Genomic DNA, 461,373 nt, shown 5'->3' with positions numbered 1-461,373 from the left:
CAAGTGCGGCCGCCTGCATGGCCACTCGTTCAAGGTGGCGATCCACCTCAGCGGCGAGGTCGACGCGAACACCGGCTGGATCCGCGACTTCTCGGAAATCAAGGCGATCTTCAAGCCGCTCTACGAGCGCCTGGACCACAACTACCTGAACGACATCCCCGGCCTGGAAAACCCCACCAGCGAAGTCCTGGCCAAATGGATCTGGAACGAGCTCAAGCCATTGCTTCCGGAGCTGAGCGCGATCCGCATCCACGAAACCTGCACCAGCGGCTGCATCTATCGCGGCGAATAAGCCCGCCGAAGAAACCACCCCCACGGGGTGGTTTTTTTATGCCTATGATGGCCCCACCCCGCCGTTACACGAGCACTCGCGCCCATGCCGTCAACCATTCGCCCCGCTACCCTGCCCGACCTCGCCGCCATCGAAGGCATCGCCAAGCGCGCCTATGCGCCCTATATCGCGCGGATCGGCCGGGAACCGGCGCCGATGCTCGAAGACTATTCGTGCCTGGTGCTGGCCCGGCAGGTCTGGGTCCTGGAGGAGCAGCAGGCAATCGCCGGTTTCGTTGTCCTGCTGGACGCCCAGGAAGCCCTGCTGCTAGACAACCTGGCGGTCCACCCCGAGGCCCAGGGCCGGGGCCATGGCCGGCAACTGCTGGCCTTTGCCGAACAACAGGCCGTGGCCGCCGGTCACCGTTGCGTGCGCCTGTACACCAACGCAGCCATGAGCGAGAACATCGCCCTGTACAGCCGCCACGGCTACGTGGAAACCCACCGCGCTGTGGAGCACGGCCTGCACCGGGTGTACATGAGCAAGCCACTGGACTGAACCCAGGAGCCCTCTCCATGCCCCCACGTATCTACCTCGCCGGTTTCGATGTGTTTCGCGCCGACGCCCCGGCCCATGGCGAGTACCTCAAGCAACTGTGCAGCGCCCAAGGCCTGCACGGCCTGTTTCCCCTGGATAACCAGGCCCCGCCGGACCTCTCCCCAGAAGCCACCGCGCAGTGGATCTGCCAGCAGAACCTGACCATGATCCGCGACTGCGATGCCCTGCTGGCCAACCTCAACGACTTTCGCGGCCTGGAGCCGGATTCCGGCACCGCCTTCGAAGTGGGCGCGGCCATCGCCCTGGGCAAGCCGGTGTGGGCCTACTTCAGCGGCCCCGCCAGCCTGCGCCAGCAGGTACCCCATGACGCCGCCGGGCGCGACGCCCAGGGCTTTGCGGTGGAGGACTTCAACCTGCCACGCAACCTGATGCTGGCCTGCACCTGGAGCGGTCGCAGCGCCTGCGTGGAAAGCGCCATCCGTGACCTCGGGCGCTGGTTGAACCCATCCCCTGCGGCCCACTGAAGATAACCAGCAGCGTCACTTTCTGCCGAAAACGACCCCGTCGGACAAAAGCCTTGTTTTGTCGCGAAGGCCGATGTTATGTTTCTAACACGAATTACAAAAATGAAACTTCAATAACATTTTCCGCGAACGCCTGGCGAGATGGTCATGGACAAGAACAGTTTCCAAGTCACCCTGGAACAGCAGTTTGCAAGCCTGACGCCCACCGGCAAGCGCATCGCTACCTACCTGTTGGCCAACCTCCAGCAGTTGCCTTTCGAAACCGCCGACAGCATCGCCCAGCAAGCCGGCACCACGGGGATTTCCGTGGGGCGCTTCCTGCGCTCCCTGGGCTACCGCAACCTGGATGACGTCAAGCAAGGCCTGCGCGGCGATGCCCCGGCCTCCTGGCTGATCACCGACCGGCTCGGCGCGTTTCGCAGCGAAGCCCATCAGGACGACGCCCTGGAGCGCTCGATGCATCGCGAGATCGAGGCCATCCAGCACGTCTACGGCCTGGCCCGCAGCCAGGTGTTCGCCGACATCGTGCGGCAGATCGTCGAGGCCGACGCGGTGTTCATCATCGGCATCCAGTCGACCCGGGGCATCCTCAACGCCTTCCACAGCCACCTGGAATACATCCGGCCCAAGGTCTACTACGTCGATGGCCTCTCGGGCATCTATGCGGAAACCCTGAACTCGGGCTTCGCCAAGCCCTACGCGATCATTTCCGACTTTCGCGCCTACTCCGCCATCACCCAGACCTTCTGCGAAGTGGCCAACGCCAACGCCCTGCCCCTGGCCCTGGTCACCGACCTGCAATGCCCCTGGGCCCGGGACTACCCGCTGGACCTGCTGCAACTGAAAACCGATGTCGGCCAGTTCTGGGATTCCCTGGCCCCGCTGACCTGCCTGTTCAACCTGATGGTGTCCGCGGTGGCCGAGGGCTATGGCGAGCGCCTGGATGAGCGCCTGGCGAAGAACCGAGCGTTGCAGGAAGCCTTCGGCCAGTTCGAATCCTGACCTTCAAGCGTGCCCCAAGATGGAGTGAGTGAGTGAACAACAGCCCCCTTGTCGAAATCGACGCCCAGCGCCACCAACTGGAAATCGACCTGGTCTACGCCAGCGCCGACAACCTGGCCGGCCAGGTGATCTACCGCAACGCCCGCTGCCTGCTGCACAAGGACGCCGCGGCCTGCCTGTACAAGGCCAGCCAGCTGGCGCGCATGGCCGGCCTGGGCCTGCGCATCTACGACGCCTATCGCCCGGCCTACGCCCAGCAACTGCTGTGGCAGGCCCTGCCCAACCCGGACTACGTGCGCGATCCGCGCCTGGGCTCGCACCACACCCGGGGCGTGGCCGTGGACCTGACTCTGGTGGATGAAAGCGGCCAACCGCTGGACATGGGCACCGCTTTCGATGCCATGGAGCCCAAGTCGCACCAGTTCTATAGCGACCTGGCGCCCCAGGTGCAGCGCAATCGCCTGATGCTGCTGGGGATCATGCTCAGCGCCGGCTTCGAGGCGATCCCCACCGAGTGGTGGCACTACGAGTTGCCCAACGCCGAAGACTTCCCCCTGATCCAGGAGCACGACCAGCCCTTCGAACATTGATCTGTCGTTCCCCCGCCGGCCACAACAACAGGCAGCTCACTGCCCCACGCCGGTCGTACTGCAACACCGCTTCAGCTCCAACTGCCCGGTTATAGCTTTTATAAAAAACCTGACGAACTTCCCAACATCGAATGATCAAGGAAACCGGCATGACCCCCAATCTGCGCAATAACCCTGATGTGCGTCTGTCCACCCGTGTCGCCCTGTCGCTGCTGTGCGCCGCCCTGAGCCTGGGCACCTGGCAGGCGGCCAGCGCCGCCGCGCCCAAGGACACCCTGATGATCGGCAAGGCCGCCGACCCGCAGACCCTCGACCCGGCCGTGACCATCGACAACAACGACTGGGCCGTGACCTACCCGGCCTACCAGAAGCTGGTGACCTACAAGGTCGAGAACGGCAAGGGCAGCACCGAAGTCCAGGGCGACCTGGCCGAGAGCTGGAGCACCTCCGCCGACAACCTGACCTGGGACTTCAAGCTCAAGCCCGACAACAAATTCGACGACGGCAAGCCGGTGGACGCCGCGGCGGTGAAGTTCTCCTTCGACCGCCTGATGCAGCTCAAGCAAGGTCCGTCCGGGGCCTTCCCGGATGACATGAGCGTGACGGTGGTCGATCCGCTGACCGTGCGCTTCACCCTGAAAAAGCCCTACGCGCCCTTCCTCTACACCCTGGCCCACAACGGCGGCGGCATCATCAACCCGGACGTGGCCAACAAGGGCGAGGACGTCAACGCCTACCTGTCGACCCACACCGCCGGCTCCGGGGCCTTCCGCCTGAGCAACTGGCAGAAGGGCCAGTCGCTGACGCTGGAGCCCAACAGCTACTACGCCGGCCCCAAGCCGAGCCTGAACAAGGTGGTGATCAAGATCATCAGCGAAGCCTCGGTGCGCCGCCTGCAACTGGAGCGCGGCGACCTGGACATCATCGAAGACATGCCCGAAGACCAGCTCGGCACCCTGGCCGGCAAGTCCGGGATCGTGGTCCAGACCTTCCCCTCGCTGCGGGTCAACTACCTGTACCTAAACAACCAGCGCGCGCCGCTGAATAACCTCGAAGCGCGCCAGACCATCGTCCAGGCCATCGACTACAAGGGCATCGTCGACGGCATCCTCAAGGGCCAGGCCAAGCTGATGAACGGGCCGATCCCCGATGGCATGTGGGCCCACGACCCGAGCCTGCCGCTGATGCAGCAGAACCTCGACGGCGCCAAGGCCAGCCTGGCCAAGGTCCCGCAGAAGATCAGCAACCTGACCTACCTGTACTCGGACAAGGACGCCAACTGGGAGTCCATCGGCCTGACCCTGCAAGCGGGCCTGGCGCCCCTGGGCATCAACCTGAAGATGGAGAAACTGGCCAACGCCACCATGCGTGAACGGGTTGGCAAGGGTGACTACGACGTGGCCATCGGTTCCTGGAGCCCGGACTTCGCCGACCCCTACATGTTCATGAACTTCTGGTTCGACTCCAGCCTGCAGGGCTTGCCGGGCAACCGCTCGTTCTACAGCAACCCCGAGGTCGACAGCCTGATCCGCGAAGCGGCCGCCACCAACGACACCGCCCAGCGCATCGAGCTGTACCAGAAGGCGCAGAAGATCGTCCTCAAGGACAACGTCTACGCCTACCTGTACCAGAAGAACTACAGCCTGCCGATGCGTGATTCGGTGAAGGGCTACGTGTTCCATCCGATGCTGGAACAGGTGTTCAACATCGCCGAAATCAGCAAGTAGGACCGGCCCTGCGATCCCCGTCGCCGGCCCCTGAACCGGGCCGGCGACGGATTGCCGTGTCCCCGCTGCGGGGCCGTTATTGCCCCTGCCGTTCGTCAAGCGTTAACGAGGTTGCCTCATGGCCTTCCTGAATATGTTGCGCAAACGCCTGCTCGGCCTGTTGCTGGTCGTGGTCGGGGTTTCGCTGATTACCTTCACCATCTCGCACCTGATTCCCGGTGACCCGGCGCGGCTGATCGCCGGCGACCGGGCCAGCGATGCCATCGTGCAGAACATCCGCCACCAACTGGGCCTGGACCTGCCGCTGTACCAGCAGTACGGGCGCTACATGCTCGACCTGCTGCACGGCGACCTGGGCACCTCGATCCGCACCAGCCGCCCGGTGCTGGAGGACTTGCAGACCTTCTTCCCGGCCACCCTGGAACTGGCCCTGGCAGCGCTGCTGCTGTCGGTGCTGGTTGGCGTGCCGCTGGGGGTGTTGTCGGCGGTCTATCACAACCGCTTTATCGACCAGATCGCCCGCACCCTGGCGGTCACCGGGATTTCCACCCCGGCGTTCTGGCTGGGCTTGGGGCTGATCCTGCTGTTCTACGGCAACCTGGGCTGGCTGCCCGGCAGCGGGCGCCTGGACGAAGGCCTGGAGCCGCCGCCAACCATCAGCGGCTTCTACCTGATCGACTCGCTGCTGGCCGGGGATATTCCACTGTTTTTCAATGCCCTGCAGCACCTGATCCTGCCGGCCGTGACCCTGGGCTTCGTCAACCTCGGGGTGGTGGCGCGGCAGATCCGCTCGGCGATGCTCGACCAGCTCGGCGAGGACTACATCCGCACCGCCCGGGCCTACGGCCTGTCGCGCTGGGCGGTGATCCTGCGCCACGCCCTGCCCAATGCGCTGATCCCCTCGGTGACGGTGCTCGGCCTGACCCTGGGCGATTTGCTGTACGGCGCGGTGCTGACCGAGACGGTGTTCGCCTGGCCGGGCATGGGCGCCTACGTGGTGAAGTCGATCCAGGCCCTGGATTTCCCGGCGGTGATGGGCTTCGCCATCCTGGTGTCGTTCATTTATGTGCTGCTGAACATGGCGATCGACCTGTTGTACCGGGTGATCGACCCGCGCATTGGCGAGGTAAATTGAGATGTCCGCTCCCTTGAACATTCCCCTGCCGGTGCCCGCGACCCAAGCCAGCGGCTGGCGTGCGCGCCTGGCCTACCTGGGCTACCGCGTGCGGCGCAGCCCACTGACCCTCGCCGGGCTGTGCATGACCCTGCTGGTGCTGCTGTGCATGGCCTTCGCCCCCTGGCTGTCGAGCCATGACCCCAACGCCCTGAACCTGGCCCAGCGCCTGGCCGCCCCCAGCGCCGCCCACTGGTTCGGCACCGACGAAGTCGGCCGCGACCTGTTCAGCCGGGTGCTCCACGGCAGCCGCCAGTCGGTGGGCGTGGGCCTGTTCGTAGCCTTCGCCTCGTGCCTGGCCGGGGGCCTCTTGGGCTGCCTGTCGGGAATCATCGGCGGGCGCTTCGACAGCCTGATCATGCGCCTGATGGACATCATGCTCTCGGTGCCGTCGCTGGTGCTGATCATGGCCCTGGCCGCCGCCCTGGGCCCGAGCCTGTTCAACGCCATGCTGGCGATCACCCTGGTGCGCATTCCGTTCTACGTACGCCTGGCCCGGGGCCAGGCCCTGAGCATCCGCCAGATGGGCTACGTCAAGGCGGCGCAAACCTACGGCGCCGGGCGCTGGCACATCGTCAGCTGGCACGTGGGGCGCAACGCCATGCCGCCATTGCTGGTGCAACTGAGCCTGGACATCGGCAGCGCCATCCTCATGGCCTCGGCCCTGGGCTTCATCGGCCTGGGGGCACAACAGCCCACCGCCGAATGGGGGGCGATGGTGGCCACCGGGCGCAACTTCATCCTCGACAACTGGTGGTACTCGACCTTTCCCGGGCTGGCGATCCTGTTCACCGCCGCCGGGTTCAACCTGCTGGGTGACGGCATCCGTGACCTGCTCGATCCACGGCAACAGGGGAAATGACCATGAGCTCATCCGCCGTTCTCAACATCGACAACCTGAGCCTGGAATTCCCCGCCTACCGCAGCAACGTGCAGGCCCTCAACGGCGTGTCGCTGCACGTCAACCCGGGGAAATCGTCGGCGTGGTCGGCGAGTCCGGTTCGGGCAAGTCGGTGACCGCCATGCTCAGCCTGCGCCTGCTGCCCGAACGCAGCTACCGCATCACCTCCGGCAGCCTGTCGCTGCTGGGCCGCGACATGCTCACCACCCCGGAAAAACAGCTGCTGCAGATCCGTGGCCGCGACGCGGCGATGATCTTCCAGGAGCCGATGACCGCCCTCAACCCGACCCGGCGCATCGGCCGGCAGATGCTCGACGTGATCATCCATCACCAGCGCCTGAGCCAGGACCAGGCCCGGGTCAAGGCCATCGCCCTGCTGCGCGACATGCACATCGCCGACCCCGAGCAGGTGCTGCAGGCCTACCCCTTCGAGCTGTCCGGCGGCATGCGCCAGCGGGTGATGATCGCCCTGGCATTTTCCTGCGATCCGCAACTGCTGATTGCCGACGAGCCGACCACCGCCCTGGACGTCACGGTGCAGCGCCAGGTGCTGCTGTTGCTGCGCGAGAAGGCCCGGCAACGGGGCACCGCGATCCTCTTGATCACCCACGACATGGCGGTGGTCTCGCAGTTCTGCGACCGGGTCTATGTGATGTACACCGGCGCTGTGGTGGAGCAAGGCAGCACCGCCCAGGTCATGCTCGACCCACAGCATCCCTACACCCGCGGCCTGCTCAGCGGCCTGCCGGAGCAAGTGGCCCCCGGCGCGCCACTGCTGACCATTCCCGGGCAGGTGCCGAACCTTGCCCACCTGCCCGGCGGCTGTACCTTTCGCGAGCGCTGCAGCCAGGCCATGGCGATCTGCGCCGAGCGGCCACCGTTGCATTCGATCAACGCCTGCGAGCAGCGCAAGAGCGCCTGCTGGCTGGCTGCCCCGGAGTCCGCCCAATGACCGCCACCCACTCCCAAACCGGTAACGCGCCGCTGCTGCGCCTCAACGATGTGCAAGTGCGCTTTCCCCTAAGCAATGACTGGCTGGGCCGGCCCCGGGCCTTTGCCCACGCGCTGAACGGCATCGACCTGGAACTGCGCCCCGGGGAAACCCTGGGCATCGTCGGCGAGTCCGGCTGCGGCAAGAGCACCCTGGCGCAACTGCTCATGGGCCTGGTCCAGCCCAGCAGCGGCGACCTGCGCTGGGCCTATGCCAGCGACCGCGAGCGCCACAGCCACGTGCAGATCGTGTTCCAGGACCCGCAGTCGTCGCTCGACCCACGCCTGCCGATCTGGAAGATCATCACCGAGCCGCTGTTCGCCCTGGGCAACACCCCGGCCGCGCAAATGCGCGAGATCGCCGCCAAGGTGGCGCAGCAGGTGGGCATCCGCGGCGAATACCTGGAGCGCTACCCGCACCAGTTCTCCGGCGGCCAGCGCCAGCGCATCGCCATTGCCCGGGCCCTGGCGTCGAACCCGGACATCATCGTCCTCGACGAGCCAACCTCGGCCCTGGACATTTCAGTGCAGGCGCAGATCCTCAACCTGCTGGCGGACCTGCAACGCAGCCGCGGCCTGACCTTCGTGCTGATCTCCCACAACGTCTCGGTGGTGCGGCACATGGCCGACCGGGTGGCGGTGATGTACCTGGGGCAGATCGTCGAACTGGGCAGCGCCGAGCAAGTGCTGGAGCGACCGCGCCATCCCTACACCCAACTGCTACTGGATGCGGTGCCACGCCTCGGCGCGCCCCTGGCGGACAGCCAGGTCTCGGCGCCCACCGAACTGCCGGGCAATCGCAAGCTGCCCAGCGGCTGCTTCTTCTTCGACCGCTGCAGCCGTCGCGGCCCGGGCTGCGAACAGCCGCAACCGTTGCTGGGCGATGCGACGCAGCAAGTGCGTTGCCATCGGCACGACCGCACAGGGTAATTCAGCAGCACCACGCCGCCTGCCACGGCGTGGTGCTTGCCCCCTGCTCGCCAAGGGCTTAAAACAAGCGCCTTCTCTCTGACGTCGCAGGAACCCCTCCCATGGAAAGCCGCTGGCTGACCCACGCCAAACGCCTGCAAGCCATCGCCTCCACCGGCCTGCATTTTTGCCGGGATGTGCACGACCGCGAGCGCTACCAGGAAGTCGCCGACATCGCCCACGACATGCTCGCGCAACTGGGCAACGTGCCCGTGGAGCGCATCACCGATCTGGTTTCGGACTTTGCCCAGCGCTACTCGACGCCGATGGTGGAAGTGCGCGGGGCGCTGATCGAGGACGGCAAGATCCTCCTGGTGCGCGAGCAGCACGACGGCCTCTGGGCCCTGCCCGGGGGCTACGCCGATGTGGGCCTGTCAGCGGCGCAGAACATCATCAAGGAAATCCACGAAGAAGCCGGGCTGCAGGTTTCGGTGCGCCAACTGTACGGCCTGCGGCACAAGGCCAAGGGGCCCTACAAGCCCGATCACCGGGACTTCTACAAACTCTACTTCCTCTGTGAACGGCAAGACGCCGAGGCCCCGGTGGCCGGCAGCGAAACCAGCGACGCGGCGTTCTTCGCCCCCAAGCAGTTGCCGCCGCTGTCCCAGGGCCGCACCGTGGAACGGGATATCCAGGAGGCTTTCGACTTCCACGAAGGCCGGCGCAGCGTGGCCCTGTTCGACTGAGCATGACGCGGTCAATGTAAAGCACCCTTGACATGAAAAATCGCCCCACCTAATGTAAAGGACACTTTACTCAAAGGAGATCGCCCATGGGCACCAAACGCTATTTCGGGGAATTCAGCCTGGCCTTGCTGGCCTATATCGCCTGCGTGATTTTGAGCAGTCACTGGCTGGCTGACATGAACCCGGGCCCGGGCAAGATCGCCCTGGCCCTGGTGCCGGTGATCCCCATGGTGGCCATGGCCCTGGCGGTGGTGCGCCAGTTGCGGCGCATGGACGAACTGGCCCGGCGCATCCAGCTCGAAGCCCTGGGGCTGTCCTTTGTCTGTACCGCGCTGATCACCTTCAGCTACGGCTTCCTGGAAACCGCCGGCCTGCCCCGGCTCTCGATGTTCTACGTGTGGCCAGTGATGGGCCTGGTCTGGGCCCTGGCCACGGTGGTCGGCTGGCGGCGCTACCGATGAACAACCAACTGCGCGAATTGCGCACCCTCAAAGGCTGGTCCCAGGCTGAACTGGCCACCCGGCTTGAGGTATCCCGGCAGACGGTCAATGCCATCGAGACCGGACGCTACGACCCCAGCCTGCCCCTGGCGTTCAAGATCGCCCGGGCCTTTCAGATGCCTATCGAAAGCATCTTCAACCCCGACCAGGACTGACTCCGGCCACGAGACAGTGCGCCCGTGCACCATTTTCGCCCCGGCGCGGCCTGCAGCCGCGGCAGGCCCGCAGGCATCGGCTATAACTGCTGGGGCACCCGCTCCGGCGGCCCGTTTGGCACGGCGTCTGCAACAGCGTGGCACCACTGCGACCAGGGACAGGCCCATGACCCAGCACCAACCCGGCAACGACTACCCCTTGAGCGAAGTTCCAGCGCACGCTCGCAAGGGCCTGGCCTCGATGGTCATGGTGCTGCTGGGCTTCACCTTCTTCACCGCGACCATGTTCGCCGGCGGCAAGCTGGGGGTGGCGTTCGACTTCACCACCCTGCTGCGGGTGATCCTGCTCGGCAATCTGCTGCTGGGGGTGTACGCCGCGAGCCTGGGCTACATCGCCTTCAAGAGCGGGCTGAACACGGTGCTGATGGGGCGCTTGTGCTTCGGTGAACGGGGCAGCAAGCTCAGCGACCTGATCCTCGGCCTGACCCAGGTCGGCTGGTACGCCTGGGGCACCGCCACCGCCGCAGTGGTGCTGGGCAAGTACTTCCAACTGGATCAGGGCGCGGTGCTGGGGTTGATGCTGCTGTTCGGCCTGGCGTTTTGCGCCACCGCCTACATCGGCTATCGCGGCCTGGAGATCCTGTCGTGGATCGCGGTGCCGGCCATGGGCCTGCTGTTGGTGCTGTCGATGGCGGTGACGACCACCCAGGTCGGCGGTCTCGACGGCCTGCTGGCCCTCAGCCCCAGCGCCACCATGGACCTGTCCACCGCCCTGACCCTGGTGTTCGGCACCTTTGTCAGCGGCGCGACCCAGGCCACCAACTGGACCCGTTTCTCCCGTTCGGCACGGATAGCGGTGACTGCCAGCCTGCTTGGCTTCTTCATCGGCAACGGCCTGATGGTGCTGGTCGGCGCCTACGGCGCCATCGTCTACCAACAACCGGATGTGGTCGAAGTGCTGTTGCTGCAGGGCTTTGCCACGGCCGCCATGGCCATGCTGCTGTTGAACATCTGGAGCACCCAGGACAACACCATCTACAACTTCGCCGTGGCCGGCTGCAATCTGCTGCGCACCGGCCGGCGCAAGACCGTGACCCTGGTGGGCGCGCTGATCGGCACCCTGCTGGCGATGCTCGGCATGTACGACCTGCTGGTGCCCTACCTGGTGCTGCTGGGCACGGTGATTCCGCCGATTGGCGGGGTGATCATGGCCGACTTTTTCTATCGTTGGCGCGGCCGCTATCCGCGCCTGGCCGACAGCCAGTTGCCGGACTGGAACTGGCCGGGCCTGGCCGCCTACGGCCTGGGCACCCTGGCAGCGTTCTGCTCGCCCTGGATCGCACCGCTGGTGGGCATCGCCGTCGCCAGCCTGAGCCATGTGCTGTTCAGCGCTTGGCTGGGCACCCGCTCAGGCGCCGAAGCTCGGAGCTGAACCCGCGCCTTGCTCGCTCGACGCATTCCGGGTCTATCATGGCCCGGTCACGCAACACCCTGTACCTGCCCACCGGCCCTGTAGCGGCCGGCGCCGGGACAGTCCAATGACCGTGGGACAAGGGCCAGCGCCCGGATCTCACGGCGCAACCACTGATTGCCCGACTCGAGGAATTGTCCCGATGCTGATCACCAACGCCCGCCTGCGTCACCGTGAAGGTCTGCACCAACTGCACCTGGAAAACGGCCGCATCGCTCGCATTGTCCTGCAAGGCCCGGACGCCCCCACCGCCGCGCCAGCCTTCGGCCCCGAACACCTGGATGCCGGCGGCCACCTGGTGGTGCCGCCCTTCGTCGAGCCGCACATTCACCTGGACGCCACCCTCACCGCCGGCGAGCCACGCTGGAACATGAGCGGCACCCTGTTCGAAGGCATCGAATGCTGGGGCGAACGCAAGGCCAGCATCACCGCCGAAGACACCCGCACCCGTGCCCACAAGACCATCCGCGCCCTGGCCGCCCACGGCATCCAGCACGTGCGCACCCACGTCGACGTCACCGACCCGGACCTTACCGCCCTCAAGGCCATGCTCGAAGTGCGTGAGCAGAGCGCGCACCTGATCGACCTGCAGATCGTCGCCTTCCCGCAAGAGGGCATCGAATCGTTCCGCAACGGTCGCGAACTGATGGAGGAAGCCATCCGCCTGGGCGCCGATGTGGTGGGCGGCATTCCGCACTTCGAATACACCCGCGACCAAGGCGTGAGCTCAGTGAAGTTCCTCATGGATCTGGCCGAACGCAGCGACTGCCTGGTGGACGTGCACTGCGACGAAACCGACGACCCACACTCGCGCTTTCTCGAAGTGCTGGCCGAAGAAGCCCGCAGCCGCGGCATGGGCTCACGGGTCAGCGCCAGCCACACCACCGCCATGGGTTCCTACGACAACGCCTACTGCGCCAAGCTGTTCCGCCTGCTGGGGCATTCCGGCATCAGCTTTGTCTCCTGCCCCACCGAAAGCATTCACCTGCAGGGGCGCTTCGACAGCTTCCCGAAACGCCGCGGCGTGACTCGGGTCAAGGAGCTGCTGGATGCCGGGATGAACGTCTGCTTCGGCCAGGACTCGATCGTCGATCCCTGGTATCCCCTGGGCAATGGCAACATCCTGCGGGTGCTCGAAGCCGGCCTGCACATCTGCCACATGCTCGGCTACAGCAACCTGCAAAGCGCCCTGGACCTGGTCACCGACAACAGCGCCAAGGCCCTGGCCCTGGGCGAGGGTTACGGCCTTGAAGAAGGTCGACCGGCGAACCTGCTGATCCTGTCTGCCGACAGCGACTACGAAATGCTCCGCAGCCAGGGCTTGGCGCTGTACTCGATCCGCCACGGCAAGGTGCTGATGCAACGGCAGATGACCCAGGTGCACCTGCAAGATCACTCCCCCCACCCGACCCCAGCCTTGTAGCCGCTGCCGAGCCTGCGAGGCTGCGCACAGGTCCACAGGACCTTGCCTGGCGGTTCTGCGCCGAACGCCTGCGCCCTCAGGATCGCCGCGGCCGCTGCGCGCCCGTTCGCAGCCTGCGGCAGCGGCTACAGGCGTCGTGCTTCGCCGAACAGGCGGACCCGGCGCAGTTGGCCATCCTGCTCTTCCAGGCGCAACGGTACGGTGCCCCCGGGCATCACCACCTGCACCTCGCCAGCCTTGACCCAACCCACCCGCCATGCCGCACTGGCCACGGCGCTGGCGCTGGTGCCCGACGACGCGGTCGGGCCTTCACCGCGTTCGAACACTCGGGCGACGATGCGTTGCACCGACTCCAGCGCCGCCCATTGCAGGTTGATGCCCCCCGGACAGGGTTCGCCATGGCCCACCGGCAAGGCAAAGGCAATCGCCATCAATCCCTCCGCCAGGGGGGCCTGCCTCATCTGTTGATTACTCGGCAAGTCCTCCACATCCTCCACCAGGGTCACACAATGGGGGTTGCCAACACGCACGAACTGGCTGTGATCCCACTGCGAATGCAAGTGCTGCAAGGGCGCGATCCGACTCAGTTCCTGACCGTTCAAGGCCACCGCCTCAACCCCAAGGGCCGCCACCGCCTCAGGTCCGAACAACGGCTCGCCAAGGTCCAGCCAGAACCCTTGCTCGCCAGCGACTTGTGCAGGCTCCACTTGCGTTGCCACCGGCGAATCACTGCCGGGCTGGTCATGATGGACCTGCAGTTCAGTCGGCCCTGGCCCGGCCAGCAACCCTCGTTCGGTGAGCGCCTGGGAAAAAATCGTCAGGCCATTGCCGCTGCGCTCGGCCAGGGTGCCGTCGGTATTGACGATCAGCAGCTCGAACGGTGCGCTGGCCTGGAATGGCCCCACCAGCAGGCCGTCACAGCGATGCGCCTTGGCCCCTTCCGGACGGGTGCCCGGCGCCCAATCGCAGAGAGCCGCGATGGCCTGCTCGGTCCATAGCCGCCGGTCACGAGCCGCCAGAGCCGCCGTAGCCGGCATGGGCACACCCAAGTGGCGCAGCGCCTCGGGTGACGCCACACCATAGATATTGCCCCGTGCATCGTAGAACACCGCCATGACACCACCTCCAGAAAAAACCGAGCCGCTGACATTACGGATAATGCAGCGGCTCCACCAGAGGGGAACTCAGGCTCAGGACGGCAACACGGCAATCGCCTCGATTTCAAACAGCATGCCGTCCAGGGCCAGGCGCGGCACCGGGTTTGAAAAAAGCGCGGTAGACATGCTCATCTCCTGAACAAAAGCCATTGGCCCATTCAGCGAATGGGCAAGGCCATGGGCCGGATCGGCGCCGCGTCGGCGCCCCGCAGTTTGAGTGAGGCACCGATAAAGGCGAACTGATAGACCTTGTCCCGGGACAAGCCTTCCAGATTCACCAGCTCCAGGATCGGCGCACCCTGCATCGCCAGCAGGTAAGTGTGCAACGGCAGGTAATTGCCCTCGACCTCGGAAGGGAAGGTTTCAAAGCTCAGGTTATCGGCCCCCACCACCATGGCGCCGCCCTCTTCCACCAGGAACTTCGCCGCATCCAGGCTCAGCCCCGGCGGGTTGGCCATGTAGCGCTGGGCATTGTCGTAGTCGCGCATGCGCCCGGTGCGGATCAGCACCACATCGCCCTTTTCCAGGGCCACCTGCTGTTTAGCCAGGGCCTGTTGCAGGTCGGCGCGGGTCACCCGGTAGCTGTCCGCCAATTGCTCCTGCCCCTTGGCCGCGGCGACGTCGATCAGCACCCCGCGGGCAATGATCGGCGGCAGCTTTTCCGCGCCGGTGACGTTCCAGCCGCGGTCCCCCAAGTGCTGGTCGGCACGGTAGCCGTTCCAGATCTTGCCGTTGAGGCCGAAGTGGTTGAGGGCGTCGATATGAGTGCCCATGTGGGCGTACATCGACACCGCCGAGCCGCTGTAGCTGACGTGCTGATTCATCGGTTCACCGACCTGCATCGGGTCGGCGATCACGTTGCCGTGAGGGGTGTGGGTCATCCACATCTGGTACGGCGGGTCGCCGGCGGCCTGCCAGCTGGGCATGCCGACGAAGTAGTCCACCGCCAGATCATAGGCCTGCTCGCCACTGACCCGGGCCATGATCGCTGCCCGGGACTCGGGGGTGATCAGGTTCAAGCGACCGATCTCGTCCCTGGGCCCCCAGGGGCTGATGCCCACCTCGGGCCGGGCCACCGCGGCGGCGTTGCACAGACCACTGAGCAGGGACAGGGCCAGCACCCCGGAAACCATCTTCGACATTGCGCGATGAGCCATGACAACACTCCTGTGAAATGAAGTGGCCATGGTATTGAGTGTTCGATCAGAGATAATCAGCGGTTTCGTGGATACATATTCAACCCAGGAGAAACAATATGGACGTGCTGATGGCCATGCGTACCTTTCGCCGGGTGGCGGAGCGTTCCAGCTTCAGCCAGGCCGCCGCCGACCTCGGGCAGTCCACGGCGGCGGTGAGCAAACAGGTGCGCCAGTTGGAAGAACGCCTGGGCAGCCTGTTGATCCTGCGCACCACCCGGCGCATGAGCCTGTCGGAGGCCGGGCAGCGCTACTTCAGCGAATGCTGCCACCTGCTGGACGAGCTGGACGCCCTGGAGCGGGCCACCCAGGCCGGCCTGCACGAACCGGGCGGGCGCCTGCGGGTCAATGCGCCGCTGTCCTTCGGGCTCAAGGTGCTGTCGCCGATCCTGGTGGCCTTCATGCAGCGCTACCCGCAGTTGCAGGTGGACCTGACCCTCAACGACCAAGTGCTGGACATGGTGGGCGAAGGCTTCGACGTCTCGTTGCGGATTCGCCGGCAACTGGAGGATTCGTCACTGATCGCCCGCCACCTGGGGCAAGTGGAACAGCTCATCTGCGCCGCGCCAGGCTATCTGCAAAAAGCCGGCACGCCGACGAGCATTGCCGACCTGCATCAGCATCGCTGCCTGGCCTACCGGCTGGCGGAACACCCCGGGCGCTGGCAACTGCAAGGCCCCGAAGGCCAGACCCGGCTGGAGCTGCCGGTGCATTTTTCTGCGGACAACAGCCTGTTGTTGGCCGACATGCTGGTGGCCGGCCTGGGCATCGGCGCGCTGCCCGGGTTTGTCGCCCAACCGTTGCTGGACAGCGGCCAGCTGCTGCGGGTGCTGCCGGACCAGCACCTGCCCGAGCGCCATATCTATGCGCTGTACCCCAGCCAGCGCCACCTGTCGCAGAAGGTCCGGGTGTTCGTGGATTTTCTCGTGCAAGCGCTGCAGGCACCCTGAACCTCAGCCGGTCGTGGGTACATCCAGCCCGACCTTGACCCGGTTCATCGCCACCAGGGTCTTGAAGCGCTTGACGTTGTCATTGCCAAAGAACAGTTCATGGCTCAGTTGGGTGTACTGGGCCATGTTGCGCACACAGAAAATCAGCACGAAATCGCACTCGCCGGCCACGTAGTAGCACTGCTGGACCTGAGGGCAGGCCTGGAAGCTGTGCTTAAGGGCATCGAGCTGATCGACCCGTTCACTTTCCACCTCCACCTCGACGATGATGCTCAGCTCATGACCCAGGGCGTCCGGGGCGACCTGCGCGGTGTAGCGCTCGATCACCCCCTCGTCCGTCAGGCGTTTGAGCCGCCGGTTGACCGCCGCCGTGGACAGGTTGACCCGCAGTCCCAATTCGCTCTGCGCGGTACGCGCATCACGTTGCAGCTCGGCGAGCAGCTTCAGGTCGTAGGCATCGAGACTGATGTTCATGAACGGCGCAACTCCGAAAAGCGAGGGTGCAACGGGAAGAGTGTTGGGCAAAAGCTGGCGATTATGCGCAATAGCCAGCGCCGCTGCGCACTCTTATTTGCCCCCGGGGCGCGTGGCCGAACAACGCCTGCGAGGATCGCCGGCACGGCAATGGCCAGCCTGGGGGGCTTTTTTCTGCAACCTTGGGTCGATAGTTTTGTCACAATCGCCGCCCCGGCCCTCGTCGCACACTGAAGGCGCCACCGAGACCTGGCTGCCAGAGCCATGATCGGTGCGACAGCACAACCGGTCAGTCCACGTCTGTCCCTCGCTGACGCCCGACCGCCAAGGATTTTTATGACCGCCAGCAACCCGCATGTCCAGGCCGCCCCCGGCCGCCTCGAACAGATGTCCACCCGCATCGCCTTCTTCATCGCCGGTTTCGGCATCGCGGCCTGGGCGCCGCTGGTGCCCTACGCCAAGGCCCGCGCCGGGCTCGATGACGGCACCCTGGGCCTGCTGCTGTTGTGCCTGGGCGTGGGCTCGATCCTGGCAATGCCCCTGGCCGGGGCCCTGGCCGGACGCTTCGGCTGTCGCCGGGTCATGGCCGGCGGCACCTTATTGATCTGCCTGGCGTTGCCGCTGCTGGCGACCGTCACCTCGATCCCGCTGCTGATGAGCGCGCTGTTCATGTTTGGCGCCGGGCTTGGCGGCGTGGATTCTACGGTCAACCTGCAAGCAGTGATCGTCGAACGGGCCAGCGGCAAGACCATGATGTCGGGCTTCCACGGTTTGTTCAGTCTCGGCGGAATTGTCGGCGCGGCGGGCGTCAGCGCCCTTCTGGCGCTGGGCTTGTCGCCACTGGGCGCGACCCTGGTGGTGATCGCCCTGATGCTGCTGGCGCTGTTCAAGGCCGCCCCGCACATGCTGCCCTACGGCAGCCAGAGTTCCGGACCGGCGTTTGCCATGCCTCACGGCGTGGTGCTGTTCATTGGCTGCCTGTGCTTTGTGGTATTCCTCGCCGAAGGCGCGGTGCTGGACTGGAGCGCGGTGTTCCTCACCGCCGAGCGCAGCCTGGATGCGGCCTACGCCGGCCTGGGGTACGCCGCCTTTGCCCTGACCATGACCCTGGGCCGGCTGACCGGGGATGCCATCGTCCATCGCCTGGGTGCACGCCGGGTGATCATCATCGGTGGCAGCACCGCCGCGGCCGGTATGCTGCTGGCCACCCTGGCCCCGGCCTGGGAAGCGGCGCTGCTGGGGTATGCCCTGGTGGGCGCGGGTTGCTCGAACATCGTGCCGGTGCTCTACACCGCCGTGGGCAAGCAGAAGGTCATGCCCGAAAGCATCGCCGTCCCGGCCATCACCACCCTGGGTTATGCCGGCATCCTGGCCGGCCCGGCGGTGATCGGCTTCATCGCCCATGGCAGCAGCCTGAGCGCGGCCTTCGGCCTCATCGCCGTGCTGCTCTTGGCAGTGGCCGCCAGCGGCAAGGTGCTCAAGGTGTAAAGCCTGCCCTGGCGATCGCCGACCAAGCTAACGCGAATACCAGCGCGGTGACTCGACAGACAGATGGGTCTGCCCCGCCACCAGCCAGTCCCCCAGGCACGGTTTTAAGTGGGCCAGGCAATGCAGGACGAGGACGCATTCGTGGTAAGGAAAAACCATAAGACGCAGGCTCAGCCCCATGCAGGTCATCTCCGGCCAGTGATCGGTAGGGTCCAGGCGCAGGTCATTCCAGCGGCCGCCAGCAAGATGGCGACGGCGCCCAGTAACTGCAGCAGACTCAACGGATGATCGAACGCGACCCAGTCCACGAGAATCGCCACCACTGGGTAAATGAACGATAACGCTCCCACCAGTGCTGTAGGAATCTCTTGAATCGCGCCATAGAGCAGCGTCGACATCAGCCCCGTATGAATCACCCCAATGGCGATCAGGTACACCCAGGCATCCTGAATCTGCCCCACCTCGGCCAGGCGAGCGAAAGGCCCCATCACCACCACACCGACCAGCATCTGAATCAGCACGATCAAATGCGCCGGTACCTCCTTCAAACGCTTGGTAATCGCTGCGGCGATGGCGTAGAAGAAGGCTGAACCCAACGCCAACAGCACCCCGTAGAGGTAGGCGGCACCGCTGGCCCCGGTAGAGGACTTGGCGCTCACAATGCACGCCATACCAGCGAAGGCGATCAACAGCCAACCCGCCTTGCTCCATGAAAAGCGCTCGTTGAAAAACAGCACACCCAGGCCCACCAGCATGAATGGCTGGGTGTGATAGACCACCGTGGCCACCGCGATCGACGCATGCTGGTAAGCGCTGAATAACAACAGCCAATTGAGCACCAGGGCAAGCCCCCCCAGGCTGATCAACAGGGCCTGCCAGCAGGACAGTCGATGGTCCCGCAACACGCCCAAGCCCGCGCAGACCAGCAGCAGAGCCAGAGCACCGAACAAGCAACGCCAGAACACCACCACCAGAGGCGGCTGCCCCGAAGCCAGGACGAACCAACCGACCGTGCCAGAGATCACCATGGCGCAGGTCATCTGCAGACTGGCTCGGGACTTCACCTTCATCTATTCACCGTCCTCGTGGCTCGCACTCACCCATGCCCGAGCCAATGACCCAGCCCAATTGCACAAACAATAATCTTTTATAACGAACATTTGATCGACATAATGATCAAGGCAAACGGCGCTCGTCAAGCACCAAAAGGATGATTTAAAAAACATATGATCAACAAAACGAACACCTCGGACACCCCATCACTATCGCCCATTGGCTTGCTGGCCACGGCCATCAAACGCGAACGCCTCAACGCCGGACTGTCGGTGACGGAACTGGCCAAACGCGCCGGGGTGGCCAAATCCACGCTGTCCCAATTGGAGGCCGGTGTCGGCAACCCCAGCATTGAGACCCTGTGGTCGCTGGCTATGGCCATGGGCCTGCAAGTCACCCGGTTCTTTGAACAACCGGCGCATGACCTGAAAATTATCCGCGCCAACGAAGGAGCGACGGCGCTTGCCGAGGATGCCCACTACGCCGCGACCCTGCTCGACGATTGCCCAGTGGGCGCGTTACGCGACCTGTACCGCTTGACCGTGCAACCCGGCCAACCCAGACAATCCAAAGCGCACCTGCCCGGTACCGTGGAGCATGTGTTTCTCTGCAGCGGGCGGGCATTGGTCGGTCCGGCCAGCAACCCGACGAGCCTCAATCCAGGTGACTACATCCGCTACAGCGCCAGCGTCCCGCACCTGTTTGAAGCACTGGAAGCGGACACCATGGCCGTGATGTTGATCGAACACCGCTGACCCAGCTGCTTTCACCCTATCCAGCCCCGGGCGCGCAACACGCATTTATCTGAGCCGCCAAGTCTGGAATCATGTCCACCACCTCAGCCGCAGGATCAACCACCGATGCCGCCTTTACCCCGCGTGGCCAGCACCCTCCTCGGCCTGCTGCTCGGCAGCCTCGCCGCTCACGCCGCCCAAGCCCCGGAGCCGCACTTCTATTACGCCATGGTGCCCGGCCACTACCTGTTTATCGGCAAGGACCCGGATGGCGGCGCGACCTATTCTGGCACCGCGCAGATCCGCTTCGAGAACCAAGTCCTGACCCTGGTCAAGACCCTTGAAGGCAAGACCAGTACCGCCATCGGCAAGGTGGAACGGGCAATCATTGCCGAGACCAATGTGCTGCGCTTTCGTTGGCCGGGGCACAGCTCCACCTGCCTGGTCGGCAGCGATCTGGACAACTACGCACGACTCACCTGCTACTGGGTCAGGGACGGCGTCGAACACCAGGAACCCGGCCTGGAAGCCTATTTCCCCAGCGCAAACTGGCCGGGGCAGCGCGACTGAGCACCGCCTCCGTTCAGCCTGGGCCCTGACAGGCGAGGTTTCCCCATCAAGCCCTCCATGCACCGAACCACCGCCGACACGCCAGCCAGCGGGGGGATACTTGGGGCGCTGGCGTTATTGAGCCGCCACCCGCTCCTGCAACCAGCCCTTGAACGTGCTCATGGCCGCTGTCTCGGCCCTGGACTGCAAACGGGTCAGCCAATAGCTGCCGGTGACGATACCGATCTGGAATGGCTGCACCACCGCGCCGCTGGCCAGTTGCCGCTCGAACATCAGCGGCGGCGCCAGGGCCACGCCCCCTCCCTGCAAAGCCGCTTCGAGCATGCCCAGGGACGAGTCGAAAACAATGCTCTGGGGCAATTGGCTATTGGCGCTCAAACCGGCCGCCTGGAACCATTGCGGCCACTCATCGTTGCGATAGGAGCGCAACAGCGTCTGGCCCAACAGGTCCGCCGGACTGTCCAACTGACAGGCGATCTGCGGCGTGCACAGTACCGACAGCGGCGCCTGCATCAGCTCCAGGGCCTCGATGCCGTGCCAGGCTCCCGTGCCAAAGCGGATGGCGTAGTCCAGGCCTTCGGCGGCCACGTCGACACGGTTGTTGTGGGTACTCAGGCGCAGGTCGACAAAAGGATAGCGCGCCCGGAAATCCCCCAGGCGCGGCAACAGCCAGCCCAAGGCAAAGGTGCCCACGGCCCCCACCGTCAACACCTCACGGTAGTGCCCGCCCTCGAAACGCCCCAGGGTCTGGGCGATACGGTCGAAGCAGTCCCGCAGCACCGGCAGCAGCGTCTCGCCTTCGCTGGTCAGCATCAGCCCTCGGGGCAGGCGCTTGAACAGGGTGACGTTGAGCTGGGCCTCCAGGCTCTTGACCTGATGGCTGACCGCCGCCTGGGTCACGCAGAGTTCGATGGCGGCGCGGGTGAAACTCAAATGACGGGCCGAGGCTTCGAAAGCCCGCAGCGCGTTCAAGGGCAGGTGTGGACGGAGCATGGGCATTCCCTAGTTTTTCTAATGGCTCCTGCGAAATATCGTCGTTTGCCGATCCTGCGCAGACTGCCTACATTGGCCTCGCTCGCGCAGCGCTGACCACGCTCTCCCTTGTCGGGAAGACTTCGCGAGCACTGCGCCCCGGGGTTCCCGCAAAGCACCCCGAAGCCGCAAAGCCGCTGGGAATAGGCGGCAAAAAAATCAGAACCCATGGAAAACAGCCCATCATGCGCCATAAAACCTCAACCGGATTAGGCATCATCAGCGCCTGCGTACTGCTCCTCGGCAGCGTCGACGCCCTGGCCGAGAGCCCCCAGGACAGCCGTCTGAAAACCACCGTGGACGCCACCATCCGCCCACTGATGCACCAGCAGGGCATTCCCGGCATGGCAGTGGCGATCATCGCCAACGGCAAGCGACATTACTTTAACTACGGCCTTGCCTCCAAGGACAATCAACAGCCGGTGGACAACCACACCCTGTTCGAAGTGGGTTCGGTGAGCAAGACCTTCAACGCGACCCTGGCCGGCTACGCCCAGGCCAGCGGCAAGCTGGCCCTCGAGGACCACACCAGCCAGTACTGGCCGGCCCTGCGCGGCAGCGCCTTCGACGGCATCAGCCTGTTGCAGTTGGGCACCTACAGTGCCGGTGGACTGCCGCTGCAGTTCCCCGATGAGGTCCAGGGCGAAGACAAGATCCTGGATTACTACAACACCTGGAAGCCCACCTTCAGCCCGGGCACCCAGCGCCTGTACTCCAACCCCAGCATCGGCCTGCTCGGCTACCTCGCCGCCCGCAGCCTGGGCCAGCCCTACGAACAACTGCTGGAAAAGCGCCTGTTCCCCAAACTGGGGCTCAAGCACAGCTACATCAAGGTGCCCCAGGACCAGCAGGCTCACTACGCCCAGGGCTATGACAAGCAGAACAAGCCGATCCGGGTCAGCCCCGGCCCCCTGGACGCTGAGGCCTACGGGGTCAAGACCAGTGCCCCGGACCTGCTGCAGTTCATTGCCGACAACCTGCAACCGCAGTCGTTGGACGACACCCTGCAAAAAGCCATCGCCAGCACTCAGGGCGGTTACTACCAAGTCGGCGACATGACCCAGGGCCTGGGCTGGGAGCGCTATGACTACCCGGTGCCGCTGGCGCGGCTGATGGCCGGCAACTCGACGCCAATGGCCCTCGAACCGCACCCGGTAGAGTGGCTGACCCCGCCCCAGCCGCCCAAGGCAGACGCCCTGTACAACAAGACCGGTTCCACCAGCGGCTTCGGCGCCTACGTGCTGTTTGTCCCGAGCGAACAAATCGGCATCGTCCTGCTGGCCAACAAGAACTACCCCAACCAGGAGCGGATCAAGGCGGCTCATCAGATCCTCAGCGTCCTGGAGGCGTCGAAGTAACCGAGCAGCACAGCACCGCGCCGCCCTGGGGCAGCCGATAGAGAACGCCACCGGTCTTCAGCGCCAGGTGGCGTTTTTCTTGTTGCTTCGGCGATGGCGCCTAGACTCAGGCGATCCCTGTCGACCATTCACCTCGGCCAGTTGTGCAACGCACGATTCCCCGGAGCGCGGCAACGACCGCAAGGCCCGCAGCGAGCCTGATTCAGGGGTAGGGCTGAACCTTCTGCCAGGCTTCCCGGTCGATAACTGCAACCTGGACCAGCGCCGCCGCTTGCACACCGCGGTGTTGTCCGGGAACCACAGCCGCCGGAGAAACGCCCCGTGATATCGACCTTGCAAATTGCCAGAATCAAAGCCTGGGGCGCCCATGGCTTTACCGCCACCGGCGTGGTCAGCGCCCTGCTCGCCACCCTGGCGCTGTTCGACAACCGGCCCAAGGCCTGCCTGTTGTGGCTGGGGGTGGCACTGCTGGTGGATGGCGTCGACGGCTCGTTGGCGCGCAAGGTCAAGACTCACTCGGTGCTGCCGAATATCGACGGCTCGGTGCTTGACCTGGTGATCGACTACCTGACCTATGTATTCATCCCGGCGCTGTTTATCTATCGCTACATTCCCCTGCCGGAGTACAGCGCGCTGCTGGCCACTTCGCTGATTCTGCTGTCGTCGCTGCTGTGCTTTTGCAATGTCAACATGAAGAGCCACGACAACTACTTCCAAGGCTTTCCCGCCGCCTGGAACGTGGTCGCCTTGTGCTTCTACCTGATCGAACCCGGCCCCTGGCCGAGCTTGCTGAGCATCCTCGTCCTGGCCCTGTTGACTGCGACGCGGGTGCAGTTCCTGCATCCGTTCCGGGTGCGCAAATGGATGGGGCTGAACATCGTCGTGACCTTCGTCTGGCTGCTCAGCGGCGCCCTGCTGATCCTCAGCCACCCTTTACTCAGCCCGCCAATCATGGGCCTGTGGCTGGCGGCCTCGGCCTACTTTCTCGGCGTGTGCCTGTGGCGTTCGGCGCAGGAATGGGTCAGGGGCAGCCCCAAGCCATAAGCGGTCAGCGACAAGCCCCCGGCGCATCCCTTTAAACCTGCACCGAGCGGGTGCATGCTGTGTCGACTTCGCCACCCGCCCGACGAGAACACTGCGATGAACACCACCACCCTGCTGCTCTACACCTCAAGCTGCTTTATCGGCGCACTGATCCCCGGCCCGACCTCGCTGCTGGCCATGGCCAACGGCACCTCGCGCAATCGCCAGCTGGTGGCGGTGGGCATGGCCGGCGCGGCGCTCTCGGATGTGCTGATCATCGCCGCCGTGGGTCTCGGCCTGGGGGCGATGCTGATGGCGTCGCAGCAGCTGTTCATGGTCTTGAAATGGGTCGGGGTGTGCTACCTGGCCTGGCTCGGCATCCAGCTCTGGCGCAGCGCGCCCCAGGCCCTCGGCGCCCAGCAGGTGCGCGCCGGTTCGCGGCGGCGCGAAGTATTCCGGCGCAGTTTCTCGGTGGCCATGACCAACCCCAAGGTGCTGCTGTTTTTCACCGCCTTCCTGCCGCAGTTCATCGACCCCGGCCAACCGGTCTTCATCCAGTACGCCACCCTGGCGCTGGTGACGGCGCTGGTCGAGGTGCTGGTGATGGGCCTGTATGCCGCGGGCGGGGTGCAGGCGGCGAAACTCCTGAGCGCCAGCGGCATGCGCCGGCTCAATCAATGCTGCGGCGCGACGATGCTGTCGCTGGCGGGGTTTCTCGCGGTGTATCGCCGCAGCTGAAGCGCCGCGGCCAATTTCAGAAGGCCAGCTTGTAGCCGATGGAGAACAGCATGACCGCCAGGCACGGCCGGAGGATTTCATCGGACACCCGCCCGGTCATGTGGCTGCCGATCCAGATTCCCGGCAGCGACCCCATCAACAGGAAACCCAGCAGGTGCCAGTCCATGTTGCCCATGCTGGCGTGGCCCAGGCCGGCCACCAGGGTCAGGGGCACGGCATGGGCAATCTCGGTCCCGACCAGACGCTTGGTGGCCAGAAACGGATAGAGAATAAACAGCGCCACGGTGCCCAGGGCGCCAGCGCCGATGGACGTCAGGGCAACCATGGTGCCCAGAATGACCCCGGTGACCACGGTCAGACCGTTGAGGCCCGTGGGACTCAATTGGTAATCACCGCCATGCCGCTGGGCAAAGGCCATGAGCTTCTTCTTGAAGACAATGGCCAGCGCCGTGAGCAGCAGAACGAAGCCCAGGGCCTGCTTGATCACAGTGTTCAGGGCCTGGGAATCGGTGTCGAGGTTGCTCAGAAACCACAGGGCCACCGCCACGGCCGGTACGCTGCCCAGGGTCAGCCAGCCGGTGATGCGCCAATCGATGTTGCGGTTCTTCTGATGCACCAGCACCCCGCCGGACTTGGTAATGGCGGCGTACAACAGATCAGTGCCCACGGCGGTGGCCGGATTGATCCCGAACCAGAGCAGGATCGGGGTCATCAGCGAACCGCCACCCACGCCGGTCATGCCGACGATAAATCCGACCACCAAGCCTGCGATTACAAAACCGAAGTTACCCACATCCATCAATAAAGCCCTACACATCACACGGCCAGGTGAAAAACTGGCGGCAGCATAGCGGCTAAAGCTTATGACCATTTATATGAATAAAATCTAACGTTATAACCAGGGTCGTATTGTTCAGGCGCCAGACCTATCCAGCGCACCCATTGCCTGCCCGCACCGCACGCCGACAAAGGCATTCCCGCGCCGAGGCTCGCAACACCGGCAATCAAGCCGCGAGCCGGCCCACTGCACACCAGAGCCACGGCATCCGGTATTCTGCTGAGCGCTGGTCGGGGCGCCCTGGCCCTGCCCCGCCCTCGATTCCAAGGAAGGCCCATGACAACCGACTCGACCCCGTACTCGATCGAGCAACAACGCATCCGCTTCAGACGCCTGAGCCTGCACCAGGAAGCCCCCGGCCACCCCCTTCTCAACCGAGCCAACTGGGGGTTGGCACTTTCTGGCGGCGGCATCCGCAGCGCGACCTTCTGCCTCGGCGTTTTACAGGCCATGGCCCGGGCACCGGCGCCGACATTGCCGGACGAGCCAGCGCAACCCGCTGCGGCTGCGGCTGCGGCTGCGGCTGCGGCTGCGGCTGCGGCTGCGGCTGCGGAAAACAGCCTGCTGTCGCGCGTCGACTACCTGTCCACTGTCAGTGGCGGCGGCTACATCGGCAGCTTCTTCTCCAGCCTGTTCCTCCCCGGGCGCCTGCGGGACCAAGCCCCTCATGACACGGTGGCGCAGGCCGCCCGTGAGGCCTACCAAACGTTGCGCTTCGAACCTCCGGGACGTATCAGCACCGGCGTCGACTACCGTGAGCAGCCCGTGGGCCAGGGCCCCACTGCCTGGCTGCGGGAAAACGGCCGCTATCTGACCCCCACCGGCTCCGGTGACATGCTGTACGCCCTGGCCATGACCTGGCGTAACTGGCTGTCGCTGCACGCCATGATCGGTCTGCCAATTCTTCTGCTGCTGAGCCTGCTGACCCTGTTCCAGGTGCTGAGCGATGCCAGCTTACTGATCTGGCCATTGATGGCCGCCCTGTTGTTCGCCCTGCCCTGCGCCGTGGCGTACTGGCTGGTGATCCCCCAGGGCGATCTGGATCAGCCGCCGACCCTCAGCAATGCTGCGTTCCGCAGCCTGCTGGCGATTGTCGGCGGCTTGTGGATTGGCGGAGCCTTTGCATACCGCATGGCCCAATGGCAAGCAGTGGGCACCCTGACCCTGGCTGCCGCCCTGGTCGGCAGCAGCGCCTTGCTGATCAGCTGGCAACTGGTGCGCAAGCTGGCCCGCCAGCGCGACCCGAGCAAAGACCCCCGCTGCAACAACTGCGTGCGCAACTACCGGGTGCAGATCACCCGCGCTCTGGGTCACGCCATAGTGGCCGTGATAACCCTGGGTTTCCTCGCCCTGCTGGTGACCGGCGCCGAAGCGCTATATGACTACCTGCTCAGTTACCAGGCCCTGTGCACCCCGCTACTACTGGGACTGTTGGTGTGGCTGATCCGCCGCCTGGTGCTGCTCAAGGATGAAAAAAACCTGCCCGGCTGGATGCGCACACTGCCCCTGGATGTGCTGGCGCTGATCGCCGGAAGCCTGCTGCTGACCCTGTTATGTCTGTGCTGGGCGCTGCTGGTGCAATGGATCGCCCATGATGGCGGCCCCCTGCCGAACGACACCACGACCGCCTGGCGCCTGCTCGCCTTGAGCTTGCTGGCCGCTGTGCTGGTCTGCGTCAGCGGACGCTTCATCGGCTTCCTCAACACCTCGTCGCTGCAGACCTTCTACAGCGCACGGCTGATCCGCGCCTACCTTGGCGCCTCCAACGGCCGACGCTTCAATGGCCCACCGCAACAGCGCCGTACCTACCTCAGCGTGGCCGAACCGATGCCCAGTGACGACCTGTCGCTGCAGCAGTACTACGCCGTTCCTAGCGCAGGGCCGGTGCACCTGATCAACGTCACCATGAACCTGACCGTGGACCCCGCCGAGCAACTGGTGCAGCGCGACCGCAAAGGCCAGCCGCTGTGCATCGCACCGAACTGGGCCCCAACCCTGGGCGGCGAGCCCGTCGGCCATGACAACCCGGCCGAGCGCTACACCCTGGATGGCAAGCCTTATTGCCGCGACCTGAGCCAGGCCCTGGCCTCGGAGATCATGCAGCCACTGAGCCTGGGCCAGTGGATCGGCGTGTCCGGCGCCGCCTTCAGCACCGGTCTGGGCCGGGCCACCAGCCTGGGCATGTCATTGATCCTGGGGTTGGCCAATGTGCGGCTGGGCATCTGGTGGCCCAGCCGCTTCCTCGACCCGGGTCAATCACAGTGGCGGCCACGAGACCTGAAGCCCTGGACCTACTTCAGCAACCAGGCCTACCTGTTCTACGAGTTCACCGCACGCTTTCATGGCTACCGACGCGACTACCAGTACCTGTCCGATGGCGGGCACTTTGACAACACCGCGACCTACGAACTGCTGCGCACCGGGCGCCATGTGGAACTGATCGTCACCTGCGACTGTGGCTGCGATCCGGATTATCAGTTCGGCGACCTGGCCAACCTGATCCGCCTGGCGCGTATCGACCAAGCCCTGGAAATCCGCGAAGATCCGGGAGTATTGGCGCACCCGCAACTCAAGGCGGTGTTCGCCAGCCTTGAGGAGTTCCGGCAGCCCGTGAGCACCGACAGCCACAAGTGCGCCCTGCTGCTCAACGTCTACGCCCACACCAGTGGTGCCCAGACAGATCTTGCGGCCAAGCCCCATTGCCGGATCCTGGTGCTCAAACCGCGGCTGATTGCCGGGCTGACGCCCGACGTAGTCAACTACGCCCAGACCCATCCGGACTTTCCCAACCAGAGCACGGTGGACCAGTTCTTCGACGAAGCGCAGTTTGAAAGCTACCGGCAACTGGGGCTGAACATCGGCCAGAAGCTGTTTGGCCAGCCAGGACACGCCAGCGAAATAGCCGATGCCTTGTGGCGCTACCTTGAGCAAACCGGCGCGCCGAAGCACCGCAGGCCGGATCAGCCGCTAGACCTCAGCGAGGCTGATAGGCCTTGACCGCCTCCAGCCACTGCGCCTCCAGACGCTCCTGCTGCGGATCGATGCCCTGCTCGGCCAGCAGCGCCAGATGCCGCTCCACCTCACCGAGCATCTGCCCGTGGGCGCTGGAGTTGGCGTCCAACTGATGCATCTGGATCAACCCCAGATGATAGAAACGCAGCAGCTTGAGCGCCGCCGGATCGCCCGCCGCGACCCCGGCAGTGACCTGATGCATGACATTGGTCACCCGCATCAGGCTGCGCTTGAGACGCCAGCCATACACCGCCGCGGCCATCCACGGCTGGCTCCAGAACACACTGCGCAGCAGCGCCGCGCTGATCAGCAAGCCGGTGAACACTCCCGCCGCGTTCCACACCAGGTTGTCGCCACCGGGCTGACCGAACAGCGCCACCGCGGCGCTGGAAAACAGCATGGCCAGGGCGATGAACACCAGCGCGATGATCAAGGTGCTGCGACGGGTTTGCCGCCGGTAACTCTCAGGGTCCTGCGGGGTGATGACGAACATGGGCGCGACGGGCTCCGTTGGCTGAAGAGAATGGGCTGGCGCGCATTATCACCGCTGGGGGCGGTGCCGGTGGGTAAAATTGCCCTTGGAGAAGCAAAAGCATGATCCGGGTCATGGCTCAGGGTGGCCCCAGAGCCCTGGAGCGAGAGCACCTGGAGCCAGGATCCAGCCCCTTACACCTACCCCCTGCCCTGCTTCAACGAACGCCCCAGGCGCCGCCAGCCCAGCACCACGCCGCTGACACTGATCAGCAAACCACCGACGCTGAACAGGATCATCCATGCATCCCACAACGGCCGGTTGGCCAGCAGCGGCAGCCAGTCCCAGCTGTGCAACAGGGCGAACAGCCAGCGCGAGGCGCGACGCGGCTGGTCCAATTGGCTGACCACCGCGCCGGTGTGCAGGTCCAGGTGCAGCCAGGTGCGGGCCGGGTCGTCGAAGCGCACCCGCAGCACCGGCAGGCGCTGCTGCAGATGCCCCATCATGCTGTGGGGCTCGCGGGCGTAGTAATAAAAATCGTAGGCCGCCAGTTGCTGGACGATCATCGGCCGCTCGGGGCGGATGGCCCAGGCCGCCTGCTGCAACGTCCCCGGGCTGAACTGGCGCAGTACCTGCCCATCGGCCATGGACAGAATCCGTGTGCGCCCGGTGCCGTCGTAGCCGATGACGTACCCCTTGCCGCCGATCATCCGCCACTCCAGTTCCCGGGCCTGCAGGCCATCATCGGCAAAGCGTTGCACGGCCTGCCCGGCACTCAGGGGAAAGGCCGCGGCCTGCAACGGACTGCCCTGATAAGCCGCCAGCGAGAGGGGCTGGGCGCTGCTGAAGACCTTCCACGGGTTCATCGACATCAGACCGCTGAAGATCCAGGTGATGAGCAGCACGCCAAACAGCATCCCGCCGACATGGTGCCAGCGGGCAAAACCCTGGTACGGCGAGCGCGAGCCATTGCGATAGGTGCGCGTGAAGCGCCAACGCAGCAGCCCCACGGCCAGACCGAGCATGGCCATCAAGGTCGCGGCCAGGGCCAGGTAGGTGACGATCGGCCCCCAGGCGCCATCGATGCCAATGCCCCGCAACGGGTACAGCCAGTGCAGCCAGGCGCCGATCCAGTTCCAGCCGCGCTCGGTGGCGGTGGCATCGCGCACCACCTCGCCGGTGGTGCCAGAGACATACAACAAGCGGCGCTCGGCATCGGCGGTAGCCACCCGATACAAAGGCCGGTCGGCGTCCAGGACCCGGGATTGGCTCCACATGTCGCCCTGCACCGCGCCGCGATCGCGCACCGCCGCCCCCGGCGCGAACTGACGGGCCGCGGCCAAGGCCTCGACCCGATCGGTGGGCAGCGCCGGCAGGCCACTATCGGCTTCGATCGCCACCTTGCGCGGCCCCGGGTATTCGAGGATGTAACGGGGCGCACCGGCCACCGTGGTCAAGCGGATGCTCAACGGCGCCTGCTCGGGATCGGCGGCGTGCAGCACCTGCTCCAACTCCACGCCCTCTCCCTCCAGGACCAGCATCGGCAAATGCCCTAGACGCTCGGCGGGGGTCAACTTGGGGTAGCCGACATACAGCATCACCACCCCAGAGATAAACCACAGGGCCATGAACAGGCAGGCGACAATGCCCAGCCAACGGTGCCAGAGGTACAAATAACGCTTCATCACAGCTCTCACAGAACAGCCATCTCACAGAGGCGCGGGGCGCTGCCAGGCGCCCCGCTGGCTCAGGTTAAAAACGCGTTTGCAGCGTTAGCTCGAAGGTCCGTGGCGCGCCCAGGTACAGCTGGGTTTGCCCCGTGGTGCGGGCGTAGACCTGATCGGTGAGGTTGCGCACCCGCCCGGTGATCCGCGTATCGGCATTCAACTGGTAACCGACAAAGGCGCCGAAGATCGTGTAGGCCGGCGCATAGCGGGTGTTGGCCGCGTTGGCGTATACCGACGACACGTAGCGCGCATCGGTGCCTACCTGCCAGGACGGGGCGATGTCGTAGGCCAGCCACAGGTTGGCCACTTTGTCCGGGGTGTTAGTGGGGCTGTTGCCCTTGCGCGACACCGGGCGCCCGCCGACGTTTTCATAGAACTCGTCGTACTGCGCATCGACATAGGCGAAGTTGCCTTCGGCCAACAGCTGGGGCGTGACCCGCAACGAACCGGCCAGCTCAACACCGCGGGACGATTGCTGGCCCACCGGCTGGCTGCTGCCGGGGTTGCTCGGGTCGGCGGTGGACAGGTTCTTGCGCTCGATGCGGTAGGCGGCCAGGGTCGCCGAACCACGGCCATCGAGGAAATCCAGCTTGCTGCCGATCTCCCACTGATTGCCGGTACTGAGGTCAAAGTCGCGCACCTGCCCATAGCTGGCGGTGGTCAGGATCCCTGCCGGCGGGTCGGCGGCGGTGCTGTATTGCACGTAGACGTTGGCCGCCGGGGTCAACTCGTACACCAGTCCCAGGCGCCCGGTGGTAGGCCGGTATTTACGCTGGAAGAACGCCGGGTTGGCCTCGGTGACGGCGCGGTAGTTGGTCACTTGCAGGTCGATCTGGTCGTGGCGCAGGCCACTGAGCAAAGACAGGCGATCGCTCAGTTGCAGGCGGTTTTCCACGAACAGGGCCCAGGTGTCCACCTGGTTGCGGCGGTTCTTCTCGAAGCCGCGCCGCATGCCCGGCAAGTCCCAGAAACTGCCCGGATCGAAGTCACCCGGATCAACGCCGGGCAGCGCACCCGGCACCGAACGCGGGTAGTTGCTCATCACGTTGTGGCTGTAGTCGAGTCCCGCCGACCACTGGCTGTCGAGGCCGAACAGCGTGTTGTGATGCAACAGCTCGAAGCGATTGCCGTTAAGCTCCTGGGCGTGGCGCTGGAGCAGGATGCCGGAGCGCACCACCTGGCTGTTGTCACTGTTGTAGGCGTAGTTTTCCAGGTTGCGGAATTCGCGGTCGGCGTTGTAGTGGTACAGGGTATTGCGCAGCGAAGTGCGCTCGTCGACCTGATAGTCGATGATCGAGCGCAGCCACTGCACCCGCTGTTCATAGCGACCGTCGCTGACGTTGTAGTTCTCGAAACGCCGGCGCTTGTCCACCTCCATCTTGCCCCCCAGCGGATTCAGCGCCGGCGTGCCCCAATAAGGGCTGTCGACGCTTTCGTTCTGGTACTCGTAGGCCAGGGTGTGGGACAACTGGTCGTTGAAATCCGTCAGCAGGGAAAACGCCGTGGTCCAGGCATCGCGCTGCTCGCGGTCGACATAACCGTTGCTGGTGGTGTGGCTGACATCGAAGCGCGCGTAGTGGCGCGGCCCGGCGCCGTCGTTCAGCGCATGGTTGAAACCAAAGGAGGTTTCGCGGCTGTCGAAGGAGCCATAGCTGACCCGCCCTTCATTGAACGACTCGATGCGCGACGGCAGTTTGCTGATGTAGTTGATCGAACCGCCCACCGCGCCGGCGCCATAGAGAAAGCTCGACGGCCCGCCCACCGCCTCGACCCGATCGTAGATCCAACTGTCCACCGGACGCGCGGCGATGGCGTCGTATTGCACGCTGATGCCGTTGAACAACTGGGTGATTTGCGCTCCGGAGAAACCGCGATAGGAGACAAAACCCGGCATCCCGGGCGATGCCGCGGCGTTCATCCCCGGCACGCTGGCCAGCATGTCCTGGGTGTTGGCGGCGCCACGCTGTTCGATCTGCTGGCGATTGACCACATTGACCGACGCCGGGGTTTCCCGCGGGGTCAGGCCCAGGCGCGAGCCGGTGGTGGTCTGGGTATCCAGTTGCAGACCGGGTTGAGGCAGCTCGTCGGCGCTGATGCGCATCTGCGGTAATTGCAGCGTGCCCTCGGCCAGGGCGTTGAACGACAGGGCGCAGCACAGCACCGCACAATGGGGAGAGCGATATAACAATTTCATGGACTCGGACTCGGAAAAAACCATCGAACACCGCCCGGCCGCCGTCGCCAACGCAACGCCAAGCTCACTGCCGGAAGATGAGGAAAACGCGACGGCCGGGGCAGTCGCTAAGCAACAAAATCAGCTCAGAGGAGGAGCCCGAGGATTGAGTGACGGCCAGGAATAACGCGGCGGCGCCTTGCTGCGCTGCTCAACCTTGACCCGCGCCAAATGGCGCCCCAGCAGCAGCCAGGCCAGGCAGAACAGCAGCCCCAGGCCCAGGCTCAGCGCCGAACACAGGGGACAGACAAAAGCCCCCAGGGTGCCGGGGCCGGTCTTGTCGCTGGCGCCCTCATCCAGGGTCGATACCGATTCGCCCAAGGCGTGACAGAACTGCCCAGCCACGCCGGTGAATTCCAGCGCCGCCATCTGTCCATGACCCAGGCCGCAGGCGAACACGTTGAACAGCACGCAGAAATACAGCGTCCAGGCAATGTGAGGGCGGTGGGTGATGGCACGGGTCATGGCAGCACGGTTAAACAGTGGAAAAAACACTGGAAAATCACCCAAGCATGGCGAGCAAAACTCAGGGCGCCGCCAGCGGTGAGGTTGTGGCGAGCTTTATAGCCGAGGCCCGAAGGGCGGAGGATCGGACCAGAACTAAAGTGCGGGCGGTTGGGCTTTTGCAGTGGGTTGGGGTGCGGGCAGATCAGCCCGCGCTCGATGCCGCTGCCCTGCTGGGTGATTGCATCGCAGACCTCCTCGGCGCATTTGAGCAACAACGCCGCATGCACCAGCGCCTCTTCGGCGCTGACGCCTTCGCCCACGCTGAACAGCGAGTCGGCGTAGTTCCAAGCATCTTTCAGCACTCTCTGAAACAGCCACGGCTCGGTGGCGAAGATGTTTGTTCCCGCAGGTTAGCGGGTTAGCCTGTCAGCGGCCCGCCCACTCACAGTCACGCCGCCCTGTTTTCGTATCAGCGCTGTACCTGATGCACCGAGCCGACTGGCCGGGCGATACTCGCCCGTTCGCAGCCTTCGGCAGCTACAGGGGCAGGCACACCCCACCCCCTCTTCAGGCCGGCCGCAAGGCCGCCGTCTGGCGATTGATTTTGATCTTGATCTGAATGCCCCGTTAACCACGATGGCCGAGTGGAGGGACAAAGCGTTTTGCTCACTTTTGCGCTGTTCAAAAGTGAGTCGCTGTAAAAGCGAAACCGTAAGTGACCGCACCCGCAGCAACGGATATGCCCACCAACAACACCGCACCCTCAGGTTTACGACCGCTACGCGCCCGAGCGGGAGCAAGCTCCCTCGCCACGACAGCCAGCCAACAGACATGCAGATCGTCCGCCTATGTGCCCCAACGCACAGACAACCCCACACTCGCCCGGCAACCTCAAGGTTGCAGCTTTCTGCCTGACACGCTCGTCGCGACGGTGCATCGATTTTGCCCGCACGCCCCGCTCCCGGCCCTCCCTCGCACCCGGTGCCCAGGGACGGCTCTGTTATGCCAAGGAAAACATGGACAGTCATTGGACCCACGCATTCCTGAGGTTCTGGCAGCTGCCCGCCGCCAGATACGGCCAATGGAAGGCCTCGCGCAACAGCGTCGAATACCCGGCGCCGCTGCGCTCGGAATTGTTCAGCAGTGAGCAGATGGCCAGCCACGGCACCCTGCTGGCGCAGCAGCATCGCCTGAGTCAGAGCCGCAACCCGGACTGGCTGCTGACGCGCCTGGCCGACAACGCCAGCGCCCTGGCCAATTGCTGCAAGAGCCTGACCGCCGCTACGCGCACCTCGCCCCGGGCCACCCCCGCCGCCGAGTGGCTGCTGGACAACTACTACCTGCTGGAAGAACAGATCCGCATCACCCGCACGCACCTGCCCCGAGGCTATAGCCGACAGTTGCCGCGTTTGGCCAATGGTCAGTCGGCGGGGCTGCCGCGGGTCTATGACATCGCCCTGGAAACCATTTCCCATGGCGACGGCCGGGTCGACAGCGACAGCCTGGGACGCTTCGTCGACAGCTACCAGAGCGTCACCCCCCTCAAGCTCGGTGAGCTGTGGGCGATCCCGATCATGCTGCGCCTGGCCCTGATCGAAAACCTGCGCCGAGTGGCCTTTCGGGTCATGGCCAACTGGAGCGAGCGCAACCTGGCTAACGATTGGGCCGACCGCCTGATGGAAACCGCCGAACAGGACGCCAAGAGCGTGGTGCTGGCCGTGGCCGACATGGCCCGCTCGGCGCCGCCGATGAGTGCCGCCTTCGTCGCTGAACTGGCGCGGCGCCTGCAGGGACAGAACGCCGCCCTGGTGCTGCCCTTGGCCTGGATCGAGCAACTGCTGGGGGAAACCGGGCTGAATATCGAACGCCTGGTGCAACTTGACGCCCAGCAACAAGCCGCCGACCAGGTGTCCATCAGCAACAGCATTTCCAGCCTGCGCTTGCTCTCGGCCAGTAACTGGCGTGAGTTCGTCGAGCGGATGAGCCACGTCGAACAGACGCTCCAGGATGACCCGGCAAGGGTCTACGGATGCATGGACTTTGCCACCCGTGACTATTACCGCCATGTGCTCGAACGCCTGGCGCACCACTGCCCCCTCAGCGAGGAACAGGTGGCCCGCCGCTGCATTGAGTTGGCCCAGGCCGGCGAAAATGCCGACGCGGCTGAGGCCGTGGCCGGGCATGTCGGTTATTACCTGATCGGCGCCGGACGCCGCGCGCTGGAACAGCAGGTCGGCGCCCGGGTGCCGCTGGCTGAGCGCGCCCGGCGCCTGCTGACCCAGGCGCCCCTGGGTTTTTTCCTGGTGCCGGTGATGCTGCTTTCGGCGCTGTTCGCCTGGCCCTTTCTCGACACGCTGTATAAGGAGGCCGCGCCCGGCCACTACTGGCTGGCCTTGCTGGCCATACCCGCGCTGTTGCTCAGCAGCCGGTTGGCCATCGCCTTGATCAACGGGCTGGTGACTCTGACCATCGCTCCGGGCATTCTGCCGCGCCTGGACTACAGCGAAGGCATAGCGCCCCGCGCCCGGACCCTGGTGGCGGTGCCTTGCCTGATCGGCTGCGAGGCCGATGTCGAGGAGTTGGTGGAAGGCCTGGAAGTGCGCTTTCTGGCCAACCGCGACGCGCACTTGTATTTCGCCCTGCTCAGCGACTTTCTCGATGCCCCCAGCGAAACCCTGGCCAACGATGCCGACCTGCTGATGCTGGCCCGACAACGGGTCGAGGCGTTGAACCTGAAGTACCCCGAAGAGGCCGCTGATCGCTTCTTCCTGTTGCATCGGCCACGGCTGTGGAACGGCGCCGAACACTGTTGGATGGGGCATGAGCGCAAGCGCGGCAAGCTCGAGGACCTCAACGCCCTGCTGCGAGGTCGGGGCCAGGAGCGCTTCTCGCTGATCGTCGGCGATATCCAGGCGCTGCCCAGCATCACCTATGTGATCACCCTGGACAGCGACACCCAATTGCCCCGTGACGTGGCCCAGCAATGTGTGGGCGCCATGGACCACCCCTTGAACCGACCGCGGACCGACCCGCTCAGCGGGCGCGTCGTCAGCGGCTACGGCATTCTTCAGCCACGGGTCGGCATCAGCCTGTCGAGCACCGCCCGCTCCGCTTACGCTCGGCTGTTCGCCAGCGACGCCGGGATCGATCCTTACACCCGCGCCGTGTCTGACGTCTACCAGGACCTGTTCCAGGAAGGCTCTTTCGTCGGCAAGGGAATTTATGCCCTGGACACCTTCGAGCAGACCCTGGGCGGACGCTTCGCTGACAACCGGATTCTCAGCCACGATCTGATCGAGGGCTGCTATGCCCGCTCGGGGCTGCTCAGCGATGTGCAACTGTTCGAGGAGTACCCGGCGCGCTACAGCGCCGACGTCAAACGCCACCAACGCTGGATTCGCGGGGACTGGCAACTGCTGCCCTGGCTACTGCCCTGGTCGCCCAAGGCCGGCAGTGGCCTGGACGGCCATCGCTTGAGCCCACTGGCGCGCTGGAAAATCCTCGACAACCTGCGCCGCAGCCTTGAACCCACGGCCTTGCTGGGCATGCTGCTGTGGGGCTGGCTGGGAACCCGCCAACCGCTGGCCTGGACCCTGGCGGTATTGATTGTGCTGTTGGTATTGCCACTGTCGGCGGCCTTTCAAGCACTCTTGCACAAGACCCCCGATGTGCCGCTGCAACAACACCTGGCCGCTGCCCTGCAGTCCGCCGGGCAGCACTTGGCCCGGGCCTTGTTGCCCCTGGCCTGGCTGCCTTACGAGGCGGCCTACAGCCTGGGCGCCATGGGCCGCGCCCTGTGGCGCATGAGCATCAGCAAGCAATATCGCCTGCAATGGCAGCCGTCCCGAGAAGCCGAACGCGGCCCCGACGAGCGCCTGCTGCAACTCTACCGGCGGATGTGGCTCGGTCCGGCCCTGGCCCTGTTATTGATCGGGTTGCTCTGGCAGCCGCCGCAAGGGTGGATGGCCGCGCCCGTGCTGCTGGCATGGCTGGCCGGTCCGGCCCTGGCCTGGTGGCTCAGCCGGCCGGCCCCGCACATCAAGTTCGTGCCCAGCAGCAGCCAACGGCGCTTCCTGCAAAGCCTGGCACGACGCACTTGGGCCTTTTTCGACCAATACGTAGGGCCTCAGGACAACTGGCTAGCCCCGGATAACCTGCAGGAACAGCCACAGCACCGAGTGGCGCACCGCACCTCGCCGACCAACCTGGGATTGGCGCTGCTGGCTCATTTGGCGGCCCATGATTTTGGCTACCTGAGCAGCGGTCGGCTGCTGCAACGCCTGGAGCACATGCTCACCAGCATGGGTCGCCTGGAGCGCTATCGCGGGCACTTTTACAACTGGTACGACACCCAAAGCCTGCAAACCCTGCCGCCACGCTATGTGTCCACCGTGGACAGCGGCAACCTGGCCGGGATGCTGCTGACCCTGCGTCCCGGGCTGCAGGCCCTGATAGACACACCGCCGTCGCTGATGCAGATCGCCAACGGCCTGCTGGACAGCCTCGATGTGCTTCAGGACGCTCTGAGCGCCGCCGCCCAGGACACTGCGACCGTGCTGCGCTGGCGCCTCGAAACCCGCGCCATCCATGAGCACCTGAGCCTGCACGCTGATGCCGACGCGCAAGGCTTGCTGGAGCTGCTGCAGCGGATTGCCGACAGCACCACCGAGTCAACCGTCCCATCAACCAGCGAGGCGTGCGACGATCTCGCCTTCTGGCGCCAGGCGCTGATCGCGCAATGCCTGGACCTGCACGAAGAACTGCAATGGCGCACCCTACCGGCCCTGGCCGATGGCCGCCGGCTCAGCGCACTGAGCTGGCGCCAACTGGCGCAGTTGGACCCCGAACACTGGTTGCCGATGCACCAGCCACGGATCGAGGCCCTGCGCACGTTGGCGCTTGCGCGCATCAGCTGCGTGAGCCATCTGCTGCAAGGGGTGACCAGCATGGCGCAGATGGACTTCGGCTTTCTCTACGACACCCGCCGCCATCTGCTGGTGATCGGCTACAACGCCGATGAGCACCGTCTGGACACCAGCTACTACGACCTGCTGGCATCGGAAGTGCGCCTGACCCACTTTGTCGCCATCGCTCAGGGACAACTGCCCCAGGAAAGCTGGTTCGCCCTGGGTCGCCTGCTGACCAGCAGCGCCGGGACTCCAGTGCTGCTGTCCTGGACCGGTTCGATGTTCGAGTACCTGATGCCCATGCTGGTGATGCCCAGCTATCAGGGCACCCTGCTGGACCAGACCTGCCGCGCCGCCGTGGCCCTGCAGATCGAGCATGGCCAGCAACTGGGGCTGCCCTGGGGCGTGTCCGAGTCGGGCTACAACACCCTCGACAGCCAGTTCAACTACCAATACCGAGCGTTCGGTGTACCCGGCCTGGGCCTCAAACGCGGCCTCGGCGAGGAGCGAGTGGTGGCGCCCTATGCCAGCGTCCTGGCGCTGATGGTGGCGCCTCAAGCCGCCTGCCAGAACTTGCAGCGGCTGGCGCAACTGGGCCTGGGTGGACGCTACGGCCTGTATGAAGCCGTGGACTACACCGATGCACGCCTGCCCCGTGGCCAGCATCACGCGCTGGTGCAATCGTTCATGGCTCACCACCAGGGCATGAGCTTGCTGGCCCTGGCCTGGCTGCTGCTGGACCAGCCCATGCAGCGGCGCTTTGCGTCCGATCCGCAGTTCCAGGCCATCGCCCTGCTGCTGCAGGAACGGGTGCCGAAAACCGCGGCCCAGTACCTGCACGCGGCCGGTGCACCTGCGGCCGATGAAGCCGCCCGCGTCCACGAAAACAAGCTGCGGGTGTTCACTGAACCGGACCGCAAACGCCCGGCGGTGCAATTGCTCTCCAACGGTCATTACCACGTCATGCTCAGCAGCGCCGGGGGCGGCTATAGCCGCTGCAACCACCTGGCGGTGACCCGCTGGCACGAAGACCCGACCCGGGATCACTGGGGCCAGTTCTGCTACCTGCGCGAAGTGGCCAGCGGCGCCTTCTGGTCGGCAGCCTACCAACCGACCAGAAGGCGGCCAGAAAACTTCGAAGCAATCTTCACCGACGCCCGGGCCGAGTTCCGGGTACGCGAGCGGGACTTCGACAGCCACACGGAAATCGTCGTGTCCCCCGAGGACCCCATCGAACTGCGCCGCCTGCATATCTGCAACCGTGCCCGGGTGCGCCGCAGCATCGAGCTGACCAGTTACGCCGAAGTGGTCCTGGCCCCGGCCCAAAGCGACGCCGCCCACCCGGCCTTCAGCAACCTGTTCATCGAAACCGAACTGCTGCCCCCCTTGCAGGCCATCGTTTGCAGTCGCCGAGCGCGCTCGCAGGAACAACCGGTGCCGTGGCTGTGCCACTTGCTGGCGGTCCATGGCGTGGACATCGACGCCATTTCCTACGAGACCGACCGCGCACGCTTCATCGGCCGGGGCCGCGATTCTGGCCGCGCCTCAGGCTTTGGACCCGCAGGTCGAAGAACTTTCGGGCAGTGCCGGACCGGTGCTCGATCCGATCGTGGCGATCCGTTGCCGCATCACCCTCGACCCCGGCCAGAGCGCCACCATCGATCTGGTGACCGGGCTCGCCAACAGCCGCGAACAGTGCCTGCACCTGATCCATAAATACCGCGACCGGCACCTCGCGGACCGGGTCTTCGACCTGGCCTGGACCCACAGTCAGGTGCTGTTGCGCCAGCTCAACGCGTCACTGGCCGAAGCCCGGTTGTTCCAGCAGATGGCCGCGGCGCTGCTCTATGTCAACGCGACCCTGCGGGCCGACAGCAGCTCTCTGCAGGCCAATCGCCGCAACCAGTCCGGGCTATGGGGCCAGGGCATTTCCGGCGACCTGCCGATTGTCCTGCTGCAAGTGGGCGATCTGACCCACATCACGCTGGTGCAGCAGTTGATCAAAGCCCACGCCTACTGGCGGCAAAAAGGTCTGGCAGTGGATCTGGTGATCTGGAACGAGGATCAAGCGGGTTACCGCCAACAACTCCAGGACCTGATCATGGGCCTGGTGACCTCCGGCAGCGAAGCCAGCCTGATCGATCGTCCGGGGGGCATCTTCGTGCGCCCGGCGCAACAACTGTCCAGCGAAGACCGCACGCTGATGCTGGCCGTGGCGCGCCTGGTGATCAGCGACACCCGCGGCAGCCTCGCCGAACAGCTCCACCGGCGACGCGCCGACCCCTCGATGCCACGCCTGCCCCCCCTTCTGGTGCGCCTACCGCAGCCGACCATCAACGCCAGCGCGGTGCCGCCGCCAGCGCTGATACTGGACACGCCCTACGGCGGCTTCAGCAACGACGGCCGCGAATACCTGATCACCCTCAACCCCGGGCAACCGACGCCGGCGCCTTGGGCCAACGTCATTGCCAACCCGCTGTTCGGCACGGTGATTTCGGAGAGCGGCGGCGCCTATAGCTGGCGCGAAAACGCCCACGAATATCGCCTCAGCCCGTGGCATGACGACCCGGTCAGCGACCCCAGCGGCGAGGCCTTGTACCTGCGTGACGAAGACAGCGGCCAGGTCTGGTCGCCAACCCCGCTACCCTGCCCGGGCAGCGGCAGCTATCGCACCCGCCACGGCTTCGGCTACAGCGTGTTCGAGCATGAGGAGAACGGCATCCACAGTGAGCTGACGGTGTATGTCGCGGTGGACGCGCCGATCAAGTTCTCGCGGCTCAACCTCCACAACCGCAGCGGCCGGCCACGGCGCCTGTCGGTCACCTGCTACGTGGAGTGGGTGCTGGGGGAGTTGCGCAGCCGCTCGGCCATGCATGTGGTCAGCGAAAGCGATCCGGTCAGCGGCGCGCTGTTCGCGCGCAACGCTTACAACATGGCGTTTTCCGGGCACGTGGCGTTTCTCGACAGCGACTCGACAGTGCGCAGTTTCACCGCTGACCGCAGTGAGTTCATTGGCCGCAACGGCAGCCTCGCGGCGCCGGCCGCGCTGATCCAAGGCCGCCTGTCGGGGCGCACCGGCGCAGGCTTGGACCCCTGCGCAGCCCTGCAAGTGGGCGTGGAACTGGCCGATGGTCAGCGCCAGGAGGTGCTGTTCCGCCTCGGTGCCGAAGTGGATGCCAAGGCCGCCACAAGACGGGTCTTGCACTACCGTGGCAGTCAGATGGCGCAAACCGAGCTTGAGGCAGTGCATCAGCACTGGCGGCGCAGCCTGGGCACGGTCCAGGTACACACCCCAGAACCGGCCATCGACGTCATCGCCAACGGCTGGCTGCTGTACCAGACCATCGCCTGCCGCTTCTGGGCCCGCAGCGGCTACTACCAGTCTGGCGGTGCCATCGGCTTTCGCGACCAGTTGCAAGACAGCATGGCCATGATTCACGCCGAACCCGCGCTGGCCCGCGAGCACCTGTTGCTCTGCGCCGCCCATCAGTACCCCGAAGGCGATGTCCAGCATTGGTGGCACCCGCCGCAGAATCGCGGGGTGCGTACCGCCTGTTCCGACGACTTCCTCTGGCTGCCCTTGGCCACCAGCCGCTATGTGCAGATCACCGGTGACCGCAGCGTACTGGAGGTCGAGGTGGGGTATCTGGAGGGGCGCCTGCTCAATCCCGCAGAAGAGTCCTACTACGATCTGCCCCAGGTGTCCGACCTGCGGGAAAGCCTGTATCGGCATTGCCAGCGTGCCATAGAGCACGGCAGCCGACGCGGCGTCCACGACTTGCCCTTGATGGGCAGCGGAGACTGGAACGACGGCATGAACCGGGTCGGTGAACAGGGCCTGGGAGAAAGCGTCTGGCTGGGTTTCTTCAGCCACGAAGTGCTGCAACGCTTTGCCGTCACCGCCGCCCAACACAACGATGAGGCATTCGCCCACACCTGTCGCGATCAAGCCCTGGCCTTGCGCGTGGCCCTCGACCGCCATGCCTGGGATGGCCAGTGGTACCGCCGCGCCTGGTTCGACGATGGCCAGATCCTGGGCAGCGCCAACAACCTGGAATGCCGCATCGATTCCATCGCCCAGAGCTGGTCGGTGCTGTCGGGGGCCGCCAGCGCCGCCCATCAACAGCAAGCCATGAACGCCCTGGACCAGCACCTGGTGCGCCGGGACAGCGGCGTGGTGCTGTTGCTCGACCCCGCATTTGCCCACAGCCCCCTGGACCCGGGCTATATCAAGGGCTACGTGCCTGGGGTGCGGGAGAACGGCGGCCAGTACACCCATGCGGCGATCTGGGCCTGCATGGCCTTCGCCCACTTGGGAGACAGCGCCCGGGCCTGGGAACTGCTGCGCATGATCAACCCGGCCAGCCGCCGCAGCGCTACTCAGGTCGCCACCTACCGGGTCGAGCCGTATGTGATGACCGCCGATGTCTACGGCGTGCCGCCCCACACCGGGCGCGGCGGCTGGAGTTGGTACACCGGCTCGGCGGGCTGGATGTACCGGCTGATCATCGAGTCGCTGCTGGGGCTGCGCCGTGAGGCTGGGCACCTGTACATCGAACCGGTGATCCCCGCGCACTGGCCGGGTTACACCATGAACTATCGCTTTGGCGCCAGCCTGTACCACATCGACGTCCGCCAGCAGCCCGGCGCGCCCCTGAGCCTGAGCCTGGACGACCTTCCTCTGACAGCACTGGCGGTTCCGCTGTTGGATGACGGCAGCGAGCACCGGGTGTTGCTGATCTGGCCCGGCAACCCGCCGCCCCCGGGGATCGAGCAGGCCAAGCCAACCGCCACCACTGAGTCAGCCCCCTGAGCAACGCCCGGCGCGCGATTCGGGGGCAATAGCGACGGCCTGCTCAGCCGGCCGCCCACGCCGGCTTCAGGCCTGAGCAGGTGACTTGACCGCCAGGATGCTGCCGGGCATCGAGTACAGAGCGCGCTCGGTGGTGCTGCCGATCAGTCGACCGAAGCCGCTGCGGTGCACGGTGCCCATGACCACCACGTCCACCAGATACTCGTCGACAAACTGGGCGATACCGGGCACCGGCGGCCCCATGATGAAGTGACGAAACTCCTGAGGTACGTGGTGCTCATCGCCAAGGCGCTCGAACTCCTTGTGCAGGGAGTCGCGCAACTCGTCCAGGCAATTGACGCTCCAGGCGGTGGCCGCTACGGGCGACACGCCATCGAGCATCGGCATCAGGTCGTAGGCATATAGCAGGTGCAACTGCGCATCGCATTGCAGGGCCAGGGCATTGGCGGTCTGGATGATCAGAGCGTTGAGGCCGCTGATCTGGGTGTCGGACTGAGCCGGGTCCACCGCCGCAACGATGCGCCGGGGCAGCTTGTGCGGGGCATCGTTGACCAGGTGCACCGGCACCGGTGCTTCGCGCAGCAGATGGCAGTCCAGGGGCGTGACGAAGACCCGCTTCAAAGCCGACTCCAGGGTCACGTCCTTGATCAGCAGGTCAGGCTGGAATTCATCGATATACGCCAGCGTGTCCTTGAGCACCTGAGTGCTCCAGATCACCTGGGTGGTGACCTCCACGCCCTGCTCGCGCATCCACTCGGCTTCCACCTGCAGCCAGCGTTCATGGCGTTGCAGGTAGGCCTGGCGCTCGCTGTCCTCCAGGTGTTCTTCCCACAGGTAAGTGCGCGCTGGCGGCTCGACGAACACCAGCGCATGCAGGACCGCGTCGCTGGCCTGGGCCAGGGCGGCAGCGCGACGGGCAGCGGGAGACTGATGTTGCTGTGGATCGGCAATCAGCAACAAACGCTGGTACTGGCTCATGGTGCAGCTCCTTGGACGGTGATGGGTCTTGAGTGTCGAACCTGACAGCACCGGGCGCCTTGATATGCATCAACGGCACCCGGCACGCCGTTCAAGGGGTTATAGCAATTTTCATCACTCCGTCACGCTGGCTGGCGAACAGTTCATAGGCCGCCTCGATGTCATCGAGCTTGAAGCGGTGAGTGACCAGGGGCTTGAGGTCGACCTGGCCACTGGCGACCACCTCCATCAGCCGGCGCATGCGCTCCTTGCCGCCGGGGCACAGGGTGCTGAGGATGCTCAGGTCGCCAAGGCCCGCAGCGTAGGCATCGACGGGGATGCGCAGGTCGCTGGAATACACGCCCAGGCTCGACAGCTTGCCGCCCGGACGCAGCACTCGCAGCGCCGACTCAAAGGTGCCCTGGGTGCCGAGGGCCTCGATCGATACATCCACCCCGCGGCCATCGGTCAGGGCCATGATCTGCTCCACCACGTCGCCCTGCTTGAAGTCCACCACGTGGGTGGCGCCCAGGCCCCGCGCCACGCTCAGGCGCGCCGCCACGGTATCGACGCCGATGATCGTGGTGGCGCCCTTGAGCCGCGCGCCGGCCACCGCGCACAGGCCGATCGGCCCCAGGGCGAACACCGCCACGCTGTCGCCGATATTCACTTCGGCGCGCTCGGCCCCCGAAAAACCGGTGGACATGATATCTGGACACATCAGCACGGCTTCATCGCTCAGGCCGTCGGGGATCGGGCACAGGTTGGCCAAAGCGTCCGGCACTCGCACGTATTCGGCCTGGCAGCCGTCAATGGTGTTACCGAACTTCCAACCGCCGGTGGCGCGGAAGCCGTGACGGGTGTCCGGGCCATCCTGGGAACCGCAGCCACACAGACAGGCATAGCTCTGGCCACTGGGCGTGATGGCCCCAGCAATCACCCGCTGGCCTTCTTGGAAGCCTCGGACCTGGGAACCCAGGCGCTCGATCACGCCCACCGGTTCGTGGCCAATGGTCAGACCCTTGGCCACAGGGTATTCGCCCCGCAGGATGTGCACGTCGGTGCCGCAAATGGTGGTTGTGGTAATGCGCACCAGAGCGTCCAGCGGACCAATTTCGGGGATGTCCTTGTCTTCCAGCACGATGCGATTCTTCTCCACGAAGACCGCTGCTTTCATCTTGGCCATGTTGCCGTTCTCCTTTGCCGGGAAGGGGGCTGCGCTGATCCGCAGGTCGGCTGACAGGCTGCGCGGATCGTTCGGAGAAAGGCTTGATCATGGTCAAACAATCGGACCTTCGCGGCCCACGACGTACCCCCATGTCGCAACATGCCGCCTCAAGCGCGCGGCCAAGGCGCCCGCAGACTCAGCAGCAATGCCGCTCCTCCACACAGGCACAGGCTCACGCCCAGGGCCTGGCCCCAGCCCACTAGCAGCAGACCGGCGCCGATCAGCAGGTAGTAGAACAAGCCGAACAACGCACCGGCACTGCCCAAGCGATCGCTGTAGGCCGTCAGGGCCGAGCCCAGGATATTCGGGATCGCCAAGCCAAAGCCCAGTACCACGCCGAGCATCGGCACAACCAGCCACAGGCTGTGTTGCAAGGCCAGAACCCCGACACCACCAACCATCACCGCCAAGGCTGCCAGCCGCAATACCTGCTCGCTGCGCCAGCCAGCGTCCAACAGCCGGCGATTGCACCAGGCGCCGAAACCTGAGCCCAAGGCCAGCAATACACCGCTGTAACCGAACCATTGTTCGCCCTGCCCCAGGCTCCGGAACAGAAACGGCCCCAGGCTGTAATAGCTGAGCAGGGCAATATTGAACAACGCCACCAACAGCGCCGAGCGCCAGATACCCGGATCGCACAGCATCTGCCGCAAGGTGCCGAACAAGGGGGCCAGGGGCTGCGCGGCGGGCCGGGTTTCCGGCAAAGCCCAGGCGCACCAGCCCAGCAATCCCAGGGCCAGCACCAGCAACCCGGCCAGCGCGCCCTGATAACCGAAGGCACCGCTGAGGCCCGCGCCGCTGAACAGGCCGATGGCAGGACTGGCCGCCAGCACGATGCCCATCAGCGAGAACACCCGGATCAACTCGCGGCCCTGGAACAGGTCCCGGAGCAGCGTCTGAGTCACCACCGACCCCGCTGCCGCCCCCAAGGCTGCCAGGGCCTGACACAACAGCAGCGCGGTGAAGCGGGTGGCCTGCAACCCCAGGAACAGCGCCAGGGCGTACAGCGCCAGCCCTCCGAGCAAGGCCGGGCGTCTTCCCCAGCGATCGCTCAAGCGTCCCCAGAGCACCACCCCCGGAGCAAAGCCGAGAATAAAGACTGAAAGGCTTTGGGCCGCCTGTTCGGCAGGTACCCCAAAGGCTTGGCCGACATCGGTCAACGCCGGGCTGTAGAGGGTTTGAGCGATCTGCGGAAACATCAGCAGGGCCATGGCCAAAGGCAGCAAGGAACGGGGATTCATCGGAGCACTACTTTGTCAAAAAACTTCCCGGCGATTCTAGGCAAGCGCTGACGGCGTATTATCGAAACCCTGCCAATACATCACGAAAATCGGACAAGCATGGCCTGGCTCGACCCTCAAGCACGTTTCGACCCCGACCCGTTCGGCGCCCCGGTGATCGGGATTGCCGCGACCCTGGGCGATCACGATTCCGGCCTGCACCGACACCGTCGTGGGCAACTGCTTTACACCCGACAGGGCTGCACGCGAATCACCCTCGCCGACCGCTTGTGCCTGCTGCCGCCGTCGCGGGCAGCGTGGATTCCCGGTGGCGTGCAACACCGAGCACAAATGCAACACAGCGTGGATTACCGCTCGCTGTACTTCAGCGTCGAGCTGAGCCCGCGTTTGCCCGAGGAAGTGGCGGTCATCGACGTCAGCCCATTGTTGCGAGCAGTGCTGGAACCCATGGCCCTGGCAGCCTTCGACTGCGACTGGAGCCAGGGCCGTTACCCTCACCTGCTGGGCCTGTGCCTTGAGGAGATCGACGTGGCGGTGCGCCAGCCCTTATCGTTGCCCCTGCCTCGGGACAAACGCCTGGCGCCGCTGCTGGCGGACCTGCAGCAACTGCCGCCGGAACTGCACGTGCTGACCAGTCGAGTCGGCGCCAGCAGCCGCACCATCGGCCGCATCTTCCAGCGCGAGACGGGGCTGGGCTACCAGCAGTGGCGTCAACAGTGGCGGCTAATGCGGGCCATCGAGCTTCTGGCCATGGGCCGTAGCATCAGCTACTCAGCCTTTGAACTGGGCTTTGCCAGCGACAGCATTTTCATCGCCTTTTTCAAGACCATGACGGGCACTACGCCCCGTGCCTATTTCAAATGAAGCCCCCGGAACGTAAAACGGCATCCTCAAGGGATGCCGCTTGGCATAGCGCCGCTCAATCAGGTCGGGCTGACACTCCAAGTGCCCTGTCGCACGTTGGGCAGCCATTGAATGTCCGGCCTCGGCGTCTTGTAGAGCGGCGGATCGACGTAGAGCATCAGGCGTTCGATGGCGTCGCTGTCCGGCAACTCAGCGCGACAGGCATGGATGCGGTGCCGCCGATTGCTGGGAATCGGCAGGAAACGTTGACTGTCATAGATCAGTGCGTGGTCGAGCTGAGGGTTGTCCAGGCAGAAGTCCAGCAGATCAAAGCCACTGTCAGTGGCCAAGTTGCCGTTGATGATCACCAGGTCGAACGGATCGCAGGCGTATTCCACCAAGGTCAGGAGTTCTTCCAGGCTGTGCACGGGGGCTACACGGTAGTAACTCAGTTGATTCAAGGTTCTCTCGATCTGCATTCGACGAAAATGCTGATCATCGGCAATCAAGATGCGCAGTGCTCTATTGGACATGTATTTGATCCTGCTCATGAGACTATGACCGGCGAGTGCCGACCTTCCTCCTCAGTCGTTAGAAGGCTAGGGAAGTACCTAGGGGTTTTCTCTAGGAGCATTCTGAAAACCCTTCCCAGCAGAGGCTTTGCATCAACTTTTCAGACAGTTCAAAGACGTCGCCCCTCCCGTCCTCAGCCCACTCAATGACTAAGTAACACCTTATTCGGCACTCATTGTTTTGAGCAGGGGGGCAGCGGCCTGAAAGGTCTTGTTCTGCTGTAAGGCCTTTCTCGGATAAACCCGGGCGTATCTCAATGGCCGCCAAATCAGCGATTGTGCCTAGCGTTCATTCAGGGGCACTTGGGCGCCAGCGCGTTGCGGCCGTGTTCAGGAAACGGACATTGCTCTCCTCGCGCATGATCACCCTGGCGCCGAGAAAGCCGATGCCCGAAACCACGTAGGCCACCGCACGGCGCCGCCGATACGGTTGGCCACGTCGACGAAAATCGCTGCGCCACCGCCACCAGCACGGTGCTGCGCAGGCCGGCGCTGCGCTGCCGGTATTGGCGTTCGCAACCGATCAGGCCACCGAGGCTGACCAGGGTGTCGATCAGAGCGTCCGGATTGATGTTGTGGAGGGCTTGCAGGGGCAGCGGTCTTGATCAGCGCAGAATGAGCGCCGCCAACGGATTGTGCCGAGCCTGCATGAACACCTGTCGACGCAGCGCCCGGCCAAGTCGCTCGCACATCGGATCATCAAGGCTGACCTCGGCAGGTCCGCCAATGGCCGATAGCGTCCGGCAAGCTCCCTCGCTTAGGCAATCGCCCGCTCCTTCAACCGAAACTCAGGATCGGTTCAGGCATAACACTGGCATTGCCTCTGCCACGGCGCTTGCCGGACGCTATCGGCGCTCGCCGATCAACTGGCGGTGGCCAGCAACACATCGCGCACCGAGCGACTGTGACCGCGACTCTTGCCGTGCTCATACAACGAGTCGGCGATTTCTTGTGCGCGGACCGGCAGCACCGACAGCAAGGTGTCGCTCAACCCGTGGCTGGCCTGGCTGAAGCCCTGCATGTAGATGCCGGCTTTGCAGCGTTCGTCGGTGAGCACCCGATAGTTGCGGTCCACTTCGAAGTCGCCCAGGTATTCCTGCAGCGGTGCCAGCAGTTGGCGATGCATCTGCCGCTCGTAGCCGGTGGCCAGGACCACCGCATCGTAATGCCGCACTTCGCGCTCGCCCGTGGCGTTGTTGCGCAGCATCAGCTCGATGCCCAGGTCAGTGGCCGTGGCCTTCTCCACCGTGGTCATGGTGCGCAAGCTGTGGCGCGCAACGCCGGAGACTTTCTGCCGGTAGAAGATGCCGTAGATGCGCTCGATCAGGTCGATGTCCACCACCGAGTAATTGGTGTTGTGGTACTCGTTGACCAGACGCTCGCGCTCGTTGCGGGTCTGCTGGAATACCAGGTCGGTGAAGGCCGGAGCGAACACTTCGTTGACGAACGGGCTGTCATCCGCCGGCTTGAGGGCCGAGCCACGCATGATGATGTCGGCCTGCGCCGAAGGAAAACTGTCATTGAGGTCGATGAAGGCTTCCGCCGCGCTCTGCCCGCCACCGATGATCGCGATGCGCATCGGCTGGCCATTGACACAGGGCTGGCAGGCCATGCGCTCCAGATACTGGGAATGGTGGAACACCCGCGCATCGCCCTTGAGCCCCTTGAAGGTCTCCGGAACCCGCGCCGTGCCGCCGGCGCTGACCACCACCGCACGGGTGGTGCGCACCTGTTCGCTGCCCTGGGCATCCCGGGAAATCACCCGCAGCGCTTCGACCTGCTGGTTGTGCAGCAGCGGCTCGATGGCCAGCACCTCTTCACCGTAGCGACTGTGCTCCTGGAAGTGCCCGGCCACCCAGCGCAGGTAGTCGTTGAACTCCATGCGGCACGGATAGAAGGTGCCCAGGTTGATGAAGTCCACCAGGCGCCCGTGATGCTTGAGGTAGTTGACGAAGGAATAGGGGCTGGTGGGGTTGCGCAGGGTGACCAGGTCCTTGAGGAAGGAAATCTGCAGTTCGCTCTGGGTCACCAGGGTATTGCCGTGCCAGCGATAGTCCGCCTGTTTGTCGAGAAACAGCGCGTCCAGCGGACCGTGCTCCTGCCCGCGCTCTTGCAGCGCAATGGCCAGCGCCAGGTTCGAGGGGCCGAAACCGATACCGATCAAATCGTGAACGTGGGCCGATGCAATTGCCTGTGTCATTTCCAGTGTCCTCTGGATAAACCGCCTCAACGCGGGAGATAAGGTGTCACGGTGACCCGACTGGCCCATGCAGGACAGCGGATCGTCTGTTGAGTAGGGACGAGGACAATGAAAAAAAATTTAACTAAATGCGTCGCAATGGCAACGCCTTATTGAGCGTCCCACTGCCGCAACCGCACCCGGCAATGCTTCATGGCATTGACGATGTGCTTCTCCACCAGACTGCGGGAAATCCCCAACTGCTCGGCGATCTGCGGATGGGACAAGCCTTCGAGCTTGCGCAGGAGAAAGCTCTCGCGACACAGCCGCGGCAGTTCCGCCAAGGCGCGCTGCAGCATCTCCAGGCGCTGGCCGTGGTCCAGGCTGGTCTGCGGTGAAGGGTTGAAGTAGCGCTCTTCGTTGTCCAGCACCTCCAGGGGTTCGGACTGGCGCAGGGCATTGCGTCGATGGCCGTCGATCACCAGGTTCAGCGCCGTGCGGTAGAGAAACGCTCGCGGCTGTTCGATGGGCGTATCGCTGGAACGCTCCAGCACTCGCACATAAGCATCGTGCACCACGTCCTCGGCCACTTGGCGATTGCCCAGCTTGGCATTGAGGAAGCACATCAGCTCGCGATAGTAACTTTCCAACATGGCTCCCGACCGCCCTGGCGGCGATTCTGTCCTTGAGCAAGACCGGCATGGCCGGCTGGGCCCGGTGATTCAATGATGGCAGTTTAGAGGTGGCGTAATTTATAGTAATTCTCATATAGATTTAAAGTACCGTAGCGCCGCCGCGGGTTTATTTTCAGTTTTCCGACAGCTGTAACGCTATGTGTCGGCAGCTAAATTCACCCGGTGGCCTCTCGTTTACCTGACAGCTCCCCGTCTCTGCCGTTTCTGCGGCAGCCTCCAGCCGCGCCGCATCTCGCGATTCGCTCGGCATGACGGGCCGATACCCCCCGGCCGGAACCCTGCATGAAACGTCCTCGACATACCCGACGCGCCCTGCTTGCCGCACTCTGTGTGATCCCCGCTATTGCCATCGCCGCCTGGACGCTCAGCCCTCCCGGGCGCGACCAGTTCGCCACCGTACAAGTGCAACGCGGCGATATCGAAAGCAGCGTCACCGCCCTGGGCACCCTGCAACCCAGACGTTATGTGGACGTCGGCGCCCAGGCCTCCGGGCAGATCCGCAAGATCCACGTCGAAGCCGGCGACACCGTCAAAGAGGGCCAACTGCTGGTGGAGATCGACCCGGCCACCCAGCAGGCCAAACTCGACGCCAGCCGTTTCGCCATTGAGAACCTGCAGGCCCAGTTACAGGAGCAGTACGCCCAGAACCAGTTGGCCCGGCAGAAATACCAGCGCCAGCAGAACCTGGCGGCCGGTGGCGCCACTCGCGAAGAGGACGTACAGACCGCCCAGGCCGAACTCAAGGCCACCCAGGCGCGGATCAACATGTTCAAGGCACAGATCCGCCAGGCCCAGGCCAGTTTGCGCAGCGACCAGGCGGAGCTGGGCTATACGCGCATCTACGCCCCCATGTCCGGCACCGTGGTGGCGGTGGACGCCCGCGAAGGCCAGACCCTCAACGCCCAGCAGCAGACCCCGTTGATCCTGCGCATCGCCAAACTCTCGCCCATGACGGTCTGGGCCGAAGTCTCCGAAGCCGACATCGGCCACGTCAAACCCGGCATGCCGGCCTACTTCACCACCTTGAGCGGCGGCAACCGGCGCTGGACCAGCACCGTGCGCCAGATCCTGCCGATCCCGCCCAAGCCGCTGAACGAAACCAGCCAGGGCGGCGGCAGCCCGGCCAGCACCAGCAAAAGCGGCAGCGGCCGGGTGGTGCTCTACACCGTGCTGCTGGACGTGGACAACGCCGACAACGCGCTGATGGCGGAAATGACCACCCAGGTGTTCTTTGTCGCCAGCCAGGCAAAGAACGTCCTCACCGCGCCCATCGCCGCCCTGCAGGGCAGCAGCGAGCCGGACCAGCAGATGGCCCGGGTGGTGGCCAAGAACGGTTCGATCGAGACGCGCAAGGTCCGGGTCGGCATCAGCGACCGCCTGCGCATCCAGGTGCTGGACGGCCTGAACGAAGGCGAGCACCTGCTGATCGGCCCGACCAACAACAGCGGAGGTTGAATGCAGACGCCACTGATCGACCTCAGGCAGATCCGCAAATCCTACGGTGGTGGCGACAGCCCGCAAGTCGATGTCCTGCGCGGCATCGACCTGTCGATCCACGCCGGGGAATTCGTCGCCATCGTCGGCGCCTCAGGCTCCGGCAAGTCGACCCTGATGAACATCCTCGGCTGCCTGGACCGCCCGACCTCGGGCGAGTACCTGTTCGCCGGGGAGAATGTGGCTCATCTGGACAGCGACGAACTGGCCTGGCTGCGCCGCGAGGCCTTCGGCTTCGTGTTCCAGGGCTACCACCTGATCCCTTCCGGCTCGGCCCAGGAAAACGTCGAGATGCCGGCCATCTACGCCGGCACCCCGGCCGCCGAACGCCACGCCCGCGCCGCCGCCCTGCTGGAGCGCCTGGGCCTGGCCAGCCGCAGCGGCAACCGTCCGCATCAATTGTCCGGCGGCCAGCAGCAGCGGGTGTCCATCGCCCGCGCCCTGATGAACGGCGGCCACATCATCCTCGCCGACGAACCCACCGGCGCCCTGGACAGCCACAGCGGCGCCGAAGTCATGGCCCTGCTGGACGAACTGGCCAGCCAGGGCCACGTGGTGATCCTCATCACCCACGACCGCGAAGTGGCGGCACGGGCCAAGCGCATCATCGAGATCCGCGACGGCGAGATCATCAGCGACACCGCCCACCACGACCCGTCGGTGCAACAGAGCGCCAACGCCGGCGCCTTGCAGGCGGTGGACCTGCGCCAGCGCCTGGCCGACGGCAGCGAAGCCACCGGCGCCTGGAAAGGCGAGCTGCTGGAAGCGGTGCAGGCGGCCTGGCGGGTGATGTGGATCAACCGCTTCCGCACCGCCCTGACCCTGCTGGGGATCGTCATCGGCGTGGCCTCGGTGGTGGTGATGCTGGCGGTGGGCGAAGGCAGCAAGCGCCAGGTGATGGCACAGATGGGCGCCTTCGGTTCGAACATCATTTACCTGAGCGGCTACTCGCCCAACCCGCGCACCCCGGAAGGCATCGTCACCCTGGATGACGTCGCCGCCCTGGCCAACCTGCCCCAGGTGAAACGCATCATGCCGGTCAACGGCGCGCAGGCCGGGGTGCGCTACGGCAACCGCGACTACATGGCCTATGTCGGCGGTAACGACACCAATTTCCCGCAGATCTTCAACTGGCCGGTGGTGCAGGGCAGCTACTTCAGCGAAGCCGACGAACGCTCGGCGGCTGCCGTGGCGGTGATTGGCCACAAGGTCCGGGAAAAGCTCCTCAAGGACGTGGCCAACCCCATCGGCCAGTACATCCTCATCGAAAACGTGCCGTTCCAGGTGGTCGGCGTACTCTCGGAAAAAGGCGCCAGCTCCGGCGACAGCGACAGTGACGACCGCATCGCCGTGCCCTACTCCGCCGCCAGCATCCGCCTGTTCGGCGACCACAACCCACAATACGTGGCGATCGCCGCCGCCGATGCCAGCCGGGTCAAGCAGACCGAACAGGAGATCGATGAACTGATGCTGCGCATGCACGGCGGCAAGCGCGATTTCGAACTGACCAACAACGCCGCGATGATCCAGGCCGAGGCCCGGACCCAGAACACCCTGTCGCTGATGCTCGGGGCCATTGCCGCGATCTCGCTGCTGGTGGGCGGCATCGGGGTGATGAACATCATGCTCATGACCGTGCGCGAACGCACCCGGGAAATCGGTATCCGCATGGCCACCGGTGCCCGCCAGCGCGACATCCTGCGCCAGTTCCTCACCGAAGCAGTGATGCTTTCGGTGGTCGGCGGCCTGGCCGGCATCGGCGTGGCCCTGATCATCGGCGGCATCCTGATCCTCAGCGAAGTGGCGGTGGCCTTCTCCCTGGCCGCAGTGCTCGGCGCCTTCGCCTGCGCCCTGGTCACCGGCGTCATCTTCGGCTTCATGCCGGCCCGCAAAGCTGCCCGGCTCGACCCGGTCACGGCCCTTACCAGTGAATGATCGATCTATGAAAGTGCACCTGCCCCTCCTGGCCGCCAGTATTTTGCTGGCGGCCTGCAGCAGCCCCGCGCCGCGCCCGGAAAGCGGCCTGCAAGCACCGGCGTCCTGGCACTCTCCCGCCAGCCAGGGCGACCAGCAGCAAGACCTGCGCTGGTGGACCCGTTTCGGCAGCCCGGAGCTGGACCAACTGATCGCCGAAGCCCGGGCCGGCAGCCACGACCTGGCGGCCGCCATGGCCCGGGTCCGCCAGGCCCAGGCCAGTGCCATCGTCGCCGGGGCGCCGCTGCTGCCCAGCGTCAATGGCACCTTCAACGCCAGCCGCAGAAAACAGTTGCGCGGCAACAACGCCAGCCAGCTCGATTCCAGCAGCAACAGCACGGTCACGAACTCGTTCGACGCGGGCCTGAGCGCCACCTATGAAGTCGACTTCTGGGGCGGTCGCCGCGCCGCCTACGACAGCGCCCGGCTCGGAGTCCAGGCCAGCGAGTTCGACCAGGCCACCGTTGAGCTGACCCTGCTCAGCGGCGTGGCCAACAACTACGCCCAGGTCCTGTCCCTGCGCGAACAGCTGCGTATCGCCGAACTCAACCTGGCCAATGCGCAGAACGTGCTGCAACTGGTGCAAACCCGCTACGACGCCGGCTCGGCCACCGCCCTGGAACTGGCCCAGCAGAAAAGCCTGGTGGCCGCCCAGCAACGCCAGCTGCCCCTGGTGCAACAGCAGGCCGAAGAGGCGCTGATCACCCTCGCCACCCTGCTGGGTCGGCCGGTGCAGAGCCTGACCCTGAGCGATCAGCCTTTGGCCCAATTGAACTGGCCGACCATCGACGCCGGAGTGCCCAGCGAGCTGCTGACCCGCCGCCCCGATATCGCCGCTGCCGAGGCCCGGCTGGCAGCGGCCCAGGCCGACGTCAGCGTGGCGCGGGCGGCGATGCTGCCGACCCTGACCCTGACCGCCAACCTGGGCTCGGATGCCGACAAGCTGGGCAACGTGTTGCGCAACCCCTTCTACAGCCTCACCTCCGGCCTGATGGCGCCGATCTTCAACAACGGGCGCCTGAGCGCCGAGCGGGACAAGGCCAGGGCGCGCCAGGAAGAGCTGCTGGAGAACTATCGCGGGGCGATCATCAATGGTTTTGCCGATGTGGAAAAAGCCCTCAACAGCATTCGCGGCCTGGACCAGCAGCGCCAGTGGCAGAGCGAAGAGCTGAATCAGGCGCAGCGCGCCTTCGAGATCGCCCAGAGCCGCTATCAGGCCGGCGCCGAAGACCTGCTGACCGTGCTGGAAACCCAACGCACCCTGTACACCGCCCAGGACCAGAACGTGCAACTGCGGCTGTCGCGCCTGCAATCGAGCATCGCCCTGTACAAGGCCCTGGGGGGCGGCTGGAGCCAATGACAAGGCGGGAGTGGCCGGCCCGGTCACTCCCGCGCCCAGCGCAACGGCCGAGCGTGCAATCGCCTAGAATCCCCTCCCGCCCCACCGCCAACAAAGCCCATGCCCCTCGAAAAAGCGCCGCACGAGCCACTGGCAGGCCTGCTGCCCCTACTGCGCAAGGTCTACCCCAACGGGCTCGACAGCCGCGACTACAACCGTCTTCTGGTGCTGCTGTACCCGCACTGGTGCGACCGCAATCTGGCACAGCTGATGGCTCAGCTCACCCACAGGGACGCAGACTTCATGCTCAACGACCTCTACGCCGCCGTGACCGGCCAGCCGCCGCCCGCCGCAGAGCTGCAGGCGCTGCAGGACTTACTGGAGCAACACGGTGCCTGGTCCATCCTGACGGACGACTGACTGCACAAGGAGCAAAAAATGCACGTCGAGGACTTCAAGCAACTGCTGGACGAGCGCAAGCGCAGCCATCCGATCTGGTTCGAACTGCCGTCAGACCGCCCTGCCAGCCAAGCCCAGATCCTGGAGGCGCAGCAGGCCTTGGGGCTGCAACTGCCGGCCGATTACGCCTGGTTCCTCAAGGAGTGCGGTGGCGGCTACTTTGCCCTGAGCACGCTCTACTCGCTGGACAGCAGCAGTGATTTCCATCTGGTCGAGATCAACCGGGCGCACCCGACCATCGCCAAGGATCACCTGCTGTTTTCAGAGAACGGCTGCGGTGACTTCTACGGGTTCAGGATCGAGAACCGGCACTGCCCGGCGCCGGTCGAGTGCTTCGACCACAACACCGGGCAATGGCAGGCCAGCCGATACAGCGGACTCTTGAGCTTCCTCGCCGAAGTGGCCCTGAGCAACTGAATCCCCCGCCTCAGAGCTTCAAGTGCTGGGCATACCAGGGCCGCCGCGGTGCCCGCTTGAGCAGGTCCGGCACCTTTTCGTCACGGCTCAGGGCGATGCGCAAGGCCAGCTTCATGACCTCCTGATCCATCTCCAGGGACATTTCTCCCGGGGCATTGCCCAGGGGGCCGCAGCCATGGGTCGAGGCCCCCAGCCACGGGTCGTCGATCTCGACCCAGCGCCCTGGGGCGAACCAGGGCACGCCATTGACCTCGCGACGCAACACTTCGCCGGGGTGGTAGCGCTCGTGGGCCCGGAACCAGTCGTCGATCCGGTCATCGATCCAGCCATGGAATTTCCAGAACATGGGGTGCACGTGGGACGAGAAGGGATCGCCGAGAAAGTCGTTCTCGGGCTGGTACCAGCGCCCGGCGAAATCCGAGGACAGGCGCGCTTCCATCACCGGCATGCCGTTGGAAGGATCGCGGGCGACATCGGCCCAGCGCATGTGCAGCCAGTCGTGCAGACCCAGTTCGACCTCCGAGCCGAACTGGCCCAGGGTCAGGCGGCTGAGGTACTCCGGGTCCTGGTACTGCGACTCCCAGACCTGGAAGTTGCCGTAGAACGCCGCATCGCTTTTCAGCCCGTGCAGCCATTGAGTGAACTCTTCATCGTCGTCGGCCACCCAGGCCGGCGGCACCGAACAGCCGTCATGGTTTTCGTAATAGCGGATAAAGGCCTGCCGGTCCTGCTCAAGACGGGCACAGGGCTGCGGCAACTGGTGCCAGGACACCAGGTCCGGCTGCAACGAGCGGGCGTGCAGCAACATGTGCCGGTGCATGAACAGAAAGTCGATGCCCGAGGCATTGCGATGCTTGCGCCGCCCACGGGCATCACGCTCATGCTTGACCGGGCCCGGCTGCCAGCCGAGCCCTCGCAAGCTGTTGCGCTTGTCCTTGGGCAGGGTGTGCCAACGGTCCCGCGAGGCGTGCCAGAGTTGGTGGAACAGGCGGTGCTGCGGCGATACCAGCCACGCCAGCAAGGCGGGGCTCAGCCCGCTCTGGTCCCGGGCGGCCGGAAAGACCCGCTTGCGCGCCACAAAACGCGCCGCGGATACCGGCGCCAGCGGCGACGCCTGCAACGACTGCAGGCTGCCACTGAGGGTGCCGCTACCGGCATTGCCCCAACTGGCCCAGACCTCGTCGAGCACCACCTGGCACTCATGGCTGGGGGCACCGGCTATCCGGCCACCGGCAAACAGACGCCAGCGCAGCTTGGCGGCATCCACCGACGCCAGGTCGCCCTGCACCAGAAACTCCACCGGGCCGTCGCCGCGCAGGCTCTGCGCACGCCCCAGCACACCGCGCAAGCCGCGCCCGGTGGGGCCGGCATCCAGCAACAACTCACAGCCTTTACGAGGCAAGGATGGCGGTCCGTTGGCGTCAAGGAACTCGATGTCCCAGATGCCCCGCAGGTGATCGGCAAGGCGCACGCCAGGGTCCAGGGCCACCTCCAACTTGGCTTCCCCGGGGGTGATCTCCTGCTCTTCCTTGCGGCGAATATCCTGACGCTGCAACGCCTTCTGGGTGTAGAACGCCACAGGGATAGCCGCTCCTGTCACCGCCAGACCGGTCAAAAATCCTCTTCTCGAAAACCTCATCGCTCTACCTTTATCCAGTGGCGCGTCACGCATCTAGCTAGAACGTTGGATTTGCAGGGAAATTTACCGGCCAGCGATTCCCGGAGCGCTAAATTTGCGCTCGGCCAGCTCGTTTATCGCGGATAGATGTGCACAAAAGGTCGGACCCGACAGCACTGAACCCCAGGGCCCGACCCCGTCATCAGCCCGCCTGCGACTGGGATAGCAATGATCAAAATATCTGGTAAGAAAACCCTCTATCTGAGCCTGCTGATACTGCTCGTTGCCGCCCTCGGCGTGGGTGCCGGCGCGGCCTGGCACTCCTACTGGAAGGACCGGGTGTCCTACCCCAGCGAGATCGTCAAGCACGCCAACGACCTGCAGGAACGGATCATTTCCTTCGACAGCCACATCACCGTGCCTCTGGATTTCGGCACCGAAGGCAGCGAAGCGGACAAGGACACCGCTCGCCAGTTCGACCTGGTCAAGGCCGGTCGCGGTCGCATGTCCGGCGCCGCCCTGAGCATTCTGGCCTGGCCGGAAATGTGGAACGGCGCCAACGCGCCGCACCGTCCCACCGCCGGTTTCGTCGAGGAAGCCCGCCACCAGCGCGAAACCCGCTACCGGATCATCCAGGGCATGGTGCGCGACTTCCCCAACCAGACCGCCATCGCCTACACCCCTGCCGACCTGCGCCGCATCGCCTCCGAAGGCAAGGTGGCGGTGGTGATCAGCCTGCTCAATGCCTACGCCATGGGCGACGACCTGGACCAGTTGGACCAGTGGGCCGCCCGGGGCATGCGCCTGTTCGGCTTCAGCTATGTCGGCAATAACGACTGGGCCGACTCGTCGCGCCCGCTGCCGTTCTTCAATGACACCCGGGACGCCCTCGGCGGCCTCTCACCGATCGGCAAGCAAGCGGTGCAGCGCCTCAATGACCTGGGGGTGGTGATCGATGTCTCGCAGATGTCGAGCAAGGCCCTGGACGACGTGGCGAGCCTGACCCGGGCGCCGCTGGTGGCATCCCACTCCGCCCCCAGGGCGCTGGTGGATATCCCGCGCAACCTCAGCGACCGGGACATGCAACAGATCAAGGCCACCGGCGGGGTGATCCAGGTGGTGGGGTTTTCCACCTACCTGCGGCCCCTCAGCCAACCGACCCTGGACAAGCTCAATGCCCTGCGCCAACGCTTCGACCTGGGGCCGTTGCAAGGCCTGGAAAACGCCCTGATGCCCGGCGACGCCGTGATCACCATCTGGCCGGAACAGCGCTTTGGTGAATACGCCAGCTCCCTGTACGGCATCCTCGATGAAGAGCCCAAGGCCAGCCTCAAGGACTTCGTCGACGCCATCGACTACACGGTGAAGAAAGTCGGCATCGACCACGTCGGCATCAGCTCCGACTTCAACGAGGGCGGCGGGGTCATTGGCTGGATGAGCGTGGCGGACAACCGCAACGTCACCGCCGAGCTGATCCAGCGCGGCTACAGCGATATCGAGATCGCCAAGCTGTGGGGCGAGAACTATCTGCGCGTCTGGGAACAGGTGCAGAAACTGGCCAAGCCAGCGCAACCCGCCCCGCATCCCGCCGTCGCCGGCTAACCCATGACCACGAGCCTTCCTGTGACCCATCGACGGACCTTCCTCAAGCACGCCGGCCTGCTGGCCGCCGCCCTGCCCCTGGGCAACCTCGCCATCAGCCAGGTTCGGGCCAGCACGGCCGCGCCCTCGGCCGCCGCCAGCAGCACACCCTGGACCCAACTGCGCCAGCTGTTCGACCTGGACCCGAACTACGTGCACCTGGCCAACTTCCTGATCACCTCACACCCAAGGCCCGTGCGCGAGGCCATCGAAAAGTACCGTGCCGTGCTCGACCGCAACCCGGCCATGGCCATGGACTACGACACCCAGTACACCTGGCAGCGCGAGGCCCAAGTGCGCCAAAGCGTCGGCCGCTACCTGCAGATCAAGCCCGCCCAGGTGGCCCTGACCGGCAGCACCACCGAAGGCCTGGCGCTGATGTATGGCGGCATCCATGTGCGCCCCGGGCAGGAGATCCTGACCACGGTTCACGAGCACTACTCAACCCGCAACGCCCTGAAGTACCGCACCCAGCGCGACGGCACCCAGGTGCGCAGCATCGAGTTGTTCAAGTCGCCCCAGGGCGTGTCCACCGACGAAGTGCTGGGCAATATCGACCGCAACATCCGCGCCAACACCCGGGTACTGGGCATGACCTGGGTGCAGTCGGGCAGCGGTGTGAAACTGCCGATCGGTGAGATCGGCAAGCTGGTGGACCAGCACAACCGCAATCGCGATGAGCATGAGCGAATTCTCTACTGCGTCGATGGCGTGCACGGGCTGGGGGTGGAAGACGTCACCTTCGCCGACCTGAACTGCGATTTCTTCGTCGCCGGCACCCACAAATGGATGTTCGGCCCGCGCGGCACCGGGATCTTCTGCTCGCGCTCGGAACAACTCGAACACCTGACGCCGCTGGTGGCGACCTTCTCCGAAAACCAGAACTTCGCCACCACCATGACCCCCGGCGGCTACCACAGCTTCGAGCACCGCTGGGCCGTGGACCAGGCCTTCGACCTGCACATGCAACTGGGCAAGGCCAACATCCAGTCGCGCATCCACGCACTCAACAGCTACCTCAAGCAGCGCCTGCTGGAACACCCAGGCATTGAACTGGTCACGCCCCTGAGCCCGGAGCATTCCGCCGGCTTCACCTTCTTCCGCGGCCAGAACTTGGACACCGACGCCACCGCCGCCTGGTTGATCGAGAACCGCATCCTGGTGGACGCGGTGGACCGCGATGCCGGGCCGGTAGTGCGCATGGCCCCCGGCCTGCTCAACAGCGAGGCGGATATCGACCGAGCCATGGACCTGCTGGGCCAGCGCCTGCGCCGCAGCAAGAGCGCCTGAGCCGTTGCCACGCCCCCCCCCTGAACCCACATTGCACAAGGTTATTGATTGATGAAACCCGCCGCCTACTCCTCGCTGGCCGCCCTGGTCGGTTGCCTGATCAGCCTCAACGCACACGCAGTAGAACCGCCCAAGCCCGGCAGCGTGTTCAAGGACTGCAAGAACTGCCCGGAAATGGTGGTCCTGCCGGCCGGCAGCTTTGTCATGGGCACCCCGGAAGACGAAGTGGGCCGCGAGCCCGATGAAGGCCCGCAGCACACCGTGACCTTCAAGAACGCCTTCGCCATGAGCCGCTTCCATGTCACTGCCGCCGAGCTGGACGCCTACCTCCGCGAAACCGGTACCGTGATCAAGGACGGCGACGACCGGCCCGGCCGCCTGTGCCAGGCCAGCAAGCCACGCTATGAACAGGGGCCGCGCCAGCCGGCGGTCTGCGTCGACTACGCCGACGTGCGGGCCTATACCCAGTGGCTGTCGAAAAAAACCGGCAAGCACTACCGCATGGTCAGCGAGGCGGAACGCGAATATGCCGCACGCGCCGGCAGCACCGGTTCCTTCCCCTTCCCTTTCGATGAGGCAGGCCAATACCAGATCACCAAGCACGCCAATACCTACGGCCCCAAGGACGGCTTCAGCTTCACCGCCCCGGTGGGCAGCTATCCGCCCAACGCCTTCGGCCTGTATGACATGCACGGCAATGTCTATGAGTGGGTCGCCGACTGCTGGCACCCGGACTATGTAGGCGCGCCTGCCGATGGCCGGGCCTGGATGGAAGAGTCGCAAGGGGTGTGCCTGGACGCACAGATTCGTGGCAACGACTGGGGTGAAGCGCCGGTGTTCTCGCGTTCGGGCAACCGCAACAGCCGCAAGCGTGAAGTGCGCGGGGACTGGCTGAGCTTTCGCGTGGTGCGTGAGCTGGAACAGCCCGGTGCCAGCCACAAGTAACCTACGATGGCCGGCGGCCCAGCGCGATGACCGCGCTGGACCGCTGCGCTGAACGCCTACGGGCGCAGTTTATCGACCATCAGCCACAGGCCCTGGCGCAAGGCCGGGAACAGGCTGTTGTTGAAGTTGTTCCAGCGTAGCTCAAGGATGGTGTCCTCGGGCCCGATCTCGGTGTTGAGCACGTCATGCAGCACTTCACCGGAATCGATGCCGTTGTCCACGTAGTGGAACGAGGCCCCGGTGAGATACAGCGGCCGGGTCGGCTCGGTTTCCCGGGTGCTCCAGTCCACCACCTTCTGCCCACGGGCACCGTACAAGGCATTCCAGGTGGCATAGGCACCGCGCCGCTCATAAGGCGACTCGATGCGGGTGATGCCCGGGTGGATGTTCATGATCCGCCGGGCGAACGGCGCCCCCGGACGCACCAGCTCATCAAGGATCACCAGCAGGCCATCGAGCACCACGATATCGGCTTTGAGTTCCACCAGAGTGTCGTGCAGGCGACGTTCGAAATCCTGCTTGCCGGCGATGTGCTCGGCGCTGCCCCTGGGATGGCGACGATAGGTGGACGGCACGTTCAGCAGCAAGTCGTTGACCCGCTTGCCCTGCACTTCCAGGTCCGCCGGGTACAGCCACTGGCGGCCCGGCTGGTAGGCAAAGCCGTAGTCGCTCACCAGCTGCTGGTCCCGTGGTGACTGCTGGTCATCGTCATAGACCACACCCACCAGGTCGTAGACCTCGCCCAGCGGGGTCTGGTTAAGCGTCTGGACCAGAAATTCCAGCACCGATTTCATGTAGCGCTCGTGGTCCTTGTAGGCCACCGGCTGCCCCGCCTTGTCGGCGGCGGCGTTACGCAGGGACCAGACATACACCAGATTCTTCTTCGTCATTGGCTCGCTCTCACTGAATGGATCAGGCACTGCGTCGATACACGTGCGCCCACAGCACAAGAACGAACCGCGGGCCGGGCAATTTATCCGCAGCGCCCGTCAGGCTGGCAGACCGAGCTAAATACTGGCCTCGGCGCTTCGTTTGTCAGGGGTAAGGGTCTGCGTGCAACGACCCTCTATCCACTCTCAGGGAAGCACTTATGACCGACCCCAAGCGCGGCGCCTTCAATGGTTTGCTCGCATTGCTCAGGCCCTTTCGCACCATCGTGGTGATCTCCGTCGCCTTGGGCATGGCCGGCGGCCTGGCCATCACCCTGTTACTGGCCACCATCAACAACGCCCTGCACTCGGCGACCGGCATGACCCAGGGCGTGGTCCTGACCTTCGCCGCCCTGTGCGTACTGGCGCTGATCAGTTCCATCGTCTCGGATGTCGGCACTAACTATGTGGGGCAACGCATCATTGCCGCCCTGCGCAAGGACCTGGGGGAAAAGGTCCTCTCGGCGCCCATCACCCAGATCGAACGCTATCGCTCCCACCGCCTGATCCCGGTGCTGACCCACGACGTCGACACCATCAGCGACTTCTCCTTCGCCTTCACCCCCCTTGCCATCGCCACCACCGTCACCCTGGGCTGCCTGGGCTACCTGGCGTACCTCTCGGTGCCGATGTTCCTGATGATGGTAGTGGCCATCATCATCGGCACCAGTGTGCAACTGGTGGCCGGCGGCAAGGGCATCAAGGGCTTCGACGAGGCCCGCGACCACGAGGACGAGCTGCAGCGCTACTACAACGCGATCGCCTCCGGCGCCAAGGAACTGCGCATCCACCGGCCGCGGCGCTTTCGCATGAACACCCAGCGCATCCAGAAAACCGCAGACCGCATCAGCGATATCCAGGTGCGTTCGGTGAACATCTACATCCTGGCCAAGAGCTTCGGCTCGATGCTGTTCTTCGTGGTCATCGGTCTGGCCCTGGCCATGCAAGCCTACTACCCGAACCCGGACCCCGCGGTGATCACCGGTTTCGTGCTGGTGCTGCTGTACATGAAAGGCCCCCTGGAGCATGTGGTCGGCTACCTGCCCATCGTCGGTAAGGCCAAGATCGCCTTCGCCCGGATCAGCGAGCTGTCCGAACGCTTCTCCTCTCCCGAACCGCATCTGCTGATGGACGACAGCGAAGCGTCGCAAACGGTGGTGCGCAGCCTGGAACTGCGCGAAGTGCGCTACAGCCCACCGCCGGTGGAAGGCAGCGAAGCGTTCCACCTGGGCCCGATCAACCTGAACATCAAGCAGGGCGACATCGTCTTCATCGTCGGCGAGAACGGCTGCGGCAAGACCACCCTGATCAAGCTGTTGCTAGGCCTGTACCAGCCCCAGTCCGGAGAGATCCGTCTCAACGGCGAAGTAGTGACCGACCGCGCCCGGGATGACTACCGGCAGCTTTTCACCACGGTGTTCGCCGACTACTACCTGTTCGACGACCTGGTCCAGGGCAACGCGGGCAAGTCGCTGGACGTCGCCACCCAGTACCTGAACCGCTTGGAGATTGCGCACAAGGTCAGCGTCAAGGACGGCGCCTTCACCACCACTGACCTGTCCACCGGCCAGCGCAAGCGCCTGGCCCTGGTCAATGCCTGGCTGGAAGAGCGCCCGGTGCTGGTGTTCGACGAATGGGCCGCCGACCAGGACCCGACCTTCCGGCGGATTTTCTACACCGAGCTGCTGCCCGATCTCAAGCGCCTGGGCAAAACCATCATCGTCATCAGCCACGACGATCGCTACTTCGATATTGCCGATCAGCTGGTGCGCATGAAGGCCGGGCGAATCCTGACGGAACTGCAACCGGCGTAATTGTTTCCGGTTTCTGGTCGCTGATGCGTCCTACAGACAGAATTGAGAATTACTAGCATTAACAATCATTACATCTGCCGGACCTAAAAGAGCGTATGAGCATGCCCGCACACCACCGACTGACCCCTCTGACCAAAGCACTGCTTTGCCAGGCGTTCTCGCCCAAGATGGCTTCGCGCACCCTGGGCCTGGCCCTGACCCTGCCACTGATGGCGCAGGTCCAGGCCCAGGAGATCCACTTCAACATTGCCTCGCAGTCCTTGGCGGCGGCCCTGCAAGCGTTCGGGCGCCAGGCCAATATGCAGGTGCTCTACAGCCCTGACGATGTGCAGGGCAAGCGCAGCAACGCCCTCAGCGGCAGCTATGCGCCGGAGCGGGCGATCGCAACCTTGCTCCATGGCACCGGGGTGGCCTACACCCTCATGGACAACTCGCTCACCATCCGCAACCAGAGGAACAATGGCGCGCTGGAGCTGGGAACCACGACCATCAGCGGCCAGGGCCTGGGCAGTACCACCGAGGACACCGGGTCCTACACCACCGGCGCCATGCAAACTGCCAGCAAGCTGGCCCTGACGGCCCGGGAAACCCCGCAGTCGGTCACGGTCATCACCCGCCAGCGCATGGACGACCAGAACATGAAATCCCTGGAGGACGTGCTCAAGGCCACCCCCGGGATCTCCATCACCAAGGACGGCCCGCAGCGACCGACCTTCTATTCCCGTGGCTTTGCCGTCGAAAACCTGATGACCGACGGCTTGCCCAACGATTTGTCCCACTACTTGAGCCGGGACATGAACTCCTCAGCCGATATGGCGATCTTCGACCGTGTGGAAGTGGTGCGTGGCGCCACCGGGATGATGCAGGGCGCGGGCAGCCCGTCGGCCGCGATCAACATGGTGCGCAAGCGCCCCACCGCCACCCCACGCGTCACCATCACCGGCAGCGCCGGCAGTTGGGACAACTACCGCACCGAGATCGACGCCTCCGACGCCCTCAACGACAGTGGCACCCTGCGCGGCCGGGTGGTCACCGCCTACCAGAGCAAGGGCAGCTTCCAGGACTTCGTCAGTTCCGAACGCTCGGTGTTCTATGGCATCACCGAGGCCGATCTGAACGAAGACACCACCTTCACCTTTGGCGTCTCCAACCAGAGCGGCAAGAACAATACCTCCTGGGGTGGCCTGCCGGTTGCCGCCGATGGCAGCGACCTGCACCTCAAGCGCTCAAGCTACCTGGGCAGCAAGTGGGAGTACTGGGATCAGAACAACACCACGGCGTTCAGCCGCCTGGAGTACCGTTTCGCCAACAGCTGGAAAATGCTCCTTTCCGCCAGCAAGAGCTGGTCGGACCTGAACATGCTCGGCTCCATCCCGGAACGCATGGGCGCCAACTACGATGAATTCGGCCAGAACATCGGCCGCTACGACTACGAAGACCAGCAAAACAGCTACGACGGTTATGTCACCGGTCCCTTCTCCCTGTTCGGGCGCACCCACGAGTTGGTGGTGGGCGCCAGTCGGCGCGACCTGACGTTCAAGGGCAAGGGCCTGCCCATCGACCTTGAGACCCATACCAACATCTACAAGCCCAGCGGCATTCCCAAGCCGGACATGAGTGCCAACCCCTGGACGCAACGCCGCACCAGCCAACTGGAAGGCACCTACGTCACCACGCGGCTGAGCATCACCGATGACCTGAAACTGATCCTTGGCGGGCGCCTGGACTGGTACGACTACGACGTGACCACCACCTGGAACGGCAAGCCTTCGGCCTCCAGCCTGCCGAACAAAGTGACACGCCACCTGACCCGCTACGCCGGAGCCATCTATGACCTGGACCAGCACCACTCGGTCTATGTCAGCTACACCGATATCTTCAAGCCGCAGACCGAGCTCGACGCCTCCAATAGCGCTCTGAAGCCCATCGAAGGCAAGAACTACGAACTGGGCATCAAGGGCGAATACTTCGATGGCAACCTGAACGCCAGCGCGGCAATCTTCCGCATCGACCAGGAAAACCGCGCCAAAGCGCTCAACCCCAACCAGTGCAGCCCAGTGGGAAGCACCTGCTACGAAGCCGCGGGCCAGGTGCGTAGCGAAGGGATCGAGCTGGAAATCAACGGCACCCTGGCCCCGGGCTGGGAACTGGGAGCGGGCTACACCTATGCCTCGGTCAAGTACACCAAGGACTCCAACGAAGCCAACGTCGGCCGCCTGTTCTACACCGACATCCCGCGCAGCGTGTTCAAGGCCTTCACCACCTACCAACTGCCCGGCGACCTTAACCGCTGGACCATCGGTGGCGGGATCTATGGCCAGAACACCATCTACAACAAGGGCACCAACGACTACCTGAGCACCTTTGATTACCGCATCGAACAGAAGTCCTACGCCCTGGTAGACCTGATGACCAGCTACAAGGCTTCGGAAAACGTCAACGTTCGCCTCAACGTCAACAACCTCTTCGACAAGCGCTACTACCAGAGCATCGGCAGCAACACCGACTACGGCACCAGCCTCTACGGCGACCCGCGCAACGCCATGGTCACGGTCAGCTGGTCGCTCTGAAACAGCGCTTACCCCTGTAGCCGGCTTGCCGGCGACGGCCCTCTGCGGTCTGCGCAGAGGGCCTGGAAAGCCCGCTCCTACAACGGCGAAGGATCGCCCTCCCCTCCTACCTGCCCCTGTAGCTTGCCGACGAAGTGCCACTTCAGGCCTGCGCAGGCTCGCTGACTTGCCTGGGCCCACCATGGCGATCGATCAGCCTCCCCTCCAACCTGCCTGCGCAGGAGCCAGCCAGCGAAGGCGCCCTTCAGGCCTGCGCAGGGCCGCTGACACAGCAGCGCCTACAACAGCGATGACGCTTCGACTCCCCCAACCTGTCCACACAGCAGGCGCGCCACGGCATGCCCAAGCTCACTGGCAAACCCGCGCCCACCGGGCAGTGGCGGGGCGTTGATTGTCCGGCGGCAGAAACGACAAAGGCCTGGACCGGCAACGGTCCAGGCCTTTGCTGGCCACTCAGTTCAGGCAGGTCAGCAGTTGCTCTCTGAAGCTCTCCAGCAAGGCCGGGCTGTCCACCATGGACTCATGGCGGACGTCGATACGGCGTGAAGCAGCCATCTCGCCGCCCTGCACCTCGCACCCCATGGCCTGCTCCATGACCTGGATCCGCTCCCGGGCATAATCGCTGGACCACCACAGCCACGGCGCTACCTGCAATGGACGGTAGGCATAGGCCGCAGACAAGGCGCTCAGGTCATTGAATACGGCACTGACCAGCGAGGCGTCGAACTCGGCCTTGAACAGCCCCACCACCCGATCCAGCTCGCCGGGCGCCAGGGCGATATGCTCCTCCACCCAACCATGGATACTGTGCCAATTCAGCTCGGCCTCCCGCCGCAAGCGGCTTTCGATCAGCCCGGCGCTGCCCGGGAACAGCAGACAGAGCTTGTCGATGATCGCCCGCCACTCGGACTCGGCCGTCACCGAAACCGGCACCTCCTGCGGCTGCACCTGCTGCGCCCCGGCGCCCTGGGGCGGTGTCGGGTCGAGCAGGCCGAGGAAACGCACCGTCTCGCCCGCGGCCTCCAGCTCGCTGGCCACGTCCATGGCAATCGAGCCACCCAGGGACCAGCCCGCCAGATAGTAGGGCCCGCTCGGCTGCACCTGACGGATGCCGGCGACATAGCGCTGAATCATCGCCAGCCATGAAACCTCACGCCAGTCGGCTTGCAAGTAGGCATGGTGCAGCACGCCATATACCGCGCAACGGTCGCGCAACTGTGCGGCCAGCGGCAGGTAGCCATACACGCTGCCCCCCGCCGGGTGGAAGCAGAACAGCGGCTGGCCGGAGCCGCCCAGGGCGATGACGTTCTGCGCGCTGTCGGCCTGACCGGCCGCGATCACGCCCGCCAATTGCGCCACCGTCGGCGCCGTGAACAGGGCATTGAGGCTCAGTTGCACAACCAGCGTCTGGTTCAGGGCGCCGATCAGGCGCAAGGCATCCAGGGAATGCCCACCCAGTTCAAAGAAGTTATCGTTCATGCCCACCTGCTCGACCTCCAGCACCTGGGCCCAGATCGCCGCGACCTGCTGTTCCAGTCCGCTCTGTGGGGCGATGTAGGCCTGCTGCAACAGGCTGACGTCGGCCTTGGGCAGGGCCTTGCGGTCCAGCTTGCCGTTGGGGCTCAACGGCAGGGCCTCAAGGAACAGCAGGTGCGCCGGCAGCATGTAGTCCGGCAGCACCTCCTTTAGGGCCGTGCGCAATTGCTCACGCAGAACCGCCTGCTCCTCGATGGAGCCCGCCGCCACAGCCGCGGCCGGCACGATGTACGCCACCAGCTGTGGCCCACTCGCCCCGTCCTGGGCCAGGACAATTGCCTCGCGCACCTGGACCTGTTCCAACAGGCGCGCTTCGATCTCGCCCATTTCAATGCGGAAGCCGCGGATCTTCACCTGATGGTCGATGCGTCCGGCGTAGTCGATCACCCCATCGACATCGTAACGAGCCAGGTCGCCGGAGCGGTACAGACGCCCGCCGTCGGTGCTGAACGGATCAGGAATGAAGCGCTCCGCCGTCAACCCCGGACGCTCGTGGTAACCCCGGGCCAGCAGGTCGCCGCCGATCATCAATTCACCGATGGCACCAGGCAGCGGCAACTGGCCGCTGGTGTCCAGCAGGTAGATGGCACGGCCCGGCAGCGCCCTGCCCAGGGGAATCATGCTCGGCAGTGGCTCGTCGCCCTTGAGGTAACGCGTGCAGTCATGGGTGGCCACACTCACCGTCGCTTCGGTGGGTCCGTAGGTGTTGAGCAGGCAGGCCTGGCTCAGCCCGGCTTTTTTCCACGCGGCTACACCTTCAGCCGCCATGGCCTCGCCCCCCAGGTTGAGCTGGCGCAAGCGACCGAAGTCCCGCGGCGGCTTGGCCGCGTAATCCTTGCCGAGCATGAACCAGTAGGCGGTGCTCAGATCGACGATGCTGATGCCCTGCTCGATCAGCTCGCGGTAGAAGGTTTCGCTGTCCCACAGCGCCTTGCCACGAATCACTACCGAGGCGCCACAAATCAGTGCCGGGTACAGCTGTTCGACAAAGGCATCGAAGTTGAAGGTGGAGAACTGCAGACCGCGATCGGCAGCCGTCATGTTGAAGTAGCGAGCGGTGGCCCGGGCGTGCTGGCTCAGGGCGTTATGGCTGATGCCCACGCCCTTGGGCCGACCGGTGGAGCCCGAGGTGTACATCACATAGGCCAGGTTGTCGGCATCGCTGCGCGACGGCGGATTGCCAACCGCCTCGGCGGCGGACCAGACCTGGCGTTGATCCAGGCACAGGTGCATGAGCTGATCCGGGATTGCCAGGCGATCCAGTAGCGGCGTCTGAGTCAGCAGCAACTGGATGCCGCTGTCCTGCATCATGTAGTGCAGGCGATCCTGCGGGTATTCAGGGTCCAGGGGCACATAGGCGCCACCGGCCTTGAGCACCGCCAGCAGGCCGACAATCATGTCCAGCCCGCGCTCCACGGCAATCCCCACCCGCACGTCCGGGCCCACGCCCAGTTCGATCAGTCGGTGAGCCAACTGGTTGGCCCGCTGGTTGAACTGGGCGTAGCTCAGTTGCTGATCAGCGCACAGCAGCGCCGGTGCATCCGGAGTCTTGGCGGCCTGCATCTCGAACAACTGATGAACGTTCGGGCCACGGCCAATCTCCCTAGCAGCACGACTGGATTCACCTTCGATGCGCGCGCGCTCACCGTCACTGAGCAGCGACAGATCACCCAGGCGCAGGTCGGCACTGTCGATCATGCTCAGCAGCAACTGCTGCAGGCCGGCCGCCAACTGGTCGACAACCGTCGCGCTGAAATGCTGCAACGAATAGCTGTAGTCGAAGGACAGCAGCTCGGTCACGTACACCGACAGCGTCAGCGGGTAGTTGGTCTGCTCGTGGTTGCCCACTTCACCGAAACTCAACTGCGCCGGGGCGCCTTTCTCCAGGGCCTCGGACACCGGGTAGTTTTCGAACACCAGGATGTTGTCGAACAGGGCATCCGCTCCCAGGCCGGCCCAGCGCTGCACTTCAAACAACGGCGTGTGCTCATAATCACGCAGGGCCAGGTTGCGCGCCTGCACCGCTTGCAGCCAATCGTTGACTGCCATGTCCGGACACGGCGTGGCCACTACCGGCAAGGTGTTGATGAACAGCCCGATCTGCTGCTCCACGCCCTTGAGCTCCGCCGGGCGGCCGGACACCGTGGCGCCGAACACCACCGTGTCCTGGCCCGTGCAGCGTTGCAGCAACAGCAGCCACGCCGCTTGCACCAGGGTATTGACCGTGACCTTCTGCTGCCGGGCGAACTCGCTCAAGCGCCGGGTCTGATGGGCATCCAGGGTATACACCTGCTCAGCGTGTCCTGGCGTCCCGGGAACATCCGGGGCAATGGCCTGGGCCAGGCGGGTCGGCTCCTCCAGAGTCAACAGTTGCTCTTTCCAGAAGCCCTCGCACGCCCGGGCATCCTGGCGCTGCAGCCAGCCGATGTAATCCCGATAGCGACCGGGAGCCGTTGGTGACGGCTGCCCGTCGTAGCGCTGCAGGACCTCTCCGAGCAACTGCGAGTTGCTCCAGCCATCCATGAGGATGTGATGGTTGGTGTAGACCAGGTGGTAGCGTTGCTCGGCAGTGCGCACCAGGGTCAGGCGCAACAGCGGCGCAGCCTGCAGATCGAAACCTCGCTGGCGCTCGGCCTCGGCCAGGGTGTCGAGGGCCTCGGACACTTGCGGTTGGCCACGCCAATCGTGTTCGACGCACTCCAGGGCGACCTGCTTGTGCACCACCTGAATCGGTGTCGACAACTCGCCTTGCCAGAGGAAGCTGGTACGCAGGATGTCATGCCGATCGACGGTGGCCTGCCAGGCCTGGACGAAGCGCTCGGGATCGAGGCCATCCACATCGACCCGCAGCTGGTTGATGTAGTCGCCCCCCTGTTGCTCGTACAAGGTATGGAACAGCATGCCCTGCTGCATCGGCGACAACGGATAGAGGTCCTCGACCTCGGCCAGGGCCAGTGGCAGCCGGTCCAGTTGCTGCTGGTTCAGGCCCGCAAGCGGGAAGTCCGACGGCGTGGCGCCTCGGTGCTCAGGCTGGCTGCAATGCTCGATCAGCGCCTTGAGCTCCCGGGCGTAGTCATCGGCCAGACGCTGGATCGTCGCCGGTTCGAACATGGCCTGGCTGAAGGTCCAGTCCAGCTCCAGTTCACCGCCATAGACCTGGCCGTTGATGCTCAGCCAGTTGCCCAGTGGCGCTTGCAAGCTCTGATCCTCGCCCTTGGCTTCGGCGGCAGGGGCGAACCAGGTATCCGGCTCGTCGAAGCTGCCGTCGAACTGGCCCAGGTAGTTGAAGGTGATGCGCGGTACCGCCAGCGCCGCCAGGGTCTGTTGCGCCACCTCGTCTCCCAGGTAGCGCAGGGCGCCAAAGCCGATGCCCTTGTTTGGCACCGCCCGCAGTTGCTCCTTGATGAACTTGATCGAATCGGCCAGGGCCGGCTGCGGCGTCAGCTTCACCGGGAACACGCTGGTGAACCAACCCACGGTGCGGGTCAGATCAACCTCGTCGAACAGCTCTTCGCGACCGTGGCCTTCCAGTTGCACCAGGGCGCTGGATTCACCGGTCCAGCGAGTGATGACCCGGGCCAGGGCGGTCAGCAGCAGATCGTTGATCTGGGTGCGATAGGCCGCCGGGGCCCCTTGCAGCAGTCGCTGGGTATCGGCTTTGTCCAGGCGCATGCTGAGGCTGATGGCGTGCTGGTTCTGCAGCCCTCCGGCCTGGTGATCACAAGGCAGGCTCGCGCCGCCATCCTGCAATTGTGCCTGCCAGTAAGACAGTTCCTGTTGCAGCGCCGGGCTGCGGGCGTAGGTCTGCAAGTGCTCGGCCCAGGCCTGGGTCGAGCTGGTCTTGGCCGGCAGTGGCTGGCCGCTCAACAGGCGCTGCATGTCCTCCAGCAGGATGCGCCAGGACACCCCATCCACCACCAGGTGATGGATGCTCAGCAGCAAGCGCTGGCTGTGGTCGGCCAGGGTCAACAACACCCCGCGCAGCAATGGCCCCTGTTGCAGGTTGAGGCTGCGCTGGGCCTGTTCACAGAGCGCGCGCAGTTCCTGATCATTGGCCACCGCGGCTTGCCAGAGCAGGACCGGCTGCTCGTCGACTTCGGCAAAAGCGGCGCTCCAGTCGCCCTGTTGTTCGACAAACCGCAGGCGCAAGGCATCATGCTGCAGCACCAAGGCTTGCAGCGCTGTCTCAAGTGCCTCGGCTTGCAGCGGCCGCTGCGGCTTGAGCAGCACCGACTGGTTCCAGTGGTGACGTTCCGGCACCGGGGTATCGAAGAACCATTGCTGGATCGGCAGCAACGGCATCTGACCACGCACCGGGCCCTGGTCGATCTGCAAACCGCCCTCGCCCTGCTCCGCCACCGTGGCCAGCCCCTGCACCGTCTGGTGCTGGAACAGGTCTTTGGGGGTGAAGCGGATTCCCGCCTGCCGGGCACGGCTGACCACCTGGATCGAGATGATCGAGTCGCCCCCCAGCTCGAAGAAGTTGTCGGTGACGCCCACCTGTTCAAGTTTCAGCACATCGGCCCAGATCGCCGCGATCTGTTGCTCCAGGTCGTTCTGCGGCGCGACGTAGGTCTGCTGCATCAGTTGTGCATCGACTTTCGGCAGCGACTTGCGATCCAGCTTGCCATTCGGTGTCAGCGGCAGTGCTTCGAGGAACAGCAGGTAAGTCGGCACCATGTAGTCCGGCAGGCTTTCGCGCAGGCGCGCCTTGATGCTTTCGCGCAACGGCGCCTGGCGCTCGTTGCTCGACGCCACCTCGGCGTCCACCGGCACGATGTAGCCCACCAGCTGCTGGCCGCTCGGCCCTGGCTGGGCGATCACCGCCACTTCCAGCACCGGGTCTTGTTCCAGCAAGCGCGCTTCGATCTCGCCCAGTTCGATACGAAAACCCCGCACCTTCACCTGATGGTCGACACGGCCGACGTACTCCACCAAGCCATCGGTGCGATAGCGGGTCAGGTCGCCGCTGCGGTACAGCCGCGCCCCGGTGGTGCTGTAGGGGTCAGGGATAAAACGCTCGGCCGTCAGCCCCGGACGATCCAGATAGCCCCGGGCCACGCCCAGGCCACCCAGGTACAGCTCGCCCGCCACGCCAACCGGCAACAGGTTGAGGTTGGCATCGGCCACATAAGCGCTGCGATTGCCGACGATATTGCCGATAGGCGCGTAGGCCGCATCGCACGGATCGCCCGCCTTGGCCTTCCAGATCAACGGCGTAACCACGGTTTCAGTCGGGCCGTAACCGTTGAAGATGTACTTCGGACGCAGCACTCGCCACGCCAGATCGTAACTGGCCTGGGGCACGGCATCGCCGCCGAAGCAGTAGACCCGCACCGCCGGCGGATTGCCGTCGCGCTCGGCGTGCACCGCCAGTTGTTGCAGGTACACAGGCGGGAACACGCCCACGGTGACGCCGTAGCGATGCATCTGTTCGTAGGTGAATTCCGGCGACCACAGGCTGTCATCGCGGATCAACACACTGGCGCCGTAGATCAGCGGGTGCATCCAACCTTCGTGGGAACCGTCGAAGGCGAAGGACATGAAGTGCAGCTCGCAATCCGCCGGGCTCATTTCATAACGCTCGCCAGTGGCCAGGCTGTGCATGGCCAGCGGGCCGTGGGACACCGCCACGCCCTTGGGCAAGCCGGTGGAGCCGGAGGTGTAGATCACATAGGCGAGGTTTTCCTCGGCCAGCTCTACCTGCGGACTGGTCACCGGGTAAGCCGCAAAATCAGCCGCGCCTTCGACGCTGAGGGTCGGCAGCCCCTCAGGAATCGGCAAGCGATCCAGCAGATGGCTCTGGGTCAGCAGCAGCCACGCGCCGCTGTCTTGCATCATGTAGCGCAGACGGTCCTGGGGATATTCAATGTCCAGCGGCACATAAACCCCGCCGGCTTTAAGCACGGCCAGGAAGGCCACCATGATTTCCGCGCAGCGCGGCATGGCAATCGCCACCCGCACTTCCGGGCCAACGCCCAGCTCGATCAACTTGTGCGCCAGCTGGTTGGCCTGCGTATCCAGCTCGCGGTAGCTCAGGCGCTGCTCGGCGAAAAACACCGCCGGGGCGTCCGGGGCCTTGGCCGCCTGATCGGCAAACAGCTGGTGAACAAAACGCTCGGTCGGGTAGACCACATCGGTGTGATCCCAGTCCTGACGAATGCGGCGCTGCTCGTCCTGCGTCAGCAATGGCAACTCACCCAGCCCGGACTGCGGATGCTCCATCAGGCTCAGCAACAGGCCCTGCAAGTGCCCGCCCAACTGCACCATTGAAGGTTCGGAGAAAGACTCACGGGCATAGATGAACTCGAACGACAGGCTCGCCCCCAGGTTCACCGCGACGGTCAGTGGGTAGTTGGTCTGCTCGTGGTTGCCCACCGCGCCAAAGCGCAGTTGCGCCGGAGCACCTTTTTCCAGGGCTTCGGACACCGGGTAGTTCTCGAACACCAGGATGTTGTCGAACAACGCATCCCCGCCCAGCCCGGCCCAGCGCTGCACTTCGTACAGCGGCGTGTATTCGTAGTCGCGCAGCGCCAGGTTGCGGCTCTGCACCGCTTGCAGCCATTGGCTCACGGTCATGTCCGGGCGTGGCGTGGCCACCACCGGCAAGGTGTTGATGAACAGGCCCACCTGCTGCTCGATGCCTTTGAGCTCCGCCGGGCGCCCCGCTACCGTGGCGCCGAACACCACGCTGTCCTGCCCGGTGCAACGCTGCAGCAACAGCAGCCACGCCGCCTGCACCAGGGTGTTGACCGTGACCTTCTGCTGCCGGGCAAATTCGCCAAGGGGCGCCGTCTGCGCCTGATCCAACTGACGATGGTGCTTGCCGTGACCTGCGCCGGCCGCAAGGTCCGCGACCCGGGACAACGCCTGGGTCAGACGGGTCGGCTCCTCCAGCGCCTGCAGTTGCTCTTTCCAGAAGCCTTCACAGGCCTGGGCATCCTGGCGCTGCAGCCAGGCGATGTAGTCCCGGTAGCGGCCCGGGGCATGGCTCGGCGCCTGGCCGGCGTAGCGTTGCAGCACTTCGCCGAGCAACTGCGAGTTGCTCCAGCCGTCCATCAGGATGTGGTGGTTGGTGTAGATCAGGTGGTAGCGCTGCTCGTCGGTGCGCACCAGGGTCAGGCGCAACAACGGCACCGCATCCAGCTCGAAGCCACGCTGGCGTTCGGCTTCAGCCAGGGTTTCCAGGGCTTCGTGCTGCTGCGGCTGGCCGCGCCAGTCATGCACAGTGCAGTCCAGGGCAACGTGTTTGTGCACCGCTTGCAGCGGCGTCGACACTTCGCCCTGCCAGATGAAACCGGTGCGCAGGATGTCATGCCGATCGATGGCCGCCTGCCAGGCCTGCTGGAAGCGCAGCGGATCGAGGCCGTCCACGTCCACCCGCAGTTGGTTGATGTAATCGCCCGCGGCCTGTTCGTAGAGGGTATGGAACAGCATCCCCTGCTGCATCGGCGACAGGGGGTAGAGGTCTTCCACCGCGGCCAGCGACAGCGGCAGGCGATCCAGTTGCTGCTGGTTCAGGCCCGCCAGAGGGAAGTCCGAAGGCGTCGCGCCCGCCTGCTCCGGTGCACAGCAATGCGCCACCAGCGCCTTGAGCTCCTCGGCATAGTCGTCGGCCAGCCGCTGCACGGTGGCGGTATCGAACATTTGCTGGCTGAAGGTCCAACTCAGGCTCAGCTCGCCGCCATAGACCTGGCCATCCAGGCTCAGCCAGTTGCTCAGCGGGGCCAGCGGGCTCTGGTCGTCGCCCTTGGCTTCACCGCTGGGTTTGAACAGGGAATCCTGCTCGTCGAAACTGCCGTCGAACTGGCCCAGGTAGTTGAAGGTGATGCGCGGCACGGCCAGGGCGGCCAGGGTCTGCTGCGCCTGAGCATCCCCCAGGTAACGCAGGGCGCCAAAGCCGATGCCCTTGTTCGGCACCGCCCGCAGTTGCTCCTTGATGAACTTGATCGAATCGGCCAGGGACGCCTGGGGCGTGAGCTTCACCGGGAACAGGCTGGTGAACCAGCCCACGGTGCGGGTCAGGTCGATGCTGTCGAACAGGTCTTCGCGGCCGTGGCCTTCCAGTTGCACCAGGGCACTGGCTGCGCCGGTCCAGCGGGTGATGACCCGGGCCAGGGCGGTGAGCAGCAGATCGTTGATCTGGGTGCGGTAGGCCGCCGGGGCATCCTGCAGCAGGCGCTGGGTATGGGCCTTGTCCAGACGTGAACTCAGGCTGCTGGCGTGCTGGTTCTGCAATGCGGTCACCGGGCGGTCCAGCGGCAGGTTCGACTCGACACCCTGCAACTGGGCCTGCCAGTACTTGAGTTCTTCCTGCAGCGCCGCACCTTGGGCATAGGCCCGCATCTGCTCGGCCCAGGCCTGGGTCGAGCTGGTCTTGGCCGGCAATGCCAGGGGCTGGCCGGCGCTGAGTTGAGTGTGGGCCAGTTGCAGGTCCTCCAGCAGGATCCGCCAGGACACGCCGTCCACCACCAGGTGGTGGATCACCAGCAACAGGCGCTGGCTGCCGTCCTCCAGGCAGAACAGCACAGCCCGCAGCAGCGGCCCGTCCTGCAGGTTCAGGCTGCGCTGCGCCTCGATTGCCGACTGTTCCATGGCTTGGGCGCCATCCACGGCGACCTGCCAGAGCAGCTCCGGCCGCTGGCCGGCATCGGCAAACCGCGCCGACCAGCCATCCGCCTCCTGACTGAACTGCAAGCGCAAGGCGTCATGCTGCACCCACAGTGCCTGCAAGGCGTTCTCTACCACCTCGGCGCGCAGCGGCTGGGCCGGCTTGAGCAACACTGACTGGTTCCAGTGATGGCGTTCGCTCATGGGCGACTCGAAGAACCACTGCTGCACCGGCAGCAGCGCCGTTGCGCCACGCACCGGGCCCTGGTCAATCTGCACCCCGCCCTCGCCCTGCTCGGCCACTGCCGCCAGCCCCTGTACCGTCTGGTACTGGAACAGGTCACGTGGAGTAAAGCGGATACCGGCCTGCCGCGCGCGGCTGACCACCTGGATCGAGATGATCGAATCACCGCCCAGTTCGAAGAAGTTGTCGGTCGCACCGACCTGCTCAAGCTTCAGCACATCGGCCCAGATCGCCGCGATCTGTTGCTCCAGTTCGCTCTGCGGCGCCACGTAGACCTGCTGCATCTGCTGGGCGTCGACCTTGGGCAGGGCCTTGCGATCGAGCTTGCCGTTAGGGGTCAGCGGCAACGCTTCGAGGAACAGCAGATAGGCCGGCACCATGTAGTCCGGCACATGCTCTTTCAGCGCCGTCTTGATGCTTTCGCGCAGGGCGGCCTGGGCCTCGACGGTCGGGGTGGCCTCGCTCGGCACGATATAGGCCACCAGTTGCTGGCCGCTCTCGCTGTCATGGGCCAGGACAAAGGCTTCACGCACCGCCGCCTGCTGCACCAGCCGCGCTTCGATTTCACCCAGCTCGATACGGAAACCGCGGATCTTCACCTGATGGTCGATGCGGCCGATGTACTCGATCACCCCGTCGGTGCGGTAACGGGTCAGGTCGCCGGTGCGGTACACCCGGCCACCGTCGCTGGAAAACGGATTGGGCACGAACTTCTCGGCGGTCAGCCCTGGGCGCGCCAGGTAGCCGCGCGTCACCCCGGCACCGGCCAGGTACAACTCGCCGGCACTGCCCACCGGCACCGGTTGCAGGTCCGGGCTGAGGATGTAGCTCTGGGTGTGGCTGATGGCCCGGCCGATATTGGCCTGCCCTCCCGCCTCGCGCCGGGTGTAGGTCGAGTAGGTGGTGTCTTCCGAAGGGCCGTACAGGTCGTAGACATGCACCAGCCCGGGCTGCTGATAAAGGCTATCCACCAAGGCCTGCTTCAGTGGTTCGCCCGCCAGGTTGATGATCCGCACGCTAGGCGGAATCTGCCCGCTGCGCTGTAGTGCGGCAATCGCCGAGGGCACGGTGTTGATCAAGCGCACCCGATCACGATCCGCCAGCTCCGGCAGCTCCAGGGCATTGCGCGCCAGGACGATGGAGCCGCCGCTGGACAGGGTGACAAACAGCTCCCACACCGACAGGTCGAAGCAGATCGAAGTCGAGGCCAGCACCCCTTGCAGGTCATCGGCGCTGTACACCCGGCTCGACCAGTCGATCAGCGCCAGCACGTTGCGATGGGCAATCGCCACGCCCTTGGGCAGGCCGGTGGAGCCGGAGGTGTAGATCACATAAGCCAGATTGTCCGCAGTAGCTCGCTGCGGCGGATTTTCCGGCGAATGCGCGTCCAGCCAACCCGGCTGGGCATCCAGTTGCAGGGTCTGCAAGGATTCCACGGACGGCAGCAGCGACAGCAAGGCGCTTTCGGTCAACAGGATCTGCGCCTGACTGTCGCGCAGCATGTGGGCCAGACGATCCTGTGGATAATCCGGGTCCAGCGGCACATAGGCGCCACCGGCCTTGAGCACCGCCAGCAGCGCCACGACCATTTCCGGGGTGCGTTGCAGGGCCACGCCCACCCGCACTTCAGGCCCCACGCCCAGTTCGATCAGCTTGTGCGCCAGTCGGTTGGCCCGGGCATTGAGTTCCCGGTAGCTCAGGCGCTGGCCGGCGAACAACAGCGCTTCGGCGCCGGGGCTTTTCTGTACCTGTGCTTCCACCAGTTGCTGCACACAGCCATCGCTGGGGAACTCACCGGTAGTCGGGGTCCACTCGTGCAGCCGTTGGTGCTGCTCGGCAGCCCCCAGCAGCGGCAGGTCCCCCAGGCGCTGCCCGGGTTGCTGAACAATGCCCTGCAGCAACTGCACCCAGGACTGGGCCAGACGCTCGATGGTGGATGCCTCGAACAGGTCGGTGGCATAGGTCAGGGAAGCCCAGAGCCCATCCTCGGATTCAAAGGTATCCAGGGTCAGGTCGAACTGCGCGGCACGCCCCTGCCAGCTCAAAGTCTCGATGCTCAGGTCGTCCAGGCGCTGGCTTTGGGCACCCTTCTTGACCGCGGTCTGATGGTTGAACATCACCTGGAACAGCGGGCTGTGGCTCAGGCTGCGCTCCGGCTTGAGGGCCTCCACCAGTTGTTCGAAGGGCAAGTCCTGATGGGACTGGGCCATCAGGGCGGTCTGCTTGACCTGCTGCAGAAAATCACTGAAGCCCAGTTGCCCATCGACCTCGGCTTTGAACACCTGGGTATTGACGAAAAAGCCGATCAGGCGCTCGGTCTCGACCCGGTTGCGGTTGGCGGTCGGCACGCCAACGCGGATGTCCGCCTGGCCGCTGTAGCGGTGCAGCAGCACCTGGAACGAGGCCAGCAGCAGCATGAACAGGGTCGCCCCTTCGCGCTGCGCCAGTTGTTTGAGGCCCAGGCGCAGCTCTTCGGGCAATGCAATATCCAGCAACGCCCCCCGATAGCTCTGGATCGCCGGGCGCGCATGGTCCAGCGGCAGCATCAGCAAGGGTTGCTCCCCGGCCAGTTGCTCCAGCCAGTAGCCCAACTGACGTTCACGCTCGCCGGCGTCCATCCACTGGCGTTGCCAGTTGGCATAGTCGGCGTATTGAATCGGCAGGTCCGGCAGGCTGACGGTGCGCCCCTGGCGGTAGCCGGCATAAAGCTGGATCAGCTCCTCCACCATCACCTGCATCGACCAGCCATCGGACACGATGTGGTGCTGGGTCAGGACCAGCACATGTTCGTCTGCCGCCACCTGCAGCAATTTGGCCCGCAGCAGCGGGCCATTGCGCAAATCGAAGGGTGGCTGACACTGGCTGTCGGTCAGGGCATGGACCTGGGCCTCATAGGACAGGCCGCCGGCGTGCAGTTCGATGACCTCGATGTCCAGCGGTGCCGGTGGGTGCACCACCTGTACCGCCGTTCCATCGTCTTCTGAAAAGGTAGTGCGCAGGGTTTCATGCCGGGCAATCAGGGTATCGAATGCATGGCGCAGCGCGTCGAGGTCCAGTTCTCCGGTCAAGCGCAGCGCCGTGGTGATGTGGTACGCGGTGCTGTCGGGCTCCAGTTGCCAAAGGAACCATTGGCTTTCCTGGGTATAGGAGAGAACCGGCGCCTCGTCGGCGCCGCGGCTGCAGATAGGAGCGATACCAAAGAGGTTGATGCCCTTTTCTTTAAGCAAAATCGCCAGGGCCCTTCTTTCTTTGGAAGAAAGCGTGCCTACCGAATCGATTAAAGCTTGCATGTACTACCTCGCCTAAGAAATTATTTTTTCAAGATCATCGGGAGATAAACGTTTGAGGGCCTCCAAAGATTTAGCCAATTCATCCTGCAGTGAAGAAGTTGTCTGGCGCAGGGCCTGAACCTTCTCGACAAAGGCCGCAAGGCTTTCCGCGCCGAACAGCGACTTGATGGGCATATCCACGCCCAGCTGCTGCTTGACCCGGGTCACCACCTGCGCCACCAGCAAGGAGTGGCCGCCCAGCTCGAAGAAGTTATCGGTCATGCCCACCCGCTCCAGCTTCAGCACATCGGCCCAGATCGCCGCGATCTGTTGCTCCAGTTCGCTCTGCGGCGCCACGTAGACCTGCTGCATCTGCTGGGCGTCGACCTTGGGCAGGGCCTTGCGATCGAGCTTGCCGTTCGGTGTCAGCGGCAACGCTTCGAGGAACAGCAAATAGGCCGGCACCATGTAGTCCGGCACATGCTCTTTCAGCGCCGTCTTGATGCTTTCGCGCAGGGCCGCCTGGGCGTCCCCCGCCACCGCCATTGCGGCGTCGCTCGGCACGATATAGGCCACCAGTTGCTGGCCGTTCTCACTGTCATGGGCCAGGACAAAGGCTTCACGCACCGCCGCCTGCTGCACCAGCCGCGCTTCGATTTCACCCAGCTCGATACGGAAACCGCGGATCTTCACCTGATGGTCGATGCGGCCGATGTACTCGATCACCCCATCGGTGCGGTAACGGGTCAGGTCGCCGGTGCGGTACACCCGGCCACCGTCGCTGGAAAACGGATTGGGCACGAACTTCTCGGCGGTCAGCCCTGGGCGCGCCAGGTAGCCGCGCGTCACCCCGGCACCGGCCAGGTACAACTCGCCGGCACTGCCCACCGGCACCGGTTGCAGGTCCGGGCTGAGGATGTAGCTCTGGGTGTGGCTGATGGCCCGGCCGATATTGGCCTGCCCTCCCGCCTCGCGCCGGGTGTAGGTCGAGTAGGTGGTGTCTTCCGAAGGGCCGTACAGGTCGTAGACATGCACCAGCCCGGGCTGCTGATAAAGGCTATCCACCAAGGCCTGCTTCAGTGGTTCGCCCGCCAGGTTGATGATCCGCACGCTAGGCGGAATCTGCCCGCTGCGCTGTAGTGCGGCAATCGCCGAGGGCACGGTGTTGATCAAGCGCACCCGATCACGATCCGCCAGCTCCGGAAGCTCCAGGGCATTGCGCGCCAGGACGATGGAGCCGCCGCTGGACAGGGTGACAAACAGCTCCCACACCGACAGGTCGAAGCAGATCGAAGTCGAGGCCAGCACCCCTTGCAGGTCATCGGCGCTGTACACCCGGCTCGACCAGTCGATCAGCGCCAGCACGTTGCGATGGGCAATCGCCACGCCCTTGGGCAGGCCGGTGGAGCCGGAGGTGTAGATCACATAAGCCAGATTGTCCGCAGTAGCTCGCTGCGGCGGATTTTCCGGCGAATGCGCGTCCAGCCAGCCCGGCTGGGCATCCAGTTGCAGGGTCTGCAAGGATTCCACGGACGGCAGCAGCGACAGCAAGGCGCTTTCGGTCAGCAGGATCTGCGCCTGACTGTCGCGCAGCATGTGGGCCAGACGATCCTGTGGATAATCCGGGTCCAGCGGCACATAGGCGCCACCGGCCTTGAGCACCGCCAGCAGCGCCACGACCATTTCCGGGGTGCGCTGCAGGGCCACGCCCACCCGTACTTCAGGCCCCACGCCCAGTTCGATCAGCTTGTGCGCCAGACGGTTGGCCCGGGCATTGAGTTCCCGGTAGCTCAGGCGCTGGCCGGCGAACAACAGCGCTTCGGCGTCGGGGCTTTTCTGTACCTGTGCTTCCACCAGTTGCTGCACACAGCCATCGCAGGGGAACTCACCGGTAGTCGGGGTCCACTCGTGCAGCCGTTGGTGCTGCTCGGCAGCCCCCAGCAGCGGCAGGTCCCCCAGGCGCTGCCCGGGTTGCTGGACAATGCCCTGCAGCAACTGCACCCAGGACTGGCCCAGACGCTCGATGGTGGACGCCTCGAACAGGTCGGTGGCATAGGTCAGGGAAGCCCAGAGCCCATCCTCGGATTCGAAGGTGTCCAGGCTCAGGTCGAACTGGGTCGTGCTGTCCTCGCCCTGGAGCATCTGCACCTGCAACCCCGGAACCGCCAAGGCCTCGGCGCCTTGGCGAGCGGCGGCCTGGTGGTTGAACATCACCTGAAACAGCGGACTGTAGCTCAGGCTGCGCTCTGGCTTGAGGGCTTCCACCAGCTGTTCGAAAGGCAGGTCCTGATGCGCCTGGGCCTCCAGGGCGCACGCTTTGACCTGACGCAGAAAGTCGCTGAACTTCAGTTGCCCGTCGACCTCGGCCTTGAGCACCTGAGTGTTGACGAAGAAGCCGATCAGGCGCTCGGTCTCGACCCGATTGCGGTTGGCGGTCGGCACGCCAACGCGGATGTCCGCCTGGCCGCTGTAGCGGTGCAGCAGCACCTGGAACGAGGCCAGCAGCAGCATGAACAGCGTGACCCCTTCGCGCTGCGCCAGCTGTTTCAGGGCCCCCGGCAAGGCGCCATCCAGGCTGATGCCATGGCGCGCGCCCTGGTGGCTTTGCTGCAACGGCCGTGGATGGTCCAGGGGCAGGTCCAGGACCTGGGCGCCGCCTTCCAGTTGCTGCAACCAGTAATCCAGTTGCCGCTCGCGCTCACCCGCCTCCATCCACTGGCGTTGCCAGGCCGCGTAGTCCGCGTACTGCACCGCCAGCGCCGGCAACTCGGCCGGCTGCCCCTGGCTATAAGCGCCATAGAGCCGGATCAGCTCCTCCACCATCACCTGCATCGACCAGCCATCAGAGACGATGTGGTGCTGGACCAGCACCAGCACATGCTCGTCCGCCGCCAGGCGCACCAGGGTTGCCCGCAACAGCGGCCCCTGGCGCAGGTCGAACGGCTGACGCACCTGGGTGTCGATGACCTGCTTGACCAAGTCATCGGTGTTGCCGGCCTCCACCAGCAGGGACAAGTCCTGCTGGCTGATGGGCAAACGGGCCTGGGCCGCGATCACCTGGGTCAGGCCCCGGGCGCTCTCGAGAAAGTGCGTGCGCAAGCTTTCATGGCGGGCGATCAAGGCATCGAAACTGCTTTGCAGGGCCCGGCTATCCAGCAAGCCACGCAGGCGCAGGGCCATGGGGATGTGATAGGCGCTGCTGTCAGGGTCCAGCTGCCAGAGGAACCACTGGCGTTCCTGGGCATAGGACACCGCCAGCGGCTGCTGCCGGTCCACCAGGGGCATCGGTTGCAGTTGTTCGGCGGTTTCCGCACCCAGCAGGCGGACGAACTCTTCCAGCGTCTCGCCTTCGAACAGCCACTTGAGCGGCGCTTCGATCCCCAGTTCCTGGCGGATGCGCGACATCACTTGGGTGGCCAGCAATGAGTGACCGCCGAGTTCGAAGAAGTTATCGCTCAAGCCGACCTTCTCCAGCTTCAGCACCTGGGCCCAGATCCCCGCCACCTGCTGTTCACGCTCGCTGCGCGGGGCCACATGGGCCTGCTGCAACAGGCTGCCATCGATGGTCGGCAAGGCACTGCGATTGAGCTTGCCGTTGGCAGTCAGGGGCAGCGCCGGGAGGAACAGCACATGGGCCGGCACCATGTAGCCCGGCAGGTGCTCGCGCAGCCCGGCCTTGATGGCGTCGCGCAGTGGCAGTTGCTCGACAAGCGGGTCCTGGCCGTTCCAGTCCAGGCCGACGGGCACCACATAGGCCACCAGTTGCGGGCCATCGGGGCCATCCGCAGCCAGCACCACCGCCTCGCGCACGGCGGGCAACTCCAGCAGCCGCGCCTCAATCTCCCCCAGCTCGATGCGGAAACCGCGAATCTTCACTTGATGGTCGATACGACCGATGTAGCCGATCGAACCGTCGGCCTGATAACGCGCCAGATCGCCGGTGCGATAGAGACGCCCACCGGCCTCGCCAAACGGATCCGGGACAAACCGCGCCGCACTCAAGTCGCCGCGATTCAGGTAGCCCCAGGCCAACCCCGCACGCCCCACATACAGCTCACCGACGCAGCCCTTGGGCACCGGTTGCAGGTTGCCGTCCAGCAGGTACCAGGCCATGTCGGGAATCAGCTCGCCAATCGGGCTGGCCCCCGTCAGGCTCAGGTCCGCCCGGGTCAAGGGACGGTAGGTCACGTGCACCGTGGTTTCGGTGATGCCGTACATGTTCACCAGCTGCGGGCGCTGATCGCCGAAACGCTGGAACCAGGGTTGCAGGGTATTGACCTCCAGGGCCTCGCCACCGAACACGATGTAGCGCAACCGATGCACAGGCTCGGCGCTGCAGGCCACGTGCATCAACTGGCGGAACGCCGACGGCGTCTGGTTGAGCACCGTCACGCCCTCGCTGCAGAGCAGCGGGTAGAAGTCCTGGGCCGAGCGCGCCACCTCCTGGGGCACGATCAGCAGCCGCCCGCCGTACAGCAGGGCACCGAAGATCTCCCACACCGAGAAGTCGAACGCATAGGAGTGGAACAGGCTCCAGACATCCTCGGCGCCGAACTGGAACCACTCCTGGGTGGCCGCGAACAGGCGCAGGACGTTGTGGTGCGGCTGCAAGGTGCCCTTGGGCTTGCCGGTGGAGCCGGAGGTGTAGATCACGTAGGCCAGGTCTTCGGGCGTCACCCCGACCTCGGGGTTGTCGACCCGGTAGCCGTCCAGAGGCTGCTCCAGCAACCAGGTACTGCCGGCAAACGCCGGCAAGCCCTGCAGCAGATGCCCCTGGGTCAGCAGCAACGCGATGGCGCTGTCCTGCATCATGTGCTGCAGGCGATCCTGGGGATAGGCCGGGTCCAGCGGCACATAGGCACCGCCGGCCTTGAGGATCGCCAGCAGGCCGATGACCATCTCCAGACTGCGTTCCACCGCCAGCCCCACCAGCACATTGGGCCCCACACCCTGCTCGATGAGCTTGTGCGCCAGACGGTTGGCCCGCTCGTTGAGCTGCTGGTAGTCCAGGCTCTGCCCGGCGCAGGTCAGGGCAATGGCCTGGGGTGCCCTGGCGGCCTGGGCCTCGATCAGCTGATGGAGGCAGGCCCGCGAAGGGAATGCCTGCGGCTGCGGGTTCCACTGGCCAAGGATCTGCGTCTGCTCGTCGGCCGCAAGCAAGGGCAGCAGGCCGATGCGCTGTTGCGGCTGGCGGACCACACCTTGCAGCAACTGGCGCCAATGGACGGCCAGACGCTCGATGGTGGCGGCGTCGAACACATCGGTGGCATAGACCAGGGACGCGGCGATCCGACCCTGGGTTTCCACGGTGTCCAGGGTCAGGTCGAACTGCGCCGACTGCCCTTGGGAGTCCAGGGCCTCGATGCTCAGGCCCGGCAGGTTCAGGGGCCTGGCTGCGCCCGCCACTTCCACCTGGTGGTTGAACATCACCTGGAACAGCGGGTTGTGGCTCAGGCTGCGCTCCGGCTGCAAGGCCTCTACCAGTTGCTCGAAAGGCAGGTCCTGGTGCGCCTGCGCCGCCAGGGCGGTCTGGCGTACCTGCTGCAACAACTGGCTGAAGGACATCTGCCCGTCGATCTCGGCCTTGAGCACCTGGGTGTTGACGAAGAAGCCGATCAGGCGCTCGGTCTCGACCCGGTTGCGGTTGGCAATGGGCACGCCGACGCGGATATCGGCCTGGCCGCTGTAGCGGTGCAACAGGGTCTGGAAAGAAGCCAGCAACAGCATGAACAGGGTCACCCCTTCCTGCTGGGCCAGGCTGCCCAGGGCTTCACTCAACGGCTGCTCCAGGGTCAGCTCCAGGCGCCCGCCCCGATGGCTCTGCACCGCGGGGCGCGGGCGATCCAGAGGCAGTTCGAGCAAGGGCTGCTCGCCGCCCAGTTGCGCCGTCCAGTAGGCCAGTTGCCGGTCCTTTTCACCGGCCTCCATCCAGTGCCGCTGCCAGAGGGCGTAGTCGGCATACTGGATCGCCAGCGCCGGTAACGGCGCCGTCTGGCCCTGGCAATGGCCGATGTAGAGCGCGATCAGCTCATCCACCATGACCTGCATCGACCCGCCATCGGAAACGATGTGATGCTGGGTCAGCACCAACACATGGTCATCCTCGGCCACCTGCAACAGAGCGACCCTGAGCAGCGGCCCGGCCAGCAGATCGAACAACTGCCGGGTCTGGGCCTGGACGAAGTCCTGCACGGCCGCCTGGATCTGCTGTTCGCTCGCCTGCGCCGACAGTGCCTGGCGCACCAGTTCCAGACGCGCCTCGGGGGCTACCACCTGCAGCGCCGTGTCAGCCTCCTCGACGAAATGGGTGCGCAGGCTTTCATGGCGGGCGATCAGGCTGTCGAAGCTGCGCTGCAGGGCCTCGATATTGAGTTTTCCGCGCAGGCGCAGGGCCTTGGGAATGTGATAGGCGGCGCTCTCGGGCGCCAGTTGCCAGAGGAACCACTGGCGTTGCTGGGCATAGGACAGCGGCAGGCGCTCCTGACTCAGGCGCACTTCGGGAATCGGCAGGTTGGCCGGTGAGATGCCCTGTTCGAGCATCTTCTGCAGGTAGACCTTGCGCTTCTCCAGGGGTAGCAGGATGAAGCCTTTGACAATTTTCAGCGCGGTGGTGTTGTCCATTACACAGCCTCCATTTCGTCGAGCAACAGTTCCAACGCACTCAGATCGGCGCTGTGCACCTGGCCGGGCGTCTGCTGCAACTGGCTGACGAACAGCCCCAGGGTTGGAAATTCAAACGCCATCTGCACACTGACCTGGCGCCCAAGCTTGAGCTGGACTCGAGAGACCATCGCGGTGACTAACAAGGAATGCCCACCCAGTTCAAAGAAGTTATCGTTCATGCCCACCTGCTCGACCTCCAGCACCTGGGCCCAGATCGCCGCGACCTGCTGTTCCAGTTCGCTCTGTGGGGCGATGTAGGCCTGCTGCAACAGGCTGACGTCGGCCTTGGGCAGGGCCTTGCGGTCCAGCTTGCCGTTGGGGCTCAACGGCAGGGCCTCAAGGAACAGCAGGTGCGCCGGCAGCATGTAGTCCGGCAACACCTCCCTGAGGGCCGTTTTCAGTCGCTCGCGCAACTGCGCCTGCTGTTCCGGGCTCTCCACCGCCACGCCCGCGGCCGCCACCACGTAGGCCACCAGCTGTGGACCTCCGGCCGCCTCCTGGGCCAGCACCACGGCTTCGCGTACCAACGGCAGTTCCAGCAGGCGCGCTTCGATCTCGCCCATTTCAATGCGGAAGCCGCGGATCTTCACCTGGTGGTCGATGCGCCCGGCGTACTCGACCACGCCCTGGGCGTCATAACGGGCCAGGTCGCCGGAGCGGTACAGGCGCCCGCCGTCGCGGCTGAACGGGTCGGGGATGAAGCGCTCCGCCGTCAAGCCCGGACGGTTGTGGTAACCCCGGGCCAGCAGCTCGCCACCGATCATCAACTCGCCGGTGGCGCCGCTGAGGGTCAAGTTGCCGCTGTTGTCCAGCAGGTAGATAGAGCGCCCCGGCAGGCCCTTGCCCAGCGGCATCTGACTCGGCAAGGTTTCGCCGTCCTGCAGGTAGCGGCTGCAGTCATGGGCGGTGACACTCACCGTGGCCTCGGTCGGGCCGTAGGTGTTGAGCAGGCAGACCTGATCCAGACCGGCCTGTTTCCAGGCGGCCACGCCTTCCGCCGGCATGGCCTCGCCTCCCAGGTTGAGCTGGCGCAGGCGACCGAAATCACGGGGTTCCCGGGCGGCGAAATCCTTGCCGAGCATGAACCAGTAGGCGGTGCTCAGATCGACGATGCTGATGCCCTGCTCGATCAGCTCGCGGTAGAAGGTTTCGCTGTCCCACAGCGCCTTGCCACGAATCACTACCGAGGCGCCACAAATCAGTGCCGGGTACAACTGTTCGACAAAGGCGTCGAAGTTGAAGGTGGAGAACTGCAGGCCACGGTCTGCCGAGCTCATGTTGAAGCAGTCCCGGGAAACCTGGGCGTGCTGGCTCAAGGCGCTGTGGCTGATATCCACGCCCTTGGGCCGGCCGGTGGAGCCAGAGGTGTACATCACGTACGCCAGGTTGGCGCCCTGGGCCTGCGGCGGTGGGTTGCCCAGGCAGTAGCCGTCCAGGCCCTGCTGATCCAGGCACAGGCGGGGTACCTCCACCCCGTCGCGCAGGCGTTCCAGCAGCGGCGACTGGGTCAGCAGCAGCTGGATGCCGCTGTCCTGCATCATGTAGTGCAGGCGCTCCTGAGGGTATTCAGGGTCCAGCGGCACGTAGGCGCCGCCGGCCTTGAGTACCGCCAGCAGGCCGACAATCATGTCCAGCCCGCGCTCCACGGCAATACCCACCCGCACATCCGGGCCCACGCCCTGCTCGATCAACGCATGGGCCAACTGGTTGGCCCGCTGGTTGAACTGGCCATAGCTCAGTTGCTCGCCGGCACACAACAGTGCTACCGCATCCGGGGTTCGTTCGGCCTGGGCCTCGATCAACTGCTGGACGCAGAACGGCGACAGGTCCCGCGCTGGAGTACGGCTGCGTTGCTCCTCGATCAAGCGGCGTTCGGTAGCGCCAGTCAGCGCCAACTCACCGATGCTCGCCTGCGGCTGTTCCACCAGCGCCATGAGCATCTGCTCCAGATAATCCGCCAGTTGCTCAATGCTGGCCTGGGCGAAATGCTCCCGGGCATAGCTGTAGTCGAACGCCAGGGTCTGCCCCAGGTACACCGACAGAGTCAACGGGTAGTGGGTCTGCTCATGATTGGCCGCCAGGCCGAAGCTCAACTGCGCCGGGGCACCTTGGGCCAGGGCCTCGGACACCGGGTAGTTTTCGAACACCAGGATGTTGTCGAACAGCGCCTCGGCCCCAAGGCCGGCCCAGCGCTGCACGTCGTACAGCGGCGTGTGTTCGAAGTCGCGCAGGGCCAGGTTGCGTGCCTGCACCTCCTGCAGCCAGTCACTGACCGGCATGTCCGGGCGCGGCGCAGCCACGACCGGCAGGGTATTGATGAACAGGCCGATCTGCTGCTCCACGCCCTTGAGCTCCGCCGGGCGGCCAGACACCGTGGCGCCGAACACCACGCTGTCCTGCCCGGTGTAGCGTTGCAGCAACAACAGCCACGCCGCTTGCACCAGGGTATTGACCGTAACCTTTTGCTGGCGGGCGAACTCGCTCAAGCGTTGCGTCTGTTGCCCGTCCAGGTGCTGTTGATGGGCGGCGTAGCCCTGGCCGGCCAGGGCCTGGCCACCGCGGCTGATGGCCTGGGCCAGACGGGTTGGCTCATCCAGATCCGCCAGTTGCTGCTTCCAGAAGGTCTCGCTGAGCCTAGCGTCCTGGCGTTGCAGCCAGGCGATGTAGTCACGATAGCGTCCCGGCGTCTGGCTCGCGTACTGCCCTGCGTAGCGTTGCAGCACTTCCCCCAGCAGCCGCGAGTTGCTCCAGCCGTCCATCAGGATGTGATGGTTGGTGTAGATCAGGTGATAGCGCTGCTCGCCGGTGCACACCAGAGTCAGGCGCAACAGCGGCGCGGCCAGCAGGTCGAAACCTCGCCGGCGTTCTTCCTCAGCCAACCGGTCCAGGGCGGCTGGCAGGGCCTCGATTGCCCGCCAGTCATGCTCGACAAAGTCCAGGGCAATGCGCTTGTGCACCACCTGCACCGGTGCCGGCAGCTCGCCCTGCCAGAGGAACCCGCTGCGCAGAATGTCATGACGGTCGATGGCTGCCTGCCAGGCCTGGCGGAAGCGCTCGGGCTCAAGCCCGTCCACGTCCACCCGCAACTGGTTGATGTAGTCACCCGCACCCTGTTCATAGAGGGTGTGGAACAGCATGCCCTGCTGCATCGGCGACAACGGGTAAAGGTCCTCGACCTCGGTCAGCACCAGGGGCAGTTGATCCAGCTGTTGCTGGTTCAGGCCCGCCAGCGGGAAGTCCGACGGAGTCACCCCACGGTGCGCGGGCTGGCTGCAATGGTCGATCAGCGCCTTGAGCTCCCGGGCGTAGTCATCGGCCAGGTGCTGGATGGTCGCGGCATCGAACATTGCCCGGCTGAAGGTCCAGCCCAGCTTCAATTGGCCGCCATAGACCTGGCCATTGATGCTCAGCCAGTTGCCCAGCGGAGCCTGGGCGCCTTGATCGGCGCCCTTGGCTTCGGTACTGGGGGCAAACCAGGCATCCGGCTCATCGAAGCTGCCATCGAACTGGCCCAGGTAGTTGAAGGTAATGCGCGGCACCGCCAGTGCGGCGAGGGCTGCCTGTGCTTGAGCATCCCCCAGGTAACGCAGGGCACCAAAGCCGATGCCCTTGTTCGGCACGGCCCGCAGTTGCTCCTTGATGAGCTTGATCGAATCGGCCAGGGCCGGCTGTGGCGTCAGTTTCACCGGGAACACACTAGTGAACCAGCCCAGGGTACGGCTCAGGTCGATGCTGTCGAACAGCTCCTCGCGGCCGTGGCCTTCCAGTTGCACCAGGGCGCTGCTTTCACCGGTCCAGCGGGTCATGACCCGGGCCAGGGCAGTCAGCAGCAAGTCGTTGATCTGGGTGCGATAGGCCACCGGCGCGTCCTGCAACAGGCGCTGGGTGTAGCTCGGGTCCAGTTCGGTGCTGACGCTCAGGGCGTCCTCGATCACCACCTGATCCGTTGCCCGGTCGCAGGGCAGGCCCGACTCGACGTCCTGCAGCTGCGCCTGCCAGTAAGCCAGCTCCTGCTGCAGCGCCGCGCTGCGGGCATAAACTTGCAACTGCCCGGCCCAGGCCTGGGAAGAGCTGGTCTTGGCCGGCAGCTTGATGGCGTGCCCGGCGGCCTGCTGCACCAGGGCCTGATGCAGGTCCTCCAGCAGCACCCGCCAGGACACCCCGTCCACCACCAGGTGATGGATGGCCAGCAGCAGGCGCTGGGTGCCATCACGCAACGTGAAAAGCACGGCACGCAGCAAAGGCCCCTGTTGCAGATCGAGGCTGCGTTGCGCGGTATCGCACAGGGCTTGCAGCGAATCTTCAGTGGCGTCGTCCGCCAGCCAGAGCAACGCATCGGCTTGCATCGCCGCCAACGGCGCCGCAGTCACCTGCCCCAGCGGAGCATAAGTGGCGATCCAGGCAGGGCCTTCTTCGACAAACTTCAGGCGCAGGCCGTCGTGGTGTTCGAGCAAGGCTTGCAAGCCCTGCTGCAGTGCCTCGGCACTCAGAGGCTTCAGCGGTTTGAGCAGCACCGACTGGTTCCAGTGATGACGTTCCGGTACCGGGGTGTCGAAGAACCATTGCTGGATCGGCAACAGCGCCGTGGCGCCACGCACCGGCCCCTGGTCGATCTGCAAACCGCCCTCGCCCTGCTCCGCCACCGTGGCCAGCCCTTGCACCGTCTGGTGCTGGAACAGGTCTTTGGGGGTGAAGCGGATTCCCGCCTGTCGGGCACGGCTGACCACCTGGATCGAGATGATCGAGTCGCCCCCCAGCTCGAAGAAGTTGTCGGTGACGCCCACCTGTTCAAGTTTCAGCACATCGGCCCAGATCGCCGCGATCTGTTGTTCCAGCGGGTTCTGCGGCGCCACGTAGGTCTGCTGCATCAACTGCGCATCGACTTTGGGCAGCGACTTGCGGTCCAGCTTGCCATTCGGTGTCAGCGGCAATGCTTCGAGGAACAGCAGGTAAGTCGGCACCATGTAGTCCGGCAGGCTTTCGCGCAGGCGCGCCTTGATGCTTTCGCGCAACGGCGCCTGGCGCTCGTTGCTCGACGCCACCTCGGCGTCCACCGGCACGATGTAGCCCACCAGCTGCTGGCCGCTCGGCCCTGGCTGGGCGATCACCGCCACTTCCAATACCGGGTCTTGTTCCAGCAAGCGCGCTTCGATCTCGCCCAGTTCGATACGAAAACCCCGCACCTTCACCTGATGGTCGACACGGCCGACGTACTCCACCAAGCCATCGGTGCGATAGCGGGTCAGGTCGCCGCTGCGGTACAGCCGCGCCCCGGTGGTGCTGTAGGGGTCAGGGATAAAACGCTCGGCCGTCAGCCCCGGACGATCCAGATAGCCCCGGGCCACGCCCAGGCCACCCAGGTACAGCTCGCCCGCCACGCCAACCGGCAACAGGTTGAGGTTGGCATCGGCCACATAAGCGCTGCGATTGCCGACGATATTGCCGATAGGCGCGTAGGCCGCATCGCACGGATCGCCCGCCTTGGCCTTCCAGATCAACGGCGTAACCACGGTTTCAGTCGGGCCGTAACCGTTGAAGATGTACTTCGGACGCAGCACTCGCCACGCCAGATCGTAACTGGCCTGGGGCACGGCATCGCCGCCGAAGCAGTAGACCCGCACCGCCGGCGGATTGCCGTCGCGCTCGGCGTGCACCGCCAGTTGTTGCAGGTACACAGGCGGGAACACGCCCACGGTGACGCCGTAGCGATGCATCTGTTCGTAGGTGAATTCCGGCGACCACAGGCTGTCATCGCGGATCAACACACTGGCGCCGTAGATCAGCGGGTGCATCCAACCTTCGTGGGAACCGTCGAAGGCGAAGGACATGAAGTGCAGCTCGCAATCCGCCGGGCTCATTTCATAACGCTCGCCAGTGGCCAGGCTGTGCATGGCCAGCGGGCCGTGGGACACCGCCACGCCCTTGGGCAAGCCGGTGGAGCCGGAGGTGTAGATCACATAGGCGAGGTTTTCCTCGGCCAGCTCTACCTGCGGACTGGTCACCGGGTAAGCCGCAAAATCAGCCGCGCCTTCGACGCTGAGGGTCGGCAGCCCCTCAGGAATCGGCAAGCGATCCAGCAGATGGCTCTGGGTCAGCAGCAGCCACGCGCCGCTGTCTTGCATCATGTAGCGCAGGCGGTCCTGGGGATATTCAATGTCCAGCGGCACATAAACCCCGCCGGCTTTAAGCACGGCCAGGAAGGCCACCATGATTTCCGCGCAGCGCGGCATGGCAATCGCCACCCGCACTTCCGGGCCAACGCCCAGCTCGATCAACTTGTGCGCCAGCTGGTTGGCCTGCGTATCCAGCTCGCGGTAGCTCAGGCGCTGCTCGGCGAAGAACACCGCTGGCGCATCCGGGGCCTTGGCCGCCTGATCGGCGAACAGCTGGTGAACAAAACGCTCGGTCGGGTAGACCACCTGAGTGTGGTCCCAGTCCTGACGAATGCGGCGCTGCTCGTCCTGACCCAGCATCGGCAGCTCGCCCAAGGCCAGCTGCGGTTCAAGCATGCCTTGCAGCAGGTTGCGCCAGTGGTCGGCCAACTGTTCGACGGTGACCTCCTCGAACAACTCGCCGGCATAGATGAACGAAGCGTTGATCCCGGCGTCGGTCTCCAGGGTTTCCAGGGTCAGGTCAAATTGCGCGGTCCCGCCCTGCAGGACCATTTCCTCGGCCAGCAGGCCCGGCAGGCTGGCGCCGTCGGTGCTCTCCCCAGCAATGCTCAGGTGGTTGTACATCACCTGGAACAACGGGTTCTGGTCCAACGCACGCTGAGGCTTGAGAGCATCCACCAAACGATCAAACGGCAGGTCCTGATGGGCCTGGGCGGCCAGGGCCGTGGCCTTGACCTGCCGCAGCAACTGCGTCACCGGCAGGCTCGGCGCCAGCTCGACGCGCATCACCAGGGTGTTGACGAAGAAGCCCATCACCCCTTCCATTTCCTGGTGGCGGCGATTGCTCACCGGCACCCCGATGCGGATATCCGGCTGGTCGGAGTAACGGTGCAGCAGCAACGCGAACGAGCCGAGAAACAGCTGGAACAGGGTCATGTCATGTTCCCGCGCCACCCGGCGCAGCCCTTGCTCCAGCTCCGCCGGCAAACGCAGCCCCAGGCGCTCCTGGCGATGGCTGACCAAGGCCTGGCGTGGATGATCCAGGGGCAGCTCCAGCACCGGATGCTCCAGCCCCAGTTGCTGGCGCCAGTACTCCAGCTGGCGCTGTTGCTCGCCCTGTTCCAGCCAACTGCGATGCCAGTGGACGTAGTCGGCGTACTGCACGCTCAACGGCTCGAACTGCGGTGCCTGCCCCTGGATCAAGCCGCGGTACAGCGCGACGAACTCCCGGGCCAGCACACTCATGGAGGCACCATCGGAAATGATGTGGTGCAAGGTCACCACCAGCAGGTGATCCTGCTCGGCGATCTGCAGCACCCGGGCCCGGCACAGGGGCCCGCGCTCCAGATCGAACAGTTGCTGGGTCTCCTCCAGGGCGCGGGCCTGGACGGCTTCGCGAGACAAGCCCGGCGTCAATCGCTCCCAGGCCACACTGATCTCGCCCTGTGCATGCACCACCTGGCACAGGCGTTCCTGATGCTGGGTGAAGGTGGTGCGGAACGCTTCATGGCGCTGGGCCAGGACATCGAAGGTCTGCTGCAGTGCGGCCTGGTCCAGAGCCCCCTGCAAGCGGACCACGATCGGCGTGTGGTAGGCGGTGCTCTGCGGGTGCATCTGCCAGAACAGCCATTGCCGCTGCTGGGCATGGGAGGCCGGCAGCGGCCCGTTACGCTCCAGCGCCTCGATCTGCGGCAGCGCGGTGGCGCCCGCGCAGGCCTGGACCTGCTCGACGAACTCGTCCAGGCGTGCAGTTTCGAACAACAGCCGCAGCGGCACGTCCGCCGCCAGCAGGCGTCGCACCCGGGACAGGATCTGGGTTGCCAGCAATGAATGGCCGCCCAGGGCGAAGAAGTTGTCGCCAAGGCCCACCCGTTCGACCTTGAGCACCGCCTGCCAGATCGCCGCGATGCCCTGCTGCAGCTCGCTGACCGGTGCCACAAAGGCCTCCGCCGGCGCTTGCTGCTGCAATGGCGGCAGGGCCCGCAGGTCGAGCTTGCCGTTGGGGGTCAAGGGCATGCTGTCCAACGCCAGGAAGTGCATCGGCAGCATGTAGTCGGGCAACACCACCGCCAGTTGCCGGCGAATCTCCTGCCACGCCGTCTCCGGCGCCTGAGCCTTGGCCAGCACCACATAGGCCGCCACTTGCGGCTCACCCGCCACACTCACCACCTGGGCCACGGCGTCCTCGACCTGGGGCAACTGCTTGAGGGCCGCGGTGATTTCCCCCAGCTCGATCCGGTAGCCGCGGATCTTCACCTGATGGTCGATGCGGCCCAGGTAATCGAGCGCCCCATCGTCCAGATAACGCACCAGATCACCGCTGCGGTACAGGCGCTGCCCGTCGCCGCTGAAGGGGTCCGGCACGAAGCGCTCGGCGGTCAAGGCCGCACGCTGGTGGTAACCCCGCGCCAGGCCGGCACCGCCCAGGTACAGCTCGGCCGGGGTGCCGGGCGCCACCGGTTGCAAGGACGCATCCAGCACCCGCGCCCGAACGTTGGCCAACGGCAGACCCAGGGGCACCACCGCCAGCTCATCCGCCAGCCCGGCGGCAGCCATGGTCAGGGCGCCGACCGTGGTTTCGGTCGGGCCGTAGTGGTTGAACACCGCGCACTGCGGCGCCAGGGCCGCGATCCTGCGGACCAGCGCCGCCGGGCAAGCCTCGCCCCCCAGCACCAGGCACTGGCGCGGCAGGGAGCGCGCCGGTTCCTGACCGCTGATCAACGCCTGCAAATGGGACGGGACGATCTTCAAGACATCAATCTGGTGGGTGTGCAGGTAGGCACCGAAGGCGTCGGCGTCCAGCCCGGTATCCAGGTCGATCACGTGCAGGCAACTGCCGGAGCACAGGGCGCCGAACAGCGTGGTGTGGCCAAGATCCGCAGCTATGGTCGAGACCACGGCCATAGTGCGCGCAGCCTCCAGTGGCAGGCGCTGGATGATCGCCTGCACATAGTTGGCCAGAGCTCCGTGGCTGATGCTCACGCCTTTGGCGGCACCGGTGGAGCCAGAGGTGTAGATCGAATAGGCCAGGTTTCCGGCCGCCACCCCAGGCCATGGCGCCTGCATTTCGCTGACCGGCGCCCAGGCCTGCGCCTGATCCAGCAACAGCACCTCGACCCCGGCCGCCAGCGGCAGCCGCGGCTGCACCGCCGCCTCGCTCAGCAACAGGCGCACGCCGCTGTCTTCCAGCAGGTAGCGCAAGCGCTGCTCGGGGTATTGCGGGTCCAGCGGCACGTAGGCGCCGCCGGCCTTGAGCACCGCCAACAGGCCCACCACCATCTCCAGGGAGCGCTCCACGGCAATGCCCACCAGCACTTCCGGGCCCACGTCCCGGGCCACCAACGCCGCGGCCAGGTGGCTGGCGCGCTGGTCCAGCTCGCGGTAGCTCAGGCACTGCCCGGCGAACACCAGGGCCGGCGCCTCAGGCTGCGCGGCGACCTGACGGGCAAAGCGTTCGAGCACCGACTCGGCAGCGAACACCTCCCGGGGACCCACGCCCTGGGCCAGGGTGCCCTGGCACTGTTCGGCACTGAGCAACGGCAGTTCGCCAATCGCCGCCTGCGGCTCGCGCACCATTGCCCACAGCAGGTTCTGCCAGTGGCCGGCCATGCGCTCGATGGTCTGCGCTTCGAACAGCTGGCAGTCATAGGTGAACGCGGCCAGCAACTGGCCGCCGCGCTCGAAGGTATCCAGGGTCAAGTCAAACTGAACCGTGCGCTCGTTGCGCGGCAAGGCCTGCACGTGCAGCCCGGAGCGGCTGCGCAGGGTGGTCAATTCAGTGACCTGGGGCTGGTGGTTGTACAGCACCTGGAACAGCGGGCTATGACTCAGGCTGCGCTCCAGGTGCAGGGCTTCCACCAGACGCTCGAAGGGCAGGTCCTGATGGGCCTGGGCACCCAGGGTGGTCTCGCGGATATCGGCCAGCAGGTGCCGCACCGTCCATTGCGGGCTCAGTTCGGTACGCAGTACCTGAGTGTTGACGAAGAAGCCGATCAGCCCTTCGACTTCCTGGCGCGTGCGGTTGGCGATGGGCACGCCGACCCGGATGTCCTGCTGGCCGCTGTAGCGCGACAACAGCAGCTTGAAACCGGCCAGCAGCACGGCAAACAGGGTCACCCCCTGCTGGCGCGCCAAGGCGCCCAGTTGCTGGGCCAGGCCTGGCTCCAGCTCAACCTCCAGACGGCGCCCCTGTCGGCTGACACGGGCCTGCCGCAGATGGTCGGTGGGCAACTGCAGCGGCGAATGCTCATCCCCCAGCTTGGCCTGCCAGTAGTCCAGTTGCCGCTCCTGCTCCCCCGCCTCCAGCCAACTGCGCTGCCACAGGGCGTAGTCGCGGTACTGGATCGGCAACCCCGGCAGACTCGGCGCCTGCCCCTGTAGCAGGCTGTCGTAGGCGTGCAAGAACTCCTCGATCAAGACCCCCATCGACCAGCCGTCCGCGACGATATGGTGCAGGGTCAGCAGCATCACGTGCTCCTGCTCGCCCAGGCCCAGCACGCAGACCCGCAGCAACGGCCCCTGCTGCAGCTCGAAGGGCCGGCGCGCTTCGGCGTCAGCCTGCTGCTGCACCCAGGCTTCGCGCTGCTGCGGGTCAAGGTCGCACAGGTCCCGGTAGTCGATGTCGATCTGCGTCTGCTGGACCACCTGCCGCGGCTCATCGTTCTCCAGGCAAAAGACCGTACGCAGGCTCTCATGCCGCTCCAGCAGCCAGTCGAAGGCCTGCGCCAGCACGACCCGGTCCAGCGGCCCGCTCAGGCGGACCGCATTAGGCAGGTTGTAGGCCGCGCTCTGCGGGTCCAGTTGCCAGAGAAACCACATGCGCTGCTGCGCGTAGGACAGGGCTTGCCGGTTCGGCACCACAACCCCCGCAGGAATTGGCAGCAGAGAGAAATCGACACCTTCCTTGTCCAGAGCCTTCAAGAACAGCCGACGCTTTTCCAGCGGCAGTTCAATGAATCTGCGGGCGAGCTTCAAGGAGTCTTCTGCATTCATCGGGAGTCATCCGTACTTACGTGTGGGGTATCGAGCATTGGCTCGGTCATCCCTACGGAACGGATGAAGGCCGGGGAAAATTAACCCCGCGCAGCGCCCGGAGCACCCGCTTGCGGGCCCCTCAGGGCGCCTGGGCAAGCGCTGTCGGCAGTAAATCACCCGGCTCATCCTTCGTTCCTTCCTTATCCTCCCCTTGCAGCAGGTGCCTGCCATGTCCTCCGTCCAATCGCTGACCGATCTCCTCACCCAAGGCTTGCACAAACTGACCGGCGTCGACCGGTCCAGGCCCAAGGGCTACCACCTGATCAACGTCGAACTCAAGCAACGCATCGACCTCAGCCCCTCCATGACCCGCCTGGTGTTCGGTGGCGAGGACATCGCCCAGGCCCGCACCCTGGCCCCGGACCAGCGCATCAAGCTGTTGTTTCCCGGGGCCGACGGCACGCCTGCGCAATTGCCAGTGGACGGCGACTGGCAAGCGGCCCGGCGCCAGTTGCCGGCCGCGCAGCAGCCACCGATGCGCACCTACACCATTCGCGCCCTGCGCCTGCAACCGGCGGAGCTGGATGTGGATTTCGTCCTGCATGGGGTCAACGGCCCTGCCTCCGCCTGGGCCACCCACGCCCAGCCCGGCGACCGCCTGCAGATGGTGGTGCCGAACAAGGCCTACAGCGGCGACCCCGGCGGTTATGAATGGCAGCCACCGGCGGGGATTCGCAAGGTGCTGCTGATGGGCGATGAAACCGCCCTGCCGGCCATCGCCGGGATTCTTGAGGCGTTGCAGGAGTATCCGGATTACCCGGATGTACAGGTGTTTATCGAGGTGCCGCATGAAAGCGACTGCATCGACTTGCGCTGCAACCCACAGACCCGGATCAGTTGGTTGCCCCGGGACACGCTCGGTGCGCAACATGGCGAAACCCTGATTCATGCCGCCCGGGAGCTGGCCGAGCTGCCGCCGGCCAATGGCGAGCGGCGCTCGCTCAAGGTGGCCGAAGGCGACCCTGAACAACGTCCCTGGGAAACCGCCGAGCCGGCGGACAACGGTTTCTATGCCTGGGTGGCCGGTGAGTCGGCGACGGTGATGAGCATTCGTCGCCATTTGATCAACGAGCGTGGCCAGGAACGTCGCAACCTGACGCTGATGGGCTACTGGCGCCTGGGCGTGTCCCTGGGCTGAGCCCGTGCCCTGTGGGCGCTGCTGAGCTTGCGAAGCTGCGCAAAAGTCCGCAGGGCCTTGCCTGACGATCGACCGTCAAACCTTGACGGCCTGAAGATCAACCATCCCCCGCCGCCGCCCTGACGACCAACCATCGAACCCTGACGGCCTGTGGATCTTCACGTCCCCGCGGGCCGTTCGCGGCCTGCGCCAGCGGCTGCAACCCGGCGTGCCTTCAGAAAACCAAGGCCGCCGGTTGCAGATGGCGCCGGTGATGCACCTCAAGGTGATCCTGGATCAGGCTCAGCACCTTGGCTTCGTGCTCGTGAATGAAAAAGTGCCCGCCCTCCAACATATCCACCGAGAAGCGGCCATGGGTTTCCTGGCGCCAGCCGATCAGTTGTTCGCGGGTGGCGCGGTCGGCCTTGCCGCCCAGTACGTGCACCGGGCAGTTGAGCAAGGGCCGCTGCAACGGTCGATAGCGCCCGCACAGGAGGAAGTCGGCCCGCAGGATCGGCAAGGTCAGGCTCATGAGTTCCTGATTGGCCAGCACCTCTTCGCTGGTGCCGTTGAGGTTGCGCAGTTGTGCGATCAATTGCTCATCGCTCTTGGGCTCGGCGAAGCCCCGGTCGTACTCGCTGCGCAGGGTCGGCGCGGCGGTGCCCGAGGCAAACAGCGCCACCGGCTCCGGACAGCCCAGGGCGCGCAGGGCGTAAGCCAGCTCGCAGGCCAGCAAGGCCCCCAGGCTATGGCCGAACAGGGCATAAGGTGGGCGCAAGGTGGCCTGGATTTCCCTTGCCAACTGGCTGACCAGGGTATGCACGTCGGTGTGCAGGGGCTCGGCAAAGCGTGCACCGCGCCCCGGCAACTCCACCGGTTGCAGGTGCAGCCAGGTCGGCAGTTTGCGGCGCCAGCGGCTATAGACCATGGCGCTGGCGCCGGAATACGGCAGGCACAGCAGGTTCAACTGAGTCACGGTTTATCCCTCGACGGATCATCTGTTAGGAACAACGCGGCAGCAGGCGGAGAAATTAGTCCGGCACGGGCCTCAACGCAGCCGGCGATAGCTCTGCAACGCCGCCCCCAGCACCACCGCGCCGCCGGCCAGGGCCAGCCAGAAACCGCTGCGGGCGCCGAACTGATCCACCAGGGCACCGGAGCCGGCGGCGCCCAGGGCCACGCCGATGCTCAGGCCGGTGACCAGCCAGGTCAGGCCTTCGGTGAGCCGCGCTGGCGGCACGATGCGCTCCACCAGCGCCATGGCGACGATCAGGGTCGGGGCGAAAAACAGCCCAGCGACGAACACCGCCAGGGACAGGCCAAGAATGTTGCTCGCCAGCAGCAGCGGCAAGGTGGCCAGGGCCGTGGCAATGCCGCCGTACATGAACAGCCGGGGCAAGGGCGTGGCCAGTTTCAGCGCACCAAAGGCAATGCCCGCCAGGCACGAGCCGATGGCGTACACCGACAGCACGATGCTCGCCGCCGCCGGCTGCCCCTGTTGCTGGGCGAAGGCCACGCTGACCACATCCACCACGCCGACGATGGTGCCCATGGCGACCATCAACAAGACCAGCAGACGGATTTCCACGGTGCCGATGATCGATTCCGAACGCCCCGCATCCTGAGGATGCAGCGCCGGCTCGGTGCTCTTTTGCATGACGAACACACTGACCCCCAGCGCCAGCATCAACAACGCCGCCAGGGGCCCGGCCTCGGGAAACAACCCCACGCTCAGGCCCACCGACACTGGCGGCCCGACGATGAAACACACCTCATCGAGCACCGATTCCAGGGCGTAGGCGGTCTGCAACTGCGGTTGCCCGCGGTACAGCTCGGTCCAGCGGGCACGCACCATCGCCGACATGCTGGGCATGCAGCCGGCCAGGGCCGCGCAGACAAACAGCGTCCAGTGCGGCGCTTGCAGACGCGTGCACAACAACAGCGCCAGCAACGCGCCGCCGCCCAGGCCCGCCGCCAGAGGCAACACCCGGCCCTGGCCAAAACGATCCACCAGCCGCGAGACCTGGGGCGCGCAGAACGCCGTGGCCAGGGCAAAGGTCGCCGCCACCGCGCCGGCCAGGGCGTAGCCACTCTGCAACTGCGCGAGCATGGTGATCAGGCCGATACCAGTCATGGAGATCGGCATGCGCGCGATCATCCCGGCCAAGACAAACGCCAGACTGCCGGGGGCATTGAACAATTCACGGTAGGGGTTGGCCATCTACAACGACTCCTTAGGGGACTGCAACGTGCCACAACGCGCCGCTGCAAGAAAAATATATACGCTACGTATGTTAAAAAGCATGAGAACATACGCTGCGTATGTCAATCCTTGTCCCGCAGGAGCACCGTCCCATGAGCAGCCGCCCACGCGCCGAAATGATCGAAGTCACCCGCGCCAAGCTGATCGCCAGCGCGCGTCAGGCCTTTGCCCGCCAGGGTTACGCCAAGACCTCCATGGACGATCTGACCGCCGAAGCCGGCCTGACCCGGGGTGCGCTGTATCACCACTTCGGCGACAAGCAGGGTCTGCTGGCGGCGGTGGTGGAGCAGATCGACAGTGAAATGGACGCACGCCTGGAGGCTATTTCCGATCACGCGCGGGACCCCTGGAGCGGCTTCGCTGAACGTTGCCGGGCCTACCTGCAAATGGCCCAGGAGCCGGAGATCCAACGCATCGTGTTGCAGGATGCGCGGGCGGTGCTGGGCGAGCGCCTGCCGGCCCAGGAGCATTGCGTCGCGTCCCTGAGCCAGCGCCTGCAGGCCCTGGCCGAGGCTGGACTGATCGCCAGTGCGCCAAGCCTGGCCTTGGCCCGCTTGATCAACGGCGCTCTGGTGGACGCCGCGCTGTGGATCGCCGCCAGCGATCAACCCGCGGCGCGCCTGGAAGAAGCGCTGGCGGCGCTGGAATGGCTGTTGCGCGGCCTGCGGGCCTGATCGGCTGGCAACCACTGAACTCCTCGGGCCGTGTCAGGGTCATCTGCACAGGTGCCGGAGGTCGTGCCCTGCCTGCGAGCGGATGCTCGGCAGCCTTGCTCATCGACGGCGGTATGCGCCCCTATGCGGAGTCTCGCGGCAATGGCTGATCAGTCTCACGAAACACAGCGCCCCATCGATGCCCACGGCATCATCGGCGACATGCGCAGTGCCGCCCTGGTCAATGATCAGGGCGGCATCGATTTCTTCTGCTGGCCGGAATTCGACAGCCCGTCGATCTTCTGTTCGTTGCTGGACTCCCCCGCCGCCGGCATCTTCGAGTTGGCGCCGCAGTTAGCCAATGCCCGGCGCCAGCAGATCTACCTGCCGGACAGCAACGTCTTGCAAACCCGCTGGCTGGGTACCGAAGCCGTGGTGGAAATCAACGACCTGCTGGCCATCGATGACGACCCCGACGACCTGCCACTGCAGATCCGCCGGGTGCGGGTGGTCAGTGGCCAAGCCACTTTGCGCCTGCATTGCGCGCCGCGCCTGGACTACGCCCGGGCGCGGACCCAGGCGCGCATGGAGGGCGCGGCGGTGTGCTTCGAGGCCGTCGGTCAACCGGGGCTGCGCCTGGTGAGCGACCAGCCGCTGCGGATCAAGGAGCACGCCGCCTGGGCCGAGTTCGAACTGCAACAGGGCCAGAGCGCCGAGTTCATGCTCGGCGGCCTCGACGACCCCCGGGTGCAGCGTGGCAACAGCGACCGGCACCTGACGCGCACGCTGAAGTTCTGGCGCGACTGGATCGGCCAATCCAACTACCGGGGGCGCTGGCGCGAAATGGTCGATCGCTCGGCGCTGACCTTGAAACTACTGACCTCAAGGCGCCACGGCGCGATCCTCGCCGCCGCCACCTTCGGCCTGCCGGAAAGCCCCGGCGGCGAACGCAACTGGGACTACCGCTACACCTGGGTGCGCGACGCCTCGTTCACCGTCTACGCCTTCGTGCGCCTGGGCTTTGTCAACGAAGCCAATGCTTACATGGGCTGGCTGCGAGGGCGGGTCAGCGATTGCCACGGGCAATCGAAGAAGCTCAACATCCTGTATGGCATCGACGGTCGCCAGACGCTGCCCGAAAGTGAGCTTGCGCACCTGAGCGGATACGGTGGGGCGCAACCGGTACGCATCGGCAATCAGGCCTACGAACAGGTGCAACTGGATATTTTCGGCGAACTGCTGGACGCGGTGTACCTGGTGAACAAATACGGCGAAGCCATCTCCCACGAAGGCTGGAAGCACGCCGTGCAGGTGGTGGATCAAGTCTGCGCCACCTGGCAGAACCCGGATGTGGGGATCTGGGAGATGCGTGGCGAGCAGCATCACTTCTTGCATTCGCGGCTGATGTGCTGGGTGGCAGTGGACCGCGCCATCCGCTTGGCGACCAAGCGTTCGTTGCCGGCACCATTCGCCCGCTGGGACCAGACCCGACAAGCCATCTACACCGACATCTGGAGCCAGTTCTGGGATGACCGGCGCGGGCACTTCGTCCAGCACATCGGCAGCAGCGCTCTGGACGGCTCGATGCTACTGATGCCCCTGGTGCGTTTCGTCAGTGCCAAGGACCCCCGCTGGCTGTCGACCCTGCAAGCCATCGAGAAAAGCCTGGTGCGCGACGGCATGGTCTATCGCTACCGCAACGACGACAGCCAGATCGATGGCCTGCCTGGCACCGAAGGCGCGTTTGCCGCCTGCTCATTCTGGTACGTCGAATGCCTGGCCCGGGCCGGGCGCGTGGAACAGGCCCAACTGGAATTCGAACAGCTGCTGCGCTACGCCAATCCCGTGGGCCTGTACGCCGAGGAGTTCGACAGCCACGGCCGCCACCTGGGCAATACGCCCCAGGCCCTGACGCACCTGGCCTTGATCAGCGCGGCGAGTTTTCTCGACCGGCGCTTGAGCGGCGACAAGAGCGTCTGGCAACCTTGAACCCGGCCCCGGCCTAGCAGTGGCCTTGGCCCTCAGCGAAGGAAATGCAATGCCCCCCACGCCCGACTCACCGATCATCGCGGTGATGATCCACGTCGCCGACTGGCGCGCCGCGACCACCTGGTATGCCCAAGCCTTTCCCCACGCGCGCCGGGTCATGCATGAACCAGATGATTTCGGCCATTTGCAGCTCGACGGCCTGTCCCTGGAAATCGTTCCCTGCGACACCAAGGTCGGCCAGGGCCCAGCGGGCACGGTGGTGTATTGGCACGTCGCCGACCTGCCCGGCGAAGTGCAGCGCCTGACCGCCCTGGGCGCGCGCCTGTATCGCGGGCCGATGGCCATCGAAGGCGGCGAATGGATCTGCCAGGTGCAGGACCCGTGGGGCAACTGCATGGGCCTGCGCCAGCCCGCGCCCCTCGCCTGAGGCGACATTTGCCGGCAAACTGAGCGGCTTTTCGCCCGAGCTCAAAGGACAACGGCATGCACCAGGCGCTGCTGATCATCGACGTACAACCCTGTTTCAATCCGCCGCCCTGGCTGGTGGAGGGCATCCATCGCTTGCTCGGGCGCATGCCTTCGGTGGCCACGGTGGAACGCCATGATGAAAGCCGCACGCCCTTTGCCCGGCAACTGGGCTGGCAACCGGCGGCGGATGACCAAAGCCTGGTGGCGGCCGACAAGGTCTTCATCAAGCACGGCTATGGGCCAACGGCAGAGATACTCGACTACCTGAAAAGCCTCTGTCCCGAACGCGTGCTGGTGTGCGGCATCCAGACCGACACCTGCGTCCTGGCTGCCGGCTTTGCCCTGTTCGATGCCGGCCTGCAGCCGACCCTGCTCACCGACCTGACCGTAGGCTCATCCCTGGACCGCAGCGGCGGCCTGGGTATTGACCTGTGGCGGCATCACTTCAAGCACCTGATCCGCAGCGACGAACTGTAGAAGCCGGCGTGCCGGAAGCGATCTTGCGGGTGACACCACGCTAGAATCCGCACCTCGCCCCATCGTACCGACAAGGAAACCCCATGAGCCTGGACCTGCACCTTGAAGCCGACCAACGCCTGACTTCGGCGCTGCTCGGCCGTTTACTGCAAGGCTTCCCGGGCACCGAGGTGCACTGTCTGCCCGGCGCGGTCCAGGCCTGGTTCCCCTCAGGCCTGAGCCTGCACAACGAAGACTCCAGCCTGGAACCCGAGATCCGCGCCGAAGAGCGCAAGGGCTGCGACTTCGCAGTCGGCCTGCGCTGCTACCTGCGGATCAAGAGCCCCGAACCCGAAGGCCACAGTTCTCTGGATGACACCCGCCGCTTACTGGAAGCTATCGCCCAGCACTGCGAGGCGCGATTCATCCTCTCGTTCCAATACGAATCCACCCTTTACTGGCGCGATGCTGACGGACTGTGTGAAGCCTGAGCCGCGAAAACACAATGGAGTGATTGCAGCCCGATGAAAAAACTCTTCGCCCTGCTTGCCCTGCTGTTCTGCAACCCCGCCTTGTGCGCCTCGTTCAGCGATTCGCCCGAAGCGCTGGTCCGGCAATTCATTGCCGACTATCAACAGTGGAGCGACAGGGCCAGTGCACGCCAAGCGGACAACGCGCCCATGCAATCGATGGATCTGGCGCAGCAGGAGTACGCCCGGTTGCTGGCCAAGTTCTGCCTGCCGGGCTTTCAGGGCCAGCCCATTGCCTTCAGTTCCCCGGCCAGCCACGGCACGGCGTACGAGCAGATCCTCTCCAGCAGCCGAACCGCGGATCGTGCGCTAGTGAAAACCCGGGCGATCAGCCCCGGCGAGGGCTTTGCCGCCGATTACCACTACCACCTGATCTTCAGCGGCCAGCGCTGGTACCTCAGCGAGGTGTTCTACGTCGACCAGGACGGCCAGTACGAGTCGCTCTAGATCAGCCGTAACCGTTTTGAGCTAGGGTGTTTCAAGCCACCGAACCCCGGAGCCACCATGCCCAGCTCAGCCTCCCTGCATCGGGTCACGACCCCCAGCCTGCACCTTGCCTATGAAGAACACGGCCCGGCCAACGCCGAACCGGTGATCCTGCTCCACGGTTTTCCCTACGACGTGCGGGCCTACGACGAGATCGCCCCGCCGCTGGCCGAGCGCGGCTATCGGGTCATCGTTCCCTACCTGCGGGGCTACGGCCCGACGCGCTTTGTCAGCGAGCAGATCATGCGCTCAGGGCAGCAGGCCGCCCTGGCCCGGGACCTGCTGGAGCTGATGGACGCACTGCACCTGCCCCAAGCCACCCTCGCCGGCTACGACTGGGGCGGTCGCGCCGCCTGCATCGTCGCCGCCCTGTGGCCGCAGCGGGTCAAGGGCCTGATGAGCGCCGACGGCTACAACATCCAGGACATCCCCGGGGCCTGCGAACCCAGGGCGCCGGAGACCGAGCACCGGTTGTGGTACCAGTACTACTTCAACACCCAGCGCGGGGTGGATGGGCTGACCGCCAATCGCCGGGCGTTCTGCGAGCTGTTGTGGCGCCAGTGGTCGCCGACCTGGAACCAGGGACCGCAGTGCTATGGCCTGAGCGCGCCGTCCTTCGACAACCCGGACTTTGTCGAAGTGGTGATCCATTCCTACCGCCATCGCTTCGGCTACGTACCCGGCGACCCCAGCCTGGAAAGCATCGAGCAGGCGTTGCAGGCACAACCGCCGATCCAGGTGCCGACCATCGCCCTCTGTGGCGCCGATGACGGGGTCGGCCCGGCCACCGAGCCGGACCCCGATATCGGCCTGTTCAGCGGGCCCTATCAGCGCAGGATCCTGCCCGGCGTCGGCCATAACCTGCCCCAGGAAGCCCCGCAAACCACCCTCGACGCGCTGCTGGAGTTGCTTCAGAACACTTGAGAAGAGCGGCAAGCTGCACGCTATGCCGGGGAAAAATCGGTACACTTCGCGCCTTTGATCCCCCACAGGACATGGAATGTTACCCGCTGCGACCTCTCCCCGCTCCGGCCTGCGCCGGGCCCTGGTGCTCTGGCTCTACGCCGTCGGCGCCGGCCACTTGCTGGCCGGGCTGCTGCTGACCTGGGCCGGCCACAGCGGCCTGTTCAACGACTACCTCGGCGGCATCGAACAGGCCTTTTGGGGCGCTGCGGCGCCGGCACCGGCCCGGGCCCAGCAGGTCTGGTGGCTGGGCCTGTTCGGCGCCACCCTGCAAAGCTACTCGTTGTACCTGCTGGGCCTGGTGCACCTGGGCAACCGCCTGCGGGCCCCGGCGGCCTGGGCCTGGCTGATGGCCGGGATTGCGCTGTGGGCGCCCCAGGACCTGTGGTTGTCGTGGCAGATGAACATGACCGCCCACCTGTGGATCGACAGCTTCGCCCTGCTGGTGCTGCTGCCACCGCTTCTGTGGCTGCAGCGCCACGACCGCCGTACCTCTCGTCTTCCTTCGTAAAAGGACTTCACCATCGTGGCTGATTTGCCAATCCTGCAGTGGGCCATCGCCCTGTTGCTCGCCCAAGGCGTGCTCGGCGCCCTGGACACGATCTACCATCACGAACTCACCGTAGCCCTGCCGCAACGCCACGGCGCGCGCAAGGAGCTGGCGATCCATGCCCTGCGTTCGTGCTTCTACGGCGTGCTGTTCATGGGCATCGCCCACCTGGCGTTCCAGGGCATTTGGGCGCAGGTGATCGCGGTGCTGTTCGCCCTGGAAATCGGCCTGACCCTGTGGGACTTCGTGGTCGAGGACCGCAGCCGCAAGCTGCCGGCCATCGAACGCATCATGCACACCGTGCTGGCGATCAATGCCGGGGCTTTTTTCGCCCTGTACGGCCTGCAACTGCAGGAGTGGTCACGCCAGCCCAGCGCCTTGAGCCCCATCGACCTGGGCTGGCAAGGCTGGGCCCTGAGCCTGTTTGCCGTCGGCGTGACGGCCTCGGGCATTCGTGACGGCCTGGCGGCGTTGCGCCTGCAACGCCAGGGCCAGGGCACCAACCCCTTTGCCGGTGGCCGTGGCAAACGGGTGCTGGTCACCGGCGGCACCGGCTTTATCGGTGAAACCCTGGTCAACCAACTGCTGGATGCCGGGCACACGGTCAGCGTGCTGGCCCGCGACCCGCTGCGCGCCGCCTACCTGTTCGACGGTCGCGCCCGCTGCCTGCGCTCGTTGAGCAAGCTGGGCCATGGCGAAGCCTTTGACGTGATCATCAACCTGGCCGGCGCCCCAGTGGCCGGGCCACGCTGGTCGGCCAAACGCCAGGCGCAACTGCTGGCCAGTCGGGTCGGCACCACCGAAGCCCTGCTCAACTGGCTGCAACACGCCGGGCACAAGCCGGAGCTGTGGATCCAGGCCTCGGCCATCGGCTTCTATGGGGTGCGCGACGCCAGCCAGAGCCTGGATGAAAACGCCGAGCGCGGTGAAGGCTTCATGGCCGATCTGTGCGCCCGCTGGGAATCCTCGGCGGAACCGGCCACCCGTTTCGGCGTGCGTCAGGTGGTGCTGCGTTTAGGCATCGTGTTCGGCCCAGGCGGCGCCCTGAAACCCCTGCTGCTGCCCTTCCATTTCGGCTTTGGCGGACGCATGGGCGATGGCCAGCAGATCATGAGCTGGGTGCACCGCGACGACGTACTGCAGGTGATGGCCCGGGCGATGAACGACGCGTCCCTGTCCGGCACCTACAACATGGTGGCGCCGGAAGCGGTGAGCCAGGGCACCTTCGCCACCACCGTCGGCAAGGTGCTCAAGCGTCCGGTGTGGCTGCATGTGCCGGCCGCGCCGGTGCGGGCCCTGGCCGGGGAAATGGCCGAGCTGTTCTTCGACGGCCAGAAGGTGGTCCCCGCGCGCCTGCTGCAGGCCGGCTACCGCTTCCGTTACCCGACCCTGGACGCCGCCCTGCGCGACCTGACCTGAGCTGAGGAATGCCCATGAGCAAGCCCCTGTTGTACCTGCTGGCGGGCAATGGCAGCGCCGCCGACTGGTGGGACGATGCCCTGCCGCACTTTCAGCGCTATCAGGTGCAGCCGCTGGAACTGCCGGGGTTTGGCGACAATCCGCTGCCTCCTTGCAATAACCTCGGTGAATACGCCGAGGCCTTGCTGGGCATGACGGCGCCGGGCAACGCGATTGTCGCGGTGGGGGTCAGCGCGCTGATCGTGCTGCACGCCCTGCAACGCCGCCCCGGGCATTTCTGTCGCAGCGTGCTGTTGTCGCCGGTGGGGGCCTTTCTCTGGCAACGACGCCTGCCAGCGCTGATGTCGCCGCTGCCGGCGCGCCTGCTGATTCATGGCCTGCTCAGCCACAAACCGACTCTGTTCGCCGGCAAGTTCTCGCGCCAGCCATGGACGCCACAGCAGTACCGGCGCATGGGTTCGGGCTATGCCCGTTGCCGGGCGTTCGTGCCGCTGTGGCAACAGCTGCGGGCCGACACCGCGCTGCCGCTGCTGGAGTGGATCAAGGACCCGGTGCAACTGGTCTGGGGCGACCAGGACCGGCTGCTGGGGATTGCCCAGGCCGCAGCCTGGTCGGCCATCCTGGCCCGGGCCGACCTGCGGGTCAGCCTGCGGCCGGGCTGGGGCCATTACCCCTGGATCGATGCGCCGGCGGCGTTCGTCGACTGGCTGGAGTCCGGCGACCCGGGGTTTGTCGCCCACACCAAGGGCGGCCGCCTGCGCCTGGCGGAGCTGGCCGGCCAGCCGGTACCCAGCGCCCTGTCCCTGGACAGTGCCGGCGACCCGCGCCTGCCGACCCTGCTCGCCAGCCAGCCCGAGGCGCTGTGGGCGGTGCGCTCTTCCAGCTATGGCGAGGACCAGGCCGACTCGGCCAACGCCGGGCTGAGCACCACTTACTTGCGGGTCGCCAGCGCGGACGTGCCCGCGCGCATCAGCGAGCTGCGCAACGCCGGGGTCGAGGAAGTGGTGGTGCAGCGCTTCATCCAGCCGACCCTGTCGGGGATCGCCTTCGTGCGTCATCTCGCGGTGGAGCTGGAATGGGTCGAAGGGCATCTGGAAAGCCTCGCCGATGGTCAGGTCAGCCCACAGCGGGCGGTGCTGTCGCGTCTGGGCAGCGCCTGGGAAAGTGGCCACTTCGCCAGCACCCAGGGACTCGACGCCAGCGCCTTGTGGGACTTCCTGCAAGGGGTGCTGAAGGTCTTCCACTACGTGCCCGGCGATGTGGAGTGGGCCTGGGACGGTCAGCAACTGTGGCTGCTGCAGTACCGCCCGATCAGCGACTACGGCTGGCGCCGGCACCTGACCGCGGCCAATATCGCCGAGATCCTGCCGCCGCAACCCAGCCGCTTCGTCGAGTACGGCCAGCGCCGGGCGGCGGCGAGCATTCCGGCGATCATGGCCCGCTGGGACAGCCGGGTGCTGCAGGACAACGAACCCTTCACCGCGGTGTTCGACGGCGCTTCCTACATCAACAACGACCTGTTCCTGGCGCGCCTGGCCGATTGGGGCCTGCCCTCCTCCAGCTACACCGGGGAAGTCGGTGGCGCCACCCCGGAGCTGCCCTTGCGCCCGTTGCGCCTGTTGCGTTCGCTGCCGCGCTTCCTGCGCATGCAGCACGTTGCCCGAGGCCATCTGCTGACGCTGGAACGCGGCCTGCGGCGCTTCGATGACGAGTTGGCGCAGTTGCATCAGAGCGCTGCCGATGGCCAGCAACTGGCGGACTGGTTCAGCCGTTTCTACGTGTTCGTGGTGCAAGGCAACCTGTGCATTGCCACCGCCCTGGCCAGCAGCGGCGGCGCGCTGTTGGGGCGCCCGCCCACCGCCTACGACAACCTGGACCACAGCCCCCATCGCCTGCCCTGGGAAACCGACCCCGGCACGCCGCGCCCGCCCGGCAGCGAATTGCCGCTGCAGGCTTTCCCGCACTGGAGCCCGGCCATCACCCTGGCCCATCGCCTGGGTTTGCCGGGCCTGCGCGGCTATTACCTGCAAGTGCGCGAGTGGTACCGGGACAACCTGATGCGGATCTTTTTCCGCCTGCACCACGCCGTGCCCGAGGCCGAGCGCGACTACTGGTTCGCCCCCCACGAGCATCCGCGCAGCCGCGGCGGCAGCTTCTGGCAGGACGGCCGCGAAGGCAGCGAACAGGCCGCGGGCTTCATGATCTATCCGGGGCAGGTCCAGGGTGTGCTGGGGGTCGATATTCTCCTGGAAGACACCCTCGACCCCGGGCGCCATGCCCACTACCAACAGGCCCGGGCGGTGATCGCGCGCATGGGCGGGCGCCTGTCCCATGGCTCGACCCTGCTGCGCGAGCTGCGCAAGCCCTCGGCGGTGCTGCCCCAGGTCGACCCGGCCTGGGTCGGCCGCGAGGTGCTGTATGCCGACGGCCAACTGAGCCTGGTCGAAGGCTGAACCCCGCGCCCCGGGCTCAAGTGTGCTCGGTGGCGGCGAAACGTTCGCGGTAGGCCTGGGGCGTCACCCCCAGGGCCCGCAGCAGGCTGCGACGCAGGGTTTCTTCACTGCCAAAACCGCATTGGGCGGCGATGCGCTTGATCGGCAGGCCGGTGTCGGCCAGCAGGCGCCGGGCGCTTTCCACGCGGATCTGCTCGATCGCCCGGGCCGGGGTCTGGCCGGTGTCGGCGCGGTAGTGACGAACGAAGCTGCGCTCGCTCATGCCCGCCTGCCGGGCCAGGATCGGCAGGGTCAGTTCGCGGCTGAGATTCTCGGCAATCCAGGCGTGCAGCCCATCGAAACGCCCGCCCTGGTTTTGCAGCGACAGGGTCACGCTGAACTGCGACTGGCCGCCCGGACGCTTGAGAAACACCACCAGTTGCCGGGCCACCTCCAGCGCCGCCTCGCGGCCCAGGTCGGCCTCCACCAGGGCCAGGGCCAGGTCGATACCGGCGGTGACCCCGGCCGAGGTCCACACCGGGCCATCGTTGATGAAAATCGGATTGGGCTCCACCTGCAGTTGCGGGTATTGCTCGGCCAACTGCTCGCAGCGGGTCCAGTGGGTCACCACCCGACGCCCGTCCAGCCAGCCGCTGGCTGCCAGCACAAAGGCCCCGGTGCAGACCGAGGCCACGCGTCGCGAGGTCGCCGCGCGCTGGGCGACCCAGGCCACCAGTTGCGGGTCCCGAGCCGCCTCGTAGACGCCCCAACCGCCGGCAATGATCAAGGTGTCGCAGGCCACCTCCGGCGCCGGCAGGGCATCGGCCAGCAGCGCCAGCCCCGATGAGCTCAGGGTCGCCCCGCCCGGGTTGGCAATGACCCTGGGGTTGTAGGGCAAGGGCAAGCCCAGGCCACGGGCCCGGTCATTGGCCGAGGCAAACACCTGCAACGGGCCGGTGACATCCAGCAACTGGTTATTGGCGAATGCCAGGACAAATACGTTTTTCGGCGCAGTGGACATGATTGGCGTAAATCGAGGGTAGGTTGGCGAATACGCCAAAGCCTAGAGCGCTAGAGTCAAGCCGTCCACTTCATCGACACAAGGAACAGGCCATGGCGTTACAGATAGGTTTTCTGTTGTTTCCAGAGGTTCAACAACTGGACCTGACCGGTCCTCACGACGTGCTGGCATCGCTGCCCGACGTACAGCTGCACTTGCTCTGGAAGCAAACCGGGCCGGTGATCGCCAGCTCTGGCATGGTGCTGCAGGCCACCACCGGCTTTGCCGACTGCCCGTCCCTGGACGTGCTCTGCATTCCCGGGGGCGCCGGTGTCGGGCCCTTGATGGAAGATCCCCAGACCCTGGCGTTCATCCGTCGGCAAGCGGCCCGGGCGCGGTATGTGACCTCGGTGTGCACCGGCTCCCTGGTGCTTGGCGCTGCCGGCCTGCTTCAGGGCAAGCGCGCCACCACCCACTGGGCCTACCACGAACTGCTGGCGCCCCTGGGGGCGATCCCGGTGCGCGAGCGGGTGGTGCGTGACGGCAACCTGTTGACCGGCGGCGGCATTACCGCCGGCATCGACTTCGCCCTGACCCTGGCCGCCGAACTGTTCGACGCCGCCACCGCGCAGCGGGTGCAACTGCAACTGGAATACGCCCCGGCGCCGCCGTTCGACGCTGGCAGCCCGGACACTGCCCCCGCCAGCGTGGTGCAGGAAGCACGCAACCGGGTGGCGGAGTCACTGCACACACGCCGGGAGGTCACCCTGAGAGCGGCGCAGCGCCTGCATCTGGCTCGATAGCGCTGATCCAGCCTCTCGGCTCACGGGCTGGGAGGCTCCTGCGAGTCCGTCAGCTGTGTCGGAACAGGAGCCTGTGGATCACGCCAACGTCGCCAGATCGAGTGAATTTTCTGGGCAATCAGCCACAGCGCCCCCAACACATTGAGCCCGACAAACATCGCCACCAGGCCACCGAACATATCCAGCAAAGTCGGACAATTGGCCCCCGTGCAAGACGAAGCAGCGCCCAGCCCCAGCGCTGGCAGCGTCGCGACGCTCAGCGCCAAAAGCCAGCGCGTCCGGTTGCCCACGCGCCCCGTTGTCTTGCGGGGCAGAACAAAACCTACAACGGCGCTCAGAAGCGCGACAAAGGCAAAACCTTTCATGGCCATATTTCACTGTTCCAAGTAGCAAACCGGCCGTTGCCCGAAAGCACCGGGCCCGCCCAGACGGATCCACTCCATGCGCCCCAGGACGCCCTCACGGTGATCCACGTAGCGCCGGCGACAACCCGCCCTGGCTGTTGTCGACAGGCCAAAAAAAACCCGCCGAAGCGGGTTTTTTCCAAGACCATTATGACTTCCTGTCTGCAGCATCCGTGCTAATGGTCGACCTTCCCTGATCCTGAGCGCGTCCTGCGCTGCAGTTGTGGGAAAGAAGATTAAACACAAAGCCGGGTGCGCAGAAGGCGCATTGAATTACAGCGCGTGTAGGACATTCGCTATAGCGCACTTACGCAAACCCCTAGTTCAAGACGCCAGGGCCTGGGCGGCCAACTCCGCGAGTTTGAGCTGATGCTGCGCCCCGGGCCGATGACCGTCCTGAAGAAACCAGGCGGCGGACAGACCACTGAAGGCCAGCACCCATTGCACCAGGCGGCGCGGCTCCAGTTGTGCGGCCCCGGCAATCACCTGCACCTGGCGGGCAAAGCGCGCCGGGTCGGTGGCACTGGGCAAGTCCGGGTTGCAGATCAGGTTGGCAAAATCGAAGGTACGTTCGCCGTGGACCCGCTTGGGGTCGATCACCCGCCAGCCGCCCTCGGCGAAATCCAGCACATTGTCGTGGTGCACATCGCCATGCAGCACCACCGGTTCCCGGGGCGTGGCCAGCAGTCGTTCGGCTTGCGCCAGGCAGCGCAGGAACAACCCGCCCTGCTGCGCCGCCACCTCACGCAAGTCGGTAAACCAGCGCTCCAGCGGCACCAGTGATGGCTGGGGTTGAGCCCTTGGCCGGTGCAGCTTTTGCAGCGTGGCGCAGACAATATGACTGACGTCATCGTGCTGGCCGGCCAAGGCCATGCGCATCAATGACCCCGTGCCCATGGCGCGCTCCATCAGCAGCCCATCGTCCTCCTGGGCATAAACCCGCGCCGCCCCCTCCCCGGCCCACCAGGCCATCAGCCGGTTGCCGCCCTGCTCGTGTTCATCCAGGGCGATCTTCAGCATGGCCGGTGCGCCGTCTTGCAGACGCACCGGCAACAGGCGGCTGCCCGGCGTGACGATAGGGTCGCCATCCGGCGCCAGGCGCCAACGGTTTACATAGGTTTCAAACAAGGGAGCGGTTCCAGGCAACAAGCAACAAGCAACAAGCAACAAGCAACAAGCAACAAGCAACAAGTTTCAAGCTGCACGGCCTGATCTGCAACCCGCCACTTGCGGCTTAACGCTGCTGTGCTTCAGCCCTGCTGCTGGAGGTTCTCGATGTTGCTCATCTGCTCGTCCCAGCCCCGGCTGCTCATGCGAAAAGCCTTGAGCCGACGCTCGCTCGGCGGGTTTTCGTACAGACCTAGACTTCTGTGAGTCCAGCACAACCTTTGTCTGGCCGGACGCCGGACTGATCGCCGGGAACGAAAAATGCTACTGTCGCCGGCACCAACATCTCTGCAAAGGATCTGCCGTGTCCCTCTCCCTGATCGACCGCTATCGCGGCAGCCTGCTGGGCCTGGCCTGTGGCGATGCCGTCGGCACCAGCGTCGAATTCAAGCCCCGAGGCAGCTTCGCGCCGGTCACCGACCTGCTCGGCGGCGGCCCCTTCAACCTCAAGGCCGGACAGTGGACCGATGACACCTCCATGGCCCTGTGCCTGGGCGAAAGCCTGCTGCGCAAGGACGGCTTCGATGCGGCCGATCAAATGGGCCGTTACCTCAATTGGTGGCAATGGGGCTACTTGAGCGCCACCGGCGAATGCTTTGATATCGGCATGACCGTGCGCCAGGCCTTGAGCGATTTCCAGGAACATGGCCAACCCTTCGCCGGTTCCACCGACCCGCAGACCGCCGGCAACGGCTCATTGATGCGCCTGGCGCCGGTGGTGCTGTTTCATTACCCCGATCTGGCGCAGGTCCGCGAGTTTGCCGGGGCCAGCTCGCGCACCACCCACGGCGCCATCGAAGCGGTCGAATGCTGCCAACTGTTGGCCGGGTTGCTGGCCAAGGCCTTGAGCGGCGCCAGCAAGCCCGAACTGCGCCAGCTCGATGAGGCAGGTTTCAGCGCACCCAAGGTCGCCGCCCTGGCCCAAGGCCGCTACCTGGAGAAAACCCGCGACGAGATCCGTGGCAACGGCTATTGCGTCGACTCCCTGGAGGCCGCGCTGTGGTGCTTCCAGCACAGCGACAGCTACGCCGACGCGGTACTCGCCGCCGCCAACCTGGGAGATGACGCCGACACCACCGCGGCCATCGTCGGCCAACTGGCCGGAGCCTTTTATGGGGTTCAGGGAATACCGCCGCACTGGCTGGCCTGCCTGCACATGGCCGAGGAGATCCAAACCATGGCCGATCAATTGCTGCAGGCCGCCCAGCGCCAACAACCGGCCCGCCCCCTCAACGGCAGTTGCCTATGCAAGGCCGTGCAATACCAGGTCGAGCGCCTGGACCTGCCCATCGGTCACTGTCATTGCCAGACCTGCCGCAAGGCCCATGCGGCAGCGTTCGCCTCCACTGCCGGGGTCATGCGCGAACACTTCCAATGGACCCAGGGCCAGAAGCTGCTGAGCACGTTTGAATCGTCCCCGGGCAAGCTGCGGCACTTCTGCTCGGTCTGCGGTTCTCATTTGCTAGCCGAGCGCCCGGGCCAGCCCCATGTGATCCTGCGGGTGGCGACCCTGGACGATGATCCGGGGCAGACGCCACAGGTGCATATCTGGACCTCCCACGATGTGCCCTGGCTGACCGACGAAGCGCTGGAGCGCTGGCCCGAGTGGCAACCCAGCCGCGGCTAGACTGCCTTTGCCCCCATAGACCGATTGCGAGACTTGCCATGCGTCCGATTCTGTTCCTGGCCCTTGCGCCACTCCTGTTCACCCCGCTGGCTCAGGCCGATGAGTGCGACAACGCCACCACCCAGACCGACATGAACCAGTGCGCCGGGGTCCAGAACAAGGCCGCCGACAAGGAGCTGAACAACCTGTACCAACAGATCAACCAGCGCCTGAAAGACCAGCCGCACACCAAGAAGCTGCTGGTCAGCGCTCAGCGCGCCTGGGTGGCGTTTCGCGATGCCGAATGCGCCTTCTCCGCTTCCGGGGTAGAGGGCGGCAGCGTTTATCCGCTGGTCTACAGCCACTGCACCACAGCCTTGACCCTGGCACGGGTAGAGCACTTCAGGACCTACCTGAAGTGCGAAGAAGGAGATTTGAGCTGCCCGGTGCCAGGGTTATAGCTGCCGGACGGTAGGAGCGGGCTGGCCAAGGCGCCGGCGAGGACGCTGCACGGTGTGTGGGCATCTTCGCCGGCCAGCCGGCTCCAAGACGGAGTCAGCGCACGAAAACCTGCGCGGTGGTGATGGCCATGTCGCCACCGGGCAAGGTGATCTTGCCAACCTGCTGCATGCTGTCGGCGTCGAAGATCGCCACGTCTTTGAAGGTCCCCGACAGGTAGATCTTGCTCCCCGCCCGGTTGAACGACATGCAGTAGTAAGAGTGTTCCAGGGTTGCGGCCTGGAGCAGCTTCTTCTGCTTGATGTCGTACTTGGCCAGGCGGTTGAGCACGCCGAACATCAGGTTCGGGTCCTTGGGCGAACGCATGCCGCTGAAGTAGATTTCGGTCAGCGGGCCGAAGTCGGTGGTCTCGGTCTTGCCCGTCGCAAGGTCGACGCTGAACAGCCCGTAAAGCGGTTCGGCGGTGGCCGGGTCCTGCTGCTTGTCCTTGAATTTCGCGGTGGTGTAGAGCAGCGAGAAATCATGCCGATAGGTCTGCTGGTTCCACACATAAAGCACATCCGGAGCGCTGTAGTTCGGGCGTTTCCAGTGACGACTGGGAATCAGCACGGTGAACTGTCCGGTATTGACGTCGACCTTGTAAACATCCGGCCCGGCCACATACAGGGTGCCGTCGTCACCGCTCTGCATGATGGTCAACTGACGCGGCGCGGGGAAGCTGCGCACAGGCTTGGCGTCGAGCCCGGCATCGGTGGCGTAGACATCCAGCCGCGGCTCCTTGACCTCGTAGCGGTCATTGAGCAGCAAGGTCGGGTTGGCCACGGTGTACAGCTCCTTGCCGTCGTGGCTGACGGTGAAGGCGAACATCGAGCGCGCCTTCTCTCCCGGGTGCTGGGTGATGCTGGCGTGGAACACCTGCTTGCAGCTGTCGAGCTCGACGCCGTAGACATCCGCGTAGTGGTTGTTCAACACGTAGGCGATCTTGCGGTCCGGCGACAGCTGCACGGTGCCGGGGCCGAAGGCGTCGGGCATCTTGCAGGTCTTGTACAGGCGGTCGCTGGCCAGGTCGATCACATGCAGGTTGTTCGGGTAATTGGTGGTCACCATGTATTCGTGGCCACTGTTGAGCGCCAGGCCCTCGTCGGCCAGGGCGGTGAAAGAACAGGCGCTGAGAACCGCGCCGGCGGCCAGGCCGCACACTGTGATAGCTCGCATGCTGGAATCCTTGTGCTGTCCGGTTACTTGTCTTTGGGGAAGACGGTGCCGAGGTTGCGCCAGTTGTCGTTGGAGGCCTGGGCGTCCTTGTTCCAGTCGGGGTAGGTGCTCATCATGTCCGGCACCTGGGCCGGCCACCAGCACGGGTCGGAGCAGCCGTAGAGGTCGGCCTCCATCGGCTGGCACAGCGACGAGACGCCGCCAAAGGCGTCGATTTCCCAGCCCGGGTCGGTGGTGGACGCGCAACCGGCCACGGAGTTCATCGCCAGCACGTCTTCGATCCGGTCCTGGGCCGCAGCCTCGGTCAGTTTCTGAGCTTTGTTATTGATCGGCTTGAGATGTTTCATGTCAGTGGGCCTTGCGCGGAGTGATGTAAGTACTGATGAACGCAGGGTTGTGCGCCATGATCCGGCTGTAGACTTCGATGCCGAAATCCACCCAGTCACGCATCAGTTCGCAATAGTGATAGGTCGGGTGCGCCGGGTCGCCGTAGCGGGCGTAGCTCTCGTGGTAGCAGCCCCCGGAGCACAGATTGCGGATGCGGCAGCTGTCGCAACCGGTGTGGGTACGGTCCAAGCGTTGGGACAGGAAGTCGTTGAGTTCCACCTGCTTGACCCCGCCGTCATGCACGTTGCCGAAGGTCGGCAAGGATGAACCGGTGAAGCGGTGGCACAGGTTCAGTTCGCCCTTGTGGTCCACCGCCAGCATCTTCAGCCCGGCGCCGCAGGGCAGTGCCTTCTTGTGGCCTTCGTGGATGTCGGTGATCAGCTGGTGCAGGTTGGAGAAACCGATGTTGCGGTGCTCCAGCGCCGCGTCCAGGTAACGTCGCCCCAGGCGTTTCATGCTGGCGAAGACTTCGATCAACTCCTCGCTGCTGAGGTTGAAGCTGCTGATGTCGCCCGAGGTCACCGGGGCGAATCCCACCTCGGCAAACCCCAGCTCGTTGAACAGGTGATCCCAGATCGTCTCGACATCGGTGACGCCGGTGGTCAGGGTCACACGCGCCCCCACTGGGCGGCTGTGGTAGCGCGAAAGCAGCATCTGCGCCTTGCGCCGCACCACGTCATAGGTGCCCTGCCCGCCCACGGTGATGCGGTTACGGTCGTGCACGGTCTTGGGCCCGTCGATGCTCACCGACAGCCCGAAACGGTGGGCGTTGAGGTAGTCGATTATTTCTTCGGTGAGCAAGGTGGCGTTGGTGGTCATGACGAACTCGACGAACTTGCCAGCGGCGGCAAAACGCTGTTCGCAGTAGTCCACCATGGCCTCGATCAGCGGCCGGTTGCTCAGCGGCTCGCCGCCGAAGAACACCACGGTGTAGCGCTCTTCGTCGGGGGACTCCTGCAACAGCATTTCCACCGAGGCAATGGCCGTGTCCAGGCCCATCTTCTTGCCCGCCGAGGGCTTGTCCAGGTCTTCCTTGTAGCAGTAGGTGCAGCTCAGGTTGCAGCCAGTGTTGACGTTGAGCACCACGGTATTGATCGCGGTGCGCTCGACCCGCTTGACGCCGATTTCCGGGGTCAGGAGCGAGCCGTCGCTGACCAGTTCCAGGGCCATCAGCTCGCGCAGGGTGTCGCTGACGTCGGTGCTGTCGTAGGCGCCGGCCAATTGTTGGATCAAGTCTTCCGGGGTACAGCCGGGCCCACGCAAGGCATCGATGATGCTGCCGGTCAAGGCATCGCTGGCGAACAGCGAACTGCTGGGGATATGGAACAGCATACGGTCGGCGTCGACCTGCACTTCATGCAGGTTGCGCTCCACCAGATTCAAAATTGCGCCCATTACAACCTCCTGTGCAGACCCCGCTTTCGGAGCCTGCGGTCATTGCCTGAAAGTGTCTGTCGCTGTCGCTCGACGATCCTCAGGGAATGGGTGGATTGTTCCAGCGTTGCACGGTGACGATCAGTTGGCCCTCGCCAGTCAGGGACTGGCCCGCATCATCCACGGCGGCGATCACCTTGAGGTTGCCGGCGTTGTTGGTGGACATCTTGCGTTGCGGGTTGGGCCCGGCATCGCCCGGAATGAACACGCCGCTGTCGGCCTGCATGCGGCCGGCGAACTTGACGTCCTCGTCCTTGGCCGCCTGCTCGTCGAAGGGTTCGACCTTCCACCGCGCCGGCATCACGCCGATGCGATAGGCCTTGCCATCGGCGCCCTGGCCCCAGGCTTCGGCATCGAAACGCCCCTGGACCTTGGGTGTCGAACCGCCGCCGTCACCGACCCGCGCCACGGAGAACGCCGGCACCACCTTGACCTCGGCGATGCGGTTGTACACCGCCAGCGTCGCGCCCTTGAGATGGCCGACACTGACTTCACGCGGCCCCGGCTGGGCCGTCGCCGCGGCCTTGAGCTTAAGACGGATACGCTCGGGGCTTTGCTCCAGCACCTGCACCACCTCGACGCCCTTGCCGAAGCTCGGAGTGCCCGCAAGGCCGGCGCCCACCAGGGTCACTTCGGCCTCCTCGCCGGCCTTCAGGTAACCCGGCTGCACCGCCAGCAGCCGGCTGCTGCCATGCTTGGCGGCGATGAAATCCAGGCCGCGCTCGTCGTGCTCGGCCTCGAACATCCGTCCTTGCAGGGCATTGCCCTGGGCCGCCAGCACCTGGCGCATGACCACGCCGTCCACCGTGACGTTGCCGCGCCATTCATAGCCGTTGTAAAGAATCGCGCTGCCTTGGCCGTTGAACGGGCTGCCGTCGGCGTACTGGCCCTTGACGCTGACCTTGAACTGATCGCCCTCCCCAGCGCTGACGCTCATGATTCCAGCCAGCTCGCCCTTGCCCGGCAGGTGGCCACTGAAGCTCCAGTCGCCGGCCAGCGCCGCCGCGTGCGGACGGGCCTGTTGCCAGGCCTTCCAGGCCGGGCTATCGAGGGGATAACGCTTGGCCAGCAAGGGCACCATGTCCTTGAGGGCGGTCGGGAACCACTCACGGTCGCGGGACAGCGCCTGGTACTCCAGGGACGGCCACTGGCCGAGGTGAAAGTGCACCAGTCGCTCCCATTCCTCGGCCGGGCGACGCTGCAGGGCGATCCGCGCCCCAGAGTGGCAGCGGGCACACATCTGGCTGGTCGGCTCGTCGAAGTGCTCGACGGTGTTCAAGCGCCGCTCCAGGGCGTAGCGCACGCCGTCCGTCTCGCTGGGGGCCAGCCCCTGAGTGTCGGCCAGGTACTTGACCAGGGTGCGGCGGTCGTCATCGCTGATTTGCAGCCCGTGCATGGTCTGCATGCGGGCAATGCTCATCAGCCAGCCTTCCGGGGTCTTGCGCTGGTGACTGATGCGGCTCAGGGCACTCCCGGCCTCAGGGGTGTGACACCCCTGGCAGGTTTCCTTGAGGATGCTCTGTGCATCACGCGCGGCAAAACTTGAAGGGGCATGCAAGGCGCTACAGGTGGCAATGGCCAGCAGGCTGGCGCTCAGCCTCAGGCGGAGTTTTCTCTTCATCAGGGTCGAACCTCCCACGGTGCTTTCTTATTTTTAGTGAGTCGTTTTTATGGTTTCTGCCATGCCCGGCGACACCGGTCATGGAGGCAAGAGAAACGTCTGAAGCTATGCAATACACGGAGCGTGCCAGCTTACAAACCAGCGCCCGATCAATGACTTAGACAGATGCCCGGGGCGCCATCGGGCTGATGGGTGTTACCCGCCGTACAATTTCGCGACAAACGTCTCAGTCTGAGACAGGGTTTAGCGCTGTACCTGTGGTTTTCTTTGCAATTGGATCTTGCATTTATCCGGCGCCACCGCAGAATCACCCGCGCTTTGCCAGCCCCGAGTTTCGAGGCGCTCTGCACTCCCCCCTCATTCACAAGGAACCTGAAGTTCATGGATAGAAGCGCCTGTGCCCGTCTCGGCTCGCTGATCCTCTCGTTGTCTGCTCTGACCCTGGTCGGATGCAAGGAAGACTCCAGTCCCAAGACCGCCACCCTCGCGCCGGCCCCGGCTCCGGCGGCCATGGTCATGCCGATCTGCGCCAATGGCGAATGCGCCGTGCTGGACCAGAACGGTGCGGTGCTGGTCAGCGCCGACAATGACTACGACGCCGTGGTCGCCATGCCCCTGGAAAAGAACTTCCTGTTCGCCAAGGACGGCACCTGGAACCTGGCCAGTGCCGATGGCAAGCAAGTCGTCAAGGCCGACTTTACCGATGACCTGCGTCTGCTGACCCCCGGCCTCTTCGGCTTCGGCCAGGACGGCAAGCTGGGGATCATCGACCAGAGCGGCAAGCAGATTCAGCCGCCGCGCTTCGACGATCTGTACGTGGGCGGCAACGACGATTTCATCGTCTACGAGATCGGTGGCAAGCGCGGCATTCTCAGCGCCGCCGGGCAGGTGATCACTGAAGCGGTGTTCGACAGCAGCATGGTCCGCGACGATTTCGCCAAACGCGGCTGGTGGATGATCGCCGAGCGTGGCAGCGACAAGTGGGCGCTGAACCTCAAGACCGGCGAGCAGAAAAAGATCGACTTCGACAGCATCGACTACTTCGCCAACCAGCATCTGGTGGTCAGCACCGAACAGGGCAAGGCCCTGGCCGATGCCAAGGCCCAGTTGATCAGCGCCGCCACCTACAACTGGATGGGCGAGCCGGGTGACGGCCTGGTGGCCTTCCGCGAACAATACGACAGCCCCTGCGGCTACATGGACTTCCAGGGCAAGACCGTGATCCAGGCGCAGTTCGGCACCTGCCAGGTGTTCGGCAAGCAGGGCGCGCTGGTCACCGCCAAGAATGCCGACGGCAACTCCGGCAAGGCCGGGCTGATCGATCGCCAGGGCCAGTGGAAGGTGCAACCGGTCTATGACTCGGCGGACCCGGCAGGCTTCAACCCCCAGGGGATGTTCAAACAGGTATCGGGGCTGAACCAGGTCGCGGTGCTGCAAAACGTGTTCAGCGCCACGTTCGGCATCTTCGATGTGGACAAAGGCGTTGAGCTGTTCAAGCCCACCTATGCCCAGATCGGTGCAATCAACGCCGACCTGTTCGTCTTCAGCACCGCCAACAGCCCAACCAAGCAGGCCACCCTGTTCGGCCAAGCCACACAAGTGCGCACCGTAGGCCTGATGGACGCCAGCGGCAAGGTGCTGCTGGAACCGGGCCAGTACGTCGACATCCAGCTGGATGCCAGCGGCCATTACTTGCTGGCCACTGACGACACTTCGCCCCTGGCGACCTCGGCCTTGTACGACCTTAAGGGCAAGCGCCTGATCGCCAGCCGATGGCAGGAGCTGGTGGTGGACCTGGCCCGCGGCGCTATCTTCGGCTATGCCGTGGAGGGCCAGGGAGATGACCAGACCCGCAGCCTCAAGGCGCTGTACCGTCTGGACGGCACCCCGAGCTTCCAGGTCAGCCAAGTGGACTGCGGTGCCGAGCAGGTGCGTGACGGCAAGGACAAAGTGCTGTGGCCGGCCAACCCGCAAGCGTACTGCTCGCAACCGGACGAAGAAGAGCAAGGCGAAGGCGACAACGCTCAGGGCTAAGCCCCTTGGCAAACCGCTCACGATTGAGATCAAGCCTGTTAGGCTCTGTACGAAAACTACCTGCGCTTCGATCAGACTGCGCTAAACGCCTTCGGCACTACGCAGAAGCAGGCTCGTGCGCGAGTCCGATCGGAATGCTCATTTAGGCCCCCTAAACTCCGCTTCCTCGCCTGTTTTTGCCTTGCCTGATCTTTGCTCGGCGAGTCTTCGTACAGCCCCCAGGATGCGGACTTGATCGATTCAGCCAACCGGCCCGGATGGGGCCCGACAGGAACTGTTCCATGCTCAACGCTCTGCTTTTCGACCTCGACGGCACCCTGACCGATACCGACGCCCTGCACCTGCTGGCCCTGCAACAGCTGCTGCGGGAAGAAGAAGGCCGGGTGTTCAGCGAGCAAGAGTTCGCCGCTCACGTCAGCGGCCAGGCCAACGCCAACCTGTGCCGCTACCTGTTCCCCGAGCGCAGCGTGGCGGAACATGAGGCCTTCGCCGAACGCAAGGAAGAGCGTTTTCGTCAATTGTCCCCCCAACTCAAGCCCATGCCCGGCCTGCTGCGACTGCTGGATTTTGCCGCCGAGCATGGCATTGGCGTGTGTGTGGTGACCAACGCCCCACGGGCCAACGCCGAGCACATGCTCAAGGTGCTGGGCCTTGAGGAGCGTTTCCAGACGGTCCTGGTGGCCGAGGAACTGCCCCGGGCCAAGCCCGATCCTCTGCCCTACCTCAGCGGCCTGGAATGCCTGCAAGCCAGGGCCGAGCATTCCCTGGCGTTCGAGGACTCGGTTCCAGGTCTCAGCGCGGCAGTCAACGCCGGCATCTATACCTTCGCCCTGGCCACCAGCCAGCAACCAGAGACTCTGCTGAGTGCCGGCGCCCATCGGGTGATTCAGGACTTCGACGACCCGCAGCTGTGGGCCGAGATTCACCGCCGCCTCAACCTGGCCTGAAGGGCGCGCCGCCACGAAGCCGGGCGCCCATGAAAGCACTGAGCATGGATCAGGTCTTGAAAGGAATGTCGCTGGAGCGTGCAGCGGGACGGTTGGCGCAGGCCAATCAGGGCGGAAACTGCAGGTGAGGAGCAATAGCTGGAAACAGCAGGTGGGAAACGAGAAGCAGGAAAAAGTGCTCGCCCATCACTTCGGCAGTGGCACCTAAGCCGAAGTACCCCCTTTGGCTGGGCGAGCAGGAGCGAATATACGTGGGCGCTCCAGGCAGTCCTATCGGACAGATCCTAAAACTCGATGAGACGTGGATAGACACCGATGCGCTTTTTTCATCGACACGACTTCTTTTTCACGGTGCTTTCACCTCACCCCCTTTAAATTGATCACAACTCCTTAACGAATCCCATTTGGCCCGCCTTGTTGCGGGCCTTTTTTTGCCTGAGTGTCTTGCCGTGCGGGACGAGCCTGGGCGTCTCTGAATTCTCACCGGCTGTCGCAGTTTGCGAAAATCCGTCGCCGGATCGAAGCCGACCCGCCCCACAAGCCCCACAAAACCGGGGAGCATCCCGTGCTTGCCAACCTGGCATAGCCATTGCGAAAGACCCTGCCTCACCTACAACAAGAGGCTTCGCCATGGCTATTGCCCCACTGCTCGCCGCTACCACGGCGTTTATCCAGCGCGCCCCGCGCATGTTGATCGGCGCCCACTGGGTCGAGGCCGCCGATGGCCAGACCATGCCCCTGCGCAACCCCGCCACCGGCGAACAGTTGTGCCTGGTGCCCCGAGCCACGGTGGATGATGTCGATCGCGCAGTGCTGGCAGCGCGCCAGGCTTTCGACGACTCGCCCTGGACCCGCACCCGCCCCCGGGAGCGGCAGAACCTGCTGTGGAAACTCGCCGACCTGATGCAGCGCGACGCCGAACTGCTGGCCCAGCTGGAATGCCTGAACAATGGCAAGAGCGCCGCTGTGGCCCAGGCCATGGACGTGCAATTGTCCATCGATTTTTTGCGCTACATGGCCGGCTGGGCGACCAAGATCGAAGGCGCCAGCGTCGAGGTCTCGCTGCCGCTGATGCCCGACGATCAGTTCCACAGCTTCATCCGTCGCGAAGCAGTGGGCGTGGTCGGTGCCATCGTCGCCTGGAACTTCCCCTTGCTGCTGGCCTGCTGGAAGCTCGGGCCGGCCCTGGCCACCGGTTGCACCCTGGTGCTCAAGCCGGCGGACGAAACCCCGCTCAGTGCGTTGAAACTGGCGGAACTGGTGCAGGAAGCCGGCTACCCCGACGGCGTGTTCAACGTGGTCACCGGCACCGGCATCACCGCCGGCAGCGCCCTGACCCACAACCGGTTGGTGGACAAACTGACCTTCACCGGCTCCACCGCCGTAGGCCAGGAAATCGGCAAGATCGCCATGGACTCCATGACCCGGGTCACCCTGGAGCTGGGGGGCAAATCGCCGACCATCGTCATGGCCGACGCCGAGCTGGCCAGCGCCGCCGCTGGGGCCGCCAGCGCGATCTTCTTCAACCAGGGTCAGGTCTGCTGCGCCGGCTCGCGGCTGTACGTACAGCGCAAGCATTTTGACAACGTGGTGGCCGACATTGCCGGTATCGCCAACGCCATGAAGCTGGGCAATGGCCTGGACAGCAGCGTCGACATGGGCCCGCTGATTTCCGCCCGCCAACAAGAACGGGTCTACCGCTACATCGAGATGGGCCGGGACAGCGGCGCCACCATTGCCTGCGGCGGCGAACAGTTCGGCCCGGGGTATTTCGTCCAGCCGACGGTGATCGCCGATGTCGACCAGCAGCATGCGCTGGTTCAGGAAGAAATCTTCGGCCCGGTGCTGGTGGCGATTCCCTTCGACGATGAAGCCGACGCCCTACGCCTGGCCAACGACAGCCCCTACGGCCTGGGCGCGAGCATCTGGTCCAACGACCTGGCGGCGGTGCACCGGATGATTCCGAAAATCAAGTCCGGCTCGGTGTGGGTCAACTGCCACAGCGCCCTGGACCCGGCACTGCCGTTTGGCGGCTACAAGATGTCCGGGCTCGGCCGGGAAATGGGCCACGCGGCCATCGAGCACTACACCGAGCTGAAATCGGTGCTGATCAAGCTCTGATCCGCGGCCAGGGCGAACGCCCGTGGCCTTTCGGCTGACGCCTGGGATGACGGTGCGGGATGGTCGCGGGCGATTCGCGAGCAAGCTCGCGCCTACGGGATAGGCATCCGCGTAGGCACCGACTTGCCGGCGAAAGCCCCCTAAGGTCGATAGCCCTGGGCCAGCAACCAGCCCCGCACCACCCGCCCCTGCTCCGGGCTCAGGTCCGCCAGGGCCTGAGGCGGGGGCTGGTGCTGCAAGCGGCGCAACAACGGAGCCAGCTCCACGCCCTGCACATGCCAGATACCCAGGGGCTGCTCCGGGGTGATCACCACTTCGGCCTCTTCCACCAGGCCATCGCGCAGTACCGGGGCGAGCTCGATACGCAGGGTTGCAAAGTCCACGGCCGCGTGCGCCGGCTGCTGGTCCGGCCAATACCGGCGGGCCTGCCAGAACGGTTGCTCGGGCCAGCGTTGCTCATCGGCGTAGAAGTCCCGGCCGATGCGGGCAAAACGCAGGAACAGTTGCTCCACCCGTTGCTGATGAAAGCGCCCGGCCAGGGCCGTGCGCTCCGGACGCTGCAACAGGGTGTTGATCACCGCCGGTGCCTGCAGGGCCGAGGACAGGGACTGGAAGATGCCATTGCCAGACAGCGGGTCCACCGCCATGGCCGCATCCCCGACCCGCAGCCAGTTAGCGCCGCACACCTGGGGGCAGAGAATCGCCGTGCTGCTACGGGCGTGCAGGTGCAGATCCTGTTCCGCAGCCCCGGCAAAGAACGCCGTGGCCAGGTCGGATGCCTGGCGGCGCTGGCGACAGTAGTCCAACAACTGCGCCTTGCCCGGGAGGCGGGCGCTGGCTACGTCCAGGGTCAACTGCCAGTAGCACTGGCCGTCGGCGCGCCGGGCCATCCAGGCCCAACCGTCCTCCAGGCTGTGCACCGCGCTGGCGGCAGTGCCGCGCAGCCCCTGCCAGCGGTTCAGCAGGCTGATGGTTTCCGGGCCGCGCAGTCCTTGAGCCAGGTCCTGGCGTAACGCCTTGTCCAGCGCCGGCGCCTGACGCCCCCGGGCCTCGACCAAAAACGCGGCGGACAGCGCCCCTGCGCCCTCAACCTGGACCCGGTGCCCGAGCGCCGTGGACTGCACAGCCAGGACTCGCCCCTCGATCAGCGTCACCCCGGCCTGACGCAAGGCGTCGCGCAGGCCACGGTCGAACGCCGGGCGGTCCAGCAGGTATTCGATGTTCTGCGCATGCTCCTCGCCGTTCCACGCCACCCGACGCTGGGAGGGTTGCAGGGCCTGGGCCAGCGCCGACTCCAGTCCGGCACCGCGCAAGGCCTCCAGCACCCGCAGCGAGACGCCCTCCAGCGCCGCAAAACGCCGCCAATCGCTGATCAGCGTCACCGGGTAACCGAGACGGCGCAGCCCCAGAGCCACCGCAGCCCCGGCCGGCCCCGCCCCCAGGATCAGGATGGCTTGCATGGCAGTTCTCGGCGTTCAGGCCCGTGGTAATGAGCCTGCGCTTGCAGCCACTGGCGCAGTTGCTGATTGCTGGACGCTGGCTCTGTCAGCAAGTAAGCCGCGATGTGCCCGCTCAAGGCCGCGCAACCCAGGCTGGCCCCGGACGGTCCCGGGCGGCTGCCGCGCACGCAAGCGGCGAAGTCCGCTTGCGTGCTGTCCAGCCAGGACCACTGCTCAGCACTACAGCGTGCATCACCGGTGATCCGCAACACGCCGGGGTAGCTGGCGGGAAACACTGGCTCGCCCTGGGCTGGGCTGGAAGCACAAAGCAGCACGCCGCGCGCCACCGCCTCGGCGCAGGCGGCGCGCAGCGATGGCCGATCCTGACGCAGGCCAAGACTGAGGTTGATCAGGCGCACATCTCGCTCCAGCAGCCAATACAGGGCGGCACTGACTTGCGCGGCGCTGGTCACCCCGCGTTGATCGAACACCTGGGCCAGATAGAGCCCTGCGGTCGGCGCGCGCTGAGCGATGGCCTCGATGATCGCGCGGCCATGGCCGAGGGCGTCCGGCTTTAATGGGCCCTCGCCCAGCCCCTCGCCTTGCAGAAAGAACCGCCGGCCGGCCACCACTCGTTGATGCGCCCCATGTCCGCTGTCGATCACGCCGATCCGCACCTCAGGCTTCATGGGTCACCCCCAGCGTGCTCAGCACCCCATCCTGCAATTGCAAACGCAGGTCAGCGTCGGCCAGGGTCGAAGGCCGGTGGCTGATGAGGATCCGCGTGCGCCCGGCAAACAATCGATCGATGGCCTCGATCACCTCGCGCTCGGTGGCCTCGTCCACCGCCGAGGTGGCTTCGTCCAGCACCAGGATCATCGGGTCCTGGAGCAATGCGCGGGCGATGGCGATGCGTTGTTTCTGCCCACCGGACAACTGCTGTCCGCGCTCGCCCAGGGGGCTGTCCAGGCCCTCGGGCAAGGACTCGATCAGGCTCTGCAGTTGCGCCAGCCGCGCCACTTCGGCCACAGCCTCACGGCTGGCAGCGGGCACGCTGTAGGCCAGGTTGTCAGCCAGGCTGCCGCGAAACAGCACGATGTCCTGGCTGACCACCGCCACCTTGCGGCGCAGTTGCCCAAGGTCCAGCTCACGCAGGTCCAGCCCCCCCAGCAGCACCTGCCCGGACTGGGGATCATGGTGACGCTGCAAGAGGTCGATCAGGGTGCTTTTGCCGGCCCCCGAGGTACCGCTGAGGGCCACCTTGAGGCCGTAGGGAATCCGCGCTTCGATGCCCTTGAGGGTCGAACCGCGCCCCGGATGACTGAAGTGCACCGCGTTGAAATGCAGCTCGCCGTTGTCCGGCACCGGCAACGGCGCTAAGGGGGCGCTGATGCCCGGTGCCTCGCCGCGCAGTTCCATGACCCGGCCCAGGCTCACGGTCATGCGCTGGATCGCCACATACAACCCCAACAGGCTCTGCACCGGCCCGACGGCCATGCCCAGATAAGTGGAAAACGCGATCAGCGCCCCCAATTGCCAGGTGCCCTGCACCACCCAGTAACCGCCGATCAGGAAGGCGCAGGCCCGGGACAATGAGGTCAGGGTGCCGGGCACCGCCTGGGTGAAGAACTCGGTGACCTGCAGCTTGAGCAACTGGCTCATGTAGCCCTGGCCGAGGCGATCCAGGCGCTGAGCCTCTCGTTGCTGCTGGCCGGCGCTCTGGATGAACTTCATCACCGGCAGGGTTTCCACCATGAACGAGGACATGTCCGCCGAACGCTCGCGCAACTGGCGAACATCGCGCTCCACCTTGCGCCGCATCCAGCGCAGCCAGAGCACATCCAGGGGAATCAACACCAGCGCCAGCAGCGAGAGTTGCCAGGACAGGGTCAGGAGCATGGCCAGGGCGACGACAAGAGCGATCACGCTGGACACCGCAGAGAACAACGAGTCCACGGCAAAGCGCTGAATCTCTGCCACATCGCCATCCAGGCGCGACATCAGGTCGCCGATCCGCCTTTGCCCGTAGAAGCTCGGCGACAACCGTTGCAGATGGCGATAGAGGTCATCGCGCAGGGCGAACAGAATGCGCCCGGACAGGCGCGTATGCAGGTAGCGATTGACCCCAGAGAGTACAGTGCCCAGCAGCCCGGCAAGGATCATCAAGCCGGCGATCAACACCAGTTTGGAGAAGTCCCGGGCCAACAGGCCGTCGTCGATCAGCAGCTTGGTCAGCCAGGGTTGCACCAGCACCAGCAACGAGGCGCACACCGACAGCCCGAGCAAGCCGGCGATGGCCAGCCGATGGGGCCGCACAAAACCGTAGAGCCAGCCCAGGGCCGCGCTCAGCGCCTGGGGATCGCGGCTGTCCACCAGCCGGCTGATCAGGCGCCGCATCAGGCGCGCAACTGTTTGAGCTTGCGGTACAAGGTCGCGCGGCTAATGCCCAGGGCATCAGCTGCCGCCGAGACATTGCCCTGATGGTTGTCCAGCGCTGTGCGGATCAGCTCCAGTTCGTTCTCGCGAATGCTCCCGGACTGTGGCCGGTCACTGGCGTTGAGGTCGTCGAGCATGCTGTCTGGCAAGTGTTCCAGGCCAATGTGGGTTTCGCCCTCTTCGCGCAGGGCCAACGCGGTGCGCAGAACCATCTCCAACTGGCGGATGTTGCCCGGCCAGTGGTAGTGCGCCAGCAGTCGGCGCAGGTCTTCGGCGATCACCACGTCGGCGCCGCCAAGCTTGCTCAGCAGGCTGCCCATCAGGCTCGGCAGGTCTTCGCGCTCACGCAGGGCCGGCAGCAGCACGCTGATACCGTTGACCCGGTAGAACAAGTCTTCGCGAAAGGCCTGGTCCTGCACTTGCTGCTTGAGATCGCGGTGAGTGGCGCAGATCAGCGCGATGTCGATGTCTTGCTCTTCGCCCGCGCCCAGGGGTGCCACCTTGCGGTCCTGCAGCACCCGCAGCAGACGGGCTTGCAGGGCCAGGGGCATGTCGCCGATTTCATCGAGGAACAAGGTGCCGCCGTGGGCCTGTTGCAGGCGCCCGATCATGCCGCCACGGCGTGAACCGGTGAAGGCGCCTTCGCGGTAGCCAAACAGCTCCGACTCGATCAACCCTTCGGGAATCGCCGCGCAGTTAACCGCGACAAAGGGTTTCTCGGCGCGGCTGCCGGCGCGATGCAGGGCCCGGGCCAGGACTTCCTTGCCGGTGCCGGTTTCCCCCAGCAGCAATACTGGCAGGCCATTGGCCAAGCCTTGGCGAGCCATGCGCAACGCACGCGCATAGCGACTGTTGCCACCGGCCAGGGCCTCCAGGTCTTGGGACATGGCCGTGGTCTTGGCTGTGCTGCGCGGCGGGCGGTGCTGGTTCAGCGACAGCTGCGGCGCCCGCAGGGCCTTGTAGAACAACTCGCCCTTGGCGGTCTGCAGGCTGCCCACGGCGCCTTGCTGCAGGCGGGCCAGTAATTGCACGCCGTCGAGCCCGAGGACCGCTTCACAACGCCGCCCTACTAATGCCGCCCGCGGGCTGTCGAGCAACTGGCAGGCCTGGCCGCTGACCGCGAGGATCTGCCCGCCCAGGCTCAGGGCCAGCAGGCCTTGCCAGGGCGATTCGAGGTATTGCCGGCGACGGTGAAAAGCCAGGACGATCTGCTCCGGGTACGACGCGTGGAACACCCGTGCTTCGATCTGGCTGACCGCCATGGCCAGCAACGCGGTGCTGTCCTGGGCACGCCCCAGCGGGCCTTCGCGGGTCAGGTCAAGGACCCCGAGGATATCGCCCTGGGGGCACTGGATGGGCACCGAGGTGCAGGAGAAATGGCTGAGGCGATCCAGGTAGTGTTCACCGCAGTCGATCAGGGTCGGCCGGGCTTCCACCAGGGCTGTGCCCAGGGCGTTGGTGCCACGGCTGGCTTCGCTCCAGCAGGCGCCGAGGGTGATGTCCTGCACCCCGCTGTCTTTGAGCCGGTCGGCGCGGCCTTCAATGGCCAGGATGGTGGCGTCGGCATTGGCCAGGATGATCAGGCCGTCTTTGCCTTGGTGCTGGGCCAGGTAATCGATCGCCGGGGCCGCCGCGTCCAGCAACAAGCGATTGCTGGCCAGCAGCACCTCAAGGCTGGCGCGCGACTCCAGGGTCAGTGGGTGTTGGCTGCCAAAGTGCACGCCATGGCTGAGGCTGCGCCGCCATGAGGCATCGATTTCCGCACGCAAGACCCCATCGGGGATCTCGCCTTCCAAGTGCAGCCGTTCCCGGGCCAGCCGGGCTTCGTGTTGCTGCTCGCCCTTTATTGTTTTTATAAGAGTCATCAAGCGCTCCGAATCGGTCCGCCCGCTAGGTCCCGCGCCACGTCCTTGGATTGCGCGAAGCTCGCAAGCCGTGGTCAATGTCTACACCGGGTCCAAGGAGCAGTAAAGGGACTTTACCCGGCTCATCGGGCGACCCTGCATGGCTTAGCCTTTTATTCAGGATTAAGCAAAACCCGCGCCAGCCCGCGCTGGCGCTCGATCATCTTGACGTTAACGTCAAGCAAATGGCAAGTACCCCATGCCCGCTAATCCCCCGCGCGTTTTCAGCGCGCGGGCCAAGGATCAGCCGCTTGAGTCAGGCGCCGGCGTGCACCTTGGTGCGGGGAACGGAGCGCTGTCCGCGTGCCGCTACAGTGTCCAGACGCCGGGGTTGACGAAGAAAGCCCGCGCATTGTCTTCCAGGCTGTCCAGGTGATAGCCGCCTTCCTGGACAATCAGGCACGGCAGGCCCAGGCTGCGGATGCGTTGGCCGAGGGTGGCGAAGCCGTCCCGGGTCACCGCGACTTTGCTTTGCGGGTCCAACTCGTAGATATCGAACCCCAGGGACAGCACCAGCACCTCGGCGCCGAATGCCTTCACCGCAGCCAGGGCCTGTTCCAGATGGGCGAGAAAGTCCGCTTCGCTGGCGCCATGTGCCATCGGCAGATTGAGGTTGTAGCCCTCTCCCGCGCCGCTGCCGCGCTCTTCGGCAAAACCGCTGACCCCGGGGTAAAAGTTGGTGGGGTCACCATGTACCGAGACGTAAAACACGTCGTCACGCTCGTAGAAGATTTCCTGAATGCCCTGGCCGTGGTGCATGTCGGTATCCAGTACCGCGACCCGGGCGAATTTTTCCCGCAGGACCTGAGCGGCAATCGCCGCGTTATTCAGATAGCAAAAACCACCCGCCGCTTCGGCCCGGGCGTGATGCCCTGGTGGGCGGCACAGAGCATAGGCAGCGGGCTCGCCATCGAGCAAGGCACGGGCCCCGGCGATGGCGCTCTGCGCCGACCAGTAGGCCGATCGCCAGGTCTTTTCGCCTACCGGGCAACTGCCGTCGGCCAGGTAGCACGCGGCCTGGGCAAGGACCCCGCGCAGGGCGTTGGGCTCGCGCACGAAGATGTTGGACATGACTTCATCGCCCCAGTCCTCGGGAATATCCTTCCAGCCGGAATGAGCCTCCTCCAGGAATTTCAGGTACGGCGCACCGTGTACCGCCAGCAACGGTTGCAGGCCGGCGTCTTCGGGTTGGCACACCGTAAAGCCCAGGGAATGCGCCGCCTGTACCAGGCGCTGGGCGCGCTCGGGGACTTCCTGAGGCGTGCGCATCTGCCCCCGGGAGTAATAGCTGCAGGGATGGTGAAGCAACTGCTCGGGATGGAAAAAACTACGCATGACCTTCTCCTCAGGCAACCCGGCCGGCGCGGGCCAGCACGGCATTGAGCAATACATCGGCGCCCTGGCGCACGTCCTCGGGCAACACGTCTTCGGCTTCGTTGTGGCTCAGCCCGCCGACACAGGGGATGAACACCATGGCCGTCGGGCAATAGCGCGCCAGCAGGATGGCATCGTGACCGGCGCCGCTGACGATGGACTGTTGAGAGTAGCCAAGACCGTCCACCGCCTGTTGCACCGCCGCCACGCAGTCGGCGTCGAAAGGGGTGGCCGGGCTGACCCAATGGCGGCGGATACAAACCTTGAGCCCACGCTCCTCGGCGATGGCTTGCAGGCGCTGCTGGACCTGCAGCTCCATGTTGGCGATCTGTGAGTCCTGGTGATGGCGCAGGTCGACGGTGAACTCCAGCAACCCGGGGATGGTGTTGCGCGAGGACTTGGCGATGCGCAACTCACCCACGGTGGTCAGGCCCTGGGGGGCAAAATCCGCCGCCAACTGCTCCACCGCGAGAATCATCTGCGCCGCGCCATACAGGGCATCCTTGCGCAGCGGCATGGGCGTGGTGCCGGCGTGGGCTGCCAGGCCTTCGACCTGCACGTCGAGCCAGCAAATCGCCTGCCCCCCGCTGACCACGCCAATACTCTTGGCGTGGTCCTCAAGGATCGGCCCCTGTTCGATATGCGCTTCAAAATACGCATCCACCGCTCCACCCAGGGGGCGGCGGCCGGCATAACCACTTTGCTGCAGGGCTTGGGCGACGCTGATGCCCGCGGCGTCGCGCACCGCCAGGGCAGCGTCCAGGCTCATGACCCCGGTGAACACCGCCGAGCCGAACATCGCCGGGGTAAAGCGCGCGCCCTCTTCGTTGGTCCACACCGCCACGTCCAGCGGCTTGCGGGTTTGAATCCCCAGGTCATTGAGGGTACGCACCACTTCCAGTCCAGCCAGCACGCCGTACACGCCATCGAAGCGCCCGCCTTCGGGCTGGGTGTCGAGGTGGCTGCCGATCATCACCGGAGCAGCGTCGGGGTCGCTGCCGGGACGCCGGGCAAACAGATTGCCAATGGGGTCGACGCTCAGGCTCATACCAGCCTCGGTGCACCAGTGGACAAACAGGTCGCGGCCCGCTTTGTCTTCGTCGCTCAGGGCCAGGCGGCAACTGCCGCCACGGGCGGTGGCGCCAATTTCGGCCATGGCCATCAGGCTCGCCCACAGGCGCTGGCCGTTGATTTTCAACATCATCAGGTTCTCCGGTCACTCAAGCGTTGGGGGCTGTTTCAAGGCGATAGGCGTGGGCGTGTCGGCGCGACAAGGCCAGCACGCAGACCAGCGAGACGCCGGCGATCAGGCTGTAGAACAGCGCCATCGGCCACCACTGGCCGCTGAACTGGTGTGCCAGCCAGGTGCCGATCAGCGGAGTCAAACCGCCGGCCAGGGCACCGCACACCTGATAAGCCAGGGAGATTGCGGTGTAGCGCACCCGGGTGTCGAACAGGCCGCTGACGTAACCGGCGATCACCGCGTAGAAGGACGCCATGCACACCACCGCCAGGGCAATGCCGAGGATGATCAGCGGTGCCTGAGCCGAACTCACCAGCACGAACATCGGATAAGGCGAGGCCATGGCCAGCAGCGACACCAGGCACAGAAAGCGCGTGGCACCGATTTTTTCAGCCGTCCAGGCGGCCAGGGGCTGAATGCAGAACTGGATGATCGCCACCACGAACAGGCAGTCAAGAATCAGCGAGCGGGAGATCGCCAGTTCCTGCGTGGTGTAGGCAATCATGAAGGTGTTGGTGAAATACACCCCGGCGATCCCCAGGGTGTTGGCGCCAATGCACAGCAGCAGCGGACGCCAGGCGGTGCGCAGCACTTCCACGACTGGCGCCTGGGCCTTGACGGTGGTTCTGGCCGCCTGCTCGCGACTGACGAGGAACTCCGGCGACTCGTTGACCCCGAGGCGAATCGCCAGGCCCACCAGCAGCAACAGCGCACTGGCCAGGAACGGCAGGCGCCAGCCCCAGCTCATCAGTGCTTCCTCAGGCAAGCGGGTCACGGCGCTGAAGGCCAGCAGTGAAAGGATCAGCCCCGCCGGGCTACCCAGTTGAGCGAAGGAGGCAAAGAAGTTGCGCCGGCCCTTGGGCGCATGTTCACCGGCCATCAGCACCGCGCCGCCCCACTCCCCCCCCACGGCAATGCCCTGGACGATGCGCAGCAGAATCAGCAGCACCGGGGCCAGGGCACCGATCTGGGCATAAGTCGGCAGCAGGCCGATGCACACCGTGACCACACCCATCATCAGCAGGGTGATGACCAGGGATTTCTTGCGGCCGATGCGGTCGCCGATGTGGCCGAAGATGATGCCCCCCAGCGGCCGGGCGAAGAAGCCCACGGCGAAGGTGCCGAAAGCGGCCATGGTGCTGAACAGCTTGTCATCGGAGGGGAAGAACAAGGCACCGAACACCAGCGCCGCAGCGGTGGCGTAGATGTAGAAGTCGTACCACTCGATCATGGTGCCGATAAAGGCGGCGGCCGCAGCCCGGCGTGGCTGCGGCGAAGCAGAAGGCTTCATGGTTGGCTCCCTTGGTTATTTTTCTGGCAGGAGAATGGGTCACCCGCAGTCGCTTCTGTAGGCGTCTGTCTGGGGAGGATTTATCGGTTCAGGGCGATAATTAGTCAATTTTCTATTGGTTATCTCGATTATTATCATGGCTTATTATTCGCCTTAAGCCCGATCCAGAGCCCTTGCCATGTCCGACCACGATGCTCGCCGCCTGCTCAACGACCGCCTCGACTGGAACCTGCTGCGCACCTTTCGGGTGATCGGCCAGGAACTGAGCATCAGCCGCGCGGCGGCGCGCCTGCACCTGACCCAGCCGGCGGTGAGCCAGGCCCTCAAGCGCCTGGAGCAGCAGTTGGGTCGCCAGTTGATCGCCCGTCGCGGGCCGCGCTTTGCCCTGACCGAAGTGGGCGAGCAGATTTTCGCCCTGGCCGGGGAAATCTACGGCCAGATGTCTCAGGTCAGCAGCGTGCTGGAGCAGCCCGTCGACGAGGTGATCGGTAAAGTGCGCTTGTTGATCATCAGTCGGATCTGCAACGAGCGCTTCGACGACTTTCTGGCCGACTTTCATCGTCAACATCCCCGGGTCGACCTGGAAGTGGAGGTGATGCGCAGTTCGGACATCGTCAGTGCCTTGCAGGAAAAAACCGCAACCCTGGGCCTGAGCCTGAGTCGCCGACCGCAACCGCGCCTGGAACAGCGGCTGTTCCTGCGTCAGCGCTATGCTTTCTTCTGCGGCAAGCATCATCCATTGTTCGGCCGCCGGGACGTGGCCGAGGGCGATTTGCAGCGGGAGAATTTCGTCAGTTTCACCAGCGACCAAATCGGCGGCATGCTCTCGCCACTGACCATCTTCCGCGATCAACAAGGCTTCAGCGGGCGCATCGTTGCCTCCTCCCCCAGCCTGGAGGAGGTGCGTCGGCTGGTGATTGCCGGCTTCGGCATCGGCGGCCTGCCGCAGCATGTGGTGACCGCCGATGTCGACGCTGGGCTGCTCTGGCGCCTACCGCCCCACGAGGGCATCGCCGATGTCGACATCCATCTGCTGTGGAACCGCGAGCAACGTATGAGCCGTGCAGAAGCCCTGTTTCTCGGGCAACTGCAGAACACTCTGGTGCCTCAATAACCTTGGGCGCGATCCACAAGGTTGAGCAGCGGCTGACCCGCATTCAGGCGACGCAGGTTCTCCGCCACTTGCTGGGCAATGCAGTCGTGGGACGCCGCTGACGCCATGTGCGGGGTGACGGTGACACCGGGCATGCTCCACAAACGCTGATCGGCGGGCAGCGGCTCCTCATCGAAGACATCCAGCAAGGCGCCGCGCAACTGGCCACTGGACAGGGCCTGTTCCAGGTCGTCGAGGCATAAGTGGGCACCCCGTCCGCAATTGACCAGCGCCGCCCCCGGCGCCAGTCGGGCAAAGGTTTCCCCCCCGAGAATGCCCCGGGTCTCGGCGGTCAATGGCAACAGGTTGATCAACACCTCCAGCCCTTCCAGAAAGGCCGCTCGCCCCTGGGTGCCGACAAAGCACTGCACTGCGGGCAATTGCTTGGCGCTGCGGGCCCAGCCACGGACCTGATAACCGGCACCCGCCAGGTCCTGGGCAATGGCTGCGCCCAGGGACCCCAGCCCCATGACGCCGACCTTGAACAAACCCGCCGGGCGCTGCAGTGGGCGCTCCCAGCAACGCTCGGTCTGTTGTCGCAGCACCCGGTCAAAGCCCCGGTGATAGTGGATCACCGCCCAGCGCACGTACTCGGTCATGCCCTGGCGATGGCCGGTGTCCACCACTCGGCATACTGGTAATGCCGGGCAGCCGGGATCGTGTTCCAGGTGGTCGATGCCGGCCGCCACGGAGTGAATCAGGCGCAACTTGGGCAGCGCCTGCAAACGGCCCGCCGGCGGAAACCAGCACGCTGCCAGCGGTGCCTCGGCGGCGCCGGGATCATCCGCCAGCACAGCCCGGACCTGCGGCGCACAGCGGGCAAAGGCTTGCTGCAACTGTTGCAACAGCAGCCGGTCTCGGGACAACAGCACCACCGTGTTCATGACAGGTAGGACTCGCGCTGATGTTCGATCAGGGTCAGCGCCGCCTCCCAGGCCAATTCAATGATGTTGTCGGCATCGTCGCGTTCGAACTGCTCGGCGGTGTGGGCACACACTTGCGGCGACGGATAGTTGAGCACCGAGCCGCCCGCCAGGGCTTGCACCTGGGCCTGACAGGCACGCTCCAGAAAGTGGATCTCCTGGAAGGCATGGGCCACGCTGGCGCCGCCTACCAACAAGCCGTGATTGCGCAGAATCATCGCCTTGTGCGGCCCCAGATCGGCAATCAGCCGTTCACGCTCATCCAGCGACAAGGCAATACCTTCGTAGGTGTGATAAGCCAACTTGCCGTAGAACTTCAGCGCGTGCTGACTGATCGGCAGCAGCCCTTGCTTTTGCGCCGCCACGGCCATTCCAGCGGCCGTGTGAGTGTGGATCACGCAGTTGAGGTCCGGGCGCGCCATATGGATCGCCGAGTGGATGACAAACCCAGCCGCATTGACCCGATGTTCGCGGTAATGGGGATCGACGATGCGCCCATCCTGGTCGATGCGCACCAGATCGCTGGCACGCATGCGATCAAAAATCACCCCGTAGCGGTTGATCAAGAAATGATGCTCGGGGCCAGGTATGCGCAGGGTGATGTGAGTGTCGATCAAGTCGGTCATGCGAAAGTGCGCCACCAGGCGGTACAACGCCGCCAACTCACAGCGTGCCTGCCATTCAACAGCATTCATGTGTTCGGGTTTGCTCATGAGTACACCTCTTTAGGAACGGTTGGGATCATCGGGTTGGTGCGCATTCGCGCCAGTCCGCAGACACCGATCAGGGACAAGGCCGAGAGCAGGCTGAAGAACAGCGCCAGGGGCAGCCACTGCCCGGAAAACTTGCTGGCCAGCAAGGTGCCAATCAGTGGCGTGGTTCCCCCGGCCAAGGCACAACTGAGCTGGTAGGCGATGGAGATCCCCGAATAGCGCAAGTGCACCGGGAAGGCTTGGGTCATGTAGCCGGCAATCACTGCGTACAGCGCCGAGAGAATCACCACCGCCAGGGCGATACCGAGGGTCATCAAGACAATGTTCTGGGTGCCCACCAGGAGGAACATCGGATACGGCGTAAACAGACACGACAGTGCCACCAGGATCAGGAATCGCCCTTCGCCGACACGCTCGGCCAGTAACGCCGAGAGCGGCTGCGACAACAATTGGATCACCGTGACCAGGAACAGGCAGTCGAGGATGGTCGCTCGCGGTATGCCCTGGTACTGCGTGACGTAGGTGATCATGAACGTGTTGGTAAAGAAGAATCCGGCCGACCCGATGGTCACCGCGGCGGCAGCCAGGAGGATCTGCCGCCAACTGCTACGGATCACCTCCAGCACCGGGTATTCGGCGGTTTCGTTGTTGTCCCGGGCCTTGGCGAACTCCGGCGATTCATGCACCCCGGAGCGGATCATCAGGCCCACCATCATCAACAAGCCACTGGCGAGGAACGGCAGGCGCCAGCCCCAGGCGAGGAAGTCGTCGGGCTCCAGGCTGGTGACCAGGCGAAAGGCGATCAATGCCAGCAGCAGGCCCGCCGGACTGCCCAACTGGGCGAAGGAGGCGTAGAACGTCTTGCGCTTGGCTGGGGCATGTTCGCTGGCCATCAGCACCGCCCCACCCCACTCGCCCCCCACGGAAATACCCTGGACCAGCCGCAGCGCGATCAGGCTGATGGGGGCCCAAATACCAACACTGGCGTAGCTTGGCAACAGGCCAATGCCGGTGGTGGCCAAGCCCATCAGGGCCATGGTCAGCAAAAGCATCTTCTTGCGCCCGAGGCGATCCCCCAAATGACCGAACACCATGCCTGCCATGGGCCGGGCGATAAAGCCCACGGCGAAACTGCCGAACGCCGCCAGAGTGCTCATCACAGGATCACTGCTGGGGAAAAACACCTGCCCCAGTACCAGCGCGGCGGCCGTGGCATAGATGTAGAAATCGTAGAACTCGATGGTGGTGCCAATAAAGGCCGCCGCCGCAGCGCGTCGCGGCTGAGAGGTACTGTGCATGCAAGGACCCTGTGTATTTGTAGTTATGGGCAGGTACTGAAGGCTTGGTCACGTAGCGCTCTGGGGCGCTTGTGGGCTTTATCGCCGCCGTGTCAGGATTAGTCAATTTTGAAATTCTTATCACAACTATTAGCCCTGCTACTGCATGAGGTCGCCATGCCCACCAAAGACACCGCCGTCAGCCAATGGGGCGGTCGGCGCTTTCTCAATGACCGCCTGGACTGGAACCTGTTACGCACCTACCTGGTGATCGGCCAGGAAGGCGGCATGAGCCGCGCGGCGGCGCGCCTGCACATCACCCAGTCAGCGGTCAGCCAAGCCTTGAAGCGCCTTGAGGAACAACTCGGTTGCGTGCTGATTGCCCGTAGCGGGCGGCGCTTTGAACTCACCGAAACCGGTGAAGAGGTGTTGCGTATCGCTGCGGATATCTATGGGGATATTTCCCGTTTAGGGACCGTGGTGGAAAGTCGCCAGGATGACGTGGTGGGCAAGATCCGCATCCTCACCGTCAGCGGCGTGAAGGCTCAGCACTACGATGAGTTTCTTGCCGACTTCCATGCCGCGCACCCGAAGATCGAACTGGACGTCGAGGTGATGGGCAGCTCGAACATCATCAGCTCACTGCTGCAAAAGACCGCGACCCTGGGGGTTGGGCTCTGCCGTCTGGCACAGCCGAGGCTGGAGCAGCGCGTGCTGTTTCGCGAGCGCTATGCCTACTTCTGCGGCCAGCGTCATCGCCTGTTTGGTCAGGACAACCTGAGCCTGCAAGAGCTGGCCACGGAGAACTTTGTCAGCTTCACCAGTGACCAACTGGGCGGCAATCTTTCACCTTTGACCTTGTTCCGTGACCAGCAGGGTTTTACCGGTAAAATCGTCGCGTCTTCCACCAGTTTCGAAGAAATTTACCGACTGATCTGCGCCGGGTTTGGCATCGGCTGCCTGCCGATTCACCTGGTACGCCGGGATGTGGAGCAAGGCTTGCTGTGGCGCTTGCCCCCGGAAGACGGCGTGGTGGACTTCGATATCCAGTTGTTGTGGAACCGCGAGCAGAAGATGAGCCAGGCCGAAACGCTGTTTCTGCAGAGCATCCAGCACATGCTCAGTATTCGTGAGCAGGTGCCGGGGAGCTTGATCTTGAAATGACTCAGACGTGAGGGTTGCCAGGAGCCGTTGTAGGGCTGGCGTACTGCGGCTTGAGATGGCCGTTCTGATCCAGCAGCCAGGCGTCCATGATCTGCCGCACCACCGGGCCGGCAACCCGGCCACCGGCCTCACCGTTCTCGATCATCACCGAAATCACGATCTGCGGATGCTCGGCGGGAGCGAAGCCGACGAATAAGGCATTATCGCGATAGCGCTCTCGGGTCTTGAGGCGGTTGTAGCGCTCACCTTGCTTGATCGCCACCACCTGAGCGGTCCCGCTCTTGCCAGCAATCCGGTACTGCGCCCCGGCAGCGGCGGCGCGGGCGATACCCCGCGGATTGTGCATGACCATCTGCATGCCGTGGTTGACCTGCTCCCAGTCATCGGGATTTTTCAGCAGGATATTGGGTCTCGGGTGCTCGTCAACGGGAGCAACACCGTCGATGGTCTTGGCCAAGTGTGGGCGATTCCACACCCCCTTGTTGGCAATCAAGGCAGTAGCCTGAGCCAGTTGCAGCGGCGTGACCTGCATGTAGCCCTGGCCGATACCGAGAATCACCGTCTCCCCCGGGAACCAGGGCTGGCGACGCGTGGCGCGCTTCCAAGCTTGAGAAGGCATCAGCCCGGGCGACTCTTCGAACATGTCCAGCGAGACCTTCTCTCCAAGGCCGAACATCGCCATGTAATCGTGCAAACGGTCGATGCCCAGTCTGTGAGCCAGGTCGTAGAAGTAAGTGTCGTTGGAACGCATGATCGCCGCATCCATGTCCACCCAGCCATCACCGCTGTGGTTCCAGTTGCGGTATTTGTGGTCGAAGTCCGGCAACTGGTAATAGCCCGGATCGAACACCTTGGTCGATGGCGTCACCACGCCGGCATCGAGCCCGGCAATCGCCACTTCTGGCTTGATGGTGGAGCCCGGTGCATAAAGGCCCCGCAGCACCCGGTTGAACAGCGGACGATCAATAGAATCGCGCAGCGCCGCATATTGCTTGAAACTGATACCGGTAACGAACAAGTTGGGGTCAAAACTCGGCTTGCTGACCATGGCCAGTACTTCACCGGTGGACGGATCGAGGGCAACGACAGAACCTCGTCGATCGCCCAGGGCTTCTTCAGCCGCCTCCTGGAGCTTCACATCGAGGCTCAGGACGATGTTCTTCCCTGGGGTGGGGTCGGTGTGTTTAAGCACGCGCATGACCCGCCCCTGCGCGTTGGTTTCAACTTCTTCATAACCGACATGACCGTGCAATTCTGACTCGTAGAACTTCTCGATGCCGGTTTTGCCAATGGACTGAGTCCCCCGGTACTCCACCGAGTCCAAGGTCTTGGCTTCCTTCTCGTTGATCCGTCCGACGTAGCCGATGGAATGGGCGAAGTGTGCGCCCATCGGGTAATGACGGACGAACTGGGCTTGCACATCCAGACCCGGCAGACGGTATTCATTGACCGCCAATACCGCGATCTGCTTTTCAGTGAGCTCGTAGAACAATGTCACAGGCACGAAGGGATGGCGGACCTGCTTCATCTCCTTATCGAACAGCGTGCGATCTTCTGGAGGCAAGTGCAGCAGGTCGACCACGGTGTCCAGTTCGCCCTTGAGGTTGGTGGCGCGCTCACGAATGATGGTCAGGTTGAAGCTGGGACGGTTATCGGCAAGCAGCACACCGTTGCGATCATAGATAAGCCCGCGGGGTGGAGTGATCGGCAGGACGTGTACGCGGTTATTTTCAGAGACGGTGGAGTGATAATCGAACTCCACTACTTGCAGGACATACATGCGTGCCACCAGAGCACAACTGATGGCAACCACCAATACAGCGCAGGCCAATAGTCGCTTGTTGACCAAGCGGCTTTCTTTCTCATGGTCCTTGATCGGAATCGCTTCAGGCATTGCAGCAACGTCTCATTGAATAGAGGTCGACGCTAATCCGTGCGGGTGAACTCAAGTCCTTTTAAAAGAGCTGCACCATACCAAAAACCATCTGCAGACTTTAAACCGATTTGGCTTGTGCCTGATCGGTGGCCTCGTCACCACTGCGTTAGTGACGCTTCTTGTGAAACACTTCCGATCTAAAACGTCTACGGCAGATAGGGACCGAACTGTCTCATGAGGTTTTAAACCCAGCTCGCGTATCCCTTTAAATGGCGAACAGCCATTAGCATATAAATCACCTGATCCCTCCCCGAACTCAGAAGTGAAACGATCAGGTAAAGTGCTCAACCAAGACATCTCCTAGATTTTCCACGCCACGTCGACATGCAAGCTCCGCCTTACAATGAGGCTGGGATGATAGCCACGCCCAAAGCCATTGCATAGAAATCACCGCAGACAACGGGCTTCAGAGGGAAGTCTGAGCGCTGGTAGCCGTAGCCGAGCGGCCATTGCCGACCCAGGTCCCGCTGCTTTTCTGTGGCCACAAAGACAAAACCCCAACTGCTTTCGCAATTGGGGTTTCGGAATTTAATCTTGACGATGACCTACTCTCACATGGGGAAACCCCACACTACCATCGGCGATGCATCGTTTCACTTCTGAGTTCGGGATGGGATCAGGTGGTTCCAACGCTCTATGGTCGTCAAGAAATTCGGTAGCCAGTCCGTTGCCTGTGCAACGTGCCAGCAAATGGGTATGTAATAGCTTTGTGTGTTTGCAAACTTTCGGTTCGTTTCGTCTTCACACACCGCAACTCGCTTCTTAAGCAAATTGCTTGGGTGTTATATGGTCAAGCCTCACGGGCAATTAGTATTGGTTAGCTCAACGCCTCACAGCGCTTACACACCCAACCTATCAACGTCGTAGTCTTCGACGGCCCTTTAGGGGATTCAAGATCCCAGTGAGATCTCATCTTGAGGCAAGTTTCCCGCTTAGATGCTTTCAGCGGTTATCTTTTCCGAACATAGCTACCCGGCAATGCCACTGGCGTGACAACCGGAACACCAGAGGTTCGTCCACTCCGGTCCTCTCGTACTAGGAGCAGCCCCTCTCAAATCTCAAACGTCCACGGCAGATAGGGACCGAACTGTCTCACGACGTTCTAAACCCAGCTCGCGTACCACTTTAAATGGCGAACAGCCATACCCTTGGGACCGGCTTCAGCCCCAGGATGTGATGAGCCGACATCGAGGTGCCAAACACCGCCGTCGATATGAACTCTTGGGCGGTATCAGCCTGTTATCCCCGGAGTACCTTTTATCCGTTGAGCGATGGCCCTTCCATACAGAACCACCGGATCACTAAGACCTACTTTCGTACCTGCTCGACGTGTCTGTCTCGCAGTCAAGCGCGCTTTTGCCTTTATACTCTACGACCGATTTCCGACCGGTCTGAGCGCACCTTCGTACTCCTCCGTTACTCTTTAGGAGGAGACCGCCCCAGTCAAACTACCCACCATACACTGTCCTCGATCCGGATAACGGACCTGAGTTAGAACCTCAAAGTTGCCAGGGTGGTATTTCAAGGATGGCTCCACGCAAACTGGCGTTCACGCTTCAAAGCCTCCCACCTATCCTACACAAGCAAATTCAAAGTCCAGTGCAAAGCTATAGTAAAGGTTCACGGGGTCTTTCCGTCTAGCCGCGGATACACTGCATCTTCACAGCGATTTCAATTTCACTGAGTCTCGGGTGGAGACAGCGCCGCCATCGTTACGCCATTCGTGCAGGTCGGAACTTACCCGACAAGGAATTTCGCTACCTTAGGACCGTTATAGTTACGGCCGCCGTTTACCGGGGCTTCGATCAAGAGCTTCGCGTTAGCTAACCCCATCAATTAACCTTCCGGCACCGGGCAGGCGTCACACCCTATACGTCCACTTTCGTGTTTGCAGAGTGCTGTGTTTTTAATAAACAGTCGCAGCGGCCTGGTATCTTCGACCGGCATGAGCTTACGGAGCAAGTCCTTCACCCTCACCGGCGCACCTTCTCCCGAAGTTACGGTGCCATTTTGCCTAGTTCCTTCACCCGAGTTCTCTCAAGCGCCTTGGTATTCTCTACCCAACCACCTGTGTCGGTTTGGGGTACGGTTCCTAGTTATCTGAAGCTTAGAAGCTTTTCTTGGAAGCATGGCATCAACCACTTCGTCACCTAAAAGGTAACTCGTCATCAGCTCTCGGCCTTAGAATCCCGGATTTACCTAAGATTCCAGCCTACCACCTTAAACTTGGACAACCAACGCCAAGCTGGCCTAGCCTTCTCCGTCCCTCCATCGCAATAACTAGAAGTACAGGAATATTAACCTGTTTTCCATCGACTACGCTTTTCAGCCTCGCCTTAGGGACCGACTAACCCTGCGTCGATTAACGTTGCGCAGGAAACCTTGGTCTTTCGGCGTGGGTGTTTTTCACACCCATTGTCGTTACTCATGTCAGCATTCGCACTTCTGATACCTCCAGCAAGCTTCTCAACTCACCTTCACAGGCTTACAGAACGCTCCTCTACCGCATCACTTACGTGATACCCGTAGCTTCGGTGTATGGTTTGAGCCCCGTTACATCTTCCGCGCAGGCCGACTCGACTAGTGAGCTATTACGCTTTCTTTAAAGGGTGGCTGCTTCTAAGCCAACCTCCTAGCTGTCTAAGCCTTCCCACATCGTTTCCCACTTAACCATAACTTTGGGACCTTAGCTGACGGTCTGGGTTGTTTCCCTTTTCACGACGGACGTTAGCACCCGCCGTGTGTCTCCCATGCTCGGCACTTGTAGGTATTCGGAGTTTGCATCGGTTTGGTAAGTCGGGATGACCCCCTAGCCGAAACAGTGCTCTACCCCCTACAGTGATACATGAGGCGCTACCTAAATAGCTTTCGAGGAGAACCAGCTATCTCCGAGCTTGATTAGCCTTTCACTCCGATCCACAGGTCATCCGCTAACTTTTCAACGGTAGTCGGTTCGGTCCTCCAGTCAGTGTTACCTAACCTTCAACCTGCCCATGGATAGATCGCCCGGTTTCGGGTCTATTCCCAGCGACTAGACGCCCTATTAAGACTCGCTTTCGCTACGCCTCCCCTATTCGGTTAAGCTCGCCACTGAAAATAAGTCGCTGACCCATTATACAAAAGGTACGCAGTCACAGAACAAAGTCTGCTCCCACTGCTTGTACGCATACGGTTTCAGGATCTATTTCACTCCCCTCTCCGGGGTTCTTTTCGCCTTTCCCTCACGGTACTAGTTCACTATCGGTCAGTCAGTAGTATTTAGCCTTGGAGGATGGTCCCCCCATATTCAGACAAGGTTTCTCGTGCCCCGTCCTACTCGATTTCATGACTAAGAGATTTTCGCGTACAGGGCTATCACCCACTATGGCCGCACTTTCCAGAGCGTTCCGCTAATCTCAAAGCCACTTAAGGGCTAGTCCCCGTTCGCTCGCCACTACTAAGGGAATCTCGGTTGATTTCTTTTCCTCAGGGTACTTAGATGTTTCAGTTCCCCTGGTTCGCCTCTTGCACCTATGTATTCAGTACAAGATAACCATCTTATGATGGCTGGGTTCCCCCATTCAGAGATCTCCGGATCAAAGTCTGTTTGCCGACTCCCCGAAGCTTATCGCAGGCTACCACGTCTTTCATCGCCTCTGACTGCCAAGGCATCCACCGTATGCGCTTCTTCACTTGACCATATAACCCCAAGCAATCTGGTTATACTATGAAGACGACATTCGCCGAAAATTTGCAATTTAACTCACAAATTTTACCTTAGCCTGATCCGTTACCAGTGAAAGTAACGTTCAGTCTATCTTTCTATCACATACCCAAATTTTTAAAGAACGATCTAATCAAAAGACTAGAAATCAACATTCAAAGTGAATGCTCATTTCTAAGCTTTCAGAAGCAGTTTATGGTGGAGCCAAGCGGGATCGAACCGCTGACCTCCTGCGTGCAAGGCAGGCGCTCTCCCAGCTGAGCTATGGCCCCATAACAAAATTGGTGGGTCTGGGCAGATTCGAACTGCCGACCTCACCCTTATCAGGGGTGCGCTCTAACCAACTGAGCTACAGACCCAATTTCGAGCTTGTAACTGTTAGCTTGGAGCTATCAGCTTGGAGCTTAAAGCTGCTTCTATCGTCTTCTTCAATGAATCAAGCAATTCGTGTGGGAGCTTATGAAGCAGCTGATGTCGTCGATTAAGGAGGTGATCCAGCCGCAGGTTCCCCTACGGCTACCTTGTTACGACTTCACCCCAGTCATGAATCACACCGTGGTAACCGTCCTCCCGAAGGTTAGACTAGCTACTTCTGGTGCAACCCACTCCCATGGTGTGACGGGCGGTGTGTACAAGGCCCGGGAACGTATTCACCGCGACATTCTGATTCGCGATTACTAGCGATTCCGACTTCACGCAGTCGAGTTGCAGACTGCGATCCGGACTACGATCGGTTTTATGGGATTAGCTCCACCTCGCGGCTTGGCAACCCTCTGTACCGACCATTGTAGCACGTGTGTAGCCCAGGCCGTAAGGGCCATGATGACTTGACGTCATCCCCACCTTCCTCCGGTTTGTCACCGGCAGTCTCCTTAGAGTGCCCACCATAACGTGCTGGTAACTAAGGACAAGGGTTGCGCTCGTTACGGGACTTAACCCAACATCTCACGACACGAGCTGACGACAGCCATGCAGCACCTGTCTCAATGTTCCCGAAGGCACCAATCTATCTCTAGAAAGTTCATTGGATGTCAAGGCCTGGTAAGGTTCTTCGCGTTGCTTCGAATTAAACCACATGCTCCACCGCTTGTGCGGGCCCCCGTCAATTCATTTGAGTTTTAACCTTGCGGCCGTACTCCCCAGGCGGTCAACTTAATGCGTTAGCTGCGCCACTAAGAGCTCAAGGCTCCCAACGGCTAGTTGACATCGTTTACGGCGTGGACTACCAGGGTATCTAATCCTGTTTGCTCCCCACGCTTTCGCACCTCAGTGTCAGTATCAGTCCAGGTGGTCGCCTTCGCCACTGGTGTTCCTTCCTATATCTACGCATTTCACCGCTACACAGGAAATTCCACCACCCTCTACCATACTCTAGCTTGCCAGTTTTGGATGCAGTTCCCAGGTTGAGCCCGGGGCTTTCACATCCAACTTAACAAACCACCTACGCGCGCTTTACGCCCAGTAATTCCGATTAACGCTTGCACCCTCTGTATTACCGCGGCTGCTGGCACAGAGTTAGCCGGTGCTTATTCTGTCGGTAACGTCAAAACAATTACGTATTAGGTAACTGCCCTTCCTCCCAACTTAAAGTGCTTTACAATCCGAAGACCTTCTTCACACACGCGGCATGGCTGGATCAGGCTTTCGCCCATTGTCCAATATTCCCCACTGCTGCCTCCCGTAGGAGTCTGGACCGTGTCTCAGTTCCAGTGTGACTGATCATCCTCTCAGACCAGTTACGGATCGTCGCCTTGGTGAGCCATTACCTCACCAACTAGCTAATCCGACCTAGGCTCATCTGATAGCGTGAGGTCCGAAGATCCCCCACTTTCTCCCGTAGGACGTATGCGGTATTAGCGCCCGTTTCCGGACGTTATCCCCCACTACCAGGCAGATTCCTAGGCATTACTCACCCGTCCGCCGCTCGCCACCAGGTACAAGTACCCGTGCTGCCGCTCGACTTGCATGTGTTAGGCCTGCCGCCAGCGTTCAATCTGAGCCATGATCAAACTCTTCAGTTCAAACATCTTTGGGTTTTGAGAAAACCCTAAACTTGGCTCAGCAATCGTTGGTTACATCTTTGATTTCTCGCGGAGTAACTTGTGATGCTGATAATCTTTTTGACTATCAGTCTGACTCCACAAGCACCCACACGAATTGCTTGATTCAGTTGTTAAAGAGCGGTTGGTTAAGATCTTTCGTCTCAACCGAGGCGCGCATTCTACAGCAGCCTCATTTGCTGTCAAGTGATTTTTTTAAGAAGTTTTCAAAGTTTCCTTTTTAACTTCAACCACTTGCGCTTCCGATCTCTCGTCAGCGGGAGGCGAATTCTACAGCGTTACACGCTGCTGTCAACACCTCTTTTTAACCGCTTTCGACCGAGAGGATCGAATCGTTAACAAGGCGAAAACACACTGCCTTACTAACTGCTTCTGGCTTCGATGATCTGAAGCGTAACCGCTGTCGAAAACTGCGCAACTCGTTGAATCTCAAGGAGTTTTCCGTTTCGACTGCGCCGGAAGTGGGGCGAATTATAGACCTGTAGAATCTGCCGTCAACACTTAATTTGCATTTTCTATGATTCAACGCAAAAACTTTGGCAGGCCGCCTTTATATAGGGCACAAAAAAGACCCTGCGCACTATATTGCTCATTTTTCATTAGTTGAGCATCATGCTCCACGCACCGCCCTCTTTATTACCAACACTGGAAACCCCTCCGCATGAACGACCAACCGCGCAGTCTTGCCTCGACCCTGTTTCCGGTAGGCCTGCTGCTGATTGCCATGGCCTCGATTCAATCAGGCGCCTCCCTGGCCAAAAGCATGTTCCCCGTCGTTGGTGCTCAGGGAACAACCACCCTGCGGCTGATTTTCGCCAGCATCATCATGCTGCTTCTATTAAGGCCCTGGCGCGCCAAGCTCACGGCCAAGACCCTGCGCACGGTGATCGTTTATGGGATGGCGCTGGGTGGCATGAATTTCCTCTTCTATATGTCCTTGCGAAGCGTGCCACTGGGAATCGCCGTCGCCCTAGAATTCACCGGCCCCCTCGCAGTGGCCATCTATGCATCACGCAAGGCAATCGACTTCCTTTGGATCGCGCTGGCCATCGTCGGGCTTCTGCTGCTGATTCCCACCGGAGCCACCGAGACCGCCATCGACCTGGTAGGTGCAGGCTATGCATTGGGCGCAGGAGTCTGTTGGGCGCTGTACATTCTGTTTGGACAGAAAGCCGGGGCCGAGAATGGTATTCAGACGGCAGCGCTGGGCGTGATGATCGCAGCGTTGTTTGTCGCTCCCATAGGCATCGTCCACGCCGGCTCCGCGTTGCTGACCCCCGCCCTGATTCCAGTCGCACTGGGCGTGGCCATCTTGTCTACCGCTCTGCCCTACAGTCTGGAGATGGTTGCGCTAACGCGGATGCCGGCTCGCACCTTCGGCACTCTGATGAGTATCGAACCGGCTTTCGGCGCACTCTCTGGCCTGCTGTTCCTGCATGAGTACCTATCCCTGGCGCAATGGATGGCGATTGCCTGCATCATCCTGGCCTCTGTGGGGGCGACCATGACCATGCGCCGCAACTCCAAACCATTAGTTGCAGCTGATTAACGCTCAACTCTGGTAATTGGCGCTCAATTAGGCCATGTTTAGCCATCTGCTCAACGTCACCCAGGAAGTTGTCAGACAGGGATATCGCACACGCAAAAGACGACAGGTATTGCAGTCACACTTGGGCATTTAGATCCAAGGCTAGCGATAAGGACGGGGATGAAACGATTTTTGATACTGTTGGCCATACTTGCCCTTGCAGGCTGCGCGGCCACCGCCAAGACAGAATTCAAACGGGGTAAGAAAGGACTCCACATCAACTGCTCTGGCCTTTCCTCTTCCTGGAACAGGTGCTACACCAAGGCGAGCGAATCCTGTGGTTCCAAGGGTTACAAGGTCATCGCCAAGTCAGGTGATACCGTGGAAGACCCCGGCGACTACCTCTTCGGACTCAATCCTGCCGGCTACACCAGCCGTAGCATGATCGTCATCTGTAAATAGCGGTATCAAGCCATCCATGGGCGGCTCATTCAGTCGTCCACGGGTTTGTTCATGCCTGGACCTCAAGACCTGACGCTGAATCACCCGCGTCCGCACCACCAACGCTCCCGCATCCTCCGACAGAATCGACCTGGCTAGGCTTCCCAGCGTCCGGGCGCTTGCCTGATGCAACGGCCAGATCAAGCCCTCGACCGGCTGTCGCCCGTCAATGCTCCCTCGAGAGCTACCCGCGCCAAGGCTTCGTGCGTGCGCACCTCGCGTCGGGCAGCAAATTCTCGACTGAACCACGACGAAGAGGCCAAGGGGACTGGACTACCCTCACAACCAAGCAGGCATTGCATGAGGAGTATTTGGTGCCCCCGGCCTGTTTGTAGATGAGGCATCCTTTCGATCGGGACCGTCTCAACTTCAGGCAGAACGCCTTGCGCAAACCACAACCGAGGCCAGCGGCAGCCACTAAGCCGCCGCCGGCACCTTCAGCCATCTCACCCGCATTGCACGGCTGAGATCGCCCCTCAGATCGCCGCCGTGCGCGCCTGCAACCACTCCAGCGCCGCGCCGTCGAGCAGAGGGCTCAGACGCTGGCGCACTTCGGCATGGTAGGCATTGAACCACTCGCGCTCATCCTGGGTAAGCCAGGAAAGTTCCAGACAACGGCTGTCGATCGGACACAGTGTCAGGGTTTCGAATCGCAGGAACTCGCCAAACTCAGTGCTGCCCGCCTCGCAATTCAACACCAGGTTCTCGATCCGTACCCCCCAACGGCCAGGACGATAGGTCCCAGGCTCTATGGAAGTGATCATCCCCGGTTGCATCGCGGTATGCGCTGCTGGTGCGGCCTGATAGGCAATAACCTGCGGCCCCTCATGCACATTGAGGAAATAGCCAACGCCATGCCCTGTCCCGTGTCCGTAGTCCACGCCGTCAGCCCAAATCGGCGCGCGAGCAATGGCATCCAGCAACGGCGAGAGAATGCCTCGGGGAAACCGCGCCCGAGACAGCGCAATAACGCCCTTGAGCACCCGGGTGCAATCGCGCTTCTGCTCGGCACTTGGGGTACCGATCGGTACCATCCGCGTGATGTCCGTGGTGCCGCCCAAGTATTGGCCGCCGGAGTCGATCAGCAACAGGCCGTCGCCCTCGATCACCGCATGTTCCTCAGGCGTGGCGTGGTAATGGGGCATGGCGCCATTGGCGTTGAACGCTGCAATGGTGTTGAAGCTCAGGGACACGTAACCCGGCCGCCGCTCACGGGCCGCGGTCAGGTGTTCATCGATGCTTAACTCGGTGATCCGCTCACAACCCAGGGCCGTTTCCAGCCAGGCAAAAAACTCGCATAACGCCGCGCCATCCTGCTCCATGGCCTGACGAATGTGCTTGGCATCCGCCAGGCTCTTGCGCGACTTGGCCAAGGTAGTGGGATTGAGCCCTTCCACCAGCGTCACGCCAGGGTTCAGGTTTTCCAGCAAGCCGGCCGTGACCCGCGCCGGATCGATCTGCAGGTTCGCGCCTTCTGGCACACCACGCAGCGCTGCCGCCACTTCCGAATAATCGCGTAGGCGTACGCCATCGGCTTCAAGTACCCCGCGCAGTTGCTCATCAATCTTGTTCAGGGCCACGAACAACGTGGCCTGCTGCTGGCTGATCAACGCGAAGGACACAAACACCGGATTGAACGAAACATCCGCGCCACGCAGGTTGAACAGCCAAGCGATGTCGTCGAGGGTGGCGATGAAGTGCCAGTCAGCACCACGTTCCTTGAGGGCTTCCCGCAGCGTGGCCAGTTTCTCCACCCGGCTTTGCGTGGCTTGTGGCGGTAAGTGCTGGTAGACCGGTTGCTGCGGCAATGCGGGGCGATCGCTCCATACTTCCTGGAGCAGGTCGATATCGGTGCGCAGGCTGGCCCCGCGTTCCTGCAACTTGCTGCCCAGGTTACGGGCCGAGGCCACGGCCATGACCGCACCGTCCACCGCCACCACGCTGCCTTTGGGCGCGTGCTCGGCCAGCCAGTCCAGCGGGCCGGGCTGACCCGGCTGCAACTTCACCAACTCAATGCCGCTGCCATTGAGCTCCTTGGTGGCCTGCTCCCAATAACGGCTGTCGGCCCAAACCCCGGCGAAATCCGCGGTCACGATCAACGTGCCCACCGAACCATGAAAACCCGAGAGCCACTGGCGCCCCTGCCAATAGCCCGGCAGGTATTCCGACAAGTGCGGGTCGGCCGAAGGCACCAGCAAGGCATGAATGCCCTCACGGCGCATCAACTGTCGAACATGCGCCAGGCGCTTGGGAACCATTCCCTGGGTCAAAGGCTGGGTACTCATTGTGTCTCCTTAACCGGCTAAATAATTGTTATGGAAGGTCGAGATCACTCAACCCTCAAGTCTGGACTGCGGCCCAAAACGCCACCTCTGCGGCGGTTGATGCCTTGATCAACTGCGCAGCGCAATCCACATCTGCCTGGGAAGTGAAACGATCAAGGCGAATGTGGCTGGCCCAGGCGTCCACAGGCATAGGGGCGTGGTCGAAATAAAAAGAGGACGTTTGTTCATGGCTGAAAGACCCGTAGAGCGTATTCCAGGATCGGCATTGGCTCAGAGAACACCACGCAGAAACGCGCCATTCATAGGCGACATGCCAACAGCAGGCATTGAGCAATACGCGATCGGATGCCGTTAAAGAAGAAAAACTCCGTTTAAACGTGCGAAGGAACGCGCCTGGAACGCAGCTTAACAGGCTCGGGGCGAGGCGTTGAAGCGCCGCTCAACTGATGTTTTCCAGCAGCAAGGGCGCCAGGGAAAGCACCAGCAACCCGGCCATGCCGAAATTGAACAGGCGCAGCCAGCGTGGGTTACGCAACACATTGCGCAGCAGGCTGCCACAGGCCGCCCAGAGACTGACCGTGGGCGCGTTGATCAGGGCAAAGACCGCCGCGATCACCAGAACATTGATGAAGTAGCCCTGCAGCGGGGTGTAAGTGCTGATGGCCCCCACCGCCATCACCCAGGCCTTGGGATTGACCCACTGAAACGCCGCCGCGCCCCAATAACCCAAAGGCTGCCCTTGGCCTCGCGGCTCATCGGAGATGGGACCGGAACGCGCGATCTTCCACGCCAGGTACAACAGGTAAGCCGCGCCGGCATAGCGCAGCACGCTGTACAGCAGCGGATAGGCCTCGAACACCGCCCCCAGGCCCAGGCCGACCGCTAGCACCAGAACGAAAAAGCCGCAACTGATGCCGAGGATATGCGGGATAGAACGGTTGAAACCGAAGTTCACCCCAGAAGCCAGCAACATGGTGTTATTCGGCCCCGGGGTAATGGATGTGACCAGCGCAAACAGGGCGAATGCCAATAGCAGATCAAGGGAAACGGTCATGGATGCAAGGTCCAGGGCAAGGTCAATCAAGCCTCGACCCTAACTCAGCATCTGCCTGAAACTCACGGACAGTTGACGGAAAATTTAACCCGTACAGTTTCGATTAACTGGCCGGATGGCGGCGACTGATATTGCGCTGTGCGCTGATTTCCCCCTGGGCATCAAAGACCGAAGGACGCCCAAGCAGCTCGGCCTTCTTCTGCTGGTACTCATCAAAGGACAGACCACGGCGATTCAACGCCTCCAGCGCCAGCTCGCGGGTCTCCTGCGCCGTGTAGGGACGCAACTCCGGAGCGCCCGGGCTGGCGCAGCCGGCCAACACACTGGAAACCAACAGCAGCAGAACAGCCGGCAAAGCCTTCATGACGAGCACCTGGGAGCGGGTTGCGAACAATGGCCACAGGCTACTCGCGCGCCGACAGTGGCGAAAATCAACTCGCTCAATAGTCGCTATCGACTGCCGCATAGGCCCACGACCACTCCTGCCTATTTCATAACCGGCCAATCGGTCCGCGCCACGGCCCCGGAGTTCAAGGCCTCGAACCTGCCCCTTGCCAGCGCACCCGCAACAGGTGACGCCGAACGACGCCTGGCTGGCGCGAACCTCGCTGAAACTCTTCGCCGAGCAGGCTGGAGCCAGTAGCGCACGTCGAAGACGCCTGGCTATGCACCGCTTACCGTTTCAGCCACGACAACCAGGTACGCAGCGCCAAGCTGCTGAGCCTGAGCCGCAACAGCAACAGCAACAGCAGCGGCAGCGGCAGCGGCAGCGGCAGCGGCAGCGGCTTGATCAGGACCGACGAACTGACGGTCAACTCCCGAGGCTCGGCGCCTCCACCCAACGAGCCCAGCCTGCAACGCGTGAGCTAACCCAATAGATTGCACTGCAAGGCATTGTCCCGGCTGCGGGCAATGCTGCTCAGCACCTGGAATGAACCGAAGGTCACGGCCTTGGCCTGATGGGTCAGGATCAACTGCCAGAAATCCTGCTCGCCGCTCTCGAAACGCTCGAAGGCTGCCTCGCCGGCTTCCCGGGATTGCCATTGCAGGTAATTGAGCACCCGCCGACCGTCGTCGCTGACCTGCACGCTGGCACTGAGAAAACCGCCATAGCCCAGGGCCAGGCGCTCGGTTTGTGCGGACAGGGCCGACACCAGAGCCTGCTGCTGGTGCGGTTCGATCTCGAACTCGATCAACTGGGTGAAGCTGCGGTTTCTCTCTAATGCGGCCATGAACGGCTCCCTATGGCGGTCGGACAGAATCTTGCGATTGAATGCGCCGCAGGGTAAAACCTCTAGTTAACTCAAGGTCAAGCCTGTTTTTCACCCTGGTGCCCTTTAATGATCAAAGCCGATGCTCTCCACAAAGAACTGACGGTTGGCCAACTGTCGGCCCGCAGCGGCGTCGCCGTGACCGCATTGCATTTCTACGAAACCAAGGGGCTGATCACCAGCCGGCGCAACTCGGGCAACCAGCGGCGCTACCCACGTTCGGTGCTGCGCCGCGTGTCCTTGATCAAAGTGGCCCAGCGCCTGGGCATTCCCCTGGCGGAAATTGCTCAGGCCCTGTCCACCCTGCCCGCCGACCGCGCGCCCAGTGCCGCGGACTGGCAGCGCCTGTCACAACAGTGGAGCGGTGAACTGGACGAACGCATCCGCCAACTGACCCTGCTGCGCGAGCGGCTGAACCAGTGCATTGGCTGTGGCTGCCTGTCCTTGGAAGGGTGCCCGCTGCGCAACTATGGAGATGTCCTGGGAGACGCCGGCCCGGGCGCCCGCCTGCTGGAGCCCGACGCCGCCACCGACACCCCGTAGCCAGCGCCTGCAGCAACATCGCGTTCATATCCGTAAATACCGTCTTGCCGGCGAAGGCGATCTCACGGGTCTCTTTCCTCACAAGCCGGATTCCCGCTCAGCGCTGACAGGTAAGAAAGCCTGTGCAGCATCGTAAGTAAAAACGTCCCTATGCTAATGTCGCGTCCTGTTTCCTACGACGAGCTCCGCTTCAATGCCAAGGACTGCCTCCTTCGAAAAGCCGCGCTGGCTGCGCGATTTGCTGCGTTTTCTGCCCCTGAAAAGCCAGTTCGTGCTGTCCGGCAATGTCCGCGACCTGCAAGCCAGTGAAGTTGCCCCCGGGGTCATTACCCCCCAAGCCTTCAATCTCAATCTGCGCGACGAGCTGCTGGCGGCGGGTTATGCTCAGGTGCTGAGCTGGGACCCTCTTGGTGGCCTGCGCGTGCTGCTGCCTCCGGGCAGCGAACCGGCCCAGGCCGACAACCTGCTGCGCGAGCTGGGCCTGACTCCGGTGGACGGTGCGGCGCCCGCAGGCCTCGACCTGCTGGCAGCCACCCTGCCGCGCCTGGTAGAGCGCCAAGGCGCGCCGCTGGCCCTGATTGTCGATTTCGCCTCACGCCTGGTGATCCGCAACGACGCACTGAGCGCCGCCGAGCACCAGCTGTTTACCCAGGCTCTGGTGCTGTCCCATCAGGCCCGCAGCCGGCCTGCGGGGGAACAGCGCACGCCGTTCTTCAACAGCATCCTCTGGGTAGTGGAAAAGGAAGGCGACCTGCCCGACTGGCTGCTGATCGACAACCCGCGCCTGCGCCCGATTCCCGTCTCGAAACCCGACCAACAAGCCCGCCAGGCGCTGGCACCGGCGCTGTTGCGCGGCCTGCCCGGGGCCCAGGAAGCCAGCGACGAAAGCCGCGACAAAGCAGTGCGGGCATTCGTCGAAAACACCGAAGGCCTGCTGCTGCTCGACCTCAACGCCATCGTCCAATTGGCCCGGGTCGAAGGCCTGGCCATGGAACGCATCGGCGACGCCGTGCGCCGCTATAAAGTCGGGGTCACCGAAGACCCCTGGTTGAAGATCGACCGCCAACGCATCCGCCAGGCCGATGATTTCATCCGCCAGCGGGTCAAGGGCCAGGGCCACGCCGTGACCCACATGCTGGACATCGTCAAGCGCGCCATGACCGGGGTCGGCGCCAGCCGCAAGGGCAACCGTCCTCGGGGCGTGGCCTTTCTGGCCGGGCCCACCGGGGTCGGCAAGACCGAACTGGCCAAGACCATCACCAGCCTGCTGTTTGGTGATGAAAGCGCTTACATCCGCTTCGACATGTCGGAATTCAGCGCCGAACACGCCGACCAGCGCCTGGTGGGTGCGCCGCCCGGTTATGTCGGCTACGACGTGGGCGGCGAACTGACCAACGCGATCCGCGAAAAACCTTTCAGCGTGGTGCTGTTCGACGAGATCGAAAAGGCTCACCCACGAATCCTCGACAAGTTCCTGCAGATCCTCGACGACGGTGTGCTCACCTCGGGTCGCGGCGATCGGGTGTACTTTTCCGAAGCGCTGATCGTCTTCACCTCAAACCTGGGCATCTACCGCCAGGGCGACAATGGCGAGCGCGTCGCCAACGTGCAGCCCGGCGAAGCCTTCGAGACCGTGCAGGACAAGGTCCAGGGGGAGATCGAACACCACTTCAAATTGGTGCTCAACCGTCCGGAAATCCTCAACCGGATCGGCGAGAACATCATCGTCTTCGACTTCATCCGCCCGGACATCGCCGAGCAGATCTTCCAGCAGATGGTCGGCAACATCCTCGCCGACCTGGCGGCCCAGGCCCTGCATGTGCAGCTCGATGACGCCTCGCTGGGCAACCTGCGCCAGCTGTGCCTGCAAGACCTGTCCAACGGCGGCCGGGGCATTCGCAATCAACTGGAAGCACACTTGCTCAACCCCCTGGCCCGGGCCCTGTTCGACCAGGACGCGCAGCCCGGCCAGCACTTCGACGTGCGCCAGTTGCAAGCCGGCGGCCTGCAGTTGCTAGCCCGCGCCTCGTGAACATCAGCTTGTCGCGGGTGCATTTCCCGGTCACCACCCTGGGCCCGGGGCAGCGCCTGGGCCTGTGGTTCCAGGGGTGCAGCATCCGTTGCGAGGGCTGCATTTCGGCGGACACCTGGGGCCCGGGCAAACAGCCATTGCCCTTGAGCCAGGTGCTGCACGACCTGCAACCCTGGCTGGCCCGGGCCGAAGGCATCACCCTGTCCGGTGGCGAGCCCTTCGACCAGCCCGAGGCGCTGCTGGCCCTGTTGCGCGCCCTGCGCGAACGTACCCCGGTGGACATCCTGGTCTACAGCGGCCATTCCCTGGAACACTTGCAACCGCTGCTTAAAAAAGCCGAAGGCCTGCTGGACGCACTGATCTGTGACCCCTTCGCGCAACAGCAGGCGCAAACGCTGGTCCTACGCGGCAGCGACAACCAGCGCCTGATCCTCTTGACCGAGCTGGGCCGCCAGCGTCTGTCCGCCTACCAGCGCCCGCTGCAACCTGATGACCGCGCGCTGGATGTGATGTTCGACGACGACGGCAGTGTCTGGATGGCTGGAATCCCTAGGCGTGACGACGTGCTGCGTCTGCGCGATCTGCTGCACGACCAGGGCCACCAACTCCAGATCAGCGCCCACACCTCTCGCCGCGGATAACCGGAACCGTCACCAATGATACGTTTTTGCCCCAATTGCCAGACTGAACGCTCCCTGGCCGAAATCTTCTGCGAAGGCCAGGTGGACCACCGGGTCTGCGGCTGGGAACTGTCCGCCGAAGCGATTCACCCCGAGGGCTGGCGCCCGCAGCCGGTAGTCACCCTTGCAGCGCTTGAGCCGCCGCCCCAGGTCGTGGCGGACAGTGGCTCCCCCCTGCGCTGCGGCAACGGTCATGCCATGGCGGACGGCGACTTGATGTGCCTGGTCTGCGGCGCCGACCCGCTGGCCCCAGAGCAACAGCCATCCGCCGCGCCCCCAGCCGCCGCCGACAGCGAAACCGTGATCGACGGCTGGCGTCTGTTACGGCAAATCAGCAGCGGTGGCGTGCGCGAGCGCTTTATCGCCGAGCATCGTGAAACCGCACACCAAGCGGTACTGACCCTCTACCAGGCAGGCGCCGAACCTGATCCGTCGGTGTACGAAGCCATCAAGCGCCTGCCCCGGGAACACGTGCCGGAGATCATCCACACTGGCCGCTGGGACGAGCGCGCCTTCGAAGTAGCCGAGGAGCTCACCGGCGGCACCCTGGCCGACCTGGGGATCGTGGTCAGCGACAGCGCCGTGGTACAGCACATCGTCAGTGAGCTGGGCCAAGCCCTGCATGCCTTCAGCGAAGCCGGCCTGCGCCACCGCGACCTGCGCCCGGCGACCTTGCTGGTGCGCAGCCGCGAGCCCCTGGACCTGGTGATCAGCGGCTTTGGTTCGGCAAGGCTGTCCGAGTTCGACCTGGACATCGTCTCGCCCCTGGAAACCAGCCGCTACATGGCCCCTGAAGCCATCGCCGGCGGCGTCGCGGCGGCCTCCGACTGGTGGAGCCTGGGGATGATCCTGCTGGAACAGTTGACCCAGGGTGAATGCTTCGCCGGGATCAATGCCAACGCCTACCTGATTCACATTCTGGCCAACGGCGTGCTACTGCCGGACGACCTCGACCCGCGCCTTGCGCTGCTGTTGCGCGGCCTGCTGGCCCGGGACCGCCACCAACGCTGGCAATGGCCCCAGGTGCAGGCCTGGCTGCAGGGCGAAAGCCCCAGCGTGCCGGACGCGGTGGCCCGTGACGAAGACGCCGACGAAGGCGCCAGTATTGCCCTGGGCAGCCGGCGTTTCCGCCGGCCAGGACCGTTCGCCCTAGCGGCCGCCGAGGTCGAGCACTGGCCCCAGGCCCTGGATCATCTATTGCGCGGAGTAATCGTCACCTGGGCCGAACAGGCTGGCTTGTCGGCCCGCCAACTGGCCGGCCTGCGTCAGGTGGCCCAGCACCAGGCGCTGGAAGACGACTGCCGACTGATGTTGGCGCTGAAACTGCTGAACCCGGAAATGCCGCTGATCCTGCGCGGCGAAATCGTCACCCCCGGCTGGTTGCTGGAACATCCCTTGGACGGTTATCGGTTGATCAGCGGTCCGGCCCCGGACCTGCTGGAACGCCTGGAGACCGAGCACTGGCTGTCGCGCCTCAAGCTGCGCGCCGAACAGGTGCGCCAGCGCGCCCAGCACCAGGCCATCGAACTGGACGAGGAGCAGTTGCGCATCTACCTGCTCTCCAGCTCCCGCGCTCGTCTGACCGCGCAATGGGAAGAGCGCCAGCGCCTGCTGCCGGACAGCGAGCACAACGGCATCTTGTCCCTGGCCGACCGGCGCACCATCAGCGAAGAAGACCTGATCGTGCTGCTCAGTGCCGCCATCGGCCAGTTTCGCTCGGTGGACGCGATCCTCGAAGAAGCCGCCACCCTGGCCCGCGAGGCGGTGGTCCTGAGCTTCGACACCGATAGTGCGCGCACGCTATTGGGGCTGCCGCGCCCGGCCCTATACCGGGAAATCGACGAACGCATCAGCGGCTTCGCCCGCTGTGGCGTGCCGAGCGTCGATGAGTGGGCTGAGCAATTTCGCCTGGAGCGACGCATGCCCCTGGCCAAGGCCCTGGTGCTGCTGGCGATCGGCGCCGAGCAATGGCTGGAGCCGCAAAAGCAGCACTACGTTTCGCAGATCCTCGACTTCTTCGAGAAGAAGGTCGCCAGCGTGGTGCTGCGCGGACCACTGGTGCGCATGAGCATCGGCAAGACCACCGCCCGGGTCGACCTCAACGAGTTGCACAGTGAGCGCAGCCCGGCCCCGGCGCTGCTGGATCACTTGGTGGCGCGCAACGCCCAGCCCATCCACCTCGACCCGGCGTGTTTCGCCGAGAATCCCCTGCTGGAAATGCGACTCAACAGCCTGTACCGCCAGAGTTCGCTGTACCAGCGCGACACCGGGATCGACGGCCTGTACCTGGGCTTTCCCTTCCTGCTGACCAAAGACCCGCGTGGCACTAGCCGCACCCGTATCGCGCCGTTGCTGCTATGGCCGGTCAAGCTGTTACTGGAAGTCGGCAGCCGCGGCAAGGTCGCCCTGGTCTTCGACAGCGAGCGTGAAGAAGTGCGCCCCAACCCGGGGCTCGACACCCTGCTGGGCATCGACGCCGCCAAGCGCTGGCGCAAGGCCGCCGATGAATTGCTGGGGCGCTCGGCACTCAAGGCCGGCGATGTCATGGACGCCTTCGGCATGCTGGCCACTCCCGGTTCCCGGGTACTCGGCAACCTGCCTCCGGCCAGCACCGAAGTGGCGCCCTACCAGGATCAACTGGCCTGCGCCGCTGTGCTGTTCCATGTTGCCTTCATAGGCCAGGCCATCGGCGAGGACCTGCGCCAGCTCAAGGCCCTGCCACCCGGCGGGACCGGACTGGAAACCGCCCTACGCCTGAACCCGGCGCAACCAGACAGCCGTGACAGCGAGGCCGCCCCGCCCCCGCCTGAATTGCAGCGTTTCTTTACCGTGGCCAGCGACCCGTCCCAGGAAGCCGCGGTGCTCCAGGCACGACAGGCGCCCGGGCTGCTGGTGGAAGGCCCGCCCGGCACCGGCAAGAGCCAGACCATCGTCAACATGGTGGCCGATGCCATTGGGCGCCAACGCAGCCTGCTGATCGTCTGCCAGAAGCACGCCGCCCTGGAAGTGGTGCACAAGCGTCTAGTGGCCGAGGGCCTGGGCAATCGGGTGGTGATGCTCAACGACATCAACCGCGATCGTGAACCGGTGATCCGCAGTGTCCGCGAACAGCTCGAAGCCCTGTTCAAGAGCGATGCCGCCCAGCAGCCCTGGCTGCACCAGCGCGAACGCCTGGCGGCGCGCATCGAAGCCCTGGAGGGCGAACTGGATCGCGTCCACCAGAGCCTGCACCGCATTGATGAGCACTGTGGCTTGAGCTACCGCCAGTTGATCGGAGAACTGATCGGCCTGGAACAAGGGCCAGCACCCTTGGACGTTCCGCTCTTGCGCCAGCACCTGGCCGCCCTGGGCATCGCCGACCTGACGCGCCTGGAAGAAACCTGCGCGCCGCTGATCCGCCTGTGGCTGCCGGCTCGCTATGAACAGAGCGCCCTGGTCCAGTTGCAGCCGTTCCCCACGGATGCCGCCACCCTGCAAGCGTTCAACCAGGGCTTCGAGCGCCTGTTGAGCTGCGAGGAGCAGCGCCTGGACACCCTGCAAGCGCATCCGGCCGACTTCGAAGTCGACGACCCGGCGCCCTACCGCGCCTGGCTTGAACAGCACGAACAAAGCCTGCTGAGTCTGGACGATGAGCGCCGCCAACAGCTGGCGCGCTGGCTGCCGTTGTTCCGTGGCAACAGCCAGGCAACCCAAGGCGACGAGTTGATCCAGACCCTGCAGGCCCTGCGCCAACAACTGGAGCAATGCGCCGCGGCGGCTCATCGGGCTGATCTCGCGCCGGGCCTCAGCGCCCTGCCCGCAGCCCAACTGCGTACCCTGCAGCAGCGCGCCAGCGCGGTGATCCAGGGCCGTTCCTGGCTGGCGCGCCTCAACCCGCTGCGCCTGATCCGCCAGCGCCAGTTGCTGGCCTTCCTCGCCGAACAAGGCGCCCCGGCCGACGCCCAGCGCCTGCCGGAACTGCTGGCGGCAGCCCTGCTGGAAAGCCAGTGGCGGCCCTTGCGCAACCAGTTGCAGCAACTGCATCAACAACTTGGCCTCGCGCAAGTCGCCGACGATTGCGGCCCGGGCCTACTGCCGCAAGTGCGCCAGGACCTCAGGCAACTGGAAGAGATGCGCACCCTGGCGAAGGCCCTGGCCCAGGCTCCCCGAGTGGAACAGCTGGACGCGGTGGTCCTGACTGGCCAGCGGCAATCGCTGGACAGCCTGCTGGCCGGTTATGACGCGGCCTTTATTCGCCACAGCGTGCGCCAAGACAGCCTGAATGCCCTGCAACGCCTGAATCAGTGGCTGCAACCCGAGCTGCTGGAGCAACTGCACCAGCGCGTCGCGCTCAACCAGAGCAATCAGTCGGCCCTCAACCGCCTGCGCGAAGCCCTGCCGAGCCTGAGCGCCTACCAGGCGTTCCGCACCCGGGCCAGCCAACTGTCACCGGCGGACCTGGCATTGCTGCAAATGCTGCGCGATGAGCAGACAACGCTCGACGCCATTCCCGCCGAGCAACTGGAAGCCGTGGTCCGACGCATGCTCAACCGTGAAGCGCGGCTGGGCTGGAAACGCCAGATGGAACAACGTCAGCCCGAACTGATGCTGGAGCACGGCGAAACCGCAGCCAAGATCGCCAGCCTGGGGCAGGCCGACACCCAGATGCGCAGCCTCAACCGGCAACTGCTCAGTGAAGGCATCGAGCTGTCGCGCCTGGGCACCGGCAAACAATGGGAAGACGTCACCCGCCTCACCGGACGGCGCTCGCGCCGGCTGCGCGAATTCATGGAAATGGGCGCGGGGCTGGGGCTGATGAGCCTGCGACCGGTGTGGCTGATGAACCCGGACGTGGCCAGCCGGGTGCTGCCGCTCAAGCCCGGGCTGTTCGATACCGTGATCTACGACGAAGCCTCGCAGATGCCCGTGGAGTTCGCCCTGCCGACCCTGTACCGGGGCCGGGTCACAGTGGTCAGTGGCGACGAGAAGCAGATGCCGCCCACGGCCTTCTTCTCCAGCCGAGTGGAAAGCGACGAGGCCGAACTCTTCGACGGTGACCCACCGGACGCCGACGCTGACGAAGAACAACGCGAGGCCTTCGAAGACACCTGGAACCGCCGTGAAATCAAGGACTGCCCGGACCTGCTGCAACTGGCCCGCAGCGCGCTGCCGACCACGACCCTGCAGATCCACTACCGCTCGGCCTACCGCGAGCTGATCGGTTTTTCCAACGCCTCGTTCTATGGCAACCGGCTGAGCATTCCGGTGCGTCACCCCGAGGCCAACATCCTCGCCATCAAGCCGCTGGAGCTGATCCGCGTGGACGGCGTCTACCAGCAACAAATCAACCCTGACGAAGCTGAACGGGTGGTCGACTACCTCGCCGAACTGTGGCATACGCCCTACGCCGACCGCCCCTCGGTGGGCGTGGTGACCTTCAACCGCAAGCAGGCCGACCTGATCGAGCAGCGCCTGGAACTGCGCGCCGAACAGGACCCGGTGTTTCGCGCCGCCTACAGTCAGGAACGCGAGCGCAGCGAGGACGGCGAGGACATGTCGGTGTTCGTCAAGAACGTCGAGAACGTCCAGGGCGACGAGCGCGACATCATCGTGTTCTCCTCGACTTTCGGGCGTAACAGCCAGGGCAGCTTCCGGCGCAACTTCGGGGTGCTGGGACAAACCGGCGGCGAACGCCGGCTCAACGTGGCGGTGACCCGGGCCCGGCGCAAAGTGGTGATGATCACCTCGATGCCGATTGCCGATGTCTCCGACATGCTCACCACCCAGCGCCCGCCCGCCAGCCCGCGGGACTACCTGCAAGGCTACCTGGAGTACGCCCGGGCCCTGTCGGCCGGAGAGTTTGCCAGCGGCCACAACCTGCTCGGGCGCCTGGTCACCGAGCACCAGGATGCCAGGGTCCAGCACAACGCCCACAGTGACGGCTTCACCCAGGCGGTGGCGGCCTTCATCCGTACCCTGGGCTGGAGCCCGGTCAGTGCCAATGAAGGGGATGCCTTCGGCCTGGACTTTGCCATCGAGCATCCCGAAACCGGGCTCTATGCCCTGGGTATCGAATGCGATACCCCGCGCCATGGGTTGCTGAGCCGCGCCCGCTCCCGGGAGATCTGGCGGCCATCGGTATTGCGCCGAGCCATTCCCCACCTGCATCGGGTTTCGTCGCAGGCCTGGTACCACGACCCGCAAAACGAACGCGCACGCCTGCAGGCCGCCATCGAACAGGCCCTGCAGCCGCTGGCCGGCAGCGCCGCGCACACCCCACCCCAAGCCCTGGCTGACACGGAGCAAACCCCATGAGCGGCCCGAAAGTGGTGCGAATCGTCACCCGCGAAGAAATCCTCGACATCTGCGCCGGCCACCTGCGGCGCCTGGAGCAGGCGATTGCCCGCTGGGAAGCCCAGGCGCAACGCCTGGGGCAACTGAGCGAAGAGCAACGCGCCGCCACCCACGAGCGTTTGCAACAGGTGCGTCAGTTGATCGAAGCCGATCGTCTTCAGGAGCTGCAGCAGCAGGTGCCGATCGAAATCGAGTTCCTCAAGGACGATCTGCAACACCGGGAAAACCGCGCGGTGCAGCAGGCCGCGCAACAGCGCCAACTGGCCCGCCGCCAGCGGGAAAACGCCGCCACCCTGCTGGGCGCGCTGCAAGGCAAAGCCCTTCCAGCAGAACTGCAGCAACAGTTGCAGGCGATTGCCGCAGGCCAGCCCGTGACGGCGATCGAGTCGATCCTGGCCCAGGGTTTCACCCACCTCGCTGCCGCGGCCCAAGAGCCGGGCCTGAGCGAGGCCCAGCAACAACTGGCCCGACGCCTGCAAGGCGAGAGCGCCACCCAGACCCTGGCCCAATGGCGCGCCGCCCACGAACAAAAGGAACCCAGGCTGGAGCGCATCGAGCAGCACATTGCCCAGTTACTGACCCTCGACCATCGGGCCAGTGCCGAGCCCTACCTGGCCACGTTGCGCCAGATAGACGCCGAAACCCGCGAACAACAGCGCAACCTGCTACTCGACAGCCTGGTGCTGGAACTGGCCCAGGCCACCCGCGACAGCCAGGAACGCCGCGCACGCCTGGCGCGCCTTGAGGATTTGGCCAGCGAAGTAGCAACCTTGTGTCCCGCTGCCGCCGAGGCTGCACTGTCCCGGGCCGCACAGTGCAGCCTGGCCAACATGGCACCAGTGGATGAGCTGATCACTAGCATCAGCGCGCTGATCGAAGCCGAGCGGCAACAGCGCGCCGCCCTGGCCCGTCGTCAGGCGGTGCTCGAAGGCCTGGCCGGCCTGGGCTACGAAGTCCGCGAGGGCATGGCCACCGCCTGGGCCCAGGAGGGTCGGGTGGTGCTGCGCAAGGGCGCCACGCCAGGGTATGGCGTGGAAGTGGGAGGCAACGCCGACAACGGCCGCCTGCAAGTACGGCCCGTCGCCCTCAGCGCCCAGCGCGATACCCGGCGCGACCAAGACATCGAAACCATTTGGTGCGGTGAGTTCCAGCGACTGCAAGCCCTGCTGGCGGCTCAGGGCGACGACCTGAGCATCGAGAAAGCCCTGGCCGTCGGGGCCGTACCACTCAGGGAAGTGCTGCTGGACGACACGCAAACGCAATACCGGGAGCAGACGCACCACCGCACCTGATCCCGGCTCCCCGTAGAAACCGGCTTGCCGGCGAAGGCCGTCAAGCGAGCCTCCTGCCTGGCAAGCCTGCTTCTATAAGGGGCGTCGCAAGCGGGGGCTGGTGAGAAGCAGGGAGCGATCTGGCCTTTGTAGCGGGTCAGGATGAATGGGCGCACCGCATCGGCGTTCAGTGCCTTGGCCAGTTTCTGAGTCCGCGGACCGTCGAGGTTGTCCGGGCGGGCTACGACCAACGCTTCGGCTTCATCGCGGATCACATGGGCGGCCGGGGGATGCAGGGGATCAAAAGCAGATTCAGGCAATGAAGGCATACGGTGCTCTCGGGCCGACGAAGGTTCCAACCCACGGTTGCAGCTTCTGTGCCGAAAGATCAGGCCCTGATTTCAAAGGCTCTCAGGCCGTTCCAGGCGCTTGCCCAGCGGGCCGCCGGACAAATTGCTGAATGGCTGTTGTTGAGCCAACAGTGAGTCGCTGTTGCCTGGAAGACACCTCGTCGGCCCACACCGAAACCGACGATGTCCGGGTATAGAGTGAAACCTGTTCGATCCGGCCACGGACCTTTTTTCCTGAAACAACATCAAGGAGAAACCCAGATGAGCGTCAATCCCATTCCCGAAGGTTTCAACGGCGTCACTCCGTACCTGGGCATCAAGCGCGCCGCCGAGGCCATCGAGTTCTACAAACAGGCCTTCGACGCGGTGGAAACCATGCGCCTGGAGATGCCCGACGGCAGCGTCGGCCATGCCGAACTGCGCATCGGCGGCTCGGCCATCATGCTCGGCAGCCCCTGCGAGGAAACCCCGATGGACAGCCCGGACACCCACAAGACCTCGGTGGGACTGCATCTGTATGTGGAAGATGTCGACCGCAGTTTCGCCCGGGCATTGGCCGCCGGCGGCACCGAGGTGTCGGCGCTCAAGGACCAGTTCTATGGTGATCGCAGCGCCAGCCTGCGAGATCCTTTCGGGCATGTCTGGTTTCTGGCCAGCCGCAAGGAAGACTTGAGTACCGAGGACATCAGCCGACGGGCGCGGGAAATGTTCCAACAACAGCCCCACTGACCCGCCCCTTGCGCCGGACTCGATGTAGGAGCCGACTTGCCGGCAGAGGCGCTCTCATGGCCTCCCTCGCCGGCAAGCCAGGTCCTACGCGGGACAGTCCCTGATGCACAAATCGAAAGACCAGCCCCGTTGTACGGGGTTTCCTTGGCTTCGTAACATTTACTTTCATATCGCCTTTCAGGTTTTACGATTCTCATTCGTCTTAATCAAATGAAGCAGGCCGCGTTGGCCAAGGCTATGCCCAGGCGTTTTGCCTGGGACCGGCCCAAGGTTCCAGTGCCGCTCCATCCCTCGAATCAAGACGCCCATTCAATGTCGAAGAAGTCCCGTTCAAAAATCTGGTTTTTGGTGCACAGCTGGCTGGCCTTGCCCATCTGGTTCTTTGTGCTGATCGTCTGTGTCACCGGCACCCTCGCGGTGGTCAGCCAGGAAATCGTCTGGCTGGCCAACCCGGATGTTCGTGCCAGCAAACCCAGCGATGACGCGCAACCGCTGAACTACGATCAGGTCGTGCAAGCGATTCATCGCGCGCAACCGCAAACCCAGGTGGACACCATCGTCACCCCAGACGAAAACCACTTTGCCCTGAGTGTCAGCGTCAGTTACCCAGACGGGCGCTCACCAACCCTCTACGTCAACCCTTACACCGGAGTGATCCAGGGGGTAAGCCCCGAGTTCGACTTCAAGGGATTCACTCGCGCCCTGCATGGCTGGTGGCTGGTGCCCTTCACCAACGGCTATAGCTGGGGCTGGTACCTGGTGGCCCTGCTGGGCTTGCCAATGCTGGCTTCGCTGGTTACCGGGCTGGTGGTCTACAAGAAGTTCTGGAAAGGCTTTCTCAAGCCGACCCTGCGTCTGCGCCATGGCGCACGGATCTTCTGGGGCGACTTCCATCGCCTGAGCGGTATCTGGTCGATCTGGTTCATCGCGGTGATCTCCATCACCGGCACCTGGTTCCTGATCCAGGCAATCCTGGCCGACAACCAGATCAGCCTCTCCAGCGAACCCATTGTCCCGGTGATCGCCCGTGATCAGGTGCCAACCACCAGCGATGGCCAGCCGGCGCCGATGATTGGCCTGGACCAGGCCATCGGCATTGCCACCTCGAAAATCCCCGGCTTCGACGTCAGCTTCGTCAGCCTACCCAGCAACGCCTACAGCCACCTGTATGTGGGCGGGCGCGGTTGGTACCCACTGATGTACCAAACCGCCAACATCAACCCCTACACCGGCAGCCTGGACACGACGCACCTACTCAGCGACCGCAGCACCCTGGAGTTTGTCACCGAGTCCATGCGCCCGCTGCACACCGGTGATTTCGGCGGAATCTGGGTCAAGTTGATCTGGTTCTTCTTCGGCCTGCTGCTGAGCATGATGGTCCTCAGCGGCCTGCTGATCTGGACCAAGCGCACCGCCTTGGCCACCGCCAATGCCCTCAAGCGCGAGAAAAAAACCACCAGCCCACGTGCCGCACGTCAACCGGCATCCACCCCCGCCCCGGCCATGAGCGTCGACAATACAGAGGGCGCGCGATGAGCAAGGCCAGCCCGGTACCCCCTGCTGCCACCTCGACCCTCGGCCAGCTGTGGCACAAGTGGCGCTTTCACCTGAACATCCTGCTGCTGCTGATCCCCTTGGGCTTCATGCCCAAATACTTCGCCGACGTGGCCTTGTTTCGCGGTGACAGCGGCCTGGGCGAGCGGGAGATCGGCGATATCCAGGTCGGGCCGTGGAGCCTGCGCCTGGCGGAAATGCGCAATGAGGCACCGCGTAAAAGCGGTCCCGCCGGTTACATGAAAAGCTTCAACGCCGCCCTGTGCCAGGCCTGCATCAAACCGGTCAAGGCCACTTACCTGCGCATCGGCAAGCCGCGCAGTCTGCGAACCGCCGGGGTGATCTTCTTCGGCAGTGCGTACCGCATGGGCGCGACCATGCCGATCCCGGAAAAGACCTCGGCCGACGCTCAACTGTGGATCACCCTGGAAGGTTGGGACGGCACCCTGCACCAAGCATCCATCCCCCTGCGCCAGGCGTCACCGGCCACCGTGGCCTGGCTTGAAAAACAAGGAGGCAAACCATGATCCGCGCTGTATCGCCGCGACGCCTCGGCGCGCTGGCCCTGATGTGCCTGGGCTGCGCCTGGTGCCTTACCGCCCAGGCCCACAACCCGATGTGCGAATGCGAGGCCATCGACGCTGAGCAGATCCGCTGTACCGGCGGTTTCTCCGACGGCAGCGGCGCCCCGGGCGTGACCCTGGACGTGATCGGCTACGACGAAACCATCCTGGTGCCGGGCAAGCTGGGGGCCGATTCCACCCTGACCTTCAAGAAGCCCTCCAGCGAATTCTACGTGCTGTTCGACGCCGGCCCCGGCCACGTGGTCGAGATCGACCAAGCAGATATCGAGACCCCATGAAGCCTGCCACCACCCAGGTCGTACGTCCTGCCGGCGCCGGCCACGAAACCCTCTATGTGTTGCTGTTGTGCCTGCTGATCCTTGGCGTGGCCACCAGCGTGGTGCTGTGGCGCGGCGAGAAACCCCAGACCCAGCGCATCGCCAGCCACCAGCTCGATGCTCGCCGCGACCTCAGTGCCGGCGAACAAGGTATCTACGCCGACCTGCGGGTGACCCTCGAGGAAATCCACCTGCTGCGCGCTGAGCAACACGCCCTACCCAGCCCGGAGCAACTGGCCGAGGAAGGCTTTGCGCCCTTCGCCCAGGACGCCAGCTCCGTCAGCCGCGGTGGCCATGCCTGGCAATTGCAGGATCAGGCCTACCTGGGCCTGAGCCAAAACCCGCCCGTGGCCGGCTCCTTCCTGATGCGCCTGGACACCGAGGATCAGGCCAAGGTGGACATCTGGCTCAACCGCGCCCCGTCGGTCACGGTGCCTGTCGATCTGCACGACGCGACGCTGGTCGCCGCCGGCTGGCAACAGGTGATCGCGCAATTCGATGCCGGGGTGACTCGCCAGCATCGTCACTGAGTCAGGCCGCGCGAACACGTCGCGAGTGAAGGCCCAGCCCCCCCCCAGTTTTTAACCCAGGCGGAGCGAACGCTGCAGCTTTCACAGCGACTCAATTGTTGTATTCACCCGAGAGAAGAACGCTAGCCATGCCCATTTCATCGCAACGCCGCCCTTTCCTGCGGGTGCTGCTGGTCAGCCTGCTGGCCCTGGTGCTCAGCCCCCTGGTCAGCGCCGATCCGGCCAAGCGCCTGCGCATCGGCATCACCCTGCACCCCTACTACAGCTACGTGGCGAACATCGTCGGCGACAAAGCCGAAGTGGTGCCGCTGATTCCCGCCGGCTTCAACCCCCACGCCTACGAACCCCGGGCCGAGGACATCAAGCGCATCGGCACGCTGGACGTGATCGTGCTCAACGGCGTCGGCCACGATGATTTCGCCGACCGCATGATCGCCACCAGCGAACGCCCGGACATCCCGGTGATCGAAGCCAACGCAAACGTGCCGCTGCTGGCCGCCACCGGAATCGCCGCCCGCGGTGCCGGCAAAGTGGTCAACCCGCACACCTTCCTCTCCATCAGCGCCTCCATCGCCCAGGTCAACAACATCGCCCGCGAGCTGGGCAAGCTGGACCCGGCCAACGCCAAGACCTACACCCAGAACGCCCGCGCCTATGGCAAGCGCCTGCGGCAGATGCGCGCCAACGCGCTGGCCAGACTGACCCAGGCGCCCAACGCCGACCTGCGGGTAGCCACAGTGCACGCCGCCTACGACTACCTGCTGCGCGAGTTCGGCCTGCAAGTTACCGCGGTGGTGGAGCCGGCCCACGGCATCGAGCCCAGCCCCAGCCAATTGAAGAAGACCATCGACCAGCTGCGGGACCTGGACGTCAAGGTGATCTTCTCCGAGATGGACTTCCCCTCCACCTACGTCGAGACCATCCAGCGCGAATCCGGGGTCAAGCTCTACCCGCTGTCGCACATCTCCTATGGCGACTACAGCGCCGACAAATACGAGAAGGAAATGAACGGCAACCTCGACACCGTGGTCCGGGCCATTCAGGAGGCCGGGGCATGACCGCCATCGAGACCCTGCTGCGCGGTCCGGCCATCGAGTTCGACCAGGTCAGCCTGACCCTGGGCCGCACCACCATCCTCGACCGCGTGACCTTCCAGGTGCAGCCCGGCAGCGTGCACGCACTGGTGGGCCCCAACGGCGGCGGCAAAAGCTCGCTGATCAAGACCCTGCTGGGGCAGATGCCGCACCAGGGCCAACTGCGCCTGCAATGGCCCGGCGCTCCCGGCACCATCGGCTACGTGCCCCAGGCCCTGGAATTCGACCGTGGCCTGCCGATGACCGTGGACGATTTCATGGCTGCCATGTGCCAGCGCCGTCCGGCCTTCCTCGGCCTGAGCCGGCATTACGCCCGGGCGATTGGCGAAGCCCTGGAACGGGTCGGCATGCAAGACAAGCGCAAACGGCGCATGGGCGCGCTGTCCGGGGGTGAACGCCAGCGGGTACTGTTGGCCCAGGGCCTGATCCCGGCCCCGCAACTGCTGGTGCTGGACGAACCGATGTCGGCCCTGGACGAAGCCGGGACTCAGGTCTTCGAACGCCTGCTCCACGACTGGCGCCAGAGCGGCATCACCCTGCTGTGGATCGAGCACGACCTGGAAGCCGTGGGCCGCCTGGCGGACCGGGTCACCGGCCTCAACCGCCGAGTGTTGTTCGACGGCCCGGCGCAGCAGACTCTGACCCCGGAACGCCTGCTCAGCCTGTTCTCCACCCACCCACGTGCCACCGGGAGCGCCGCTTGATGAGCTATGAATCTTTGCGCCTGATGATCCAGGGCTGGGCCTCGTCCGGCTACCTGCCCGAGGCCCTGGCCTACGGTTTTGTGGTCAATGCGCTGCTGGCCGGGCTGCTGATCGGCCCGGTGCTCGGCGGCCTGGGCACCCTGGTGGTGGTCAAGCGCTTCGCCTTCTTCTCCGAGGCGGTGGGCCACGCGGCGCTGACCGGGGTGGCCATCGGCATCCTGCTGGGCGAACCCTACACCGGCCCCTACGGCAGCCTGTTCGGCTATTGCCTGCTGTTCGGCATCCTCCTCAACTACCTGCGCAACCGCACCGGGCTGGCCCCGGACACGCTGATCGGGGTGTTCCTCTCGGTATCCCTGGCCCTGGGCGCCAGCCTGCTGCTGATCCTGGCCGGCAAGATCAACGTGCACATCCTGGAAAACGTACTGTTCGGCTCGGTGCTCACGGTCAACGGCAACGACTTGCTGGTGCTGTTGATCGTCGGTGCCCTGGTACTGGGCCTGAGCCTGCCGCTGTACAACCGCATCATGCTGGCCAGCTTCAACCCGCAGTTGGCGGCGGTGCGCGGGGTGGCGGTGAAGACCCTGGACTACCTGTTCGTGATCCTGGTGACTTTGATCACCGTGGCCGCGGTCAAGGTCATCGGCGCCATCCTGGTGGGCGCGCTGCTGGTGATTCCGGCCGCAGCGGCCCGCCTGCTCAGCCAGTCGCTCAAGGGCTTCTTCTGGATCTCGGTGAGCATCGCCACCGTCAGCACCCTGTGCGGCATCTTGCTGCCCATCGTCTTCGACCTGCCGGTGCCTTCCGGCGCGGCCATCATCCTGGTCGCCGGCGCGGCCTTCGCCCTGGCCGCCATCGCCCGCGGCACCGTGCCCAGCCTGAAAGGGAATATCGGATAAATGCACAGTTCATTGCCTCACTCATCATGGCGTCGCCTGAGCCTGGCCCTGGCCCTCGGCGGCCTGATCAGCACCCCGGCCCTGGCCGAGCGCGACCACTTCGAACCGATGCGCGTGGTGGCCAGCCACGGCATGGGCAACACCGTGCTGCACAGCACCACCGCACAAAAATCGCTGACGGTGCTGGCCTCGCTGCCGGTGACCTTCGGCCTCGGGCAAATCCTGCTGCAAGGCACACCCATCAAGCTGGAGCGCGCGGCCCCGGCCAACCTCCCCGGCTCGCGACAGACCGCCTATTTCACCGGGCGCGGCGCTGCGGCCCTAAGCAAGCTGGCGCTGAATGCCGACGCGGTGATCGGCCTGCGCTCGATCTGGCCGGACGACCCGCTGTACCCCAACGCCCGACGCAGCAACATCCGCATCGTCGAGATCGACGCCGCGCGCCCGGTGGACGGCGCCCTGCCAGGAGTGGCCCTGCAATCGGGCCAGAGCAACGGCCTGAATGCCCAGCCCTGGCTGTCCAGCAACAACCTGGGGCGCATGGCCGACGTACTCGCGGCCGACCTCGCACGCCTGGCGCCCGAAGCCAAGCCGCAGATCGAGCGCAACCTGGCAGAACTGAAACAGCGCCTGCTCAAACTCAGCGCCGCCAGCGAAGCGCGCCTGGCCGAGGCCGACAACCTCAGCGTACTGAGCCTTTCCGAGCACTTTGGTTATCTGGTCAGCGGTTTGAACCTGGAACTGCTGGCGGTGGATGCCCGGACTGACAAGGAATGGACCCCGGAAGCCCTGAAACAATTGCAAGCCCAGCTCAAGGACAACGACGTGGCCCTGGTCCTGCACCATCGTCAGCCGTCCGAGGCATTGAAGGCCGCCATCAGCGCCGGCGGCAGCCAGTTGCTGGTGCTGCAAACCGACAGCCCCGACCCGCTTGGCGAACTGGAAGGCAACCTGCAAAAAGTCACCCAGGCCCTGGCCCTGTAGCCGCTGCTCCAGGCTGCGAACGGCCTGGGCGGCACTCCGGCGCAGGGACGCGGCGCTCGACCGACAATCGCCAGGCAAGGTCCTGCGGACCTTGGCGCCGCTTCGCCATGGCTCAGCAGCGGCTACAGATCGGGTTCAGGGGACCAGAACACGCTTACATATTTGCTCAAGATCGCGGTGATTGACCGGTGCTAGTCTGCGTTTCGCCAAAAGCCCAGACAGGAAGCCCGTGCCATGAGCGACTCCATGACTCTCAACAAGACCAATTGGGACGAACGCGCGCCCCTGCACGCGGCCTCGGAAGACTATGCGGTGCAGCGCTTCGTCGACGATCCGCAGTTTCTCTCCGAGGTCGTGCAGTTCGACCGGCCCCTGCTGGGCGATATCCAGGGCTTGCGCGGGGTGCATCTGCAATGCCATATCGGCACCGACACCCTGTCCCTGGCCCGCCTCGGCGCACAGATGAGCGGGGTGGATTTTTCCGCGGCGTCCCTGGCCGAAGCCCGCACCCTCGCACAGCGCTGCCATACGCCCATCGACTACCACGAGTCGGACGTATTCCTGGCCGCCGAGGTGTTGCCCCAGGGCAGCTTCGATCTGGTCTACACCGGCATCGGCGCGCTGTGCTGGTTGCCGAGCATCGAGCGCTGGGCACACACCGTCGGCGCCCTGCTCAAGCCCGGTGGCCGGCTGTTTATCCGCGAGGGGCATCCCATGCTCTGGGCTCTGGATGAGGATCAGCCCGGTGCGTTGCAGGTAACGCATGCCTATTTCGAGCGCAGCGACGAACCGCAGGTGTGGGACTACGACACCACCTATGTGGAGACCGAGCACAAACTCCAGGCCACCGTGACCCACGAATGGAACCACGGCCTGGGCGAAATCATCAGCGCCTTGCTGGCCCAGGGCCTGGACATCACCGGGCTGGTGGAACACCAGAGCATTCCCTGGGAGGCCCTGCCGGGGCAGATGGTCGTTGATGAACGCGGCGAATGGCGACTTAAGGAGGCGCCATGGCGCCTGCCGCTGAGCTATACCCTGCAGGCCGTCAAGCGCAGGGGCTGATCGCCCGGCATGAACAACTGCCAAGCTCAAGACAGCAGCGCCTCTGTAGCCGCTGCCGCAGGCTGCGAACGATCTGGGCGGCACTCCGGCGCAGGAGAGCGCTGCTCTTGAGATCACGGAAGGTCCTGCGGCCCTTGGCGCAGCTTCGCCGTGGCTCAGCAGCGGCGACAGCAACCATCTTGATCCGGGATTTTTGTAGCCGCTGCCGCAGGCTGCGAACGATCTGGGCGGCACTCCGTCATAGGAGGCGCTGCTCTTGAGATCGCAGAAGGTCCTGCGGCCCTTGGCGCAGCTTCGCAAGCTCGGCAGCGGCTACAGGTCAGCCGGCCACGGCCTGCTGGTCCATCTTCTGACGCAGGCTCAACGGGCGCATGTCGGTCCAGACTTCTTCGATGTAGGCCAGGCACTCCTTTTTGAAGCCGCTCTTGCCCACGGTGCGCCAGCCCTGGGGCACGGCCTTGTAGTCGGGCCAGATCGAGTATTGCTCTTCGTGGTTGACCACCACTTGGAACAGGATGTCCTCACGGTCGAATACTGAAGTCATTGCTTGTCTCCATCATTAATAAGGTTCGCCGCGCGCCGGGCGCGGCGCTTGTGTAGAAAGAACGAATCAGCGCCGCACAAAATTAGAGGCTGGCGACTGCCGCCGCGACCGCCTTGCTGAAAATGTCCGCCACCTGATCGATCTGCGCGGCACTGATGATCAGCGGCGGCAAAAAGCGCACCACGCTGCCATGGCGCCCGCCCAGTTCGAGGATCAGGCCACGCTTGAGGCATTCCCGCTGCACCAGCGGCGCCAGGCGCCGATGCTGCGGCGGGTGGCGCTGGGCATCTGGCGCGCCAGCGGGGTCCACCAGTTCCACACCGAGCATCAACCCGCGCCCACGCACATCCCCCAATTGCGGGAAATCCCGCTGCAGGATCAGCAAATGCTCGCGCAAGCGCTCGCCCATGGCCGCCGCGTGCTCGGGCAAGCGCTGTTCCTTGAGGTAGCGCATCACCGCAGAACCGGTAGCCATGGCCATCTGATTGCCACGGAAGGTGCCGGCGTGAGCCCCCGGCTGCCAGGTGTCGAGCCAGTCGCGATAGACCATCACCGCCAGCGGCAGGCTGCCGCCGATGGCCTTGGACATCACCACCACATCGGGAATGATCCCGGCGTGTTCAAAGGCGAACATCTTGCCGGTGCGACCGAAGCCGCTCTGGATTTCATCGACGATCAGCGCCACCCCGGCCTGTTCGGTGATCCGGCGCACGCCCCGCAGCCACTCCAGGTCCGCCGGGATGACCCCACCCTCGCCCTGCACCGCCTCGACGATCACTGCCGCAGGCAAGGCCACGCCGGCTTCGGGATCGCTGAGCAGGTTTTCCAGGTAATGCAGGTTGACCTTGACCCCCTCGGCGCCGCCAAGCCCGAACGGGCAGCGGTAGTCGTAGGGGAACGGCAGAAACTGCACGCCGTTGTTGAGCAAGCCGGCCAGGGCCCGCTTGGGCCCCAGGCTGCCCATCAGGCTCAACGCGCCCTGGCTCATGCCGTGGTAAGCACCCTGAAACGACAGCACGGTGCTGCGCCCAGTGGCGGTGCGCACCAGTTTCAACGCGGCTTCCACAGCGTCGGTGCCGGTGGGGCCGCAGAACTGGATCTTGGCCTCGGCGGCCAGGGCCCCGGGCAACAGGCCGAACAGATCCTGGACAAACTGATCCTTGACCGGGGTGGTCAGGTCCAGGGTCAACAGCGGCAATTCATCAGTCAGTACCTGCCGGATCGCGGCGATCACCACCGGGTGGTTGTGGCCCAGGGCCAGAGTCCCGGCGCCGGCCAGACAATCGATGAAACGCCGGCCTTCGACATCCTCGACATGAATGCCACTGGCCCGCTTGAGAGCCAGGGGAATGCGCCGCGGATAGCTGCGGGCATTGGACTCCTGACGGTTCTGACGGGCCAGCAGGGGCGACTCGTCGAACTGATAAAGGCTCTCGGCCACTGAGGGGGCAAGGCCCACCGGCTGATCGTCCATAAGGCTGGTAACGGCTGACATGTCTCGAACCCTCGCGCTGCAATGTGAGCAAAACGGCCACCGGCCGAATGCGCAGCCCAAGCGGGGGGCGCACTGACAGGTTTTCCTGTTCTAAAAACGCATCAGCGAGGTCGGGATTTACACCCTGAGGCGAGGAAATTGCACCTATCGCCCCGCAGGCGCCAGCTTGCTGGCGAAGGCGATCTCAAGGGCCCCTGCGCCGGCCCGCCAGCGCCTACGGTTGGGCGCGGTGGGCAGGCAGGGTCAGTTCGACCCGCAGGCCATCAGGAAGGCTGTCGAAGTTCAGCTCACAGCCGCAGCGCTGGACAATGGCCTGGACAATCGCCAGCCCCAGTCCGCACCCTGTGCTCTGGCTGTTGCGCCAGAAGCGCTGGGTCAGGTGCTGCAGGTCTTCCTGGGCAATGCCTGGGCCATGGTCACGCACCTGGAAACGCAGGCGACCGGCCACAAGGTCCAGGTTCAACTCCACCGGGCAGTCTTGCGGGGTGTGGCGCAGGGCGTTGTCCAGCAGGTTGCGCAAGGCGGCAATGGCCAGGGTCGAGGGCATGTCCACCGGTGCTTGCGCGGCGTTGTCCGCCAGGTGCAACTTGACCCGCTGGCGAGCGCCTACAGCGGCGTCCTGAATCGCCAGGTGCGCCACTTGTTCAGCGTTGACCTGCACGCCGTCATCAAACGACAAGCTGCCTTCGACCCGAGCCAGCAACAGCAGTTGCTCCAGGGTCCGGTGCAGGCGGTCGGCGCCCTCCTCGGCCCGGGCCAGGGATTGATCCTGCGCCGCACCGGTGGTCATGCGCGCTACCTGCAGGTGGGTCTTGATCGCCGTCAGCGGGCTGCGCAGTTCATGGGCGGCGTCACCGGTCAGACGGCGTTCGCGCTCGATGGTCTTGGCGATGCGCTGGAACAGTTGGTTCTGGGTTTCCAGCAGCGGCCGCAGTTCGCTGGGCATGGGCTGGATCTGCAACGGCTCCAGGGAGTCGGCGCTGCGGCGCATCAGCGCATCGCGAATCCGGTTCAACGGCGCCAGGCTCTGGCCGATGCCCAGCCACAACAGCCACAGGCAACCCAGCAGGGCCACACCCACCGGCACCGAGGCGGCCAGCAGCACCGACATGTTCAGGGCTTCGCGTTCCACCTGGCGGTCAGCGGTGGTGATGCGCAGATCACCGCGCACCAGGGTGAAGGTGCGCCAGGGCGCGCCGTCGATCATCTGGTCGTGAAAGCCCAGTTTCTCGGCTTCCAAGGTGTGCTCAGGCGTGCTGTGGCTGCGGGCCAGGACCTGCCCGCGCAGGGAACTGACCTGACAGGCCATGCCCCCGGGAATGGTCAAGGCCGCGCTGGCAATGGGATGGGCATGGGTATCGGAAGGCAGCGCCGGCATCTGTTCCAGCAGGCCGGCCACCATGCGCGCCGACGCCACCAGGCGCTGGTCCAGGGAAAACATCATCTGATTGCGCAGATCGCTGAGCATCCAGGCCGCGGCCAGGGTCCAGATCAGAATGAAGGCGGCGCCCAGGGTCACGCTCAGGCGCAGGCGCAGGCTTCTCACTTAAGACTTCTCCTGGCCACCGGCCGGCCCCAGACGATAACCCAGGCCGCGCACCGTCTCGACGATGCCGTTGCCAAGTTTGCGCCGCAGGTGGTGAATGTGCACGTTGAGGGCGTTGCTTTCCAGCTCATCGCTGAAACCGTAGACACTGTCCTTGAGCTGCTCGCTGGACAGCACCCGGCCGCGGTTGTGCAGCAGGGCCTGGAGCAGCGCCTGCTCGCGCCGGGACAGGTCCACCGACTCGCCGCCGAGCGTGGTTTCCCGGGTGCTGGGGTCGTAGGTCAGGCGCCCGTGTTCGATCAGGTTGACGCTGCGCCCCGCCACCCGGCGCAACAGAGTGTGCAGGCGCGCCGCCAGTTCCCGCAGGTCGAAGGGCTTGAGCAGGTAGTCGTCGGCCCCGGCCTGCAGGCCATCGACCCGATCGGTCACCGAGTCGCGGGCGGTCAGAATCAGCACCGGAATCTCCAGGCCCTGCTGGCGCTGTTGCCTGAGCAACTTCAAACCATCTTCATCCGGCAGGCCCAAGTCCAGTACCATCACGTCGAAATTGGCCACGCCGAGCATGGCCCGCGCAGCAGACGCGGACGCCACATGCTCGACCGTCAGGCCCTGGGCCGTGAGGCCGGCGACTATTCCGCTGGCAATCAGCTCATCATCTTCACAGACAAGTACGTGCATGGTCAGTCCTGTAATAAAGGCGGTGATTAGGCAGGCTGCAGATTAAGCGGACATTATGCCCGCCACTCTCTGGCCACAAGCCAAGTGCGGTTAATCATCGGTTAATCAGGACCGGCCATTGTGTTCGCCACTTACACCGGTTTAAGGCTTGGCCATGCGTCGATTGTGTATTTTGCTGTTCATGCTGTTCACCTCCCTGGCACAGGCCAGCAACAATCCGTTTGAGGTCAAGCCCGACTTCCTGCCGGTGGACAAGGCCTTCACCTTCACCTCCGAGCGCCTGCCTTCCGGGGAAACCCAGCTGTTCTGGCAGATTGCCGACGGCTACTACCTGTACCAGAAACGCCTGAAGTTCGAGGGCCTGGCCCAGGACCATCTGCCGGCACTGCCGGACGGCGAACACCACAGCGACGAGTTCTTCGGCGAACAGACGGTGTATCGCCAGGGCCTGGAAGTGAAACTGCCGGCAGCCGCCAGCGGCAAGGTCAAGCTGGGCTGGCAGGGCTGCGCCGACGCCGGCCTGTGCTACCCACCGCAGACCCTGGAAGTCAACCTGGGCGGCGCCCCCGCTGTTGCCGCCGGCAACAGCGCCGCAACCGGCAACGGCACGGCACAGGACCAACTGCTAGCCAACGATCTGCAACAAAAATCCTGGGGCCTGGGCCTGCTGGCCTTCTTCAGTTTCGGCCTGCTGCTGGCCTTTGCCCCTTGCTCACTGCCGATGCTGCCGATCCTCGCGGGGATTGTAGTCGGCAGCGGCGCCAGCCCGCGCCGGGGCCTGGCTCTGGCCTCCAGCTACGTGCTGTGCATGGCCCTGGTGTATGCCGGCATGGGGGTGATCGCCGCCCTGCTGGGCAGCAACCTGCAGGCCTGGTTGCAACAACCCTGGGTGCTGGGCAGCTTCGCCGCGCTGTTCGTGCTGCTGGCGCTACCAATGTTCGGCTTCTTTGAACTGCAAATGCCGGCGTTTCTGCGCGACCGCCTGGAAGGCGCCAGTCGCCAGCGCCAAGGCGGCAGCCTGATCGGCTGCGGCGTGCTCGGGGCATTGTCGGCGCTGCTGGTGGGCCCGTGCATGACCGCGCCCCTGGCCGGTGGCCTGCTGTACATCGCCCAGACCGGCAATGCCTTGTTCGGCGGCCTGGCGCTGTTCGCCCTGGGCCTGGGCATCGGCCTGCCGCTGCTGTTGCTGGTGACCGTGGGCAACCGCTTCCTGCCCAAGCCGGGGCCGTGGATGAACCTGCTCAAGGGCGTGTTCGGCTTCCTGTTCCTGGGCACCGCTATCTACATGCTGCGCCCGGTGCTCAGCACCAGCCTGTGGATCGGCCTGTGGGGCGCCCTGGTCCTGGTACTGGCCTACTGCGCCTGGCAGCAACGAGCCATCGCTGGGCGCCTGCTGCACCTGTTTGGCGCCGCCGCCCTGCTGCTTGGCCTGTGGGGCAGCGTGCTGCTGGTGGGCGCCGCTGGTGGCAGCGATGACCTGTGGCGACCGCTGAAGGTCTACAGCGGTGGCAGCGTGGCCAGCAGCGCCACGGCCCACGATGCCTTCACCACCGTCAAGTCGCCCACCGAACTGCAACGTGCCCTGGACAGCGCCCAGGCCCAGGGCCAATGGGTGCTGCTGGACTACTACGCCGACTGGTGCGTGTCCTGCAAGATCATGGAGAAAACCGTGTTCGGCCAGCCTCAGGTCATGGGCGCCCTGAAAGACGTGCGCCTGTTGCGCCTGGACGTCACCCTGGACAACGCCGACGGCCGCGAACTGCTCAGCCGCTACAAAGTACCGGGGCCACCGAGCCTGCTGTGGATCGGCCCGGACGGCAGCGAACGCCGTGGCCAGCGCATCACCGGCGAAGTGGATGGCGCAACTTTCCTGCAACGCTGGACCCAGACCCGGGAAGCCCGTTGATGCTGACCTTTACCATCGGCACCTTTGCCATCGCCCTCAATCACCTGCTGCTGATCAGCGCCCTGGCCCTGGCCACCCTGGTGGGCTGGCGGGTGGCCAAGCGCGGCGGTGACAACCCCGAGTCGGTGCTGTTTTCGCTATTTCTCATCGGCATGCTGGCGGCGCGGGCCAGCTTCGTCATCGCCTACTGGAAGTACTACCGCCATGACCTGTGGATGATCATCGACCTGCGCGACGGCGGCTTCCTGGCCTGGCCCGGCGTCCTCGTCATGCTCCTGGCGGCCCTGGTCTGGGGCTGGCAACGGCCGACACTGCGCCGCCCACTGGGGGCCGGGGTAGGCTGCGGCCTGGCTTTCTGGCTGCTGGCGACCCTGTCCCTGACGCTCTACGACCAGGGCACGCGCCTGCCGGAAGTGGCCCTGCGTAACACCAACGGCGACACCGTACAGCTCACCGACTATCAGGGTGGGCCATTGGTGATCAACCTCTGGGCCACCTGGTGCCCGCCGTGCCGGCGAGAAATGCCGGTGCTCGAAGACGCCCAGAAACAGCACCCGAACCTGACCTTCCTGTTCGTCAACCAAGCCGAAAGCATGCAAAGCGTCGCCACCTACCTCGCCACCCAGGGCCTGAACCTGAACAACGTGCTGTTCGACGGCGGCGGTCGCTTGGGCCAGGCCGTGGGCTCCATGGCCTTGCCTACTACGCTGTTCTACAGTGCCGACGGCCGCCTGCTGGGCAGCCACCTGGGTGAACTCTCGGAAGCCAGCCTGGCCCGGGCCCTGGAAAACTTCGACGACGCCCATCCGACCTCGGTCGCTCCTTCAAGGAAACTGCCATGCCCTTCATCCGCCACCTGCTGAGCCTGTCCCTGGGCGCAGCGCTGCTCAACACGCCGCTGCTGCAGGCCGAAGAACTGCCCGCACCGATCCGCAAGATCGAGGAAAAAGGCGCCAAGATCGTCGGCACCTTCGACGCCCCGAGCGGACTCAAGGGCTACGCCGCGCAGTACCAGAACCGTGGCATGGCCCTGTACCTGACCCCGGACGGCAAGCACGTGCTGCTGGGCAACCTGTACGACGCCGACGGCAAGGACCTGAGCGCCGAGCCGCTGCAGAAGCTGGTCTACGCACCGATGGCCAAGGAAGTCTGGAACAACCTGGACAAGAGCCACTGGATCGCCGACGGCAAGGCCGATGCGCCGCGCATCGTCTACCTGTTCAGCGACCCCAACTGCCCCTACTGCAACATGTTCTGGCAACAGGCCCGGCCCTGGGTGAACGCCGGCAAAGTGCAATTGCGACACATTATGGTGGGCATCATCCGCGAAGACAGCCCGGGCAAATCCGCGGCCCTGCTGGCCGCCAAGGACCCGCAACAGGCCCTGCAAGCGCATGAAAAAGCCGGCAAGGGCAGCGCCCTGAAACCCCTGGCGAGCATTCCAGCGGCCGTGCAAGCCAAGCTCGACGCCAACATGAAGCTGATGGAAGAACTGGAGCTGTCGGCGACCCCGGCGATCTTCTACCTCGACGACAAGGGCGAACTGCAACAACAGCAGGGCGCCCCGGCCCCGGGCAAACTGACGCAGATTTTCGGCCCGAAATAACCCCGTTCCCTCCCCCCGGTAGAGACAAGGAGCCGGCTTGTCGGCGAAAGCGTCTGTCAGGCTGGCGTACAGCTTGCGGGCCTCTTCGCTGGCAAGCCAGCGCCTACAACGCGAGTCCCCACCCGTAGGAGCCGGGCGAAGGCGTCCGTCAGGCTGGCGTCCGGCCTGCGGGCCTCTTTGCTGGCACGCTAGCGCCTACGGCGCAAGAGTCAGGTTTCAGCCATTGCGCTGCAAAAACGCCAACAAGGCCCGGGTCACGAACTGCGGGTTTTCACGACTGGAGATATGCCCCGACTCGGGCACTAACTGATACGGGCAACCTATGCGCTCAGCCATCTCGATGGTTTCCGCCGGTGGCCGCGGCTGGTCCTGATCACCACACAGCAGCAAGGTGTTCTGCCCATCCAGGCGCGCTATCTGATCCAGCACATCCGCCCGGCTGAAGGTAATGCGCCCCATGGGGATCACGCTCGCGCGCAAACGCTCGGCCAGCAGTGCCGCGAGGCTGGCACGAAAATCCTGGAACAGCGCCGACTGCCGATCGATGCCCGGACGGAAGAAGATCGGCACCACGATCTCCAGCAGCGGCTCGGCGATCTGACCGCTGTCCTCAATCTGCTGGAACAGGGAAAAGTAGTATTGCCGGGTCGGCTCAGGCTCGGCGCCCAGGTAAGTGTCCATCAGCACCAGACCGTCGATGCGCTGCGGCGCCGCGAGGGCCAGACGTGCACCCCACATGCCGCCCACCGACAGACCCACCAGGGTGACGCGCTCGATCTGCAAATGGTCGAGCAAGGCCAGCATCTGCCGCGCCACATCGTCCAGCGACGCGGTGCCTGCTGGCAACGGCCCGGACTGGCCGTGGCCCCACAGGTCCACCGCAATCACCCGGTACTGCGCCGACAACGCCTCGATCTGCGGTGCCCACATACTCGTGTCCCACAAATAACTGCCGGCCAGGAACACCACCGGCCCCTGGCCCTGGTCAAGGTAGTGCAACGGTTGTCCATCGATGGTCGCGAAAGGCATCGGCCTACTCCTGTAGGGAATGACGATAGAGGTCCGACAGACTGTGCCGTGAACCAGGCTCAGTCAATCGGACCGGGGCGACAAAAACGTCTCAGCAGATGCCCGGATTCAAGGCCCGCGCTGGCCGTCGAGCAAGGCTTCGACCACCGCGCGGGCCATCTCCACCGAATGCACCATGGACCAGATCAGCCCGCGCTCCAGGCCGCTACCCTGCTGGGTGATTTCATCGCAGACCTCTTCGGCGCATTTGAGCAGCAACGCCACATGCACCAAGGCTTCTTCGGCGCTGACGCCTTCGCGCACGCTGAACAGCGAGTCGGGGGAAACGGGGTGGGCTTGGGTCGTGAGCTGGAACAGCGCGGGGTCCAGCGGTTGCTGAGCCAGGGCCACGCGCAGGGTGGCGTTGGCTTCCTTTAGGGCGGGATCGCGATAGGACGTGGGGGGATCGGGAACGAGCTTTTTCATGGTCAAACTCCTGGTAATGACAAGGAGCCGACACCGTTCGCTTGCACACGAATAAGGTGGCAGCCGTACGCGGGTGTGCAAGACCGAGTTACCAGAACCCCGGCAGATCCGAAGATCTCCCGCGCACGGCCGCCATAACACGGCGAACATGAAATCGCTCAGGCATGACTGAGCGCTTATGCGTCTGGTAACAGTCGGACTTGCACATCCGAGCCATCGATTGGGCGATGGCTCCGGAACCCTAGCCCGCCCACCCGACGCATTCAAGCGGCCCGCAGTTTCTCGGAAATGCCTTACAAAAGAAAGCGACTAAACGCCATTCCAGCGACCTTCCAGCCCGTTTCCGAAACCACCTTGCCCCGATCGGCATTGGCCTATGGACCTATGGCCCTGCGGACCTGTAGCCGCTGCTGAGCCTTGGCAAAGCTGCGAAAAGGCCCGCAGGACCTTGCGTGACGATCTCCCGTCAATGACCTCTGGCGGCCTTGAAGTCGTCGCGCCTGCTGCGCAGCCGTACGCAGCCTGCGGCAGCGGCTACAGGGTTGCCAGGGGTTGCTGTAGCCGCTGCCGAGCCTGTGGCGAGGCTGCGAAAAGGCCCGCAGGGCCTTGCGTGGCGATCTCCCGTCAATGACCTCTGGCGGCCTTGAAATCGTCGCGCCTGCTGCGCAGCCGTACGCAGCCTGCGGCAGCGGCTACAGGGTTGCCAGGGGTTGCTGTAGCCGCTGCTGAGCCTGTGGCGAGGCTGCGAAAAGGCCCGCAGGGCCTTGCGTGGCGATCTCCCGTCAATGACCTCTGGCGCCCTTCTGATCGCCGCGACCGCTGCGTCGAAGTGTCGCCCAGCCCATTCGCAGCCTGCGGCAGCGGCTACAGAAAGCCGGTTGCCGTCGGTCCTGTGGGCGGTCTGTTGGCTGCCTCAACGATATTCTTCCGGCGCTTCGCGCTCGAGGATTTTCTCCAGGTCGCTCAGGTCACCGCGCTCCTTGAGAATGCCGCTGACCCGGTCGATCCACACCTGCTCCGAGGCAATCCCCGCCCAGGACTGGCTGCCGAAGCCGTGATACGGCCGGTCGTCGAAGGTGCTGATCAGCAACTGGTTGAAGCGTCCGGTGTCGAGTTTGTTGCGCTGGATTTGCACTTGCAGCGCCCCTAGCACTTTCTGCTGTTCTTGCGGGTTGGGGCGATAGCGGTAGAGCCGCGGCGAGCTGAGCACCAGAAACTCCGGCGGCAGGTTTTCATCGATGGCCGCCTGCAGGCGGTAATGACCATCGAGAATCAGGTGACAGTTCAGGCCGCTGACGTACCACAGCAGAATCGGCGGCAAGCTGCCTTCGCGGGCTTTCTTGCGCCACCATTTGAGACGGCCGGAATGTGGATCCACGGCATGCAGGCCGACCACCGCCCCGCCGCCCTCGCCCAACTCGACCCAGCGCGCCGGGCCGGGCTCTTGGTTGTCGAGGATGTTGCGGCCGTAGATCGCCCACTGCGGCAGATGGCTCAGGGCATCTTCACCGCCCTTGAAGTACCAGACATCAATGCCCTCCAGCAGCGGCCGCAGTGGCTTCTGCGATGCCGGGCGCAGGGCCCGTACCAGCCAGTAGCCGGGGTAAAAGAAGTCCGGCTGGTGCTGCATCAGTTGCTGGACGAAGAAGCGGCTCCAGGCCTTGAGGCGCAGGGCCGGATCGAGGCGCGCCTGTTGCTCGACCAGGGGCGAGTCGATGGGGCCGACCAGGGTTTGCGGCAGTTGCTCCGGCAGGTGATTGCGCACCAGCCACACGCCATACAGGCAGCGCGACAGGGTGCCCCAGAGCAGGGTCTGGTCGCCCAGCACCAGCTGCATGCGGCAGTTGTTGCCGCTGAGCAGGCGCAGGTTGGGCTTGCCGCTGGCCGGGCGTTTGACGTCCACGCCGAGACCGTTCCAGTGGCCGGCCAAATCCTCGATATCACGCCAGAAAATCTGTTCCACGATTGTCCCTAATCCCTTATGAATGACCGGCCCAGCGGCGGGCGCGACTATAGCTGAGTGTTTGGGGAGTTGTTCGCCAACAAGCCCGCTCCAAACAGCCCCCCTGTAAGCGCCGACTTACCAGCGAACACGGCCAGCCTTCTCCTACCCACGTCGGGCAATCACCGTCTCCACCTGGTCCTCCAGCCCCTGCCCGCTCAGGCACTGACGCACTTCGTCGCACCACTGCGCCTCCGGCTCATGGCTGGCCCAGGCCTGGGTGGCACTGCGGTACTGCGGCCGGTCATCGAAGGCCTGAATCAGCACCCGGTTGAGGTGGTCGGTGCTCAGGGCCGGGTTGCGCGGCACCGCAGCGCCGCGCTTGCGCAACGAGTCCATGACCCGTTGCTGATGCTCCAGGCTCGGTGCGAAGCCGCGCTCGCGGGTGGCGCTGAGGACGATGAATGATGGCGCGAGGTTTTCCGCGATGGCCGCCTGCAAACGGTAATGGCCGTCGATCACCACATAGGACGCCAGCCCGCCGACATACCACAGCAGCACCGGCGGCAGGCTGCCTTCGCGGGCCTTCTTACGCCACCACTTCAAGCGCCCAGCCTCGGGGTCGACCCGGTGCAGGCCGATGAGCTTGCCGCCGCCGTGCCACCAGTCGATCCACTCCAGGGTCTGGGGTTGCAGGTTGTCGAGAAAATCCTCGCCGTACAGCCGCCAGTTGGGCACGTGGGTCAGGGCATCTTCGCGGGAGCTGAAGCACCAGTTATCCAGGCCGCGCGCGGTGCTGGAAGGCTCCGGCAGCAGGCCCTGGGCCAGCCAGTAACCGGGGGTGAGAAAGTGCTGGGCACTTTCACTCAGGCGGCTGACGAAATAGCGGCTCCAGGCCTTGATCCGCCGCTCGGGCGCCAGCGCCGCGTGCTGCTCCACCGTGGCTGAGTCGATGGGTGCCAGCAACCGGCATTCGGCGCCCTCAGCCAGCGGGTTGCGCACCAGCCAGACGCCGCCGTGGTCGCGGGCCAGGGTGGCCCAGAACAGCGGTGTGTCGTGGTGCATCAGCTTGATCCGCGCATTGGCGCCGGTGCGCAGGTACAGCGGCGGTTTGTCCGTGGCGCCCGGTTCGACCTCGACGCCGAGGCCACTCCAGTGGCCCAGGGTGTCTTCGATGTCGTGCCAGTAAAGCGGCTCTGCCATGGTTCCGGTCCTTGAATTGTCTGAAACGACAAAGCCCGACAGGGCTGCTGTCGGGCAATGCGCGGCGGACTATTTCAAACTGAAGGTTATTTAGCCATTGGCCCCATTCATGGTTGCAGTAATGGCAGCAGCCCATGCGTCACGGCCAAATAGTACAAATCGAGACTCTATACCCTGCTTTGTAAAAACAGATAAAGAGTTGGGGAAAACGGGGATAAGACCTAAAAATCTAGTCCATGCCGGTTGCAATGACTGGATGTTTGAGATTTCAAGCTCATCAGGAGCGCTTTGGAAGTTAACTTTATGCGCGACAAATAGCAGACGCTGGTTCGTCAGAAAAAGCCTTCCGCCCACCGTCTCAATATTTCTTTGAAGGTTTGCCGACCCTTCTTTGATGATTTTTTCGCCGCCTCGCAACTCTACTTTCATTCGGTGCATCCTTGTTATTTTTTCTTCATGCTCAGTCCAATCGATAAGGGCAAACAAAAACCCTTAGCTTAATACTGCTTTTCTATTTCATCCCTGTATAGGCTTCCTGTAGAGACCGCTCAGTTATGCAGCGGCCGTAAAGCCTGAATGCGCGACCTTCCTGAAGGAGTGAGGCGCAGCCTTTGGGGTGGCTACGCCCGCCGCAAAAGCTTACAAGCCCTCCAACTCAGCCATCAGATCACTCAGCCGGTCGACCTTCTCCTCGCTGATCTCGCTCCCGGCCAAGCCGTCGATGTACGCGGCCAACTCCTGCACCGTGCTGCATTCGAACATGGCCCGCAGCGGTACGTTGCGTTGCAGGGTTTTCTGCACCCGTGAGGCGATCTGCGTGGCCAGCAGGGAATGCCCGCCCAACTCGAAGAAGTTGTCGCGCACGCCCACCCGTTCGACCTTGAGCACCTCGGCCCAGATGTCCGCCAGGGTCTGCTCCAGTTCGCTGCCCGGGGCTTGATAGTCCTGGCTGTGCAACTGGCCGATCTCCAGGGCCGGCAGGGCCTTGCGATCGAGCTTGCCGTTGGCGTTGAGCGGCAGGCGCTGCAGCCACAACCAGTGCAGCGGCACCATGTATTCCGGCAGCTCGGCGCGCAGGCGCGGTTTGATCCGCTCCAGGCATTCGCTCGGGCTCAGGCTTGAGTCACTGGCCACCAGATAGCCCACCAGATGCTTGCCGTTGACCCCTTCCTGCACCCCCACGGCGGCATCGCGCAGTTCCGGCTGTTCGTGCAGGCGCGCTTCGATCTCACCCAGTTCGATGCGGTAGCCGCGAATCTTCACCTGATGGTCGATCCGGCCAACGTATTCCAATACGCCGTCGCTGCGCCGGCGTGCCAGGTCGCCGGTGCGGTACAGGCGTTCGCCCGCCGCACCGAACGGATGGGGCACGAAGGCCTGCGCGGTACGCAACGGGTCGCTGACGTAGCCACGGCCGACCCCGGTGCCCGCTACGCACAGCTCGCCGACAGCGCCCAGGGGCACCAGTTCCAGGGCTTCGTCCATCAGGTACAGCTGGTTGTTGTCGGTGGGCGTACCGATGGGCAGGTAGGCGCCCCGGGTCGAAGCCAGGTCCACCCGGAAGAAGGCCACGTCATCGGAACATTCCGCCGGACCGTAGGCATTCACCAAACCGATCTGTGGATAACGCAGCAGCCATTGGTGCGCCAACTCCGGTGGCATGGCCTCGCCGGTGGGCAGCATCCAGAGCAGGCCATCCAGGGCGATGGCGTCCTGGGAGAGCATGCCCTGGATCAGCGACGGCACGCTCTCCAGCACCGTGATGCCCTGCTCCTGGACGTGAGCCAACAGGCCCTGGGGATCGTGGGCGATGGTGTTGGGCACAATGTCGACCCGAGCGCCGAACAACGGTGCGGCAAGGAACTGCCAGACCGAAATGTCGAAGCTCTGGGACGCGGTCTGAGCGATCACGTCGGCTTCGCTTAAGTGCAGGTACGGCACCTTGCTCAACTGGTTGTTGAGCATGCCGCGCTGCTCCACCATCACGCCCTTGGGCAGGCCGGTGGAACCGGAGGTGTAGATCACGTAGGCCAGGTTGTCCGGCGCGCTGTAGCGGCCCGGGTTGTGCTCGGCATGCCCGGCGCCTTGCAGCTCTTCCCAGACCAGCAGCCGCGGGCGACCGGCACAGGCGAACTCGTCCAGCAGGGCCTGGGCCTGTTCGCGACAGGCCGCGGTGCAGACCAGGATCGGCGTGCGGCTGAGCTCGATGATGCGCCCCAGGCGCTGGCTCGGCAGGCCCGGGTCCAGGGGCAGGTAGCCGGCCCCGGCCTTGAAGCTGCCGATGATCATGCCCAGCAGCTCCAGGCCGCGCTCGGCCAGCAAGGCCACTGGCTGATCAAAGCCCACGCCGTTGGCAATCAAGGCATGGCCCAGGCGGTTGCTGTAGCGGTTCAACTCGGCGTAGCTGTAGCGCTGGTCCAGGCAACTGGCGGCCACGCGCTGCGGGTGCGCCGCCACCTGGGCCTCGAACAGTTCCACGTAGCTGCGCTGCAGCGGGTACTCATGCTGGCTCTGGTTGCAGCCGGCCAGCAGGAAGTCCTGCTCCTCTTCACCCAGCAGCGGCAGTTCGGCCATGTCGCCATGCAAGCCCTGCATCAGCGCCAGCAGCAGGCGCTTGAACTCGCCGAGCAGGCGCTCGATGGTCGCCTGTTCGAAGTAGCGCTGGTCGTAGGACAGGTGCAGGCCCAGGTCATCCCCCGGGTAGCACACGGCGGTGATCGGGAAGTTGGTGTGGGTACGGCCGGAATCCGAACTGGCGTTCAAACTCTGGGCACGGTCCAGCACCGAGACTTCCACCGGGGCGTTCTCGAACACGAACAGGCTGTCGAACAGCGGCTGGCCCTTGGGCAGCTCGCTGCACTCCTGAATCGCTACCAGCGGCAGGTAGTCGTATTCACGCAGTTGCATGTTGCGATCGAGCAAGCCGCTGAGCCACTGGCGCACGCTGCAGCGCTCCCCCTCCTCAGGCAGCTTGACCCGCAGGGCGATGCTGTTGATGAACAGGCCGACGGTTCGTTGCATCTCCGGCATGTCCACCGGGCGCCCGGCCACGGTGACGCCGAACAGCACGTCGCGATCGCCGCTCATGCGCCGCAGCACCAGGGCCCAGGCCGCCTGGGCGAAGGTGTTGACGGTCAGCTGATGCTGCTGCGCCAGCTCGCGCAGTTGCGCGCCGTCCCGGGCATCCAGGCGGGTGTAGCAGTCGCCGACGATCATGCCGCCGCTGTCGCCGGCGTGTTCGCGCATAAACGGCCGGTCGCTGGGGATCGGCGTGGTGCGTTCAAAGCCCTCAAGGTTGTGCCGCCACCACTGCCGCGCCTCGGACAGGCTCTGGTGTTGCAGCCAACCGATGTAGTCGCGGTAACGCGGTGGTACGGCCAGTTGCGCCTCGCGACCTTCGCCCAGGGCGGTGTAGAGCTCGAAGAAGTCGTTCATCAACAGCGAGCGGCACCAGGCATCAATGAGGATGTGGTGATTGCTCATCATGAACCAGTAGCGCGCGGCGCCGACGCGGATCAACCGCAGGTGGAACGGCGCCTGATTGAGCAGATCGAAACCGGCCTCGCGCTCCTGTTTGTGCAGGGCTTGCAGCTTGGGTTCCTGCTCGGCCTCAGGCACCGCGCTCCAGTCGAGGAACTCGATCGGGGTGCGGCCCGGCTTGTGGATAACCTGCAGCATGTCTTCGCCGACGTTCCAGCAGAAAGACGCGCGCAGCGCTTCGTGGCGCGCCACCACCGCCTGCCAGGCCTGGGCGAAACGCTGCGGGTCCAGCTCGCTGTTGATGCGGTAGCGGTCCTGCATGTAATACAGGCCGGTGCCCGGCTCCAGCAGGGTGTGCAGCAGCATGCCTTCCTGCATCGGGGTCAGCGGGTAGACGTCTTCGATCTGCACAGCCGGCACCGGCAGGCCATCGAGCTGGGCCTGGGTCAGGCGCGCCAGGGGGAAGTCCGACGGCGTCAGGCCACCGGCATCGTCCTTCAGGCAATGGGCGATCAGGCTGTGCAGCTCGCCCAGGTAGGCGTCCGCCAGTTCGCCGATCAGCTCGGCGTCGAAACGTTCGCCGCTGTAAGTCCAGCGCAGCACCAGCTCGCCGCCATAGACCTGGCTGTCGATGCTCAGCTCGTTGGGCAACGGTGCTTCAGGTGCATGGGTCGGGCCCACGGACTCATCCAGCGGACGCAGCAATGCGTCGGCGCCGAAGCTCTGGTCGAACTGCCCCAGGTAGTTGAAGGTCACCGGCGCCAGCGGCAGCGCCGCCAAAGCCTCGCGGCAGGCGTCATCGGCCAGGTAGCGCAGCACGCCATACCCCAGGCCCTTGTGCGGCACCGCTCGCAGTTGTTCCTTGATGGCCTTGATCGAGGCGCCCTGCCCGGCCGCTTCTTCCACTTGCAACGGGGTCAGGCGCAGCGGATAGGCGCTGGTGAACCAGCCGACGCTGCGGGTCAGGTCGATCTCGTCGAACAGCGCCTCGCGGCCGTGGCCTTCCAGTTGCACCAGGGCCGATGACTGCCCGCTCCAGCGGCACAGCACCCGGGCCAGGGCGGTCAGCAGCAGGTCGTTGACCTGGGTGCGGTAGGCCGCCGGGGCCTGTTGCAACAGCTGGCGGGTGCGCTCGGCATCCAGGGTCACACTGTGGCTGCGGGCCTGCTGATGCTGTTGGCTACCGGCGGCATTCAAGCCTGGCAATTGCGCGGCGGGGCCGGCCAGTTGCTGCTGCCACCAGCCCAGCTCCTCACGTAGGGATTCGCTGCCGGCATAGGCTTGAAGGCGGCTCGACCAGTCGCGCAATGCGTTGGTCTTGGCCGGCAGGCTCAGGCTCTGTCCGGCTTGCAGCTGGCGATAGGCGTTCTGCAGATCCTCCAAAAGCACGCGCCAGGACACGCCATCCACCACCAAATGGTGGATCGCCAGCAGCAGGCGTTGCTCGCCTTCCGGCCCGTCCACCAGCACCGCCCGCAGCAGCGGCCCGTGTTCCAGATCGAGGCTGCGCTGGGCATCGGCGAACAGCGCCTCGCAGGTGGCCATGGACGGCACCCGCACTTGCCACAGCACCGGCGCGTCGGACAGCGGCAGGTACTCGGCGCGCCATTGCCCGTCCACTTGAGAGAAGCGCAGGCGCAGGGCGTCGTGCTGCTCCAGCACCGCCAGCAATGCCTGTTCCAGCAAGTGGGCATCGAGCACGCCCAGCGGCTCCAGCAGCAGCGCCTGGTTCCAATGCTGCGGCTGGGGAATGGCCGCGTCGAAGAACCAATGCTGGATCGGCGTCAGCGGCGCTTCGCCACTGAGCTGGCCCTGCTCGGCGCTGACGCGCTGAGTGTGGCTGGCGACCCGGGCCAGGGTCTGCACGGTCTGGTGCTGGAACAGGTCCCGCGGGGTGAAATGAATCCCCATCTGGCGGGCACGGCTGACCACCTGGATCGACAGGATCGAGTCGCCCCCCAGTTCGAAGAAATTGTCGTTGAGGCCCACGCGCTGCACGTTCAGCACTTCGCCCCAGACCCTGGCCAGGGTCTGCTCCAGATCATTGCTCGGTGCCACGTACTGCTGGCGATTGAGCTCTGGGTCCGGCATCGGCAGGGCCCGGCGGTCGAGCTTGCCGTTGGCGGTCAGCGGCATGCTGTCGAGCAGGATCAGGTGGGTCGGCACCATGTAGTCCGGCAGTTGGGTTTTCAGCTGCTGCTTGAGGGCTTCACGCAGGTTGGCCTGCTGCGCCTCGTTGTGCCCGGCCACCTCGGTCACCAGATAAGCGGCCAGCTGTTTACCGGCCGGGGTGTCCAGGGCCAGCACCACTGCTTCGCGCACGGCAGGATGATCCAGCAGACGGGTTTCGATTTCCCCCAGCTCGATGCGGAAACCGCGAATCTTCACCTGATGGTCGACCCGGCCGATGTACTCCAACTGGCCATCGGCGCACTGGCGCACCAGATCGCCGGTGCGGTACAGGCGCCCGCCATCGCTGGCGAACGGGTCGGCGACAAAACGCTCGGCGCTCATCCCCGGACGACGGTGATACCCCTGGGCCAGGCCGGCGCCGCCGACATACAGCTCGCCGGTGGCGCCTTGCGGCATCAGGGTCAGATCGGCATCGAGAATGTAAGCCACCCGCGCCCCGACAATGCGGCCGATGGGCACGCTGGCCATGCCTTCGGCCACGTGCTGCGGCGCTAGGCTGGCCAAGGGCATGACCACGGTTTCGGTGGGGCCGTAGGCGTTGAAGAACAGGCTCGGCTGGAACGCCGCGCGAATGCGCTGCAGGTGCTCGCCGGTCAGGGCCTCACCGCCGGTGATGCACATGCGCACCGGCAGGGTCTGCTGCTGGGTCGCCAGATGCTGGGCCAACTGGCTGCCGTAGCTCGGGGTGAAGCCGAGGATGCTGATGCGATGCTGACGAATCAACTGACAGATCTCTTCGGCGTCCCACTGGCCCTGCGCTCGCAGCACCACCTGAGCGCCACTGAGCAGCGGCACCAGCAGGCGCTCGGTGGCGGCGTCGAAATTGATGGAATAGAAGTGCAGCTCGCAGTCGTCCGGGCGCATGCCGAAACGACGGATCACCGCCTGGCAGTGCATGGCGATTTCCCCATGGGACACCACCACGCCCTTGGGCTGGCCGGTGGAGCCGGAGGTGTAGATCAGGTACGCCTGATGCTGCGGCAGGCTGATCAAGGGCAGCTCGCTGGCCGGGTAGTCGGCCAGCCGCGCGCCGTCTTCCTCCAGGCACCAACGACCGACCCCCGTCGGCAACTGGCCCAGAGCGGCGAACATCCGCGCATCGCTGAGCAGCAGGCCGAGACCGCTGTCTTCGATCATGTAGTGCAGGCGGTCCAGGGGGTATTCCGGGTCCAGGGGCACGTAGGCGCCACCGGCCTTGAGGATCGCCAGCAGGCCGACGACCATGTCCAGGGAGCGCTCCAGGGCCAGGCCGACCCGCACTTGCGGGCCCACGCCACGCTCGCGCAGCATCCAGGCCAGGCGGTTGGCGCGGCTGTCCAGTTCGCTGTAGCTCAGGGTCTGTCCGGCGAAGGTCAGGGCCGGGGCGTCGCGACGGGCCAGGGCCTGCTCGCTGAACAGGTGGTGGATGCACTGGTCCAGGCGGTGCTCGCCGGGCTCGACGCTCAGGCTGTCCAGCAGTTGCTGCTGTTCCTCGGCGTGCAGCAGCGGCAGTTCGCACAAGCGCCGTTGCGGATCGTCGATCAGGGCCTGCAGCAGGTTGCGCCAATGGCCGGCCATGCGCGCAATGCGCGGCTCGTCGAACAGGTCGGTGCTGTAGGTCAGGCAGCAACCCAGGCGCTGATCCAGGTCGGTGACTTCCAGGTTGAGGTCGAACTTGGTGGCCCGGGCGTCGTTGACCAGGTACTCCACGGTCATGCCCGCCAGTTGCCGGCTTTGCTGGAACTCCCAGCGCTGGACGTTGCACATCACCTGGAACAGCGGGTTGTAGGCGGTGCTGCGCGGCGGTTGCAAGGCTTCTACCAGATGGTCGAACGGCAGGTCCTGGTGCGACTGGCCCTCGATCACGGTGTGGCGCACCTGCTCCAGCAACTGGCCGACGCTCATCTGCCCGTCGAGCTGGCAACGCAGCACCTGGGTGTTGAGGAAGGCGCCGATCAGCCCTTCGCTTTCCGGGCGGATGCGGTTGGCCACCGGCGCGCCGATGCGCAGGTCGGTCTGACCGCTGTAGCGATACAGCAGCAGCGACAACGCGGCGGTCATGGTCATGAACAGGGTCAGGCCGTGCTCGGCATTGAAGGTGCGCACCCGGGCCGCCAGTTCGTCGCTCAAGTCAAAGCGGTACAGCTCGCCCTGGTGGCTTTGCACCGCCGGCCGTGGCCGGTCGCTGGGCAGTTCCAGCAATGGGTGTTCGCGGCCCAGTTGCCCGGTCCAGTAGTCCAGCTGGCGCTGGCGCTCGCCGGATTCCAGCCACTGGCGCTGCCACACGCTGTAGTCCAGGTACTGCACGGGCAAGGGTTCCAGGGGCGATTCGCGGTCGTCGAGGAAGGCTTCGTACAGCGCGCCCAATTCGCGGGCGAAGATGTCCATGGCCCAGCCTTCGGTGACGATGTGGTGCAGGGTCAGGACGAAGTAGTGCTCCTGCTCGCCGGCCTTGACCAGGCAGGCGCGCAGCAGCGGGCCGGTCTCCAGGTCGAAGGGCTGGTGGGCTTCGCTGTCCGCCAATTGCTGCAGGCGCTGTTGCCGGGCATCCGGGGCCAGGGCCGAGAAGTCCTGCCAGGCCATGCGCAGGCCGGTGTCGGCCTGCACCTGCTGGTGGGCCACGCCATTGACACTGGGGAAAGTGGTGCGCAGGGTTTCGTGGCGCAGAATCAGCGCTTGCAACGCGGCCTCGAAGCGCCCCACGTCCAGCACCCCGGACAGCCGCGCCATGCCGCCGACGTTGTAGGCCGGGCTGTCGGGCTCCATCTGCCAGAGGAACCACATGCGCTGCTGGGAGTAGGACAGCGGCACCGCTTGGCTGCGGTCGACCCGGGCAATCGGCGGCTGCTGGTTGCGCGCGCCGGACTGCTGGATCAGCAGCACCTGTTCGGCAAAGTCTTCCAGCTCGCTGGCTTCGAACAGCGCCCGCAGCGGCAGCTCGACGTCGCAGGCCTGACGGGTACGGGAAATGATCTGGGTGGCCAGCAGCGAATGCCCGCCCAGGGCGAAGAAATCGTCCTTGAGGCCGATCCGTGGCTGGCCCAGCACTTCGCGCCAGATGGCGGCGATCTGCCGTTCCAGATCGGTGCTCGGTTCGACGTGTTGGCGTACCTGCCATTGCGGCTCCGGCAGGGCCCGGCGATCGAGCTTGCCGCTGGGGCTCAGGGGCATGGCCTCCAGGCGCAGCAGTTGCGCCGGCACCATGTACTCCGGCAGCTCGGCGGCCAGGGCGGTTGTCAGCCGAGCGCGTTGCTCGGTTTCATCTTCGTCGCGGGCCTGGGCGGTGTAGTAGCCGATCAACTGCGGGCCGGCGACGGTGTCGCGCACCAGCACCGTGGCCTGGGCCACGCCGTCCTGGGCCAGCAGCCGTGCTTCGATTTCCTGCGGCTCGACCCGAAAACCCCGCAGCTTGACCTGCTGATCGAGGCGGCCGAGGTATTCCAGCACGCCATCGGCGCACCAGCGTACGCGGTCACCGGTGCGGTACAGGCGCGCGCCCTCCTCACTCAGCGGGTCGACCACAAAGCGTTCGGCGGTCAGGGCCGGGCGTCCCAGGTAACCCCGGGCCAACCCCTGGCCGCTGATGCATAGCTCGCCGGGCACCCCGCCGGGCAGCAGGTTGAGCTCGGCATCCAGCACCCGGCACAGCACATTGCCCAGCGGCCGGCCAATGGGCGAGCGCTCGCCGTCATCCACCGAACACTGCCAGTGGGTCACGTTGATCGCGGTTTCGGTGGGGCCGTAGCGGTTGTGCAGTTGCACATTCGGCAACTGCTGCAACAGCCGGTTGCGCAGTTCGGCGGGCAAGGCTTCGCCACCGGAGAACACCCGGCGCAGGCTATGGCATTCAGCGCTCAGCGGCTCATCGACAAACAACTGCAACAGCGGCGGCACGAAGTGCAGCGTGGTCACGCCGTACGCCTGAACCAGCTGGGCGATGCGCTGCGGGTCGCGGTGCTCGCCGGGGGCGGCGAGCAGCAGGCGGCAACCGCTGATCAGCGGCCAGAAGCACTCCCACACCGACACGTCGAAGCTGATGGGGGCCTTCTGCATCAGCACATCGTCGGCCTGCAATGGATAGCGGTCCTGCATCCATTGCAGGCGCTCCATCAAGGCGCGATGGGTGTTGCCCACGCCCTTGGGCTGGCCGGTGGAGCCGGAGGTGTAGATCACATAGGCCAGGTGCTCGCCGTCCAAATGCAGGCCCGGGGCCTGGCTCGGCCAGCTGTCGAGCTTGAGGCTGTCCATGGCAATGGCGCTGACACCCGGGGCTTCGGGCATCTGGCCCAGCAGATGGGTCTGGGTCAGCAGCAGTTGCACGCCGCTGTCTTCGAGCATGTAGGCCAGGCGTTCGGCGGGGTAGTCTGGGTCCAGGGGCACGTAGGCGCCGCCGGCCTTGATGATCGCCAACAGGCCGATCAGCAGTTGCGGCGAACGCTCCGCGGCGATGGCCACGCACACGTCCGGGCCGACGCCCTTGTCCCGCAGGTAGTGGGCCAGGCGGTTGGCCTGGGCATGCAGCTGGGCAAAGCTCAGTTGCCCGCTGTCCCAGATCAGCGCGGTGCGCTCTGGGGTTTGCTGCAGTTGCTCATGCAAGCGTTCCGGCAGCCAGCGTTCGGCGCTCGCGCAGGGGGCCACGCTCCATTGTTGCAGTTGCGCCGCTTCGACCTTGCCGAGCAACGGCAAGTCGCCCAGGGCACTGTCCGGCTGCTGGCAGGCATGCTCCAGCAAGCTGATGAAATGCCCGGCCAGACGTTCGATGGTCGCCGCGTCGAACAGCTCGTCGGCGTAGTCGAAGGCGAGGCTCAGGCGGCCGTTGCGATCCTCTTCGCTGTGCAGTTGCAGGTCGAACTTGGCCTCGCGGCTGTGCCACGGCAGCTCTTCGGCCAGCAGCCCCGGCAGGCGGCGCAAGGCGCCGAGGTCGCGCTGCTGGTGGTTGAACATGACCTGGAACAGGCCTTGCTCGCGGGCTTCGGGGAAGGCTTCGAGCAATTGTTCGAAAGGCAGATCCTGATGCGCCTGGGCCTCAAGGACGCTGCGGCGGGTCTGTTGCAGCAACCCGGCAAAGGTCTGGCGCCCATCCAACTGGCCGCGCAATACCTGGGTGTTGATGAAAAAGCCCAGCAGGCCTTGGGTTTCCAGGCGTGGGCGGTTGGCGTTGGGCACGCCGATGCGGATGTCGCTCTGCCCGCTGTAGCGGTACAGCAGGGTTTGGAACGCCGCCAGCAACAGCATGAACGGCGTGGCCTGCTGAGCCTGGGCGGCCTGGCGCACGGCGTCGCTCTGGCTCGTGCTCAGGCGCAGGCTGTGGCGCGCGGCGCTGTGGCGGATCTGGGCCGAACGCGGGTGATCGGTGGCCAGGTTGAGCACCGGGGCCTCATCGGCCAGTTGCTGCTTCCAGTAGTCCAGTTGGCGCTGGCCTTCGCCCTGGGCCAGCCACTGGCGCTGCCAGCTGCCGTAGTCGGCGTATTGCAGGGCCAGCGGCGCCAGCTCCAGGCGCTGGCCCTGGACCGCGGCGGCGTAGAGCCGGGAGAACTCGTCGATCAGCACATTCAGCGACCAACCGTCAGCAATGATGTGGTGCAGGGTCAGCAGCAACTGGTGCTCTTCATCGTCCAGGCGGATCAGGGTCGCCCAGTACAGCGGGCCCTTTTCCAGGTCGAACTGGGTGCGCGCTTCGTCTTCGCGGATCTGCCGCGCCCGGGCTTCGCGCTCGGCCACAGGCAGGTCGCTGATGTCGATCACCTGCAGGTGGAATTCGCCAGCGGCGCTCACCTGTTGCAAGGCCTGACCGTCGCGCTCGAAGAAGCGCGTGCGCAGCGCTTCGTGGCGTTGCAGCAGGTGCTGGAAGCTGGCGCGCAGGGCGTCTTCGTCCAACTCGCCGCGCAGGCGCAGGCCACCGGGAATGTTGTAGGCGCTGCTGTGCGGGTCCAGTTGCCAGGTGATCCACAGGCGGTTCTGCGCCAGGGATTGGGGCAGCGGCTGCTGGCGCGACAGAGCCTGGATGCCGCCCTGGGCCACGCCGCCGTCCTGTTGCAGGCGCGCCACGGCAGCGCTGAAGGCGCCCAGGGTCGGCGCTTCGAACAACAGCCGCAGGCTCAGCTCCAGGCCCAGCTCCTCGCGCAGGCGGGCCGTGACCTGGGTGGCGGCAATCGAGTTGCCCCCCAGGAGGAAGAAGTGATCGTCGGCGGCCACTGAAGCGCATTGCAGTTGTTCCTGCCAGATCCGCCCGATCAGGGTTTGCAGCGCGTCACCCGTGCTTGCTACGGCGTCCGCTGTTGCGCTACCGGCCTGCGGGAACAGCGCGTAATGATCCAGGCTGCCATCGGCCAACCGTGTGCGGCAGGCGGAACGCTGCAACTTGCCGCTGGAGGTTTTCGGCAAGGCCCCGGGGTTGAGCAGCAGCACCACGCTGGGCGCTTCCTGGCAGGCTTCGGCCACGGCCTGGCGGATGGCCTTGATCAGCGCTTCGGGGGGCAGGATCTTCTGCACGCTGCGGCTGATTTCCGCGGCGATGCCGATGCCTTCATGGCCCTGGTCGCTGACCGCAAACGCCGCCACCCGGCCCTTGCGCACCACTTCCACTTCGCGCTCGATGGCTTTTTCGATGTCCTGGGGATACAGGTTGTGCCCGCGCACGATCAGCAGGTCTTTCAGGCGCCCGGTGATGAACAGCTCGCCGTCGCGCACAAAGCCCAGGTCGCCGGTGCGCAGCCAGGTGCGGCCGGCATGCTGGACGAAGGTCTTGGCCGTGGCTTCGGGGTTGCGCCAGTAGCCGTGGGCGATGCTCGGCCCGGCGGCCCAGACTTCGCCGATGCGATTATCTGGCAACTCCGTGAGCTGCTGTGGGTCCACCACCAGCACCGCGTGCTCAGGCTGACTGAAACCGCAACTCATCATGGCGCTGCCCTGCCCCGGCTCGGCCCGGTTCTGCGCCAGGGCCTGGTCGTCCAGTTGCAGGGCCGGGATGCCCTGGCCGCGCACGCCCCCGGCGACAAACAGGGTGGCTTCGGCCAGGCCGTAGGAGGCGAGGAAACTATCGGCACTGAAACCGCAGGCGGCGAAGGCCTCGGCAAAGCGCTCCAGGGTGTCGCGGCGGATCGGTTCGGAACCGGAATAGGCCACGCGCCAGCGGCTGAGGTCGAGGTGCTCCAGGGCCGATTCGCTGACCCGCTCGCTGCACAGGCGGTAGGCGAAATCCGGACCGCCGCTGATGGTGCCGCCGTATTCGCTGATCGCTTCCAGCCAGCGTACGGGGCGGGCCAGGAAGTAGGCCGGCGACATCAGCACGCAGGGCACGCCGCTGAAGATCGGTTGCAGCAGGCCACCGATCAGGCCCATGTCGTGGTACAGCGGCAGCCAACTGACGATCACGTCGTCGGGATTGAGGTCGATACCGAAGCCGCGCCGGATCAACAGCTCGTTGGCCACCAGGTTGCCATGGCTGACCTGTACGCCCTTGGGCAGCGCAGTGGAGCCGGAGGTGTACTGCAGGAAGGCGATGTCATCGTCCTTAAGCTCCACGGCCTGCCAGTCTTGCGCCAGCGCGGGGTCCAGGGTGTCCACGCACAGCAATGGCGGCGCACCAACGGCCTTGAGTTCGTCCATCTGCAACAGCGAATCGCGCAGCCCGGCGCTGGTCAGCAGCAGCCGGGGCTCGGCATCGGCCAGGATCGACAGCAGCCGCTCCTGGTGATGGCGACGGGTCGATTCCGGAGGATAGGCCGGCACCGCGATCACCCCGGCATACAGACAGCCGAAGAACGCCGCGACGTAGTCCGGGCCACTGGGAAACAGCAGCACCGCGCGGTCGCCGAAATCAGCGTTGGCTTGCAGGGCCGCGGCAATGGTCCGCGCGCGAAGATCCAGGTCCCGGTAACTGAGGACCACGCTCTGCGCCTGCTCTTGGGCGAGAAAGCGCAACGCCACTTGATCAGGGGCCAGGACTGCCCGGCGTTGAAGGGCTTGGGCCAGGGTGCTGGGGAGTTCGAACGCGTCCGTCATGGGGTTTCCTGCCAGGAGTGTGCTTGCGATGGAGAGCGGCTCCTGCCCTGCCATGCCCCTGGCAACCCAACGAAAATCAACGGGTTGGCAACAGGTCACAGGCATGCGCAAGGCGCCGCGCCCGGGCTTGCTGCCCGGAATCTTTCTCCCTTGGGAACGGATGACCTCGGCAAATAATTAGTCCCCATCGGCCCTGGCAGGGCCCGCTCCAGCCCCCTGAATGAGCGGCCGTTCTCAATCCGCACTGCGAGAGAGAATTAGTTCTTTTTCTCAATTGACAATCATTATCATTAAGCCTAATTTGTCGCTCGATGTGTAGGACGGGTCAGATTTTTCTGACGTCCCACTAACTTCTTTGCAACAAGGTGATTTCCATGACGGAGCAAGTATCCACAAGCAGGTGCGATTCACCGTTACTCCAGGCTTTTGTCGACAACCGTCTGATCCTGGTCAAGATCGCAGCCCGTATTACCGGCTGCCGATCCCGGGCTGAAGATGTGGTCCAGGATGCCTTTTTCCGCCTGCAGTCGGCGCCGCAAATCACCTCTTCGTTCAAGGCCCAGCTCAGCTACCTGTTCCAGATCGTGCGCAACCTGGCCATCGACCATTACCGCAAGCAGGCGCTGGAGCAGAAGTATTCGGGCACCGAAGAAGAAGGCTTGAATGTGGTGATTCATGGCGCTTCGCCCGAAACCTCGCACATGAACTTTTCCACCCTGGAGCACATTGCCGATGCCCTGACCGAGCTGCCCAGCCGCACCCGCTACGCCTTCGAGATGTATCGCCTGCACGGCGTGCCGCAAAAGGACATCGCCAAGGAGCTGGGGGTCTCGCCGACCCTGGTGAACTTCATGATTCGCGATGCCCTGGTGCATTGCCGCAAAGTCTCGGGCAACCGACCCGATACCTTCGCCCGACGCTGAGCGGCGAGCGGCGAGCGGCACCCCCTGGAAGCCGTGTTCACGCCTCAACCAAGCCACTCTGGCCAAGCACCCGCAATGCCGCACGTTTGTGCAAAAGATCGAACTCCTGCTGGCAATACCGACAACGGTTATGCCCGGCATAAGCGCTGGCGTGGGCGGGTGCCGGGGGCGCTGGCGCGCCTGGCAGGTCCAGGTACAGCGCATGCACTTGCGCCGACAACCAGAATGCCAACCGGTCCTGCCGGGCGGCTTCGACGGACTGGGCATCAATGGGCGCCACCGGCGACTTTCGGGTCCCGATCCATTCGAACAGCCGCTGCCGGCCGGCAACCTCCTCGACCACCGGCGCCCTGCCTACCGGCACAGCCTCGACACTCAGCGGATTCACAACGGACATGGCAGGGCTCACCGTCAATGGGCATTCAACCAAGTGACGTGGGCCGGTGGGAGAAATTTAGGCCGCGACCCTATCGCCACGGCAATCAGCGGCTGACGATCGTTGAAAACGATGGTTTCGTTAGAGACCTGGGCAAGCACAAGCGGGGGCACTATTCAATAACAACTCTGCTCTTCAGCAGCTGTATCAACCTAAACTTGGAATGCCCTGGCCTTTCCTGTGGAATAACCGATACTTTCCAACGACAGCAGTAGCTCATCAATAAACTTAAGACGTTCAAATTTATTCATCCTCAAAATAAACCGAAGTTGTTTACCATCACTACACTCAATCATAAAACCCCTATCCCTGACCCAAAACCACCCCGACTGAGTGTAAGCCGATATGGATTTAATGCCTGACCTTGGAAGCATATAAGCCATAACTACAGAGCCTTTAGACACCTCTATCGAACACCACTCCTTCTGAAAACTAACACCCAGAACTTTTTCAACGGGAGACTCTTCTGCTAACTTTTTCTTTTTCTCAGACATCTCCACAAAAAAAATAATCACCCCAGCCGGAAGCAAAACCAAGACCAAAAACAATATCGAACCCCATACAATCAACAGCAGCGTCCGTGAATTTATCAATCTCACAGACGACATCATCATCGTTACAACCATTACTAAAAAATGACCAACCTGAAATAAAGTAAATGGTTTATAGCTATATTTTTTCGGTCCCTCCCCGCCCTTGTACAACTCCACAATATTACTACCCGACACTAGTACACTCACGCCAGTACTCCTTTAAGCACGATACAAAGCATTCACATATTCCTGAGAAACTTCATTCTTTACTGTTTTTAAATGATTCCCTCCTCCATCCCCACAGATTTGCTCATGTGTTTTTCCGTGGCGGCTTTTTTGCAGCTCGGTGGCTAGCGGCGCATTGAAAACAAATACGCCCACAAAACCATGGCCGAAGTACCGCTCCACCATTAACCCACTAGCAGAAGTGCTGGTTGCCTTGCTTGTCCATTAGGTCCGGACAAGGGGTGCCAGTTGGCGCAACACGGTCTTTAAACAATGGAGTCGATATCCAGTGTGTAAGGCATGCCGATGTGGGAAGCGATCCTTAAATCATCACTCGACGAGCGAGGGATCATTGCAATCTGCACTTGGGCATTGTTTTCCTTTTGAGCCATCCATCGCTGCAAGGTTTCTTCCAACGTTTGGGACTGCGCGGCGCTGCCATAGACATCAACCCGTGTCAGATGGCGTTCACGAAGGGTCTGCAGGCGCTGCATCGAGGTGTTGAGCTTTTGCGACTCTGCGGACAACTCGGACACTGCCTGTAGATACTGTGGATCGTTAGTGTTGTAGCCCCGGGTGTCCATTTCTTGACGACGCTGGTTCTGAACCTGGCTGCGCATCTCCCTCAATGCCGCCGTTACCAGGTTGTATTCACGCTCGGTGACTAGGGTTCTGCCCGCTTCCTGTGTTTGCTGCCAGCGCCGCAAGGTCGCCCAGGAGAAAGGAATATAGGCGTGCGGCGCACTGTGATCTCCCGCCTGCATCAGTTGGGCAAAGAGACCATCGCGAAACGGCAGATCGCCATTTTTGGCGATGGCCCGGGTGCAGGCAGCTTCCTCGATGGAAGCACAGCCCGGGCTCCAGAGAATTGCCGACCTCTCCTTGCCAGTAAAATCCACGGGCATGAAATGGTGCAGCTCACCATGGTGCTGATAAGGCGCGCCACCGACACGAACCAAGCCTGCGGCGAAGATCAAGATGCCCAGAATCGGGTTGGTGATAAAGACAGTGGCCAGTCCCGGTATCCAGATGTTTCTTCGTGCGTTCATCCAGGGCGCGGGCACGCTGGGCACTACATCGTTGTTGTTCACCATACGGTGATGGGGCAACGCTGACGCTGCCGCGACGAAATCGGCATCGCCGGCTCGCGGTGCGCCATAGGTGTAGAGCAGAACGTTGTAATCGTTATCAGCATCTCGACGAAGAGCTTCAGCCAGTAACAACGCAATCGCACCGCCCAGGCTATGACCGCAGATAATAATTTTTTGGCCGATGTGAAACTGGTCCAGATAATCCTGAACAAACTTCTTCAACGCCTGATAGGCGTCGTAAAAACCGTGATGGACCTTACCTTCACCTTCTTCGAAAGGCACTTGTGCCGCATCGACATCTCGCCACCAATCCGACATTTCGAGCGTTCCGCGGATACCGATCAGCACCACTTCATCATGATGGGTGATATAGGCCTGGGTGCTTTTCCCACTGAACCAGAACTTGTTCTTGTCATCGAAAAAATGCAGCTTCGAAGGGTCTTCCTGATCTTCGCCAGGTTTGTTTTGCTCATACAGCATGGGATCGAAGGGCAAGACCTCGAAGCGTTTCGAGTAAGGAACGTCCTCGTAAAGCGGGAAGCAACGGTGAATCGACGATTGTTCGCGATCGACCTTCCAACTTTCACGAAAATTTGCAAGCGCCTCACCGAAAAAGTTGCCGACGCTGGGGTCCAGCGGAAAACTCACAGAGTCCACGGGGGCTTTTTCAGGTTGCTGACCAAAGTCGGAATAACTCAAATCCGCCATGATCGCGAGTTGGTACAGGTTCAATGCACTGAACGCATTATCGGTGGACAACAAGGGCCGCAACGCACGCATTGGGCGAACTTCCAGCACGGTGTGCCGGTTCGGCAACAACCCAACGCCAAAAAGTTCCATGGGCTCAGGACCAAACCCAAGGTCGCTGAGCGCTTTCACCACGATCTCGTTTGGCGGATAGTGACGCGCCACGACAGGGGGCAGATGGGCCACTTGCTTGACCAGATCCCGCACTTCCACCTGGATAAACTCATCGGCGTCTTTTTGCGCAGGGTTATACTCGACACGGAAACCGTCCTTGTGGAAGAAACGGGTTTGCTCGGCGCGAACTTGAAGTTCGGTAATGGGGAGTGGGTATGACTCTCTACTCATTAGTTGCCGATAAATTTTTATAGTACCTGCATACGGTGAGTCCAGAGTTACTACAACGGGCCCACGATAGCAGTCTTCAATTTTGGCGACCCCTTCGGAGTCTAGTACTCCTGCATACTGTTGCTCCGCGCTGTCCTGAAGGCTATAGGCCAAACCCGCGTAGGGTTTTCCATCGCCAAACTCATCCACCAACTGAAAGCTGATCCATTGCTCTTTTAATGGGCAAGCCAGCATCTTGCCGCTAAAAAACGGCGCCTCCCAATCCTCCATGGATTTATACGCACTCATCGATTGATGTCCTTATTCAGTGCAGTTGGGGTACACGGTGCAGTCACGGCCATCGGGCATTTTGAAGAATTTAATGAACTTATAAGGTTTGACGCAGGGTTCTTCGTTATTGGTTCCCCACAAACCAGTGCAAGCCCTCCAGCCATCAGGAGTCTCGAGCCACCACCCCTTGTAATATGGCTTTTCCTTATCCGCGACACTAATTACCAACTTCACGGTCTTACCCGCTAACTGATTACGCGGCAAAGTTTTACCCACCCGGCTTTTTTGCACCGTGCCATTGGTGTCCTGCGCTCGGCATTTCAGGATTTTCCTGATGACGCGTTTCGATCCCACGGTGCGAAACAACCATTGGCACTGCCGCTGAAAAACCAAGGGCTGTGAAGTCGGTAGCGCGAGCGTCGTTGCTGTTGGCTCATCGTCGATCGACAGCGCGGCAGACTGCAGGCTCATGTCCAACTCGCGTTTTCCCCATTGCCCTTCAATGCCCAACTCCAATCGTTTCAGCACCATCGAGCAGCCGTGTTCCGTGTCGGTCAGCGGTACCTTGAAATCAACCTGCGCAGTCCTGGGAAAATAACGACGCCCGGGCCCTCGCCGCTCCTCGCCAGAGGGCGCCCTGCAGACCTCCCCCGGGGCCGGAACGTAATACGCCGTGCCATCGACGAAAAAGTGCTCCGGCAACTCAGCCTGAAAGGTAAAACTCTCGGTCGGTGCCATCGAGCAACCCGTCACCGACAGCAGCATGCTGACTAGCAAGGCTCGCCGAGCGTGGGGAGTGAAGCGTCGCAGGTGCGTCATACAGATCCCTCTCCTGACCAGAATTTCGCCTCATTAAAAAGACGCTCGAAGTGAGCCAAAGGTGTTTCATCGGACCGAGGCTGCCAGTTTCTTATGAGGGGCGGCTCAGCCTGGTTCACGTTTTGCAGAACCAGGAAATGCACTTGCTCAGGTGCCAGCCAGCCCTATTGCCGGGCCTGCGCCAACTGCTCGGTCAGCCATAGCTTTGGGTCTTGCCGTTGGCTGAGCGCAAGCAGATCGTCGCTGCGTTGCGCCCACAAATATCGGTAGAGGTTGCAATGAAGAATGTTCATCGCCTGCCCCTGCGGTGCAGGGACGTTCAGCCATGCAGGATCGGCCAGAGTCGGGTAGTGGCCGGGAGCCGGATTATGGACAACTGCCCAATGCGTACCCTGCCAGTAGCACACACTGATCGCAGGCCCCAGGTACTCAGGACGTGCTTCTTGGGCGATATGCCCCAGAGCACGGGTCAAAACCCGATTGTCATGAAAGCGGTACAGCGCCTGGTTGGGGCGCTCCCCCATGATCAGGCGCTCGCGCCAATGCCGGGTCAGCGCGGACAGATCACCTTGGCGAATGCTCGCTAACCAGCCCCAATTTCGCTCAGGAACCTTGAGCAGCGATTTGAGGACTTCGTCATGGAGGTTGTCGATGAGGAATATGAACGGCCCTGAGTCGGCCAAGTCGGCAACCTGAGTCTCGCTGTACACGCTGCGATACCGCTGCGAGTCGCGATGTTTCAACAGTGCCTGGCGGGTGTCTGTTGCGTCTTCGGAGTCCAGAATCAAGCACAGTGAATGGCCGGATTTCAGCTGTTCGGTCATCCATTGACCCGGGGCCACGACCATCATGAGGTCACCCCAACAGGCAGGCAAAGGCCATCTCTACAAGCCTCGCAGATCGGGCAGAAGTCGATGTCCTGAACCTTGGTCGCCGCCATCAGCGCAGGCAAGGTCGGGGCGATCATGGGGTGTGCCAACAGAGCCTGTGCCTGGACACTTTGCAGCGGTTGAACACCCGCCAACGGCGCGCCCCCGACGACAATCGGCACGCTGCTGAAAATCCCCCCCGAGTTGATGACAATATGCTGCCCACCCGCCTGGAGGGTCAGGCTCATGCCGGCATCGATCACCACGTTAGCGGCGTTGACCCGAGCCTGGCTGCCGGCCTGGATCACCCAAGTTCCCGCCACGGTGGTGCTGGCGTTGCCGCTGAGGGAGAGCCGCTCGTCACCGACAATCACGGTGTTGCGGATGCCTTGGGTGGTGTGGGTTTCATCGCCCTGGATCAGGCTTGAGCTGTTGCCATCGACCTGCTCGGAACGGTCGTTGCCGATCAGGCTGTGGCTGTCCTGGGTGATCTGCTCACGGCGCGAGTGGCCGATGCGGGTATCGCTGTCGTTGAGGATCAGTTGTTCGAGATCACGCTGCGCCCGCAGGAAGATTTTCTCCTGCCCAGTGCGGTCTTCGATCATCAGTTCGTTGTAGCCGCCGCTGTGGGGCGTGCTGTGGCTGCGCAGCACGGTCTTGCTGTTGTTCGCCGGTAATGGGTAAGGCGCCGGGGTCGCCTTGTTGACCACACAACCGGTGATCAAGGGCTGATCGGGATCGCCTTCTAGGTAGGTCACCACCACTTCCATGCCGATCCGGGGAATGCTCACCGCACCAAAACGGTCCCCGGCCCAGCTGGATGAAACCCGCAACCAGCAGCTGCTTTTTTCGCTGTTGAGCTCCGCTCGGTCCCAGGGCAGTTCGACGCGGACCCTACCGTGAGCATCACAGAAAATATCCTCGCCCACGGGCCCCGTGACCCGCGCGGTCTGGCTGACCAGCACGGGTTTGCGAGCCGGCAAAGGCGGGCGATAAAGCCTGTCCCAGGGAATCGCGCTGAAGTGGTTGCGGTAGCCCTGGGTGAACCCCGCTTCAGAGGTGTCGGGGCTCATCACTTCTTCGAGTACCTGAGGCTGCTTGCCTGTGTGATGAACACTGAGCAACAGCCACAAATCATTGCAGGCTTGGCGCGGGTGCTCGGCCAAGGTGAAGAAGTGGCCGCTGCGCAGGGTCGGCTGATCACTCTCACCCTCGACCAACTGGTAGTCGACGCGATGACTTTCCAGGGCACGCTGGGCGAGTTTTTTACCACGGGCCTCGGTGGGCAAAGGCGCGGGGTAGCGATAGTCCTCAAGCGGCGGGCCCGACTCGACCCGGTAGCGGCTTTCCAGCAGGCGGTTGGGCCGTTCCAGGTCGTAATCGCGGCGTGTGACCTGGTTGGTGCGGGTGCTGAAACGCTGAGAAAAACGCCTGATCACCGGGTGATCGGCGACGTTGCCACTGCCGGGTTGATAGGGCGTGACGCCGAGCTTGGGGAACCAGGTTTGATCCTCGCTGAACACCAGCAGGTGATCTTCAACCGAGTGCTGGTGATGCCAGGCGATGCCTTCCTCGGCGCACAGGCGCTGGATGAACTCAAAATCGCTTTCAGCGTATTGGGTGCAGTACTCGCGCTGCGGGGCATTGTCGACATGAAAGGTGAACACATCCGGCAAAATGCCGTGTTCCTGGAGCACTTGAGCCACGATCTGCGGCACCGTCAGGTGCTGGAAAATCCGCTGGTTGTGACGAAACTGCAGGTAATGCAGCGCTGGCACCAGGGTCAGGTGGTAATGGGTCAGGCGCTTACCGGATTCCCCCACCTTGACCTCTTCGATGCGGCCATGCAGGCCCTCGCCCTCAAGGCCGAAGCGCAGAAACGCGGGCTGACAGAGCAGGCTTTGCAAATCGAAATCGGGGTGTTCGCTGAGCAATTCGACGTGGATTGCATACAAAGCGCTGATCGCCTCGACGCCCGCAAAGGCCAGCACTTTGAAATCATTGCGGACGGAGGGAATCAACAGTTCGAACTGCGCGGAGTCGGCCGGCGCGAACATAAGCTTGTCCTTAAGCTGATGAAAGAGCGACCGGAACGCTAGCAAAGTACTTACGTCATTTATATGAGAGCGATCTCAAATCAAGCGTGCATCTGTCAGCCCTCGGTACCAACTGACGACCTATGCGACATTAGCGATTGATGCCCTGGCGACCTGACAAAAACCACCCACCCAGGCTCCTGGCGCAAAGGCGTAAGGCGATGCCGCTGAAGAGCGGAGTTGCTTCGCTTGGTTTTGTAGGGGAAGTTCGAGAGATGACCCAACGCCTTCCAGCGCCTCGTACCCTCGAAATGATCAGGCAGTCTGCCTGGATGGCTGCAAACTCAGCGATCCGGATGTGGAAGTGAGGTCGGCAGTCCGTTAACTACTGAGCGAGTGACCGCGATCAACAAGCCAGCTCTTGGAGCCCTCCTTGGCGAGGCTTGGGCAGCACAGCAGCCTCATTTCTCAGCCCGCGGAAACGGGATCGCGGAATCCGGGTCTCAAGCGTGAGGCACGGGCATCACGACGATGCGGTAGGGATCGAAGATTTTCAGCATCTGGCCGTTATCCCGCAGTTTTTGCAGCAGTCCGGCAAAGTCGTTCGCACTGATTGGCGCCTTGGGACGGATCAGTGTGTAGTGGTGATAGACCTGATCGATGCGCTGGGACACTAGCAATTGGTCGGTGCTCTCAAGGTTACGAGCGAGAAAGTCGCTGAGGTAGGAACGGGTCACCGGGGCAATATCCGCCCGGCCCCGCAGGACCATCAGCAGGTTGCTGTCGTGGGAATAGGTCAGGGTGGCGTTGTAGGTGTCGGCCAGGTATTTGGGGTCGGCATTGAACTGGGCGAAGGCGTAGTGATAACCGCTGAACAACGCCAGACGCTTACCCGAAAAGTCGGCGAAATAGTCTTGGCCACGTCCGGGTTGACGCTGGGCAACGAAAATCTCCGCGTCCTCCAGCCCCATGTCGACGCTGGTATGGGCAATGTTCTGCCAGCCCCAATCGGGGTTTTCGAAGATCGCCAAGTCGACCCGCCCCTGCTCGAAATCACGAAAACGCCGGGGAATCGAAGTGGGCACCAGGACGAACTGGTACTTACCCTGAGACTGGTTGAGGGCTTCTACCAACTGCGGCAGCAAACCGGTATCGGCACCGGTTTCCGGACGCACGGTGTACGGTGGAAAATGCGCCGCGGCAACCCGCACCACCTGTGCTGACGAGGCAGGACAGACCCACAGTGTTGCCAGCACCAGCGAGAGCATTAGTAAGGCTGACCGCCGCTGCAAAAACATCAAAGCAACACACCTCAGTTAAAAATGAATGGGGTAAAGCTAGGCGTATTCAGGCACTTCGACAACGTCGTGATGAAGATTAAATCAACACCTCAATGATCCTTGAGCACAAGCAGCAGCGCCTCCTGGGCCAATTGCTCCAGAGTCATGCTGCCCTCGGCTCGAAACCAGGTGGTGGTCCAGGACAACGCGCCGGTCAGGAAGCGCCGGGTAATGAACACATCGCCCTTGATGAATCCGGCGGCCTTGGCCTCACCCAGCACCTGGAGCCAGATCTGTTCATAAAGGTCGCGCAGGGCCAGCACCTCGGCCTGACCCTCCGGGGACAGCGACCGCCACTCATAGACCAGCACCGCCATGGCTTCGCCGCTGCCGCCCATGATCGATTGCAGTTCGCAGCGGATCAGCGCCAGCACACGCTCGCGCACGCTGCCAGCCTCGGCCAGTTCGGCGCGCATCAGGGCGGTGTTGTAGTGGATGGTTTCCTGCATCACCGCCCGTAGGATGTCGTCCTTGCTCTTGAAGTGGTGAAAGATGCTGCCGGACTGGATGCCCACCGCACTGGCCAGATCGCGCACCGTGGTGCGTTCGTAGCCCTTATTGCGAAACAGATGGGCGGCGGTCTGCAACAGTTTGCCTCGGGCACTGTCGGGATCGGTCACTTGCCCGCTGGCAATCAGCTCGCGTACCACCTGCAAGGCTTTTTGCTCGTCCACCGGTGTTCTCCTAGCGTCACTTCATCAAGAGCCCAGCCCGAAACCGGCTGTAGCGCGCGCAATTTAAGCTCCCCGGGATCACCAAGCAAGCGCTTGGGCAGAACAATCCACTGACCCATTTACAAACCAAGCGCTTGCTTGGTAGCCTCCTCGCAGTTCTTTTTCCGAGAGCCCCGCCATGACCAAGACTGTACGAATCGGCTGCGCCAGCGCCTTCTGGGGCGACACCAGCAGCGCCGCCGCGCAACTGGTGCAAGGCGCACGCCTGGACTACCTGGTGTTCGACTATCTGGCCGAGATCACGCTGTCGATCATGGCCGGGGCACGCATGAAGGACCCGAACGCCGGTTACGCCACGGACTTCGTCGAGGTGCTCACTCCTTTGCTGGGCTCGATCCATGCACAGAAGATCCGCGTCATCAGCAATGCCGGCGGGGTCAATCCCCAAGCCTGCGCCCATGCCTTGCGCGCCGCCTGCGAGCAGGCCGGGGTGCCGCTGAAGATCGCCGTGCTGCTGGGCGACGACCTGCAGCCACAGTTCAAGCAACTGGCCGGCGCCGGGATCAAGGAGATGTTCAGCGGCGCGCCCCTGCCGCCGATGTGCGTCTCCATCAATGCCTACCTTGGCGCCCCGGGCATCGTCGAAGCCCTGGGCCTGGGGGCGGATATCGTGATCACCGGGCGCGGCGTCGACAGCGCGGTGGTCAGCGCCGCCCTGGTCCACGAGTTCAACTGGTCGTGGCAGGACTACGACCGCCTGGCCCAGGCCGCCCTGGCCGGGCACATCATCGAATGCGGCGCCCAATGCACCGGCGGCAACTTCACCGATTGGCGCGACGTGCCGGACTACGAGCACATCGGCTTTCCCATCGTGGAAGTCGGCGCCGACGGCCGGTTCGTGGTCAGCAAGGCGCCGGGCAGCGGCGGGCTGATCAGCCCGCTGACGGTTGGCGAACAACTGCTGTACGAAATCGGCAATCCACAGGCTTACCTGCTTCCGGATGTAGTGTGCGATTTCTCTGAGGTGCAACTGCATCAGCAAGCGCCGAATGAGGTCAGGGTCGAGGGCGCCAAGGGCCTGCCCCCCAGCCATCAGTACAAGGTCAGCGCCACCTACCCGGACGGCTTCCGTTGCACCGCCAGTTGCCTGATGGCCGGGATCGATGCGGTGGCCAAGGCACGCCGGGTCAGCCAGGCGATCATCGACAAGACCCGCGAAATGTTCAGCGAGCGTGGCTGGCCGGACTACAGCGAAGTCAATATCGAGCTGCTGGGCAGCGAAGCCACCTACGGTCCCCACGGCCGCCGCCAGGACAGCCGCGAAGTGGTGATCAAGCTGGCGGTGCGTCACCCGCACAAGGCGGCGCTGGTGTTGTTCTCCCGGGAAATTGCCCAGGCGGCCACCGGCATGGCCCCGGGCCTGACCGGAATTGTCGGCGGACGGCCCACGGTCTATCCGGTCATCCGTCTGTTCTCGTTCCTGCTGGACAAGGAAGCCTGCCCGTTGCACATCGACTTTGCCGGCCAGCAGCATCCCTGTGCCCTGCCCCGGACCGAGCCTCTGGCCCCCGGCGCCCTGCCCATCGCCCATGCGCTGCCTGTGCCCCGGGGACGGGCCGATGCCAGCGTGCCCCTGGTCAAGCTGGCGGTGGCGCGCTCCGGCGACAAGGGCAATCACAGCAACATCGGGGTCATGGCGCGCGACCCCGACTACCTGCCATGGATCGCCGAAGCCCTGAGCCCGCCCGTACTGGCGGAATGGATGGGGCATGTGCTGGACCCGGTCCACGGCCGCGTGCAGCGCTGGTACCTGCCGGGCATTCATGGCCTCAACTTCCTGCTGGAAAACGCCCTGGGCGGCGGCGGTGTCGCCAGCCTGCGCATCGACCCGCAAGGCAAGGCCTTCGCCCAGCAGTTACTGGAAATCCAGATCCCGGTGCCACAGCGCATCGCCGACGCCGTCAATTAAGGAGTGGCCGTGGTGTACGACTCGATTTTCAAAGACCGGTTGTTTGCCGACCAGACCGTCATCGTCACCGGCGGCGGCAGCGGAATCGGCCGCTGCACCGCCCACGAACTGGCGGCCCTCGGCGCCCGGGTGCTGCTGGTGGGACGCAAGGCGGAAAAACTGCAGAAGGTTGCCGGGGAGATTGCCGAGGACGGCGGCCAGGCCCACTGGCAGGCCTGTGACATTCGCCACGAGGACGCAGTCAAGGCCCTGGTGGCGCAGCTGATCGAGGATTTTGGTCCAATCCACGGTCTGGTGAACAATGCCGGCGGCCAGTACCCGGCGCCGCTGGCGTCGATCAACCAGAAAGGTTTCGAAACCGTGCTGCGCACCAATCTGGTGGGCGGTTTCCTGATGGCCCGGGAAGTGTTCAACCAGTCCATGAGCCGCCACGGCGGCAGCATCGTCAACATGCTCGCCGACATGTGGGGCGGCATGCCCGGCATGGGCCACTCCGGCGCGGCGCGCTCGGGAATGGACAACTTCACCAAAACCGCGGCCTATGAATGGGGCCATGCCGGGGTTCGGGTCAACGCGGTGGCCCCGGGCTGGGTCGCCTCCAGCGGCATGGACACCTACGAAGGCGCGTTCAAGGCGGTGATTCCGACCCTGCGCGAGCACGTGCCGCTCAAACGCATCGGTACGGAATCGGAAGTCAGCGCGGCCATCGTCTTTCTGCTCAGTCCCGGTGCGGCCTTTATCAGCGGCAGCACCCTGCGCATCGACGGTGCCGCCAGCCTCGGCAGCCGTGCCTGGCCGTTGAGCAAGGCGCGCAACAGTGAGTCGTACAACGGTTTTCACCGGGCCTACCTGCCCGATGTGCTCAAGGGCGAGGAATAACTCATGCCGGTGATCCAGTCCCAGCTCGATCCCCACAGCCCGCAGTTCGCGCAGAACCGCGAAGCGATGCTGACGAGCCTGCAACACGTGCAGCAGTTGCAGCAGGACCTGCTGAACAAGGCGGCCGAGGCCAAAGCCAGGTTCGACCAGCGCGGCCAGTTGCTGCCCCGCGAGCGCCTCAACCTGCTGCTGGACCCGGGGGCGCCCTTTCTCGAACTGGCTAGCCTGGCCGGTTACAAGCTGCACGATGACAAGGACGGCAGTCAGGCCGGCGGCGGGCTGATCGCCGGCATCGGTTATGTGTGCGGGGTGCGCCTGCTGGTGGTGGTCAACAACAGTGCGATCAAGGGCGGGACCATTTCCCCCAGCGGCCTGAAGAAGTCCCTGCGCCTGCAACAGATCGCCATGGAGAACAAACTGCCAGTGGTGACCCTGGCGGAAAGCGGGGGCGCCAACCTCAACTATGCGGCGGAGATTTTCGTCGAGGGCGCGCGCAGTTTCGCCAATCAGGCGCGAATGTCCGCCATGGGCCTGCCACAAATCACCGTGGTCCACGGCTCGGCCACCGCTGGCGGCGCCTATCAGCCCGGGCTCTCGGATTACCTGGTGGTGGTGCGCGGCAAGGCCAAGCTGTTTCTCGCCGGGCCGCCGCTGCTCAAGGCCGCCACCGGTGAAGTGGCCACCGATGAGCAACTGGGCGGCGCCGAAATGCACGCCCAGGTCGCCGGCACCGCCGAGTACCTGGCGCAGAACGACGCCGACGGCATCCGCATCGTCCGCGAGATCGTCAGCCTGTTGCCGTGGAACGCTCAACTGCCGATACAACCCGCCAAGACCTGGAGCGAGCCGCTGTATCCCATCGACGAACTGCTGGGGCTGATTCCCTTTGACCCGAAAAAGCCCTATGACGCCCGGGAAATCATCGCCCGCCTGGCGGACGGCTCGCAGTTCCTGGAATTCAAGGGCGAGTTCGATGCCCAGACCCTGTGCGGCCACCTGCAGATCCAGGGCCGGCCCTGCGGTTTTATCGGCAACAACGGCCCGATCACGCCCCAGGGCGCGAGCAAGGCCGCGCAGTTCATCCAGCTCTGCGACCAGAGCCGCACGCCGCTGCTGTTCTTCCACAACACCACCGGGTTCATGGTGGGCACCGAATCTGAACAACAAGGGGTGATCAAGCACGGGGCGAAGATGATCCAGGCGGTGGCCAATGCCCGGGTGCCGAAACTGACCATCGTCGTCGGCGGCTCCTACGGCGCCGGCAACTATGCGATGTGTGGCCGCGGCCTTGACCCGCGCTTCATCTTCGCCTGGCCCAACAGCCGCACCGCGGTGATGGGCGGCGCCCAGGCCGGCAAGGTGCTGCGCATCGTCACCGAGGCCAAGCATGCGAAGAGCGGCCAGGAAGCCGACCCGAAGATGCTCGACATGCTGGAGCAGGTCACCGCGCAGAAGCTCGACAGCCAGTCCACCGCCTTGTACGGCAGCGCCAACCTGTGGGACGACGGGCTGATCGACCCACGCGATACCCGCACCCTGCTGGGCTACCTGCTGGATATCTGCCATGAGGCGGACGCCCGCCCCTTGCAGCCCAACAGTTTCGGCGTGGCGCGGTTTTGAAAGCGCCTTTCGCGGTCTGCCCCCACTTGAAGGAGAACCCCCATGATCTTCACCCAGGAACACGAAGAACTGCGGCGCACGGTGCGCCATTTTGTCGACCGCGAAATCAACCCCCATGTGGAGGAATGGGAGAAGGCTGGGCGCTTTCCCATCCACGCGATTTTCCGCAAGGCCGGCGAACTGGGGCTGCTGGGCATCTCCAAACCGGAAAAATTCGGCGGCATGGGCCTGGACTACAGCTACTCGATCGTTGCCGCCGAGGAGTTCGGCACCATCCATTGCGGCGGCATTCCCATGTCCATCGGCGTGCAGACCGACATGTGCACCCCGGCCCTGGCGCGCTTCGGTTCCGATGAGCTGCGCGACGAGTTTCTGCGCCCGGCCATCACCGGCGAGCAGGTGGGCTGCATCGGCGTCTCCGAAGTCGGTGCCGGCTCCGATGTCGCCGGGCTCAAGACCCATGCGCGCAAGGACGGCGACGACTACGTGATCAACGGCAGCAAGATGTGGATCACCAACGCCCCCAGCGCCGACTTCATCTGTCTTCTGGCCAATACCTCGGACGACAAGCCGCACATCAACAAGTCGCTGATCATGGTGCCGATGAACACCCCGGGCATCAGCCTCAGTTCGCACCTGGACAAGCTCGGCATGCGCAGTTCGGAAACCGCCCAGGTGTTCTTCGACAATGTGCGGGTGCCCCAGCGCAATCGAATCGGTCATGAAGGCGCGGGCTTCATGATGCAGATGCTGCAGTTCCAGGAGGAGCGGCTGTTCGGCGCGGCGAACATGATCAAGGGCCTGGAGTACTGCGTCGACAGCACCATCGAGTACTGCAAGGAGCGCCGCACCTTCGGCAACCCGCTGATCGACAATCAGGTGATCCACTTCCGCCTGGCCGAGCTGTCCACCGAGATCGAGTGCCTGCGGGCCCTGGTCTACCAAGCCACCGAGCAGTACGTGCGCGGCCAGGACGTGACCCGCCTGGCCTCCATGGCCAAGCTCAAGGCCGGGCGCCTGGGCCGCGAGGTCAGCGACAGCTGCCTGCAATACTGGGGTGGCATGGGCTTCATGTGGGACAACCCGGTGGCCCGGGCCTATCGCGACGTGCGCCTGGTGTCGATCGGCGGCGGCGCCGACGAGATCATGCTGGGGATCATCTGCAAACTCATGGGCATCCTGCCGGGGAAAAAGAAATGAGCCCGCTTCCTGCCTGCCAGACGCTGTTGCTGGAGTCGCGCAACGGCGTGCTGTTCATCCGCCTCAACCGCCCGGAAAGCCGCAACGCCATGAGCCTGCAGATGGTCGCCGAACTGCGCACGGTGATGGCGGCGATCCGTGATCGGCGCAGCGTCCGCGCCCTGGTCCTGCGTGGCGCTGGCGAACACTTCTGCGCCGGCGGCGACCTCAAGGACATGGCTGGCGCCCGAGCCCACGGCAGCAGCGCCTACCGGGACTTGAACCGGGCCTTCGGCGCCCTGCTGGAAGAGGCGCAGCAAATGCCCCAGGTGCTGGTCTGCGTGCTGCAAGGAGCGGTGCTGGGAGGCGGCTTCGGCCTGGCCTGTGTCAGTGACATTGCCATTGCCGAGCAATCGACGCAGTTCGGCATGCCGGAAACCAGCCTGGGCCTGCTGCCGGCACAGATTGCCCCGTTCGTGGTACAGCGCATCGGCCTGACCCAGGCCCGGCGCCTGACCCTGACCGCCGCCCGCTTCGACGGTGCCGAGGCCCAGCGCCTGGGGCTGGTGCACTATGTCGAGCCCGATGCCCAGGCCCTACAGGCACGTCTTGAGCAGCAGTTGACCCAGGTGCTGCGCTGCGCTCCTGGGGCCAATGCGGCGACCAAAGCCCTACTGCTGGCCAGTGTCGAACAGCCCCGGGGCCCGTTGCTGGATCAGGCCGCCTTCGACTTCGCCAACGCAGTCATGGGCGAAGAAGGCGTCGAGGGCACCCTGGCCTTTGTGCAGAAACGCCAACCGGCCTGGGCCAGTTGAACGCCTGATAGAAGCCGGTTCGCCGGCGAACGCCCCACCCACCGATTCCCGGGAGCCTGTATGCCCCTGTTCAACAAGATCCTGATCGCCAACCGAGGCGAAATCGCCTGCCGCATCCAGCGCACCGCCCAGGCCCTGGGCTATCGCACCGTGGCCGTGTACAGCGACGCCGACGCCGAGGCCCTGCATGTGCACATAGCCGACGAAGCCCTGCACATCGGCCCATCCCCGGTGCAGCAGTCCTACCTCAACAGCGAGGCGATCCTCGACGCTGCCCGTCGCAGCGGCGCCGACGCCATCCACCCGGGCTACGGCTTCCTCTCGGAGAACCACGAATTCGCCGCCGCCTGCGCCGCCGCTGGCATCACCTTCATCGGCCCCAGCGCCGCCGCCATTGAGTTGATGGGCAGCAAGCGCCGCTCGAAAATCGCCATGCTCGAAGCCGGTGTGCCCTGTATCCAGGGCTATCAGGGCGAGGACCAGGCTGATGCGACCCTGCAGCGCGAGGCTCAGCGCATCGGTTACCCGCTGATGATCAAGGCCAGCGCCGGCGGTGGCGGGCGCGGCATGCGCCTGGTGCAGCAGCACGAGGATCTGCTGGAACAGATCCGCACCGCGCGCTCGGAAGCCCTGCACGCCTTCGGCAGCGACGAGCTGATTCTGGAACAGGCGCTGATCGAGCCCCGGCACGTGGAAATGCAAGTGTTCGGCGATCACCACGGTCATCTGATCTACCTGGGAGAGCGGGACTGCTCGATCCAGCGCCGCCATCAGAAAATCATCGAAGAAGCCCCCTGCCCGGTGATGACCGAGGAACTGCGTCGGGCCATGGGCGAGGCGGCGCTCAAGGCCGGGCGCGCGGTGAACTATGTCGGGGCCGGCACCGTGGAGTTCCTGCTGGACGCAGGCGGCCGGTTCTATTTTCTGGAAATGAACACCCGCTTGCAGGTCGAGCATCCGGTGACCGAACTGGTGACCGGCTTGGATCTGGTGGCCCTGCAACTGCAAGTGGCCGCCGGCGAGCCGCTGCCCCTGAGCCAGGAGCAGGTGCAGCTCAAGGGCCATGCCATCGAAGTTCGCCTGTACGCCGAGGACCCGGCGCAGAACTTTCTGCCGCAGACCGGCCAGGTCCTGCGTTGGCAGCCGGCACCCGGGATACGCACCGACCACGGCTTGCAGGAAGGCCAGTGGATCAGCCCGTTCTACGACCCGATGCTGGGCAAGCTGATCGCCCACGGGGCCACCCGCGAGGAAGCCCGGCGCAAGCTCTTGCGCGGAGTCGAAGACTGCGTGCTGCTGGGGCTTGAGAGCAATCGCCGGCTGCTCGCCAGTCTGCTCCGGCATCCGCTGTTCGCCAGCGGCCGGTTCAGCACCGCGTTCATCGCCGAACATTTTGCCGAGGACCTAAGCCTGCAACCGCAGCGCCCCCGCCTTGAGGAGCTGGCCATCACCGCTGCGCTCTTCTATCACCACAGCGCCAGCGCACACCGCTCAAACCTGAGTGCCTGGCGCAATAACGCCAGTGTGCCCCTGGGCTACCGCATCGGTCTGGGTGACAGTCAATGGTCGCTGGAGCTGAGCCCTTCGGCATCGGGCCTGTTGCACGTACAGCAGGGGGATGACGTGTGGGCAATCAAGGTGATGGCCGCCGATGGCCGTCGGGCCACGCTGGAGGTCGCGGGCATTCGCCGGCACTACGCCTATCAGTTACAAGACGGCGAACTCTGGCTGAGCAGCCGCCAGGACAGCCTGCATCTGCAGGACCGCACCCATGCGCCGGTACAGGGCCAACTGAGCACCGATTCCGGCACCCTCAAGGCCCCCATGGACGGGGCCATCGTCGATGTGCAGGTCACCGAGGGCATGCGCGTCAGCAAGGGCCAACTGCTGCTGGTGTTGGAGGCAATGAAGATGGAGCACCCGCTCAAGGCCGGGATTGACGGAGTGATCACCCGGGTCCAGGTCAACCTGGGGGATCAAGTGAAGAACCGGCAGATTCTGCTGGAGGTGGAGCAAGCCGGCACCGCCCCGGAAATGGAGCACTAGGCGGATGCCTCAGCTTTGGCTACGCTCAAGCCTCATCAGGATGTTGAAGGCTGGAATTTGCGATGCCCCACTGGCTGGTAATAGATCTGGAAGCCACGACGGATGAAGGGGGCTGGCCGGTGAGCGAGATGGAAATCATCGAAATCGGTGCCACCCTGGTCAACCGCCAAGGCCGGGAACAAGACCACTTCCAGCGTTTCGTCCGCCCCTTGCGACGCCCTCGGCTGACGCCGTTCTGTCGCGAACTGACCCATATCACCCAGGCCAATATCGACAGCGCCGCACCGTTGGGCGAAGTCTGGACCCTGTTCGAACGCTGGCTGGGCCAGCATCAGTCGCGCTTGGAGGGCTGGGCCAGTTGGGGCGACTATGACCGCAAGCAACTGCAACTGGAGTGGCACAACCAGCAATTGCACAGCCTGTTGAATGACGTTCCCCACATGAACCTCAAGCAGCGCTTTGCCAAGGCCCGACGCCTGGAACGGCCCCTGGGCCTGAATGCAGCGTTGCAACTGGCCGGCATGCAATTCAATGGCCTGCAGCATCGGGCCTTGGAGGATGCGCGCAATACTGCACGCTTATTGCCACTGATTCTTCCTGGATGATCATTGATAGGGGCAGGTGACGCCCCCCGAGGGCTTGTGCATACTGGCCAACCTTTTTGCCCCTTCTTGAGGAATCGCCCATGTTTAAAGTCAACGAGTACTTCGACGGCACCGTCAAGTCGATTGCCTTCGGCACGGCCGAAGGCCCAGCCACCATTGGCGTCATGGCCCCGGGCGAATACGAGTTCGGTACGGCACAGCGGGAAATCATGCACGTGGTGTCCGGCGCGCTGACCGTGCGCCTGCCCGACAGTGCCGATTGGGAAACCTTCCCGGCAGGCAGCCAGTTCAACGTACCGGCCAACAGCAAGTTCCAGCTGAAAGTCGCGGTGGACACCGCTTACCTGTGCGAGTACCGCGGCTGATCGACCCGCTGCGGCTTTATCGCTGACAAAAAAATGCCCGCCTCTTGTGAGACGGGCATTTTTTCGCCGAGTCAGACGTTATTCAAGGACCGTCACCTGCATCCCCACTTGCAAGTGACCGTTAGTGTCGTTGACCAGGTTCTGGCCGAACATCGCGCCCTCTTTCCGGGCGCGATATTTCTGCAACGTTGCCAGTGGCTCACGGTCGGCACTGCGTTCGCCTGTCTGCGGGTCGATGGTGGTGAGAATGCAGCGGGCACACGACTTGACCACGCGAAACTCGATATCGCCAATGCGCACGCGCTTCCAGCCGTCCTCAGCAAAAGCGTCGCTGCCTTCAATCACCAGGTTGGGACGAAAACGCAGCATTTCCAAAGGGCGCCCGACCCGGCTCGACAAATCCTCAAGGGAAGCCTGACCGATCAGCAGCAAAGGAAAGCCATCGGCAAACGCCACCCGATCATCATCCTTGCCATAACCGGCGGCGGTCATCCGCGCCCGCTCTTGGGGCACCTGCACCAGACGAGTGGGTTTGCCGACGAATTCACTGACCCAGGCCCCCGCTTCGTCCCCGGCATCGGGAACTCGCAAGCTGTCCTTCCAGATAGTGACCCCACGCAACGCAGCATCGGCTCCCGGCAGCGGCACCTCAAGGGAAGTCTGTCCGGGCGCGCTCAGGGTCAATCCACCCTGGTCATTGCACAAGGCCGATAGCTGGCTCATGCGCGCCACGGCACGCTGAGTCAGAAAACGTCCGCTGGCCTCGTCCACCAACATCCAGCGGCGATCCCCTTCAAGCCCGAGCTTGTCCAGGCCGATTTGTTGCAGGGTTTCGCCTTTGGCAGATTTCAACGGGTATCGGTAAAGCGCGCTAAGACGCATGTCCAGCTCCCTGTTTAAGCAAAGCCCTCACCCTATACCAGCACTGCGGCTAAACAAAGAAGCACCTGACACCCAACACGTGCCTGATGCCTCTCAAGCGCTGACTTCATCCAGCAGCAAACGCTGGCGCACCACATCCACCAGTTTGTCGGGCTGGAATTTGGAGAGAAAGTTGTCGCAACCGACTTTCTTCACCATGGATTCGTTGAAGCTGCCGGACAACGACGTATGCAGCACCACATACAGCCCACGCAGGCGCGGGTCGTTGCGGATCTCGGTGGTCAGGCGGTAACCATCCATTTCCGGCATTTCCGCATCGGTAAACACCATCAACAACTTGTCGGTCATCACGACCCCGGTATCAGCCCAGGCCTTGAGCATGTTCAGGGCCTTGAGGCCGTCACTGGCGATGTGCATCTTGACCCCCAACTGACCGAGGGTGTCGCGCAATTGCGACAGCGCCACATTGGAGTCGTCCACCAGTAGTACTTCACGACCGCGGGCACGTTCCAGAACCGGATCTTCCAGCTTGTCCCGGGAGACCTTGGCGTTGTAGGGCACGATTTCCGCCAGCACCTTTTCAACGTCGATGATCTCTACCAACTGATCATCGACCTTGCTGATAGCCGTGAGGTAATGCTGGCGCCCAGCGCTGGTAGGCGGCGGCATGATCGCTTCCCAGTTCATGTTGACGATGCGATCCACCCCCCCCACCAGGAACGCCTGCACCGAGCGGTTGTACTCGGTAACGATGATGGTGCTATTGGGCCCTGGAACCAGCGGACGCATGCCAATGGCTTGAGACAAGTCGATAACCGGCAAGGTCTGACCACGCAGGTTGACCACCCCACAGACAAACGGATGACGCTGGGGCATCAGGGTCAACTTCGGCAGTTGCAGAACCTCTTGAACCTTGAAGACGTTGATTGCGAATAACTGTCGACCAGCCAGACGGAACATAAGAATTTCCAGGCGATTCTCACCCACCAGTTGCGTGCGTTGATCTACCGTGTCGAGAATGCTGGCCATCAATGACTCCTGGGCTTGTTCTGATGAATTCACTAAAGACAGATATCGGCCAGATAAGCCGAATCTTGACCCGCATGCAAATTGCCACACAAAGCCATTGATGTCACATTAACATCATGCTCTACTGAGGCGGTCACTCCAGCAGAGTGCCTCTGCGTCAGCGCGACCACTTTTCCAGTGGTGAGTTCCCGAGCCTAAGGGATTCCCTTAGCAACAATCAGGATCAACCTGATATTCGCGATATCCAATAGCCATTAATGTGACGCCATTCTCATTGCATGAATGGAGTCAGGCTTTTGTTTGCGATCGCCGAAAGGTGGCTTTGTCCCCTTTCCCCTGCCAATACCGCTGTTAATCAAGCCTTGGCGCGCGCGCGCCACACCGCAATGGCTGATATTAGGGAGCGATCAGAAGCCGATGAAAATCCGCCTGCATTGTCGATTGTGAGCACTGACAAGCATTCAGAATCGCCTTATATCCAGTCGCAAAAAACGAGCCTTACCTTAAAACCGTTCAGCCCACGCCCTATCCCGCCATCGAGCAGAGAATCATGGAGATAAGCATGCTAAACGACGGCCATGAGTGCACTCCTCCCCTACCGGAATTCCTGTTTGAAGCCCAAAACCTGCTGGCTAAATCAGAAGATTGCCTGAGCCATCTGCACCTGATCAGGAACGACGAGGAAGCCATAAACTGCCTGCTCGTCAGCCTGCAACGCCTTGCGCAAGCCGCAGCCAGTCACGCCATCAGCCCGCTGTATGAGTTCTCCTTGCACATCCACGGACTGCTTCAGCGCACCCATCATCCACTGGACCTCAACGATCAGGTCCTCAATGCCTTGAAGAGCTGCCTGACGCTGATGGCCTGGCAGTTGGAACTGATCGATCCGAACGATGGACAACTCGACCTGGATAACAGCGAGCAGGTGATGCTGATTGAAGAGCTGGCCGATCAAGTCGCACAAAACTGCTCCTGTACCTATCCAGGTTGCGGAAATTGAAGTTGCATTAATTCCACGGGACGCCCATAGAACATCAATAAACATCCGGTTAACCGCTCAGCGTAATGTCGTTACTGAACACCTCACATCCAAAAGCGACATCACCGAACAAACATCCCTAAACTTGCACCCAATCGAAACATGATGTTCTGCGACCGACAGAGCTCTGCAAAAATCACTTTTCGCCCTGGTATTTACGACACTGCGCAGCCAGCCCCAAAAGTGGAACCATCGTGCCATTTACTTTCATTCCCGCGTTCAAAAACATATATACCTGCATGCACATACGCGACCGTCGGTATCTTCAGTGGTACTATGCCGAGCACTAAAGAGCATCATTAATGGCACTTTGATTCCATATCGACAGTCACTACTCAGTCTGTATAAGAGAGGCAGACAAGGTTGATTGAAACCGAGTATTCAAATAACACCGCTTTTCAAACAAGCCCCATCATCCACCCTTGATCGGGCTCTTTGCAGCGAACATTCATTGGCTCCATCCGCTATGTACGCCAGCCTCAAGTCACTCCTCTCTTGGCCCATCTCGCAAGATCATCTGCGCTGGCTCAGCCTGACGCTGTGCTCATCCTCGGCACTGGCCGATGTGCTGGTGTATTACCTGGACAGGTCGATGCCCCTCGCCCTGTTGATCCTCAATGTCATGGCGCTAGCCTCGATCTGGGGCTCCTACGGCTACTCACGCAACTCCATCCGCTTTCAGCCGCAGGAGCTCGCCGACCGCCTGCTAAAGGTCAAGGAGAACGAACGGCATCGACTCAGCCGAGAGTTGCACGATGACATTGGCCAACTACTGACAGCGGCAAAGTTGCAAGCCGAATGGCTCAAGCGCCGCCTGCCAAGCGACTTGCAGGAGCACTTCACGCAGCTTGGCACCACGCTGGATGAGACCCTGACCAAAGTCCGGGATGTATCCGCCATTCTCAACCCTCGACAATTAACCCACCTCGGGCTTGAGGCTGGCCTGCGCGCCCATCTGCTCAAGACCCTGGAAAACACCTCGGTGCACTGGAGCCTGGAATGCCACCAGCCTCTGACGGGCATCCCGGAAGAAATGGCCGTCGCAGCGTTTCGCATCACCCAGGAAGCCGTGACCAACATGCTGCGCCACGCCCAGGCAAAAAACCTGCTGGTGCGCCTGCAACGACTACCCGAAGGCCTGTCGCTGTTGATCAGCGATGACGGTCTGGGTTTTGCCCCGGCGGCCAACCCCAGCGCCGAAGGTCAACGTGGCATGGCCGGGATGCAAGAACGTATCAGCCAATTGGACGGCATCTTGAAGGTCTCCAGCGAGGTCGACCAAGGCACCCAGATCGAAGCACTCTTTCCCTGGGCCCCTCGCACTCTAGAGCGGGCCAGTACGAATAAGGTTTTACATTGACCTGTAATTTACTTTTGGTGGATGACCACTCTCTCATCAGAGCTGGCGTGCGAGCGCTGGTGATGGACATTCCTGGCTATGCGGTCATCGGTGAAGCCGAAGATGGCGCACACCTGCTGGAAATGGTCGACAGACTGCATCCGGACATTGTCTTGCTGGACCTGTCGATGAAACACACCGGCGGCCTCGATGCCCTGCGTCGACTCAAAGCAATGCACCCACAAAGCAAAGTTCTGATTCTGTCGATGCACACCGATCCAGGCCTGATCATGCAAGCGCTGGAGTCTGGCGCCCACGGTTACCTGCTCAAGGACACCACCGCCACCGAGCTGGAACACGCCCTTGAGGCCTTGCGCAACAACGAGCGCTACCTGAGCCCTGCCATTGCCCACACGGTCATCAACCAGGCGCTGACCCAGACTCAGAAAAGCCAGCCCACTCCCGCTGAAAACCACAATCTGACTGCCCGCCAACTGGAAATCCTAAGGCTGATCGTGCGCGGCAAATCGACTCGTGAGATTGCTCTCGGGCTGGGCCTGAGCATCAAAACCGTGGAAACCCATCGCTCGCAGATCATGAAGCGCTTGCAGATCTTCGACGTCGCCGGGCTGGTGCTGTTCGCCGTGCGCGAACGCATTATCAGCCTCGACGACTGACTCTGCGAACCGCTCCCAGCAAAGGCGAGTCGGCGGGCAGGTGCACCTGCAAAGCCGCAGGTCTTGCGGCAAAGCGCAAGGTGTCGCCTTGCAACGGTTCGCCATCGAGGTTGATGTCCAGGCCCCGTGAAGCCTTGACCTCCACCCAAGGCAGACGCGCACGGACGAACAGATTGTCGATCCCCAAGCCCTCCGCCAGCAGATTCTTGAGCGTGCCTACCAGTTCCTGCGGAGCCGGTAGGATGCTGATGTCCAGCAGACCATCATCGACCAGGGCGTCCGGACACAGCACGTGACCACCGCCCGCCTGGCGACCATTGCCTATGCCCAACGCCAACAATTCGCCATGCCAACGGAAATCCGGGCCCTGCAACTCGGCGTAGGTTGCGCTCAACTCAGCGAACCGTGACAGCCCGGTGAACAGGTACGCGGCGCCACCCAGGACTTTTTTCAAATCTTCAGAAGTATTGGCAGTGACCTGACTGCCAAAACCGCCAGTCGCCATATTCAAAAACACCTGCCCAGCGACCTCTCCCAGATCAATCGCCCGGGCCGGCGTATCCAGCAGTTCCAGCGCAGCAGCCGGTTCAAGCGGCACGCCGGCTGCCCGGGCGAAGTCATTAGCCGTGCCCAGTGGCAACAACACCAGACTGGCCTGGGTCGATGCATCAACCAGGGCTTCAGCAACATCGCGCAATGTACCGTCGCCGCCACCGGCAATCAGCTGGGTATACCCGGCGGCCAGCGCTTCATTGACCAGACGCTTGGCGTCTCCGGCCTCCCAGGTCAGACGCACCGCCAACGCCCAGCCGCTTGCGCGCTTGGCTTCAACCGCGGCACGCACCTCTTCGTTGAGTGCCTGCTTGCCGTGCAATATCAACAATGCCTTGTGCTCACTCATCCGCCGTGACTCCCATAGTGAATCCCTAAACGATGTTGACCCCGTGCCCAGAAGAAAAAGTCGGTCGGCGTGACTATTTTTTTACCGAGGACGGTTGACGAAGCCAAAGCCACGCCCGGGAAAACCACCAACGTGCCCAATTCAACCTGGAATACATCGAACACTGGCCAGCCTGATGCGATCTGTCCATTCTGTGCGCATCATTGCGTTCGTCACCCTGTCCCCCGAGGCCTTCTGAGTGAGCACACTCATCCCCTGCATCATTGCTGGCGGCGCCGGCACCCGCCTGTGGCCCGTCTCCCGCGAGGCGGCGCCCAAACCCTTCATGCGCCTGCCGGACGGCGAAAGCCTGTTGCAGAAAACCTTCGTTCGCGCCAAAGCCCTCAAGGACGTCGAGCGTTTACTGACGGTCACTCGCCGCGAAGTGTTCTTCCGCACCCTCGACGACTACCGTCCGCTGAACACCACGCCGCTCGACCTGGACTTCATTCTTGAACCCTTTGGCCGCAATACCGCGCCTGCGATCGCCGCAGCGGCCCTGCATATCAGTCGTCTGTATGGCGAAGATGCACAACTGCTGGTGCTGCCCGCCGACCATCTGATCAACAACACCCTAGCCTTCTCAGCCGCCGTGGAGCGCGCTCGCCAACTGGCTGAAGCGGGCTGGCTGGTGACTTTCGGTGCGCCGCCAACCCAGGCTGAAACCGGTTTCGGCTACATCGAGCTGGGCCCCCACCTGAACCCTGAGAGCTACCAGGTCAGCCGCTTCATTGAAAAGCCCGATGCCGCCACTGCCCAGGGTTATGTCGACGACGGCCAGCACCTATGGAACAGCGGAATGTTGTGCATGCGCGCCGACGCCATCCTTCACGAGCTACGAAAATACGCGCCTGACGTACTCAGCGCCGTTGAGCACTGCCTGGAACGAAGCCATCGCGCCCATGGTAAACACCAGCTGCACATGGAGCTGGACGCCGACAGCTTCGCCCTGACGCCGGATATCTCTATCGACTATGCGGTAATGGAACACTCCAGGAAGGTCGCCGTGGTGCCCTGCCAGCTCGATTGGAGTGACATTGGTTCCTGGCAGGCGGTACGTGAACTGACTGCGCGCGATGCCGATGGCAATCAATGCAATGGCCAGACCGTGCTGCATGACGTCAGCAACTGCTACATCGATTCCCACAAGCGCCTGGTAGCCGCGATTGGCCTGAACGACCTGATCATCATCGACACCCCCGACGCTTTGCTGGTCGCCGATGCTCAGCGCAGCCAGGAGGTCAAGCTGATCACCCAAGCACTCAAGCGCCAGGGTCACGATGCCTATCGGCTGCACCGCACCGTGCACCGGCCCTGGGGCACCTACACCGTGCTTGAGGAAGGCCCCGGCTTCAAAATCAAGCGCATCGTGGTCAAGCCTGAAGCATCGCTGTCACTGCAGTTGCACCACCACCGCAGCGAGCACTGGATTGTCGTCAGTGGTATGGCCCGCGTGACCAACGGCGACGATGAGTTCCTGCTCAACAGCAACGAGTCAACCTTCATCAAACCTGGCCGGCGCCATCGTCTGGCCAACCCCGGAATGATTGATCTGGTGATGATCGAAGTGCAAAGCGGCGAATACCTTAGCGAAGACGATATCGTACGTTTCAACGACCTCTATGGGAGGAACTGCAGCGAAACCGGCAGAAACTGAGACTCACCTCGGGTATTGATGACTTTCGTCAAATAGCCTTCGACCTAATTTGATTTTTCTTACCGCAGAATGAGAATCCCCTGAATTGACCCCAAAGGGCCAATAAGTGACTGTTCGTGTCAGGCGCCAACGCCTCATACAGGGAAGTACACGACCATGAACAACAAGGGGCTTTACCCCAGAGCGCACTCACCGCTCAACCGCATGAAGAACACGCCCTGGCTGGCCGATAACCCGATACGGGAGTTCGACCTGACGCACTCATCGAATGCGCACCCGCCTCACGCCAGACTGCTATCCATCCTCAGGCGCCTGGCCTGGCTGTCGCTGGCAGCGACGTTGCTGGCGGGCCTGCTGACGTGGGGATTCCACAGCCGTTTTGGCCTGCTGCTGTTGCTCCTGCTGCGCTGAACCGCGAGGCGCGGCCCGACACCGAACCGGGCCCGCGCTCGATCAATCCAGCACCTCGCTCAAGGGAATGAAGCTGACCCCATCGCCTTCTTCCAGGGTCCGGCCTTCCAGCACTTCCACCAGACCTTCCGCCCAGGCCGCGCTGCGCAACACCCCCGAGCTCTGGTTGCGATAGATGATCGCGCGCCCGTTCTCCAGGCGGCCGCGCAGGTATTCGCGACGATTACCAGGCTGGGGCCAGACAAAACCGGCAGGCACCTGGAAGCGCAATGGCCGCACCTGCTGTACACCCTGGCGCCGGAGCAGGTAAGGCCGCGCCAGCAAGGCGAAGGTCACCAGGGTGGAAGCCGGGTTGCCCGGCAGACCGATCACCGGCACACCGCGAAAATGGCCAACCGTCAGGGGCTTGCCGGGTTTGATCGCCAGTTTCCACAGTGTCAGTTCACCGGCTTCCCGCAGGGCAATACCGAGAAAGTCCGCCTCCCCCACCGACACTCCGCCGGTGGAGAGGATCAGATCAACCTCGCCCAACTCCGCCAGGCGCTGGCGGGTCGCGGGCAGATCATCGGGCAGGATGCCCGCATCCAGCACTTCGCAGCCCAGGCGCTGCAACCAGCTGCACAGCAGCACCCGGTTACTGTTGTAGATCTGTCCCGGTCCAAGGGGCTGTCCTGGCTCCAGCAATTCGTCACCGGTGGACAGCACCGCGACTCGAACTCGGCGCACGACCTCAAGCTCGGCGCATCCCAGCGACGCCGCCAGCCCCAGTTCGATGGGCCCCAGGCGAGTGCCAGGGGCCAGCACGTGTTCGCCTACAGTAGCTTCCTGGCCCTGGGGACGGATATTTTGCCCAACCTTCAATGGCTGGCTGAACAGCACCCTCTCATCGCCCTGAACCTGAGCGTTCTCCTGCATCTCGACACAGTCCGCTCCAGCCGGTACCGGGGCGCCGGTAAAAATGCGGGCACAGGTCCCAGGCCGTAGAGGTTCTGGGGCCTGCCCAGCGAAGATCCGCTGGCTGACCGGCAGCGGCGTGCCCTTCCAGTCCTCAAGGCGCAAGGCATATCCGTCCATGGCGCTATTGGGCCAGGGCGGCAGATCAAGACTGGAAATCAGCGACTGGGCCAGTACCCGGCCTTGCATAGCGGCCAACGGCAATCGCTCACATTCGACAATAGGCGCCGCTTCGGCCATCGCCAGCAGACGCTCCAGCGCCTCCTCCACCGGCATCAAGGCGCCTAGCTTGCCCGGCTTACCCACGGGATTCACACGGCACCGCCTGTTTCAAATGAGGAACGAAATTGCAGGGCCGATGCCGCGAGTCCAACTGTTCGGCGAGGATTGCGTCCCAACCGGTGCGCACAGCGTTGGTGGAACCCGGCAGGCAGCACACCAGAGTGCCATTGGCCAAGCCGGCCAGCGCTCGGGACTGCACAGTGGAAGTGCCAATGTCCGCGACCGAGACCTGTCGGAACAGTTCGCCGAAGCCATCGACCTGCTTGTCCAGCAGGCAGGCAACCGCTTCCGGAGTACTGTCACGGCTGGTAAAACCGGTACCGCCTGTGATCAACACCACCTGCACCACCTCATCGGCAATCCAGGTGGCAACCTGGGCGCGAATCTTGTACAGGTCGTCCTTGAGCAAGACCCGTGCGGCCAGGCGGTGGCCCGCGGCGCTCAAGCGCTCGACAAAGACTTGTCCGGAGGTGTCGGTTTCCAGGGTGCGGGTGTCGCTGACAGTCAACACCGCAATATTCAGTGAGGCAAAAGGCACATCAGCCTTGGCTTTCATAGGCTCGGTCCAGGGGCAGTAGGAACAGCCCGGTGTTATATCACAGCGCTCCCATCTACCGCCTTGAACGCCTACGATCTACCCGACAACGCGGCAGAATGTCACTGCCCAAGGAACTTGCAGACGTTGTATACGTCAGAAGAACAGCATTCAAAAGTACTCATTTCGGAGACACAAAATGACTCAACGGACCCTCGCCACTCTCATGCTCGCACTGGGCCTGGCCACGCTTGCCGGTTGCGCTTCGCCGACAGTGATCACCTTGAATGACGGTCGCGAAATCCAGGCCGTCGATACCCCTACCTACGACAAAGACTCCGGCTTCTACGAGTTTGAACAACTGGACGGTAAACAAACTCGCATCAACAAAGACCAGGTGCGTACCGTCAAAGAGCTGTAGGCCCGACGGCCATAGCGCCCTAAACAATAAAACCCGCCTAGTGCGGGTTTTATTGTTTAGGGCGCGTGGCTAGCTACCACTGCAAGCTGATACGACTTTCGAACTCACGCAGCTGTCCTGTCAGCGGGTCGATGAAGCGCAAGCCCTGCGCCAGCAGTTTCAGGGGGTTTCCATAGTCGTCTTCGGCCTCCCTGAGCACCTCGGGATAGAACGGGTCATTACAGATCGCCGCACCCAGCGCACTCATGTGCACCCGTAGTTGATGCTTTTTGCCGGTCACCGGAAACAAGGCGTAGCGCCATCGATCCACGCTTTTTTCCCTGACCTCGATGACGGTTTCGGTATTGCTCGGGCCTTCCCCCTCCTGCATACGGAAGAACGGCTCACCGTCCACCAGCCGACTTTTATGCACCCGTGGAAAATGCAGATGCGGCAAGGCACCTGCAATAGCCTCGTAGCGCTTCTCGATCTGCCGAGTGGGAAATAGTGCCTGATAGGCCGAGCGGCTGTCCGGGTGGGCGGAAAACAGAACCAACCCCGCCGTGTGCCGGTCGATCCGGTGCAACGGCACCAGATGCGGGTTATCCAGACGCCGGATCAGACGCCGTAGCAAAGTCTGCTCGACGTATTCACCCGCAGGCGTCACCGGTAGAAAGTGCGGCTTGTCCGCCACCACCAGATGCTCGTCGGCATGCAGGATCGTCTCCTGGACCGGGATGACCTTCTCGTCCGGCACCTCACGAAAATAGTGGATCCGCAGGCCTTCGCGATAAGCCAGCTCACGGCTGATGGGGTGGCCCTGCCCATCCAACACCCGACCACGAGCGATACGATCCAGCCATTGTTCGCGGCTGATCGCCTTGAAGTGATCGCACAGGCAATCCAGCACCGTCGGCCAGGAACCGGGAGGCAGGTACAAGGTACTGGCCTGATGTTGTGCAGCAGAGAAACTCGCAGAAGGCATACAAAAGCTCGATGGATCAGGGCAAGACGGCATTATCCAACAGCGTTCACCAGGAACCTAGGATCAGTTTCCCGGGCTTCAAACACACGCCTGTCTGGCCTCGGCTGCCGCCTCGGTGAACGCCTTGAGCCAACGCAGAACATCCACCGGTTCCCAACGCCCCGGATCGTAAAGTGCATAAAGCAGCCCCTGATAACCCACCACGTCCAACTGCCGGTGATAACCCGCACGCTGGAATAAGGCCTCGATTTCGGCAAAACAGGTATTGAAGTGCAACTTGTTGAACGGTGTCTTGCCTTCGGTGACCAGTCCATCCAAGCGCAACTCCAGCACCGCCTCACGGAGCACATCGGTGGACATGCTGTTCACGCTGTTTTTTAGTTGTTCGACATTGACCATCATCTATTCCTTTAACGGTTTGAAGCGTGCGCCACAGCCATCAGGGTTGCTTGCGTCCCACATAACTGACCACCCACAACACCACGCCCCAGATCTCGATCGAGCCCGGGTCATCCAGAACAAGGGAGGGAATTGAAGGCCGGGCCGCCTTGAGCAGCAAGCCGCCACGAGGATCGGGCGCCAGCAGGCGCAGCGAGTACTCATGAGCGCCCTGGGGCCGCACGACGAGGTACTGGTCGACTACGGGGGTGGCCGAGCGATCGACAATCAGCCGATCCCCGGGATAGATGCCGAACCCCAGCAAGTTGTCGTCGTCCACTAGCAAACCGTGGATCTGTGGCGCTCCCAGCCCCAGGGTTCGATCCAGGGAAAAACCACTGCCACTGGGGACACAGGCCGATGAAGTACAGTCGCTGTCGCCCAGATCCAGGAAACGGGCTGGCAACGGTTGTGAGCGTTCGACATCGGTCAGGAAGGTGAGAGACATGGCGAGACTCCTTGGAAGCTGTATATGCATACAGTAACCGAATCAGCGGATCTCGCCAATGAATTCCACCGGCCAGCGACGGATGGAGACGAACCGGCCCTCAGCGTAAAAACGCCACCACCTGCTCGGCATCGAAGGGCCAACCCAACTCGGCACCAGTGTCCACCCGACGCAACACCGGAATGAGCAGGCCGTAGGTGTCGAAGAGTTCCTGGCTTTCGGCGATGTCCACCAGCTCGACCATCAGGCCGTGCTCCACCAGCGGCATCAGCTCGGCCTCGGCCAGTTCACACAGATGGCACCCAAGGGTACCGAACAATTGGCATTCAGGGGGCATGACAGGGCAACCGTAAAAAGACTAGGCAATTATTTTAGGCCCATGGCTCAAAAAGCCCAGTCCGAACGCAGACTTTCTCCATGCATTCATCGCCCCACGAAGCCCCGATAAATATGAGACATTCTCGAAAAATAATGACTTGAATCAGCGTCGCTTTCCGCCACCCGGGTCATCCTCACCGCCTTTTGCCTCTAGGCTTTGCCTTGCACGCCCCTTGTCCGGAGAGACCCGTTGTTTGCCAATCTATTGATCATTCTCGCCTCCTCACTGGTGGTTATCGCGCTGTTCCGGCGCCTGAGCCTACCGCCAGTGCTGGGCTATCTATCTGTTGGGTTGATGATTGGCCCCACCGCTCTGGATTGGGTCAACGACAGTGAAGACCTGCCCGATCTGGCCGAACTGGGGGTGGTGTTTCTGTTGTTTTCCCTGGGCCTGGAGTTCTCCCTGTCGAAGATCCTTGCCCTGCGCCGCGTCGTGTTTGGCCTGGGCAGCCTGCAAGTGCTATGCAGCGGCCTGATCCTCGGCGCACTGCTGGCCTTGTGCGGTATGTCACTGACTTCCGCGCTGCTGCTGGGCACCGGTCTGGCGTTGTCCTCCACCGCCATTGTCAGCAAGGAACTGAGCAGTCTTGGCGAGATCTTCAGCAGCCATGGGCAGAACGCTATTGGCGTGCTGCTGTTTCAGGACCTAGTGGCGGTACTTTTATTGACGCTGGTCCCGGTGTTCGCGGGCAACAGCGACCACGCCTGGTACTGGACCCTGCCTGCGACCCTGGGCAAGACCCTGGTGTTGTTCGTCGGCCTGCTGTTGGCCAGTCGCTGGCTACTGCCCCGGCTATTCCATGAGGTTGCCGCCTCTCATTCCGCCGAGTTGTTCGTGCTGCTGGCCCTGGTGATCGTCCTGCTGACTGCCTGGCTCACCCACCTGTTGGGCCTGTCACCGGCCCTGGGCGCCTTCCTTGCCGGCATGTTGCTGGGTGAAAGCCATTACCGGCACCAGATCGAGGCCGACATCCGCCCGTTTCGCGACATTCTCCTAGGGCTGTTCTTCGTCAGCATCGGCATGCTCATCGACCTGCAACTGTTCATCGATCACACCCTGTTGATCCTTGGCCTGACCCTGGCCCTGCTGCTGATCAAGGGCAGCGTGGTCGCCGGCCTGCTCAAGCTGCGCGGCAGCGACGGCGAGACGGCCTGGCGCAGCGGCCTGGCGCTGGCCCAGGGCGGTGAGTTCTGCTTCGCCCTGATGGCGCAGATGCTACTCAGCCATATGATTCCCCCGCACATCAGCAGCCTGCTACTGGCCGCCACGTTCAGTTCCATGTTGCTGACTCCGTTGTTGCTGCGCGCCGCGCCGCTGATCACCGCCAGGCTGCACCGCAAGCCCAACCAGGCCGCACAGTTGGAGGAAATCAGCGCGCAGAACGCTCAATTGCAGGGGCATGTACTGATCTGTGGGTATGGCCGGGTCGGCCAGTCCATTGGCCGATTCTTGCGCCACGAGCAATTGCCCTACATCGCTCTGGACGACGATCCGGTGCGGGTCCAGGAGGCCTCGGCGGCAGAAAGCTGCGTGCACTACGGCGACTGCCGGCGGGGCGACCTGCTGGCCGCGGTCGGTCTGGAGCGGGCACGGCTGTTGGTGATCGCGGTGGATAAATCTGATATCGCGCTGGCGGTGCTCAAGGCCGCGCGGCGCCTGGACAACAACGTACCGGTGCTGGTGCGCACCCGGGATGACAGCCAGTTGGCGGAGCTCAAGGCCGCCGGAGCCAATGAAGTGGTGCCCGAGCTGCTGGAGTCGAGCCTGATGCTCGCGTCTCACGCATTGATCATGCTCGGGCTACCGGAACTGCGGGTGCAGAGCACCGTGGACGAAGTGCGGCAGAGCCGCTATCGCCTGCTACACGGTTTCTATCACGGTGCCCAAAACGATACGCAGGACAACCGCGAACCGCCCGCCGTACAGCTGCATGCGGTGATGCTCGACGCCGATGCCTACGCCTGTAACCGAGCGTTGGACGAGTTGGGGCTGGAAACACTGGACGTGGAGGTACGCGGGGTGCAACGCCATGGCGAGGAACTGCCCCTTAGCCCTGCTCCACGCCTGCAAGCCGGCGACCGGGTGCTGGTGTCCGGCTCCCAGGCATCGATCGAGGCCTGCGAAGCACGCTTGCAGGGCGGTTGAAACCGCCCTGCGCCACCTCAGTCCTGACTCACCGCGCCGATCTTATGCAACGACAGATCGGCGCCGTAGTACTCCTGCTCCTGGGTCAAGCGCAAACCGTAGCTGGCCTTGATCGCGCCATACACAGCAAAACCGCCCAACAGCGCCACCGCGACCCCAAGCCCGGTACCGATCAGTTGACTGATCAGGCTTACGCCACCCAACCCACCAAGGGTGCTCTGGCCGAAAATCCCACAGGCGATACCACCCCACACGCCACACAGGCCATGCAGCGGCCAGACTCCGAGCACGTCGTCGATCTTCCACCGGCTCTGGGCCGCAATGAAGCACCAGACGAACAAAGCCCCGGCAATCGCCCCGGTCAACAAGGCCCCCACCGGATGCATCAGGTCCGAACCGGCGCAGATCGCCACCAGCCCTGCCAGCGGTCCGTTGTGCAGGAAGCCTGGGTCATTGCGCCCGACGATCAACGCCGCCACGGTGCCGCCGACCATGGCCATCAACGAGTTCACCGCAACCAGGCCGCTCAGCCCCTGCAGGGTCTGAGCACTCATCACGTTGAAACCGAACCAGCCGACAATCAGAATCCACGAGCCCAGGGCCAGAAAGGGAATGCTCGACGGCGCGAACGCCACCAGCTTGCCGTCGCGATAACGGCCATTGCGCGGCCCCAGCAACAGCACCGCCGCCAGCGCCAGCCAGCCGCCCATGGCGTGCACCACCACGGAACCGGCAAAGTCATGGAAGCCGGCGCCAAAGTGCCGCTGCAACCAGGCTTGCACCCCAAAGTTGCCGTTCCATACCAGCCCCTCGAAGAATGGGTAGACGAAGGCCACGATCAACACCGTGGCACACAACTGCGGTACAAAACGCGCGCGCTCGGCAATGCCGCCGGAAATAATCGCCGGGATCGCCGCGGCGAAGGTTAAGAGAAAGAAGAACTTCACCAGGCTGTAACCGTGATCGGCACTGATCACCGCCGCAGGCTGCAAGAAGCTCACACCGTAGGAGATCCAATAGCCTATAAAGAAATAGGCCAAGGTCGAGACCGCGAAGTCGCTGAGGATTTTCGACAGCGCATTGACCTGATTCTTCTGCCGGACCGTGCCTACTTCAAGGAAGGCAAAACCGGCGTGCATGGCCAGGACCATGACCGCCCCGATCAGGATGAACAGGGTGTTGGAACCGTGGACCAGGGTGTCCACAGCGCTTTGCAGATTTTCCATGGAATAGGCAGATCCGAAATGGGCCCTCACGTACCGCATCCAATGCGCACCAAGTTGGCACCCTGCGCTGCCATTGCGCGCATTCGGTGAACCGTTTTGGCGCACAACACCGGAGCGCGCAGCGACGTGGCAGTGAATGGACTGAGGTTATGATTTTTTCGGCCAGGGTTTACGCGGTCTGCACCGCCCCCCTCGCTCGTTTTCAGCGCAGGCATCAGCCCCCGCGCACCAGGACAAAGCAAAAGCTGTACCAGGCAACTAGAGTGAACCTTCACTTGAGGCTCACACTCATAGCTCACACACGTCACTAACGGAGAAACAACCATGGCCAGCAAAACGGCAAAGACGGCTCAAGAAGTACTGATGGCGGATTTTCAGGCTTTGGTCACCGACACGGAGCGTCTGCTGGAACACACCGCAACCCTGGCCGGCGATCAAGCCGACGAGCTGCGCGAAAAGATCCATGACAGCCTGCTCAAGGCCCGGGAAACCCTGCAACTGACCGAGGATTCCCTGCGCCAGCGCAGCCAGGCCGCCGTCACCGCCGCAGAAGACTATGTACAGAGCAACCCTTGGCAATCCGTCGGGATCGCCGCCGGGGTGGGCTTTCTCATCGGCCTCCTGGCAACGCGGCGCTGATATGGCTGGTGAATCCTCTGCGTCCGGCAGCGGCCCAAGCGCTTCTTCGCGGCGCTTGGGGGCCGCGGTCCTGGGCTTGTTGCACAGCCACATCGAACTCTTCGGCATCGAGTTACAGGAGCAAAAGGCACGTACCGTGAGCCTGCTGCTGTTCGCCGGCCTGGCACTGGTGTTCGCCCTGCTGTTGCTGGTGGGCCTATCAGCCCTGGTATTGATCCTGCTGTGGGACAGCTATCGCCTGCCCGGGATCATCGGTCTGTGCGTGTTCTACGCCCTGGCGGCGATCTTCTGCGGTTTGCGCCTCAAGGCGGCGATCTTCGATGAGTCCTCGCCCTTCAACGCCACGCTCGAAGAGCTGGCCAATGATCGGGAGCGCCTGCTGCCATGAAGTTGCCCGAACTCCCGCAGAACACCTCGCGCCAGGAAATGCGCAAAGTCCTGGTCCGCTTGCGCATGGAAATGCACCGCCAGGAAATCCGCCACGAATCTCAGCAGTTGCTGCAGCCCCTGCAACGGGTCCGCAGCCTCGGGCAAAGCTGGCAGGACGGCCTTGGCATCAAACACGCGCCGCTCTGGGGCGTGGCGGTGGTCACCCTGTTGGGGTTCATCACCGGTAAGGGCACCAAGAGCGGTGGTGTCAGCAGCCTCACCCGGCTGGTGCGCCTGGGCACCAGCCTGTTACCGCTGATCAAAATGGTCATGCAGGGCACCTCGCGCAAACCCTGAGCGAGCATCAGCAACCGCCTGCAAGCGGCAACGGCTGAACTGGCTGCATTCTTGCTAAGCAACCCGGATCGGCCCCTATACCAGGGGGCCGACCCAGGATGGGGAAAGCGCCGTATTGCTGAGCGCGGCAGTGCTCACCCAGCCTGGACGCCTGTCTGCCTACCCGACAGCCGCAGCCCCCTACCAACAAGACGCTTATAAGGAGGCCCTGTGATCGACGGGCAACCGCTCGCCTGCTTCCAGCCATTCATCGATACCGCTACCGGGCGCATCGCCGGAGTCGAAGCTCTGGGCCGCCTGCGCCAGGACAATGGGCAGCTGGCATCGGTGGGACCGCTATTCGCCGATCCCCGAACCCCTACCAGCGCCTTGCGCCGTCTTGATCGCCTGGTCCGCGACGATGCTTTGCGCCGTTTCCACGAAGCCCCGGCGGACTGGTTCCTGAGCTTGAACATTTCCCCACGCTGGATCAGTCGGTTGCGGCCAGGGCAGCCATTGCCCAGCCTCAAACAGTTGCAGCAAAACGAGGTCGATCCGCGGCGCATCGTGTTCGAGATCACCGAGCTGGGGGGTAACAGCCAACGCCTGACCGAGGTGGTGGCGCGCTACCGCCAGGCGGGGGCGCGAATCGCCATCGACGACTTCGGCGCCGGTTACTCACAACTGGACCGGGTGCTGGCGCTGCAACCGGACATCCTCAAGCTGGACATGCGCCTGTTCCAGGCTGCCGCTCGGGGCGGGCCCAGCAGCGACGTGGTCAAGGCCCTGGCACAGATGGCGGAAAAGACCGGCTGCTGGATCATCGCCGAAGGCGTGGAAACCGAGGCCGAACTGGATTTCGCCCTGGAGTGCGGCTCGCGTTACGTGCAGGGTTTCCTGTTTGCCCGGGCCGAGGAACGGTTGTTCACCAGCGACACCTTCGTACACCCCTTCGCCAAGCTCCGCGAGCGCTACGTCAGGCACAAGCTCGACGAGCGTAACCGGCTGATGCGCATGCGTCTGCAACTGGCCGAACTGATGAACCTGCTGCAAGCCTGGGCTCAGGCCCAAGCCCCCATCAGCCAATTGCCCCGCATCGAGGTGTTTCCCTGGCTGCTGCGCTTTTATCAATGCGACCGCCACGGCACCCAACTGACGCCGAACGTGGAATGGCGCGACAACAACTGGCACGCCGACAGCCGCTACGTCGGGCACAACTGGTCCTGGCGCCCTTACTTCTATCACCTGCTCGCCGAAGGCTGGGAAGAGCGGCGCCTGACCCTGTCCAACACCTACCGCGACGCCACCAGCAACCAGTACTGCCTGACCGCTGGGCAATTCTTCGACAACGGCCAGCGCCTGCTGTTGATCGATATCGATGCAGCCGGTTTATAGCCGTGGCCGACCGCCCAACAACGACGCAATTACTTGCAGTCCAGCCCCTCACCCCCCTTGCGGGCACGCCCGGGAACCCGGAAGCTCTGCCCTTCAGTTTTTTTCGGAGAGACCCCGCCTTGGATTGGCAGACCCTGCTCAACCGCGAACGCCTCGCAAAGCCAGTGCACAGCCCGGAAGAACTCGGCCGTAGCCCTTTCCACAAAGACCACGACCGCATCATCTTCTCCGGCGCCTTTCGCCGCCTGGGGCGCAAGACCCAGGTGCACCCGGTGTCCAGCAACGACCATATCCACACTCGCCTGACCCACTCCCTGGAGGTCAGTTGCGTCGGTCGCTCCCTGGGCATGCGCGTCGGCGAAACCTTGCGCGACGCCCTGCCCGACTGGTGCGAACCCAGCGACCTGGGGATGATCGTGCAGTCGGCCTGCCTGGCCCACGACATCGGCAACCCACCCTTCGGCCATTCCGGCGAAGACGCCATCCGCCACTGGTTCCAGCAGGCCGCCGGGCGTGGCTGGCTGGACGCGATGAGCGAGGCTGAACGCCAGGACTTCCTCAATTTCGAAGGCAATGCCCAGGGTTTCCGGGTCCTGACCCAGCTCGAATATCACCAATTCGATGGCGGCACCCGGCTGACCTACGCCACCCTCGGCACCTACCTCAAGTACCCCTGGACTGCACGCCACGCCGACTCCCTGGGCTACAAGAAGCACAAGTTCGGCTGCTACCAAAGCGAATTGCCGCTGCTGGAACAGATCGCCCACAAGCTCGGCCTGCCGCAGCTGGAAGAGCAGCGCTGGGCCCGGCATCCGCTGGTGTACCTGATGGAAGCCGCGGACGACATCTGCTATGCCCTGATCGACCTGGAAGACGGGTTAGAGATGGACCTCTTGGAGTACGCCGAAGTCGAGTCCCTGCTGTTGGGGCTGGTGGGCGACGACCTGCCGGAAACCTATCGCCAGCTAGGCCCGGGTGATTCGCGCCGGCGCCGCCTGGCGATCCTGCGGGGCAAGGCCATCGAGCACCTGACCAACGCCGCCGCCCGGGCCTTTGTCGCCCAGCACGACGCCCTGCTGGCCGGCACCCTGCAGGGCGACCTAGTGGAGCACATGCATGGCCCGGCCAAGCGCTGCGTGCTCAATGCCAAGGACGTGGCACGGCGCAAGATCTTCCAGGACAAGCGCAAGACCCTGCACGAGATCGGCGCCTACACCACCCTGGAGATCCTGCTGAACTCGTTCTGCGGCGCAGCACTGGAGCAGCACGGCGGCAAGACGCCGTCGTTCAAGAACCGGCGGATTCTCGATCTGCTGGGCAACAACGCGCCGGACCCGAATTGGCCGCTGCACACCTCGTTCCTGCGCATGATCGACTTCATCGCTGGCATGACCGACAGCTACGCCAGTGAAATGGCCCGGGAAATGACCGGGCGTTCGAGCCCGCAATGACCCTAGCCCCTCAAGTGCCTGGTGGCCGCACCAGGCACTTGATATGACCGGCAACCTCCTATCCGCAACTAAGGGATTCCCCTAGTCGGGCCGCCGCAACAGCGGCCGACAAACACCGAATATAAAGCAGCACAACGAAAAACACTCGATATTCCGGGCGTGTCATTCAAGAGTCCGGATCTAAGGCATTCCCCGAGCAACATAACTTTAATTAACGAACAACAAGACTAGAGCAACTACTCAGATAGAAAGAGCAACTAGCCGTAAACGCTCAGCGTGGGGAGCGCGGTGTTCACAAAATCGCACAGCTGTTCTTGAGCCAACCAAACATCCTACCTTTGCAGATTTTCACGAATCCCCTGAACCCCTTGCCAATCAAGGCCGCCAGGAATTTTTGTTAGCCTTCTATGCATTTACAATTTACGTACAAATCGAGTTTTTAGTTTCGGATAATCTCGATTTCAACAAGATATTTCCCCGCTGATCACCCCCGGAAAAACTAATTTCACACCGCGCTGTAACGTTTGCACTGCAACTCACTCAACCCTTTTGTCATACCTGATTTTAGATTGAAGCACCCGGCTCTCACTCAGGAATTGTCACTCGCGAGCACTTGAAGATAGGCCACCGATATAGCGATCGACGGCACCTCATATTCACCGTGCAGAACTTAAAGCGACGTCACTAGTTGAGCCTCAACGATCGGCTTTTCTGTTGTTCGTCACTTGGTCTTTTTACAGTAAGGATGCCAAGTGCCCTATTCATCACGCACCGCCCCCCTTCTCGCCCCTATGGGCAATGGGTGCCTGGGATTGTTGTTGGGCCTGATCTGCCTGACCCCGGCCCTGACCCTGGCCGACGTGCAACCGGGCCAGGAAGCCCTGCGACTGCAGCAGCAACAGCAACGCGACCTGCAACAACTGCAACTGGAACAGCGCCAGCGGCAGATGCAGCGCGGCAGCTTCAGCAGCACCCCGGCCAGCCCCGACCTGCCACAGCAGCCCACCAGCGACGAGCGCTGCTGGCCTCTGAGCGGCACGCGTATCGGCGGTGTCAGCCTGTTCAGCAAGGCCAGGCTCAATGACGCCATCAAGCCGTATGTGGCGCCGTGCATGGGGGTCAATCAGATCAACCAACTGCTGGCGGCCATCACTCGCCTCTATGTCGAGGCTGGCTACATTGCCAGCCGCCCGTACCTGGCCAGCACACCGGCCGCCGGGCACAGCCTGGATATTCTGGTAGAGGAAGGCTACGTCGAAGCCGTCGAACTGGCCGACCAACGCCTGCCGGTGTCCCTGGGTGGGGCCTTCCCAGGCATGCTCGGCAAGCCGCTGTACCTGCGGGACCTGGAACAAGGCCTGGATCAACTGAACCGCCTGCGCTCTCTGGACCTGACCGCCGATATCGCCCCAGGTAGCCAGCCCGGCGCCTCACGGATCATCCTGCGTTCGCGCAGCAGCGCCGCGCGCTGGGGCCTCGGCCTGGGTGTGGATAACCTCGGCAGCGCCGGCACCGGCCGCGACCGGCAGTCGATCAACCTCAATCTCGACAGCCCATTGCAGATCAACGACGCGCTGAACCTGAACTACAGCGACACCCTCAACCACGGCCCGCGCTACAGCCGCAGCAGCAGCCTGTTCTACTCGGTGCCCTACGGTTACTGGACCTACAGCCTGTTCGCCAGCCACGCCGAATACCGCGCGCCGCTGAAGCTGGCCCGAACCACCCTGTACAACAGCGGCCGCACCGACATGGTCAGCGGCCGCGCCGACCGGGTGCTGTGGCGCGACCAGAGCCACCAGCTCAGCGCCAACCTGCAACTGGCCTACAAGGACGTGGACAGCTACCTGCAAAAGGCCCATTTGCAGATCCAGAGCCCGACCCTGACCGTGGCCGAGGCCGGGCTCAACCTGTTCTGGCTCAACAGCGCGGTGTGGAACCTGGATATCAATTACGCCCAGGGCCTGACCTGGTTCGGCGCCGACCGCGACTCGCAGCAGGTGCAACGCAACCTGCCCCAGGCGCAGTTTCGCAAGTACCGCGCCGGCCTCAGCCAGTGGCGCAACGGCCAGTGGGGCAGCCAGCACTGGCAGTGGCAGAGCCAGCTCTCGGCGCAGTACAGCCCGGACCCGCTACCGGCCATCGAACAACTGCTGGGCACCGACGATTCGGCGGTGCGCGGCTACCGCCTCAACAGTGCCTCCGGCGCCATCGGCGCGGTGTGGCGCAACACCCTGCGCCTGCCGCTCAACAGCGGCCTGCCAGTGAAGTTCACTCCACGCCTGGGCCTGGACAACGGCTGGATCAAAGCCGAGCACGGCGCCCAGAGTCGGCACCTGAGCGCTGCCAGCCTGGGCCTCAACCTGGCCTGGAAAAAACTCCAAGTCGACCTGGATTACCAACGCAGCCTCACCCAGCCGCAGGGCTTTCGCACGGAACCGGAAGTCTGGCTGGCCAGGTTCAGCCTGCAGATTTGATCAACCGCCGATTAGCCTGAAATACCCGATGAACCTGAGCACAACGCGCCGTCGCCCCCCTAGAAGGCAACGCCCGGCTCACCTACTCAGCACGAGGTTCTCATGCCTGACAACATTCACAGATTCACTCTTTCGCCCCAGGGCACGTTGCGCTGGACCATCGCCGGCCTGCTGCTGGTGTCCCATCTGCCCCTGGCCCTGGCTGGCGGGATCACCGTGGCCGAAGGCCCCGGTGGCACCCCGCAGTTGCAAAACCAAGGCGGCGTGCCGATCGTCAACATCGTCGCGCCCAACGCCGGTGGCCTGTCTCACAACCAGTTCCTGGACTACAACGTCGGGCAGCAGGGCGTGGTGCTGAACAACGCCTTGCAGGCCGGGCAATCGCAATTGGCCGGACAACTGGCAGCCAACAGTCAGTTTCACGGCCAAGCCGCCAGCGTCATCCTCAACGAAGTGATCAGCCGCAACGCCTCGCAGCTCAACGGTGCCCAGGAAATTTTCGGCCGCGCCGCGGACTTCGTGCTGGCCAACCCCAACGGCATCTCGGTCAATGGCGGCAGCTTCATCAACACCCCCAACGCCAGCCTGGTGGTGGGTCGCCCGGACCTGCAAGACGGCAAGTTGCAAGGCCTGAACACCCAGGATGCGCGGGGTCAGTTAGCTATCCACGGCGGCGGCCTGCGTAACGCCGAAGGCTCGATCAACCTGATCGCCCCGCGCATCGACAGTCAGGGCGCACTCAAGGCCAGAGACCACTTGAACGTGACCGTGGGGCGCAACCAACTGGATTACCCCAGCGGTAAGGTGCTGAACGTCGACCCGGCGAGCCACACCCAGGAACAACGCATCGACGCCAGCCTGTTCGGCGCCATGCAGGCCGGGCGGATCAATATCGTCAGCACCGCTGAAGGTGCCGGGGTGCGTGTCGGTGCGGTCCAGGTGGACGGGCGCGACGGGGTCAAGCTGACTTCCGCCGGTGATCTGGACATCCGCGGCCAGGCGGTGGACAACAGCCTCGACGCGATCCGTGCCGGGGTCCGCAGCCAGGGCGACATCGAGCTGCACGGAGCCAAGGACCTGACCCTCGCGGCCACCGATGTCAGCGGCCGCAACGTCAAGCTCGATGCCGGTCGCAACCTGACCCTGAGCAGCATCGAAAGCCGCAAGCTCCAGGAGAAACGCCAGCAGTGGGACAAGAGCACCATCGGCATCACCTGGGAAACCTACAACCGTACCGAGACCGACAGCGACACGCGCCAACACGGCAGCCAGGTGCTGGCCCAGCACGACGCCGAGTTGAAATCCGGTGCCACGACCCGGATCCACGGCAGCAGCATCGAGGCCGGCCATCACCTCAAAGCCCGCAGTGACGGCGATCTGCAACTGACCGCCGCCACCGAAACCCACACCCAGCGCGACCAGGGCCAGCACCGCAAGCACCTGTGGAAGGAAAACTGGGACAACAGCAGCAGCCAGCAGCGCAGCGTCGCCAGCCAGCTCAAGAGCGGTCAGCAACTGCAACTCGACAGCCAGCACAAGCTGCACCTTGAAGGGGCCGAGCTGCGCAGCCGGGGCGACATCCGGCTGACCGCCCAGGACGTCGACATCACCAGTGCCAGCCGCCAGCAGAGCCAGAGCAATCAGCATTACTCCGGCGACCTGGTGGGCGGTGGTTTCTTCGGCAAGAACGCCGACGGCGGCCAGGGCAAGACCCAGAACCAGGGCAGCAAGGTCAACGCCGACGGCAAGCTGATCGTGCGCGCCGACAGCGTGCGCATCAGCGGCAGCCAGGCCCGGGGCGCCACCCAGGCCAGCGTCATCAGTGACAAGGGCTCGCTGACCATCGACGGCGTGCAGGACACCTCCCACAGCAACAGCCACAGCAAGGACAGCAAGTTCTTCGGCATCACCAAGGACGAGAGCCGTCAGCAGAGCAAAGGCAGCACCACCGTCGGTAGCCAGTTGCGTTCGGACAGCAACCTCAAGTTGCAAAGTGCAGAGGACCTGAGCATCAGCGGCTCCCAGGTCGCCGCTACGGGCGCACTGGACGCCAGCGCCAAGGGCACGGTCAAGGTCGTCGCAGCCGAAGACACCCAGCACGACAGCAGCAGCACCCAGAAGCGCGGCTTCGACGCCTACGCCAAGGAAAACGCCCCGGGCACCGGCCAGTACCGGGCCGGGGTGCGCTACCAGGATGAGCAGCGCAACGACAGCAGCGACAGCACCCGGCAACAGGCTTCCAGCCTCACTGGCGGCACCCTGGCGGTCAGCGCCGGCGAGGACCTCAAGGTGCAAGGCAGCGACCTTGCGGCCACGGCCGGCGATGCCAGCCTGAGCGGCAAGCATGTGCAGTTGCTGGCGGCGGACAACACCACCGACAAGCACAGCGACAGCACCACCACCGGGGGCGGCTTCTACTACACCGGCGGCCTGGACCGCGCCGGCAACGGTGTGCAAGTGGCCCACAGCAGCAGCCAGGACACAAGCCACAAGAGCACCGCTCAAACCAGCAACATCGCCGCCAGTGGCAACCTGAGCATCAACGCCGGCAAGCGCCTGACCACCGAAGGCGCCCAAGTCAAGGCCGGCGGCGCGCTGCAGGTCAAGGCTGGCGAGATCGACAACCGGGCCGCCCGCAACAGCGACAGCAGCAACCATAAGGAGAACAACTGGGCGGTGGATGTGGGCGCCAACGTCGAATACAAGGGCGTCACACGCCCCATCGAAAAAGCCATTCAGGGCGTGGCCCAGCGCAAATTCCACCAACCTGGCGTGCTCGATGCCCTGGAACAGCCCAATGTCGGGCTCGATGTGGATGTCAGCCACCAGAACCGCCAACGCAGCGAAAGCGCCAGCACCGCCGTGGTCAGCCAGTTGAGCGGCGGCCAGGTCACGGTCAAGGCCGACGGCCAACTCAAGGACCAGGGCACCCAGTACCGCGCCACCGACGGCGCGCTGAAGATCGACGCCGGCAGCCTGCTGGCCAGTGCCGCCAGCGATACCCACAGCCGCAGCGAACAGGCGGTGGACGCCAAGGTTGGCGTGCGGGTCTACACCAACACCGGTGAAGACCTGAACATCCGTGGCAGCGGTGCCGGTGGCAGCAGCAACGTCACCAGCAGCTCCGAGAAGGCCCAGGTCGGCAGCTACGCCGGCAGCCAGGGCGTGGACATCAAGGTCGGTGGCGATGCCAGCTTCGAAGGCAGCCAGTTCAATGGCGGTCTGGGCGGCGTCAACATCAAGACCGACGGCAAGCTGGCACTCAATCAGGCCAATGATCGCCAGAGCAGCAGCGACTCCAGCCTGCGTGGCGATGCCTCCCTGACCCTGGGCACCACGCCAGGTAGCAGCGGCAGCAACCTCAATGTCGGCGCCGGATTGCAACTGGATCACAAGGGCCTCGAGCAGCAGGACAGCCAGGCGCGGGTTGCCAGCATCCAGGGCCAGGGGCCGGTCAACCTCAAGAGTGCAAGCGACCTGACGCTGCAAGGCACACAGATCGGCAACGCCGCGCGTCCGGCCGGCGATATCACCCTGGACGCTGGCGGCAAGCTCGATCTGCAGGCTGCGGTCGATACCCACGCCAGCCAGGGCAGCAACCTGGGTGGCGGCCTCACGGCCGGTGGCAGCAAAACCAGCAGCGAACAAAGCAGTGGCAAGAGCGTCAACCTCGGCGCCAACTTCAACATCGGCCGGGTCAATGAAAACGACCAGAGCCAGCGCGGCGCCCAGCTCTACAGCCAGGGCCAAGTGCGACTGGGCAGCGCAGCCGAGGGCGACAGCGCCATTCACCTGCAGGGCACGCGCATCGATGCCGCCAAGGTGGTGCTGGAGGCGACCCAGGGTGGCATCTATCAGGAGTCGGCGCAGTCCACCCAAGATCACAACAACTGGGGCCTGACCCTGGGCGCCGGCGGCAGCATGGGCAAGACCACCCTGGCCGACGCGAGTGAACATGACTCGCCGAAAATCGACCGTGGGATCAACGCCCGAGCCAAGATCGACGTCGATCAGCGCCACAGCACGACTCAGCACAACAGCCTGATCAAGGCTGACCAGGTGACCCTCAACAGTGCCGGCAACGTGCACCTGGCCGGGGCCAACATCGATGCGCAACGGCTCAACGGGGCGATAGGTGGCGACCTCAAGATCGAAAGTCGTCAGGACCAGTTGCGCAGCACCCAGGTCAATATCGACGCCAAGCTGGAAGTGGCGAAGAACCAGCCGGGGCTGGTGGACAAGCTGGCCAAACCGGCCGGCCCGCTCAAGGACGACCTGAAGGCCAAGGCCGAGAAAGGCTTCGACCAGCACCGGGAAAAGCTGGAAAAAGCCGTCGACAAGGGCGTGGACAAACTCAGCTCTGCCAAGGACAGCGTGGTCGCCAAGGCCAGCGACGCCAAGGAGCGTCTGGGTGAGAAACTCAGCCGCAGCGGCAGTTACGATGTCAACCCAGAGCCCCGTGGCGCCTTCGGCAATGGCGTGGACAAGGCCAAGCACTACCTGGCCGACAAGGCCGATGCCGCAGGCAACCGTCTCTCCAGCCTGAAAGAGCGCTTCTGGCCAAAAACCAGCGACAGCTATTCGGTCAACGAGAAGACCAGCGCCGGCAGCAAGCTGGCCGATACCGCCGAAAACGTGCTGTTCGGCGATAAGAGCGGTAAAACTTCCTATACCCCAAGCCTGAACCTGAACCTCAGCCACGCGAGCAAGAACCGCGTGGAACAGGCCTCCGGAATCAGCGCTCAACAGGGCGTCAACCTGCGGGTCGATGGCGTAACCCAGCTCACCGGTGCACGCATCAGTGCCAGCGAGGGCCAGGTCAATCTGGGCGGTTCCAAGGTCACCCGCACCGCGCTAGCCGGCTCGGATTACCGCGCGGATGTCGGGCTCAACCTGTCCAAGGCGCCGCTCACCCAGATTACGGGCAGCATCAAGGAACTGACCCGTAATCAGGACCAAGCCACCCAGAAGGATCAACTGTTCAACCTGGGCCCGCTGCGTATCGGCCGGCACAGTGACAATCAACTGCTGCAAGCCGGCATCGAGCAAAAAAACCCATGAGGCACGGGCCGCCCTCTCTTTCGGAGGGCGGCCTTATCTGGCATCGACACCGCGCCTTGGCGGACTCCCCCCAGCGGCCAGATGACCGCCCTGTCCCTATCAACTTCCCTTTACTGCCAACTGATTGTAATACCTCCCCTTATTCGTTGTAGGACCTGTCTTAGATTGGGTTTCCGGCACGTTGGCAACTATATCTACCACACCGGCTGGGCTACTGTTCGAACGTTCAACTTATCGACAGGAAACCAGCATGGGCTCAGTACTTATCATTGATGACCATCCCGTTATACGCATGGCAGTCCGTATTTTGCTGGAGCACGAAGGATATAAAATCGTTGGTGAAACCGATAATGGCGTAGATGCATTGCAAATGGTCCGTGAGTGCGAGCCGGATCTGGTCATCCTCGACATCTGCATTCCCAAACTGGACGGACTGGAGCTGCTGGAGCGCTTCAACGGCATGCCCAAGCCCTTCAGAACCCTGATCCTGACGGCCCAGTCAGCGGCCTTGTTCGCCAACCGCTGTATGCGTGCCGGAGCCAGTGGCTATGTGTGCAAGCAGGAAGACTTGAGTGAACTGCTCAGCGCCATCAAGGCGATTTACAGCGGTTACAACTACTTTCCCAGTCAAGCACTGCAAGCGGGGAAGTCAGGATTCAGCCTAACTTTGGAGTTGGAACAACTCAATTCGCTGAACGACCGTGAATTAATGGTCCTGCAACTTTTCGCCTTGGGCCAAACCAATAAGGAAATTGCCACAGGGATGTTTCTTAGTCATAAAACCGTTAGTACATACAAGAAGCGTATTATGCAAAAACTGGCCGCCAACTCCATGAATGATCTGGTGGATATGGCCAAGCGCAATGAACTGATATGAAGCGCCTAAGTGTGGCCCTTTCGCCGCTTCACGAGCTCCGGCCATGATCGAGACCTTACCGTCGCCCTCCAGCGTCATCACGCTGCTGGCGCTGCTGATCGTCGCATTGCTGAGCCAGACCTGGCTCTGGCGACGACTGCATCAACGCCAACAGCAACTACGGGAACTGGGCCAGGCGCTTGCCACGCTGGAGGCCGACAAACAGCGCGCCGAACAGGCCAATCGTCTCAAGGGGCAGTTCTTGGGCCACATCAGCCATGAAATCCGCACGCCCTTGAGCGCCTTCATCGGCCTGCTGGAACTGATGCTACTGCGCAGCGAAGCCGACGCCCCGAACCTGCCTTCGCTGCAGCTGGCCCTAGAGGCTGCCAGGGATCTGCGGGAGTTACTCAGCGACCTGCTGGACATCACCCGGATCGAGTCCGGGGAGTTATCGTTGAATCCAACCTGGGCTTACTTACGCAACAACGTCGACGTGGTAATGGGAGTGTTTCAGGCCCTGGCACAGCAGAAAAACCTCGACCTGAGTCTTGAGTTCACGGCACCTGATCCCGAACCCCAAGTACTGATCGACGTTCTGCGCTTCAAGCAGGTACTGTCCAATCTGCTGAGCAATGCGATCAAGTTCACCACCAAGGGCTCGGTTCAGGTCCGGCTGCAACTGTGGCCGGCGACACGAGCGAATGACTTCGAGCTGCAGCTGCAGGTCCTGGACACCGGCATCGGCATCCCCGAGCAGCAGCGCCTGCAACTATTGCAACCATTTGCCCAGGTCGACCCGGGCAGTCAGTCGGCCCGAGACAGTGCCGGGCTCGGTTTGCCCATCAGCCATCACGTATGTCAACGAATGGGCGGCCGCCTGGGCCTCTACGGCCGAAGCGGGCCCGGCTGCGAGGCGCGGATCGAGCTGTCGCTGGCCGGGCGCGTGACTTGTGCCCCGCCGCCCGAGCCGCCCATGTGCCCACTCGCCGGCCTGCCTCTGGACATACTGCTGGCAGACGACCATCCCGCCAGTCTGACCTTGTTGCAGGGGCAACTGGAGTATCTCGGCCATCGCGTCAGTTGCGCCGAGAACGGACTACAGGCCTATCAACAATGGCAAGACGGTGATTTCGACCTGCTGATCGTCGACTGCAACATGCCCGCCATGAACGGCTATCAACTGACCAAGGCCATCCGCCAGGACGAAACACTCAGCCGACAGCCGCCGGTGCATCTGCTCGGCTGCAGCGCCAGCCACGATCCGCGAACGCGTGAATGCTGCCTGAAGGCCGGCATGCACGACTGCCTGTTCAAACCCCTGGGATTGAGCCAGATAAGCCAAACCCTGGCGGCACTCATGCCGCTGCCCAGGGCCGACAGTTTCAGCCTCCGGACGTTGCAGACCCTGACCCGCGGCGAACCGACATTCGCCCAGCAGATGCTCAAGAAATTGCTGCAGTGCAGCCTCGACGATCGCCGCTTGCTGGGACTGATTACGCCCCAGGACAACCAGGCACTGCTCACGCAGGCCCACAGGATCAAGGGATCGGCGCTGATGGTCGGCGCCGATGCATTGCACAACGCTTGCCAAATCCTGGAGCTTGCCTGCCTCGAGGAGGCCGGGCTCGACGCCGTCAGCCCGGCCATCCGCGCCCTGGATCTGGCCCTGGTGCGCTTTGCCCAGTCCCTGCATCGACACATCGCTCAAGCGCCATCCCCCAGTCCTGCGGCTGCGCCCCAGGCCTCGCCCACACACGCTTCAGGCCACGCGGTACCGAGATAATCCGCCCTCTTGCCAGCCAAATACCAAAAGGCCAGTATTGCCTCGCCTCCTCGACGCTCTGCCCGCCGACGGACTCCAAACGGCCGCGCCTCACCGGTCGGGCCACTGCAGGAAACGCCGGCCTTAACTATGCTGGGTGCTAAGCCAGATTCGATGTGCCTTTGGAGAGAATAGGAATGCCGAGCACTCCTCAACCCGTAAAACGCCGCTTTCCTTTGCACATCCATATCAGTGCAATGTTCACCTTTCTGTTGCTCCTGACAGGCGTGGTACTGGGCATCTACAACTACCAACAAACCACACGCATCATCCTGGGCAGCAGTGAAGAGCTCTTTAAGCGCATCGAGCAAGATGTACGCAACGACCTAAAAGCCACCTACCAACCCATACGCCATCTGCTCAGCCTGCTGGCGGGCATCCCCGCGACCCAGGCCCCGGACCTGGCACAACGATTGACGCTGCTCAGGCCCTTCGCCCAGTCGCTGGCGGATAACCCGAACCTGGCTTCGTTGTACCTGGGTTACGTCAATGGTGACTTCTTCATGGTGCGCCCCCTGCGCGACGACCAGATCAGGAGCAAGCGCGGTGCCCCGCAGGACAGCGTCTACGAAGTCTGGAGCATCGAGCACAATCCCGGCACCCGGCAGGCCCACTCGCAGTCCCTGTTTTATGACCAGCGGTTGTCCTTGATCAGTCGCCGGGACAACCCCGGAGACGGCTACGACCCGCGCCAGCGTGACTGGTTTTCCAATGCCCGCAGCGACGCCGACCAAATCACTACCGAGCCTTATGTTTTCTATTCCACCCATAACGTCGGCACCACTCTGGCCCGCAGCAGCGGCGACAGGGCGGTCATGGGCGCCGACCTGACACTGGAGCAGTTGTCCTCGACCCTGGCCAAACACCGAGTTACTCCCAACACTGAAATTGCCCTGCTCGACGACAAAGGCAACGCCGTGGCCTACCCCAACAGTGGCACGCTGGCACTCGACCGGCACAGCACTCAGTTGATCAAGGCCAGCGCACTGAGTCCGGTGCTTGGCGCGCTGTTGCGAGGTAAAGCGCAAGACGGCCACATGCAGGCCCAGGGACGCAGGTGGATCGTTGCCAGCAGCCAAATTGCCGAGGGCGGCCCCGGTGGCTTGCAGCTCGCGCTACTGGTGCCCGAGGACGAGCTGCTGGCCGGTGCCTACCACCTGCGCTGGCAAGGCGCGCTGATCACCCTCACCATCTTGCTGTTGTGCCAGCCCGTGGGCTGGTTGACCTCACGCATTCTGGTACGGCCGTTGCGGATCCTGGTGCAAGAGGCCGAGGCCATCCGCAGCTTCGACTTTCACTATCCAGTGTCTCGCCGCTCGCCCGTGTTGGAAGTGGACCAACTAAGCGTGTCCATGGCACGGATGAAAGACACCCTGGCGAGCTTTTTCGAGATCAACGCCAGCCTGTCGGCCGAGACCCGTTTCGACCCTCTGCTGCAACGGGTGCTGTCCGAAACCGTGAAGATCGCCCAGGCCCAGGCTGGCCTGATCTATCTTTCCGAAAGCAAGAGTTCGCGCCTGGAGCCCTATGGGCTGATCATCAACGGCGAACACCAGGATCTGCCGCCGTTCAATATCGCCACGAAGGACCTGACCGCGGCCACGCTCCCCGACTGGCTGCAACAACTGAACGAAAAAAACAACGTGGTCACCACCCTGGGCTTCGAACAGGCCAACAGCCTGCAAAGCGTGCTGCAGGCCCTAGGCGCTCCAAGTGCTCACTTGTTGAGCATTCGCTTGCGTAACCGTCATGACGAAACGGTAGGCATGCTCCTGCTGTTTCTGGAAGACAGCGGCACCGAGGCCGACCTGGAAAAACTCAGACCGGACCGCATCGCCTTCATCCAGGCGGTGTCCGCCACCGCCGCGTTGTGCATCGAAAGCCAACGCTTGCAGAACAAACAGAAGCAACTGCTGGATGCCTTCATCCAGTTACTGGCCGGGGCCATCGATGCCAAGAGCCCTTACACCGGTGGGCACTGTCAGCGAGTGCCGGCCCTGACCCAGATGCTGGCTGAGGCCGCCGCCGCCAGCCAGGACCCGAGATTTGCCCCCTACCAGCCCACCGAAGATGAATGGGAAGCCCTGCACATCGCCGCCTGGCTACACGACTGCGGCAAGGTTACGACCCCAGAATACGTGGTGGACAAGGCCACCAAACTGGAAACCCTGAACGATCGCATCCACGAAATCCGCACGCGCTTCGAAGTGCTCAAGCGCGATGCCTGGATCGACTATTGGCGTGCCCTGGCCGAAGGCGCCGAAGAAACCACTCAGGCCGCCGAACGCGATGCCCGCTTGCAGGCGCTGGATGAGGATTTCGCCTTTGTCGCTCGCTGCAACCTGGGCACCGAGTTCATGGCCGAAGCCGACCAACAACGACTGCAACGCATCGCCCTGCGTACCTGGAGCCGGACCCTGGATGATCGCCTGGGGGTTTCCTGGGAAGAAAGCCAGCGCCAGGAACGCACGCCGGCACCGAATCTGCCGGTGCTGGAACCACTCCTGGCCGACAAGCCCGAACACCTGCTGGAACGCGACGCCGTGGACATCCTGGCGGAGGACAATCCCTGGGGCTTCAAGCTCCAGGTGCCCGCGCACAAATACAACCGCGGCGAGCTGTACAACCTGAGCATTCCCCGGGGCACGCTGACCGCCGAGGAGCGCTATGTGATCAACCACCACATCGTGCAGACCATCATCATGCTCGAGCACTTGCCGTTCCCCAGTCACTTGCAGAATGTCGCGGAGATCGCTGGCGGCCATCATGAAAAAATGGACGGCAGTGGCTACCCGAAACGGCTCAAGCGCGAGCAGATGAGCCTGCCGGCGCGGATGATGGCCATCGCCGACATTTTCGAGGCGCTGACCGCCGCCGACCGCCCCTACAAAAAGGGCAAGACCTTGAGCGAAGCGCTGAACATCATGGCCATGATGTGCCGCGACGCCCACATCGATCCGGAACTGTTCGAGCTGTTCATCCAGCAAGATATCTACCAGCGCTACGCCGAACGTTTCCTGGCGCCGCAGCAGATCGATAAGGTGGAGCCCGAAGTGCTGTTGAAAAAGGCCGGATTGACTGCCTAAGGGCTCAGCAGTCGCTTAAGCGCAGGAAGATCGCCGCCAGTTGCTCAATGCCGGCCTGGTCCGCCACGTTGAAGCGCGCCAGTTTGGGACTGTCCAGGTCGAGCACGCCGAGCAACCGGCCATCCTTGATCAGCGGCACCACCAGCTCACTGTTGGACGCACTGTCGCAAGCGATGTGCCCGGCAAAGGCATGCACATCCTCGACTCGTTGGGTCTGCTGGGTTGCCGCCGCCGTGCCGCAAACACCGCGACCGAAGGGAATCCGCACGCAGGCGATCTGCCCCTGAAACGGGCCGAGCACCAACTCCTGGTTGCGGTTGAGGTAGAACCCCGCCCAGTTCAGATCATCCAGTTGGCTGAACAAGAACGCCGAAAATTGCGCGGCGTTGGCGATAAAGTCGCGCTCATCAGCCAGCAACGACTCCAACTGCGCGCACAGCAGCCCGTAGCCGTCCAGACCTTGGCCTGCGCTTTGTAAATCGATCATGCTTTTTGCTCCAACAACTGCAAGCCCACCCAATAACGGGCAAATTGATAGGCACAACGGCCATTACGGTTACCCCGCCCCGTGGCCCAGCGCACGGCCAGGATGTCCAGTGCTTCGTCACGCTGCCAGGTCAGGCCGGATTTTTTCGCCAGCTCGCCGATCCAGTGTTCCACCACATTCAGGAAGTGCTCCTGGGTGAACGGGTAGAAGGACAGCCACAGGCCAAAACGATCCGACAGGGCAATCTTGTCTTCCACCGCCTCGCTGGGGTGCAATTCACCATCGACGCGCTTCCAGTTCTCGTTATCGCTTTCCTTCTCCGGCACCAAGTGCCGACGGTTGGACGTGGCGTACAGCAGCACGTTGTCCGGCGCCTGCTCCAAAGAGCCGCCAAGTACGCTCTTGAGCACCCGGTAATCGCCCTCGCCAGACTCGAAGGACAAGTCATCGCAGAACAGCACAAAACGCTGGGGCAGCTTGACCAGTTGCTCCACTACCCGCGGCAGATCCGCCAGGTGATCACGCTCGATCTCAATCAGCCGCAACCCGTCCTTGGCGTGCTCGGCCAACAACGCACGCACCAGGGACGATTTACCAGTGCCACGTGAACCCCAGAGCAAGGCATGGTTGGCCGGCAGGCCGTCGAGAAACTGCTGGGTGTTGCGCGCCAGTTGCTCGCGCTGCTTGTCGACCCCGATCAGGTCGCTAAGGCGCATGTCCAAGCTGACTGCCAGGGGCTGCAGAAAGCCGCTGCGTCCCTCACGCTGCCAGCGAGCGGCCAGGCACTGGTTCCAATCAATGGTTTGGCGCGGCGCGGGCAACAGCGGTTCGATCCGGGCCAGAACCGCATCGGCACGTTCAAGAAATGCATTCAATCGGGCATCCACGACTTTTCCTCAGGCGCGTTCAAGGTAATGATGCGGCACACAGACCAAACGCCGTCCTGATCAAAGGGGCCAACGCCCTATCCACTGCTGCCAGGCCGGCAGCCGAAAATGATCAGCTATGCTTGCGCAGCGAAGGGAAACGAAAGTGGTTCAGCCCCCCATGGATATCAAGTTCACCAACCGCCTGTCCTATAAACAGGCCCGGCTCACTGTGCTGGTGGGCTTCATTCTGGGAACCGCGCTCAGTCTGCTGCAAATCGGCATCGATTATGCCAGCGAAGACGCCTCCATCAATCGTGAAATCCAATCGCTGCTGGAAATCAGTCACAACCCGGCCTCACGCATTGCCTACAACATCGACTCCGAACTGGCCCAGGAACTGACCCTGGGTCTGCTGCGCTCGCCGGCAATCATTCGCGCGCAATTGATCGACAACAACAATACCCTGCTGGCCAACGTCGAACGCCCAGCCCAGCAGAACCGCTACCGGGCCATCAGCGACTTTCTGTTTGGCGCCGATCGCCAGTTTGAGGATCGCCTGTACCTCAGCCATCTGCCGGAAGAATCCCTCGGCACTCTGCACCTGGACGTGGATACCTACGCCTTCGGCAGCCGCTTCCTGCGCCGCGCCGAAATCACCCTGCTCAACGGCTTCGCCCGCAGCCTGATTCTCAGCGGGATTCTCCTGGCGTTGTTCTACGTGATGCTGACCAAACCCCTGGTCGGCGTGATCCGAGAGCTCAGCAGCCGCGATCCGCGCAGCCCGCAACAGACCAAACTGGACTTTCCTCCCGGTCACGAGAACGACGAAGTCGGGGTGCTGGTGAAAGTTGCCAATCAACAGTTCGAAATCATGGCCACCGAGATCCAGCAACGGCGCAACGCCGAGAACCGCCTGACCGAGTACCTGGGGCAACTGGAAAGCATCGTCTCGGCCCGGACCAATGAGCTCAAGACCAGCAATGCCCAACTCAGCCAGTCCAATGAGGAGCTGGAAACTGCCCGGCGCACCGCTCTGGACATGGCCCATGCCCGAGCTGCGTTCCTGGCCAACATGAGTCACGAGATCCGCACGCCCCTCAATGGCCTGTTGGGAATGATTGCCCTGTGCCTGGACAGCCCACTGAATCCCGAGCAACGCCAGCAACTGTCCATCGCCCACGACTCGGGCAAGGTCATGGTGGAACTGCTCAACGATATTCTCGACATGTCCAAGTTCGACGCCGGGCAACTGGAGCTTGAACGCATCCCTTTCGACCTGGGGATGCTGGTGGAAGACACCGCCAACCTGCTGTCACAAAACGCAGCGGCCAGTGTCGAGCTGGCCTGCCTGATTGCCCCGGACTTTCCGGCCCTGGTGCTCGGCGATCCCATGCGGGTTCGGCAGATCGTCAGCAACCTGCTGTCCAACGCCCTCAAGTTCACCCGTTTCGGTCGGGTGGATGTACGCCTGAGCACGGTGGGCGATGGGGTACGCATCGAAATCTGCGACACCGGCATCGGCATCGCCCAGGAAGCCCAGGTAAAGATCTTTCAGCCCTACACCCAAGCAGGCGCAGGCATTACCCGCCAATACGGTGGCACCGGACTGGGCCTGGCGCTCACCAACAACCTCTGTGAAGCCATGAACGGACGCTTGAGCATCAGTTCGGAAGTCGGCTTTGGCAGTCGTTTCTGCGCCGACCTGCCGTTGCCCTGCGACACCCCGGCCAGCCCGCCACTGGCGCTGTCGGGCAAAATCATCGGCATCACCGACGCCGGCAGCGGCCTGGCGGAACTGCTGGCCTCGCTGCTGCCGACCTGGGGGCTTAACTACCAGCGCTACGACATTGAAGATTCCCTGGCCGGGGTGAATCCCGACCTGCTGATCACCGATTGCCCGGAATGCCTGTTCGGCCTGCGCCCGGCGATCAGCGCACCGATCCTGCTGGTGACCGCCTATGGCAGCTTCCTGCCCAGCGCAGAAGCCAGTGCCCTGGCACCGCTGCAGCAGCAAGCGCGTCCCCTGGCGCGCAATGCGTTGTATCAGACCTTGCGCCGCTCGCTACTGGCGGAAACCGTCACCCTCAACGACCTTCAACTGGACATGCCGGCACCGCTGCGTCGCGCCGACATTTTGCTGGTGGAGGACAACCCGGTGAATCAATTGGTCGCCAAGGGCATGCTGAGCAAGCTCGGCTGCGTGGTCACCGTGGCCACTCAAGGTGCCGAGGCCCTGACCCAGCTGGAACACAACCACTACGACCTGGTGCTGATGGATTGCAACATGCCGGTCATGGACGGTTATGAGGCCAGCCGGCAGATCCGACGCAGCGGACGCTGGCCGGACCTGCCGATCATCGCCCTGACCGCCAATGCCATGCCCGAGGAACGCGAGCGCTGCCGCGCCGCCGGCATGAGCGACTACCTGGCCAAACCGTTCCGCCGTGAAGAACTGGTGGCCCTGCTGGATCTCTGGGTGCCCACTACGACAAAGCTTTGATCTGCTGCAGCAACTGATCAAGGCCATCGCGCAGTTGATCCAGGCCGTCGAGATCAACCCCTCTTTCGCACAACAGCGCGGCCTTGAGCGGCGGCACCTGATCACGCAAGGCCAGGCCCGCGTCAGTCAGGCTCAAGTGCACTTCGCGCTCGTCACGCCCGGAGCGTCGACGTAGCACCAGTTGTAACTGCTCCAGGCGCTTGAGCAGTGGCGTCAGCGTGCCGGAATCCAGCAACAGCCGTTCCCCCAGGGCCTTGACCGTGGGCGAGACCGGGCACGTCGCCTGCCACTCCCAGAGCACCAGCATCACCAGGTATTGCGGGTAGGTCAGGCCCAGGCGGTCGAGCATCGGTTTGTAACCGCGGACCATGGCCCGCGAAACGGCGTACAACTTGAAGCACAACTGGCGGTCGAGTTTCAGTGACTCCACAGACAGGTCGTTCATTTGAGCAAGGCTTCGATCTCGCGAGCCAGGTCCTGGGGTTTGGTCGCCGGGGCGAAACGCTTGACCAACTTGCCGTCCCGACCGATCAGGAACTTGGTGAAATTCCATTTGATGCCCTGCGAACCCAGAACCCCGGGGGCACGCTGCTTCAATTGGACGAACAGCGGATGGGCGGCGGCGCCGTTGACTTCAATTTTCTTGAACAGCGGAAAACTCACCCCGTAGTTCAGCTCGCAAAACTCAGAGATTGCCCCTTCGTCGCCTGGTTCCTGCTTGCCGAACTGGTTGCAGGGGAAACCCAGCACCACCAGCCCCTGATCCTTGTAGGTCTGCCACAGCGCCTCCAGCCCCTTGTACTGGGGAGTGAAACCACACTTGCTGGCCGTGTTGACCACCAACACGGCCTTGCCGGCGAAGTCCGCCAGGGTTTTGTGCTCACCCTGGATGGTGGTGCAGGGAATGGTCAGCAATGCATCGGTCATGGCAGGAATTCCTCTGATAGATAAGAGAAGATAAAAATAGTACCCAATTAAATTGCACGCAACTTAACTGGTGACAAGGCGACCCCGCAGAGTCGCCGGCACCGCTAACGCGGCACCAGGTCCAGGCACACCGAGTTGATGCAGTAACGCAGCCCGGTAGGTGCTGGACCGTCCGGGAAGACGTGGCCCAGGTGGGCATCGCATTTGGCACAGACCACTTCAGTACGAATCATGCCGTGGCTCACGTCGCGAATCTCGACCATCGCGCTGTCGGCAATAGGCTCGTAGAAACTCGGCCAGCCACAGCCGGAATCGAATTTGGCCTTGGCGTCGAACAGCGGCTCATTGCAGCAGATGCAGTGATAGATGCCATCGGTCTTGGTGGCGTTGTACTTGCCCGAGAAGGGCCGTTCGGTGCCCTTGAGCCGGCAGACGTTGTACTGCTCCGGATCGAGCATCGACCGCCATTCTTCCAGGGTTTTTTCCAGCTTTTCCATGGTCCTTCCTCTGCAACGGAAAAAGCCCGCTCTGTGTCTTTTCCACGGATCGGGCGGCACGTATGATTGCGCCTCGTCAGACGCCAGTCTGGCAGCCGCGTTACACCCATTCAAACGGATTCTGCCGCAGCCGGTGCGGGCTACAGGCCGGTGTGACACGGCAGGATTCCCAGTACGGTAGTTCATCCTCCGCCTGGATCGTTCATTTTCGGGAACACATCGCCATGCAGGTCAGCAAATCGAACAAGCTCGCCAACGTCTGTTATGACATTCGCGGCCCAGTGCTCAAGCACGCCAAACGCCTGGAAGAGGAAGGCCATCGCATCCTCAAGCTGAACATCGGCAACCCGGCGCCCTTTGGTTTCGAAGCGCCAGACGAAATTCTCCAGGATGTGATCCGCAACCTGCCCACCGCCCAGGGCTACAGCGACTCCAAAGGCCTGTTCAGTGCGCGCAAGGCCGTGATGCAGTACTACCAGCAAAAGCAGGTGGAAGGCATCGGCATCGAAGACATCTACCTGGGCAACGGCGTTTCCGAACTGATTGTGATGGCCCTGCAAGCGCTGCTCAACAACGGCGACGAGGTGCTGGTGCCAGCACCCGACTACCCGCTGTGGACGGCGGCGGTGAGCCTGGCCGGCGGTAATCCGGTGCACTACCTGTGCGACGAACAAGCCAACTGGTGGCCAGACCTGGCCGACATCAAGGCCAAGATCACCCCGAACACCAAGGCCCTGGTGATCATCAACCCGAATAACCCGACTGGCGCGGTGTACCCCAAGGAAGTACTGCTGGGCATGCTGGAACTGGCGCGACAGCACAACCTGGTGGTGTTCTCCGACGAGATCTACGACAAGATCCTCTACGATGACGCCGTGCACATCTGCACCGCCTCCCTGGCCCCGGACCTGCTGTGCCTGACTTTCAACGGTCTGTCCAAGTCCTACCGCGTGGCGGGTTTCCGCTCCGGCTGGGTGGCCATTTCCGGTCCCAAGCAGCATGCCCTGAGCTACATCGAAGGCATCGACATGCTGGCCAATATGCGCCTGTGCGCCAACGTACCCAGCCAGCATGCGATCCAGACCGCCCTGGGGGGCTACCAGAGCATCAACGACCTGGTGCTGCCGTCAGGCCGTCTGCTGGAGCAGCGCAACCGCACCTGGGAGTTGCTCAACGACATTCCCGGGGTCAGCTGCGTGAAACCCATGGGCGCGCTGTATGCCTTCCCGCGGATCGACCCAAAAATCTGCCCAATCCATAACGACGAAAAATTCGTCCTCGACCTGCTGCTCTCGGAAAAGCTCCTGGTGGTTCAAGGCACCGCCTTCAACTGGCCTTGGCCGGACCACTTCCGCGTGGTGACCCTGCCGCGGGTCGACGACCTGGAACAGGCCATTGGCCGGATCGGAAGTTTCCTCAAGTCCTACCGCCAATAATCCGAATAACGCGGTGCGATCTTTGCCGGATTGCACCGCGATTAATTCAGCAACACATCTTCACTGCCCTGCTCCATCCCCCTTCTATAAGCTTGCACTTTCCACCCAGCCTACTGTCACAAGATCTGCGCCGCAGCCAGGCGTTGGCCGTGCCCGGCAGCCGCCCACATGCGTTTGCAATGCGAGCCTCTAGCCCCAGGGCCAAGCGACACAGTTTGAAATAGAAGCCGTATTGAATAGGCCCTTGCCGCACCTTATATACCCCGCAATACGCTACATCTTTAGCTTGAGGAGATTTCTACCACCATGATGCGAATCCTGCTGTTTTTGGCCACTAACCTTGCGGTCGTGCTGATTGCCAGCATTACCCTGAGCCTTTTCGGCTTCAACGGGTTCATGGCGGCCAATGGGGTTGATCTGAACCTCAATCAGCTGCTGATTTTCTGTGCGGTCTTCGGTTTTGCCGGTTCGCTGTTCTCGCTGTTCATCTCCAAGTGGATGGCGAAGATGAGCACCAGCACGCAGATCATCACCCAACCGCGCACCCGCCATGAGCAGTGGTTGCTGCAGACTGTCGAGCAACTGTCCCGCGAAGCCGGGATCAAGATGCCCGAAGTGGGTATCTTTCCAGCCTACGAGGCCAACGCCTTCGCCACTGGCTGGAACAAGAACGACGCCTTGGTGGCGGTCAGCCAGGGCCTGCTGGAGCGTTTCTCGCCCGATGAAGTGAAAGCCGTACTGGCCCACGAGATTGGTCACGTTGCCAATGGCGACATGGTCACCCTGGCGCTGATCCAGGGCGTGGTGAACACCTTCGTGATGTTCTTCGCGCGGATCATCGGTAATTTTGTCGACAAGGTGATCTTCAAGAACGAAGAAGGCCAGGGCATCGCCTACTACGTGGCGACCATTTTCGCCGAGCTGGTCCTGGGTTTCCTGGCCAGCGCCATCGTCATGTGGTTCTCGCGCAAGCGTGAATACCGCGCCGACGAAGCCGGTGCCCGCCTGGCCGGCACCAACGCCATGATCGGTGCCCTGCAGCGCCTGCGTTCGGAACAGGGCCTGCCAGTGCATATGCCCGACACGTTGAACGCCTTCGGCATCAATGGCGGCATCAAACAGGGCCTGGCTCGCATGTTCATGAGCCACCCGCCGCTTGAAGAGCGTATCGACGCCCTGCGTCGTCGCGGCTGATCAGCCAACCGGAAACACCCAAAAGGGCGACGCGAGTCGTCCTTTTGCATAGGTGCGGCAAAAGCCGGGGCAACGTTAGCCCTGCTTGTCCAGGCGATAAACCCGCTCCACCAGCCGAGTGACCCCGCCCTGGAGAAACTTCCAGCTCTGCCCCAGGATGTCCTGCTCTACTTCGATCCGCAGCTGCCAGGCGTCACCCAGCCGCTGACGAACTTCATCGTCGAGAATGGCAAAGGGTGGCCCGTCCAACTGCGCCTGATCGTAATCCATGGTAATCAGCAGCCCCTTGCTGCCGGAGGGCAACAGGCCATTCAGATGCATGGCGTAGCGCTGACGCATCTGCGGCGGCAAGGCAATCATCGCCGCTCTGTCGTACAAGGCCGTACAGCCAGCGACGTCCTCGGCCGTCAGGGCAAAAAAATCACCGCACCAGAGCTGGATCGAACCGTGCGCATAGACCTTGAAGGCCCCTTGCTGGCCAATCTGTGGCTGCAGATTATGTTCGCGAAAGAAGCCCACGACAGCCTTCTCCGCCAACTCGATGCCCAGCACCTGGAACCCCTGATCGGCGAGCCAGATCAGGTCTAGGCTTTTGCCGCACAGAGGCACCAGCACCCGAGCGTTCGTGGGCAGGCCCAGGTCCGGCCAGTACCGTTGCAGATAGGGGTTGACCTCCGCCAGGTGAAAGCCGATCTGATCCCGCTCCCAACGCTTGTGCCAAAAGTCCGCTTGCATGCTAAGTCCTTAAAATTCGATCAAAAAGTACTAAAACTTATATTAGATTTAGATCAATGACCTGATTGAAGATGGCGCATCTTAACCCTCAGGACCTCCTCCATGCTTCCCAGCCTGTTCATCTCCCACGGCTCCCCCATGCTGGCTCTGGAGCCCGGAGCCAGCGGTCCGGCGCTGGCAAACCTGGCGGTGCAACTGCCACGACCCAAGGCGATTCTGGTGGTATCGGCTCATTGGGAAAGCCCGGGGCTGCGCGCCACCGCCCACCCACACCCGGAAACCTGGCACGACTTCGGTGGTTTCCCCGCCGCGCTGTTTGCCGTGCAATACCCAGCTCCCGGCGAACCTGAACTGGCGGCGCAAGTGGTGGAGTTGCTCAAAGCTGACGGTCTACCGACCCAGCTCGACAATGAGCGCCCCTTCGACCATGGCGCCTGGGTGCCACTGTCGCTGATGTATCCGCAGGCGGATATCCCGGTGATCCAGCTATCGCTGCCCAGTCACCTGGGCCCGGCTCTACAAACCCGTGTCGGCCACGCCCTGGCCAGCCTACGGGCGCAAGGCGTATTGCTGATCGGTTCTGGCAGCATCACCCACAACCTGCGGGAGCTGGACTGGCACGCCGGCCCGGAAAGCGTCGAGCCCTGGGCCAAGGCCTTTCGTGACTGGATGATCGAAAAACTGGCGAACAACGACGACGCGGTCCTGCATGACTACCGGCAGCTGGCACCGCATGCCGTGCGCAGCCATCCCAGCGACGAGCACCTGCTGCCGCTGTACTTCGCCCGGGGAGCCGGTGGTGAATTCAGCGTGGTCCACCAGGGCTTCACCTTGGGCGCACTGGGCATGGACATCTACCGCTTTGGCTGAGTCCTCAACGGCAAGGCGGCTCCCCTCCCCCCCCCCCGCAGCAGCCGGCTTGCCAGCGAACAGTCCCGGCCCAAACTCCAGGCATAAAAAATCCCCGAACCAGTCGGGGATTTTTATGCCTGATCAATCAGCCCGAAGGCGGATCAATCTTCGCGGTAGCGACGCAGCTTCAGTTGCTTGCCGGCCACGCGAGTGTCCTTGAGCTTGGTCAGCAGACGATCAAGACCGTCTTCCGGTAGCTCTACCAGGCTGAAGCTGTCACGCACCTGGATGCGACCGATGGCTTCACGGGCCAGACCGCCTTCGTTGAGAATCGCGCCCAAGAGGTTCTTGGCAGCGATACCGTCACGGGCACCCAGCGCGGTACGGCAGCGAGCACGGCCTTCGCCCAAAGGCATTGGCGCGCGACGCTCGCGGTCACCACGATCAGGACGGTCGCCGGAACGCTCAGGACGATCACCACGTGGCGCGCTGTTGGGCACCAGTGGACGCTCTTTCTCGATGGCTGCCAGGTTCAGCGCCTGACCGTTGGTGGCCTTGCGCAGCAGGGCCGCGGCCAGGGCGCGCGGGCTGCAACCGATGTCGGCAGTCAGGCGATCCAGCAGTTCACCGTGGGTCGCTTCAGCGTCAGCTACCAGCGGCGACAGGCTGTTGGTCAGCTTCTTGATGCGTGCATCAAGAACGGCCTGGGCGTCCGGCAAGCGAACTTCGGCAACCTTCTGACCGGTCACACGCTCGATCACTTGCAGCATGCGGCGCTCACGCGGAGTCACCAGCAGCAGCGCACGACCTTCGCGACCGGCACGGCCGGTACGGCCGATACGGTGCACGTAGGATTCCGGGTCGTACGGCATGTCCACGTTGAATACGTGGGTGATGCGCGGTACGTCCAGGCCACGAGCGGCGACGTCGGTGGCCACAACGATGTCCAGACGACCGTCCTTGAGGGAGTCGATGACGCGCTCACGCTGGTTCTGGGCGATGTCACCGTTCAGCGCAGCGGCTTTGTAGCCTTTGGCTTCCAGGGCACTGGCCAGATCCAGGGTCGCTTGCTTGGTGCGCACGAACATGATCAGGGCGTCGAAATCTTCAACTTCCAGCAGGCTCAGAACGGCAGAGGTTTTCTGGTCAGCGTGAACCAACAGGTGAGCCTGTTCGATCGCGGTGACAGTCTGGGTCTTGCTCTGGATCTTGACGTGTTTCGGGTCTTTCAGGTGACGCTCGGCGATGGCTCGGATCGACTGTGGCAGAGTGGCCGAGAACAGTACGGTCTGGCGGGTTTCCGGCATGGCCTTGAAGATCACTTCCAGGTCATCCATGAAGCCCAGCTTGAGCATTTCGTCAGCTTCGTCGAGAACCAGGTGGTTCACAGTGGCCAGGACTTTTTCGTCGCGACGCAGGTGGTCGCACAGACGGCCTGGGGTGGCGACAACGATTTGTGCGCCATTACGGATTGCTTTCAGTTGTGGGCCCATCGGCGCACCGCCGTAGACGGCCACAACAGTCACGCCCGGCATTTGCTTGGCGTAGGTTTCGAAAGCGGTTGCAACTTGTAGCGCCAACTCACGGGTTGGGGCCAGGATCAGAGCTTGCGGCTCGCGCTTGGACGGATCAATGCGGTGCAGGATAGGCAGGGCAAAGGCAGCGGTTTTACCGGTACCGGTTTGCGCCTGGCCAATCATATCGTGCCCGGCAAGGATGATCGGGATCGACTGCTGCTGAATAGCCGAAGGCTCTTCATAGCCGGTAGCGACTACTGCAGCGACAATATTGGGATGAAGTTCAAGAGCGGCGAAGCCGCCGATTTCCTGGGTCATGGGTCTGCCTCTAAGTGCATCCGCAAAGACCCATGCTCCAAAGCTGCGCATGCCGTGTAAGACTCAAGAGTCACCCTGGCAGCTTTGTCGGCGGGGATTTGCGAAAACGATTGGATGAATGGATCGTCAAGGATAGTCCGCGCAGCGGACAAGCAGCCGAAGCTGACTTCGGGGAATTGCATTACCTAAACGTGGCCCGGCTAAAGGCCGGCGCGCACTATACCGGAATTACTCAAAAAAGGGAGTTTTTTTTATCGGAAAACTCCACTCAACGCCCGATGGTCACAGGCTTTGCGCAGACTCGAAGGGCGCGCTATTTTGCTTGGACCCGCCGCTGTTGGTCGCCACCGCTAAAACGATTCACCCTGGTGCTTGAAAGCCGTCTCGCCCATTCCCTCTTTCCCCCTTGAGGATCGCGCCCATGAATCAGCCCAGTGCCAGCCATGTCAGCCGCGAACTGCGCGGTCATCTATTCCTGATCGGCCTGGACCGGATCGCCAAGCGCAATGCCTTCGACCTGGAGCTGCTCAACCAACTGAGCCTGGCCTACGGTGAGTTCGAGGCCAGCAGCCAAGCGCGGATCGCCGTGGTGTTCGGCCACGGCGAGCACTTTACCGCCGGGCTGGACCTGGCCAATGTCGGTGCCGCCCTGGCCCAGGGCTGGCAGGCACCGCCCGGCGGCTGCGACCCTTGGGGCGTGTTCGCCGGGCCACGGGTAAGCAAGCCGGTGATTGTCGCCGTGCAAGGCTACTGCCTGACCATCGGTATCGAGTTGATGCTGGCGGCGGACATCAATCTCTGCGCCAGCAATACGCGCTTTGCCCAGATGGAGGTGCAGCGCGGGATATTTCCCTTCGGTGGTGCGACCCTGCGCCTGCATCAGCTGGCGGGCTGGGGCAATGCCATGCGCTGGTTGCTGACCGGGGATGAATTCGACGCCCACGAAGCCTTGCGCCTGGGACTGGTGCAGGAAGTCATGGCCAGTGAAGACCTGTTGCCGCGGGCCATCGAACTGGCCGAACGCATTGCCAGGCAAGCACCACTGGGCGTACAGGCGACGCTGATGTCAGCGCGTCAGGCCCGGCTTGAGGGCGAAACACTGGCCGCTCAGGGCCTGCCGCCGCTGGTGCACACGCTGATGAACAGCGAAGACGCCAAGGAAGGGATGCGAGCAATGATCGAGAAGCGCCCCGGGGTGTTCAAGGGCTGTTGAACAAGCTGACCGGCGGATCGTCTTCGCCGGCCAGTCGTTGCCTGCCAGGGGCTTATGTGGCGGGGCGAATGGCCTTGATCAACGATTGCAGCGAGTACCCCAGCCGCGGTGCCAGTTCCTCGGCGCGGGCGGTCAGGCCAGGCATGTCCAGGTCCTGATCGAGATCGGCCGGCACAAGCAGAATCACGTTGCCTTCCTTCACCGGCAGCTCCCAGTAATGCCGGTGATAGAGCCCGCGCAACAGAGCAGCCCCCAAGGGCTTGCCATCATCGGTGGCCCATTGGTTGATCACCAGCCAGCCACCGGGATTGAGGCGCTGCTGGCAGCTTTCCAAAAAGCCCCAGGCCAGATGCCCGACACCCGGACCGACATCGGTGTACAGGTCGACAAAGATCAGATCGGCGGACTCGGCGCTGTCCAGCAGCTCCAGGGCATCACCGACTCTTATATATAGACGCGGATCGTCATCCAGCCCCATGTATTCGATGGCCAGGCGCGGCACGTCCGGGCGCAGCTCGATGGCCTCGACGTCTTCAAGCGGCAGAAACTTCAAGCACGCCTGAGTCAGCGTCCCAGCCCCAAGCCCTAGAAACAGCGCGCTCTCTGGCGCGGCATGGCACAAGGCGCCGATCAGCATGCCCCGGGTGTAGTCGTATTCCAGCCAGCTGGGGTCGGCGGTGAACACGCAACTCTGCTCGATGGCATCGCCAAATTCGAGAAAGCGGTAGTCCGCCACTTCCAGCACCCGGATCTTGCCGAACTCATCGTGAACTTCGGCGAGCACACGCTCGACGCGCTCCTCAGTCATTTCATCTCCTAGTCGCGCAGACGCAGAATCTGCCAGCGCGATAAACCAACCGCTCGGCAGCGAGCGGGAAAGGCGCGATTGTCGGCCAAGCAAGAGGAGCAGGTCACGTACTAATTTGCTGCTAACATGCGCCTCCCCACCGGAAAACACTCGAGTCCGCGATGAGCCAACCCTGGAGCCCCGACAGCTGGCGTGCCCTGCCGATCCAGCAACAACCCCAGTACCCAGACGCTGCGCATCTGTTGCAAGTCGAGCAGACCCTGGCCAGTTATCCACCGCTGGTGTTTGCGGGCGAAGCCCGGGAATTGCGCCGCCAGTTCGCCGAAGTCACCCAGGGTCGCGCCTTCCTGTTGCAGGGCGGCGATTGCGCCGAGAGCTTCGCCGAATTCTCCGCGGCAAAGATCCGCGACACCTTTAAGGTGCTGCTACAGATGGCCATTGTCATGACCTTTGCCGCCGGCTGCCCGGTGGTTAAGGTCGGGCGCATGGCCGGCCAATTCGCCAAGCCGCGCTCGGCCAACGACGAAACCATCAAGGGCGTGACCTTACCGGCCTATCGCGGCGACATCGTCAACGGCATCGGCTTCGATGCAAAAAGCCGGATACCGGACCCGGACCGCCTGCTGCAGTCCTACCACCAGGCCACGGCCACCCTGAACCTATTGCGGGCCTTCGCCCAGGGCGGCTTCGCCGACCTGCACCAGGTGCACAAGTGGAACCTGGACTTCATCGCCAACTCGGCTCTGGCCGAAAAATACAGCCAGTTGGCGGATCGCATCGATGAAACCCTGGCCTTCATGCGCGCCTGTGGCATGGACAGTTCGCCGCAACTGCGCGAGACCAGTTTCTTCACCGCCCACGAAGCGCTGCTGCTCAATTACGAAGAAGCCTTCGTCCGTCGCGACAGCCTGACCAACGACTATTACGACTGCTCGGCCCACATGCTGTGGATCGGCGATCGGACCCGACAACTGGACGGCGCTCACGTGGAGTTCCTGCGCGGGGTGAATAACCCGATCGGGGTCAAGGTCGGCCCGAGCATGAACACCGAGGAGTTGATCCGCCTGATCGACATTCTCAACCCGACTAACGATCCCGGCCGTCTGAACCTGATCGTACGCATGGGCGCCAATAAGGTCGGCGACCACCTGCCGCAACTGATCCGCGCGGTGGAGAGCGAGGGCAAGCAGGTGCTGTGGAGCTCGGACCCGATGCACGGCAACACCATCAAGGCCAGCAGCGGTTACAAGACCCGGGATTTCGCGCAGATCCTCACCGAGGTCAAGGAGTTCTTCCAGGTGCATCAGGCCGAAGGCAGCTATGCCGGCGGCATCCATATCGAGATGACCGGGCAGAATGTCACCGAATGCATCGGCGGGGCTCGGCCAATTACCGAGGATGGCTTGTCAGACCGCTATCACACCCATTGCGACCCGCGGATGAACGCCGACCAGTCGCTGGAGCTGGCGTTCCTGATTGCCGAAACCCTCAAGCAGGTCAAGCGCTGAGGGGGCCTTTCGCGAACAAGCCCACTCCTACATGGACGGTGTAGGCGCGGGCTTGTTCGCGAAGCTCTTCACCCCAGCACCTCACGCAGACGTCGCGCACCATCACGCTGGCAATTGAGCTGAACCTGCTCCAACCCCAGCCAGTTGGCCATCTGTCGCAATTGCACGACCAATGCCCGGATTCCCTCCTCATCCAGGCCCGGCTCTTCCTCATGCACCGCATGCACCGCCAAACGCCCCAGGGCCCTCTCCGCGCGCAGGTCGACCCGAGCGACAATCCGCTCGTTGTGCAGAAACGGCAGCACGTAATAGCCATAGACGCGCTTGTGCTGGGGCGTGTAGATCTCCAGCCGATAGCGGAAATCAAACAGGCGCTCGGTGCGGCTGCGCTCCCAGATCAGTGAATCGAAAGGTGACAGCAACGCGCTGGCCTCGACCTTGCGCGGCACCCTGGCCTGGGGCAGGCAGTAAGCGCGCTGCTTCCAGCCATGAACCTCGCAGGCCAGCAGCTCGCCAGACTCCAGCAGCTCGGCCAGCCGCGCGCGGCTGTCACCGGGGTCGAGCCGAAAGTAATCGCGCAGGTCCTTTTGCGTGGCCACGCCCAACGCCGTGGCGGCCTGCAGCAGCAACCGGCGCTGGGCCTGGGCTTGCTCCAGCAATGGTTGCTGGAGGATCGCCGCAGGAATCACCCGCTCCGGCAAGTCATACAGGCGCTCGAAGCCGCGGCGCCCGGAGACCGTCACTTCGCCGGCGGCGAACAGCCATTCCAGGGCGTACTTTTCAGCGCTCCAGTCCCACCAGGGTCCGGCCGGTTCTTCACGAGTGGAAAGGCTGCTGGCCGCCAATGCCCCCTGCTGCTCCACAGCCGCCAGCACCCGGCGCAGGGTGGCCTGCTGTTCCTGGCCAAAGCGCGCCAACTGGGCATAGATACCCTGCCCCTGGCGCGCCCGCTGCATCCGCCAGCGCATCAAGGGGTACATGGACATCGGCAACAAAGACGCCTCATGCCCCCAGTATTCGAATAAGGTGCGCTGGCGCCCCTGGCTCCAGGCGGCCTGATCGAGCAACTGCTGTGGGTAGCCGCCAAGACGGGAAAACAGCGGCAGGTAATGGGCGCGCACCAGGGCATTGACCGAATCGATCTGCAACAGGCCCAGGCGCTCAATCTGCTGACTGAGCCGTGCGGCCTTGATCGGTGCCGACGGCTGACGCCCGCCGAAACCCTGGGCGGCCAGCGCCAGTCGGCGAGCCTGTTTGAGCGAGAAAGAAAAGGCTGCGGGCATGGGCTTCTCCTTGTCTGCCCGCACGCTAGCGCACCTTGAAGCCGCTTGTGTAGTCATCGCCGGCTTATTTATGCATCGGATCGTCCCAGAACGGGCGAGTCACTTCACGCTCCACATCCGCCCGGCTCAGCCCCAGGTCACGCAGGGCCGTATCACTCAACCCGGCGAGCATGCGACGTTCGCGCGCCACTGCATGCCAGCGCCATACCCGGTGCCACAGTGTCGCTAACGACAGCCCTGGAAATGGCAGTTTTTGAACCAGCAGATAACCCTTTTGAGCATTCATGATCCTGTTCTCCTGTGGGAATGGGCACAGTGTCTGCTTGACAACAGGATCAATCCAACGAATGTTTCTTATGCAATACATCTCAGTACTTGATGATTTATCCAGCAGCATTTGGCCCTGTCAGACTCGATAATCCCCCGGCCAGCCACCCAACGGATCCCGACCAAAGCCATCGAAGCTGGCCGATCCAGCGTTTTCACAGGCCAGCAGGCTGTAGCCGGCCAGATCGTCGGGCAGCGGCGAGGTCGAAGGGGGAGCCAGGACCACGGACGGGTGCAGTTGCCCGAGCACCTCCTCCACCGAGCGTCTGGCGGCGGACCTGACCCCGTTGATGGCCAGCACCGCCGCCTGAGGGGCCAGCGCTTCGGCCAGGATGGTGTAACCATGATTGCTGCAACTGACCGACAACAGGTGCGCCTTGCGTTGCTCTTCGATAAGACGCGCCTGCTGCTCCTCGATGGACAGCACCACCCCGCAGCAGCCGGTGGCGGCAATGATCCGTGCAGCCGGGTAGCGGTTTCGCAGGCGGGTGTAGGTGCTCTGCTTGCCGGTGAGCACGATCAGGCCATTGCGTCCCTGAAACTGCTGCACCAGGTTTGCTGAAGACGCCTGGCTGACCTGCAGCCAGTCCTGTACGCCAAGGACATCCGCCAGCTCGGCAATCACCGTGCTGGCTTCCGGGTAACGGTCATCGCGCACCGACACCGTGGTGGGGATGCCCATCATGGCAAAGGGTGCGGCGCGGCGGATCGCGTGCAGGCAAAAGCCGTAATAGGGCAACAGGCACAGGACCTCCTCACCATAGCTTTGGGCGGCGCCCTGCTCGCCCAGCGCCTCCTTGGCACGAATCAGGCCCCAGCGAAACAACGACAGCAACTCGCTGTGCAGCACATCGCGCCACTGTTCCAAGGCCATCCGAGGTTCCGGCAAGCGCCTGGCCAGCGCGTCGAAGTCGTCGCGCTCGAACAACAGTTCCTGCAAGTGCACCAAGGGCTCCAGGGTCTGGAAGTAGGGCCGGTTCATTCTGCGCTCCAGGCTTGGCGCTGCAGCACCGCGTCCTGGCCGGTGCCATAGTGCGCGCGAATGCCGTCCAGAAAACTCCAGGCCAGCGACGGCAACATGGCCGCGCGGGCCACCGAGTCTCGGCTGACTTCGCCCCGCGCCAGCAGATACTCGATATTCTGCGACGGCCGCTGGTCATGGCCCAACTCATCATCCAGTTCATCATGGGCCGCCATGGCTCCCAGCAACGCCGCGCAGCGCGGGTTGTTGGTGGAGACCTGGGAGTAGAACCTCATGTGACGGTCATCGCCGCGGCACTCGCTCAGGCTCTTTTGCAGGAAGGTCGAGCCGATCAGGTAGCCCTTCCAGTCATGCCGCGCCAGGTCGCTGAGGTAGCCAACAAAGGCCGTGGTGGTCGGCAAGGGCCGCATGATGTGCGGACGCCGCACCCCCAGTTCGCGCAACCGGGGCTTGAGGATGTCGCAGTGGGTCAGCTCATCCTGCAGGTGCTGCAACAGGTTCTCGCGAATCCGTGCGTCCTGGCAGGCGGCAATCGCTGGGCTGACATGCCGGGTGGCCGAAGCCAGGTAGTGATAGTTCTCCAACATGTAGCCAATGATCAGCTCATCGGCGCAGCCGTCGATCATCTGCTGCCACAGGGCGTGACCGTCCACCGAGACCAGCCAGTCGGTGGTCATCTGCTCGATGGCCGCCACACTGTCGGCGCTGAAGCTCTGGCCGTTGAGCAACTGCTCATGGACCTGGCTGATCAGCGCGCCAAACGGTGCCGGGCTCATGACCAACTGCGACATTCGCTGCCCCAGGGCATAGCAGGAGCCGACGACGATATCCGCCGAGTTGTCATCGCCGGAACGCTCGCCATTGACCAGGCCCATCACGCTGGATGGCCAAACCGGCAAGCCCTGGAAAATCTCCACGTCCAGTGGCGAGTCGGTAGCCTGCAACAGCTGATCCAGCCCCTCCTCGGCGACCAGTTGGGCTGCGGTAACGATCGAGCTGGCACAGCCCTGTTCGAGGGCGGACAGCCAGCGGTAGATCATCTCGCTCAAGCTGCACACCGCATTGAGTACCGTGGCCACCACCGGCGCGGGATGGCAATCCTGGGTGCGCACGGCCTTCTTCCAGTTATCCGAATGCCCGTACTGGATATCGGTAGAGAAGTGACCCAGGACTTTATCCGTCGCTTTGCGGCTCAACAGGTTGTGCCTCACCAGCAGCTCATGCCATCCCAGCACCGCCTCTTGTTCCACCGAAGAGTGCTCCATGAAGCCGGAACAGGCAGCCGACACCAACTCGCCCATGGCAGCGATCTGCCGGGACAGGTGGATCCACTCCAGGGTCGCGGGCAAGGGCCTGGCCAGCCTGATCATGTCGCTGGAGCAGCCGATCAGTTCCAGGGCTTCATTGAAGAACTGCGCATGGTCCCACTCTTCCAGGGCATGCCGGGAGAGCATGAGGGCGATCGGGGACAGGCCGATGCCCGGGCTGACCGAGGGGCACATCCTCGACGCCGCGGCGGCCAGGTAATGACGGGTCTCGAGGATATAGGCATAGAGTGCAGCCTGATCGCCCTCTCTGATCTTTCTCCAGATTGGGTGACCATAAACAAACTCTTCAGCGGCAATGTATTGTTCGTTCAGCAGAAAAATAAACTCCTCTGCACTGAATTGATTACCCAGCGTCGACAAGTTGAGACTCTGGGCAATGCGCTCGACAATAAAAGCATTATCACTGAGTGTCGAAATGGGGGCTTCCAGACTTCCCAACAGCAGTATCGAATGACTGCCGATAGTGCTGCGCGCTAAAAATGGAGGGCTACGCAACGGTTCAGATGTGTCGATAGAATTAGTTCGAGTAGTGAGGTCCATTTCTGATCCCGCCCTCCAAAGTGTTAGCGTTATTTACTCGACGATGGCTGCTCTAAGTTGCTTCGCCGCCTTTTCCGTCCGCTCCACCAGGCCCACCAGCGCCTTGAGGTCTTCCGGCGCCAGTTTGCCAGCCTTGAGCTTGGTCTTGAGCTGTGTCAGCTCGGCAGTGGTTGGCTCAGCGTGTTCCGCTCTCACGTTCATGAAAGGACCCTCCAAAGTTGGTCACAATCCCAGTACAGACCATCTGTACATGGCAAACGCAACACTAGTAGCGAATGTTTCTCCAGGCAAATTCAAATCCCCACAAACTTGACCATTAATCGGCATAACGGGCATTCACGAATTTTTATCGCACAGGGAAATTAGTAAACGAAAACCTATAGCCAACAACTCGCCGCCCGCCCAGCAACTTATAGCCAGTACCAATAACCCTTATCGCCAACAAATCAATAACAACGAAAGTTCGCCCCCCTCTCATAAATTCAAGACCTCCACGAGTACAGAGAACATCAATTCAGCGCTCTGCTACTTGAACTTGATAAGTGCTACCGCCACTCTGCTATCCAGCGGGCAATGCTTTCAACTGCCAGGACCGACTGACCCGGAGGAACCGTTATGAGAGACATGCTGAGCGTGGACTGGTCGAGCATTCCGGCCCCCGAGGACGATGGCGCCGCCCGCCATCTGCGCGGCTTGCCTGTACCCGGGCTGTTGCTGCCCTGCACTTCAGGCGAAGCGATCGATCTCTCGACGCTGTCCGGCAGGACAGTGGTGTATGTCTATCCGCGCACGGGACGACCGGACCTGCCGCTGCTGGAAGGCTGGAACATGACCCCGGGTGCTCGCGGCTGCACTCCGCAGTCCTGTGCCTTCCGCGACCTGGCCGAGGAGCTCGCGGCCGCCGGGGCGGATAACCTGTTCGGCCTCTCCACCCAGGACAGCGCTTATCAGCGCGAAGCGGTCGAACGCTTGCACCTGCCCTTTGCCCTGCTCTCCGATGCCCAGGGGCAATTGACCGAAGCCCTGGCACTGCCAATGTTCGAGTTGAATGCCACGCGCTTTCTAAAACGCCTGACCCTGATCCTCAACGCCGGACAGATCGAAGAGGTGTTCTACCCAGTGTTTCCACCGGACCAGAATGCCCGGCAGGTGCTGGCCTGGTTGCAGGGGCAACGCCAGGGCTGACGCCGCGCTCTGATGAAGAATAAGATCAAGTACAGAAATACCTCGAACCCCAAACATCTCAGGATTTGATCAATGTCCCAGTTCCCCAGCATTGACACCGACGTGCTGCGCACCTTCGTTGCCATCGCCGATGAAGGCGGTTTTACCCGGGCCGGCGAACGGGTCAACCGCACCCAGTCGGCGGTGAGCATGCAGATGAAGCGCCTGGAAGAAGAGGTGCTGCAACGCCAACTGTTCCAGCGTGACGGGCGCCAGGTCAAGCTGACCGCCGAGGGCCAGGTATTGCTGGGCTATGCCCGGCGCATCCTGAAACTGCACAGCGAAGTGTTCAATACCCTGCGCGAACCACACATGGTGGGGCTGGTCCGGATCGGTACGCCGGATGACTATGTGATGCGCTTTCTGCCGGGGATTCTGTCGCGTTTTGCCCAGAGCTACCCACTGATCCAGATCGAAGTGCATTGCGAATCGTCCAAACAACTGCTGCAACGCCAAGACCTGGATCTGACCATCGTCACCCGCGAACCGGGCAATGAGATCGGCCAGCTGTTGCGCAAGGAGCGTTTCGTCTGGGCCGTGGCCCAGGGCTTCAGGTCCCATGAACAGACACCCTTGCCGCTGGCGATGTTCAACAGCGACTGTTTCTGCCGGCAGTGGGCCTGCAATGCCCTGGACACCACTGGTCTCGACTATCGCATTGCCTACAACAGTTCCAGCCTGTCGGCGATCATGGCGGTGGTCAGCGCCGGGCTGGCAATCACCGCACAGCTGGAAAGCCTGATCACCCCGGATCTGCGCATCCTCGGCGCAAACGAAGGGCTGCCCGAGTTGCCCGAGGCCAGCATCATGCTGCTGCGCAACCTCAACCACCCCTCGCCCATCACTGAGTGCCTGGCGGAACACATCGTCGAAGGCTTCAAGCCTTAAACCCCAGCATCACCGCGCACACCACCAGGAAACCGCAGAACAGTGCCCGCAGCAGACGCTCGGGCAAAGCATGAGCCACCTTCACCCCCCAACTGATGCTCAACAGGCCGCCGACCGCCAATGGCAGACCGATCATCCAGTCCACTTGATGATGGACGCCGTAGGTCACCAGGGTCACCCCGGTGCTCGGCAACGCCAGGGCCAGGGATAGCCCTTGCGCCACCACCTGGGAGGTGCCAAAGAGGCTGGTCAGTACTGGTGTGGCCACAACCGCTCCCCCTACGCCGAACAGCCCGCCCATGACCCCGGCAGCGGCGCCCAGCCCCCCCAACCACGGCCATGAATAACGCATCTCGCCGCTGGCCGGGGCAATGGCCATGAACATGCGCAGCAGGTTGTAGGCCGACAGCACCAGCAAGAAAGCGACAAAACCGATACGCATCTTCTGCGCATCGATGCCCACCGCCCAGATCGAGCCGAGCCAGGCAAAACAAAAGCCCATCAGCGCCAAAGGCAGGGCGTGGCACAATTCGATGCGGTTACGTTGGTGATAACGCCACAACGCCAGCATCACATTGGGCACCACCATCACCAGCGCGGTGCCCTGGGCGATCTGCTGGTCCAGCCCGAACAACACCCCCAATACGGGAATCGCGATCAAGCCGCCACCGATACCGAACAAACCGCCCACTGTGCCCAGTGCCGCGCCCAACAGCAGATACATCACTGACTCGATCAAAGCGTCTCTCCTCACCTGAGAGCCGCATGCTACGCAGTCGACCCTGGCACGGAAACGCACAGCAACGCACAATGGCTGTGCCGTTTTCGCATAAGCGAACTGACCATGAATCCCAATGCACTGACCGAACAACTGGGGCTGTTTCTCGATGTGCTGGAAGCCGGGAGCTTCTCCGCCGCCGCCCGCCGTCATCCCCTGACCCCTTCCGCCGTGGCCCGACGCATCGACAGCCTGGAAAATGCCGTGGGCACCCCACTGTTCATGCGCACCACCCACGCGGTGGTCGCCACCGCAGCGGGCCTGGCCTTCGCCGAACGGGCTCGACGCATCGTCGCCGAACTGCAGTTGGCTCGCGCCGAGGCAGCGTCCCTGAGCCATGCCCCGGAAGGCTTGATCCGCATCGATGCCCCTGCCGCCTTCGGCCGCCGCCATCTGGCGCCGGCCATTGCCGACTTCCTGGTGCTCTACCCGGGGCTGGACGTGCAGTTGCACCTGATCGACAGCTTTGTCGATATGCAAGGCTCGCATCTGGGCAAGGTCGACCTGGTACTGCGCGCCGGACAGCGGGTGGACACGCGAATGGTCGCCACCTCCCTGGCCAGCATCGTGCGGATTGCCTGCGCCAGCCCGTCCTACCTGAAAAACCGTGGCACGCCGACCCATCCCGCCGAACTGAGCCAGCATGACGGCCTCGACTGGGACGGCCTGGCGCCATTGTTTGCCTGGCGTTTCGAGCTTGATGGCCAGGTACAGAGCCATCGCCCGCGACGCATCCGCCTCAGCGCCAACAATGCCGAAGCGCTGCTGTCCGGGGCCCTGGCCGGGCTGGGCATTGCCCATCTACCCACTTGGCTGGTCAGCGAATACCTATTGCGTGGAGAGCTGGTGCCGCTGTTCTGCGATACCAGCCTGCCCAAGCCGGAAACCGCCGGCATCTATGCCTTGCGCATGGAACAGCACCCCAATGCCCGCAGCCGCCTATTGCTGGAGTACCTGAAAAGCCGCTTCAGCCCGGTTCCACCCTGGGACCTGGCGCTGCAAAGCGCCATGGGCTAAGCCTGACGGAAAATTATCTGGCGCATTAAAGACTCGCCCGCTAGATTCAGGACCATTAACGATCAAGGCCGCCAACATGACCATCGCACCCTCGACCTCGGATACTTGTGAACAGCTGCTGCTGGACAACCAGGTGTGTTTCGCCCTGCACTCCACATCGCTGCTGCTGACCAAGGTCTACAAGCCGCTGCTGCAAAAACTGCGGCTGACCTACCCGCAGTACCTGGCGATGCTGGTGCTCTGGGAACGGGACGGGCGGACTGTGAGCGAGATCAGCCAGCGCCTGCTGACCGATCCGGGCTCATTGACGCCACTGCTCAAGCGCCTGGAGGCCGAGGGCCTGCTGAGCCGGACCCGCAGCCGGGAAGATGAGCGAGTGGTAATTGTGCAACTGACCGAGCAGGGTCGTGCCCTCAAGGTTCAGGCCCGGGAAATTCCCCAATGCATCCTTGGCGCCAGCGGCCGGACGGTGGAACAATTGCGCCGGTTGCAGGAGGAGTTGCAAGTGCTGCGGGGGCATTTGCAGGACAACCTTTGAGGCTGCATTGACCCAGCAGCTCCCACAGGCGGGAGCTGGCTTTCTTGATCAAAATACATCTTCTAAAAATCAACTGGTTGGAGCGAACTGATGTGCCTTCGCGGGCGTTCTTGAGAATTTTATCTTGCGCACTAAATATTAGAGAAGTAAATTTATTCCGAACTTGTTTAGCGCACAAATAATTAGCGAATAACACTCAATACGAGGCTCTCGCCATGCAAACCCTCTACACCGCTGTTGCAACCGCCACGGGTGGCCGTGATGGTCGCGCTGTTTCCAGTGACAACATCCTCGATGTCAAATTGGCCACCCCCCAGGAGCTCGGTGGTACCGGTGGGCAGGCAACCAACCCGGAACAACTGTTCGCCGCCGGCTATTCGGCCTGCTTTATCGGAGCCCTGAAGTTCGTGGCGGGCCAGAGCAAGCGCAAGATCCCGGACGACGCCTCGATCACCACCCAGGTCGGCATCGGCCAGATCCCCGGCGGTTTCGGCCTGGATATCGATCTGCATGTCAGCCTGCCGGGATTTGCCCAGGACGAAGCGCAACGCCTGGTGGACGCCGCGCATCAGGTCTGCCCCTACTCCAACGCCACCCGCGGCAACGTCGATGTGCGCCTTCACGTGAAGGTCTGAAACGACGAACGCCAGGCACAAAAAAACCCGACTCAAGGTCGGGTTTTTTCGTCTACCAGGTCAGGCCAGGTTTAAACCTTGGCGCGGCCTTTGTAGGAACCGCCTTCGCGGGTATCGATCTCGATCATGTCGCCGATTTCGATGAAGTCCGCAACACTCAGCTCGGTACCGTTTTTCAGTTTGGCAGGCTTCATCACCTTGCCCGAAGTGTCGCCGCGAGCGGAACCTTCGGTGTAGTCAACCTGACGCACGATGGTGGTCGGCAGGTCAACGGAAACCAGACGGTCTTCGAAGAACACAGCTTCGCAAACGTCGGTCATGCCTTCTTCGATGAACGGCAGAACCGCTTCGATGTCTTCGGCGTTCAGCTCGTACATGGTGTAGTCGGTGGTGTCCATGAACGTGTAGGTGTCGCCGCTGATGAACGACAGGGTCGCTTCTTTGCGATCCAGGATCACGTCGTCCAGTTTGTCGTCCGCACCGTAAACGGTTTCGGTCTTGTAACCGGTCAGCAGGTTCTTCAGCTTGGTCTTCATGATCGCGCTGTTACGACCAGACTTGGTGAATTCAGCTTTCTGAACCAGCCAAGGATCGTTGTCGATACGGATCACGGTACCGGGTTTGAGTTCTTTACCAGTTTTCATTGCGAATATCCGAATTTGGATGGGATTTACAAAAATCTAGGCCGCGTATCATATCCAATTTAGGTAAAACTGCACCAGCGCCGCAGCAAGATCGGCTTGCAAGCCTTGTTCCAGACACCACTGTTCGGCATGCGCGACCACCTCTGGCCAGTGTTGCAGGAGGTTTTTCCAGGCTTGGCCCATCGGGGCCTCGGTGTTCCAAGCCTGCCACAAGGCCAGTACCGCAGCCTTGGCTCCGGGGGAAAGCGCACGCGTGTAGAGGGCAAGAAAGGCTTCGAGTTTGTCCAGGTGAATGTCATCGTCCTGACGATAGATGTGCCAAAGCATGGGCCGCCCAGCCCATTGCGCCCGCACGAACGAGTCCTCGCCGCGCACCGCGTTGAAGTCGCAGCACCACAGCAGGCGGTCGTAATCCTCCTGACGGACAAAGGGCACCACCTGCACAGTCAGGGACTGGCGTACCTGCAAAGCACCCGCGGCCAGCGAGTCGACGCCCAGCCAACGCTGCACATCACCGAGAATGCGCCCTTCGGGCACCAGCAGATGAGTCGGCTGGACGTCAGTGGCCAAGGCGTCCAACCATCCGGCCAGTCCGGCATTTTCGTAGGCGAACAGTGACATCAGTCGAGCACTAGTCGCAGGGAAAACTCCCAACTGCTCTAGGAAATTGTTCCGGGCCTGGGGATCGCCCTGAAAACGCCGACGCCGCTCCAGCAACCCCGCTTCGCGCAGCAGCCCACCAGTGCCGGCCTGGAACCCGGGAAAGAAGAAGTACTTCTGCACCCCACGAAACTTCACCGATGGTAGGCCGTGGCAACCACTGACCCACTCCTCGGCGCTCAGGTAGTCCAGGTTCAACCATAAAGGCGCTCGCGCGCGATCGGCCATGGCCTCCATATAGGCATGCGGTAACTGACAGGCGAACGCGGCGATGACTACATCCGCCGCGACTGCGCTCTGCCACTCGGCGGGCCAATGACACACTTCGACGCCATCCTGGTGCTGCTGCGCCTGTTGAATGTCGATCTGTGGGCAGATCTTTTCGAAGGCACGCAAATCATCAACCCACAGGCGCACCGCACACTGATGCTCGGCCACCAACTGACGGGCCAGACGCCAGGTCACGCCGATATCGCCAAAGTTGTCGACCACGCTGCAGAAAATATCCCAGGAGGCTTTCATTCCAGTCCCCGATTGGCAAAGGCACTGATTGTCCGCATAAATGCCCCTGCGCAGAAGGGCCAACCTCGATTAATCTTCATGCGACAATCAGCCCCCGCCCAGTACTGTCCGCCAGGAGCCGACCATGCCCCATCCAGACCCCGCCCGTCGCCCGCTGCGCCTGCGCTTCAATGCCCTGGCGCTGTGCGGCAGTATCGCCCTGGGCCTATGGCTGGGTTTTGTGGCGATCGCCCTGACCTGCTGGCTGGCTTCGCACTTTCTCTTCAGCCAGCAACTGGCTCCCGTAGCGCAGGCCGTTCAGCAGTTGGCGCAACCTGCGGTGGTTGCGCCAACAGAGCCTGCGAATCAACTGTTCGAACAGTATCAAGAGAACCTGCGCAAGAATGAGGAACTGCAGTCTTTGGACAACGCTCGTAATAACCCACGCAACCTGTCCAACCCCAGGTGCGAGTTCTGGCTGCAGCAGGACCAGAACGCACCAAGCGAAAAGAGCCGGGCCAATGTGCTGCAATTTTGTAATTGATCATGAATAAACAATCTGTCCATCAACTGATTCTGCAACAGCTGCGAGACGATCTGGAGGTCGCGTTGCGGGCCGCGCAAACCGCTTACGAAACCGCCACCCACGAAGAGAACATCGCCGAAAACAAATACGACACCCTGGGACTGGAAGCTTCTTATCTGGCGGCGGGTCAAGCGCGACGGGTCGAAGAAATCCGTCAGGCGCTGAAGCTTTGGCAAAACCTGCCCTTTCGCCCTTACGATGCCCAGGCCGGAATTCAAGTCGGCACGCTCCTAGGACTGGAGGACCAGAAAGGCCATGAACAATGGCTGTTTCTCGGCCCCGATGGGGCAGGACTGAAAGTCTCGGTGGTGGGGCAACTGGTGACCGTCATCACCCCGCGCTCACCGCTGGGCAAAAGCCTGCTGGGCAAGTTCGAGGACGATGAGGTGGAGATCGTGGTGGCCGGCACGCGGCAACAGTTCACTGTCACCGAGGTGCATTAAGCACACAGGAATCAGTGCACCGGCAGTTCGACGCCGTCGAACAACTCTTCCAGTTCCTGCTTGTTGTGGCAGGCGATGGCCTTGGCCATGACTTCGCGAGTCAGGTGCGGCGCGAACTTCTCGATGAAGTCGCACATGAAGCCGCGCAGGAACGTGCCACGCCGGAAACCGATTTTGGTCACGCTCGATTCGAACAGCTCACTGGCATCCAACACCACCAAATCGCTGTCGAGCTTGGTGTCCACCGCCATCTTGGCGACGATGCCGACACCCAGCCCCAAACGCACATAGGTCTTGATGACGTCGGCGTCGGCGGCGGTAAATACCACTTTGGGCGTCAGGCCGCGATGACTGAAGGCTTCGTCGAGCTTGGAACGCCCGGTAAAACCGAAGACGTAGGTAACGATCGGGTACTCAGCGAGGGCTTCGAGCGTCAGTTTCGGCAACTTGGTCAGCGGATGGCCCTGAGGAACCACCACGCAACGGTTCCAGCGGTAGCACGGCATCATCACCAAGTCACCGAACAGCTCCAGCGCCTCGGTGGCAATGGCGAAATCCACGGTGCCGTCGGCGGCCATTTCCGCAATCTGCATCGGCGATCCTTGATGCATGTGCAGGGCTACGTCCGGGTACTGCTTGATAAAGCTGCTGATCACGGGCGGCAACGCGTAGCGCGCCTGGGTGTGAGTGGTGGCGATAGACAACGTGCCCTTCTTCTCGTTGGAGAACTCCTGAGCGATCTGCTTGATGCTCTCAACCTTGCGCAGAATCTCGCCGGCCGTGGTGATGATGCGCTCACCGGCCGGAGTGACGCGGGTCAGATGCTTACCGCTGCGAGCAAAGACCTCAACGCCAAGTTCATCCTCGAGCAGCCGAATCTGCTTGCTGATACCCGGTTGCGAGGTGTAAAGGCTTTGAGCGGTAGCGGAAACGTTGAGGTCGTGGTGCGCCACTTCCCAGATGTAGCGCAATTGTTGAAGCTTCATATCTATCCCTCAAAGCAAGTAGACGCCACGGGTATCAGCGACGGTATATAACTATATTAATGGTCAGAAGAATAAATCTAGAACTTTTATTCGGATTTTTCCATTCTGCCCTCAGACATCGCCCCGACGTCGACGCTGCACCAGAGGCACCAGGTAAACCGGCACTTTAGACAATTGCAGAACCCGGGATGCAGTACGCCCCAGAGGGGTTTGTGCGTTGCCCCCTGGGCTGTGACTTCCTACGATCAGCAAATCCACCGAGAGTTTCGCCGCTTGCTCCAGGATCACCTGGGATGGGTCACCTTGAAGAACACGTACTGACTGGATCAGGTTCAGGTCCTGCATGCCTTCCCCCAACTCTTCGCGAAAACTGTCGAGCACTCGCTGCTCGATGCTGGCCATCACCGTACTCAAGCCCTGGCGGTGAAACTCATTCAGCGATTGCGCGTCCAGATAACTCTGCAACACCGATTCGGCGAACAGCCCCATGGGTTCCACCGCGTGCACTATATGTAAGTCGGCATTGAACGTTCGAGCCAGCTCCAAGGCATGCTGCATTACAAAAGGAGCGTATAAACCGAGGTCTGTGGCATACAGCATCGAACGAATCATATGACCTCCTCAACTGCCAATACGGCGGAGATTGATTCAGCTTAGCAGTGCCTGGAACGCTGAGAGGTTCAGCAGAAAACCTTGAGTTATGGGGCTCAAGTCTGGGCTTCGTTACTGATGCCATGGGGGACGTGACCGGTGGCCACGACCTCACGGGCCAGCTCGCAGTGGCCGGTTTGATCATCGAAAAACACGTCAGCGGCGAACGCCTCAAGAAAAGCGGCTTTCTCCAGCCCCCCCAAGAACAGCGACTCATCCAGGCGGATGTCCCACTCACGCAATGTGCGGATCACCCGCTCGTGAGCCGGGGCCGAACGGGCGGTAACCAAGGCGGTACGAATCGGACAGGCATCGTTGGGAAACTCGCCCTGAAGCAGATTGAGCGCGGCCAAGAAACCTTTGAACGGCCCACCCGGCAAAGGCTCCCGGGCCGACTGCCGCTCGCTGGCCTGGAAGGCCTCAAGGCCAGCTGATTGGTAGACCCGCTCCGACTCATCGGAGAACAGCACCGCGTCACCATCGAAGGCGATGCGCAACTCGCCATTTTCTGCACGCCGGGCGCCGCCGGAGAGGAGGGTGGCCGCGGCGAATCCGGCATCCAATGCACTGCGCACATCTTCGGCATGAGTCGAGAGAAACAAGTCGCTGCCAAAGGCTGCCAGGTAAGGATAAGGACTGCGCCCACCGACAAACGCGGCCCGGGAAATGGCCAAGCCGTAATGCTGGATCGAATTGAATACCCGTAATCCGGTGTCGGCACTGTTGCGCGACACCAGCACCACCTCGACCCGCGCACGTCCCAGGCGGTCATTCAGACTCAGGAGTTTCTTCACCAAGGGAAAGGCGTCACCTGGCTCGAGGATCTCCTCTTCATGTTCGATCTGGTATTGGCGATAAGCCTCGACACCTTGGGCCAGATAGACCTTATGGCTATCACTGAGGTCAAACAGCGCTCGTGACGAGATTGCCACCACCAGCTTTCCATCCAAGCCCTTTGCCATGTTCGGTTCCCTTCAGATGATGAGCTCGGCTCAGGCGTGATGCCGGTCCATGAAGCTCAAGGCCTGGTACAACGCCTGGATTTTCGGCAGCTCACAGCCCGCCGCTCGCGCCGCCGCCAACGGCGCAGCATAAATAGCCGCCAACTCCAGCGGACGCTGATGCAGGAAATCATGGTACATGCTCGGCCAGTAGTCGGGCATGGACTCGGTGGACTTGAACAGTTGCTGTGCATAAACCTCAGGAATGACATGCCCGCAGGCCGCCGCGCCGCGCAGCACTTCCTGCATCAGATCCTGAATCAACTCGCGGCTGGCCGGATCGGCCATCAGTGGCGTGGTGCTGGCCTTGAGCAATACTGACAAACCGTTATAGGGCACATTCCATACCAGTTTCTGCCAACGAGCCTGATGCAGATTATTCATGGCCTGAGCATCGAGGCCGGCGTCACGAAACAGCGTGGCCCCCTCCTCGACAATGGCCTGGCTCAGGGCCGGATCGACGCTTGCCGGACCACTGTGGTAACCCAGGTTCACCGCACCCAACGCCTGATGCTCAATCCGGCCGGGGGCCGAGCGATGAACACAGATAAAGCACAAGCCGCCCAATAGATGCAGCGACTCAGGCAGCACCGCGCGTAACCCGTCCTCAACATCCAGACCGTTTTGCAGCAGCAAGACCTTGGCCCCCGGAGCTGCCGCCTGGATGATCGCTGGCGCCAACTGGACGTTGCTGGTGGCCTTGGTGCCCACCAACAGCCAATCACATGGCGGCATCTCTTCGGCACTGGCGTAAGCCTGCACTGGCTTCAAGCTCAAGGCTCCGTGCTGGGCACTATTGACCTGCAGCCCCTGCTCGGCCACCGTCGAAAACTCACTGCGCAATAAAAAGTGCACATCGAAGCCGGCCCGAGCCAGCATCACGCCGTAGAAACCGCCAATCGCTCCGGTCCCGATAATGCCCACACGCGGTTTACGGACAGCCCCCATCAAGGCAACTCCTCTGGTGATCGTTTGAGCGCCTGACGCAGATGCTCGGCAAGATCCAGGCGCGTCAGGCGTGACTGTAAAGCCCCATAAAATTCACCGTCGCGCACGACAAACAGCGCCGGTAGATGAAAGACCTGATAGCGCTCCACCGCTCCACCGTTATTGCCAGCATCGATCCAGCACAAGCGATCGACCGGCCACTCAACGAGTGGTAACTGCGCCCGGGCCCAGCGGCAACCGGCACAGCCAACGCTGGTAAAAACGACGAGAGAAACGCCCTCCAGTCCCAGCAATTGCTGGTCGACATCGAAGTCTGTCAGTTCCAGTTCGACCACTATACTGGGGGAGACAATGTCAAATGGACGACACTCGGAGTCTGCACTCATGGGACGTTTTCTGCCTCATCCTGATGATGTTCCGATTGAACTGACCCTGCGCAAGCACGCCTGTATATCGCGCAAGCGGCTGCACACTATCAGCCTCGGCGGCATGGCATGCAATTACCACCGCGCCTGGCGCCGTGGTACCGCCCTTGAAGTACATATGCCGACATTGGGGGACAATGCCCGCTACAACGGCTATGTGGCCTGGTGCCTGAAGCGCAAGCGCGGTTACCTGGTGGGCATTGCCTTTGTCGATGAGCAAACACTATTCAGCGCCCGCATGGGCGAACAGGTCTGTCAAATCACCCGCTATTGTCGCCTGCATGAGTCTCAGAGCGAACAACAATGCGTCGAAGCCCTGGCCCTCGATTGGGTCGAACGGCACGCCGAGGACTATTCCGAAGACCGCGTGAGGCAGGACTTTGTGCAGTCCTAGCCCAATAAAACCGCCGCCTGCCCATTGTAGAGTCACCGGGTAACGCGCTAAGGTTCCGCTCCCCGACGCGCTCAAATCCGCTGTGCTCCGCCGCGCGGGGATCGCTGGCGGCCGGCACCCGTGACCTGACGAGTAACACGATGGCTGATTTACCGATCAATGACCTTAACGTCGCCTCCAACGAGACCCTGATCACCCCTGATCAACTCAAACGAGACATCCCGCTGAGCGACACCGCCTTGCGCACCGTGACCAAAGGGCGCGAAGTAATCCGCAACATCCTCGACGGCACTGATCATCGCCTGTTCATCGTCATAGGGCCTTGCTCGATTCACGACATCAAGGCGGCTCATGAATACGCCGAGCGGCTCAAGGCCCTGGCAGCGGAAGTCTCCGACACCTTGTACCTGGTGATGCGGGTGTACTTCGAAAAGCCACGCACCACCGTCGGCTGGAAAGGCCTGATCAACGACCCCTACCTGGACGACTCGTTCAAGATTCAAGATGGCCTGCACATCGGCCGTCAACTGCTGCTGGACCTGGCCGAAATGGGCCTGCCCACCGCCACCGAGGCACTGGACCCGATCTCCCCGCAGTACTTGCAGGACCTGATCAGTTGGTCGGCCATTGGGGCGCGCACCACCGAATCCCAGACCCACCGCGAGATGGCCTCTGGCCTGTCTTCGGCGGTGGGCTTCAAGAATGGTACTGACGGTGGCTTGACCGTGGCCATCAATGCCTTGCAATCGGTTTCCAGCCCTCACCGCTTCCTGGGGATCAATCCACAGGGCGGCGTGTCGATCGTCACCACCAAAGGTAACGCCTACGGTCATGTGGTACTGCGGGGCGGCAACGGCAAGCCCAACTACGACTCGGTCAGTGTTGCGGTCTGCGAGCAGGCCCTGAGCAAGGCCAAGATCAAGCCGAACATCATGATCGACTGCAGCCACGCCAACTCGAACAAGGACCCGGCGCTGCAGCCTCTGGTCATGGAAAACGTCGCCAACCAGATCCTCGAAGGCAACCAATCGATCATCGGCCTGATGGTCGAGAGCCACTTGAACTGGGGTTGTCAGGCAATTCCCAAGAACCTCTCGGAACTGCAATACGGCGTATCGATCACCGACGCCTGTATCGACTGGGAAAGCACCGAGAAGACCTTGCGCAGCATGCATGCCAAGCTCAAGGACGTACTGCCGAAACGCGATCGCAACTGATCCCTTTCGCCAGACACAAAAACGCCGGGCCAAGCCCGGCGTTTTTCATGGTCGCGCAGCTCAGAGCTTGGCAGCGTGACGCTGATGACGCTCCATGTAGCGCTCGACGTAAGAGCAGGACGGAATCACGGTGTAGCCCATACGCTCGGCATACTCCAGAGCCTGCTCGGTCAGCGCCGCGGCAATACCGCGTCCACGCAATGCGTTGGGCACGAAAGTACGGTAGATATCCAGGGTTTGCTTACCCAAGTCCATGTAAGTCAGGTAGGCACGATGACCGTCCACACTGGTCTCGAACTGATGACCAGCCTGGTCATGGTGGATGGACAACGCCTCGCTCATCACTACTCCTTGCGGGTCTGGAATGCTGACCCTACCTTACCGATGTTTTTCCGGCGAAGGAACAACTTACGCCACCTAGTGCCTGTAGGCCGCCGAGTAGAAGCTGTCGCTCTTGCACCACCAGCACACTACAAAATAGTAGGCGCCCTTGGCATAAATGCTCAAGCCACAGATCAACGCCAAGAACCTCAACTCTGGTTGCAAGAAAGGCCGCCAACGTCTGCGAAACAATGCGCTGAGACTGTAACATCGCCGGATGCTGAAACTTGAGACGAGCAGCGCTTCTTAAAGTCACCGGCAAGAGAGATAAAGATAGACTCAGCCTGCGCAAATTCTGAAAAAGTATTCACGACACAATATAGATCGATCAAGGCCGGGACTCTGAAACAGCGCCCGAGAAGCCTGCTGGCAAACAAACGACCCCTTCTGCTAGAGCCTCCCAACGGATTTTTTTATTCCGCCGGCGAAAAAGTTGATCGAAAAAGAATCACCGCCTAGAATTTTTTTGCTTCTTGCGCTACGTCAGTTTACTTACTACAAGTAATGGGTAGTATGTACGCCGGCTATTTCCTCACTCTGAGGTGATAGCCACTAATAGAAAGTCCTTGAAGGGGAACACGATGAACAACGTTCTGAAATTCTCTGCTCTGGCTCTGGCCGCAGTTCTGGCTACCGGTTGCAGCAGCGTATCCAAAGAAACCGAAGCTCGCCTGACTGCTACTGAAGACGCAGCAGCTCGTGCTCAGGCTCGTGCAGACGAAGCCTACCGTAAAGCTGATGACGCTCTGGCTGCTGCTCAAAAAGCACAACAGACTGCTGACGAAGCTAACGAGCGCGCTCTGCGTATGCTTGAAAAAGCTAGCCGCAAGTAATAGTCCCTCGGGATTGTTATCAAGCCGATCCATTTCTGGATCGGCTTTTTATTGCCTGGGGGTTTCCACCGGCAATAAAAAACCCGCCGATACCTGCAGGTGTCGGCGGGCCTCAGTCGTGTTGCTTACTGCCACGGGTCGAACGGAGCGCTGGATAACGATGCCGCCGGTGCAGTAGTCGGCACGGCAATCTCAGCCGGCAAACCATCCTCGGCCGCAACTACATCACGCACCACATCCCAGTTCATACGCAGGTTGTTGGACAGGTCATCACGCTTGAGCAGGGCGTTGATCACCGCCGTGTGCTTGTCGACCACCGAGGGATTTCCATTGTCATCTAATGGTGTGTGCGCCTCCAGATAGACTTTGCCACCACTGATTCCGAACTTGTACGGTTCGTTGATGATGCGTACGGAAGTCCCCACGGGGACCATGCCGGCCATTTCCAGGACGTTATTGTTGAACATACGGAAGCAGCCGTGGCTGGTTCGCATGCCAATACCAAACTTCTTATTAGAACCGTGAATCAGGTAGCCCGGAGTCCCCAAGGTGAACTTGAATGGCCCCAACGGATTATCCGGTCCGGCCGGCACAACGCTCGGCAAAGGGTCACCGTCAGCAGCATGCTCGGCTCGGATCGATGCAGGTGGTGTCCAGGTCGGGTTAGGTGTTTTCGCAGTGATGCTGGTATGGGCAATCGGCGACCCCCAACCCTCTCGACCAATGCCCAACGGAAAGGTGTAAACCACGCTCCGTCCTTTGGGGAAGTAATACAGACGGTACTCCGCCAAATTGATCACGATGCCCTCACGAGGCCCTGGAGGCAGGATGAAGCGCGTCGGCAAGATCACCTCGGTACCCGCTCCCGGCAACCATGGATCGACCCCGGGATTGGCAGCGACCATTTCCTGATAACCCAGGTCATTGGCAGTGCCAAGGTCAGCAAAGGTGTCTTCATACTTGGCCTTGATTACCCGTACTTGACCGACGATGTCCTCACCGGCCGGAGGCAGAGGTAATTCCAGCGCGGCAACGGGGCCGACCATGCAGATTGCAGCAAGGGTCAGGCAACGGGTGACGACAGGGAGGCGCGGCAACATCCGGATAATCCTTCGCATAAATAACGAGTGATAGAAACGCGATTGTACACCCCGCCTCCTGGCTACGGGAGCCAAGCGGCGGGGACAAGCACAGGCACATGAAATCCCCGTCGACCCCAGTCTATAGCTCGAAACGCAACTCAGGCCAGATCGGTGGGGTGCCACGCTTTTGCGACTCCAGGATCGCTCGGCACAACGGGCAGAGTCGTTGGTCCCGGAAAATCGTCCGATCCACACTCGACCAGCGTGGTTGCGCGGGCAGCAAAGTGCCACACAGGGTCCTGTCGGCAGAGCCACCCAACTCAAGCTGCCGCGTCACCAGGTGCACCCGAACTTCCTGGCAGGCGAACAGGTCAAGCTGTTCATCAGGCTCGATCAGTTGATAGGCAAACAGGGACCAGGCGGGACGCGGCATCGGGGGCTCCAAATAGGGGGCGCCACATTAGCCGAAACACTGCCACTAGAAAAGCGTCAAAGCAGCGGTTTTAGCGTCGGCCAGACATTTTCCAGCAACTTTTCCTGAGCCGCCGCCGTGGGGTGTAAACCATCAGCCTGCATCAACTCGGGATGACCACCGATTCCCTCGAGAAAAAATGGCACCAAGGCCACTTTTTTGTCATGGGCCAACTGGCCATAGACCTGAGCAAACGCCTGGGTGTAACGCACGCCATAATTGGGCGGCAACTGCATGCCCAGCAGCAGTACCTTGGCCCCCACGGTTTGGGCACTGTCAATCATCGAGGCAAGATTTTGTTGCAATTGTTGGGGCGGCTGGCCACGCAAGCCATCATTGCCTCCCAACTCGAGAATTACTACCTGAGGTTTATGCTCTACAAGCAGCGCCGGCAGGCGCGCCCGGCCTCCTGCGCTGGTATCGCCACTGACGGAAGCATTGATCACCTTGTCGTCGAACCCCTGGTCCTTGAGCCGCTGCTCCAACAGGGCCACCCACCCTTGGCGGGTATCCAGGCCGAAAGCCGCACTGATACTATCGCCAACGATCAGGATCGTACCCGCCGCTGCGTTCTGGGCCATGCACATCAAGGCCAGGCCGGCACTCAAAAACCATACACGCATCGGATTCTCCATGGGCTCAAGCATTCTCAGTGCGCGGAACCTTAGCAAAGTGGTTTCCAGCGCGGAAGGTGAACTGACCATCCTTCACCAACTCAGCCTGGACCTGAAGCAGGGCGACAGCCTGGCCATTGTCGGCGCGTCAGGCTCCGGGAAATCCACCCTGCTCGGTCTACTGGCAGGACTCGATCTGCCCAGCAGTGGCGAAGTCACCCTCGCCGGCCAAGCCTTAAGCCTCCTGGATGAAGATCAGCGCGCACGTATCAGGGCAGAGCACGTGGGTTTTGTCTTTCAATCCTTCCAACTGCTCGACAGCCTCAACGCCCTGGAAAACGTCATGCTGCCCCTGGAGCTCGATGGTCGCCGCGATGCCCGCGAACGCGCGACCGAGTTGCTGCAACGGGTCGGCCTTGGCCAACGCCTGAGCCACTCGCCACGTCAGCTTTCCGGCGGCGAACAGCAACGGGTAGCCATTGCTCGAGCCTTTGCCGCCGAACCTGACGTGCTGTTTGCCGATGAACCCACTGGCAACCTCGACAGCCACACCGGCGAGCGTATCAGCGACTTACTGTTCGAACTGAACAAGGAGAGCGGCACCACCCTGGTGCTGGTGACCCATGATGAACGCCTGGCCCATCGTTGCCGGCGCCTGATCCGTCTTGAAGCGGGCTTGCTGGTCGCCCCTCTGGAGCCTTGATGGCACGTTTGCCGCTGTTGCGCCTCTTCAGCCTCGCCCTCCGTCAACTGCTGCGCGATGCCCGTGCCGGCGAGTTGCGAGTATTGTTCTTCGCCCTGGTAGTGGCCGTTGCCGCCAGCACCGCCATCGGCTATTTCGGCGCACGTCTCAATGGCGCCATGCTGCTGCGGGCCACCGAGTTTCTTGGTGCTGACCTGCTTCTGGAAGGCAGCTCGCCAGCGAGCCCGGAACAGATCAACAGCGGGCGCGACTTGGGACTCGATCACGCTCGCATCGTCGAATTCTCCAGCGTGGTCGCCACCGACAACGCCATCCAGCTCTCAAGCATCAAGGCGGTCGATACAACCTATCCGCTACGCGGGCAACTCAAAAGTGCTGCGGCGCCCTACGGCGCCGAAACAGCCGGCGGCCGGCCGAAACCTGGTGAAGCCTGGGTCGAACCGCGCCTCCTGACGGCGCTGGATCTGAAAATCGGTGACCGCATCGATGTCGGCATGAAGGCCCTGCGCCTGACACGAGTCCTGACTTACGAGCCCGACCGCGCGGGCAACTTCTATAGCCTGACCCCCCGCGTACTGATGAGCCTGGATGATCTGCAAGCCACCGGTGTCATCCAGCCAGGTAGTCGAGTCAGCTACAAAGAGCTGTGGCGTGGCCCTGCACCGGCCCTTGAGACCTACCGTCAATTGATCAAGCCTGGACTGGCGGCCAACCAGCGGCTACAGGATGCCCGCGACGGAAACCAGCAGATCGGTGGCGCCCTGGGTAAAGCCGAGCGGTATCTGAACATGGCAAGCCTGGTGGCGGTGCTGCTGTCGGGCGTCGCCGTGGCCTTGTCGGCCAACCGGTTCGCGGCTCGGCGCTTCGACGCCAGCGCCCTGCTGCGTTGCCTGGGCCTTTCCCGTCGAGAAACCTTGCTGCTGTTCAGCCTGCAACTGGGCGTACTCGGACTGCTGGCCAGTCTCAGCGGCGCGCTACTGGGATGGCTCTCGCAACTTGGCCTGTTCTATCTGTTGCACGACCTGCTTCCCAGCGATGTGCCTCCGGGCGGCCTGCTCCCCGCCATCGCCGGCATTGGCACCGGACTGGTGGCCCTGGGTGGTTTTGCCTTGCCGCCACTGGCCGCTCTGGGACGTGTGCCGCCGCTGCGGGTACTGCGCCGCGACCTGCTGCCGATTCCTTCCAGCACCTGGATGATCTACGGCACTGCACTGTTCGCCTTGGGCTTGATCATGTGGCGCTTGAGCCTGGACCTGGTTCTGACCTTCGCCCTGCTCGGCGGAGGCCTGTTAGCCGCACTGGCCCTGGGTGGCTTGTTATTGCTGGCGTTGCAAAGCCTGCGACGGCTGCTGGCGCGTTCGTCCCTGGCCTGGCGCCTGGGCCTGGGACAACTGCTGCGCCATCCCTTGGCTGCCGCAGGACAATCCCTGGCCTTTGGCCTGATTCTGCTGTCCATGGCGCTGATTGCCCTTCTACGGGGAGAGTTGCTGGATACCTGGCAAAACCAATTACCTAAAAATGCCCCCAACTATTTCGCACTGAACATCCTGCCGGGGGACAAACAAGCCTTCACTGAGCACTTGATCAAACTCTCAGCCGCCTCGGCGCCCCTGTATCCCGTGGTCCCAGGACGATTGGTGAGCATCAATGGCGAGCCTGTCAGAGAGATCGTCAGCAAGGACTCCAGTGGTAGTCGTGCGGTTCAGCGTGACCTGAGCCTGACCTGGGCCGCCAAGTTACCCAGCGGAAACAGCATTACCGAAGGGCACTGGTGGGCGACGCAGCCCGAAGACGCAGTGCCTGGTGTGTCGGTCGAGGCGAAGGTGGCACAAAGCCTGAAACTGAAACTGGGCGATCAACTGACCTTCACTGTCGCGGGCGTCAATCGGGAAGCCAAAGTCACCAGCCTGCGCAGTATCAACTGGGATAATTTCCAGCCAAATTTTTTCATGATCTTCCAGCCAGGCACCTTGAAGGACCTCCCCGCAACCTACCTGACCAGCTTCTACCTGAGCCCGGGACACGACCAGCAGATCGTCGAACTGTCCAGGGCGTTCCCGGCAGTGACCATCCTTCAGGTCGAAGCCCTGCTGGAACAGCTGCGCAGTATCCTGGCCCAGGTCACTCTGGCCGTGGAGTATGTGTTGCTGTTTGTCCTGGCCGCAGGAATGGCGGTGCTGTTTTCCGGGCTGCAGGCCACTCTGGACGAACGCATTCGCCAAGGGGCGCTACTGCGCGCCCTCGGTGCCGAACGGCAATTGCTAGTCAAAGCGCGACGGATCGAGTTCGGTCTGCTCGGTGCAGTCAGCGGGCTACTGGCGGCCCTGGGTTGCGAACTGGTCAGCCTGGTGCTCTACCGATTCGCCTTCGACCTGCCTTGGCACCCGCATCCCTGGCTCTTGTTACTCCCTCTGATCGGCGCGCTGCTGGTGGGTGGAGCGGGTGTTTTCGGCACCCGCCGAGCGCTGAACGCAAGCCCTTTGAGCGTTCTGCGCGAAAGCTGAAGCCTGTAGCTCGCCAGCCACGAGCGGCGAGCCTACTTCACATAATCGATCTGATTGATCCACCAACAAGTCTCGCCCGCCGGGGTATGGACAATAGCTTCATCGCCCACTTCTTTCTTCAACAAAGCCCTGGCCATGGGTGAATCGATCGAGATGTAGTCCTTACGCTCATAGATCTCGTCATAACCGACGATGCGAAAGCGCTTGATCTCGGCGGCTTCGTTTTCAACCTCGACCCAAGCCCCGAAAAAGACCCGCCCTTCCTGCTCCGGCGCGTAAGAAACCACCTTCATGTCTTCCAGGCGCTTACGTATGTAACGCACCCGACGATCGATCTCCCGCAGGAGCTTCTTGTTGTACTGATAGTCCGCATTCTCGCTCCTGTCGCCCAATGAAGCGGCCCAAGTGACCTTTTGCGTGATGTCCGGGCGCTTCTCCCGCCACAGATAATCCAACTCCTGTTTCAAAGCGTTGTAACCATCTTGCGTAATGAGCTTGGTACTCAATTGGCTTATCGCCCTCCCACCTTGTAGAGACAGTTCTGTTATTTGGATGACGCAAGGACCGCGCCCTGTCACGAACAGCTGCGGTCACACCTTCGCGCTCGCCTGCTAATCACTATCAGATTTGTCCGATTTAGATTTCAGAGAGGTCAGCCAATCATAGGGCCAAACAGCCAAGGCCTGCCGTCTCAGACACATTTTAAGCAACCGCGATTGCTCTTAACGCGACCGTGCAACTTGAAACCCATTTCCCCCCAAGAGCTCACCAATAACTCCTAACACCGCCAAAAAACAAAGGGAATTAACTCAATGGGCAACATCATTATCGTCGATGACCATCCACTGATCCGACTGGCCATCAGGTCGGTGCTGGAACCCCATCATCACACTATCGTCGCCGAAGCCGACAATGGTGCAGACGCTGTTCAGTTGGTGCGCAAACACATGCCGGACCTGCTAATCCTTGATCTGGGGATTCCCAACTTAGACGGCTTTTCGGTCATCGCCCACATCAAGTCCGCTGACCTGCACGTAAAAACGCTGGTACTGACCTCAAGCGACTCGAAGAACTTCGCACTGCGCTGCCTACAGGCCGGAGCCGCAGGCTTTCTGTGCAAGACCGAAAACCTTCACGAACTGGCCAATGCGGTAAAAGCCATTTTGTCCGGATACAGTTACTTTCCGGAAGACACCATCAACATCTTGCAGCAGAACACCAACGCCGCCAGTCAGGAAAGTGTGCTGATCTCCCGCCTGACCGATCGTGAGATTACGGTCTTGAAACTACTGGCCACCGGCCTGAACAACCAACAGATCGCCGATGCCCTACTGATTAGTCACAAGACTGTCAGTACCTACAAAGTTCGCTTGCTCAAGCGTTTCAACATTTCCAACCTGGTGGCCTTGGCGGAACTGGCAAAACGCAATGCGGTTGTTTGAGCATTGCCCCTTGGCTTGCGGGGCATAACGGGCAATGAGCATGACGGAATGCTTCATCGCCAATACCTGCTCTAGATGAACCTGATCCGAAAACGGCGCAGTTCAGCATGCTGCTGTCCAGCGCCGCCGGATCAGAAGCGCAACTAGCGGCGAATAATCAATCCTTGCCGGGCAACACGCGTCAGTTGCTTGATCACCTCTGCTGCATCCCTTGCGCTAGGGGCCGGAATAACTGCCAGATCAAAGCTGTCACTGGCAAAACGGGCCAGGGACTCACCCTCTTCGATAAATTGAATCAGAAACGCCGCGGGACCGGCAGAACGTCGTGGCCAGCCGTCGAGATAACGCAGCAACGTAGGTTGGTGTTTGCCGCCAAGAAGGATTTTCGGGTTGCGCTGGAAAAGACTCGCCGTGATAGGCGCAAGACGTACAAGGGGGCGTGGTGCATTCATCGTATCGTGTCTCTGCCTCAAGTTTCTGCCGGGCAGGTGAGAGGCAACACCGAACCAGCGCTTTAGCGGTATTTCGAAGCCAGACTATAGCTTCTATCAGTGATCTTTCGATTCACTTGGCGCCCCGCAAGTAGCTGTTTAAATCGGCGCATGGGGCAGCATCCTAGAGAAGCCGGCAGGTTGGTGTCAAGATTCAGCGACAACGAAAAAGGCCTGCATTGGCAGGCCTTGTCAATCTTCATCGCGGTTGATCCAGAGCCTTCGGGAACAACCAGGTCGGGTGGAATTACTTGGCGATCATCCTGTCCAGTGACCACTTGCCAGCCCCCTCAAGCAGCACGGCGATGCTGCCGCCGAGCAATGCCAGGGCGAACTCATAACCGTTATTGGCCATGAACAAGCCATTGCTGATGTGCACAGAGAAGATCGCAACCAACAAAGTGAATGTCAGCCCCAGTGCAGCCGGACGTGCCAACAGGCCAATGATCAACGCCAACCCGGCAAAGAACTCGGTACCACCAGCCAGCAACGCCATCAAATAGCCAGGCGCCAAACCGATACTTTCCATCCACTGGGCCGTTCCTGCTAAGCCACCGCCACCGAACCAACCAAAAAGCTTCTGCGAACCGTGAGCAGCAAAGATGATGCCAACGAGTATCCGTAATACGGTCAAGCCATAGCCTGCCCGAGTCTCAAACAGGTTTTTGATCAGTGTGCTCATGCTGTGTAGTCCTGTGCAAAGTGGGGAAGTTGGCGCCATACTAATCAATTTTTATCATGTTAAAAGCCGAATAAATTCGATATAACAATCAACTTTTTCGATTACTTGCCAAGCACTACTTTTCGCTCCCGAGGCTCCAGAGAGTCTCGCTCACGATCAAAGGCCAGATAGTACTTATTAACGCTATTAACATAGCTGACCGCCCCCATGCCCACCTGCTCCATGGCAATACGCTCCACCTGAAAGAACCACTGATCGGGATTCAGGCCACGGCGCCGCGCCTCGCTGCGCATCCCCTGAACCCGTTCAGGCCCCATGTTGTAGGCAGCCAGGACGAACGCCATGCGCTCACGCTCATTGAGCTTGGGGCTACCGAAGAACTTGCGACGAATCAATGCCAAATACCTGGCTCCAGCCCGCACATTGCCGTCCAGGGATTGAATATTGTTCACCCCAACCCGCCGGGCGGCGGAAGGTGTGATCTGCATCAACCCAGTGGGGCCGCTGACGCTCTTCGCACGGGGCTGCAAGGCCGACTCTTTGAACGCCAGTGCTGCCAGGTTCAGCCAGTCCATGCCTTGCTCTTTCGCGTGCTTCTGCAACACCGGGCGTAACTTCTCCAGACGCTGGCGGTCGGCCCGAGCCAGCGGATAGTGCACGCGGTACTGGCGCCGATAAATACGCAGAAAGGCTACATCCTGGTCTGCCGCCGGTTTATAGCCTTTAAGGAATCGATCGATACTGGCCTGCAACATCGACGCATCGCGTCGGACGAACCAATGTTCCTCACCTGGCTCGCCGAGCTTCAGTTGCTTGTGCAAACGCAACTTGGGCAAGATCTTGCTCCAGCGCTCCGCTATGGGTTGTTCGACAATGGTCAGATGAAATATCCCGCCCTGAACCATTTCCAGTACGTCCTCCACCGCCAGGCTAGGATCGACCCACTCGATCTTGATCGGCGCCAGCTTGCGCAACGCCAACTTCTGATTGATCTGGCTCACCGTCTCCCCCGCGACGCTGCCTGTGGCCAGGGTCAAGGTCTTGCCCGACAACTGCTCAATCCGCGTGTAGCGGCGTTCACCCTTGATCCCCACTAGCCGCAACGGAACATTGCTGACAATCGGATCGCTGGATCTGACCGCCTGCCTGGGCTGAACCTCCAGCAATTCGCCGGGCGCCACGAGGTCGCCCTCGCCACGTTGCAAGGCCCCCAGTAGTTGGTCTTTGGCTTTAGGAATGATCTTGAGGCTGATTTCCTGGCCATCACGGGCACGCCCATTGAGGTACTGCTCGAACGAGCGCAAGCGGTGGTACGCGACACCAATGGCCTGGCCCTGGACTTCACCGGAACTGTTGCGGCTTTGATTGACCAGGACCCGCAGCACTCGACTGTCGCGGATCTCTGCCAGATCGCGCACCTTGCCTGAAAGCAAGGTTTCCGGCGGCCCGGCCAATCGTGCCTCTGCCGGCAGCGGCAGGAGCAATGACAGGCACAGGACAAACAATATCGAGGGTCGGGTCATCCGTTCTCCGCAAAGCAATGCTGTTCAACCCTTCGGCGTTTTCATGAAGAATTGAGCGACAGAAACAGCGCGCCTTGAGCGCTGGCAGGGTGTGAAAGACAAACGCAATGAGGGTAAAAAAACGCACGTAACGCTCGTCCGGCAGCAGCAGACAGCGCTAACACGCTGTAGTTCTTGGTTTTTCTTATAAATCTACAGCTCTGATATGCTTTCCGGCCGCAAGCGGAGACAGCACCATGCAACTCATCGATATCGGCGTCAACCTGACCAATCCCTCTTTTGCCGACAAACACCAAGCCGTTCTCGATCGTGCTTATGCAGCGGGTGTCTGCCAATTGATCCTGACCGGAACCAGCGTCGAAGGCAGCGAACAAGCCCTGGAGCTCTGCCAGCAACTGGACCCGGATGGACAACGTTTGTTCGCCACTGCCGGGCTGCATCCGCACGCGGCCAGTGACTGGAACGCCGACAGCTCGCGACGTTTGCGCGCGTTGTTCAGCGAGCCCCGGATACGTGCGGTAGGCGAATGTGGTCTGGATTTCAATCGGGACTTCTCCCCACGCCCACAACAGGAAAAAGTCCTGGAAGAACACTTGGCCTTGGCTGCGGAACTGCAACTGCCCGTGTTTCTCCACGAGCGCGATGCCAACCAACGCCTGCTAGAGATCCTGCGCGACTTTCGTGACCGCTTGCCGGCAGCGGTGGTGCATTGCTTCACCGCAGATCAACGAGCGCTGTTCAGCTACCTCGATCTGGATTTGCACATCGGCATCACCGGCTGGATCTGTGACGAGCGCCGGGGCACGCATCTGCACCCGCTGGTACGCAACATTCCTCGGGGACGCCTGATGCTGGAAAGTGATGCCCCTTATCTGCTGCCACGCAGCCTGCGGCCGAAACCGAAAAACGGTCGCAATGAACCAGCCTATCTGCCCGAAGTCTTGAGGGAAGTGGCACTGCATCGCGAAGAAACCCCGGAAGACCTGGCAAGCCACAGTACCGCCTGCTCCAGAGCATTTTTCCACCTGCCAGAAATTGCTTGACCCATATCAAGATTTTTCTGAGCGCATGGCGGCACAATACTGGCACCTTGCCAATATTGTTTCGCTCAATCAGAGAAGACCTTCTATGGGTGCCTGGCTTAGCAACATCTCGTTGAAATACAAATTCTGGGCGGTCAATGCCGTCGCCTTCGTTACCACCCTGTTATTGGTGCTGTACGCGGTGCAACTGGAGCAACAGGCTCGCAGCCAAGCCTCACAGGCAGCCGCCCAGAGCCAGGCTCATTTACTCAGCGCCTGGCCCACCGGACAAGCCCTGCCGCAGGCTGAAAACCTGCTGTATTTCTCCCAGGGCCAGACACCCAGCCTTAACGAACAGGCCTTGCCTGAGCTAAGCGGTGCCAGCGGTTGGATTGAGATCAATCCTATGCCGCTGTTCGGCGACAATCCGTTGCTGGGCGCCGAAGTCGTCCATCGCGCCGACGGCCAGCAGGTCGCGGTCCTGGCCCACGCTCCGAGCCTAGCCCAGGTCTTCAGCGACCGTTTCACCAACTATGCGGTGGCCGTGTTCATCCTGATGTTCGCCATGCTCTGCGCCTCGCAGTTGCTGATTCGCTTTCTGCTCAGCCAACTCAACACCCTCAAAGACGTGATGTTGCATGTGGAAAAGACCGGCGACCTGTCTGCTCGCGTACCACTGTCCTGCAAGGATGAGGTGGGCCAGATGGCCAGCGCCTTCAACGCCATGCAGGCCGGGTATCAACGGGTGGTCAACACCGTGGCCAACACCGCCCGACAGCTGGATCAAGGCGCTGCACGCCTGGCCTCGAGCATGAATGATGTGCGCCACGGCATGCTGGGCCAACAGAGCGAGACCGATCAGGCGGCTACGGCCATCAATGAAATGTCCGCCACCGTGTTTCACATCGCGCAACACGCCGGGGCGACCCGGGATCTTTCGCAAACCGCCGACACCCTGGCCGGCTCCGGTCATGAAGTGGTTGGACGGGTGCAAAAATCCATCGCCGGACTCTCCAACGGCGTGCAGCAGACCGCCGAGATGATCCAGAAACTCGCCGAGGACAGCCAGAAGATCAACGGTGTGGTCAATGTGATCCACAGCATCGCTGAACAGACCAACCTGCTGGCACTCAACGCGGCTATCGAAGCTGCACGAGCAGGTGAAATGGGTCGCGGTTTTGCCGTGGTGGCCGACGAAGTGCGCAACCTGGCCAAGCGTGTACAGAGCTCCACCGATGAAATCACCAGCATGGTGTCAGCCTTGCAAGCAGGCACCCGCGACGCCGTTGACTTCATGCAGGAAAGCTCGTTCAAGGCCGACGACTGCGTACAGCAGGCCCAGGAAGCCGGGGCTGCACTGGCGGAGATCACCGGTGCCGTGGCGCAGATGCGCGAAAGCAACACTCAGATCGCCGTCGCGGCAGAACAACAGAGCCAAGTGGCGGAAGAAATGAATCGGGCCGTGGTGAGCATCCGCGATGTCACCGAAAACACTGTGCAACAGACCGTGGCCTCTGCCACCACCAGCAGTGAACTAGCGACCTTGGCCGGCGAACTGAGCAAAGCCATCGGTCAGTTGAAACTGTGACGGGGCGGCCTCGCCGCCGTACCTTGAACCCCGTCTGCTGGCTATCAGCCCGATAGCCAAGCTTGATTCGCCGTCAGACCGACCGCGCCCTATTCTTGGTCCACGAATTTCCAAGAACTGAGGATGATCATCATGGGCAAACGTCACCCCAACTTCCCAGCCTGGCAATGGCGCGTCGAGCCGCAAAGCCAACAGCATCCGAGCAACCTGGTCGAGCACCTGATCGCCGTGCCACTGTTCATTGTCGGTTTTCTGCTGATCGCTTCGGGGGTGTTTTCCTCAAGTGTCGCAAGTGTAGCGATCGGTGTGGTCGGCGTCTTTGCAGCGCTGGGCTTGCAACGCCAAAGGAACAGCTTAAAGGCATGAATTGCCGGGCCACTCAGTAGGCATAAAGCCGCTTCGCAGTGCCTGCGGCGTAAAAACCTCGCAGGCCCGGAGGGCTCAACCGAAAACAGTCACCGTCTGCCGGCTCAGGGCAATCAATTGCCCTTCGGCACTCCACAACGCCGCAGCGGCGTGCCCATAACCATCACGGGCATGCTCGATCTCCACGCGGTATTTACACCAGTCCAGAGTGCTCAGTTCCAGCAACGGCTGGACGAACTCGATGGTCCAGGTCAGGGTGCTGCCGGCTGCAGGCTTGCTCAATAGCGGCAGCAGAGCCGGTGGCCATGCATCCACCAGCGCCAGAATATGCGACTCGGTGAGCGGCTCCTCTTTGACATCCCCGCGCAAACGCACCCAGCCGCCCATGTCCCGAGAACGGCTGCCCGTGAATGGCAAGCCACCGATGCTCCAGCGCATCGACAGGTGGCGCATGAACTCTGGCGTTATCCCCTTGATGTAGGGCAGCTCCTGGCATTCGTCCCAATGCCGCATCGGCGGCGCCGGTTCAGCGCTGACGCTCACGGCAGACTCACGGGAAGCACCAAAGCTGCCCTGCACCAAGGTCACCACCTGGCCTTGCTGCATCACCCGCCCCAGCACCTGACTGACAGCCTTGCCCTCGCGCAGTACGTCGACTTCAAAACTGACCGGCACATCGGGCGCCACCGGACCGACAAAGGTGATCGCCAAAGAACGTACCACGCGCTCACCCGGGACCTTGGCTCGCATCGCTTCATACTGCAGGGCAACCACCAAGCCACCAAAGGTGGCGCGGCCCTGAGCCCACTCTGCCGGAATGGTCAGCGCTTGGGGCTGGCCGCGAACGGCTTCGAGCAAATCGTAGAAACGCATGAAAACCTCGGCAGGCAAAAATTAGACTGGGGATGTTAACCAGCGGCATAGCCCCATACAGCAACTATTCCAGCCAAAGACGCGGACAGATAAGCCGTAGCGCGCCGATCAACGCTGGAAACAATCGCGGTGTAATTTAGCCAGTACCTGATCGGCACGAGCCTGCGACTTGACCATGGTTCTACGCCAACCTGCGACACAAGGCAGCAGATCCGATTGCTGTTCAGCCTGAGCCAGCCATTGCCAGCAGTCATGCCAATCCCCCAAAGCTGCCTGGGCTGCCTTGAGGCGTTTCATGGCCGGGGCGGGCAAATGGCCCAACTCGGGGTAAGCATCCGCTCCGTAACGCACGCGCTTGATCAGCAGACGAAGGCGATGACGATCATGGGCAGGGTCCTGCAATGCCTGCGCCAAAATCGTCCATTGCTTGGACAAGCGCTTTTCAATCCGCCCGCGCAAACCGCGAAGCAAACCCTGGCGCTCGGAAGCCCGCAAGAATCGAGGAAACGCATCCAGCACCAGAAACAACTGCGCCAGCTGCGCTCCGCTGGCAACCGCCGCATACTCATCGACCAGTTGAGCGGTGCGACGATCGGCGGCAGCGTGCATGCCGTGCTGATGCAGATAAGCCGCCAGCACCTCACGGTCACGCATCGGCGTCGTCAACTGGCCCACCGCGCTGGCCGCAGCTTCCAATTGCTCGACCCCGGGCAACGTGCGCAGTGGACGCAGCAGGCTGCGCAAGCGTCGTACCGTGATACGCAAATCATGCAGGGCCTCGGCATCGGTGGCCGCCGCCAAGCGCGCCTGACAGGCCAGCAAGCTGACGTCCAGGCTCAGGATCTGAGCCACCAATCGATCAACCAATACAGACATCACAGATTCCCCAACATGACTTACAAGCACAGATCCGGCTTATCCGACTCAAGAATCGCGCCGCAGGACTGCGATCGACATTGCGCCAATGTCGGTCAGGCCCACGACGAGGGTTGCTGGTTCAGCGTAGCGGCTGTCGCGGATCAGCGCCCGGCGCGCGACTCGCGAATGTAGAAACGGGCTTTCTCGGCTTTTCTGGTGCAGCCTTCGAACGCTTCGAATTGTTGTTGGGTCTTGGCGCCCGTCAGCAACGACAAGGCTTTGGAATAACTCACGGTACCGGCAAACCCCTCGGCCTTGGCCAAGTCCAGTTCATGCCAAGCGGCATCCAGTTGATTACCGCAGCTGTCGCGATAGGCAGTCTTGCCTGCGCAACCGGTCAGTACCAATGCAATCAGGGGCAAGCAGATCCAGGCTTTCATCAATGACACCTCAGGAATTGGGAAACAGTCGTACAGGTTAAGACGGTGGCGGGAGGAAAAAGTGCCAGACTCGCCCCGAGCCAAATACACTCGCCGGAGCATAGCTGCGCGACCTGCTACGCCCTAGAAAAAAACCACCAGGCCAATCTTGGCGTGCATCAGCAATTGAACCCCGGGGCGCTATAGGTGCATTGTTGCAGCCTGTTTGCCGAAGGGATTAATCATGAACAAACGTGTCGCGCTGGTCCTGGGCTCAGGAGGCGCTCGTGGATATGCCCATATCGGAGTCATCGAAGAGATCGAAAGACGCGGGTATGACATCGCCTGCATCGCCGGCTGTTCGATGGGAGCGGTAGTGGGTGGCATCTACGCAGCGGGCAAGCTCGCGCAGTACCGTGAATGGATCGAAAGCCTGGATTACCTCGACGTTCTGCGCTTGGTGGACGTGAGTTTCCGCCTGGGGGCGATTCGCGGCGAAAAAGTCTTCGGCCAGATCCGCAAGATCGTCGGTGACATCAATATCGAAGACTTGCGCATCCCCTACACGGCAGTTGCCACCGACCTGACCAATCAGCAAGAGATCTGGTTTCAGGAGGGCTGTCTGCATCAGGCCATGCGCGCGTCGGCGGCCATCCCCAGCCTGTTCACCCCGGTGATGCAGGGTAAACGGATGCTGGTGGACGGTGGCCTGCTCAACCCATTGCCGATCGTTCCGGTGGTTTCGAGCCATTGCGACCTGATCATCGCGGTCAACCTCAACTCGACCAACCAGCGCCACTATCAGTTGCCGGTCATCCAGCGTCCGCCGGCCTTCAAAAGCCGCTTCGACAGCCTGATCAACTCCCTGGGTTCGCACTTGCCGTTCCGGCGCAGACAGGCTGAACAGTTGCTGCTGCTCGAACAGGAAGCCTTCAGGAGCGCAGCGGCCGATCTCAATCCCTGGAGCGAAGGCCCCGAGCCGGAATCCCAGCAGCCGGCCGCCGCGCCCGAAGCCGAAGGCGCCCCCAAGTCCGCCAGCGGCTCGTTCATCATCGACAACGTCGGCCCGGCTTCGCTGCTGGACCTGGTGAACCAGAGCTTCGAGGTGATGCAAACCTCCCTGGCCCAGTACAAGATCGCCGGCTACCCGCCGGACGTATTGATCAACGTCCCCAAGCGTGTGTGCCGCTTTTTCGAGTTTTACAAGGCGCCGGAGCTGATCGCCCTGGGCCGGGAAATCGCCAGCGACACCCTGGATCGCTACGAACAGGACCAGCTATGAGCCCTGAAAACCTGAGCGGCACGACTCAGGAGTCGGCTGCCAGTAACCGGTAACCAACGCCCGCCTCAGTGACGATGAAGCGCGGCTGGGTCGGATCGTCGTCCAGCTTCTGGCGCAGATGCCCGACCACGATGCGCAGGTAGTGACTGTCCTCGATGTGGGTCGGCCCCCAGATATCCTTGAGCAATTGCTGCTGAGTGATCACTCGCCCGGGATGACGCGCCAACTGCGCCAGCACCGCGTATTCCTTGCGCGTCAGGGCCACTTCGGCGCCCTCCAGCCGCACCCGACGGTATGCCAGATCAACCGTCAACGGTCCGATTTGTAATACCGCCCCAAGCGCCTCTCCCGCCGGCACCTGGCGCAACAGAGCGCGGATGCGTGCCAGAAACTCCTGGATGCCGAAGGGCTTGGTCACGTAATCGTTGGCACCACCGTCCAGGGCTTCGACCTTCTGTACTTCGCTGGCACGTACCGAGAGCACCAGTACCGGCACCGCCGACCACTCGCGAAACTCGCGCAAGACCTGCTGGCCATCCAGGTCGGGCAACCCCAGATCGAGCACCAACAAGTCCGGCTTGTTCAGCGCCGCCTGAGCGAGGCCATCGGCACCGGTACCGGCTTCAATCACTTTGTATCCTTGAGACGCCAAGCTGATACGCAGGAATTTGCGGATCTGCGGCTCGTCGTCGATGACCAGGATGGTCGTGGTCTGGCTCATGGATTCAGTTCAAGACAAATAAGAGGCGACAGAGTAACGCAAGGCCGCCGAGGATCCGAAGCCCCTGCACGGCGCGCGGAACCACGCTACAGGGCTTCACAGGGCTTGCTCAAGTGGCGGTTGGGTGTGCAGCGGCAAGTACAAAGTGATGCACGTGCCGTGGCCAGCGATGCCCTCGGCGACGCTGATGCGCCCGCCATGGGCGCCGATCATGCCTTGACAGATCGCCAGCCCCAGGCCCGTGCCCTGCCCGCCCCGGTCCCCCCGGGCGGCGGTGTAGAACATGTCGAAAATCTTCGCCCGCTCATCCTCGGGAATCCCCGGACCTTCATCACTGACGGCAAAACTCAACTCATGCTCATCGGCATTGACCTTGAGTTGCAGGCGCCCCTGGGTCGGCGAGAAACGAGCGGCATTCTCTAGTACGTTGACCAGGGCCTGCTCAATCAAGGCGGCATGCACATAAAGCAATGGCAACTGCGGCGGCACCTCGCTGCTCACCCGCAGTGGCGCCAGCACCGTACGCAGGCGGTTCAGGGCGCTGCCGACGATGTCCCCTGGTGCCACCCAGTCACGGGCCAGCTTCAAGGCGCCGTGGCCAAGCCGGGTCATGTCCAGCAAGTTCTGGATATAGCGATCCAGGCGCTCGGCCTCATCGCGCGTGCCTTCAAGCAGCTCCCGACGATCCTCCAGAGGAATCGCCTCGCCCAGCGCCAGCAAGCTGTCGATACTGCCGCGCATCGAGGTCAGTGGCGTGCGCAGATCGTGGGACACCGAGGCCAGCAAAGCGCTGCGCAGCTGTTCGGTTTCACCGTGCAGCCGCGCGGCTTCCAGATCCTCAGCTAGGCGCGCCCGAGCCAAGGCCTGGGCCAGCGGCTGGCTGAGGGCGGTGAGCAGCCGTCGACGCTGGTCGCTGAACCCGGCGTCTTCCCGCGGACAAACCCCCAATAAACCCAGGGGACCGTCATCCACGGACAGCGGCCACCACCACCATCGGCTCAAGGGCAGGGTTCCGGTTCCCTGCCCCGCCGGCTGGTCATGCTGCCAAGCCCAATCGGCCGCAGCACGCTCGACCTCGGAAAACGGCGGCGAGCCGCCGGTCTCGACTTTCCAGCCACCTTGCCCATCGCGATTGAGCAAGCAGATGCGCAACTCGTCGCGCCCATTCAAATGCTGGGCAGCTGCATTGATCACTGCTTGCCGGTCGGTAGCCGCCGTGAGTTTGCGCGACAGCCCCAGCAGTTCACTGGTTTCCTCCTGGGTATCGCGCAGCGCCTGTAACTGCCGCCGCTGGCGCGCCGCCAGGTTGCCGGTGAGCGCGGCCATGAGCAGGAAAAACAGCAGGGTCAGCACATCTTCTTCACGCTGGATCGTGAACGAAAAACGCGGCGGGATGAACTGAAAGTCATAGGCGAGAAACGATAGTCCGGCGCAGGCCAAGGCCGGCCCCAGGCTACTGCGTACCGCCACCAGCAACACCGCGGCGAGAAACACCAGAGAGATGTTCGGCAACGCCAGGACACTGGCCACCCCCCAGGCCAGGGCACTGGCCAATACAGTCGCCAATAGTGCTAGGCCGTAGTCAATCCACAACAGTGAATGCTTGACCCGCAAGCGCGGTTGGTGAGGCTGCGGCTCACTGTCCAGAACGTTGATTTCCAGGCCATCGGCATTGCGCAACAAGCGTGCCGCCAGGCCACCGCCAAACCAGCGCCGGTGCCAGCGACGGCTGGACTGGCCCACCAACAGCAGGCTGGCGCGACGCTCCACGGCATGCTGAATCAAGGTCTTGGCAACCTCGCCGGCCCGCAGCAGGACCACCTCCCCACCCAGACGCTCAGCCAGTTGCTGCGCCGCCTGCAGGCGCTGGCGCGACTGCTCGTCGCGCAGTCGAGCGTTGTCCACATGCACCAGTGTCCAGGGCAAATGCCGGCGCTGGGCGACGCGACTGGCGTGGCGCACCAGTCGCTCGGCCTGGGCATCGCCGTCGATCCCCACCAACAAACGCCCGCGCACGGCCGGCGCCGACTGCCCCAACTGGCGATAGCCCTGGGCCAGGTCGTTATCCACCTGGGCGGCAGCAGTCTGCATCGCCAGCTCGCGCAACGCGGTGAGGTTGGTCTGGGTGAAAAACGCATCGATGGCCGCCCGTGCCTGCTCCGGGAAGTAGACCTTGCCATCGCGCAGACGCTCCAACAGCTCGCGCGGCGGCAAATCCACCAACAGCAGCTCATAGGCCTCTTGCAGCACCCAGTCCGGCAAGGTCTCGCGGACCTGTACACCGGTAATACCGCGCACCTGATCGTTGAGGCTCTCCAGGTGCTGGACATTGACCGTGGTGAACACGTCGATCCCCGCCGCCAGCAGCTCTTGAACATCCTGCCAGCGCTTGGCGTGGCGGCTGCCCGGAGCGTTGCTGTGGGCCAACTCATCCACCAATACCAGCTTGGGCCTGGCCTTGAGCAAACCATCCAGGTCCATCTCTTCGAGCGTCACCCCGCGGTATTCCGAACGCACCAGAGGTTGCTGCGCCAAACCGCTCAGCAGCGCCTCGGTTTGCGCGCGACCGTGGGTTTCCACCACCCCGGCCAGTACCTCGACCCCTTGGCGCCTCTGCGCATGCGCAGCCTGGAGCATGGCGTAGGTCTTGCCGACGCCGGGCGCGGCGCCGAGGAAGACCTTGAGCCGGCCACGGCCATCCCGGGGTAGGTCAGCGAGCAGCGCGTCAGCGCGGCCGGAATCACTCATGGGTTATCTCTCTGCTGCCAAACATTCAATTCAATCCGCACGCCAGCCGCGCTCGGCGATGCCCTGGATGGTGCTTACATCTGTTCCAGGGCCTGGTTCAGAACCAGCACATTGACCACCGGAGGCCCCACCAGCGGGCGCTCGGTATGCGCCTCCACCAGCGCCTGGACCTGGGCTACTGGCAGCTGACGTGCCGCCGCGACCCGCGCCAGTTGATAGCGAATTGCCTCGGGAGGCAAGTGTGGATCAAGGCCACTGCCCGAGGTGGTCAGCAGTGCCAGGGGAACCGGTCCTTGGCCGGGGACCTGAAGCTGCTGGGCCGCGCCGACTACTCGCGTGGCCAGGTCGGGATTGCTCGGCGCCAGGTTACTGGCAGCGCTGGACACGGTGGCAAAATCTCCCGCCGACGGACGCGAATGAAACCAGGCATCGCCGACAAACTCCTGGGCGATCAGCGCCGAACCGCGCACCTTGCCCTGGGCATCGCGTAGCAGGCTGCCATTGGCCTGCTCAGGAAAAGCCACTTGAGCCACCGCGGTCACCACCAGCGGATAAGCGACACCGGTGATCAGGCTCATCAACACAATCAGGCTCAGGGCCGGACGCACTACGCTAGACATCTCTCAATCCTCGATTCGTTCATTCCAATCCCCGCAGCCGGGGTCATACCCAATGCAATGCACTGAGCAGCATGTCGATCAGCTTGATGCCGGCAAAGGGCACGATGATTCCACCCACGCCGTAGATCAGCAGATTGCGCCGCAGCAAGTGGGCAGCACTGGCCGCCTGGACCCGCACGCCGCGCAGCGCCAGGGGAATCAGCACCACAATGATCAAGGCGTTGAACACGATCGCCGAGAGAATCGCGCTTTGGGGGCTGGTCAGTTGCATGACGTTGAGCACGCCCAACTGTGGATAAATGGCCGCGAACAGCGCCGGCAGGATGGCGAAGTACTTAGCCACATCATTGGCGATGGAAAAGGTGGTCAAGGCGCCGCGCGTCACCAGCAGTTCCTTGCCGACCTGCACCACGTCCAGCAGTTTGGTCGGATCACTGTCCAGGTCGACCATGTTGGCCGCTTCACGGGCTGCCTGGGTGCCGTCGTTCATTGCCACGCCTACATCCGCCTGGGCAAGCGCCGGGGCGTCGTTGGCACCGTCGCCGCACATGGCCACCAGACGCCCGTCGTTCTGTTCGAGGCGAATGCGTGCCAGTTTCTTTTCCGGCGTGGCTTCGGCCAGTACGTCGTCGACCCCGGCTTCAGCGGCGATGGCGGCCGCTGTCAGTGGGTTGTCGCCGGTCACCATGACGGTGCGAATCCCCAGTTTACGCAACTCGGCAAAACGCTCGCGAATGCCCGGTTTGACCACGTCCTTGAGATGAATCGCGCCGAGCATCCGGCCATCGGCACAGACCAGCAACGGAGTACCTCCACTCTGGGCGATGTTGTCGATGTCCCGAGACAGCGCCGGTGCCAGATCACCGCGTTGGAGGCCAACGAAATTCAGCACCGAATCCACCGCCCCTTTGCGACAGCTACGCCCCTGATAGTCGACGCCGGACAGGCGGGTTTCCGCGCTGAAAGGCACGGCGCTCAGAACATCACGGCTTGGCTCAGGCTGTGGATAATTTTTGCGCAAGTACTCGACAATGGATTTGCCCTCAGCGGTATCGTCTGCCAGAGACGCCAGCAGCGCAGCCTCGGCCAGCTCCTGGGCACTTATGCCCGGCGCTGGGTGAACAGCGCTGCAACGCCGGTTGCCGAAGGTGATGGTGCCGGTCTTGTCCAGCAGCAATACGTGCACGTCCCCCGCCGCTTCCACCGCGCGACCGGATTTGGCGATCACGTTCAGGCGCACCAGGCGGTCCATCCCGGCGATCCCGATGGCCGATAAGAGGCCGCCAATCGTGGTGGGAATCAAGGTCACCAACAGCGCCACCAGAAACACCAGCGGCAGGCTGCCATTGGCGAAGTGCGCGAAGGGCTGCAGAGTGACCACCACCAGTAGGAAAATCAGGGTCAGTCCGATCAGCAGGATATCCAGGGCCACTTCGTTGGGCGTCTTCTGTCGCTTGGCGCCTTCCACCAAGGCAATCATGCGATCCAGGGTCGACTCGCCAGGGTTACTGGTGACACGCACCAGCAACCAGTCGGAGACCAGGCGGGTATTGCCGGTGACCGCCGAACGATCGCCGCCAGACTCACGGATGACCGGTGCGGACTCCCCGGTGATGGCCGCCTCGTTGACGGCAGCAATACCTTCGATCACCTCACCGTCCCCAGGGATCATCTCCCCCGCTTGCACCCGCACCACATCACCTTTGCGCAGGTTGGCCGCCGGTATCACTTGATAGCTGCCGTCGGCGCTTCGACGACGGGCGCTCAAGCCGTCACTGCCGGCCTTGAGGCTGTCGGCGCGAGCCTTGCCGCGCCCCTCCGCCAGGGCCTCGGCGAAGTTGGCGAACAACACGGTAAACCACAGCCAGAGCGCAATTTGCGCGGCGACGAACGTCGGCACAGCGGTATCCGGAATGAAGCACAGCACAGTGGTCAGGATCGCCGTCAACTCCACCACCAGCATCACGGGTGAGCGCTGCAACTGGCGCGGGTCGAGCTTGACGAAGGCCTGGATCAGCGCCACGCGCCACAAGGCCGAGAGCGCGGTGCTCGCAGGCGGCATGGGGGCGTGTTTAGCCTTGCGGGTCGAATCAACAGCCTTGTTCGAGGCAGGAACATGCATATTCATCATCAGGTCCTCAGAAGCCCATGCTCAGGTGTTCGGCAATCGGGCCCAGCGCCAGGGTCGGCAGGAAGGTCAGGCCGCCCACCAGCAAAATAGTCATGATCAGTAAGGCCACGAACAACGGGCCGTGGGTGGGGAAGCTGTTCTGGCCAACGGGCGCGGCCTTCTTCAGCGCCAGACCGCCCGCCAGGGCCAGCACCGGCAGGATGTAACCGAAGCGTCCGATCAACATTCCCAACCCCAGCATCAGATTGTGAAACGCGGTGTTGGCGCCGAAGCCAGCGAACGCCGATCCGTTATTGGCGCCGGCCGAGGTGTAGGCATAGAGCAATTGGCTGAAGCCATGCGGTCCCGGGTTGCTGATGGCTGCGGCCGGGCCCGGCAAGCTGGCGGCCAGAGCGCTCAGCAGCAGAACGGCAACGGGCATCACCATCAGGGTCAGCACCAGCAGTTGCACTTCTCGGGCCTGGAGCTTCTTGCCCAGGTATTCCGGCGTACGACCGATCATCAACCCCGCCAGAAACACGGCGATCAGCACGTTCAACAACATCCCGTAGAGACCGGCGCCAACACCGCCGAAGATCACCTCGCCAACCATCATGTTGATCAGCGACACCATGCCGCTCAAAGGACTGAGGCTGTCATGCATCCCGTTCACCGAACCGTTGGAGGCGGCAGTGGTGGTCACCGACCAAAGCACCGTGGCGGTGGTGCCGAAGCGCGACTCCTTGCCTTCCAGCGGGGCGGTTTGCTCAACCGCGGTATTGGCCAGCGTCGGGTTGGGCTGGTATTCCGACCACAACGAGGTCGCGCCGCCCATCAGGAACAACGCGAGCATGCAGGCAATGATGGCGCGGCTCTGACGCAGGTCCTTGACGTAATGGCCAAAGGTAAACACCAGGGCCGCCGGGATCAGAATCAGCGACGCCACTTCAAACAGATTGCTCCAAGCGCTGGGGTTCTCCATCGGGTGCGCCGAGTTGACACCGAAGAAGCCGCCACCGTTGGTGCCCAATTGCTTGATCGCGATCTGGCTGGCCGCCGGCCCCAGCGGGATCACTTGGTCTTGCCCTTGCAGGGTCAACGCGTCGATGTAGTGGGCAAATGTCTGGGGCACACCCTGCCACACCAGAAACAGCGCCAACAGCAGGCACAACGGCAGCAGGCCGTAGAGCGTAGCGCGAGTCATGTCGACCCAGAAGTTGCCCAGGGTCTGCGCCGAACGTCGACCAATGCCCCGGCACAAGGCCACCAGCACCGCCAGACCGGTGGCCGCACTGACGAAGTTCTGCACAGTCAGCCCGGCCATTTGACTGAAATAGCTCAGAGAGGCCTCGCCGCTGTAGGACTGCCAGTTGGTGTTGGTGATGAAACTGACCGCAGTGTTGAACGCCTGGGTCCACTCCATCCCAGGAATATTCTGCGGGTTGAGAAGCAGGTGATCCTGAAACAGCAAAATGAGGAATAGCAGGACAAACCCCGCCAGGTTGAAGCTCAGCAAGGCCAAGGTGTACTTCTGCCAGCTCTGTTCACGCTCAGGCTCGACTCCGGAAATCCGGTAGCAAAAACGCTCCACCGGCCCCAGCACCGGGGTCAGCCAGGTGCGCTGGCCCTCCATGACCTTGTAATAGAAACCTCCCAGCCAAGGCGCGGGCAGCAGCACCAACGCAAAAAAGGCAAGGATCAGCCCGTAGTCATAACTGTGCATAACCGCAGCTCCTAGTTCCGATCCGCGCGTAACAGCGCAACCAGTAGATAAACGAACAGGCCCATCGCCAGCAGCAGCGACACCGCGTCCAGAATGTTCATGGAATACCTCCGAGGTACGGCGACAGCCGCGAATGCCGACATTGTCCGCAGGGTGCCTGTAAAGGAACGAGATCGACGGGATGGGCAGCGCATAAAGAAAGCGTAAAGACTGGCTGGATGAGGTGATTGGGCGGGACGCTGGAGCATGGGTTCTGGATTGCAGGCCTCGCTCCTGCCCCATTCGGATGCACCGCCCCGCACCAAACTGATCGTTATCGGCGGCCAAAACACGGCAAAACGCCTCGGTACGACAGCCTTGCGGGTTTTACGACACGCACGGCGAGACTGGCATGGCCACTGCAAAGGTCAGTACTGAGCACGTCCAACCGTTCAGGGAGCAACCGATGAACACGCAACTCAAGCCCACCTTGGGCACGCTGCACTTATGGGGCATCGCCGTCGGCCTGGTGATTTCCGGCGAGTATTTCGGCTGGAGCTATGGCTGGGGCGTCGCGGGTACCTTGGGATTTCTCGTGACCTCATTGCTGGTCGCGACCATGTACACCTGCTTTATATTCAGTTTCACCGAGCTGACGACTGCCATTCCCCATGCTGGTGGCCCCTTTGCCTATAGCCGTCGTGCCTTTGGTGAAAAAGGCGGTCTGATTGCCGGACTGGCCACCTTGATCGAATTCGTCTTCGCTCCGCCCGCCATTGCCCTGGCTATCGGTGCCTATCTGAATGTGCAGTTCCCAGGGCTGGACCCGAAGCATGCCGCGGTTGGTGCTTACATTGTCTTCATGGGGCTGAATATTCTCGGAGTAAAACTGGCGGCCACGTTCGAGTTGGTGGTCTGCGTGCTCGCGGTGGCTGAACTCCTGGTGTTCATGGGCGTGGTCGCCCCGGCGTTCAGCTTCAGCCACTTCGCTCTCAATGGCTGGGCAGGGTCTGACACCTTCGGCGCCCCGGCTATTGCCGGGATGTTTGCGGCTATTCCCTTCGCTATCTGGTTTTTCCTGGCCATCGAAGGCGCCGCAATGGCTGCCGAGGAAGCCAAGGATCCCAAGCGCACCATTCCCAAGGCGTACATCAGCGGCATCTTGACGCTGGTGCTGTTGGCCATGGGCGTGATGCTCTTCGCTGGCGGCGTGGGCGACTGGCGCACCCTGGCGAATATCAACGACCCACTGCCCCAAGCGATGAAAGCCGTGGTCGGCGACAACTCCGGCTGGCTGCACATGCTGGTGTGGATCGGACTGTTTGGCCTGGTAGCCAGCTTTCACGGGATCATCCTGGGCTATTCGCGGCAGTTCTTCGCCCTGGCCCGGGCCGGCTACCTGCCCGCATCACTGGCCAAGTTGTCACAGTTCCAGACGCCACATCGGGCGATCATTGCTGGCGGCATGATCGGCATCGCCGCGATCTACAGCGACGGCCTGATCAACTTGGGCGGCATGACCCTCACGGCGGCGATGATCACCATGGCGGTGTTCGGCGCCATCGTGATGTACATCATGAGCATGCTCAGCCTGTTCAAGCTGCGTAAGACCGAACCGACTCTACAACGCACCTTCCGCGCCCCAGGGTATCCGCTAGTGCCGGCCATTGCCCTGGCGCTAGCCGTGGTATGCCTGGTGGCCATGGCCTGGTTCAACGCCCTGATCGGCCTGATCTTCCTGGCTTTCATGGTGTTGGGCTTCATCTATTTCCAGCTCACCGGACAACTGCGGGCCAACGCTCCGCCAGACACCATGCTGACTGGTTTATAACGCGCGACCGTCCGGCAGACCGATCAGGCATACAATGGAACTCGTGCAAAATGCTCTAACTCAAAGCATTACAGGCGGTTTCGAGTGCGAACCTTCGCCCTTGGGCAACCGCCGATTAAGGAGAACCCTATGCCCTGGTATGCCTGGTTAATTCTGGTGGTTGCTATCGGTTCGATCGTTGGCGGCTTGATGATGCTGCGCGACACTGCCAACAAGGTCGAATTGACCGATGAGCAACGCAAACGCGTGGCCGAGCGCAACGCAGAAATGGATGCCAAGGAAGCGCAGGACCGTTAATTCCATCGCCCCTTCGCCTCAAGGTGAAGGGGTGGATTGAGGCCTTAGCGCTCCCATTCGGCCTTAGCGATGTGCAAACCGTGCAGGCCCTCATAGGCGGCTCTCTGCGGCTGACTCCAGCCTTTGAGCAACGATTCCTCCAGGCGATAGATCTCCACACCCAACGGACGGCACACACTCAAGGGGTCTTGAGCGTCAGGGCCCCACATGGGCAAGGACAAATCCCCTCCCGGACACGTCGACAATGCACAAAGCAGGTCGATCTCGGCGAAAAATTCCAGATAGTCACCTTTGCGCGCCGGACAAGCCTTCATGAAATACATATCGTCATGATTCAGGCCCGTGCACTGGAAGATGTTCAATACGTCGTGCACATCGAACTCAGTCAAACCGTGGGGCAACACCGCCCGAGTCAAGTTGGAATGACAATGATGATGAAAGTCCTCGCCGGTGAGCATACGGTTCACATAAGGATCACAACGGGTACCCAGCAAATCGTGCAGGCGGCCACCGTGCTCGTCGATACCGTAATGCGCCAGACTGTCGTCGGTAATGGTAACCAGGGGACGCAGAAACGGCAGATTCGACCAGAGCCGGTCATGGGTGCTGACATGGGCCCCCTGCAGTTGCCGGGTACGTGCAGCCCACAGACGCTCACGTGGGTCATGGGCATTCCACACGTTGAAATCACCCACCTGCGGGCCCACAGGGGTCGTCACCCGAAACACATGCCCAGCCGGCACCTTCCACGCTCGCCCGGTACGAATCGGCACCTCGAACTGCTCGATCAGCGTGCGCTGTTTCCGGCTGTCGCGAATACGCTCATAGAACGCCGTATCCACCTGTAATGCCGAACCCTTGCTGACCTGATAAGCCGCCGGATAATCGTTGTACATGGGTATCGCCCTCACTCAGTGATGCAGGGATTGACTAAGAATGTTCAACAACAGTCGTTCGGAATCCTGCAGATACGACGCCATAGCATCGCTGGCGGAGGCTCTATCGCCTTCCAGCAACCACTCATGAATCTGCCGATCCCGAGCCAGCCAAGGGCCCTGGAACCGCGCTTCATCGGGCACCGAACAAAACACCAATCGCAATTGCGCCACCACATTGGTGAAAAACTCATCGAACAGAGGGGAACCCAGTAGCCCCACCACTTGCTGATGAAAGCGCAAACCCTGAGTACCGACGGCGCGCCAGTCCTCACGCTGCCTGGCTAGCTCGGCCGCCTCGATGGCATCAAGCATCCAATCGGACTGATATTCGCGCAGCGGCCGAGCCTGGACGATCGCCTGCAACTCCAAGGTACGGCGCACCCGGAACAAGTCACGCACGTCATCACTGTTGAGGCGGCGGACCATCACCCCTTTATGACGCACATAGACAGCAAGCCCGTCCTGCCCCAAACGATGCAGAGCTTCACGAATCGTATTGCGCGAAGCGTTATAGGCATTGACCAGATCCCCCTCTACCAACGCCATACCGGGCAGCAGCCGACCAGCGATAATGTCCGCACGCAGCTCCAGCGTGATGTGATCCGCCAGGGATAAACCATCGCTCATGGAAACACCTTAAGATTGTTCAACAACTTTCAGCTAATCAGTAACCATTTAGCGTGCCAATCAGCCACATCCTCTCCCCCCATGGAACCTGTCTATAAACTGTAACGGCACGACAAAGCCGGCTTGGAAGTAGCGCGTGACCTGATAAACCTTGGTTAAACTAGCGGCCTAGTTGCGGAGGATTCTCAGATGCGTTATTTGCCAGACTGGCTTGGGGTAGAGATAGACTGTATGCGATCCATAAACCAGAGCGGCGAGGCCGTCGATGGATTTTCGCAAGTCCACGGGTTTGGGGTAGAGGTACACTTTTTCGACTTTGGCGTCGGGTCGCATCATGGCGGGGCTGGCTCCGGAGAAAAACGGGAGCACAGCATCCGGCGTCAGGGGAGTGCTTTGAATGTGTAGTTCATGGAGCGGTTACAAGCTTGGCACTTTGAATGTGGGGTTTATGGATCGCATACAAACCTGATGTGGCCGGTTGCGCCACAGATCAAAACCGTCGAGTAACCAGTTCAGTTCCTGAGCCGTCAGGACAATGGCTTCATTCGTGTCGTCAGGGGAGGTTTTGAACCGTTCGGATTCAAGGCGTTTGTAAGCGCTCCATGAACTCCACATTCAAAGTCATCACCTGATCCCCGATGCTGTGCTCCCGATTTCTTTCCAGAGCCAGCACCTCATGATGCGTCCCGACGCAAAAGTCGAAAAATCTATGGTCACCTCCTTTTTTGCAATGCTGATCAGTGATGGTTAGTTGGTTTGCCTAAATCTATCCGGCGTCTGGACGGAGCACGCTCCGCGCCACGATGAGAGTCGCGCCTGGCAATCCTTAAAAGTCTATCGGATTCGAAAGCCGATTTTCGACACAGGTTCTTTACCAGGCCGGTGGGCCGTTCACATCATCAATTGTTCAGTTATCGCAAAACCTGGAAGGATCGTTCGTGGTACAGCACAACAGTAGGATCAGGCCGCTAAAGCGTCTGGCCCTGCTTCAAATTGTGTATGGTGGGCCGCTATCGCCCAGGCGATTCTTGCCAGTTTGTTCGCCAAGGCACAGGCCACCACGTTTGAGTGGCGACGACAGAGCATTGAGCGCACCCAATCGGCCAACGCGCCGTGCTGATATTTTAGCCTAAACATGTAAACCCTGGCGCACTGCACCAACAACCGTCTGAGGTTCTTATCGCCTCGTTTGCTGATCCCCAGCAGATTCGCCTTGCCGCCCGTGCTGTACTGCCGGGGCACCAGTCCAACGGACGCGGCGAAGTCACGGCTACACCCGTATTGTTTACCATCCCCCATTTCGGCAGCCAAAAGGCTGGCGGTGATCGGGCCGACACACGGTATGCTCAGCAAACGACTGCCCAGATCATCGTCGGCCAGTTGGCCTACAAGCTCTTTATCCATTTCCTTGATTTGCTCATTCAGATAACTGAAGTGCTGATGCAATCGCTGTAGCAACACCGTCAGTCGAACCGGCAGTTCATGCTCGGCCAGAATATTCCCCAAGCGCTTCATCATTGTCGGACCTTTAGGTAGGCTGATTCCGAACTCAAGCAGAAAGCCATGCATCTGATTGACCGCTTTCGTGCGATCGTGCACCAACGACTCCCGCGTGCGATGCATGATTGAAAGTATCTGCTGAGACTCGGTCTTGGGTGCCACGAAACGCATCGTCGGACGCGTAGCTGCTTCGCAGATCGCCTCAGCATCCACAAAGTCGTTCTTGTTGCTTTTGACAAAAGGGCGAACGAACTGCGGCGAAATCAGCTTGGCCTGATGCCCCATCGCTATCAGTTCCCTAGCCACAAAATGCGAGCCGGCGCAGGCCTCCATCACTACGGTGCATGTCGGGATATTGCCGAAGAACCTCATCATCTGCTGCCGTGAGAGCTTCTTGCGAAACACCTCTCGGCCTGGCTTGTCTTGGCCGTGCAGGTGGAAACTATGCTTACCGAGATCGACACCTACCAGCGTTAAATCGCTCATGATGATGGCCTCCGAAAATAAAACACCCTGCGAAAGCGTAGCCCTCGCAAGGTGTGAGGGTGACCATCTCATTAGTCTATCTGTACCCCAAGCCCGTTGACTTCCGAAAATCCATCGACGGCCTCGCCGCTCTGGTCGAACTGGACATCAAGGTCGCGGTGTTTGATCCGGTGCTTTTCGTCTTCCTCAACAAGCCTCGAAACCGAGTGAAGATTTTATATTGGGAACGCAACGGCTTTTGCCTTTGGCTGAAGCGCTTGGAATCCGAGCGCTTCAAAACATCGCCGGATTGTTCGGATGAAGCCATCGTGCTGACGGTTCAAGAACTCAACTGGTTATTGGACGGTTTTGATTTGTGGCGCAACCGGCCGCATCAAGTTTTGACGCCTCGATTCGTCGCCTGATTCGGTATAATCCAGAGCATGATTTCCATGCCAAAAGACCTTCCTGACGACCCTGTTTTGCTCAAGCAACTGCTTGAGAAAATGCTGAGTGAGCGCGAGTCGGATAAGGGCAAGATCGTTCATCTTGAAGAAGAAAACGCGCTGTTGCGTCAGCGCCTTTTCGGGCGCAAGTCAGAGCAGACAGCCGATCCCGCGACCCCGCAAATGGCCTTGTTCAACGAAGCTGAAAGCGTGGCCGAGTCTGTCGACGAAACGGTTGAAGAAGAAGTCGTAGCGCCGAGCAAACGACGGGGCAAACGCAAGCCTCTGCCCGCCGATCTTCCACGTATCGAAGTCATTCACGAGCTGCCCGATCACGAGCTGACCTGCACCTGCGGTTGCCGTAAACACAGCATTGGCGAGGAAATCAGCGAGCAGCTCGAGATCGTGCCGATGCAAATCCGCGTGATCAAACATGTGCGCAAGGTCTACGCCTGCCGTGGCTGTGAAACCGCGCTGGTCACCGCCGACAAACCGGCGCAGCTGATCGAAAAGAGCATGGCTAGCTCCAGCGTTTTGGCGATGTTGCTGACGACCAAATACGTCGATGGCCTGCCCCTGCATCGCTTCGAAAAAGTACTTGGTCGCCACGGCGTCGATATTCCACGACAAACCTTGGCACGCTGGGTTATCCAGTGCGGCGAACACCTGCAACCCTTGCTCAACTTGATGCGTGATCGACTGCTGGAAAGTCGCGTCATCCACTGCGACGAAACGCGCGTGCAGGTGCTGAAAGAGCCTGATCGAGAGCCGACCAGTCAATCCTGGATGTGGGTGCAAACCGGCGGGCCGCCGGATCAGCCCGTCATCCTTTTTGACTACTCGACCAGCCGGGCGCAGGAGGTTCCATCGCGCCTGCTCGAAGGTTATCGCGGCTACCTGATGACCGATGATTACGCTGGTTATAACGCCTTGGGCGCGCAATCCGGTGTCGAACGTTTAGGCTGTTGGGCACATGCGCGACGCAAGTTTGTCGAGGCGCAAAAGGTGCAGCCTAAAGGCAAAACCGGGCGTGCTGATATCGCCCTGAATCTGATCTGTAGTGGTCAACAATTTCCGGACACTGAATTGAGTTTTTCCTCAACAACCGCTGGCGGCACGAAGCCGTTGTACTGATGTGGCCGTGTCCAGTTGTATCGCTGCATGAGGTATCGGCCGATGTCCTGCTCGGCCAACGCCGTCGTCATGTAGCCCACCGTCGGCACCCACTCGGTTTTCAGGCTACGAAACAGCCGCTCCATTGGCGAGTTGTCGTAGCAGTTTCCCCGTCTGCTCATGCTTTGAGTCATCCGATAGCGCCACAGTCGCCGTCGGAAACTGCGGCTGCCGTATTGGCTTCCCTGATCGCTGTGAAATAGGACGCCCCGTGGTCTGCCACGCATTTCATACGCCCTGTCGAGCGCCTTGATGACCAGATCGGCATCAGGCCTGGAAGACATTGCCCAACCCACCACCCTGCGGCTGTACAAATCCAATACAACGGCCAGGTAATGCCATCGCCCTTGCGCCCAGATGTAGGTGATGTCGCCGCACCAGGCCCTGTTCGGCGCTGCCACGGCGAACTGCCGATCGAGGAGGTTGGGAATGTCAGGACGTTCAACCGTGGCTTTCTTGTAAGCGTGAGAACCGGGCTGCTTGCTGATCAATCCTTGTTCCTTCATCAAGCTTCTGACCTTGAAGCGTCCCACCTCAACGCCCTCGTCGCGAAGCATGGCAACGATACTGCGGCTGCCGGCAGAACTACGGCTTTGGCTGAACAGTTCGTTGATGCGGCTGCGCAGGCTCACCCGGCGAACATCGATACGACGCCGCCGGGCCAAATGGGCGTAATAACAGGATCGGGGCAGCTCGAACACTGAACACAACAGCTGGACGGGATAGTGCTTGGCCAACTGCCGAATCGACTTCAACGTCTGCGCCCGTGTTCCTCGGCCATCAAGAGCGCAGTGGCCTCCTTTAAGATTTTTTTCTCAAGCTCCAGCCGGTTGATGCGGGCCTGAAGCTCCTGAATCGTCTGCTGCTCCGGTGTAAGCGCCTTGGCAGTCGGCGTAACGCCTCCACGTTCCAGTTGCAACTGGGCAACCCAGCGCCGCAATGCGGTCTCACCTACATCGAGGGATTTGGCGGCCTCAGGGCAGCTATAGCCTTGGTCGAGCACCAGGCTGGCAGCCTCACGCTTGAAGGCAGGGGTGAAAGTACGTCGTTGTCTGCTCATTGAACACCTCTGTGTGGCGATCATCTTCGCCTAAAAAGGTGTCCGGAGTTAGTAGACCACTACAATCAACAAGCTTTACGGTATCGAGCGAGATTTAAAAGAAGTCGGCGATGAACATCGCCACGAAAGGTATGCGATCCATAAACCCCACCTGCCCAACAGTGGGTCAACGGTTTACTGTGGCATTTCGGGCGAGCAGTTCCACGGCAGTAGCGCCTCGTAGTCCTTTACTGACGAGGCATGCGGCAGCCGCTCTAGTACGTGGCGTAGCCACGTATAAGGCTCTTGGCCGTTGACCTTGGCGGTCTCGACCAGGCTGTAGATCTTCGCGCTGGCACTGGCGCCATTGACGGTATCGCTGAACAACCAGGCCTTGCGTCCGATGACAAACGGCTTGATCGCTCTTTCGGCCGCGTTGTTGTCGATGGGCAAATAACCCGCTTCGACATAACGCTCCAGTCGGCTCCAGTTATTCGCCAGATAATGCACCGCCTTGCCTAATGCACTTTGCGGCGTCACCTGGGATTGGGTTTTATCCAACCAGACTTTCAGCTGCCCCAAGATCGGCAGGCTCTTTTCCTGGCGAACGATAAACCGCTGTTCATCATCGGCTTCCTTAAGTTCACGCTCGATCCCGTACAGCTTGTTGATCATCGTCAGTGCGATATCGGCCCGTCCGGTTTTACCCTTGGGCTGCACTTTTTGCGCGTCCACGAACTTGCGTCGTGCATGGGCCATGCACGCCAAGCGCTCCACACCCGATTGCAACGCCAACGCGTTATAGCTGGCGTAGTCGTCGGTCATGACATAACCGCGATAACTTTCCAGCAGCCGTAACGGCACCTCCTGCGCACGACTGGACGTGTAGTCAAACAACACGACTTTACGATCTGGCGGGCCGCTGGCTTGCACCCACATCCAGGATTGGCTGGTCGGATCTCGATCCGGCTCTTTCAACACCTGGACACGGGTTTCATCGCAGTGGATGACCGGACTTTCCAGCAGGCGGTCACGCATCAAATTCAGCAGTGGCTGGAAGTGTTCGCTGCACTGGATCACCCAGCGAGCCAGAGTTTGCCGAGGGATCTCGACACCGTGGCGAGCGAGGACTTTTTCGAAGCGGTGCAGCGGCAGACCATCGACGTATTTAGTCGTTAGCAGCATGGCCAGCACGCTGGGGCTGGCCATGCTCTTTTCGATCAGTTGCGTAGGTTTGTCAGCCGTGACCGGGGCTGCTTCGCAGCCCCGGCAGCCGTAGACTTTGCGGATATGTTTGATCACGCGGATCTGCATCGGCACGATCTCTAGCTGTTCGCTGGTTTCTTCGCCGATGGCGTGTTTGCGGCAACCGCAGCCGCAAGTCAGTTCGTGTTCGGGTAGTTCGTGGATGACCTCGATCCGAGGCAGATCGGCTGATAGTGGTTTACGTTTACCTCGGCGTTTAGTCGGGGCAACGACTTCTTCGTCAGAGGTGTCGGAGACCGGAACCGCAAAGCTTTCGGGTTCATTAAAGAGCACGAGCTGCGGCGTCTGCGGATCGATGGTTTGCTCTGACTTACGCCCGAAAAAACGTTCACGCCATAGTTTGATCTGCTCTTTCAGGTCAACAATCTGGTCTTTGTCCACCTGACGCTCACTGAGCATCTGCACAAGCATTTGCTTGAGCAGAACCGGATCATCAGGGAGGTCGTCGGGCATGGAAATCATGGCCCGGATTATATCCAACTATGCGACAAATCGCGGCGTCAAAACCTGATGTGGCCGGTTGCGCCACAGATCAAAACCGTCGAGTAACCAGTTCAGTTCCTGAGCCGTCAGGACAATGACTTCATTCGTGTCGTCAGGGGAGGTTTTGAACCGTTCGGATTCAAGGCGTTTGAGCCAAAGACAGAAGCCGTTGCGCTCCCAATACAACACTTTGATGCGGTTACGGGCTTTGTTGAGGAAGACAAAAAGTACCGGATCGAACACGGCGACTTTGATGTCCAGCTCTACCAGCGCGGTCAGACCGTCTATGGATTTTCGAAAGTCTACGGGCTTGGGGTAGAGGTAGACTTTTTCCACTTTTGCATCGGGTCGCATCATGAGGTACTGGCTCCTGAAAGAGTTGAGGAGCACAGCTTCGAGCATCAGATTTCGACTTGGAATGTGGGCTTTATGGGGCGCTTACCGCTTACCAAGATCTACGGTTGCCGTGGTTGTGAAAGGGCACCAGTCACCGCATACATTAAAAGGCCGGTCAAAGACCGGCCCTCGACCGTTAACGTGTCAAGTCAATTGACTTCAAGTTTGTCCCGATTACGCTCAAGAATGGTCTTGCCAATACCTTTAACTTCGAGCAACTCATCCACCGAAGCAAAAAGACCATTCTCCTCTCGATAAGCGACTATTGCCTTAGCCTTCGCCTCACCAATCCCGAAAAGCTCGCGCTGCAGAACAGCTACATCAGCCGTATTCAAGTTAATCCTGCTAACTTGAGCAGCTGACTGCCCCGCAATTACAGAAGAGGGAGCTTGCCCGTCAGTAGGCGGCGCCGCTTGAGTAACAAGTGCGAAGCTAGCGAGCAAAGCAAAGATTAAAGAAGAGAAATAAGAGTTACGCATAATGACGCTCCATGACATCGATAAGGAAGGCAGCTTTTCCGAAGCTGCCTTCCAAACTTAGGTGATGCCGGAAGCAAGTCAAAGGTGAGAAGGTTACCGGTTGTGTTGACTCAGGGTTTGAGACGTCGCTGCTGATAAACCCAATCGACGATTTCACCATCCGGAGCATAACCACTTACCGTCTCACGAAGCAGTTGACGAACTCTTGCATAGTCATCTGAATCAATCGCTGCAAGGAGTTCGTTGAGTTTAGCCTTGAGTACCTCCCAAGACAGATAATCCTCATTAGCACTCATGATCATAGGATGTTGAGTAGCCACTACGTTGTCACCAATCAGTAACTCTTCGTAAAGCTTTTCACCTGGACGCAGCCCTGTGAACTCAATAGCAATATCACCGTGAGGATTTTTTTCCGAACGAACACTCAGCCCTGAGAGATGAATCATCTTTTCTGCCAACTCGACGATTTTTACTGGTTCCCCCATATCCAACACGAATACATCACCGCCCTGCCCCATCGAACCCGCCTGAATAACCAACTGGGCGGCTTCGGGAATGGTCATGAAGTAGCGCGTTATTTTGGGGTGAGTAACCGTCAATGGACCGCCAGACGTTATTTGCTTGTGAAAAAGCGGAATCACCGAACCTGAGGAGCCCAAAACATTACCAAAACGTACCATGGTGAAACGCGTTTTATTGACGCGTGAAATACCCGACGGGTCATTGAACAAGACTGGAGCTATTTCGTTGCTCAACGCCTGCAAGGTGAGTTCCGCCAATCGCTTGGTACTGCCCATTACATTAGTTGGGCGAACGGCCTTATCGGTGGAAATCAGCACAAAATTAGCAACACCGGACTGCAAGGCGGCTTGCGCGGTATTGAGCGTGCCCATTACATTATTCAGCACACCTTCGGCAATATTATGCTCCACCATAGGCACGTGCTTATAAGCTGCCGCGTGATAAACCGTCTCTACACTCCAAACCTTCATAATAGAGAATAACTTCTCGTAATCACGAACCGAACCTAGAATAGGTAGCAACTTAACAATAAGTGACTCTCTCGAAATGCGCTGTTCAAGCTCGGACAAAATACTATAAAGATTAAATTCGCTGTGATCGAGCAATATTAGCGTAGTAGGTCCCAACTTCAGAATCTGTCGACATAGTTCAGAGCCAATAGATCCGCCGGCGCCTGTCACAAGAACAGTTTTCCCCTTGATACAATGCGCCAACAGATCGCCTTGTGCAGGAACAGAGTCACGTCCAAGCAGGTCCGCGATGTCCACCTCTTGGATGTCATCTACCTTCACTCGGCCACTGGCCAGATCCATGAAGCCAGGAACACTTCGAACGTGGAGCGGGAAACCTTCCAGAAAACCTAGAATTTCTCGACGGCGACTACGTGTGGATGAGGGGATCGCTAGAAGCACTTCACCCGCCCCCGTTTCTTCGATCATCTGTTGCAAGTGCTTGGGTTTGTATACCTGTAACCCTGCGATCATCCGATCAGCAATATTGCTGTCATCGTCGATAAAGGCCACTGGGCGCATCAGGCGCCCCAACCGTAAGGCAGCAACTAGCTGATTACCCGCCGCGCCGGCCCCGTAGATAGCCACCTTGGGCAAACCATCGTCCCGGCTAGTAAACGGTACATGCTGGGCGGCAGTGAACCAGTCCCCCAGAAAGTATTGGCGCATGCCCAGCCTGAGCCCACCAATCATTACCATGGACAACCACCAGTAGTTAAACACGATTGAGCGTGGTACTACTGTTTGATGATTACTATACAGATAAACAACCAATGCGAGAACCAACGCCGACAAGGTCACCGCCTTGACTATCGCAATAAGGGCATCGTTACCAAAGTAACGCATGACCGCACGATACATTCCGAACCTGATGAATAAAGGAATAGCGACAACTGGGGCACTGGCAAAAAGCCAAAAATGCACAACAAAGGGATTATCCAGGTCCTCAAAACCCAGCCTGACGACAAACGCCATCCACAGAGCAACCCACACCAAAATAATATCGGCAATCACCTGCAGGACTCGTTTCTGCCGGCGTGGAAGCCTCAACAGACATGTTCGTACTTTATCCATAATCGTCTTTTCGAACCCCACCCCCTAACCTCGCTATAAGTTTTACACCGATGTGAAGCACGTATCTTTCTGCCCCAGGCATTGACCACTGTCAAACACTTTCTTCCAACTCCCCTGCATGAAATTTAAAAGCCAGGAAAATCAACGGCACATAGGCTATCACTAACCCAAAAACACCATCTAGATTGAACAGGCCTACACATATGGCTATCGGCAACAACCAAAGTACGTTAATGGTGAGAACCGTCAGAGTCACTGGCAAATGCTGACCGAACTGACGAGATGCAAACTGATAAGCATGACTACGATGCGCCTCATAAACTTTATCTCCGCGCAACAATCTACGAATAAGGGTAAAGGTTGCATCAACAATAAATACGCCAAGAAGAATCAACCAGACCCAAAGAAACTTGGGAGACTTCCAAGCCGCTTGTACTGATAACATCCCCAAAACCAGACCAAGAAAACCACTGCCTGCATCTCCCATGAAAATACGTGCAGGTGGCAAGTTCCAGTATAGAAACCCCAATACAGCGGTCACCAATAACATTGCTGGCCAGATCAATGAGACATTACCGGTCAGCCAATAGATAACACATGCTCCAAGACATACCGTAACCGCCTGAACACTGGCTATGCCATCAATGCCATCCATGAAATTATATAGGTTAAGCATCCAGACCAGATAAAAAACTGCCAAGACATGACCAAGCCAAGAAAGCTCGAAATCGACCCCCAACAATTGAACAGGTGGCAAACCACGCATCCAGAGCAGCGCCCAAATAGAAGCAGCAAAATGCGTAAGCAGCCTCCACCGTGCAGCTACATGCCCATGATCGTCCAGAAAGCCGATTACTGCTATTAGTCCACCAGCCCCCCATAAAGCCAATATATATGACCAGGGCATATCAGCAAAAAGGTACAAGAAGGGGGCCGCGGTAAGAAAACTCACGACAATTGCGACACCGCCCCCTCTAGGGGTTGGCACGGAATGGGAGCTACGATAATTGGGAACATCCATCAAGCTACGCGCTAATGCATAGCGACGCAGAGACCACGTCAACAGAAGCGACAGGCCAAACACAGCCAACATCAACCACCAGATCACCATGTTTACGTCAACCCCAAAAGTCGAATGAGCAAGCAGTCATTTTTTGCACTGCATCCATTTAAATAATAAGAATATAGTTTAAAAACGACATAAAAATTTATGCTCGTGTTTCGAGAAAATGCTTAGCAGTAAGACTAAACGCCGATTCCACACTTACTGGCGGAATCCAACCCAACAAGTCGCGATTTTTAGTAATGTCAACTTGAAGCGATCCACACAACCTCTGTGAAAGTGTTTCTCTTCCCAACAAAGCAGCGCCGAACTCGAAGAGTTGGCTTGGCACGGGAACCAAACGAGCAGGTCTGCCCAACGCTCGCCCCATTTTTTTCAGCAATTCCGTTGTTGAAAGATCATCCCCATCACTGACCAAAAAAGTCTGGTTCGCAGCATTAGGATGTTCAATGCAGACCATAATAAAATCTACCAAATTACCCAGTGCCACCAAACTACGACGGTTGTGTATTGCCCCTAAAGGCAAGGGAATACCTCTATGCAACCATTGCATCATGTTCAAGAAGTTTGCCTTGACTCCCGGCCCATAAACAAGCGGCGGGCGAATGATCACGACTTCCATCCCCGTTTGTGATGCGATAGCTACAAGTCCCTTTTCCGCCTCCATCTTAGAAATACCGTAAGGATCCAGCGGAGAGGGCTCATCATCAGCTTTATAGGATGCCCCCAATAAAGTTTCCTCACCATTGACTTTGATGGAACTAATGAATATGAAACGACGCACGCCCATTTGAGCCGCCTGACGTGCCAAATTCAGCGTACCTTCGACGTTAACTTTTCGAAATGAAGCAAGAGGATCAATAGATGACTCGTACATTACATGGACACGAGCAGCGGAATGTATGACGACATCACACTCCGATAGAGCCCGAGCCCAATCCGTATCACCATCTATATCATTAACATGAGCAGCAATCGCGGTTCCCACCCCCCTCTGCAATGGTTTACGTATTGCGACGATTAGTTGATAATTCGAAACCTTAGATAAATACTCACAAATAGCACCACCTACAAAACCGGACGCTCCTGTCAAAAGGATCCTGCTCATTATCTAGCGTACCTTACTCAAACCGGCGCTACAGAATAATATTCTGAACACTTAAAATAAAATTGAATCTCATTGAAAATAAAAAATGCATCCGACAATAAAAAAGCAAGAGCCAGTTTTCAGAAGAACCAAAAAAACATCTAACATACAATATATTAAATTCTAAACAGCACAAAAAATCAAAAAAGCAAAACGCAAAAAAAACCAGGATTTAATAACCAGCACTAAAACTTAAGAGCATAAAATAAATCCCTCATAAATATATATTCTTTAAACTCAACTTTCATCCTCATTCACTCGATCACGAAGCTCTTTTCCAGGCTTGAAATGCGGAACAAATTTTCCATCCAAACTAACGGACTGACCTGTCTTTGGGTTCCGACCTACACGAGGAGCCCGATAGTGAAGCGAGAAGCTACCAAAGCCCCGGATCTCAATTCGATCCCCTGTCGCTAAACACTGCGACATTTGCTCAAGCATCGTCTTGATCGCCAACTCAACGTCCTTGGATGACAGCAACCCTTGATGAGTAACAATTCGCTCGATCAACTCCGACTTCGTCATATTTTTCCCTTCTTTTTCAAGCAGCTAGGTCAGTGCTTCAAAGGTTTTAGCATGTGGCGAAGGTTTTGAACAGCCCAAATACTGAGCTAGTGACGCATACTCCCTTTCACACAGCAAGGCATGGCGATAAAAATACGCTCCTCTATTGGCCCGTAGCTGGCTATGTCCACCTGAGATACCTGCAGGATTTCAGCTAAAAAGGCTACCTCTTCTTTTCCTGAATGCCCAGACTTAGCGATAACATGACAACCGCACACCAACGCGGTGAATTTGCCGCATTTACCTCAGACCTGAACCATCAACTTCCATAGCCCCCTCTCGCCAAATAGCATCAACCGTTAACCGTCTCCTCCCTAATAACCCCCAAGCTTACGAGCCAACCTGCCTAAGAAACAGGCAGCTTATTACGTATCGTCCCCACCTTTTGAATAAGAGCTTAAAGATTTTCGGACACAAAAAAGGCGACCGAAGTCGCCTTTTTCATGGCCTGACAGAACTTAGTTCTGTTTTTCCATCTGTGCACGCAGCAGGTCGCCCAGAGTGGTAGGACCAGCAGCGATATCCGAAGCAGCTGGCTTGTCGCGCAGACTTTGGATCGCTTCTTTCTCGTCTTCAACGTCTTTCGACTTGATCGAGAGCTGGATTACACGGCTCTTACGGTCAACGCTGATGATCTTGGCTTCAACTTCTTCGCCTTCTTTCAGAACGTTACGCGCATCTTCGATGCGGTCGCGGCTGATTTCGGAGGCTTTCAGAGTAGCTTCGATATCGTTAGCCAGGGTGATGATGGCGCCTTTGGCGTCAACTTCTTTTACAACACCCTTAACGATTGCGCCTTTGTCGTTCTCTTGAACGTACTCGGAGAACGGATCGCTTTCCAGTTGCTTGATACCCAGGGAGATACGCTCGCGCTCTGGGTCAACCGACAGGATAACGGTGTCCAGCTCGTCGCCCTTCTTGAAGCGGCGTACGGCTTCTTCGCCCACTTCGTTCCAGGAGATGTCGGACAGGTGAACCAGACCATCGATGCCGCCGTCCAGACCGATGAAGATACCGAAATCGGTGATCGACTTGATGGTGCCGGAAATCTTATCGCCCTTGTTGAACTGGCCAGAGAAGTCTTCCCATGGGTTGGACTTGCACTGCTTGATGCCGAGGGAGATACGACGACGCTCTTCGTCGATGTCCAGAACCATAACTTCCACTTCGTCGCCGACTTGTACGACTTTCGAAGGGTGGATGTTCTTGTTGGTCCAGTCCATTTCCGAAACGTGCACCAGGCCTTCCACGCCTTCTTCCAGCTCAGCGAAGCAGCCGTAGTCGGTCAGGTTGGTTACACGAGCGGTAACGCGGGTGCTTTCTGGGTAACGAGCCTTGATAGCAACCCATGGATCTTCGCCCAGTTGCTTCAGGCCCAGGGAAACACGATTGCGCTCGCGATCGTACTTCAGAACCTTGACATCGATCTCGTCGCCAACGTTGACGATCTCGGAAGGATGCTTGATGCGCTTCCAAGCCATGTCGGTGATGTGCAGCAGGCCATCGACGCCGCCCAGATCAACGAATGCGCCGTAGTCAGTGAGGTTCTTGACGATACCTTTGACTTGCTGACCTTCCTGCAGGGATTCCAGCAGAGCTTCACGCTCAGCGGAGTTCTCGGCTTCGAGGACGCTACGGCGGGAAACGACAACGTTGTTGCGCTTCTGGTCGAGCTTGATGACTTTAAACTCGAGCTCTTTGCCTTCCAGGTGCGTAGTGTCGCGCACAGGACGGACGTCAACCAGAGAACCTGGCAGGAACGCACGGATGCCGTTAACGTCGACTGTGAAGCCGCCTTTAACCTTACCGTTGATAACGCCCTTAACCACTTCTTCGGCTGCGAAGGCTGCTTCCAGAACGATCCAGCATTCAGCGCGCTTGGCTTTTTCACGGGAGAGCTTGGTTTCACCGAAACCGTCTTCAACCGAGTCCAGAGCAACGTGAACTTCATCACCAACATTGATGGACAGTTCGCCAGCATCGTTGTAGAACTGCTCAAGCGGGATCAGTGCTTCAGACTTCAGACCAGCGTGAACGGTTACCCAACGCGCTTGGTAGTCGATGTCGACGATAACACCGGTGATGATGGAGCCTGCCTGAAGGTTCAGGGTTTTTAGGCTTTCTTCAAAGAGTTCCGCAAAGCTTTCGCTCATTTTAATTCCTGTTGATAAGGGCGAAGAATACGCCCATCTGCCACATCCCAGACAATGTGGGTTACGTTCATATAAAAGAAAGACCGCAGGACTATGACTGGTCCCCCGCGATCTTCCTTGTTCACCCGGCGAAATCGCGAATGGCAATTTCGCTCAAGATGCGCTGCAACACCTGATCGATGGACAATTCCGTAGAATCCAGCTGTATGGCGTCAGCCGCCGGCTTGAGCGGGGCTACCGCTCGCTGGGTGTCGCGCTCGTCGCGCGCACGTATCTCATCTAGCAGACTCGACAGACTAACACCATCGACTTTCCCCTTCAACTGCAAGTAGCGCCGACGAGCACGCTCCTCGGCGCTGGCCGTCAGAAAAATTTTTAATGGGGCATCAGGAAACACCACGGTCCCCATGTCGCGACCATCCGCAACCAGCCCCGGCGGTTCCTGGAATGCCCGCTGGCGCTGCAACAACGCATCACGAACAGCCGGCAGAGCCGCTACCTGAGATGCCCAGGCGCCGACCTGCTCATTGCGCAGGTCGTCTGTCACATCATCGCCCTCGAGGATGATCCGCTGTGGATGATTTTCAGTGGCACCGAGAAACTGCACGTCCAAGTGAGCCGCCAACAGCTTCAGCGACTCTTCGTTAGTCAGGTCAACACCGTGATTACGTGCGGCGAAAGCCAGCAGCCGGTAAAGAGCCCCGGAATCCAGCAGGCACCACCCCAGATGTTTGGCCAATTTGCCAGCAATGGTGCCCTTACCTGAACCGCTCGGCCCATCGATGGTGATTACGGGGGCCTTGATATTCACGATTGCGCCTCTTGCGCGACACGAATCCCCACCTGCGCGCACAGCGCGAGAAAGTTCGGGAACGAAGTCGCGACGTTCGCGCAGTCATGAATACGAATCGGTGCATTGGCCCGCAACGACGCAACACTGAATGCCATGGCAATACGGTGATCACCGTGACCGTGCACTTCGCCCCCGCCGATCTGCCCACCATCAATGATGATGCCGTCCGGAGTCGGCTCACACTTGACTCCCAAGGTCAGCAAGCCATCAGCCATGACCTGAATACGATCGGACTCCTTGACCCGCAGCTCTTCCGCGCCACGCAGCACGGTGCGACCTTCAGCGCAGGCCGCCGCCACGAACAACACTGGGAATTCATCGATTGCCAGCGGTACCAGTTCCTCGGGAATCTCGATCCCCTTGAGTTTGGCAGCACGCACATGCAGATCCGCAACGGGCTCACCGCCAACTTCGCGCTGGTTCTCCAGACGAATATCAGCCCCCATCAGCCGCAGGATATCGATTACGCCAGTACGGGTCGGGTTGATCCCTACGTGCTCAAGTACCAGCTCCGAACCTTCGGCGATCGACGCGGCAACCAGGAAGAACGCAGCAGAGGAGATATCTGCCGGCACTTCAATATGAGTCGCCTTGAGCTTGCCGCCGGATTCAACCGACGCGGTTGCACCGTCGACATTCACCGAGTAGCCGAAACCGCGCAGCATGCGCTCGGTATGATCGCGAGTCGGCGCAGGCTCGGTGACGGTGGTCTTCCCATCGGCGTACAAACCTGCCAGCAACAGGCAGGACTTAACCTGAGCACTGGCCATTGGCAAGGTGTAAGCCAGACCTTTGAGCTTGTGCCCACCACGGATCACCATTGGTGGGCGACCTTCGGCCGCCGTCTCGATCACCGCCCCCATTTCCCGCAGTGGATTAGCTACGCGATTCATCGGGCGCTTGGACAGCGAGAGATCCCCCGTCAGCGTGCTATCGAAGCTCTGTGCAGCCAGCAAACCGGAGAGCAGACGCATCGAAGTACCGGAGTTGCCCAAATAGATAGGGCCCGGCGCCGGCTTCAAGCCGTGCAGGCCAACCCCATGAATGGTCACGCGACCATGATGCGGTCCTTCGATGACCACGCCCATGTCACGAAACGCCTGCAACGTGGCCAAGGCGTCTTCACCTTCGAGGAACCCCTCGACTTCGGTGGTGCCCTCAGCCAGAGAGCCGAGCATGATGGAGCGGTGGGAAATCGATTTGTCGCCCGGTACACGAATCCGCCCAGACAGGCGGCCACCAGGATTTGCCAGGAAAATCAGATCATTGGAGTTCATAGCGTCCACATAGGCCCGGCGGGCCAGGATTTTACCGAAATGCTCGCGGGCAACCCGGGCGCGAGTGAATACGCCCAACAGCTGATGCCCGTCCCCTGCATCGACCGCGTCGCGCAGGGCGTCGAGATCGTTGCGAAATGTATCGAGTGTGCGCAGAACCGCTTCGCGATTGGCGAGAAAGATGTCGTGCCACATGACCGGATCACTACCGGCGATTCTCGTGAAATCGCGGAATCCGCCGGCAGCGTAACGGAAGATATCGAGATTTTCACTGCGCTTGGCCAACGAGTCGACCAAACCGAACGCCAGCAGGTGCGGCAGGTGACTGGTCGCCGCCAGAACCTCGTCATGGCGCTCGACCTGCATGTGCTCGACATCCGCCCCCAGTTCACGCCAAAGCCTGTCGACCAAGTCCAACGCATCCGGATCGGTTTGTTCCAGAGGCGTCAGGATCACCTTGTGGCGACGGAACAACTGGGCATTGGAGGCTTCGACGCCACTCTGCTCGGAGCCGGCAATCGGATGCCCGGGGACGAAGCGCGCCGGCATGCCAGCAAATGCCTCTTGTGCCGCGCGCACCACATTCCCCTTGGCACTGCCGACATCGGTCAGCACCGCCTGCCCCAGATCCATTCTGGCCAGCAACGCCAGAAGCTTCTCCATAGCCAGGATCGGCACCGCCAGCTGAATTACATCCGCGCCCTGACAAGCCAGAGCCAGGTCTTCTTCACAACGATCCACCACTCCCAGCTCGACGGCTAGCTGGCGGGACTGTGGATCCAGATCAACACCGACCACTTCACGGCATACACCACTTTCGCGCACCCCCTTGGCAAAGGAGCCGCCAATCAACCCCAGACCGATCACCACCAGGCGACCGATCATAGGCGCAGCAGATTGCACTGGAATGACATCACCCACGGGCCAGAACCTTGGCCAAAGCCTCAAGGAAACGAGTGTTCTCCGCCGGCAAGCCAATGGTGACGCGCAAATGGTTCGGCATCCCGTAGTTGGCCACTGGACGCACAATCACGCCTTCGCGCAACAACCCCTGGAACACCGGTGCAGCCTCACAACCCACATCCACGGCCACGAAGTTGCCCTTAGAAGGGATCCAGCGCAAACCCAACGCGGCGAAACCCGCCTCCAGTTGCTGCATGCCGGACTCGTTCAAACGACGGCTCTCAGCCAGGTAGTCCGCGTCCTGCAACGCGGCACAGGCCGCAGCCAAAGCCAGACTGTTGACGTTGAAAGGCTGTCGTACACGGTTCAGCACATCTGCGACCACCGGGTTCGACAACCCATAACCGACCCGCAGCGCCGCCAGGCCATAGGCCTTGGAGAAGGTCCGCGACACCAGCAGATTCGGATAGGCCGCCAGGAAGTCCAGACCATCCGGCAGATCGCTGCCTTCGGCGTATTCGATATAGGCCTCATCCAGCACCACCAACACATGGGCCGGTACATCCTGGAGAAACTCATCCAACGCCTCAGCACCGAACCAGGTACCCGTCGGATTGTTCGGATTAGCAATGAACACTACGCGAGTCTGCTCATCAATCGCCCCGAGCATCGCCGGCAGATCGTGCCCCCAGCTCTTGGCTGGAACCACGCGTGCCTGAGCACCAGCCGCCCGAGTAACGATGGGATAGACAGCAAACGCGTGCTCGCTGAACACCGCATTCAAACCAGGCGCCAGATAGGCCCGCGCCACCAGTTCCAAAATGTCGTTGGAACCATTACCCAAAGTAACCTGCTCGATCGCCACGCCACAGCGCCCAGCCAGCAGCGACTTGAGGGCAAAGCCATTGCCGTCTGGGTAACGGGTCAGTTCCGCCAACTCGTCGCGAATCGCCGCCAGCGCCTTGGGACTGGCGCCCAGCGGATTTTCGTTGCTCGCCAACTTGACGATGGTGGCCGGATCGATATCCAGCTCACGGGCCAGTTCGTCCACGGGCTTGCCCGGAACGTAAGGCGAAAGTTGTTGCACGCCTGGTTGTGCCAGTGCGAGGAAGTCGCCACTCATTGCTAAAGCCTCAGAGAACCGCTTTCGGGTAGGAACCCAGCACCTTGAGTGCCACTGCTTCCTGACTGATCTTCTCCAGCACATCCTTGATCAACGGATCACGGTGGTGGCCAACGAAGTCGATGAAAAACACATAGGTCCACTTGCCGCTGCGCGAGGGCCGGGTCTCGATGCGCGTCAGGTCGATGCCGTTGTCGTGAAACGGCACCAACAGCTCGTGCAAGGCGCCGGGCTTGTTGCTCATAGAGACAATGATCGAGGTCTTATCGTCGCCGGTCGGCGGCACTTCCTGATTACCGATCATCAAGAAGCGCGTGGAGTTGTCCGGACGATCCTCGATTTTTTCTGCCAGACGAGTCAGACCATACAAGCCTGCCGCCATGTCGCCAGCGATAGCCGCCGAGTTCCATTCACCCTTGACCCGCTTGGCCGCCTCGGCGTTACTGGATACCGCAACGCGCTCAACATTCGGATAGTGCGCGTCCAGCCACTTGCGGCACTGGGCCAGCGACTGGGCATGGGAGTAGATACGACTGATGCTGTCGGTCTTGGTGTTCTCGCCCACCAACAAGTGATGGTGGATACGCAGTTCGACTTCGCCGCAGATCACCATGTCATGCTCGAGGAAACTGTCGAGGGTATGGTTGACCGCACCCTCGGTGGAGTTTTCCACCGGCACCACACCAAAGTTCACCGCACCGGCCGCCACTTCGCGGAACACTTCGTCGATCGCCGCCATCGGCTTGCTGATCACCGCGTGACCGAAGTGCTTCATGGCCGCCGCCTGGGTAAAGGTACCTTCCGGGCCGAGATAAGCCACCTTCAGCGGCTGCTCCAGCGCCAGGCACGAAGACATGATTTCGCGGAACAGACGCGCCATCTCTTCATTGCCCAGCGGCCCCTGGTTGCGCTCCATCACCCGCTTGAGCACCTGAGCTTCACGCTCAGGACGATAGAACACAGGCACTTCGCCTTCTGCCAGGGAAGCCATCTTCACCCGGGCAACTTCCTGGGCGCACCGCGCGCGCTCACTGATCAGCTCCAGAACTTTCTCGTCCAGAGCGTCAATGCGCAGACGCAGGGCCTTGAGTTCTTGCTCAGACATCAGCCGTGTTCCTTCTCAAACTCCGCCATGTAGGCCACCAGCGCGTTAACGGCGTTGATGTCCACAGCGTTGTAGATGGAGGCGCGCATGCCGCCCACCGAGCGATGGCCCTTGAGGTTGAGCAGGCCGCGAGCCTCGGCGCCAGCCAGGAACGGCTTGTCCAGGCGATCATCGGCCAGACGGAACGGCACGTTCATCCACGAGCGGTCGGACTTGTTGATCGGGTTGCTGTACAAGCCGCTGGCATCGATGAAGTCATACAGGGTGCGCTGCTTGACGTCGTTGAGCTTGGCGATGGCTTCCACCCCACCCTGCTCCTTCAGCCATTCGAACACCAGGCCGGACAGGTACCAGGCCAGGGTCGGCGGCGTGTTGTACATCGAGCCGTTATCCGCCGCGACCTTGTAGTCGAGCATGGTCGGGCACAGGGAACGGGCACGACCCAGTAGATCCTCGCGAATGATGTTCACCAGGATGCCGCTGGGGCCGATGTTCTTCTGCGCACCGGCGTAGATCATGCCGAAACGGGAGATATCCACAGGGCGCGAAAGGATGTCGGACGACATGTCGGCCACCAGCGGGACGTCACCGGTTTGCGGGATCCAGTTGAACTCCAGGCCGCCAATGGTTTCGTTCGGCGCGTAATGCACGTAGGCGGCGTCTTTCGACAACTGCCACTCGTTCTGGCCGGGAATTGCAAAGTAATCGTAAGGCTTGGCAGTGGCAGCCACATTGACCTGACCGTAACGGGAGGCTTCTTCAATGGCTTTCTGCGACCAGATGCCGGTGTCGATATAGTCGGCCTTGCCGCCTTCAGGCAGCAGGTTCAGCGGAATCTGGGCAAATTGCTGACTAGCCCCGCCTTGCAGAAACAGCACTTTATAGTTCGAGGGGATATCCAGCAGATCACGCAGATCCTGCTCGGCCTTGGTAGCAATGGACACGAATTCATCACTGCGATGACTCATCTCCATGACCGACAGGCCCTTGCCATGCCAATCCAGCAATTCGGCCTGGGCACGCAACAGGACAGCTTCAGGTAGCGCAGCGGGACCTGCGCAGAAGTTATAGGCTCGTTTGCTCACATCCACTCTCGCTATGCATTCACGGTAGCGGACAGAGCAAACACTCTGCCCTGCTACGATTTATTTAGTCTTGCGACTCTTCTTCGCCTGCGGCGTCTGCCTGTTGGCCATCGGTCGCATCATCCGGCTCGGCTACCGCATCCAGCACAGTGCCCTCGAATTCAGCGCCCTCTTCACCTTCGTACTCTTCGCCTTCGATCTCCGATGGCTCCTGCACCCGCTCCAGGCCTACCAAGGTTTCATCGCTGGCCAGCTTGATCAGGGTCACGCCCTGAGTGTTACGGCCCAGGCTCGACACTTCGTCGACACGGGTACGAACCAGGGTGCCCTGATCGGAAATCAGCATGATCTCCTCTCCGTCCAGCACCTGAACCGCGCCTACCAGGCGACCGTTACGCTCGTTGCTGACCATGGCGATAACGCCCTGACCGCCACGCTTGTACTCTGGGAACTCGCTGATGGCCGTGCGCTTGCCGAAACCACGCTCGGAAGCGGTGAGAATCTGGCTGCCTTCTTCCGGAATCAGCATGGAGATCAGCTTCTGGCCTTCGGCCAAGCGCATACCACGGACACCGCGAGCGGTACGCCCCATGGCACGCACGTCGGATTCCTTGAAGCGAGTCACCTTGCCACCATCGGAGAACAGCATGACTTCACGCTCGCCATCGGTGATCGCGGCGCTGATCAGCACGTCGCCTTCGTCCAGCTCCAGAGCAATCAGGCCGACACTGCGCTGACGACTGAAGGATTCCAGCGGGGTTTTCTTCACGGTGCCATTGGCGGTGGCCATGAAGATGTAATGGCCTTCGGTGTATTCCTCGACCGGCAACATGGTGGTGATGTATTCACCGTCGTCCAGCGGCAGCAGGTTAACCAATGGACGACCGCGAGCGGCACGGGACGCTTCAGGAATCTCGTAAGTCTTCAGCCAGTACACCTTACCCTTGCTGGAGAACAACAACAGTGTGGTGTGGCTGTTGGCTACCAGCAGGTGAGCGATGTAGTCCTCATCCTTGACGCCTGTGGCGGATTTGCCCTTACCACCGCGACGCTGAGCCTGGTATGCAGCCAACGGCTGGGTCTTGGCGTAGCCGCTGTGGGAAATGGTTACCACGCGCTCTTCTTCCGGGATCATGTCGCCCAGAGTCAGGTCGAGGCGGGCATCGAGGATCTCGGTACGACGCACATCGCCGTACTCGGCGCGGATCACTTCCAGCTCTTCGCGGATCACTTCCATCAGGCGCGTGGCACTGTTGAGGATGCGAATCAGCTCGCCGATCTGATTGAGAATCTCCTGATATTCGGACAGCAGCTTTTCATGCTCAAGACCGGTCAGGCGATGCAGGCGCAGCTCCAGAATGGCTTGCGCCTGTTCTGGAGAGAGGAAGTACTTGCCATCACGCAGACCGTATTGCGGATCGAGGTTTTCCGGACGGCAGGAATCTGCACCGGCACGCTCGACCATGGTCATCACCGCGCTGGACTCCCATGGAGTGCTGATCAACGCTTCTTTGGCTTCCGACGGGGTTGGCGACGCCTTGATCAAGGCGATGACCGGATCGATATTGGACAAGGCAACAGCCTGTCCTTCAAGGATATGGCCACGCTCGCGAGCCTTGCGCAGTTCGAATACCGTGCGCCGGGTCACCACTTCGCGACGGTGACGAACGAAAGCTTCCAACAGATCCTTGAGGTTGAGGATCCGTGGGCGGCCATCGATCAGTGCCACGATATTGATACCGAATACCGCCTGCAACTGGGTCTGGGCGTAGAGGTTATTGAGGATCACCTCAGGCACTTCGCCACGACGCAGTTCGATCACGACACGCATACCGTCCTTGTCGGACTCATCGCGCAGTTCGGTGATGCCTTCCAGCTTCTTCTCTTTCACCAGCTCGGCGATCTTCTCGATCAGGCGGGCCTTGTTCAACTGGTAAGGCAGCTCGGTGATGACGATCTGCTGGCGACCACCGACTTTATCAATGTCTTCAATGATCGAACGGGCGCGCATGTAGATGCGGCCACGGCCAGTGCGATAGGCCTCGATGATGCCTTCACGACCGTTGATGATCGCCGCGGTCGGGAAGTCCGGACCGGGGATGTACTGCATCAACTCATCGACAGTCAGTTCAGGGTTGTCGATCAGCGCCAGGCACCCATCGATGACTTCGCCAAGGTTGTGCGGAGGAATGTTGGTCGCCATGCCCACGGCGATACCGCTGGAACCGTTGACCAGCAGGTTGGGGATCTTGGTCGGCATGACCGCCGGGATCATCTCGGTGCCGTCGTAGTTCGGCACCCAGTCCACGGTTTCCTTGTGCAGGTCGGCCAACAGCTCGTGCGCCAGCTTGGTCATGCGCACTTCGGTGTATCGCATGGCCGCTGCGTTGTCGCCGTCGACCGAACCGAAGTTACCCTGGCCGTCTACCAGCAGGTAGCGCAGGGAGAATGGCTGGGCCATACGAACGATGGTGTCGTACACCGCGGTATCACCGTGCGGGTGATACTTACCGATCACGTCGCCGACAACACGGGCAGATTTCTTGTACGGCTTGTTCCAGTCGTTACCGAGCTCGCTCATCGCGTACAGCACACGCCGGTGCACGGGCTTCAAGCCATCGCGCGCATCAGGCAGTGCCCGCCCGACGATTACGCTCATCGCGTAGTCGAGGTAGGACTGTTTCAGCTCGTCTTCGATATTGACCGGGAGGATTTCTTTGGCCAGTTCGCCCATGAGAAGCCTGATTCCTTTTTCTGGTGAAACTTCGTCACATCCATATGGGACGAACGAAGCTCGCCGCTGCAGGCCTAGTGCCATGCACCGACTTACGACAAATCAACAAGTTATGCCATGGATTTGCGCAGTGAAGGCAGCCGCATCGGACCACCTTGGAAACCGCCGGATGTTATCACAATCGCCGCCACGCACCTATCCCCCAGACGCGCATGGAGCATAGTTAGTTGACCGGTGACAGCCTGATAAGGCACGAGAGAGGCTCAGAGGCAAAATTCGCACACAATTCGCTGTTTTTTACTGACCCGACGGGCCTCCCAACAAGCCTTCATCAACGACGTCGCCCGCTTGCTATCAATGCAAGCGCTTGCGACACATCAATTGCGCTATTTTTGCGGCATCGGGACGCTCGACAATGCCCTTTTCGGTGACGATGGCGTCGATCAGGTCGGCCGGAGTGACATCAAACACCGGATTGAAGGCCTCAATCCCGCCCCCCAAGTGCTTGCCGCCGACTTCCAGCAACTCCGCGCTGTCGCGCTCTTCGATAGGAATGTCTTCGCCACTGGCAAGTGCCATGTCGATGGTTGAACTGGGGGCCACCACCATGAAACGCACGCCATGATGCATGGCATTGACCGCCAACTGATAAGTGCCAATCTTGTTCGCCACATCACCATTGGCCGCGACCCGGTCGGCGCCGACAATCACCCACGTGACCCCCTTGGTCTTCATGATGTGCGCAGCTGCGGAGTCCGCATTGACCATCACCGGAATGCCCTCGCTGGCCAGTTCCCAGGCGGTCAGGCGAGCGCCCTGGAGCCAAGGACGAGTTTCATCGACATAAACCCGCTCCACCATACCCTCCAGCCAGGCAGCGCGCACCACGCCCAAGGCGGTGCCAAAACCACCCGTGGCCAGGGCTCCGGTATTGCAGTGAGTCAGCAGTGCCTGGGAATTGCCCTGATACCGACGGATCAGATCCCCCCCCAACTGAGCCATGGTCAGATTCGCTTCACGATCGCTCTCAAGGATTGACAACGCCTCGACTTCCAGCGCCGCAACCGGATCGTCATGATCCTTGGCTCGCTCCAGACGCTCGCGCATGCGGTTCAGGACCCAGAACAGATTGCCAGCAGCAGGACAAGAGCCAGTCAACAGGCTGAAGTCTTCTTCCAGGGCAGCAACCCAGTCACCGCCGACGGCCCGACGCGCTCGCGCCGCCAATACCAACCCAAAAGCTGCGCTGATGCCGATCGCGGGAGCACCACACACAACCATCGAACGAATCGCCTGCGCGACGCCGGCGACAGTGTCACAGGCGATCCAGGTTTCCTCAAAAGGCAAAATCCGCTGGTCGAGCAAATACAGGGTGCTATCCCGCCAATCAATGGCCTTGAGCTTCTCCGCAGCCAACAGACGATCGCGCATCCTTCACCCCGTACTCATGAACAAAAGCCGCCGATTATAGCGATCCCCCCGAGAAGACGCTCGGGTATACTTCGCCATCCTTTATATGAAGCCTTGGACCGATACTCGATGCCGAACCGTGAAACTGCGCTCGACCTCCTGCTGCTGCCAACCTGGTTGGTGCCTGTGGAACCGGCCGGCGTTGTCCTCAAGGATCATGGCCTGGGCATCCGCGATGGCCGCATCGTATTCATCGGGCCGCGAGCACAAGCCTTGAAATACCAGGCCGCTGAGATCCGCGAGCTGCCCGACATGCTGCTCAGCCCTGGATTGATCAACGCCCACGGCCATGCCGCTATGACACTGTTTCGTGGCCTAGCTGATGATCTGCCACTGATGACCTGGCTGGAAAACCACATCTGGCCCGCCGAAGCCAAGTGGGTGGATGAGGCTTTCGTCCGTGACGGTACCGATCTGGCCATCGCCGAACAGATCAAAGGCGGCATCACCTGCTTCTGCGATATGTATTTTTTTCCGAAGGTCGCCAGTGAGCGGGTCCATAACAGCGGTATTCGTGCACAGATTGCCCTGCCTATCCTGGACTTCCCGATTCCCGGCGCCCACAACGCCGATGAAGCCCTTCGGCAAGGCGTCGAGCTGTTCGGCGACCTCAAGCATCACCCTCGGATAAAAATCACTTTCGGCCCGCATGCGCCCTACACCGTCGGCGACGAGAGCCTGGAAAAAATCCGAGTGATCACCGAAGAACTTGACGCTTCCATTCACATGCACGTGCATGAGACCGCATTCGAGGTACAACAGTCCCTGGAACAGCGCGGCGAGCGGCCGCTGGCTCGACTGGCTCGCCTGGGCCTTCTGGGGCCACGCTTTCAAGCCGTTCATATGACCCAAATCAGCGATGACGACCTGATTTTACTGGTAGAAACCAACACCAGCGTCATTCACTGCCCAGAGTCCAACCTGAAACTGGCCAGTGGCTTCTGCCCGGTGGAGCGCCTATGGCAAGCCGGGGTCAACGTCGCCGTGGGCACCGATGGCGCCGCCAGCAACAACGATCTGGACCTGCTAGGGGAAACTCGCACCGCCGCCCTGCTGGCCAAAGCCGTGGCCGGATCAGCCACGGCCCTGGACGCCCATCGCGCCCTGCGCATGGCCACCCTCAATGGCGCCAGAGCCATGGGCCTGGAAAGTGAAGTGGGCTCCCTGGAAATCGGCAAGGCGGCAGACATGGTGGCCTTCGACCTGTCCGGCCTGGCCCAACAACCGATTTACGACCCGGTGTCACAATTGATCTACGCCACCGGACGCGACTGTGTGAAACACCTGTGGGTTGCCGGCAAGCAATTGCTGAAAGACCGGCGCCTGACCCGCCTGGATGAGCAGCAGCTTGGCGAAACCGCCCGCACCTGGGGCCGGCGCATCAGCGGACACGCCCAATAATCCGACCTTGAGCCGATGCTTAAGGCCCTACACAGAATTTTTAGCTTTGGAGCAATACCCATGAGCAACGTCGACCACGCCGAAATCGCCAAATTCGAAGCCCTGGCCCATCGCTGGTGGGACCGTGAAAGCGAATTCAAACCCCTGCACGACATCAACCCGCTGCGTGTCAACTGGATCGACGAGCGCGTCAACCTGGCGGGCAAAAAGGTGCTTGACGTCGGCTGTGGCGGCGGCATCCTCAGCGAAGCCATGGCCCAGCGCGGTGCCACCGTCACCGGAATCGACATGGGCGAAGCCCCCCTGGCCGTGGCGCAACTGCACCAGCTGGAATCCGGAGTCAACGTCGAATATCGGCAGATCACCGCAGAAGCCCTAGCCGAGGAAATGCCCGAGCAGTTCGATGTGGTCACTTGCCTGGAAATGCTCGAACACGTGCCCGATCCTTCATCAGTGATCCGCGCCTGCTTTCGCATGGTCAAGCCAGGTGGCCAGGTGTTCTTCTCCACCATCAACCGCAACCCCAAGGCCTACCTGTTTGCCATCATCGGCGCGGAATACATCATGAAGCTGCTGCCGCGCGGCACCCATGACTTCAAGAAATTCATCCGTCCCTCGGAGCTGGGCGCCTGGAGCCGCTCCGCCGGCCTGACCGTCAAGGACATCATCGGCCTGACCTACAACCCGCTGACCAAGCACTACAAGCTGGCGGCGGACGTGGACGTCAACTACATGATCCAAACCCTACGAGAGGAATAAGACATGGCAATCAGAGCCGTTCTTTTCGACATGGATGGCACCCTGCTCGACACCGCGCCAGACTTCATCGCGGTGTGCCAGGGCATGCGTCGTGATCGCGGCCTGCCGCCTATCGTCGACCAGCACATTCGTGACGAAGTCTCGGGTGGCGCCAAAGCAATGGTGGCGGTAACGTTCGCCATGGATCCGGAGTCCCCGGGTTTCGAGGAATTGCGCCTGGAGTTCCTCGAGCGCTACCTCAAGCACTGCGCGGTTCACAGCACGCTTTTCGACGGTATGGACGAGCTGCTGGCCGACATCGAAAAGGCCAATCTGATCTGGGGCGTGGTCACCAACAAGCCTCTGCGCTTCGCCGAGCCGATCATGCAGCAACTGGGGCTGGCCGGGCGCTCGGCGCTACTGATCTGCCCCGATCACGTCAAAAACAGCAAGCCCGATCCCGAGCCGTTGATCCTGGCGTGCAAGATGCTCGACCTGGACCCGTCCACCGTGCTCTTCGTCGGCGATGACCTGCGGGATATCGAGTCTGGTCGTGATGCAGGCACCAAAACGGCCGCCGTCACCTATGGCTACATCCATCCGGATGACAATCCCCGGCATTGGGGAGCTGATGTGGTGATCAATCATCCCCTGGAACTGCGCCAGGTTCTAGACAACGCATTGTGCAGCTGCTGAACAGCGGCATTCCCGGATAGATACCGGGGACGATCCCATTTCTGTTGAGGCCTTTTAATGTTTGATTATTCCGCTCGCCCCGAACTGCTCAAGGATCGAGTGATCCTCGTCACCGGCGCCGGCCGTGGCATCGGCGCTGCCGCTGCCAAGACCTTTGCCGCCCATGGCGCCACGGTGCTCCTGCTGGGCAAGACCGAAGCCAACCTCACCGAGGTCTATGACGCCATCGAAGCCGCTGGCCATCCGCAACCTGCGGTGATTCCCTTCAATCTGGAGACCGCCCTGCCACACCAGTACGACGAACTGGCGGCGATGATCGAAACCGAGTTCGGGCACCTCGACGGCCTCCTGCACAATGCATCGATCATTGGCCCGCGCACGCCGCTGGAGCAGTTGTCAGGAGAGAACTTCATGCGGGTGATGCAGGTCAACGTCAACGCCATGTTCATGCTGACCAGCACCCTGCTACCTCTACTCAAGCTGTCTCAGGACGCCTCCGTGGTCTTTACCTCAAGCAGCGTCGGCCGCAAGGGGCGAGCTTACTGGGGCGCCTATGGTGTTTCCAAGTTCGCCACCGAGGGCTTGATGCAGACCCTGGCTGATGAGCTGGACACCGTGGCACCAGTGCGCGCCAACAGCATCAATCCGGGCGCCACCCGCACCAGCATGCGAGCCCAGGCATACCCCGGTGAAAACCCAAGCAACAACCCCACTCCAGAAGAAATCATGCCGGTCTACCTGTACCTGATGGGCCCGGATAGCAGCGGAATCAACGGCCAGGCCTTCGACGCGCAATAACCCCCCTCCGTTCGTCGTGACGGAATACCGTCGCGACGCCTCGGCAAAACCCGACTGCTGCGACTTTCAAGCCAAACAACCGTCACACTGCACGACCAGCGCTGCCTGTAGCGATCCAACCAATTGAATTCATACAAGTTTTATTCAGGTGAACCGAATGGCATGAGTTTCGCTCAAAGAACATGCAACCCACAGCGTATTGGCGCAGTGGAAAACGGCTTTCGCAGGGGGCTTTGTAGCCAGAAGCGAAGCGGCATAAAATGAGCGCGATTGTCCTACGGGACTGATGGAACAGTATGACGCGCCGCTCTGAGCCGCTCTCGCCCAGCCAGCAACACCGTACACAGTACTCAGGGGGCTTGAGCTCAGATGAAAACACCGACCCAGACCAACGCAATTGAATTCGATAGTGCCAAATTGCAACGCCTGGGCTTTGGCCAACAGACACCGCCGATCAAGCAGCCTGTCAGCCTCGGACAATTGCGCCAGCAACTGGGATTGCTGCTGCAAACCAGCCTTGAACCGCAACGCATCCTTGGTTTGTTCTTTCGCGAAGTCCAGCGCCTGGTCCCCCTCGACGCCTTGCATTACCAGTACACGCCCAGCGATCTGCGCTTGGAGTTTGGCCTGCGCGGACATCATTCCATCAGCTACAGCCTGAGCCATGAAGGCGAGCCGATGGGCGAGCTGACTTTCCGCCGCAGGCACCGCTTCAGCGAAGCCGAGCAGAATTACTTGGAGTCGCTGCTGTCCACCTTGCTGTACCCGATGCGCAACGCCCTCTTGTACCGCGCGGCCACCCGTAGCGCACTGCGGGACCCACTGACGGATACTGGCAACCGCATCGCCATGGACCAGACGCTGCTGCGAGAAATCGAAATGGCGCGTCGCCACCTACTTCCGCTGTCACTCTTGATGCTGGATATCGATCATTTCAAACGCATCAACGACAGTTACGGCCACAGCACCGGTGACGAAGTGCTCAAGGCGGTCGCCGCCTCGATCAAAAAGCAGTTGCGCAATGTGGACATGGTGTTTCGTTTTGGCGGGGAAGAGTTTTTGATCCTGCTTTCCAACACCGGACGCGAGGCTGCCGCAATGGTTGGGGAGCGCTTGCGGCATGCTGCGCAAACCCAGGAATACTGGGCAGATGGCATTCAAATCGAACTGACCGTGAGCCTGGGATGCTCGACGTTGTTGCCTGGAGAGTCAGCGGAAAGTTTATTGCGTCGCGCCGATAGCGCGTTATACGTGGCCAAACGTGAAGGTCGCAATCGCCTGGCAATGGCGGGCTAAGCAACCTGCCTCGCCCAGTACATCAATCACGAACAGCTCAATCACCACAAGCGCCAATCGCCCATGGTAATCGAGCTGAGCGTAAATCCGCTCTACCCTTCCGCCAGCGCCAGACGTTCGCGAGTTACAGTGGTCTTTTCCAGCTGCATGCAACGCTCCAGGAACAGGTACATATAGTCATAGCTCTTACAAATGGCTTCGCGCAGCTGCGCCTGCAAGGCCTTGCTCGGATTGAGTCCCGCCAAGGTAACGATGATTTCCAGCGCCTCCCAAGGGTGCGCGTCATCGTACTGCGCATGCATCTTCAACCACTTCATCGCGCGCTTACGATCTTCCTCTGGAAATGCTGCGGCATAGATGCCACTGGAACAGACCAATGCCGACCATTCCCCTGTCGCCCCTTCAATGGCGTAGTTGGTCGCGGCAATGGCTACTATCAGTGAGTCGGCCGAACTGGTGTGCCAGCACCAATGACTCAACGCGTGTAGCTCAGGTGGCACACGCTGAGCCTGCAGGTCTTCCAGAGTCACGCCATGGGCCCGACTCCAATGCACCCAGTAGTCGGCATGATTGAGCTCAACCCGAATGTTGCGCATCAACCAACGGCGCGCCATGTCTTCACCAGGATGGCGGGCAAAACGAGTTTTGGTCAGGTTCTGCGCCATATACAGGGCAAATTGCTCGACCACTGGCCAGCCGCCGATCAGGTACTGGCGCATGACTTTGGCGCTGAGTTTGTTATCACGCATGCGCTGGTAAAGCTCATGCTCCACCACGCGGCGCTTGCTCTCGCTGCAGTCCTGGATCAGTTGCTGGGTCCAGGCGGGGTAACTGGCAGCTTCCATGAGCGGGCCGGTTCGGCTGAATGTGTCGATCACTGTCGGGCTCCTTTTGATTGTGATGTGCGGATCCAAAGAGGTTTCAACGGAACGTGCCGGGCGCCTTGAATAACAGAGGCTGTGGTCGCACAGGCCGACACAGCAAGCTGTCACAGGTGAACAATTGCGGGCGTTCAATAATGTAGCCTTGAGCATAATCCACACCGATTTCAAGCAAGGCCTGCTCAATCTGCGGCGTTTCAACAAACTCGGCAATCGTGCGCTTACCCATGACATGCCCGATGTGATTGATCACCTCGACCATGGCCCGGTTAATCGGGTCGTCCAGCATATCCTTTACAAAACTTCCATCGATCTTGAGGAAGTCTACAGGCAAATGTTTGAGATAAGCGAACGACGACATTCCCGCGCAAAAATCATCCAGAGAGAAATGACAACCTAAGCTTTTGAGTTCATTTATAAAACGTATTGCACTGCCCAAATTAGCAATCGCACTGGTTTCGGTAATTTCAAAACAGATCATATTCGGCGGCACGCCATAGACGACAAATTGCTCGCGCAGGAAGTCGAGGAACTCATCGTCACCGATGGTGATCCCCGAAAGATTGATCGCGCACATCGCCATCGGCCTTTCCTGCCGCTCTTGCATGCACTGGGAGATGATTTTGAACACGTTCTGTACCACCCAGCGATCCAGCGAGGTCATCAGACCGTAGCGCTCTGCCGCTGGAATGAAACTGTCCGGCAAGATCATCCTCCCGGCCTCATCATGCAGACGCAGTAGGATCTCGATATGCCCGCCATCGTGCTCGACACGTCCCAGGGCCGTGATCTCCTGGGCATAGAGGCAAAAGCGGTTTTCTTCGAGTGCCATATGCAGGCGCTGAACCCAGGCCATCTCGCCAAATCGCAAGGACAACTCAGAATCGTCGGCATGATAGACCTGAACCCGGTTGCGGCCTTTCTCCTTGGCCATGTAGCAGGCCATATCCGCTGCCCGCAGCGAGGCCTCAAGAGTGGTCGGAGTCTGGGCGATATGCACCAGACCAATACTGACGGTGGTCACGAAGGGCCGGCCCTTCCACACAAAGTGCAGGTTCTGCACCGTCTGGCGCAGGCCCTCGGCAATCTTCTCGGCGGCCTCCAGGGAGCAGTTCTCCAATAGAATGCCGAACTCGTCCCCTCCCAGCCGGGCCAGAGTATCGCCCTCTCGCAGACCCGATTGCAGCAGCGCGCAGATATGCCGCAGCAGTTCGTCGCCGGCGGCATGGCCACAGGTATCGTTGACCAGTTTGAACTGGTCCAGGTCCAGGAACATCAAGGCGTGCCTGGCTGGATGACGAACCAGGCCATGCAGGGCTTGCTCCAGACGGAACTCGAATTCCCGACGATTGGCCAACCCGGTCAAGGCATCGTGAGTCGCCTGCCAAGAAAGATTGGCAATGTATTGCCGTTCCTGGGTCATGTCATGCAGCACCAGCACCGTGCCACTGACCTTGCCGGTATTGCGGATCGGCGCGCCGACCAGAGTTACCGACACCGTGCTGCCATCAAGCCGCTGGATCAGCTTGGAGTGCTCGCTGCCACCACTGAGTTCGCCACTGAGGATGTGCTCAATCAGGGTGAAACCATCGGCCTGAGCATTTTCATCCAGCAGATTGAACAACGCCGCCAGCGGCAACCCCACAGCCTGCTCGGCCTTCCAGCGGGTCAACTCTTCCGCCGCCGGATTCATGTAGGCAATCGCACCTTCAACGTCAGTGGTGATCACCCCGTCGCCGATGGACTGCAAGGTGATCTGTGCGCGCTCCTTCTCCAACTGCAAGGCATCGGCAAAGGCATGACGCTGAGCCAGCAACTTGTGGGTGCGCAGCAATGCCAGGACGATCAGGACCAGGGCCGTGGCCAGATTGGTCACCAGGAGTAATCGCAGGATGACCCGCGACCCTTCGCCCAAGGCATCGCTGAAGGCCTTGGCCGCGGGAGTGACTTCATCGTTAATGGCAAAAATCTGCTGCTTCCAGTGCCGCATGTCGGCTCCGCTGGCGCTGTTGCTGACGATTCCCCGATGCATCTCCTGGGCAACGGCGTCCAACTTCAGCAGATAACCATCGCCCACAGTCCAAAGGTCGATGGCTTTTTCCAGATAGCTGAAATGTCGAAAGTTGAGGTACAGCCAGATCAGGCTGGGAACGTCATCGGGATGATTGCCACCCTTGAGAATCCCCAGGCGCGCCGCTTCAAGATCCGGCGGCTGATGATCCAGAGCCACCCGCAGCTCATGCCCGCCCTGAGGAACGGCAATCGCATTCTGGTATTTGAGAAAAGCGCTTTCATCTCGACTGTCGGCATACAAGTTGAGGTAATAAATGGCGTCTTTCTGGCCCTTGGACCACAGGCTTTCACCGGCAACATAGCCGCGCACTGCCGACAAGACATACAGACTGAGGCCGCCCAATAGCGCTTGAAATAACACCACAGCGATAAAGGGCCAGACGATGCCCAACAACCGCGGCGTTGCGAAAGTCCGCTTTTGCTTCATGAGGGTCCTTGCTTGCGCACTGCCAAATGAACACCCAGTATTCCCGCCTCAGACAGCACAGATTAGGCCAATTTCCAAAAACTCGGCGCAAGGTGAGTACCGGGCGGCCTCAACCCTGCTGGAGGAAACGACCACTTTCTGAAGCCAAATCGGTTATTCCACCAGGAAATTCAAGTACTAAGCACAGAAAGCAGGAGAAAACTCAAGGCTATCTAACCTGCTGCAAATGCCCGTAAAGCTTGGCGTAAAGGCCGCCATCAGCAATCAACTGCTGATGGTCGCCATCTTCGGCAATCTGCCCGCCATCAAACACCAAAACCCGATCTGCCTGTTTTACTGCTGACAGGCGATGGGCAATGATCAGCGTAGTCCGCCCGCGCAGAAAGCGCGCCAACGCTTGATGCAAGTTGTATTCGGTGGCGGCATCCAGGGCAGAGGTGGCTTCATCAAGAATCACCACCTTGGGTTCGGCCAAGACCATGCGTGCAATCGCCAAGCGTTGGCGCTGGCCACCAGACAAACGCACGCCAGACCGCCCCACCACCGTATCCAAGCCTTGCGGCAAGGCCCTGACGGTGACATCCAGTTGAGCGATCTCCAGGGCCTGCCAGCAGACACTGTCACTGCGTTCACGGCCCATGGTCAGGTTCGCGCGAATCGTATCGTTGAACAGTGCCGGGTGCTGCAGCACCACCGCGACATTCTCGCGCACCGTCTCCAGGCCGATCTCCTGCTGGGTCGCCCCGCCAAAACGGACAGTCCCGGTCTGCGGCGTATACAGCCCCAGCAGCAGCTGTACCAGGGTGCTTTTGCCACCGCCGCTGGCACCGACAATGGCCACCTTCTCGCCAGGGGCGATGGACAGGTTCAGGTTGTCCAGCACCCGTTCATCGCCATAACCGAAGCTCAGACCGCGGACCTCGATGCCAACGGTCTCTCGCCCCAGGAAGGGATCCACGCCACCGACATACTGCGGCTCGTCGGCACGGGCCAGCAGTTCGTTGATCCGGGTCAGCGCCCCGCCAGCGGCGTAATAGGCGTATTGCAGATTCAGCAACTGCTCCACCGGCCCGATCATGAACCACAGGTAACTGAATACCGCCAGCATCTGGCCGATGGACAGGTCGGAAAACAGCACGGTGAGCATCGCCGCCGCACGGAAGATATCGATACCGAACTGAAACAGTAAGCCGCTGGCGCGCCCCGAAGCGTCGCTTTTCCACTGTGAGGCCACCGCGTAATCCCGCACCTCCTCGGCACGCCTGCCCAGGCGGCCAAGAAAGTAACCCTGACGATTGCCGGCACGAACTTCCTGAATGGCCTCCAGCGTTTCGGTCAGCGCCTGGGTGAAGCGCGAAGTACTGTCATTCTCCAGCTTCTTCAGGTGTTTGACCCGCTTGCCCAACTGCACCGTGGCAAAGATCACCAGGGGATTGAACAGCAGGATCAGCAACGCCAGCTTCCAGTGCATCCACATCAGGATGCCGGCCGTGCCCACCAGGGTCAGCATCGCCACCAGAAAGCGGCTCAAGGTTTCACCGACGAACTTGTCTATGGTGTCCAGGTCGGTGACCAGGTGAGTGGTGACCGTGCCGCCCCCCAGGCTTTCGTATTCGCCCAGGGAGATACGCTTGAGCCGCTCGATCAGGCGCACACGGATACGGTAGACGATGTCCTTGGCCAAGCCTGCGAACAACCGTGCCTGGACCACGTTGAACACCAGCGCCGAGCAGCGAAGGATAAACGTCACCAGCAGCATCAGCCCGATATAACCGGCAGCAGCGTGCCAGCCCTCAGGCAAAAACCGATTCATCACAAGCAGCGCCGCATCGCCACGCCCCAGCAGCACTTCATCCACCAACAACGGCAGCAGCAACGGAATCGGCACACTGCACAACGTCGCCAGCACGGCCACGCCATTGGCAATCCACAATGACTTTTTGTGATAAAGGGCCAGGCGGCGGATTTCCGCCCAGCTCAGGCGATCGACAGATTTGCCCTGCGTACTCGAATCAACCGGGTCAGGCACAGGTCGCACGCTCCAACCAACGCCCCAGCAACAGAGATAACTCGCTGAGCGGCTGGTAGCCGTTAGTCAGCAACGCCAACTGACCATGACGCTCGGCCAACAAGGTGGGGAACCCAGCGATGCCCAGGTCCTGGACCCAAGTGAAGTCCGCTGCCGTGGCCGCATGCTGCTCGGTACGGTCGAAGGCTTCGGCAAACTCGATCCGCGGAACTCCGGCCTGTTCCGCCAACTCCACCAGCACGCTGGCCAGGGTGACATCACGGCCTTCGACATAGAAGGCGCGCTGGATCAGCCCCAGCAGTTTCCAGGCACAGTCTGGAGCCAGCCCCCGGGCAGTAACGATGGCGCGACAGGCCGGCTCAGTATCGTAGACAAACCCATCGGACAAGGCGCCCTCGAAGGTAAACGGCTGGCCGGTGGCCTGCTGCACCGCCTGCCAGTGTTCAAGGATGTAGCGCCGGGTGTTGGGCTCCAGCGCCGCGCCGCTACCGGTGCGCAAACCGCCCACCACCAGATGCAGCTCGACGCCGGCAGCCAGGGCCTGCTCTGCCAGGGCCTGGGCCACGGGCGCAAAACCCCAGCACCAGGAACACATCGGGTCCATCACATAGAGCAGGCGGGCAGACATGGCTCAAGCCTCGGAAGAAGATTGCTTGTAGTTGTAACCGATCGGGTGCGGCAGGTTGCGCGCCTTGGCCAATTCGATCTGCTTCTGCCGGTCGATGGCGCTGCGGCGGGTCTTCTCGCTCAGCTTGTCCCAGCAATGGGGGCAACTGATGCCGGGCACATAGTGCTCGGACGCCCGATCCTCGACGCTCACCGGAGTCCGGCAGGCATGACATTGATCGTAGTCGCCTTCGCTCAAGTCGTGGCGAACGGTGACCCGGTTGTCGAACACGAAGCAGTCGCCCTGCCACTTGCTCTCTTGCTGCGGTACCTCTTCGAGGTACTTGAGAATCCCGCCCTTGAGGTGGAACACCTCGTCGAAACCCTCGCTAAGCATGTAGCTCGAAGCCTTCTCGCAACGGATGCCACCGGTGCAGAACATCGCCACTTTCTTGTGTTTGCTCGGGTCGAAGTGGGCTTTGATGTAGTCCGGGAACTCACGGAAGCTAGTGGTCTTGGGGTCGATGGCGCCTTCGAAGGTGCCGATGGACACTTCGTAGTCGTTACGGGTGTCGATCAGCAGCACTTCCGGATCGCTGATCAGGGCGTTCCAGTCCTGAGGTTCGACGTAGGTCCCGACCTTCTTGTTGGGGTCCACGCCGGGCACGCCCAGGGTGACGATCTCTTTCTTGAGCTTGACCTTGGTGCGGTAGAACGGCTGCTCGTCGCAATACGACTCTTTGTGATCGATATCCACCATGCGTGGATCGTTCTTCAGCCAGGCCAGCAGCCCGTCGATGCCTTCACGGCTGCCGGAAACCGTGCCATTGATGCCTTCTTCGGCGATCAGCAGGGTGCCCTTGATACCATTGTCGAGCATGGCCTGCAGCAGGGGCTCGCGCAGGCTAACGTAATCTTCGAGGGTGACGAACTTGTACAGTGCCGCCACGACAATCGGTTGTGTCATGGGAAATCTCTCCAGGTGGCTACCCTCGTAAAGGGTGAACCGGATGCAAAAAAAAACGCGCCGGCATAAGCGGCGCGTTGCGGATTCTATCAGAAAGGCCGCCTCAAGCTCCAAGCGGCAAGCCACACCTGAGTGACCTCAGACTTGCGGCGAGACGCACCCGCGCCTATCGACCACCGGCGCAGGTCGGCGAAGCCGGAGCCGCACCGATCTTCGACCATTCCTCGGGCGTGTAAGTGTGCAGCGCCAGCGCATGGAACTGGCCCATCAGCTCACCCAGGGTGGCGTAGACCTTCTGGTGACGCTTGACGCTGTTAAGGCCGGCAAACTGCTCGCTAACCAATACCGCCTTGAAATGGGTTTCCAGGCCTCGGCTGTGCATGTGGCTTTCATCCAGCACTTGCAGGTGCTCGGGCTGCAATGCTCCCAGCGCCGACTCGATACGTTGTTGCATGGTCATTACGGGCTCCGCTTACTTTTTCTTTGCTGGCGCGGCTTTAGGCTCAAGCTCGGCCGTCATGTCGGCCAGCAGCTTGTTCACCACCGGCACTGCGCTTTCCAGCTTGGCCTGGGTCATCTGCGCCGACTGCTGAGTCAACTGAGGCATTTTTTCCAGGACTTTCTTGCCCAGTGGCGAGCGATAGAACGCCACCAGCTCCTTGAGTTCGGATTCGCTGAAGTTGCTGGTGTAGAGCTTGACCATGTCCGGTTTCAGCTTCTTCCAGCCAATAGCCTGGTCCAGGGCGGTATTGGCCTTGGCCTGGTAGGTTTCCAGCAAAGCACGTTTGGACTCAGGCGCTTTGGTTTGCTCGAAGCGCTGGGCGAACATTTGCTGGACTTGCATGTACACCGGGGTACCGAGCTTGTCCGCGTGGGCCAGGGTCAGGAAGGCCTCGGCACTGGCGTTGTGGCTGGCGGTATCGGCAAGAACCTGGCCGCTGGCACACACCAGAACAACCGCGGTACAGATGGCGCGAAGACGGGTCATCGAGTTTCCTTTTCTAGCAGGCGAGGTAGAACCCCAAGGGCGCTCATTCTGCGCCTATTAATCAACGCCTCTCAAGCCCAGTCCGTGACACCCCGGACTTTGCCCAGGCCAAGGACAGATAACGCCTCCCAAGGGAACCCGAGTCGCGGATCACGGCCTAAACTGGCCAGTCAGACTTGGAGGATTGCCACGATGAATCGAATCGAAACCGACAGCCTGGGTCAGGTTGAAGTCCCGGAAGATGCCTATTGGGGTGCGCAGACCCAACGTTCGCTGGTCAATTTCGCCATTGGCAGCGAGCGCATGCCACTGTCGGTGCTGCACGCCTTGGCACTGATCAAGAAGGCTGCCGCCCGGGTCAACGACCGCAATGGCGATGTGCCCGCAGACATCGCCCGACTGATCGAGCAAGCCGCCGACGAAGTACTGGCCGGCGAACATGACGATCAGTTCCCTCTGGTGGTCTGGCAAACCGGCAGTGGCACCCAAAGCAACATGAACGTCAACGAAGTGCTGGCCGGGCGCGCCAATGAACTGGCGGGCAACCCCCGGGGCGGCAAGTCCCCGGTGCACCCCAACGACCACGTCAATCGCTCCCAGAGTTCCAACGACTGCTTCCCCACGGCGATGCACATCGCCGCAGCCCAGGCGGTGCAATTCCGGCTGCTGCCAGCAATCACCGAGTTGTCCGGCGGACTGGCCGAGTTGTCGGCCCGACACATGAAACTGGTGAAAACCGGACGCACTCACCTGATGGACGCCACGCCGATGACCTTCGGCCAGGAAGTTTCCGCATTCATCGCCCAATTGGGGTACGCCGAACGGGCGATTCGCAGCGCCTTGCCCGCGGTCTGCGAACTGGCCCAAGGCGGCACCGCAGTGGGCACCGGACTGAACTCGCCCCATGGTTTCGGCGAAGCCATTGCTGCGGAACTGGCCGCCCTCTCGGGCCTGCCTTTTGTCACCGCCCCGAACAAGTTCGCCGCCCTGGCAGGCCACGAGCCGCTGACCACTTTATCCGGGGCGCTGAAAACCCTTGCCGTGTGCCTGATGAAAATGGCCAACGACTTGCGCCTGTTGGGTTCAGGCCCCCGGGCCGGCCTGGCGGAAGTCCGACTGCCCGCCAACGAGCCCGGCAGTTCGATCATGCCCGGCAAGGTCAATCCGACCCAATGCGAAGCCTTGTCGATGCTGGCCTGCCAGGTCATGGGCAACGATGTGACCATAGGCTTTGCCGCCAGCCAGGGCCATTTGCAGTTGAATGTGTTCAAGCCGGTGATCATTCACAACCTGCTGCAATCGATCCATTTACTGGCCGATGGCTGCAGCAACTTCCAACAGCATTGCATCGCCGGGCTCGAACCTGACCCGGTGCAGATGGCGGCTCACCTGGAACGGGGGCTGATGCTGGTGACAGCGCTCAATACCCACATTGGCTATGACAAATCCGCCGAGATCGCCAAGAAAGCCTATGCCGAGAACCTGACCTTGCGCGAGGCGGCACTGGAGCTGGGGTACCTGAGCGATGAGCAGTTCGATGCCTGGGTCCGGCCGGAAAACATGCTGGAGGCCGGAAAGCAGGGCTAACCGCGGCTTAGTCACCGGCAAGCAGGCGCGCCCTCAAAGGAAGCGGCTTGCCGGCAAAGCGCGATCAATCTAGCGGACGACCTCAAACAAACCCGTGGCGCCCATGCCACCGCCCACGCACATGGTGACAATGCCGTAGCGCAGATTACGCCGTTGCAACTCACGCACCAGATGCCCCACCTGACGCGACCCGGTCATGCCGAAGGGATGACCAATGGAGATCGAGCCACCATTGACGTTGTACTTTGCGTTGTCGATCTGCAACCGGTCGCGGGCATACAGGCACTGCGAAGCAAAGGCCTCGTTGAGTTCCCAAAGGTCAATGTCGTCGACGCGCAAGCCCTTGGCCTTGAGCAGCTTGGGCACCGAGAACACCGGGCCGATGCCCATCTCGTCCGGCTCACATCCGGCCACGGCAAAACCGCGGAAAAACGCCTTGGGCTTGAGCCCCAGAGCCAACGCACGCTCCAGACTCATCACCAGGGTCATCGAGGCACCATCAGACAACTGTGAAGCGTTACCTGCCGTCACCGAACCGTCCTCGGCAAACACCGGCTTCAAGGTGGCAAGGTTTTCCAGCGTGGTGTCGGGGCGGTTGCAGTCGTCACGATCCACCAGGCCGTCAACAATCTGCACCTGCCCGGTGTGCTTGTCCTCGACCTTGTACTTGACCGTCATCGGCACGATCTCGTCGCTGAACAGGCCGTCAGCCTGGGCCTGGGCGGTACGTTGCTGGCTTTGCAGGGCATAAAGGTCCTGAGCCTCGCGACTGATGTTGTAACGCCGGGCCACCACCTCGGCGGTCTGGCCCATGGGGAAATAGATGCCCGGCACCTGCTCCTTGAGCAGCGGGTTGATCAGGTTATCGGGGTTGACGCTCTTCATGGTCAGGCTGATGGACTCGACACCGCCAGCAACGATGATGTCGCTGCAACCGGAGGCAATCTGGTTGGCAGCAATGGCGATCGCCTGCAAGCCCGAAGAACAGAAGCGGTTGAGGGTCATGCCCGCCGTACCGGTGCCCAAGGCCGAGAGCACCGCGACATTGCGACCTATATTGAAACCCTGGGCGCCTTCATTGGAACCGGCACCGACGATGCAATCCTCGACGCTGGCCGAATCGATGCCGTTGCGGCTGAGCAACGCATTGACACAGTGAGCTGCCATGTCATCCGGGCGGGTCTGATTGAACCGGCCCCGAAAGGACTTGGCCAAGCCGGTCCGTACGCTATCGACGATCACCACTTCACGCATCACACACCTCATTCTTGTTGTCGGTTGCAGGAGTTCGAGCATAGAGCGTCCTCCTCCACGACCGCGACAATCATTCACTCGGCGTATGCGTGAACATCGGCCTACTTCTTGGCTTTCTTGGCTTTGCTGTCGTGTTTGTCGGAACGCTCGAACGCCGCCTCCAGTGCTCGGTTGATGGTTCGCAGCACCTTGATCCGCGCCCAACGCTTGTCGTTGGCCTCCACCAGGGTCCAGGGCGACACTTCGGTGCTGGTGCGATCGACCATGTCGCCCACCGCAGCGCGGTAGTCGCACCACTTGTCACGGTTACGCCAGTCGTCCTCGGTGATCTTGAAACGCTTGAAAGGAATGGCCTCACGCGCCTGGAAACGCTCCAGCTGAGTGTCCTTGTCTATGGCCAACCAAAACTTCACCACGATCACTCGAGCATCGGCCAACTGCTCCTCGAAATCGTTGATCTCGCTGTAGGCACGCAGCCAATCCACGGGCTTGCAAAACCCCTCGACGCGCTCCACCAGCACCCGGCCGTACCACGAGCGATCAAAAATGGTGAATTTGCCCCGCGCCGGAATGTGCCGCCAGAAACGCCAGAGATAGGGCTGCGCACGCTCCTCTTCGGTGGGCGCGGCAATCGGTACGATGCTGTACTGGCGCGGGTCCAGCGCCGCCGCGACCCGGCGAATGGCCCCGCCCTTGCCCGCCGCGTCATTGCCCTCAAACACGGCGACCAAGGCATGCTTGCGCATGCGCTTGTCCCGCAACAGGCCGGCCAGGCGCGCCTGCTCGGTGATCAGTTGCTCCTCGTAGTCGTCCTTGTCCAGGTGCTGGGTCATGTCCAGGCTGTCCAGCAGGCTGAGCTGATCAACCGCGGCCGGCAATGGCGCGGCACTGACCTGGGTCGGTTTCAACGGCTGGCGGTTCAAGGCGCTTTGCAACCCCTCCAGCAGAATCCGCCCCACGGCGAGGCTGCGGTAGTTGGGATCAACGCCCTCGATCACGTGCCACGGGGCATAGTCGCGACTGGTGCGGCGCAAGACCCGCTCACCGTACTTGACGAACTTGTCGTAGGTCTGTGATTGCTGCCAATCCAGCGGACTGATGCGCCAACTGTGCAGCGGGTCGTCCTGCAGGGACTTGAGGCGATTCTTCATCTGTTTCTTGGACAGGTGAAACCAGAACTTGAAAATCAACGTCCCTTCATCGCAGAGCATTTTCTCCAAACGCTCCGCGCCGGCGATCGCCTGATCCAGGCGCGGGTCGTTGATCTCGCCATGCACCCGACTCTGCAGCATCTGGCTGTACCAGTTGCCGAAAAACACCCCCATGCGGCCTTTGGCCGGGAGCATCCGCCAGTAGCGCCAGGCTGGCGGCCGAGCCAGTTCTTCATCGGTCTGCTGGTCGAAGGTGCGCACCTCAATCAAGCGTGGGTCCATCCACTCGTTGAGCAGCTTGACCGTCTCACCCTTGCCTGCCCCCTCAATACCGTTGATCAGCACGATCACCGCAAACGTGGCTTTCTGGCGTAATTCAAATTGGGCTTCGAGCAACGCTTCACGCAAAGCAGGTACCTCGGCGTCATAGGTTTCTTTGTCGATGGCGTGACCGATTTCAGCGGATTCGAACATGGGTGGCTTCCTTCCAAGAATTGTCCAAGACTAGCGGATCGACCTCGGCCTAGGAAAACAAATCACTGAAGCGCCAGCGGCTTGCCGTGGATCAAGCACGACCACGGCGATCGGCTAGAATGGCCGCCTTGCGCCACACGAGCCGACCATGACACCTGAACTGCCCCACGCCCAGCTCGACTGGGACGACCAAGGACGCCCGCGCTCGCGGGTCTTCGATGATGTGTACTTCTCCAGCGAATCGGGCCTGGATGAAACCCGCCATGTGTTCATTGAACAGAATCGCCTACGCGAGCGCTTTGCCGCGCTCAGTGCCGGCGAGCGCTTCGTCATCGGCGAAACCGGCTTCGGCACCGGGCTGAATTTTCTCTGCGCCTGGCAGCTATTCCAGCAGCAGGCACCAGTCGGGGCGCGGCTGCATTTCGTCAGCGTCGAGAAATACCCCTTAAGCCCTACCGATCTGCAGCGAGCCCTGGCCTTGTGGCCGGAACTGGCAAGCCTCACCCAAGCATTGCTCAAGCAGTACGTGGCAGTGCACAGCGGTTTTCAGCGCATCGTCTTGCAGGGCGGACGCGTCACCCTGACCCTGCTGATCGGCGATGCGCTGGAGCAGTTGCCACAACTGGATGCACACATTGATGCATGGTTTCTCGACGGCTTTGCCCCGGCAAAAAACCCTGACATGTGGACCCCCGAGCTGTTCGCCGAACTGGCGCGCCTGGCCGCGCCGGGCTCGACCATCAGTACCTTCACCAGCACTGGCTGGGTACGCCGCCAGTTGAACGCGGCCGGCTTCAAGATGAAACGCACCCCGGGCATCGGCCATAAGTGGGAAGTGCTGCGGGGCGAATTCCTCGGCTGGCCTGAAGAAGCCCCAGCACCGGCCAAAAACAAACCCTGGTTTGCCCGCCCAACGCCACAGGCAAAAACCGCGCTGGTGATCGGCGCCGGGCTGGCCGGTTGCGCCAGCGCCGCCAGCCTGGCCGCGCGCGGCTGGCAGGTGCAGCTACTTGAGCGTCACGGGCAACTGGCCCAGGAAGCTTCGGGCAACCCTCAAGGGGTGCTCTATCTAAAGCTTTCGGCCCACGGCACCGCACTGTCGCAGATGATCCTCAGTGGTTTTGGCTACACCCGGCGCCAGCTTGAGCACCTGCAGCGCGGCCTGGATTGGGATGCTTGCGGTGTACTGCAATTGGCGTTCAACGCCAAGGAAGGCGAACGCCAGGCACAACTGGCCGCAGCCTTCCCCAGCGATTTGCTGCATGTGCTGGATCAAGCACAAGCCCAGACCCGCGCCGGCATCGGCCTGGACCACGGCGGTCTGTTCTATCCCGAAGGCGGCTGGGTGCATCCGCCTGCTCTGTGCCAATGGCAGGCCAACCATCCGCAGATCCAGCGTCTGATGCACCACGATGTACTGGAGCTGCGCCGGGTCGGCCAACAGTGGCAAGCCTGGGACGCGGAGCGGATGCTGGCCAGCGCGGCGGTGGTCATCCTCGCTGGCGCCGCCGAAATCAAGCGCTTTGCGGCCAGCGCCGAATTGCCCCTCAAGCGCATTCGCGGGCAGATCACCCACCTGCCGCAGACCACACAAAGCCAGCACCTGGCCACGGTGGTCTGCGCCGAAGGCTACGTCGCCCCTCCACGCCTGGGAGAGCACACCCTGGGAGCCAGCTTCGACTTCAACAGCACAGACCTGACGCCGACTGCCGCCGAACATGCGGGCAACCTAGACATGCTGCGAGACATTTCCGCCGACCTGCTGCAACGCCTGCACGCCGATCAACTGCCGTTGGAGAGCCTGCAAGGCCGTGCGGCTTTTCGCTGCACCAGTCCGGACTACCTGCCCATCGTTGGGCCACTCGCCGATCAAGCGGCTTTCGCCCAGACCTACGCTGCGCTGGGCAAAGATGCGCGCCAGGTGCCGGACCTGCCCTGCCCTTGGCTTGAAGGCTTGTACATCAACAGTGGCCACGGCTCTCGCGGATTGATCACTGCCCCACTGTCTGGCGAACTGTTGGCCGCGTGGCTGGAAAACGAGCCATTGCCACTGCCCAGGAGCGTGGCCGAAGCCTGTCACCCGAACCGCTTCGCCCTGCGCCGGCTGATTCGCGGCAAGGGCTGAAACAGAGCGGCGGCTCTCCATCTTGAGGGCCGCCAATCAGTGCCAAACCACGTCGTCTGTTGAGCGCCGGACCTCAGAACCGGCCACCCTCTTATAACGTATCGATCTAAAACTCTCAGGTTATGCACAGGTCAGTTCTCTGGTACTCGCTCTTTTGGCGGCTACAGTTTGACTCTCCCCAACGGAAAAACCGGTAAGGACTTATGTGCGGATTAGCTGGAGAACTACGTTTTGATCATCAACCTGCCGATCTGGCAGCGGTTGAACGAATCACCCATCACCTGGCGCCTCGTGGCCCCGATGCCTGGGGCTTTCACAGTCAGGGCCCTATCGCCCTCGGCCATCGACGACTAAAAATCATGGACCTGTCGGACGGTTCGGCGCAGCCGATGGTCGACAACCAACTGGGGCTGTCCCTGGCCTTCAACGGCGCGATCTACAACTTTCCCGAACTGCGCAAGGAGCTGGAAGCCCAGGGTTATGCCTTCTATTCCGGCGGCGACACCGAGGTCCTGCTCAAGGGTTATCACGCCTGGGGTGCCGATCTGCTACCCAAACTCAACGGTATGTTCGCCTTCGCCATTTGGGAGCGCGACACCCAACGCCTGTTCATTGCCCGTGACCGACTGGGAGTCAAGCCCCTGTACCTGTCGCGTACCGATCAGCGGCTGCGCTTCGCCTCGGCCCTGCCAGCCTTGCTCAAAGGCGGCGACATCAACCCGATCCTCGATCCGCTGGCCCTCAATCATTACCTGAACTTTCATGCCGTGGTCCCCGCGCCGCGCACATTGCTGGCGGGCATTGAAAAACTGCCGCCCGCCACCTGGATGCGCATCGAGGCCGACGGCCGCACCGAACAGCAAACCTGGTGGACCCTGCCCTACGGCCCACACGCCGACGAAACCCACCTGACCCTGGAAGACTGGCGCGACCGAGTGCTGGACAGTACCCGTGACGCGGTGGCTATTCGTCAACGAGCGGCGGTGGATGTCGGCGTACTGCTCTCCGGCGGTGTGGACTCCAGCCTATTGGTGGGCCTACTGCGTGAAGTGGGTGTGGAGAACCTTTCAACCTTCTCCATTGGTTTTCAGGACGCCGGCGGCGAACGTGGTGACGAATTCCAGTACTCGGACCTGATCGCCCAGCACTACGGCACTCAACACCACCAGTTGCGCATCGACGAGCGCGAGATCATTGAGCAATTGCCCGCTGCCTTCCGCGCCATGAGCGAGCCGATGGTCAGCCATGACTGTATTGCTTTCTATCTGTTGTCCCGGGAAGTGGCCAAGCATTGCAAGGTGGTGCAGAGCGGCCAGGGCGCCGACGAGTTGTTCGCCGGTTACCACTGGTACCCGCAAGTGGATGGCGCCAGCGATCCCTATGCGGCGTATCGCGACGCTTTCTTCGACCGCAGCTATGACGACTACGCCGCCACCGTGCAGCCTCAGTGGCTGATGGCCCATGATGCCGCCGGCGACTTCGTGCGTGAACACTTCGCCCAGCCCGGTGCCGATGCGCCTGTGGACAAAGCCCTGCGCCTGGACAGCACGGTGATGCTGGTGGATGACCCGGTCAAGCGTGTGGATAACATGACCATGGCCTGGGGCCTGGAGGCCCGCACGCCGTTCCTCGACTACCGCCTGGTGGAACTCTCCGCCCGGGTGCCGGCACGTTTCAAACTGCCAGACGGCGGCAAACAGGTGCTCAAGGAAGCCGCGCGCCTGGTCATTCCCAGTGAGGTCATCGACCGCAAGAAAGGCTACTTTCCAGTGCCAGGCCTCAAGCACTTGCAAGGTGACACGTTGAACTGGGTGCGAGAGTTGCTGCTGGACCCAAGCCAGGATCGCGGCCTGTTCAATCCGGCCATGCTCGACCGCTTGCTTACCGACCCCCAGGGCCAACTCACCCCTTTGCGCGGCTCCAAGTTGTGGCAGTTGGCAGCCCTGAACCTGTGGCTCAGCGAACAAGGAATCTGACCGATGAAAGCTCATGCCACAGCTTACAGCCAGCGCCTGCTGCGCGGTCAAGCGCCATCCTATGAACGCCTGCAGGCTCGCTTCGCCGAAGACGGCAGCGAACCGGGCAACGACCCCATCGCCGTGCATTGCGGCTGGGGCCGACTGCTGATCGGCCACACATTTCCCGACGCCAGCAGCCTCGCCCAAGAGCTGCTCAACGAGCATCCTGGTGAACGCGACATCGCCCTCTACGTAGCGGCGCCGCAGCAAATACTCGGACTGGAACCCACGCAACTGTTTCTCGACCCTTCAGACACCCTGCGCCTGTGGTTCAGCGACTACCGCCAAGCCACCCGGGTGTTTCGCGGCTTTCGCATCCGCAGGGCCCAAAGCGAGTCGGACTGGCAAGCCATCAACCAGCTGTACCGGGCCCGCGGCATGCTGCCGATCGACCCGCAACTGCTGACGCCGCGCCATCAAGGCGGGCCGGTGTACTGGCTGGCCGAGGACGAGGACAGCGGCATGGTGATCGGCAGCGTGATGGGCCTCAACCACCACAAGGCCTACCAGGACCCGGAACACGGCTGCAGCCTCTGGTGCCTGGCGGTGGACCCCGACTGTAGCCGCCCCGGGGTCGGCGAAGTGCTGGTGCGGCACCTGATCGAGCATTTCATGAGCCGTGGCCTGAGCTACTTGGACCTCTCGGTGCTGCACGATAATCGCCAGGCCAAGAACCTGTACACCAAGCTCGGTTTTCGCACCTTGTCGACCTTCGCCATCAAGCGCAAAAACGGCATCAACCAACCGCTGTTCCTCGGCCCCGGCCCCCAGGCAGAGTTCAACCCCTACGCACGGATCATCGTCGAGGAAGCCCATCGCCGGGGCATCGACGTGCAAGTGGATGATGCTGACGCCGGTTTGTTCACCCTCAGCCACGGCGGCCGTCGAGTACGCTGCCGTGAATCCCTCAGCGATCTGACCAGCGCCATCAGCATGAACCTGTGCCAGGACAAAAGCCTGACCCACAAGGCGCTTAAAAACGCTGGGCTGAACCTGCCGGCCCAACAACTGGCAGGCAACGCCGATGACAACCTGGGGTTTCTCGATGAACATGAACGGGTGGTGGTCAAGCCTCTGGACGGCGAACAGGGCCTAGGAGTGGCAGTGGATCTGCGCAGCATCGAAGAGGTCCAGCAGGCCATCGACAACGCCCGCCGGTTCGACACCCGGGTGCTCCTGGAGAGCTTCCACGAAGGCCTGGACTTGCGCATCCTGGTAATCGGCTTTGAAGTGGTGGCAGCTGCCATCCGCCGGCCCGCGGAGATCTTTGGCGACGGCCAGCACTCCGTTGGTGCGCTGATCGAAGCCCGCAGCCGGCGACGCCAGGCGGCCACCGGTGGTGAAAGCAAAATTCCCCTGGACCACGAAACCCAGCGCACCCTGCGCGCCGCCGGCTACGACTACAACAGCATATTGCCCGCCGGCGAGCGGCTGTTTGTCAGGCGCACCGCCAACCTGCATACCGGCGGGACCCTGGAAGACGTCACCGACATCCTCCATCCGACCCTGGCCGATGCGGCCATCCGCGCCGCCCGGGCCCTGGAGATTCCCATGGTTGGACTGGACCTGCTGGTGCCGGCGGCGGACCAGCCGGACTACGTGTTCATCGAAGCCAATGAGCGTGCCGGGTTGGCCAACCATGAACCGCAACCCACTGCCGAACGCTTTATCGACCTGTTGTTTCCCCACAGCCAACCGGCACCTTGACCCATCGCCGGCGACCCGCCTCCTGACCGTCCAGCGGCAGGAGACGGGTTGCCAGTCAGAGCGCACCACTGCCCTTTATGACCTTCATCGAAACCATCGATGGCCGTTTCTCATCAGGAGTTTCCATGACCCGCAAAATGCCCGAACCGGACCTTGCCTACCTGCAGAAAGTTCTCCTGGAAATGCTCGCCATTCCCAGCCCCACCGGTTTTACCGACACCATCGTGCGCTACGTCGCCGAGCGCCTGGAAGAACTCGGCATTCCCTTTGAACTGACCCGACGCGGCACCATTCGCGCCACCCTCAAGGGCCAGAAAAACAGCCCCGACCGGGCCGTCTCGGCGCACCTGGACACCATCGGCGCCAGCGTTCGCGCGGTGAAGGACAACGGCCGCCTGACCTTGGCCCCAGTCGGTTGTTGGTCCAGCCGCTTCGCCGAAGGCAGCCGGGTCAGCCTGTTCACCGACAACGGCGTACTGCGCGGCAGTGTGCTACCGCTGATGGCTTCAGGGCATGCCTTCAACACCGCCGTGGACGAGTTACCCATCAGTTGGGACCACATTGAGCTGCGCCTGGACGCTTACTGCACCACCCGCGCCGACTGCGAATCCCTGGGCATCGGTGTAGGGGATTTCGTCGCGTTCGATCCATTACCGGAATTTACTGACAGCGGTCATATCAGTGCCCGGCACTTGGATGACAAAGCCGGGGTCGCCGCGCTGCTGGCAGCACTCAAGGCCATCGTCGACAGCGGTGAACCCTTGATGATCGACTGCCACCCCCTGTTCACCATCACCGAGGAAACGGGGAGCGGCGCGGCCGCGGCCCTGCCCTGGGACGTCAGCGAATTCGTCGGCATCGACATCGCTCCGGTGGCCCCGGGCCAACACTCCAGCGAACATGCGGTCAGCGTAGCCATGCAGGACTCCGGCGGACCTTACGACTATCATCTGTCCCGCCACCTGCTGCGTCTGGCCGCTGAACATGAACTACCGGTACGCCGCGATCTGTTCCGCTACTACTTCAGCGACGCCCATTCGGCGGTTACCGCTGGACACGACATCCGCACCGCCCTGCTGGCCTTTGGTTGTGATGCCACCCATGGCTACGAACGCACCCACATCGACAGCTTGGCGGCGCTCAGCCGTTTACTCGGCGCCTACATTCTGAGTCCGCCGGTGTTCGCCAGCGATGCGCAACCGGCCACCGGTTCACTGGACCGTTTCAGCCATCAGTTGGAGCACGACACACAGATGGAAAGCGATACTCGGGTGCCGTCGGTGGACAGCCTGGTGGGTCAGAAGTCTTGAACATCGGCCCAGGATTTGTGCTCGCCGTGGCTGGCGGCACAACCCTGGGCACAGTAGCATCCGGGATTGTTTGCCGGAGGCCCCCATGCTGATTCCCCACGACCGACTTGAAGTCGATACCCTGACCCGCCTGATCGAGGACTTCGTCACCCGCGAGGGCACCGACAACGGCGATGAAACGCCTCTGGAAACCCGCGTCCTGCGGGTCCGTCAGGCCCTGAGCAAGGGCCAAGCGGTGATCGTTTTCGATCCGGACAGCGAGCAGTGCCAACTGATGCTCAAGCACGATGTGCCCAAGGAGCTGTTCAACTGATCCTGCATCCGGCCCAAGTCCTTGGGCCGGATGCTCAACCGTTGGAAAAGCGCGGGCCGAACAGAATCACACTGGCCCCGATCACACACAGCAGCAACCCCAGCCAGTCCGCCCCCAGGGGCCGCACCCGCTCCACCACCGCCAACCAGCCGATGGACGCAACGATGTAGATGCCTCCATAGGCGGCATAGGCGCGCCCGGCGTAAGTGGCTTCGACTTTGGTCAGCAGCAAGGCGAACAGGGTCAGACTGATCAGTGCAGGAATCACCCAGAGGGCACTCTTGCCCTGGCGCAACCACATCCAGAAGGCATAGCAGCCGGCGATTTCAAACAGCGCGGCGAGGAAGAACCACAGGTAATTGAGCATGCAAGGTCTCGTCAGGATTGCCAGGTGCCGGCAACCCTAACGAGGCCAAGGGGGTGGAGCAAGCTCAGTGGGCCCCTTGCTTGGCCTTGGCGCGCATCTTGTCGGCCATCAGGGTCATTTCGTCGTACAGCGCCTGAGGGTTTTTCTGCTTCAGGGCCCAAGCCATGCGTCCCTGCTCGTGGGGCAAAATCATGAACTGGCCGGCGTTGACCTGGGTGTGGATGTAATCAGCAATCTGGGCGGCGGTAATCGGCGAGCTTTCCAGCAATTTGCCCACCTGGGCCTTCATCGCCGGGGTCGGGCCACGGAAGGAATCCAGCAGGTTGGTCTGAAAGAACGACGGACAAACCACATGCACGCCGATTTCCTGTTGCGCCAACTCCGCCAGCAGGCTCTCGGACAGCGCCACCACGCCCGCCTTGGCCACGTTGTAGTTGCTCATGGCCGGTCCCTGCATCAAGGCGGCCATGGAGGCGATATTGATGATCTTGCCCTTGCTCTGCTCCAGCAACGGCAGGAAGGCCTTGCAGCCCTTGACCACCCCCATCAGGTTGATCGCGATCTGCCAGTCCCAATCCTCCAGGGACAGCTCGCTGAAGAACCCGCCGGACGCCACGCCAGCGTTGTTGACGATGATGTCGATGCCGCCGAACTTCACTTCGCAAGCCTGGGCGAAGGCGGTCAACTGGCTGTAATCACGCACATCACAACGCTGCACGAAGCCTTCGCCACCGGCTGCGCGTACCTGCTTCAGGGTTTCCTGCAGGCCCGCCTCGCTGACATCGGACAAGGCCAGCCGCCAGCCTTCGCGGGCCCAGCGCAAAGCGATTTCGCGACCCAGGCCAGAGGCGGCGCCAGTGATCATCATGCGATTTTGCATAAAAGTTGCCTTGTTGTTCCGAGGAAGATGGGCCGCAGTGTAGCGAAGGCCCCTGCGCCACCTAGGCACCATCAGGCTGCTGAATGCCCCAGGCAAACCGCTGGCAGGGTAAACGCTGGCGCGCCACCGCAGCGCACCCCATGACAGACGTAAAGGAAATAACCCTGGTAGCGCAATGCATTAAAAAGTTTGGAATTTTCTCGATAGGCGCAGAGTCAGATTTATTAAGCGCCTGGCTTTATGCATAAAGCCAAGTTGTCCTTGAACAACCGCGTTGTTCAACACTATTCAATTTAAGGAAACCACCATGGGCACCATTTTAATCGTTATTCTGATTTTGCTGCTGATTGGCGGCCTGCCGGTATTCCCCCACTCAAAAAGTTGGGGTTATGGCCCTTCAGGAGTTATTGGCGTGGTCTTGGTGGCACTGCTGGTACTACTGCTGCTTGGCAGGATATGAACACTGTAAGCACCGTTCTCTAACGCTCAAGAAAAGTACAAGAGGAGGGATGATCAATGCCTCCTCTTGTTTACGCCTTAGACTCTCTACGAAAGCCACCTGCGGTTCGATCATGCTACGCATTATAAACAAACGGGCGTGTGCGCGAGTTTGATCAGAATGCTCCAACTGGTTTCAATTCTTCACTCATAAAAAAATGTCACAGTTGCGCTGGTCGAAACTTTCCCAGCTTTCACCGGGTTGTTAAATCCTACGTATCCAACGGTGAGTGGAATACTCAGTGTTTCACCATCAACCGTGGTTTGAGAAGTCTTGAACTCCGTTCGGGTACCTAGTTTCTGAAAGGTTTGGCTACTGACATCGCCTTGCAATAAAGCCAGTACCACTCCTTCAGCCATATCAGACCCGCTGTCATTTACTAAAAAATCGCCAGCGCTATTGATGCCGTCAATCCGGTAGGCGACCTTGACGCCTTTGTCACAGCTGAGGTCGATGTTGAAACTTTTCCGACCCATAATTCCAGAGGTCTGGGTAAACATCGACTGGTGTATGTCGGGCAGTCTGATGGTATCGAAGGGTCTGGCAACTTTGCAGCCTCTATTCACTGCAGTGTAAGACACGTTTTGGAACGTTACCTTGTGGGTGAGATGGTTGTGATAGTAGACATCAGCATACTGATTGCCAGAAACCCCCGTCTTGATCTCCCCTATTTTTACCAGCTCGAAGGTGAACTTGTGCAGAGGGGTATATTCCCACGGGCCGATTGTACGTTCATGGCGAACGGCCTGCATGAAGACACCATTCCCCTCATGCCAATAGATACGCATTCCGATGCCTGGTATTCCGGTCTCATACACATTGGGGTAATTCGTCTTCGCAGGGCTATTCCTATAACCGTGGTCGAACCAAATTTTATCGCCAGGAACCCAAGAATGACTGCAGGAAACATTAACTTTTCCTCTGTCGATTTCCTGGGTGTATATCGTGCTACCCAACGGCGCATCACGGGGCGGCCTCATCGCTGCGATATCCTGGCTGGTAATATTGTTCGTCATGGTGCCTCCAGAACACTCGGCCGCCCTGGCTGCTACACACAGCACTAACAAACAAATACCCAGAAAAACTTGAGACAAGGCTCTCCAAGGACTCAGCAAACTATTAAACATCATGATCGTGCCCCTCTTGGGTTTCCAACGACAGTTGGCAAGGCAATTTCAGCACTTCGTAGTACTCATCATCGTTGTCACGTTCATCAGGAGTGATGCTGTAAGACACAGAACAACGTTGGTCCGCTCTTTCGCCCCATTTGACCAACAACTCCCCTTGCCCCTCCACCCCCCTCAAAAACGCGCTGCCACCTTGCCCTACCTGAGTCAAAGTCTCGCCGGCAGCAGTGAGTACTTGAGCGCCCAAAGGAATACGCTCGCCATCGTCGCGCACCAGTTTCAGCAGAATTGGCCGCCCTACCACGGTTGGGTAATGCAGCATGACCACGGCGCCCGCACGCGGTGCTACTTGTTGTGACGTCGTCTCCAGTTCTACATCCCGGGAGGTACCCTTAGGGTCAAGAGCCAGATCGTTTCGACGATAGGGCCTCAGACCGGTGACCACTGCATAGCCGTTGCTGCCGATCTGAGCATTGCCACTGCTGAGCACCTGCGCGCCCTTGGCCCCATTGGCCTCAAGTACGGCGATGGTTTCGCCCTGACTTGCTGTTGCGTTGATCCCGCCAGGGTGGGCTACTAATGTGCCCTGCATCGCCATATTGGCTTGCTGGTAGTTTTCTCCGCGACTGGCGCCAAGGCTGTAGTTCGCATGGGCGGTGTCGTAGCGCAAACTGCCCCCATAGTTACTGCTGTTCTGCCCTTCGTAGCTGTCACGGGAGCCATACAGGCTATAGCCGATATGACCTTGGTCGCCGGCGCTGCCAGTGAGGGTGGTGTTCAGGCTGTGATTGCGATTGCTGTCATAGCTGACGGATGACGTCAGGTACGCGGAGTTGCGCCCCCCCCCCAGGGGCAGGCTGACACTCAACAGATACTGATTATCCATGCGCCCACTGCCGCTGCGGGTACGACTGGCGCTGAGGCTGAAACTGCCCCACCGATAACCATTGGAGTAAGCCAATTGATAGCTCACATCACGACCTTGCTCCTCGCTCCAATAGTCTTGCGCCATACCAGAAAAGCTCAGTTGCCCCAAATGCTCGCCTAGTGGTTGGCTAAGGCTCAACTGCACGCGGCTACGTTGCTTGAACGCTGAGGTTTTCGACCCGCGCTCATGCAAGCGGGCGTAGTCATCAAAGTTCAAGTAGCCCTCACTGGACAGTCGATAAGCCGCCGCGCTGAAGTTGGTATCGGTGGTTTCGATACGCTTGTTGTAGGTCAGTCGCAAACTGCGCCCACTTAGTTGCTCGGTCCCCCCCGAAAGCGAGTCACTCAACCCCGATGCCTGGGAATGGGTTACATCGAGGGCCACCGCTCCGAACCGAGTACTTAATGCCAACCCCCCCTGCAGAGCACGATAATCCTGAGCCAGGATGCTGCCGCCATATCCAGTCAGCAGGTTGGACAAACCGCGCTGATAAGTTGCCTGGATAAATCCAGGGGGGGCATCAAGATTGTCATCCCGATAGCGCCCACCACTGAAACTGAAGCGCGAATTGCCAGGGCGTAGCAGTTGCGCAATCGAGGTGTAAGGAACCACAAAAGTCTTGGTGCGCCCATCGGCTTCGGAAATGGTGACGTTGAGGTCACCGGCGTAGCCGGCGTTGTTCAAGTCGTCGATAGCAAATGGACCTGGAGGCACAGTCGTTTCGTACACCAGGTTCTGCCCCTGGCGAATACTGACTTTGGCAGTGGTATCGGCGACGCCACGAACCACCGGGGCAAACCCGTGCATGGCGTCGGGCAGCATGCGTTCGTCGCTGCTCAGTTGCACGCCGGTGTAAGGGATGCTGTCGAACAGATTGCCGGGCGTATAGAACTGGCCCAGGGTCAATTGCGCCTGGAGAGGCGTCACATCACGCTGTAGATAACTGCTCAGTGCGTTGTACTGGCTGCGCTGGCGGGAGTCCGATTGATCGTTGTAGCTATAGGAGCCGTTGTGCCGCAAGCGCCAGTCTCCAAGGTTAAGCCCAGCATTGAAACCACTATAGAACTGACGATTACTTTGCCCGCGAGAACGGTTGTCGGACAGGTTGTTGCTGTACCCGAGAAACCCCGCATTGACCCCCGAATCCCATTCTGCAGGGGACACGTAGCCACGCTTGATCTGACTCAGGTACAGCTGGGGAATGGACAAATCAGCACGCAACTCCGCCAAGTCCACATCGAAGCGACTTTGCGGTATCAACTCATCAGGCGCCAGACACTCGGCAGCCAAGGCCCTAGCAGCCTGCTCCATTGGCAAGCGGGTAAAGTTCACGCCTAGCTGCTCAAGCACATCAGGCGACAAACAAGGCTTCACCGTCGAACCATCCCCCACAGCCCGGAATCGGATCTCTCGAGATCCCACTGGATTGCGGTTGAGGTAAAGGTCAAGACGGTAGGTGCCGGGAGTCAGAGGGTTACCACGTTCAAACTTGGACAGGTCCACCGACTGCCCACGGCTGTTGCCAAAGAACGCAGGGTTGAAGCGGATCAACTCTTCCGCCTCAGTAGCAGCGCTGAACACCCACGACAGCAGCAAGGTGATGCTGCCCTGAAGAATGCCACTACGTGGAATAAGTCTATCGTTCAGGGCAGTTAATACACGCGCTGGCGGTAAAAATAGCGAACTCGATAAAACAATCATCTAACCTACCCGAACAATCAGTACGGTGGGTCAACTACGAAAAATCCAACATGATCGCTGTTGCGTGAGGCGGGGGTAGTGAACAAAGCGACAAGCGAAATGGACACTGTCTAAAAGTGCAATTTTTTCTCACCGCGCACCGTGGTTCCATAATCATTGATCCACTGGTAAATCACACGCCCATCAATTGCGGAGGAAGTCAGCGCCTGATCCAAGGCAAAATCAGTAGTCGATTTTGGCGCCAGCATGTGACTCTGGACTTCGAAACTACGACCGTCCTTGAGCTTTATTTCCACCGAGCTAAAAGATACATAAAAAGCTCCATCGTTACGCACTTTCAAAACACTAGAGCTGCCAGATTTAGCCAAACTCCATTGCAGGTTTTCTGCGCTTTCAACTGGACTTCCTGGCAGATTCGCTGGGCGAAAGAACAACTTAAGGCGAGTACGAAACGCCATCTGCATGTGATTATTTGCCTGTTCTGAAGGCAACGGTGGTACATCCAGAACATTGAGCCAGAACACCGACTCGCGATCCTTGGGAATTTCTGCCCCCGGTGTATGAGCAATTCGTAAAGACTGCCCCTTACCTTGATTGATCCGGGCAATAGGTGGCGTTACCACGAAGGGCACATCCACATCATCGGGCTTGGCATCAACGTTGCCATCATCGATCCAAGCCTGGACCAACGCTGGCTGCGATCCCGAATTACTCAATCGAAGGGAGATCTCACGCTCAAAGGCCGGATAGATAAGCCGTGTGCTGTCAACCACCACGCTGGCTGTAGCAGACATAGGCAACAGAAGGCATGCACAAACGCACACAAGTCGAGAAAGGGTACGAAGTAGCATTAACTCAATACTCATCAGATGATGCCCAGGAGCTTAGGCTCCTGGGCGATGAACTTACTCGTACGAGAAGTCCAACATGATTTGCGACTGGAATTCACCTGCAGTAGCAGAGGCATATGCAGCCAAGTACTGAGCATAAAAACCAACAGACGCTTCATCCCCCGCAGTTTCCACGGTAACAGGCGTATTTTTAATTCCGAGTTTTATCGGCTGATATTGCGAATCCAGCAATTGCACCTGAACATTTGAACCATTTGACGAGCTCTCCAACTTATTAATAAGAGCGCCAGTTATTTCATCAACGGATTGTACCAGACCGTTAAATCTAGCTTCAAACTTAGTACCAGTACATTTCTGCAACTTAATAACGACTGCTTGCATGCCCGCAACATCGCCAACTTTACTCAAAGCGTTGGTACTTACATCACTTAGCGTGACCAGCTTCGTCAGTTTCCCCTCTGTACTGCCTTCAATTTCGCATGTCGACTTGGTCACCTTGCCTTTGAAGTCAAGAACAACGTCGTGAGCGAAGGCACTGTTAACTGCCAAAAAAAAACTAGATACAACAGCTGCGAGCAAAGAAACCTTTTTCATCTAACTCTCCATTTACCCATTGTCATGGCGTACTGCCAATCACACCATTCAATAATCAATGCTGCGTGCCAGGTCTGGAGTGCTGCGCGTATCCGTCCGGGCCGAAGCGGATGCAGATCATTGCAGTCTGAGGCAATGGGAGAAATCAGATGATTCCTAAAAAACAGGAACCTTCCGAAAGAGAACCAAGAAATCGACTAAAGACTCAGAAATTTTTCTCAAGAAATACAGAAAGCTCTAGAGCCACCGGTAGAGCTTTGCGCTGCACAAAACGCAAAAGCACCCCTGTTGGGGTGCTTTGTCGAACAGGGCCAGCCTTACGAGCTGGCCAGCCCCATGATCAATCCGGCTTGCCGTTGACCACACCGGCTGTGTTGTCGATCAGACTCTTGGTCGCCGTTTGCAGGAAGGACTCAAGCTTCTGCTTGAGCTGTGCTTCATCGGCGGACGCGGAAATCAACTCGCCTCCCGGCGTTGCGCCAAGCTCGTACTTATAAAGCCTGGGTGGCATTTCCTTGGGCAGAACCAGCACCCGGTCAGCGGTCAACAACGCCACAGTCTGATCGCTGCCCGACGGTTTGATCACGCCAAAACCCTTGTCGCCTTCGGGCAGGTTGAGCAGGTCACGCCCCCAACACTGGTGCAACACATCGCCACCGAGGCGCCCCATGATGGTGGGCACGATATCGATCTGCGTGCCCACGGTGTGGTCGCGCTGGCCGAACTTCTCCTGAATGCCGGGTGCAATCATCAGCATCGGCACGTTGAAACGACCCAGGTCCATTTCGGTGATCTGTTGCTCATTGCCGAAACCGTGATCGCCGACCACGACGAACAGCGTCTCCTTGAAGTACGGCTCCTTGCTCGCCTTCTCGAAGAACTGGCCCAACGCCCAGTCGGAGTAGCGCATGGCGGTCAAGTGCTCATTGAGGCTACCGCGGTCGGTGACCTTCTCCACTGGCAATGGCGTCGGCAATGCATACGGAGTGTGGTTGGACAGGGTCTGCAGCAGGGCGTAGAACGGCCCTTTGCCTTCACGGGCCTTCAACTCTTCCAGGCCACGGTTGAACATGTCCTGGTCAGACACGCCCCAGGTCGGGTCGGAGAACACCGGATTGACGAAGTCATTGCGACCAATGAAGTTTGTCATGCCCTGATTGCTAAAGAAACCCGACTGGTTGTCCCAGGCAAAATCACCGTTGTAGACATACACATCGTCATACTTGCGGGCGCTGAGCAACTGCGGCAGGCCAGACAGCTTGTGGCTGCCTTCCGGAGTCTGCATCAGGTATTCGAAACCCGGCAGGTTGGGGAAGCAGGCCATGGTGGCGAACATGCCCTGGTGGGTGTGGGTACCGTTGGAGAAGAATCGGTCAAACAGCAGCCCTTCCTTAGACAGCTTGTCGAAGTAGGGAGTGATCTCCCCAGGACGTCCCAGGGCGCCTACCGAATGCCCGGCAAAGCTTTCCATCAGGATTACCACGACGTTTTTGATCGGCAGCGTCTTGTCGGCATCTGGCGTGTAGGTACGGCGCACGGCTGCAATGTCCGCATCCACCAGCTTGTCACTGGGGACCAGCAACATGTCGCGCACGGTCTGCTGAGCCAACGGCTGTGGCAGAGTCGCTTTCCAGATATTGGTTCGGTCTTCGGAGAAGCGGTCCTTGGCGGCTGCGATCAATTGCAGCGTACCGTTGAGGCCCAACTGGTTGGCAAAGTTCGACTCGGTGGTGTAAACGTCACCCCAGCGCATCGGAGGCCCCTGGCGCAAAGTGCCACGAGCGGCCGCCACGCAGATCAGCAGACAGACCATGAACACTGCGATACGCGCGTACCAGGGCGCAACCTGACGGCTGCTGACACTGCCACCACTGAACGGACCACGTGGCCGGGTCGCGCGATCGGCGCCCTTGAATGCCAGGCTTAGCACCCAAGTCCCCACGGCCCAGGCCAGCAGATAGCGAACGACAGGGAAGCCGTACCAGAGCATGCTCATTACGGTCTTCGGATCTTCCTTCACATACTGAAACACCAGGCCGTTGAGGCGCTGGTGAAACTCACGGTAAAAATCCATCTCCATCAGGCCAAGGAACAGCGCAATACTGGAGGTGAGCGTCAACCAGAAGCGCAACATCCCGCGAGCCGCCATGGCCTGCGCACTGAACAATGCCAGCAACAGCGGTACGCTCAGATAAACCACCAGCCGCAGGTCAAAACGCAGCCCATTGGCAAACGCCTCGAGGAAGGTCGAAGCAGGTGTATCGAGAATCATCTCGCGGTTGTACATCAGCAGTGCGACGCGCAACAAAGAGAACATCACCATCATGACCAGCGCACACAACAGCGTGTAGGACAGATGGGATTTAACGGTCGGTTGCAGCAGGCGATTCGAGGATCGCTGCTGACTCAGGGCATCCGAGTTTGCCATGTCGTTTAAGGACCCATTGGAAGTTTAAGTTGCATGAATACAGCTGCGTTCTGCCCTCTTATTGCCACTAGGGCGACGAGGGGGGCGCGGAGCGCAAATGTTGCACGATCACCTGAGGCTTTGCCATTGATTAGTGGGTGGCACAGCTAATCTCACTGCCAACAGCTCTAGAGCAAGAAATTGCAGGGAATTAAGGCGAGGAAAAAGCGCTGACGAATTGTCTTAGAGCGTCTGTGAAAATTATGTTCAACGTATATTTAGTCACAAAAAAGGGCCTTGGGCCCTTTTCACTGTTCGCAAAGCAATGACTGAGTGTCTACATCCTTGTCATGGCTCAGAGCCGCACATTGCCTCGGGGCCCAGCGACGGCCCAGATGACCAACCCCAGCACAGGAAGGAAGAGGATCAGCAGCACCCAAAGGATCTTCATCCCGGTTTCGGTGCCACTTTTCAGCACGTTGATGATGGCCCAGATATCCAGGACCAGAATGATCAGGCCAACGAGGCCATTAAACGTTGAACCCATGGTGTCGCTCCCAAAATGGTGGTCTGCCTCTTTAGGATAGTCGCGCTGAATCAGGGTTCCGTTTTATTGAAGAGCTGGACGCCCTTCAGACATGCACGGCAACTTTCAGTGCCTCCAGCGCTGGCGCGGCCGCAATACCGACCTCCGCGCACAGTTCCAGCACCCGCGGCAGGTCATTGCCATAGACCAGCACCATCTGCAGTTCGTCATCCAGCAACTGACTGAAATTCATCAGCACATAACCGCCGTTTTCCGGATTCATACTGGCCATCTGGATCTGGATGCGATTCAACGCCGTCAGCGCTTCGATCTTCGCCAATTGTTTGGGTTTGATATTGAAGGACACGCCCTTGCCGAAAGACGCAACGATCTGTGCGAACAAATCGACATAGGTATCGGCCTGAAACAGCACCGTCTCCGGCAGACTGCCCACCACCACCCACTCGCCCAATGGAATGGGGAAGCTGTCGTCATAGTTGACGTCCGGATTGGCCGCCAAGAATGCCTGTGGATCGGCATAAGCCTGGGCTGCTTCATCGGCGATGCGCAGGATCTCGGCATCGCCCATGCACCCGGAGCTGATTTTGCTGATGAGTTCGATGAGGGCGGTTTTCATGGGCGCATCCTGAAGGCAAGGAAATTCAAGGGCGCGAAGGATAGCCTAAAGTGGCTAGCCAGACCTATCACCGGGACGAAGGCCATGCTCCCTCGCGGCCCTTTCCTCTTAGCCGCCGGCCAGAAGTTTCTCCAGTTGCGCCGTGGTGTCCACCGCGCCCATGGTCTTGGCCGCTTCCAGGGCACTGACGCCATTGGCATCACGGGCCTTGGGATCGGCCCCCTGACTGATCAGGTAGGTCACAATCTCGGTGCGATTGAACATCGCTGCCATCATTAGCGCAGTACGCCCGTCAAAAGACGAACCTTCCACCTGCGCCCCTCCCTGCACCAGAGCCTTAACTACAGCCAGATCCCCCTTGAAGGCGGCACCGGCAATTGGGCTCTGGCCATTATCGTTACGAATCTCGGGATCAGCCTTGTGCTTGAGCAGCACCTGCACCGCGTCCACGTGCCCGTGATAGGCGGCCAGCATCAGCAGCGTGTCGCCCTTGTGATTACGCAAGTTGACCGGCAGACCGCCGGCCGCAAGCTTATCGAGCATCTGGGCATCGCCCTGGCGGGCTACGTTGAACACCTGTTCGACAAACTGGGCAGCCTCGTCTTCAGTCATCTGGCGGCTTTTGTCGGTCATCGGAAACTCCAGGTTCGGCCAATCGGAAAGGCGCTAGTTTCCCCAAGCCGGTCGCCGCCTGTCATCCCTTTTTTCCCAAGTACTGTCATAGGCAGAATCAATAACGCAACTGCCCGGCCTGGATCTGCGCAAAAATCTGCGGGGTCAAGCGCACATAGGTGTCCGTCCCCGGCAGCCAGGCGTAGACCGGGTCATCTCCAGTCTGTTCAGGGTCGAAGGCCTGCTCCTTGAGGCGGCTCTTCTGGTACTTGAAGGTGCCTGTGGTATCCATCTTCACCTTGATCCGCAGAAACAGCGGCACCGCGTAAGCCGGCAGTTGTTGTCGGGCAAACTGCAGCAGGGCGCTGAAATCCAGGGTCGCCAATGACTCCGCCGGGGTGATCGCCACCATCCCCGCTCGACCGTTGGTGTTATGGACTTCAACACCGTAGGCCACTACTTCGGTGATCTGCGGATACCCCAAAAAAATGTTCTCCACCTCGGTCGTGGAGACGTTCTCGCCCTTCCAGCGATAGGTGTCTCCCAGGCGATCGACAAACTGCACATGCCCAAAACCAATGTCCCGTAGCAGGTCGCCGGTATTGAAATAGCTGTCACCTTTCTCGAACACATCGTTGAGGATCACCTTAAGGTTCTTCTGCGGATCGGTGTAACCGTCCAGAGGCGCCTTGTCGTCGATTTTCGCCAACAACAAGCCTTGCCCACCCTTGGCCACCTTCTGCATGAACCCTTGGCTGTTACGCACTGGAGCCCCGGTGTCGTGGGCGTACTCCACCAGCGCCCAAGGGATCAGGGAAAACCCCACGGTGTTGTCAAAGTTGAGGATATTGCTGAAACCGATATTGCCGTCGCTGGCCGCGTACAACTCACAGATATGACCGACACCGAAACGCTGCTTGAACTCGCTCCAGACGCCCGGACGCAGACCATTGCCGATCATCTTCAGCACACCATGATCCGTGTCGTGGGTGCTGCTCGGTTGATCGATCAGGTAACGGCATAGTTCACCGACATAACCCACAGTCGTCGCCTTGAAGCGACGCGCATCCTCCCAGAACTGACTGGCGCTGAACTTACGGCGAATGGCGAACCCCGAGGCGCCGGTGATGGCCGAGCCCCAGCACACACACAGCCCGGTGGCGTGGTACAGCGGCAAGGTGCAATACACCACGTCGCCAGGCTGCATATCCAGAGCGATGGTGCCGAACCCGGCGCAGGTGCGCATCCAGCGCCCATGCTTGAAAATCCCCGCCTTGGGCAGACCCGTGGTGCCGGACGTATAGATATAGAAGCAAGGGTCGTTGAAGAAGACGCGCTGGGCCTGCACCAGATTGTCCGCTGGATAACCGGCGCTCTCGGCCATCAGGTTGACCAGGCCATCCGGAGTCGGTCCGGGGTCGACGAAAGTGTCCTGGTCGGCCACGAACCAGGTACGAGCCGGCTCGATATCCACCTGATCACGCACCGCCGAATAGGCCGCCAACAGCTCTGCGCCGACCATGATTCCTACCGGTTTAACCAACTCCAGGCTGTGCACCAGCACGCTTTGGGTTTGCGCGGTGTTAACCATCGCGCAGATCCCACCGAGCTTGGCCACCGCCAATACCGTCACCAGCAATTCAGGGCGATTCTCGATGAAGATCGCCAGCACATCGCCCTTACCAATCCCCTGCTCTTGCAGGTAAGCCGCGATGCGATTGGCCCATTGATTGACCTGGGTATAACTGAGCACCCGCTCACCATAGAGCAAGGCCGGCCCATCGGGATTACGCAAGGTCGCCCGCTCGAAACTCCAGCCCAGGCCGCAAGGCTGATCCGGCTTCTCGATATTCCCCGCTTTCATGCCCCGCACCACTCGTGGCAGTGCTTTGGCAATCGTTGGCAGCTTACGCAGCATCATGCCCCAGGTGATCATGTCGCTCTTATGCTTGTTCATGCGTGCTCCGGTTCGACAACAAAGGTCTGTGCCCAAACCTGGCCGGCTGGGCGTTGGCAACAGGCGGCACGACACTCAACCGGGAGGGGTAACCCAGGCTTGGGCCGGCGGCAAACAACTAGGGTGGGGCGTACCCGGGAGGGAATAAAGGCAGGGCACGTTAGCCGCGGCTGACAACGCCGGCGCTAGTGCGGTGAAACCGTTCATGGAGGGCGTCCTATTTTTTATTATCGGTCGGGCGCGATGGTTGATCGCGCCGCAACACATTCCATGTCGCACAAACGCGGCCTCAAGTGCTTCAAGCCAGGTTGCCGAGCCCCTGATGACACCGCGTGACAGGCTGAAAGTACGTCAGCCATTGCAAGCCTGTACATGGGGTTTTTGCAAACTTTTGTATCTCTCCTCAGCCGCTCAGTGCAGGATGCAGCGCCCCCTGCATCCTCGGTTGAATTTTCTCCCCACCCCTGCGGTCACAACGTTGCACGCAGCACAGGCACCGAGCCAGTCAAAACCTGCAAAATGCAAGATGCACGATGGCCATTCATGCAATATGCACGAAATCAGAAAACAAAAAAAATAATAAGTTATTGTTTTTTAAGGATATTTAAAAACAACCATAGTGGCACAATCACTGCACCTATCACTCCACGCTTGCCCTTCAAGAGCTAACGGAGCTGATAGACATGAGCCTGATCCAAGAAAAGTTTTCTTCCCTGTTCTCCAACTTCGAAGTGACCACCCAGCCGCGCCCAGACGGCGGCATCTTGCTCACCCTGCGCAACAGTGAGGGCAAACAGTTCAAGCGCTCGATTTCATATGCACAACTGCACGCCGCGGACCAACTGTCTTGGGTCATCAGTGCAATTCGTCGTGATTTGGCCGAACAGGCCAGCGAGTTGCCACAAATTTCGATGCTGCAGAGCCAGAACCGCTTTGCCCTGCCGACTTACCACTCCGCGTAAGTTGCTTTCGATTCAGGCGTTCGGGCCGGCCTCACCTTGCGTGGATCCGGCCCGATTGCCTCAGGCTCAGTCTTCCAGACGTGGAAACTGGCTGGCGATCGCGTCGCCGGTAAGGTTCGCGACCCACCCCTGGGGGTTTTTGAACAGACGAATGGCAACCAGGTACGGCTGTTCCCCCATATCGAACCAATGGGCGGTGCCCGCCGGCACTGAGATCAGGTCATTCTTTTCGCACAGCACTGCGTATACATAATCATCGATGTGCAGGTTGAACAAACCACGGCCGGCAACAAAAAAACGCACTTCATCCTCGCCATGCCGGTGTTCGTCAAGATACTGAGCACGTAACTCGGCTTTTTGCGGATGCTGGCCGTCAAGACTGAGCACATCCACCGAGACGCATCCACGCTCAGTCATCAGTTGCTCGATCTGCGCCTGGTAGGCTGCGATCACATGCTCCTCGCTGGCTCCTGGCTCGATCCGGGTCGTGGCTTGCCAACGATCGAAACGGATACCTTGCTCGGCCAGGGTCGCAGCGATGTCATCGAAGTGGGTCAGAACCTTGTTCGGCAGGTCCGGGCTGGAAACGTGGTAGACGGACAGGCTGCTCATAACGGCAACTCCTCTTGCATGCGGGTGGCAATGATAACGGCTGCGGCCAGGGCTGCGACGCTGGCAATACTAAAGGTCAATGTCGCGCCCAGAGCATTCCAGCTGTAACCGGAATACAGGGCTCCCAAGGCCCCTCCGGTTCCAGCCAGGGCGGCATACAGCGCTTGGCCCTGGCCTTGCTGGCGAGCCCCGAAACGGCGCTGCACGAACTGAATCGCGGCAGCGTGAAAACTACCAAAGGTCGCCGCGTGCAACACCTGTGCAAACAGCAGCGCCCAGAGGTACTCCGCCAGGCTGCCCAGCAGCAACCAGCGCAACGCCGCCAGCAAAAAACTCGCCAGCAATACCCGACGCACAGAGAAGCGCGAAAGAATCCAGCTCATGGCCAGGAACATCAACACCTCGGCCACGACCCCCAGCGCCCACAACATGCCGATCACGCCGCGGGTATAACCCAGGCGTTCAAGGTGCAGAGTCAGGAAGGTGTAGTAAGGACCGTGGCTCATCTGCATCAGCGCCACGCACAGATAGAAAGCAAGCACACCCGGAGCGCGCAACTGCTTGACAAAGCCCTCCACGGACAGGCGCGGCCCCTGAACCACCGGTTGCGCATTGGGCACCCACAGGCTACTGATCACAATGCCAGCCATGACCGCCAGCAGCGCGAAGGGGTAGATGTCCAGGCTCAGCCATTCAAACAACCGCCCCAGCGCAACCACGGTCAGAATGAAGCCAATGGACCCCCAAAGGCGGATCTGACTGTAGCGCGATGTTTGCCCTTGCAGGTGGGCCAGGGTAATAACCTCGAACTGCGGCAATACCGCATGCCAGAAAAACGCATGCAGCGCCATGACCATGGCCAGCCAGACATAACTCTTGCTGACCAGGATCAGGGAGAAGCAAAGCAAGGTGCAGATCGCGCCAAAGCGCACAATCGCCAGGCGCCGACCCGTGTAATCCCCGAGCCAGCCCCAGAGGTTGGGCGCTACACAACGCATCAGCATGGGAATCGCCACCAGCTCGCCGATCCGTGCGCTGGAAAACCCCAGGTGGTGGAAATACAAGGCCAAGAACGGCGCGGTCGACCCCAACAGCGCAAAATAGAACAGGTAGAAACTGGAAAGCCGCCAGTACGGGAGCCCCGTCACGGCCATCAGGCCGCGGCGACTGGCGGAGCCAGCATTACAGCTGGCCCAGCACTGGCGTGCTGACACGCACGTCGGCGTTCTGACCGCGATGGCGCAGCAAGTGATCCATCAGCACGATGGCCATCATCGCTTCGGCAATCGGCGTGGCGCGAATGCCCACGCACGGATCGTGACGGCCCTTGGTGATCACCTCCATCGGGTTGCCATCGACGTCGATGGAGCGGCCCGGGGTGGTGATGCTGGACGTTGGCTTGAGCGCCAGGTGCGCAACAATCGGCTGTCCCGAAGAAATGCCGCCAAGAATGCCACCGGCGTTGTTACTGAGAAAACCTTCCGACGTCAGCTCGTCACGGTGCTCGGTACCACGATGAGCGACACTGGCGAAACCGGCACCGATTTCAACGCCCTTGACCGCATTGATGCTCATCAGCGCATGGGCCAATTCAGCATCCAGGCGATCGAAAATCGGCTCGCCCAGGCCCGGCATCACGCCTTCGGCGACCACGGTAATCTTCGCCCCCACCGAATCCTGATCCCGACGCAACTGGTCCATATAGGCCTCCAGAGCAGGCACCTTGTCCGGGTCGGGACAGAAGAAAGCATTGTCTTCCACCGAATCCCAGGTTTTGAAAGGAATCTCGATCGGACCCAACTGGCTCATGTAGCCGCGAATCACGATGCCCTGACTGGCCAGATACTTCTTGGCGATGGCTCCGGCTGCCACGCGCATGGCGGTCTCCCGCGCCGAGCTGCGACCGCCGCCACGGTAGTCGCGGACGCCGTACTTGTGGTGGTAGGTGTAATCGGCGTGAGCCGGACGGAACAGATCCTTGATCGCCGAGTAGTCCTTGGACTTCTGGTCAGTGTTGCGGATCAGCAAACCAATGGCGCAGCCAGTGGTCTTGCCCTCGAACACTCCGGAAAGGATCTCGACCTCATCGGGTTCCTGGCGCTGGGTGGTGTGGCGGCTGGTGCCGGGCTTGCGCCGGTCCAGATCACGCTGCAGGTCTTCCAGCGACAGCGCAAGGCCCGGCGGACAGCCGTCGACAATGGCGACCAACGCCGGACCATGGCTTTCGCCCGCGGTGGTGACAGTGAACAGCTTGCCGTAGGTATTGCCGGACATGCAGGGAGCTCCGTGAAGTCAGCCGAAATAACTCAATCAGGATTACTGAGGGGCGCCAGTATACGCAGGCTACCCAACTAGTTCATCCTCGAACCTTATGCCCCTGCCTGAGTCCAACTGGCACCTTATCCATGATGGCGTGATGATGCTGCGAGTCCTTCTCTTGAGCCTTTCTCTGTTCACCGGCCTGGTCCAGGCCTCCATCCTGCAACGCCCTGTGAGCCTGGATACCGGCCATGGCGAGCTGTATGGCTCGATGCTACTGCCCAAGTCCGAACAACCGGTGCCAGTGGTGCTGATTATTTCCGGCTCCGGCCCCACTGATCGCGACGGCAACAACCCCGACGGTGGCCGCAATGACAGCCTCAAACGCCTGGCCTGGGTGCTGGCCAAGCACAACATCGCCAGCGTGCGTTACGACAAGCGCGGAGTGGCCGCCAGTCTGGCTGCGACGCCGGACGAGCGCAATCTGACCCTTGATGCCTACGTAGCCGACGCAGTGGCTTGGGGGCAAAAGCTCAAGGCCGATCCACGCTTCGGGCAGTTGATCGTGCTGGGACACAGCGAGGGCGCACTGATCGCCAGCCTCGCCGCCCCATCACTGCACGCCGCTGGCGTGATTTCCCTTTCGGGCACCGCCCGCCCAGTGGATCAGGTGCTACGTCAACAACTGAGCTACCACCTGCCTCCAGCGCTGATAGTGCGCAGCAATGAACTGCTGGACAGCCTGAAGGCCGGCAAAATCGACGCTGACGTACCGCCGCAGTTGCAGATCATCTTCCGCCCAAGCGTACAGCCCTATCTGATCACTCTGTTTCGCGAGGACCCGGCCGCCGCCTTCGCCCGCCTGAAGATGCCCGCATTGATCATCCAGGGCAGCAACGATATCCAGGTCAGTGTTGACGACGCCAGGGTACTCAAAGCCGCGAAACCGGACGCCCGTTTGGTAGTGATCGAAGGCATGAACCATGTGCTGCGCATCGTGCCCAACGACCTCAAGCGCCAATTGGCGTCTTACAAGGACCCGCAATTACCCCTGGCCGCGGAGCTGGGCAGCAGCATCATCGGTTTTATTGACGGACTTCACACCCGTTAGGCTGTTTTTACCCTCCAGTCCTGGAAAAAACGGCCGATAAGCCTTTGCCGACCGTTCAATTGCTGTCGGCGCGCAGCGATTGGACAGGACTCGCCGTTATGACTGATACCCAGAACTCACCCGCCACCGAGCAGGAGACCGTCGCCCCGCAAGCGCCTCCCCTGCCCTGGGAAGATGTCCAGGCCGAACATCACAAGATGCTTCGCCTGGCCCCCCTGCAGACCGATCGTGCTACCGGCGGGCGACCTTTGCGCTTTGTCGAGTTCGGTTATGCCGAACGCAACAACAAAGAGCACAGCCTGCTGCGCATGACCATCAAACTGCCCGGCCAACGCGTGCGCAAAGAACAGAATCACCTGGATGTGTGGGTTGAGCACGAGACCCGCCGAGTGCGCTTCGAACCCGAAGGCGGCCTGCAGATCGAACCGCTCAATCGGGGCATCGGGCGCTTCCTGCTAGCCCAGGCGGCGCAGTGGGCGCAACAGAAGTGGCCGCACTATCGCATTGACGGCTTTGATCTAGCCAACAAGGACGCGCTCAACGAAGACACTCGCCTGCGTCGTGATCACGTGCTGCGCACTCAAGGCTTCGACGTGGCATACGCAGATGCCCAGCATCTCAAAGGCAGCGTCAAGGACGTTCAAGTGGGCGAACTGCTGAGTCAGTGGAACACTGAAAAACTGCAGTTCGTGGAAATACTCGAAGCAGCGCAGATGCTCCAACAGGCCGATCAGAACCTCGAAGAGTTGGAAGTCAAACTGCGCAAGCAGGAAGAAAAGGTCACCAAGTACAAACGTGAAGACACCGGCCTGCGTTTCACCATCACCTGCCTGGTGGCCTTTGCAGTATTCCAGGCGGGGCTGCTGATCTGGATCGCGACTCATCGCTGAGGCGCGCCCGGCAAGGTTCCAGGCCCGCAGTACGCGGGCCCGTCAATCCATTCAAACGCGCGAAGCGAACAACGCCTGGTGCTCGCGGCATTGCTCCGCAGTCAGCATGAACACCCCATGCCCCCCTCGTTCGAATTCAAGCCAGGCGAAGTCCACTTGTGGATAAAGCGCCTGGACGTGGACCTGGCTGTTGCCCACTTCGATAATCAGCAAACCTTTCTCGGTCAGATGATCAGCGGCTTCGGCCAGCATGCGCCGCACCAGATTCAGGCCATCGTCACCACAGGCCAGGCCCAGTTCTGGTTCGTGCTGGTATTCGTCCGGCATGTCGGCGAAGTCCTCGGCATCGACATAGGGCGGGTTAGACACGATCAAGTCAAAGCGTTGCCCCGGCAAGCCATCGAAGCCATCACCCTGAACGGTGAACACCCGCTCATCGACGCCGTGCCGCTCAATATTCTGGTTGGCCACTTCCAGGGCTTCGAAGGACAGGTCGGCCAGCACCACTTCGGCGTCGCGAAACTCATAGGCGCAGGCAATGCCGATGCAACCAGAGCCGGTGCACAAGTCGAGAATCCGTGCCGGCTCATTGCCCAACCAGGGCTCGAAACGTTTTTCGATCAGTTCGCCGATTGGCGAACGGGGAATCAGCACCCGCTCATCGACCATGAACGACAGGCCGCAGAACCAGGCTTCGCCCAGCAGGTAGGCGGTGGGCACACGCTCTTCGATACGGCGCTTGAGCAGATGCTGCACATGGACCAGCTCATCGTCTTCCAATGCGCAGTCCAAGTAGCTGTCGGCAATTCCCCAAGGTAGGTGCAAAGCCCCTAGCACCAACTGGCGGGCCTCGTCCCAGGCATTGTCGGTACCATGGCCGAAGAACAGTTCCTCCCCATGGAAGCGGCTGACAGCCCAGCGGATATGGTCGCGCAAGGTGCGCAGGCGAGAAGTGATCACGGGGCAGACTCCTGACAAGACGACCGGCGATTCTAACAGCCAAAACCTCTGCCGACGACGAAACAAACCCCAGCGCCTTACAATCACTCGACAGTCGGTTTTGAGCTTGCAAGGGCAACACCTTGCCCCTCTTGACAAGGCTGCAGGCCAACAACGGCGCACCTTACGTTAGTAGCGATTCACAGAAGCGCTCCGCCAGAGGACAATGTCGCAAAAGCCCCACTCACAGGAGCCCCAGAATGTCCGTTCCAAAGACGATGTTTCAACTCAGCGGTCGTGGTTATGCAGCGGCCAATTTGAGCCACGCGACCCTTGTGATCATCGACGCCCAAAAAGAATACCTAAACGGCCCATTGGCCCTGTCAGGCATGGACCCGGCAGTGGCCAATATCCAGCAACTGCTGGCCGCTGCCCGCGCCGCCGGCCGGCCTGTCGTGCATGTGCGCCACCTCGGCACCGTGGGCGGTCTGTTCGACCCTCAAGGCGAGCGCGGCGAGTTCATTCCCGGCCTTGAACCCCAGGGCGACGAAACCATCATCGGCAAATTGCTGCCCAGCGCATTTCACGGCACCGAGCTGGAAAAACGCCTGCAGGACCTCGGTTCCCTTGACCTGATTGTTGCCGGTTTCATGAGCCACTCCAGCGTCAGCACCACGGTTCGCGCGGCGAAAAACCTGGGCTTTCGCTGCACCCTGGTGGAAGACGCCTGCGCCACTCGCGACCTGCCCTACAAGGGCGGCATTCTCAGTGCCGAGCATGTTCAGCAAACTGAAATGGCAATCATGGCCGACAACTTCGCCACCCTCGCCTCGACGGCAAGCCTGATCTGATCAGCCACTGATGAGCGGCTGGCAGGCCGCTCATCAGTGCACTCCTCGCAACTGCAGCATTTGCCTTAGCCTCAGGAACCACCCGGTCAACTTCCGGTCGAAGGGCCGATACCCATTGAGGAAGGTCGGAATGAAGATATCCGATGGTTTTGACGCACGCCGATTGCGGCCCAAAAGCCCGCGGAACTGGCGACTGCGGCTGGGAGCGGCGTTCTGCGCCTTACTGGCGACTTGCGGTGTGCTACTGACGCTGGCCAGTATCGCCAGCCTGCTGGGACGCGCGCCGGCGCTGGGGGAACTCAACACCAACAAAGCCGGGGCAGCAGTGGTTCTGCTGATCGGCGTGGTCGTACTGTACGTCGGGGTACGCCTGTGGCGCCGCTGCCGGCGCCGCATGCGCCAGCCCATGGCGCTGAACATGGCCCCGCACTTGATGAAAAAGCAAGACTGACTTTCCTCGGGCGCGATTTGCGCGCCTTAAGGTGGCCCGAGTTGGGTAAACTAGCCGCCCTTCGCGGAGGCTGACATGCAAGACGACGATTTTTCCCTATTCAAAAACGAGATCCGCGGCGTCAAGCCGATCAAGCACGATCGTGCCGATACGGGCAAACCCAAAGCGGACCGGGCGCAAATCGCCAAACTGCGCCAAGCGGCCACGGTGCGCAGCGAAACCACCACCGTGGACGGGCTGTCCGACCAATTCGTCATCGACGTAGGCCCCGAAGATGAGCTGATGTGGGCCCGCGACGGGGTTCAGGAAAGCCAGATGCGCAAGCTGAAAGTCGGCCAGATCCCCTTTGAAGGCAGCCTTGATCTACACGGCATGACCGTGGAAAAAGCCCGGGAAACCCTCTGGGCGTTTCTCGCTGAAGCGACCAAATTCGAAGTCCGCTGTGTGCGCGTCACCCATGGCAAGGCCGTGCGCCTGGACGGTAAACGTCCGATGATCAAGAGTCACGTCAACACCTGGTTGCGCCAGCATCCACAGGTGCTGGGCTTCACCTCGTGCCAGGCCAGGCACGGCGGCACTGGGGCGCTGTACGTGATGCTCAAACGCACCATGATGGAAGGCCGCGACGAATAAAGGCGCAGCATCACGCTTGCAGCGTCGTGTCCGCCGCCGTACCCTTGCCCTTTGCGTAAAACCCACAGGTAGTTTCATGTCCCTGGAACAGAATTACACCGCGATCCTCGGCCAATTGGGCGAGGACGTCTCCCGCGAGGGCCTGCTCGACACGCCCAAGCGCGCCGCCAAAGCCATGCAGTACCTTTGCCGTGGTTATGCCCAAACCTTGGAAGAAGTCACCAACGGTGCCTTGTTTAGCTCAGACAACAGCGAAATGGTGCTGGTCAAGGACATCGAGCTCTACTCGTTGTGCGAACACCACCTCCTGCCGTTTATCGGCAAGGCCCACGTTGCCTACATTCCTAGCGGCAAGGTTTTGGGGCTGTCGAAAGTCGCGCGCATCGTCGACATGTATGCCCGCCGCCTGCAGATCCAGGAAAACCTCAGTCGGCAGATCGCCGACGCCGTCCAGCAAGTCACCGGTGCCCTCGGGGTGGCGGTGGTGATTGAGGCCAAGCACATGTGCATGATGATGCGCGGTGTGGAGAAGCAGAACTCCTCGATGATCACGTCGGTGATGCTGGGTGAGTTCCGAGAAAATGCCGCGACCCGCAGTGAGTTCCTCAGCCTGATCAAGTAACGGGCTGCGAGCAAAAAGACCGGCGCTGATCGCCGGTTTTTTTTGTCCGGCAAAAATCAGGTAAGCTGCCGCCCCTTCACCCATGGGCAAGAGGCAATACCGTGATCGTCAAAGCGCTGCGAGTCGGCCTGGGCCAACTCATTATTCTCATCGACTTCATTACCCGCCCACGCAAACAACAGCGGGCTGCCGCCACTCAGGCACAAGTTGCAGAGGCCGCCAAGGGTTTGACCCTGTATCAATTCCACGCCTGTCCGTTCTGCGTCAAAACCCGCCGCACCTTGCACCGCCTGAACGTACCGGTCGCCCTGCGCGATGCCAAAAACAATGAGCAAGACCGCCAAACCCTGCTGGAACAAGGCGGCAAGATCAAGGTTCCGTGCCTGCGCATCGAAGAGAACGGCCAGACCACGTGGATGTATGAATCCAAAGCGATCATCGACTACCTGAACCAGCGCTTCTCCACCGCCTGAGACGGCGCTTGGACTGTTCTGTCCCGGGCGCGGTGACAGGCCTGGCAACCTGCGCTCGGCCGAACAACATGGTGTGGCGCATTCCTTTGCCCCCGCCCGGATGCCAAGGTAGCGGGTCGAAGCCGCCTTCCTCGCCCCCCATGATGCAGTGGTGCCTGCTTACCCAGTACGGCGTGTGACCAGCCCCGGCAGATTAAACATCCATTTGATCGTGTCGCAGTTCTCCGAACAGAAATCGCCACATGGCCGTGCCCTTAGGCCACCTGTGCAGCCTGCACTTGACGTATTACGCTGGCCAGCCGCTTAAGGCCTTCGTCCAGTCGCGCCGGATCGATGTGACTGAAGTTCAACCGTAGATGCCCATGATTGTGATCGGGCTCGGAAAAGAACGGTTCACCGGGCATAAACGTCACGCCCTGCTCCAGCGCCGATTTGAGCAACGTGCGGGTATCCAAAGGCCGTTTCAAACTCAGCCAGAAAAACAGACCGCCCTGAGGCTCCTGCCAATACGCCAGGTCGGCAAAATGTTTATCCAGCGCCACCTGAAAATCATCACGGCGCTGGCGATAGAAAGCGCGCAGCTCATCCAGGTGCTGCTGGAACCGCTCACTGCCAATCCATTGCATGGCCTGCCACTGGCCCACACGGTTGGTGTGCAGGTCTGCAGACTGTTTCAAACGCAGTAAATGAGGAAACAGATCCGGACTGGCAATCAGATAGCCAACCCGCAATCCTGGGAGCAGGGTTTTCGACACCGTGCCGGTGTAGATCCAACTGGCCTTTTTCAGACGACTGACGATCGGCCTGGCATTGCTCCCATCGAAAGTCAGCTCACGATAGGGCTCGTCCTCGATCAGGGTCACGCCGAACTCGTCCAGCAGGGCCGCCACCGCCTCGCGCTTGGTTTCGCTATAGCGCACTGCCGAAGGATTCTGGAAGGTCGGGATCAGGTAGGCGAAGGCTGGACGGTGCTGCTCCAGGCGGGCGCGCATCTGCGCCAGATCCGGACCGTCGGCCTCCAGTGGCACCGTCAGGCAGTCGGCACCGAACAGCTGAAAGATCTGCAGGGCGGCAAGATAGGTCGGAGCCTCCAACATGATCTCGGTGCCCTTGTCGATGTACAGCTTGGCCACCAGATCAAGGGTCTGCTGGGAGCCACTGACCACCAGAACCTGGCTCGCCTCGCAAGGTACACCCAGCTTGCGCGCCTCGGCAGCCAGGGCCTCACGCAACTGCGGCTCGCCTTCACTCATACCGTACTGCCCCATGGACAACGGCATATCTTGCCATTGGACCTGGGGCAGCATCGCTTCAGCCGGCAGGCCTCCGGCAAACGACATCACTTCCGGGCGCTGGGCCGCAGCAAGGATTTCACGGATCAGGGAGCTTTTGAGGCGCGATACACGTTCAGAGAAGGCCATGGAGATCACCGCTAGCGAAGGTCGAAGGAAATACGTCAAACTACTTGATCGAAATTACGCCGCCCCTCACAGATACGTCAACATGCTTGACCTTAAAAAACAGACTGCACAGCAAGTCGCCATGGAAGCCTTCTTCTTTGGCTATCAGGCCTTTACCGCCAAAGCCGACGAAATGCTCGAACGCCGAGGCTTGAGCCGCGTGCACCAACGCATCGTTTTTTTTATCGCCCGCTATCCCGGCCTGAGCGTGAAAGAACTACTCAGCTTGCTGGGCGTCAGCAAGCAGGCGCTGAACACGCCGCTGCGCCAACTCATGGAAATGCACCTGGTGGACAGCGTTGCACCAGCCAGCGACAAACGTAAACGCCTGCTGGAGTTGACCATCGACGGCGCGCGCTTTGAGCAGACCCTGCGCCGCGAACAGGTCAAATTGCTGCAGCGAGCCTTCGCTGAAGCCGGAGAAAGTGCGGTCAATGGCTGGCTCGCGGTGAACCAGGCCCTGGCAGGCAAGCCCAGCGAGGATTAATCCCCATCGCAACGCCCAAGCAATTGGCGCCGCTCAAAAATGCTCGGCCATCGCGCCTCCAGCACCTTCCAACTGGGGTGCGATATAGCCATGCGATCAGACTTTTCGCACACAAAAGCAAAAACATTATTTGCTTTCTTTGTATACAAAAGCATAATTCGCCACGTGCGATTTCTTGACTTAAAGGTCAATAAAGCCCGCTAGCCTTGCCTGCCTCACAGAGCCGCCGCCCACCCTCTCGTGCCCGACTCTGAAAAACAATAAAACTCTTGAGGAGTACTCGCCGTGGAAAGCCGCAAATCCGAAGCCTCTCCGCTGAACCTCTCGCCCTCGCTAAACAGCGGCTGGCTGGAACGCATCTTCAAACTCAGGCTGCATGGCACCACGGTGAAGACCGAGCTGATTGCGGGTCTGACAACCTTTATCACCATGGCTTACATCATCTTCGTCAATCCCAATATCATGGCCGACGCAGGTATCGATCATGGCGCGGCGTTCGTCGCCACCTGCATCGCTGCGGCCTTGGGCTGTCTGCTGATGGGTCTATACGCCAACTGGCCGGTAGGCCTGGCTCCGGGCATGGGGCTGAATGCGTTCTTCACTTACACCGTGGTTGGCACCATGGGCTACAACTGGGAAACCGCCCTCGGTGCGGTGTTCATTTCCGGCGTGCTGTTCATGATCTTGACCTTATCGCGGGTTCGCGAGTGGCTGCTCAACAGCATTCCGCTGAGCCTGCGCTTCGCCATGGGTGCCGGGGTTGGGCTGTTTCTTGGCCTGATCGGGCTGAAGACCGCCGGTATCATCGTCGACAGCCCGGCCACCTTGATCAAGCTTGGCTCTCTGCGCGAGCCCGGTCCGCTGCTGGCAGCCATCTGTTTTCTGATGATCGCGGTGCTCAGCTACCACCGAGTGTTCGGCGCAATCCTGATCAGCATCATTGCCGTTACCTTGGCCGGCTGGGGCCTGGACCTGGTGCACTACAACGGTATTCTTTCAGCCCCTCCGAGCCTGGCACCAACCTGGATGGCGATGGACATTGCCGGTGTGTTCAACGTCAGCATGATCAGCGTGGTCCTGGCTTTTCTCTTCGTGCACATGTTCGACACCGCCGGCACCCTGATGGGCGTGGCCCAGCGGGCCGGCCTGGTTAACCCCGACGGCAAGATCGAAAACCTTTCCCGGGCCCTCAAGGCCGACAGCGCCTCCAGCGTTTTTGGCGCAGTGGTAGGCGTACCGCCGGTGACCAGTTACGTCGAAAGTGCCGCTGGTGTGGCGGCAGGTGGTCGCACGGGCCTTACCGCCGTGACTGTAGGCGTGCTGTTCATTGCCGCCATGTTCTTCGCTCCGCTGGCGGGCATGATCCCTGCCTACGCCACTGCCGGAGCCTTGATCTATGTAGCGATGCTGATGATGGGCGGCATGGCCCACATCAATTGGGACGAAGCTACCGACAGCATTCCGGCGATTGTCACGGCGATCATGATGCCCCTGACCTTTTCCGTCGCCGACGGTATCGCCCTGGGCTTCATCACCTACGTGGTGCTGAAGGCCGGAACGGGTAAACACAAGGAAATCTCCATCAGCCTGTACGTACTGTGCGCAATCTTCATCGCCAAGTTCATTTTCTTGTAAACCCGAGCTGTTTCAACCGCCCCATGCGATCGGATGGGGCTTTTGTGCAGATGGCGGGTGTGATGAGCCTGGAAACCTGCCTGTTGTTCAGTGGCGCTGCGCTGGTGGTGATCCTGATTCCGGGCCCCTTGCCGTTATTGATGATCAGCAACAGCTTGAACTAGGGCCTGTGCCGTTGGTCTCCGGCGGTTCTCGGCGGAGCATTGGCCTCGATCTGCCTATTGATCGCTTCGGAACTGGGCCAGGGGCACCATTGCGGGCATCGGAACGACTGTCCAACGCACAGAGGATTGTCGGCGCCCTCTATTGGTTCTGCCTCGCCTGGCAGAGCTAGCGCAACCTCGGCAACCATCTGACAGCGCGGTTGTGCCGGAAGCCGCACCGAAACCGCGCTTTCGCGCACTGTTCGGGCGCGCTTTTGTCCTCGGCGCCAGCAATCCGGAGGGTATTTTGTTTTTCGCCGCATTCCTGCCGCCGCTCCTTAGTGCCCAGCAGCCACTCCTGCCACAGTTACTGATCATGAGCGCCACCTGGCCCTTGCTGGACCTCGTCTGCAAGCTGGCCTACGGCCTCAGCGCGGCGCGCTACCTGCGTAGCGGCAAGGGCCAAACTGGTTCAATCGCATCAGTGCCGGAGTGCTCAGCAGCACTGGGGCTGATTCCCGGATGAGTCGTTACAGCGCTGCCAGCAAACCTACGGCCGCTGGAGCCGACTTGCGGCCCAATACAATCAACAGGCGAAAAAAAGCCCGCAGTGTGAGCGGGCAAGGACCAAAGAAGCTATTTGCGCAGGATTCTTGGGGGAAAGTCCTAGCTTCCTCTGTAGGTCGAATAGCTGTAGGGCGAGATCAACAACGGCACGTGGTAATGCTCCTGCTCGGCACTGATACCGAATCGCAACACCACCACGTCAAGGAAGGCCGGTTGCGGCAGTTGTACACCCCGGGCGCGGTAGTAGTCGCCAGCATGGAAATGCAATTGATAGACACCGGAACGGTAGTCATCACCCTGCAGCAGCGGCGCATCGCAGCGGCCATCGTTGTTGGTCAGGGCGCTGGCAACCAACTCCAACTGCGCCCCCTCAACCCGATACAGCTCGACCTTGATAGCGCTGCCGGGGCAGCCATGTGCGGCATCCAAAACGTGAGTAGTCAAACGTCCCATTGATTCTGCGTGCCTGTCGCAGCCGAGCGCTCAGGCCTCGCGCCTCCCAGAGTCAGTGATTGATAGGGGCCGCAGCGCTTCAGCGAATGAAAGGCTGCGATCAGGTCATGATTAAGACATTTTCAAAAAAAATTGTACACAATAATAACGATAAATATTTACTCACCCGAAGTCCCCAAGGAGCCCCTTCGACTGGCTTCAATACCATGGCGCTAGATGACTTAGCACTCATTAACTGACCATCCAGGCAAGTTTCTTGCAGTGACAGTACGTTGTAATGACTGCGCAAAAATGCAAAAAATCAGGCTTACAAAGCGAATGCAAACTTGTATACAATCAGCCCATCGCAGTGACGCCCACCTGACTTCCTGGCTCAGGTCCCGCCACGCCACCGTTTTCACGAACAAGAAGGAAGACTGCAGTGAGCGCTGACTACCCTCGCGACCTGATCGGTTACGGCCCCAACCCTCCTCATCCTCACTGGCCGGGCAACGCCCGCGTCGCCCTGTCGTTCGTGCTCAATTACGAAGAGGGTGGCGAACGCAACATTCTTCATGGCGACAAGGAATCGGAAGCCTTCCTTTCTGAAATGGTCTCGGCGCAACCGCTACAGGGCGAGCGCAACATGAGCATGGAGTCGCTGTACGAGTATGGCAGCCGCGCCGGCGTCTGGCGGATCCTCAAGCTGTTCAAGGAATTCGACATTCCGCTGACCATCTTTGCCGTAGCCATGGCTGCTCAGCGTCATCCGGACGTGATCCGCGCCATGGTCGAGGCCGGCCATGAGATCTGCAGCCACGGCTACCGCTGGATCGACTACCAGTACATGGACGAAGCCCAGGAACGCGAGCACATGCTCGAGGCGATCCGCATCCTTACCGAAATCACCGGTGAGCGCCCACTGGGCTGGTACACCGGCCGTACCGGTCCGAACACCCGACGCCTGGTAATGGAGGAAGGCGGCTTCCTCTATGACTGCGATACCTACGACGACGACCTGCCCTACTGGGAACCCAACAACCCCACCGGCAAGGCGCATCTGGTCATCCCCTACACCCTGGATACCAACGACATGCGTTTCACTCAGGTCCAGGGCTTCAACAAGGGCGACGACTTCTTCCATTACCTCAAAGATGCCTTCGATGTGCTCTACGCTGAAGGCGCCGAGGCACCGAAGATGCTTTCCATCGGCCTGCACTGTCGACTGATCGGTCGCCCGGCCCGCCTGGCATCCCTCAAGCGCTTCATCGAATACGTCAAAGGCCATGAACAGGTGTGGTTTACCCGTCGTGTCGATATCGCCCGCCACTGGCAACAGACCCATCCTTATCAGGGAGCGGCGAAATGACTGCTTTCCAGAGCCTCAAACCCTCGACCCTGACCCGCGAGGCATTCGTCCAAGCCTTCGCCGATATTTACGAACATTCGCCATGGGTAGCTGAAAAGGCCTACGACCTGGGCCTCGACGCCTCAGTCGACCAGATCGAAGGCCTGCACCAACGCATGAGCGATATCCTGCTGAGCGCCGATCACGCCAGCCAGTTGGCCCTGATCAACGCCCACCCGGACCTGGCCGGCAAAGCCGCCGTCCAGGGCCAGTTGACCGAAGCCAGCAGCAACGAACAGGCCGGTGCCGGCATTCACCAATGCACGGCCGAAGAGTTCCAGCGCTTCACCGAGCTGAACGATGCCTACAAGGCCAAGTTCGAGTTTCCCTTCATCATGGCGGTGAAAGGCAGCAACCGGCACCAGATTCTCGCCGCGTTCGAAACCCGTATCCACAACTCGGTAGACACCGAGTTCAAGTGCGCGCTGGCAGAGATCAACAAGATCGCATTATTCAGATTGCTGACCCTGTAGCGACCCGTTCCTGAGGATCGTCCCGCAAGAACCTGGATGCCCCCGCCCCCGTGCTACTCCAGTTCTGCGCGCATCCCCAGCCACCTATTTCAAGGCAGACAATAAGAATGAAAGCTTACGCCGTCCCTTTCGAGAAGTTCGTCAACCTGGCCGACGCGCGCCTGGGCACCAAGATCATCTCGGTCACCGACGACTGGTTCGCTGACGCGAACCGCCTGTTCCAGCCGAGCCCGGCTGTGTGGAAGGAGGGTGTATTCGATGACAACGGCAAGTGGATGGACGGCTGGGAGTCACGCCGCAAGCGCTTTGAAGGCTACGACAGCGCGGTGATCCGCCTGGGCGTGCCGGGCTCGATCAAGGGCGTGGACATCGACACCTCGTTCTTCACCGGCAACTTCCCGCCATCGGCGTCCCTGGAAGCCTGCTTCCTGGCTGAAGGCGAGCCCACTGAAGACACCCAGTGGATCGAAGTACTGTCGGCTGTCGAGTTGCAAGGCAACAGCCACCACTACCATGAGATCAACAACGACCAGCCCTTCAGTCACCTGCGCTTCAATATCTATCCGGATGGCGGTGTAGCGCGCCTGCGGGTCTACGGTACGCCGTACCGCGACTGGTCGGCCATCGGTGACAACGAACAAGTCGACCTGGCTGCGGCCCTTAACGGCGGTCGTGCCCTGGCCTGTTCCGACGAACACTTCGGACGCATGGGCAACCTCCTCAACCCGGGCCGCGGCATCAACATGGGCGACGGCTGGGAAACGGCCCGCCGTCGCACTCCCGGCAATGACTGGGTGATCGTCGCCCTGGGCCACGCCGGCGAAATCGAGAAGATCATCGTCGACACCCTGCACTTCAAGGGCAACTACCCGGACAGTTGCTCGATCCAGGGCGCGTTCGTCAAAGGTGGCACCGACAGCCAGATCGAAACCCAAAGCCTGTTCTGGCGCGAACTCTTGCCCAGCCAGAAGTTGGAAATGCACACCGAACACACCTTTACCGAACAGATCACAGCTCTGGGTCCGATCACCCACATCCGCCTGAACGTGTTTCCGGACGGTGGCGTCAGCCGCTTGCGCCTTTTGGGCAAGATCGTGAAATAGGACGTCCCCCATCGCAGGCCAGCCCGCACCTGTTGGAGCAAGCTGGCTCGCGATGACCGCAAAACAGACAAAACACACTCAAGATAAGAAGAACAGCATGCGCACATTAGTGATTGAACCTCTGACCAAAGAAGCCTTTGCCCCATTCGGTGACGTGATCGAAACCGACGGCAGTGATCACTTCATGATCAACAACGGTTCGACCATGCGCTTCCACCGCCTGGCAACGGTTGAAACCGCCCAGCCGGAGGACCAGGCGATCATCAGCATCTTCCGCGCCGACGCGCTGGAAATGCCATTGACCATCCGCATGCTGGAACGCCATCCGCTGGGTAGCCAGGCCTTCATTCCGCTGCTCGGCAACCCCTTTCTGATCGTGGTCGCGCCACTTGGCGATGAACCTGTATCAGGCTTGGTCCGCGCCTTCGTCAGTAATGGCAGGCAGGGCATCAATTACCATCGCGGCGTCTGGCACCACCCGGTGCTGACGATCGAAAAGCGGGATGACTTCCTGGTGGTTGATCGCAGTGGCAAAGGCAATAACTGCGATGAGCATTTCTTCAAAGAGGATGAGTGTTTGATCCTCGCCCCCCACCAATAAGAGAAGGTCTGATCACCCGACAACAAGGGTGACAGGCAAGAGGTAAAGACTGTGGAAGCACATCTGTTGGAATGGCTCAACCTGAGCGTGCGTTGGGTACATATGATCACTGGTGTGGCCTGGATCGGCGCATCGTTCTACTTCGTCTGGCTGGAGAACAACCTCAATCGCGTCAACCCCAAGGACGGCCTGTCCGGCGACCTCTGGGCGATTCACGGTGGCGGTATCTATCACCTGGAAAAATACAAACTGGCCCCGCCCTCGATGCCGGAGAACCTGCACTGGTTCAAGTGGGAGGCCTACTTCACCTGGCTGTCGGGGATTGCCCTGCTGTGCCTGGTGTTTTACTACAACCCGATGCTCTACCTGGTGGCTCCCGGCAGTGGCCTGACGGGTCCTGAAGGCGTGGCCATCGGTATCGGCGCGTTGATTGCCGGCTGGTTCATCTACGACTTCCTCTGCGACTCGCCATTGGGCAAGAAACCCGCCCTGCTCGGCTTCATTCTGTTCGTTCTGCTGATTGCCGCCGCTTACGGCTTCAGCAAAGTGTTCAGCGGCCGTGGCGCTTATCTGCATGTGGGCGCGATCATCGGCACCATCATGGTGGGCAACGTGTTCCGCATCATCATGCCGGCCCAGCGCGCACTGGTGGCGGCGATCGCAGAAAACCGCACACCGGACCCGACCCTGCCGGCCAAGGGCCTGCTGCGTTCGCGTCACAACAACTACTTCACCCTGCCGGTGCTGTTCATCATGATCAGCAACCACTTCCCGAGCACCTACGGTAGCCAGTACAACTGGTTGATCCTGGCCGGGATCGCGGTCCTGGCGGTGCTGGTACGTCACTACTTCAACACCCGGCATGACAGCCACAAGTTCGCCTGGACCCTGCCCGTTGCAGCACTGGGCATGATCTGCCTGGCTTACGTGACGGGTCCGACGCCAGCTCCCAGTGCCCCCGAAGTAGCCAAGGTCGCCGGCCAGATCGAGTACCAGCCCCTGCCGGAAACCGCGCTGGGCGGTGGCGCCAAACCCGCGGCGCCAGCCAGCGCAGAAGCCCCGGCGGCTCCAACGACAAGTCCGGCACAGGCATCCCGTGCCGGGCCATCCTTCGACAAGGTGCATAACGTGATCCAGGAGCGCTGCACGGTTTGCCATTCGGCCAAGCCCACCAGCCCCCTGTTCAGCGCGGCTCCGGCCGGAGTGATGTTCGATACCCCGGAACAGATCCGCCTGCAAGCCGCGCGAATCCAGGTCCAGGCCGTCACCAGTCAGATCATGCCGCTGGGCAACATCACTCAAATGACCCAACAGGAACGTGAATTGATTGGTGCCTGGATCGCCCAGGGGGCCCAAACCAACTGATCAGCGCCTGTCGCCAGGCTGCTTTGCGAGCAAGCTCGCTCCTACAGAACCAGATTCATCCGTAGGGGCGGGCTTGCTTGCCGTCAGGCGTTCAAGATTTGCCTGTTGCAGACACGCTGTGCGCAACCACACAGCGGTTAAATCACAAGAATAAAAAGATCTGAGGTGTTGCATGCCCGATTCATCCGAACAGTGCATCCCCGATGCGCCTGCCATTGCGCGCTTGCCCTTGCTGCAACTGATTCTCGTGGGGCTGCAACACGTTCTGCTGATGTATGGCGGTGCAATTGCGGTACCGCTGATCATCGGACAGGCCGCGGGCCTGAGTCGTGAAGAAATCGCCTTTCTGATCAATGCGGACTTGCTGGTGGCCGGCATCGCCACCATCGTCCAATCTTTCGGCATCGGCCCCATGGGCATTCGCATGCCGGTAATGATGGGCGCCAGCTTCGCCGCCGTGGGTAGCATGGTGGCCATGGCGGGCATGCCCGGCATCGGCATGCAGGGCATCTTCGGCGCAACCATTGCAGCCGGTTTCTTCGGCATGCTGATTGCGCCATTCATGTCCAAGGTAGTGCGCTTCTTCCCACCCCTGGTCACCGGCACGGTGATTACTTCAATCGGTTTGTCATTGTTTCCCGTGGCGGTGAACTGGGCCGGCGGTGGCAGTACCGCCGCGCAATTCGGCTCACCAATCTACCTGTGCATCGCGGCACTGGTGTTGTCCACCATTCTGCTGATTCATCGCTTCATGCGCGGCTTCTGGGTGAACATTTCCGTGTTGATCGGCATGGGCCTGGGTTATGTACTGTGCGGCCTGATCGGCATGGTCGACCTGAGTGGCATGACCCAGGCACCCTGGCTGCAGATTGTCACACCATTGCACTTCGGCATGCCGCAATTCCATCTGGCGCCGATCCTGTCCATGTGCCTGGTGGTGGTGATCATCTTCGTCGAGTCCACCGGCATGTTTCTGGCCCTGGGCAAAATTACTGGGCAGGAGGTCACTCCGCGCATGCTGCGTCGGGGCCTGCTGTGTGATGCTGGCGCGTCCTTCTTAGCCGGTTTCCTCAACACCTTCACCCACTCCTCCTTCGCCCAGAACATCGGCCTGGTGCAAATGACCGGAGTCCGCTGCCGCTCTGTCACCATCGTTGCCGGAGCTCTGCTGATCATTCTCAGCCTGCTGCCCAAGGCGGCCTTCCTGGTGGCGTCGATTCCCCCGGCAGTACTGGGGGGCGCGGCGATTGCGATGTTCGGCATGGTGGCCGCCACCGGAATCAAGATCCTTCAGGAGGCCGACATCGCCGATCGACGCAATCAACTGCTGGTGGCGGTGAGCATCGGCATGGGCCTGATTCCCGTGGTCCGTCCAGAGTTCTTTGCCCACCTGCCCTTGTGGATGAGCCCCATTACCCATAGCGGCATCGCCATGGCGACCTTGAGCGCGCTGCTGTTGAACCTACTGTTCAACATCCTGGGAGGCTCCGAACGGGTAGCCAACAACATGCCTCAAGCCCATCAGCATTAAGCCCTGATCAGGGCGCCGGATCGGCGCCCTCGGTGGTGTTTCAGACTTGCCCCTTACCGGCAGTGTTCGTCATCCAACCACCCACTAGACACTGCGCCTTGAAAATAAAAACAAACAGGGAGCACCTATCATGCAGCTTGCACAGCCCCATCCGACCATGGCCGCTCAACAGCCATGCGCACTAGGCTTTGTACGAAAAGCCTTGATACTCGGTGATGCTGCGTTGAAAACGGTATCGTGCGCGAGTTCGATCGGAATGCTCATTTACACCCCGTAAAGTCGAACGCGACCCCGGCCGTTCCTCGACCGCTTTCGCCTTGCCTGACCTTCGTCTTAAAACTTTTCGTACAGAGCCTAGCTCTGGCTGCAGCAATCACTCCTCTTTGAGTGCCAGTGATCTCACAAACCTGGGCGAGATGAGCGACATGTCCGCCCCAAAGTGGCAACCAGTGCGCCGTGGCGGCGCACTTGAGCCCTGCCGTGGGAGCCAGTATTCTCCGCGGCCGCGCAAATCGGGTCTGAAAAAAGCCCGGATCAAGAACCTGACCTTAAAGCCAACTTATCCCGGCCCAAACAGGTAACAAGACGTACGAAATTAGCGCTGAAAACACCCTCGTCCGACTGTATTACCGCTGTTGAACGGGAGTTTTTTGCTTTTTTCCAGCCTTGGCTCAGCTCTTGCTAACAGCAATAAAGCTGACCAATCGGATGGTTTTTACAGCACAGAAAAAAGGCGCCAAATCAGAGTGCCGAGCCATAAAAACATGGAACTACCTACTTTGGGAGCAACCGAATGAAACCGATGTGCACACGCCTGATGTTGGCCGCTACCTTGTTGACCGGAGGGCAGGCCGTAGCGGGCGACCTGCTGCAATGGCAGACCAACAGCCTGACTTACTTGTACGGCAAAAACTTTGAAGTCAATCCGCAGATTCAGCAAACGGTGACCTTCGAACATGCTGATGCGTGGAAGTACGGCGACAACTTTTTCTTCCTCGATCGTATCTTTTACAACGGCAAAAAAGACGGCAACGTCGGCCCGGACACCTACTACGGCGAGTTTTCTCCGCGCCTTTCATTCGGCAAGATCTTCGACCAGAAACTGGAATTCGGTCCGATCAAGGACGTGCTGTTGGCCTTTACCTACGAGTTCGGCGAAGGCGACAACGAGTCCTACCTGATCGGTCCAGGTTTCGACCTGGCAATACCGGGCTTCGACTACTTCCAGTTGAACTTCTACCAGCGCCACACCGAGGGCAGTCGCGCGGGTGACAACGTCTGGCAGATCACCCCGGTGTGGTCCTACACCATTCCCGTGGGTCGCTCGGACATCCTGATCGACGGCTTCATGGACTGGGTGGTGGACAACGACCAGAACGCCAAGGGCACCTACCACGCCAACCTGCACTTCAACCCGCAGATCAAATACGACCTGGGCAAGGCATTGAACTGGGGCGACAAACAGTTGTACGTCGGTTTTGAGTACGACTACTGGAAGAACAAATACGGAATCAAGGATTCGCGTAACTTCGAGACCAACCAGGACACCGCCAGCCTGCTGGTCAAGTACCACTTCTGATCCCCTCAGAGACGGCCGGCCCTCATGTTCCGATGAGAGCCGGCCACTCAGACTGATGGGCCAGCGCGATGCTGCCTATCAGGCAAGACGTGATCCGGAGTCCCGCCAGAATCCCGGATCGGCACTCTTGAGCCGTTCTACCGCATTGTGGATGTGGCTCAGCGCTGCTTGCCGCGCCCCTTCGACATCACGCGCGGCGATGGCCCCATAGACCGCGAAATGCTCATCGCGCACCGAGTGCGCCAGATCCCGGCGCCGCTCCTCATTGGAACGGGTAATGCGGATCGCCTCTTTGATGAACTGGGCAATGAACTCATGCAATGAGGGATACAGCGGATTGCCGGTGGCCTGGGAAATCGACAAGTGAAACGCCAGGTCCTGCTCCACGCCATCCTGGCCGGCCTGCTCGGCCACATCGATGGCCAGCAACGCCTGATGGATCGCCTGCAGTTGCTCGGGGGTGTGCCGCTGCGCCGCCAGCGCCGCCGCCTCGCCCTCGATACCACGTCGCAGTTCAGTCACCCGGAGCACCGCCTCGATCGACCCGCGGACATCCAGATCGATAGTGAAGGCCTTGATATGCGCGCCCTCGCTGACCACGGTGCCGCTACCTTGGCGCACCTCCACCAGCCCGGCCGACTTCAAGCGCGAAATCGCCTCGCGGATGACCGTACGGCTGACCCCGAAACGCTCGCACATAACCGGCTCGGTGGGCAGCCGCGAACCCGGCAGGGCCTCGCCACTGGCGATATGCGCCTTGAGTGCCGCAGTCACTTGATCCGCCAGGGTGCCCTTGGCCGCATCCTTGAGCGTCGCCAGGGAATCGACGGCGGGGGAAGAGTTGTCAGGCATGGACATGGGTATCTCTGTATTCAAAGTGGCTAACGGTACTGCATTTCATGCACGCCGTCCCGCTCGGTATCCGGCCGTTGAATTCGTATGATGTATTATGATATCTAAGACACCTCAGCAAGTCCGATAAAAACAAAATCACCCAAATACAAGAAAAAAGGATGGGTAAAGACATGACTGAATCACTGTCGCAAACTGCCGCCCGCTCCCCCACCGCCTCCTTTGAAGACCAGGCTTATCGCAAAGTCGCCTGGCGCATCCTGCCGTTGCTGTTGCTGTGCTACCTGGTGGCCTACCTGGATCGGGTCAACGTCGGCTTCGCCAAGTTGCAGATGTCCGAAGACCTGCAATTTTCCGAAGCGGTCTACGGACTGGGCGCGGGGATTTTCTTCATCGCCTACTTTCTGGTGGAAATTCCCAGCAACCTGATCCTGCATCAGGTCGGTGCGCGCCTGTGGATCGCGCGCATCATGATCAGTTGGGGCATCATTTCCTCGTGCATGGCTTTCGTCAGCACCCCTACCTCTTTCTATGTGATGCGCTTTCTGTTGGGCATCGCAGAGGCCGGGTTCTATCCGGGAGTCATCCTCTATCTGTCGTACTGGTTCCCTTCCAACCGCCGCGGCAAGATGTACGCCCTGTTCGCTACCGCGGTACCGCTTTCGGGGTTGATTGGCGCGCCGCTGTCCGGTTGGATCATGAGCGCCCTCAATGGCCACCAGGGCTTTGCGGGCTGGCAATGGATGTTTTTCCTCGAAGGCTTGCCGTCGATCCTGGTGGGCGGCCTGGTGATCTACTGCCTCAGCGACCGTATCGCCGACGCGGGCTGGCTGACCCGCCAAGAAAAAAACCTGCTGCAAGCCCGAATCGAGGCCGAGGCCGACGGCCATCAGGTTCACAGCGTCAGGCAAGTGTTCGGGCAACCCCGGATCTGGCTGCTGACCGCCATCTATTTCTGCATGATCGCCGGCTTCTACACCGTTGGCTTCTGGCTGCCCTCGCTGATTCGCCAGGCCGGGGTCAGCGACGTGTTCGAGGTCGGCATGCTCACGGCGATTCCCTATGCCGCGGCAGCGCTGACCATGGTGCTGATCTCCCGCAGCGCCGACCGATTGCGCGAACGCCGCTGGCATTTGGCGCTGACCGCCGTGCTTGGCGGTATCGGCCTGATGATTTCCGCCACCTGGAGTGACAACTTCACGGTATCGATGATCGGCTTGACCCTGGGTGCGATGGGCGCCTTCAGCACCCTGCCGCTGTTCTGGAGCCTGCCAACGGCCTTTCTCGGCGGCACCGCGGCCGCCGCCGGCATTGCCCTGATCAACTCCTGGGGCAACCTCGCCGGCTTTGTCTCACCCTACCTGATGGGCTTTCTCAAAGACCTGACCCAAAGCACCACCATCGGCATGTACGTCATGGCCAGCGCGTTGTTCATCGGCGCCCTGCTGGTCTTCAAGATTCCCGGAAAACTCGTCAATCGCTGAACACTTGGAGCCACTCATGAATATTCTTGTCACCGGCGCCGCCGGCTTTCTCGGACGGCGACTGATCGAAGCCTTGCTGCAACGGGGCACACTCACCGACCGTCACGGCCAATTGCAGCCCATCAAGCGCATTACCGCATTCGACCGGGAGCCCGTGCAGGGCCTCGATGACCCACGGGTGCAGGTCAAGGAAGGAGACATTACCGATGAACAGGTGCTGGCCAAACTGATCGACGCCGACACCGATAGCATCTTTCACCTGGCCGCCGTGGTCTCCAGCCAGGCAGAAGGCGATTTCGAACTGGGCATGCGGGTCAACTTCAGCGCTACCCAAGGTCTGCTGGAACGGGCGCGCCAGCTGGGCTCCTGCCCAAAGTGGGTGATGACCAGTTCTGTGGCCGTCTTCGGTGGGCAACTGCCGGATAACGTCGACGATGATCAGGTCTGGGCTCCGCAAAGCTCCTACGGAACCCAGAAGGCCATGAATGACCTGCTGCTCGCCGATTACAGCCGACGCGGCTTCGTCGATGGCCGCAGCCTGCGCATGCCAACCATCGTGGTGCGGCCAGGCAAACCGAACCTGGCGGCGTCCAGCTTCGCCAGCGGTATCATCCGCGAACCCCTCAGCGGCCAGGCCAGTGTCTGCCCCGTGGCCCTGGATACCCGACTCTGGTTGATGTCTCCAGCCCAGGCCATTGCCAACCTGATCCATGGTCATGAGTTGGCCGCAGAGCGTTTGAGTCAGGGCCGAGTGATCAACATGCCCGGTCTGTCGCTGACCGTGGCGCAGATGATCGACGCGCTACGGGAAGTGGCCGGAGACGAAGTTGCCCAGCGTATTCAGCTACGCCCGGACGCGAAGATCGAACGCATCGTCGGCTCCTGGCCGGGAGCCTTCAGTGCCGGATATGCACGCGAACTGGGTTTCACCGCGGACGAGGATTTTATCGGTGTGATCCGCCAGTTCATCCAGGACTACCTGCCTCACTGACCTCAGGCTGCGAAAATCCCGGGCTCATCGGCTGAGCCCGGGCATCAACCCTGCAGGCCCAGAAACCGCGCCAACTCCTCGCCCTTGGCCAGGGCGTCACTGCGCCCCAGTTCGATCAACTCACCGCAATACGCCGCCTCGAACAGCAAATAGCTCAAGACCCCGGCACCACTGGTACGCGTCGCCCCTGGCCCACGCAGGAACAGGCGCAGCGCCGCTGGTAGCTGCTGCCGGTGCCGCGCTGCGATCTCATCAATCGGTTGGCTCGGGGCGATGACCAGCACGTCCACCGGCGTGATCCCCAAGCGACGATCCACCGCACTGCCGGGCAGTAGTCGACTGAAATGATTGAGCCGCTCCAGCAACTCAATATCGCTTTCCAAGCTGTCAATGAAGGTGCTGTTGAGCAAATGGCCGCCGATCTGCGCCAGTGTCGGCTGCTGTCCGATGTAGGCCCGCTGCGCGGCGTAGTCTGGATCATTGCTGCGCGGGTTACCGCTGACGCCTACCACCAACACACGGGTAGCGCCCAAGTGCAATGCCGGACTGATCGGCGCTGACTGGCGCACCGCGCCGTCGCCGAAATACTCCTGGTCGAGCTTCACTGGTGCAAACAACAGCGGAATCGCTGAGCTGGCCAGCAAGTGATCAACCGTCAGTTGGGTAGGAATGCCGATCCGCCGATGACGTAGCCAGGGATCAATCACCCCGCCACTTTGATAAAACGTCACTGCCTGACCGGACTCATAGCCAAAAGCGGTCACCGCCACCGCATGCAGCTGTCCCTGAGAGATCGCGTCGTTGATTCCCGAGAGCGGCACGTACTGGTTGAGCAACTCACGCAGCGGTGAATTGTTGATCAGTGCCACCGGCACCTGAGCCCCCAAGCCCAGCAGGCTGTGACCGACAAAGCGACTGGCCTGGCGAATCACCCCAGGCCAGTCGCTGCGCATCACCTGATCGCTGCGAAAGTTTCCCCAAAAGGTGGTGAGACGTTCGATTGCCGCGGAAAAGTCAGTGGCGCCACTGGCCAGGCTAACCGCATTGATCGCCCCGGCGGACGTGCCGACAATCACCGGAAACGGATTGCGTGCCCCCGGCCCCAACAACTCGGCGATCGCCGCCAGTACCCCCACCTGATAGGCCGCCCGGGCCCCACCACCAGAAAGTATCAAGCCCGTGACCGGTTCCGCCGCACTCATCCATTCACTCCATCCATGACACACCAGGCCCAGATCAATACCAGGGGATCAACCGCGCTTCTTGTAGAGCTTGGGCTCGCCCGGCGGCCGGCTCTTGAAGCGCCGATGGGCCCAGAGGTACTGCGCGGGACAAGCGCGCAAGGCACTTTCCACCCACTGATTGATCCGCAGGCAATCCTCTTCTTCAGTGGCACCGGGAAAATCCGTCAGCGGCGCGTGGATCACCAGGCGATAGCCACTGCCATCGGCCAGGCGCTCCTGGGTGAAAGGCACGACCAGCGCCTTGCCCAGGCGAGCGAACTTGCTGGTGGCGGTCACGGTAGCCGCCTGGATGCCGAACAGTGGCACGAACAGGCTCTGCTTGGCGCCATAGTCCTGGTCCGGTGCGTACCAGATGGCACGACCGGAGCGCAGCAACTTGAGCATGCCGCGCACGTCTTCACGCTCAACGGCCAAGGAGTCCAGGTTGTGCCGCTCACGGCCACGACGCTGGATAAAGTCGAACAGCGGGTTCTTGTGCTCGCGGTACATGCCATCGATGGTGTGCTGCTGGCCCAGCAGAGCGGCGCCGATTTCCAGGGTGGTGAAGTGCAGGGCCATGAGAATCACCCCATGACCTTCGCGCTGGGCCTGCTTGAGGTGCTCCAACCCTTCGACATGGGCCAGGCGTGCCAGGCGCGGCTTGGACCACCACCAGCTCATGGCCATCTCAAAGAAAGCGATCCCGGTGGAAGCGAAGTTCTCCTTGAGCAGGCGCTTGCGCTCTGCGGCGGACTTCTCCGGAAAACACAGTTCCAGGTTGCGCTGGGCAATGGCCCGCCGATCACCGGCCACCCAATACATCAACGCCCCCAGGGCGCGGCCGATGCGCAGAAGCACCGAATAAGGCAGTTGGACGATCAGCCATAACACACCCAGTCCCAACCACAACGGCCAGAAACGTGGAGACAAGAATGCAGCTCGAAAACGCGGGCGATCCATTACAGATTCCGGGACAGACAACAAGGTCGCGCATTCTACATCGGTTCGACCTGGCTTGCGGGGCGCGGGCGATGTCGTTATAAGTCTCGGCACTTTTAGTGACAAGCCGCGTTCTGCAGACCATGAGCCAAACCGAATCGCTAGACCAAGATCCTGTGTTCCAGTTAAAGGGCAGCATGCTCGCCATCACCGTGCTGGAACTGGCCCGCAACGACCTCGAAGGCCTTGATCGCCAACTGGCCGCGAAGGTCGCTCAGGCGCCGAATTTCTTCAGCAACGCGCCGCTGGTGCTGGCACTGGACAAACTACCTGCCGCCGAGGGCTCGGTGGATCTGCCCGGGTTGATGCGCGTCTGCCGCCAGCACGGCCTGCGCACCCTGGCGATTCGTGCCAGCCGGATTGAAGACATTGCCGCCGCCATTGCCGTCGACCTGCCAGTACTGCCTCCTTCCGGTGCTCGGGAACGCCCCCTCGACCCATCGGAAAGCGAGGTCAGGAAAGTACCGGAAAAGCCGCCCGAACCGACCGTCAAGCCGACCCGCATCATCACTTCGCCAGTACGCGGCGGCCAGCAGATTTATGCCCAGGGTGGCGATCTGGTCGTGGTGTCTTCGGTCAGCCCCGGAGCGGAACTTCTCGCCGATGGCAATATCCATGTATACGGCCCGATGCGTGGCCGGGCTTTGGCGGGCGTCAAGGGTGACACCAAGGCACGGATTTTCTGTCAGCAATTGAGCGCTGAACTGATCTCCATCGCCGGTCAATACAAGGTGTCCGAGGACCTGCGGCGCGACCCTTTGTGGGGCTCTGGCGTCCAGGTCAGCCTGTCGGGTGACGTGTTGAACATCACTCGTCTTTAACGGATACTGCCGCATTTTCCAAGCATCTCTAAAACGTAGCGATTACGGCTCAAACGAAGTAGGAAATTGGCAATCAGCAGCGTTTACCGAGGGTAAACCCTGCCGCTGACCGAGCTCCAGCCAAGGCTGTCCGACTGCAGTAGTTTTCAAGAGATGTTTTTCAGGGGCTAAAAGTCCTTTTCCTTAGGGGTGAAACACCTTGGCCAAGATTCTCGTGGTTACATCCGGCAAGGGTGGTGTGGGTAAAACCACCACCAGCGCCGCTATCGGTACCGGCCTCGCACTGCGTGGTCACAAAACAGTCATCGTCGACTTCGACGTCGGCCTGCGTAACCTCGACCTGATCATGGGTTGCGAGCGTCGCGTGGTGTATGACTTCGTCAACGTGGTGAATGGCGAAGCCAACCTGCAGCAAGCCCTGATCAAAGACAAGCGCCTGGAAAACCTCTACGTACTGGCCGCCAGCCAGACCCGCGACAAAGACGCGCTGACCCTGGAAGGCGTGGAAAAAGTCCTGATGGAACTCAAGGAAACCTTCGAGTTCGTGGTCTGCGACTCCCCTGCCGGTATCGAGAAAGGCGCCCACCTGGCCATGTACTTCGCTGACGAAGCGATCGTCGTGACCAACCCTGAAGTGTCCTCGGTCCGTGACTCCGATCGCATGCTCGGCCTTCTGGCCAGCAAGTCCCGTCGCGCTGAAAAAGGCGAAGACGCGATCAAGGAGCACCTGCTGCTGACCCGTTACAACCCGGAGCGCGTCAGCAATGGCGAAATGCTTGGTGTTGAAGACGTCAAAGAAATTCTCGCAGTGACCCTGCTGGGCGTGATTCCGGAATCCCAGGCCGTGCTCAAGGCTTCCAACCAGGGCGTGCCGGTGATTCTCGACGACCAGAGCGATGCGGGCCAGGCCTACAGCGACGCCGTCGACCGTTTGCTGGGCAAAACCGTGGAACACCGGTTCCTTGATGTCGAGAAGAAGGGATTCTTCGAGCGCCTGTTTGGAGGTAGATAATGAATCTTTTTGACTTCTTTCGTGCCAACAAAAAGGTCAGCACCGCGTCGGTAGCGAAAGAGCGTCTACAGATCATCGTGGCGCATGAACGCGGCCAGCGCAGCACCCCAGATTACTTGCCCGCCTTGCAGAAGGAACTGGTGGAAGTGATCCGCAAGTACGTCAATATCGGGTCCGACGACGTGCATGTCGCTCTGGAAAACCAGGGCAGCTGCTCGATCCTGGAACTCAATATCACCCTGCCTGATCGCTGATTGATCCGACGGGAACCACGGCGGCTCGCTGACCTCACGCACAACGTGAGATTCGGCGAGCCGCCGTTGGCGTTTGTTACGAGGCTGTTTTAATGCCGTTGTCGAATATCCACATCCTGCATCAGGACGCTGCTGTTCTGGTGGTGAACAAACCTACTCTGCTGCTTTCAGTCCCCGGTCGCGCCGACGACAACAAGGACTGCCTGATCACCCGCCTGCAGGAAAACGGCTACCCCGAGGCCCGGATCGTTCACCGGTTGGATTGGGAGACCTCGGGCATCATTCTCCTGGCCCGGGACGCAGACACCCATCGCGAACTGTCGCGACAGTTTCATGACCGCGAAACCGAAAAAGCCTACACCGCCCTATGCTGGGGCCAGCCAGAATTGGACAGCGGCAGCATCGATCTGCCCTTGCGCTATGACCCGCCAACCAAACCCCGGCATGTGGTGGACCACGAATTCGGCAAGCACGCCCTGACCTTCTGGCGAGTGCTGGAGCGCTGCGGCGACTGGTGCCGGGTCGAGCTGACCCCCATCACCGGCCGCTCTCATCAGTTGCGGGTACACATGCTGTCCATCGGGCACCCGCTACTGGGTGATGGCCTCTACGCCCACCCGCAGGCTCTGGCCGCCTGGCCAAGGCTATGCCTGCATGCCAGCATGCTCAGCTTCACTCATCCCCAGACCGGTGAGCGCCTGCGCTTCGATTGCCCTGCGCCCTTTTGACAACAAACTGATCAGCCTGCGCCCTCAGTAAGGACACTTGACCGATGACGTGCATAGCAGCACTTGCCCCGCACTCCCTGGTAAAAACTCCAGAGCAATTGCTCTACCTGGTTTACGGTAACCACGAGGTGTATCGGTGCGAAGTCAAATTCAGCATCCTCACAGCACTTAGCCTGTTGAATAACGGAGAGTCGCTGTGCATCAGGATAATGACCGACCGCCCCCAGGATTATGTTGGCTGGCCAGTAGAAATCGTCGTTTTGAACGAAGAAATCCTGCAGCGGTGGCAAGGCCAGAACGGCTATCACCATCGGCGCAAAGCCTGTGCAATGGCCGCTGGACTTAAACTCGCGGAAAAAACCCTTTTCGCAGACACCGATACGCTCTTTCTGAGAAACCCTCATCGACTGCTGAAAAAGATCAGTCCTCAGAACTACTTGATGGATGAATTTGAATACCACTGGCGAGATGTGAGTACACGCCAGACTTACCTCAAGCTTGGTGTATGCCTACAAACGCATGGCATTAAGCCTGACAGCAATTTCAAACTCTACAACAGTGGCCTGTGCGGACTGACCGACAGCGATACACCACTGCTGGAAAAGTCCATCGGACTTATCGATGAGTGGACCGAGGACTCGTTCGATATCCATACGATCGAACAGATTGCTTTGTCATTTGCAATGCGTGACAAGCCCGTGCAAGAAACCAAGAAGTACGTTTATCACTACTTTGCCAAAAAGCGTTTCTTCCACACGATGCAGGCGCGTTTTTTCGCACTTTACGGCGAAGACTATCGCGCTGAACTGATCTCGCTATCTCGAGAGGTTCCACGCCAGGTGCCCGAGCCCTCGCCCTGGAAGCAACTTCAAATTAAGTGGCGCCTACGTAAACTTGACGGTGAATTAAAGAAGATTTCCAGGGACCTGCATTATGGAAACGAACTCTCCGACAATCCCTATCACTTAGCCTGTCGGTATGAGTGGTGGAAAAACGCTGCTCGAGTTATCGGACGCTGGAATCCGCAAGAACGACAACAAGTTCTGAATCTCAACAGTGGGTCCTGGCCGGAGATTGTGCCCAAGCCCGCTAGAGCAGAAGACCAGCAAGCCATCCTGAATTATCTGCGTGAGCAATTGACCTCAACACCCTATTGAGGTGAGTTCTGCTGCGAATGGGCAACTCGCTGCACACGCTCTTGCCCATCGCTGCGATCCAATACGTTAAACTCGCGCCACTGCTGTCTGGAGCTACTTATGCGCGAAGAGTTGAACCAAGGCCTGATCGACTTTCTCAAGGCCTCCCCTACCCCTTTCCATGCCACTGCCAGCCTTGTTCAACGCCTGGAAGCGGCCGGTTACCAGCGCCTCGACGAACGCGAGCCATGGAGCACAGAAGCCAACGGCCGCTACTACGTCACCCGCAACGACTCCTCGATCGTCGCCTTCAAGCTGGGCCGACATTCCCCGCTGCAGGGTGGTATCCGCCTGGTGGGCGCCCATACCGACAGCCCTTGCCTGCGGGTCAAGCCCCAGCCGGAATTGCAGCGCCAGGGTTTCTGGCAGTTGGGCGTGGAAGTCTATGGCGGTGCACTACTGACGCCCTGGTTCGACCGAGACCTGTCCCTGGCCGGGCGCGTAACCTTCCGTCGCGACGGCAAGGTGGAAAGCCAACTGATCGATTTCAAGGCGCCGATCGCGATCATCCCCAACCTGGCCATCCACCTGAACCGTGAAGCCAACCAGGGCTGGGCGATCAATGCACAAAACGAACTGCCGCCGATCCTGGCGCAGTTCGCCGGCGACGAGCGCGTGGATTTCCGTGCGGTACTCACCGACCAGCTGGCTCGGGAACACGGCCTGAATGCCGATGTGGTGCTGGACTACGAGTTGAGTTTCTATGACACCCAGAGCGCCGCAGTGATCGGCCTGCACGGTGATTTCATTGCCGGTGCGCGCCTGGACAACCTGTTGTCCTGCTACGCCGGGCTACAAGCCCTGCTGACTGCCGAGAGCGACGAAACCTGTGTGCTGGTGTGCAACGACCACGAAGAAGTGGGCTCTTGCTCGGCCTGCGGCGCCGATGGTCCGATGCTTGAACAAACCCTGCGCCGCCTGCTGCCGGAAGGCGACGAGTTCGTTCGCACCATCCAGAAGTCGTTGCTGGTTTCCGCCGACAACGCCCATGGCGTACACCCTAACTACGCTGACAAGCACGACGCCAACCACGGCCCAAAACTCAACGCTGGCCCGGTGATCAAGGTCAACAGCAACCAGCGTTACGCAACCAACAGCGAAACCGCCGGCTTCTTCCGCCACCTGTGCATGGCCGAAGAAGTGCCAGTGCAGAGCTTCGTGGTGCGCAGCGATATGGGCTGCGGCTCGACCATCGGTCCGATCACCGCCAGCCACCTGGGAGTGCGCACCGTGGATATCGGCTTGCCGACCTTCGCCATGCATTCGATCCGCGAACTCTGTGGCAGCCATGACCTGGCGCACCTGGTGAAAGTGCTGAGCGCCTTCTACGCCAGCCACGAACTGCCATAAGGCATGCGGCGGGCCTGTACTTCCATGCCCGCTGGCTTCTGATACACATCAACCCAGGTCGCGACAAAGCGACCTAGACTTATGAGTACCTATTCTGACAAGGCCGTCGCCATGATCTCGATGTCTTCGTTCCATTCCATGCTCATCCCGATTCTCACGGGCATGATCCTATTGGCCATCGGCTTCAATTTCCGGGACAAGAACCTCGGGGTGTTCAGCATGTGGATCGGCATGCTGCTGATTCTCGGCACCGTGGTTTACAAGATCCTCGCCAAACTCGCGGAATAAATGCAGCCCTCACCCTCGCATTGAATTTGGCGGCCTCGTACACTCGGCCGATTCGTCTTCTCCGAGGTTGACCGCCCAGTGTTCGCTCGTCTTCTTGCCCTGCCCTGTTTTGTGCTTGTCTGCCTGCTGACGTTTTTGCCCATGAGCGGTGCCCAGGCCGTCGGCTTGCCGGGGCTGCTGGGCAGCCAGGGTAAAGCGCAACCACAGGCCGAGGAGCCTCTGGGCCAATCATTGGACGAAGTCATCAAATCCTTGGAAAACGACCAGCAGCGAACCCAACTGCTGAGCGACCTGAAAAAGCTCCGGGACGCCACGAAAAAAGCCCAACCCACCACCGAGGAAGGCGTGCTCGGGCTGATCGGCGGCACCCTGTCAAACCTGGAAAAACAGTTCTCCGGCGCAGACAGCCCGTTGACTCGCTGGGCAGACGAATTCGATCAGGCCAAGGACGAACTCTCGGCGCTGATGCTGCCGGCCAGCCAATGGTTGCCGATCATCTTTGCCTTCGCCCTGATCCTTATGGTCTGGAGCCTGCTGGCCGCAGCACTGATCTGGCTCAGTCACCGGGTACGCCTGCGGTTTGGGCTGACCGAAGACCTGCCACAGCACCCTAAGACCTGGGACCTGCTGCGCTTTGCCCTACGCAAGCTCGGCCCCTGGCTGATCGCCCTGATGATCACCGTCTACCTGACTTACTCCCTGCCCTCCTCCCTGGGCAAGGACCTGGCCATGGTCCTGGCTTATGCCTTGGTGGTCGGCACCTGTTTCTCGGCGATCTGCGTGGTGGCGTTTTCCGTGCTCGACGGCCCGCACCGCCATCGCGCGCTGTACATCCTAAGGCGTCAGGCATTTCGGCCACTGTGGTGGATCGGCAGCTTCGCCGCCTTTGGCGAAGCCCTGAGCGATCCGCGGATGGTGGCCAGCCTCGGCCAACACCTGGCCCATACTGCGGCGACCTTCGCCAATGTCATGGCAGCGCTGTCTACCGGGGTGTTCATCCTGCGTTTCCGCCGGCCTATCGCCCACCTGATCCGCAATCAACCGCTGGCCCGACGCCTGACCCGCCGCGCCTTGAGCGACACCATCGAAATCATCGGCACTTTCTGGTACCTGCCGGCCCTGGTGCTGGTGGGCATTTCGCTGTTCGCCACCTTTGTCTCCGCCGGCGACACCAGCACCGCCCTGCGCCAGTCATTGCTGTGCACCGTGCTGCTGGTGTTGTGCATGGTGATCAACGGCCTGGTGCGCCGCCATGCCCTCAAACCTCAGCGAGGACACAAACGCCATGCGCTGTATTCCGAGCGACTGAAAAGCTTCTTCTACACCCTGGCCCACTTGGCGGTCTGGCTCACGTTCATTGAACTCGGCCTGCGGGTCTGGGGCATGTCGCTGATCCGCTTCACCGAAGGCGACGGCCATGAAGTCAGCGTCAAACTGTTCAGCCTCGGCGGCACCCTGATCTTTGCCTGGCTGATCTGGATTCTCAGCGACACCGCGGTGCATCACGCCCTGACCCGCTCGCGCAAGGGCCTGGCCAATGCCCGTGCGCAGACCATGATGCCGTTGATCCGCAACGTGCTGTTTATCACCATTTTCATCATTGCCACCATCGTCGCCCTGGCCAACATGGGCATGAACGTCACCCCGCTGCTGGCTGGTGCCGGCGTCATCGGTCTGGCCATTGGTTTCGGTGCCCAATCCCTGGTAGCCGACCTGATCACCGGCTTGTTCATCATCATCGAGGACTCCCTGGCCATCGACGACTACGTGGATGTTGGCGGCCACCTGGGCACCGTCGAAGGCCTGACCATCCGCACCGTGCGTCTGCGGGACATCGACGGCATCGTGCACACCATTCCGTTCAGCGAAATCAAGAGCATCAAGAACTACTCCCGTGAGTTCGGCTACGCGATCTTCCGCGTGGCGATTCCCTACAACATGGAAATCGACGATGCCATCAAGTTGATGCGCGATGTCGGTCAGAAGATGCGCACCGATCCGCTGCAGCGGCGCAACATCTGGTCGCCGCTGGAGATTCAGGGCGTGGAAAGCTTCGAGTCCGGCAGCGCCATCCTCCGGGCCCGTTTCAAAACCGCGCCGATCAAGCAATGGGAAGTATCACGGGCCTTCAACCTGTCCCTCAAACGCCACCTGGACGAAGCCGGGCTGGACCTGGCCACCCCGCGCATGAGCATTCAGGTGATCACCCCCGGTAGCGCCCCGGAGAAACAATGACCCTGAAGGAGCCGTCCTGCCGGCGAACGGCACAGGCCTCTAAAGCACGTCAACGCCGACATGAATCGCGTCATGCCGCCAGAACTCCAGATCACAATCGATCAGCCGCTCATGCTGGTCATAGTTGACCCGGGCGATGCGCAGCCCGGGACTGCCTACCGAGACCTTCAGGGCCGCGGCGGCTTCCGGCTGCAAGGAGGTGGGCACGATCTCGAAGCGCACCCGCCCGTAATGCAGGTCGTAATGCCGGGCATAGAGCTCGGTGATCGACTGGTTCAAATCCAGGTCGAGAATGTGCGGAAAGTACCTGGGGTTCAGGTAGTGCTCCACGTACAACACCAATCGGTCATCGATGCGCCTCGCCCGGCAGATCTGGATCACGCTGGACAGCGCCGGTAGCTGCAGCCAGGCGCAGACCGCCGCCGACGCCGGTTGCAGGCGCGCCGAGATCACCTCGGTGGAAGGCACTCGTCCCTGGGCACTGACCATGGCGTGAAAGTGACTACGCTGCATCAGGTTGTAGGCCAGTCGCGGTGGTGAAACAAACCAGCCACGGCGCTCCTCGCGGTAGATCTGCCCCTGAGCCTCCAATTGCAGCAAGGCCTCGCGCACGGTGATCCGGGTGGTAGCGAACAGCTCGCTGAGCTTGCGCTCGGCCGGCAGCTTGCTACCGGGCGCCAACAGACCGTGGGCGATCTGCTCCTGCAGGACCTGGCCGATGGCTGTCACCGCTTTGGTTGCATCAATACGCATCAACGTTACCTATCTGGACTAGACCAGCACTGTTTCAGGGCACAGCAGCGGCCTGATCGGCGCCCTGCATCGCTATCCAGAGCCTAGGCACTGCACATGACTGATCGATGACAACACCGCCCAAAGACCCAATCCAGCATCTGCAATTTGCCCGCCAGATCCCTGGATTCCTGGGGTTTTTCCATGGGCTACGCTTATCTCGCCGCTCCAATCCCGCGCCTAAATCCAAGCGCTTCGCGCGGGCAATGACATCAAAGTGTCATTCAGCAAGCTTAAATTGGCTCAGGTATTGCTGACCTAGACCAATCCACCGCAAGACTGTCGATAAAACGCAGCGTTGAATACGCCCAAAGGAGCTTCGGATGAAACAGCTTTTCCTGGCCTCACTGTTAGGCTCGACCATTGCCATGTGCACCACCGCCATGGCCGCTGATCACGATTTGAAAACCTTGGAAGCCGCTGCAAAAGCGGAAGGCACCGTCAACAGTGTCGGCATGCCCGATGACTGGGCCAACTGGAGAGGTACATGGGAGGACCTGGCTAAAACCTACGGCCTCAAGCACATCGACACTGACATGAGCTCGGCCCAGGAGATCGCCAAGTTCGCCGCTGAGAAAGACAACGCCAGCGCCGATATCGGCGATGTTGGCGCAGCGTTCGGCCCGATTGCGGTGAAACAGGGTGTAGCCCAGCCGTACAAGCCAAGCACTTGGGCTCAAGTTCCAGACTGGGCCAAGGACAAGGACGGCAATTGGGCTCTGGCCTACACCGGCACCATCGCCTTCATCATCAACAAAAAGCTGCTGCACGGCTCCGAAGCCCCGAAAAGCTGGGCCGACCTGGAAAAAGGCAAGTACAAGGTGTCCATCGGTGACGTGAGCACCGCCGCCCAAGCTGCCAACGGCGTGCTGGCGGCTGCCATTGCCAAGGGTGGTGACGAAAAGAACATTCAGCCAGCGCTGCTGATGTTCGCTGAAATCGCCAAGCAGGGCCGCCTTTCCCTGGCCAACCCGACCATCGCCACCATGGAGAAAGGTGAAGTGGAAGTGGGTGTGGTCTGGGACTTCAACGGCCTGAGCTATCGCAACAAGATGGTCAACAAGGATGATTACGAAGTGTTGATCCCCTCCGATGGCTCGGTGATCTCCGGCTACACCACCATCATCAACAAATACGCCAAGCACCCCAACGCCGCCAAGCTGACCCGCGAATACATCTTCAGTGACGCCGGTCAGATCAATCTGGCACGCGGCAACGCCCGGCCGATCCGCGCGGAGCACTTGACCCTGCCGGCCGACGTTCAAGCCAACCTGCTGCCCAACGAGCAATACAAACACGTCACCCCGGTCAAGGACGCCGATGCCTGGGAGAAAACCTCCAAGGCCCTGCCGCAGAAGTGGCAGGAAGAAGTGATCATCAACATGCAATAAGGCGCTATCCGCAGGCGTCGGCTCGCCGGCTCCTGCGGCTTTTAACGACGCACCTGATCCTGGAGTCATCCGCCTTATGAAGCACAACGTCATTCTTGTCGTGCTCGACGGCCTCAACTACACCGTTGCCCAACACACCTTGGGCCACCTGCAAGCCTATGCCGGCGCAGGTCGCGCCGCGCTGTACAAACTGCAATGCGAATTGCCCTCGCTGTCCCGTCCGCTGTATGAATGCATCCTCACCGGTGTCGCCCCGATTGACAGCGGCATCGTGCACAACAATGTCTCGCGCCTGTCCACCCAACGCAGCATGTTCCACTACGCACGCGATGCCGGCCTGACCACCGCCGCCGCGGCTTACCACTGGGTCAGCGAACTCTACAACCGCACGCCTTTCAATGCCGCGCAAGACCGGCACACCGCCCACCCCGATCGGCCAATCCAGTACGGCCACTTCTACTGGAGCGATCACTACCCGGACTCTCATGTGTTCGCCGACGCGGAACACCTGCGCCTGTGCCATCAGCCGAACCTGCTCCTGGTGCATCCGATGAACATCGACGACGCCGGACACAAGCACGGCCTCGACAGCGCCCAGTACCGCAACAGCGCGCGCTCGGCAGACATTATCCTCGCCGACTACCTGCAGGGCTGGCTCGACGCCGGCTATCAGGTTCTGGTGACCGCCGACCACGGCATGAACAACGACCGCTCCCACAACGGTCTGCTGGCCGAAGAGCGGGAAGTCCCGCTGTTCGTCCTGGGCGACGCCTTCAGTTTCGATCCCTCGGCCGCGCCCAAACAGACCCAACTGTGCGGTACGGTTTGCCAGTTGCTCGGCGTGGCCCACGACAAACCTTTCTGCCGGGAGCTGTTGAAGTGAATTCAGTCATCCGAGGCAAATGGCTCGCCGCTCTGTGCCTGGTGCCGTTCGCTGTGTTTTTCATCGTGTTCCAGATTGCGCCCCTGGTGTGGGTGCTGATCAACAGCGTGCAGTCGCAAGAGTTCGGCTGGGGCCTGGCCAACTTCAACAAGATCTTCAGCTCGAAGTTTTACCGACAGGCGATCCAGTACAGCCTGGAGATCAGTTTCTGGTCCAGCGTGTTCGGCATCATCATCGCGGTACTGGGCAGCTACTCGCTGCGCCGTGTGGACTCCCGACTGCGCAACTTCGTCAACGCCTTCGCCAACATGACCAGCAACTTCTCCGGCGTGCCCCTGGCCTTTGCCTTCATCATCCTGTTGGGTTTCAACGGCGCCATCACCCTCATGCTCAAGCAGTCGGGGATCATTCAGGACTTCAACCTGTACTCCAAGACCGGGTTGATCATCCTCTACACCTACTTCCAGATCCCCTTGGGCGTGCTGCTGCTATACCCGGCATTTGACGCCCTGCGCGAAGACTGGCGTGAGTCCGCCGCGCTGCTGGGCGCCAATGGCTGGCAGTTCTGGCGACACATCGGCCTGCCGGTGCTGACCCCGGCGCTGCTGGGTACTTTCGTGATCCTGCTGGCCAACGCACTAGGGGCCTACGCCACGGTCTATGCCTTGACCACCGGCAACTTCAACGTACTGCCGATCCGCATCGCCGCCATGGTTTCCGGGGACATCTCCCTGGATCCAAACATGGCCAGCGCTCTGGCGGTGGTGCTGGTGGCGCTGATGACCCTGGTGACCATCGTCCATCAGTTGCTGCTAAAGAGGAGCTACCATGTCTCGCGCTGAACCCGGCCCCTCGGCCCTCTACCATCGTTTCGTGGTCTATCTGTTGTTCTTCATCCTGCTGCTGCCGCTGCTGGGTACCCTCGTCTACTCCATCGCCAGTAGCTGGTCGGCGACCATCCTGCCCAGCGGCTTCACCTTCAAGTGGTACCTGCAGCTATGGAGTGATCCGCGCTTTCTCAATGCCTTCGGCCAGTCGCTGCTGGTCTGCGTCGGTGCGCTGGTGCTGTCGGTGGTGCTGATCCTGCCGCTGCTGTTCGTGGTGCATTACCACTTCCCCAAGCTCGATGCGCTGATGAACATCCTGATCCTGCTGCCCTTCGCGGTGCCCCCCGTGGTGTCTTCGGTGGGCCTGCTGCAGCTCTACGGCTCTGGCCCCTTCGCCATGGTGGGTACGCCCTGGATCCTGATCGGCTGTTACTTCACCGTGGCACTGCCTTTCATGTACCGGGCCATCACCAACAATTTGCAGGCGATCAACCTGCGGGATCTGATGGACGCCGCCCAACTGCTCGGCGCCAGCACCTGGCAGGCGGCGTTCCTGGTGGTGCTGCCAAACCTGCGTAAAGGCCTGATGGTCGCGCTGTTGCTGTCCTTCTCGTTCCTGTTCGGCGAGTTCGTGTTCGCCAATATCCTGGTCGGAACCCGCTATGAAACCCTGCAGGTCTACCTGAACAACATGCGCAACAGCAGCGGCCACTTCACCAGCGCCCTGGTGATTTCCTACTTCTTCTTCGTGCTGCTGCTCACCTGGGCCGCCAACATCTTGAACAAGGACAAAAGCCAATGAGCTTCGTCAGCGTCCAACACCTAAAAAAACACTATGCCGGCACCACGGTGTTCAGCGACATCAACTGCGAAATCCGCAAAGGCGAATTCGTCACCCTGCTGGGACCTTCTGGCTGCGGCAAATCTACCCTGCTGCGCTGCATTGCCGGCCTGACGCCGGTGGATGACGGCAAAATTCTCCTTGATGGCCAGGACATCGTGCCGCTGAGCCCGCAGAAACGCGGGATCGGCATGGTGTTCCAAAGCTATGCGCTGTTTCCCAATATGACCGTGGAGCAGAACGTCGCTTTCGGCCTGCGCATGCAAAAAGTCAAAGCCGACGACAGTCGCAAGCGCGTATTGGAAGCCTTGGAACTGGTGGAGCTGCATGACTTCGCCAGCCGCTACCCACACCAACTGTCCGGTGGCCAGTGCCAACGGGTGGCCCTGGCTCGCTCGCTGGTGACCCGGCCACGCCTGCTGTTGCTGGACGAGCCGCTGTCGGCCCTGGACGCGCGCATCCGCAAACACCTGCGCGAACAAATCCGCAACATCCAGCGCGAGCTGGGTTTGACAACCATCTTCGTCACCCATGATCAGGAAGAAGCCCTGACCATGTCCGACCGGATCTTCCTGATGAACCAGGGCAAGATCGTCCAGAGTGGTGATGCCGAGACCCTCTACACCGCACCAGTCGATGCTTTCGCCGCCGGTTTTATCGGCAACTACAACCTGTTGGACGCCGAAAGTGCCAGCAAGCTGTTGCAACGCCCGATCAAGGGGCGTATCGCCATTCGCCCGGAAGCCATCGAACTGCGCAAGGACGGCCAACTTGATGCGCTGATTCGCAGCCACAGCCTGCTGGGCAACGTGATCCGTTATCGGGTCGAGGCCCGCGGGGTGGAACTGGTGGTCGATGTGCTCAACCGCTCCGCCGATGATCTGCACGCCAACGGACAACGCCTGGGGCTTTGCATCGATCCGACAGCCCTGTGTGAGGTAGCCTGATGCCTTTCACACAATTGATGTTGAAGAGAGAACTGCACTGATGGCCTTGGCAATTTTTGATCTGGACGAAACGTTGATTCACGGCGACTGCGCCACCCTCTGGAGCGAACAGATGGGGCGCTTGGGCTGGGTCGACAGCGAATCGTTCATGCGCCGCAACCATGAACTGATGGACGCCTACAGCCACGGCAAGCTGGCCATGGAGGAGTTCATGGATTTCAGCCTGGAGCCCATGACCGGACGCACTCCGCAAGAGGTCACGCACCTGGTCGAGCCCTGGGTCGAAGAGGTAATCGAACCGATCATCTTCAGTGATGCCTGCAAGGCCATTGCCGCCCATCGCCAGGCCGGCGACCGGATCCTGGTGATCTCGGCCTCGGGCACCCATCTGGTGAAACCGATTGCGGCCCGCCTGGGCATCGACGAAGTGCTGGGCATCGAGCTGGAAGTGCAACATGGGGTCTACAGCGGCCGCACCGTTGGCACCCTGACTTACCGCGAAGGCAAGATCACCCGTCTGCTGGAATGGCTGGATGCCGAGGAAGAAAACCTGGAAGGCGCAACCTTCTACTCCGACTCGCGCAACGACCTGCCGTTGCTGCTGCGCGTGGATCATCCGCAAGTGGTGAACCCGGACCCGGTATTGCGCGAACACGCCGAGAAGGCCGGCTGGCTGATCCATCACTGGAAGTGACCCGTCCCCAGGTCCCCGAAGCTGGCTTGTACAGGAGCTGGCTGCCAGCGAACGGCTCTCAGGCCTGACGCTCCCTTCGCCGGCAGGCCTGCTCCTGCAGGGTTCAGGTCAGGCTGGGGTCGATCACCAGCACCAGCTTGCCCGACACCTTATTGGTCGCCAGTTCGGCAAAGGCGGCTTCAGCGTCCTGAATCGGGAAGGTCTTGGCCAGTTGCGGGCTCAGACGCCCTTCAGTAAACAGCGGCCAGACATTTTGCCCAAGGTCGCTCAGCAGGTCGGCCTTGAACTGCTCGTTGCGGCTGCGCAGGGTCGAGCCCAGCAACTGGATGCGCTTGGCCAGAACCTGGGCCAGGTCCAATTGCGCTTCGCGCCCCCCCATCAAGCCAATCAACACCCAACGCCCATCCACGGCCAGCAACTTGATGTTATCGGCCGCGTAATTGGCTCCTACCGGATCAAGGACGACATCGAACGGACCAAAGTCCCGTAGCGCCTCCAGGCCATCGGTGCGCACCACGCCGCCCTGGGCACCCAGGCTTTCGCAATAGGCCAGACGATCAGCGGAACCGACACTGACCCAACACGGATTGCCGAACGCCTTGCACAGTTGAATGGCCGCCGAACCGACACCACTGGCCCCGGCGTGCAACAGTACCTTCTCCCCGGGCTTGAGTGCCGCCAGTTGGAACAGGTTGAGCCAGGCGGTGGCGTAGACCTCGGGCAATGCCGCTGCCTCGACCAGGGACAGCCCCTCAGGGACCGGCAGCACATGGCGCGCATCCACCACCACTTCCTCGGCCATGCCGCCACCGGCCAGCAGCGCGCACACCCGATCGCCGATCTGCCAGGACGAACCCGGGCCTACTTCGCTGATAATCCCGGAGCACTCCAGGCCCAGGATCGGGCTGGCTCCCGGAGGCGGCGGATAAAGTCCGGCTCGCTGCAGCAGATCAGCCCGATTAAGACCCGCAGCCGCCACGCGAATACGGACTTGCCCTACATCACAGGACGGGCTTGGTTCTTCAACCCACTCCACATGACCTTCAACGCCTTGCAATGCTTTCACAGTGCCTCCATAGTGAGTCTGGACTGAGCCCGGAGCGGTAGCACCGGGCTTTTTGCATTATGCGACCGGCCCTTTACGGAACCGGCGACTTCAAAGACGGCCTAATATGCGTTATCAATTGCCCCCGCGTCGAATCAGCATGAAGCATTTGTTCCCCAGCACCGCCCTCGCTCTTTTCATTGGTTTCGGCCTGCTGCCGATGTCGACCAATACGTTCGCAGCCAATAGCTGGGACAACCTTCAGCCCGATCGCGATGAGGTAATTGCCAGCCTCAATGTCGTTGAACTGCTCAAACGTCACCATTACAGCAAACCACCGCTGGATGATGCGCGCTCGGTGATCATCTATGACAGCTACCTGAAACTACTGGATCCTTCGCGCAGCTACTTCCTGGCCAGCGATGTCGCGGAATTCGATAAATGGAAAACCCAGTTTGACGACTTCCTCAAGAGCGGCGACCTGAACGCCGGGTTCACCATCTACAAGCGGTATCTGGACCGGGTCAAAGCGCGTCTGGACTTCGCCCTCGCGGAACTCAACCAAGGCGTCGACAAGATCGACTTCAGCGCCAAGGAAACCTTGCTGGTAGACCGCAAGGACGCGCCTTGGCTCAAGACCACCGCCCAACTCGACGATCTGTGGCGCAAACGCGTCAAGGACGAAGTGCTGCGGATGAAGATTGCCGGCAAGGACTCCAAGCAGATTCAAGAGACGCTCACCAAGCGTTACAAGAATCAATTGGCGCGTCTGAACCAAACCCGGGCCGAGGACATCTTCCAGGCCTACATCAACACCTTCGCCATGTCATACGACCCGCACACCAACTACCTGTCGCCCGACAGCGCGGAAAACTTCGACATCAACATGAGCCTGTCGCTGGAAGGTATCGGCGCCGTGTTGCAGAGCGACAACGACCAGGTCAAGGTCGTGCGCCTGGTACCGGCCGGACCGGCGGATAAGACCAAGCAAGTGGCTCCCGCTGACAAGATCATCGGTGTCGCTCAGGGCAACAAGGAAATGGTCGACGTCGTGGGCTGGCGCCTGGACGAAGTGGTCAAACTGATCCGTGGCCCGAAAGGTACTTTGGTGCGCCTGGAAGTGATTCCAGCCAGCAACGCACCCAACGATCAAACCAGCAAGATCGTGCCCATCATTCGCGAAGCGGTGAAGCTCGAAGATCAGGCGGTGAAGAAGTCGATCCTCAACCTCAAGCAAGATGGCAAGAACTACAAGCTCGGGGTGATCGAGATCCCGGCTTTCTACCTGGACTTCAAAGCCTTCCGTGCCGGTGATCCGAACTACAAGAGCACCACACGCGACGTGAAGAAGCTACTGACCGAGTTGCAGAAAGACAAGGTCGATGGCGTGGTCATCGACCTGCGCAACAACGGCGGCGGCTCCCTTCAGGAAGCCACCGAACTGACCAGCCTGTTCATCGACAAAGGCCCGACCGTACTGGTACGCAACGCCGACGGTCGCGTGGATGTGCTGGAGGATGAAAATCCTGGCGCCTTCTACAAAGGCCCAATGGCGCTGTTGGTCAACCGTCTGTCGGCATCGGCGTCGGAGATTTTCGCCGGCGCCATGCAGGACTACCACCGCGCACTGATTATCGGTGGCCAGACCTTCGGTAAAGGTACCGTGCAGACCATCCAGCCGCTTAACCATGGCGAACTGAAACTGACCCTGGCCAAGTTCTACCGGGTTTCCGGGCAGAGCACCCAGCATCAGGGGGTACTGCCGGACATCGACTATCCGTCGATCATCGACACCAAAGAGATTGGCGAAAGCGCACTGCCTGAAGCCATGCCTTGGGACACCATTCGCCCGGCCATCAAGCCCGCAATGGACCCGTTCAGACCCTTCCTGGCGCAGCTCAAAGCTGATCATGAAAGCCGCTCGGCGAAAGATGCCGAGTTCGTGTTCATCCGCGACAAACTGGCGCTGGCGCAAAAGTTGATGGCGGAAAAAACCGTCAGCCTCAACGAGGCCGATCGCCGTGCACAGCACGCCGACATCGAAGCCAAGCAACTGGCCCTGGAAAACACTCGGCGCAAGGCCAAGGGCGAAGAGCCGTTGAAAGAACTGAAGAAAGAAGACGAAGACGCACTGGCCGCTGCCGAGCCGGATAAAACCAAACCGGAAGATGATGCCTACCTGAGTGAGACCGGGCGGATTCTGCTGGACTATCTGAAACTCAGCACCTCGGTAGCCAAGCACTAAATGAGCATGTCGATTTAATTCGGTCGCTCCCCGGACCGTCATTAAACAGTCATCATTCTGTCGTGAAATAAAGGACCGTTTGCCACCCTTGGCCCAAGGGTGACAAACGGTCCTTTTTTATCGACAGAGATCGCCATGACCACGACAGAACAGCTGAGTGCATTGAGTTCAATTCTGGCTCAAAGCGGTTTACACAGCCTGTTCCAACCGATCATTTCCCTTTCAGAGCGACGCATCCTCGGATACGAAGCTTTAAGTCGCGGCCCGTCCAACAGCCCGCTGCACTCCCCAGTCGCCCTGTTTTCGGTGGCCCGTCAGGCCGGACGCCTGAGTGAACTGGAGATCGCCTGCCGCCACAGCGCCTGCAAACGTTTCAGCGAGCAGCACCTACCCGGCAAACTCTTTCTTAACGTTTCTCCCGAATCCCTTCTGGAAGCGACGCACCAGCCCGGCCGAACCCTGCAACTGCTGCAAGACTTCGGCATTCCACCTAGCCAGATCGTGATCGAACTCACTGAACAGGCACCGATCGATGATTTTCAACTGCTGCAAAATGCCCTGCACCACTACCGCGACATGGGTTTTTCCATCGCTTTGGATGACCTCGGCGCCGGTTATTCCAGCCTGCGTCTATGGTCAGAGTTACGCCCCGACTATGTGAAGATCGATCGACATTTTATCGATGGCATCCATCAGGACGCCCTCAAGCGCGAGTTCGTCGGCTCGATCCTGCAGATCGCCAAGGCTTCCCGCGCTCAAGTGATCGCCGAAGGCATCGAATTGACCGAAGAGCTGGCAGTGCTCACCGAAATGGGCGTTGATCTGGTTCAGGGCTACCTATTGTGCCGCCCACAGGAACAACCGCCTCGTGACACACGGGTGATGATGCCCAAGCACGACAACACCAGCGTGGCGCTGAACGATGAAGGCAGCGACCTCAGCGCCTTGCTCAACGAACAGCCGGCGGTGGCACGCAACACCGCGACCGCCAACGTGCTGGAAGCCTTTCGCCGGCAAGCCAATCTCAATTCCCTGGCCGTACTCGACGAGCAAGGCCAGCCTTGCGGCATCGTTCATCGGCATTCGCTCTCGGACGCGCTGCTCAAACCCTTTGCGACCGATCTATTCGCCCGCAAACCCATCAGCCGCCTGATGAATGATGATTTCCTCGCAGTCGAACTCAGCCAGTCCTTGCAGCAGGTCAGCCGCTTGATCACCAGCCGCGCCCGGCAACGCATCGAGGAGGACTTCATCATCACCCTCAATGGCCACTACCTGGGGCTGGGACGGGTGATTGATGTGCTCAAACTGATCACCGAACTGAAGATCCAGCAGGCCCGCTACGCCAACCCACTGACTCTGCTACCGGGTAATGTGCCGATTCAACAATGCCTGTCGCGCTTGTTGCAGCAAGGACGAGAGTCGGTGATCTGCTACGTGGACATCGACAGCTTCAAACCCTTCAACGATATCTATGGCTACGGCCGCGGCGACGAAGTCTTGCTGTGTCTGGCGCAATGTCTGAATGATCGAGTGGATCCGAGCCGCGACTTTGTCGGACATATCGGTGGAGATGATTTTTTACTGGTGCTTGGGCCCGAGGACTGGCGCAAGCGCCTGAACCAGTTGCTGGATGACTTTCACAGCCAGTGCCGACGCTTTTATCGCAATGAACACCTGGAGGCCGGCTGCTTCGTCGCTCCCAATCGACAGGGCGAGCGCCAGGAGTTTCCCTTATTGTCGCTGTCCATCGGGGTCGTGCATTTACATCCGCTGGCCTGTGAACAACTGGATGCCAGTCAGTTGGCGGAGCTGGCCTCCCAAGCCAAGCATCACGCCAAGAATGTGCAGGGCTACAGCATTCATGTGATCGACAGCCTGGAAACCGTAGTCCGCGTTGAGACCGAGAACCTCAGCGGGCCGGCACGGGATCGGGATCAGCCGGCTGATTCAACTGTGCCAGCTTGAGGTCTGCCAGGGGATGACCAGCCTTAGCCGAAAGCGTCCACCAGCGAGCGGCCTCGACAGCGTCGGGAGCCTTGCTGGCTGAGCCGGAGAGGCTGATTACGCCTAGTTGATAGGCGGCCTTGGCATCACCGGACAACGCCGCCAGACGCAGCAGGCGAATGCCTTCCTCGCGCGCCCCAAGCCCCTGCCCGCGAAAGGTCAGGATGTGCCCGTAGAAACTCTGCGCGTCGACATCGCCCAGATTGGCCATCCGCGCGAACTGCCCTTCCATCCAGCGCCAACTGCGCGGCTCACGAACAAACCATGGCCAATGAAACAACCGGCGCGCCAGCCAATAACTGAGCCGCGCCTTGAGTCGCCAGAACATTCAAGCCTCCGCAGATTCGGGGTACTCGTACTCGAATACACGCGCCACTTCCGAAGCGTGCCATGATGCCGCGGCCACACCATCGGAAGGCCCTGAAAAACGCCCCAGGCGTTCCACACATTCAAAAAAACCGGTCCGCGGCAAACGGCTGGCCCCCTGGCTGATTACCAGAGAACTGCGCAGCGGCTGCTCGGCGCGCGCATCCAGGGCCGCCAAATGCTCTAGCGCGGCCGTCAGGGTCTGCATGGCCGGACTGGGCAGTTGCAAGCGCTCCAACAGTGCCCGGTAAGTTAAAAGATGACGTTGACGACGGGCCTGGTCCAGCTCACCCAACAGCCCATCCCAGTGCTGACGACTGATCCTTACACTCACGATTGCTCCCTCCACCCCGGTACCGCCAACTCCCAGGCCAAGCTACGGCGAATCGCAGCGTCGGGTTGACGCTCGCCACTTTCAATCAGGGCCAGGTAAGACGGACTGATGCCTACTTTGCGGGCCAGCGCCTCAATGGCGATGCCCTTTGCTTCGCGCAGATTGCGTAATTGATCCAGACCCGGAAGACTCTGGGCCGGGGTAGCTGCCTGAGACATTTCAGCAGCTTGCGACACTTGTTTGGTAAGACCTGCGGCTGTCAATAAAGCTTGATACTGAGCCCACGGCAGCACCGCATACTCGGGCTGACCATCGCGTTCAATAATCTGAATATCCATTACTACCCCGTAGGACAACGACACTTATCGAGTCGGATTTTTCCTTTGAAGTGTAATCCTAACAGCGGCGGCGGTCGCTGGAAGCATGATTGTTATCCCGACACGCGAATCACTTCAGCTTTTCCGAGGCCCTTCTAGCTGCAGTTGTTCGCACGTGTCCGGTAATCGCTCCAGCAGCACGAGTCTTTCCGGCGCCTGGCGGTTACGCCAGGTGCTGAAGGCATTGAGTTCGTCACCCAGGTTTTTCATCAGCCAGGCCAGCACGGCGATGTCGTCAAGCATGCCGAACACCGGAATGAAATCGGGAATTGCGTCCAGCGGACTCAGGAAATACATCAGCCCTGCTACCACCGATAACAAGGCCTTTGGGCTGATGGCTCGGTACTCACCGCGCCAGTAGGCCAGACAAAGCGCCTGCAACAGACGCAAGTCCTCCTTGACCTTACCCAGGCGCGCGCCTTGGCTGGCACCTTTGCTTGCCACAGCGAACAACAGCGTCGGCAGACGCCCCCGACTTAACAATCGGCCTGCCAAGGGCAGAAAGCGGGCAAAGTTCCAAGGCGCTTTCATCATCACTCCCACTGAAATGTTATCCACACAAATTGTGGATAACCTTGTGAACAGAGCTATTTTTCCAGCCTGAAAGCCCCATTTCATAAGGGCCGAGCTCAAATCGGGCGTTTTTTACTCACATAAAAAAAGCCCATAATTTCATTGACTTGGCAGCCCTCAACGACTAGCCAATACTGATCCTTTGCTCAGACCGATGACAAGACTGCCGGTTCGTTTTTTTTACCGGCACCGCCCTCCAGAAACGACAACGCCCCGTAAAAACGGGGCGTTGTTTCAGGCGCTGAAACAGCTTACTTGGCCGCGTCCTGCTTGGCTGGATCTTTGATCCCCAGCAATTCCAATTCGAACACCAGCACCGAGTTGGCTGGAATCGACGGGCTTGGGCTTTGCGCGCCATAAGCCAGGTCGCTAGGAATGTACAGCTTGTACTTCTCACCAACGTGCATCAGTTGCAGACCTTCAACCCAACCCGGGATCACGCCACTGACAGGCAGATCGATCGGGCTGCCACGCTCCACCGAGCTGTCGAATACGGTTCCGTTGGTCAGGGTACCGGTGTAATGAACCGTCACCACGTCAGTCGGCTTAGGTTGAGGACCATCGGCCTTTTTCAGTACTTCGTACTGCAGGCCGGAAGCGGTGGTGATCACACCGGCTTTCTTGCCGTTCTCTTCGAGGAATTTCTTGCCGGCAGCGGCAGACTCTTCGCTCAACTTGGCCATGCGCTCTTCAGCACGCTTCTGCAGCGCGGTGAAGGCTTCGACCAGCTCTTCATCCTTCAATTTCTGTTCTTTCTTGCCAACGGCATCTTCGATGCCCTGGGCTACTGCTTTGGAATCCAGGTCATCCATGCCTTCCTGAGCAAGACTTTTGCCCATGTTCAGGCCGATGCCGTAGGAAGCTTTCTGCGCCGGGGTTTTCAGCTCTACGCTGGTCTGCGAATCACAACCCGCAAGTACCAGGCTAACCAGGGCCACCGCCGCCGCCAACCGATGCTGTTTCATGCTATTTCCTTGTTCATGCGCCTAAAGGGCAATCGAATAAAGCCGCGAGCTTATCAGGCGGCCACGACCAATGGCTACCGGCATAGGAGCAGTAAATCAATGATAAGTTCACGTCTTTAAAAGCATTTTATGCTCTGGGATATGCCCCATTCAGGCAGATGGCCGTGAGGCTGGAACGAGCGCGAATAACCATAGCGCAAGTAATGGCTACTTGCCGCATCTGATGGGCTCAGGCATAAGGAAACGAAACTCGACAAGGAAGTACATCTTGCGCCTCATTTACCGTTTATTGCTGTTGATCGCCGTACTGATCGGCCTCGTCCTGGCTGTGATCCTGTACTACGTCGCCCACCCGAAACTCCCTGAATATGTGCCTGTAACCCAGGTGCACTACCTTGATCAATGGACGAGCGCCGACCGCCAAACCTACTATTTCACCCCCCAGGGCACTCAGGTCAAAGGCCTGCGTTATGAGTGGTTTACCGCCCTGGAGCTCCCCTTCTCCCAACAACTCTTCGCCGCGCCCGAACACTTGGCGCGATTCGGCTTTCTGGTGGACCCTGGACAAACAGCCACGACGCAGAATCCAGGCAACTTGCCAGTAGGATTCACCCGCCATCAAAACCCGGGGAGCCAGGAGCAATACCTGGATATCACCTGCGCGGCTTGCCATACCGGCGAACTGCGCTTCAACCATCAAGCGTTGCGGATCGATGGTGGTTCGGCACAACACGTGCTGCCGTCCAGCGTACCGACCTTGCGCGGCGGCAGCTTCGGTCAAGCCCTGGTCGCCAGTCTGGCCATGACCTATTACACCCCATGGAAATTCGAGCGCTTTGCTCGCAAGGTGCTAGGTCCGAACTACGATGCGCAACATGAACAATTGCGAAAAGACTTCAAGGAGTCGCTGGACACCTTCCTGAAAGTGGCCTGGAACGACACTCACCGCGGCCTCTACCCCACCGAGGAAGGCCCGGGGCGTACCGACGCCTTCGGTCGGATCGCCAACGCCAGCTTCGGTGACGCCATTTCCCCGCAGAACTACCGCGTCGCAAACGCCCCGGTGGATTACCCCCAGCTATGGGACATCTGGACGTTCGATTGGGTGCAATGGAACGGCTCGGCGCAACAGCCCATGGCCCGTAATATTGGCGAAGCACTGGGCGTAGGTGCCACCCTGAACCTGTTCGACGCCGCCGGCCAGCCATTGACCGGCGATGCCCGCTACCCTTCCAGCGTTCGAGTTCGCGACCTCAATCACATCGAAGAGACCCTGCAGCGGCTCAAACCACCGACCTGGCCCGAAGCCCTGCTGGGCACCATCGACAAACCGCTAGCCGCCCGTGGCCGCTCCCTGTTCAACACCCATTGCGCGGGGTGCCACGCCCCCACGGTGAGCCAGAGCAACGGCCGACCGGTACAACAGCTGAAAATGCTCCCCATCTCAGTGATCGGTACCGACCCGAACTCCGCCAGCAACATCGCCGACCTACGCTACGATTTGAGCAGCCTGCAATGGGACACGGCCGAGCTGGCCAACTCCAATGTCGAACTGCACCCAACGCCCAGCGAGCCGCTGGACCTGCGCCAACTGTCGGCCGCCAAGGGCTTGGCCTACATCACCGCCTTCGTCGAAGAGCGTGCCTATCGCGACGCCAAAGTCACTCCCGAAGAACGTCCACGACTCGATGGCTACGGCATGCCCATCGGCGTAAGGGAATTGCGTGCCTACAAAGCTCGTCCGCTGGCCGGGGTCTGGGCAACACCGCCTTACCTGCACAACGGCTCGGTGCCCAACCTCTATCAACTACTCTCCCCACAATCGGAACGCGCTACCACGTTCTACCGTGGCACCTTTGAGTACGACCCCAAGCACCTGGGCTATCGTCCTGAAGCCTTCAAGAACGGCTTTGAATTCGATACCCGCATCAGCGGCAACCACAACAGTGGCCACGAATTCCGCGCCGGCCAGCGTGGTAACGGCGTCATTGGTCCATTACTGCAACCTCAAGAGCGCTGGGCGCTGCTGGAATACCTGAAAGTGCTGGGCGGACCGCTGGAGTCACAACTGCCATGAAACTTGATCTCGCAAGAAAACGAACGTCCCTGCTGGGCAGACTCTGGCTACACCTGGGTGCCCTACTGGGCAAGATGCTGTTGCTGCTAGGGGGAGTCGGGCTGACCAGCTGGGCCTTGGCCAGCGCCTGGTTCGCCTGGCAGCACAGCGGCCCGGTGGCGGTGCAGGAACAGATCCCAGCCGATGAGGCCGCCCGCACCCAGGACATCATCCAGACCGCCGTGCGTATCGTCGACCAGCACCGCGAGGGTACTCGCTACCTGCGCGACGCCCATGCCAAGGCTCACGGCTGCGTTAAAGCCGAGGTTCAGGTACTCAAGGACTTGAGCCCAGAGCTGCGCCAGGGAGTGTTCGCCAGTCCTGGCCAGACCTGGCAAGCGACGGTGCGCTTGTCCAATGGCAATGCCTATCCGCAGTTCGACAGCATTCGCGACGCCCGCGGCATGGCAATCAAACTGTTGGATGTGCCAGGGCAGCAGTTGATACCCACAGAATCGGGGCGACGCGAGCAAGACTTCGTGATGTTCAATCATCCGAACTTCTTCGTCAGCGATGTGGCCGAGTATCAGCAGAACATCGCGGCCCAGGCGGACGGCAAGAAAGTCGGGGCCTTCTTTCCTGGCTGGGATCCTCGCCGATGGCAGATCCGCCACCTGTTCATTGCCCTGGCCACGCTGTCACCGGCACCGGCCAGTCCGACCCAGAGCACTTACTTCTCGGTTTCGCCCTACAAATTCGGCAGTGCCAATGCCAAGTTCCGAGTCATGCCGGACCCAGGCAGTTGCCCGGCCTACAGCCTGCCGACGCAGAATCAGGACCTGCCCAACTTCCTGCGCAGCGCCCTGACCCAACAACTCTCCACCGATCGGGTTCCGGCCTGCTTCGTCCTGCAGATCCAGCGTCAGGACCCAAGCCGGTTCATGCCGATCGAAGACACCAGCATCGAATGGAAGGAAAGCGACGCGCCGTTTGAAACCGTGGCCCGGATGAAGATTCCCGCCCAGGATTTTGACACGCCCGCGCAAAACCTGGCCTGTGACAACCAGTCCTTCAACCCCTGGTTCGGCATCGAAGCCCATCGCCCTATTGGCGGCATCAACCGCTTGCGCAAGGCGGTGTACGAGGCTGTCAGCGACTATCGGCACAGCCGAAACGCCGAGCAGTAGCCATAAACAAAAAAAGCGGCCCACGGGCCGCTTTTTCGCACAGGATCTGAATCCAACCAAATCCCAGACAGCAGAAAGCCCGCGTTAGCGGGCTTTCTGTAGTGACCTGACGTTCAGTGTTCCAGGTTACCGAATATGGCGCAGCGGACGGGACTCGAACCCGCGACCCCCGGCGTGACAGGCCGGTATTCTAACCGACTGAACTACCGCTGCGCGTAGCTTTAAAAGTAAGTGGTGGGTGATGACGGGATCGAACCGCCGACATTCTGCTTGTAAGGCAGACGCTCTCCCAGCTGAGCTAATCACCCTTTACCTTCGTTGCGGGGCGCATTATGCCACAGAAATTCTTAAAGTGTTGATTTAATTGATAAATTTATCAAAAAAATTGAATTCCCATGATTGGCCACACGACCCGCCAACTCTTTACAGCAAAAAGCCCGCGTTAGCGGGCTTTCTGTGGTGACCTGGCGTTCAGTGTTCCAGGTTACCGAATATGGCGCAGCGGACGGGACTCGAACCCGCGACCCCCGGCGTGACAGGCCGGTATTCTAACCGACTGAACTACCGCTGCGCGTAACACTGAATGCGAATGGTGGGTGATGACGGGATCGAACCGCCGACATTCTGCTTGTAAGGCAGACGCTCTCCCAGCTGAGCTAATCACCCTTCACGTTCGGTGTGGCGCGCATTCTACGGAGCAGCACCCACTCTGGCAAGCACTTTTTATAATAATTTTTTCAGGCCTTCCAAAGGCTTAGCGAAGGGTTGGCCTGAGCAGCGGCGAAGAGAATAATGCGCTCCTTTGTATAAAGGAGAGATTCACCCCATGTGGTTCAAAAACCTGCTGATCTATCGCCTGACCCAAGATCTGCCTTGTGATGCTGAGGCGCTGGAAACTGCACTGGCGACCAAACTGGCGCGCCCCTGTGCAAGCCAGGAGTTGACCACTTACGGTTTCGTCGCCCCTTTCGGCAAAGGTGAAGACGCCCCACTGGTGCACGTCAGCCAGGACTTCATGCTGGTGGCGGCGCGCAAAGAGGAACGCATCCTGCCGGGCAGCGTGGTGCGTGACGCTGTCAAGGAAAAAGTCGAAGAGATCGAAGCCGAGCAGATGCGCAAGGTCTATAAGAAGGAACGCGATCAGATCAAGGATGAAATCATCCAGGCGTTCCTGCCCCGGGCCTTTATCCGTCGCTCCTCGACCTTCGCCGCCATCGCCCCGAAACAGGGGCTGATTCTGGTGAACTCGGCCAGCCCGAAACGCGCCGAAGACCTGCTTTCCACTCTGCGCGAAGTGCTCGGCACCCTGCCGGTTCGCCCACTGACGGTAAAGACCGCACCAACCGCGATCATGACCGACTGGGTCAAGACCCAGAAAGCCGCCGACGACTTCTTCGTCCTCGACGAATGCGAGCTGCGTGACACCCACGAGGACGGCGGCATCGTACGCTGCAAACGCCAAGACCTGACTGGCGAAGAAATCCAACTGCACCTGAGCACCGGCAAGGTGGTCACTCAACTGTCCCTGGCCTGGCAGGACAAACTGTCCTTCATGCTCGACGACAAAATGGTGGTCAAGCGCCTAAAATTCGAAGACCTGTTGCAAGATCAGGCAGAGCAGGACGGTGGCGATGAAGCCCTAGGCCAGCTCGATGCCAGCTTCACCCTGATGATGCTGACCTTCGGCGACTTCCTGCCAGCCCTGGTCGAAGCGTTGGGTGGCGAAGAGGTCCCACAAGGCATCTGACGCCCGACCCGATTCCTTCTGCCTCAGACGCCACCACCTTCGGTGGCGTTTTCATTTCTCAGTCCTGGTCTACCTGGTCCCAGGCAATCTTGCTCCAACAGGCTTTGGCGCCTGCCTCCCCTTCGCCATGACCCAGTTGAGCAAAAACTGGAAACACAACACCTCATGCACCGCAAAAAAAGCTGACCCAGGCATCAAGATTGAGCAGTATACTGCGCACCGCGAGGACGACCTTGCCACTCGATCGAGTGATTAATTCTGGGGACGACCCCACCCACCGATGAGGTCAGCATGTCCTGGATCATTTTGTTGTTTGCCGGCTTGTTCGAAGTAGGTTGGGCCGTCGGCCTGAAGTACAGCGACGGTTTCAGCCGTCCGCTGCCCACCGCCCTGACCATCCTCGCCATGGCCATCAGCCTGGGCCTGCTCGGCCTGGCCATGAAGGAACTGCCCCTGGGCACCGCCTACGCCATCTGGACCGGAGTGGGTGCCATCGGCACGGTCATCGCCGGGATCATCCTGTTCGGCGAATCCATGGCTCTTGTGCGCCTGGCCAGCGTGGCGCTGATCATCGCCGGACTGGTGGGCTTGAAAGTCAGCGCCAGCTGACCGCCAACGCGCCGAAATGAAAACGCCCGCTGCAATGCGGGCGTTTTTGTATCCGGCAGAAGCTAGCGCCGTGGGCCACGCAACTGCGCCACCTGGGTCTGCAAGTACGCCGGCTCCGCCAACTCCACCGCCACTGTAGGCCCGGCCACCAGGGTCACTCGCGACCAGATGCGATGAAAGAAGCCCTTGCTCGGATCGCGACTGAAGAAACTGCCCCACAAGCCTTGCAGGGCCAATGGAATCACCGGCACCGGGGTTTCCTCGAGAATCCGCGTCAGGCCACCTTTGAACTCGTTGATTTCGCCGTCGGCCGTCAACTTGCCCTCGGGAAAAATACACACCAGCTCACCATCACGCAGGTATTGTGCGATCTTCTTGAAGGCTTTTTCGTAGATATCCATGTCCTCGTGCCGAGCGGCAATGGGAATGGTCCCCGCAGTACGGAAGATGAAGTTCAACACCGGCAAGTTGTAGATTTTGTAGTACATGACGAAGCGAATTGGCCGGCGCACCGCGCCGCCAATCAACAACGCATCGACAAAAGACACATGATTGCAGACCAGCAAGGCCGCCCCTTCATCAGGAATCTGTTCCAGGTCGCGGTGCTCGACGCGGTACATGGAGTGGCTGAGCAGCCAGATCATGAAGCGCATGCTGAATTCCGGCACCACCGCAAAGATATAGACGTTAACCGCGATATTGAGCAGCGACACCGCCAGGAACAAATGAGGAATGCTCAGCTCAACCACGCTCAACATGACAATGGAAACAATCGCCGAAACCACCATGAACAACGCGTTGAGGATGTTATTGGCGGCAATCACCCGAGCCCGTTCATTCTCCGGAGTGCGCGACTGGATCAGCGCATACAGCGGCACTATATAAAAGCCACCGAAGATCCCCAGACCCAGCACATCCAACAACACCCACCACGCCTCGGCAACCCCCAGGACTTCAAGCCAGTCGTATTCTGCCGCGCGTGGCGCGATACCGCCGGAGTGCCACCACAGCAGCAAACCAAACAAGGTCAGGCCAAAAGAGCCGAACGGCACCAGACCGATCTCGACCTTACGCCCGGAAAGCTTCTCGCAAAGCATCGAACCGACAGCGATTCCCACTGAGAATACGGTCAGGATCAGGGTTACCACCGTCTCGTCGCCGTGCATCCACTCCTTGGCATAGGCCGGGATCTGCGTCAGGTAGATGGCACCGACAAACCAGAACCAGGAATTGCCGACAATCGAACGCGATACCGCCGGAGTCTGGCTCAAGCCCAGACGCAGCGTGACCCAGGATTGGCTGAAGATGTTCCAGTTCAGGCGCATTTCCGGGGTTGCCGCAGCGGCTCGGGGAATCGCCCGACTGGCCAGATAGCCCAGCACCGCGACACCAATGATGGCGCCCGAGACAATCGCTGCGTAATGCGCCGAAGACATCATGATCCCGGCGCTGATAGTCCCCGCCAGGATCGCCAGGAAGGTGCCCATCTCCACCAGACCGTTGCCACCCACCAGCTCTTCTTCGCGCAAGGCCTGGGGCAGGATCGAATACTTCACCGGGCCGAACAGCGCCGAGTGGGTGCCCATGGCAAACAGCGCCACCAGCATCAGCGACAGGTGATCGAAGACAAACCCTACCGCCCCCACTGCCATGATCGCGATTTCCCCCAGCTTGATCAGACGGATCAGCGCGTCCTTGGCAAATTTTTCGCCAAACTGCCCAGCCAGCGCCGAAAACAGAAAGAACGGCAGAATGAACAACAAGGCACAGAGGTTGACCCAGATCGAGCGATCACCCTCGATGCTCAGCTTGTAGAGAATGGCCAGGATCAGCGACTGCTTGAAGATGTTGTCGTTGAAAGCGCCAAGGGATTGCGTGATGAAAAACGGCAGAAACCGCCGCTTGCGAAGCAAGGTGAACTGCGAAGGGTGACTCATCGTCCATGTCCCTGAGTGGCGTGGATACTGTTATTGGAATGTCGAATGGCGATCCAGGCCACAACCTTACCTATCTTTAGCGATTATTTCCGTAAGCCCGCAATGCACGGCGAGACAAACAACCCTCCTTGATAAGCACCTTGCACCGTGCGTGTGGCCACGATCAGCCACATCACCGCCAGGGCCGCCACCAGCACCGCGCCGAAGATGCTGAAGAAACTCAGATTCAAGGTACTGCCCAGCTTCAGAGTGGCCAGCGAATAGACGCCCAATGGAAAAGTGAATCCCCACCAGCCCAGATTGAAAGGAATGCCTTCACGCAAATAGCGCCGGGTGATCAACACCGCCATCAGCATCCACCACAGACCAAACCCCCACAGCGTGAGCCCCGCCACCAACCCCAGGCCGGCAGCAATCTCACCGACGCCCGACAAACCGTTGGCAGCGAAAATCGCCGGTGCATCGCCCCCCAGCACCAACATGCCCAACGCGCCAGTACCAATAGGCCCCAAAGCCAGCCAGCTCGAAGCCGCCATGCTTTCATGGGGCAATTTGTGCAGGGCCATGCGCAACAACAGAATGGTCAAGATGCTGAACGCCACCGGGAGCGAAAAAGCCCACAACACGTAGCTGGTACTGAGCATCACCAGTTGTCCGTGGGCGCCCTGCAAGTGCGGCGCCAACAGACCACCGCTGGCCGCCGCGACTTCAGCCGCCACCACCGGCAGCAGCCAGACCGCCGTCATTTGGTCGATGCTGTGCTCCTGACGGGTGAACATCATGTAGGGGATCAGCACCCCGCACGCCAGGGACATCGCCACGTCCAGCCACCACAATGCTTCGGCAACCTGGACAACGCCCTCGCCCCAGCGAGGCATACCAAACAGCAACAAGCCATTGATGATGGTCGCCAGCCCCATGGGGATGGTGCCAAAGAACATCGAAACCGTGGAATGGCCGAAAATTCTCCGTGCCTCATCGAAGAACAGCACCCAGCGTGCGGTGTACATCGCGGTAAAGAGCAGGAACAGGGCGATGGTCAACCACCAGAATCCTTCCGCCACCTGGCGCAGCCCGGGAATCTCGGCCGGCCATTGCGCCAGCGCCAGCGCCAGAACGCCGGTTCCCATGGTGGCGGCAAACCAGTTAGGCGTGAATTGACGAATGGCTTCAAGCGGGTGCTGAAGCTGGCTAAAGGGTCGCCCCCCGGCTTTAACGTTATGGGTGCATGTCATGGCTGTCTCCTGCCCTCTGATGAGGTGGAAACCATGATAAAACCAAATCGAATATCTATATAACGGGTAATTTCTCTATCTGTTATCTATTTAGCAGATATTAAATCTAAACACTGCCTTCGGACTCGATGACCAGCACCCTGGCAACACCCACGGGATGCGCCACATGCTCGGTCCCAAGGTCGGCATAAAAAATATCCCCCACCTCTAGCATTACCGCCTGTTCCAGGCCTTGATCCCGATAACGCATCTGCACCTGGCCACCCAACACCACGAACACCTCCTGACCATCATTGACGTGCCACCGGTAGGGTTGGTCAGTCCAGTGTAGGCGCGTAGTGATGCCGTTCATGTTGGCGATATCCAGAGCAGCCCAGGCCCGCTCGCCAGTAAAGTCGGCACTGCGAATAACCTTCATAGCGACCTCCCCGTCACAGCAGACATTGCGTTGAGCGGCGGGCAGCCGACTTCAAGGTGGCGACAGATGAAGCAGGGGAATAGGGTTCGCGATCGACCAGCAGATGACAAAATTCAGGGAACATCACACATGCCTCAGGTGCAGGAAACAAGCGCCAATCATGAACTTGAGCGGCCCCTTCGCCAACCGGCTAATGCCACCACCGGTCAATGTTTTACACATTCAGCGCGCCTGGAACACGGCCCGCAGACCGGCAACAATGGCGCCGTGAAATCAGGTACTGATTCACCCCTCCGCTGGCGTGCAGGACAGCACCGGACGACGCAACAGCCTCAGAAGCGCTCCGAGAGACAGCAGCATCAGCACCGCCCCATAACCATCGGTGGTGGCAATCAAGCCGAAACTGCGGGTTAGATTGCCCGCCAGCAATGCCGGCAGACAGAACGCCAGATAACTCAGCACATAAAACGCCGACATCAGACCCGCACGCTCATGGGGCAAGGCCAGCGGCAGCACACTGCGCAGCGCCCCCAGAAACCCTGCGCCAAAGCCACTGCCGAGCACCAGGGTGCCGAAGAAAAACAACAGCAGGCTGGCACTGTGCACCGCACCAAGGAGCAACATCACCCCCAGTGCCAACAACCATGCGCCCATGCGCAGAACGTGGTCCGCCGCGCGCTGGCGCGAGGAAAAAATCATCAGTGCACCACTGACGGTGAGCACGGCCACCAAGGCTCCCCCCATCAAATTCGAAGTGGAACCGGTGGCCACACGGACCAGGGACGGCGCCAGGGACAGATAAAAACCGCCCACTGCCCACACCGCGACATTCACCGGTAGCGCCCTCCATAACGCAGGCCGCGCTTGCACCGGGACATGCAGCGCAGGCCGCAGAGAGGCCCAGGCACCGGGTTGCGGACTGACGCTTTCGCGCAGGCACCAGACAACCAGTGCCTGGACCACGAACAGCGCCAACAGCAGCCAGTAGCTCAATTGCAGCGGTAACGGCGCGAACTCCACCAGCACGCTGGCCCCCATAGCACCGCAAGCCATGCCCAACAACGGCGCAACGCTGTTGACCAAAGGGCCTCGCTGTCGATCGACATCCAGCAGCGCAGCGCCCAACACGCTGGTGGCCATGCCAGTGGCAAAGCCCTGCATCACTCGCGCGGCAATCAGCCACTGCACACTGCTTTCGTTGATAAACAGCAGCATCGCCAGGATATTGATGAGCAGGGCAGCGAAAATCACAGGTCGCCGTCCCAGATAATCCGACAGCGAGCCCACGGTCAGCAGCGCCGCCAGCAAGCTCAGGGCATACACCCCAAATATCAGGGTCAAGACCGCCGGGGAGAACTGCAGGCTTTCCTGATACAGGTGATACAACGGTGTCGGCACGCTGGAGGCGGCCAGAAAGCTGAGCAGAGTGATCGCCAGAAAGACCAAACTGCGACGGTTGGACACACAAGTGTCGATTGCACCAGACATGAACACACTCCACTAAAGCTAATTTTTTGCTTTTGCGGAGTGTGCAACTGACAACGGCTTAAAGCAAATTCTTTGTGTTAAGGTTCGGCCCCATGGCTATTAAAGAAGGTTTACGCCCAGGCGGCCGCAGCGCCCGGGTTCAGGAATCCATCCACACAGCGGTCCGCGAACTCCTTGAAGAACAGGAGCGTTCGACCCTGACCGTGCCGCAAATTGCCACCCGCGCGGGCGTCACTCCCTCAACCATCTATCGGCGCTGGGGCGATCTGGCGACCCTGCTCGCCGATGTGGCCCTGGCACACATGCGCCCTGACAGCGAACCGGCCAGCACCGGCAGCCTGCACTCAGACCTGCGGGCGTGGGCCGAGCAGTACCTGGATGAAATGAGCTCGGAGCCTGGGCGCAACATGATGCGCGACGTGCAATGCAGCGCGACGCCTGGCTATTGCGCGAGCATCCTCGGCGGGCAACTGCAGATCATCCTTGACCGCTATCAAGACCAGGCAGGGCAGTTGCCGAGCATTGATCGCCTACTGAACTTGATCGTGGCGCCCACAGTGTTCCGGATTCTGTTCTGCGCCACGCCCTTGCAGGTGCAGGAGCTGCATGAGCTGATCGAGATCGCCCTGCAACCATAACCCTTGCGGACAACGAAACAGCCCTGCGACATCAGACCACGCTGATACCTTGGTCGACACTGACGCCAACTGAACATCGTGCCAGACTGTCTGGCCGGGCTGAGGTGCCCGGTGTCTTTGCTTCGGAGTTCCCATGTCGTTGTCCAGCGGGCTGATTGCCGCCGTTGCCCTGGCCTATATGGCCATCATGTTCGCCATCGCCTTCTACGGCGACCGTCGCAGCGCGCCCCTTCCGCCGCGAGTGCGGGCTTGGGTATACAGCCTGTCGCTGGCCGTCTATTGCACCAGCTGGACCTTCTTTGGCGCGGTGGGCCAGGCCACCGAGCAACTTTGGGCCTTTCTACCGATCTACCTGGGCCCTATTTTGCTGCTGGTGTTCGCACCCTGGGTGCTGCAGAAAATGGTGATGATCAGCAAGCAGGAGAACATCACCTCCATCGCCGACTTCATTGCCGCCCGCTATGGTAAATCCCAGTCCCTGGCGGTGGTGGTGGCCTTGATCTGCCTGGTCGGGGTGCTGCCCTACATCGCCCTGCAGCTCAAAGGCATCGTGCTCGGCGTCAATCTGCTGATCGGCGCCGGAGCCGACGCCATGGGCACCCGCGCCCAGGACACGGCACTGATCGTGTCGCTAATCCTGGCCTTGTTCACCATCGTCTTCGGCACCCGCAACCTCGACGCCACCGAGCACCACCGAGGCATGGTGCTGGCGATCGCCTTCGAGTCCCTGGTCAAGCTGTTCGCCTTTCTGGCCGTCGGCGCTTTTGTGACCTTTGGCCTGTATGACGGCTTCGACGACTTGTTCAACCAGGCCATGCTGGCGCCGCGCCTGGAAGAATACTGGAAGGAAACCATCAACTGGCCGTCGATGGTGGTGCAGACCGGGGTGGCGATGATGGCAATCATCTGCCTGCCACGGCAATTTCACGTCACGGTCGTAGAGAACATCGAGCCTCAGGACCTGCGCCTGGCCAAGTGGGTTTTTCCGGCCTACCTGGCATTGGCCGCCCTGTTTGTGGTGCCGATTGCCCTGGCCGGGCAGATGCTGCTGCCCAGCAGTGTGCTGCCAGACTCCTTCGTCATCAGCCTGCCCTTGGCCCAGGCCCACCCGGCCTTGGCGCTGCTGGCGTTTATCGGTGGAGCGTCGGCCGCCACCGGCATGGTGATCGTCGCCAGCGTGGCGCTATCGACCATGGTGTCCAACGACATGCTGCTGCCCTGGCTATTGCGGCATAAAAACGCTGAACGCCCCTTCGAAGTGTTCCGCCACTGGATGCTCTCGGTGCGCCGGGTCAGCATCGTGGCCATTCTGCTGCTGGCCTATGTCAGTTATCGCCTGCTGGGCTCCACCGCCAGCCTGGCGACCATTGGCCAGATCGCCTTTGCTGCCGTGACCCAACTGGCGCCCGCGATGCTCGGCGCGCTGTACTGGAAGCAGGCCAACCGCCGCGGTGTATTCGCCGGTCTGGCGGCCGGCACCTTCATCTGGTTCTACACCCTGGTGCTGCCCATCGCAGCCCATAGCATGGGCTGGTCGCTAAGCAGCTTCCCGGGGCTGGCTTGGCTACACGGCAACCCACTGGGGCTGCCCATCAGTCCGCTGACCCAAGGCGTGGTGCTGTCCCTGGCCGGTAACTTCACCTTATTTGCCTGGGTCTCGGTTCTATCCCGCACCCGGGTATCCGAACATTGGCAGGCCGGACGCTTTATCGGTCAGGAAATCAGCGGCCGCCCTAGCTCGCGCTCGATGCTGGCGGTGCAGATTGATGACCTGCTGAAGTTGGCGGCACGCTTTGTCGGTGAAGAACGTGCCCGCCAGAGTTTCATCCGTTTTGCCTACCGCCAGGGCAAAGGCTTCAACCCGAATCAGAACGCCGACGGTGAATGGATCGCCCACACCGAGCGCTTGTTGGCCGGTGTGCTCGGTGCCTCCTCGACCCGCGCCGTGGTCAAGGCGGCCATCGAAGGCCGGGAAATGCAGCTCGAAGACGTGGTACGCATCGCCGACGAAGCCTCCGAGGTACTGCAATTCAACCGTGCCTTGTTACAGGGGGCGATTGAAAACATCACACAAGGCATCAGCGTGGTGGACCAGTCACTGAAATTGGTGGCCTGGAACCGCCGCTACCTGGAACTGTTCAATTACCCCGAAGGCCTGATCAGCGTCGGCCGGCCGATTGCCGACATCATCCGCCACAACGCCGAACGCGGCCTATGCGGCCCCGGCGAGGCAGAAGTCCATGTCGCCCGACGCCTGCACTGGATGCGCCAGGGCCGCGCCCACACCTCCGAACGGCTGTTTCCCAATGGCCGAGTCATCGAGCTGATCGGCAACCCGATGCCTGGCGGCGGCTTCGTCATGAGCTTCACCGACATCACCCCGTTCCGCGAAGCCGAGCAGGCCCTCACCGAAGCCAACGAAGGCCTGGAACGACGAGTCGAGGAACGGACCCACGAACTGTCGCAGCTCAACGCGGCGTTGACCGAAGCCAAGGGCACAGCCGAAGCGGCCAACCAGTCCAAGACGCGCTTTCTGGCTGCCGTCAGCCACGACCTGATGCAGCCTTTGAACGCCGCGCGGCTGTTTTCCGCCGCCCTCTCCCACCAGGACGACGGGTTGTCCGCCGAAGCCCAGCAGCTGGTGCACCACCTGGACAGTTCTCTGCGCTCGGCGGAAGACCTGATCAGCGACCTGCTGGACATCTCGCGCCTGGAAAACGGCAAGATCAGCCCCGACCGCAAACCTTTCGTCCTCAACGAGCTGTTCGACACCCTGGGCGCCGAGTTCAAGGCCCTGGCCCAGGAGCAAGGCCTGCAGTTCCGGGTGCGCGGCAGCCACCTGCGCATCGACAGCGACAGCAAGTTGCTGCGGCGGATCCTGCAGAACTTCCTGACCAACGCCTTCCGCTACGCCAAGGGGCCGGTACTACTTGGGGTGCGTCGCCAAGGCGATGATTTGAGCCTGGAAGTCTGGGACCAGGGGCCCGGCATTCCCCCGGATAAACAGCAAGTGATCTTCGAAGAGTTCAAGCGCTTGGACAGCCATCAAACCCGAGCCGAAAAAGGGCTGGGGCTAGGCCTGGCGATTGCCGACGGCCTGTGCCGCGTGCTCGGTCACCCGTTGCAAGTGCGCTCTTGGCCCGGCAGAGGCAGTGTATTCAGCGTCAAGGTGCCGCTGGCCCGCAGCAGTACCGTTGCGCAAGGCAAGGTTGCCGAGCTCAACGGACAATCCCTCAAGGGTGGACAGGTACTCTGCGTGGACAACGAAGACAGTATTTTGATCGGCATGAACAGCCTGCTTACCCGCTGGGGCTGTCAGGTCTGGACTGCGCGCAACCGCGAGGAATGCGCTGCACTGCTCAGAGAGGGAATCCGTCCACAATTGGCGTTGGTGGACTACCACCTGGACGACGGCGAAACTGGCACCGAGGTTATGGCCTGGCTGCGCACCCAGTTAGGTGAACCGGTGCCTGGGGTGGTGATCAGCGCTGATGGCCGTCCGGAAATGGTCGCCCTAGTGCATGCCGCTGGCCTGGATTATCTGGCCAAACCGGTGAAACCCGCGGCCCTGCGCGCCCTGCTCAGCCGGCATCTGCCCTTGGGCTGACGGCCCACTACTCGGGCAGCCCCAGCTCGTGCCCGTCCGCATCAGTCATGGCCCGCTCCAGCAAGTCTGCCGGCAGGCTCTTGCTGGCTCGGGCGCCAAGCAGCTTGAGTTGTTCGCTGCGGCTGACCAGATTGCCGCGGCCCTCGGTCAGTTTATTGCGCGCGGCAGCGTAAGCCTTATCCAACTGCTGCAAGCGGTTACCGACCTCATCCAAATCCTGGATAAAGAGCACGAACTTGTCGTAGAGCCAGCCCGCACGCTCAGCGATCTCCCGGGCGTTCTGGCTTTGGCGCTCTTGCTTCCACAGGCTATCGATCACCCGCAACGTCGCGAGCAAGGTCGTCGGGCTGACAATCACGATATGCCGGTCAAACGCTTCCTGAAACAGGTTGGGCTCGGCCTGCAAGGCTGCGGAGAAGGCCGCTTCGATAGGCACGAACAGCAGAACGAAATCGAGGCTGTGCAAACCATCAAGGCGCTTGTAGTCCTTGCCGGCCAAGCCTTTGACGTGATTACGCAGCGACAGCACATGCTGCTTCAAAGCGGCTTGGGCGATCTGCGGGTCGTCACTGCCGACATATTGCTGGTAAGCCGTAAGGCTGACCTTGGAATCCACCACCACCTGCTTGTCACCGGGCAACATGATCAGCACATCGGGCTGGAAACGCTCACCATCTGGCCCCTTGAGACTGACTTGGGTCTGGTACTCGCGCCCCTTCTCAAGACCCGCATGCTCCAGCACTCGCTCAAGAATCAATTCCCCCCAATTGCCCTGGGTCTTCTGCCCCTTGAGCGCACGAGTCAGGTTGGTGGCCTCATCACTCAAGCGCAGGTTCAATTGCTGTAGGCGCTCCAGCTCTTTGGCCAGGGAGAAACGTTCGCGGGCTTCGGCCTGATAACTGTCCTCGACGCGCTTCTCAAAAGACTGAATGCGTTCCTTGAGCGGATCCAACAATTGCCCAAGACGCTGCTGACTGGTCTCGGCAAAACGCTGCTCGCGCTCATCGAAGATCTTGCCGGCCAGCTCGGCGAACTGGGCACGCAACTCATCGCGCGAGCCCTGCAGGTCGCTGAGACGTTGTTGATGGCTTTCCTGTTGCTCGCGGAGTTCGGCATTCAATGACGCCGCCTGAGCATCCAAACGGCGCAATTCGTTTTCCTTGGCTGTGCGCTCAAGGCTCCAGGCATGAGCGGCATCGCGGGCATTATCCCGCTCGACCTGCAACAGTTCGACCTCGCGCCGCAGTGCCGCCAAATCCGCTTGCTTGAGCGCATTGGCCTGACTCAGGTCACTGATCTCATCGCGACTGGCGTCCAACTGCGCGATCAATCCCTCCTGAGCCAATTGAGAAGTGGCCAGGCGCTCCTCCAATAACGACCGCTCAGTCTGGCTGGAACTCGCACGACGCTGCAGTTGCCAGGCCAATGCCAGTAACGGCAGCGCCGCTCCCGCCAGACCTAGCAGCATGCTGGTCAAGTCCATAGCCATAGCGACTCCCGCCGTTGGAATAAGAAATGAAGGTTAACCAAGCCACCAGATGTTGCACAGCTCAGTCTTCGATGCGGCCCAGTTCCAATTGAGCGCGACGATCACCCGCACGAGCGGCTTGACGCAACAGATCATGGCCGATGCGACGGTCCCGGGCGTTGCCGCATTCACGGCACATCAACTGACCAAGGCGACTTTGCGCCGCGACGACACCTTCCCGGGCCGGCTGCTTGAGCAGGCGCCCAGCCAAATGCTTAACGTTGGGGTTGCGCCCCAGCCGCGGATTGTCCAACAGCCACAGGGCAACGCGCAGAGTGAAGCGCTTGGACTCGGTAACACTGGCAGGGGTGGCGGTAATGGAAGGTGATACTGAACGAAACTTCATAAAGCACTGTGGGGCAGATCGGAAGGCGCGCCACTCTACTCCTTTTTTCGCCCGGGTAAAGTCCAAATGAGCCAGCAAGCCCGTTCTAGAGCAAGCGCTTGGGACAATCCACAGAAGCTGTGGATAACTCAGTGGACAACCCCTCCACAATCCCCCCAAAGCCCCACTGGACGGGCCTTACAGTCAAACTGACGCTTTTTTCACCAGTAAAAAAAGGTGATGTTTATCATTGACTTAAATTCTCGAGACAGGCTATGAGGCGGGTTTGTGCAAAGGTGACAAGGGGGTGACAGGCGGGCCACCCCGTGTGCACAACCGGACGGAAACTAACGCCAAGGCTGCTCTATTTTGGTACCCGCACGCATCAAGGGGTTACACACGCAGCGCACGAAAAACGCTCCCGCACCAATAGTTTTCCTAGCGCGCTTGCATTCTCCCGCTCAACCCAATAGAATCCGCGGCGTTAGTACCAAGCTGAAAGTCAATTCTGGTCGAACAAGTCCCGCGACAACGCACTCCAAGTGAGAACGACGTCGAACATCCAGGACCGACCGCCTCGCTGGTTTACAGGTAAAGCTCACGCCGACACCGCCCTTGATAGACCTTCAAAGGCAGCGCCCGAGCTATTTACTCTGACCGAACCAACCTGCAAATTGATCAGGATCTGCACCCCGGGCCCAGAACCTTTGCCCTTGATGTGCTGCCTGCCCTCCTAAGTACCTACCTGCCAGCCCTAGCGCAACCTTATTCCAGCGCTGCATCTGGCTGCTTTGTTCCAGTCGGGTTCTTCGTTCGACCAATGGTGGTCGACGTTACTGGGACGTTTTAACGTTGCACGGTTCTGAACCGTGTCATTTGTAGGAACACCTAATAATTATGTCTACTCAAATCCAGACTTCGGATGCCATTCGCACCCTCACCCACGCTTTTGCACCCTTGAACTGCCTGATCATGGCAACTCGCAAAGGCTGCTTCAGCTTCACCCTGGTCAACGAACATGGCATCGCCCGCCACAGCGAACGCCTGTACCCCGATCAGTACTCCAGCGCTGAACCGCTGCAGGCGGTGATTGAGCGCACTCGTCAGGCCTTGGTTGCCTGATACGCCAGACCACTGCTTGTCTAGTCCTGAAATAGGTTGACACTTGTTTCACTCAAAACGCCCGATGCACCGCATCGGGCGTTTTGTATTTGAGCGCTAGATGGGGTCGCTCAGCGTTATAAATTGATACCGACTCACTCACCATCTTCCTTGCATGCGCCAAGTTCTCTGGTCGATGAAACAGAAACTCTGTCTTCAAGATCCCATTCACCCGCTCCGCCAAAGCATTCTGGTAGCAGTCATAACCGTCCGTCATCGAACAACGGATTCCGTGTTTGGCATGCAGCGCCTGATAAAGCGCAGAACAGTATTGGCTACCCCGATCCGAGTGATGCACCAACGGTAATTCGGTTTGACGCTGCTTCACGGCACTGCGCAGCGCTCGTATTACCGACTCGGTCCGTAAGTTTTCATGGACGTGATAACCCACAATCTTGCGCGAGTAAGCGTCGGTCACAAGACTCAGATACGCCACACCTTCGCGAGTGGGTAGATAGGTGATGTCGGCCACCCAGACCTGCTCCGGACCATTTGGCACCACTTGATCAGGGCCGGATTTAAGCAGGTTTGGATGGCGCCGGAAGCGATGATGACTGTCGGTAGTCTTATGGTAAGCACGCTTGCGAGCCACCAGCAGGCGATGTTCGCGCAAGATTGCAAACAGCCGATCACGGCCTACTTGAAGTTCAAGCAGGGGCTGGCAATGCAGCAGATGGTGCAGCTTGCGGGTGCCCAAGCGGGGCTGGTGCAAGCGCTTGTATTGGACGAAATCCATCACTCTCTGGTCGAGGGTCAAGCGCGCGTCCTGAGCTTGGTTGCGCTTGTAGTAGGCCTGTCGGCTAATCCCCATGAACTGGCAAGCCCTACTGATACTCAGGTCCTGGATTTGCTTTTGCGTGAGGACTTGCCGGGACGCTTTTTTACGACGCTGATCCCGTAATCGTTCTTTAGAACATTGACTACCGCCTCAAGGAACTGGGCTTTCTGATTCGACAGCGCGAGCTGCGCTTCCAGCTCCTTGATACGTTGTTCCGGGGTTAACGGCAGGGCGGGCTCATTCACGGAAATGGTCCTCGAAGAGCGAATTGAAGCGCCTTGGCTCCAGTCCTGGAGGCCATGCTTGCGCAACCAGACCAGAACAGTTGATCGACCTTGGATACCGTAGCGCTGTTGAGCCTCTTTATAACTCAACTCGCCTTTTTCGACCTGATCCACCACGGCCAGTTTAAAAGCCAGCGTGTAATCACTCTGCGTGCGCTTGATCTCAGTGCTCATCACCCTCTCCTTGAATAAGGTCAGAAGGTGTCAACCTTATTCAGGACGGGACAGCTTCCCCAAAAAGCCTCGCTTGATAGCGGGGCTTTTTGTTGCCAGTCATTTGGCCATTTAACCCCTGGATCAAAGCACTAATCGATATAACGCCTATGACAAGAGAATAGAAATAGTTTAAAAACAGCCTTTTACAGCATAGATATGACACTACACTTCAACTCAGGCGGGCTAACCGCTTCCGGCAAACCTGATCCTTCTATCGCTGCCAAGCGCCTTCAGGTTTCGCCGGCCACTGAGCTTATTCGAGGGCTTTATGGGAATCGCTGCCAGCGAGTTACGTCGCTATGTCATACGCCCGACTCTGATTTACCTGGGCAGCCATAGCAAGACCGCTGAAGCCTTATTACTGGGCATTGCCGCCAGCCAATCAGCGCTCGGCTCAGCCTTGCATGATCGCCGCGGCCACGGCCTGTACCGCATCACCGAATCCCGGCACCAAGCCCTCTGGGACCACTACCTGGCACTGGACCCTGAACGGGCCAGCCTGGTTCGCGGACTGGCCAGCCAGCATGCGTTTCTCAGCGGACCGAACCTGGAACTGACCGTCAACCTGCGCTACGCCACGGCAATCGCCTGGTTACTGGTGGAAGAACAGCACACCCGACTCCCCGCCGCCGATGATCTGCTCGGCATGGCGCGCATCTGGAGGAAAACCTTTCAACCACAAGGACGCTTGAGAGATTTCGCCCGCGCCTGGCAAACCTGCATTGCATCGCTGAACCAAGTCGCCTGCTGACAACGCCTTCTACAAAGTCGGAGAAAAAACCTGATTTTGGTCGGATTGTCCTACAAAAACACTCTAAATCAACTGTTTCAGCCTATAGCGCCGAAACCGAAATGTTGGTAGTTTTCGCCTCGGTGATCACCAGGAGTTCTAATAATGAAAAAACTAATGCTCAAATCCACCATCGGTCTCGCCGTTGCCTTGGCATCCAGCCAGATCTTCGCAAGTGGCTTTGCCCTCAACGAACAAAGCATCAGTGGGATGGGGACCGGTTTCGCAGGCCGTTCTTCTGCTGCCGATGATGCAAGTACCGTATTTGGTAACCCTGCCGGCATGTCGCGCTTGAAGCGTCAGCAAGTGACTGGCGGCATGGCAGTCATCGATGCCTCCACTGACCTCCGGGACACCAGCGGTAGCCGCACAGGCACCAACAAAGGTGACATGGTCCCCTTCACTGCCGTTCCCATGGGCTTCTATGTCAAACCCATCGACGATCAATGGGCATTCGGCCTGGGCGTCTACGCCCCGTTCGGCCTGATCACCGACTACGAAAGCAACTTCCAGGGACGTAACTTCGGCAGCAAAAGCGAAGTAAAAGTCGTCACCTTCCAACCGACCGTGAGCTACGCCTTCAACGATAAGGTGTCGATCGGCTTTGGTCCGACCATCAACCGTATCTCCGGCGTGCTGGAATCGGCGTTGACCACCCCTGCGTCGCCTAACGATGGCCGAGTGCAGATCAAGGGTAATGACATTGGTTATGGCTACAACATCGGCGTGCTGGTCCAGGCAACCGACAGCACTCGTGTCGGCCTGACGTATCACTCGAAAGTGAAGTACAAGCTCGAAGGCCACACCGAAGTCACGGCGGGGGCCGGCACAAACCCAGCGCTGCTGAAAAGCAATCGCTATGACGCCTCTTTGAAAATCGAAACACCAGAGTCCTACGATCTCTCGATCACCCAGGATCTGAGCGATGCCTGGAAGCTCTATGCCGGTACTACCTGGACCCGCTGGAGCCGCCTGAAAGACATCACGGTCAACAACGAAGGCGTCAACGCAAGCACAGGCGGCGTACTGGCGCCTGCTCTGAACTTGGGCACGATCAAGGAAGAGCAGAACTGGCACGACACCTGGGCCTACGCCATCGGCACGTCCTACCAGCTGAACAAGCAGTGGGTTCTACGCACCGGCCTGACCTTTGACCAGTCGCCCACCAATAACACCGACCGCTCGCCACGCATCCCTACCGGCGACCGGACCATCTTCAGCCTGGGTGCTGGCTGGAGCCCGACCGAAGACCTGACCATCGACGTCGCCTACTCCTACCTCAAAGAAGAGAAAGTCAACGTCAACCGTAAAAACGCACTCGGCCAGACTTACAACGCCGAGTACGACAACAGCGCCAACGGTTTCGGCGTAGGTGCAACCTACCGCTTCTAAGTCGTTAAGAGACCAGCGTCTCTCGAGCTGAAAGAAAAAAGCCCCGCCTCTCAAGAGCCGGGGCTTTTTCATGCGCCAATCCGGAAAGCTCAGAATTTGGACGCCAGCGCCTTCTCCACCGCTTCGATGAATTCCGGGCTATCTGGCTTGGTCAGGCTGGAGAAGTTGGCAATCACATTGCCCTGACGATCCACTATGTACTTGTAGAAATTCCACTTCGGCGCACTGCTCTGCTGCGCCAGGGCCTTGAACAGCGGCACCGCGTCCGCACCTCGGACGCTCTGCGGCTCGGTCATGGTGAAGGTCACGCCGTAATTGACGTAACACACCTTGGCGGTCTCGGCACCGTCCTTGGACTCCTGCTTGAAGTCGTTGGACGGTACCCCTACCACCTCCAGCCCCTGATCCTTGTAACGCTGATACAAGGCTTCAAGCCCTTTGAATTGAGGTGCGAACCCGCAAAAGCTTGCGGTATTGACGATCACCAATGGCTTGCCGGCAAAGCGCTGGCATAGGTCGATGGACTCCTTGGCATGCAGCTTGGGCAATGAACCCTGCAGCAAGGAGGGGCAATCGGCGGCCCAGGCAGCACCTGCGAATGTTGCAAGTAAAGCGGGAACAGCACACCAGCGCATAGCCATGCTCAATGTCCTTGAATAGTCGTCAAGCGTCGACGTTACTCGCCCCCTCAGGTGCCTAGCAAGCCCCAGGCCCCAACTGCATCAACGCCAATCCGCCGCGATGCCAGCCCCACCACGCCAGCATCAACAGCAGGCTGAGCAGACTCAACCCGGCGACCCAAGCCAACACTGTCTTCACGTCGCACTCGCCTGTAAACGCGCCACAGGACGCTCGTGCACCGGCCAGTTGAGGGCCGCGGCCAACAAGCTGAGGAGAATCGCTACCTGCCAGATCAAGTCGTAGCTGCCAATACGGTCGTACACCACCCCTCCTAGCCATCCCCCAAGGAAAGCCCCCAGTTGATGGAACAAAAACACGATCCCGCCGAGCATGGACAGGTTTCTGACGCCGAACAAGGTCGCCACCGTACCGTTAGTCAAAGGCACCGTGGACAGCCAGAGAAAGCCCATGGCCATGCCGAACAAATAAGCGCTGGTCTGCGTCACCGGCAACCAGAGAAACAAGCCGATCACCACTGCGCGCAACAGGTACAGCCCGGTGAGCAGGCGCGGCTTGGACATTCGCCCGCCCAGCCACCCTGCGGTGTAAGTACCGAAAATATTAAACAGGCCGATCAGCGCCAGCACCGTGGTGCCCACCGTCGCCGGCAGATGCTGATCCACCAGATAGGCCGGCAGGTGCACGCCAATGAACACCACCTGGAAACCACAGACGAAAAAACCGAACGCCAACAGCCAGAACCCCGAGTGCGAGCAGGCCTCCCCCAACGCCTGCGTCAGACTCTGTTCATGCCCCTGGCGTGACAACGGCCTGTCCTTGAGCATGCTCACCAACGGCACGATCAGCGCGACCAGCAGCCCCAGCACCAGCAGTGCCGTCGACCAGCCCAACCAGCCGATCAGCCCCAGGGTCCCGGGCAACATGGCGAATTGACCGAAGGAGCCGGCGGCACTGGCGATCCCCATCCCCATGCTGCGCTTCTCTGGCGGCAAGGCCCGGCCGACGACGCCAAGAATCACCGAGAAAGACGTCCCGGACAAACCGATGCCAATCAGCAACCCGGCACTCAACGACAGCGACAGCGCCGAATCCGAAAGCCCCATGAATACCAACCCCACGGCGTACAACACCCCTCCGACGAGCACCACTTTGGCGGCCCCGAAGCGGTCGGCCAAGGCCCCGGTAAAGGGCTGGGCCAGCCCCCAGATCAGGTTCTGCAGGGCAATGGCAAAGGCGAAGACTTCACGCCCCCAGCCGAACTGCGCGCTCATCGGCGGCAAGAACAAGCCAAAGCCGTGCCTGATCCCCAGGGACAGCGCGAGGATCAATGCGCTGCCGAGAAGTACCCAGCCGCTGGTGCGCCACATCGATGACATTTTTATTCTCCAGTTGCAGGTATATACCCGCTTATATAGAAACGAGCCGGCCTCAGGCCAGTTCGTTCAGCAAGGCCAACAAAGTTTCGCGCTTCTCTGCCCCCAAACGATTGATCAACCGCTGCTGAGCCGCTTCCCAGGCCGGCAAGGCTGCGACCAACCGCTCATGCCCGGCCTCGGTCAGTTGCACCAGGCGGTTACGCTGGTCGCTGCCTTCGAGCAACCGAACCAGTCCAGCGGCTTCCAGCACCCGTACATTGCGCCCCAACGTGCTGCGATCCAGGCCCATGGCTTCCGCCAGGCTGGAGATGCTCGGCTGATCCAGGCGCAGCAGGTTATTGAGCAGTGAATACTGGGCAACGTTGATCCCGAAGCCGTCGAGGGCGCCGTCATAATGCCTGCTGACGCCACGAGCGGCACGACGCAGGTTGGTGCACAAACATTGAGAGGGAAGCATGATGCGTGTATATACCCGCTACTAATCCAAGGCAAGAAATTTCAGAACGACCAACCATTGCCGGCCTTGCTCAAAGCACCACCATCGCCAGCAGTACAGCCGTTTCCAGCAACTCCAGCAAAGCCCCCGCAGTATCGCCGGTAGTGCCGCCCAAGCGCCGGATCATCAACTGGCGCAACCAGAAGAACAGCATCACCGCCAACAGCAGGGCCCAAAGTCCGCTGTAACCACCCAGCAGCAAACAGACCAGGACACTCAAGCCCAGTACCTGCCGCCCCGCCAGTGCTGGCAAATGATCGGCCAGGGCCTGCCCCAGGCCACCTGCACGCACATATGGCGTACCGAGGAACAACCCCAGCAATGAGGCTCGCCCAATCAGAGGCGCCAGCAACAAGGCAACGCCTTGCTGCTGTTCGATTAGCGCTACCAGCGCGGCGAACTTGAGCAACAACACCAGCACCAGGGTCACCACGGCGATCGGACCGCTGCGCGGATCCTTCATGATCCTCAGGGTTCGCTCACGATCGCCAAAGCCACCCAGCCATGCATCGGCACTGTCCGCCAGGCCATCCAGGTGCAGGCCGCCGCTGAGCAAGACCCAAGCCGTCAGCAACAGCGCCGCGTGCAACAGCAACGGCGTGCCATCCAGCACGGCGCTCAGCCCCCACAACAACACGCCGAACAGCATCCCCACCAAGGGGTAAAAGAGCAGCGAGCGACCCAGTTGCTCCGGTTCAGGCATGCTCGGCAAACGAATCGGCAGACTGCTGAGAAACTGCACGGCAATCCAGAACGGCAACATCTCAGGGCGCCTCGCTCAATTGGCCCTGGGCACTGACTTTCAGGCTGAACAACGCGCCATGCCCCACGTCGACATTGAGCAATTGCTCCCGTGGCAGCCCCCGTGCCCGGGCCAACAGCAGGCGCATGACGCCGCCGTGACTGACCAACAGCACCCGCTGCCCGGCATAGGCCTGGTACAAGCCGTCGATCGCCCCCAACACCCGCTGCGAGAAGGCTTCTACCGGCTCGCCCTGGGGCGGTGTAAACCCATAGGGATCGGACCAGAAGCGCCCCAAGTCCTCGGCATCGGTTTCCATCAGCGCCGCGACGCTCTGCCCCTCCCACGCCCCAAAATGCAGCTCTTGCAGATGCCGCTCCAACGTCAGCGGCAGCTGCATCTGCGACGCCAGCGTCTCGGCAAATCGAGCACAGCGCTGTAACGGAGAGCTGACCAGTCGATCCCAGGGACCGCGCCCCTGCACCCCGTCACGCATCTGCTGCCAGCCGTGCGCAGTCAGTGCATCGTCCAGGCTGCCACGCAGGCCACCCCCTAGTTCGGTTTCACCGTGGCGCAACAGATCCAGATGCAAGGTCATGCAGGGCGATCCGCCACGGCGGCCTCGGCGAAGGTCGCCATCTGCCCATGCAGGTCACAGGCCAGTCGTAGCAACGGCACGGCCAATGCGGCGCCGCTGCCCTCGCCCAGGCGCAATCCCAGATCCAGCAATGGTTCGGCCTCCAGAACGCGCAATACATGCCGATGCCCGGGTTCGGCGCCTTGATGAGCGAACAGCAGCCATGGACGACAAGCGGGATTCAAGCGCACCGCCACCAATGCCGCAACGCTGCAGATGAACCCATCCACCAGCACTGCGATACCTTCTTGAGCGCAGGCCAGATAGGCCCCGACCAGAGCCGCCACTTCAAAACCACCCAGGCTGAACAAGGTCTGCAAGGCATCGCCTCGCGATCCGGCGTGCAAGGCCAGGGCCCGCTCGATCACCTGAGCCTTGTGGTTGACCCCTTCGGCATTGAGTCCGGTGCCCGGCCCGGCCAACTGTGCCACTGGCATCTCCAGCAAGGCGCAAGCAATGGCGCTGGCGGCGGTGGTGTTGCCAATGCCCATTTCACCGCCGATGAACAGCTGAGTGCCGTTGGCCCGAGCTCGCCGTACGCTGTCGCGGCCGGCCTGCATTGCCTGCTCGCCCTGATTCCGACTCATTGCCGGCCCCTGAACAAAGTTGTGCGTACCAAGGCCCAGGTGCAAGTGCCGCACGCCCGGCAGACTCAACCCAGGGGTCACCGTGCCCAGGTCCACCACTTCCAGTTGCGCGTCCAACTGTCGGGCCAACACACTGATCGCCGCACCACCGCTGACAAAGTTCAGCAGCATCTGCCCCGTCACGGCCTGCGGGTAAGCGGACACCCCTTCAGCCACCACGCCATGATCGCCCGCGAAAATCGTGATCCACAGCTGTTCAAGGCGGGGGTTGAGCTGCCCTTGCAGACCGGCCAGGCGCACGGCCAAAGGCTCCAGCCGACCGAGAGAGCCTGCCGGCTTGGTCAATTGCTGCTGACGCGCCAACGCTTGCTCGAGTGCTTGGGCATCGATCGCCTTGCACGGGTTCAGCCACCAGGAGTTACTCATAACGCAGTTCCTTTCAAAATCAGGGGCAAGCCGGCCACTGTCAGCACCACACGCTGACAACGCTCGGCCAAGGCTTGATGCAGCCAACCGGCTTCATCCACATAGCGGCGAGTCAATTCGCCCAGCGGCACGACACCCATTCCGGTTTCGTTGCTGACAAAAATGATCTCCCCCGGCAGCGTCGCCACGCATTGCAGCAAGGCATCGCGCTCGGCGACCAGGCGCTCATCGTCCTCAAGCATCAGCAGGTTAGTCAGCCACAAGGTCAGGCAATCCACCAGCAAGCAGCGCTCGACGTCGGCAGCCTGCTGCAGCACCCGGGCCAACTCCAGCGGCTCCTCGATCAGCCCCCACTGCGCCGGACGACGCTCACGATGATGGGCAATGCGTTGATTCATCTCACCATCCAAGGGCTGGCTGGTGGCGATGTAGGTCACTGCCAGAGCGCTGTCGATGGCGAGCTTTTCCGCCAGGCGACTCTTACCGGACCGCGCGCCGCCGAGGATCAGTTGCAACATGTTTGGGCACCTTTGAAGAGGACAATGGCCAAGGCTGCGGACCTACAGGCCACACAGCTGACGCAACGCATCGGTGTCCAGATGACCTTCCACCAGGTCCGCCAGACGCTCGATGTCGCGCTCACGCAAGGCGTGGTAATCCACCACCTGCACATCTTGCAGACCGGCCCAGCGCAACAGCGCGCTACAGGCCGCCGAGGTTTCGAACAAACCATGCAGGTAGGTGCCGAGGATCTGTCCGTCGAGGCTGCAGGCGCCATCGCTGCGCCCGTCGTCCAGCCGCACCGCCGCCTGCTCCAGGGCCGGACCGCGAGTGACTCCGGCATGAATCTCGTAACCACTGACAGCGGCATCTTCAAGGGCCAAACGGCCACGAACATTCCGTAGCTGCTTGTGCTCTTCGAGCACGGTGTCAAAGGCCAGCAAGCCCAGGCCAGGACTTGAACCCGCCGCGCCTTCCAGCCCCAGAGGATCGTGCAACTGCTCACCGAGCATCTGCAGTCCACCGCAGATCCCCAGCAACTTGCCGCCATAGCGCAAGTGCCGGGCGATCGCGTGCTCCCAGCCGTTGGCGCGCAAATACGCCAGATCAGCGCGCACGCTTTTCGAGCCAGGAAGAATGATCAGGTCCGCCGCAGGAATCGCCTGCCCGGGACCGATGAACTGCAAGTCCACCTGCGGATGCAGGCGCAACGGGTCGAAATCGGTGTGATTGCTAATGCGCGGCAGCACCGGCACCACACCTTCAGCACCTGCTCGGCCTTACCGGCCTGGCGCTGGTCGATGCCGTCTTCAGCCTCCAGGTGCAGGTCCATGACATAAGGCAGCACGCCAATCACCGGCTTGCCGGTACGGGCCTCCAGCCAATCCAGACCCGGTTGCAAAAGCGCCAGGTCCCCGCGAAAACGGTTGATGATGAAGCCTTTGACACGGGCCTGCTCACTGGGCGACAGCAATTCCAGGGTGCCCACCAGGTGGGCGAACACCCCGCCACGATTGATATCAGCGATCAGCAGCACCGGGCAATCCACCGCCTCGGCAAAGCCCATGTTGGCAATGTCGCCGGCCCGCAGGTTGATTTCCGCCGGCGAACCGGCGCCTTCCACCATGACCACCCGATAAGCGCATTGCAGTCGCTCGTGGGAGGCCAATACCGCTTGCATGGCAATGGCCTTGTAGTCGTGATAGGCGACGGCGTTCATGGTGGTGATCGCACGACCGTGGATGATCACCTGGGCGCCGGTATCGCTGTTGGGCTTGAGCAACACCGGATTCATGTCGGTGTGAGGCGCCAGGTTGGCGGCCTGGGCCTGGACCGCCTGGGCCCGACCGATTTCCCCCCCCTCGGCGGTCACCGCGCTATTGAGCGCCATGTTCTGCGGTTTGAACGGCACCACGCTGACCCCCTGGCGTCGCAGCCAGCGGCACAGCGCCGTCACCAGCGTGCTCTTGCCAGCATCCGAGGTGGTGCCTTGCACCATCAGCGTACTCATGGGTAGTCCTTACGATAGGCCAGTAGTGCCTGCTCCAGACGCGCCCAGTCAGGCTCATCGGCGGGCAGGCCAAAGCGCAGGCTGCTGTTGTGAACGAACAGCCGCAGGAGAATGCCGTGGCGCGCCATGAACTGATAAAGCCGCTCGGCTTCGGCCGTGATCAGCCATTGAAACAGCGCACAGCCGCCTTGAGGCTTGAGGCCGTGACGCTCCAGAACGTCCACCAACCGCTGGCTGGCCAGCTCACTGCGCTGACGTTGTTGCACATGCCCCTGGACATCCCGCAGGCACGCCTGCCCCAGCACCCGGGTCGGCCCGCTGACGGCCCAGGGTCCGACCTGTTCGGCCAATAGTTTGAGCAGACGCCGTTCAGCCAGGACAAAGCCCAGACGCACCCCGGCCAAGCCGAAAAACTTGCCGAACGAGCGCAGAACGATCAGCCCTACCTGATGAGTGTGACGCGCCAGACTCAGGTGAGGCGTGTTGTCCATGAAGGCTTCATCCACCACCAGCCAGCCGCCGCGTTCGGCGAGTCGTCCATGCCACTCCAGCAAGCGTTCTGGCGTCAGGCTCAAACCGGTGGGGTTGTTGGGGTTGACCACCACCAGCACGTCGAGGCTGTCGAGAAAAAAATCCACTTCCTGTTCCAGCACTTCCCGCACCCGATAGCCACTGCGGCGCCAGGCTTCGGCGTGCTCGGCGTAACAAGGCGACAACACACCCACCTTGCCCGCTCGTCGCAGACGCGGCAGCAGTTGGATCGCCGCCTGAGAGCCGGCCACCGGCAACACCTCACTGGCGCCGTAGTAGGCACAGGCCGCTTGCTCCAGACCGTCGTCGGTTTCCGGCAGACGCGCCCAGGCGCGCAGAGGGATGGGCGGCAACGGAAATGGCCAGGGAGCCAGACCGCTGGACAGGTCCAGCCAGGCCTCTTCGGCAATTGCGTATTCCTGCGCGGCCTTGCGCAACCGCCCGCCATGCTCAAGCATAGAATTCAGCTCCCAGGCAAAGAATCAGTAGCCATAACCACACGCCACGCTGTACCAACTGCCAGCCACGGTCTATGGACTCGGCAGTGGCCGGTTGCCCCTCGCCCAGTTGCGGACGCTGATGCAACTCACCGTGGTAAATCGCCGCGCCCCCCAGTTCCACGCCCAAGGCCCCCGCACCGGCAGCCATCACCGGACCGGCGTTCGGGCTGTCCCAGGTGGGTCCCTGACGCCACCAGCATTTGAGCGCCAGACGGGTCTTGCCCAACAAGGCATAAGTCAGCGCCACCAGCCGTGCAGGCACGTAGTTGAGCAGGTCGTCGATCTTCGCCGCCGCCCAACCAAAGCGCTCGAAACGCTCGTTACGATAGCCCCACATCGCGTCCAGCGTGTTGCTCAGACGATAGAGCACCACCCCCGGCGCGCCCGCCACGACAAACCAGAACAACGCGGCGAACACCGCGTCGCTGCCGTTTTCCAGCACCGACTCAGTCGCCGCCCGGGCCACTTCAGTGGCCTCCAGCTCGCAAGTCTGACGGCTTACCAAAAACCCGACCCGACGCCGGGCTTCATCCAGATCCTCACTGCGCAATGCCTGGGCCACAGGCTCAACATGCTCGCCAAGACTGCGCAGCCCCAGAGCGCAATACAGCGCCAGGATCTCCACCAGCCAGCCGATGTAAGGCAGCCACGACAACGCCGTGGCCAGCAGGGTCAATGGCAACACCGCCAGGACCCAGGCGGTGACACCATGACTGCGCCAGCCACGGCCGGCGGCATTGAAGCGTTGCTCGATGCGGTCCGCCAGACGGCCGAACGCTACCAGCGGATGCCAGCGCTTGGGTTCGCCCAGCAGCGCATCCAGCGCGACCCCGGCGACACTCAGCAACGCCACACTCATTGACTCACTCCCCAGTAATTCTCATACAGCAACTCACTCAATGGCCGCGGTTGCGCCCAGCCTTCCAGGGCCAGCATCGGCGCCGGGTAAAACTCGGTGACGGGCCCCAGGCACAATACCGCCAGGGGTTTGGCGCCGGCCGGCAAGCCCAGCAAATCGGCCAATGCCTGCGGTTCGAACAACGACACCCAGCCCATGCCCAAACCTTCGCTACGGGCCGCCAGCCAGAGGTTCTGAATCGCGCAAGACAAAGAGGCCAGGTCCATTTCCGGCAAGGTCCGGCGACCGAATACATACCGCTCGCGCCCATCCATCAATGCCGCCACCAGCACCTCGGCGCAGTCGTTGATGCCTTCGACCTTGAGCTTCATGAATTCATCCGAACGCTCACCCAGCGCTTGAGCGGTGCGCACCCGCTCCTCTTCCACCAATTGCTGGATCTGCCCGCGCAACTGACGATCACTGATCCGGATAAAGCGCCAAGGCTGCATCAGCCCCACGCTGGGCGCTTGATGCGCCGCCTCCAGCAACCGCCGCAGCAGCTCAGGCTCGACACGGCCACCAGCAAAATGACGCATGTCGCGGCGCTGGGCGATGGCGCGATAAACCGCCTCGCGCTCTTGCGCAGAAAACCCTTGCTCACTCACCCCAACAGCCCCTCGGCGGAAACCGGCCGGCCGACAACGGCTTCGGGGGCGAACAACGCTGCCACCGCCGCCGGATTGGATGGAAAGTAAAAGTGCACATACGAGGCAGTCAGGCGCCCATCGCGATACACCGCTTCCGCACCGCGACCACCGTTGGGGCTCACGCCGCGAGCAATCGGCTCACGTTCCAGGCTGCTCAGGGAGTGGTGATAGGTATGTCCGCGCAAGCCGCCTTCCGGCAATTGCACCGCTTGCAGGGCCAGAGCCGCCAGACGTTTCTGCATCACCGCCTCGCCCGGCAACAATCCCACCAGTTCAGCGCGCCGACCTTCGACATCCGTCAGACCGTTCAGCAAATACAACATGCCGCCACACTCAGCGAGCAGCGGTTTCTCGGCACGATGGTGGGCGCGGATCGCCTCCAGCATCGAAGCGTTGCCGGCCAGCGCCTCATGGTGCAACTCAGGGTAGCCA

Annotated in this window: 366 protein-coding genes, 6 tRNA genes, 3 rRNA genes and 11 pseudogenes (2 of these 386 only partly in view); 185 read left to right on the top strand and 201 right to left on the bottom strand. The window is 61.7% G+C overall.

Translation table 11 applies throughout. The features are described from left to right. The 15 genes and pseudogenes from queD to codA all read left to right on the top strand — a co-directional run. Positions 1–292, top strand: the 3' portion of a protein-coding gene (gene queD, locus PLD_RS10535; protein WP_159892370.1) for a 6-carboxytetrahydropterin synthase QueD. 65 nt of this gene lie to the left of the window's left edge; 292 of the gene's 357 nt are visible here — the last part of the coding sequence; its start codon lies off the left edge, out of view; it ends in the stop codon at positions 290–292. A gap of 84 nt (positions 293–376) precedes the next feature. Further along, positions 377–829, top strand: a complete 453-nt coding sequence (locus PLD_RS10530) for a GNAT family N-acetyltransferase (RefSeq protein ID WP_159892368.1) — start codon at positions 377–379, stop codon at positions 827–829. A gap of 17 nt (positions 830–846) precedes the next feature. Continuing rightward, entirely contained in the window at positions 847–1,353 is a 507-nt protein-coding gene (locus tag PLD_RS10525) for a nucleoside 2-deoxyribosyltransferase (protein ID WP_159892366.1), read from the top strand. A gap of 141 nt (positions 1,354–1,494) precedes the next feature. After that, positions 1,495–2,355, top strand: a complete 861-nt coding sequence (locus tag PLD_RS10520) for a MurR/RpiR family transcriptional regulator (protein WP_016965613.1) — start codon at positions 1,495–1,497, stop codon at positions 2,353–2,355. Positions 2,356–2,387: 32 nt separating this feature from the next. Beyond that, complete coding sequence (gene ddpX, locus PLD_RS10515) at positions 2,388–2,945, top strand: D-alanyl-D-alanine dipeptidase (RefSeq protein WP_159892364.1); 558 nt, start codon at positions 2,388–2,390, stop codon at positions 2,943–2,945. Between the two features lie 149 nt (positions 2,946–3,094). Next, positions 3,095–4,672 carry an ABC transporter substrate-binding protein gene (locus PLD_RS10510; protein ID WP_159892362.1) on the top strand — a complete coding sequence of 526 codons (1,578 nt, stop codon included), beginning with the start codon at positions 3,095–3,097 and terminating at the stop codon, positions 4,670–4,672. 118 nt (positions 4,673–4,790) lie between these two features. Further along, positions 4,791–5,807 (top strand): ABC transporter permease, encoded by a 1,017-nt coding sequence (locus PLD_RS10505; protein ID WP_159892360.1) that lies wholly within the window; start codon positions 4,791–4,793, stop codon positions 5,805–5,807. A 1-nt stretch (position 5,808) separates the two neighbouring features. Continuing rightward, entirely contained in the window at positions 5,809–6,708 is a 900-nt protein-coding gene (gene ddpC / locus PLD_RS10500) for a D,D-dipeptide ABC transporter permease (RefSeq protein ID WP_159892358.1), read from the top strand. Further along, positions 6,705–7,699: pseudogene (locus tag PLD_RS10495) on the top strand (ABC transporter ATP-binding protein). Before ddpC ends, PLD_RS10495 begins: the two are co-directional and overlap by 4 nt. Beyond that, the gene (locus PLD_RS10490; RefSeq protein ID WP_159892356.1) at positions 7,696–8,667 is read left to right on the top strand and encodes an oligopeptide/dipeptide ABC transporter ATP-binding protein; all 972 of its coding nucleotides are present in this window, start codon (positions 7,696–7,698) and stop codon (positions 8,665–8,667) included. Before PLD_RS10495 ends, PLD_RS10490 begins: the two are co-directional and overlap by 4 nt. A 101-nt stretch (positions 8,668–8,768) precedes the next feature. Then, positions 8,769–9,392: an NUDIX hydrolase gene (locus PLD_RS10485; RefSeq protein ID WP_159892354.1), complete on the top strand. Its 624-nt coding sequence runs from the start codon at positions 8,769–8,771 to the stop codon at positions 9,390–9,392. Positions 9,393–9,478: 86 nt separating this feature from the next. Then, the gene (locus PLD_RS10480; RefSeq protein WP_159892352.1) at positions 9,479–9,853 is read left to right on the top strand and encodes a hypothetical protein; all 375 of its coding nucleotides are present in this window, start codon (positions 9,479–9,481) and stop codon (positions 9,851–9,853) included. Next, positions 9,850–10,047, top strand: a complete 198-nt coding sequence (locus tag PLD_RS10475) for a helix-turn-helix transcriptional regulator (RefSeq protein WP_060840226.1) — start codon at positions 9,850–9,852, stop codon at positions 10,045–10,047. The genes PLD_RS10480 and PLD_RS10475 overlap by 4 nt, the downstream gene beginning before the upstream one ends. Before the next feature lie 166 nt (positions 10,048–10,213). After that, positions 10,214–11,479: a cytosine permease gene (gene codB / locus PLD_RS10470; RefSeq protein WP_159892350.1), complete on the top strand. Its 1,266-nt coding sequence runs from the start codon at positions 10,214–10,216 to the stop codon at positions 11,477–11,479. Between the two features lie 181 nt (positions 11,480–11,660). Beyond that, the gene (gene codA, locus PLD_RS10465; RefSeq protein ID WP_159892348.1) at positions 11,661–12,941 is read left to right on the top strand and encodes a cytosine deaminase; all 1,281 of its coding nucleotides are present in this window, start codon (positions 11,661–11,663) and stop codon (positions 12,939–12,941) included. A 125-nt stretch (positions 12,942–13,066) separates the two neighbouring features. Here codA and PLD_RS10460 read toward each other — a convergent pair whose 3' ends face one another. Together PLD_RS10460 and PLD_RS10450 are read right to left on the bottom strand one after the other, a co-directional pair. Beyond that, positions 13,067–14,056 carry a diaminopimelate epimerase gene (locus PLD_RS10460; RefSeq protein WP_159892346.1) on the bottom strand — a complete coding sequence of 330 codons (990 nt, stop codon included), beginning with the start codon at positions 14,054–14,056 and terminating at the stop codon, positions 13,067–13,069. A gap of 200 nt (positions 14,057–14,256) precedes the next feature. Continuing rightward, positions 14,257–15,255, bottom strand: a complete 999-nt coding sequence (locus tag PLD_RS10450; protein ID WP_159892344.1) for a cyclase family protein — start codon at positions 15,253–15,255, stop codon at positions 14,257–14,259. 98 nt (positions 15,256–15,353) lie between these two features. Between PLD_RS10450 and PLD_RS10445 the strand changes: the two genes are divergently transcribed. After that, positions 15,354–16,244: a LysR family transcriptional regulator gene (locus PLD_RS10445; protein ID WP_159892342.1), complete on the top strand. Its 891-nt coding sequence runs from the start codon at positions 15,354–15,356 to the stop codon at positions 16,242–16,244. A 3-nt stretch (positions 16,245–16,247) separates the two neighbouring features. On the opposite strand, the gene PLD_RS10440 is transcribed toward PLD_RS10445, so the two are convergent. Further along, positions 16,248–16,718, bottom strand: a complete 471-nt coding sequence (locus PLD_RS10440) for an Lrp/AsnC family transcriptional regulator (RefSeq protein ID WP_159892340.1) — start codon at positions 16,716–16,718, stop codon at positions 16,248–16,250. Between the two features lie 336 nt (positions 16,719–17,054). Here PLD_RS10440 and PLD_RS10435 point away from each other — a divergent pair, with 336 nt between their 5' ends. Next, on the top strand, positions 17,055–18,206 hold the full coding sequence (locus tag PLD_RS10435; protein ID WP_159892338.1) for an MFS transporter: 1,152 nt from the start codon (positions 17,055–17,057) through the stop codon (positions 18,204–18,206). A gap of 185 nt (positions 18,207–18,391) precedes the next feature. On the opposite strand, the gene PLD_RS10430 is transcribed toward PLD_RS10435, so the two are convergent. Further along, a complete protein-coding gene (locus PLD_RS10430) occupies positions 18,392–19,276 on the bottom strand; it encodes a DMT family transporter (protein ID WP_159892336.1) in 885 nt (294 codons plus the stop codon). Between the two features lie 156 nt (positions 19,277–19,432). On the opposite strand from PLD_RS10430, the gene PLD_RS10425 reads away from it, so the two are divergent. Then, positions 19,433–20,014, top strand: coding sequence for a helix-turn-helix domain-containing protein (locus tag PLD_RS10425; protein ID WP_159892334.1), 582 nt, complete (start codon positions 19,433–19,435; stop codon positions 20,012–20,014). Positions 20,015–20,119: 105 nt separating this feature from the next. Beyond that, positions 20,120–20,563 carry a hypothetical protein gene (locus PLD_RS10420; protein ID WP_159892332.1) on the top strand — a complete coding sequence of 148 codons (444 nt, stop codon included), beginning with the start codon at positions 20,120–20,122 and terminating at the stop codon, positions 20,561–20,563. Between the two features lie 114 nt (positions 20,564–20,677). Here the strand turns inward: PLD_RS10420 and PLD_RS10415 are convergent, their stop codons facing one another. After that, positions 20,678–21,556: a LysR family transcriptional regulator gene (locus PLD_RS10415; RefSeq protein ID WP_159892330.1), complete on the bottom strand. Its 879-nt coding sequence runs from the start codon at positions 21,554–21,556 to the stop codon at positions 20,678–20,680. A gap of 224 nt (positions 21,557–21,780) precedes the next feature. On the opposite strand from PLD_RS10415, the gene ampC reads away from it, so the two are divergent. The 3 genes from ampC to PLD_RS10400 all read left to right on the top strand — a co-directional run bounded on the left by ampC (position 21,781) and on the right by PLD_RS10400 (position 24,714). Then, positions 21,781–22,953 carry a class C beta-lactamase gene (ampC, locus tag PLD_RS10410; RefSeq protein ID WP_159892328.1) on the top strand — a complete coding sequence of 391 codons (1,173 nt, stop codon included), beginning with the start codon at positions 21,781–21,783 and terminating at the stop codon, positions 22,951–22,953. 321 nt (positions 22,954–23,274) lie between these two features. After that, entirely contained in the window at positions 23,275–23,997 is a 723-nt protein-coding gene (pcsA, locus tag PLD_RS10405; protein ID WP_159892326.1) for a phosphatidylcholine synthase, read from the top strand. Positions 23,998–24,093: 96 nt separating this feature from the next. Continuing rightward, positions 24,094–24,714 carry a LysE family translocator gene (locus tag PLD_RS10400; protein WP_159892324.1) on the top strand — a complete coding sequence of 207 codons (621 nt, stop codon included), beginning with the start codon at positions 24,094–24,096 and terminating at the stop codon, positions 24,712–24,714. Between the two features lie 16 nt (positions 24,715–24,730). On the opposite strand, the gene PLD_RS10395 is transcribed toward PLD_RS10400, so the two are convergent. Continuing rightward, positions 24,731–25,513 (bottom strand): sulfite exporter TauE/SafE family protein, encoded by a 783-nt coding sequence (locus PLD_RS10395; protein ID WP_159892322.1) that lies wholly within the window; start codon positions 25,511–25,513, stop codon positions 24,731–24,733. A gap of 315 nt (positions 25,514–25,828) precedes the next feature. Here PLD_RS10395 and PLD_RS10390 point away from each other — a divergent pair, with 315 nt between their 5' ends. Beyond that, positions 25,829–28,549, top strand: coding sequence for a hypothetical protein (locus tag PLD_RS10390; protein WP_256674587.1), 2,721 nt, complete (start codon positions 25,829–25,831; stop codon positions 28,547–28,549). Here the strand turns inward: PLD_RS10390 and PLD_RS10385 are convergent. From PLD_RS10385 to PLD_RS10365, 5 genes are all read right to left on the bottom strand, one after another. Next, the gene (locus PLD_RS10385) at positions 28,527–29,057 is read right to left on the bottom strand and encodes a DUF3087 family protein (protein ID WP_159892320.1); all 531 of its coding nucleotides are present in this window, start codon (positions 29,055–29,057) and stop codon (positions 28,527–28,529) included. The genes PLD_RS10390 and PLD_RS10385 overlap by 23 nt on opposite strands. Before the next feature lie 179 nt (positions 29,058–29,236). Next, positions 29,237–30,721: a PepSY-associated TM helix domain-containing protein gene (locus PLD_RS10380; RefSeq protein WP_159892318.1), complete on the bottom strand. Its 1,485-nt coding sequence runs from the start codon at positions 30,719–30,721 to the stop codon at positions 29,237–29,239. Between the two features lie 67 nt (positions 30,722–30,788). After that, on the bottom strand, positions 30,789–32,957 hold the full coding sequence (locus PLD_RS10375) for a TonB-dependent siderophore receptor (RefSeq protein ID WP_159892316.1): 2,169 nt from the start codon (positions 32,955–32,957) through the stop codon (positions 30,789–30,791). 120 nt (positions 32,958–33,077) lie between these two features. After that, entirely contained in the window at positions 33,078–33,461 is a 384-nt protein-coding gene (locus tag PLD_RS10370) for a DUF2946 domain-containing protein (RefSeq protein WP_159892314.1), read from the bottom strand. Further along, positions 33,458–33,805, bottom strand: coding sequence for a hypothetical protein (locus PLD_RS10365; protein WP_159892312.1), 348 nt, complete (start codon positions 33,803–33,805; stop codon positions 33,458–33,460). The genes PLD_RS10370 and PLD_RS10365 overlap by 4 nt, the downstream gene beginning before the upstream one ends. A gap of 654 nt (positions 33,806–34,459) precedes the next feature. Between PLD_RS10365 and PLD_RS10360 the strand changes: the two are divergent. Then, positions 34,460–43,163, top strand: a pseudogene (locus PLD_RS10360) (GH36-type glycosyl hydrolase domain-containing protein). Between the two features lie 66 nt (positions 43,164–43,229). Here PLD_RS10360 and PLD_RS10355 read toward each other — a convergent pair. From PLD_RS10355 to PLD_RS10345, 3 genes are all read right to left on the bottom strand, one after another. Further along, positions 43,230–44,141: a universal stress protein gene (locus tag PLD_RS10355; protein ID WP_159892310.1), complete on the bottom strand. Its 912-nt coding sequence runs from the start codon at positions 44,139–44,141 to the stop codon at positions 43,230–43,232. A 91-nt stretch (positions 44,142–44,232) separates the two neighbouring features. Further along, positions 44,233–45,306 carry an NAD(P)-dependent alcohol dehydrogenase gene (locus tag PLD_RS10350; RefSeq protein WP_159892308.1) on the bottom strand — a complete coding sequence of 358 codons (1,074 nt, stop codon included), beginning with the start codon at positions 45,304–45,306 and terminating at the stop codon, positions 44,233–44,235. Between the two features lie 149 nt (positions 45,307–45,455). Beyond that, positions 45,456–46,589, bottom strand: coding sequence for an MFS transporter (locus PLD_RS10345; RefSeq protein ID WP_159892306.1), 1,134 nt, complete (start codon positions 46,587–46,589; stop codon positions 45,456–45,458). A 99-nt stretch (positions 46,590–46,688) separates the two neighbouring features. On the opposite strand from PLD_RS10345, the gene PLD_RS10340 reads away from it, so the two are divergent. Next, positions 46,689–47,453 carry a helix-turn-helix transcriptional regulator gene (locus PLD_RS10340; RefSeq protein WP_159892304.1) on the top strand — a complete coding sequence of 255 codons (765 nt, stop codon included), beginning with the start codon at positions 46,689–46,691 and terminating at the stop codon, positions 47,451–47,453. 59 nt (positions 47,454–47,512) lie between these two features. Here the strand turns inward: PLD_RS10340 and PLD_RS10335 are convergent, their stop codons facing one another. The 4 genes and pseudogenes from PLD_RS10335 to PLD_RS10320 all read right to left on the bottom strand — a co-directional run bounded on the left by PLD_RS10335 (position 47,513) and on the right by PLD_RS10320 (position 50,836). Then, positions 47,513–47,965: a response regulator gene (locus PLD_RS10335; protein WP_159892302.1), complete on the bottom strand. Its 453-nt coding sequence runs from the start codon at positions 47,963–47,965 to the stop codon at positions 47,513–47,515. A gap of 337 nt (positions 47,966–48,302) precedes the next feature. Beyond that, positions 48,303–48,594 (bottom strand): annotated as a pseudogene (locus tag PLD_RS10330) (MgtC/SapB family protein); the annotation flags it as partial. 272 nt (positions 48,595–48,866) lie between these two features. Beyond that, a complete protein-coding gene (locus PLD_RS10325; protein ID WP_159892300.1) occupies positions 48,867–50,204 on the bottom strand; it encodes a lysine N(6)-hydroxylase/L-ornithine N(5)-oxygenase family protein in 1,338 nt (445 codons plus the stop codon). 149 nt (positions 50,205–50,353) lie between these two features. Beyond that, positions 50,354–50,836 (bottom strand): sigma-70 family RNA polymerase sigma factor, encoded by a 483-nt coding sequence (locus PLD_RS10320; RefSeq protein ID WP_159892298.1) that lies wholly within the window; start codon positions 50,834–50,836, stop codon positions 50,354–50,356. Between the two features lie 324 nt (positions 50,837–51,160). Here PLD_RS10320 and PLD_RS10315 point away from each other — a divergent pair, with 324 nt between their 5' ends. From PLD_RS10315 to PLD_RS10295, 5 genes are all read left to right on the top strand, one after another. Then, positions 51,161–52,333: an efflux RND transporter periplasmic adaptor subunit gene (locus PLD_RS10315; RefSeq protein WP_159892296.1), complete on the top strand. Its 1,173-nt coding sequence runs from the start codon at positions 51,161–51,163 to the stop codon at positions 52,331–52,333. Next, positions 52,334–54,307, top strand: coding sequence for a MacB family efflux pump subunit (locus PLD_RS10310; protein ID WP_159892294.1), 1,974 nt, complete (start codon positions 52,334–52,336; stop codon positions 54,305–54,307). It abuts the gene before it with no gap. A 7-nt stretch (positions 54,308–54,314) separates the two neighbouring features. Then, positions 54,315–55,706 carry an efflux transporter outer membrane subunit gene (locus PLD_RS10305; protein ID WP_159892292.1) on the top strand — a complete coding sequence of 464 codons (1,392 nt, stop codon included), beginning with the start codon at positions 54,315–54,317 and terminating at the stop codon, positions 55,704–55,706. Positions 55,707–55,805: 99 nt separating this feature from the next. Continuing rightward, positions 55,806–56,105: a DUF3349 domain-containing protein gene (locus PLD_RS10300; protein ID WP_159892290.1), complete on the top strand. Its 300-nt coding sequence runs from the start codon at positions 55,806–55,808 to the stop codon at positions 56,103–56,105. A gap of 18 nt (positions 56,106–56,123) precedes the next feature. After that, positions 56,124–56,561 (top strand): SMI1/KNR4 family protein, encoded by a 438-nt coding sequence (locus PLD_RS10295; RefSeq protein WP_159892288.1) that lies wholly within the window; start codon positions 56,124–56,126, stop codon positions 56,559–56,561. A 10-nt stretch (positions 56,562–56,571) separates the two neighbouring features. Here PLD_RS10295 and PLD_RS10290 read toward each other — a convergent pair whose 3' ends face one another. After that, positions 56,572–58,200 (bottom strand): twin-arginine translocation signal domain-containing protein, encoded by a 1,629-nt coding sequence (locus PLD_RS10290; protein WP_159892286.1) that lies wholly within the window; start codon positions 58,198–58,200, stop codon positions 56,572–56,574. Between the two features lie 207 nt (positions 58,201–58,407). Here PLD_RS10290 and pvdM point away from each other — a divergent pair, with 207 nt between their 5' ends. The 3 genes from pvdM to PLD_RS10275 are packed head-to-tail and all read left to right on the top strand — an operon-like array spanning position 58,408 to position 62,055. Next, the gene (gene pvdM, locus PLD_RS10285) at positions 58,408–59,781 is read left to right on the top strand and encodes a pyoverdine-tailoring dipeptidase-like protein PvdM (protein WP_159892284.1); all 1,374 of its coding nucleotides are present in this window, start codon (positions 58,408–58,410) and stop codon (positions 59,779–59,781) included. 21 nt (positions 59,782–59,802) lie between these two features. Further along, complete coding sequence (locus PLD_RS10280) at positions 59,803–61,110, top strand: aminotransferase class V-fold PLP-dependent enzyme (RefSeq protein ID WP_159893470.1); 1,308 nt, start codon at positions 59,803–59,805, stop codon at positions 61,108–61,110. 51 nt (positions 61,111–61,161) lie between these two features. Beyond that, positions 61,162–62,055 carry a formylglycine-generating enzyme family protein gene (locus PLD_RS10275; protein ID WP_159892282.1) on the top strand — a complete coding sequence of 298 codons (894 nt, stop codon included), beginning with the start codon at positions 61,162–61,164 and terminating at the stop codon, positions 62,053–62,055. Positions 62,056–62,111: 56 nt separating this feature from the next. On the opposite strand, the gene PLD_RS10270 is transcribed toward PLD_RS10275, so the two are convergent. Continuing rightward, on the bottom strand, positions 62,112–62,945 hold the full coding sequence (locus PLD_RS10270; RefSeq protein ID WP_159892271.1) for a formyltransferase family protein: 834 nt from the start codon (positions 62,943–62,945) through the stop codon (positions 62,112–62,114). A gap of 200 nt (positions 62,946–63,145) precedes the next feature. Here PLD_RS10270 and PLD_RS10265 point away from each other — a divergent pair, with 200 nt between their 5' ends. After that, positions 63,146–64,798, top strand: a complete 1,653-nt coding sequence (locus tag PLD_RS10265) for a cyclic peptide export ABC transporter (protein WP_159892269.1) — start codon at positions 63,146–63,148, stop codon at positions 64,796–64,798. Between the two features lie 95 nt (positions 64,799–64,893). Next, positions 64,894–67,368, top strand: coding sequence for a TonB-dependent siderophore receptor (locus PLD_RS10260; RefSeq protein ID WP_159892267.1), 2,475 nt, complete (start codon positions 64,894–64,896; stop codon positions 67,366–67,368). Between the two features lie 453 nt (positions 67,369–67,821). Here PLD_RS10260 and PLD_RS10255 read toward each other — a convergent pair whose 3' ends face one another. Genes PLD_RS10255 through PLD_RS10245 form a run of 3 tightly spaced genes read right to left on the bottom strand, consistent with a single transcriptional unit; the run spans position 67,822 to position 98,795 of the window. Next, entirely contained in the window at positions 67,822–81,048 is a 13,227-nt protein-coding gene (locus PLD_RS10255; RefSeq protein ID WP_159892265.1) for a non-ribosomal peptide synthase/polyketide synthase, read from the bottom strand. Between the two features lie 12 nt (positions 81,049–81,060). Further along, complete coding sequence (locus PLD_RS10250; protein WP_159892263.1) at positions 81,061–87,648, bottom strand: non-ribosomal peptide synthetase; 6,588 nt, start codon at positions 87,646–87,648, stop codon at positions 81,061–81,063. Further along, positions 87,648–98,795, bottom strand: coding sequence for a non-ribosomal peptide synthase/polyketide synthase (locus PLD_RS10245; protein WP_159892261.1), 11,148 nt, complete (start codon positions 98,793–98,795; stop codon positions 87,648–87,650). The genes PLD_RS10250 and PLD_RS10245 overlap by 1 nt, the downstream gene beginning before the upstream one ends. Positions 98,796–99,006: 211 nt before the next feature. Here PLD_RS10245 and PLD_RS10240 point away from each other — a divergent pair, with 211 nt between their 5' ends. Continuing rightward, positions 99,007–99,975 carry a siderophore-interacting protein gene (locus PLD_RS10240; RefSeq protein WP_159892259.1) on the top strand — a complete coding sequence of 323 codons (969 nt, stop codon included), beginning with the start codon at positions 99,007–99,009 and terminating at the stop codon, positions 99,973–99,975. Positions 99,976–100,189: 214 nt separating this feature from the next. On the opposite strand, the gene PLD_RS10235 is transcribed toward PLD_RS10240, so the two are convergent. After that, positions 100,190–100,930, bottom strand: coding sequence for a thioesterase II family protein (locus PLD_RS10235; RefSeq protein WP_159892257.1), 741 nt, complete (start codon positions 100,928–100,930; stop codon positions 100,190–100,192). Positions 100,931–101,002: 72 nt separating this feature from the next. Next, complete coding sequence (locus PLD_RS10230) at positions 101,003–102,175, bottom strand: MFS transporter (protein ID WP_159892255.1); 1,173 nt, start codon at positions 102,173–102,175, stop codon at positions 101,003–101,005. 134 nt (positions 102,176–102,309) lie between these two features. Between PLD_RS10230 and PLD_RS10225 the strand changes: the two genes are divergently transcribed. The 10 genes from PLD_RS10225 to PLD_RS10180 all read left to right on the top strand — a co-directional run bounded on the left by PLD_RS10225 (position 102,310) and on the right by PLD_RS10180 (position 112,184). Beyond that, positions 102,310–102,891 (top strand): TetR/AcrR family transcriptional regulator, encoded by a 582-nt coding sequence (locus PLD_RS10225; protein ID WP_159892253.1) that lies wholly within the window; start codon positions 102,310–102,312, stop codon positions 102,889–102,891. A 141-nt stretch (positions 102,892–103,032) separates the two neighbouring features. Then, positions 103,033–104,859, top strand: a complete 1,827-nt coding sequence (locus tag PLD_RS10220) for a glycoside hydrolase family 15 protein (protein ID WP_159892251.1) — start codon at positions 103,033–103,035, stop codon at positions 104,857–104,859. A 49-nt stretch (positions 104,860–104,908) separates the two neighbouring features. After that, a complete protein-coding gene (locus tag PLD_RS10215) occupies positions 104,909–105,286 on the top strand; it encodes a VOC family protein (RefSeq protein WP_159892249.1) in 378 nt (125 codons plus the stop codon). A gap of 56 nt (positions 105,287–105,342) precedes the next feature. After that, positions 105,343–105,804: a cysteine hydrolase family protein gene (locus tag PLD_RS10210; protein ID WP_159892247.1), complete on the top strand. Its 462-nt coding sequence runs from the start codon at positions 105,343–105,345 to the stop codon at positions 105,802–105,804. A gap of 83 nt (positions 105,805–105,887) precedes the next feature. Continuing rightward, positions 105,888–106,274: a hypothetical protein gene (locus tag PLD_RS10205; RefSeq protein ID WP_159892245.1), complete on the top strand. Its 387-nt coding sequence runs from the start codon at positions 105,888–105,890 to the stop codon at positions 106,272–106,274. Between the two features lie 33 nt (positions 106,275–106,307). Then, the gene (locus tag PLD_RS10200; protein WP_159892243.1) at positions 106,308–106,760 is read left to right on the top strand and encodes a hypothetical protein; all 453 of its coding nucleotides are present in this window, start codon (positions 106,308–106,310) and stop codon (positions 106,758–106,760) included. A gap of 57 nt (positions 106,761–106,817) precedes the next feature. Further along, positions 106,818–107,723: an alpha/beta fold hydrolase gene (locus PLD_RS10195; RefSeq protein WP_159892241.1), complete on the top strand. Its 906-nt coding sequence runs from the start codon at positions 106,818–106,820 to the stop codon at positions 107,721–107,723. A 76-nt stretch (positions 107,724–107,799) separates the two neighbouring features. Continuing rightward, entirely contained in the window at positions 107,800–108,273 is a 474-nt protein-coding gene (locus PLD_RS10190) for a hypothetical protein (protein WP_159892239.1), read from the top strand. 15 nt (positions 108,274–108,288) lie between these two features. Further along, positions 108,289–109,731 carry a TIGR01777 family oxidoreductase gene (locus tag PLD_RS10185; protein WP_159892237.1) on the top strand — a complete coding sequence of 481 codons (1,443 nt, stop codon included), beginning with the start codon at positions 108,289–108,291 and terminating at the stop codon, positions 109,729–109,731. A 14-nt stretch (positions 109,732–109,745) separates the two neighbouring features. Next, entirely contained in the window at positions 109,746–112,184 is a 2,439-nt protein-coding gene (locus tag PLD_RS10180) for an alpha/beta hydrolase (protein ID WP_159892235.1), read from the top strand. 16 nt (positions 112,185–112,200) lie between these two features. Here the strand turns inward: PLD_RS10180 and PLD_RS10175 are convergent, their stop codons facing one another. Beyond that, positions 112,201–113,184: a GlxA family transcriptional regulator gene (locus tag PLD_RS10175; RefSeq protein ID WP_159892233.1), complete on the bottom strand. Its 984-nt coding sequence runs from the start codon at positions 113,182–113,184 to the stop codon at positions 112,201–112,203. A 92-nt stretch (positions 113,185–113,276) separates the two neighbouring features. Here PLD_RS10175 and inhA point away from each other — a divergent pair, with 92 nt between their 5' ends. Then, positions 113,277–113,966, top strand: a complete 690-nt coding sequence (inhA, locus tag PLD_RS10170) for an isonitrile hydratase (protein WP_159892231.1) — start codon at positions 113,277–113,279, stop codon at positions 113,964–113,966. A gap of 20 nt (positions 113,967–113,986) precedes the next feature. On the opposite strand, the gene PLD_RS10165 is transcribed toward inhA, so the two are convergent. From PLD_RS10165 to PLD_RS30655, 3 genes and pseudogenes are all read right to left on the bottom strand, one after another. Further along, entirely contained in the window at positions 113,987–114,331 is a 345-nt protein-coding gene (locus PLD_RS10165; protein ID WP_159892229.1) for a hypothetical protein, read from the bottom strand. Positions 114,332–114,694: 363 nt separating this feature from the next. Continuing rightward, complete coding sequence (locus tag PLD_RS10160; protein WP_159892227.1) at positions 114,695–115,498, bottom strand: aminoglycoside phosphotransferase family protein; 804 nt, start codon at positions 115,496–115,498, stop codon at positions 114,695–114,697. 122 nt (positions 115,499–115,620) lie between these two features. Next, positions 115,621–115,713: pseudogene (locus PLD_RS30655) on the bottom strand (vanillate O-demethylase oxidoreductase VanB); the annotation flags it as partial. Positions 115,714–115,841: 128 nt separating this feature from the next. Between PLD_RS30655 and PLD_RS10150 the strand changes: the two are divergent. From PLD_RS10150 to PLD_RS10145, 3 genes and pseudogenes are all read left to right on the top strand, one after another. Continuing rightward, positions 115,842–116,663 (top strand): annotated as a pseudogene (locus tag PLD_RS10150) (ADP-ribosylglycohydrolase family protein); the annotation flags it as partial. 51 nt (positions 116,664–116,714) lie between these two features. Further along, entirely contained in the window at positions 116,715–117,164 is a 450-nt protein-coding gene (locus PLD_RS30650) for a GFA family protein (protein ID WP_306110125.1), read from the top strand. 38 nt (positions 117,165–117,202) lie between these two features. Beyond that, positions 117,203–117,604, top strand: a complete 402-nt coding sequence (locus PLD_RS10145) for a lysozyme inhibitor LprI family protein (protein ID WP_159892223.1) — start codon at positions 117,203–117,205, stop codon at positions 117,602–117,604. Positions 117,605–117,698: 94 nt separating this feature from the next. On the opposite strand, the gene peaD is transcribed toward PLD_RS10145, so the two are convergent. The 4 genes from peaD to peaA form a co-directional block, all read right to left on the bottom strand. Then, complete coding sequence (gene peaD / locus PLD_RS10140) at positions 117,699–118,817, bottom strand: quinohemoprotein amine dehydrogenase subunit beta (protein WP_159892221.1); 1,119 nt, start codon at positions 118,815–118,817, stop codon at positions 117,699–117,701. A gap of 23 nt (positions 118,818–118,840) precedes the next feature. Next, entirely contained in the window at positions 118,841–119,164 is a 324-nt protein-coding gene (gene qhpC, locus PLD_RS10135; RefSeq protein ID WP_102861784.1) for a quinohemoprotein amine dehydrogenase subunit gamma, read from the bottom strand. A 1-nt stretch (position 119,165) separates the two neighbouring features. Continuing rightward, positions 119,166–120,599 carry a quinohemoprotein amine dehydrogenase maturation protein gene (gene peaB / locus PLD_RS10130; RefSeq protein ID WP_159892219.1) on the bottom strand — a complete coding sequence of 478 codons (1,434 nt, stop codon included), beginning with the start codon at positions 120,597–120,599 and terminating at the stop codon, positions 119,166–119,168. A 79-nt stretch (positions 120,600–120,678) separates the two neighbouring features. Next, entirely contained in the window at positions 120,679–122,259 is a 1,581-nt protein-coding gene (peaA, locus tag PLD_RS10125) for a quinohemoprotein amine dehydrogenase subunit alpha (protein ID WP_159892217.1), read from the bottom strand. Positions 122,260–122,640: 381 nt separating this feature from the next. Between peaA and PLD_RS10120 the strand changes: the two genes are divergently transcribed. From PLD_RS10120 to PLD_RS10110, 3 genes are all read left to right on the top strand, one after another. After that, positions 122,641–124,293 (top strand): WG repeat-containing protein, encoded by a 1,653-nt coding sequence (locus PLD_RS10120; RefSeq protein ID WP_159892215.1) that lies wholly within the window; start codon positions 122,641–122,643, stop codon positions 124,291–124,293. Between the two features lie 281 nt (positions 124,294–124,574). Then, positions 124,575–125,240, top strand: a complete 666-nt coding sequence (locus PLD_RS10115) for an HAD family phosphatase (protein ID WP_159892213.1) — start codon at positions 124,575–124,577, stop codon at positions 125,238–125,240. Between the two features lie 630 nt (positions 125,241–125,870). Then, positions 125,871–127,361, top strand: coding sequence for an aldehyde dehydrogenase (locus PLD_RS10110; RefSeq protein WP_159892211.1), 1,491 nt, complete (start codon positions 125,871–125,873; stop codon positions 127,359–127,361). Positions 127,362–127,501: 140 nt separating this feature from the next. Here PLD_RS10110 and PLD_RS10105 read toward each other — a convergent pair whose 3' ends face one another. The 7 genes from PLD_RS10105 to PLD_RS10075 form a co-directional block, all read right to left on the bottom strand. Continuing rightward, the gene (locus PLD_RS10105; protein WP_159892209.1) at positions 127,502–128,821 is read right to left on the bottom strand and encodes an NAD(P)/FAD-dependent oxidoreductase; all 1,320 of its coding nucleotides are present in this window, start codon (positions 128,819–128,821) and stop codon (positions 127,502–127,504) included. After that, positions 128,806–129,489 carry a S8 family serine peptidase gene (locus PLD_RS10100; RefSeq protein ID WP_159892207.1) on the bottom strand — a complete coding sequence of 228 codons (684 nt, stop codon included), beginning with the start codon at positions 129,487–129,489 and terminating at the stop codon, positions 128,806–128,808. The genes PLD_RS10105 and PLD_RS10100 overlap by 16 nt, the downstream gene beginning before the upstream one ends. Beyond that, positions 129,479–131,197 (bottom strand): ABC transporter ATP-binding protein, encoded by a 1,719-nt coding sequence (locus PLD_RS10095; RefSeq protein WP_159892205.1) that lies wholly within the window; start codon positions 131,195–131,197, stop codon positions 129,479–129,481. The genes PLD_RS10100 and PLD_RS10095 overlap by 11 nt, the downstream gene beginning before the upstream one ends. Beyond that, complete coding sequence (locus tag PLD_RS10090; protein ID WP_159892203.1) at positions 131,197–133,101, bottom strand: sigma-54-dependent Fis family transcriptional regulator; 1,905 nt, start codon at positions 133,099–133,101, stop codon at positions 131,197–131,199. Before PLD_RS10090 ends, PLD_RS10095 begins: the two co-directional genes overlap by 1 nt. Positions 133,102–133,449: 348 nt before the next feature. Next, positions 133,450–134,475 (bottom strand): histone deacetylase family protein, encoded by a 1,026-nt coding sequence (locus PLD_RS10085; RefSeq protein ID WP_159892201.1) that lies wholly within the window; start codon positions 134,473–134,475, stop codon positions 133,450–133,452. A gap of 10 nt (positions 134,476–134,485) precedes the next feature. After that, positions 134,486–135,715, bottom strand: coding sequence for a Zn-dependent hydrolase (locus PLD_RS10080; RefSeq protein ID WP_159893468.1), 1,230 nt, complete (start codon positions 135,713–135,715; stop codon positions 134,486–134,488). Between the two features lie 19 nt (positions 135,716–135,734). Beyond that, positions 135,735–137,048 (bottom strand): MFS transporter, encoded by a 1,314-nt coding sequence (locus PLD_RS10075; RefSeq protein WP_159892199.1) that lies wholly within the window; start codon positions 137,046–137,048, stop codon positions 135,735–135,737. 178 nt (positions 137,049–137,226) lie between these two features. Between PLD_RS10075 and PLD_RS10070 the strand changes: the two genes are divergently transcribed. After that, complete coding sequence (locus tag PLD_RS10070; protein WP_159892197.1) at positions 137,227–138,162, top strand: LysR family transcriptional regulator; 936 nt, start codon at positions 137,227–137,229, stop codon at positions 138,160–138,162. On the opposite strand, the gene PLD_RS10065 is transcribed toward PLD_RS10070, so the two are convergent. From PLD_RS10065 to PLD_RS10055, 3 genes are read right to left on the bottom strand one after another with little or no spacing between them, the layout of a single operon-like run. Further along, positions 138,156–139,085 (bottom strand): glyoxylate/hydroxypyruvate reductase A, encoded by a 930-nt coding sequence (locus PLD_RS10065; RefSeq protein WP_159892195.1) that lies wholly within the window; start codon positions 139,083–139,085, stop codon positions 138,156–138,158. The genes PLD_RS10070 and PLD_RS10065 overlap by 7 nt on opposite strands. After that, a complete protein-coding gene (locus PLD_RS10060; protein ID WP_159892193.1) occupies positions 139,082–139,837 on the bottom strand; it encodes a class II aldolase/adducin family protein in 756 nt (251 codons plus the stop codon). The genes PLD_RS10065 and PLD_RS10060 overlap by 4 nt, the downstream gene beginning before the upstream one ends. Beyond that, positions 139,834–141,135 (bottom strand): MFS transporter, encoded by a 1,302-nt coding sequence (locus PLD_RS10055; protein WP_159892191.1) that lies wholly within the window; start codon positions 141,133–141,135, stop codon positions 139,834–139,836. The genes PLD_RS10060 and PLD_RS10055 overlap by 4 nt, the downstream gene beginning before the upstream one ends. A 156-nt stretch (positions 141,136–141,291) precedes the next feature. Between PLD_RS10055 and PLD_RS10050 the strand changes: the two genes are divergently transcribed. Continuing rightward, a complete protein-coding gene (locus PLD_RS10050) occupies positions 141,292–142,278 on the top strand; it encodes a LysR family transcriptional regulator (protein WP_159892189.1) in 987 nt (328 codons plus the stop codon). 1 nt (position 142,279) lies between these two features. Here the strand turns inward: PLD_RS10050 and mrdA are convergent, their stop codons facing one another. The 6 genes from mrdA to PLD_RS10020 all read right to left on the bottom strand — a co-directional run bounded on the left by mrdA (position 142,280) and on the right by PLD_RS10020 (position 149,938). Beyond that, positions 142,280–144,172 (bottom strand): penicillin-binding protein 2, encoded by a 1,893-nt coding sequence (mrdA, locus tag PLD_RS10045; RefSeq protein ID WP_159892187.1) that lies wholly within the window; start codon positions 144,170–144,172, stop codon positions 142,280–142,282. A 574-nt stretch (positions 144,173–144,746) separates the two neighbouring features. Further along, positions 144,747–144,862: ribosomal RNA gene (gene rrf / locus PLD_RS10040) — 5S ribosomal RNA — on the bottom strand. Positions 144,863–145,000: 138 nt separating this feature from the next. Further along, positions 145,001–147,892 (bottom strand): 23S ribosomal RNA (locus PLD_RS10035). A gap of 221 nt (positions 147,893–148,113) precedes the next feature. Next, positions 148,114–148,189, bottom strand: a tRNA-Ala gene (locus PLD_RS10030). A 10-nt stretch (positions 148,190–148,199) separates the two neighbouring features. After that, a tRNA-Ile gene (locus tag PLD_RS10025) sits at positions 148,200–148,276 on the bottom strand. Positions 148,277–148,399: 123 nt separating this feature from the next. Beyond that, a 16S ribosomal RNA gene (locus tag PLD_RS10020) occupies positions 148,400–149,938 on the bottom strand. The 16S, 23S and 5S rRNA genes sit together here with 2 tRNA genes alongside, the layout of an rRNA operon. Positions 149,939–150,638: 700 nt before the next feature. Here PLD_RS10020 and rhtA point away from each other — a divergent pair. Both rhtA and PLD_RS10005 read left to right on the top strand, forming a co-directional pair. After that, complete coding sequence (gene rhtA, locus PLD_RS10010; protein WP_159892185.1) at positions 150,639–151,526, top strand: threonine/homoserine exporter RhtA; 888 nt, start codon at positions 150,639–150,641, stop codon at positions 151,524–151,526. 159 nt (positions 151,527–151,685) lie between these two features. Next, positions 151,686–151,967, top strand: coding sequence for a hypothetical protein (locus tag PLD_RS10005; protein ID WP_159892183.1), 282 nt, complete (start codon positions 151,686–151,688; stop codon positions 151,965–151,967). Positions 151,968–152,482: 515 nt separating this feature from the next. On the opposite strand, the gene PLD_RS10000 is transcribed toward PLD_RS10005, so the two are convergent. From PLD_RS10000 to PLD_RS09980, 5 genes are all read right to left on the bottom strand, one after another. Next, positions 152,483–154,291 (bottom strand): aminopeptidase P family protein, encoded by a 1,809-nt coding sequence (locus PLD_RS10000; protein ID WP_159892181.1) that lies wholly within the window; start codon positions 154,289–154,291, stop codon positions 152,483–152,485. A gap of 439 nt (positions 154,292–154,730) precedes the next feature. After that, positions 154,731–155,345 carry a LysE family translocator gene (locus tag PLD_RS09995; protein WP_159892179.1) on the bottom strand — a complete coding sequence of 205 codons (615 nt, stop codon included), beginning with the start codon at positions 155,343–155,345 and terminating at the stop codon, positions 154,731–154,733. Positions 155,346–155,448: 103 nt separating this feature from the next. After that, the gene (locus PLD_RS09990; protein ID WP_159892177.1) at positions 155,449–155,709 is read right to left on the bottom strand and encodes a hypothetical protein; all 261 of its coding nucleotides are present in this window, start codon (positions 155,707–155,709) and stop codon (positions 155,449–155,451) included. Between the two features lie 310 nt (positions 155,710–156,019). Then, a complete protein-coding gene (locus PLD_RS09985) occupies positions 156,020–156,160 on the bottom strand; it encodes a hypothetical protein (protein ID WP_159892175.1) in 141 nt (46 codons plus the stop codon). A 51-nt stretch (positions 156,161–156,211) separates the two neighbouring features. Further along, positions 156,212–156,577 carry an antibiotic biosynthesis monooxygenase gene (locus PLD_RS09980; protein ID WP_159892173.1) on the bottom strand — a complete coding sequence of 122 codons (366 nt, stop codon included), beginning with the start codon at positions 156,575–156,577 and terminating at the stop codon, positions 156,212–156,214. Between the two features lie 108 nt (positions 156,578–156,685). Here PLD_RS09980 and soxR point away from each other — a divergent pair, with 108 nt between their 5' ends. From soxR to PLD_RS09955, 5 genes are all read left to right on the top strand, one after another. Then, positions 156,686–157,159, top strand: a complete 474-nt coding sequence (soxR, locus tag PLD_RS09975; RefSeq protein ID WP_159892171.1) for a redox-sensitive transcriptional activator SoxR — start codon at positions 156,686–156,688, stop codon at positions 157,157–157,159. Between the two features lie 193 nt (positions 157,160–157,352). Next, the gene (locus tag PLD_RS09970) at positions 157,353–159,191 is read left to right on the top strand and encodes an AAA family ATPase (RefSeq protein ID WP_159892169.1); all 1,839 of its coding nucleotides are present in this window, start codon (positions 157,353–157,355) and stop codon (positions 159,189–159,191) included. Further along, positions 159,188–159,832 (top strand): 4Fe-4S cluster-binding domain-containing protein, encoded by a 645-nt coding sequence (locus PLD_RS09965; protein ID WP_159892167.1) that lies wholly within the window; start codon positions 159,188–159,190, stop codon positions 159,830–159,832. Before PLD_RS09970 ends, PLD_RS09965 begins: the two co-directional genes overlap by 4 nt. 15 nt (positions 159,833–159,847) lie before the next feature. Then, a complete protein-coding gene (locus tag PLD_RS09960; RefSeq protein ID WP_159892165.1) occupies positions 159,848–166,165 on the top strand; it encodes an AAA domain-containing protein in 6,318 nt (2,105 codons plus the stop codon). Continuing rightward, positions 166,162–167,496, top strand: a complete 1,335-nt coding sequence (locus tag PLD_RS09955) for a hypothetical protein (protein ID WP_159892163.1) — start codon at positions 166,162–166,164, stop codon at positions 167,494–167,496. Before PLD_RS09960 ends, PLD_RS09955 begins: the two co-directional genes overlap by 4 nt. Positions 167,497–167,600: 104 nt before the next feature. Here PLD_RS09955 and PLD_RS30645 read toward each other — a convergent pair. Continuing rightward, positions 167,601–167,723, bottom strand: a pseudogene (locus tag PLD_RS30645) (methionine ABC transporter substrate-binding protein); the annotation flags it as partial. Between the two features lie 363 nt (positions 167,724–168,086). On the opposite strand from PLD_RS30645, the gene PLD_RS09945 reads away from it, so the two are divergent. The 10 genes from PLD_RS09945 to PLD_RS09900 all read left to right on the top strand — a co-directional run bounded on the left by PLD_RS09945 (position 168,087) and on the right by PLD_RS09900 (position 176,285). Then, positions 168,087–168,554 (top strand): VOC family protein, encoded by a 468-nt coding sequence (locus tag PLD_RS09945; protein WP_159892161.1) that lies wholly within the window; start codon positions 168,087–168,089, stop codon positions 168,552–168,554. Positions 168,555–168,866: 312 nt separating this feature from the next. Next, positions 168,867–170,090, top strand: coding sequence for a PepSY domain-containing protein (locus PLD_RS09940; protein WP_159892159.1), 1,224 nt, complete (start codon positions 168,867–168,869; stop codon positions 170,088–170,090). Then, positions 170,087–170,635, top strand: coding sequence for a thiamine pyrophosphate-binding protein (locus tag PLD_RS09935; protein ID WP_159892157.1), 549 nt, complete (start codon positions 170,087–170,089; stop codon positions 170,633–170,635). The genes PLD_RS09940 and PLD_RS09935 overlap by 4 nt, the downstream gene beginning before the upstream one ends. After that, on the top strand, positions 170,632–170,970 hold the full coding sequence (locus PLD_RS09930) for a hypothetical protein (protein WP_159892155.1): 339 nt from the start codon (positions 170,632–170,634) through the stop codon (positions 170,968–170,970). The genes PLD_RS09935 and PLD_RS09930 overlap by 4 nt, the downstream gene beginning before the upstream one ends. Next, positions 170,967–171,539: a DUF6162 family protein gene (locus PLD_RS09925; protein WP_159892153.1), complete on the top strand. Its 573-nt coding sequence runs from the start codon at positions 170,967–170,969 to the stop codon at positions 171,537–171,539. The genes PLD_RS09930 and PLD_RS09925 overlap by 4 nt, the downstream gene beginning before the upstream one ends. Before the next feature lie 128 nt (positions 171,540–171,667). Continuing rightward, on the top strand, positions 171,668–172,597 hold the full coding sequence (locus PLD_RS09920) for a metal ABC transporter substrate-binding protein (RefSeq protein WP_159892151.1): 930 nt from the start codon (positions 171,668–171,670) through the stop codon (positions 172,595–172,597). Next, positions 172,594–173,337, top strand: a complete 744-nt coding sequence (locus PLD_RS09915) for a metal ABC transporter ATP-binding protein (RefSeq protein WP_159892149.1) — start codon at positions 172,594–172,596, stop codon at positions 173,335–173,337. Before PLD_RS09920 ends, PLD_RS09915 begins: the two co-directional genes overlap by 4 nt. Beyond that, a complete protein-coding gene (locus PLD_RS09910; protein ID WP_159892147.1) occupies positions 173,337–174,236 on the top strand; it encodes a metal ABC transporter permease in 900 nt (299 codons plus the stop codon). The genes PLD_RS09915 and PLD_RS09910 overlap by 1 nt, the downstream gene beginning before the upstream one ends. Beyond that, on the top strand, positions 174,237–175,220 hold the full coding sequence (locus tag PLD_RS09905) for a metal ABC transporter solute-binding protein, Zn/Mn family (RefSeq protein WP_159892145.1): 984 nt from the start codon (positions 174,237–174,239) through the stop codon (positions 175,218–175,220). 234 nt (positions 175,221–175,454) lie between these two features. Further along, on the top strand, positions 175,455–176,285 hold the full coding sequence (locus tag PLD_RS09900; protein WP_159892143.1) for a bifunctional 2-polyprenyl-6-hydroxyphenol methylase/3-demethylubiquinol 3-O-methyltransferase UbiG: 831 nt from the start codon (positions 175,455–175,457) through the stop codon (positions 176,283–176,285). A gap of 319 nt (positions 176,286–176,604) precedes the next feature. Here PLD_RS09900 and PLD_RS09895 read toward each other — a convergent pair whose 3' ends face one another. The 4 genes from PLD_RS09895 to PLD_RS09880 form a co-directional block, all read right to left on the bottom strand. Then, a complete protein-coding gene (locus tag PLD_RS09895) occupies positions 176,605–176,829 on the bottom strand; it encodes an MbtH family protein (RefSeq protein WP_016965112.1) in 225 nt (74 codons plus the stop codon). A gap of 82 nt (positions 176,830–176,911) precedes the next feature. Continuing rightward, positions 176,912–178,324 (bottom strand): aspartate aminotransferase family protein, encoded by a 1,413-nt coding sequence (locus PLD_RS09890; RefSeq protein WP_159892142.1) that lies wholly within the window; start codon positions 178,322–178,324, stop codon positions 176,912–176,914. A 214-nt stretch (positions 178,325–178,538) separates the two neighbouring features. After that, complete coding sequence (locus PLD_RS09885) at positions 178,539–179,870, bottom strand: ATP-binding protein (RefSeq protein WP_159892141.1); 1,332 nt, start codon at positions 179,868–179,870, stop codon at positions 178,539–178,541. Next, positions 179,871–180,548 (bottom strand): response regulator, encoded by a 678-nt coding sequence (locus PLD_RS09880; RefSeq protein ID WP_159892140.1) that lies wholly within the window; start codon positions 180,546–180,548, stop codon positions 179,871–179,873. A 154-nt stretch (positions 180,549–180,702) separates the two neighbouring features. On the opposite strand from PLD_RS09880, the gene dsbD reads away from it, so the two are divergent. From dsbD to dsbG, 3 genes are read left to right on the top strand one after another with little or no spacing between them, the layout of a single operon-like run. Beyond that, entirely contained in the window at positions 180,703–182,454 is a 1,752-nt protein-coding gene (gene dsbD, locus PLD_RS09875) for a protein-disulfide reductase DsbD (RefSeq protein WP_159892139.1), read from the top strand. Continuing rightward, entirely contained in the window at positions 182,454–183,317 is an 864-nt protein-coding gene (locus tag PLD_RS09870) for a TlpA disulfide reductase family protein (protein WP_159892138.1), read from the top strand. Before dsbD ends, PLD_RS09870 begins: the two co-directional genes overlap by 1 nt. Then, the gene (gene dsbG / locus PLD_RS09865; RefSeq protein ID WP_159892137.1) at positions 183,293–184,060 is read left to right on the top strand and encodes a thiol:disulfide interchange protein DsbG; all 768 of its coding nucleotides are present in this window, start codon (positions 183,293–183,295) and stop codon (positions 184,058–184,060) included. Before PLD_RS09870 ends, dsbG begins: the two co-directional genes overlap by 25 nt. 216 nt (positions 184,061–184,276) lie before the next feature. Here the strand turns inward: dsbG and PLD_RS09860 are convergent, their stop codons facing one another. The 6 genes from PLD_RS09860 to PLD_RS09835 all read right to left on the bottom strand — a co-directional run bounded on the left by PLD_RS09860 (position 184,277) and on the right by PLD_RS09835 (position 202,355). After that, the gene (locus tag PLD_RS09860; protein WP_159892136.1) at positions 184,277–185,089 is read right to left on the bottom strand and encodes an alpha/beta fold hydrolase; all 813 of its coding nucleotides are present in this window, start codon (positions 185,087–185,089) and stop codon (positions 184,277–184,279) included. A gap of 108 nt (positions 185,090–185,197) precedes the next feature. Next, the gene (locus PLD_RS09855; protein ID WP_159892134.1) at positions 185,198–185,554 is read right to left on the bottom strand and encodes a DUF6124 family protein; all 357 of its coding nucleotides are present in this window, start codon (positions 185,552–185,554) and stop codon (positions 185,198–185,200) included. Positions 185,555–186,467: 913 nt separating this feature from the next. Then, positions 186,468–187,517: a hypothetical protein gene (locus PLD_RS09850; RefSeq protein ID WP_159892132.1), complete on the bottom strand. Its 1,050-nt coding sequence runs from the start codon at positions 187,515–187,517 to the stop codon at positions 186,468–186,470. Positions 187,518–187,661: 144 nt separating this feature from the next. Beyond that, positions 187,662–188,699 carry a hypothetical protein gene (locus PLD_RS09845; protein ID WP_159892130.1) on the bottom strand — a complete coding sequence of 346 codons (1,038 nt, stop codon included), beginning with the start codon at positions 188,697–188,699 and terminating at the stop codon, positions 187,662–187,664. A 90-nt stretch (positions 188,700–188,789) separates the two neighbouring features. Continuing rightward, on the bottom strand, positions 188,790–189,128 hold the full coding sequence (locus PLD_RS09840) for a GRAM domain-containing protein (protein WP_159892128.1): 339 nt from the start codon (positions 189,126–189,128) through the stop codon (positions 188,790–188,792). Between the two features lie 210 nt (positions 189,129–189,338). Further along, positions 189,339–202,355 carry a non-ribosomal peptide synthetase gene (locus PLD_RS09835; RefSeq protein ID WP_159892126.1) on the bottom strand — a complete coding sequence of 4,339 codons (13,017 nt, stop codon included), beginning with the start codon at positions 202,353–202,355 and terminating at the stop codon, positions 189,339–189,341. 374 nt (positions 202,356–202,729) lie between these two features. Here PLD_RS09835 and PLD_RS09830 point away from each other — a divergent pair, with 374 nt between their 5' ends. Next, positions 202,730–203,278, top strand: coding sequence for an RNA polymerase factor sigma-70 (locus PLD_RS09830; protein ID WP_060840367.1), 549 nt, complete (start codon positions 202,730–202,732; stop codon positions 203,276–203,278). Between the two features lie 37 nt (positions 203,279–203,315). Here PLD_RS09830 and PLD_RS09825 read toward each other — a convergent pair whose 3' ends face one another. The 8 genes from PLD_RS09825 to PLD_RS09790 all read right to left on the bottom strand — a co-directional run bounded on the left by PLD_RS09825 (position 203,316) and on the right by PLD_RS09790 (position 212,663). Continuing rightward, positions 203,316–203,675 carry a pyoverdine biosynthesis protein gene (locus PLD_RS09825; protein ID WP_159892124.1) on the bottom strand — a complete coding sequence of 120 codons (360 nt, stop codon included), beginning with the start codon at positions 203,673–203,675 and terminating at the stop codon, positions 203,316–203,318. 191 nt (positions 203,676–203,866) lie between these two features. Next, a complete protein-coding gene (locus tag PLD_RS09820; protein WP_159892122.1) occupies positions 203,867–204,454 on the bottom strand; it encodes a hypothetical protein in 588 nt (195 codons plus the stop codon). Positions 204,455–204,738: 284 nt separating this feature from the next. Further along, positions 204,739–206,943, bottom strand: a complete 2,205-nt coding sequence (locus PLD_RS09815; protein WP_256674585.1) for a lipase family protein — start codon at positions 206,941–206,943, stop codon at positions 204,739–204,741. Between the two features lie 12 nt (positions 206,944–206,955). Beyond that, on the bottom strand, positions 206,956–207,744 hold the full coding sequence (locus PLD_RS09810; RefSeq protein WP_256674584.1) for a hypothetical protein: 789 nt from the start codon (positions 207,742–207,744) through the stop codon (positions 206,956–206,958). Between the two features lie 164 nt (positions 207,745–207,908). After that, complete coding sequence (locus tag PLD_RS09805) at positions 207,909–208,595, bottom strand: DUF4123 domain-containing protein (protein WP_306110120.1); 687 nt, start codon at positions 208,593–208,595, stop codon at positions 207,909–207,911. Further along, complete coding sequence (gene tssI / locus PLD_RS09800) at positions 208,592–210,670, bottom strand: type VI secretion system tip protein VgrG (protein ID WP_159892120.1); 2,079 nt, start codon at positions 210,668–210,670, stop codon at positions 208,592–208,594. Before tssI ends, PLD_RS09805 begins: the two co-directional genes overlap by 4 nt. Before the next feature lie 482 nt (positions 210,671–211,152). Next, positions 211,153–211,947: an ABC transporter substrate-binding protein gene (locus PLD_RS09795; protein WP_159892118.1), complete on the bottom strand. Its 795-nt coding sequence runs from the start codon at positions 211,945–211,947 to the stop codon at positions 211,153–211,155. Positions 211,948–212,039: 92 nt separating this feature from the next. Then, positions 212,040–212,663 (bottom strand): TetR/AcrR family transcriptional regulator, encoded by a 624-nt coding sequence (locus tag PLD_RS09790; protein WP_159892116.1) that lies wholly within the window; start codon positions 212,661–212,663, stop codon positions 212,040–212,042. Positions 212,664–212,841: 178 nt separating this feature from the next. Here PLD_RS09790 and PLD_RS09785 point away from each other — a divergent pair, with 178 nt between their 5' ends. The 8 genes from PLD_RS09785 to PLD_RS09750 all read left to right on the top strand — a co-directional run bounded on the left by PLD_RS09785 (position 212,842) and on the right by PLD_RS09750 (position 222,141). Further along, positions 212,842–214,632 carry an acyclic terpene utilization AtuA family protein gene (locus PLD_RS09785; RefSeq protein ID WP_159892114.1) on the top strand — a complete coding sequence of 597 codons (1,791 nt, stop codon included), beginning with the start codon at positions 212,842–212,844 and terminating at the stop codon, positions 214,630–214,632. 9 nt (positions 214,633–214,641) lie between these two features. After that, on the top strand, positions 214,642–215,511 hold the full coding sequence (locus PLD_RS09780; RefSeq protein ID WP_159892112.1) for an SDR family oxidoreductase: 870 nt from the start codon (positions 214,642–214,644) through the stop codon (positions 215,509–215,511). A gap of 3 nt (positions 215,512–215,514) precedes the next feature. After that, positions 215,515–217,131: a geranyl-CoA carboxylase subunit beta gene (atuC, locus tag PLD_RS09775; protein WP_159892110.1), complete on the top strand. Its 1,617-nt coding sequence runs from the start codon at positions 215,515–215,517 to the stop codon at positions 217,129–217,131. 42 nt (positions 217,132–217,173) lie between these two features. Further along, a complete protein-coding gene (atuD, locus tag PLD_RS09770; protein WP_159892108.1) occupies positions 217,174–218,331 on the top strand; it encodes a citronellyl-CoA dehydrogenase in 1,158 nt (385 codons plus the stop codon). Beyond that, a complete protein-coding gene (locus PLD_RS09765; protein WP_159892106.1) occupies positions 218,328–219,125 on the top strand; it encodes an enoyl-CoA hydratase/isomerase family protein in 798 nt (265 codons plus the stop codon). Before atuD ends, PLD_RS09765 begins: the two co-directional genes overlap by 4 nt. A gap of 60 nt (positions 219,126–219,185) precedes the next feature. Beyond that, entirely contained in the window at positions 219,186–221,171 is a 1,986-nt protein-coding gene (locus tag PLD_RS09760) for an acetyl/propionyl/methylcrotonyl-CoA carboxylase subunit alpha (protein ID WP_159892104.1), read from the top strand. Positions 221,172–221,233: 62 nt separating this feature from the next. After that, complete coding sequence (locus tag PLD_RS09755; protein ID WP_159892102.1) at positions 221,234–221,776, top strand: exonuclease domain-containing protein; 543 nt, start codon at positions 221,234–221,236, stop codon at positions 221,774–221,776. Between the two features lie 80 nt (positions 221,777–221,856). Further along, entirely contained in the window at positions 221,857–222,141 is a 285-nt protein-coding gene (locus tag PLD_RS09750) for a pyrimidine/purine nucleoside phosphorylase (protein ID WP_011062476.1), read from the top strand. A gap of 78 nt (positions 222,142–222,219) precedes the next feature. On the opposite strand, the gene PLD_RS09745 is transcribed toward PLD_RS09750, so the two are convergent. Together PLD_RS09745 and PLD_RS09740 are read right to left on the bottom strand one after the other, a co-directional pair. Beyond that, the gene (locus tag PLD_RS09745; protein WP_159892100.1) at positions 222,220–223,023 is read right to left on the bottom strand and encodes an MOSC domain-containing protein; all 804 of its coding nucleotides are present in this window, start codon (positions 223,021–223,023) and stop codon (positions 222,220–222,222) included. 93 nt (positions 223,024–223,116) lie between these two features. Beyond that, complete coding sequence (locus tag PLD_RS09740; protein ID WP_159892098.1) at positions 223,117–224,052, bottom strand: chemotaxis protein CheV; 936 nt, start codon at positions 224,050–224,052, stop codon at positions 223,117–223,119. A gap of 562 nt (positions 224,053–224,614) precedes the next feature. Between PLD_RS09740 and PLD_RS09735 the strand changes: the two genes are divergently transcribed. The 3 genes from PLD_RS09735 to PLD_RS09725 all read left to right on the top strand — a co-directional run bounded on the left by PLD_RS09735 (position 224,615) and on the right by PLD_RS09725 (position 227,107). Continuing rightward, positions 224,615–225,052, top strand: a complete 438-nt coding sequence (locus PLD_RS09735) for a hypothetical protein (protein ID WP_159892096.1) — start codon at positions 224,615–224,617, stop codon at positions 225,050–225,052. Between the two features lie 505 nt (positions 225,053–225,557). After that, positions 225,558–226,451 carry a sensor histidine kinase gene (locus PLD_RS09730; RefSeq protein WP_159893462.1) on the top strand — a complete coding sequence of 298 codons (894 nt, stop codon included), beginning with the start codon at positions 225,558–225,560 and terminating at the stop codon, positions 226,449–226,451. Beyond that, on the top strand, positions 226,448–227,107 hold the full coding sequence (locus PLD_RS09725; protein WP_159892094.1) for a response regulator transcription factor: 660 nt from the start codon (positions 226,448–226,450) through the stop codon (positions 227,105–227,107). Before PLD_RS09730 ends, PLD_RS09725 begins: the two co-directional genes overlap by 4 nt. Here PLD_RS09725 and yegS read toward each other — a convergent pair. Then, the gene (gene yegS, locus PLD_RS09720; RefSeq protein ID WP_159892092.1) at positions 227,091–228,008 is read right to left on the bottom strand and encodes a lipid kinase YegS; all 918 of its coding nucleotides are present in this window, start codon (positions 228,006–228,008) and stop codon (positions 227,091–227,093) included. The genes PLD_RS09725 and yegS overlap by 17 nt on opposite strands. Before the next feature lie 238 nt (positions 228,009–228,246). On the opposite strand from yegS, the gene PLD_RS09715 reads away from it, so the two are divergent. Then, a complete protein-coding gene (locus PLD_RS09715; protein WP_159892090.1) occupies positions 228,247–229,704 on the top strand; it encodes a mannose-1-phosphate guanylyltransferase/mannose-6-phosphate isomerase in 1,458 nt (485 codons plus the stop codon). Positions 229,705–229,860: 156 nt separating this feature from the next. After that, positions 229,861–230,115, top strand: a complete 255-nt coding sequence (locus PLD_RS09710) for a hypothetical protein (RefSeq protein ID WP_159892088.1) — start codon at positions 229,861–229,863, stop codon at positions 230,113–230,115. A gap of 42 nt (positions 230,116–230,157) precedes the next feature. Here PLD_RS09710 and glp read toward each other — a convergent pair whose 3' ends face one another. Then, positions 230,158–231,345 (bottom strand): gephyrin-like molybdotransferase Glp, encoded by a 1,188-nt coding sequence (gene glp, locus PLD_RS09705; protein ID WP_178116168.1) that lies wholly within the window; start codon positions 231,343–231,345, stop codon positions 230,158–230,160. 22 nt (positions 231,346–231,367) lie between these two features. Then, a complete protein-coding gene (moaB, locus tag PLD_RS09700) occupies positions 231,368–231,907 on the bottom strand; it encodes a molybdenum cofactor biosynthesis protein B (protein ID WP_159892084.1) in 540 nt (179 codons plus the stop codon). A gap of 178 nt (positions 231,908–232,085) precedes the next feature. Between moaB and PLD_RS09695 the strand changes: the two genes are divergently transcribed. Next, positions 232,086–232,307 carry a YgdI/YgdR family lipoprotein gene (locus PLD_RS09695; RefSeq protein ID WP_159892082.1) on the top strand — a complete coding sequence of 74 codons (222 nt, stop codon included), beginning with the start codon at positions 232,086–232,088 and terminating at the stop codon, positions 232,305–232,307. Positions 232,308–232,380: 73 nt separating this feature from the next. Here the strand turns inward: PLD_RS09695 and PLD_RS09690 are convergent, their stop codons facing one another. The 4 genes from PLD_RS09690 to PLD_RS09675 form a co-directional block, all read right to left on the bottom strand. Further along, a complete protein-coding gene (locus PLD_RS09690) occupies positions 232,381–233,271 on the bottom strand; it encodes a pseudouridine synthase (RefSeq protein WP_159892080.1) in 891 nt (296 codons plus the stop codon). 78 nt (positions 233,272–233,349) lie between these two features. Continuing rightward, positions 233,350–233,670: a transcriptional regulator gene (locus PLD_RS09685; RefSeq protein WP_159893460.1), complete on the bottom strand. Its 321-nt coding sequence runs from the start codon at positions 233,668–233,670 to the stop codon at positions 233,350–233,352. A 40-nt stretch (positions 233,671–233,710) separates the two neighbouring features. Next, positions 233,711–234,157 carry a S24 family peptidase gene (locus PLD_RS09680; protein ID WP_159892078.1) on the bottom strand — a complete coding sequence of 149 codons (447 nt, stop codon included), beginning with the start codon at positions 234,155–234,157 and terminating at the stop codon, positions 233,711–233,713. A gap of 100 nt (positions 234,158–234,257) precedes the next feature. Continuing rightward, positions 234,258–234,494 carry a glutaredoxin family protein gene (locus tag PLD_RS09675; RefSeq protein ID WP_159892076.1) on the bottom strand — a complete coding sequence of 79 codons (237 nt, stop codon included), beginning with the start codon at positions 234,492–234,494 and terminating at the stop codon, positions 234,258–234,260. Between the two features lie 231 nt (positions 234,495–234,725). Here PLD_RS09675 and PLD_RS09670 point away from each other — a divergent pair, with 231 nt between their 5' ends. Next, positions 234,726–236,681 carry a monovalent cation:proton antiporter family protein gene (locus tag PLD_RS09670; protein WP_159892074.1) on the top strand — a complete coding sequence of 652 codons (1,956 nt, stop codon included), beginning with the start codon at positions 234,726–234,728 and terminating at the stop codon, positions 236,679–236,681. Between the two features lie 17 nt (positions 236,682–236,698). On the opposite strand, the gene PLD_RS09665 is transcribed toward PLD_RS09670, so the two are convergent. After that, complete coding sequence (locus PLD_RS09665) at positions 236,699–237,907, bottom strand: ammonium transporter (RefSeq protein ID WP_159892072.1); 1,209 nt, start codon at positions 237,905–237,907, stop codon at positions 236,699–236,701. A 324-nt stretch (positions 237,908–238,231) separates the two neighbouring features. Between PLD_RS09665 and PLD_RS09660 the strand changes: the two genes are divergently transcribed. The 10 genes from PLD_RS09660 (at position 238,232) to PLD_RS09615 (ending at position 255,402) form a co-directional block, all read left to right on the top strand. Next, on the top strand, positions 238,232–238,546 hold the full coding sequence (locus PLD_RS09660) for a YqjD family protein (protein WP_159892070.1): 315 nt from the start codon (positions 238,232–238,234) through the stop codon (positions 238,544–238,546). 1 nt (position 238,547) lies between these two features. Further along, positions 238,548–238,934, top strand: coding sequence for a phage holin family protein (locus tag PLD_RS09655; RefSeq protein ID WP_159892068.1), 387 nt, complete (start codon positions 238,548–238,550; stop codon positions 238,932–238,934). Next, positions 238,931–239,272 (top strand): hypothetical protein, encoded by a 342-nt coding sequence (locus tag PLD_RS09650; RefSeq protein ID WP_159892066.1) that lies wholly within the window; start codon positions 238,931–238,933, stop codon positions 239,270–239,272. The genes PLD_RS09655 and PLD_RS09650 overlap by 4 nt, the downstream gene beginning before the upstream one ends. Before the next feature lie 210 nt (positions 239,273–239,482). Beyond that, complete coding sequence (locus PLD_RS09645; RefSeq protein ID WP_159892064.1) at positions 239,483–240,646, top strand: EAL domain-containing protein; 1,164 nt, start codon at positions 239,483–239,485, stop codon at positions 240,644–240,646. A 119-nt stretch (positions 240,647–240,765) separates the two neighbouring features. Then, on the top strand, positions 240,766–242,097 hold the full coding sequence (locus tag PLD_RS09640) for a deoxyguanosinetriphosphate triphosphohydrolase (RefSeq protein ID WP_159892062.1): 1,332 nt from the start codon (positions 240,766–240,768) through the stop codon (positions 242,095–242,097). Between the two features lie 752 nt (positions 242,098–242,849). Further along, positions 242,850–244,574, top strand: a complete 1,725-nt coding sequence (locus tag PLD_RS09635; protein ID WP_371928976.1) for a ShlB/FhaC/HecB family hemolysin secretion/activation protein — start codon at positions 242,850–242,852, stop codon at positions 244,572–244,574. Positions 244,575–244,676: 102 nt separating this feature from the next. After that, complete coding sequence (locus PLD_RS09630) at positions 244,677–249,635, top strand: hemagglutinin repeat-containing protein (protein ID WP_159892060.1); 4,959 nt, start codon at positions 244,677–244,679, stop codon at positions 249,633–249,635. A 250-nt stretch (positions 249,636–249,885) separates the two neighbouring features. After that, positions 249,886–250,512 carry a response regulator transcription factor gene (locus PLD_RS09625; protein ID WP_159892058.1) on the top strand — a complete coding sequence of 209 codons (627 nt, stop codon included), beginning with the start codon at positions 249,886–249,888 and terminating at the stop codon, positions 250,510–250,512. A gap of 43 nt (positions 250,513–250,555) precedes the next feature. Then, positions 250,556–252,277: a response regulator gene (locus tag PLD_RS09620; protein WP_256674583.1), complete on the top strand. Its 1,722-nt coding sequence runs from the start codon at positions 250,556–250,558 to the stop codon at positions 252,275–252,277. A 176-nt stretch (positions 252,278–252,453) separates the two neighbouring features. Next, the gene (locus PLD_RS09615) at positions 252,454–255,402 is read left to right on the top strand and encodes an HD domain-containing phosphohydrolase (RefSeq protein WP_159892056.1); all 2,949 of its coding nucleotides are present in this window, start codon (positions 252,454–252,456) and stop codon (positions 255,400–255,402) included. Between the two features lie 4 nt (positions 255,403–255,406). Here the strand turns inward: PLD_RS09615 and PLD_RS09610 are convergent, their stop codons facing one another. After that, complete coding sequence (locus tag PLD_RS09610; RefSeq protein WP_159892054.1) at positions 255,407–255,889, bottom strand: GAF domain-containing protein; 483 nt, start codon at positions 255,887–255,889, stop codon at positions 255,407–255,409. Continuing rightward, entirely contained in the window at positions 255,886–256,776 is an 891-nt protein-coding gene (locus PLD_RS09605) for an ATP-binding protein (protein WP_159892052.1), read from the bottom strand. The genes PLD_RS09610 and PLD_RS09605 overlap by 4 nt, the downstream gene beginning before the upstream one ends. Positions 256,777–256,936: 160 nt before the next feature. Here PLD_RS09605 and PLD_RS09600 point away from each other — a divergent pair, with 160 nt between their 5' ends. Next, on the top strand, positions 256,937–259,258 hold the full coding sequence (locus PLD_RS09600; protein ID WP_159892050.1) for a response regulator: 2,322 nt from the start codon (positions 256,937–256,939) through the stop codon (positions 259,256–259,258). Here PLD_RS09600 and PLD_RS09595 read toward each other — a convergent pair. The 3 genes from PLD_RS09595 to msrB form a co-directional block, all read right to left on the bottom strand. After that, complete coding sequence (locus PLD_RS09595; protein ID WP_159892048.1) at positions 259,242–259,703, bottom strand: MarR family winged helix-turn-helix transcriptional regulator; 462 nt, start codon at positions 259,701–259,703, stop codon at positions 259,242–259,244. The two genes, PLD_RS09600 and PLD_RS09595, sit on opposite strands and share 17 nt — an antisense overlap. Further along, on the bottom strand, positions 259,700–260,185 hold the full coding sequence (locus PLD_RS09590; RefSeq protein ID WP_159892046.1) for a glutathione peroxidase: 486 nt from the start codon (positions 260,183–260,185) through the stop codon (positions 259,700–259,702). Before PLD_RS09590 ends, PLD_RS09595 begins: the two co-directional genes overlap by 4 nt. A gap of 104 nt (positions 260,186–260,289) precedes the next feature. Beyond that, on the bottom strand, positions 260,290–260,682 hold the full coding sequence (msrB, locus tag PLD_RS09585) for a peptide-methionine (R)-S-oxide reductase MsrB (protein ID WP_159892044.1): 393 nt from the start codon (positions 260,680–260,682) through the stop codon (positions 260,290–260,292). A 224-nt stretch (positions 260,683–260,906) separates the two neighbouring features. Between msrB and PLD_RS09580 the strand changes: the two genes are divergently transcribed. Together PLD_RS09580 and htpX are read left to right on the top strand one after the other, a co-directional pair. Continuing rightward, positions 260,907–262,118, top strand: a complete 1,212-nt coding sequence (locus tag PLD_RS09580; protein WP_159892042.1) for a pyridoxal phosphate-dependent aminotransferase — start codon at positions 260,907–260,909, stop codon at positions 262,116–262,118. Between the two features lie 306 nt (positions 262,119–262,424). Beyond that, the gene (htpX, locus tag PLD_RS09575; RefSeq protein ID WP_016965069.1) at positions 262,425–263,312 is read left to right on the top strand and encodes a protease HtpX; all 888 of its coding nucleotides are present in this window, start codon (positions 262,425–262,427) and stop codon (positions 263,310–263,312) included. Positions 263,313–263,387: 75 nt separating this feature from the next. Here the strand turns inward: htpX and PLD_RS09570 are convergent, their stop codons facing one another. After that, entirely contained in the window at positions 263,388–264,047 is a 660-nt protein-coding gene (locus tag PLD_RS09570; protein WP_159892040.1) for a thiopurine S-methyltransferase, read from the bottom strand. Positions 264,048–264,149: 102 nt separating this feature from the next. Between PLD_RS09570 and PLD_RS09565 the strand changes: the two genes are divergently transcribed. Then, on the top strand, positions 264,150–264,917 hold the full coding sequence (locus tag PLD_RS09565; RefSeq protein ID WP_159892038.1) for a class III extradiol ring-cleavage dioxygenase: 768 nt from the start codon (positions 264,150–264,152) through the stop codon (positions 264,915–264,917). A gap of 143 nt (positions 264,918–265,060) precedes the next feature. Here the strand turns inward: PLD_RS09565 and PLD_RS09560 are convergent. After that, positions 265,061–266,768 (bottom strand): annotated as a pseudogene (locus PLD_RS09560) (DEAD/DEAH box helicase). 387 nt (positions 266,769–267,155) lie between these two features. Here PLD_RS09560 and PLD_RS09555 point away from each other — a divergent pair. Further along, positions 267,156–267,947, top strand: a complete 792-nt coding sequence (locus PLD_RS09555; protein ID WP_159892034.1) for a crotonase/enoyl-CoA hydratase family protein — start codon at positions 267,156–267,158, stop codon at positions 267,945–267,947. A 52-nt stretch (positions 267,948–267,999) separates the two neighbouring features. Here the strand turns inward: PLD_RS09555 and PLD_RS09550 are convergent, their stop codons facing one another. Further along, complete coding sequence (locus tag PLD_RS09550; RefSeq protein WP_159892032.1) at positions 268,000–268,755, bottom strand: spermidine synthase; 756 nt, start codon at positions 268,753–268,755, stop codon at positions 268,000–268,002. A gap of 161 nt (positions 268,756–268,916) precedes the next feature. On the opposite strand from PLD_RS09550, the gene PLD_RS09545 reads away from it, so the two are divergent. After that, complete coding sequence (locus PLD_RS09545; RefSeq protein ID WP_159892030.1) at positions 268,917–270,263, top strand: class II 3-deoxy-7-phosphoheptulonate synthase; 1,347 nt, start codon at positions 268,917–268,919, stop codon at positions 270,261–270,263. Positions 270,264–270,331: 68 nt separating this feature from the next. On the opposite strand, the gene PLD_RS09540 is transcribed toward PLD_RS09545, so the two are convergent. The 5 genes from PLD_RS09540 to PLD_RS30425 form a co-directional block, all read right to left on the bottom strand. After that, positions 270,332–271,546, bottom strand: coding sequence for a winged helix-turn-helix domain-containing protein (locus tag PLD_RS09540; protein ID WP_159892028.1), 1,215 nt, complete (start codon positions 271,544–271,546; stop codon positions 270,332–270,334). A 64-nt stretch (positions 271,547–271,610) separates the two neighbouring features. Then, positions 271,611–271,832: a DUF1127 domain-containing protein gene (locus PLD_RS09535; RefSeq protein ID WP_159892026.1), complete on the bottom strand. Its 222-nt coding sequence runs from the start codon at positions 271,830–271,832 to the stop codon at positions 271,611–271,613. A 120-nt stretch (positions 271,833–271,952) separates the two neighbouring features. Next, on the bottom strand, positions 271,953–272,855 hold the full coding sequence (locus tag PLD_RS09530) for a hypothetical protein (RefSeq protein WP_159892024.1): 903 nt from the start codon (positions 272,853–272,855) through the stop codon (positions 271,953–271,955). Further along, positions 272,852–274,543, bottom strand: coding sequence for a hypothetical protein (locus PLD_RS09525; RefSeq protein ID WP_178116143.1), 1,692 nt, complete (start codon positions 274,541–274,543; stop codon positions 272,852–272,854). The genes PLD_RS09530 and PLD_RS09525 overlap by 4 nt, the downstream gene beginning before the upstream one ends. Before the next feature lie 213 nt (positions 274,544–274,756). Continuing rightward, a complete protein-coding gene (locus PLD_RS30425; RefSeq protein WP_178116142.1) occupies positions 274,757–274,924 on the bottom strand; it encodes a hypothetical protein in 168 nt (55 codons plus the stop codon). Between the two features lie 414 nt (positions 274,925–275,338). On the opposite strand from PLD_RS30425, the gene PLD_RS09520 reads away from it, so the two are divergent. Together PLD_RS09520 and PLD_RS09515 are read left to right on the top strand one after the other, a co-directional pair. Continuing rightward, entirely contained in the window at positions 275,339–275,908 is a 570-nt protein-coding gene (locus tag PLD_RS09520) for a peroxiredoxin (RefSeq protein ID WP_159892020.1), read from the top strand. Between the two features lie 72 nt (positions 275,909–275,980). Beyond that, the gene (locus PLD_RS09515; RefSeq protein ID WP_159892018.1) at positions 275,981–276,835 is read left to right on the top strand and encodes a LysR substrate-binding domain-containing protein; all 855 of its coding nucleotides are present in this window, start codon (positions 275,981–275,983) and stop codon (positions 276,833–276,835) included. On the opposite strand, the gene PLD_RS09510 is transcribed toward PLD_RS09515, so the two are convergent. After that, the gene (locus PLD_RS09510; RefSeq protein WP_159892016.1) at positions 276,825–277,574 is read right to left on the bottom strand and encodes a sulfite exporter TauE/SafE family protein; all 750 of its coding nucleotides are present in this window, start codon (positions 277,572–277,574) and stop codon (positions 276,825–276,827) included. The two genes, PLD_RS09515 and PLD_RS09510, sit on opposite strands and share 11 nt — an antisense overlap. A gap of 105 nt (positions 277,575–277,679) precedes the next feature. On the opposite strand from PLD_RS09510, the gene PLD_RS09505 reads away from it, so the two are divergent. The 3 genes from PLD_RS09505 (at position 277,680) to PLD_RS09495 (ending at position 279,803) form a co-directional block, all read left to right on the top strand. Continuing rightward, positions 277,680–278,630 (top strand): LysR family transcriptional regulator, encoded by a 951-nt coding sequence (locus PLD_RS09505; RefSeq protein ID WP_159892014.1) that lies wholly within the window; start codon positions 277,680–277,682, stop codon positions 278,628–278,630. A gap of 76 nt (positions 278,631–278,706) precedes the next feature. Further along, entirely contained in the window at positions 278,707–279,168 is a 462-nt protein-coding gene (locus tag PLD_RS09500) for a MarR family winged helix-turn-helix transcriptional regulator (protein WP_159892012.1), read from the top strand. A gap of 215 nt (positions 279,169–279,383) precedes the next feature. Next, positions 279,384–279,803: an organic hydroperoxide resistance protein gene (locus tag PLD_RS09495; protein ID WP_159892010.1), complete on the top strand. Its 420-nt coding sequence runs from the start codon at positions 279,384–279,386 to the stop codon at positions 279,801–279,803. Between the two features lie 71 nt (positions 279,804–279,874). Here the strand turns inward: PLD_RS09495 and PLD_RS09490 are convergent, their stop codons facing one another. Together PLD_RS09490 and earP are read right to left on the bottom strand one after the other, a co-directional pair. Beyond that, positions 279,875–280,447, bottom strand: a complete 573-nt coding sequence (locus tag PLD_RS09490; RefSeq protein WP_007931398.1) for an elongation factor P — start codon at positions 280,445–280,447, stop codon at positions 279,875–279,877. Positions 280,448–280,495: 48 nt separating this feature from the next. After that, positions 280,496–281,629 carry an elongation factor P maturation arginine rhamnosyltransferase EarP gene (gene earP, locus PLD_RS09485; protein WP_159892008.1) on the bottom strand — a complete coding sequence of 378 codons (1,134 nt, stop codon included), beginning with the start codon at positions 281,627–281,629 and terminating at the stop codon, positions 280,496–280,498. A 124-nt stretch (positions 281,630–281,753) separates the two neighbouring features. Between earP and PLD_RS09480 the strand changes: the two genes are divergently transcribed. Together PLD_RS09480 and PLD_RS09475 are read left to right on the top strand one after the other, a co-directional pair. Further along, entirely contained in the window at positions 281,754–282,152 is a 399-nt protein-coding gene (locus tag PLD_RS09480; RefSeq protein ID WP_159892006.1) for a hypothetical protein, read from the top strand. A 2-nt stretch (positions 282,153–282,154) separates the two neighbouring features. Next, the gene (locus PLD_RS09475) at positions 282,155–282,637 is read left to right on the top strand and encodes a GreA/GreB family elongation factor (protein ID WP_159892004.1); all 483 of its coding nucleotides are present in this window, start codon (positions 282,155–282,157) and stop codon (positions 282,635–282,637) included. 11 nt (positions 282,638–282,648) lie between these two features. Here the strand turns inward: PLD_RS09475 and cysB are convergent, their stop codons facing one another. The 5 genes from cysB to PLD_RS09450 form a co-directional block, all read right to left on the bottom strand. After that, positions 282,649–283,623 carry an HTH-type transcriptional regulator CysB gene (gene cysB / locus PLD_RS09470; RefSeq protein WP_159892002.1) on the bottom strand — a complete coding sequence of 325 codons (975 nt, stop codon included), beginning with the start codon at positions 283,621–283,623 and terminating at the stop codon, positions 282,649–282,651. A gap of 111 nt (positions 283,624–283,734) precedes the next feature. After that, positions 283,735–284,235 carry a universal stress protein gene (locus PLD_RS09465; RefSeq protein WP_159892000.1) on the bottom strand — a complete coding sequence of 167 codons (501 nt, stop codon included), beginning with the start codon at positions 284,233–284,235 and terminating at the stop codon, positions 283,735–283,737. 95 nt (positions 284,236–284,330) lie between these two features. After that, the gene (locus PLD_RS09460; protein ID WP_159891998.1) at positions 284,331–285,236 is read right to left on the bottom strand and encodes a 5'-nucleotidase; all 906 of its coding nucleotides are present in this window, start codon (positions 285,234–285,236) and stop codon (positions 284,331–284,333) included. A 30-nt stretch (positions 285,237–285,266) separates the two neighbouring features. Then, positions 285,267–286,223, bottom strand: a complete 957-nt coding sequence (locus PLD_RS09455; RefSeq protein ID WP_159891996.1) for a putative 2-dehydropantoate 2-reductase — start codon at positions 286,221–286,223, stop codon at positions 285,267–285,269. Then, a complete protein-coding gene (locus PLD_RS09450; RefSeq protein WP_159891994.1) occupies positions 286,223–286,609 on the bottom strand; it encodes a co-chaperone YbbN in 387 nt (128 codons plus the stop codon). Before PLD_RS09450 ends, PLD_RS09455 begins: the two co-directional genes overlap by 1 nt. Between PLD_RS09450 and PLD_RS09445 the strand changes: the two genes are divergently transcribed. Both PLD_RS09445 and PLD_RS09440 read left to right on the top strand, forming a co-directional pair. Beyond that, complete coding sequence (locus PLD_RS09445) at positions 286,608–287,042, top strand: PilZ domain-containing protein (protein ID WP_159891992.1); 435 nt, start codon at positions 286,608–286,610, stop codon at positions 287,040–287,042. The genes PLD_RS09450 and PLD_RS09445 overlap by 2 nt on opposite strands. Before the next feature lie 140 nt (positions 287,043–287,182). Continuing rightward, positions 287,183–288,259 carry a 3-deoxy-7-phosphoheptulonate synthase gene (locus tag PLD_RS09440; protein WP_159891990.1) on the top strand — a complete coding sequence of 359 codons (1,077 nt, stop codon included), beginning with the start codon at positions 287,183–287,185 and terminating at the stop codon, positions 288,257–288,259. Positions 288,260–288,319: 60 nt separating this feature from the next. Here PLD_RS09440 and PLD_RS09435 read toward each other — a convergent pair whose 3' ends face one another. Further along, positions 288,320–288,601, bottom strand: coding sequence for a GNAT family N-acetyltransferase (locus PLD_RS09435; RefSeq protein ID WP_159891988.1), 282 nt, complete (start codon positions 288,599–288,601; stop codon positions 288,320–288,322). A 620-nt stretch (positions 288,602–289,221) separates the two neighbouring features. Between PLD_RS09435 and oprI the strand changes: the two genes are divergently transcribed. Continuing rightward, positions 289,222–289,473: an outer membrane lipoprotei OprI gene (oprI, locus tag PLD_RS09430; RefSeq protein WP_037058464.1), complete on the top strand. Its 252-nt coding sequence runs from the start codon at positions 289,222–289,224 to the stop codon at positions 289,471–289,473. Positions 289,474–289,598: 125 nt separating this feature from the next. Here oprI and PLD_RS09425 read toward each other — a convergent pair whose 3' ends face one another. The 3 genes from PLD_RS09425 to PLD_RS09415 form a co-directional block, all read right to left on the bottom strand. Continuing rightward, entirely contained in the window at positions 289,599–290,573 is a 975-nt protein-coding gene (locus PLD_RS09425) for a L,D-transpeptidase family protein (protein ID WP_159891986.1), read from the bottom strand. 121 nt (positions 290,574–290,694) lie between these two features. Continuing rightward, positions 290,695–290,988, bottom strand: coding sequence for a hypothetical protein (locus PLD_RS09420; RefSeq protein WP_159891984.1), 294 nt, complete (start codon positions 290,986–290,988; stop codon positions 290,695–290,697). 56 nt (positions 290,989–291,044) lie between these two features. Then, positions 291,045–291,650: an arylesterase gene (locus tag PLD_RS09415; RefSeq protein ID WP_159891982.1), complete on the bottom strand. Its 606-nt coding sequence runs from the start codon at positions 291,648–291,650 to the stop codon at positions 291,045–291,047. A gap of 10 nt (positions 291,651–291,660) precedes the next feature. On the opposite strand from PLD_RS09415, the gene PLD_RS09410 reads away from it, so the two are divergent. Further along, complete coding sequence (locus PLD_RS09410) at positions 291,661–292,344, top strand: ABC transporter ATP-binding protein (RefSeq protein WP_159891980.1); 684 nt, start codon at positions 291,661–291,663, stop codon at positions 292,342–292,344. Continuing rightward, positions 292,344–294,848 (top strand): ABC transporter permease, encoded by a 2,505-nt coding sequence (locus PLD_RS09405; protein WP_159891978.1) that lies wholly within the window; start codon positions 292,344–292,346, stop codon positions 294,846–294,848. The genes PLD_RS09410 and PLD_RS09405 overlap by 1 nt, the downstream gene beginning before the upstream one ends. 32 nt (positions 294,849–294,880) lie before the next feature. On the opposite strand, the gene greB is transcribed toward PLD_RS09405, so the two are convergent. After that, on the bottom strand, positions 294,881–295,354 hold the full coding sequence (gene greB, locus PLD_RS09400; protein WP_159891976.1) for a transcription elongation factor GreB: 474 nt from the start codon (positions 295,352–295,354) through the stop codon (positions 294,881–294,883). A gap of 306 nt (positions 295,355–295,660) precedes the next feature. Between greB and PLD_RS09395 the strand changes: the two genes are divergently transcribed. Next, entirely contained in the window at positions 295,661–296,290 is a 630-nt protein-coding gene (locus PLD_RS09395; RefSeq protein WP_016967435.1) for a response regulator transcription factor, read from the top strand. 143 nt (positions 296,291–296,433) lie between these two features. Here PLD_RS09395 and PLD_RS09390 read toward each other — a convergent pair whose 3' ends face one another. The 3 genes from PLD_RS09390 to PLD_RS09380 form a co-directional block, all read right to left on the bottom strand. Further along, the gene (locus tag PLD_RS09390; protein ID WP_159891974.1) at positions 296,434–296,742 is read right to left on the bottom strand and encodes a class I SAM-dependent methyltransferase; all 309 of its coding nucleotides are present in this window, start codon (positions 296,740–296,742) and stop codon (positions 296,434–296,436) included. Positions 296,743–297,028: 286 nt separating this feature from the next. After that, complete coding sequence (locus tag PLD_RS09385) at positions 297,029–297,463, bottom strand: DoxX family protein (protein ID WP_159891972.1); 435 nt, start codon at positions 297,461–297,463, stop codon at positions 297,029–297,031. 101 nt (positions 297,464–297,564) lie between these two features. Continuing rightward, on the bottom strand, positions 297,565–298,986 hold the full coding sequence (locus PLD_RS09380) for a transglycosylase SLT domain-containing protein (RefSeq protein WP_159891970.1): 1,422 nt from the start codon (positions 298,984–298,986) through the stop codon (positions 297,565–297,567). Positions 298,987–299,222: 236 nt separating this feature from the next. On the opposite strand from PLD_RS09380, the gene PLD_RS09375 reads away from it, so the two are divergent. The 3 genes and pseudogenes from PLD_RS09375 to PLD_RS09365 form a co-directional block, all read left to right on the top strand. Continuing rightward, the gene (locus tag PLD_RS09375; RefSeq protein WP_159891968.1) at positions 299,223–300,029 is read left to right on the top strand and encodes a TatD family hydrolase; all 807 of its coding nucleotides are present in this window, start codon (positions 299,223–299,225) and stop codon (positions 300,027–300,029) included. A gap of 85 nt (positions 300,030–300,114) precedes the next feature. Next, a complete protein-coding gene (locus PLD_RS09370; protein ID WP_159891966.1) occupies positions 300,115–301,596 on the top strand; it encodes a methyl-accepting chemotaxis protein in 1,482 nt (493 codons plus the stop codon). 132 nt (positions 301,597–301,728) lie between these two features. After that, positions 301,729–301,959 (top strand): annotated as a pseudogene (locus PLD_RS09365) (terminase); the annotation flags it as partial. 78 nt (positions 301,960–302,037) lie between these two features. On the opposite strand, the gene PLD_RS09360 reads toward PLD_RS09365, so the two are convergent. From PLD_RS09360 to PLD_RS09350, 3 genes are all read right to left on the bottom strand, one after another. Continuing rightward, positions 302,038–302,835 carry an acyl-CoA thioesterase II gene (locus PLD_RS09360; RefSeq protein WP_159891964.1) on the bottom strand — a complete coding sequence of 266 codons (798 nt, stop codon included), beginning with the start codon at positions 302,833–302,835 and terminating at the stop codon, positions 302,038–302,040. Between the two features lie 108 nt (positions 302,836–302,943). After that, positions 302,944–303,711, bottom strand: a complete 768-nt coding sequence (locus tag PLD_RS09355) for a CHAD domain-containing protein (protein WP_159891962.1) — start codon at positions 303,709–303,711, stop codon at positions 302,944–302,946. Between the two features lie 143 nt (positions 303,712–303,854). After that, positions 303,855–304,133, bottom strand: coding sequence for a hypothetical protein (locus tag PLD_RS09350; protein ID WP_159891960.1), 279 nt, complete (start codon positions 304,131–304,133; stop codon positions 303,855–303,857). A gap of 223 nt (positions 304,134–304,356) precedes the next feature. Between PLD_RS09350 and PLD_RS09345 the strand changes: the two genes are divergently transcribed. Further along, positions 304,357–305,394 carry a patatin-like phospholipase family protein gene (locus PLD_RS09345; RefSeq protein ID WP_159891958.1) on the top strand — a complete coding sequence of 346 codons (1,038 nt, stop codon included), beginning with the start codon at positions 304,357–304,359 and terminating at the stop codon, positions 305,392–305,394. 25 nt (positions 305,395–305,419) lie between these two features. Here the strand turns inward: PLD_RS09345 and PLD_RS09340 are convergent, their stop codons facing one another. From PLD_RS09340 to kdpF, 6 genes are all read right to left on the bottom strand, one after another. After that, positions 305,420–306,115 (bottom strand): response regulator, encoded by a 696-nt coding sequence (locus PLD_RS09340; protein ID WP_159891956.1) that lies wholly within the window; start codon positions 306,113–306,115, stop codon positions 305,420–305,422. A 96-nt stretch (positions 306,116–306,211) separates the two neighbouring features. After that, the gene (locus PLD_RS09335; RefSeq protein ID WP_159891954.1) at positions 306,212–308,863 is read right to left on the bottom strand and encodes a sensor histidine kinase KdpD; all 2,652 of its coding nucleotides are present in this window, start codon (positions 308,861–308,863) and stop codon (positions 306,212–306,214) included. 74 nt (positions 308,864–308,937) lie between these two features. Then, on the bottom strand, positions 308,938–309,483 hold the full coding sequence (gene kdpC, locus PLD_RS09330; RefSeq protein WP_159891952.1) for a potassium-transporting ATPase subunit KdpC: 546 nt from the start codon (positions 309,481–309,483) through the stop codon (positions 308,938–308,940). Between the two features lie 43 nt (positions 309,484–309,526). Continuing rightward, entirely contained in the window at positions 309,527–311,545 is a 2,019-nt protein-coding gene (gene kdpB / locus PLD_RS09325) for a potassium-transporting ATPase subunit KdpB (RefSeq protein ID WP_256674623.1), read from the bottom strand. A gap of 76 nt (positions 311,546–311,621) precedes the next feature. Beyond that, a complete protein-coding gene (gene kdpA / locus PLD_RS09320) occupies positions 311,622–313,316 on the bottom strand; it encodes a potassium-transporting ATPase subunit KdpA (protein ID WP_159891948.1) in 1,695 nt (564 codons plus the stop codon). 11 nt (positions 313,317–313,327) lie between these two features. Beyond that, complete coding sequence (gene kdpF / locus PLD_RS09315; protein WP_159891946.1) at positions 313,328–313,417, bottom strand: K(+)-transporting ATPase subunit F; 90 nt, start codon at positions 313,415–313,417, stop codon at positions 313,328–313,330. Between the two features lie 344 nt (positions 313,418–313,761). Between kdpF and eat the strand changes: the two genes are divergently transcribed. Beyond that, a complete protein-coding gene (gene eat / locus PLD_RS09310; RefSeq protein ID WP_159891944.1) occupies positions 313,762–315,126 on the top strand; it encodes an ethanolamine permease in 1,365 nt (454 codons plus the stop codon). A gap of 129 nt (positions 315,127–315,255) precedes the next feature. Further along, entirely contained in the window at positions 315,256–315,423 is a 168-nt protein-coding gene (locus PLD_RS09305; RefSeq protein ID WP_007943594.1) for a DUF2897 family protein, read from the top strand. A 44-nt stretch (positions 315,424–315,467) separates the two neighbouring features. Here PLD_RS09305 and PLD_RS09300 read toward each other — a convergent pair whose 3' ends face one another. From PLD_RS09300 to PLD_RS09285, 4 genes are all read right to left on the bottom strand, one after another. Then, the gene (locus PLD_RS09300) at positions 315,468–316,319 is read right to left on the bottom strand and encodes a DUF1989 domain-containing protein (protein ID WP_159891942.1); all 852 of its coding nucleotides are present in this window, start codon (positions 316,317–316,319) and stop codon (positions 315,468–315,470) included. A 15-nt stretch (positions 316,320–316,334) separates the two neighbouring features. Next, on the bottom strand, positions 316,335–316,988 hold the full coding sequence (locus tag PLD_RS09295; RefSeq protein ID WP_159891940.1) for a GntR family transcriptional regulator: 654 nt from the start codon (positions 316,986–316,988) through the stop codon (positions 316,335–316,337). Positions 316,989–317,405: 417 nt separating this feature from the next. Next, a complete protein-coding gene (gene tnpB, locus PLD_RS09290) occupies positions 317,406–317,603 on the bottom strand; it encodes an IS66 family insertion sequence element accessory protein TnpB (protein ID WP_159891938.1) in 198 nt (65 codons plus the stop codon). A gap of 345 nt (positions 317,604–317,948) precedes the next feature. After that, the gene (locus PLD_RS09285; RefSeq protein WP_159891936.1) at positions 317,949–318,974 is read right to left on the bottom strand and encodes an IS110 family transposase; all 1,026 of its coding nucleotides are present in this window, start codon (positions 318,972–318,974) and stop codon (positions 317,949–317,951) included. A 59-nt stretch (positions 318,975–319,033) separates the two neighbouring features. Here PLD_RS09285 and tnpB (PLD_RS09280) point away from each other — a divergent pair, with 59 nt between their 5' ends. Continuing rightward, entirely contained in the window at positions 319,034–319,378 is a 345-nt protein-coding gene (gene tnpB, locus PLD_RS09280; RefSeq protein ID WP_256674582.1) for an IS66 family insertion sequence element accessory protein TnpB, read from the top strand. Positions 319,379–319,396: 18 nt separating this feature from the next. Further along, positions 319,397–320,455 (top strand): annotated as a pseudogene (locus PLD_RS09275) (IS66 family transposase); the annotation flags it as partial. A gap of 8 nt (positions 320,456–320,463) precedes the next feature. On the opposite strand, the gene PLD_RS09270 reads toward PLD_RS09275, so the two are convergent. The 16 genes from PLD_RS09270 to mtnA all read right to left on the bottom strand — a co-directional run bounded on the left by PLD_RS09270 (position 320,464) and on the right by mtnA (position 341,778). Further along, positions 320,464–321,632 (bottom strand): IS3 family transposase gene (locus tag PLD_RS09270; RefSeq protein WP_159890010.1). Its coding sequence is split into 2 segments (ribosomal slippage): positions 320,464–321,371 and positions 321,371–321,632, totalling 1,170 coding nucleotides; the frame shifts between segments, so codons are not numbered across the junction. A gap of 174 nt (positions 321,633–321,806) precedes the next feature. Then, a complete protein-coding gene (locus PLD_RS09265) occupies positions 321,807–323,339 on the bottom strand; it encodes an IS66 family transposase (RefSeq protein WP_159891932.1) in 1,533 nt (510 codons plus the stop codon). An 18-nt stretch (positions 323,340–323,357) separates the two neighbouring features. Continuing rightward, positions 323,358–323,717, bottom strand: coding sequence for an IS66 family insertion sequence element accessory protein TnpB (gene tnpB, locus PLD_RS09260; RefSeq protein WP_256674581.1), 360 nt, complete (start codon positions 323,715–323,717; stop codon positions 323,358–323,360). A 188-nt stretch (positions 323,718–323,905) separates the two neighbouring features. After that, positions 323,906–324,235, bottom strand: a complete 330-nt coding sequence (locus PLD_RS09255; protein WP_159891930.1) for a helix-hairpin-helix domain-containing protein — start codon at positions 324,233–324,235, stop codon at positions 323,906–323,908. Between the two features lie 110 nt (positions 324,236–324,345). Continuing rightward, positions 324,346–326,340 (bottom strand): nucleoside-diphosphate sugar epimerase/dehydratase, encoded by a 1,995-nt coding sequence (locus PLD_RS09250; RefSeq protein ID WP_159891928.1) that lies wholly within the window; start codon positions 326,338–326,340, stop codon positions 324,346–324,348. Between the two features lie 91 nt (positions 326,341–326,431). Further along, a complete protein-coding gene (locus tag PLD_RS09245; protein ID WP_159891926.1) occupies positions 326,432–327,451 on the bottom strand; it encodes a glycosyltransferase family 4 protein in 1,020 nt (339 codons plus the stop codon). Between the two features lie 97 nt (positions 327,452–327,548). Beyond that, positions 327,549–328,511: an SDR family oxidoreductase gene (locus PLD_RS09240; protein ID WP_159891924.1), complete on the bottom strand. Its 963-nt coding sequence runs from the start codon at positions 328,509–328,511 to the stop codon at positions 327,549–327,551. Positions 328,512–328,787: 276 nt separating this feature from the next. Next, positions 328,788–329,075 (bottom strand): integration host factor subunit beta, encoded by a 288-nt coding sequence (gene ihfB / locus PLD_RS09235; protein WP_159891922.1) that lies wholly within the window; start codon positions 329,073–329,075, stop codon positions 328,788–328,790. Between the two features lie 497 nt (positions 329,076–329,572). Further along, entirely contained in the window at positions 329,573–331,267 is a 1,695-nt protein-coding gene (gene rpsA, locus PLD_RS09230) for a 30S ribosomal protein S1 (protein WP_007931318.1), read from the bottom strand. A gap of 121 nt (positions 331,268–331,388) precedes the next feature. Beyond that, on the bottom strand, positions 331,389–332,078 hold the full coding sequence (gene cmk / locus PLD_RS09225) for a (d)CMP kinase (protein WP_159891920.1): 690 nt from the start codon (positions 332,076–332,078) through the stop codon (positions 331,389–331,391). Next, complete coding sequence (locus PLD_RS09220; protein ID WP_159893454.1) at positions 332,075–334,282, bottom strand: bifunctional prephenate dehydrogenase/3-phosphoshikimate 1-carboxyvinyltransferase; 2,208 nt, start codon at positions 334,280–334,282, stop codon at positions 332,075–332,077. Before PLD_RS09220 ends, cmk begins: the two co-directional genes overlap by 4 nt. Before the next feature lie 28 nt (positions 334,283–334,310). Continuing rightward, positions 334,311–335,423, bottom strand: a complete 1,113-nt coding sequence (gene hisC / locus PLD_RS09215) for a histidinol-phosphate transaminase (RefSeq protein ID WP_159891918.1) — start codon at positions 335,421–335,423, stop codon at positions 334,311–334,313. Positions 335,424–335,433: 10 nt separating this feature from the next. After that, positions 335,434–336,528 (bottom strand): prephenate dehydratase, encoded by a 1,095-nt coding sequence (pheA, locus tag PLD_RS09210; protein WP_016964092.1) that lies wholly within the window; start codon positions 336,526–336,528, stop codon positions 335,434–335,436. Next, positions 336,528–337,613 (bottom strand): 3-phosphoserine/phosphohydroxythreonine transaminase, encoded by a 1,086-nt coding sequence (gene serC / locus PLD_RS09205; protein ID WP_159891916.1) that lies wholly within the window; start codon positions 337,611–337,613, stop codon positions 336,528–336,530. Before serC ends, pheA begins: the two co-directional genes overlap by 1 nt. Before the next feature lie 64 nt (positions 337,614–337,677). Further along, positions 337,678–340,347: a DNA gyrase subunit A gene (gyrA, locus tag PLD_RS09200; protein ID WP_159891914.1), complete on the bottom strand. Its 2,670-nt coding sequence runs from the start codon at positions 340,345–340,347 to the stop codon at positions 337,678–337,680. Between the two features lie 354 nt (positions 340,348–340,701). After that, entirely contained in the window at positions 340,702–341,778 is a 1,077-nt protein-coding gene (gene mtnA, locus PLD_RS09195) for an S-methyl-5-thioribose-1-phosphate isomerase (protein WP_159891912.1), read from the bottom strand. Between the two features lie 108 nt (positions 341,779–341,886). Between mtnA and PLD_RS09190 the strand changes: the two genes are divergently transcribed. The 5 genes from PLD_RS09190 to PLD_RS09170 all read left to right on the top strand — a co-directional run bounded on the left by PLD_RS09190 (position 341,887) and on the right by PLD_RS09170 (position 346,746). Further along, complete coding sequence (locus PLD_RS09190; RefSeq protein ID WP_159891910.1) at positions 341,887–343,218, top strand: TRZ/ATZ family hydrolase; 1,332 nt, start codon at positions 341,887–341,889, stop codon at positions 343,216–343,218. A 60-nt stretch (positions 343,219–343,278) separates the two neighbouring features. Next, positions 343,279–343,977 carry a bifunctional 2-polyprenyl-6-hydroxyphenol methylase/3-demethylubiquinol 3-O-methyltransferase UbiG gene (gene ubiG / locus PLD_RS09185; protein ID WP_075121026.1) on the top strand — a complete coding sequence of 233 codons (699 nt, stop codon included), beginning with the start codon at positions 343,279–343,281 and terminating at the stop codon, positions 343,975–343,977. A 3-nt stretch (positions 343,978–343,980) separates the two neighbouring features. Next, positions 343,981–344,652 (top strand): N-acetylmuramic acid 6-phosphate phosphatase MupP, encoded by a 672-nt coding sequence (mupP, locus tag PLD_RS09180; RefSeq protein WP_159891908.1) that lies wholly within the window; start codon positions 343,981–343,983, stop codon positions 344,650–344,652. A gap of 57 nt (positions 344,653–344,709) precedes the next feature. Next, positions 344,710–345,450, top strand: coding sequence for a YciK family oxidoreductase (locus tag PLD_RS09175; protein ID WP_159891906.1), 741 nt, complete (start codon positions 344,710–344,712; stop codon positions 345,448–345,450). A 369-nt stretch (positions 345,451–345,819) separates the two neighbouring features. Further along, the gene (locus PLD_RS09170; protein ID WP_159891904.1) at positions 345,820–346,746 is read left to right on the top strand and encodes a GGDEF domain-containing protein; all 927 of its coding nucleotides are present in this window, start codon (positions 345,820–345,822) and stop codon (positions 346,744–346,746) included. A 92-nt stretch (positions 346,747–346,838) separates the two neighbouring features. Here PLD_RS09170 and PLD_RS09165 read toward each other — a convergent pair whose 3' ends face one another. The 7 genes from PLD_RS09165 to PLD_RS09135 form a co-directional block, all read right to left on the bottom strand. Further along, positions 346,839–347,591: a TenA family transcriptional regulator gene (locus PLD_RS09165; protein WP_371929005.1), complete on the bottom strand. Its 753-nt coding sequence runs from the start codon at positions 347,589–347,591 to the stop codon at positions 346,839–346,841. Between the two features lie 76 nt (positions 347,592–347,667). Next, positions 347,668–350,127, bottom strand: a complete 2,460-nt coding sequence (locus tag PLD_RS09160; RefSeq protein ID WP_159891900.1) for an EAL domain-containing protein — start codon at positions 350,125–350,127, stop codon at positions 347,668–347,670. Positions 350,128–350,335: 208 nt separating this feature from the next. Then, positions 350,336–352,165 (bottom strand): ABC transporter ATP-binding protein, encoded by a 1,830-nt coding sequence (locus PLD_RS09155; RefSeq protein ID WP_178116141.1) that lies wholly within the window; start codon positions 352,163–352,165, stop codon positions 350,336–350,338. Continuing rightward, positions 352,149–352,751 (bottom strand): DsbA family protein, encoded by a 603-nt coding sequence (locus tag PLD_RS09150; protein ID WP_178116166.1) that lies wholly within the window; start codon positions 352,749–352,751, stop codon positions 352,149–352,151. The genes PLD_RS09155 and PLD_RS09150 overlap by 17 nt, the downstream gene beginning before the upstream one ends. A 36-nt stretch (positions 352,752–352,787) precedes the next feature. Further along, positions 352,788–353,729, bottom strand: a complete 942-nt coding sequence (locus tag PLD_RS09145; RefSeq protein ID WP_159891894.1) for a rhodanese-related sulfurtransferase — start codon at positions 353,727–353,729, stop codon at positions 352,788–352,790. 166 nt (positions 353,730–353,895) lie between these two features. Continuing rightward, on the bottom strand, positions 353,896–354,189 hold the full coding sequence (locus tag PLD_RS09140; protein WP_159891892.1) for a BolA family transcriptional regulator: 294 nt from the start codon (positions 354,187–354,189) through the stop codon (positions 353,896–353,898). 12 nt (positions 354,190–354,201) lie between these two features. After that, positions 354,202–354,717 carry a DUF2059 domain-containing protein gene (locus PLD_RS09135; RefSeq protein WP_159891890.1) on the bottom strand — a complete coding sequence of 172 codons (516 nt, stop codon included), beginning with the start codon at positions 354,715–354,717 and terminating at the stop codon, positions 354,202–354,204. Positions 354,718–354,909: 192 nt separating this feature from the next. Between PLD_RS09135 and PLD_RS09130 the strand changes: the two genes are divergently transcribed. After that, positions 354,910–356,304, top strand: a complete 1,395-nt coding sequence (locus tag PLD_RS09130) for a class II fumarate hydratase (protein WP_159891888.1) — start codon at positions 354,910–354,912, stop codon at positions 356,302–356,304. A 69-nt stretch (positions 356,305–356,373) separates the two neighbouring features. Here PLD_RS09130 and PLD_RS09125 read toward each other — a convergent pair whose 3' ends face one another. Both PLD_RS09125 and pap read right to left on the bottom strand, forming a co-directional pair. Next, positions 356,374–357,558 (bottom strand): thiolase family protein, encoded by a 1,185-nt coding sequence (locus tag PLD_RS09125; protein ID WP_159893452.1) that lies wholly within the window; start codon positions 357,556–357,558, stop codon positions 356,374–356,376. Between the two features lie 101 nt (positions 357,559–357,659). Then, positions 357,660–359,183: a polyphosphate:AMP phosphotransferase gene (pap, locus tag PLD_RS09120; protein WP_159891886.1), complete on the bottom strand. Its 1,524-nt coding sequence runs from the start codon at positions 359,181–359,183 to the stop codon at positions 357,660–357,662. 148 nt (positions 359,184–359,331) lie between these two features. On the opposite strand from pap, the gene mnmC reads away from it, so the two are divergent. From mnmC to PLD_RS09095, 5 genes are all read left to right on the top strand, one after another. Further along, on the top strand, positions 359,332–361,308 hold the full coding sequence (gene mnmC / locus PLD_RS09115) for a bifunctional tRNA (5-methylaminomethyl-2-thiouridine)(34)-methyltransferase MnmD/FAD-dependent 5-carboxymethylaminomethyl-2-thiouridine(34) oxidoreductase MnmC (RefSeq protein ID WP_159891884.1): 1,977 nt from the start codon (positions 359,332–359,334) through the stop codon (positions 361,306–361,308). 203 nt (positions 361,309–361,511) lie between these two features. Further along, positions 361,512–363,284 carry an N-acetylglutaminylglutamine amidotransferase gene (locus PLD_RS09110; RefSeq protein WP_159891883.1) on the top strand — a complete coding sequence of 591 codons (1,773 nt, stop codon included), beginning with the start codon at positions 361,512–361,514 and terminating at the stop codon, positions 363,282–363,284. A 3-nt stretch (positions 363,285–363,287) separates the two neighbouring features. After that, the gene (ngg, locus tag PLD_RS09105) at positions 363,288–365,033 is read left to right on the top strand and encodes an N-acetylglutaminylglutamine synthetase (protein WP_159891881.1); all 1,746 of its coding nucleotides are present in this window, start codon (positions 363,288–363,290) and stop codon (positions 365,031–365,033) included. Between the two features lie 125 nt (positions 365,034–365,158). Further along, entirely contained in the window at positions 365,159–366,343 is a 1,185-nt protein-coding gene (locus PLD_RS09100; protein WP_159891879.1) for an osmoprotectant NAGGN system M42 family peptidase, read from the top strand. Positions 366,344–366,428: 85 nt separating this feature from the next. Next, a complete protein-coding gene (locus tag PLD_RS09095; protein ID WP_159891877.1) occupies positions 366,429–366,656 on the top strand; it encodes a YheU family protein in 228 nt (75 codons plus the stop codon). Positions 366,657–366,690: 34 nt separating this feature from the next. On the opposite strand, the gene PLD_RS09090 is transcribed toward PLD_RS09095, so the two are convergent. Beyond that, complete coding sequence (locus PLD_RS09090; protein ID WP_159891875.1) at positions 366,691–367,023, bottom strand: YnfA family protein; 333 nt, start codon at positions 367,021–367,023, stop codon at positions 366,691–366,693. A 64-nt stretch (positions 367,024–367,087) separates the two neighbouring features. After that, on the bottom strand, positions 367,088–367,903 hold the full coding sequence (locus tag PLD_RS09085; protein WP_159891873.1) for an SDR family oxidoreductase: 816 nt from the start codon (positions 367,901–367,903) through the stop codon (positions 367,088–367,090). A 307-nt stretch (positions 367,904–368,210) separates the two neighbouring features. On the opposite strand from PLD_RS09085, the gene PLD_RS09080 reads away from it, so the two are divergent. Next, entirely contained in the window at positions 368,211–368,363 is a 153-nt protein-coding gene (locus tag PLD_RS09080) for a DUF3309 family protein (RefSeq protein WP_159891871.1), read from the top strand. A 182-nt stretch (positions 368,364–368,545) separates the two neighbouring features. Here PLD_RS09080 and PLD_RS09075 read toward each other — a convergent pair whose 3' ends face one another. The 9 genes from PLD_RS09075 to PLD_RS09035 all read right to left on the bottom strand — a co-directional run bounded on the left by PLD_RS09075 (position 368,546) and on the right by PLD_RS09035 (position 379,742). After that, the gene (locus PLD_RS09075) at positions 368,546–369,418 is read right to left on the bottom strand and encodes a fimbrial protein (protein ID WP_159891869.1); all 873 of its coding nucleotides are present in this window, start codon (positions 369,416–369,418) and stop codon (positions 368,546–368,548) included. Between the two features lie 103 nt (positions 369,419–369,521). After that, on the bottom strand, positions 369,522–372,053 hold the full coding sequence (locus tag PLD_RS09070; protein ID WP_256674580.1) for a fimbria/pilus outer membrane usher protein: 2,532 nt from the start codon (positions 372,051–372,053) through the stop codon (positions 369,522–369,524). A 215-nt stretch (positions 372,054–372,268) separates the two neighbouring features. Beyond that, complete coding sequence (locus tag PLD_RS09065; RefSeq protein ID WP_218575855.1) at positions 372,269–373,024, bottom strand: fimbria/pilus periplasmic chaperone; 756 nt, start codon at positions 373,022–373,024, stop codon at positions 372,269–372,271. Positions 373,025–373,063: 39 nt separating this feature from the next. Beyond that, positions 373,064–373,603, bottom strand: coding sequence for a fimbrial protein (locus tag PLD_RS09060; protein WP_159891865.1), 540 nt, complete (start codon positions 373,601–373,603; stop codon positions 373,064–373,066). Between the two features lie 340 nt (positions 373,604–373,943). After that, a complete protein-coding gene (locus PLD_RS09055) occupies positions 373,944–376,031 on the bottom strand; it encodes an LTA synthase family protein (RefSeq protein ID WP_159891863.1) in 2,088 nt (695 codons plus the stop codon). A gap of 334 nt (positions 376,032–376,365) precedes the next feature. Then, positions 376,366–376,557 carry a PLDc N-terminal domain-containing protein gene (locus tag PLD_RS09050; protein WP_159891861.1) on the bottom strand — a complete coding sequence of 64 codons (192 nt, stop codon included), beginning with the start codon at positions 376,555–376,557 and terminating at the stop codon, positions 376,366–376,368. Positions 376,558–376,642: 85 nt separating this feature from the next. Further along, a complete protein-coding gene (locus PLD_RS09045; protein WP_159891859.1) occupies positions 376,643–377,173 on the bottom strand; it encodes a hypothetical protein in 531 nt (176 codons plus the stop codon). A gap of 108 nt (positions 377,174–377,281) precedes the next feature. Continuing rightward, the gene (locus PLD_RS09040) at positions 377,282–377,806 is read right to left on the bottom strand and encodes an ankyrin repeat domain-containing protein (protein WP_159891857.1); all 525 of its coding nucleotides are present in this window, start codon (positions 377,804–377,806) and stop codon (positions 377,282–377,284) included. 97 nt (positions 377,807–377,903) lie between these two features. Next, a complete protein-coding gene (locus PLD_RS09035) occupies positions 377,904–379,742 on the bottom strand; it encodes a long-chain-acyl-CoA synthetase (protein WP_159891855.1) in 1,839 nt (612 codons plus the stop codon). Positions 379,743–380,425: 683 nt separating this feature from the next. Here PLD_RS09035 and PLD_RS09030 point away from each other — a divergent pair. Next, the gene (locus tag PLD_RS09030; protein WP_019093389.1) at positions 380,426–380,704 is read left to right on the top strand and encodes a DUF3509 domain-containing protein; all 279 of its coding nucleotides are present in this window, start codon (positions 380,426–380,428) and stop codon (positions 380,702–380,704) included. A gap of 66 nt (positions 380,705–380,770) precedes the next feature. On the opposite strand, the gene PLD_RS09025 is transcribed toward PLD_RS09030, so the two are convergent. From PLD_RS09025 to aroC, 3 genes are read right to left on the bottom strand one after another with little or no spacing between them, the layout of a single operon-like run. Further along, positions 380,771–381,316, bottom strand: a complete 546-nt coding sequence (locus tag PLD_RS09025) for an acireductone dioxygenase (RefSeq protein ID WP_159891853.1) — start codon at positions 381,314–381,316, stop codon at positions 380,771–380,773. Continuing rightward, entirely contained in the window at positions 381,313–382,470 is a 1,158-nt protein-coding gene (locus tag PLD_RS09020) for an MFS transporter (protein ID WP_178116140.1), read from the bottom strand. Before PLD_RS09020 ends, PLD_RS09025 begins: the two co-directional genes overlap by 4 nt. 28 nt (positions 382,471–382,498) lie before the next feature. Further along, entirely contained in the window at positions 382,499–383,590 is a 1,092-nt protein-coding gene (aroC, locus tag PLD_RS09015; RefSeq protein WP_159891849.1) for a chorismate synthase, read from the bottom strand. A gap of 142 nt (positions 383,591–383,732) precedes the next feature. On the opposite strand from aroC, the gene PLD_RS09010 reads away from it, so the two are divergent. After that, positions 383,733–384,686 carry an alpha/beta hydrolase gene (locus PLD_RS09010; RefSeq protein ID WP_159891847.1) on the top strand — a complete coding sequence of 318 codons (954 nt, stop codon included), beginning with the start codon at positions 383,733–383,735 and terminating at the stop codon, positions 384,684–384,686. A gap of 98 nt (positions 384,687–384,784) precedes the next feature. Further along, positions 384,785–385,576 (top strand): hypothetical protein, encoded by a 792-nt coding sequence (locus PLD_RS09005; RefSeq protein WP_159891845.1) that lies wholly within the window; start codon positions 384,785–384,787, stop codon positions 385,574–385,576. Positions 385,577–385,627: 51 nt separating this feature from the next. Here PLD_RS09005 and prmB read toward each other — a convergent pair whose 3' ends face one another. Beyond that, complete coding sequence (gene prmB / locus PLD_RS09000; RefSeq protein WP_159891843.1) at positions 385,628–386,536, bottom strand: 50S ribosomal protein L3 N(5)-glutamine methyltransferase; 909 nt, start codon at positions 386,534–386,536, stop codon at positions 385,628–385,630. 239 nt (positions 386,537–386,775) lie between these two features. Here prmB and PLD_RS08995 point away from each other — a divergent pair, with 239 nt between their 5' ends. The 5 genes from PLD_RS08995 to PLD_RS08975 all read left to right on the top strand — a co-directional run bounded on the left by PLD_RS08995 (position 386,776) and on the right by PLD_RS08975 (position 389,545). Further along, a complete protein-coding gene (locus PLD_RS08995; RefSeq protein ID WP_159891841.1) occupies positions 386,776–387,366 on the top strand; it encodes a cysteine hydrolase family protein in 591 nt (196 codons plus the stop codon). Positions 387,367–387,496: 130 nt separating this feature from the next. Beyond that, entirely contained in the window at positions 387,497–387,817 is a 321-nt protein-coding gene (locus tag PLD_RS08990; protein ID WP_159891839.1) for a hypothetical protein, read from the top strand. 75 nt (positions 387,818–387,892) lie between these two features. Further along, entirely contained in the window at positions 387,893–388,450 is a 558-nt protein-coding gene (locus PLD_RS08985; RefSeq protein WP_159891837.1) for a Smr/MutS family protein, read from the top strand. A 76-nt stretch (positions 388,451–388,526) separates the two neighbouring features. Next, positions 388,527–389,072, top strand: a complete 546-nt coding sequence (folE, locus tag PLD_RS08980) for a GTP cyclohydrolase I FolE (RefSeq protein WP_011062625.1) — start codon at positions 388,527–388,529, stop codon at positions 389,070–389,072. 101 nt (positions 389,073–389,173) lie between these two features. After that, complete coding sequence (locus PLD_RS08975) at positions 389,174–389,545, top strand: glutathione S-transferase N-terminal domain-containing protein (protein ID WP_159891835.1); 372 nt, start codon at positions 389,174–389,176, stop codon at positions 389,543–389,545. Between the two features lie 254 nt (positions 389,546–389,799). Here PLD_RS08975 and PLD_RS08970 read toward each other — a convergent pair whose 3' ends face one another. Next, positions 389,800–390,966 (bottom strand): PLP-dependent aminotransferase family protein, encoded by a 1,167-nt coding sequence (locus PLD_RS08970; RefSeq protein WP_159891833.1) that lies wholly within the window; start codon positions 390,964–390,966, stop codon positions 389,800–389,802. An 82-nt stretch (positions 390,967–391,048) separates the two neighbouring features. Between PLD_RS08970 and PLD_RS08965 the strand changes: the two genes are divergently transcribed. From PLD_RS08965 to PLD_RS08955, 3 genes and pseudogenes are all read left to right on the top strand, one after another. Continuing rightward, positions 391,049–391,492: a MarR family transcriptional regulator gene (locus PLD_RS08965; RefSeq protein ID WP_159891831.1), complete on the top strand. Its 444-nt coding sequence runs from the start codon at positions 391,049–391,051 to the stop codon at positions 391,490–391,492. A 285-nt stretch (positions 391,493–391,777) separates the two neighbouring features. After that, positions 391,778–393,127 (top strand): NCS2 family permease, encoded by a 1,350-nt coding sequence (locus tag PLD_RS08960; protein WP_159891829.1) that lies wholly within the window; start codon positions 391,778–391,780, stop codon positions 393,125–393,127. Positions 393,128–393,189: 62 nt separating this feature from the next. Further along, a pseudogene (locus tag PLD_RS08955) lies at positions 393,190–393,801 on the top strand (LysE family translocator); the annotation flags it as partial. 135 nt (positions 393,802–393,936) lie between these two features. On the opposite strand, the gene uraH reads toward PLD_RS08955, so the two are convergent. Next, positions 393,937–394,290, bottom strand: a complete 354-nt coding sequence (gene uraH, locus PLD_RS08950; protein ID WP_159891827.1) for a hydroxyisourate hydrolase — start codon at positions 394,288–394,290, stop codon at positions 393,937–393,939. 421 nt (positions 394,291–394,711) lie between these two features. On the opposite strand from uraH, the gene puuE reads away from it, so the two are divergent. The 7 genes from puuE (at position 394,712) to PLD_RS08915 (ending at position 402,329) form a co-directional block, all read left to right on the top strand. After that, the gene (gene puuE, locus PLD_RS08945; RefSeq protein WP_159891825.1) at positions 394,712–395,638 is read left to right on the top strand and encodes an allantoinase PuuE; all 927 of its coding nucleotides are present in this window, start codon (positions 394,712–394,714) and stop codon (positions 395,636–395,638) included. Then, on the top strand, positions 395,635–396,150 hold the full coding sequence (gene uraD / locus PLD_RS08940; protein ID WP_159891823.1) for a 2-oxo-4-hydroxy-4-carboxy-5-ureidoimidazoline decarboxylase: 516 nt from the start codon (positions 395,635–395,637) through the stop codon (positions 396,148–396,150). Before puuE ends, uraD begins: the two co-directional genes overlap by 4 nt. Positions 396,151–396,257: 107 nt before the next feature. After that, the gene (gene alc / locus PLD_RS08935) at positions 396,258–397,253 is read left to right on the top strand and encodes an allantoicase (protein WP_159891821.1); all 996 of its coding nucleotides are present in this window, start codon (positions 396,258–396,260) and stop codon (positions 397,251–397,253) included. A 97-nt stretch (positions 397,254–397,350) separates the two neighbouring features. After that, complete coding sequence (locus PLD_RS08930) at positions 397,351–397,854, top strand: ureidoglycolate lyase (protein ID WP_159893448.1); 504 nt, start codon at positions 397,351–397,353, stop codon at positions 397,852–397,854. Positions 397,855–397,905: 51 nt separating this feature from the next. Further along, positions 397,906–399,219 (top strand): urate hydroxylase PuuD, encoded by a 1,314-nt coding sequence (locus PLD_RS08925; protein WP_159891819.1) that lies wholly within the window; start codon positions 397,906–397,908, stop codon positions 399,217–399,219. Positions 399,220–399,391: 172 nt separating this feature from the next. After that, on the top strand, positions 399,392–400,750 hold the full coding sequence (locus PLD_RS08920; protein WP_159891817.1) for a nucleobase:cation symporter-2 family protein: 1,359 nt from the start codon (positions 399,392–399,394) through the stop codon (positions 400,748–400,750). A 793-nt stretch (positions 400,751–401,543) separates the two neighbouring features. Beyond that, the gene (locus tag PLD_RS08915; protein ID WP_159891815.1) at positions 401,544–402,329 is read left to right on the top strand and encodes an outer membrane protein OmpK; all 786 of its coding nucleotides are present in this window, start codon (positions 401,544–401,546) and stop codon (positions 402,327–402,329) included. A 78-nt stretch (positions 402,330–402,407) separates the two neighbouring features. On the opposite strand, the gene PLD_RS08910 is transcribed toward PLD_RS08915, so the two are convergent. Then, positions 402,408–403,187: a FadR/GntR family transcriptional regulator gene (locus PLD_RS08910; RefSeq protein WP_256674579.1), complete on the bottom strand. Its 780-nt coding sequence runs from the start codon at positions 403,185–403,187 to the stop codon at positions 402,408–402,410. Between the two features lie 167 nt (positions 403,188–403,354). On the opposite strand from PLD_RS08910, the gene PLD_RS08905 reads away from it, so the two are divergent. Together PLD_RS08905 and denD are read left to right on the top strand one after the other, a co-directional pair. Further along, a complete protein-coding gene (locus tag PLD_RS08905) occupies positions 403,355–404,665 on the top strand; it encodes an MFS transporter (protein WP_159891813.1) in 1,311 nt (436 codons plus the stop codon). A 16-nt stretch (positions 404,666–404,681) separates the two neighbouring features. Next, entirely contained in the window at positions 404,682–405,656 is a 975-nt protein-coding gene (gene denD, locus PLD_RS08900; RefSeq protein WP_159891811.1) for a D-erythronate dehydrogenase, read from the top strand. Between the two features lie 44 nt (positions 405,657–405,700). Here the strand turns inward: denD and PLD_RS08895 are convergent, their stop codons facing one another. Together PLD_RS08895 and PLD_RS08890 are read right to left on the bottom strand one after the other, a co-directional pair. Then, positions 405,701–406,858 (bottom strand): patatin-like phospholipase family protein, encoded by a 1,158-nt coding sequence (locus tag PLD_RS08895; protein ID WP_159891809.1) that lies wholly within the window; start codon positions 406,856–406,858, stop codon positions 405,701–405,703. A 48-nt stretch (positions 406,859–406,906) separates the two neighbouring features. Beyond that, positions 406,907–407,839, bottom strand: a complete 933-nt coding sequence (locus PLD_RS08890) for a lipid A biosynthesis lauroyl acyltransferase (RefSeq protein WP_159891807.1) — start codon at positions 407,837–407,839, stop codon at positions 406,907–406,909. 122 nt (positions 407,840–407,961) lie between these two features. On the opposite strand from PLD_RS08890, the gene minC reads away from it, so the two are divergent. The 8 genes from minC (at position 407,962) to PLD_RS08850 (ending at position 415,762) form a co-directional block, all read left to right on the top strand. Beyond that, on the top strand, positions 407,962–408,699 hold the full coding sequence (gene minC / locus PLD_RS08885) for a septum site-determining protein MinC (RefSeq protein ID WP_159891805.1): 738 nt from the start codon (positions 407,962–407,964) through the stop codon (positions 408,697–408,699). A 199-nt stretch (positions 408,700–408,898) separates the two neighbouring features. Then, positions 408,899–409,711, top strand: a complete 813-nt coding sequence (gene minD / locus PLD_RS08880; protein ID WP_011062650.1) for a septum site-determining protein MinD — start codon at positions 408,899–408,901, stop codon at positions 409,709–409,711. Further along, positions 409,711–409,965, top strand: coding sequence for a cell division topological specificity factor MinE (gene minE / locus PLD_RS08875; protein WP_019693048.1), 255 nt, complete (start codon positions 409,711–409,713; stop codon positions 409,963–409,965). The genes minD and minE overlap by 1 nt, the downstream gene beginning before the upstream one ends. Positions 409,966–410,057: 92 nt before the next feature. Beyond that, positions 410,058–410,693 (top strand): RluA family pseudouridine synthase, encoded by a 636-nt coding sequence (locus PLD_RS08870; RefSeq protein ID WP_041119453.1) that lies wholly within the window; start codon positions 410,058–410,060, stop codon positions 410,691–410,693. A gap of 44 nt (positions 410,694–410,737) precedes the next feature. Then, positions 410,738–411,850: a hypothetical protein gene (locus PLD_RS08865; protein ID WP_159891803.1), complete on the top strand. Its 1,113-nt coding sequence runs from the start codon at positions 410,738–410,740 to the stop codon at positions 411,848–411,850. A 99-nt stretch (positions 411,851–411,949) separates the two neighbouring features. Next, on the top strand, positions 411,950–413,239 hold the full coding sequence (locus tag PLD_RS08860; RefSeq protein WP_159891801.1) for a M18 family aminopeptidase: 1,290 nt from the start codon (positions 411,950–411,952) through the stop codon (positions 413,237–413,239). Between the two features lie 81 nt (positions 413,240–413,320). Further along, positions 413,321–413,527: a hypothetical protein gene (locus PLD_RS08855; protein ID WP_159891799.1), complete on the top strand. Its 207-nt coding sequence runs from the start codon at positions 413,321–413,323 to the stop codon at positions 413,525–413,527. A gap of 78 nt (positions 413,528–413,605) precedes the next feature. After that, complete coding sequence (locus PLD_RS08850; RefSeq protein WP_159891797.1) at positions 413,606–415,762, top strand: mechanosensitive ion channel family protein; 2,157 nt, start codon at positions 413,606–413,608, stop codon at positions 415,760–415,762. A gap of 39 nt (positions 415,763–415,801) precedes the next feature. On the opposite strand, the gene PLD_RS08845 is transcribed toward PLD_RS08850, so the two are convergent. Then, positions 415,802–416,515 (bottom strand): UTRA domain-containing protein, encoded by a 714-nt coding sequence (locus tag PLD_RS08845; protein ID WP_159891795.1) that lies wholly within the window; start codon positions 416,513–416,515, stop codon positions 415,802–415,804. A gap of 362 nt (positions 416,516–416,877) precedes the next feature. On the opposite strand from PLD_RS08845, the gene PLD_RS08840 reads away from it, so the two are divergent. The 6 genes from PLD_RS08840 to PLD_RS08815 all read left to right on the top strand — a co-directional run bounded on the left by PLD_RS08840 (position 416,878) and on the right by PLD_RS08815 (position 422,137). Beyond that, on the top strand, positions 416,878–417,945 hold the full coding sequence (locus PLD_RS08840) for an ABC transporter substrate-binding protein (protein WP_159891793.1): 1,068 nt from the start codon (positions 416,878–416,880) through the stop codon (positions 417,943–417,945). A gap of 76 nt (positions 417,946–418,021) precedes the next feature. Further along, positions 418,022–418,828 (top strand): alkaline phosphatase family protein, encoded by an 807-nt coding sequence (locus tag PLD_RS08835; protein WP_159891792.1) that lies wholly within the window; start codon positions 418,022–418,024, stop codon positions 418,826–418,828. Further along, positions 418,825–419,670 carry an ABC transporter permease subunit gene (locus PLD_RS08830; protein ID WP_159891790.1) on the top strand — a complete coding sequence of 282 codons (846 nt, stop codon included), beginning with the start codon at positions 418,825–418,827 and terminating at the stop codon, positions 419,668–419,670. The genes PLD_RS08835 and PLD_RS08830 overlap by 4 nt, the downstream gene beginning before the upstream one ends. Beyond that, positions 419,657–420,457 (top strand): ABC transporter permease, encoded by an 801-nt coding sequence (locus PLD_RS08825; RefSeq protein WP_159891788.1) that lies wholly within the window; start codon positions 419,657–419,659, stop codon positions 420,455–420,457. The genes PLD_RS08830 and PLD_RS08825 overlap by 14 nt, the downstream gene beginning before the upstream one ends. Then, complete coding sequence (locus PLD_RS08820; protein ID WP_159891786.1) at positions 420,454–421,443, top strand: ABC transporter ATP-binding protein; 990 nt, start codon at positions 420,454–420,456, stop codon at positions 421,441–421,443. Before PLD_RS08825 ends, PLD_RS08820 begins: the two co-directional genes overlap by 4 nt. 40 nt (positions 421,444–421,483) lie before the next feature. Further along, positions 421,484–422,137: an HAD family phosphatase gene (locus PLD_RS08815; protein WP_159891784.1), complete on the top strand. Its 654-nt coding sequence runs from the start codon at positions 421,484–421,486 to the stop codon at positions 422,135–422,137. A gap of 103 nt (positions 422,138–422,240) precedes the next feature. Here the strand turns inward: PLD_RS08815 and PLD_RS08810 are convergent, their stop codons facing one another. Continuing rightward, entirely contained in the window at positions 422,241–423,203 is a 963-nt protein-coding gene (locus PLD_RS08810; protein WP_159891782.1) for an NAD(P)H-quinone oxidoreductase, read from the bottom strand. A gap of 139 nt (positions 423,204–423,342) precedes the next feature. On the opposite strand from PLD_RS08810, the gene PLD_RS08805 reads away from it, so the two are divergent. Further along, positions 423,343–425,427 carry a carboxy terminal-processing peptidase gene (locus tag PLD_RS08805; protein WP_178116138.1) on the top strand — a complete coding sequence of 695 codons (2,085 nt, stop codon included), beginning with the start codon at positions 423,343–423,345 and terminating at the stop codon, positions 425,425–425,427. Between the two features lie 135 nt (positions 425,428–425,562). Next, entirely contained in the window at positions 425,563–427,395 is a 1,833-nt protein-coding gene (locus PLD_RS08800; protein WP_159891778.1) for a bifunctional diguanylate cyclase/phosphodiesterase, read from the top strand. On the opposite strand, the gene PLD_RS08795 is transcribed toward PLD_RS08800, so the two are convergent. The 5 genes from PLD_RS08795 to PLD_RS08775 all read right to left on the bottom strand — a co-directional run bounded on the left by PLD_RS08795 (position 427,340) and on the right by PLD_RS08775 (position 430,049). After that, positions 427,340–427,762 (bottom strand): tetratricopeptide repeat protein, encoded by a 423-nt coding sequence (locus PLD_RS08795; RefSeq protein ID WP_159891776.1) that lies wholly within the window; start codon positions 427,760–427,762, stop codon positions 427,340–427,342. The two genes, PLD_RS08800 and PLD_RS08795, sit on opposite strands and share 56 nt — an antisense overlap. Further along, on the bottom strand, positions 427,763–428,134 hold the full coding sequence (locus PLD_RS08790) for a hypothetical protein (protein WP_159891774.1): 372 nt from the start codon (positions 428,132–428,134) through the stop codon (positions 427,763–427,765). Continuing rightward, complete coding sequence (locus PLD_RS08785) at positions 428,131–428,472, bottom strand: helix-turn-helix transcriptional regulator (protein WP_159891772.1); 342 nt, start codon at positions 428,470–428,472, stop codon at positions 428,131–428,133. Before PLD_RS08785 ends, PLD_RS08790 begins: the two co-directional genes overlap by 4 nt. A gap of 114 nt (positions 428,473–428,586) precedes the next feature. Further along, entirely contained in the window at positions 428,587–429,042 is a 456-nt protein-coding gene (locus PLD_RS08780) for a YkvA family protein (protein ID WP_159893444.1), read from the bottom strand. Between the two features lie 293 nt (positions 429,043–429,335). Next, a complete protein-coding gene (locus PLD_RS08775) occupies positions 429,336–430,049 on the bottom strand; it encodes an FKBP-type peptidyl-prolyl cis-trans isomerase (protein WP_159891770.1) in 714 nt (237 codons plus the stop codon). Between the two features lie 268 nt (positions 430,050–430,317). On the opposite strand from PLD_RS08775, the gene PLD_RS08770 reads away from it, so the two are divergent. Beyond that, a complete protein-coding gene (locus PLD_RS08770; protein WP_178116137.1) occupies positions 430,318–432,126 on the top strand; it encodes a di-heme-cytochrome C peroxidase in 1,809 nt (602 codons plus the stop codon). Between the two features lie 29 nt (positions 432,127–432,155). Then, positions 432,156–433,292, top strand: a complete 1,137-nt coding sequence (locus PLD_RS08765; RefSeq protein ID WP_178116165.1) for a catalase family protein — start codon at positions 432,156–432,158, stop codon at positions 433,290–433,292. A gap of 136 nt (positions 433,293–433,428) precedes the next feature. On the opposite strand, the gene PLD_RS08760 is transcribed toward PLD_RS08765, so the two are convergent. From PLD_RS08760 to PLD_RS08745, 4 genes are all read right to left on the bottom strand, one after another. Next, positions 433,429–433,505, bottom strand: a tRNA-Asp gene (locus PLD_RS08760). A 19-nt stretch (positions 433,506–433,524) separates the two neighbouring features. Beyond that, positions 433,525–433,600: transfer RNA gene (locus tag PLD_RS08755), tRNA-Val, on the bottom strand. Positions 433,601–433,786: 186 nt separating this feature from the next. Next, positions 433,787–433,863: transfer RNA gene (locus tag PLD_RS08750), tRNA-Asp, on the bottom strand. Between the two features lie 19 nt (positions 433,864–433,882). After that, positions 433,883–433,958: transfer RNA gene (locus PLD_RS08745), tRNA-Val, on the bottom strand. A 160-nt stretch (positions 433,959–434,118) separates the two neighbouring features. Between PLD_RS08745 and rdgC the strand changes: the two genes are divergently transcribed. Continuing rightward, entirely contained in the window at positions 434,119–435,039 is a 921-nt protein-coding gene (rdgC, locus tag PLD_RS08740; protein ID WP_159891766.1) for a recombination-associated protein RdgC, read from the top strand. 291 nt (positions 435,040–435,330) lie between these two features. Further along, positions 435,331–435,648, top strand: coding sequence for a quaternary ammonium compound efflux SMR transporter SugE (sugE, locus tag PLD_RS08735; protein ID WP_159891764.1), 318 nt, complete (start codon positions 435,331–435,333; stop codon positions 435,646–435,648). A 62-nt stretch (positions 435,649–435,710) separates the two neighbouring features. Here the strand turns inward: sugE and PLD_RS08730 are convergent, their stop codons facing one another. The 4 genes from PLD_RS08730 to PLD_RS08715 all read right to left on the bottom strand — a co-directional run bounded on the left by PLD_RS08730 (position 435,711) and on the right by PLD_RS08715 (position 440,726). Continuing rightward, positions 435,711–437,585, bottom strand: a complete 1,875-nt coding sequence (locus PLD_RS08730) for an MFS transporter (RefSeq protein WP_159891762.1) — start codon at positions 437,583–437,585, stop codon at positions 435,711–435,713. Positions 437,586–437,668: 83 nt separating this feature from the next. Then, positions 437,669–438,820 (bottom strand): TDT family transporter, encoded by a 1,152-nt coding sequence (locus tag PLD_RS08725; RefSeq protein ID WP_159891760.1) that lies wholly within the window; start codon positions 438,818–438,820, stop codon positions 437,669–437,671. Between the two features lie 106 nt (positions 438,821–438,926). Beyond that, a complete protein-coding gene (locus PLD_RS08720; RefSeq protein ID WP_159891758.1) occupies positions 438,927–439,238 on the bottom strand; it encodes a cupin in 312 nt (103 codons plus the stop codon). A gap of 285 nt (positions 439,239–439,523) precedes the next feature. Continuing rightward, positions 439,524–440,726: an MFS transporter gene (locus PLD_RS08715; protein WP_159891756.1), complete on the bottom strand. Its 1,203-nt coding sequence runs from the start codon at positions 440,724–440,726 to the stop codon at positions 439,524–439,526. Positions 440,727–440,818: 92 nt separating this feature from the next. Between PLD_RS08715 and PLD_RS08710 the strand changes: the two genes are divergently transcribed. Then, positions 440,819–441,364: a TetR/AcrR family transcriptional regulator gene (locus PLD_RS08710; RefSeq protein ID WP_159891754.1), complete on the top strand. Its 546-nt coding sequence runs from the start codon at positions 440,819–440,821 to the stop codon at positions 441,362–441,364. Positions 441,365–441,497: 133 nt separating this feature from the next. Then, positions 441,498–444,971: a PAS domain-containing hybrid sensor histidine kinase/response regulator gene (locus PLD_RS08705; protein WP_159891752.1), complete on the top strand. Its 3,474-nt coding sequence runs from the start codon at positions 441,498–441,500 to the stop codon at positions 444,969–444,971. A gap of 7 nt (positions 444,972–444,978) precedes the next feature. Here PLD_RS08705 and rmuC read toward each other — a convergent pair whose 3' ends face one another. Both rmuC and PLD_RS08695 read right to left on the bottom strand, forming a co-directional pair. After that, the gene (gene rmuC, locus PLD_RS08700; RefSeq protein WP_159891750.1) at positions 444,979–446,460 is read right to left on the bottom strand and encodes a DNA recombination protein RmuC; all 1,482 of its coding nucleotides are present in this window, start codon (positions 446,458–446,460) and stop codon (positions 444,979–444,981) included. Positions 446,461–446,521: 61 nt separating this feature from the next. Beyond that, positions 446,522–446,845, bottom strand: a complete 324-nt coding sequence (locus PLD_RS08695) for a sel1 repeat family protein (protein ID WP_159891748.1) — start codon at positions 446,843–446,845, stop codon at positions 446,522–446,524. Positions 446,846–447,721: 876 nt separating this feature from the next. On the opposite strand from PLD_RS08695, the gene PLD_RS08690 reads away from it, so the two are divergent. After that, entirely contained in the window at positions 447,722–447,946 is a 225-nt protein-coding gene (locus tag PLD_RS08690; RefSeq protein WP_159891746.1) for a hypothetical protein, read from the top strand. Between the two features lie 52 nt (positions 447,947–447,998). Here PLD_RS08690 and PLD_RS08685 read toward each other — a convergent pair. Further along, positions 447,999–449,221 (bottom strand): IS3 family transposase gene (locus tag PLD_RS08685; protein WP_159889365.1). Its coding sequence is split into 2 segments (ribosomal slippage): positions 447,999–448,858 and positions 448,858–449,221, totalling 1,224 coding nucleotides; the frame shifts between segments, so codons are not numbered across the junction. A 310-nt stretch (positions 449,222–449,531) separates the two neighbouring features. Here PLD_RS08685 and PLD_RS08680 point away from each other — a divergent pair. Together PLD_RS08680 and PLD_RS08675 are read left to right on the top strand one after the other, a co-directional pair. Next, complete coding sequence (locus PLD_RS08680; protein WP_159891744.1) at positions 449,532–450,014, top strand: hypothetical protein; 483 nt, start codon at positions 449,532–449,534, stop codon at positions 450,012–450,014. Between the two features lie 144 nt (positions 450,015–450,158). Beyond that, on the top strand, positions 450,159–451,445 hold the full coding sequence (locus PLD_RS08675; RefSeq protein ID WP_159891742.1) for an OmpP1/FadL family transporter: 1,287 nt from the start codon (positions 450,159–450,161) through the stop codon (positions 451,443–451,445). An 89-nt stretch (positions 451,446–451,534) separates the two neighbouring features. Here PLD_RS08675 and PLD_RS08670 read toward each other — a convergent pair whose 3' ends face one another. The 13 genes and pseudogenes from PLD_RS08670 to PLD_RS08615 form a co-directional block, all read right to left on the bottom strand. Then, positions 451,535–452,086 (bottom strand): glutathione peroxidase, encoded by a 552-nt coding sequence (locus PLD_RS08670; RefSeq protein ID WP_159891740.1) that lies wholly within the window; start codon positions 452,084–452,086, stop codon positions 451,535–451,537. 55 nt (positions 452,087–452,141) lie between these two features. Then, on the bottom strand, positions 452,142–452,264 hold the full coding sequence (locus tag PLD_RS30640; RefSeq protein WP_256674577.1) for a hypothetical protein: 123 nt from the start codon (positions 452,262–452,264) through the stop codon (positions 452,142–452,144). Beyond that, positions 452,261–453,463, bottom strand: coding sequence for an MFS transporter (locus PLD_RS08665; RefSeq protein ID WP_159891738.1), 1,203 nt, complete (start codon positions 453,461–453,463; stop codon positions 452,261–452,263). The genes PLD_RS30640 and PLD_RS08665 overlap by 4 nt, the downstream gene beginning before the upstream one ends. A 52-nt stretch (positions 453,464–453,515) precedes the next feature. Further along, the gene (locus tag PLD_RS08660) at positions 453,516–453,920 is read right to left on the bottom strand and encodes a MarR family winged helix-turn-helix transcriptional regulator (RefSeq protein ID WP_159891736.1); all 405 of its coding nucleotides are present in this window, start codon (positions 453,918–453,920) and stop codon (positions 453,516–453,518) included. Positions 453,921–453,990: 70 nt separating this feature from the next. Continuing rightward, on the bottom strand, positions 453,991–454,722 hold the full coding sequence (locus tag PLD_RS08655) for an adenosylcobinamide-GDP ribazoletransferase (RefSeq protein ID WP_159891734.1): 732 nt from the start codon (positions 454,720–454,722) through the stop codon (positions 453,991–453,993). Between the two features lies 1 nt (position 454,723). Then, the gene (gene cobC, locus PLD_RS08650) at positions 454,724–455,299 is read right to left on the bottom strand and encodes an alpha-ribazole phosphatase family protein (protein WP_159891732.1); all 576 of its coding nucleotides are present in this window, start codon (positions 455,297–455,299) and stop codon (positions 454,724–454,726) included. Then, positions 455,296–456,351, bottom strand: coding sequence for a nicotinate-nucleotide--dimethylbenzimidazole phosphoribosyltransferase (gene cobT / locus PLD_RS08645; RefSeq protein WP_159891730.1), 1,056 nt, complete (start codon positions 456,349–456,351; stop codon positions 455,296–455,298). The genes cobC and cobT overlap by 4 nt, the downstream gene beginning before the upstream one ends. Continuing rightward, positions 456,348–456,869: a bifunctional adenosylcobinamide kinase/adenosylcobinamide-phosphate guanylyltransferase gene (gene cobU, locus PLD_RS08640; protein WP_159891728.1), complete on the bottom strand. Its 522-nt coding sequence runs from the start codon at positions 456,867–456,869 to the stop codon at positions 456,348–456,350. Before cobU ends, cobT begins: the two co-directional genes overlap by 4 nt. Positions 456,870–456,911: 42 nt before the next feature. Then, positions 456,912–458,362: pseudogene (locus PLD_RS08635) on the bottom strand (cobyric acid synthase). Continuing rightward, on the bottom strand, positions 458,359–459,351 hold the full coding sequence (gene cobD, locus PLD_RS08630) for a threonine-phosphate decarboxylase CobD (RefSeq protein ID WP_159891726.1): 993 nt from the start codon (positions 459,349–459,351) through the stop codon (positions 458,359–458,361). The pseudogene PLD_RS08635 and the gene cobD overlap by 4 nt, the downstream one beginning before the upstream one ends. Continuing rightward, positions 459,344–460,252, bottom strand: coding sequence for an adenosylcobinamide-phosphate synthase CbiB (gene cbiB / locus PLD_RS08625; RefSeq protein WP_159891724.1), 909 nt, complete (start codon positions 460,250–460,252; stop codon positions 459,344–459,346). The genes cobD and cbiB overlap by 8 nt, the downstream gene beginning before the upstream one ends. After that, a complete protein-coding gene (gene bluB, locus PLD_RS08620; protein ID WP_159891722.1) occupies positions 460,249–460,899 on the bottom strand; it encodes a 5,6-dimethylbenzimidazole synthase in 651 nt (216 codons plus the stop codon). Before bluB ends, cbiB begins: the two co-directional genes overlap by 4 nt. Further along, positions 460,896–461,373, bottom strand: the 3' portion of a protein-coding gene (locus tag PLD_RS08615; protein ID WP_159891720.1) for a cobyrinate a,c-diamide synthase. Its footprint extends 863 nt past the window's final position; 478 of the gene's 1,341 nt are visible here — the last part of the coding sequence; its start codon lies off the right edge, out of view — the gene reads right to left on this strand; its stop codon occupies positions 460,896–460,898. Before PLD_RS08615 ends, bluB begins: the two co-directional genes overlap by 4 nt.

The sequence above is a fragment of the Pseudomonas sp. LD120 genome, assembly GCF_009861525.1.
Classification (GTDB): Bacteria; Pseudomonadota; Gammaproteobacteria; order Pseudomonadales; family Pseudomonadaceae; genus Aquipseudomonas.
The sequence above is the reverse complement of the archived record's forward strand: the minus strand, read 5'-3'. Positions and strand labels throughout refer to the sequence as shown.

Bases quoted from the DNA above. Each gene is read 5' to 3' on its own strand.
- PLD_RS10530 (WP_159892368.1), top strand. From the start codon at position 377: ATGCCGTCAACCATTCGCCCCGCTACCCTGCCCGACCTCGCCGCCATC.
- PLD_RS10525 (WP_159892366.1), top strand. From the start codon at position 847: ATGCCCCCACGTATCTACCTCGCCGGTTTCGATGTGTTTCGCGCCGAC.
- PLD_RS10520 (WP_016965613.1), top strand. From the start codon at position 1,495: ATGGTCATGGACAAGAACAGTTTCCAAGTCACCCTGGAACAGCAGTTT.
- PLD_RS10510 (WP_159892362.1), top strand. From the start codon at position 3,095: ATGACCCCCAATCTGCGCAATAACCCTGATGTGCGTCTGTCCACCCGT.
- PLD_RS10505 (WP_159892360.1), top strand. From the start codon at position 4,791: ATGGCCTTCCTGAATATGTTGCGCAAACGCCTGCTCGGCCTGTTGCTG.
- ddpC (WP_159892358.1), top strand. From the start codon at position 5,809: ATGTCCGCTCCCTTGAACATTCCCCTGCCGGTGCCCGCGACCCAAGCC.
- PLD_RS10490 (WP_159892356.1), top strand. From the start codon at position 7,696: ATGACCGCCACCCACTCCCAAACCGGTAACGCGCCGCTGCTGCGCCTC.
- PLD_RS10485 (WP_159892354.1), top strand. From the start codon at position 8,769: ATGGAAAGCCGCTGGCTGACCCACGCCAAACGCCTGCAAGCCATCGCC.
- PLD_RS10480 (WP_159892352.1), top strand. From the start codon at position 9,479: ATGGGCACCAAACGCTATTTCGGGGAATTCAGCCTGGCCTTGCTGGCC.
- PLD_RS10475 (WP_060840226.1), top strand. From the start codon at position 9,850: ATGAACAACCAACTGCGCGAATTGCGCACCCTCAAAGGCTGGTCCCAG.
- codB (WP_159892350.1), top strand. From the start codon at position 10,214: ATGACCCAGCACCAACCCGGCAACGACTACCCCTTGAGCGAAGTTCCA.
- codA (WP_159892348.1), top strand. From the start codon at position 11,661: ATGCTGATCACCAACGCCCGCCTGCGTCACCGTGAAGGTCTGCACCAA.
- PLD_RS10460 (WP_159892346.1), bottom strand. From the start codon at position 14,056: ATGGCGGTGTTCTACGATGCACGGGGCAATATCTATGGTGTGGCGTCA.
- PLD_RS10450 (WP_159892344.1), bottom strand. From the start codon at position 15,255: ATGGCTCATCGCGCAATGTCGAAGATGGTTTCCGGGGTGCTGGCCCTG.
- PLD_RS10445 (WP_159892342.1), top strand. From the start codon at position 15,354: ATGGACGTGCTGATGGCCATGCGTACCTTTCGCCGGGTGGCGGAGCGT.
- PLD_RS10440 (WP_159892340.1), bottom strand. From the start codon at position 16,718: ATGAACATCAGTCTCGATGCCTACGACCTGAAGCTGCTCGCCGAGCTG.
- PLD_RS10435 (WP_159892338.1), top strand. From the start codon at position 17,055: ATGACCGCCAGCAACCCGCATGTCCAGGCCGCCCCCGGCCGCCTCGAA.
- PLD_RS10430 (WP_159892336.1), bottom strand. From the start codon at position 19,276: ATGAAGGTGAAGTCCCGAGCCAGTCTGCAGATGACCTGCGCCATGGTG.
- PLD_RS10425 (WP_159892334.1), top strand. From the start codon at position 19,433: ATGATCAACAAAACGAACACCTCGGACACCCCATCACTATCGCCCATT.
- PLD_RS10420 (WP_159892332.1), top strand. From the start codon at position 20,120: ATGCCGCCTTTACCCCGCGTGGCCAGCACCCTCCTCGGCCTGCTGCTC.
- PLD_RS10415 (WP_159892330.1), bottom strand. From the start codon at position 21,556: ATGCTCCGTCCACACCTGCCCTTGAACGCGCTGCGGGCTTTCGAAGCC.
- ampC (WP_159892328.1), top strand. From the start codon at position 21,781: ATGCGCCATAAAACCTCAACCGGATTAGGCATCATCAGCGCCTGCGTA.
- PLD_RS10400 (WP_159892324.1), top strand. From the start codon at position 24,094: ATGAACACCACCACCCTGCTGCTCTACACCTCAAGCTGCTTTATCGGC.
- PLD_RS10395 (WP_159892322.1), bottom strand. From the start codon at position 25,513: ATGGATGTGGGTAACTTCGGTTTTGTAATCGCAGGCTTGGTGGTCGGA.
- PLD_RS10390 (WP_256674587.1), top strand. From the start codon at position 25,829: ATGACAACCGACTCGACCCCGTACTCGATCGAGCAACAACGCATCCGC.
- PLD_RS10385 (WP_159892320.1), bottom strand. From the start codon at position 29,057: ATGTTCGTCATCACCCCGCAGGACCCTGAGAGTTACCGGCGGCAAACC.
- PLD_RS10380 (WP_159892318.1), bottom strand. From the start codon at position 30,721: ATGAAGCGTTATTTGTACCTCTGGCACCGTTGGCTGGGCATTGTCGCC.
- PLD_RS10375 (WP_159892316.1), bottom strand. From the start codon at position 32,957: ATGAAATTGTTATATCGCTCTCCCCATTGTGCGGTGCTGTGCTGCGCC.
- PLD_RS10370 (WP_159892314.1), bottom strand. From the start codon at position 33,461: ATGACCCGTGCCATCACCCACCGCCCTCACATTGCCTGGACGCTGTAT.
- PLD_RS10355 (WP_159892310.1), bottom strand. From the start codon at position 44,141: ATGAGCCAGTACCAGCGTTTGTTGCTGATTGCCGATCCACAGCAACAT.
- PLD_RS10350 (WP_159892308.1), bottom strand. From the start codon at position 45,306: ATGGCCAAGATGAAAGCAGCGGTCTTCGTGGAGAAGAATCGCATCGTG.
- PLD_RS10345 (WP_159892306.1), bottom strand. From the start codon at position 46,589: ATGAATCCCCGTTCCTTGCTGCCTTTGGCCATGGCCCTGCTGATGTTT.
- PLD_RS10340 (WP_159892304.1), top strand. From the start codon at position 46,689: ATGGCCTGGCTCGACCCTCAAGCACGTTTCGACCCCGACCCGTTCGGC.
- PLD_RS10335 (WP_159892302.1), bottom strand. From the start codon at position 47,965: ATGTCCAATAGAGCACTGCGCATCTTGATTGCCGATGATCAGCATTTT.
- PLD_RS10325 (WP_159892300.1), bottom strand. From the start codon at position 50,204: ATGACACAGGCAATTGCATCGGCCCACGTTCACGATTTGATCGGTATC.
- PLD_RS10320 (WP_159892298.1), bottom strand. From the start codon at position 50,836: ATGTTGGAAAGTTACTATCGCGAGCTGATGTGCTTCCTCAATGCCAAG.
- PLD_RS10315 (WP_159892296.1), top strand. From the start codon at position 51,161: ATGAAACGTCCTCGACATACCCGACGCGCCCTGCTTGCCGCACTCTGT.
- PLD_RS10310 (WP_159892294.1), top strand. From the start codon at position 52,334: ATGCAGACGCCACTGATCGACCTCAGGCAGATCCGCAAATCCTACGGT.
- PLD_RS10305 (WP_159892292.1), top strand. From the start codon at position 54,315: ATGAAAGTGCACCTGCCCCTCCTGGCCGCCAGTATTTTGCTGGCGGCC.
- PLD_RS10300 (WP_159892290.1), top strand. From the start codon at position 55,806: ATGCCCCTCGAAAAAGCGCCGCACGAGCCACTGGCAGGCCTGCTGCCC.
- PLD_RS10295 (WP_159892288.1), top strand. From the start codon at position 56,124: ATGCACGTCGAGGACTTCAAGCAACTGCTGGACGAGCGCAAGCGCAGC.
- PLD_RS10290 (WP_159892286.1), bottom strand. From the start codon at position 58,200: ATGAGGTTTTCGAGAAGAGGATTTTTGACCGGTCTGGCGGTGACAGGA.
- pvdM (WP_159892284.1), top strand. From the start codon at position 58,408: ATGATCAAAATATCTGGTAAGAAAACCCTCTATCTGAGCCTGCTGATA.
- PLD_RS10275 (WP_159892282.1), top strand. From the start codon at position 61,162: ATGAAACCCGCCGCCTACTCCTCGCTGGCCGCCCTGGTCGGTTGCCTG.
- PLD_RS10270 (WP_159892271.1), bottom strand. From the start codon at position 62,945: ATGACGAAGAAGAATCTGGTGTATGTCTGGTCCCTGCGTAACGCCGCC.
- PLD_RS10265 (WP_159892269.1), top strand. From the start codon at position 63,146: ATGACCGACCCCAAGCGCGGCGCCTTCAATGGTTTGCTCGCATTGCTC.
- PLD_RS10260 (WP_159892267.1), top strand. From the start codon at position 64,894: ATGAGCATGCCCGCACACCACCGACTGACCCCTCTGACCAAAGCACTG.
- PLD_RS10255 (WP_159892265.1), bottom strand. From the start codon at position 81,048: ATGCAAGCTTTAATCGATTCGGTAGGCACGCTTTCTTCCAAAGAAAGA.
- PLD_RS10250 (WP_159892263.1), bottom strand. From the start codon at position 87,648: ATGGACAACACCACCGCGCTGAAAATTGTCAAAGGCTTCATCCTGCTA.
- PLD_RS10245 (WP_159892261.1), bottom strand. From the start codon at position 98,795: ATGAATGCAGAAGACTCCTTGAAGCTCGCCCGCAGATTCATTGAACTG.
- PLD_RS10240 (WP_159892259.1), top strand. From the start codon at position 99,007: ATGTCCTCCGTCCAATCGCTGACCGATCTCCTCACCCAAGGCTTGCAC.
- PLD_RS10230 (WP_159892255.1), bottom strand. From the start codon at position 102,175: ATGGCCAACCCCTACCGTGAATTGTTCAATGCCCCCGGCAGTCTGGCG.
- PLD_RS10225 (WP_159892253.1), top strand. From the start codon at position 102,310: ATGAGCAGCCGCCCACGCGCCGAAATGATCGAAGTCACCCGCGCCAAG.
- PLD_RS10220 (WP_159892251.1), top strand. From the start codon at position 103,033: ATGGCTGATCAGTCTCACGAAACACAGCGCCCCATCGATGCCCACGGC.
- PLD_RS10215 (WP_159892249.1), top strand. From the start codon at position 104,909: ATGCCCCCCACGCCCGACTCACCGATCATCGCGGTGATGATCCACGTC.
- PLD_RS10210 (WP_159892247.1), top strand. From the start codon at position 105,343: ATGCACCAGGCGCTGCTGATCATCGACGTACAACCCTGTTTCAATCCG.
- PLD_RS10205 (WP_159892245.1), top strand. From the start codon at position 105,888: ATGAGCCTGGACCTGCACCTTGAAGCCGACCAACGCCTGACTTCGGCG.
- PLD_RS10200 (WP_159892243.1), top strand. From the start codon at position 106,308: ATGAAAAAACTCTTCGCCCTGCTTGCCCTGCTGTTCTGCAACCCCGCC.
- PLD_RS10195 (WP_159892241.1), top strand. From the start codon at position 106,818: ATGCCCAGCTCAGCCTCCCTGCATCGGGTCACGACCCCCAGCCTGCAC.
- PLD_RS10190 (WP_159892239.1), top strand. From the start codon at position 107,800: ATGTTACCCGCTGCGACCTCTCCCCGCTCCGGCCTGCGCCGGGCCCTG.
- PLD_RS10180 (WP_159892235.1), top strand. From the start codon at position 109,746: ATGAGCAAGCCCCTGTTGTACCTGCTGGCGGGCAATGGCAGCGCCGCC.
- PLD_RS10175 (WP_159892233.1), bottom strand. From the start codon at position 113,184: ATGTCCACTGCGCCGAAAAACGTATTTGTCCTGGCATTCGCCAATAAC.
- inhA (WP_159892231.1), top strand. From the start codon at position 113,277: ATGGCGTTACAGATAGGTTTTCTGTTGTTTCCAGAGGTTCAACAACTG.
- PLD_RS10165 (WP_159892229.1), bottom strand. From the start codon at position 114,331: ATGAAAGGTTTTGCCTTTGTCGCGCTTCTGAGCGCCGTTGTAGGTTTT.
- PLD_RS30650 (WP_306110125.1), top strand. From the start codon at position 116,715: ATGGCCGATCAATTGCTGCAGGCCGCCCAGCGCCAACAACCGGCCCGC.
- PLD_RS10145 (WP_159892223.1), top strand. From the start codon at position 117,203: ATGCGTCCGATTCTGTTCCTGGCCCTTGCGCCACTCCTGTTCACCCCG.
- peaD (WP_159892221.1), bottom strand. From the start codon at position 118,817: ATGCGAGCTATCACAGTGTGCGGCCTGGCCGCCGGCGCGGTTCTCAGC.
- qhpC (WP_102861784.1), bottom strand. From the start codon at position 119,164: ATGAAACATCTCAAGCCGATCAATAACAAAGCTCAGAAACTGACCGAG.
- peaB (WP_159892219.1), bottom strand. From the start codon at position 120,599: ATGGGCGCAATTTTGAATCTGGTGGAGCGCAACCTGCATGAAGTGCAG.
- peaA (WP_159892217.1), bottom strand. From the start codon at position 122,259: ATGAAGAGAAAACTCCGCCTGAGGCTGAGCGCCAGCCTGCTGGCCATT.
- PLD_RS10120 (WP_159892215.1), top strand. From the start codon at position 122,641: ATGGATAGAAGCGCCTGTGCCCGTCTCGGCTCGCTGATCCTCTCGTTG.
- PLD_RS10115 (WP_159892213.1), top strand. From the start codon at position 124,575: ATGCTCAACGCTCTGCTTTTCGACCTCGACGGCACCCTGACCGATACC.
- PLD_RS10110 (WP_159892211.1), top strand. From the start codon at position 125,871: ATGGCTATTGCCCCACTGCTCGCCGCTACCACGGCGTTTATCCAGCGC.
- PLD_RS10105 (WP_159892209.1), bottom strand. From the start codon at position 128,821: ATGCAAGCCATCCTGATCCTGGGGGCGGGGCCGGCCGGGGCTGCGGTG.
- PLD_RS10100 (WP_159892207.1), bottom strand. From the start codon at position 129,489: ATGAAGCCTGAGGTGCGGATCGGCGTGATCGACAGCGGACATGGGGCG.
- PLD_RS10095 (WP_159892205.1), bottom strand. From the start codon at position 131,197: ATGCGGCGCCTGATCAGCCGGCTGGTGGACAGCCGCGATCCCCAGGCG.
- PLD_RS10090 (WP_159892203.1), bottom strand. From the start codon at position 133,101: ATGACTCTTATAAAAACAATAAAGGGCGAGCAGCAACACGAAGCCCGG.
- PLD_RS10085 (WP_159892201.1), bottom strand. From the start codon at position 134,475: ATGCGTAGTTTTTTCCATCCCGAGCAGTTGCTTCACCATCCCTGCAGC.
- PLD_RS10080 (WP_159893468.1), bottom strand. From the start codon at position 135,715: ATGTTGAAAATCAACGGCCAGCGCCTGTGGGCGAGCCTGATGGCCATG.
- PLD_RS10075 (WP_159892199.1), bottom strand. From the start codon at position 137,048: ATGAAGCCTTCTGCTTCGCCGCAGCCACGCCGGGCTGCGGCCGCCGCC.
- PLD_RS10070 (WP_159892197.1), top strand. From the start codon at position 137,227: ATGTCCGACCACGATGCTCGCCGCCTGCTCAACGACCGCCTCGACTGG.
- PLD_RS10065 (WP_159892195.1), bottom strand. From the start codon at position 139,085: ATGAACACGGTGGTGCTGTTGTCCCGAGACCGGCTGCTGTTGCAACAG.
- PLD_RS10060 (WP_159892193.1), bottom strand. From the start codon at position 139,837: ATGAGCAAACCCGAACACATGAATGCTGTTGAATGGCAGGCACGCTGT.
- PLD_RS10055 (WP_159892191.1), bottom strand. From the start codon at position 141,135: ATGCACAGTACCTCTCAGCCGCGACGCGCTGCGGCGGCGGCCTTTATT.
- PLD_RS10050 (WP_159892189.1), top strand. From the start codon at position 141,292: ATGCCCACCAAAGACACCGCCGTCAGCCAATGGGGCGGTCGGCGCTTT.
- mrdA (WP_159892187.1), bottom strand. From the start codon at position 144,172: ATGCCTGAAGCGATTCCGATCAAGGACCATGAGAAAGAAAGCCGCTTG.
- rhtA (WP_159892185.1), top strand. From the start codon at position 150,639: ATGAACGACCAACCGCGCAGTCTTGCCTCGACCCTGTTTCCGGTAGGC.
- PLD_RS10005 (WP_159892183.1), top strand. From the start codon at position 151,686: ATGAAACGATTTTTGATACTGTTGGCCATACTTGCCCTTGCAGGCTGC.
- PLD_RS10000 (WP_159892181.1), bottom strand. From the start codon at position 154,291: ATGAGTACCCAGCCTTTGACCCAGGGAATGGTTCCCAAGCGCCTGGCG.
- PLD_RS09995 (WP_159892179.1), bottom strand. From the start codon at position 155,345: ATGACCGTTTCCCTTGATCTGCTATTGGCATTCGCCCTGTTTGCGCTG.
- PLD_RS09990 (WP_159892177.1), bottom strand. From the start codon at position 155,709: ATGAAGGCTTTGCCGGCTGTTCTGCTGCTGTTGGTTTCCAGTGTGTTG.
- PLD_RS09980 (WP_159892173.1), bottom strand. From the start codon at position 156,577: ATGGCCGCATTAGAGAGAAACCGCAGCTTCACCCAGTTGATCGAGTTC.
- soxR (WP_159892171.1), top strand. From the start codon at position 156,686: ATGATCAAAGCCGATGCTCTCCACAAAGAACTGACGGTTGGCCAACTG.
- PLD_RS09970 (WP_159892169.1), top strand. From the start codon at position 157,353: ATGCCAAGGACTGCCTCCTTCGAAAAGCCGCGCTGGCTGCGCGATTTG.
- PLD_RS09960 (WP_159892165.1), top strand. From the start codon at position 159,848: ATGATACGTTTTTGCCCCAATTGCCAGACTGAACGCTCCCTGGCCGAA.
- PLD_RS09955 (WP_159892163.1), top strand. From the start codon at position 166,162: ATGAGCGGCCCGAAAGTGGTGCGAATCGTCACCCGCGAAGAAATCCTC.
- PLD_RS09945 (WP_159892161.1), top strand. From the start codon at position 168,087: ATGAGCGTCAATCCCATTCCCGAAGGTTTCAACGGCGTCACTCCGTAC.
- PLD_RS09940 (WP_159892159.1), top strand. From the start codon at position 168,867: ATGTCGAAGAAGTCCCGTTCAAAAATCTGGTTTTTGGTGCACAGCTGG.
- PLD_RS09935 (WP_159892157.1), top strand. From the start codon at position 170,087: ATGAGCAAGGCCAGCCCGGTACCCCCTGCTGCCACCTCGACCCTCGGC.
- PLD_RS09930 (WP_159892155.1), top strand. From the start codon at position 170,632: ATGATCCGCGCTGTATCGCCGCGACGCCTCGGCGCGCTGGCCCTGATG.
- PLD_RS09925 (WP_159892153.1), top strand. From the start codon at position 170,967: ATGAAGCCTGCCACCACCCAGGTCGTACGTCCTGCCGGCGCCGGCCAC.
- PLD_RS09920 (WP_159892151.1), top strand. From the start codon at position 171,668: ATGCCCATTTCATCGCAACGCCGCCCTTTCCTGCGGGTGCTGCTGGTC.
- PLD_RS09915 (WP_159892149.1), top strand. From the start codon at position 172,594: ATGACCGCCATCGAGACCCTGCTGCGCGGTCCGGCCATCGAGTTCGAC.
- PLD_RS09910 (WP_159892147.1), top strand. From the start codon at position 173,337: ATGAGCTATGAATCTTTGCGCCTGATGATCCAGGGCTGGGCCTCGTCC.
- PLD_RS09905 (WP_159892145.1), top strand. From the start codon at position 174,237: ATGCACAGTTCATTGCCTCACTCATCATGGCGTCGCCTGAGCCTGGCC.
- PLD_RS09900 (WP_159892143.1), top strand. From the start codon at position 175,455: ATGAGCGACTCCATGACTCTCAACAAGACCAATTGGGACGAACGCGCG.
- PLD_RS09895 (WP_016965112.1), bottom strand. From the start codon at position 176,829: ATGACTTCAGTATTCGACCGTGAGGACATCCTGTTCCAAGTGGTGGTC.
- PLD_RS09890 (WP_159892142.1), bottom strand. From the start codon at position 178,324: ATGTCAGCCGTTACCAGCCTTATGGACGATCAGCCGGTGGGCCTTGCC.
- PLD_RS09880 (WP_159892140.1), bottom strand. From the start codon at position 180,548: ATGCACGTACTTGTCTGTGAAGATGATGAGCTGATTGCCAGCGGAATA.
- dsbD (WP_159892139.1), top strand. From the start codon at position 180,703: ATGCGTCGATTGTGTATTTTGCTGTTCATGCTGTTCACCTCCCTGGCA.
- PLD_RS09870 (WP_159892138.1), top strand. From the start codon at position 182,454: ATGCTGACCTTTACCATCGGCACCTTTGCCATCGCCCTCAATCACCTG.
- dsbG (WP_159892137.1), top strand. From the start codon at position 183,293: ATGCCCTTCATCCGCCACCTGCTGAGCCTGTCCCTGGGCGCAGCGCTG.
- PLD_RS09860 (WP_159892136.1), bottom strand. From the start codon at position 185,089: ATGCCTTTCGCGACCATCGATGGACAACCGTTGCACTACCTTGACCAG.
- PLD_RS09855 (WP_159892134.1), bottom strand. From the start codon at position 185,554: ATGAAAAAGCTCGTTCCCGATCCCCCCACGTCCTATCGCGATCCCGCC.
- PLD_RS09845 (WP_159892130.1), bottom strand. From the start codon at position 188,699: ATGGCAGAGCCGCTTTACTGGCACGACATCGAAGACACCCTGGGCCAC.
- PLD_RS09840 (WP_159892128.1), bottom strand. From the start codon at position 189,128: ATGAAAGTAGAGTTGCGAGGCGGCGAAAAAATCATCAAAGAAGGGTCG.
- PLD_RS09835 (WP_159892126.1), bottom strand. From the start codon at position 202,355: ATGACGGACGCGTTCGAACTCCCCAGCACCCTGGCCCAAGCCCTTCAA.
- PLD_RS09830 (WP_060840367.1), top strand. From the start codon at position 202,730: ATGACGGAGCAAGTATCCACAAGCAGGTGCGATTCACCGTTACTCCAG.
- PLD_RS09825 (WP_159892124.1), bottom strand. From the start codon at position 203,675: ATGTCCGTTGTGAATCCGCTGAGTGTCGAGGCTGTGCCGGTAGGCAGG.
- PLD_RS09815 (WP_256674585.1), bottom strand. From the start codon at position 206,943: ATGAGTGCGTATAAATCCATGGAGGATTGGGAGGCGCCGTTTTTTAGC.
- PLD_RS09810 (WP_256674584.1), bottom strand. From the start codon at position 207,744: ATGACGCACCTGCGACGCTTCACTCCCCACGCTCGGCGAGCCTTGCTA.
- PLD_RS09805 (WP_306110120.1), bottom strand. From the start codon at position 208,595: ATGATGGTCGTGGCCCCGGGTCAATGGATGACCGAACAGCTGAAATCC.
- tssI (WP_159892120.1), bottom strand. From the start codon at position 210,670: ATGTTCGCGCCGGCCGACTCCGCGCAGTTCGAACTGTTGATTCCCTCC.
- PLD_RS09795 (WP_159892118.1), bottom strand. From the start codon at position 211,947: ATGTTTTTGCAGCGGCGGTCAGCCTTACTAATGCTCTCGCTGGTGCTG.
- PLD_RS09785 (WP_159892114.1), top strand. From the start codon at position 212,842: ATGACCAAGACTGTACGAATCGGCTGCGCCAGCGCCTTCTGGGGCGAC.
- atuC (WP_159892110.1), top strand. From the start codon at position 215,515: ATGCCGGTGATCCAGTCCCAGCTCGATCCCCACAGCCCGCAGTTCGCG.
- atuD (WP_159892108.1), top strand. From the start codon at position 217,174: ATGATCTTCACCCAGGAACACGAAGAACTGCGGCGCACGGTGCGCCAT.
- PLD_RS09765 (WP_159892106.1), top strand. From the start codon at position 218,328: ATGAGCCCGCTTCCTGCCTGCCAGACGCTGTTGCTGGAGTCGCGCAAC.
- PLD_RS09760 (WP_159892104.1), top strand. From the start codon at position 219,186: ATGCCCCTGTTCAACAAGATCCTGATCGCCAACCGAGGCGAAATCGCC.
- PLD_RS09755 (WP_159892102.1), top strand. From the start codon at position 221,234: ATGCCCCACTGGCTGGTAATAGATCTGGAAGCCACGACGGATGAAGGG.
- PLD_RS09750 (WP_011062476.1), top strand. From the start codon at position 221,857: ATGTTTAAAGTCAACGAGTACTTCGACGGCACCGTCAAGTCGATTGCC.
- PLD_RS09745 (WP_159892100.1), bottom strand. From the start codon at position 223,023: ATGCGTCTTAGCGCGCTTTACCGATACCCGTTGAAATCTGCCAAAGGC.
- PLD_RS09740 (WP_159892098.1), bottom strand. From the start codon at position 224,052: ATGGCCAGCATTCTCGACACGGTAGATCAACGCACGCAACTGGTGGGT.
- PLD_RS09735 (WP_159892096.1), top strand. From the start codon at position 224,615: ATGCTAAACGACGGCCATGAGTGCACTCCTCCCCTACCGGAATTCCTG.
- PLD_RS09730 (WP_159893462.1), top strand. From the start codon at position 225,558: ATGTACGCCAGCCTCAAGTCACTCCTCTCTTGGCCCATCTCGCAAGAT.
- yegS (WP_159892092.1), bottom strand. From the start codon at position 228,008: ATGAGTGAGCACAAGGCATTGTTGATATTGCACGGCAAGCAGGCACTC.
- PLD_RS09710 (WP_159892088.1), top strand. From the start codon at position 229,861: ATGAACAACAAGGGGCTTTACCCCAGAGCGCACTCACCGCTCAACCGC.
- glp (WP_178116168.1), bottom strand. From the start codon at position 231,345: ATGCCGGTGGAGGAGGCGCTGGAGCGTCTGCTGGCGATGGCCGAAGCG.
- moaB (WP_159892084.1), bottom strand. From the start codon at position 231,907: ATGAAAGCCAAGGCTGATGTGCCTTTTGCCTCACTGAATATTGCGGTG.
- PLD_RS09695 (WP_159892082.1), top strand. From the start codon at position 232,086: ATGACTCAACGGACCCTCGCCACTCTCATGCTCGCACTGGGCCTGGCC.
- PLD_RS09690 (WP_159892080.1), bottom strand. From the start codon at position 233,271: ATGCCTTCTGCGAGTTTCTCTGCTGCACAACATCAGGCCAGTACCTTG.
- PLD_RS09685 (WP_159893460.1), bottom strand. From the start codon at position 233,670: ATGGTCAATGTCGAACAACTAAAAAACAGCGTGAACAGCATGTCCACC.
- PLD_RS09680 (WP_159892078.1), bottom strand. From the start codon at position 234,157: ATGTCTCTCACCTTCCTGACCGATGTCGAACGCTCACAACCGTTGCCA.
- PLD_RS09675 (WP_159892076.1), bottom strand. From the start codon at position 234,494: ATGCCCCCTGAATGCCAATTGTTCGGTACCCTTGGGTGCCATCTGTGT.
- PLD_RS09665 (WP_159892072.1), bottom strand. From the start codon at position 237,907: ATGGAAAATCTGCAAAGCGCTGTGGACACCCTGGTCCACGGTTCCAAC.
- PLD_RS09660 (WP_159892070.1), top strand. From the start codon at position 238,232: ATGGCCAGCAAAACGGCAAAGACGGCTCAAGAAGTACTGATGGCGGAT.
- PLD_RS09655 (WP_159892068.1), top strand. From the start codon at position 238,548: ATGGCTGGTGAATCCTCTGCGTCCGGCAGCGGCCCAAGCGCTTCTTCG.
- PLD_RS09650 (WP_159892066.1), top strand. From the start codon at position 238,931: ATGAAGTTGCCCGAACTCCCGCAGAACACCTCGCGCCAGGAAATGCGC.
- PLD_RS09630 (WP_159892060.1), top strand. From the start codon at position 244,677: ATGCCTGACAACATTCACAGATTCACTCTTTCGCCCCAGGGCACGTTG.
- PLD_RS09625 (WP_159892058.1), top strand. From the start codon at position 249,886: ATGGGCTCAGTACTTATCATTGATGACCATCCCGTTATACGCATGGCA.
- PLD_RS09620 (WP_256674583.1), top strand. From the start codon at position 250,556: ATGATCGAGACCTTACCGTCGCCCTCCAGCGTCATCACGCTGCTGGCG.
- PLD_RS09615 (WP_159892056.1), top strand. From the start codon at position 252,454: ATGCCGAGCACTCCTCAACCCGTAAAACGCCGCTTTCCTTTGCACATC.
- PLD_RS09610 (WP_159892054.1), bottom strand. From the start codon at position 255,889: ATGATCGATTTACAAAGCGCAGGCCAAGGTCTGGACGGCTACGGGCTG.
- PLD_RS09600 (WP_159892050.1), top strand. From the start codon at position 256,937: ATGGATATCAAGTTCACCAACCGCCTGTCCTATAAACAGGCCCGGCTC.
- PLD_RS09595 (WP_159892048.1), bottom strand. From the start codon at position 259,703: ATGAACGACCTGTCTGTGGAGTCACTGAAACTCGACCGCCAGTTGTGC.
- PLD_RS09590 (WP_159892046.1), bottom strand. From the start codon at position 260,185: ATGACCGATGCATTGCTGACCATTCCCTGCACCACCATCCAGGGTGAG.
- msrB (WP_159892044.1), bottom strand. From the start codon at position 260,682: ATGGAAAAGCTGGAAAAAACCCTGGAAGAATGGCGGTCGATGCTCGAT.
- PLD_RS09580 (WP_159892042.1), top strand. From the start codon at position 260,907: ATGCAGGTCAGCAAATCGAACAAGCTCGCCAACGTCTGTTATGACATT.
- htpX (WP_016965069.1), top strand. From the start codon at position 262,425: ATGATGCGAATCCTGCTGTTTTTGGCCACTAACCTTGCGGTCGTGCTG.
- PLD_RS09570 (WP_159892040.1), bottom strand. From the start codon at position 264,047: ATGCAAGCGGACTTTTGGCACAAGCGTTGGGAGCGGGATCAGATCGGC.
- PLD_RS09565 (WP_159892038.1), top strand. From the start codon at position 264,150: ATGCTTCCCAGCCTGTTCATCTCCCACGGCTCCCCCATGCTGGCTCTG.
- PLD_RS09555 (WP_159892034.1), top strand. From the start codon at position 267,156: ATGAATCAGCCCAGTGCCAGCCATGTCAGCCGCGAACTGCGCGGTCAT.
- PLD_RS09550 (WP_159892032.1), bottom strand. From the start codon at position 268,755: ATGACTGAGGAGCGCGTCGAGCGTGTGCTCGCCGAAGTTCACGATGAG.
- PLD_RS09545 (WP_159892030.1), top strand. From the start codon at position 268,917: ATGAGCCAACCCTGGAGCCCCGACAGCTGGCGTGCCCTGCCGATCCAG.
- PLD_RS09540 (WP_159892028.1), bottom strand. From the start codon at position 271,546: ATGCCCGCAGCCTTTTCTTTCTCGCTCAAACAGGCTCGCCGACTGGCG.
- PLD_RS09535 (WP_159892026.1), bottom strand. From the start codon at position 271,832: ATGAATGCTCAAAAGGGTTATCTGCTGGTTCAAAAACTGCCATTTCCA.
- PLD_RS09530 (WP_159892024.1), bottom strand. From the start codon at position 272,855: ATGAACCGGCCCTACTTCCAGACCCTGGAGCCCTTGGTGCACTTGCAG.
- PLD_RS30425 (WP_178116142.1), bottom strand. From the start codon at position 274,924: ATGAACGTGAGAGCGGAACACGCTGAGCCAACCACTGCCGAGCTGACA.
- PLD_RS09520 (WP_159892020.1), top strand. From the start codon at position 275,339: ATGAGAGACATGCTGAGCGTGGACTGGTCGAGCATTCCGGCCCCCGAG.
- PLD_RS09515 (WP_159892018.1), top strand. From the start codon at position 275,981: ATGTCCCAGTTCCCCAGCATTGACACCGACGTGCTGCGCACCTTCGTT.
- PLD_RS09505 (WP_159892014.1), top strand. From the start codon at position 277,680: ATGAATCCCAATGCACTGACCGAACAACTGGGGCTGTTTCTCGATGTG.
- PLD_RS09500 (WP_159892012.1), top strand. From the start codon at position 278,707: ATGACCATCGCACCCTCGACCTCGGATACTTGTGAACAGCTGCTGCTG.
- PLD_RS09495 (WP_159892010.1), top strand. From the start codon at position 279,384: ATGCAAACCCTCTACACCGCTGTTGCAACCGCCACGGGTGGCCGTGAT.
- PLD_RS09490 (WP_007931398.1), bottom strand. From the start codon at position 280,447: ATGAAAACTGGTAAAGAACTCAAACCCGGTACCGTGATCCGTATCGAC.
- earP (WP_159892008.1), bottom strand. From the start codon at position 281,629: ATGAAAGCCTCCTGGGATATTTTCTGCAGCGTGGTCGACAACTTTGGC.
- PLD_RS09480 (WP_159892006.1), top strand. From the start codon at position 281,754: ATGCCCCATCCAGACCCCGCCCGTCGCCCGCTGCGCCTGCGCTTCAAT.
- PLD_RS09475 (WP_159892004.1), top strand. From the start codon at position 282,155: ATGAATAAACAATCTGTCCATCAACTGATTCTGCAACAGCTGCGAGAC.
- cysB (WP_159892002.1), bottom strand. From the start codon at position 283,623: ATGAAGCTTCAACAATTGCGCTACATCTGGGAAGTGGCGCACCACGAC.
- PLD_RS09465 (WP_159892000.1), bottom strand. From the start codon at position 284,235: ATGATTCGTTCGATGCTGTATGCCACAGACCTCGGTTTATACGCTCCT.
- PLD_RS09460 (WP_159891998.1), bottom strand. From the start codon at position 285,236: ATGGCAAAGGGCTTGGATGGAAAGCTGGTGGTGGCAATCTCGTCACGA.
- PLD_RS09455 (WP_159891996.1), bottom strand. From the start codon at position 286,223: ATGGGGGCTGTCCGTAAACCGCGTGTGGGCATTATCGGGACCGGAGCG.
- PLD_RS09445 (WP_159891992.1), top strand. From the start codon at position 286,608: ATGGGACGTTTTCTGCCTCATCCTGATGATGTTCCGATTGAACTGACC.
- PLD_RS09450 (WP_159891994.1), bottom strand. From the start codon at position 286,609: ATGAGTGCAGACTCCGAGTGTCGTCCATTTGACATTGTCTCCCCCAGT.
- PLD_RS09440 (WP_159891990.1), top strand. From the start codon at position 287,183: ATGGCTGATTTACCGATCAATGACCTTAACGTCGCCTCCAACGAGACC.
- PLD_RS09435 (WP_159891988.1), bottom strand. From the start codon at position 288,601: ATGAGCGAGGCGTTGTCCATCCACCATGACCAGGCTGGTCATCAGTTC.
- oprI (WP_037058464.1), top strand. From the start codon at position 289,222: ATGAACAACGTTCTGAAATTCTCTGCTCTGGCTCTGGCCGCAGTTCTG.
- PLD_RS09425 (WP_159891986.1), bottom strand. From the start codon at position 290,573: ATGTTGCCGCGCCTCCCTGTCGTCACCCGTTGCCTGACCCTTGCTGCA.
- PLD_RS09420 (WP_159891984.1), bottom strand. From the start codon at position 290,988: ATGCCGCGTCCCGCCTGGTCCCTGTTTGCCTATCAACTGATCGAGCCT.
- PLD_RS09415 (WP_159891982.1), bottom strand. From the start codon at position 291,650: ATGCGTGTATGGTTTTTGAGTGCCGGCCTGGCCTTGATGTGCATGGCC.
- PLD_RS09410 (WP_159891980.1), top strand. From the start codon at position 291,661: ATGGGCTCAAGCATTCTCAGTGCGCGGAACCTTAGCAAAGTGGTTTCC.
- PLD_RS09405 (WP_159891978.1), top strand. From the start codon at position 292,344: ATGGCACGTTTGCCGCTGTTGCGCCTCTTCAGCCTCGCCCTCCGTCAA.
- PLD_RS09395 (WP_016967435.1), top strand. From the start codon at position 295,661: ATGGGCAACATCATTATCGTCGATGACCATCCACTGATCCGACTGGCC.
- PLD_RS09390 (WP_159891974.1), bottom strand. From the start codon at position 296,742: ATGAATGCACCACGCCCCCTTGTACGTCTTGCGCCTATCACGGCGAGT.
- PLD_RS09385 (WP_159891972.1), bottom strand. From the start codon at position 297,463: ATGAGCACACTGATCAAAAACCTGTTTGAGACTCGGGCAGGCTATGGC.
- PLD_RS09380 (WP_159891970.1), bottom strand. From the start codon at position 298,986: ATGACCCGACCCTCGATATTGTTTGTCCTGTGCCTGTCATTGCTCCTG.
- PLD_RS09375 (WP_159891968.1), top strand. From the start codon at position 299,223: ATGCAACTCATCGATATCGGCGTCAACCTGACCAATCCCTCTTTTGCC.
- PLD_RS09370 (WP_159891966.1), top strand. From the start codon at position 300,115: ATGGGTGCCTGGCTTAGCAACATCTCGTTGAAATACAAATTCTGGGCG.
- PLD_RS09360 (WP_159891964.1), bottom strand. From the start codon at position 302,835: ATGCGTTTCTACGATTTGCTCGAAGCCGTTCGCGGCCAGCCCCAAGCG.
- PLD_RS09355 (WP_159891962.1), bottom strand. From the start codon at position 303,711: ATGTCTGTATTGGTTGATCGATTGGTGGCTCAGATCCTGAGCCTGGAC.
- PLD_RS09350 (WP_159891960.1), bottom strand. From the start codon at position 304,133: ATGAAAGCCTGGATCTGCTTGCCCCTGATTGCATTGGTACTGACCGGT.
- PLD_RS09345 (WP_159891958.1), top strand. From the start codon at position 304,357: ATGAACAAACGTGTCGCGCTGGTCCTGGGCTCAGGAGGCGCTCGTGGA.
- PLD_RS09340 (WP_159891956.1), bottom strand. From the start codon at position 306,115: ATGAGCCAGACCACGACCATCCTGGTCATCGACGACGAGCCGCAGATC.
- PLD_RS09335 (WP_159891954.1), bottom strand. From the start codon at position 308,863: ATGAGTGATTCCGGCCGCGCTGACGCGCTGCTCGCTGACCTACCCCGG.
- kdpC (WP_159891952.1), bottom strand. From the start codon at position 309,483: ATGTCTAGCGTAGTGCGTCCGGCCCTGAGCCTGATTGTGTTGATGAGC.
- kdpB (WP_256674623.1), bottom strand. From the start codon at position 311,545: ATGCCGCCTGCGAGCACCGCGCTCTCGGCCTTGTGGCGCGTGGCGCTG.
- kdpA (WP_159891948.1), bottom strand. From the start codon at position 313,316: ATGCACAGTTATGACTACGGGCTGATCCTTGCCTTTTTTGCGTTGGTG.
- kdpF (WP_159891946.1), bottom strand. From the start codon at position 313,417: ATGAACATTCTGGACGCGGTGTCGCTGCTGCTGGCGATGGGCCTGTTC.
- eat (WP_159891944.1), top strand. From the start codon at position 313,762: ATGAACACGCAACTCAAGCCCACCTTGGGCACGCTGCACTTATGGGGC.
- PLD_RS09305 (WP_007943594.1), top strand. From the start codon at position 315,256: ATGCCCTGGTATGCCTGGTTAATTCTGGTGGTTGCTATCGGTTCGATC.
- PLD_RS09300 (WP_159891942.1), bottom strand. From the start codon at position 316,319: ATGTACAACGATTATCCGGCGGCTTATCAGGTCAGCAAGGGTTCGGCA.
- PLD_RS09295 (WP_159891940.1), bottom strand. From the start codon at position 316,988: ATGAGCGATGGTTTATCCCTGGCGGATCACATCACGCTGGAGCTGCGT.
- tnpB (WP_159891938.1), bottom strand. From the start codon at position 317,603: ATGTGGAGTTCATGGAGCGCTTACAAACGCCTTGAATCCGAACGGTTC.
- PLD_RS09285 (WP_159891936.1), bottom strand. From the start codon at position 318,974: ATGAGCGATTTAACGCTGGTAGGTGTCGATCTCGGTAAGCATAGTTTC.
- PLD_RS09265 (WP_159891932.1), bottom strand. From the start codon at position 323,339: ATGATTTCCATGCCCGACGACCTCCCTGATGATCCGGTTCTGCTCAAG.
- tnpB (WP_256674581.1), bottom strand. From the start codon at position 323,717: ATGATGCGACCCGATGCAAAAGTGGAAAAAGTCTACCTCTACCCCAAG.
- PLD_RS09255 (WP_159891930.1), bottom strand. From the start codon at position 324,235: ATGCGTAACTCTTATTTCTCTTCTTTAATCTTTGCTTTGCTCGCTAGC.
- PLD_RS09250 (WP_159891928.1), bottom strand. From the start codon at position 326,340: ATGGATAAAGTACGAACATGTCTGTTGAGGCTTCCACGCCGGCAGAAA.
- PLD_RS09245 (WP_159891926.1), bottom strand. From the start codon at position 327,451: ATGGTGATCTGGTGGTTGATGTTGGCTGTGTTTGGCCTGTCGCTTCTG.
- PLD_RS09240 (WP_159891924.1), bottom strand. From the start codon at position 328,511: ATGAGCAGGATCCTTTTGACAGGAGCGTCCGGTTTTGTAGGTGGTGCT.
- ihfB (WP_159891922.1), bottom strand. From the start codon at position 329,075: ATGACGAAGTCGGAGTTGATCGAGCGAATTGTTACTCATCAAGGGTTG.
- rpsA (WP_007931318.1), bottom strand. From the start codon at position 331,267: ATGAGCGAAAGCTTTGCGGAACTCTTTGAAGAAAGCCTAAAAACCCTG.
- PLD_RS09220 (WP_159893454.1), bottom strand. From the start codon at position 334,282: ATGATCGGTCGCCTGGTGGTGATCGGTCTGGGGTTGATTGGCGGCTCC.
- hisC (WP_159891918.1), bottom strand. From the start codon at position 335,423: ATGAGTGGCGACTTCCTCGCACTGGCACAACCAGGCGTGCAACAACTT.
- pheA (WP_016964092.1), bottom strand. From the start codon at position 336,528: ATGTCTGAGCAAGAACTCAAGGCCCTGCGTCTGCGCATTGACGCTCTG.
- gyrA (WP_159891914.1), bottom strand. From the start codon at position 340,347: ATGGGCGAACTGGCCAAAGAAATCCTCCCGGTCAATATCGAAGACGAG.
- mtnA (WP_159891912.1), bottom strand. From the start codon at position 341,778: ATGCGCGATCGTCTGTTGGCTGCGGAGAAGCTCAAGGCCATTGATTGG.
- PLD_RS09190 (WP_159891910.1), top strand. From the start codon at position 341,887: ATGCCGAACCGTGAAACTGCGCTCGACCTCCTGCTGCTGCCAACCTGG.
- ubiG (WP_075121026.1), top strand. From the start codon at position 343,279: ATGAGCAACGTCGACCACGCCGAAATCGCCAAATTCGAAGCCCTGGCC.
- mupP (WP_159891908.1), top strand. From the start codon at position 343,981: ATGGCAATCAGAGCCGTTCTTTTCGACATGGATGGCACCCTGCTCGAC.
- PLD_RS09175 (WP_159891906.1), top strand. From the start codon at position 344,710: ATGTTTGATTATTCCGCTCGCCCCGAACTGCTCAAGGATCGAGTGATC.
- PLD_RS09170 (WP_159891904.1), top strand. From the start codon at position 345,820: ATGAAAACACCGACCCAGACCAACGCAATTGAATTCGATAGTGCCAAA.
- PLD_RS09165 (WP_371929005.1), bottom strand. From the start codon at position 347,591: ATGGAAGCTGCCAGTTACCCCGCCTGGACCCAGCAACTGATCCAGGAC.
- PLD_RS09160 (WP_159891900.1), bottom strand. From the start codon at position 350,127: ATGAAGCAAAAGCGGACTTTCGCAACGCCGCGGTTGTTGGGCATCGTC.
- PLD_RS09150 (WP_178116166.1), bottom strand. From the start codon at position 352,751: ATGTGTTCCTGGTGCTGGGGTTTTGCGCCCGTGGCCCAGGCCCTGGCA.
- PLD_RS09145 (WP_159891894.1), bottom strand. From the start codon at position 353,729: ATGACACAACCGATTGTCGTGGCGGCACTGTACAAGTTCGTCACCCTC.
- PLD_RS09140 (WP_159891892.1), bottom strand. From the start codon at position 354,189: ATGACCATGCAACAACGTATCGAGTCGGCGCTGGGAGCATTGCAGCCC.
- PLD_RS09135 (WP_159891890.1), bottom strand. From the start codon at position 354,717: ATGACCCGTCTTCGCGCCATCTGTACCGCGGTTGTTCTGGTGTGTGCC.
- PLD_RS09130 (WP_159891888.1), top strand. From the start codon at position 354,910: ATGAATCGAATCGAAACCGACAGCCTGGGTCAGGTTGAAGTCCCGGAA.
- PLD_RS09125 (WP_159893452.1), bottom strand. From the start codon at position 357,558: ATGCGTGAAGTGGTGATCGTCGATAGCGTACGGACCGGCTTGGCCAAG.
- pap (WP_159891886.1), bottom strand. From the start codon at position 359,183: ATGTTCGAATCCGCTGAAATCGGTCACGCCATCGACAAAGAAACCTAT.
- mnmC (WP_159891884.1), top strand. From the start codon at position 359,332: ATGACACCTGAACTGCCCCACGCCCAGCTCGACTGGGACGACCAAGGA.
- PLD_RS09110 (WP_159891883.1), top strand. From the start codon at position 361,512: ATGTGCGGATTAGCTGGAGAACTACGTTTTGATCATCAACCTGCCGAT.
- ngg (WP_159891881.1), top strand. From the start codon at position 363,288: ATGAAAGCTCATGCCACAGCTTACAGCCAGCGCCTGCTGCGCGGTCAA.
- PLD_RS09100 (WP_159891879.1), top strand. From the start codon at position 365,159: ATGACCCGCAAAATGCCCGAACCGGACCTTGCCTACCTGCAGAAAGTT.
- PLD_RS09095 (WP_159891877.1), top strand. From the start codon at position 366,429: ATGCTGATTCCCCACGACCGACTTGAAGTCGATACCCTGACCCGCCTG.
- PLD_RS09090 (WP_159891875.1), bottom strand. From the start codon at position 367,023: ATGCTCAATTACCTGTGGTTCTTCCTCGCCGCGCTGTTTGAAATCGCC.
- PLD_RS09085 (WP_159891873.1), bottom strand. From the start codon at position 367,903: ATGCAAAATCGCATGATGATCACTGGCGCCGCCTCTGGCCTGGGTCGC.
- PLD_RS09080 (WP_159891871.1), top strand. From the start codon at position 368,211: ATGGGCACCATTTTAATCGTTATTCTGATTTTGCTGCTGATTGGCGGC.
- PLD_RS09075 (WP_159891869.1), bottom strand. From the start codon at position 369,418: ATGACGAACAATATTACCAGCCAGGATATCGCAGCGATGAGGCCGCCC.
- PLD_RS09065 (WP_218575855.1), bottom strand. From the start codon at position 373,024: ATGAGTATTGAGTTAATGCTACTTCGTACCCTTTCTCGACTTGTGTGC.
- PLD_RS09060 (WP_159891865.1), bottom strand. From the start codon at position 373,603: ATGAAAAAGGTTTCTTTGCTCGCAGCTGTTGTATCTAGTTTTTTTTTG.
- PLD_RS09055 (WP_159891863.1), bottom strand. From the start codon at position 376,031: ATGGCAAACTCGGATGCCCTGAGTCAGCAGCGATCCTCGAATCGCCTG.
- PLD_RS09050 (WP_159891861.1), bottom strand. From the start codon at position 376,557: ATGGGTTCAACGTTTAATGGCCTCGTTGGCCTGATCATTCTGGTCCTG.
- PLD_RS09045 (WP_159891859.1), bottom strand. From the start codon at position 377,173: ATGAAAACCGCCCTCATCGAACTCATCAGCAAAATCAGCTCCGGGTGC.
- PLD_RS09040 (WP_159891857.1), bottom strand. From the start codon at position 377,806: ATGACCGACAAAAGCCGCCAGATGACTGAAGACGAGGCTGCCCAGTTT.
- PLD_RS09035 (WP_159891855.1), bottom strand. From the start codon at position 379,742: ATGAACAAGCATAAGAGCGACATGATCACCTGGGGCATGATGCTGCGT.
- PLD_RS09030 (WP_019093389.1), top strand. From the start codon at position 380,426: ATGAGCCTGATCCAAGAAAAGTTTTCTTCCCTGTTCTCCAACTTCGAA.
- PLD_RS09025 (WP_159891853.1), bottom strand. From the start codon at position 381,316: ATGAGCAGCCTGTCCGTCTACCACGTTTCCAGCCCGGACCTGCCGAAC.
- PLD_RS09020 (WP_178116140.1), bottom strand. From the start codon at position 382,470: ATGGCCGTGACGGGGCTCCCGTACTGGCGGCTTTCCAGTTTCTACCTG.
- aroC (WP_159891849.1), bottom strand. From the start codon at position 383,590: ATGTCCGGCAATACCTACGGCAAGCTGTTCACTGTCACCACCGCGGGC.
- PLD_RS09010 (WP_159891847.1), top strand. From the start codon at position 383,733: ATGATGCTGCGAGTCCTTCTCTTGAGCCTTTCTCTGTTCACCGGCCTG.
- PLD_RS09005 (WP_159891845.1), top strand. From the start codon at position 384,785: ATGACTGATACCCAGAACTCACCCGCCACCGAGCAGGAGACCGTCGCC.
- PLD_RS08995 (WP_159891841.1), top strand. From the start codon at position 386,776: ATGTCCGTTCCAAAGACGATGTTTCAACTCAGCGGTCGTGGTTATGCA.
- PLD_RS08990 (WP_159891839.1), top strand. From the start codon at position 387,497: ATGAAGATATCCGATGGTTTTGACGCACGCCGATTGCGGCCCAAAAGC.
- PLD_RS08985 (WP_159891837.1), top strand. From the start codon at position 387,893: ATGCAAGACGACGATTTTTCCCTATTCAAAAACGAGATCCGCGGCGTC.
- folE (WP_011062625.1), top strand. From the start codon at position 388,527: ATGTCCCTGGAACAGAATTACACCGCGATCCTCGGCCAATTGGGCGAG.
- PLD_RS08970 (WP_159891833.1), bottom strand. From the start codon at position 390,966: ATGGCCTTCTCTGAACGTGTATCGCGCCTCAAAAGCTCCCTGATCCGT.
- PLD_RS08965 (WP_159891831.1), top strand. From the start codon at position 391,049: ATGCTTGACCTTAAAAAACAGACTGCACAGCAAGTCGCCATGGAAGCC.
- uraH (WP_159891827.1), bottom strand. From the start codon at position 394,290: ATGGGACGTTTGACTACTCACGTTTTGGATGCCGCACATGGCTGCCCC.
- uraD (WP_159891823.1), top strand. From the start codon at position 395,635: ATGACTGCTTTCCAGAGCCTCAAACCCTCGACCCTGACCCGCGAGGCA.
- alc (WP_159891821.1), top strand. From the start codon at position 396,258: ATGAAAGCTTACGCCGTCCCTTTCGAGAAGTTCGTCAACCTGGCCGAC.
- PLD_RS08930 (WP_159893448.1), top strand. From the start codon at position 397,351: ATGCGCACATTAGTGATTGAACCTCTGACCAAAGAAGCCTTTGCCCCA.
- PLD_RS08920 (WP_159891817.1), top strand. From the start codon at position 399,392: ATGCCCGATTCATCCGAACAGTGCATCCCCGATGCGCCTGCCATTGCG.
- PLD_RS08915 (WP_159891815.1), top strand. From the start codon at position 401,544: ATGAAACCGATGTGCACACGCCTGATGTTGGCCGCTACCTTGTTGACC.
- PLD_RS08910 (WP_256674579.1), bottom strand. From the start codon at position 403,187: ATGTCCATGCCTGACAACTCTTCCCCCGCCGTCGATTCCCTGGCGACG.
- PLD_RS08905 (WP_159891813.1), top strand. From the start codon at position 403,355: ATGACTGAATCACTGTCGCAAACTGCCGCCCGCTCCCCCACCGCCTCC.
- denD (WP_159891811.1), top strand. From the start codon at position 404,682: ATGAATATTCTTGTCACCGGCGCCGCCGGCTTTCTCGGACGGCGACTG.
- PLD_RS08895 (WP_159891809.1), bottom strand. From the start codon at position 406,858: ATGAGTGCGGCGGAACCGGTCACGGGCTTGATACTTTCTGGTGGTGGG.
- PLD_RS08890 (WP_159891807.1), bottom strand. From the start codon at position 407,839: ATGGATCGCCCGCGTTTTCGAGCTGCATTCTTGTCTCCACGTTTCTGG.
- minC (WP_159891805.1), top strand. From the start codon at position 407,962: ATGAGCCAAACCGAATCGCTAGACCAAGATCCTGTGTTCCAGTTAAAG.
- minE (WP_019693048.1), top strand. From the start codon at position 409,711: ATGAATCTTTTTGACTTCTTTCGTGCCAACAAAAAGGTCAGCACCGCG.
- PLD_RS08870 (WP_041119453.1), top strand. From the start codon at position 410,058: ATGCCGTTGTCGAATATCCACATCCTGCATCAGGACGCTGCTGTTCTG.
- PLD_RS08865 (WP_159891803.1), top strand. From the start codon at position 410,738: ATGACGTGCATAGCAGCACTTGCCCCGCACTCCCTGGTAAAAACTCCA.
- PLD_RS08860 (WP_159891801.1), top strand. From the start codon at position 411,950: ATGCGCGAAGAGTTGAACCAAGGCCTGATCGACTTTCTCAAGGCCTCC.
- PLD_RS08855 (WP_159891799.1), top strand. From the start codon at position 413,321: ATGAGTACCTATTCTGACAAGGCCGTCGCCATGATCTCGATGTCTTCG.
- PLD_RS08845 (WP_159891795.1), bottom strand. From the start codon at position 416,515: ATGCGTATTGATGCAACCAAAGCGGTGACAGCCATCGGCCAGGTCCTG.
- PLD_RS08840 (WP_159891793.1), top strand. From the start codon at position 416,878: ATGAAACAGCTTTTCCTGGCCTCACTGTTAGGCTCGACCATTGCCATG.
- PLD_RS08835 (WP_159891792.1), top strand. From the start codon at position 418,022: ATGAAGCACAACGTCATTCTTGTCGTGCTCGACGGCCTCAACTACACC.
- PLD_RS08825 (WP_159891788.1), top strand. From the start codon at position 419,657: ATGTCTCGCGCTGAACCCGGCCCCTCGGCCCTCTACCATCGTTTCGTG.
- PLD_RS08820 (WP_159891786.1), top strand. From the start codon at position 420,454: ATGAGCTTCGTCAGCGTCCAACACCTAAAAAAACACTATGCCGGCACC.
- PLD_RS08815 (WP_159891784.1), top strand. From the start codon at position 421,484: ATGGCCTTGGCAATTTTTGATCTGGACGAAACGTTGATTCACGGCGAC.
- PLD_RS08805 (WP_178116138.1), top strand. From the start codon at position 423,343: ATGAAGCATTTGTTCCCCAGCACCGCCCTCGCTCTTTTCATTGGTTTC.
- PLD_RS08800 (WP_159891778.1), top strand. From the start codon at position 425,563: ATGACCACGACAGAACAGCTGAGTGCATTGAGTTCAATTCTGGCTCAA.
- PLD_RS08795 (WP_159891776.1), bottom strand. From the start codon at position 427,762: ATGTTCTGGCGACTCAAGGCGCGGCTCAGTTATTGGCTGGCGCGCCGG.
- PLD_RS08785 (WP_159891772.1), bottom strand. From the start codon at position 428,472: ATGGATATTCAGATTATTGAACGCGATGGTCAGCCCGAGTATGCGGTG.
- PLD_RS08780 (WP_159893444.1), bottom strand. From the start codon at position 429,042: ATGAAAGCGCCTTGGAACTTTGCCCGCTTTCTGCCCTTGGCAGGCCGA.
- PLD_RS08775 (WP_159891770.1), bottom strand. From the start codon at position 430,049: ATGAAACAGCATCGGTTGGCGGCGGCGGTGGCCCTGGTTAGCCTGGTA.
- rdgC (WP_159891766.1), top strand. From the start codon at position 434,119: ATGTGGTTCAAAAACCTGCTGATCTATCGCCTGACCCAAGATCTGCCT.
- sugE (WP_159891764.1), top strand. From the start codon at position 435,331: ATGTCCTGGATCATTTTGTTGTTTGCCGGCTTGTTCGAAGTAGGTTGG.
- PLD_RS08730 (WP_159891762.1), bottom strand. From the start codon at position 437,585: ATGAGTCACCCTTCGCAGTTCACCTTGCTTCGCAAGCGGCGGTTTCTG.
- PLD_RS08725 (WP_159891760.1), bottom strand. From the start codon at position 438,820: ATGACATGCACCCATAACGTTAAAGCCGGGGGGCGACCCTTTAGCCAG.
- PLD_RS08720 (WP_159891758.1), bottom strand. From the start codon at position 439,238: ATGAAGGTTATTCGCAGTGCCGACTTTACTGGCGAGCGGGCCTGGGCT.
- PLD_RS08715 (WP_159891756.1), bottom strand. From the start codon at position 440,726: ATGTCTGGTGCAATCGACACTTGTGTGTCCAACCGTCGCAGTTTGGTC.
- PLD_RS08710 (WP_159891754.1), top strand. From the start codon at position 440,819: ATGGCTATTAAAGAAGGTTTACGCCCAGGCGGCCGCAGCGCCCGGGTT.
- PLD_RS08705 (WP_159891752.1), top strand. From the start codon at position 441,498: ATGTCGTTGTCCAGCGGGCTGATTGCCGCCGTTGCCCTGGCCTATATG.
- rmuC (WP_159891750.1), bottom strand. From the start codon at position 446,460: ATGGCTATGGACTTGACCAGCATGCTGCTAGGTCTGGCGGGAGCGGCG.
- PLD_RS08695 (WP_159891748.1), bottom strand. From the start codon at position 446,845: ATGAAGTTTCGTTCAGTATCACCTTCCATTACCGCCACCCCTGCCAGT.
- PLD_RS08690 (WP_159891746.1), top strand. From the start codon at position 447,722: ATGTCTACTCAAATCCAGACTTCGGATGCCATTCGCACCCTCACCCAC.
- PLD_RS08680 (WP_159891744.1), top strand. From the start codon at position 449,532: ATGGGAATCGCTGCCAGCGAGTTACGTCGCTATGTCATACGCCCGACT.
- PLD_RS08675 (WP_159891742.1), top strand. From the start codon at position 450,159: ATGAAAAAACTAATGCTCAAATCCACCATCGGTCTCGCCGTTGCCTTG.
- PLD_RS08670 (WP_159891740.1), bottom strand. From the start codon at position 452,086: ATGGCTATGCGCTGGTGTGCTGTTCCCGCTTTACTTGCAACATTCGCA.
- PLD_RS08665 (WP_159891738.1), bottom strand. From the start codon at position 453,463: ATGTCATCGATGTGGCGCACCAGCGGCTGGGTACTTCTCGGCAGCGCA.
- PLD_RS08660 (WP_159891736.1), bottom strand. From the start codon at position 453,920: ATGCTTCCCTCTCAATGTTTGTGCACCAACCTGCGTCGTGCCGCTCGT.
- PLD_RS08655 (WP_159891734.1), bottom strand. From the start codon at position 454,722: ATGTTGCCGTTCTGGATTGCCGTGCAGTTTCTCAGCAGTCTGCCGATT.
- cobC (WP_159891732.1), bottom strand. From the start codon at position 455,299: ATGACCTTGCATCTGGATCTGTTGCGCCACGGTGAAACCGAACTAGGG.
- cobT (WP_159891730.1), bottom strand. From the start codon at position 456,351: ATGAGTAACTCCTGGTGGCTGAACCCGTGCAAGGCGATCGATGCCCAA.
- cobU (WP_159891728.1), bottom strand. From the start codon at position 456,869: ATGTTGCAACTGATCCTCGGCGGCGCGCGGTCCGGTAAGAGTCGCCTG.
- cobD (WP_159891726.1), bottom strand. From the start codon at position 459,351: ATGCTTGAGCATGGCGGGCGGTTGCGCAAGGCCGCGCAGGAATACGCA.
- cbiB (WP_159891724.1), bottom strand. From the start codon at position 460,252: ATGAGTGTGGCGTTGCTGAGTGTCGCCGGGGTCGCGCTGGATGCGCTG.